We start from the raw sequence: 461,373 nt of genomic DNA, 5'->3' as shown, positions 1-461,373 counted from the left end.
ACTTGAAGAGCAATTCCTTTAAATCCCCATACTGTACCTGCAGCGATAGCAGAAGAGGAAGCTTCTCCAAGTCCAACCGCACTATGCCATTCCACCTTCTTTACTTTTATTTTTTTCAAAAAAGCAGCAAGAATTTTATAAAAGTGATGAATATGACTAAGCATTTTTTTAAAGCTTACATATTGATTTTTCAATTGGCGAAAGGACACTTTTTTCTTTTTTTCTTTTTTCTGTCCCATCGTCCCTTGTTTTTCTTCTCTAATTTTAATCGAATGGTCCTGTGCATCTATACTAATAAGAGGCACGTTCATTTTGTATTTTATAAAACGATACATTCTCAATGTAACGGTAATATCACTATTGTCATTACGGTGAACAAAATACACCGAGATATGAATGGTTGATACACATAATAAGACCAATAGAAAAACGAGAATACCGATAATAAGCAAAATCCAGTTCATACGACTCTTCCCTTCTATTCCTTCATTATGGGCAGAGGTTATTTAATCTAAACTCTGTTGATGTCTGTTACAATAGAAACAGGAATTTCAATATAAAATTCAGAACACAATAATGAAGCAGAAGGATTTAAGGAGGAATACGGTATGACTGTGCGCAATAAGATTTTCTTTTTTTACAAAAAGGAAGATTCGATTCTAGAGAAGACTGAGCTTTTAAAATCACTTGCGATATCTGAAGGATTCGAAGTTGTTGAGAATGAAAAAGAAGCGAATATTATTGCAAGCATAGGTGGCGATGGCTCTTTCTTACAAGCTGTACGCAAAACTGGTTTCAGAGATGATTGTCTATACGTAGGAGTAAGCACATTAGAATCTGAATTCTATTGCGACTTTCACATTGACGATCAAGCAGGTATGATAGAAGCGATGAAAAATGAGCAGATCGAAGTTAGGAAGTATCCCGCTTTATCGGTAAATATTGATGGACAAGGATCCTTCTATTGCTTAAATGAATGTTCTCTTCGTTCTTCTATTATTCGAACTCTTGAGATTGATGTGTTTATTGATGACTTGTATTTTGAAACGTTCCGTGGTGATGGATTGATCATTTCAACGCCAACAGGCAGTACGGCATACAATAAATCTGTAAACGGTGCGGTTGTAGACCCTATGCTCGCTTGTTATCAGATCAGTGAACTTGCTTCTTTAAATAATAATCACTACCGTACCCTCGGCTCCTCATTCTTGTTAAGTGATAACCGCAAAATGACACTTATGATTAAACATGACAATAGCCATTATCCGATTATTGGAATGGATAATGAGGCGATGAGCATTAAACACTGTGAAAAACTAAGTTTCGAACTAACAGATAAACGGATCAAGACAGTAAAATTAAAAGACAATTCGTTTTGGCATAAAGTAAGAAGAAGCTTTCTCTAATAAAATCAGTAAAAAACCAGAGTTCTTTGTTGGTTTCTGTCATTTCCTTATCAAACAAAAAAGAGCATGCGCTCCGCATACTCTTTTTCATTTTGATTAATTTCGTAATCTTTGAAGTGATTGATTGACTGAATTTACGTAGTTTTCTCGTAAACAATGTCACCGTCTACAATCGTATATACAACATTAACATCGAGAATATCGTCTATTGGCGTTTGAAATAAATCTCGATCTAAAACAGTAAAATCAGCGATATATCCTTCTTTAATCAAACCTCTATGGTGCTCTTGCATAATTGCAGCAGCACTGCCGGATGTATATATGCCAATTGCTTCGTACATCGTTAATTTTTGCAGTGGTACATATCCTTCGTGATTCTCTCCTGGCTTCCTTCGTGCTACAGCAGCAAAGATTCCAAGAAGAGGATTAACAGGTTCAATTGGAGCATCCGAGCCACCTGCACAAATTAACCCTTCATCAATTAATGTTCTAAATGGAAAAGCATACGGAATTCTGTCTGTTCCAAGCCTTTCAATCAGCCAAGGAAAATCTGAAGCAACAAAACCAGGCTGTATATCCAAAATGACTGAAAGCTGCTTCATATCTTTAATCAATTCTTCATCAACGAGTCCAACATGTATCAGACGATCTCTTCCCTTTTTGGGCGGACACTTTTTTATAACAGCAATCGTTTGCTTAAGAGCCATATCCCCAATAGTATGTACGGCAATATTCATGCTATTTTCTCGAGCAATTTGAACAAGTTGTAGTAATCCCTCATCTTCATGTATGGATACTCCCGATGTCTCAGGAGCATCATTGTATGGCTGAGACAACCAAGCTGTGCGGCCACCGAAAGCTCCATCTGCAAAAATTTTCAAAGCACCATATTCTACAAAAGGTATTTGGTAGTCTTGTTTAATTTCTTTAAAGTCGTTTAGTGCTTCGTGATGGACTAAAAGATGAGCACGAAACTTTAAACGTTCCTCTTCTATTACAGACTTATAAGCTTTTAACGGTCTTTCAACATAACCATAATAACTTAAGTCTTCCGAATGCCCTCCCGTAATACCTAGTGAATGAAGATGCTGAACAGAAGTTTTCAGAGCTCGATTTAAATACTCTTGAGATACTTCTGGAACCACTTTCTTAACAAGCTCTGCGGCAGTATCATGTAATAAACCAGTTGGTTCACCATTGCTGTCCCTTACGATAATTCCACCTGCAGGATCAGGTGTTTCTTTTGTAATCCCTGCTAAATCAAGCGCTTTAGAATTGGCTAAAAATGCATGACGGCAAACTCTTGATAGGAGAACAGGGCGACCTTCTGATATCGCATCCAGCTCATTTTTGTGAAAAATTTTACGGTCGATAAAATTATTCTCATTCCAGCCTTCACCGATCAGCCACTCATCTGAATCAAGTGTGTTTACCTTCTCTCGGAGTGCGCTTTCCATCTCTTCAGCGGACTTCATTTCAGAGAGGTCTAATCTAATTAATTTCTCACCATGACCAATCAAATGCAGATGACTATCTACAAACCCCGGGTACATGATATTTCCCTGTAAATCAATCTTCTTGATAATGCTTTCGAAATACTTGTCTGTTAATTCTTTTTCAGTCCCGGTTTCGGTGATCAAACCGTTCTCCACAAATACCGCTTCGCAAAATTCACCTTCAGTTACCATCGTGCAAATCTTCCCATTATGAAACAAAGTTCCCACGTTAAATTACCACCTTTAACTAAACACTTTTTCTAAAAATAAGTATAACTTTTATCAAAGCAAAAAAGCAGATGAATATCTGCTTTTCAAAAGAAATCATCTTGATTTAGAAGCTTCTAACTGACGAAGTTCAATACGCCGAATCTTTCCAGACGTTGTTTTTGGAAGATCGCTTACATATTCAATCGACCTTGGATATTTATATGGTGCCGTAAGCTGCTTTACGTGTTCTTGCAGTTCTTTTGTTAAGATATCCTTGTTAGCTGACTCGTCGCGAAGTACAACAAAGGCCTTAACAATATGTCCTCTTATTTCATCAGGGCTTGCAACTACAGCGCACTCTTTAACAGCTGAATGCTTTACAAGGGCATCCTCTACTTCAAATGGTCCAATCGTATATCCAGATGAAATGATGATATCATCACCTCTGCCTTCAAACCAAAAGTAGCCGTCAGCATCTTTTTTGGCTTTATCCCCTGTTACATAATAGTCTCCTCGAAAAGCCATCATTGTTCGATCCTGATCTTTGTAATACTCTTTAAAAAGAGCCGGGCAATTTTTATGAACAGCGATATCTCCAACCTCTCCTGCACCTACAGGATTTCCATTCTCATCAATAATTTCCACATCATTCCCCGGTGTTGGTCTGCCCATAGATCCAGGTTTGATTTCCATGCCTTCCATTGTTCCGACTAACAATGTATTTTCAGTTTGTCCATATCCATCACGTACGTTGACACGGAAATACTTTTCGAACGTATCGATAACTTCTCTATTTAGTGGTTCGCCTGCAGATACGGCACTTCTTAAATGCGGCAAACGATATTGATCTAAGTTATCCACTTTAGCCATCAATCGATACTCTGTAGGTGTACAGCATAAAACAGATATTTGCTGGTCTTGCAAAAGCGTTAAATATTTTTGCGGATCAAACTTTCCTTGGTATACAAATCCTGTTGATCCAGTACCTAAAGTTGATAAGAAGGGACTCCAAATCCATTTTTGCCAGCCTGGGCCTGCTGTTGCCCAAACTTTGTCATTCTCTGAAATGTTAAGCCAGCTTTTAGCAGCTGTACGTATGTGAGCATATGCCCAGCCATGTGTATGAACAACACCTTTAGGCTGTCCAGTAGTACCCGATGTGTAAGATAAGAAAGCCATGTCATCTTTAGAGGTTTCAGGTGCTTTGTAGGAAGCGCTTACATTATTCGTTATGGCTTGAAGGCTTAGCCAGTTATCCGTTTCTCCGTTAGCGCTAATTTTATATGTAAGAGTTGGCAGGTCGTCTTTGATATCATTCACTTGCTCTGTAAAACGATAATCTGCAATGATTGCCTTTGCTCCACTATGCTGCACCCGATAACTTAAATCTTTGGCTCTTAGCATTTCAGAACAAGGTATAACAGAAATGCCTGCTTTTAAGCAGCCAATATAAACGGCATACGTTTCAATTAATCGAGGCATGATGATGAGTACACGGTCACCTTTTGTGAGCCCTAACTCTTCTAATGAATTTGCAATTTGATTAGCTCTATCTAAAAGGTTTTTGTAAGTGATCTCCTCGGTTGCATTTTCTTCATCCATCCAGATTAAAGCTTTTTTATCAGGGTTTATAGCGTATTTTTCCATTTCTTCTGTTAAGTTATAAACATTCGGAGCAATTAAATTCATGTTACAGTCACCCTTTCGATATATTCGTGTTGATCAACTCCATTATAATATATTTTAGAAAATTTATAAAATTAAGTCATTATAAACCGAAATAAAAAGGAGCGGGGACAACCCGCTCCGTTAGCCATTTACTATTTATTTTGAGTATCCACCTAGAGCTTGAGCTACTAGACGCTTAGTGATTTCTCCACCTACAGATCCGTTAGCACGAGAAGTGCTGTCTGGTCCTAGGTTCACACCGAATTCAGAAGCGATTTCATACTTCATTTGGTCTACAGCTTGTTGTGCACCTGGTACTACTAATTGGTTTTGGTTTGCCATGTTGTTTCACCTCCTTTGTACTAATAATGTGTGTCTAAATGGCCGATTCAATTCTTGGAAATTGTTGTGTGTGTTGCCATTTTGGTTTGTATTAAAAAAGAAGGCATTTGAAAGCAGTTGATTTCCACTCCAGGTTGCTCGCTTTCCATGGGGCGAACGGTGAGCCTCCTGCCGCTTTGCGCCATTAGGAGTCTCCACCTGACAACTCGTCCCATAGGAGTCGGCAACCTTGCGCTCCAATCAACTTACAAAGAAGATACCATCCAATGCAAAAGCAACAGCTCTTAAATAAAAAAAAGCCCGCACAATGTGCAGACTTTTTCACCTGGTTAGTATCTTGTTGCTGAATTTTTTTCAAAGTTGAAGCGTGCCAGAATTCACGCGCTACATGTTATTAGGTGTTTATGAATTTCTTCATCAAGGTGTTTCTTTCTAATCTGTTACTTCTTCAATAACAAGTTGATTGGAGAGTAAGGTGCGAGACTCCTGCGGGTATTAGGTGTTTATGAATTTCTTCATCAAGGTGTTTCTTTCTAATCTGTTACTTCTTCAATAACAAGTTGATTGGAGAGTAAGGTGCGAGACTCCTGCGGGACAAGCGGTCAGGTGAGACCCTTAAGGCCGCAAAGCGGCAAGGGGCTCACCGCCTGCCCCGCGGAAAGCGAGCAACCTGGAACGGAGATCAACTGCTTTCAAGAACACCATTGCTAATACTAAAACAACACCAATGAAGATAATTTTCATTTTTTAAAGCAAATCATCAAACGTTTCGTCAGTTGATTTTCCTTCTTCAAGAATCAGCGTTTCAACAGTGTTAACTGCTTCCTCGATCAATTCTTCAAGGTTTTCAATATTTTTCTCGAATTGAATCGCTTTTTCTCGCTTCGGTTTTGTTTTCGGAGCTGATGGCAAGAAAATGGTACAACAATCTTCATATGGACGAATTGAGATCTCATAGGTTCCGATCTTGTGCGAGATATTCATGATCTCAAGTTTGTCCATCGTAATAACCGGGCGCAGAATAGGTAAGTTCGTTACTTCATTAATCGCATACATGCTGTGCATCGTCTGACTCGCTACTTGACCAAGGTTCTCTCCGTTCGCAATAGCCATCGCATGGTTATTTTCTGCTAATCGTTCCGTAATTCTAAGCATGACACGTCTCATGATTGTCATGCTGTAGCTGGAAGGAATCTTATCTTTTATCGTTTGCTGAATTTTAGTAAAAGGAACAACATGAAGCTTGATCTTTCCTCCGCTATAGCGAGTGAGTTCTTGCGTTAGGTCAACTACCTTTTGCTTTGCGCGCTCACTTGTAAAAGGCGGACTGTGGAAATGTACACCTTCAATACGAACACCGCGCTTCATTGTTAAATATCCAGCAACAGGGCTGTCGATACCGCCTGATAACATCAGCATCGCCTTACCTCCGACACCGATTGGCAGACCTCCAGCTCCTTCAAAAGATTTAGAGCTGATGTAAGTCCCTGTATCTTTCACTTCTACTTTTACATTGACCTCTGGATTATGAACATCAACCGTTATACCTTCTGTGTTTCTTAAAAGGTATCCTCCTACTTCTTGGTTGAGTTGCATCGAGTTAACAGGAAATGACTTTAAAGATCGTTTTCCTGTTACTTTAAACGTTTTTTTACCTTCAATTGCTTCATTAAGTGCCACTAGTGCAGCTTTCTGTATTTCTTCTAGATCGTTTTCAGCTCTTACAGCTAAACTAATCGAATGGATACCAAAAATATCCTGAAGCGATTTAACAATAGGTTCATACGCGTGCCCATTTAATTCAATAACAATCCGATCAAAAAGTTTAGCCATTTTCAAATCGCCATATGGCCGCATCTTTCTTTTAACTGTCTCAAAAAGCTGTGATTCAAAATGTCTTCTATTTTTCCCTTTTAGTGATAATTCTCCATAACGCACTACTAAATGATCATAAATCATCTTCATTACCTCATTACCTTTTTAAAATTTATTATTTCTTCTTTCAATATCTCAAGCGCACGTTTTGCCTCTGCCATTGTGTTTTCATATGAAGTGCTCATTCGGATAGCAGTGGATGCCCGTTGTTCACCTAATCCCATCTCAATGAGGATGCGGCTGGCTCCGCCTTGTTTCGATGAGCAAGCAGAACGCGTAGACACATAAACGTCCCTTTTATCAAGAGAATGAATAAGAACTTCTGGTTTAATGCCTTGAACGGAAAAATTGATAATATGAGGTGCTGAGTGATGCTCTGGTGTATTAACTTCAACACCCTCTATCTTCTTCAATTCTTCAAGCATAAATTGTTTAATTGTGAGCAAATCCTTTTTCTTATCTTGCATCTCCTGAAGGATTAGTCTTAGTGCTTTCGCCATCGCTACAATCCCAGCAACGTTTTCTGTTCCTGCTCTTTTCTTTAATTCTTGCTCTCCGCCTGTAAATAAAGAAGATAAAGACACGCCATTTTTCACGAAAAGAACACCATTCCCTTTTAGGCCGTGAATTTTATGTGCGGATATCGTGCATAAGTCTATTCCATATTCCTTTAGTGGAAGGTCGATCTTGCCAACACCCTGCACATTGTCCACATGAAAAAAGATCTTTCGGTGTTGTTTCAACATCTTGCCTATCTGCTCTAAAGGCTGTATCGTTCCTGTTTCATTATTCACATGAATAATAGATACAAGTATCGTATCAGGTCGTATCGCACGTTCAAGATCTTCTATAGAAATTAAGCCCTCATGATTGACGGGCAGGTAAGTTACTTCAAAACCCTTTGATTCTAAATATTGAAAGGACTCAAATGAAGATGCATGCTCAACAGAAGTGGTAACAAGATGTTTGCCTCGATTTTGATGCTGAAAAGCAATTCCTTTAATTGCGATATTGTTGCCTTCTGTTCCTCCAGAAGTAAAAATAACTTCTGATGGCGCAACTTCCAGTAACTGAGCAATTGACTTTCTTGCTTGTCCAAGCAATTTCTCAGCTTCTCCTCCCTTAGAATGCAGAGAAGATGGATTAGCAAAATATTTTTCAGACACCGTGACAAAAGTATCAAGAACGTCCTTATAAGGCTTTGTTGTTGCACTATTATCCAAATAAATCATTTTTGAATCCTCCAATTATCCATTCCATACCGTATCTAAACACACATTTCATTATCATACCATAATTTAGATATGGTGCGCATCTTCACATTTTATATAGTTTTTGTTAACCCTTAAAGATTCAATCTTTTTGAACAGCAAAAAAACTGCAGGAATAGTACCTGACAGTTTTTTATACGTGTGACTTTAAGTTAATTTCCATCTCTTTTAGAATTCCTGGCTGTATACTTTCTATTGCGGATGCTGCGATTTGAAGTGCATCTTCATACTGATAATTTCGAAAAGCGATTTCAGCTTCAATCAATCGAATGGATACAGATTGATAAGAGCTTCTGAATCTGTTTCCATATTGAATCAGTCTCTCCGCTAGATATGCGTTTTCAATCATCTGAGACGTTTCTTCATAGCCTTCGTTTACAGCTTCATGTGCTTTATTTAGCACATACGAAACATCAGACATTTCAAGTGGTTTTTCATCAAGTTTTTTTGAAACTTCAATGATATATTCTTCTGCTTTTCCGATCGTGATCAAATAGTGTTCCGGAAGTCCGGGCAAGTTGCTTTTTTGAACCATTCTTCTTGCTTCTAAAAGCTTTTTTCTTAATTCTTTCAAGTTTTGTTTCGTATCTAACTCATCTTTTCTAAGATTATGAAGCATCTCTTCATAGACCTTTTGAGAACGTTGAAGTTCTTCCATCTGTTTCTGCATCTCTTCCATCATCTCACGGATGACTGAAAAGGATTCTCTTCTTTCATCGATCGACTCTTCAATGATGATGAATCGGCTTTGCAGCTTATGGAAAAGTTTTTCTATTTTCTTTTGCATGTCAGCTTCATTTTGTTCAATTAGGTAGGTAGAAGAAACGATTTGAGTTTCATGCTTAAGGTTTTCAATTCGGTCATGAAGGTCTTCAATATTTGAGAAAAAGACTTCTCTTTCTTTCAGAACATATTGTTTAGAATGAACCTCATTCTCTAGCATCTCATATAATTGATCCATCTTTTGAACGGTTTCGTCCAAGTCTTTCTGAGCAGAATCTAATTCAAGCTCATACACTTTGTTTAAGGCTTGTTCGTTTAGTTCTTTTAATGAACTGATTTCTTTCTCGATTCCGATATGATGAAGAACATAGCCTTGCTGCTCCATCTCAGTAAAACCAGCGCTTAGTTCTTTAAGGGAATTGGGAATATCTGATTGAAGGATTACAAGCAGCTCTGGTACACCTTGCATCTTTGTTTTACATACAGAAATTCTGTTCAAGCTTTCTACAAGTCTTTGTCTTGCTTCAAGGTGGCTCCCCTGAACTGTCAGAGATTCAAATGTTTCAAATAAAGATTTGATTTCATCAAGTTCCTTATCAAAAATTGGTGCTGTCTGACCGAGAGCTCGGATGTGAGTTAAATAATACTTTTTCGTTTCCTGAAGCTTCTCTTTTGCTTCGACGATTTCTTCTCGATTCAGTTCTTCACTCGTCACTAACTCATTAATTTCAGAAGTTATCTCTTTGATTCTCGTATCCATTCTTTCTAAAGATTGGTTAACGCCCAATAGAATAGTACGAGCTTTTTTAAAACGGTATTTATCTGTATACTCTTCAGCATCAAATAAATTTTCTTCTAAATTCGGAAGGTGTGTTGTTACCATCTCGTCCCATTCTTGACGCCACATTTCGAATTTCTCTTCCGTTTCACCAATCATCGCCATACCCTTCACTTTTGATATCTCTTCTGTTAATGGGCGATTCATAATTTGCATTTTCCATGCTTCCAGTCGGTCAATTTCTTTATAAATTCTCCGGCGTGACATGGTACCGTAAAGGATCAATGCTAGGAATGTAACTATGGCAATGACTATGTATATCATCAGAGGCACCCTTTCTATCTGTTCAAAATTTCTCAATCAATTGTATTATGTATTAAGTATGTAATTTCTTTTTAACAATCACTTTTAAATTATACATCTGTAAAATTGCAGTTTAATGCTTTTATGATAACATGTAAACAAACATTTGACGCAAAAAAATTGCATAATCTGATATTTTTTTTCCAAATTAATGAAGAAATTGTCGAAAGGAGTAGAAAAAAGGATGTATTATGATGGTCATGTCCATACCCCCTTTTGTCCACACGGATCAAAAGACACATTAGAAATGTATATCGAAAGAGCTATTTCTCTTGGCATAAAGGGCATTACGTTCACAGAACATGCCCCATTACCTAAAACATTCACAGATCCTGCTCCAACTAAAGACAGTGCCATGCTTTACGATCAGTTAGGGAGTTACTTTGAACAAATTAAAGAATTAAAAAAATTCTATGAAAAAGAAATTGAAATATATACAGGGTTAGAAGTGGATTTTATAGATGGCTATGAAGAGGAGACCGGCCAGTTACTTAAAGAAGTTTGGGCTGAGCTTGACGATGCCATTCTTTCCGTTCATTTTTTGCAGATTCAAGAAAACTACTATTGCATGGATTATGACGAGAAAGTCTTTAAAGAAATGATCAATAAAACGGGAACCCTATCTTCTCTCTATTCTTTATATTTTGAAACAGTAAAAAAATCCATTGTACATTCATTTGGGAAGTTTCAGCCAAAAAGAATAGGTCATATAACACTTGCAAAAAAATTCCAGACACTCTTTCCAGCTGAATTCAGCATTGAAAAGGAGATAAATGATGTTTTAACCGCCGTGTCTGAACGCAGCTTGTCCCTTGATTATAACGGTGCAGGTGCGGTCAAACCGTACTGCCTAGAACCTTATCCATCTAACTGGATCGTAAAGGAAGCTCAAAAAAGAAAAATCCCTCTCGTTTACGGGTCGGATGCCCATAGCGCTAAGGGACTCGGTCAAGGATTTCATCAGCTGGTTCCATCTGCAGCATTAACTTCCCCACTTCTCCTGAATAGAGCCGAATAGGGGCTTCTGTACGGCAGATAGCAGGGGATTTTTTCTTTCAGGCTGGCAAACACACTTATCAAACCAGTTCACCATCCATTTTTTATAAGGCTGGATAAATGTTTCCGTCTCTGCAGATATCTGATACACTTCTGCCAAATATAAAGGGTGAAGAAAAGGAAGCATCATCATATCCTTAAACTGAATGGTTAAAAAGTCCACAGGCTGTCTTCTGAATTCCTTTTTCTTCATGCCTCTTTCAAACAGTGTTTGCAGAAAATATTTTTCCTTAACTAAATACGTAGACATGAGTTCTCGAACTAAAGTGGAATCAAGTGTCATTTCACGATAGACAAATCGGGCAAGAGGAAGATTTCTTTGTTGATAGATCAATAAGGCTTCAACCACTTCGATAAAACTTCCTTTAACGGTTGGTGAACTCGATGTATGATAAATGATTTCAATTCTTCTAATATATCCTTCAAAAAATGAAGTGATCAATTCTTCGAGAAGCCCTTTCTTCCCTCCAAAATGGTACGAGATCAATGCAAGGTTCACTCCTGCTTTTTTCGCTATTTGCCTGACGGTTGTTCCTTTGAACCCTTGGCTTGTAAACAGAGCAATAGCTGCTTCAGCTATTTTAAGTTTTGTTTCCATTGGATCTGCCTTCACTTTATTCCACCGTCCTTTCCTCTTTGTATAAAATTCTTGGGCGGCAGACATAAACCTTTAATAATCGCTCGACAAATAAGGGCTTTTGGGTGTATAGTTCAACATTATTTGATAGGATAGAATAAACAATTTATCAGGTTTGGAGGAATCTTGATGTTTTCCGTTCAACAATATAGTACAAACAGAAATGAAGCGTACTCTCTCTTATTTAAACAGCTATCTGCATTGTTAGAAGGAGAAACAAATGCAACCGCAAATCTTGCGAACGCTTCAGCACTATTAAACCAATTTCTAGACAGAGTAAACTGGGTAGGATTTTATACCTTTGAAGAAAGTTCTAATCAATTAGTATTAGGCCCGTTTCAAGGACTGCCTGCATGTGTCAGAATTCCTCTTGGCAGAGGTGTGTGCGGAACGTCAGCTCAAAATCAGGAAACACTGGTTGTAAAGGATGTTCACGAATTCCCTGGTCACATTGCATGTGATGCTGCTTCTCAATCCGAAATCGTCGTACCTCTTGTAAAAGACGGAAACCTTTTAGGGGTTCTAGATATTGACAGTCCTGAAAAAGCACGGTTTGATGAGGTTGATCGTGAAAACTTAGAGAAATTCTGTGAAATTTTACTTCAGTATATTTAATTTCGTAGCTAAAGTAAAAGCACTGTGCAGTCAATAGCACAGTGCTTTTTTGATTACAATTGATTCAATCCATGTTCTAAATCAGCCCAAATATCTTCCCATGCTTCAAGACCTACAGACAAGCGTAGCAGTTGATCACTGATCCCCATCTGTACTCTGTTTACCTCTGGCACAACAGCATGTGTCATCGTAGCAGGATGCTGAATAAGTGTTTCTGCGTCACCAAGGCTTACAGCAATCTTAATTAGTTTTAAGTAATTCATAAACTTCTGAGCCGTTGCCTTGTCACCTTTTACCTCAAAGCTTATTAATCCGCCTGCATTTGACATCTGTCTGTTCGCAAGCTCATATTGCGGGAAATCTGAATCACCTGGGAATAATACTTTACTTACAGAATGGTGTTCCTTTAATAAATTCGCCAGTTTTTTTGCATTATCGCAGTGACGATCCATTCGAACAGGAAGTGTTTTTATTCCACGAAGAAGCAGCCAAGCATCAAACGGTGACATGACGCCGCCAATATCTTTTTGTGTTGTCATGGCTAGATGACTCATCAGCTCTTTTTTACCTACGGCAAGACCACCTATCACATCACCATGCCCACATAGATATTTAGTAGCACTGTGTATTACCACATCGCACCCTAATTCAAGCGGACGCTGAAGATAGGGTGATGAAAATGTATTATCAACTACAACAGGTATTCCATATTCTTTAGCAATAGCAGCTACCATTTTTAAATCAACAAGCTTCATTGTTGGATTAATGGGTGATTCAATATAAATTACTGTTGTATGATCGGTAATCGCTGATCGGATGGACTCTTCATCGTTCATCGGATGAAAGTTATGTGTAATGTGATACTTTTCCTCCATAAGCTTCAGAAGTCCAAACGTACATCCATACACTCCTTCAGAACAAAGAATATGATCCCCCGTTTTGGTCAAACCAAGTAAAATGGCAGATACTGCAGCCATTCCTGATCCAAATGCAAGTCCTTTTTCTCCATTTTCCATAGCCGCAATCCGTTCTTCTAACATCGCAACTGTCGGATTGCTCAGTCTCGAATATATATAACCTTCCTGCTCTCCAGCAAACCGTGCAGCACCTGTTTCAGCACGATCAAAGACAAACGTAGATGTCTGAAAAATCGGAGGTGACAGGCTTCCGCTATGCTGATTAGCATTGTATCCCTTGTGAATCACTTCTGTTTCAAAGCGTTTTGTGTCCATTTTTACTTCTCCTTTTAGGGCGTTTTAAAATGTAAGCGCTTTCTTAATACTATCATATAGAATTTGAAGACAATTTACAATTTGTCCCGAAAAATGTTCTATGTATTTGTGATATAGTTGACATAGCTAGAGAAAAAAGTTTATACTGTTCTTTGTGTAAAATAAGCGGCACTGTGTCCATCATTTGTTTTATTTGTACCCTGATTTTTGTAATCTGGGAACATCGTGTAGCTTCATGGCTGCTGAAGTGAAGTTGTTTTTTATACAAAATAGGCTTATGAAAAGGTCATAGTCACTGTTATTGTTTTAACACAAAACAAACACGTGAAGGAGGAGTCAATTATGGCTCGATATACAGGTTCAACATGGAAAGTTTCCCGTCGTCTTGGAATTTCTCTAAGCGGAACAGGAAAAGAATTATCAAAGCGTCCTTACGCTCCAGGACAACACGGTCCTACACAACGTAAAAAAATCTCTGAATACGGTTTACAGTTACAAGAGAAGCAAAAACTTCGTTACATGTACGGTGTAAACGAGCGTCAATTCCGCCGCATTTTTGATGATGCTGGTAAAATGGCTGGTATCCACGGTGAAAACTTCATGGTTCTTTTAGAATCTCGTTTAGACAACGTAGTTTACCGTCTTGGTCTTGCTCGTACTCGTCGTGCTGCTCGTCAATTAGTAAACCACGGCCACATCACAGTAAACGGAAAGCGTGTTGACATCGCTTCTTACCGTCTATCTGCTGGCGATGTAGTTGGTGTTCGTGAAAAATCTCGCAACTCTTCAGCTATTAAAGAAGCTATCGAAGTAAACAACTTCGTACCTGATTTCTTAACGTTTGATGAAAACAAAATGGAAGGTACTTTCACTCGTTTACCAGAGCGTTCTGAACTTCCAGCTGAGATCACTGAACAGCTTATCGTTGAATTCTACTCTCGTTAATAAGAGTAAAGAAACCCCTGATACCTTTAATGGCATTAGGGGTTTTTTTTAATTATAAAAGATCCTTAAACCTGCTTGCTTGTGATTCAAGCTGTCGAGCGGCAGTCTCGATTCCCATAAACTCTTGCATTGCTTGTTCGATCAGTTGCTGGTTACTCGAAATCCCAATTTGAGAGCGATGTGTCACATCACTGATCTTTTTTATCTCTCCACTGATACCTGCGATATGCGAGTTCACCTCTAGTATAGAATCTTGAACACGGTTGGCTAATTTTCTAACTTCAACTGCTACGACGTTAAATCCTCTTCCATGGTCACCAGCACGCGCAGCTTCGATCGCAGCATTAAGAGCTAACAAGTTTGTCTGTGCCGCGATTTCCTTAATTGTTTTAACGATGTCTTCAATAGAGGAAGCTTGTTTTTTAAGAGATTCCAGAATTGATAAATTTTGTTTAGATTCCAGTACCAGATTTTTAGTTGATGAAGATATTTCATCGCTTTTCTTTAATCCTTCTTCAGCTCTATTAAGAAGCTCTGAAGACATTTGTTGTAACTGTAAAGCAACTTGTAGCGTGTTTTCTTCTCTTTCTGTTATATCCGTTGCAATTTTAACAACAGCTACTACTTGATTGTTTTCGTCACGAACAGGAGTATAAGTTGCTTCTAACCAGATCAAACGCTTTGTTTTAGTAACACGCTGAATTTTTTCCTGAAACGTCTTTCCTTCTCTAAGGCTTCTCCAAAACAGCTCATATTCTCTGCTTCTGATGAATTCATCTGTACAAAACTGCTTATGTAACATGAATGGCATTTCTTCCACGTGATATTCCATTGTCTTTGCAAAGTTTTCATTTGCCCATAGGACTTTCCCTTGTGTATTAAATTCAATCATTGCCACAGAACGATCAATGGCTGCAAGAACAGCACTTTCATTTAAGACTTGTGAGCTTTTCTCAGATCTTTTCTCAATGATTAATGACATATACATAGCCCCAATTTCTTATGTTTTTTTCTAATTTTATACTACTAAGGTACTAATTGCTAATTAAATGTTTCAGCAATTAAAAGAAATTAGATGTATTTTTTGTTTCTAAAATGGACCCACACTATACTGGCAGGGGTACACTGAGGGCTAGTTATGCTTCCTCACAAAAAGTGCAATCACAAGCTAACAATACACTCAGCACACAATGTTTATTAATTTTAGTTGCACAACAAAAAAACCTGCACTGAATACAAAAAATTCTGTGCAGGTTTTAAAAAAATTGTTGCTTTCAAATTTTGTCTTCTATGAATGTTGATTGTAGTGTAAGATGCGAGACTCGTGAGGGACAGGCGGGCAGGTGAGACACTTGAAAGTGAAACGTTCGAATGTGGCTCACCGCCTGCCCCGCGGAAAGCGAGCATCTGAAACGGAAATCAATCGCACCCAAAAGCTCCAAAGTTTGCAAGCCATAAATAAAATCAATCTACTTCTTTACCCATACTTTCTTGAAGGATGTAGAACCATTGCTCACGTGTTAAAGGAATGTTTGCTGCATTTACTGCAGATTGGATACGCTCCATTTTTCCGCTTCCAACAATCGGCATGATTTGTGCAGGGTGGTTTAACAGCCACGCATACGCTACTTCATCAATGGAAGATGCTTCTGTTTCACCTGCAACTTTTTCAAGAGCCTTTTTCACTCGCAGACCTTTTTCGTCTTCCCCTTTAAATAATCTTCCACCAGCCAGTGGAGACCAAGCCATAGGTCGAACTTTTTCTTTTTGAAGATGATTGATCGTACCGTCAAAGAAAGGATTCTCGTGAAGAACGGACAACTCAATTTGGTTCGTTACAAGCTGACCATCAAATTCACGCTGCAGCATTTCCATTTGAGCAGGAGTAAAGTTAGAAACACCAAAGTGTCTAACCTTTCCTTCTTTTCTTAGTCTGTGAAAAGCATCTGCTGTTTCAGCTGGGTCCATAAATGGATCTGGACGGTGGATCAATAGCACATCTACATAATCCGTGTTCATTTTTTGTAAAGAATTTTCTGCAGACGCGATTATATGCTCTTTGCTCGTATCGTAGGATTTAATTGTATGGTTAGGACGATTTTCAGAAATTAGTTTGATACCGCACTTTGTCACGATTTGAATGTCTTTACGTAAGGAGGGTTTAAGAGCCAATGCTTGTCCAAAAAGCTCCTCACACATATAGTTTCCATAAATATCAGCGTGGTCAAACGTTGTTATACCTGCTTCAATACATCTTTCCATTAAAGAAAGAAGCTCTTCAGGTGAGAGGTTCCATTCTGCTAATCGCCAATGCCCATGAACGATCTGTGAGAATTGAAGGTCTTCAGCTAATTGAATTTTTTTCACAACTAACACATCCTTTTATTAAAATTAGAGAGGAACCCCACTTTTGATAGGGTTCCTATCGTTTTCATTTAGTATCTGATCAGCGTGTACTTCTTCTTTCCGCGTCGTACAATAACAAATTTATTCTCAATACGGTCTTTCTCTCCAACCATATAAGCAGTATCTTGAACCTTTTCACCGTTAATAGATACAGCTCCGTTTGTTACATCTTCTCTAGCTTGGCGTTTAGAAGGAGAAATTTTCGCCTCAACAAGCAGATCTACAATGTTCAATTCTTCATTGTTTTCTACCGTGAAAGAAGGAACATCCTTAAAGCCTTGTTCAATTTCAGCAGCAGTCAGTTCAGAAAGATTCCCACTGAAAAGTGCTTCAGTAATCTTTACAGCTTGCTTGTAGGCTTCTTCACCGTGAACAAGTGTTGTTACTTCCCTTCCTAAAGCTTTTTGAGCTTCACGTTTTTCTGGTGCTTCAGCTAGGGATGCTTCAAGAACTTCAATTTCTTCTTTTGATAAGAAAGTGAAGTATTTAAGCCAATTGATTACATCCGCATCTGCAGCGTTTACCCAGAACTGGTAAAACTCATATGGAGTCGTTTTTTCTGCATCTAACCAAATCGTGCCTGAAGCTGTTTTCCCAAACTTTGTACCATCTGCTTTTGTGATTAACGGGATGGTTAAACCAAAAGCTTTTTCTTCTTCACCAGAACGTCTGATTAATTCCATACCAGCCGTTATATTACCCCACTGGTCACTTCCACCGATTTGAAGCTTAACGTTTTCTTTTTGGAAAAGGTTAAGAAAATCATATGACTGTAAAATCATATAAGAGAACTCAGTGAAAGAAATACCTGCTTCTAAACGCGAATCAACAGAGTCTTTCGCAAGCATGTAATTAATCGAAAAGTTTTTACCTACATCACGCAAAAATTCTATCATTGTAAGCTGGCTTAACCACTCATAGTTATTCACTGTTTTTGCAGGATTAGCTTCTCTTTCAAAATCAAGAAGTCTTGAAAGCTGATTTTTAATTTTTTCTGTCCATTGAACAACAATCTCAGCTTCGTTCAACGTTCTCTCTGTTTGTCTTCCGCTTGGATCTCCAATCAATCCTGTACCTCCGCCAACAAGAGCAAAAGGCTGATGGCCAGCTTCCTGAAATCTTCTTAAAGTAAGAATCGGCAATAAGTTTCCAATATGGAGACTGTCTGCTGTAGGGTCAAAGCCGCAGTATAGCTTTACGATCCCGCTTTCAAGTTCTTTTTGAAGCCCTTCTTGGTCTGTGACCTGATTTAGCAGACCTCTAAATTCTAAATCCTGTAGAATGTTCATTTGTTTTTTCCTTTCTTTTTTTAATAAGACTGTATTGCTGTACAACGTTGCTCTTGAAAGTATTGATTTCCGTTTCAGATGCTCGCTTTCCACGGGGCGAACGGTGAGCCTCCTGCCGCTTTGCGCCATTAGGAGTCTCCACCTGACCGCTCGTCCCGTAGGAGTCTCGCATCTTCCACTTCAATCAACTTTTCGTTGAAGAATAAAAAAAGTAAAAAAGCAACAATCATTTGTAAGCAACCTTTAATATCAATAAAAAAAGTCCCTTTCCAGTTGGAAAGGGACGTGATGACAATCTCGCGGTACCACCCTAATTAAAAGCTAATAATAGCTTTTCACTTCATTCCGTAACGGTTTTATCCGTTCTCTGCTACTTATGTTCACAGAGACAGCTCCAGGAGGTAATTCACAGCATGCCTTTGCACTGGTTCGCATCAACCACCAGCTTTCTGAAACAGGGAGACACCTGCTACTGATTCCTATCTTCGCTTTCGCCATATTAATCTTCATTTATTTTTACCATAGAGATGAATTTCATGTCAATCTTCTCAATTCAAAAAGTGTATTCTATCATAATTCGACCTTATGTTATAATACACAAGGGGGAGGGATTACCAAATGATGTCTCATTTTGATGGACTTAAGCAAAAATGGGAGAAATTTGTCCACTTTTTGAAAGAAAAAAGAATTATTCGAACAGCACGAATTACATATAACGTCACATGGAACATGTTTTTGATTTTCACTGTACTATTCATTCTTGGTGGTGTTTTTGCAGCAGGAGTTGGAGCAGGCTTCTTCGCTTCACTTGTAAAAGACGAACCTGTCCGCGCCTACTCTTCTATGAAAGAAGACATTTACAACTATGAAGAAACGAGCACGGTATATTTTGATAACAATCAATACATGGGCAAACTTCAATCAGATTTAGACAGACAGGAAGTAAAATTAAAAGACGTTTCTCCTTACGTCATTAAAGCTGTAATTTCTACAGAAGATCAATATTTTTATGAGCATGATGGCGTCGTGCCAAAAGCCATTTTTCGAGCTATGTATGAAGAATTTTCTGGCGCCCCAATCGTTACTGGCGGCAGTACGTTAACACAGCAGCTCATAAAGAATCAAATATTAACAAATGAAGTATCTTTTGATCGAAAGGCAAAAGAAATTCTTCTAGCGATGCGTCTTGAGAAAGTTTTGAAAAAAGATGATATTCTCGAAGCTTACTTAAACATCGTCCCTTATGGACGTAATTCATCAGGCAGAAACGTCGCTGGAATACAAGCAGCATCAGAAGGAATATTTGGAGTGCCTGCTTCAAAATTGAATCTCGCACAATCTGCATATCTTGCAGGTCTGCCAAAGAATCCTTTCGTTTACACACCGTTCAGTAAGGGCGGTGAACAGAAAGAGGACATGTCGGCTGGTATTAAACGTATGAAAACCGTACTCAGCCGTATGTTATCAGCGGGATCTATCACACAAGCTGAATATGATGAAGCAATGAACTATGATATTCAAAAGAACCTAACGAAGAAGCAGCAATCTTCTTTTGAAAAATATCCAGCTTTAACTGTTGAAGTTCAGCAGCGTACCATTGAAATATTAACAAAAATTCAAGCCGAAAAAGATGGTAAAAAATTCGAGGACTTAACACCTGAAGAACTAAAGGAATATGAGGATAATGCCCGAGTTCAAGTGAGACAAAAAGGCATTAAGATTCATACTACCATCAACCAAAAAATATATGATGAGATGCAGGCAGTTATCGCTAACGGTAATCTGTTTGGACCTGCAAATGAATATATTCGAGGAAAAAAATTAGAAAAACCTGAGCCCGAGGAAGTCGGTGCTTCCCTCATTGATAATAAAACAGGGAAAATTATTAGTTTCGTAGCCGGACGAGATTTTAATCGGGAACAAACGAACCATGCCACAGTCATGAAAAGACAGAACGGTTCTACTATGAAGCCATTACTCGCCTACTCTCTTGCACTTGAAACGGGTAAAGTTCAGCCAGGATCGATTGTACCTGATACACCTTTTCAATCTGGTTCCCATTCAATCGGCAACTGGGATGGTAAATACGATGGTCTTGTTTCGGTAAGACATTCCTTAAAATGGTCGAGAAACACACCAGCGGTTAGAAGTTATCTCCGCGTGAATACAGATGAAGCTTTAAATCGTCTAGCAAAAATGGGAGTAACCTCTTTAAGCCCAAGAGATAGAGGAGCAGCTGTACTCGCTATCGGAGGAATGACGAACGGTGTTACCGTTGAAGAAAACACGAATGCCTTTGCAACTTTTGCAAATGGAGGTAACTTCTTAGATGCGTACATGATTGAAAAGATAGAGTCCAATGATGGTGATTTAATCTATCAACATAAATCAGAGCCTGTCCAAGTTTATTCTCCGCAAACATCCTATTTACTGGTTGATATGATGCGTGATGTTGTAAACGGTGGGACAGGAAACCACATAAATCGTTATCTTGCTTTCAATTCAGATTGGGCAGGAAAATCAGGTACGACAAATGATGATTATGATTCTTGGTTCGTCGGTTCAAATCCGAACGTATCCTTAGGGGTATGGCTTGGTTATGATACACCTGACTCACTCGTTAAAGGTGATGGCGGAACAGGAAAACGAAATCAGCGTATATGGGCACTGCTCGCTAACGCAGCCTACAAACATTCACCGCAGCTAATGGATCCTGAGCAAAGATTTGCGATGCCTTCAGGAATTGTACGCCGTGAAATCTGCGGTATCTCTGGTAAACTGCCTTCTGATCTTTGCCGAAGTGCTGGTTTAGTTACGACTGATTTGTTTAATGCGAAATTCACACCAAAAGAAGTGGACGACACACTAACAAAAGGACGTTACGTTCTTGTTGGAGATGCGAAATATAAAGCACTTCCTTCTACACCACAAGAGTTCACAAAAGATGGTGTTTTGATCAAAGAAGAGTTCTTAAAAGAACTGGGCTTAGAAGCATTGAATAAATTAACAAAAACAACGAATCTTTTAGATAACATCGTTCCAGAGAAAGAATTAAAAGAGAATGGTAAAGTTCCATCTCCTGTCGCTGGAACAAAAATATCTGATGGTGTCCTATCATGGTCTCCTCATGGAGAGAGTGATGTAATTGGTTATCGAATCTATCACTCTGCTGACGGCAGTTCGTTTAAAAAGATCGGTTCTGTTACGGCTGATAAAACGTCTGCAAAAGTACCAAACGGTGTCGTTTACGTAACAGCCGTTGATATTGCTGGTAAAGAATCTCCGGCCCAAACGAAAGTTCAGGTTGGTGAAAAGAAACCAGCGGAACCAGCAACTCCTCCACCGCCAACAGGTGGAGATAAGCCGGGAGAACCACAAGATCCGCCACCGCCACCAGCAGAGCCTGGTAATGGCGATCCGCCTCCAGCAACTACACAGGATAAAAAGAAAGACAAAAAAACCTCGAATTGATTTCGAGGTTTTTTTCTTTTGTATGATTTTAGTCTTCCATCGTAGACAGATCACCTGTTGGAAGATCCAGTTCCCACGCTTTTAGAACGCGACGCATGATCTTACCGCTTCTAGTTTTTGGAAGCTTATCACGGAATTCAATTTCACGCGGAGCTGCATGTGCTGCTAGACCTGATTTTACGAAACTGCGTATTTCTTCAATTAGTTCATCACTTGCTTCATAACCAGAACGAAGCGCAATAAACGCCTTGATAATTTCGCCGCGAACAGGGTCTGGCTTACCGATAACACCAGCTTCTGCTACAGCCGGATGTTCAACTAGCTTGCTCTCCACCTCAAATGGTCCAACTCGTTCACCAGAGGTCATGATTACATCATCAATTCTTCCTTGGAACCAGAAGTAGCCATCTTCATCCATATAAGCAGAATCTCCAGAAACATACCAGCCTCCAGGAGTAAAGTAGGAATCATATTTTTCAGGATTATTCCAGATGGCACGCATCATAGATGGCCACCCTTTTTTAATGGCTAAGTTACCCATTCGATAAGGTGGTAAGATGTTGTCCTGATCATCAATGATTGCCGCTTCAACACCAGGGAACGGTTTACCCATCGATCCTGGTTTGATTTCCATCGCAGGATAGTTGCTGATCAGCTGTCCGCCTGTTTCTGTCATCCACCAGTTGTCATGGATACGGAGATTGAACACCTTCATACCCCATCTTACAACTTCAGGGTTAAGAGGCTCACCTACACTTAAAATATGACGCAGCGACGACATATTAAACTTCTTAACCACTTCATCTCCCGCACCCATAAGCATACGGAAAGCAGTTGGTGCGCTATACCAGACGGTAACACCATAATTTTCAATCGTTCCATACCAATCTTCTGGAGAAAAACGGCCGCCACGGATAACACTTGATGCTCCGTTTAACCATGGACCGAATATTCCATAAGATGTTCCTGTTACCCAGCCTGGATCTGCTGTACACCAATACACATCGTCTTCTTTTAAATCGAGTACCCACTTAGAAGTTTGATAGTGCTGAAGCATCGCGTTATGAACATGCAGCACCCCTTTTGGTTTTCCAGTGGAACCTGATGTGTAGTGAAGAATTAACCCATCTTCACGATCCACCCATTCAATATCAAGGTCCTTTGACGCTTTTTTCATACGATCATAATAATTTACATATGGTCCTTCTTCTTTTGCATCCTCATCTACCAAAATTACATTCTTCAATTTTGGCAGCTCATCAACAGGCACACGCTCTAGAAGTGAAGGGGTAGTTATAAGCACTTTAGCCTCACTGTCTTCAAGTCTATCGCGTACCGCACCTTCCATAAACGCTTCAAACAGTGGTCCTACGATTGCTCCAAGTTTGATCGCACCAAGGAAAGTAAAATATAGTTCCGGTGAACGTGGCATAAAAATGAAGACGCGGTCCCCTTTTTCAACACCAACTTGACGCAGCATATTACCCGCTTTGTTTGACATTTCTTTCATGTCTTTAAATGTATACTTTTCATCTCTTTTTTGATCGGAAAAGTAAAGAGCTACTTTGTTTTTACGATGGGATGCTGCATGACGGTCAATGGCTTCATACGCCATATTCACTCGCCCTGTTTTGTGCCAGGAGAATTCTTTCTCAATGTCCTTCCAATCAAATGCTCCGTATGCTGCCTCGTAATCTTGCAAATTAAAATCACCTTTAATTATCGGAAGCGCTTCCAGTTTCATTGCTAAATCTCCCTTCCCTATTGAATATCTATTCAAGTATATCATATTATCTAAATTTTTTAACTTATTAGAACTATCTATAAAAACCACTATGTAAACCCTTACAATCTTCTTTTATCATGTATAATAGAAGTTGGAAACAAACCTAGGTGGTGTGAAAATGAAACATATTAAAACTTATAACTGTGTAGCTCTGAAAACGAGTCACGGAACAATTACCGTTGAAGGTCCGGTTTCAGCAGAAACCTTAGAGAGTCTAACCTTTCACGAAGATTTAAAAGCATTCAGACCAGCTCATGAACAAAAAAAAGCGGTGACTGAAATAGCGGGACTTGATGAAGGAAGAATCATTATCGCAAGAAATAAAGATACCGTTATCGGTTATGTTACATACGTCTATCCTGACCCGCTTGAGCGCTGGTCAGAAGGCAACATGGAACGTTTACTAGAGTTGGGTGCTATTGAAGTAATTCCGGATTATCGCAATTTCAAGGTTGGTAAAACACTTTTAAAAGTTTCCATGATGGATGATGCGATGGAAGACTATATTATTATAACAACTGAGTATTATTGGCACTGGGATTTAAAAGGTACAAAACTATCAGTCTGGGATTACCGCAAAGTTATGGAAAAGATGATGAACGCAGGGGGTCTGGAATATATGGCTACAGATGATCCTGAGATTAGTTCACATCCGGCAAATTGCTTGATGGTTCGAATCGGAAAGAGAATTGACTTAGATACAGTCCAGCAATTTGACCGTCTGCGATTTAAGAATCGTTTTATGTATTAGAACTTTATAGAGAAAACAAAGTGGGAGTGGTACATGATGATCGTTCAAAATATGATGCAAAAAAATGTTGTAACGATTCATGAAAACGAAACGATCGGTACAGCTTTAAAACTAATGCTAGAAAAAGATGTTCGAAACCTGCCTGTTCTTGATGAGAATGGCAGTTTATTAGGACTCGTTACAGACCGAGAAGTAAAAGATGCCAGCCCTTCTATCTTTCACCAAAATGAGCATCCGGAAGATTTTGAAAAGCCTGTGTCTAGCATTATGAAACGCGCAACGTTTACAGCACATCCGTTTGATATAGCAGAAGAACTATCGACTATTTTTTATGAACATAACATCAGCTGCATTCCTGTACTTGAAGAGAAAAAGCTTGTTGGACTTGTTACAGAGCGTGAGATGCTGCATGCGTTTATACAATTGACGGGCACTCATCAGCCTGGATCCCATCTCGAGGTCGCAGTCCCGAACGAAGCAGGTCAGCTGGCAAAGGTTGCGAGTGTGTTGAAAGACTTTCACTTGAATATCAGCTCTGTTCTCGTCTATCCTTCTCATAATGAAAAGGAAAAGATCATTGTTTTTCGGGTTGGAACGATGAATCCCCTCCCTGTCATTGAACACTTGATCGATAACGGCTATGAAGTGAAATGGCCACCTGTTCCGGGTGAACACCATGAAAAATGAGTCCGTTTTTGTTTATTCACAAGATCTTTTAGGATATAAGTTTAGTGAAACTCACCCTTTTAATCAGCTCAGAGTGCAGCTCGCATATGAGTTGTTAAAAGATACAGGGTGTCTGGATGACGATCAGATCGTCACTCCGAGAAAAGCAACGGATGAGGAAATCATGCTCATTCATGATAAAGGGTATGTAGAAGCGGTTAAAAAAGCGGGAGAAGGACAGCTTAACAGGGAAATTGCTTTAAATTATGGGCTTGGTACAGAAGATACACCGATATTCCCTAACATGCATGACGCAAGCAGCTGGATTGTAGGAGCCACGTTAACTGCCGTAGATTGGGTGATGGAAGGAAAAGCGAAACATGCTTTAAGTTTAAGCGGCGGACTTCATCATGGATTCAGAGGAAAAGCATCTGGTTTTTGCATTTATAATGATAGCTCAATCGCAATTGAATACATGAAGCAAAAATACAATGCACGTGTATTGTATGTGGACACTGATGCCCATCATGGAGATGGTGTTCAATGGGCATTTTATGACGATCCTGACGTATGCACATTATCCATTCATGAAACGGGAAGGTATTTGTTTCCTGGAACAGGATCAATCCATGAAAAAGGTGCAGGAAAAGGATATGGCTTCTCATTTAATGTACCTGTGGATGCTTTTACAGAAGATGAATCGTTCTTAGAATGCTATGAAAAGAGTCTGTGGGAAGTTGCTGAATTTTTCAAGCCCGATGTTATCATTACGCAAAATGGGGTGGATGCTCATTATTATGATCCATTAACCCATCTGTCTGTTACGATGAAGACGTATACGGAAATCCCTAGAATCGCAAAAGAAGTAGCTGAAAAGTATTGCAGCGGCCGCTGGATTGCTACAGGCGGAGGCGGCTATGATATTTGGCGTGTAGTACCAAGGGCTTGGTCTTATTTATGGTGTGTGATGAATGGACAAGCTCCTTCAGGACAAATCGCTGAGAACTGGCTAGAGCGATGGACAAATGAATCGAAGCACCCGCTTCCTCGTACGTGGGAAGATGAGTCTGGGATCTATAAGCCCATACCAAGAAAAGACGAAATTACATCAAAAAACAGAGCAACATTAGAAAAGAGTCTATATTCCATTCGAAAAAGTTCATAAAAAAAGGCTGTTTTCGCAAACGTTGTTGCTTTTGTACGTGATTGATTTCCGTTCCAGGCTGCTCGCTTTCCGCGGGGCATACGGTGAGCCACATTCGTACGTTTCACTCTTAAGTGTCTCACCTGTCCGCCTGTCCCGCAGGAGTCTCACACCTTGCACTCCAATCAATAATCATAGAAGACTACATTTGAAAGCAACAATCTTTTAGAAAAGGGCTTATAAAAAAGAGGACTAATCGTTTTTAGTCCTCTTTTTTTTGTGTATAAAGCTCTAAAATTCAACTGAAATTTGGTGTTAGCTCCACAAGAACAAAAACAGGTGCACTTTGGCTCTCAAAACAGGTCTTTACTTATACTGTGTAGGGTATCAAGACCTCTATTTCAAGATATTATTGGAATAATCCTAGAAATTCTGGAATTATTCCGGCGAGTTTTGCCTATAATCCGGCGAGTTTTATTCATATATCGGCGAGATGACATAACTCGACAAACATTAACCAGCTATATACCCTCGACCCACCATAAAACAGTCCACTCATGCACGAGAAACAAAAAAACTGGCTCATCAATTATGAGCCAGCAAAACTTTTATAAAGATTCAATAATGCTCTCTACCATATCAGAAGAACGTCGTGCTGCTAGTGCTGTAAACTCAGCAAAGCTAGCCGGAGCTTCTCCATTTGCTTTATCTGAGATCGAACGGATAATGACAAACGGTACTTCGTTAAGGAACGAAGCTTGAGCAACTGCAGAACCTTCCATCTCAATACACGTACCATTAAAAAGGGCCGAATACGTTTCTACCAGCTCACGGTCAGCTATGAATTGATCACCGCTTAACACTTTTCCGACTTTAACTTTAGGACCATATAGTCGTTCAGCAGCATTCTCTGCTAATTTAACGAGTTGTGCATCTGCTTTAAATTCAGAATCAAAAGCAAACATAGGAATCGTTCCTTTTGGAAAGTCTGGACTTAGTGCGGAAGCATCAATATCGTGCTGCATCGCACTCGATGATATCACGATGTCTCCTACTTCGAGTTCAGGATCAAGTGCACCAGCTACACCAGTAAAAAGTACATGAGTAACTTGAAATCTATCGATTAAGATTTGAGTGGTTATCGCTGCATTTACTTTTCCGACACCAGACTTACACAACACGACTTCTTTGTTGTGATGTGTGCCTTCATAGAATTTATTTTGTGCAAAAACACTTTCCCCATATATATCAAGTGCTTCTTTCATATAAACGATTTCCTCGTCCATCGCACCGATGATGCCAATCTTCACTTCTCCCACCTCAACACTTCATTATTGTTTTGTAGAATCTCTGAACTGAATACGGTGAGGCAATACAACCGTATGTTCTTCTACCGTTTCCTTGTTCATTAGTTTAGTCAGCAATCGCATTGCAACTGCTCCGATATCGTACATCGGCTGAACAACCGTGGATAAAGTAGGACGAACCATAGTTGCAAGTCTTGTGTTGTCAAATCCAATTACTTCGATATCTTCAGGTACCTTAAGGCCTCTGTCTTGAGCACCATGAATAACACCTAAAGCCATTTCATCCGTACCTACAAAGACTGCTGATGGCTTATTGCCACTGTCCAAGAAGCTTTCAACAGCTTCGATACCTGAATCGTATGTGTATTCTCCAACGAAAACTTGGCTTTCATCTACTTTCTTACCGTGTTCTTCTAAAGCTTTTCGGTAGCCGTTAAACTTGTAATATCCGTTGATTGGATCTTCAAGTGGTCCCGTAACCATAGCTACAGAAGAATGCCCTTTTTCAAGTAAGTGGGATACCGCTTCATATACGGCATCTTGATAGTTAATGTTTACAGATGGAACTTCTTCGTTCATGTCTACTGTCGCTGCCATTACGATGGGAACAGCTGCACGCTTAAATTCTTCTACATGTTCTTCTGTGATCTTACCGCCCATAAATACGATTCCATCTACTTGTTTACCGAGCAAAGTATTTAATAGATGAATTTCTTTTTCCTTATTCTGATCCGAGTTACACAGAATAATGTTGTATTTATACATAGTTGCGATATCTTCTATTCCACGGGCTAATTCCGCAAAAAAGATGCTGGAGATATCAGGAATGATAACACCTACAGTTGTTGTTTTCTTACTCGCCAGTCCTCTTGCAACCGCGTTTGGACGATAGCCTAGTCTCTCGATGGCTTCTAGTACTTTCTTTCTCGTTGATGGCTTAACGTTAGGGTTTCCGTTAACTACACGTGAAACCGTTGCCATTGAGACACCTGCCTCGCGAGCCACATCATAAATTGTTGTATTCAAAAAAAATCCTCCTTATATACTGCATATCCGACAGCTTATGTAATGCTATTATCATACGATAAAGTAGTAAAGTAGGCAACGAATAGGGACATGTTTCACGATATATTCATACATTTATAAAAGAAATAAAAATGAGACTCTTGTTTTGCTTATTTTTGGCGAAAACAGGAAGAATCATACTCTTTTTAGACAGCTTCTTTACACACTAAAAAAACCGGCAGCTTTCATCTGGTGATGCTGACCGGTTAAATTATTTCATTTGGCTGTTGCTTTAAAAGCATTTTGATCTTTTCTCTTCTTTGACAAGTTGATCGGAGTGTAAGGTGCGAGACTCCTGCGGGACAGGCTGGCAGGTGAGACACTTAAGAGTGATACGTACGAATGTGGCTCACCGCCTGCCCCGCGGAAAGCGAGCATCTGGAAAGGAGATCAACCACTTTCAAGATCAACTATGTTTGCCAAAACAGCCTTTCTTTTACATCAAACCAGCTGGTTCATCTTTAGAAAACCTGATGAAACAAGCTTCTCTACAAATTGCTCGAATTCTTTTATGTTCATTTGCTGAGCTGCATCGGATAAAGCAACCGCTGGGTCTGGATGAACTTCTGCCATTACTCCATCTGCTCCAATTGCTAAAGCAGCTTTTGCTGCGGGAAGAAGCAAGTCTTTTCTGCCTGTTGAATGCGTGACATCTACAAAGACAGGAAGGTGCGTTTCTTGTTTTAAGATTGGTACTGCTGTTATATCTAACGTGTTTCGGGTTGCTCTTTCATACGTCCGAATTCCTCTTTCACAAAGAATGATTTGTCCGTTTCCTTGAGACATGATGTACTCTGCCGAGTTAATAAACTCTTCGATCGTTGCTGCTAGTCCTCTTTTTAATAGAATCGGCTTATTAAGCTTACCTGCTTCTTTTAATAGCTCATAGTTCTGCATGTTTCTAGCGCCGATCTGAATGATATCTAGATATTCACATGCCTCCTCAAGGTCTTGTGGGTGAACGATCTCACTGATCACTGCACAGTTGTATTCATCTGCAACTCGTTTTAAAATTTGAAGGCCTTCCACTCCTAAACCTTGAAAATCATATGGCGAAGTACGTGGTTTAAAGGCACCTCCACGCAAGATTTTAAGACCATTTTTCGTAATCGCCTCTGCAACTGCTGCGGTTTGTTCATAGCTTTCAACCGCACAAGGACCTGCGATTAAAATAGGGTTTCCGTTTCCGACATGCGTTCCCTTAACCGTTACAATCGTATCCTCTGGTCTTTGCTTTCTAGAAACAAGAAGTTCTTTTTTATGATCATCCTCTTGCAGTTCAAGACCTGCTTTAAAGATTTCTTTAAATAGATGCTGAAGTGTGCTCGTTTCAAATGGTCCTTCATTATCTGATGAAATAAGATTCAGCATATGTCTCTCTCTTACAGGGTCATACTTCTTCATCCCTTGTGCTGATTTAATCTTGCCGATTCTCTGAACAAGCTCACCTCGTTTATTGATTAAGGCCAATAGCTCTTTATTCACATCATCAAGTTCTGTCCGTAATGCGTTCAATTCTAGATGATTCATATATGTGCACCTCAGTATTTATATATTGTAAGAAATATGATACATTTCTAATAATTGGGACGTTTGCTATAACTCTGCATTCGACTACTACCATTACGTCTATCGTATCAAAAAGAGGTGCCTTCGTGGACAAAAATCTTTTATTTGCACTAGATATCGGCACACGTTCGGTTGTCGGTATGATTTTAAGGCAGCACACAAACGGAAAATATGAAGTTTTGCATATGAAAACAATAGAGCACGATGAAAGATCCATGCTCGATGGTCAGATTCATCATATACCTGCTGTTGCAAAAGTAATTAAAAACATAAAGAACCAGCTTGAATTCGAAGTGGGGCCACTTAATAAAGTTTGTGTGGCTGCAGCAGGAAGGGCGCTAAAAACGGTAAAAGGCCGTTCTGAAAAAGATATCTCATTAAACGCGGTTTCTTTACAACAAGAAGTTATACATATGGAGCTTGCAGCTGTTCAACAAGCGCAGTATCAGCTAGCAAGTCTATTAGATGAAAAGTCAAACCTGCTCTACGATTGCGTAGGATATTCCGTGCTGCACTATTACTTGGATGACCATGAGATCGGAAGTTTTATCGGGCAACAAGGAAATATAGCGAGTGTGGAAGTAATTGCTACTTTCTTGCCAAGAGTGGTTGTTGATTCCTTAATGAAGGCATTACAAGAAGCTGACCTTGAAATGGAAGCACTAACCTTAGAGCCGATTGCAGCGATCAATGTGCTCATTCCTTCTTCAATGAGGAAGTTGAATGTTGCACTAGTAGATATCGGGGCAGGAACATCAGATATTGCCATAACGGCACAAGGAACGGTCGTCGCCTATGGAATGGTACCGATAGCAGGTGATGAAATAACAGAAGCCGTAAGTTCTGAGTTTCTGTTGGATTTTCCGATTGCTGAACAAATGAAGCGTTCTCTTATCGAGAATGATGAATATGTCGAGTATACAGATATACTTGGTTTTCCATCTAAAAAAAGTAAAGATGAAGTAATTTCTGCGATAGAAAACGCCATAGAAAACTTGGCCGATGGTATTACACGTGAGATTATCCAGCTAAACGCAAAAGCACCCCAGGCTGTAATGCTTGTAGGAGGCGGCAGCTTAACACCAACTTTGCGTGAAAAAATAGCGAAAAAACTAAACCTGCCCATAGAACGTGTAGCCGTTCGCGGTATTAATGCTATACAGTCATTAATACCGACTCTCAAGGATGAGGGTCCTGAACTAGTGACTCCCGTAGGTATCGGAATTGCAGCTAAAGAGAATCCAGTAAAATATGTGACGGTGACGGTTAACGGAAAAATGATCCGTTTGTTTCAAGTTAAAAAGCTGACGGTTGGAGATGCACTGATTGCAGCAGGTGCCAATCTTTCTAAACTTTACGGAAAACCTGGAATGGGATTAATGGTACGTTTAAACCAAAAAATGAAGACGTTCAAAGGGGAAATAGGGTCACCTCCTGTAATCAGTATGAATGGTACAATTAGCACCATTACAGATGAAATTGTTGAAGGTGCTGTAATCACTTACGAAGAAGGAAAAAACGGGGAAGATGCTATTATCTCTGTTAAAGACGCTTTTCAAAATCATACTGTTAGAACCTTATATATTAACGGAGAACTAGAAAAAATTGAAACTAGCTATTATGTAAACCAGCAACTCGTTAGCCCAGACGCTACATTAAAAGACAGAGATGACTGTTTAAGTCTTTTTCCTTCAACGATAACCGATATTCTTGATTTAAAAGGATGGGTAATAAACTCGGGGGATTCTAGCTTTTCAATTTTGATTGATGGTAAGCCCGTAAAACTATCCCATACTTCTCAACATACACTATGTTTGAATGGTCAAGTTTTAACAGATCAAGATGTGTGGAGCGACGGAGATCACCTAACATATGAAAGCATAAGAGACCAGCAAATAACTTTAAAAAAGGCAACTGAAGTTCTAGACGTTAACTTGATTCAGTCATGTACCATTACTTTTAATGGCGAAGAAATAACGTTAATCCGGCCTCTCTACACATTCTATCGAGATGGAGAAGAATTGCATGCCGAATCCATTCTGATGCCTAATGATGAGCTAATGATGAAAAAGAAAGATCATCACCCTTTTATTTTCCAAGATGTATTTACACAGGTAGAATTAGCGATACAGCCACAACCTGGTGAAAGTCTTGTTATCTTAAAAAATAATGAAAAAGCAGGTTTCCAAACAGACATACAAACGGGTGATCACTTGATTCTTAAATTCGAAGTTCTTGTTTAATTGTTTTTGCGCTTAAAAGTTAACTCGCTTTCCCCACTTTGAGAGTTTAATCTATTCGTCGCTTTTTGCTTTTAAGTCTTTTGCTATTATCTTCTTTGACAAGTTGATTGAAGTGGAAGATGCGAGACTCCTACGGGACGAGCGGCCAGGTGGAGACTCCTAATGGCGCAAAGCGGCAGGAGGCTCACCGTTCGCCCCGTGGAAAGCGAGCATCTGAAACGGAAATCAACTACTTTCAAAAAAAGAGAAAAAGCGTAGCAGAATTCTGCTACGCTTTTGTTTTTTCATTTGCTTGAGCAAGTTTTTTATTCGTAATGTTCCAGTGAGAATCATGCCAAACCACTGTGTTACCTTCAAAGATTAATACTTGTGGTGATTCATGCTTCACACCTGTTTGTTCTGCAATCAAATTGGAAAGAGGTCTTGAATCTTGTACGTTCAAGTAATATAGCGTTTCGCTTTCATGATCAGCTGCAAACTTTTGGAATTCCTTAAACGCTTCATGACTGACAGGGCATGTCGTGCTGTTTTTCATGATAATGATACGGTTTCTTTGCTCTTTTACTAAATTCCAGTCTTGTTCGTTGTGTAATTGAATAAGTGACATATCGAATTCTACCTCCATAATAAAAAGAAAAGAAAAAGAAACAAGTTCTTTTTCTTATCTTTTCATATTTACACTTTACTTATCAATATTTTTGCTCTACTAGTTCTTGTTCATTTGCAGGATCGTAATCTAATTGTCCTTCGTCCTGGATATCGTCTGTAATCTCACCATATAATTCGGACGCGTTTTCTTCTTCTTTTAAACGCCACTTATCAATGTCTTTGCGAAGATTGGAAGTTAAATCTTTCACTTTTGTTGCAACTTGGTTTGATTGCTCAGATACTGTACGAACAATATTTGAGGATTTTTCACGAGCCAAATGAGAGAACTCGTTACTTTTATCCTTTAGATATACCGCCTGTTCGTTCAGGTCGCTGCGCAATTCCTTACCTGCTTTTGGCGCTAACAATAACGCTGTTGCAGCCCCTAACATACCACCAACAAGAGCACCGATAATAAAATCCTTGCTGTCAATGTTTTGATTGTTGTTGTTGCTCATTTACACTCCTCCTCTAGAATATTGTCTTTGTGTTGTTTCAACATTGGATTTTTTGAGTTTGTATTTCTCCCATAAATTCAATGCTGCGTTACCCCATTGAACCGCTTGCGATATTTGCTTAGACTGCCGCTCTGTTTCAACCGTTATTTGGTCAGTTACTTTGCGGACAGATTGGTTCACCTTTTGAACAGATTGACCAAAATCTTGGACTGCGGAAAAAACATGGTTAAGAGAATCTGATTTCTTTTGAACATCCTCGGCTAACTGGTTTGTTTTATGTAACAAATCGGTTGTCTCGCGCGTTACGCCATCTAATTGTTTTTCTAGACTTTCTAGCGTTACCGCGACATGATCGAGGGTGGTTTGTAAAGATTTCAAAGCCCTTGATAAAAAATAAACGAGTACGACAAATGCAACTGCAATTAGAGCTACACTGATTGAAATAATGATTTCCATTAAACGAGACACCTCCTGAAAGTATATTATTGCTTTTTCCCGAGTTTTTATCAAAGGAAACGTGTTTTATTAAGTATTCTTGCTGATTCGTCAAAATCCTTTTCTAGAACATTACAAATTGTTTAAATTGAGTTAAAATAAAGAAGATATTAAATAAATTAGGGGGCTTTATCAACAATGAGAGATCCAAGAATACAACAACTCGCGAAAAACTTAATTACATACTCAGTAAATCTGCAAAAAGGCGAAAAAGTCTTAATTGAAAACTTCGGCCTTCAAAAAGAATTAGTAAACGCACTTGTTCAAGAGGCATATGCTGCTGGAGGATATCCTTTCGTATTATTAAAAGATCACTCTGTTATGCGTGCGCAATACACACAAGCTTCTGAAGAACAAATGGAAATGATCGCTAAACATGAAGGTGACCTAATGAGCCAAATGGATGCTTACATCGGTCTTCGTTCAGGCGACAATATCAATGAAATGTCAGATGTACCATCTGAAAAGATGGCGCTTTATGAAAAGACAATTTTTGCGATGCACCGCAAGATTCGTATTAAAAAGACAAAATGGTGTGTACTTCGTTATCCGAACGCCTCTATGGCACAATCAGCAAGCATGAGTACAGAAGCTTTTGAAGACTTCTATTTTGAAGTGTGCAACTTGGATTACGGAAAAATGGACGATGCGATGACAGCTTTAAAGGATTTGATGGATAAGACAGATAAAGTCCGAATTACAGGACCAGGAACTGACCTTTCATTCTCAATCAAAGATATTCCATCCATCAAATGCTCTGGCCAAAACAACATTCCAGATGGTGAAGTATTTACCGCTCCTGTTAAAGACTCAGTCAACGGAACGATCTCTTATAACACACCATCTCCATACAACGGCTTTACTTTTGAAAATGTACAGCTAACGTTTGAAAATGGAAAAATTGTAAAAGCTACCGCAAACGATTCTGAGCGTATTAACAAGATCTTTGACACAGACGAAGGTTCTCGTTATGTTGGGGAATTTGCAATCGGGGTTAATCCATTCATCAAACATCCAATGAAGGATATTTTATTCGATGAGAAGATCGATGGAAGTTTCCACTTCACTCCTGGTCAAGCGTACGAAGAAGCGTATAATGGAAATGAATCCAACATCCACTGGGATATGGTTATGATTCAGCGTCCTGATTACGGCGGCGGAGAAATCTACTTTGACGATGTATTGATCCGTAAAGATGGCGTATTCGTTCTGCCTGAGCTAGAGCAATTAAACCCTGAGAACTTAAAGTAATCCAAGAGCTTACTTGTTGTAAAAGAATGTTACTATACACTCTTTTTGATAATTTGCTTCTTTGACAAGTTGATTGGAGTGCAAGGTGTGAGACTCCTGCGGGACAGGTGGGCAGTCCGAAAAGTGGAAGTGGCTCGTTCAGCCCCGACAAGCAAAAGGTGAATGAGCTAGGAAGGCGCAATTTGCCTTCTGGATCATTTAGCTTTTGACCTCGAGAGGCTAGCCACTGCAACTAGACAGGTGAGACACTTAAGAGTGAAACGTACAAATGTGGCTCACCGCCTGCCCCGCGGAAAGCGAGCACCTGGAACGGAAATCAACTACTTCCAAGTGAAAAAAAGACTTGCCGAAATTGGCAAGTCTTTTTTATGGAGTTGCAGTAAGCGTTTCTTCGTATGCTCTTTGGAATTTCTGGATATCTCCAGCTCCCATGAACAACAAAACTCCATCGTTATATTCTTTTAATACATCCACGTTTTCTTCAGAGATCAGTTTAGCGTTTGGAATCTTTTCTTTCAAGTTCTCAATTGAAAGATTTCCTGCATTTTCTCTAGCAGAACCAAAGATATCGCACAGATACACATGATCTGCTTCACTTAAGCTTGCTGCAAATTCATCTAAGAACGTTTTTGTTCTTGTAAAGGTATGCGGCTGGAAGATTGCGACGACTTCACGATTCTTATATTTATATTTTGTTGCTTCAATTGTTACTTTAATTTCTGTTGGATGGTGTGCATAGTCATCGATTAAGATTTGATCACCAACAGATTTTTCAGAAAAACGTCTTTTAACGCCCGTAAAGGTCTTCAGCTGCTCTTTAATAATATCCATCGGAAGTGTTTCGTAATGACAGATTGCAATTACAGCTAATGCATTCAATACGTTATGCGTTCCATACCCAGGAATCTGGAAAGTTCCGTAGAATGTGTTGCGCACAAATACATCGAAAGTAGTACCTTCATCACCACGATTAACATTTTTAGCTTGAAAATCATTGTGGTCGCCAAAGCCGTAGAACACAACTGGAACCTGCGCATGAATTTCTTGAAGATTAGCATCATCACCACATGCGATAATAGCCTTCTTCACTTGCATCGCCATCGATTGAAAAGCGCTGATAACATCTTTTAAATCAGTAAAATAATCAGGGTGATCAAAATCAATGTTTGTGATGATCGCATAATCTGGGTGATATGAAAGGAAGTGTCTGCGATATTCACATGATTCGAACACAAAATATTCGCTTCCTTTGCTTCCTTTTCCAGTTCCATCTCCTATTAAATACGATGTAGGTTTTGCAGCGCCTACAACATGAGCTAATAATCCTGTTGTAGAAGTTTTCCCGTGAGAACCTGTTACAGCGATAGAAGTGAAGTTAGATAGAAACTCACCTAGGAAATGGTGATATCTGTGAATAGGAATATTCTTTTCATTCGCAGCTTGAATCTCCTCATGCTGCTCACCGAATGCGTTACCCGCGATAATGATTTGACCTTCTTCAATGTTGTTTTTGTCAAACGGTAGAACCGGAATGTTTTTCTCTTCAAGTGCTGCCTGTGTAAAGATATATTGATCAATATCAGATCCTTGTACGTCATGACCAATGTCATGAAGGATTTGTGCCAGCGGGCTCATTCCCGTCCCTTTAATTCCAATAAAATGGTATTTTGTCATGTATAGCCCTCCACAAAAAGAACACCTTCTAAAAGGCCTATTTGTATTATTATATGCCTGATGTATGGATTGGTTATTTATGCACATTCAGGCTTGATTCCGAATACTTGAACCATTATAGCAAAGTTGTTGTCTCATCACCATGATAGACAAATGATAAAAAACTAATAGACTGTAAAACCTATACTTACCTATTTTTACCCAACTTCTCCAAAATAATGATTTCGATATCGCCTATTCTACAAGCTCAAGTCTCGGATTATGGCGATAGATTCTTCCTGCTTTTGCTTGATGCTGCTCATTCATCATTACATTGTCCCCTGTAAACCCTATGTTGATCTTTAATAGATTGCTTCCGACTCCATAAATATCTACAGGAACTTTTTGCTCTTCAAACTGTTCAATTCGTTCTTTCTTAAATCCTCCGCTTACCACTATCTTCACATGATGAAATCCTTCTTCATCCAGTGATTTGCGAAGTGCAAATATTAGTTCAGGATTAACACCTCTAGGATCAAAAGAACCTAATACGTCTGGATTTCTAAAGAAGTATTGATCAACCATAGTTCTTGAAGTATCAACCCTTACCCCTTTTAACGTTTCCCCAAACTCTCTCGCAACTTTCAGAGCGTCTGTAATCACATCGTTGTTATAATCAACGAGGGAGATAAGGTCGTCTTCTGGATATTTCGTGTGATACGCTTTTGTAGCTTCCACAATATCTCCGTTAAAAATTTGAATCAGCGCATGAGGCATAGTACCCATTCCTTTTTTGCCCCACCATTCATTCATCGCATGTGTAGCCTGTGCAGTTGATCCTCCGATGTAAGAAGCATAGCCATCTCCTGCTTGCTGTGCAAAATGATCATCTCGATCGCCCATGAAGATGACAGGCTTCTGAACGCCAGATTTACTTGCAGCTTTAACGACATTATAAACATTCGTTGCAACTGATGTTCTTCTGGCTAGAATTCCATCAATCATTCCTTCTAAGAAACCAAAATTTTGATAAGGTCCCTTAATTGTTAAAACCGTTTCGAATGGAGAAATTTTATCACCATCTTTTAGCGAGTGAATCTCTAAAGATTCAGGGTTCTTAGCAAACGTTTTGATAAGAGCAATCGCTTCGTCAGAACCGCATAAGACCGCATCGCTTTTTTGAAAAAACTGCATTGTAACGATATTATCAGGTTTAAAAGATTCTACAATCTCACATGTTTTAAGAAAATAAACGGCAGAGAACCAGCCTTCTCTGATTCGTTCATCAAATTTAAAGGTTTTATTCGTAAGCCGCTTGATTTTACCTTGCAGCTTTAATTCTATTTCTTTCATCTATTTACTCCTCATGACTTTTTACATCGTATAAAAGAAGGGAACTATTCCCCACACTATAATAGCGAACAAGGCGAAATAACTCAAGAAAATCATTTATTTAGACAAGAACTACTGATACTAGACTGCATAGTGCAGTGAAGAGTTTGGATGTAGCTGCATTCAATATGTTGAAAAAGTTGCTCCCTCAAAAATGAAAGAGCTGGTATTGGGCATCACCCCACAACCAGCTCTACATATTATTCTACTCCGCTATATAATCGACTCTCTAGTTCTTCTTGTGTTAAAAGAACATGTCTTGGTTTACTTCCCATCGCTTCAGATACTAATCCGAAGCCTTCCATCATATCTACTAATCTTGCTGCACGGTTGTAGCCGATTCTAAATCTGCGCTGCAGACTGGAAGATGATGCTGCCCCAACTTCGATTACGTAGTAACAAGCTTCCTCAAAAAGTTCATCTTCTACTTCAGTTGTCTGCTGATGCTGGATCAGCTCTTCACGAGTAAACAGATAATCTGTTTGATATTCCTCTTTAACATAACGAGTCACTTCTTCAATCTCTTCGTCTGACACGAAAGTTCCTTGAATACGGACCGCCTTATTTGATCCATTTTCCATAAATAGCATATCGCCTCGTCCTAATAATCGCTCTGCACCACTCATATCAAGTATGGTACGCGAATCAATTGCAGATGATACGGCAAATGCTGTTCGTGTCGGTACGTTTGCTTTTATAAGGCCAGTGATTACATCAACAGATGGACGCTGTGTAGCCAAAAGTAAGTGAATACCGCAGGCTCTTGCTTTTTGCGCAATTCGGCAGATCGCTTCTTCAACTTCTTGAGGCGAAACCATCATCAGATCTGCTAGCTCATCAATCACCACAACAATATAAGGCATCTTGTTTTTATAGTGCTGTTCTTCTTCCATCTTCTGATTGTAACGTTTAATTTCTCGAACACCGGTTTTTGCAAACTCCTCGTATCGGCGTTCCATTTCTTCAACCGCCCATTTTAATGCAGCAGTAGCTTCTTTTGCATCCGTTATAACAGGTGTTACGAGATGCGGGATATGATTGTAAGGAGCAAGTTCAACCATCTTAGGGTCAACAAGCAACAATCTTACATCTTCCGGTTTTGATTTATACAGCAAGCTTACTAGAATAGAATTAATACAAACACTCTTTCCTGATCCAGTAGCTCCTGCGATTAATCCATGCGGCATTTTTTGAAGATCAGTTACAACAGGTGCTCCTGAAATATCTAATCCAAGCGCAACGGTTAAGGAAGAAGCAGAATCCTTGAACACATCATGCTCTATTATCTCACGCAGAAACACGGCTCTGCTATGCTGGTTTGGCACTTCTATACCGATTGCATTCTTCCCTGGTATCGGCGCCTCAATTCGTATGTCTCGAGCAGCCAAACTAAGTTTAATATCATCTGTTAAGTTTGTGATCTTATTTACTTTAACACCAGGAGCAGGCTGAACTTCAAACCTTGTAACTGCAGGACCTTTTGTCATGTGTACTACTTTTGCGTTCACATTAAAATTATCTAGTGTGGACTGCAAGGTTTGTTTTTGGTCGTTTAGCCATAGATCATCATCTTCAAGTGACATCTTTGCTTTATTTAAGAATGAAAGTGGTACAAAAAGCTGATTTCCACTATTTACATCGCTGACTGGTACCCTTCTTTCTGTGTTTACAGTCTGTCTGTTTTGAGGCAGAGGTTGAGCTTGACCTTTGTTTGGATGAGTTTTTCGATCCTTTTTAAGCATAAGTACATTAAAAGGAACATATTGCCCGCCACTTTTTGGTGCCTCGCGTTTCGGCTGAGACTCTGCCCTTTGCTCTACTATTTCTGAAACAACTTTCTTTTCAGAAGGGATTACCTCTTCAGCGAATGTTGGTTCTTCCATAATAGAATGTTTCTCGTGATCTTGATCATTTGATACTTCAGGCTCAAACCTCTCGCTGTATTGATTTCTAAAATCAACTGATTCTGTAACACTTTCTGTTTCTGAAACACTATTATGCTCTTCTTCCATTTCATACACTGCTTCAGGCTCTGTGCGGATTTCTATTGAGTCAAAGGTGTTATGTTTATCTGCCTCAATTTGATTTATTGATAGAGAAGGCGTTTCTTTTTCAACCTGCTTGTGTTGTTCGTTTTCACCGATAACATCATTCTGCACGTTCTCATGAACTGTCTCTTGTGAAACAATCAAGTTTTCTTTTGTTGCTGCAGGAATTGTATCTTGAACTGATTTTAATAGTTCTTCAGCAACCGATTCTTTGGATGGAATGTCTCTTCCTATGAACAAAATACCTTCAGGTTTTCTCTTACCGTATCCGTAAACAGGAGAAGGAACGTCAGTAGGTGTAAACCTTGATTTCACTTCAGGTTGTGCATCCTTCGTAACAGGAGTATCTTGTGCAGCATTTTTGTTGCGTCTTTCAAAACCGTATACAGGAGAAGGAACATGAGTTGCTTTAAACGGTTGTCGTTTTGGCTCCTGACTCATTTTCCCTGAATGGGATGGGTATCTTCCCTGTTCATTTTTTTGTTGCCTCTGTTCACGAATTGGTCGTTCTTCTCGATACGATTTTTCTTCTCGAACCGTTTCCTTGTAAACATTCGGTTCTTTTGGCTGATATGTATGGCGTTGAATGGATGGTTTCACTGTTTTTTCATCAGGAATAACAGGAAAACGGAACGGTGCGTTTTCAGGATATTTATGCAGCATTTTTGCAGGATGCTGTGTATTCGATTGTGACGGTCTTCTTCCATTATTTGCGAAAGGAGCAGGCTTGTTCTTTGGAGAAACATTCACTTCCTCAGTCGCCCGCTGTTTTTTTACAGGCTGCTGCTGATCATGCTCTTTCTCATAAAAGGAGTCGTCCTCATTTTCATCATCAAAAAATGTATTCATTAATTTTTTTATCCAACTCATTTTCTCACCTATTTCTGTTGGTTGTTTCTTTATTGTAGCGAAAATAGAAGAGAAACAATAGTCTAAATATTTTCTATAGCACATGCACGTGAAAAAGATAAGAATAAAAACCACTAGAGGCTCTAGCGGCTTTTTATTGTATATCAATCAGTTGTTTCATCTTCTACTGGTTTATTCTTTGCTAGTATAAAGATCGGTTCAAGCTCTTTGTTTTCGTACAAAAAAGGTAATGCTGTAACCGGAACACGGCCATTCATAAAGAATTGCATCGCCATCTGAGCTAAAATATCATAGCCTTGTTTATTCCTAATGTCTGCAATAATCAGTACATCCTGATGCGGTACAGCCACTGCCATTTCACCATTAATCTTTTTCTTCATATCTTCTAAGAAATTTGTATTTAGAATTCTGCTCGCATCATATCCATCATTATGATTTAGAAAGTAGAACGTATTACCTGCAACCTGGTCCTCTTTAAAGTCTGTTGCCAAGCGTTTTAGATTAAATCTTGCTGCATCAAGAACTTGAGACTCATCCACTTTTAACCCCTTCATCTTATCATTCGTTAAAAGTTTATAGGTTTTGCCTAGGTCTAAAGCATAATATATTCTTGTTTCAGCTGTATGTTCTTGATAAAAAAGTATTTCTCCTTCAGGTGTTTCTAAAGGAAAAGATGCCGAGCGTATGACAGGAAAAATATTGGACAACGGGTTGTTATCTGCTTGTTTATGTGCAGCTTTCAATCCTTCTTCGACGTAATAAACGAGCTTATCAAGAAGCACGTCTTTTTCCTTTGACCAGCGTGCGCTAAGTCCTCCAAGTGAGAGAGAAACCCCTTTTCCTGTTTTCTTGTCTGTTATTCGAAGTGTATCATCTTCTCTATCGTACGCAAACTCACGATCAGTACCAGATAATCTTTCTTCTAAAGTCTTTTTAAGTTTAATTGAACTGCTCATTTTTTTCCTCCTTTCTGTATGCACACCACATCGCTATTTAACGTGAAAAACCTCCGAATGGAGGTTTTTCAATTACTTGCTGCTATCTTCTTTATATTCTACTACTACTTCTGTTCCTAGTCCGCCACGAGCGTTCCAGTTTCCAGTAACCTTTAAGTATTTTGGTTTTAAGAGTTTAGCAAGATCTTCCATAATGCGGTTCGTCGCATGCTCTTGGTAGATTCCAACGTTACGGTATGATGTTAAATAATATTTTAATGATTTCATTTCCACTAAATCTTCGTTTGGAATATAGCTGATGATAATATCAGCAAAATCCGGAAGACCTGACCAAGGACATACAGATGTGAATTCTGTTGTTGGAATAGTAACTAGCGTATCCTTTCCAACATACTCGTAAGGAATTGTTTCTAATATATCAACAAGGATTACATTCTCATCTTGAATATCAAAACGTATTCCTTCATATTTGCTGTGGTTTACTTCTACTTTAGCCATTTAAAAAAACTTCCTTTCATAATACGGCCTTTTTTCTAATTTATTGTTGCTTCTAGAATCATTTATTTTGACTTCTCTCCATTTGCAGGTTGATTGGAGTGTATGGTGCGTGCCTGCAACTTGAAAATCTTCTCGCAAGGCATGCGACGAGGAAAACACTTCTATAGCTTTACTTTTAGACGCAGGAGCAAGAAAGCTAACTTCCCTGCCCCGCGGAAAGCGAGTACCTGGAACGGAGGTCAACTACTTTCAAAAACAACAAGGATTATAAAAACAGCCAATTTAAAAAATCATTTTTTTGTTATTATAACATACTCTTTTAACCTATTTTGAAGGAATATTAAGCTCTTCTAAAAAGGCAACAATCTGCTCTTTTGTCTTTCTTTCTTTATTCACATAACGCCCAATTTCTTTGCCCTCGTTAAAAGCAACGAAACTTGGAATGCCAAAGATATCTAGCTCTTGGCAAAGCTCAATCAACTCATCTCGATCCACATAAACAAATTGGCAGCTAGAATATTCTTCCTCAATCTCAGGCAGGATAGGCTTGATCACAACACAATCCGGGCACCAGTCTGCAGAAAAGACAGCTACTGTTACACCGGTTTTAATAGTATCTTGAAATTGCTCAATTGATTTTATGTTTTCCATATTACATTACTCCCTATTGATTCAGCTTCATATCGCCAAATTTTATATAACCTTTTTTTCTTAACCACTCTGAAATCACAAGACTTATGATAATGGGTCCAGCAAAATGCAAAATAAATATAGCAAGAAACGTTTCAAAGGTAAAGCCCATTGTCCTGAGCGTCATAATTTGTCCTACAAGTCCACTTGTCCCCATTCCTGCTCCTGCTGGAATGTTTTCCATCTTAAAGTAAAGCGTTCCGATCGGTGCTAACAGGATTCCTGCAACGGTTGGAGGAATTAATATGAACGGATTTTTCACCACGTTTGGAAATTGAAGTTTTGACGTACCAATTCCTTGTGTCAACCAGCCGCCAAATCCATTTTCCCTAAAAGAACTGGTAGCAAACCCCATCATTTGCGCTGCACACCCTATTGTTGCCGCTCCTGCAGCAAGACCTTCAAGCCCCAGCATCATCGCAATTGCAGCTGAGGAAATGGGGCCTGTTAGTGCAAAGCCTAATAAAATAGCTACTAAAATACCCATGATTAAAGGTCTTTGATCAGTGGACCACATGACTAGCTGACCAAACCCCTTCATAAACGAATCAATTCCTGGTCCGATGAAAGTTGCCACCGTATACCCAGTAAGAATGGTTACAGCAGGGGTTACAAGAATATCAAATTTGGTTTCTCCAGATACAAGCTTACCAATTTCAACCGCGATAACCGCTGCTACGTAACATCCTGCAACACTGCCTAATTCAGCTCCTGCTGCGCCCGCAATACCTGCTGAGAACATAACAAGCGGAGGTGCTTTTAATCCGAATGCTATTGCGGTACCAATGACAGGACCCATAAGCGTCATCGCTAGCTGTCCCATTTCAGTAAAAAAAGGTATAGAAAGCTCTTCGCCAATTGTTTTTAAAATCAATCCTACGATAAGTGAGGCCATCAGACCAAGTGCAAAATATTGAAAACCTGTGATGAAATATATCTTAGGAGATAGACTTACTCCTTTTTTCTGCAGAAAATCCCTCATGTTTTTTACTCCTTTTACATTCTGTTCATACATGTCCCTAAAACATTATATCTTGTTTTACCCAAGTGTAAAGACACCTGTCAATACGAAGAGCGTACTTCCTCTCTCTTTTTACTTTTAAACGTAAACTTATTTGAAAAAAAGCCGATAAAATGGCAGGGAGGGATACATTTGAAGATGTCGATTCGTAAAAGAGTACAACTGATGCTTCTTATCAGTTTAGCCGGAATGATACTATTACTTGCATTTATTGGGTTATTTTTATGGCAGAACACCCAAATGGAGAAGGAAAGAGAAAATCTTCAGCTTTCATTGCTGTCTAGCAATGATGTCCGAAGTTCGTTTAATGAAGTACGCAAACACGAACAAGAATACTTAAGAAAACCTAGCCCTGAATCTAAACAACATGTATTGTCTTTACTCAGCAACTTGCAAAAGGATACAGGCAAGGTCGTTAAAGAAACAAACAATCCGTCTTTAAAAGGTATTGAGAAAGACTTATCCGCTTATCAGACATCGTTTGATTCTGCAACAGGTTTGACTACCCAGCTCAATTCTTTAAAACAGATGATGACTGATACTTCAAACGAATTTTATGAAACGGTTAAAGGCATGAATGACCAAGTTTTATTAATCAATCTTTTGCAGATGCAAACATATGAAAAAGAAATTCACATCAAATATGACGGCGCATCTGTCGAAAATTTCAAAGAAAGTGCCGTAGTCTTTGATCGGATGCTAGATGAAAAAAATCTGCCCGCGGAGCAATTATCTGCTTTTAAATCAAAATTATTAAAGTATACAACTTCTGCAGATACGATTCAAACGATTACTAAAAAGATCGATGATGATGTGAAGACTTTTGAGCAGATTGCAGGTGTTGTGGATCAGTCCACTGCAGATGCAGAAAAAAGCTTGCAAAAAGAGAACGCAGAACTAACGAATAAACAAAAATCAGTCAAGTTTTGGCTTACGATCAGCTTAATCGGTTTAAGCATCTTGATTCTATCTATTCTAAGTGTAATAGGCGTTTGGCTAATGCGTTCTATCCAATCTTCTATCTCCTCTCTAAAAGAAGGAGCAGCCATTATTGGTGAAGGTGATCTTTCGTATCGTGTGGAAACTCATTCTAAGGATGAGATGGATGAACTGGCACAAACCTTTAATAGAATGGCAGAAAAAATGCAAAAATCAATGACCGAAGTAAAATATGCTGCTGAAAAATTAACGAGTTCTTCTCAAAACTTAGCAGCAGTATCCGAGGAAACAACTGCTCAAAGTGATGAAGTAACCGAAGCAATCTCTCAAGTTGCAACAGGTGCTCAAAGTCAGGCAGATCACCTGCAAGAATGCACCCTTTTATTATCAGGAGTGACGGAATCCATAAAAGAGACGGCAAACATTAGTGACGAGATCTCAATCGATGCTCAAAAAGCGGAAAACGATGGGAAAGCTGGTTCTAACATCGTTCATCAACTAAACACACATTCTGAAAACTTTTTAGAATTAGCACAAAGCCTTATCTCAGAAATTCAAGATGCAAGCCAACAATCCAAACAGATTAATTCAATTGTCGAGACTATCCAAGAAATCGCAGGAAGCACAGACCTTCTTGCCTTAAATGCAGCGATTGAATCTGCACGAGCAGGTGAAGCTGGAAGAGGCTTCTCGGTAGTTGCAAGCGAAGTAAGAAAACTTGCTGAACGTTCTAAAAACGAAGCGCTTAGAATTCAGCAGCTCGTTAAAACGATGACGAATCAAATGGAATTGTTATCAAAAGAGACCGTGCGCTTTGAGCAATATCGAATTGACCAAGTAGAGTCCGTTCAACAGACAGAAAAAGCGTTCAGCAGCATCATTCAAAATGTATCACAGATCAACGGAAGAATCTCTCAAGTGAAGAGTGCGATCAACAGAGTTGAATCAGCTAATGAAAACTTATCTGAAAAACTATTCGAAGTTAGTGCAATTTCTGAAGAGTCCGTAGCAACAAGTGAACAGGTAAGTGCATCGAGCATTCACCAAAAAGAAGCGATTCATCAAGTGAATTTGGCAGCAACTGAATTACAAGAAATTGCCCTTTCACTTCAAGAAGAGGTGGATCAGTTCTCACTAGGTGAAGTAGCCGCTTCTGTTTCAGAAGAGAACTTAGTGTTTATCGACACTTATCAAGAAGTTGCAGCTGCAACTGATGAGAGTGAAACAGGTTCATTTATCGCTTATGATGCAGAGGATGATGAAGATCAGAAACATACTGTTGAAGAAGCTGAATCAAACGATCATGTTCAAGAAGCAGAAACTCAAGAAGATGAGAATAGCTTAATGGATAAAGAATCAAAAAGATAATAAAATACCAAAACCCGGTGTCTTTTCACCGGGTTTTAATAATTTCCACTCAATTGCGTGTACTTTCTATGTTGTTTATAAGTCTTTGAAAAGTAATGGCTCCAAGTGCCATCTTGTTTAGCTAAAAAATAATAATAATCATGTTTTTCTGGATCTGCCGCAGCTTTTAAAGAAGTGAGATCTGGGCTTGCAATAGGACTTGGTGGAAGTCCCTCATTCAAATATGTGTTGTAAGGACTTTTTATTTTCAAGTCTTTTCTTCTTAGGGCAGCTTTTGGTTTATCTAGTAAATACTGAACTGTTGAACAAGATTGAAGTTTCTTCCCATCACGTATCCTGTTTATAAAAACGCCAGCAATAGTTCGCTTCTCTTTATTCAACAAAGCTTCTTCTTCAATAATTGATGCCAGTGTGATCATTTCATAAGGTGTCTGATCCGTAGTCATTCTGATATTTGCTGTTTTTTCAATCATACGGTCAATCATCTGACGAATCACATCTCCTTCATCCATTTTCTTTTCAAAGAAATAGGTGTCAGGATAAAGCAGTCCTTCCACAGCATACTTTACTTTTTGATGTAATTCTTCATCATTGAATTTTAGTTGTTCTTGCTGTTCTTTAGTAAGCGTATTCCACGTTTTTGCTTTGTTAAGAAATGCTTCTCGATCTACAATCCCTTTTTGGCTAAGACGATCTGCCATTTCAATAACGGTCAAGCCTTCTGGAACTACAACTTCATCAGCCTCTGTTTCTTTACTTAACGTGGAGAGGTCTGCAAGAATCTCTTTATAATTAGCCCCCTGCTTTATGGTATGTTCACCAGTTGCAATTTTTTCTTTTTTTCCCGTTATTGTGCTGTAGACGTTAAACAGAAATGGGTTTTTAACAAATCCTTCATTCTTTAGCTTCCGAGATAATGAGGAAAAATCACTGCTTTCTTTCACGATAAATGGCTTTTCAGCTGAACCTTCAGCAGGCATAACCGCATAGATAATCCATCCTGCAAAAATAACAAAAATGGTAAAAAATATGATTAAGATGATCTTCACAGATGTATTCAAAAGAAAATCCGCCTTACTACCTTTTTGTTTCTAATCTTCCCAGATCAGTTCTGTTCATACAAAGAGGCTGACAGAAAAGGTTTAGTACCTTATCTGTCAGCCTGTACATTTTTTATTTGGCAGTAAAGCATTGTTGCTTTTAAATCGTTTTATTATCATCTTTGAACAATTGATTGTAGTAGAAGGTGCGAGACTCCTGCGGGACAGGCGGGCAGGTGAGACACTTAAGAGTGAAACGTTACGAATGTGGCTCACCGCTTGCCCCGCGGAAAGCGAGCACCTGGAACGAAAATCAATTACTTTCAATAACGACACTGACTACAAAATCAGCTATTTATTAAGATTATAGACATATTGCCCTAATAAAATCGTTGCTATATGCAAAAACATCTCACTTCGAGACAACATGCCACTCGTGAAAACACCAATCGCTCCATCTTTTTTTCTAATTTCAGGGTCGTTTGTTAGTTCCCCCATTAGCGTTCCAAGTTCTTTCCCTTGCTTCAAACCTTGAACAACATCATTCGGAAGCAAAATTCTCGCTCCAGCTGCTGAGAAGATATTCCCTTCAGAATCAGCAACCGCTCCCCAGTTGCATAAGTACATACCGTCTGCCATTTCCATAACACCGCCCTCAAGTCCAAGGCCGATTTCCGCTCCTTGCTTCACACAATCTTTTGCGCGGTTAATGGCACCTTCCTTTGTTTCTTCATCCGAAAAAGGTTGAGCAGAAACTAAAGAATCTGAAGAATAAGAAACAAGTTTCGCATCTTTAAAATACATTATAAAAGGCCTGACTGCTTCAATTTTCGCAGGATTTTCTGATCCGATTCCAATTCTCATATCCCGCTCTTCCTTAGCTGTTTTCTAGTATTGTTTTCAATGTGGATTCATCCGCTGTTTTCACAAGCTTTACGAGCAGTTCTTTTGCAGCAGCATAGTCATCAACATGGATCATAGAAGCATGTGTGTGAATGTAACGAGAACAGATACCGATCACAGCAGATGGTACACCATTCCCAGAGACATGAACACTGCCAGCATCCGTTCCGCCTTGAGAAATGAAGTATTGATACGGTATGTTATGTGTTTCAGCTGTATCTAGGATATACTCCCTCATCCCTCTGTGTGTAACCATTGTTCTGTCTAAAATTCGTAATAGTGCCCCTTTACCCAACTGGCCAAATTCGCTTTTATCGCCCATCATGTCGTTCGCTGGACTTGCATCAAGTGCGAAAAACAGGTCAGGCTGGATGAGGTTAGCTGCTGTTTTTGACCCGCGCAGCCCTACTTCTTCTTGAACAGTAGCTCCACTGTATAATTCATTTGGTAATGTCTCATTTTTTAATTCTTTCAGCAGTTCAATAGCTAGTCCCACACCATAACGGTTGTCCCATGCTTTAGCCATGATTTTTTTCGGATTGGCCATAGGTGTAAACGGACAGATCGGTACGATTTGCTGCCCTGGTCTTATCCCCTTGCTATAGGCATCCTGATCATCATCTGCTCCGATATCTATGTACATATTCTTAATCCCCATCGGTCTGTTGCGCTGATCTTCGGATAGCAGGTGTGGAGGTGTAGATCCAATAATTCCTGTTATCACATCTCCCTTATCTGTGTAGATATTAACACGCTGCGCTAATAATACTTGGCTCCACCAGCCGCCTAATTCTTGAAACTTCAGCATTCCATTTCTTGTAACCTTCGTTATCATGAAACCTACTTCGTCCATGTGTCCTGCCACCATGATTTTAGGGCCGCTGCCTTTTTTAACACCAAAAATACTGCCCAGTCCGTCTTGAATGACTTCATCTGATACTGGCTCTATTTCCTTACGAACAAATTTACGAATGTCCCGCTCAAAACCTGGTGCACCAGGAAGTTCTGTCAACGTCTTAAACAAATTCAGTGTTTCTTCATTCATATAAAACAACCCCTTCTAATTGGTCACGTATACATTTTCATTGTACACCTAATCAGAAGGGGTTTTCTAGGTTTATGAGTGTTCTAGACTTCGTATGGAATCGGATCAACTGAACCTGCTTCTTTAAATCCTTTTAACCGCAGAACACAGCTGTCACATTTTCCGCACGCCGTCTCTTTTCCATTATAACAAGATGTTGTTAGTTCATATGGAACATCGAGAGACAAACCTTTTTCAATCGTTTCTTTTTTAGACAAGTGAATAAGTGGTGTTTCCACTGAAATGTTCTTACCTGTTACGCCTGCTTTTGTTGCTAAGTTAATCGTTTCTTCCATGCTCTTAATGAATTCAGGCCGGCAATCCGGATAACCGCTAAAATCTACAGCAGAAACTCCTGTGTACACAGCAGTTGCTCCGATTACTTCAGCATATGCACTGGCAAGTGAAAGGAATATCATATTTCTAGCAGGAACATAGGTAACTGGAATGCCTTCTTCAGCCTCAGTTGGAACATCTACTTTCTCATCGGTAAGAGCACTTCCTCCAATGTCTTTTAAAAACGTAAGATCTACAATTCTATGATCTTCCACATTATAAAACTTACCAACTTCAATCGCTTGTTCCACTTCTCGATTATGGCGCTGTCCATAATGAAACGTTATCGGGTAGAGATCGTATCCCTCTGCTTTTGCAATTCCCATACATGTTGTGCTATCAAGGCCACCGCTTAAAACAATAACAGCTTTTTTACTCATCGCTAAACCCCTCTCTCCTCTGGATGCCAGATTACCTTATGAAGCTGAAGACTTAGCTTCGCATTAGGAAGTGGAGTTTCTAATAAAAGTTCAACAAGGCGTCTGGGTGGCATGCTTTCCCAAACAGGACTTACACAAATCTGTCCATTTCGGTAATGTTCAGAGACCACCTGCTTTGTGATTTCGAAATCTTCCTCTGACCCTACAACAAATTTTATTTCATCTTGATTTTGGAGCTCTTTAAAGTTTTCCAGGTTCATTTTATCCATCTCACCTGAAGCAGGGAGCTTATAATCCATCACAAATCTCATCTTTTTTTGCAGATCAGGATGAGAGTTACGCATATTTTCAAACGGCTGTAAATCAATAGCACCATTTGTTTCAATATGAATATCTACTATGTGGTCCAAATCTGCCATCGCCATGAGCAATGCAGCTGATTTTTCGCGGTGGATAAGAGGCTCACCACCAGTAAAACAGATACGCTGTGATCGAAACGTCTTAATTGTACTCACAATTTCTTCTATAGACGCTTCAAACTCAGGCTTGGCAGGAGCATAGCTGTAGGTAGTATCACACCAAGTGCATCGTAAGTTACAATGAAAAACGCGAACAAAAACAGTGGGATATCCTGCCTGTAGACCTTCTCCTTCAACGGTTTCAAAGATTTCAACCATTGGTACTGTCCAATGTTTCCATACATCTTTTGACGGAAGATTAAATGTTTTCATTTTCCACCATCCACTCTCTTTTCATAATGGCAAAGCTTGTAGGTGTTTCAAACAATTTTAATTCTTCCAATCTGTGTCCTTGCTTCGATAAGCCTCGTATTTGCAACTCAATATCGATTTGTTCCCATATCCAAACAACCATATTTTCTGCAGTTGTATTCATTGGAGGAAGAACCTCATTTAAATATCTGTGATCGAGCTTGCTGTCTATAGCCGTTTTGAATATTTCTTTTATCTCTCCAAAATCTACCGCTATTCCTATTTCATTTACAAAACCGCTCATTGTAATAACAAGCTTGTACGTATGTCCATGAAGGTTTTTGCATTTTCCTTCATAACAATGCAGATGATGAGCTGCATCAAACGTAAATTCTTTGCACACAGCAACACGTTTATTATGATACTTCAACTGCTCGCGTTTAATATCGCGATCCAGTACTTGAACATCTGTTGGAATTTTATATGTCATTCCTGTTCATCCTTTCGAGTGGAGCACGAAAACAAAAAAACTCTGCTAACGCAGAGAGTGTAAAAAATCATTCTTCACGCTCCCTAGTTTTGTTTTAAGAGGGGTGGGAATTTCGAACCCTCCATCATTATCATGAGTATCTTATCAAAAACAGACAAGAAAAAGAAGGCTTTTCTTTGTTATACTAAAAGTAGAAAATGAAAATGAACTTACATAAGGTGGGAAAACGCATGAATTGGAGAAACCTGATCTTAGCAGGCCTGACAGGCGCTGCAATAGGGTATGTGGTTACAAAAAAGCAAACAGAATCCATCACACCAGAGAAAGCCTTAAAGCTATTGAAAGAAAAAGCAAGTGAGCATTATAGCATTACAGGAGCTTGGATCATCGTTAAGCCCGAAGATGCAAACGTACATGGTCTTTCGTACTCTGTATATAAAGGCGGCTTTTCTCACTCCATTCCTGGAAGTGAAGCCGTACATTTTGAGTTTCTAATCGATGCTGAAACAGGAACGCTGTTACAACTTGCTCAAAAGTGATAAAAAGCCCTTAGGAGAAATCCTAAGGGCTTTTTAGATTATCGATATAATTTTGTTTGATTGTAAAGATTATTATCGATCTTGAATTTGGTAGTAAGGTATTGACGTTTTTCCCAAACTGTCAAAATGAACAATGGAATAATAATTAACATGAACAACAATGCTGTTACTACAATCCAATCCATATGTGTTCCAAGTTCTGATTCACGTGCTTTTTTATAGTCTTTAATTTTTGGGTTTGCTTTGGCAACAGCTGCTTCTGCTAAAAGTTCATTCTTGTCAGCGTCATAAAAAACAACTTCTGTGTGATCAAAATAAAAAATGTTATCTCTAACCGTATCATAATTAGCGATTGCTACTGTAACTTCAGAAGCTTCTAATTCTGAGTCTTCATTCGGATATGTCTCAATGTCAGATAAAGTTAAGGAACCTTTTTTTAGATCCTTATGTTTACTTTCAATACCTTTTTCAATCGTCTTTTTCATTTCATCTGTGGCAGTTTCAGCAGACACAAATGTCCCCATTGATAAAAACAGTGCTAGAACGGTAAAAATGGCTACTAACTGTTTTTTCATATTTTTAATCCCCTCTCATTTTACCTCTTAAGATATAAATAAAAATTGATAAATTCATGCCTCTCATATTTTAACATATCCTGTCGTTTCAAACATTCACTTGAAAATGGAAAATATGTGACGATTTTTTCACATTTTTGGAGATCGCGGAACTCTCTCTGTCAACACACCGTTTTTATCCCACTTAACGGCACGATAGATACAGTCATGATAAAAAAAATACCATGTATCAGGTTGTATCCATTTTTGTTTTTGAAAGATTGAAGTCATCGGATAATCATCATAAGCAAGTACCCAAAGCGGGTTATGATGAGCGTGTGTCGGCATAATATCACCGATGTGATATACTTTTTCACCGTCTTCTAACGTGAGTTCAATAAGTGAATGACCATCACTATGCCCACCTGTATGAACCATCCTAATCCCATTTAAAATTTCAATTTCTTCTTTGAACGTTTTTACTTGGTTTTGAATGGGCTCCCAATTTTCTTTCCAATATGTATTTTGCGACCTAATATTCGGATTTTGCAGTTCGTTCCACTCTGTTTCTGAAGTGTAAATAATAGCGTTTTCAAAAACAGGAACCAGCTTGTCATCTTTCCATCGAGAAAGTCCGCAGGCATGATCAAAATGCATATGAGTCATAAGTACGATATCAATATCAGCAGTCGTTAATCCCTCTTTTTCAAGACTTTTTTCAATTTGAGATTCCTCGGTGACTCCATAGTTCCTTCTTTGTTTTTCTGTTAATTTCCCGGCACCTATACCTGATTCAATCAAAATGTTTTTCCCTTCAAATCCTTGAACGAGAATAGGTTCCGTTCTTAACTCGATCTGATTTCTTTCGTTAACGGGGTATTTTGTTTCCCACAATGGTTTAGGAACGACTCCAAACATAGCCCCGCCATCCATATGTGTTACCCCACCATCTAACCATGTAAGCGTTTTACTTCCGACTTTCCACTGATCCATAGCTCCTTCTCCCTTCACATTTTTTATTCCCTACAAGTGTATCATAAGAAACAATGAAGAAAAGAAAAGAAAAAACTCAAGCAGAGGCTTGAGTTTTAGGAACGAAATTGTGCTTCCATTCTGTAAATACGGTCCCCTTTTTCAGAGAATTTTTCTTCATACTCTGTCATGACGTTATCTTCCATATGACTTTTATGGAGATCAAGACTTACGTCATTAAAAAACATTCCGTACGTTGACATACTGTGAAGCGAGTATTCAAATAAACCTTGGTTATCAGTCTTAAAATGAATTTCCCCTGGTTTCTTTAATACTGTTTCGTATCGTTTAAGGAAACTTTCATGAGTCAGTCTTCTTTTAGCGTGCTTTTTCTTTGGCCAAGGATCTGAGAAGTTTAAATAAACACGATCAATTTCTCCTGGCTCGAAATAATCGAGTAAATGTGTTGCATCTGCTCGAATCAGTTTAACATTCGGCTTTTTATCCTCGAGAATACGATCGAGAGCAGTAATTATAATGCTATCATAAAGCTCCATCCCTAAATAGTTAATCGAAGGATTCTGCTTCCCCATTCCGTTTATAAATTGCCCTTTACCTGTTCCGACTTCAATATGAATCGGGTTATCATTACCGAAAAAGGAATGCCATTTTCCCTTCATGGATTCAGGTTCAATGGAAACAAACTCTGGATTGTCCATCAATTTATCTTTCGCCCATGGCTTAAATCTTTGACGCATATTTTCTCCCCACTTTACTAACTAAAATAATCTTATTACGAATTAATTTTTATCCCGTAAATCATCTTGCTTTTAAGGATATTTTTTTCTGAAATCCATAAGCTATGCAATGAAAGGATGTGCAGCAAAATGCCATTAAATCATAATGATCAATTGCATATCATCAGAGATCTTCTTCAAGACCATTACACCGATTGTGCTGGTTCACCATCAGAATGTGCACAGCTAGAACGTCTTGCTGCACATTTAATGCAGAATGGTGAAGTCCATGAAGAAGTAAGGAACATTTTGACTAACATTAACGAATATAGTCATACAGGCTTTACTCATCAGCATTTGGAAGAACATATAACAAGCCATCGCCCACACTTAGAGACATGGATTAATACAATTCAGACACATCACCCATATTAAGACACTATTCCCTAGGAAATAGTGTCAGATTAACTTCTATATTGTCAGCTTTTAAATCGAACCTGCAAGTTTTTTAATATTTTCTGCAAATTGGGCAGTCTCTTTTGACTGTCCTTTTTCTTTATACCAGAAAAAAGAGCTTATCGTTTGTGCCAAAACATACCAATGCATTCTTCTCTCTAAATGATCATCTAATGTCTCGCCATATATGCCAAGCCATTCTTCCCAATTTTCATAAGGGATGTAGCTGTACAGCAGCATCCCTAAATCAAGTGCAGGATCAGCTATCATCGCGCCGTCCCAATCAATTAGGAACAGTTCGTTAGAATCACTTAGCAGCCAATTATTATGGTTTACATCACAATGACACACGACTAAATCATCAACTTCGACTTCAGATGCGGTTTCCATAAGATAGGCAAACGAATCATTGATGATTTCAAGATAGTCTTTTTCTTTGCGCATTTGTAATTGAATATCATTTAAAAGATCAACCGGTGTTAATCTCTTCTTTTCAAGTCGATTCATCATACCTAGTAGCTCCTGCGATCGATGAATTTTCGCTAAAAGTTTAGCTACATTTTCACTTTTCATATCGGCTGCTTTCAATTCCCGCCCGTTCAGCCATTGTTGAGCTGTGATTACATCCCCATTACCAAGTCTTTTCGTCCATAAAAGTTTAGGGACGATTCCCTCAGCTGAAAGAACAGCTAAAAACGGAGAGGAATTGCGCTTTAAAAACAGTTTTTGGTTCCCGTATTCAGCTATATATGCTTCTCCTGTTGCTCCACCAGCAGGGGAAACCTGCCAATCTTCTCCCAAAATCTGTTCCAAATTGTTCACCTTCTTGTCTAGTTAAAGAATCCGTTTTTATTAAATGTTCATTCAACAAAGTATTTCATTTCCGTATCTAAATAAATTACTGCGAAGTCATTATTTTAACACAAAAAAACAAGAAAAGCACTCGATTCTTCATACTTTACAAACCTATACACTATATAACATCGAAAAAGACAATGGATGTAATGTGTAGCAATTAGAGCTTAATACTCTTTCATTGTGCACTTCATCTTCAATCACTACGCTCCAGCTATCTTGATTAAGAGGGATACTTATTGGCTGTAATGTTTGATTAAAAAGCAGTACTACTTTATTCCAATGAGAATCCTTACTTATTTTATCGGTCAAAGGAAGTTGTAATTTAAATCCTATTGCGCCATCTGGAAGTTTCCATTCAATGAGTTCACTTCTGTTATCACTAAAAACAGCTTGCTCTTTTCTAATTTTAATTAGTTGTCTAAAGTAAGCAACGTCATTATGATATAACTCACATCTGTTCCAATTGATTGCATTAATCTTATCAGGAAGATTGTAGCTGTTTTCTGCTCCGTGTTTCGTTCTGAAAAACTCTTGCCCGGCATGTATAAAAGGGACACCGCGTGCAAAGATCGTGAAAGCTAACGCAAGCTGCTGACGTTTTCTTCGGATGCTCTCACTTTCGTGTGGATGCCGAATAGCCAGCAGGTCGTATAATGTATGATTATCATGACATTCTGTATAGTTAATGCTTTGTTCAGCGTTTAAAAATTTATCGTGATTTCCAGCATACCCTCTCATAACATGTGCCATTTGGTGTTTAATTCGATCCTCTTGATTTCCATTTATAAAACCTCTGTGACCTTCTACAAAGATACTTCCTTTCACATGATCACGAAATGCATCATTAAAGAAAGAGTAGTCAGGCATCTTTTTCGCTGATGAGAGGGAGGCTTTTTTCTCAGGTTCTAAATAAGTATTTAAGTCCCAGCCTTCTCCTAACAAAAATACTCCTGGATTCAACGATTTTAACTTTTTCGCAGCTATATTCATTGTTTCTACATCGTGTATTCCCATAAGATCGAAGCGAAATCCATCAACTTTATATTCGTTCATCCAGTAAGTGAGAGCATCTAGTATAAACTTTCGCATCATTTTTCTTTCTGAAGCTGTGTCATTTCCAACCCCTGTTCCGTTCACAGGCTTACCGCCATCATCATAACGAAAATAATATCCAGGAACGAGCTTTTCAAATGATGACTCTTCCAGTTTATACACATGGTTAAAAACCACATCTAGAATCACAGAAAATCCATTATTTTGAAGGCTTTGAATCAGCATCTTAAGTTCTGTAATTCTGCATACAGGGTCGTGTGGATTCGTAGAGTATGATCCTTCAGGTGCCAAAAAGTGGACAGGATCATATCCCCAGTTATACTCTTTTTCCGGATTCGTTTCATCAACACTTCCAAAGTCAGCGACAGGCATTAACTGCACATGACTAATACCTAGACTCTTAAGATAATCCAATCCCGTAGGATAGCCTTTTGATGTTGTCGTTTGCAATTCAGTTAATCCTAAATACTTGCCTTTATTTTTGATACCGCTGTCAGAATGAATCGTAAAATCCCGCACATGAACTTCATAAATAACGCTGTTTGTTTTTGAACGGAGGTTTATCTTTTTTTCAGACCGATTCCAGTCTGCAGGATCTGTTTCAGGAAGATGAACAACAACTGATTTTTCACCGTTTATTGTAACTGACCGTGAATATGGATCAGTCGTTTCCACCCATTCATGATTCACTTTTGCCAAATAAGTATACTCTGTTAAATGATGATTACCTTCTAAGGTAGTTTGCCACAATCCTTTTTCATTTCGATCCATCTTTTGCTCAAAATAAGAGTTTGAATGAGCTGGTTTGTACTTGAGTCTTATCTCATAAGCAACTGGTGACCACACCTTAAACGTAGTGAACTCAGGTGTGAAAGTCGCGCCAAGGACGCTATCATCGTAAAAAAGGGTATCAAACTTTTCTGTTCTAACGATACTTCCTACCATCAAGGGGATTCTTCTGTCGTTATAGGTAATCCAATATTCCTTAAACAAATCGAATGGTGTTGATGTTTTGCATTTATATATAATCTGTTCATGATAATGTTCTTGCTTATCAATAGTTAATGGCTGAGCGGTCCCTTTGTCATCTACCAGTGAAAGTGAAGGGATGATCGAAAAGGGCTTATTCGCTACAATTGTTATCATTGAAAAATCATCTATATAAGCCACCAACGAAATACTATCTATACTCATCAGTCACACCCCTTTAAATCGCTATTACATCATATTGAACTTAATTTGATTTTGTTATTCCTTTACATGAAAAAAAGAGAGAGGGAATCCTCCCTCTCAATCAGCGTTTAAATATTTGTTCTTTACGATTCTGCCTGTGATAACAAGGGCAGCATAAATGATCACTGGAACAATAATCCCGATCAACAGCTGGTCATTCGTAATATTTAATAGCCATTCTTTAATTCCGGATTTCTTATGAATCAATGCAACCCAGAGAACTGCAAAAAGTGCGATATTAAATAGATCTGTCCATTTCATTTTTATTCCCCACTCATATGTTTTTATATTTTGATGTTTACGCAAACTTTGTTGCTTTTGAAAGTGGTTGATTTCCGTTACAGATACTCGCTTTCCGCGGGGCGTACGGTGAGCCTCCTGCCGCTTTGCGCCATTAGGAGTCTCCACCTGACCGCTCGTCCCGCAGGAGTCTCGTACCTTTCACTCCAATCAACTTGCAATGAAGAAAAGTAAAAAATGATATTATCCTTTAGAATTGAGCCTTATATTTTCACAGAAACTGAGGCAGGTTGGATAACAATTTCAATCGGTGTTGTTCCCTTGTATTCACCATCAGCATGAATAGCCACTGGATGTTTCGTGGCAACTGCAATTTCTTTCCCTTTCAATTGAGAAACACCTTGCACTTTCACATGTCCGCCCCAAAATACCGATATAAAAAGCAGCAAAAGCTTAAGGATTGATAGATTATGTACAACACAAACATCTAAAATTCCGTCGTTGTATTTCGCTTCAGGACAAATTTTCATGCCCCCTCCATAATAGGGCATGTTTCCAACAGCTACAAGCCAGACGTTGTGAAAAACATACTCTCTTCCATCTAATTTTATTTCCATTGTACCTGGCCTATAGAACCTCAGGACTTTAAACAATGTGACTACATATGCAAGCGTTCCTAATTTTAACTTATGTAAGTACTTTTTGTATATTGCCTCATTTGTGTACTTTGCTACTTCTCCGTCTAGACCAATACCGATGGCACTAATGAATGCTTGGCGTTTCTTGCTTCTTCCTGTTAATTGCATTTCCCCTGAGTCGGTTTTAATCATCCGATTACGCTTTAGATAAGAGATTTGCCTTTTAACACCTCTTACTTCTTTAGTAAGCACACGAACGATATCGTTCCCTGAGCCACCTGAAATGAATCCTAGCGGAATACTTTCATGATCTTTAATCCCATTAAAGACTTCATGGATCGTACCATCACCGCCTACAGCTATAACGGCCTTTATTAAATCTTTGTTCATGTATGTAATCTTTTTAGCAATTTCAACGGCATGACCACTATGTTCTGTATAAAACGTTCGATAGGGAATTCCTTCCTGATCCATCGCCTTTTTTAAAGATTTAAATGTTTTTACAGCTTTTGCATTGTTTGAGTTAATAATAAAAAAGTACTTTTTCATTCAGCGAGCCCTCGATTTACGGATTTTTAAAGACTTTCGACAAAATTCTTTAAATACCTTCAAAATGAAACTCAGACTCATTGGACAATGGATCTTTTCTGAAAAGAGAGTTTGTTACACCTATCCTTAGCAAGTCAGATACAAATTTTAATTGCTGACTTTTAATAGGTGCTGGATTCTGCTGCAGCTGCGTGTGCCACTCTTGAAAGTTCCGCTTGTCTATATATGAAATCTTTCTCCAGTCATTTGAGAAGTCAATAAAAGCATGGGGAGCAACAATGCACGGTTTTATGGATAGCTGATTCTCATAAGGCTCCCAAAATTCTCTTACCATCGAATTCATTCGATCGAGACGGATGATTGGACTTAAAACCGTTTCTTTTTGATCTGAATGAACATTCTTCCAAAATCGCTTGTTATCTTGTGCTTCTTGCCATATCCCTTCACCGTTCATCCAAACGATCAGCCAGACGTCTGTCGGTCCTGCTAAAATAACATCTAATTCAACTCCAGCATTTTTCACTTGCAGCACAGGTTCATAAAACAATAAATAATTATCAGGGATTTCTTGAATCAAAAATTGCAGCGTTCTATCCTGAACAAACCGCTTGTCACAATTTGAAATTTCTTTCACCGTAGATGTAGCCCAGTTTAATTGATGAGTAAATAGTTTATTTCGGAATTCTTTATGCATTGCATTTTGATTTTGATTTACTTTGTTTTGCTTGAAAGCTTTCCAGCGATTCTCTTTAATTCTCGTAAATAACGACTGATAATGGTACAGGTTATTTTCATATCGTGAAACATAATCTTGTAATTTTACAAGCTGTGACATTCTTCTCTTCTCCTCTCCTTTTAATTTTGTAATGAAAAGGATTGTACAATTTCATATTTAGGCTGCTTTTCTGTATGCGTTTCGTAAATCACGATTTTCTCAACATTGAACGGTATTTCCTCACCATATTGTTTCCACCAATCCGCGGCGTTTATTGAACGGTCTTCAGAATCAATATGTTTCCGTGCAAGTGTAATATGAGGAGCATATGGTCTGTTCTCTAATGTAAAGCCAGCTTCCGTACATACATAAGACACTTGTTTTTGCAGACGATATAAACTGTGTTGCTCTTTTATACCTGCCCAAAAAATTCGAGGGTTTTGTTTATTTCCGAAAAATCCAAAATGGTCAACCTTTAAGGAGAACTCATCATGATTTGTTACTTCTTCTTTTAATAACGAATGAAGTGTTTCCAGCTGCCGAGTTGATGCAGATCCTAAAAAGGCTAACGTAATATGAAGATCTTCTAAATGTACCCATGTTTTAAAATGATGATCTTTTTTGATATGCTTGCAGAATTCCGCAAGTTTTGTTTTCAATTCTGCAGGAAGCTTCACAGCTATAAAATAATGCCTTTGCATAAAATCACACCACCTTGTTTTATTTTATCAAATTTATTAATGTGTCTATCTGCTTTTTTACCACAACACTTATTTGTTATACTTGTAAAAGCAACGAAAAGGAGTGCAAATGATGAGAGTCGTTTCAAACATCGCTGATTTAATTGGAGATACACCTATTGTGAAGTTAAATCGTCTTCCTCATAAAGATGGAGCCGATGTATATGTTAAATTAGAATATTACAACCCTAGCCGAAGTCTTAAAGACCGAGCTGCTTTTAACATGATTGTTGAAGCAGAAAAAAAGGGCTACCTTAAAGAAGGGTCTACGATTATCGAACCTACTTCAGGTAACACTGGAATCGGCCTAGCTATGAATGCAGCCGCTAGAGGATATAAGTCTATTATTGTTATGCCTGATACGATGACAGAAGAAAGAATTAATTTATTAAAAGCTTATGGTGCAAAAGTGGTTCTCACACCTGGTGATGAAAAGATGCCAGGTGCAATAAAAAAAGCACGGGAACTTGCTGATGAAATTCCAAACAGCTATATGCCGATGCAATTTGAGAACCCTTCAAACCCAGATGCCCACCGTGGCAGTACTGCCGTAGAAATTAAAGAAGCAATCGAAGAACTGAATCAGCACTTTACTGCTTTTATCGCACCTGCAGGAACTGGCGGTACGATTACAGGCACTGGCGAAACGCTTAAGTCATTCTTTCCCGATCTGACTGTTCATGTGGTGGAACCAAAAGGATCACCTGTTTTGTCAGGCGGAAAGCCAGGAAAGCATAAACTTGTCGGGACAAGTCCTGGATTTATACCACCGATCTTAAACCAAAAAGTCTATGACGAAATCGTACAGGTCAATGATGAAGATGCTTATACGATTACAAGACGACTAGCTTCAGAAGAAGGAATATTAGTCGGTCCATCATCAGGGGCTGCCGTTTATGCCGCTTTAAAAATTGCGGAAAAGCGAAAAAAAGGTGATGTGGTCATCTGCATCACATGTGACTCTGGAGAACGCTATTTATCAAGCGATTTATTTCAGTTTGAATAAAAACAAGGCATCCCAATCATCAACGCGGGATGCCTTTATTTTATATGGACCTGTGAAGTAGTATGCGTCCTTGCACTTCCATTCTGGAGAGAATAAAAACCATAAATAGCCCGGCAAAAGACAGTACGCCAAAGAATAAATACGTGTAGAAGATGTTGAACTTATCAAAAATAACACCGCCTACAAACGTACAAAACCAGGAACCTAATCCATTGCCGACAGCTGAGTATAACGATACTGCTGTAGCTCTCACCTCTATGGGTGTGTAGGTACGTACATATTCCATCGCGGCAGGAATAAACAAACCTACCGAAAATCCTTGTACAACAGTTGTTATCAGTACTACTGAATATGACGGTTCAAAAAAATAAAACGTCCAGCGGACAGCAGAAACGGTCGCAGCAAATATCATAATGTTCATCATGCCCCACCTTTTAATCGTCAGTCCAGCAAACTTCATAAACGGCGCTTCGCTTCCAGCTGCAACTAAGAAGGCTAATCCCACTCCTGCAAGTGTTCCGCCTGTTTCCTGAATATAAAAACCGAAATAAAAGTTGTTTGCAAAGATTGGGCCAAACACTAGAAAAGTGGCCGAAAGAAAAACGAGATAGGAAGGCATTTTAACCAGTTGATCAATTCCCTTTCTAAGGTCTGTCTTAAGCGATTGACTTTCTTTCGGCATCCTTACAACAAATAAAACACAGATGATAAGAACAGTTGTAAACATATAGAAAATAACGTGTATGCCAAAGACTTCAGCGAGCCTCCCAGCCAGATAAACAGCTATTGCAAATCCAACCGCACCGAACAGTCTATAGTTTCCATATTGTTTGTTTTCTTTTTGGACGTAATTTAAAAGGATGCTGTCTGACACAGGCACTAAGGCACTTTGCATAAAGGAAAACACGACGAGTAGAGCAATAAGCCATACATATGATTCCAAAAGAAAGATGCTATAACCTAATACAGCTGTTAACAATAGGGATAGAACCAGTACTGATCGTGGACGTCTCGTATAATCCGTTGCTATGCCCCATAAAGGCTGAGCAAAGATCATAACAACTGGACTTATAGACATTAACGTACCAATTTCAGTTCCGCTAAGTCCCACTTCTTCTTTAAAATAAACACCTAATAACGGGAATAAGCTCCCTAGACCAAAAAAACTCAGTAGATAAAAACCTTTTAGACTGATAGAGGTTTGGTCAAACGTTTTCTTCATGATGTACCCTCTCTTACAAGCTATTTTGCCAGTTCATAAATGGCTTGTGCATAAATCGCTGCAGCAAGAAGCAAATCTTCTACAAACATATGCTCATCCTTCTGATGAGCAACATCTTCCCTGCCAGGGAACAATGCTCCGAAAGCGACACCCGTTTCTAATGAACGTGCATAAGTACCTCCGCCAATTGCCATTAATTCACCCTTTTTACCTGTTTGTTCTTCATACACTTTTTGCAGTGTTTTAATTAATGGATGGTTCTCTTCCACATAGTTAGGCGGATTGTTTTCAATAATTCTCATTGACCAATCACCTGACTGTGCTCGTTCTTTTAATGAACTCTCAATAACATCACTATCGTGTGTAACAGGATAGCGAACATTCATCCCTACTTTTCCGCCTTCTGCTTCGTTAAAAGCCATGACCCCTACATTTACCGTTAATTTGCCGCTCTCTTCATCAACTGCCGAGATACCTAGTTTATTTCCTGTATGTTCACCAGTCACATCTTCCAGCAAGTTTAGAAACGTCTTAGCTTGTCCCGTAAAAGGGCTGTTCTTTAAAAATTCACCAAGTAAAAGACCCGCATTCATTCCTATTTCGGGAGTACTTCCATGCGCTGATTTACCTTTAACCTTTAGGATGAGTGCATCGTTTTCTATTAAAGCGTGACATACTATTCCCCTTGTCTTTCCGAAGCTTTCGAACGCTTGCTGCAGTTCCTCTAATCCTATACCCTGGATTTTAGCTTCTGCTTGATCTGGGACCATATTTAAACGCTCACCAGATTTGAAAGTTGTTAACTGCAATCCTACACTTCCTGCTGTGTCACTCCCTGCTATACTAAATTCCACATCGAATATTCCTTTTTCAGCGGAGATGATTGGAAAATCAGCATCAGGAGCAAATCCGATTGATGGCATTTCTTCTTTCGTAAAGTAATGTCTTACACATTGCCAGTTGCTTTCTTCATCACAGCCGATGATCATTCTGACTCTCTTCGTTAAAGGCAGTTTTAGTTCCTGAATGATCTTCATTCCATAGAAGGCTGCCATAGTCGGACCTTTATCATCGATCGCACCTCTTGCAAAGATTTTCCCATCCTTAACTTCTGCCCCAAAAGGATCTACTGACCAACCTTCACCAGCAGGCACAACATCAACATGACAAAGAACACCTACGATATCTTCTCCGCTTCCGATTTCAATGTGTCCTGCATACCCATCCACATTCTTAATGGTCATACCGCTTTCTTTACCTAGGTCTAGCAAATATGTTAATGCACGTTCAATTTCTGGTCCAAAAGGTGCACTTTCTTTAGCATTTTCCTCATCAAGAAGACTTGGAATGCGCAAAAGACCTTTTGTATCCTCCATCAATTTTTCTTTTCGAACTTCAACTTCTTCTTTCCAATTTATTTGATCCATAGTAAAGCATCCTTTCTATACGATTTATTTCAACGATTCGTAAACGTCTTTGCTGCAAATGATATATAGCCGTGCATCATCACGTATTCTATCGTCTAATTTTTTGTTTATGGCAAGGTCATTTCCGTCTGCGATTAATGTTGCTCCTTCTCTAAGTAAGCCGTCAAAAGCATCTTTATACGTTTTCCATTCTGCCTTTTTCCGTACTTCAAACAAATTCTCTCCTTCTTTATGTGAAAGAAGCTGAGTGTATATGTCTGTAATTCCTTTCGAAAATGCTGAACGCACCGCCATACGTGATACCGTTTCATGGCTCAAAACAAACTCATCTACTTTAGCATGCCTAAAGTTCTTAATATGCTCTTCTTTTTTTATCTCAACGGTGCTATGTATATGCGGAGTTAATCTTTCTACAGAAGTTACGATTAAGAGCGTTTTACCATCAGCTAATGCCGAGTCGCGAATAGAGTCATCCGAAAAGACTAGCACTGATTTTGCTTCTTTCAAATTTGCTTGGTTTAAAGTGGCTTCCATTGAAGGATCACCTTGAACATAATGAAGATTATGATGAGTCATAGGTGTTACGGTTAGTTGATCAATAAGTACGATTTCAAGTTCAGGGTGAGTTTCAATAATCTCATTTACAGCATATTTTGCTTTTTCAGACCAGCCAATAATTACGAAATGATTTTTCCCTCTAAAATTCAACCTTCCTTCCTCCTTATGTTTTCGATGAGCTCCCAGTGCTTCAACAAGTTTTCCGATCGCTAGACCTGCAATACCAATTCCAACTAAAAAAATAAATATCGCGTAGATTCTGCCTGCAACGGAAACTGGATAAAAATCTCCATATCCTACCGTGGTTACAGTTGTCATCACATACCATAGGGCGTCAAACCACCTTGGAAATGTTTTAGGTTCTAATTCATGCATTACAATTGAAGAAAAAATGACGATAAAAAAAGTAAAGGAGAAAATCCCAAGTTTGTTTAATACGATCAGGCGATTCATAACCTTTTGCAAAATGTACACCTTATCGCTCCTAACTTTTCACGAATTTTTTAACCCTTATATTGTACCTTTTTCCCTATAGAAATGGTGAGACAGTTTCAAATAGTTGGGATATATTAGGTGTTGACAAGCGTTGACTTTCGTGTATAATGGTGCGTAAATGGGAGGTGTGGTGTTGCTTAACTGACAATTTTCCTTTGTCTTGGGATCATATGTTCGTTATGAGTTTTTGCTGCATAGCCGCACAGACATCTTTTGAACGTTTTGAACATCTAATGGCTTACGCAGCGGAGGACCAATATGGCTTCTTCGCTTTTTTGTTTACAAAAAGGGTGGGTCTTATGAAATTAATTAAAAAATTATTAAAACAATATTAAAAGGATTGTAATACATCATTCATATTTCATTAACTTTAGACTGGTATCATATAGTGTGTTAACAACTATCTAAATAACAAGGAGTGGTTTTTTGAGTCCTTCAACTGACAGAATGTTGAATCGTGTGAAAGCCCTGTATTTGTTTATTCGCAAGAAAGGTACTGTAACAACACGAGAACTAGTTGAAGAATTTGGAACTACACAGCGAACCATCCAAAGAGATCTGAATGTGCTCTCTTACAACAATTTAGTAACAAGTCCTGCCCGAGGTATGTGGGAAACAACAGGAAAGAAAGTTAAAGTTTCTTAAGAAAGATATGTAAAATAATACGGATAAGCATAAATAATAACCCCGCTATAAATAGCGGGGATTTTTTTATGATCAGTATTCTTGGAAGGAGATTGTCCACTCTTTGTAATGTTAAATCTCTTCAGGACTGTTTTTTAAGAGCAAGTCCGGTGTTCTTTCGATTTTCCATTCTTGGTTTTTCCAATCTGGTTTCCCAGACACAGGCATAAATTTATCGTCGTTGCCAAATAAGTTTTTCCAGAATCCCTCTGACAGAGAGAATCCTATTACTTGCTGACGATCTGCATCAACTATAAGGTCTTTGATCTTTCCGACCTTTTCACCATCTTGATCGATGACCGACCAATCTTTTATAGCCCTATAGGAATAGCATTCTTTAGGCTCGTCTCTTTGCTGTTCGATCCCAGCAAACACTAGCTTATCTTCATTAAATTCTTTTACCTGGTGCCATGGAATAAAGAACGTATCTTTTGTGTAGCTCTCGTTGGTTTCAGGATAAGCACTCCCTGTCATTGGGGTGTTCTGTGTACCGATACCTGACGTGGCAGCAACCACTGTTTCCATATGCTTATCAGCCGGCATTTCTTCTCGTTGATTGCTGTAATGATCGACTGTATACGTGAAATAACATAGACGATGATCATACATGTTAAATAGGATATCGTTTATTTTATGTTCAGTCTGTTCATTTACATCAGCTGTATCGTTCTCAGCTTTTGCACCCATTAATTTTTCCACAGATAATTTCATTGAGCGACATCTCCTTTTTATTGGAAGATACCCCTAATAAATTATTCAAAAACATCCTCTTTTAAAGATAGTAAGTTAAGTTCCTCTTCAGACAATTCGCGATATGTTCCTAGTTCCAGTGATTCATCCAGTTTTAGTTGACCCATCTGAATTCTTTGCAGGTATACTACTTTTCTTCCGATCGCTTCAAACATTCTTTTTACTTGGTGAAACTTACCTTCTGTAATCGTAAGTTCGATCTCTGATTCATCCATGTTATTCTGAAGCACTTTCAAATAAGCTGGCTTTGTTTTATATCCATCCTCTAAAATGACACCCTCTTTAAAGATTTCTAACGTATCATCAGGAATAGAACCGTTTATTTTGGCAAAATATGTTTTGGGTACATGTTTTTTAGGAGAAAGCAAAGTATGTGCCAACTGTCCATCATTGGTCAAAATTAATAACCCTTCTGTATCTATGTCTAACCTGCCTACAGGAAATGGTTCGAAGTTTTGGTCTTCCATGTAAAGCAGGTCTATAACCGTTTCATGCCTAGAATCTTCAGTGGCAGAAATGACCCCCTGAGGCTTATTCATCATCAAGTAGATGAATTCTTTATAAACTGCCTCTTCTCCGTGAACCAATACATGGTCTTTTTCAGGATCTGCTTGTGTTTTAGGATCTTTTATTACGTCACCATTCAACTTCACTGCGCCAGACTTTAATAATTGCTTAACTTCTTTTCTGCTTCCATAGCCTGTATTCGATAACCATTTATCAATTCTCATAAATAAACAACCTCCACTAATGATCTATTTTTCCTATATTATTGTAAAAAATTGATTGATTTTTGAAAAAACGGGGTAATTTAGTACTATAGGAGGAATTGGAATGAAAAGGAAAATAGGTCTTTTAGCAACTGCACGAAAAAAAGCTTCAAACCCTTCGGCAGCAATAGATTTATACATAAGTCCTCTATTCGTTAAGTCTGTTCAATACGCACAGCAACATTATGATGATTTTTACTTCTTTAGCGCAAAAGAAGGACTTTTAACGAAAGACCAATACATTGAACCGTATAATGTTTCTATCAAAAATTTTTCTACATCTAAAAAACGGGAGTGGGCTCACAAAGTTATTCAAGATCTAGAGAAAAACAATAAGCCCTCTCAATGTAAAATCTATATTCATGGCGGATGGGTGTATCGTGAATTCTTGCAGCCAGAGTTAGAAAGAGCAGGTTTTCAATTTGAAGTTCCACTCGAAGGCTATAGCATTGGAAATCAGCTAAAATGGTATGACGAACAAAATCACGTTAAAAAATAACCCTCACCACATTAAAAAGAAGGCTTTCTATCAGCCTTCTTTTTTATTTTTCCCTATTTTCTGCGTTTCAAGAAAGGTATACGGTCTCCTAAAATAATATTTAATAACCCTGAACGGTAGCTTAGGAAACCATAGACCGCTCCTCCTGTAATAATACCAGCGGTCAGCTTAATTATAGTATCAAGTCTTGTTTCTGAATCACCTAAAAGATTAGATACAACCGTAACAGCTACGGCCATTGCTGCGCAGAATAAAGTAATCAGAACTGTTCTGCGATAGACCCATTTAAATGAAAAGCCACTGTATTTTTTTATTATATACAGGTTAAACAAGATAGAAAGAGTATAACCAATATCTGTTGCAATTACTGAACCCGTTCCGCCAAACAGCAATAACAAAGGCTTGTTAAGAAGAAGTTTTGCAAGAAAACCAACAGATAAACTTATAAATGCATACCGCTGCTGGTTTAGCCCTTGCAGGATTGCTGCTGTTACAGTAAACATCGCAAACCATAATGCAGTCGGCGCGTACCATTGAAGATAATAACCGCCTGTTTCCATGGAAGACATTCCAAAAAGTGCTCCGTATGCCGGATAAGCAAGAACCGTTAAACCGATCGCCGCAGGTGCGGTCAGAAACAACACCATTTGGAAGGTCTGTGTGATCTGTTTATGAAGTACATCATCGTTATTTTGTGTAAATGATTTTGTAATAACTGGAATCAGTGTCAGCGCTAAAGCTGTTGCTAGAGAAACAGGGATCATAACGAGTTTATGTGCAATCTGCGTAATGATCGCAAATACGGATTCAGCTTTCTCTTGAGAATAATCCATACTTTTCAGCGTTTTTACGATCGTGAACTGGTCAATCATCTGATAGAGAGGAATCGCCAGGCCGACCGCTACAAATGGGATGGCGTATTTGATTGTCTCTTTATAAATATCTGATAAAGAAATATCAGCAACTGGTTTGCTTTGGTCATACATCTTTTGCAGATGAGGTTTTCGCTTTATCCAGTACCAGATCAGAACGATCAGACCTGCAACAGCACCAAGGGTTGCAGCAAAGGTAGATAGTGCTACTGCAGTAGTTAAATCACCGTCTAATAAATTCATCACAACAAAACTAGCAACAAGGATAAACACAATTCGTACGATCTGCTCTACAACTTGTGAAACAGCTGTAGGTCCCATCGACTGAAAACCTTGAAAGTATCCGCGGATCAAACTCATCGATGGTACAATAATTAAAGCTGTACTCACCATCCGGATAACGAGCGTAATGTCATCTATGCTATTTCCTTGTCCGCCTTTTTCACTAATAATCTGTTGAGCTAGAACAGGTGCTAACATGTACAGAATAATAAAGGCCAGGGTTCCGGTTAAGGTCATGACGAGCAGTCCGGATTTTAACAGTTTTCTGCCTGTTGCATAATCTCCTAAAGCATTATATTTAGACACGAACTTAGAAACAGCAAGCGGAACTCCCATTGTGGAAATACTAAGTAATATGGTATATGGAATATAAGCATAGCCGTAAAGAGCCATGCCTTGTTCACCTACTAGATTTGTAAATGGAATAACAAAGATTAATCCGATGAATTTAGAAAAAAAGGTTGCAGCGGATAAAATCAATGTTCCACGAAGTAATCGAGACAACTATTTTCAGCTCCTACTAATCATCCTAAATAAAATTGACCTGACTCCATATGTTTCCGTCAGGCTGAAACCTAGTCTTGTAATCCTTTTTGACTTAAATCGCCAAAAACATTATTGATATTGTATCACATAAAAAGCGGATGTAACCTCATTTAACTTTTTGCAAAAAAGTAAGGATTATGAAAAGCATAGTCTTTTAAAATAAGCTATGCTATTGTAGAAAATAATTTGTAGTCATGAACGTTTAAGAAAGTTGGGATTGTATGATTTATGATTGTATTGTGATCGGAGGAGGTCCCTCAGGCCTTATGGCCAGTGTTGGTGCCGCTTCAAACGGGGCTTCTGTCCTTCTTATTGATAAGGGAGAAAAGCTGGGACGCAAGCTGGCGATTTCAGGTGGCGGACGCTGTAATGTAACGAACCGCCTGCCTGTTGAAGAAATCATTAAACACATACCGGGGAACGGCCGTTTTTTATATAGTGCATTTTCTGTTTTTAATAATGAAGATATTATCGATTTTTTTGAGGGGCTTGGCATCCAGCTGAAAGAAGAAGATCACGGCCGAATGTTCCCTGTCTCGAACAAAGCTACAGATGTAGTTGCTGCTCTTTTACAAAGGATTAAACGGCTTGGTGTTCAGATTCGGACAAACACACCTGTAAAAACAGTGCATTATGGAGATGAGCTCCACGAGATCATCCTTCAGAGCGGTGAGAAACTCCAAACAAAGTCTATCGTTATCGCGGTTGGCGGTAAATCTGTTCCGCATACAGGCTCTACTGGAGACGGGTACGCTTGGGCAAAGAAAGCAGGGCATACGATTACTGAGCTATATCCAACTGAAGTACCTATTACTTCAAATGAAACGTTCATAAAGCAGAAAACATTGCAGGGAATTTCCTTGCGAAACGTTTCCCTTTCTGTTTGGAACCCAAAAGGTAAGCTGATTAAAGCTCATCAAATGGATATGATTTTTACCCATTTTGGTGTTTCAGGACCAGCCGCTTTAAGATGCAGCCAGTACGTAGTAAAAGCGCTAAAAAAGTTTAATGTCCCATCTATTGAGATGAGAATTGATTCTTTTCCTGAAGAAAATGAAGAAGCGCTTCTATCCGTTTTACAGCAAAAGATTGATGCAGAACCGAAAAAGGCCTTTAAAAACGTCCTTAAAGGGTTACTCCCAGAAAAGTTTCTTCATTTTTTAATTGAGCGAGCTGAGATTGACGGTGACTCTACAGCCGACCAAGTTCCTAAGCAAGCACTGCGGCAGTTGGCTGCTCAAATGAAAAGTTTTTCTTTTTCTGTTAACGGAACATTATCGATCGAAAAAGCTTTCGTTACAGGCGGCGGTGTTTCTGTAAAAGAAATTGCTCCCCAGACGATGGCATCCAAGAAACAAGAAGGTCTATTCTTTTGCGGAGAAATTCTAGATCTGCATGGCTACACAGGCGGCTACAATATCACGGTTGCCTTTGTGACCGGAAACATCGCTGGAACAAATGCAGCTTATCATGCATTGAGCTAGTCTCTTGTTCAAAAAAGGGGACGTGATCCATTTTCGGTTCACGTCCTTTTTCATGAAGAGCCTTCGGTGGATTTGCAGATCCAGAATGAATGCTTGATGGTTTTATGTTTTTATGTGTTCCTCATTGCAAGTTGATTGGAGTGTAAGATGCGAGACTCCTGCGGGACAGGCGGGCAGGTGAGACACTTAAGAGTGAAACGTACGAATGTGGCTCACCGCCTGCCCCGCGGAAAGCGAGCATCTGAAACGGAAATCAACCACTTTCAAAATCACCAGAGCTCACCAAAACAGCTTTATAAAAAAACTTGCTATTTTTTATAAATAATCATCGCAGAAAACGAAAACATGGTCTCATCCTCGGAATGAACGTTATCACAAACCGCAATTTGATACTTAATATCAACTATGTTTTCAGTAGGAATCACACTCAAGAACTCGTTTACACTTTCCTCTAGATCATCCTCATGGTCTTCATCAAAAATCTTCACTTGAATCATAAAAAGCATCCCCCTTTAGCCTAGAGATTTGTTCTTTCTTTCGGCTTTGGCGGATGCTTTTCCTTTGTTGTGATTTGACTAGTTTTGTCTTACAGATTTTCGAGTGCTGTCTGAATGGGCATTTCGCCTTCAATCAATTCAAATACTTGATGGCTAACCTTTTCATTACCGAGACATGCAGCAAGAGTCCTTGCCACGTCAGCACGGGGGATGGAACCACGCTCATCTAACTTCTTCTTTGCTTGAATCAAGCCCATTCCATCTTCGTCTATTAGTGCACCTGGACGAAGGATCGTATAATTTAATGAGCTTTCCAAAAGCACGTTATCTGCTTTTCTTTTAGCTTCTAAATAATGTTGCAAGCCTTCTGGACCTTTTTCTGGAGTATCTGCACCAATTGAACTTACCATAATAAATTGGTTCACATGATGTTTTTGTGCAAGATTAATGGACTTTACAGCACCCTCATAGTCTACAGCGTCCGTTTTTTCAGGACCTGTATGACCCCCGGATCCAGCTGTGAAAATGACAGCATCAATGTCTTTAAACACATGGTCGAAGTCCTGCTCTAAGTCCCCTAAGACAGCCTCGATATTTGGATGCTTAAAATGTTCTTGCTGTTCTTCTTTTCTAACCATCGCTTTCACGGAGTGTCCTTGATCCGCAAGTATATTGCACGTTAATTTACCGATATTTCCGTTTGCTCCAATTACGAGAACATTCACGACCTATCCACTCCTTCTATTTGTCTACTTATGTAGTGTTTCACGAAACAGGAAATGTAAAACATTTTGTTGTGGATGTAAGTGTAAAATGTATGCTTACCTTTGACTCCTGAGGGTACTTTTATTCTCCGTTTAGCCTGATTTGTTTTCATCTAAATTTTTTCGTCAACAAAACCCTATTTGGCTGCAAATACAAAAAACTTAAAAAACCGCTGACATCGCGGCTTTTTAAGCCTCATCTTAATTTATTACCATATTTTTTTGTAAATGTATCTCTAAATCATTCGCATGAAGCGGCTTATACAAGTGATACCCTTGGCCGTAAAGACAACCAAGCTCTAAAAGGAACTCAATCTGCTTACAGCTCTCAATGCCTTCAGCAATGACGCAAAAATCGAGGTTATGCCCCATATCAATAATTGTTTTAACTATGGCGCCTGCCTTTAAATCTGTCAAAATATCATCAACAAACAGCTTATCTATCTTTAACGTATCAACAGGCAATTGTCTTAAGTACGTTAATGATGAATACCCTGTTCCAAAGTCATCGACTGAAATACGAATCCCTTTTGCTCTTAAACGGGTTAAAACAGGAAGAGCTTCGTTCATGTTTTGCATGGTGGTGCTTTCTGTAATCTCTAGTTCTAACGAAGATGCCGGGAAACTTGTTTCAGAAAGAATGCTCTCTACTCTTTCTATAAAAGTTTCCTCAAGCAGCTGCCTGACTGAAATATTTACAGAGATTAAGAGGTCCTGAAAACCATTCTGATGCCACTTTACGCCTTGCAGGCAAGCATTCTTTAAAACCCATTCTCCAATCGGTATGATCATTCCCGTTTCTTCAGTAATTGGGATAAATTCTGCAGGGGAAATAATGCCTTCATCTTCTTTTTTCCAGCGCAGCAATGCTTCTACTCCTACTATCTTTTTTGTATCGATCTGCACTAAAGGCTGGTACACAAGAAAGAATTCGTTATTGGTTAATGCTTTTCTTAAGCCATGCTCAAGATTTAATCTTCTTTCCATCTTCTCGTCACGCTGTTCGGTAAAGAATTGATACGTGTTACGACCGCGTTCTTTTGCTTGGTAAAGAGCCGAATCCGCTCGTTTTAAGAGTGTATCACTATCAGAACCATTGCCAGGATATGTGCTGATCCCGATACTAGGTGTTGTAAATACCTCTTGTCCACTCAACATAAAAGGTTTTGTAAAAGCTTGAATGATTTCTTCTGCTATCGTTTTAATTTCAGATTCATCATTAAATTCGATTAGAATCAGAAACTCGTCTCCGCTTCTTCTAAACACTTTCCCTTTAGAATTCACCGTAGTTTTTAGAAGCTCTGCCACTTTTTGCAGCAAAAGATCGCCAAAGCTGTGTCCGAGTGTATCATTCAAAACATTAAAACGATCAAGGTCTAAATATAAAAGAGCAAGGTTGTTTTTTTTCAAATCCGCTTCTTTCATTTGTTCTTCAATGGTTTGCATGAATCCATTGCGATTCGGAAGACCGGTTAACTCATCATAATAGGCCATATGCTGAATGGTTATCTCTGCACGTTTTCGCTCGGTTATATCAATGAGTATAGAGTTAAAGTCAATTAATTCATTTTTTTCATTTAAGAACGGTATACCTCGGTCATGAATCCAGCGTATCTCACCATTCGGCTTCATTATACGATATTCACTTGTCGCAATAATCCCACTCTGAATATCTTGAGCTCGTTTTTGAATAATCTCATCATCGTCAGGATGTATCACTTTTTTCCACAATTCTGCATCGTCATAAAAAGCTTGCATCGGATAACCATATAATTTTTCGATACCCGATGTAATAAGCAGCTTATCCGTTTCAAGATTATGTGACCAAATGGCTACATCAATGCTGTCGAATATATTTTGAAGTTTAATTCTGTTGGCTTCTAATTCTAAAAGAGTTTCTTTATGTTTTAATATTTCTTGCTCTAGATCAACCGCATAAGAGTCTTTCACTCTCAGCATTTTATAAACTAGCACTCCAAAAAGAGCAACGATGCTAAGATCAAGGCCGTACATGAGATAGTTTTGACTGTATATTAAGCCTATAGTGCTTACAACGTGCAAGGTAAACAAAACGGCAATTATGTTAATCCACTTTTTGGTTTTTGAATGTTTTAATGGCATTTGAGCCTCCACGGCTAATAAGTATACCTATTCTATCGGCTACTTCCTGAAATTTTTCACAACTACATAGAAAATTAGACAGTCAAAACGTTTTGTTCGTTCAAAAAATTACTCATTTTCATTCTGAATGTTGCTGTTTAACAATGATAAAGATTTAAACAGCCATTTGTTTCAAAATTTCAATATTTGTATAATACACCTGTTCCTTCTAACAAAGAAAAAACTCCCTGCCCATCAAACATGAGCAGAGAGTTTTACTTAGTTTTTATTATATTCCAGCATGCCGCCAGTCATATTTTTTACTTTGTAGCCTTGGTCTTGCAAGAAGTAAGCCACGTTTTCACTGCGTCGACCAGAACGGCAGATGATGATGTGTTCTTCATTTTTATCGATCTCGTTTAAACGATCAGGAATTTCACCCATTTTGATATGAGCCGCTTCTGGAATTTTACCTTCAGCCACTTCCTCATCTTCACGTACGTCAATCAGGGAAATCTTTTTTCCATCCTTCAATAATTGTTTTACTTCGGATGGTGAAACTTCTCTTAATTCATTTTCCATGAAAAAGCCTCCTTTAATTGGCAACGATATTCACAAGTTTACCTGGTACAGTAATGACTTTGCGAATCGTCTTACCTTCAATGCTTTGTTGAACAGACTCTTCTCCAAGTGCAGCTTGCTCCATATCAGAACCGCTGATGTTCGCAGCAATCGTCATCTTTGCTTTTAATTTTCCATTTACTTGAACAACGATTTCAACTTCATTTTCTACAAGTTGTGCCTCATCCCATACCGGCCAAGAAGCGTATGCAATACTGCCTTCTCCACCTAGCATTTCCCATAGCTCTTCACAAATATGCGGAGCGATCGGAGAAAGCATTTTAACGAATCCTTCTATTAAATCTTTAGGAAGCTCATCTTGCTTGTTAGCCTCATTTACGAAAACCATCAATTGCGAAATCGCTGTGTTAAAACGAAGGCCTTCATAATCCTCCGTTACTTTTTTAACCGTAAGATGATATAGACGGTTGAAGGATTCACTTGCCTTTGTATTTTTAATTGCAGGGTTTAGGTTCTGCCCATCTTCTGAAACAAGCAATCTCCAAACACGATCAAGAAAACGGCGGGAACCATCTAAGCCTGTTGTGCTCCAAGCGATTGATGCATCTAAAGGTCCCATGAACATTTCATACAAACGAAGTGTATCGGCACCATGGCTTAGAACGATTTCATCTGGGTTTACAACATTTCCTTTTGACTTACTCATTTTTTCGTTATTTTCTCCAAGAATCATTCCTTGGTTGAAAAGTTTTTGGAATGGCTCTTTTGTTGGAACGATGCCAAGATCGTACATAACCTTGTGCCAGAAACGGGCATAAAGAAGATGCAACACAGCGTGCTCCGCTCCACCAATATAGATATCAACCGGAAGCCAGTGTTTCAATTTTTCAGGTGATGCTAATTGCTCTTCGTTTTTAGGGTCGATATAACGAAGGTAATACCAGCAGCTTCCTGCCCATTGAGGCATCGTATTCGTTTCACGACGTCCTTTCTTGCCTGTTTCAGGATCAACCACGTTCACCCAGTCTTCTACGTTTGCCAATGGTGACTCTCCAGTGCCTGATGGTTTAATTTCTTTTACTACAGGAAGAAGAAGCGGCAGTTGATCCTCGGAAACCGTTGACATCGTGCCATCTTCCCAATGGATTACCGGGATCGGCTCGCCCCAATAACGCTGGCGTGAGAATAGCCAGTCACGAAGGCGATACGTAATTTTCTTTTCGCCTTTTCCGTTTTCTGAAAGCCATTCATTCATTTTTGCAATAGCATCCGTTTTTTGCATGCCATTTAAAAAGTCAGAGTTTACATGTTCTCCGTCACCTGTATACGCTTCTTCAGATACGTTTCCGCCCGCAACTACTTCAGCAATTGGAAGCTCAAATTTTACAGCGAATTCGTGGTCACGCTCATCATGCGCAGGTACTGCCATTATTGCTCCAGTACCATAGCTTGCTAGAACATAATCTGCAATCCAGATCGGAAGTTTTGCTCCAGTTACAGGATGAATGGCATAAGCTCCTGTAAAGACTCCTGATTTTTCTTTGGCAAGTTCTGTTCTTTCAAGATCGGACTTTGTTTCAACTTGTTTTTGGTAAGCCGTTACTGCCTCTAAGTGATCAGCTGTAACAATTTCATTTACTAGTTTATTTTCAGGAGCAAGCACTAAATACGTTGCACCAAAAAGTGTATCTGGACGAGTTGTAAACACTGTAATCTTAGAAGAATGACCATCCACGTCAAAGTGAACTTCTGCTCCTTCTGAACGGCCGATCCAGTTTCGCTGCATGTCTTTTAAGCTCTCAGGCCAATCTAGTTCATCTAGATCTTCTAACAGTCTGTCAGCGTATGCTGTAATCTTAAGCATCCATTGTCTCATAGGTTTACGAACGACAGGATGCCCGCCACGTTCGCTCTTTCCGTCGATTACTTCTTCATTTGCAAGAACCGTTCCTAGTGCCTCACACCAGTTCACAGGTACTTCGTCCACATAAGCAAGTCCTTTATTATAGAGCTGGATAAAAATCCATTGTGTCCACTTGTAATAAGAAGGATCTGTCGTGTTTACTTCACGGTCCCAGTCGTATGAGAAACCTAGCTCTTTAATCTGCCTGCGGAAAGTATTGATATTCTTTTCTGTAAACTCCGCTGGATCGTTACCTGTATCAAGAGCGTATTGTTCTGCAGGAAGACCAAATGCATCCCATCCCATCGGGTGAAGTACATTGTATCCTTGCATACGCTTCATTCTAGATAGGATATCAGTCGCCGTGTAACCTTCCGGATGACCTACGTGCAGGCCTGCTCCAGATGGATAGGGAAACATATCTAACGCGTAAAATTTCTTTTTGTCATATTCTTCTTTCGTTTGGAACGTTTTGTTCTCATCCCAGAACTGCTGCCACTTTTTCTCGATTGTTTTGTGGTTATAATACATAACCGATCCTCCTTAGAAAACTGTACTTTAAAAACAAAAAAACCTCCCGCCCCTAATAAAACATTAGGGACGAAAGGTTAGTTAACAAATTAATCCTGCCGCGGTACCACCCTGATTAATGCAAATATCGCATTCACTCGGAAACAGACCTTAACGCGGCGAACGGCAAGCACTACTTCATTCACACTTGCAACTAAAGGGCGAGTTCAAAAAAGTCCGGGTTGACTTGCACCAGCCGTCAACTCTCTATCATTCCATTCTTTTTTTACTACTCCCTATCATCGTTATTAAAAAATTTAGATGCTAATTTGTATTTTATGAATAACTCCCTAAATTGTCAAGGTTGTTTAGAAGTATAATAACCTATTTTTTCCACTTTTAAACGAAAAAGTTTCCATACTCATTCCACTTCTTGACAAACTTTCTGCTGCTGTTTACATTAATGTTAACTGTTATTATTTTTCCGTTTACATTTAAAAAGGGGTGCAAAATGATGCATGCAACAAATGAAAGATTGAAAATGTCACTTTATGCAGCACTTATGGCAGGAATAACAGCCATTCTTGCTCAGTTAACGATTCCTTTACCGCTGGTCCCCATTACTGGACAGACTTTAGCAATCGGATTATGCGCAACGATTTTAGGAAGAAGGTACGGTACAATGGCTGTTGCCCTTTACATTGCAATGGGCGCCGTAGGACTTCCGGTTTTCTCAGAAGCGAAAGGCGGTTTTTCTGTTCTTGTCGGTCCTACTGGCGGTTATATTATCGGATTTATTATTACGGCTTATATCACAGGTCTTATTTTAGAAAAAACGAGCTTCACCCTTACTCCTGCAGTTATTGCAAACATAATTGGAATGGTAATCACCCTTGTGTTTGGTGCTGTTCAATTGAAATTCGCAGCAGGTCTTACTTGGGATCAAGCATTATCTGGCGGTGTTTATCCATTTATTATCGTAGGAGTTATTAAGGCCGTTCTAGCATCGGTGTTAGGGATTACGATTCGAAGACGACTATTAGCCGCAAAACTGCTTCCAAAACAGGAAACAAAGGCAGCTTAAATAAACATAAAGACAGCGTGATGAATTCATCACGCTGTCTTTTTAGTTAGCTTTTCGTTCTAAGATGCTTGTCGAGGAACATCTTGTTGTTTACTTGCATAACGATTTTTGCTGTAAATAATAGTGAGTATGAATGAAAGAACCATCAATCCCATGATCGTTTGGAAGAGTACTGAAATATTGAAGATATCTGCAATCATTCCTCCAAAAAGCGGTCCAAGCATTCTGCCGCCTGTCGCTGTGGAGTTCACAATCCCTTGATAGAATCCAGCTCTGCCTTGTGGGGCAAGTTCTGATGCGATTGAAGGAACTCCCGGCCAGACAAGCATCTCTCCAACCGTAAGAACGATCATCGCAATCATGAATCCTGTAAAATCTTTTGCGTTTCCTACAATCACAAAAGATACAACAAATATGCAGTACCCTACCAAGATCTGTGTCGTCGTGGAATGCAGCCACCTTTTTAGAAAAAGGTTTACGAGCGGCTGGCCTAAAACGATGAATAATCCGTTTACCGTCCATAATAGACTGTACATTTTTAAAGTAACGCCAAGCGTTTGAGTATAAGCCGCAATGGTAGATTGCCATTGGACATACCCAATCCACGCTAACAAGTACCCTCCGCAAAGAATCAATAGTGAGAAAAACGCCTCTTTATTATGAATTCTTTTTCGCTGAGAAAAAACAGTTTGTACGGACGCATCTTCTTTTTCATCGATACCTTTAAAGCCTAGAAACACAATGAGAAGAAAGATGAAGGATAACGTCGAACAGCTGATGAACGATAGTGTAAAAGAATAAGAAGCAGCGAAACCACCAAGAGCTGCCCCAAGTGCAACCCCGACATTTTGTGCGATATAAATGCGGTTAAACGCCTTTCTTCCCCCTTCTCTCCACATGGTGCCTGCAAGTGCATACATAGAAGGAAATACAATCCCCATTCCAAATCCCATAAAGACAAGAAGAACGCTGTACGTCCAAAAGTCATGAAACCAGATTAATAAAAATGAAGTGGTAAAAGAAATGGAAACACCGAGCATGATCGTTCGATATCCGCCTAACTTGTCGAACAAAATTCCCCCAGTCAAGTTACCAATAATGCCTGCACCAGAATTCAGAAGAAGCACAATCCCTGCTACCGTTAACGATTTTCCTAAGTGTTCATGTATAAAAATGGTATTGATCGGCCACAAGAAGCTTGAGCCAGTAACATTTAGTGCCATACCAATAATGAGCAGCCATACTTTCGCTGGCATATAAATTCCCCCGCTTACTGCAATGATGTCATAAATCCCTTCTGTATTTTAGTTCTTTTCCCTTTACTTTACAATGAGTAAGAACTGATAACTCATTTTGCCGCTTGTCGCATGAACATGCTACAATGTCATATGGTGCTCATCACCGTATGAAGGAGTGAAAAGGATGACACACCTTATAGAAAAACCGCCCTATTTTGGGGATAAACGATATTACACGTGGAATCAGCATTTAAAGTCACACTTTGGTGATAAAATTATAAAAGTTCCATTAGACGGGGGATTTGACTGTCCAAATCGTGATGGAAACGCCGCATTTGGCGGCTGTACGTTCTGCTCTCAAAGCGGATCAGGAGATTTTGCAGGAAACCGCCGTGACGATATAATCACCCAGTTTCAAACTGTAAAAGATAGAATGCACAAGAAATGGAAAAAAGGAAAATACATTGGCTATTTTCAAGCTTTCACCAACACATATGCTCCTGTGGAACAGTTAAAGGAGCTTTATGAAACCGTTCTTGAACAAGAAGGCGTTGTCGGACTTTCCATTGCGACTAGGCCAGATTGTCTTCCGGATGATGTTATTGAATATCTTGCTGACTTAAATAAACGTACGTATCTTTGGGTTGAATTAGGACTGCAGACCGTACATGAAAGAACAGCAATGCTTATTAACAGGGCACATGACTATCCGACGTATGTAGAAGGCGTTGAGAAGCTTCGAAAACATAACATTAACGTTTGCTCTCATATCATTAATGGATTGCCGCTAGAGACTCCAGAAATGATGATAGAAACAGCCCGTGAAGTAGCTAAACTCGATGTTCAAGGAATTAAGATTCACCTTCTTCATCTTCTAAAGAAAACACCTATGGTAAAGCAATATGAGCAAGGAATGCTGGAATTTCTTGATTTTGAAACGTACGTGAACCTGGTCTGTGATCAGCTGGAGATTCTTCCTCCTGACATGATGATACATCGATTAACAGGTGATGGCCCCTCTGATCTTTTAGTAGGTCCAATGTGGAGTTTGAACAAATGGAAAGTATTAAACGCAATTGAAAGTGAACTAAAACAACGAAACAGCTTTCAAGGTAAATTTTATAAAACGTTTGAGGTGAACTCGTAATGAAATTAGAGGGTGTACTGCCGTTTGCAAGAACACTTCTTCGTTCGTTCAGCAAACCAGGGGACTTGGTTATAGATGCAACATGCGGAAACGGAAATGATACTTTATTTTTATCAAAACTAGTTGGTGAGAACGGCCATGTTTTTGCTTTCGATATCCAACAGCAAGCGATACAGAATTCAAAACAGCGGCTTATTGATCATAACGCAGATCAAAATGTTACCTTTTATCACGCTTCACATTCTGAGTTGATGAATCAGCTTCCTAGTGATCTTAAATCAAAAGTATCAGCTGCTATCTTTAACCTCGGCTACCTGCCTGGAAGTGACAAATCGATTACCACTACAGGATCATCTACCATCGGTGCTATTGAACAGCTTCTGCACTTATTGAAACCTGAAGGCGTAATCATACTCGTAATCTATCATGGACATGAAGAGGGCAAAAAAGAAAAAGAACTTGTCATGAATTATGTAAAACAGCTGGATCAAAAACAAACACATGTATTACAGTACGAATTTATTAATCAAAAAAACGACCCGCCATTTGTAGTCGCGATTGAAAAAAGAGGCTGAATTCAACTAACCAAAGTTGAATCAGCCTTTTTTGCTGGCTGTTACATATACCTGTTGGGGCATTTAGCTCATCCAATCCAAAAGTTTTTGCCTTTTATCCACGAGGCTACACTCCTCGACAAAATATGCACTCACTATTACCTTCAGATACCCCCGCGGAAACCACAAAGCCCCTTGACTTCAACCACTTTATAAAAGAAGTATTTTTATGAAAGGGAAGGCTTCAATTTCTGATACACTTTTCGGTTCACATAAAAGAAATAGCTTGTGGCTCCCCCCACTTTAACCAGCTTAGCGGCCATTTTTTTAATGCCGGGGCATTCTGATACTTTTTTGTCGGCAAGGTAGATCCCTAACAATCCTCTTTGAATTAATCGGTGAAATTTTGAATTTGGCAGATTTGAACAGCTGTTATCAGCCTTTTTTGCAAAATAAACCATGCGTTCTAGCATGTGCTGCTCATTTTTATAATACGTACAAAAATTCAAATCGCCCTCTAGCTTGTCCTCATTTTGGTCAATAAAGTAATCCAAAAGAATATGAAGTCCTTGAAGCCACGGGAAATATCCTTTTTTTATTTCTGCCGCAGACTCTTTTGTAAAGTTTCCTTGAAAAGCATAGCTGACCAAACAGAAAATACCTAACGTAGAACCCGCACACGCTGAAAACTCGTACCATGTAATATCAGGCAGTACAGATTGATATTCACCAAACCAACTGATCAGACGAGGCTCTCTTTCCTGTACGACTACATGTTTATGTACTTGAAGGTCACAATAAATCTGGGCAAGTCCAATCAGTTCACTCGCAATATTCGGATAAGCCTTCATGTCTGATAGTACATTTTGGCAAGTCGCTACAAGCTCATTTAAATAACCGCCATCATCTTGCTCTTCTCTGTATCGATAATAGTTTGTAGGAATGGTTCCTGGACTAAGTGCATGAAACATACTTTCATGCAGCGCTCTAAAATCTTTCTCATTGAGTGAAGTACTTCGATCACAAAGATTATCCAAATAATCACTTATTGTTTGGTAAGCCACCACAAATTCAATGGCTTTTCGGCGATGCTTTCCTGCAAGAAGCGTAAGGATCGCTCCTCCTTCACAATGAAACATTTTATCTGAGATACTGCTCACTGCTTGCTTTCTTAATTCTGGATTTGGAATGTGTTCAGCTTTTTCATGCCAATCCTTAAGCAACTGACCAACAGCCGGAAAAATGTGAGTATAAACGGAATACATCAATCCCCAAGGGTGAACCGGAATTTTGTTCATAAGATGGCTCCTTTTACTTAATCTTTCTTTACCTTTTTCCTTTATTGACCTCACTATGCAACAATAAAAATCTTTTTACATAATCGAACACTTTATCTCTCTCAGGTTCGTTCAGCACTTCATGATAAAGAGACGGAAATTCTTTATACCATTTTTCTTCTAAATGAATGCCATTAAACCACTGTCTTACCATTTCTTTGTCCACGATTAAATCATCACCAGCTTGCAATAGCAGCAATGGTACATTCGGAAAACGCTTGTGTTGATCAAAAGCATATTTTATGGAAGAGATTAATTCCCGATACCATCTGACAGAAACTTTTTTGACGATCAGTTTATCTTCTTTATCACGTATTCGAATTTCTTCGTTTCGTGTAGCACTTCCTTCCGGTAAATTGGTTGCTAGTCTAATACCTGGAGCCAATTTGTTAAGAAGTAAAGAAACGGCTTCTTTACCTCTGGAAGGGTACTGAACTAGCCCTAAACATGGAGATGATAAAATGACTGCTTCTATGTTAAGCCTTTTTTCCATCAGCGTCCGAATCACTGCTAATCCACCCATGCTGTGGCCTAAAATATAGACGGGAAGTCCCAGCTGCTCTGCTTCGATAAACCAGCTTTCTATTGTGTGGATATATTCGTTGAACGTATCGATGTGACCTCTTCTCCTAGTTGTTGTTCCTTGACCAGGAAGATCACCAGATACACAATGAAAACCGGCTTCATTCAATTGTTTAATTACCCAATCATATCTGCCATGATGTTCATTTGCTCCATGAACGACAACAATCGACCCTATTGCATCCTTATCCGTTTTCCAAGTCCACAAATTTCTCCACCCTCTTTTCTATTCATAGAACTTAATGATTTGCTAAACTGTAAGTAATAAAAAAATGTAAATAGGAGTGTATATGATGATTTATCCCTACGGTGACAAACAACCTAAGATTTCAGAAACGGCTTTCATTGCAGATTATGTGACCATAACTGGCGATGTTCAAATCGGTGAATACTCTTCCATATGGTTTAATACATCAATCCGCGGAGATGTATCCCCGACCATCATTGGAAACTATGTAAACGTTCAAGATAACTCGGTCCTTCATCAAAGTCCAAACCGGACCCTTCACTTAAAAGATGGGGTAACCGTCGGACATAGTGTCATATTGCACAGCTGTACGGTTGAAGAAAATGCACTGATTGGTATGGGTTCCCTCGTTTTAGACGGTGCTCATATAGGAAAAGGAGCCTTTATCGGTGCAGGCAGCCTTGTGCCGCCAGGAAAAAAGATCCCCCCTAACACCCTTGCTTTCGGAAGACCAGCTAAAGTCATTAGAGAATTAACGGAAGAAGATATTGCGGATATGGATCGGATCCGACGTGAATATTATGAGAAAGGTCAGTATTATAAGTCAATGCAGTCTAAACGTTAAATTCAATCAAGTTACCGTCAGGATCACTTACAAAGACTTGGTGCCAATCCGTTTTATTATTCGGCTTATTTACATAAGGAATATTATGTACATCTAAGATTTTTAACAGCTTGTCCATATCCGTAACTCTTACCGCAAAGTGACCATCTCTGCTGTCAATCTCAGTGGTACCTCTTCTAGCCTTCCCTTTAGGATGAACAATTAAGTGAAGCTGCGTGTTCCCGATATCATACCAGACGCCTGGAAAATCGAATGAAGGGCGTTTTTTGTTTTGTTTGAAACCGAGAATTCCTTCGTAAAAATAAAGAGATTCTTTTAAATTCGTAACTAACAAGGATACGTGGTGTATGCCTGAATACATGTGATTTTTCACCTCATCTACCTTCATGTTTTGTCCATAAGTTTAACACAGAATTAAACAATTTGAGATTAATTCGTACTGTCCCCTTTACCGCATGAATACCTATAATAAAAAGTTAACTTTATGAAAGGAAGGTATCACATGGACAGAAGCTCAAATCAAAAATCATATGTGCCATACCATAGCCCGTATGACCCGTGCCCTCCGATTGGGAAGAAGTATTACTCGACTCCGCCTAATTTATATATGGGGTTTCAGCCATACAACCTTCCCCAATATTCACCTAAGGAGGCTTTGCAAAAGGGTACACTTTGGCCAGCCTTTTACGATTATTACGAAAATCCATATGAAAGAAGGAGGTAGTTTCTGTGCAGCCAACTTTACCTCAAGAGTTCTATCAATGGATGGAGGAACTTCAAGCTGTTGATTTTGTTCTTGTTGAGCTTACTCTGTACCTAGATACACATCCACAAGATCAATCAGCGGTTCAGCAATTCAATCAATTTGCTAAACAGAGAAAACAAATTAAACGAGCGATCGAGTCAAAATACGGTCCGCTTCAACAATACGGAAACAGCTATTCTGGTATGCCCTGGAACTGGAGCGATGGACCATGGCCATGGCAGATATAGAAAAATAGGAGGTACGCTTGAATGTGGGTATATGAAAAGAAATTGCAATATCCTGTAAAAGTAACTTCATGTAATCCGACTCTTGCTAAATACTTAATCGAACAATATGGTGGTGCAGACGGAGAGCTCGCAGCTGCACTCCGCTATTTAAATCAGCGGTATACGATACCTGATAAAGTAATCGGGCTGCTAACAGATATCGGTACTGAAGAGTTTGCACATCTCGAGATGATTGCCACGATGATCTATAAACTGACAAAAGATGCTACTCCTGAACAATTAAAAGCTGCTGGGATTGCAGATCACTACGTTAATCACGACAGTGCACTGTTTTATCATAATGCAGCAGGTGTACCTTTTACCGCAAGCTACATAGCTGCCAAAGGGGATCCCATAGCCGATTTATATGAAGACATTGCAGCAGAAGAAAAAGCACGCGCAACCTATCAATGGATTATTAATATGTCTGATGACCCTGACCTTAATGACTCACTTCGCTTCTTGAGAGAGAGGGAGATTATTCACTCACAGCGTTTCCGTGAGGCAGTTGAAATATTAAAAGAAGAGCGTGACAGAAAAATATTTTTTTAAACCATCCTCGATGCAGGATGGTTTTTTTATAATAAATTCATACTGTCTTCATGTTCTCCTTACAATTGCCTTATATGATTAAATTAACAAACAAAACGAGAGGCAAGGGGGATATCTTTATGACAAAAGTAATTGATTGGCTTTATGAAAAAGAGTGTACATTTTTCCGGCTCATCAATGGAAGACTGCACAGGGATTCAATGGACCATTTCTTTCACTTATGGACACATCTTGGTGGTGCAACAGCTACCATATCTACAAGTATCTTGCTTCTGTTATTTCTCCCTATGCATTTAAAATCTTGGGGAATCGTTTGTATGCTTTCACTAATGATTAGCCACATTCCTGTTGCCATCTCTAAAAAAATGTATCCTCGAAAGCGGCCTTATTTAAGTCTTCCCGATACGAACATCGGCAACAACCCGCTAAAGGATCATTCATTTCCGTCTGGTCACACTACAGCTATCTTTTCAATCGTTACACCATTAATATTACTAAATCCGTTTCTGGGTATTTTCTTATTAGTCGCTGCACTTTTAGTAGCCATTTCTCGCATGTACTTAGGTCTGCACTATCCTTCTGATGTTCTTGCAGGAATGATTTTAGGAATCAGTTCCAGCTTCTTTTCTTTGTTTTTAGTAAATAGCTTTATCTTGCCTTACTTCTTATAAAAGGAGATGAGAAAATGAAGCTCGCTCTCTTTTCAGATACGTTCTACCCTCAAATTAATGGTGTTGCACGTACTTTAAAAAGACTTACTGATTACATGGAGAAGAATGATGTTGAATATAAAGTGATCATGCCCTCATTAGATGAGCTTCCTAAAATGGAATGTGATCAATATTATGCAATGAAAAGCCTGCCACTCTTTCTATACCCTGAGTGCAGGCTTGCCATTCCCCAACTGCGTGCGTTGAATAGTGAATTGAATAAATTTAATCCAGACCTCCTTCATATAGCTACTCCTTTTACTATTGGTCTATTTGGAATGCGTTACGGCAGGAAAGAGAACATTCCCATGGTCGCCTCTTATCACACCCATTTTGACCGTTACCTTGCATACTACCATCTTGAATTTCTATCACCCTTACTTTGGCGGTACCTTCAATGGTTTCATAGACACTTTGAAAAAAACTTTGTTCCAAGTCAAGAAACACGACAAATTCTGCACAGCAAAAGTTTTAAAAACGTAGAAATATGGTCAAGAGGAGTTGACTGTGCTATGTTCACACCTCATAAGCATGACACTTTCGTTCGAGAAAAATATAAGATCACAGAGAAGTATATCTTCTTGTATGTAGGAAGACTGGCTCCGGAAAAAGATTTAGAGATTCTGCATGAAATGATCAATAAACTGCCACCTGCATTAAGAGAAAATGTTCACTGGCTTATTGTTGGCGACGGTCCTAGCAGACACATTGTTGATCAATGGGAAAAAGAACACCTTAATGTAACATGTGCAGGCTATCTATCTGGTGAAGACCTTGCCGGTGTATATGCGGCAGCTGACCTTTTTGTATTTCCTTCTTCAACAGAAACATTCGGCAATGTTGTTTTAGAAGCAGCTGCATCTGGTTTGCCTGCGATTGTATCTAATCGTGGTGGTGTAAAAGAAATCGTTCAAGATGGGCTTACAGGAAGGATTTGTGAAGCTGGAAACGCAGAATCTTTCATACAGAACACAGTATCCATGTTGGATGACCCTCTGCTCTTACAATCTATGAAATTAAAAGCACGGAATTATGCGCTGACTCAATCTTGGTCAGTCATTTTTGGAAACCTGTTCATGCAATATGAAGAAGTTGCTTACAGACAAAACAAAAGCAAAACCATTATTGCTTAAAAAGAACCTATAAAACGAAGGATTACTCATTTTGAGGGAGTAAATCCTTTTTTTTGTGCTCTTCACTTGACGGTAATAGAGTCTGTTTATCGTTTATTGAGTCTAATTACAAATAATTGAGTCTAATTTTACTTTATTGAGTCTAAATACTAAATAATGAGTCTAATTTTACTTTATTGAGTCTAAATACTAAATAATGAGTCTTTCTTCAAATTTCGACACTTCTGCATGCATGAAAGCATAAAAAAACAGACTCCCTATAGAGGAAGTCTGTCTCATCATATCATTAAATATTAGCTTGTTTTTTAAGCTCTTCTGCTTTATCTGTTTTCTCCCAAGGAAGTTCAACATCTGTACGGCCAAAGTGACCATATGCAGCAGTTTGCTTGTAAATCGGACGACGAAGATCAAGCATCTTGATGATTCCAGCAGGACGTAGATCGAAGTTGTTGCGAACTAGTTCTACAAGAACTTCTTCAGATACTTTACCTGTTTCGAATGTGTTTACAGCGATTGATACCGGTTGAGCAACACCGATTGCATATGCAAGCTGAACTTCAACTTTGTCAGCAAGACCAGATGCAACGATGTTCTTCGCAACATAACGAGCAGCGTATGCAGCAGAACGGTCAACTTTTGTAGCATCCTTACCAGAGAATGCACCGCCACCGTGACGAGCATATCCACCGTAAGTATCAACAATGATCTTACGGCCAGTAAGACCAGCGTCACCTTGAGGTCCACCGATTACGAAACGGCCTGTTGGGTTGATAAAGTATTTTGTGTTTTCATCGATTAATTCAGCAGGAACAACTGGCTTGATTACTTTTTCTTTCACGTCTCTTTGAATTTCTTCAAGCGTGTTTTCCGGGTGATGCTGAGTAGAAATTACAATTGTATCAATACGAACGGGTTTATCGTTCTCATCATATTCAACTGTTACTTGAGTTTTTCCATCTGGACGCAAGTAAGGAATTTCTTCAGACTTACGAACTTCTGTAAGACGGCGAGATAATTTATGAGCTAGTGAGATTGGAAGAGGCATAAGCTCTTCTGTTTCGTTACAAGCAAATCCGAACATTAGACCTTGGTCACCTGCACCGATTGCTTCGATCTCAGCATCTGTCATTGAACCTTCTCTAGCTTCTAGAGCTTGGTCTACACCCATAGCGATATCAGCAGATTGCTCATCGATAGAAGTTAGTACTGCACACGTTTCAGAATCGAAACCATATTTCGCACGGTCATAACCGATTTCTTTAATTGTCTCACGAACTACTTTTGGGATATCTACATAAGTAGAAGTTGTGATCTCACCTGCAACAAGTACTAGACCTGTAGTTACAGATGTTTCACATGCTACACGAGCATTTGCATCATTGGCTAAAATTTCATCTAAAATCGCATCTGAGATTTGGTCACAGATCTTATCTGGATGTCCTTCTGTAACGGATTCAGATGTAAATAAACGACGACTAACTTTTTTGGACAAGTTAATATCCTCCCTTTAACTGCTTTCAGTATGATACGGTACTTTATTCTTATCTATTTTGCACAGTTTATGTTCTTTACTTGAAAAAGGCATAAAAAAAGCCCTTCCCTGTTTCACATACATTCACGAGGGAAAAGGTTTATAAATCCAAATGCCTTCAACCTCTTATTGTCCAAGGTTATTTTCACCTTGCAGGTTAGCACCTTTTCATTTCGAGTGGATCGTAATTCACCACTTTCATGTCGGTTGCTGGGTTTCATAGGGCCTGTCCCTCCACCTACTCAGAATAAGAGTAGCCGTTCTCGAAATATGATAGCGCAATGGTACACCTATGTCAATAGAAAACACTAGGAATATCAATAACTTTTGAGTGCTGAGATGTTATTGTTGAAAGCGTTTTTAATATGATGGATAATACTCGTTGAATTATGATCTTTTTTTGTGAAGTACGAACTTTTTTGATGCGCTTTCATAAAATAGTATACATTATTTAATTTAATGTGTTATACTAATTTTCGAATATATCACTCTAGGATAAAGGATGGTACTGTCTGATATGAATACTTTGGAATTTACGACAACCCTAAATGATCTTGTGACCCGTGGAACAACTCACCAGAACTTACCTGTTCCGGTTTTAGTAGAAAAATCTCTTAAGCGCAAAGAGGGCATCCTGACATCCACAGGAGCACTTCAAGCTACTACGGGGAAATACACAGGCCGTTCCCCTGAGGATAAATTTATCGTTGAAGACGCTTCTGTTAAAGATTCAATTGATTGGGGAAAAGTAAATAAGCCATTTTCACCTGAAAACTTTGATAAATTATACAAAAAAGTACTTCAATACTTAGGCAGCAAAGAGGAATTATTCGTATTCAAAGGGTTTGCTGGTGCAGACCGTGAGTATCGTCTTCCTATTCAAGTTATTAACGAGTACGCTTGGCATAACTTGTTTGCTCATCAAATGTTCGTACGCCCGAACCAAGATGAGCTGGCTGCACACGAATCACAATTCACGGTAGTTTCAGCACCTGGATTCCAAGCAAATCCAGCTGAAGATGGAACAAATTCCGAAACATTTATCATCATATCCTTCGAGAAACGCATCGTACTTATCGGTGGTACAGAATATGCCGGTGAGATTAAGAAATCCGTTTTCTCAGTTATGAATTTCATGCTTCCTGAAAAAGGGATTCTTTCTATGCATTGTTCAGCAAACGTTGGAAATGAAGGGGACGTTGCACTTTTCTTTGGTCTTTCTGGAACTGGAAAGACTACACTTTCCGCAGATCCAAACCGCCGTTTGATCGGTGATGATGAACACGGATGGGCTAACACAGGGGTCTTCAACATTGAGGGCGGATGTTACGCAAAAACAATCGATCTATCTAAAGAAAAAGAGCCGCAAATTTGGAATGCGATTCGTTTTGGAAGCGTACTAGAAAATGTCATGATCGATCCAGATTCCAGAGTAGCTGATTACAAGGACTCTACATTAACAGAAAATACACGAGCAGCTTATCCAGTAGATGCGATTCCAAATATTATTCAACCAAGTGTTGCAGGCCATCCGAACACGATCATCTTCTTAACGGCTGATGCATTCGGAGTATTGCCTCCAATCAGCAAACTAACTAAAGAACAAGCGATGTACCATTTCTTGTCTGGCTACACAAGTAAACTTGCTGGAACTGAAAGAGGTGTAACATCACCACAAGCAACGTTCTCTACTTGCTTCGGTGCACCTTTCCTTCCATTACCAGCAACAGTTTACGCTGAAATGCTTGGAAAGAAAATTGATCAGCACAATGTGCAAGTGTACCTCGTTAACACTGGCTGGTCTGGTGGAGAGTACGGTGTTGGAAGTCGTATGAACTTAGGACACACACGTGCAATGGTGCAGGCAGCATTAGAAGGTGAGCTAGCTTCTGTTGAAACCGTTGTAGATCCTATCTTCGGCCTTCATATCCCAACACATTGTCCTGGTGTACCTGATCAAGTTCTTCAACCGAAGAAAACTTGGGCAGACCAAGATCAATATGATGTGAAAGCAAAAGAACTTGCTGCTAAATTTAAAGCGAACTTCGAAAAGTTCAATTCCGTGTCATCTGAGATTTCACAAGCTGGACCATTGGTATAATAACAAAAAACAGCCTCCCTGTGTAATGAGGGGGCTGTTTTTTTGTATTTATTGGAAAGTTTTTATTGTAAAATGACATCGGTGTCGATTATAATAGTGACATGGATGTCAATTATATTTTAGGGGCTGATGAATTGGAACAATCTTCAGAAAAACTGCTTCAAAACAAACCGTATCGTTTTTTAATTTCTGCACAGTTAATTTCGAACCTTGGCGACTGGCTCTCTATCCTGGCCATTTTTACTCTTGTAGGGCTAAAATGGAATGCAACACCACTTGAAATTTCTTTGATTGTTTTGTCCCTCGCTATTCCCATGACATTATTAGGACCGATCTCTGGAGTTTTTGCTGATCGTTTAGAAAGAAAATACGTCATGATCGCATCTGATATCGCAAGAGGATTTGTCATTATGGGCTTGATTTTTGCAGATCAATTATGGCACATCTATACGTTATTATTCTTACTTGGGGTATGTTCTTCTATATTTAATCCCGCAAAAAACGGAAAACTTAAGGAAATCGTACCAAATCGGCATATGCAGCAAGCGGCATCTATAAGCTCATTGATTGAAAATGGCACAAAAATTATCGGTCCCGCATTAAGTGGTTTTCTTCTTGTGCTTTGGGATATTAAAATCATCTTTGTCATTGACTCGTTATCATTCTTTCTTTCTGCTCTTCTATTATTTAAAGTCCCAGTCAATCATTCCAAACTCCTCACTTCATCGACAGAAAATAAAGCTTCACAAAGTTTTACAAAAGAATTGAAAGATGGTTTTTTGTTTATAAGATCTGTTCCTTTCATTTTTTACGGAACAATATTAATGGCCGTGATGATGTTTGTGCTGCAGATGGCAGACTCACAGTTTGTTGTTTTATTTAGAGAACTTAAAGAAGTTTCCTCAAGCCTGATTGGAACAGTTATGGCAGCTTCAGGTGCTGGGTTTATTATTTCTGGTCTTTTACTAAGCAAGATCGAGGTAAAGAAAGCAGTGAACAGTATGATAGGCGGTTGTTTCATATTAGGAGCAGGTTTCGGAAGCATTGCTTTACTTACTTATTTCAACTTGCCGCTCCCCTTTGTATGGGCGTCTATCTTGGCCTGCATCGGCTCATTGGGAGCAGGATTCGTCTTTATTCCGTTTCAGTCAACCGTTATGAAGGAAACACCTTCTGAAATGAGCGGACGGACACTTGGCACAATCGGCAGCATCATGATGTTTTCGAGTTTGACAGGACCTCTCGCAGGTGGAATTCTAGGAAACTATTTAGGCGTCGTGCCTCTGTTTCTGGCAGCAGCTAGTGGATTATGCCTCATAAGTATGATAGCCTTTTTCTTAAGAAAACCATTCGGAAAGGAAAAAACAGAATATGTCACCGAAAGTAACAGAGAGTCACAAAGAGCAGCGGAGGCTCAGCATTCTTAATGCGGCTAAAGAGATATTTGCTAAAAAAGGATACGAAGCTTTTGTTATGCAAGATGTAATCGATGCTGTTGATTTGAGCAGAGGTGGCGTGTATTCTTATTTTTCCAATAAGGAAGATTTGTTTGAATCCGTCTTGCAGTCCATGAATGAATCGTTTAGTAATGGGGTTAAACAACTAGCTGATACCGATTCGATCTGGCAATCTCTTTTAAACGAATTTGAGAGCTATAAGGAGATTGAGGACAAACAAGATTCGATTACAGCTGTGCAAATTGAATTCTTTCTGATCAATCGAAGAGTACCAGAAAAAGCTGCTTATTTTAAAAATCGTTACAAATATGCGATTGATCAATTTGTTTGGCTGTTTCAGCAAGGGGTAGAAAAAGGAGAGTTCCAGCCAAAGTATCCTCTAGAATCAATCGCAAGATATTATATAACGTTTAACGACGGCATTCATATTTCAACCGTATTTGTTTCAAAACAAGATATTGATTACAACCAGCAAATTGACCTCTTCCTATCCCAAATCTCATACATGCTAGGCGTTAAACAAGAATAAACAGGAGCTGATTCTCATTCAGCTCCTGTTCCATGTTCCTTCATCCATTCGCATAACGCGTATGTAATTTTCCGGTTTTCTTTCGGCGGGAAGTAGTGCGTGTATTCGGGGTAGATCCAGGTTTCACATGGCTTCCCTAGCTCTTTTAACCTTTTTTCAATTTTACGTGTATGCTCCACACTTACGTTTTCATCTTTCATCCCGTGAATACAAAGCAATGGTGCCTCTAGTTCCCCTATATAATAGAGCGGTGATCTCCATTCAAATTCTTCCGGATATTTTTCTGGTGTTCCTCCAATAACCCGCTTCATCATTCTTCGTAAATCTTCTCTCTCTTCATACGTGATAGCCATATCCGTCACACCGCCCCACGTTACTACAGAGCGAATCTCAGGAAACTTTATAGCCGTAAAAAGAGCCATCGGTCCTCCCCTAGAAAAACCAAACACATGAATGTTATTTTCATCAACTTTTGGAAACTGTTTTAATACTTCAAAAGCAGCAAAAGCATCTGTTCGGTCTTCTCCAGCAAAATCCTCATTCCCCTCTCCGCCTTGGTTGCCTCGATAATAAGGTGCCATTACAATAAAACCTTGAGAAGCGAACTGAATGATTCGTGCAATTCTTACCATCCCTACCGATTTAATTCCGCCTCGAAGGTATAAAAACCCCGGGAAAGGTCCTTTCCCTTCTGGCAATGCTGCAAGTCCTTTAATTTTTAATCCATCATTTAAATAAGTGACAACATACAACCGAATTGTAGGATGTGGGGAAGGAAATCGATGCCACTCTATCATTTTTGCTTTTTTCATTCCAACACTCCTTGAAGTTTTAGTAGGCAAACACACATTTACAGCAATCACATACATTATTACATAAAAGTCATGACTTCATCCCTATTTGCAGGAGGATCAAATATGAAACTGATTAAAAGAAAATTAAGCATACTGTTCACATGTTTACTAGCCTTCTCCATGCTCTTAACAGGGTGCAACACTTCAAGCCCTAAACAAGAAAAAGTACGAATTGCAGAAGTAACCCGCTCTATCTTTTATGCCCCTCAATATGTTGCAATTGAAAAGGGATTTTTTAAAGACGAAGGTTTGGATGTAGAGCTAACAACCACTTGGGGCGGCGACAAAACGATGACTGCGTTATTGTCAGATGGTGCAGATGTTGCACTTGTTGGTTCTGAAACAACGATCTACGTACATGCTCAAGATTCTACAGATCCCGTTATTAATTTTGCACAGCTAACGCAAACAGACGGTACTTTTTTAGTGGCGCGTAAAAAACCAGAATTCTTTTCATGGGATCAGTTAAAAGGCAGTACGTTCTTAGGACAGCGTAAAGGCGGTATGCCGCAAATGGCTGGTGAATTTGGCCTTAAGAAGCATGGTATTGATCCCAAAAATGACTTAACGATGATTCAGAATATTGATTTTGCTAATATCGCTAACGCTTTTGCATCAGGCACAGGTGATTATGTTCAGCTATTCGAGCCTCAAGCAAGTCTTTTTGAACAAGAAGGAATCGGACACATCGTGGCATCGTTCGGAGCCGAATCAGGTAAGATTCCTTATACAACCTTTATGGCTAAAGAAAGCTACATGAAAGAAAACAAAGAAACTTTAGAGAAGTTTACAAAAGGTTTATATAAAGCACAACTCTGGGTCGAAAACCATTCTGCTGAAGAAATAGCTAAAGTGATCGCACCTTATTTTGAAGATACCCCTGTTGAACTAATCGAAACAGTTGTTGACCGCTATAAGAGTCAGCACAGCTTTGCGCTCAATCCTATTTTAGATGAAGAAGAATGGAATAATCTTCAGACGATTATGGATGAAGCTGGAGAGCTACCGAAAAAAGTGGATTATAAAGTTCTAGTAGACACTTCATTAGCAAAAGAAGCCATTAAATAAGTTCAGGAGGGATCGTCGTGGCTTTTTTACAACTAAAATCAGTCGGTCAAACCTACTTTTCTAAGACCTCTGCCACAACGGCCTTGGAAGATATAACGCTTTCTGTCAGTGAGGGAGAGTTCATTTCCATACTTGGACCAAGCGGGTGCGGTAAATCCACACTTCTATCCATTATTGCAGGCTTGTTGCTTCCGACCGTGGGTTCTGTCATGGTAAACAACCAGCAGATTACTCAACCACATCCAAAAATAGGCTATATGCTGCAACAAGATTACTTGTTTCCGTGGAAAACCATCGAGGATAATATTACGCTTGGTTTAAAACTGAGGAATCAATATTCTTTCGAACACATTCAAGCAGCATTCACATTATTAAAAGAAATTGGCTTAGACCATACAAGGAGCAAATATCCTTCGGAGCTTTCTGGTGGGATGAGGCAGAGGGTGGCACTTGTTCGAACATTAGCCACCCAGCCTAAGCTGCTTTTACTTGATGAACCTTTTTCTGCACTTGACTATCAAACGAAGTTAAAGCTCGAGGATCTTGTATCTTCCACTCTAAAAGAACACGGTAAAACCGCTATTCTTGTAACGCATGACATAGGCGAAGCGATTGCAATGAGCGACACAGTTATCTTGTTATCAAGCAATCCAGGACGAATCTTCCGGACATTTAAAATCCCAGATACATTAAGAACTCTCCTGCCCTTTGAAGCACGACAGCATCCAGACTTTTCTGCAACCTTTCAGCAAATATGGGAGGAGTTGGAGCACATTGAACAAAACGATAAAGAATGAAAAACACAGAGAATATCTCCAATCTTTAAAAAAAGAGAAAAGAAACATCCGATTTGTTCAGCTGCTCATGTTCATTAGCTTTTTTCTAATATGGGAAATCTTTTCATTTAAAGGATGGATTAATCCTTTATTGTTCAGTTCACCTACAAAAATATGGGCTCTATTTCTTGAAAAAGCAAGCGATGGTTCGTTATATATTCACGTTTTTTTCACCCTTGGTGAAACCGTATTAGGATTTATTCTAGGAACTTTGTTAGGCACATTGCTTGCAGCTTTACTTTGGTGGTCACCATTTTTATCAAAGGTACTGGATCCTTATCTCGTTGTGTTAAACGCTATGCCGAAAGTAGCATTAGGACCAATATTAATCGTTGCGATCGGTCCGAACTTCGGGTCAATTATCGCAATGGGAATCCTCATTTCGATTATTATCACAACACTCGTTGTATACACGGCATTTCAAAATGTTGATGCTAATTACATTAAAGTAATTCGATCTTTTGGAGGAAAAAAAAAACAGTGCTTTAAGGAGGTTATCCTTCCAGCCTGTTTTCCGAATATCATATCATCTTTAAAAGTAAATGTTGGGTTATCATGGGTAGGGGTAATTGTTGGTGAGTTTCTCGTTTCAAAACAAGGATTAGGATATATGATTATCTATGGATTCCAAGTCTTTAATTTTACCCTTGTCCTAATGAGTCTTCTCATAATTGCTGTAATGGCAACCGTTATGTATCAAGGAGTAGAATTGTTAGAACGAAGACTTATTAAGCATCGCTCATAATTAAGAAATCAGGCCAGGGAATGTTTGAGTGCATATTTCATGCTCTCACTCAAAACCTGGTCTTTCATCATAAAACTAAACGATTTATTCGTAGATACATCTTCAGGCAGCTCGCTCATTAACACAGGCCCATTCGTTTCGAAATACCGGTTTTTTAGTAGGATTTTATCTACTGTTGCAACATATATATTCTTAATAATCTTTCCGCCTTTTCCATCCACGTAATATTGACCAATATATTTTAGCTCGGAAACTCTTCCACCGGTTTCTTCAAACACTTCACGAACCGCGGCTTCATCTGCGGTCTCGCCCGGTTCTACTTTTCCACCTGGAAACTCAATACCACGCCTTGGATGCTCTGTTAACAACCATTGATCTTTAAACTTACACAAACACCAAACGTGTTTAGGTGTTTCCGAAAAGGGGTGGTCTGAAAACGACAATTGTACAGTGTTGTTATAAAAATCCTTAAACGTAATTATATCCATCACACTACTCCATCTCGACTGTTTCCTTTATTGTAAAGTTCACAACATTTAAAGTCCATTTGTTTTAATCGTGAAAAAACATGGGAAGGGAAACCCCATGTTTAATCAACAGATGCAAATGTAATAATCCAATTTCCATCCAAATATTCATAACCTAATGTTATCTCATATGTACCATAGAGATCAGAGGTATTCTTCTGATAGACCCGATAAGAAGTATCAGAAAGCTGTTTTATGTTAACAGGTTCATTTTCCTCCAGCCATGGCGGAAGCTCTGTCGGAATAATGTACAATGAACTTTCTCTCTCTTCAAATAATCCGTCTGTATAATAAGCAGCTATATCTTTTGACACAAAATTCATAAGGTATGTCATATATTCCTCTTTTGTGGAATAATTTATAACTCTATAGTTTTCATCTGTTTCTTGTTTTAGAGCATCAATAAAGAGACTTGCTCTTTTCTTCGCAAGATCCTCCGTAAAGGCTGGAATCTGTTGATCATTACTACTTTCGTTGTTTTCCTCAGCATTAACAGGTTGGTTAATTATTTCATCCGGAGCACCGGATTTCTGTTGTACGTTCTCTGAAATGTTAGGGACAATTAGGAATGATAGCAAAACAGCAAAACAAAGTGCTATAAAAGCTTTCATGATAATTCACCGCCTGACATTGTTTTCTTACTATAATCTATTCACTGTATTCTTATTTTTAAACCTTTTTTATAAAAAGCGGTTTTCGTAAGCTTTGTTGCTCTTGAAAGCGGTTGATTTCCGTTCCAATCAACTTGCAAATGAAGTGAATAAAAAAGGTTCAAAAGATACAATCCTTTAGTAAAAAGCTTTTTGAAAGCCTAAAAGCACACATGAATTTATAAATCTAACAGGTTCTTTTTGATTTTTTGCTTTTCTTGCCGATTTCATACAATCCAGTTGCTGCCAAGCCTGCTATTCCTCCAGACCACAGCCTAAGTTCTGCATTCATATTAGTAAAAGGGGAAGCTAGTAAACCGATTAATAACCCTACAAAAAAACTACAAATCGGTATATATTTTTTCTGAATCGGGAAAGTACGTTTTAAGAGCTCCATCATCGCTGTCACCAAAGGAGCTAAAAGTGACGAAAACATGAGTACTTGCTCCAACAGGACCACCCCTCCCTATGTTCTAGCACAACCTTCCTTTTATGTATCTAAAAGATTCAAGCTTCATAACTTATTTCCTGCCTGACTAAAAAATTACTTTTTGTCCTAAACAGAATGGAACAGCATGCATAAAAATAAGGTGTCATGTTTTTTTTCGATTATTTTATTGAAATGAGTCCATACTAATTGGTAACGAAAGGCAAGACAGGAGTGAGTTTTATGGTAAAAGGCGACGATCTTTTTTTAATACGCTTAGAAGCAAACGAAATCTCTTGGTGGGAGTATGCGAGGAATGTCTCACCAGTATCTAGACCTAAACAATACTTAACATACTGGTCATTTTTAAAAAACAGAGGGAAGCTTCCTAGAAGAGTCGTTAAAGAAGCGGAATGGCGCATGGAAGCCAGAAGAAAAGGATTACTAGATACTTAAATTAAAAAAGCAAAAGACCTTTTAGAGGGGCCTTTTGCTTTTTTTTATTATTTTTTAGGCGGTCTGATTGATAGAACTTTATCCGTTACCTCTGATCGTGTTTTATCGATTTAAGAGTTGTTAATTATGTAATTTTTTTAACAGACCGTTCAATTTCCGTACTTTTGTTTCGTATCCTGGCTTTAACTCATATTCCAAGTCTTTCAATTCTGAGTCTACAACCTCATAAGCATATCCCTGACTAAGCAATGTTTCCACTAATAGTTCTTTTTCCTCGTCCGTAAGGTTCATTTTTATTTTTGCATTCATTGATAAGCCCCCTCTCCTATATGCAATCATTATAACGTGAGGCTATCGTGCGTATCCTTACTAAAAATTTGGAAATTTTAATTTCACCTGGCTAACTTGTTATGACAACCCAAGCGATTGCACCTATTATGATAAGTATATTTGTAAAAATATCTAGGATTCGAGAATCTTTTTTCAGCATATTTCCAGTAAAAAATAATAATAGGCAAATACAAAAAATGATAGCTAAATAAAAACCAATGGCAGACCATGAAATGTATAGCAAGTGATTATCCATTGATATCCCCCTAATATCAGATTTCATAAACCGAAGGATAAATCTCGTAAGGTAGCTGGCTGGCATATTTCTAGAATGAAGCCCCTATAGCTTTGCGTCCTCACTTTTCAGCGAGTTTGCCTTTATCAAACGATTCATGGCAGATCATCTCGTATTTTGTCGTAAAGACAAGACATTTTTCCCACTCATAGGGATATTATACCAGAAACGCACTTTCAAAGTGTTTATTTTTTTACTATTTAAAAAAATCAGCTAATATGGTTTTCTTGATCAATAAATTGAGCATTTTTCCATTCCAACTCTAGTTCACTTAGTGTGAACTCGGTTAAGTGTCTGTGATCCTCATTTCCATACATTCCTTTATGAATCAGATGCTGAATTAATCGCTGTTTACGACCTTCAACGGCTCTGCGAAGCTGACCTTTATTATGATTCATGTAAATCTTCTCCTTTTTGTTAGCTGTTAATCATTTTAACCACTTAAAAGAAGATTCAAGCCTTATATACAAATAAAAAAGTCCCTTTAAAGAAAAGGAACTTCTAACGAGAACTGCGTTTAATGCAAGACAGATTTACTCCACTGTTCATAAACAGAATTAGGCGCATTCCAGCACAACCAGGAAACCATCGTTTTAATGCCTTGTTGACTAACTTCCCAATATTCCCAGCGTCGTTTGGAGAGATTCTCATAGATCCCTGTTTGATTTACCCAATCATCCACATTAAACGCCTCCTATTTATTTGCTTTATAAAAACTTCTTGTTACATGCCTTATTTCCTTTTTTTAACGTTTGTAAAACTTCGACAAAAGGAAACATAATACTACAATCCTATTGTTATTGTACTTACATAAAGCAAAAGTCATACATATAAGGAGATTAAAATGGACTTATTTTGTTTACCTACACTTGATCTTGCAAAAAAACTCTTAGGCATGGAGCTTATTCATGAGAGTAAAGATGGTTTGGTTTCAGGATATATTGTTGAAACTGAAGCATATTTAGGCCCAGAAGATCGGGCAGCTCACTCATATGGAAATCGAAGAACACCGAGAACAGAAGTCATGTTTCATGAGGCAGGGACGATTTATACCTATTTTATTTACGGGATGCACGTTTGCTTTAACATTGTATCAGGACCATTTAATAAGCCTGAAGCAGTATTAATAAGAGCGCTTCAGCCAGTGAAGGGGATGGAAAAAATGAGGGAAAGAAGATCAAAGATAAAGAATGATTTTCAGCTGACAAACGGACCTGGCAAGCTTTCCAAAAGTATGAATTTTACTTTATCTGATAATGGAAAGAAAATTAATGAAAGCAATATAAGAATTGAAGAAGGATTTAATGTAGAAGAACGACAAATCGCAGCAGGTCCACGAATTGGTATTCAATATGCAGAAGAAGCGGTCCATTATCCTTATCGATTTTGGATAAAAAACAACCCTTACGTATCACGTTAATACGCAGGGTTGTTTTCTTTTTCTATCGACAATTGAGCACCTTCATCCTGTATGTAATCCTCGTTTACTGCTCTGTTCGTTTCTTGCATCCAAGCTAGGTGATAGTATGTCTGTTTCTTAACTGATACATATTTAGTTTGCATAATGAACAGCCAAACAAGTACAAACAAAGTTGTTTTTAACACATTTTCAGCAGTTAACGCTACAGCCTCAATGGGCAGTACGTTAACAGCAATACTTGAGATTAAACCAATAAATACGGCCGCCAATATAAACAAAGGCTGGTTTATACGTAAAAATTTCAAACGCTGCTGCAGATAGGTTTGAACAAAAAGACGTTCCTGTGTATTGAATTGAAGGTATCGGCTTTTGGCTGACTTTGCGTTAGCTAACAAACCTTTAGATCGGCTACTCTGCCAAAGCGTTTTTAAGAATAAAGTAAATTCAATATCTTGAGATGATTCAATAACCATTTTTCGATGGATAAAATTATGAGCCTGATAAAAGGTGATTCCATTAATAATAAGGCTTAAAAGCGCAGCTCCTGCGACGATAGTGAACGCAAATACAAACCAAAAGTTATTCGTCCCACTTTCAATTAATTCGATAAGAGGATTGATAACAGTCTGAATCTGTACCCATATGATCTTACCAGTAAGCATTAATATCTCGACCCATTTTTCCAAGAAAATCACTCCGAAATTTCATTATGTATCTATCCATTTTAACATGTTTTTTTATCCTTGCTTACATTTATTTACTCATAATTACTAAACTAGGGAAATCGGCATATAAAAAAGCTGCAGAGAAAAATCTCTGCAGCTTAATTAATCCATTATGATGCGCTAACTTCTTGATCACGAGCACCAAGATGTTTGTCTTCACCCTTGTCGACGATAACTGCACAAGCAGCATCTCCCGTGATGTTAACAGCCGTTCTTAACATATCAAGAAGTCGGTCAACACCAAGGATCAGAGCGATACCTTCAACTGGTAATCCAACTGAGTTTAGTACCATCGCTAGCATGATGAGTCCTACTCCAGGTACCCCTGCTGTACCAATACTAGCAAGAACAGCTGTAAGGATAACAGTAAGCATCGCACCAATACTTAAGTTTACATCATATACTTGTGCGATAAAGATCGTCGCTACCCCTTGCATAATCGCTGTTCCATCCATGTTAATCGTAGCGCCTAACGGCTGTACAAATCCACTTACAGATTTGCGGACACCAAGGTTTTCTTGGGCTGTTTTCATGGAGATCGGAAGTGTAGCATTTGAACTTGATGTACTGAATGCTACTGACATTGCAGGCGCAAAGCCTTTAAAGAACGTAACAGGGTTCATTTTACCTAACAATGCAACAGAGCCACCGTATGTGACGATTGAATGTATTGCTAATGCGGCAATTACGATTGTCATATAGAGTCCCATCGCTTTAATTGCATCCATACCTTGGCTTCCGATTGCCGAAGCGATTAGAGCAAAAGCCCCGTATGGAGCAAACTTCATTACTACATTTACAAGGTACATCATGATATCGTTACCTTGTTCAATTAAATCCATAATTCCTTTTGTTTTGCTTCCAAGCATCGTTAACGCGAAACCAACAAATACTGAGAAAGCGATGATTTGAAGCATGTTTCCGTCAGCCATAGCCTGAACAGGATTGGTAGGAATAATTCCTAATAACGTATCTGTAACAGCTGGAGCTTCTTGTGCTTCAAATTTAGCTCCTTCAGTTTTAAAGTCACCTACGCCTGGTTTAAAAATAAGTGCTAAACTCATAGCAATAATGATGGCGATTGTTGTAGTAGCTAAGAAGAAACCAATTGTTTTTGCACCGATACGTCCTAGTTTTTTTGGATCACCCAATCCTGCAGTTCCTAAAACGATTGAAAAGAAAACAATCGGTACAACAAGCATTTTAATAAGGTTTAAGAACAATGTTCCCACTGGCTTTAATACGTATTTATCCAGTGTTGCGAACGCATCTGGCAAGGTTAAATTAAGAATAAGGCCTGCTACAACCCCTAATGCCAGCGCGATCAAAATTTTCGTTGACAATTTCATAAACGCATCCCCCTTTTGTTTGAAAATTCTTACTATTGTTACTATAGTATGAGGAGTGTGTCCTAATACATGCCTAAATTTTTGTTTGCTGCATATAAAAACCCACGAAAATAGAGAGGATTTTCCGTGGGATACACCGCAACACATAGACTTAGCCCATGTATTAAAGCTCTCTCTCCAAAAACGCTTACGAGGTTAGCTGTCGGATTAGGGAATTGAGAGTTATCCCTTTCGTATTTAAACAAATTCATCCCGAGGCATATTGCCAATTTTGTGGTTCCCCCGCTTCTTCTCTTCAGTTCTTAGAATAGAAGTGAAGAATTCAGCGAATCATATGAATATGCTCTAATTTTATCAACATACATAAAAACTTGTCAAGAAAACACGATATACTTATTTATTCCAATTAATAGTTTCATCATGAATGTTTTTCCATATTCTCACTGCTACCCCATAAGTATGAGGATAACAGCGAAATATGTAGAAGGTTTTATTTTTCAGGGAGGTATTGTAAATGAAAATTGTATTTTATGAAAAAGGTGACTTAAGCATTATCGTTGGTGCTTCAAAATTAAAAGGCGAGCTAACGATTGAACAGATAAAGAACGAGAGTGAAAAGAAAGCAAAAGAACTTGGAGAACTATTAGGCCGAGAAATCGGATTCTTAATCGACATGAACGGGAAATTGGACGCTCAATTTAAAAAATAGGCTCCTTTTGTAAGCTTTGTTGTCTTGGAAGTAGTTGTTTTCCGTTTAAACAATCTTGTAGAAGTAGCAAAAAACCGGGATAGCCCCGGTTTTTTTATTTATACATAAGCTAACGAAAGCTTTTCTCTATTCTGTTTAAATACTGCCTCTGGTCTACCTGCTTCCTGGATCTTACCGTCCTGCATAAGTACAATCCTGTCCCCAATCGCACGCGCATCTTCTTCGTCATGTGTAACAAAAATAGAAGTAATCCCAGTACGTTTTAAGATTTCTTTCAAATCATCACGAATCTGTTCTTGAAGTTTAGTATCTAAGTTACTAAAAGGTTCATCAAACATAATTAACGATGGATTTGGTGCCAATGCTCTCGCTAAAGCTACTCGCTGCTGCTGACCCCCACTTAATTCGTAAGGATAACGAGAAGCATACTCTTCCATTCCTACCATAGTCAGAAGCTCCTCCATGCGGTATTGCTTCTGTTTACGACTCATTTTATGAAGGCCAAACTTAATGTTCTTCTCAACCGTCATATGCGGAAAAAGGGCATAATCTTGAAAAACAAGTCCTACCCCGCGCTTTTCAGGCTGTACAAATCGAAATGAATCGTTCATAACGGCACGATCAATTAAAATCGATCCCTTTGTAGGCATTTCTAAGCCTGCAATTAAACGAAGCAATGTGCTTTTCCCGCTACCGCTCTGGCCTAATATTACAGTAACTTCACCTTGTTTAAACCCTAAAGAAAGGTTTTCAAATAGAGGCTTACGGGAATTTTTATAATTGAACGCTAAATCTTTGATTTGAACAAACATTATTTTGGCTCCTTTTCTAAAACTTTGTGTAAAAAGAATATCGACAGTGCACTTATACAAATAATCACCATAGACGAAACAGAGGCTTCATGAATTCGTTCATCACTCGCATATTGGAAAGTTTTCGTAGCTAGCGTGTAGAAGTTAAATGGCTGCAGTATGAGCGTTAAGGGCAATTCTTTCAAAATATCAACGAAAACTAGAATAAAACCGCCAGCAATCGCACCTTTTATCATTTTTATATCCACTTTAAAAAAGGTCCTAGTAACAGACATTCCTAATGTCCTGGAGGCATCTGTGAAAACTGTCCCCACTTTTTCAAAGCCAGATTCAATAGAGTTATACCCTACGGCCAAAAAGCGGACAACATAGGCAAAGATCAGCATACTGATGCTTAAGCTTAATACAAGCGTAGGCTCCAGCCCCATCCATTCATATAAGACAATAACCTTTTGATCCAGTGCAAGAAATAACGTGAGTACACCTATCGCAATAACAGCACCAGGTATCGAATATCCCAAAACCGTTATCTTTGAAAAAAACTTGCTGACCCATCCTTTTGAAAGACGACTAAAATTAGCGATTATGAGAGCGGTAATAATGATTAGCCCTGAACCTATGGAAGCCACAAACACCGAATTCCAAATTAAATCCAGAAAAACCTCACTTAAGATTACATCATATGTCATGTACACCCACTGTAAAAGCTGGATGAAAGGAATAAGAAAGGCTATTGCAAACAATGCAAGGAATAAGGTAAGAACAGAGTACTTTTTCCAACCTTTTAATTCCTTCGGCTGCAATGGGCGTACTTTTGACGTTGAATAGCTGAACTGTTTCCGCCCCCGTATCAACTTTTCTGCGATTAGGATAAAGACAACGATTACCATCAATGTACCCGCTAATTTAATGGCAGATTGAATATCTCCCATTCCAAACCAAGCTTGAAAAATAGCTGTGCTAAACGTTTGAATTCCAAAGTATTTAACAACACCATAATCGTTAAATACCTCTAAGATAACTAAAGAGACACCGCCTACTATTGCTGTTCGAGATATTGGAAGTACCACTTGTATAAACGTTTGGAATGAACCTTTACCTAAAACACGTGCATTTTCTATTAGAGAAGAAGACTGGTTTTCCAAGAAACTTCTTGTGATGATATAAACATATGGATAGAGGAACAAAGTAAAGATAAAAATTGCTCCTGGTATGTTCATAATGTCAAAGAACTTTTGATCAACCTTTATACTAAAGTGATTTCTAAGATTTGTTTGGATAACACCCGTGTAATTCAGAATGCCATGGTACGTATACGCTCCGATATAGGGAGGAATCGCAAGAGGAAGAATTAATCCCCATTTAAAGAAACGCTGCATCGGAAACGTATAGGCAGTCACGAGCCACGCTGCACTTACACCAATGATTACAGTAAATATTCCTGTAAAAATAACTAGTGTTACCGAATTTATAATATAGTTCTTTAGCAAAAATTCTTTAATATGTTCCCAATTCTCATTACTCTCCGCGAATAACTGAACCATAATGAGCAAAGCCGGTAAAATGATTAAAATTGAAAAAATAAAGCTAAGCAGAGCCCAACTATTAAATTGCGATCTCATTTTTCGAATCAAATACAACATTTTCACCTTCTTCTTTACTCATCTGGTTAGGTCTAGCTGTTCGTTTCTACATACGATTAGCCGTATCACAAAATGCGATACGGCAATTTTTTACATTTTATTTCCAGCTTACTTCATTTAAGATTTTAACAGCATCTGCATTGTTTTCCCCAAGCTCAGAAAGATTAAGGTCTTGTTCCTTAAACTCACCCCAAGATTTTAACAGCTCAGAAGGTTCAACTTCTTTATTAACAGGGTACTCATAGTTCGCTTCAGCAAATACTTTTTGTACATCTGGACTTGATAAGTATTCCATTAATTTGATTGCATTTTCTTTGTTCTTAGCATGTTTCGTTACACCGATCCCGCTAATATTGATATGTGTTCCAGTAGTCTCTTGGTTAGGGAAGAACACTTTTAGCTGTTCAGCAACTTTCACTTCTTCAGGATCTTCAGAGTTTAGCATCTGTCCAAAATAGTAAGAGTTCATGATTGCAACATCACCTTCACCAGCAACGATACCTTTTGCTTGATCGCGGTCACCGCCTTGAGGGTCACGAGCCATGTTATTCACGATACCTTCTGCCCATTTCTTAGCTTCTTCTTTACCGTTTAGTGATATAAAAGAAGACACTAATGATTGGTTGTAAATATTTTCAGAAGAACGGATAAGCACTTTCCCTTTCCATTTGTCTTCTGTTAGAGCTTCATAAGTAGATAGCTCAGAAGGGTCAACTTTATCCTTAGAATAAACAATTACACGTGCACGTTTCGTTAAACCATACCATTGGTTATCTTTATCTTTTAAATTCTCAGGAATGTTCTTGCTTAACGTATCACTTTCAACGCTTTGGAGCAGATCTTTATCTTTTGCCCAATGTAAACGGCCTGCATCAGATGTGAAGAATAGATCTCCTTTAGTAGCCTTTCCTTCTCTAGAAAGACGCTCAATCAATTCATCTTCTTTCCCTTTAATAACGTTTACCTTAATTCCAGTCTCTTTTGTAAAATCAGCAAATATTTTATCATCAACGTCATAATGACGGCTTGTGTATAGATTAACTTCCCCGCTATTTTTTTCTTCTTTATTAGATGCTTTGTCATTACCTGAACTTGCACCATCATTTGACTTCCCACAGCCGGCCATAATAACAGCTGCTAGTAGAACAATAATAAATGTTGTGAATAAATTCTTCTTCTGCATTTTCTTCTTGCTCCCTCTATGTATAAATTAATTGAAAACGATTATCAACTTCAATTCTAATTATAATGATAATCATTCTCAAGTCAATGGTCTTTTTAAAAAAAATGGTTCTTCTTTAAAAAATAGTGGTGATAAGAGGGTGTTTCTACTTTCTTCTTTGACAGTTGATTGGAGTGCAAGGTGCGAGACTCCTGCCCCGCGGAAAGCGAGCACCTGGAATGGAAATCAACCACTTTCAAGGGCAACAAAGTTTATGAAAACAACCAAATTAAAAAACCTCCAAGAAGTCAAACACTTCTTTGGAGGCTATTCTTGATTTAAAGGTTTCCACTGGCTGTAAACCCAATTCCCCAGCTTATTATATCCCCTGCGGTTAGGATGCAATGAATCAGAAAAATACATGTCTTTTTCAACGTTTTCGTAGAGTTCATAAGTTGAGATGTACTTAGTAAGCGTGCTCTCATTACTTACTTCAATGATCGCTTCATTCCAAGACTGAATGCTATCAGAAGCAGTTGGGTCATAGGCTTTACCAAAGTAAGGATTATATAGTCCTAGCACATAGACGGGGGCAAACGAGTTATTTTCTCTCACAACAGTCAAGGTTTTGCTCAAATTGTTTCTTAATTTTTCTTTCCCGAGCAGAAGCGGCTGTTGTGGAAGCTGACGAAAGTTCCAGCCTGCAGCATGTCTAAAGTCATTGGTTCCTATGAATACAAACACATGATCAGCTTGCTTTAACGCTTTTAGCACAACACCATTTTCAAGTTGTTTTAACAATTGATCCGAACGCTGTCCGCTAATTCCGAAATTATTAACGATAACATTTCGGCCTGTTTGCTTTTGAATATTTCTTTTAACGATGCCTATATAACCTGTTTTAGACGGATCTCCAACACCGTAAGTTAACGAGTCTCCAAGAGCAACAATCTTAATTGTTTTTGTCTCACTCGCAACTTCTGTTTTACCGAAGTTCTGAAAGATGATAAATAGAAGTATAGCAAGAGCTGCTCCGCCAATTAGCCATTTCTTTGATACTTTCCGCACAACATATCCTCGATTCTAGTTATTGTTATCTTACTTTTTACCATAACGAGGGAAAATATCAAGTAATGAATGTGCTATTTGATCCGATAATCTTCTGAAGTAAGAGATGAGTCTTCCCAAAGGTTTTCTTGGTCATACTGGTACGAGTCTTTTTTAACAAAAGAATGAATGAGTAGTGCTACACCTCCGCACAATAGGCTTGCTGGTATTAAAGTAATAAGGAAACCAGTCATCTTCATCCCCTCCTGTACAAAACTATATGAGGAGGAGAGCACGTTTATGAAACAGAGAAATATTTAATAATTTATCTATTACTTATAGAAATTAAGGGTATAAAGGTAAAAGAAGAATTTAAACGGAGGTGCCTTTGTGGGATTTATATTCACGCTACTATATTTTGCAATTATCGCTATTGTAATTGAAATTAATGTACTGCTCTTTACCCTTACCGGTTTAAAAAAAGAAATTGCCCGCTTTCAGGTAATCTCAATGTTTACTGCTACTGGATTCACAACAGGTGAATCGGAGTTAATCTTAGAACATCCTATCCGAAGACGATTAAGCACTTTTCTTATCTTATTCGGTGTTTTTTCACTTGCCGTTATTATTTCTTCGATCAGCAATATCCTATCCGATGAGTTTAGATCCATAGAGCTTGGAATCATTATTTTAGTCCTGATCGGGGTTCACCTTATTTTAAGCATGCCTAAACTTAAGAACTTTATGAAGAAATCGTTTGATAAACATATGCAAAAGAATTACAACTTATCTGATCTGCCACTGCGTGACGTGATGTATTTTGAAGAAGATGATGTAGTAATAGAGCTGCCCATACATAAAGGGTCTTCTATTATTGGAAAGATGTTGAAGGATGTTATTGAAAAGGACAAAGACTTACTCGTGTTATTTATTAAACGTGGTGATGTAACACTTAGAAAGGATAGCTACACGACAGAGATCCAAGAAGGAGATATGATTTTTCTTTACGGCCACCAGCATTCCCTTCAAGAACAATTTAAAGATGAAATGGAGGAAATGAAAAAGAGTAAAGAAAAAAAACAATCAAACAGTAGCCATTTTTAGCTACTGTTTTTTTTGCACTACCCCCTAATAAAGAATTGAGGGTTCGAAAATAACTTTTGGATATAAAAAAAAAGAACCTCTTCTATAGAGATTCTGCATTAACCCACTTCTCTAACTTTTTCAGGGACAAAGGACAGTAACAAAGAAATGATATTGTTAATTTGTTCAGGAGTAATATGTATACCATCGTTTGCTAATAGTTCTTCTTTAAGTTTGATAATTGAATCCACTTCTTCAAGTGTTGCATCTGCCAAGCGATAATCTATCGTATTCAATAATTCCAATAATTGATTGTTTTTATTAGTTATGTAGTATGTAGTATCCACTAATAAACACCCCCCACTACCATTATTATCGAAACTAAGGTCATTTTCCTACAAAAACAATTCGTCAAATGACGACATATCTTACTTTTTATGGATTATACCCTATAATGCCTACCTGTTTTTGTCGAAGAATATCGAAATAACAGGAACAAAGTCCTATTTTAGTTATTTGTGTTATCTTCTATTCCTGAAAGGTTTACATATAAAAGTAAAAATACTTTAGTTAAATAACTTTGATAAGGAAGCAAATGGCGATACGCTTTCTTCTGCTTTTGTTTTGTACACCAGTTTTTCTGGTTCGAAAAGCTTAGACTCTAAGTATGAGGTAGGATTTTTTACAATCTCAATCTGTTTATGAATCCTCTTAAGAATCCTGCCTGTGTTAATAGCATCATCTAAAGCTCTGTGCTTCGAACCTTCATATGAGAGCTCCATTGTAAGAAGTGCACGGGACAAGCCATATCGAAACCCTTTTTCACTATCGTGAAGCAAACTAAAATGAAATTGCAGATCATTATGGTTTATGATCCAATCGGTTTCTGTTTGGTGAAATGTTGAATCCGTAATAAGTGCCCATTTATCTTCTGGTCCCCAAGAACATAGATAATACTCCTCAAGCCCAATCCACGATTTGAAATTTTCTATTGCTTCTGTATAAACGGGGGCAGAAATTAAATCTTTTTTTGTTATTCCCGTTAAATTCGTAATTCTTGAATTCAGCTTATCCATTTTTGGCTGGACAAACGATTGAAAAGTATCAAGGATTGTCAGCTCTCCATTAATTTCTGTCATTCGTACAGCACCGATCTCAATGATCTCAGATAATCGGTTAGTCATTTCTAGATCATAAACAATATATTGCATCCCTTTCACACCTGCCCTTCATCATTGACGTCTTCATTTGGGTGTCTACCATATATTGTAGATGATTTATTAACAAAATGAAATATTACAAAAGGTCTTACTTAATATGTCATTTTAACAGGGTGTTACAATTATAAGAATTAGGTTTTTCTTTGGGCTACTCTAATCTCCCGTGGAAAAGAGCAGCCTGGAAAGGAAAACAGTTTACTCAAACTACCTTACTTTATTTTATGAAACGAATCAGCATAGATGTCAGTCTATTCGTAAAGAGCTATAAGTTTCTTAATCTGCCATACTTTTCATTTTCAATTTCTGCATTCTTTTGTTAACATTGTTAGTGTCTATTTAACTATATGAATTACATAATGAGGGATTATCAATGAAAAAAGTATTACTATTCATTCTTATAATTGGTTTGTTTGCTATTACTGCTTGTTCAAAAGATACTAAACAAAATGAACAAGGTGCTTCAGAAACCCAAACTGAAAATAATAACGAAAAAGCCACCGATTCATCAACAACTGGTCAAGACGAAGAAGATACAAAAGCGACAGAAACAGCAGCAACAGAAGATGAGAGCACTGAAGTTGCTGATGAAGAAAATGCAGATACAAATGAAAAAGATTATTTAACTGACAATTACGAATTTGTAGCAAGTGAACTCACGAACCTTTCTGAACAGCAAATAAGCGATAAATGGGGAGAACCCTCTCGATCAGAAGAAATTCAGTATCGTTATTCTGGCACTACTCAATTCGTACCTGCAGTTGTACGGTATTATCAAAACGAGAAATACGCGGTTACATTTGTTGAAGGAAAAGCTGCCCGTTTAGTCTATTCCGTAATCGATGAGGAAATTCTGTTTACGGATGATGAAAAATTAAGAGCTCTAGAACTTGCCGGACTTCCAACAGATGTAGAAGAAACAACAGACACTGATACGGCATTTGTTTACAACGATCTTGGAAATGTATATGAAGTAACCATGTTTTCAAAAGGGGAATTTGTAGATTACTTATATATCATTTTAGATGAAGCTTACAAATAAAACCTTAGATGACAACTCCTCGAAATGAGGCGTTTATCACCGTTTCTATGCTTATCCATTTTGCATAAAATGGAGTGAGGAGAGAAATCGGCTTCTCATAGTGCAAGAAGAGGAGTGAAACCATGTCATCGAGAAAGTACTGTTCTGATAGCTTTACGCTTTATGTGGTACTATTCGTGCTGCTCATTATTGTCGGAGCCGTTTCGTTTAGCGGAGACTGCTGTGTTTATTCTTATCCGTGTTCATACGGATTCTCAGCAAACGCACCCATAAATGGTTATTGGAACGCGTAAAAATAAGAACCCCATTTCCTGCAAAGAAAATGGGGTTCTCTTTTTTTATAGCTTCTCTCTCATGCTGTCTGCAATCGGTTCAACCTCAGAGCCTACTACTACCTGTATATTTTGGTTATTAAGCTTAATAAGACCTTTGGATCCAGCTTTTCTAAGAGCATCTTCATCTACTCTCGAAAGATCTTTAATCTGGACTCTCAGTCTAGTAATACAGTTTTCAAGCAGGACTATATTTTCTTTGCCACCGAGTGCATTTAAATAGGCTGCAGCCGCTGCTTCGTACTTTTCATTACTTGTAGAGGTTGCAGCTGCCTCAGATACGATTGTTTCCTCATCTTCTCTACCTGGTGTTTTCAAATCTAGTTTTACGATCAAGTAACGGAATACTCCGTAGTACAGTGCAAAATACACCGCACCTATCGGCAGGAGAAGCCACCCATTTTGAGCAATACCAATATTTAAGAAATAATCAATCGCTCCAGCTGAAAACGTAAATCCATGATGAATATCAAACAATACCGCCACAGACATTGAGGCTGCAGTCAATACCGCATGGATAACATAAAGCAGCGGTGACAAAAACATAAATGCAAATTCGATTGGTTCTGTAATTCCCGTTACAAAAGATGTGAGTGCCATACTTCCTAGCATCCCCGCAACTGCCTTCTTACGATGTTTTTTTGCTGTATGAATCATCGCTAAACAAGCAGCCGGCAACCCGAACATCATTACTGGGAAGAATCCAGCCATATAGAAGCCTGCTTTAGGATCTTCAGCAAAGAATCTCCATAAATCTCCCGTTACAACCTTTCCATTTTCACCTGTAAACTCACCAAATACAAACCATAAGAAGCTGTTAAGTACATGATGCAAACCAAGTGGGATTAATAAACGGTTAAAGAAGCCGAATATACCAGCACCAATAGCACCTGCACTCGTAATCCAGGTACCCACGTTCTCTAAGCCCATTTGAATGTAAGGCCAGATGAATCCAAAAACTAAGGCTAACAATACCATCGTACCTGCAGTCACGATTGGTACAAATCGTTTACCGCCAAAAAAGGATAACCATTCTGGAAGTTTCGTATTATAAAATCTATTGTATAAGAGTCCTGCTACCACCCCTGCCAGAATCCCTCCAAGTACGGACATGTCAAAGTTACCTTCAAACGCTAAATTCTCTACTGCAAATGCTTTTGCACCTTCTGTTAATACAAAATAACCGATAGCACCTGCAAGACCCGCTGCTCCACTACCATCTCTTGCTAGACCAACGGCTACCCCAATGGCAAAAATCAATGCTAAGTGACCAAAAATAGCGTTACCTGCTGCAGCCAAAAACGGAATACCAAGTAAATCATCTTGACCGAAACGCAGAATGAGTCCCGCTGCTGGAAGTACAGCAATCGGAAGCATAAGCGCACGGCCGATGCGCTGCAAGAATCCTAACATAATAATCTACCCCTCTCACTTTTTAGTGAACATGCGTATTGCTTCTTTTAATTTGCCATCATGTTGATCTAGATGCTGTTTTGCGTCATTTGGAGCGACTCCTGTTATTAACTGATAAATCGCAGCCTTGGTGTTGCCTCCCTGATTGCGCAATGCTTCTTCTGCTTCTTTTTCTGACGCACCCGTAGCTTCCACGATTATATTTTTTGCGCGCTGTCTCAATTTTTCATTTGTAGGCTGAACGTCCACCATCAAATTGCTGTAAACTTTTCCCCACCTAATCATACTAGCTGTACTAATCATATTTAGAACAAGCTTTTGAGCCGTTCCAGCCTTCATACGTGTAGATCCTGTAACGACTTCTGGCCCTGTTATAATCGGGATGCTAATATCAGCGAGCTTCTGCATAGGTGAATTTGCAGCACAAACAAGAGCAGCCGTGAATGCACCTTGTGATTTTGAATAATCCATCGCACCCAAGCAATAAGGCGTTCGGCCAGATGCAGCAATCGCTACAACAACATCTTTATTCGTAAGTCTCAATTTTTGAAGGTCGGATTTACCCAGTTCTGGATCATCTTCTGCTCCTTCAATAGCATGCTGAAGTGCGTAATCACCACCTGCAATCACACCGACTACTAAGTTGGGGTCGGTTCCATAGGTTGGCGGGCACTCTGAAGCATCTAACACACCTAATCTCCCGCTCGTTCCTGCCCCGATATAGATAAGCCGCCCTCCATTTTCGAAAGCTTTAACTACTTTTTCTGCTACCTTACTAATTTCAGTTAAGACAGGAGTAATACAACTGACGACTCCAAGATCGGCTTCGTGTATTTTTCGGATCACTTCTAGTGTTGAAAGTTCATCAATGTTTACTGTGTCTGGATTCCTTTTCTCTGTAGCCAATTTGGTTAAGTCCATCATGATCTCCTTTAGTATTGTTGATTTAAAAGAACAAACTTCTGCCCGCTTCCCACGTACTTTAATAATGGCATGCTCTCTTTCCGTACCATTCCAACTACATTCATCTTTGGATTGGCGGGGAAATTCTCCAAACATATTTGCAGTTCACCGGCATACCTGCCATATAATTTGTTATCTATCGTGATTGTGCCCTTTGAGAAAGAGGTTAAATGATGAATCTCTTGAATCAGTTGAGAAGGCTCAGTTCTAGATTCAACGGAACGGATCACGTATTGTGCGGCATCCATTCGATTTGTATGAACCGTGTTATAGAGGTGCTCGTATCCATTGTTAAAATCTACATAGAGCGGAACTGCACCATCCATTAAGTATTTGAAATCCCCCAAAGTCTGGTCAGTAAGATTTAAATCTCCCACACAAATTTTGTCTGTACTCAGTTCGCCAAGTTCAAGTGCTCCATGTACAGGTGTTGAAAATCTATGATTCTCAATTGTAGGAAGGCCTTCATGCAACGGTCCGCGTAATGAATCATCCCCTTTAATAAAACCCATTGTTTTTATTCCGTAACGGTGGAACAATTCATTGCGTGTTTTTACTGAGTGACTTGAAATACCTGTGTATGGTTTTGGATAAAAGTTATGCCAAGCTTCTGTTTGATTCACTTGAAGTCCCGCGTCTACTAATTCCTTAAGCTGTTCTTCATCAATGGTACTCGCGTTCAATCCAATTTTAAGAGAATGGGACAGCCAAGCAATCTGCTTGGCTGTAAATCCATAATCCATCCTGATTCCTGTGATGCCCCAGTCTTTTAAAGAAGGCAGTTCAGCAAACGCTAATCCCAACCGTTCAAGAGAAGCTGGAGAAACATCTGCCATCACGTCCATATGAAAACTTTGCGCTATATTGCCTAACCATTTTACTTGTTTAATAAAATCTACATCACTTTCTTCTGGAATATGAAGAGAAGTAAAGATGTACTGAAAACCGTTTTTAGCGGCCTTTTCGATCCATTGTTTATTGAATGTATCTGATTCGCTTAGATAAATTGAAATGCCATAACACAAAGAGCGTTCACTCCTGTTTAAATGTCTTTTGCCATGCTCTCTTTAAATCCAAATGTCCATGTGAACAAGAAACCAAAGATATAAGCGATGACTAAACCTACTAAATATAGAACCATTTCATTCGGATTAACTAAGAATACGAGTGGGATACCAGAAACACCAATTGCAATTGTCGCAACTTCATAGAATGCCTGGAATGCCCCACCTACTGCAGCTCCTAGACACGCCGTTAAGAACGGACGACCGAGCGGCAATGTAACCCCAAAGATTAGCGGCTCACCAATTCCGAGCATACCTACAGGAAGTCCGCCTTTAATAACTTTGCGAAGTCTTTGATTTTTTGTTTTGAAATAGATGGCAAATGCAGCACCAACTTGACCTGCTCCACCCATTGCTAAAATTGGCAACAGTGGATCGTCACCGATTGTATTGATTAGTTCCATGTGTACTGGTGTAAGGCCTTGATGAAGTCCTGTTACAACTAGTGGTAAGAATGTACCTGCTAAAATAAGTCCAGAGAAAATACCGCCAATATCAATTAAGTTTAATAATCCTTTTGTGATGAGGTCAGATAAGAAACCACCAACCGGCTGAAGAACGAATAACGTTGCAAAACCTGTGATCAGTAGTGCAAGTGTAGGTGTTACGATAATATCAATAGAAGGATGAACAAATTTTCGAATTCTTTTTTCCAGGAATGCAATTAGAACAGCAGCAAGCATGACCCCAATTAAACCGCCACGTCCTACAACGAGTGGATCACCAAAAAGTGTAATGTTTGCTAGTCCTGGGTTAATGATTAAAATACCGGCTGCACCACCTAGAGCAGGGGTTCCACCAAACTCTTTGGCTGTATTAATACCTACAAAGACTGCAAGATAACTAAAGACACCCCAGCCGATTAACCCTAGCATTTTAATAATTGCAGACTCTGGGTCCGCTTCCATTCTAATCGCAACGTTTGTGATTCCAGCAATCAAACCTGAAGCAACAATCGCAGGAATTAACGGAATGAAGATACTGGCAATCTTACGTAAAAATTGTTTAAAAGGAGTTGCGTTCTTCTTGTTAATGGCATCTTTATTCATGCGTGCCATCTGCTCAAGATCCATCGGGTTTGTTTCATCAACAGATTCGATGTTCATACCGGTTTCTTCGCTCATCGCTAGTGTCACACGGTTTACAATTCCAGGTCCGACAATAATCTGTAAGGTATCATCTTCTACAACACCTAAGACACCATCCACATCTTTTAACCCTTTTAAATCTGCTTTTGACGGGTCATGTAAATTCACACGTATTCTCGTCATACAATGCATCAATGACTGGATGTTTGATGAACCTCCAAGTTTTTCAATGATGCTATGAGCCATTTGCTGCTCTTTCCCCATTATCCTTCCCCCTCTTAGTAAACGCTTTCATTTTTATATAAAACGCTTCATTAGCGTTTCATATCGATCATAAATTTGTATCTGTCACCTCTATAAACTGAATGTACTAACTCCAAAGGCATTCCATTTGTTAAAAAGGTTTGTCTTTCGATGAGAAGTACAGGTGCACCTTTCGTTATCTCAAGTATTTCACTTTCAGCATCACGTGCAATCGATGCTTCTAAGCTTTGTGTCGCATAATCAATCTCGAAGCCAGCACTTTCTACCTGTGAATACAGTGAGCCTTCTTTTATATGATTTTCTTGCAGATATAGAAGATGAACAGGAACAAATGTGGTTTCGAACGCCATTGGAATATCATTTGCAAGGCGAACCCGTTTGATCTCATAAACTTCTTGGTGTTCCGAAATTTCTAAAGCCATTGCAAGTCTTTGATTGGCCTTAATGGTGTGAAAGGATACAAGTTTTGATGCTGGCCGATATCCCCGCGACCTCATATCTTCTGTAAAACTAGTAAGTCCTAGGAGCTTCTGCTCGATTTTTTTAGCAGATACAAATGTCCCTTTACCTTTACGGCGTGTTAAGTATCCATCATTCACAAGATTGTTTATCGCTTGACGGACAGTCATTCGGCTAACTTCATAGTTTTCAGCAAACTCTCGTTCGGAAGAAATCATCGTTCCAGTTATCCATTCTCCCTTATCAATCTTTTGTTTAATAGCTTCTTCAATCTGAAAATAAAGAGGCATTGGTGATTTTTTATCAATCATAAAAATGGTTCAACTCTCCTTACCTAAAAAGATTCCATGCACCTTCCACTGTTTAAACAAACATCTTCCATCCTGTCAGGAATCCTGAAGTGCTTTTAATCTTTGCAGTTGCATCCTAATGTAATGACGTGTTTCATGTCCACTCTCCCTTATTACTTTATGCCAAGCGTATCATTGTTATAACTAGTTGTCTATACCAGTCAGAAAATTCAAATAAAATAAGCTAAGGCTAAAGAATACAGCCTTAGCTCTCTAAGATTAGTACAATAAATATTGTGCTCTTAATTCCTTAAATTCCTCAAGTTCATCATTGTAACGGGAGACGATCTCATCAACACTGCGCCCTGATTCAATATAGTCTCTTACCCATCCATTTCCAACTAAAAGGTCAAAGAAAGAAATTCCTTTGCTGTCTTCTGCGCGGAATTGAAAATCATTCGGGTATAGATCATGAATCGCTTTAACTAAAGTGATTCCAGTTAGGACCGGTTGGAATAACTGACCATCCGTTACATGAATTTCTACACCATGAGATAGCTTCCCAGCGTGTTTTGAAGATGCAGGTATAAAGGATGCTGAACGGAACTTCACTCCGGGTAATGCCTCATCGTTCAGTTTCTTCGCTAATTCATCACCATTAATAAATGGAGCGCCAATTAACTCAAACGGTTTCGTCGTTCCTCTTCCCTCTGAAACATTCGTTCCTTCAATAAGCGCACTTCCTGGATAAACAAGTGCTGTATCTTTTGTCGGCATGTTTGGAGAAGGGAGTACCCATTCTAGTCCGCTATCTTCATATGCCCAAGATCGTTTCCAGCCTTTCATTTCTACTACCTTTAAATCAGCTCCAATGCCAAATTCTTCGTTAAACAAGTTGGCCAATTCTCCTACAGTCATACCGTGTCTTAGTGGAATCGGATATAATCCTACAAACGAGGAATAAGCCGGATCTAACACAGGACCTTCCACTTGTTCACCGCCAAGAGGATTCGGACGGTCTAAGACAACAAAAGGAATGTTGTTCTCTTTCGCTGCTTCCATTGCATAAGCCATTGTGTAAATGTATGTGTAGAAGCGAGTTCCGACATCTTGAATATCAAACACGAGAACATCAATTCCTTCAAGCATCTCAGGAGTAGGTTTCTTTGTCGCTCCGTATAAGCTATATACAGGAAGACCCGTTTTGGGATCTGTATAAAACTCAACATATTGACCAGCTTGCGCACTCCCTCTCACTCCATGTTCAGGGCCATACAATGCTTTCAACTCAATGTCAGGATGGTTGTATAGAACATCAACTATACTGTTTAAGCTGCGGTCAATTCCTGTAGGATTCGTTATCAAACCTACATTTTTACCTTCTAAAACACTCATCTCCTGATCTAACAGTCTCTCTAAACCCGTTTTAAAGTTCTGTCTATGCTCGAATCTGTTATTATTATTCGTAGCTTGAGCACCCGGAAGTACGAAAGAAAACATCAGCAACAACGTTAAAAAGATTCCCCATTTTTTCATCTTCTTCTCCCCTTTTTAGTAGCTTAATCCATGACCAAATGGATAGAGAACACTGTTTGCATCTTTAAAAATGGTAATCGGCAATTTTCCTGACGGGTTGTTCATGCCGAAGATTGTTTCTGCTGCAGCTCTAAAGCTAGCATCTCTAAAGCTGTATTGAGTGATATAAGCTGATATTTCAGGAAATGCCATAATATCGTAAGGATTTCGAATACCTACTGCGATTGTTTTTTCTGGAACTGCACCGATCACTTGATTGACCATCTGCATTTGAGGAGAAGATGGCAAGCGTCCAGAAACGTTAAACGTATATGTTCCAAGCACAACTAAATCGGCATTCTGTACTTTTTGCAATTGTTCCTGAGTTAAAGGCTGACCCGTTTTAATCAATTCAACCGAGGAATGATGGGTTGACAAAGCTTGTTGAAGATTTTCGCTGTATGAGTTCCCCACTACTACAATGGATTTCTTTTCAGCTTTGTTAACCGGCAGTACACCATCGTTTTTAACTAGCGTAATTGATTTTTTAGCCACTTCATTCTCTAAATCTTTATGAGCTTTATTTCCTACTACTTCTTCAGCATGTGTGATTTTCTCATCTATTGGTGTTTCACTGACTTGTTTATAAATACCGCGTTTTGCTTTTAGCGTTAACAAGCGTTCAACAGATTCATTAATTCTTTCTTCTGTAATCTCACCTTTTTCAACTGCTTTGTATAAACCGTTAGCTACTTCTTCTAATCCAACAGGCATTAAGATGATGTCTGTACCCGCATTAACAGCACGAATTACCGCATCAACTGCGCCGAAATGGTCAGCGATTGCTTTCATATTTAATGCATCAGTAGAAATTACACCTTCAAATCCCATTTCTTTTCTCATTAAATTTGTTAATACCTCATGTGACAAAGTGGCAGGAAGAGCGATTTCAGTACCATCCTTTTTAGAGATAACAGTGGTTGGGTCAATTTTCGGGAAAGTAACATGCGCCGTCATGATAGCATCAATCCCTTGATCCATTGCCTGCTGAAAAGGATAGAGTTCTACTTCCAACAGCCTTTCTTTATCATGAGGAACAGAAGGTAGTCCTAAATGTGAATCTACCGCTGTATCACCATGCCCTGGAAAATGTTTAGCAGTCGCAGCCATTCCTGCACTTTGCAATCCCTTAGTATAAGAAGTTCCCAATTCAGCAACAAGCTGAGGATCTCCACCAAATGATCGAACGCCGATAACCGGATTGTCAGGATTATTGTTCACATCTAATACAGGGGCTAGATTCATGTTTATTCCAAGTGAGTGAAGTTCAGAGCCAATAGCATGTCCGACAGATTCCGCCAGTTCTGTTGATCTTGTAGCACCAAGCGCCATATTTCCTGGGAAATCGGTACCACTCTGCAAACGTGTCACAATTCCGCCTTCTTGGTCGATTGATATCAATAATCCGTAGTCTTCGTTCGCCTTTTTATACTCATCAACGAGTCTAGTTGTTTGCTCTGTTGTTACAACATTCTCACGAAAGAGAATCACACCACCAAGATGATATTTTTTCACAAGTTCTTTTATTTCATCATTCATTTCTGTTACATTTTTTCCGTTCCAAGTACGAAAATCTGGCATTAACATTTGTCCGATCTTTTCCTTCACAGTCATAGATGTAATGGCTTTCGCAATAAGGTCGTATTTTGTACCTTCTTGTTTTAATAACTTTGCCTCTCCATCTTTCACATGAATTCCAATTCTGTCGAAAGATTTGCCATCTGTTACGACAATAAATGTTCTGCCGTTCTTTCCAGTAAGACTTACAACACCTTCATTATTAACGGAAGCTACCGTCTTGTTTAATGAACTCCATTTCAGGTTTTTTGTTACTTCAACATAAGTTCCATCTTCCTTTGCCCATAATGAGGTTAAATCGATGGAATCTTCCGAGATCACTTCATTAAGCTGCGGCATGTTTTGAGCAATGATTATTTCTGTTTCACCGTTCTGTTTGGCTAATACAGAATCAGCTTTACCCAATCCTGCAAACATTGGGATGATTAACAAAGCAACTAATAAAAGATGACGAAACTTTATAATCTTCAATATTCATACCTCCTTTTATTTTTGGTAGCGCTTTCTTTCTTTGTCACTTTTCGGTAGAAAAAGTGCGGTTCCTGTCGTAAGGGGACAAAACAGAACTTAAGTCCTTCAGCCTTCTAGGACTAGTTGTCTATACCAGTTTTAAAGTGTATGTTTTCAGGTATAAAAGACTTATATAAAAAAGCTTCATCCCCTCTTGGACAAAGCTTACACACATTTATTTATATATGAAGAAAACAATCTTATTTCATTGTGTGAGTAAAAGAAGTTTATTATGCAGATTTATCCATAAAAAGCTTGCTCACTCTTTAGATAAACTATATAATTTTCTATGTCAGTAACAAATGGGGGCTTAGCTCAGCTGGGAGAGCGTTTGGCTGGCAGCCAAAAGGTCAGCGGTTCGATCCCGCTAGTCTCCACCATACATAACAGTCGAAAACCCTTGAGGAATCAAGGGTTTTATTTTTTGTTCTTATCTGCTTTTAGCAATATTTCCTTCTTTTTACCTCTAAATAATCACTAAACCTCATTTGTGCGTAAGTGATATTGCTGAAGTGATTTCAAAGGCTTCATAGAAAAAATCCGTTGCTATTAAGGTTTCATAAAACTTTCAATCTCTTCGACTGTTTTTATTAAGTCTTTGGACAAAATTTCGTTCCCGCCCTCTGTTATTAAAAGATTGTCTTCAATCCTTACACCTAATTGTTCATTTATAAGATAGATTCCAGGTTCAATACTGATCACATTCCCTGGCTGAAGAGGCAATTCAAAGTCAGTAACATCATGGACATCAAGACCTATATGATGAGAAACCATATGTGGATAATAGTCACGCAACTGGGATTCCTCCGATATAATGTTTGCTTGTATTAAGCCTTCTGTAAGGGCAGATTTTGCTGTTTTTTCTAGGTCCATAAGAGTTATTCCAGGTCTCACAGCTTTAATGGTTTCTTCTTGAGCTTTTAAAACGATCTCATAAATTTGTCTCTGACGGTCTGTAAAAGTTCCATCAGAGGGGAAGGTCCGTGTAATATCCGCTGCGTAGTAATCATATTCTGCACCAACATCCGTAACGACTATGTCATCAGGCTTTATGGGTTGATCATTATGTAGGTAGTGAATATCAGTAGAGTTTTTCCCTCCGCCAATGATTGGATCAAAACTCATCCTCTTTATATTTCTTTCTTTTAGTTCTTTCCTGAACACTTGCTCGAGATCTTTTTCATCTTTATTAGTAATAGAAGCTTTCATCATAGCTTTGATACCTGCATTTGTAACAGAGATAGCATCCCTAATCATGTTAATCTCATCTACAGTTTTTACCATCCTGAAGGTGGTTAGCACGGGGTAGATATTTTGGATGGCGATTCCTTTTTTATTCGCTTCATTTTGTAACTCACTTATAATTTGTATTTCAGTTCTCTCAAGAGGTCCTAAATCAACATATAATACATTCGACTCGGTTAATAGGTTACCTTGGTCTTTCTTAAAGGTTTGTATTTCTTTGATGGTTTGAATCTTTGAAATTTCTTTAGATTGCTTCAAATCTTTAGAAGTATACAAGGTTTCTTTTATTTCATCTTCCTCTTTCCGAATAACTACAATCCCTTCCGGATCCTTTATTCCTGTCAGGTAATAAAAATTGCGGTCTGCACCTAGTTTGGTTTGATCATCCGGATTTTTAACAACCGTCATTTCTGCATTCCTTTTTCCATAAAGAATTAGAACTGAGCCATTCCCTATTTTTTCTGCCAGTTTCATTCGATTATCTAGGAAAAAATTATCAGGTAACGCTGCCTTCTGTTCTGCTACAGTCACACTCTCTTCTTTTTTCTCGATTTGTTCTTGCTCTATTGGCTTTTCCTTGGTTGTCTTATCACTGCATGCAGTAAAAAGTAAGAGTTGAGAAACACAAAATCCTATTAGAACCTTTCTATAAATCACTTCACTTTACACCTCCGTTTTGGTAATAAAACCCCAAATAAATTCTAACATTATTTTCCAATTAAAACTACTAAGAAGACTCATTCTTTCGTCTAGATTGGCAGCGTTGGGTGGTGTAGACCTTAAAAAAGTCTCCTCCGGAAAAACTCAATATCCAAAACCCTAGAAGCTTACCTGGATAAACAGTCCCTCTTGATTAGTTAATCTGTTTCAGAAATAAGGGCACTCTACAACATTATATTATGGAGTACAATTGCCTGATGAAATGATTACAGAAACGAAACCAATTATGAGTTGCTGGAGATGGTAAAAGAACATATTTATGATGATATCGACGAATATGACAAAGCATTTAATTCTGATGCACGTGATTTTTATTATGAATATACACGTAGTTCTCGTTCCCCGTAGAGAGGTTAGGAGTTTGCATTAAAATGATTAGGATAACTGGATTAATTCCTATATATCATTATTATTTTTTGAGCTTAAATAAAAAAAAGAGTGGGATTCCCACTCAAACAACAAATATTGGCATAGTGTCACATCTTTAGAAATGGTATTTCAATCTGGTCACATTCTGGTCACACACTATAGAAATTATAAGGAAACAGGGGTTCATTTTACTTCGATAGATGTTCTTTAAATACTGATTACATGGATTTTTAGGAAATACTAATCGACTACAGGAAACTGTCCTCTACACGCTGGCAGCCAAAAGGTCAGCGGCTCAATCCCGCTAGTCTCCACCATACATAAACGTTTAAAAGCAATGAAAGATTCAGGGTTCAAACTACAGTCCAAAACACTCAATCCGAGTGTTTTTTATTTCTTCTATTTCCTACTTGTTCCTTATTATGGTATTGGAAATCTATTTCTTAATAAAAGGTGTTAAATAAGTTATGGTGAATATAAAGCATAATAAATAAATAACTTGGAGGAATGAATATGGGAATTTTAAGTGGATTATTAGGGAATGCTTCAGAAGTAGATCTTCATGAAGTTGAGAAAGAACTAGAATTAATTGTTGCTGAGAATGAAAGAATTGAAAAAGGTTATAAAATTATCCGTGACTATTTAGTGTTTACCAATACACGATTGATCTTAATTGATAAGCAAGGAATCACAGGAAAGAAAACAGAATTTCATTCAATACCATATAAGAGTATTACGCATTTCAGCGTTGAGACAGCCGGAACATTTGATTTAGATTCAGAATTAAAAATTTGGATTTCTAGCACTGCACTTCCTATTTCCAAACAATTTAAAAAAGATAAAAGTATTTTTGATGTTCAAAAAGCATTAGCTACATATATTGCAAAATAATAAAAGAAAGAGGTTGACTCAGAGTGTAGAAACTTCTGAGTCAACCTCTTTTTTATTCATCTTTATTCTTTTTCCCTCTTGGATCTTGTTCTTCTGCAAATTCCGTTGCATATCGGAAGCCTGGTCTGAATCTTCTATGCTGTCTTTGATTTTTCTCCGTTCCCTTTATATGTTTAAGTAAGTATTGATGAACAAATACTTCTGTAGCCGTGATGATACCGGCTGATATCACACTTCCCCATGCTATTTGCAAATATCCATCTAATAAAATCGATCCAAAGATCCAAACCACAAGGTATGCTAATATAAACTCAGCCATTAGTGTGTTTGTTTTTCCGATACGCGGCAGAAGAATACGGTCTGCAATGATATAAGTAATAACGGTTGTTGTTACAGCGAATGAAACGATGTCACTTATAGTTGCATCAAAAAACAAATCTAATCCTATCCAAAAGGCGATTAGGCACACGATAAATTTCATGATAATGACTTTTGCTTGTTCCATAAAAAAACCTCCTTCTTCTGTTCTTAGTTTGCGACAAAAAAAGAAGGTTCATACTTCACCTGTAAGAAGATCCCTTACTATTAGCAAGGGACCTTTTAAATTACTCGGAAACAGCTGGCACTATTGTTCCTTTTTCTGTTTGTTTTTTTACATTTGTACTTTTATCGAGCAAGCTGACAACGACAAAGACAGCAGCGGATAAAGGAAGGGCGTAGAACAAAGGATCGATGTGGGTCCAAGGAAAAGGAAGTACAGTTGCCTTACCGAACAAAGCTTGAGATAAGCCAATCGCTGCAGCTTCTTTTAGATGTAAGAACAAGAATCCGATGATACTCACTGTAAAACCTGTAATCATGCTAGCAGTTGCAGCTGCTTTCGTTGCTCTTTTCCAATATAGTGCTCCAATAAGTGCTGGCAAGAATCCTGCAGCACAAATACCAAACCAAAAAGCAGTCGCTTGAGCAATAATTCCTGCCGGGAGTAAATAGGCTAAGATAACAGCCGCGATCACACCAACAACTACTCCGATTCTTGAAGGGTTAAGCTTAGATCCGAAAAGAGATTGAACACCAAGAGTCTTTAATATATCTTGGCCGAAAGCTGTTGCTTGAACGTGAATTAATGAACTGATTGTTGATATAGTGGCTGATAATAACGTTAGAGTAAAAAGATAAATAAACCAGTCAGGCATGAGCTGATTAATGAAAATTGGTATGATCAGATCAACATTTCCTTTAGCCGCAGTTAAGGCAATTCCACCTGTATTCTCATAAAAATAAAGGTTGCTTAGTGGTCCGATTACAAAAGCAGCACCTGTCATAAAGAAGATAAAGATTCCACCGACTAAAACCGAGCGATACAAAGCTCTGTCATCTTTTACGGCCATACATCTCATGGCAAGCTGAGGCTGCGCAAGAACACCTACGCCTACTCCCATAATGATCGTACTAACAATCGTCCACCAAAGCGGAGAACCTAATTCAGGCATGCTTGTCCAGCCTTGATGTCCTTGGTCAACAAGAGCTTGCGGCACGAGGTCCTTCATTGCACTTAATCCGCTGTGGCCTTCAATAATTCCGCCAACGGCTTGGTACGTTACAAATAAGAAGATAGCCATTCCGATCAACATGACAACTGCCCCGAAAGCATCTGTATACATGACGGCCTTGATGCCTCCAGTAACTACATAAATCGCAATAATAGCAGCTAGAAGAATTAGCGCCAGATTGAAATTCATAGACATTGATTCTTGGAGAAAGCGCCCGCCTCCGATCAAAACAATGCTTGTATATGCCGGCATTAAAATAAAAATCATGCTTCCAGAAAAAACGGTTATAAATTTAGAATCATAACGTTTTCCTAAAAGAGTAGGAAACGTGGTAGCATTTAATTCTAATGAAAGCTTCCGAATTTTCGTTCCAAAAATCGCAAAAGCTACAAAGATCCCAAGGACAATATTAAGAAATGCAAGCCATAGCAAACTAAATCCATGAGCTGCTGAAACTCCTCCAAATCCAACGATGGCAGAAGTACTAATAAAGGTAGCTCCATAAGAAAGCGCCATAACTGCTGGATGAATGTTTCGTCCACCAACCAAATAGTCTGATTCTGTTACGGTCTTTTTGTATCCATAATATGCGAGCCATGACATGATCCCCATATATACGATAAGAATCGGTATTAAGACTGCAAAATTCATTATGAATCATTGCCTCCTTTATTCCACATGATTCCACCGAAAACAACACAGCCAATTGCAGAGATTACAGTAGCGATCCATACGAACGTTATTACACCGTCTTCCATTCCAAGCAATACAATCTCCTCCTTAAGTAATATGGAAAGCATTATGTGGTTATTCAAGATGCGTTTTGTCAGCGCTTACATTTTTATGTAGTTATCCTGCCCTTTCTTCCTCCCTTCACAGATATTAGCTTATTAATAGGATTTCTTTTCATAAAACAAATCCCCTTCATTATTTTGAATTTTCTATATTTTTAATCTGAAACATTCCCGAAATGTTTTTGTAACAATTATGAAACCCTTTTGATCATTACCTCGTCTAATAAGTAACAAGATGTACTTGAGGGGGAAATAAGATTGAATAAAAAGAATCGTATGGTAATCTTTGCAACAGCTGCCCTATTGACCGTTGGGGTTTTGAATTATGGCGATTTTGAAAGTAAGGCTAAAGCAACTGAGCAAAAGGCTTCCCTAAAAATAGAAGATGAATTTGTTCCTGCAAAACATACTGAAGAAAATAAAGTTAAGGAAACTCAAACACCTGCTTCTCAAAATTCTTCAATCCAGCGTCAATCAGAAGGTGAAAAACAGAAAGTAGACACAGAAAATAGTATTGAAAAAGATCAGTCATCCGTAAATTTACAGCCCAAAAAATCTGAAACGAAACTTGTTCCCATTCAACCTGTTGAAAATAAAAGTGTAACTCAACATAAAAAAGCTCAAGCACAAACAAGTATGCCAGATACAAAAGTAATTGATGGATACACGTATGTGAACTTAATGAATCGAGCAGATGAGAATTTAAAGCATTTAGTGAATATTGCTAAAAAACACCATGCTACTTTATATGCTATTGAATTTAGCGATTGTTTTGCGATGTTTGACAATAGCAGCAATCAGGCAATTATGATGTTTAGCACGGGTTCTCGTTCAGTATCTATTGAAAAGGCAGAAATTCTATGTGATATGCATCCTTCTATCAAGAATCAGATTCAGGGTGTAATAGAAACGGGAGAAGAAACTGTAGTGGAAATTGGAGAACACGAAAGCTATCACATTTCAAAAGACGGCGGGAACATTACAATCTCATTTTAGCGTATACAAAAAAGCCCAATTACGGGCTTTTTTTGTTGGTGTTTTTTTTCTTAACCTCATTTAGAGCTACTACTTTCAATGCCATCAGCTCTTCATCAGTAACTTTTTCTAACAGTTTTTCATACACAGCAATCTTTTCTTTTTCGTTCAAACCTTTGCTTACTTTTTCTCTAATACTAGCTAGTTCTTGAATGGAATATCGATCAGAGATAAACGATACTGCTTCATTCTTTGTTTTAAAAGGAAGTTTCTTTTTAGGAACCTCACCTGTTTCAATATACTTCCGTATTTCAGGATCCTCCAAAAGTTTGTTGATTTCTCCTTCATTTGAGGTTAATTCCTTCGATATTTCAATCATTGCTTTTTCAGATGCGTAATCCATAGTGTACAAATATGCCGTAACTCCTGTAAAAATAAAAATCATCAAAACGACGCCTAACCACCATTTAAACACTCAATCACCCGCTCATAATGAGATACTACATTCATAACACAACTTACAAACTTTGGAAAGGACAAGCTTACATTTTATGTTTAAATAAACACTTTACACTCGTTTAATTTCTGTATGCTATGATTTACCATAGAGGGATAATCTTAGAATTTATGGAGGAATGTTATGTCTCGTCTCACCGATTATTTAGTCGTAATTTCTTTTGATTGTCTATCTTCTCTTGATTTACCTATGTTGGAGCAGCTTCCACATTTTAAAGATTTCCTGCAGCGGGGTTCGCACTGTAAACATGTCGAGACGATCTACCCTTCTGTGACGTACCCTTGTCATACAACGATTGTGACCGGTAATTACCCGAAGAACCATGGGGTCGTTAATAATACGTTTCTTCAACCAGGAAGAGTCTCTCCAGATTGGTATTGGCACCGTAAACATGTGCGAGGGACAACTTTATATGATGAAGCTAAAAATGCAGGCATGAAAACGGCCGCTTTATTATGGCCGGTTACCGCTAGAGCAAATATTGACTATAATATGCCTGAGATTTTTGCGAACCGAAAATATCATCATCAAATTCCGGTTTCGCTTATAAACGGCAGCAAACGATATCAACTAGATATGAACCGGCGATTTGGCCATTTGCGAAACGGATTGCATCAGCCAGAACTCGATGATTTTGTGTTAGCGTCCACTGTACATACCATTAAAAATAAAAAACCACAGCTTTTACTTGTGCATTTCGTTGATCTGGATTCACAGAGACATTATCATGGCTTTTCTTCAAAGGAAGCAATGGATGCTCTAAAACGACATGACAATCGGCTTGGAAAAATCGTTCAAGCCTTAAAGGATGCTGATATTTACGATGACACAACAATCGCTGTCTTGGGTGACCACAGCGCTTTAGATGAATACAAAGCGATTAAACTCAACGTTCTGTTCAGAGAGCATCACTTACTTGATGTCGATACAAAGGGCCGGTTGAAAAATTGGAAAGCCTATTGCAAAAGTTGCGATGGTTCAGCATATATTTACGTAAAGAATTCTTCAGACACTCATACAAAGGAGGTAGTAAGGAGACTGCTAGAGAATTTAATAAGCAATGAAACAAACGGAATTGAAAAGATTTACAGTCAGAAAGAAGCAGAAGCAATGGGTGCCGATGAGAATTGTTCCTTTATGGTAGAAGCAAAACGAGGTTTTTATTTTAACGAAGAATATGAAGGGACCTTATTCCATGAAATAACAGATCGGGATGTAAGGGCAAAACGTTATACACATGCCTGTCATGGCTATTCTCCTGAAAAGGAAAACTATACGACTATTCTTATGCTAGCAGGTAAAGGTGTACAGCAGGATGCAGTTATTCGTTCTATGCATCTAGTTGATGAAGGACCTACATTCGCAAGATTATTAGGTCTTAACCTAGGACAAACAGATGGACAGGTTATTGAGAATTTCTTAACGCTTTGATCTTGTGAAATTTGCAATAGAAAGGACAAAAAACCTATGAAACGGTTTACGAAAGAAGAAAACAGCTGGATGTATTATGATTGGGCAAATTCCGCTTACTCTATTATTATCTCGACTGCTGTATTTCCTTTATTCTTTAAAGCGGCTGCTACGAAAGCTGGAGTAAGTCCATCTGATTCAACGGCATATCTAGGTTATACGATTGCCATCGCAACTTTTATTTTAGCGATGCTCAGTCCAGTACTCGGAACAATTGCTGATTATAGAGGACTTAAGAAAAAGTTCTTTACCTTCTTTTTTGTACTCGGTCTTATATCTACTGCTTCCTTGGCCTTTGTTCCAAGTGATCAATGGCTGCTTTTACTAGTCTGTTATACCTTAACTGCAATAGGTTCTAGCGGATCAAACGTCTTTTATGATGCCTTTATTACGGATGTAACCACTGAGGAAAGAATGAACAGAGTTTCGTCAAGAGGGTTCGGTTTAGGATATATCGGAAGTACAATTCCTTTTTTAATCAGCATCGCTATTATTGTATTATCTCAAAATGAAGTGCTTCCGATCTCAACAACATTTGCTAGTAAAATTGCATTTTTGATCACCGCAGTATGGTGGGGGATTTTTACGATTCCTATGCTGAAAAACGTCTACCAAAAATACGGTATTGAACGTGAACCAAAACCCGTTCTTAATAGCTTTAAACGATTAGGGAAAACGATAAAAGAAATTCAAAAATACCGTGCTTTGTTTTTATTTTTACTTGCTTATTTCTTTTATATCGATGGAGTGGGAACGATTATTACGATGTCCACAGCATATGGCTCAGATTTAGGGATCAGTTCTACCAACTTATTAATAATCCTTTTTGTCACCCAAGTGGTTGCAGCCCCTTTTGCCATTTTATACGGAAGATTAGCAGAAAAGTTTACGGGTAAGAAAATGCTTTACGTAGGAATCGCGGTTTACATTATAGTTTGTATTTATGCGTATTTCCTTGAAACGACGTTAGATTTTTGGATATTAGCTATGCTCGTTGCTACCTCACAAGGTGGTATTCAGGCATTGAGCCGTGCTTATTTTGCAAAACTAGTACCAAAAGAAAATTCGAATGAATTCTTTGGTTTTTATAACATTTTCGGTAAGTTTGCTTCCATAATGGGGCCATTGTTAATTGCCGTTACAGCGCAGGTTACTGGAAACTCATCAAGTGCGGTGTTCAGCCTGGTTATTCTATTCATCATCGGCATGACGATCCTTATGTTTGTACCAGAACCGAAAGTCGATTCTTCACATACAATCAGCGCATAGAAAAAACTGCTCTAAAAGGTTATCTTTTTAGAGCAGTTTTCTTTTTTCTTTAATCTTTATGCAGTCACTTCCCTGTTAGAATCTTTTACTCTATCCTTTTTAAAGTTAAATACAACAAAAGCTAATCCTGTAAAAGTAGTAAAGAACGTCAGTACTATCGTTATATTGTACACGGCAGCATCAAAATCATTTAACGTAATAACTGACTTAAACCCTGCGATTGAATAAGTAAAAGGCAAGTATTCGCTTATATTTCTTAAGTTTTCAGGCAGCATTTCAACAGGCAGGTTAGCACCTGTTATAGAGAGCTGCATGATGACCAAACCTAATGCGATAAATCGACCGGCATTTCCACCGAGTGCAGCTAAAAATAATACAATTGAAGAAAAAGTAATGCTGACAATCAGTGAAAATAAAATTAAGCCGCCGGGATTACTCACGTTCACTTTTAAAACAAATAACACTAAGATCAGCAATAGTATCGTTTGAACAATAGCCAATGATACTAAATGAATAAACTTGACTAGAAACCAGCTGAAACTTGAAATGGCGTGTGGTCTTTTAAAGTTAATGAACAGTGACATGATTAAAATCCCAACAAATAATCCAAGTGTAATGACGTATGGAGCCGTTGAATCTCGATAGTGTTCGTATTCATTCACTTTTTTACTTTTTAGCTTCACTGGTGATGAAAACATATTAATATTATCGTTCTCTGTGTTCAAATTTCCCGTTTTCTTAGCACCTGACTTCAGACCAGAAGTAAGTTTTTTACTTCCTTCATTCAATTTACCTGCACCGTCATTTAACTTAGCTGCCCCTTGTGATAGTTTTCGCCACCCTTCATCCACTTTGCTGTTTCCATCTGAGATCTTTGCTGCTCCAGAATCTAATCTTGTAACACCTGATATTAGTTCATTCCAACCTTTATCAACCGCAGCGTTGCCATCTGAAATCTGTTTGGCGCCTGCCTCAAGCTTCCCCGCTCCTTGATGGAGTTTGGTTTGTCCTGCTACCAGCTGGTTCAGTCCATCATTTAAAGCCACTGTACCAGGCGCTACTTTGTAAGCGATACCATCCGCGACCGACACCGCTCCTTCATTTAAAGCTACTGATTTGGTTGATAAATTATTTAATCCACTTGAAATTTCATTCGCTCCATCTAGGATTTGTTGATAATAAGGTCCAATATTAACGGTTGGATTAGCTTTTTTATATTCTTCTAACCCTGCAACTAACCGTTCTGCACCAGCTGCCAGTTTTGCAGATCCATCTTTAAGGCGGCCTGTACCATCTGCGACTTTTCTGCTTCCTGGTACCAATTTCTCGACAACACCCGTCTTCAGTTCCTCACTTCCTGCTTCAGCTTTTTCTAAACCATCTAAAAGTTGGGAAGAACCATTTGATAAGGTAACTAATCCTCCATGAAGCTGCTCTGAGCCTTGAGCTAATTTATGAATATCACCTGATTTTCCATTCAAACTCTGAAGTAAGAGTCCTGTCCCGCTTTTAAGCTCTTTTGTTCCATTCGCAAGCTTTGTAATATCAGATTGTTTAGAAGTTACAGATGCTGCTAACTCGTTTGTGCCCTTATGCAACTGGTTTGTTCCATCCGAAAGCTGTGAAGATCCGTCCGCCGCTTTCCCAAAACCTTCTGAGACTTCTCCTAAACTGGCAAACATGTTTGTTACGTATTTTTGAGTAATCGTATCAGCTAATTTTTCACGCATTCTTTGGGTAGCTGTTTCTGTCACTTTTGAAGCTAAAAAGTTCAGCCCTTCATTTTGAATATACTCTAACTCGAGCTTTTTAGGATTAGGATCTAATACTGTTGTTACCCTTTCAGAAAAATCTTCTGGGATAATAATGGCCATATAATAGTCATTTTTCTGAAGTCCTTTCATAGCTTCGGTTGAATCTACAAATTTCCAACCTAAATCTTTCCCTTTTTTCATATTGGCAACTAGATCCTCGCCCACATGAATGGCTTGATCGCCTGCTATGGCACCTTTGTCATTATTAACAACGGCAACGGGCAAGTTAGAGAGATGATCATAAGGTCCCCAAGTTGCAGATAAAAGAATGCCGCCATAAACGACCGGAACGAGCAATGCTGCAATAATAGAAAATAATATAGCTTTATTAGCAGCTAGTTTTGCAAATTCAACAGAAAGCAACTTTCCTATATTCATTCAGATTCCCTCCAAATGTATGTATGACTTTAAAATGAATGAGCAGCCATTCATTTAATTATCATAATATTCAAATAATAAATAGAAAGCTAGTCATTCCTGAAAAACACATATTCTTTACTATGAACCCCTACACAGAAAGTAGTATTTTAAAAGATTTTTTAATAGGTACTAATGTACATAAGAAAAAAGATGACCTATAAGATCATCTTTTAAAGTCTTCAATTAAGTTATTCAATATTTTTTTCACTTCGGCTATTACATAGTCCCATTCGTAAATCATTCGTTCGCTAAGTCCGATATGAAATTTCACTTCAAAAGGTTCAATTCCTATTAAGTACCCTCTTAACCTATTTCTTTGTTGATATAAGACTTGAAATAAATGAATATTATGCGGTGAAATATCCAAAGATTGCTGTTGATGCAAATCAGCTATTGGGTATGTTGATACTTGTCCAGGATTGGTTCCTGATACTGCTGCATCAATAATAATGACATTTGTTGCATCTTCAATTTGCCCGATGCAAAAATCAATGTCTGATTCACCAGAAACGTATGTCACACCTTGTAACGCAAAGGTTTTTTGAAGCTCTTCAACGATATAAATACCTAAGCCATCATCCATCATTAGTTGATTGCCTATGCCCAAAATAAGTATCTTTTCCATTAAAACACCTTAATTGTTTTCATTTGTTTTCCTGGTGTGTAAACATGTGTAGCACATGACATACATGGATCGAATGATCTGAGAATTCTTCCTATCTCAGCCGGTTGTTCAGGGTTCTGAATCGGGGTTCCAATCAATGCTTCTTCAGCTACTCCCCTGTTTCCTTGATCATCACGGGTTGAAAAATCCCAAGTAGAAGGGGTAATAATCTGATAGAATGAAAGTTTTTTGTTTTGTATTTTAAGCCAATGCCCTAATGCACCTCTAGTTGTATCAACTAAACCTCTGCCCTCTGCATTTTCAGGCAGCTCATATTTTTGCTGTGTATCAATATTTGGAACGATTTCTGTTAATAATCTTTTCATAATTTCGGCAATCTTTTTTGTTTCAAGTGCTCTTGCAATTGTCCGGTCCATCGCGGATATTCCCATCTCATACTCTCCACTTAATATTAAACGAGCTAACGGACCGACTTCATAAGGCAAACCATCATATCTAGGTGCTTTAACCCAGGAATATCCCTTCTTCTTATTCATATCAGGATCAGGCATAACCTGGTCTGGTTTATAGGTGGTTTTTGAAGATTCATACCATGAATAGTCTATTTTTTCCTGAATTTTTCTCTCATCAAAAACTTGCACTTTAGCCGTAGACGAAACAAGTGGGTCTACATATAAAGTTCCTAAATCTTTGTAATCATAAAATGCTCCATACGTTAGCAGATTTCCATACCCACCGCCTAAACGGTAATAATCTGAATAATAGTGAGCAATATCATAAACATCAGGTAACATTTTTTCTTCTATAAAAATCATGATCTGCTGCAATATCGAATCAATATGCACTACTTTTTCAGCAGTAGCCTGAGTTGTAATTCCTCCAATAAATACACCATGATTATGAGGTGCTTTCCCGCCTAGTACAGCAAGCATCTGGTGAGCTGACCTGCTTATCGCGAGCGAATCAAAATAATGCTTAGATATTCTGTCATTAATTTTCCGTGGCAATCTATAATCTGTATGATCTGACTGAAAAAGTGTATTCTGATCTATCTTCACGTAATCTGGGACTGTGTATTGATAAAAATGACGTATATGATTTTGAAGGAATTCGCAGCAATGAATAATATCACGAAGATACCTTCCTTGCTCACTAGGTTCGATCTTTAATGCATCTTCCAACGCAGCAGAAGATGCTATTGAATGAGCAGCTGAGCAAATTCCACAAATACGCTGTGTAAAATATACGGCGTCAAAAGGACTTCTGCCTACTAGCATTTGTTCAAAACCTCTAAATAGATTCCCTTTTGTTTTCGCATCAACAACTCTGCCTTGATCAATAATGACATCGATCTCCATAAAACCGCTTATTCGTGTTAAAGGGTTGATTACCACTCTTTTACTCATTCTTCACCACCCTTGTCGTATCGTAACTTATGAAAGGAGCCATGGCATCAGGAAAACCGAACTGTGCACATCCGATACACGGTGTGTTAGCTCCTATCGGCCAGTTCACATGACCATTCCACTGTCTGGTCGGACAATCAATCCTAGTTACGGGTCCTCTGCAGCCAAGTTTAAACAAACAAGTTTTGTCTCCTAACTTTTCAGCGAAAATTCCTCTATCAAAGAATGGCCTTCTCGGACAGCGGTCGTGTATGAGCGTACTGTAAAACATCAATGGCCGCCCAAGGTTATCCGTCTCTGGTTCTCCGTACAATAAAAGGTGAGCCAATGTACCTAAAAACCAGTCTGGCTGTACAGGACAGCCGGGCAGCTTAATCATTTTCTTTTCAGGCAAGATTGTTTGCAAGCCCACTGATTCAGATAAATTCGGTTTGGCCGCAGATACACCGCCATGTGTTGCACAAGCTCCGACTGCTAAAATTTGTGAAGCTTTTTCTCCGAGCATTTTAGCCGCCTTAAGCCCTGTTAACGGTTCCCCTTTCCAGCTCCCAATAATGTTGTACAATCCGTTGTTTTTTAAGGCAACTGCTCCTTCAACTGCAAGAATATAGTCTTCATCCAGTGCATTCATCAATCTTTGAATAGCCTGTTCACCTTCAGATGCCATTAAACTATTACTGTAGAGGATATTCACCATAGAATTCATTGTGTACTCAAAGTCTGGATTTTGTCCGTTCAATAAAGAGATAATGTTCCCTGAACAGCCATTCAGTTCTAAATAAACAAGATTCTTTTTTTTGATTAGACCATCTCTGATCTTTTTCTTAGCTAAGTTTGTTAATCTTGAAGCTATCGCTTCATTCGTCATAGGCTCTGGTGGTAATACGTGCTGACTCATTGTCTTAGCCTCCCTACGACTGGCAGTGTTGCTAAAATAGATTGCTGTCCGGCATGACAGGAGCTGAATTCTTTAGTAAGATCTTTTCCTGCAAGCAGCCCAAAGTGAGTTGCCGCCGCCCATGCTTTATTATTTGTCACATCGTAAACAATTCCATTTACAGCTACATAAGCAGGCATTCCGTTTTTACCATCATATTTAGATAATTCCTCAAGAGTAAACATACGGGAAGTGGATTGGGGATTCATTGGATTGGATGAAGCAGAACCTGAAGATATCTGCTGGTGGTTCGTATAAGGCTGGAGTGTTTGTTGAGTACAGTTCATAGCTTGATTGGCCAATAATTCACTTAGAAAATGAATACTTGATATGGAATCCCATAACCGTTGTAATATTTGATTTTGCATAGATAAATCGTTTGTCGAAGAAAGAGTATATATATCGTAACGAGCTTGTGTGACAAGGTTGTTCAGTTGCAGTCTTAGCATTTCAATATTTTGCATCTTCATCCTCTCCTCAGAGCATATTCACACTATACTATGCATATGCTCCGAGTTAATCAACAAATCCTCGGCAAAAGCATTCCTGACAGCCGATGAAGACGCCTTGTAGTTCCTAGAGGTGTTTTTAATAATACTTTCCCTTTAGAATCATTGCACTCAACTATCCTACCGATCACACAAGCATCTCTTCCAGCCTCATATTCTTTTAACCGATTCAGGATTTCGATTTCCTTCGATGGATCAACTATCATGACTATCTTTCCTTCATTTGCAAGATAAAGAGGATCGAACCCTAAAATATCACATGCACCATGTACATCATCTCGAATAGGAATCGTACTATCATCAATCTCTGCAGTAAAGCCAAAATCCTCACTTAATTCAACTAGAGAAGTAGCTAGACCCCCACGTGTTGGATCACGCATAATTCGTATCCCTTCTGAATAGTCCATTAAGTTTCGAATCATATGCGTTAACACAGCACAGTCACTTTTAACATCCGTCAGTAGACCAAGCTCTTGACGAGCACTTAGTATCGCAATCCCATGATCTCCTATCGTACCGCTTATGATTATTGAATCCCCTGTCTTTATGGTTTCTGGTTTAAGCTGATCTTTTCTATGCATGATTCCAATCCCTGTTGTATTTATAAATACCCCGTCAGCTGATCCCTTTTCTACAACCTTCGTATCACCTGCAACAATCTTTACACCTGACTTTTCAGCTTCAATCGCCATGCTTTGAACAATTTTTCTTAAATCGGAAATTAAAAATCCTTCTTCTATAATAAAACCTGCAGTGATTCCTAATGGAATAGCGCCACTAACTGCTAAGTCATTTATAGTACCGGTAACTGCCAGTTTTCCTATGTCCCCTCCAGGAAAAAAGAGTGGATTAACCACATAGCTATCTGTGGTAACAGCCATTCTTTCAGAAGTGATATTTATAAATGCAGAATCGAATTTTGTTTGTTCTTTGTGGTTAAAGGCTTTTATAAAAACATCATTAATCAATTGATGCGTTAATTCTCCGCCTTCTCCGTGAGCCAAACTAACCCGCTTAGCCATCTTTATTCCTCCCTCATGTACTGATAATGGGCAGCACATGTGCCTTCTGCAGAGACCATACATGGTCCTATTGGATTAATTGGAGAACATCCTTTGTTAAATAAACTGCAATCTTCTGGAGAGATTAGGCCTCGAATAATTTCACCGCAACGGCATTTTGTCATTTTAGGCTTTTGAATGGTTATATTAAATTTCTTCTTTGCATCAAACCTGGCATATTGTTCTTTTAAATCTAATCCGCTTTCTGGAATGATTCCTATCCCTCGCCAGCCTTCATCGTTAGGCATTAAATAATCATTGATTAAATTTTGGGCGATCTGATTTCCTTCATCCTTAACAGCATACGTATAATCATTTATGATCTCTGCTTTTTCATCTATTAAAAGATTTAACAATCTGTAGATTCCTCTCAGCAGCTGAACAGGTTCAAATCCTGATATTACACCAGGAATTTTGTAGTCCTTTGCTAAGTATAGAAATCTGTTTTTACCTAATACAACCGATACCTGTCCAGGTAAAATAAAACCATCTACTTTTACTTGTCCAGATTCAAGAAGATTTCTTAAAACGGGCTCTACTAATTTAGTGGTCATCCAAATCGAGAAATTTTTTATTCTTTTCGTCATTGCCTCTTGTATGGTTAGTGCTAAAATAGGAATCGTAGTTTCAAAGCCAATCCCTAGAAAGATAACTTCTTTATCAGGATTTTGTTCCGCTATTTTCAAAGTGTCTAACGGAGAGTAAACTACCCGGATATCCTTTCCTTCTGTCTTTGCTTGCATTAATGAAAATTTAGATCCAGGCACACGCATCATATCTCCGAAAGTACAAAGTATTCTGTTTGATTCTTGTGATAATTGAATCATAGAGTCAATGGATTCTTGATCAGTTACACACACAGGACAGCCCGGTCCAGCAATTAGCTGTACATCATCTTTCAATCTTGTTTTTATTCCTGATTTTGCAATGGCCATCGTATGTGATCCGCATACTTCCATTAAAACGGCCTTTCTTCCATACTTCTCTTTAAACCTGTTTGCAGCGTGAATGACCGCATCAACAGAATCTTTAGCATATACTGGGTCAGATAGTAGATTTAAAGTTTCCATCTAACACTCGCCTCCATTCCTCGATACTTTCTTTAGCGTACACTTCATCAATGATCGTCATTGCTTGTCCTGCATGAAGAAGAACAAAATCGTTTATTTCCACCTCAGGAACAAAGACAATGCCAACATACATTCTTGAACCCATTACATCCACTAAAGCTTTCTCCGCTTCAATTCGTATTACTTTTGCAGGAACGCCTAAACACATTTCAACTCACGCCTCTCTTAAGTAGACTTTTGGTTTATTTTTGCGGCTGCAATTACGAGCTGACCGAAGGATATGCCTCCGTCATGACACGGTACATTTTTATGTGTATATACATTGAACCCGTTCTCCATCAACAGTCTTTTCATTTCTCTTAATAAATAGTTGTTCTGAAATGAACCTCCCGATAGTACAACTGATTTGTTTAATTCAGGTCTATCATTCACTGACCTTTGAACCATCTCAACGCAGCATCGTATAATCGTGTTATGGAACTTCGTAATTATTTTTTCATTAGGCTCGTTCTGCAATTTTTCTTGGATAATCTGATATAGCGCCATGGTAAAATCGATTTCAACAAGGCTTTCTTCTTTTTTAAGATTATACGGATAAGTGCCACTATTAATCCCATCATCAATATCCTCCATATAGTCCGATAGTTTAATAGCCGCTTCACCTTCATATGTTGAATGCAAACATATTCCCAAAATAGCACTTACCGCATCATATAAACGGCCGCAAGTACCGGCTAATGGGACGTTTAATCCGTTTTTTATCATACTTTCAATGATGTTTATTTCTTTTGTTTTATCTGGAAACAACTGATTGGCTAGATACTTCCCTTCATGCGGCCAATGGTATAAAATCATTCCGACCGCATTTCTCCACGGTTCCTTTATAGCCTTTTCTCCTCCCGGAAGAGGTGTATAACTTAAATGTCCTAACCGTTCCACAACATAGGCATTTCCATATAAACATTCAAATCCCCATATATGACTGTCATCTCCAAATCCAGTTCCATCTAAAATAATTCCTATACAAGGTTGATCAATGTGGTTTTCTTCCATACAAGAAACATGGTGAGCGTGGTGGTGCTGAACCCGAATGATCTCTTTATTCAAACGGCTGGCAACAGCTGCAGTCGCAAATGCAGGGTGCTTATCTATTGCTATATATTTTTCTTCAATTTGAAACCAATCTTTAAAATGTGTAAGCTTTTCTTCATAAAAATTGTTCATTTCTTCGTTGTCTAGTTCGCCAATATGCGGACTCATTATTACGGTTTTGTTTGTTCCAATCGCGAATGTATTTTTCTGATTTGCTCCTAATGCAATGATTCCTTCAACATTTCTACTCGTCGGAAACAATTCAGGAGTATATCCTCTCGCTCTCCTTAAGAATTGAAAGTGTTGACCGTCTAAGCGTACGACGGAATCATCTATAGGAAGATAAATTTTTCTATTATGCGATAATATGAAATCGCACATCCCTTGTATTTGGTGTAAATTGTCATCTTTATAGAGAATAGGCATGCCTGAGAGATTAGCACTTGTCATTACTAAACAATCTAATCCAGATTCTTTAAATAAAAGATGATGCAGAGGAGAATAAGGAAGCATAATACCGAGAGTAGATAAACCCGGTGAAATATTTGCTGGCATTCGTGTATCTTTTATTCTCTTAAGTACAACAATTGGCATTTCAGCGCTCGTAAGAACCTGTTCCTCTTCTGTGGAAACATAACAGAACCTCTTTACCGTTTCGATCGATTTAGCCATTACAGCTAATGGACGCTCTGGCCTGTTCTTTGTTTGTCGAATTTGAGAAACAGCTCTTTCCTGAAAAGCATCACATGCGAGGTGATACCCACCTATTCCTTTTACAGCAACGATTTTCCCTTGTTTCAGTTTTTCTGCTGCAATTTCTAAAGCCTTTTTGTTCCTCTCTAATAATTCTCCGGTATGGCTAAGTAAATAAAGGTCAGGTCCACATTCAGGACAGCAAATAGGTTGAGCATGGTGCCTGCGATTAGAAGGATCTTCATATTCTTTCTGACAGTCTGAACACATAATAAAATTCTTCATTGTTGTATTCGGTCGGTCATAAGGCTGATTTGTAATGATTGAGTAGCGAGGACCACACTGTGTACAATTAATAAAAGGATGTTGGTAACGGCGATTTAGAGGATCAAACATCTCTTCTAAACACTGTGTGCAAATCGCTGCATCGGATGATACTAAAGGAACAGCATGACCATCTTGTTGACTTGGCTCGATATAAAATTCTTTATACCCTTTTGAAGCAGTCTGCTCAATTTGCATCTCTATGATTTTGGATAGCCGAGGAGGACTTAGTCTTAAATCTTTTACCATCTTTGAGATGTTTTTGCTATGACCCTCTACATGTATAATTACACTACTTTTATTATTTTTTACGGTTCCTTTTAGTTCATATTTTTTTGCTAACGAATACACAAAGGGACGAAAACCAACTCCTTGAATCCTTCCGCTGATCTTAATGCTCAGGGCTTTGAGCATCTGTTGCAGCCTTCCCTTATCCAGTTAAGCCATTGGTCAAATCCTTCATTAGTCTTTGCAGAAAGCGCTAGAAACACAGACTGAGGATTGATAGCTGCCAGATCCTGCTTTGCTTCTTCTAAGTCAAAGGACACAAAAGGAAGAAGATCTATTTTATTGATGATCGTCATGTCTGTTCTTCGAAACATAACAGGGTATTTAGGAATCTTGTCATTTCCTTCTGGAACACTTAAGATCACAACCTTATTGTCTTGTCCCAAATCATATCCGGAAGGACATACTAAGTTTCCGATGTTCTCAATAAAAAGGATGTCTATTTGATTTAGGTCGAATTCAGGCAGTACTTTAGCAATCATTCTTGCATCCAGATGACACCCGCCAACTGTATTGATTTGTACGGTTTGAATTCCAAGTGCACGCATTCTTTCTGCATCACGGTCTGTTGCCAGATCACCTTCGATTACACCAATTCTATATTCATGAGTTAAAGCTTTTACCGTATTTTCCAATAAAGTCGTTTTACCTGCTCCAGGAGAGCTCATAAGGTTAATAACAAAAGTTTTGTGTTGCTGAAATATTACTCTATTAAATTTAGCAGCCTTATTCTGATCAGTAAGCACATCTTTCATAATCTCAATTTTCATCCATTTCACATCCCTCATAAGATTCCACCCTAAATGTTTCCCCTGAAATCAAATCGCAATTTTCAGCACCACATGATGGACAAATGGCAATCCGATAGTCAGGAGTAAACTCACGCATACACTTATTGCAGCGCGATCTAGCTTTTTCACGTATAATATTTAAATTCGTTTGTTCATTGATTAAAGGTGAACTTTGTGTTCTTAAATAAAAAAAAGCTAGTTCCAATGCATCAGCTAACACATTTGATAAATCACCTATTATTACATCAATTCTGCTTATATAATTAATCTTTCTCATACGTGCATCTTCAGTTATTGCAGTAATGATATCCATAGCTAGTGACATTTCATGCATTTAAAACACCTCTAGTATTTTGATACATGTTATGCATGCATTATAGTAAAAATGCCCTTTTTAATGACTAAAAAAAGCTTTGACGTCTTACTCGTCAAAGCTTTTCTAGTAGGATTATTGTGTTGGCCCTTGATGTGGAAACTGATTCATATAGTTTGAAAATTGCTGATAAGTTTGCTGCATCTTTTGAGCATCAGCTGCTTCAAGTGCATACCAGCCCTTTTTAAACATCATGTTATAAAGCTCTCTTTGCATATTTTGCGTTTCATTAAAGACAGCAAGAAGGTCCTGATAAAGTGCGTTATGACTTGCTTCATTTAAAGCGGTTGAATAAGAATCAGTCATATATTTTTCGTAGGATAAAACATCATTGATATAGTCTCTGTCGTTCATCTGAGGAGTTTTAGGCACAGCAGATTCTGGGTTTTGAATTTTGTTTGATTGATTCATAAATCTAACTCCCTTCTAATTTTGCAAACCAGCTTGTGACTGGTTCATCATTGCTTGTTGTCCTGAAATATGGTTAATGATGCGTTTATAATGACTTTCATGCATTTGGCATGCTTTTTCGAGTACTGCTTTTATTTCTGGATCTTGACATTGATTTGCCATAAAGTGTGCTTTTTTCATTCCTAGTAAGTTCCATGAAAGCATGTCCTTCACATAATTTAAATCTTTACCTGTGATCACTTGTGGCGGTGTTTGAAATACGGACTGATTTTGAGTTTGATTTTGATTCTGTTGTTGCATTTAAGAAGCCTCCTTCATATATTTACCACTTTATCTTTCCTTCCTCATCGGTGTTTATTCGTAAAAATGTGAAAAAAGTGGTCAGCTCGCCTAATCCAAAAGTTTTGGCACGCAATCCAGAAATTCTGGCTGTTTATCCACGAGTTTTCCCTCTCAATCCAAAAGTTTTGACCATTTAACCACGAGTCTGCAATTCTCGACATATTCCGCGTTCTTTATTCCCTTCACATCCCTTTGTGAGATGAGTGGTCAGATGAGACCCTTAAAAGGGGAAAGCGGAAATGGGCTCACCACCTGCTCCACGGAAAGTGAGTAACCTGGAGAGGTAATCAACCACATACACAAAAAAACAAGCAGCCATTACACCGCTTGTTTTTACGTTTACTTATTTTACTATCCACTTTGGTCCAAGGATCGTTTGGATACGATAGAAATTTCCATACGCTGCATTCATTTTATATGTTCCCGGATAAAGACTCGCTGCTGCCATCTTATGATTGACATTCGGTCTGTCATGCAATGGTACCTTTTGTGTGAGCGTTATGGTTTTAGTTATAGGTGTTATACGCTTTTCCCAGCGCTTGTCTCCTTCTATTGCCATATAAAGGCCTGCTTTTTTATTCCTTGTCCATTCTTCAGAAAAGATGGTGATCGGAGGATTGGTTTCACCTGCATAAGGAGCAAGTTCAAATGTAAATCCTGGCCGCTTGAATGTTTGAATGAACCAATCTTTATATCCGCCGCCGCTTGATAAATTTGTATCAGGTGGAATAAGTCTATAACCTGTCATATTGCTAAGCGTAGTCCCGAGTGTCTTGTCTCCTTCAAATGTATTTGTTCCATAATTAAAGTGGTAGTACAGAATCCTACCTGCTGTATGATAAGAATTTGTTATTTCAGGGTCAACCAAATAAGTAAGAGCAGATACCGCTTTTGCTTCAGCCGTTACTAGAGGTGCTGTTCCTTTGTAATCTTTGTAGGAAGGTGCTTTCGCATTATTATTGATTTGTTCCCAGCGCGCTGGATATTGTCTATTAAGATCGATGCCTTGTGCATTAGACTTCCATCTTTTAAAATCCTTACTTCCGCCATTCATCTTAATGAGGTTAGCATGTGCGGTAGATGGAAATGCAGATAATCCTTTTTGCTGAAGCGTTACTCCATCTGGATTAGTCATTGGAACGAACCAGATTGACGTATTGTTTAGTACATTTGCCACATTATAGCCATCCATCGTGCCATTCAACACGTATTTTTCACTATATTGGTCAATCATTTCCATTACGATATTCGTCGTAATCCATTCTCTGGCGTGATGAGATGCGTTGTACATAACAGTCGCATCTCCTCTGCCAAGCTTAATTGCCCATATATCTCTTCCATATGGAGTTTTCCCTAGTGAACGGTATTGGACTAGTCCCGGGTATTTTTGTGCGAGCGTTTTGATATTGCTTGTCATTGTTTCATATGTATACGTTTGATTCGGATTAACGTAGCTTGCTGCTTCTCCTTTACTACTCCAGCATGTTAAGCCTAGCAGCATCCCCATAAACAACACAAATCCCTTTTTCAAAGAATTCTCTCCTTCCAAATTCTATTATTATTTGAATATATTAATAGTATAAATAAGAGAAGATATTGCTTCGCATGAGGATAGTAGCTTTTACTATTTCAATTTGTTTACTAGAAATAAGTCTAATCTCATAGATATTTGGTATTTAAAAACAAAAGATTATGCTTTCCCTGAATTTTAGTGGAAATTGGTTTTGATTGGTTCAAATTATGGGAAGAGTAGTAGGGCGGAGATGACAGAATACGAGGGATGCAGATGAAAAAAAATAATGGTTCTAGTAGTAATAAAAAAGCGGATATACCTGATCGGCAGTACTTTTTCCCAGCACAGATTATTGAATACTTTATCGAAGAAGGCAAAGCCTCGTTACAGATTACAAACTTGGCTCAATTTATATTGTCTTTCATGGCAGGAGCATTTATTGCGTTTGGAGCATTAGGTTCCGTGCTCTTATCGATGAATGTAGATACACCTGGACCATATAACCTTCTAGCAGGTGTTGGATTTGCTATAGGCTATGCCATGATCTTTTTGTCAGGTTCCATTCTTTTTACAGAGATTAATATCCTATTGCCAAGTTATATTTTACAAAGCAAGTTTTGGATCAGCATAAAGGTTCTTCGATTTTGGGGAATTTGTTACATTGGAAACTTTCTCGGAGCCTTATTTGTTGGATTTCTCTTAAATCTTTCTGGATCGTTGGACAAAGAATTTTACGATGGACTTTTAAAATTCATGGAAAAAAAGATGCAGTTTACAGATCGAGGGACTTGGGGATGGTTTCAGGTTCTGTTCTCTGGAATACTTGCAAACTGGCTTATCGGTATCGCAGCTGTTCTTGCTACTGCAGCCCGTGATGTAATGGGGAAAATATTCGGAATCCTATTGCCTGTCATTATTTTCGAAGCCGGAAATTTTCAGCACGCAGTAGCAAACATGGGGTATTTTAGCATAACGGTTCTTGAAGGCTTCGAATATAGCTGGTACGAATTTATTTTTCTAAATTTAATTCCTGCCTCGATCGGAAATCTTATTGGAGGCGGTATTTTAGTATCTCTCTTACTTTCATTTGCTTTTAAAGAAGATATTGATGATGACATCATAAAAGAGGAAGAAGAGGAAGTGGACAAGATCACTGATAAAATGAATAAATAGTTAAGCCTAAACACTTTTATTGTCATGTACAGTAAAGGTGTTTTTTGTTAGAGTTCAAATAGAAGAAGCTTCTTTAAATGCTATTTTCTAAAGGATTGTAGTTGCTATTCAATCATTTTTTCTTCTAAGAACGGTTGATTGTAGTGGAGGGTGTGAGACTCCTGCGGGACAGGCTGGCAGGTGAGACACTTAAGAGTGAAACGTACGAATGTGGCTCACCGCCTGCCCCGCGGAAAGCGAACAACCTGTAACGGAAATCTACTACTTTTAAAAGCGACAAAGTGAAAGCAACATAAACATATTTATTAGAAAAGGATGAACTGGTTTGCCTAACTATACAAGAATTGCTTTTTTATATGTAGCCCTAGGTGCTTCTCTATGGGGAATCATAGGTTTTTTCGTAAAAGAATTAGCAGAATACGGTTACACGCCTTTACAGATCGTTTATTTGAGAGCGGCAAGTGCGCTTCTACTGTTTCTTTTTTGGATTTTGATTCAGCATCCTGCTCTTTTGAAAATCAAGCTGACTGATACTTGGTATTTCTTAGGCACAGGAGTATTGAGTGTTTCCTTTTTTAATTGGTGCTATTTCACCACTATTCAAACCTCTTCACTCGCCATTGCTGCTATTTTGTTATATACAGCTCCAGCTTTTGTTCTTTTAATTTCTGTTTTTGTTTTTAAGGAACGGTTAACACGCCAAAAAGTATTTGCTCTTTCTGTAACATTTCTCGGATGTATTTTAGTATCTGGATTATTTTCATCGCAACTTGGACTTTCTATGAAAAGCTTATGGATTGGATTAGGAGCGGGGTTTGGTTATTCGCTTTATAGCATTTTCGGCAAGCTCGCCGGTAAGAAATATGAAACATTGACCATCAGTTTTTATACTTTTTTATTTGCAGTGATTGCTCTTTTTCCGATTAGTGATATTTCTTCTGCTGAAGTGAACATGTTCGATACATCTGTCATGCTAAACATTATTGGACTAGGACTGTTTCCTACCGTACTCGCTTATTGGTTTTATACACAAGGATTAAAACAGCTCGAAGCTAGTAAGGCAGCCATTGTATCTACGGTTGAACCTGTAGTAGCAACCATAATGGGATTAGTGTTATATAATGAATCTATTTCTTTCATTCAGACGGTTGGTATTTTACTCGTACTTGGTGCAGTTCTTTTCATTCAAGAACGAAAACCTAAAACAGTAGAGACTATTACTAGTACACATTAAAAAGGTGCAGCCTGAGAGCTGCACCTTCTGTCTTCTTACAGAATCGAACTTAAAAAATCTTTCGTTCGCTGTTCTTTTGGATCATTAAACAGTTCATCTGGTTTTCCTCTTTCCCAGATTTGGCCGTCATGCATGTAAACAACTTCGTCTGCCACTTCTTTGGCAAACCCCATCTCATGTGTAACTACAACCATCGTCATGCCTTCTTGCGCCAATTCTTTCATGGTCGCTAATACTTCTCCAACTAGCTCAGGATCTAGGGCTGAAGTAGGCTCATCAAACAGCATGATATCTGGTTTCATGGCAAGTGCTCTAGCAATTGCTACACGTTGTTTTTGTCCCCCTGATAGTTTCGCAGGATACACATCAGCTTTATCTGACAATCCAACTTTACCAAGTAAGGAAATTGCCTCTTTTTTCGCTTCAGCTTTATTCTTATTTTTCACCATAACCGGAGCTTCCATAACATTTTCTAATACTGTTTTATGCGGAAACAAATTAAAGTGCTGAAAAACCATCCCAACTCGTTGTCGAACTTCATTTAGGTTATGTGATTTAGGATCTATTTCTTCCCCTTCAATAACAATCTTTCCGCCGTTTTTAATCTCTAGGAAATTGATACACCGAAGCAATGTACTCTTTCCTGACCCACTAGCTCCGATTAATACAACAACTTCACTTTCATGAACTTCTAAGTTTACTTCTTTTAATACTTCTAGGTCACCAAAACTTTTCTTCAGATTTTCAATGCGTATCATTTCTTTTTTCATAGAATGCGCCTCCTATTCCCCAGCTGAGAGTTTCTTTTCCAACAGATTAACCAATAGTGTGAAAAGAAGGACGAGTATTAGATAATATAGGCCAACAATAATTAAGTACGTCATTTCGTCAAACGTTCTGGATCCTTGGGTTGTCGCTATGCTAAACAATTCGTTTAGTGCGATAAAAGACGCCAAAGAAGAATCCTTTAATCCAATAATGAATTGGTTCCCCAGTGGAGGAAGTGCTCTTTTAAATGCTTGCGGCAAAATGATTCTTCTCATCGTTAAACCATATGGCATACCAAGAGAGCGTCCAGCTTCCATTTGGCCTTTATCAACAGACTGGATGGATCCTCTAAAAATCTCTGCAATATATGCACCATTATGCATGGCAAGTCCAAAAGCAGCAGACCAGAACGCTGAAATTCCAAGTTCAGCAAGTCCAAAATAGAAGATGAAAATCTGGACGATTAAGGGTGTTCCGCGAATAAGTGCAATATAAATATTTGCAATCCAATTTAGTATCTTAATTCCCGAAATTTTAAAAAGGGCAAAAACTAGCCCGATACCAGTACCAATCAGAATGGAAACAAAGGTAAGTTTTAACGTTATCCAAAGCCCCTTTATGAAGAGCGGATAACTTTCTATCAATACATCTAAAATGTGTGCGAGATCAAACATGCCTTAGTCCTCCCCTTTTATTCTCTGTTTAAAGGTTGTTACAGTGTGATATAAAGAAAGCCGCCCTGCAATTCAGCACATGCGGACGGCTCACACCATTATTCAGGCTTTTTCGTGATATCAGCACCGATGTATTCTTTACTAAGTTTTTCTAGTTCACCATTATCTTTCATTTTCTTCAAAGCTTTGTTAATCGCTTTTAGCAATTCTTTATCCTCTTTTTTAACAGCGATCGCCTGTTCACTCGTACCAAGCTGCTCTTGTTCAACAATCTTAAAACCTTTTTCAATCGCTTGTTTTCCTGTGATTGCATCAGTAATAACTGCGTCATGCTTTCCTTCACTTAACGCGCGCAGGGCTGTAGCATCACTGTCATAATTTTTAATTTGGTCTGTAAAATCTTGTGCAGATTTTTCATAGGTAGAGCCTTTTGAAACAGCAACTTCTTTCCCTTTTAGATCTTCTTTCGTTTTAATATCACTATCTGGTCTTGTAAAAATAACTGGACCTGAATAATAATATGGCTCGCTAAAATTCACTGCTTGCTTTCGGTCTTCAGTGATTGTATGGCTTGCCACTGCTGCGTCAAAACGATCTGCCTTTATTGCCGAAACAGCGCCATGAAATTTAAATTTCTCTGGAACGGCTTTTAAACCAAGTTCATCTGCTATGGCTTTTCCTACGGCTACATCAAAGCCTGTTAAATCCCCATTGCTATCAACTGAACTAAACGGAGGGAATTCTCCGGAGACAATAAAATTAAATTCTCCATCCTTTTTTAACTCAATACCTCCATCACTTGACTCACTGCTGCCACATGCAGCTAGTACAAACATAGAAAACACAACTGCTAAAATACTAATTCTCTTCTTGAAATCTTTCATTCTTATCCTCCTTGAATATCCCTTTTTGTAAGAACCCCTACTAAACAAGGGTAGCACGAATTTCTAACATTCTCAATTTTATGTAGATTCTAACCAGTCTTAAAGCTCAGACTTTTCATGCTTCTCTCTACATTTACCCTTATTAAAAAAATCATAAACACTTATTTAGCAAGCAAAAAAACGCCCTTCAGTCAGACTGAAGAGCGTTTAACCACTTAGGGTAAAAGTTTAGTAGGCAGCAGAATCGTAACGGTCGTTCCAATATCTAATATACTTTCAAAGGTAATGTTGCCATGGTGATTTTCAATGATCTTCAACGAGACCATTAATCCCAAACCTATACCTTTTTCTTTGTTTGAATAAAATGGTTCTCCAAGTCTTGCAAGCCTCTCCTCGCTAATACCCACACCTTGGTCTGTAACTTTTATAAAGACATATCCTTCATCATATGAACCTGTTTCTACAAAGATCGTCCCGCCGCTATGCATGGATTCAATCGCATTTTTGATGACATTAATAATGACTTGTTTGATCTGGTTTCCTTCACAAAGTATTTGTGGGACATTCATGAAGTGTGTTTCAAATTGAACATTGTTGAGGTTTGCTTCTGAATCAAGCAGCGTAATACTTTGTTTTATAAATTCATTAACGTTTCTTTGCTGAAAGAACGTTTCTTGGTGTGGTTTAGCCAAGACTAAAAATTCAGTGATGATCGATTCAATTCTATCCATCTCTGATAAAATAATTTCACTATGCAAATCGTCCATATCAGGTTTCATCAATTGGACAAATCCCTTAATACTCGTAAGCGGATTGCGGATCTCATGCGCGATTCCTGCAGCAAGTTCACCCACTACCGTTAATTTATCCGACTTTCTGAGGAGTTCTTCCTTTTCCTTGAGTTCTGTAATATCCTCGGAGATTCCTGCTATTCGATAAACCTCATTTTGATCATTGGTTATCGGAAACGCTCTCGTTCTAATCCAGCGGACTTTTTTATTCTTGCTTTGTATACGATATTCAATCTGAGATTCACTTTGAGCAATGATATGAATAAAGCCCTCAACTGCCTCTTTATCTTCAGGATGAACATCTGTAAATACAGATTCAAACGTTGCAGATTCTGTATCCCATATTTGTTCATACGCTTTAGAGATGTATAGAAGCTCTCGTGTTCCGTAATCTTGCATCCAGAACACGTCTTTCGCATTTTCTGCAAACTGACGAAATCTTTCTTCACTCTCACGAAGTCCGAGTTCCATTCTCTTGCTTTCTGTTATATCTCTTGAAACACCTACAATTCCCTCAACTTGACCTAGATCATTTTTAATCGGAGAGAGAATCGCTTGGTAATAGAGGCGTTCACCATCTCGTACATTGCTCCATTCATAAATCTGGGATTTTCCTTGTAAAACAAGATGACAGGCTTGTTCTTGACCTTCTGCAATAGCATCTCCAAATACTTCTCTAATCGTCTTGCCTAAAAAATAGGACGGTTTTACGCCATGTTTCTTCATCCATCTTCCATAAATTCCTGTATGTACAAAGTTATGATCCAATGTAAAAACTGTGTCTTCCAAAGAATCCACTAGTGAGTAAAACCGTTCCTGGCTGCGGTTTAATTCTTTTTCTGTTACCTTTAACTTATGATTGTCAATTATGGTGAGGACAAGGTTTTCGAGTCTATTGTAAGCATCCAAAATAGGGGCTATCGTTACCGATAACCACTTAACCTTACCCGAATTTTGGCATACTATCTTGAGATCCATCTGATGATTTTTTTTCTTTTGCCTTGCAAATTTTAAATAGATTTCTTTAAATAATGATTCTTTACATATATGTTGATCCATAACATCAAATGGAAGATTATTAAGAAACATACCCTCTACTTCCTCTGCGGACAGCTCTAACATACTGTACGCCTTTGTATTGGCGTAAAGAATTTTGCTGGATTGTTCTAGTACGATAATTCCGCTATCCACGGCTTCATAAAAGGTATGCATCAGTTGTTTTTTATTCTGTAATTCAAACGAAGTTTCTCGCATAGGCTACATCCTTGTGGATTATTTTTAATATATTTTTACAAGAATTGTCTTTTCTCTATTTTTCTATTAAATACAATAAATTACAAGAGTTAATTTTATAATAGGTTTATAAAGGAGAGTCAGCAGCACTGTTGCTTGAAAATTTTCAATGGCATGTTCCCCTATAAATCACACAGATTTTTATGCTGTGTACTTTTATACTTCAATTCATAATGCGTGCTATGTAAACAAGAGGATTAATTTTATATTTTTTGAGGTAAAAAGATTTATAATCCATCTAGAACCATTTTTTGTTCCATGTTCCAGGGAAATATCCCTGCTGCCTCATGATGGTATATTTATTCCAAATGAATAAATGCACAATTTAAATCTCATAAAATATGAAATTATAGAATAGGGTAAAAAATAACGATTTGGAGGTCTGAATATGATACTTTTTTCTATCGTTTGCTTAATTGCTTTCTATCTTTTAACGGTACATGATACAAAGAAAGTGAAACAAGTGATCTGGCCAGTCTATGGAATCATAGCATTGGTGTGTATAATCAGTTTATTTACTTTAAATCCTGATACTGCCACTTATATCTTTTGGGTAAGAATATTCTTCATGCTGTTAGTGGTGCCAGTATTAATTCTTGTCATCCGCAAAATCTGGCAGATCAGTTCAGAAACTTCAAATTGGGTTCAATACACAGTAGCCATTCCAGTATCATTACTTTTTGTCTTAACGCTCTGGTTGTGCTGGAACATTTTCCCCATCGTGTTGTATATCTTTTAAAGAATAAATTCGTATACAAGAAAAGCGTCTTAGGATTATCCCTAAGGCGCTTTTCTTGTTCAATACGTCGAGAGTCCTCTCCCAGTGGACATAAAAGAACTATTTGTCTTTTTGTGGGGTCTGTCCCCCCTGCATGAGCGAGAGCACTTCTTTTACAATGGTGTTGATCTTTTGGTTAATAAATTCATCTCCAAAGCTTTCTTTTGCTTGTCTGATCGCCGAAATTACATCTTCGTCATATTGAATTAACTCTTCATCGTCTTCTGCTTCATTATACAAGTCGATCATGCTGTCTAATCCTTCTTGCATTCGATCTATAGCTTCGCTGTATTTTTCCCGATCCTCTTTATTGTATTTCACCTTTATCACCCATTCACAGCTTTTCCATCTATTTGAACTATCAAACTTCGTAAACATTTACACACGTGACTTTTTTCTCTATTTTTTCAAGTAAAAGTATACTATAATAATTTGGTTATTATTATCTTGAAATATATTATTTTACATATGTAATGGAAGGAGGGGGAACAATTGATTCGCCGGTGGTTTAGTAGAAAGAATAAACCCTTGCAGCCTGCTTTAGAATCGCGGTCTTCAAGTTCATCTGTAAGTCTATGTACAAACAACGTAAGAGAACCAGATCCTGTTAAGGAAATCTCACATTTTAAAATGCGGTTAAAGGAATTTGGAATTGATTTTAGCCACTTGGTCTCCAGCACTCCTAAAGAGCTTGTAAATAGACAGCAAGCCATTGAAGTTGCTGAGGAGATTGCGGCAGATCCTGAAATGCGCAACTACTTTTTAACATGGAAACGATTGCCCCTTCTTCACAGCGAGAGTACTCAGCACCAGAAACTCACCATGAAGAGGCAGCGAGAATACATAACCGCACTTACACTCATCTTTATTGAAAATTATCATGTGTTATTGCAATATGTGCCGGGCACAGGAGGAAAACACTAATGAACAAAGCGATTATTGTAGAAGTGAGCAAGCGTCACCTCATCGTTCTGGCTGAAGGCGGCGAATTTAAGAAAGTTAGAAATACAGGTGCATCCTATTCAGTAGGTCAGGAAGTCATGCTGCCTGTTACAGAAGAGAAAAGTCGTTCGATTTTTTCTGGTTTGATTAACTGGAAAACAGGTACTGCGGCTGCCTTAGCCATTTTTCTGCTGTTCTTCCAAATTCTTTCTCCAGTCTCAGGACCGGGAGTTTATGCATATGTTGGAATGGATATGGATCCTAGTTTGGAATTGAAAATTGACGAGGACATGAAAGTACTTGATATCTTTGCCTATAATCAACAAGGTAAAATGGTGCTCGAACGAATGAATGATTGGAAGAATAGAGATATCGAATATGTAACAGACCTCATATTTGATACGTGCAAAGAACTTGGTTATTTACAAACAAAAGAAGAAGTTTTGATTACCACAACTCTGTCTGAAGAGATTCCTGCTGATAAGGAAATAGAAATGAAGCAGCGAGTAAACGAAGTCATAACAAAGACTGCTAAAAAGAAGTCTGTTGAAATGACAACCATTGTTATGAGTTCCAAAGAACGTGAAGAATCCAAAAAGATGAAAATGTCACCTGGGCATTATGCGATCTATACCGCTGCTAAGAAATCAGGCATTAAGATAACAAAAAGTGAAATTTCGGGTCAAACGATTGAAAAGATTTCTGAAAAAGTCGGTCCAATTAAAGAGCTTTTAAAAGAGGAGATTCAGCCTGTAGCTGACTCAGCTAAAAAACAAGAAGACCTTGTATATGAGCCGCCTCTTCCAATTCTAGATCAAAAAGAAAAAGAGCAAAAAGTAAAAAAAGAAAAGCCTGCTTTACCCATTCAAGAAAAGATAGAAGAAAGTCATAAAAAGAAAACTATTGAATCACCAACGACTCACATTGTCATTCCTGCTGCTCCACAAAGGGAAGAAAAAAAGGCAGCTGAACCTGTTAAAAGAGAACAAGGGCACGAAAAGCCTAGTCATCCTCCTACAGCAGCTGTAAGTGGTCATGAAAAAGATGTACCAAAGCCACCTGTAAAAGATATTCCTGCGGCTATTGCACCGCCTAAAGATGAAAAATTGAAGGAAGAGAAACCAAAGCAGGAAAAACCGAAAGAAGAAAAACCTAAGGAAGAAAAATCGAAAGAGGATAAGCCAAAAGAAGATAAGCCTAAAGGAGAAAAACCAAAAGTAGATCTGCCGAAAGAAGAAAAAATAATAGTAGATCCACCGAAAGAAAACGAAACTCCTCCTAATCCTGTATCTGAACCTGTTCAAACCAATCCAGAACCAATAGAACAGTGGATATATATTGAGATTGTTGTTAATGGGAACGTCATAACCGTAAGAATTAAGACAGATTCAAACGTATTAACGGAAGAGTTAAGAAAACAAGCTTTAGCCCTTATAAATCATAATTCTTTATTACAGCAACAATGTTCCAAAACTGCTTCATCTTTACAGCAAGAAGTTGAAAAAGAAGAAATTGCAAGTGTAACAGAACAGCTAGACGCTGCAGATTCGGAAGACCCAGCCCCAACAAATCTACATACTCTGCAAGCTTCATGATAGAAAAACCTCTGGTAAATTGTAAAATGAACCAGAGGTTTTGTTTTTTCCACATTCGTATAAATCCGTATCCTCTTTGGCAATAGTGTTAATAGGAGGAGAGTGTGTTTATATGCGTGCCATGTATTATGCATATTTGAGATTGCCCATGTTGGTTAGGCTTGGTATCATTCTGTTTATAATTTTATTCTCTAGCGCTGTTTTAGCTCACCTCTTTGAAAAAGACACGTTTCCAACCATTTTTGAAGGTTTTTACTGGGCTGTTATTACAGCTGGAACAGTAGGTTATGGTGATTACGCACCACATACAAATGAGATAAGGCTGCTTGCTATATTTCTTGTCTTTTTAGGAGGATCATTTTTAGCCTTTTTAACTGTACACTTTGCCAGCGCTGTTGTTAAAAACGAAAATCGATTTCTTGAGGGGAAAAATATGTATAAAAACAAAGACCATTTTATAATCGTTGGGTGGAATGAACGTTCAAGACATACGATTCAAGCGATCAAAGACAAAGTAAAAACCAATCATATCGTTTTAATTGATGAGTCTCTAGAAGCAAACCCTTTATATTTGGAAGGCATTCATTTTATTCATGGAAAATCAAGTGAAGATTTCACGTGGATCAAAGCTCATATACAAAAGGCACATACGGTTCTCATTACAGCAGATGCCAACTTAAAGGAAGTTGAAGCGGATCGAAACACGATTCTTTCTGTTCTGACAGCTCGCGGATTAAGTACAACAGTAGCTATTCATGCAGAAATACTAACAACTGAGCAAGCAACAAATGCGAAACGTGCGGGTGCCAATCATATTATTCAAACATCAAATCTTGCTTCACATGAGATGGTGTTAAGTCTTGAAAGAGAGCTCATATAAAAACAGATAGGACAAGGCCCCTATCTGTTTTATTAATTCAATAGAGCTGTTTCTATTTTTTGCACCAAGTCTTTACCAATACCAATCCATTTTTTATCGATGGTCGCATCTGGATCTTGCGGCTCTGAAAACTGATTAAAACTACCCGATATGTTTCCAGTTTCAGCGTTATCATCTAATCCTACCTGGTATTTATGAGCCAATAGAAAAGGTTCCCCTAATTGAATCACTGTATCTTTTTTGTCCAATTCCCCATCTACCGCTTTAAAAGGAATTCTTAAAAACGTGTATCCAACTTCATCATCTAGTTTATAATCAAAATATCCATGATCATAATCCCAGTTTCCGCCGTATGAAAAGCCCATTCCTTTCATTACTTCCTCTGCTTCGTTTAAAGCACATAATTCATTCTCAAGTCTGCTTTTTATAGGTTTCATTATGGTCCCTCCTACATATTCTATTGTTTAGCGTATCCAAATCTTGTATAGATTATTTGAGCGTTTCTTTATGGAAGGGGTTGATTTCCGTTCCAGGTGCTCGCTTTCCGCGGGGCAGGCGGTGAGCCACGTTCGTACTATAAACTCTTAAGTGTCTCACCTGTTTAGTTGCAGTGGCTAGCCCCTCGAGGTCAAAAGTTAAATGGCCCAGAAGGCAAAGTGCGCCTTCCTTGTCCATTTACCTCTTGCTTGTCGGGGCTGAACGAGCCACTTCCACTTTTCGGACTGTCCGCCTATCCCGCAGGACAAGGAAGGCTACGGCAGCGACACATCGCACGAAGAAAATTTGAAGTTTAATTTTCGAGGAGTCTCCCACCTTACACTCCACTCAACTGTCACAGAAGTAAATTAAAAATGAGGTTTGAAAGCAAAAATCTTATAAAAAAGAACTTTCAAAAAATGAAAAAAACGGCATAGAAAAAACCTGACTCTAAGGAATAAAGAGTCAGGTTTTTAAACTTATAGGCGTTTTTCTAATTCTTCTTTTTCTTTTTCAAACCCAGGCTTACCAAGAAGAGCAAACATGTTTTTCTTGTATGCTTCTACACCTGGCTGATCGAATGGGTTAACTCCTAACAAGTATCCACTCACCGCACATGCTTTTTCAAAGAAATAAACCATATACCCGAAGTGATACGGCGTCATCTCAGGGAGACTTACGATTAAGTTTGGCACTCCGCCATCAGTGTGTGCAAGCAATGTTCCTTGGAACGCTTTTTTGTTTACAAAGTCCATCGTTTGCCCAGCAAGGAAATTAAGCTTATCTAGGTTTTGATCATCTTCTTCGATCTTGATTTCCTCACGTGCTTGATCTACATATAGAACCGTTTCAAAAAGATCACGGCGTCCCTCTTGTACATATTGCCCCATTGAATGAAGATCGGTAGTGAAGTCTACAGACGCAGGATAAATTCCCTTGTAGTCTTTCCCTTCGCTCTCACCGTATAGCTGTTTCCACCATTCAGACACATAGTGCAGTCCTGGCTCGTAGTTAACCATTAGTTCGATCGTCTTCCCTTTGTTATAAAGCGCATTTCGAACAGCAGCATACTGATATGCTTGGTTTTCTGCAAGCTTAGGGTTATTGAAGTCTGCTGCAGCTTCTTTAGCCCCATTCATCATCTCTTCAATATTAACTCCGCTTACTGCAATCGGCAGAAGGCCTACAGCCGTAAGAACGGAGTACCGTCCACCCACATCATCAGGAATAATGAATGACTCATAGCCTTCTTCGTTCGCTAATGTTTTAAGTGCTCCTTGAGCTTTGTCTGTAGTCGCATAGATGCGCTTACGAGCTTCTTCTTTTCCATACTTTTCTTCTAGGAACTTTCTAAAGATACGGAACGCAATAGCAGGTTCAGTTGTTGTACCTGACTTAGAGATCACATTAACGGATACATCTTTGTCTTTTAGTACATCAAAAAGCTCTTTAACATAAGTGGATGAGATGTTTTGGCCCGCAAAGAACACTTGTGGCGTCTTGCGGTCTTCTTTTGATAAAAGGTTATAAAAAGAATGGTTTAGCATTTCAATAGCTGCGCGTGCTCCTAAATAGGAGCCACCAATTCCGACAACGATCAAAACATCAGAGTCATTTTTAATCTTTTCAGCACTTTTTACAATGCGGCTAAACTCTTCACGGTCGTAATTCTCAGGAAGGTCAACCCATCCTAAAAAGTCATTACCTGCACCTGTTTTTTCATGGATAGCGTTATGAGCAGCTTCTACAGCACCTGTAAGGTAATCTACTTCATGCTGACCAATAAAAGAAAGTGCCTTGCTATAATCAAAACTTAGCTTTTTTGTCATATGTAAGCCTCCTAAAACAATCATTATTCTTTCACTTTATACAAGTACAACATTCAAATCAAGAAACCATGTAAATGTAATCGGTTTCTTGACAAAAGACGAAATATTCAAAAAGCAGCATGAAAAAGAAGGGGTTGACCCCCTCCTTTTATAATGACATTCTTAAGATGTTTAATACATCTTCTTTATTCTGGCTGTTGAAATTACCGAACTCTCCTCTAGCCATTGCTTTATCTGCAATGAGGTCAAGCTTGGAGTCATCTATATCATAATCTTTCAATGCATTTGGTGCCCCTAATGAAGTCCAGAAAGCCGATAAGCGGTCAATTCCTTCAAGAGCAACTTCTTTATCCGATTTGCCCTCAGGATCAACATCAAAAACGCGGACAGCAAGCTGTTTGAATCGTGATACATCAGTATCCACGTTGTGTCTCATCCAATTCGGGAAAAGAATTGCTAATCCGCCTGCATGCGGTATATCGTAAACAGCTGAAACAGCATGTTCAATATTATGACTGCCCCAATCACCGCGCAGACCCATTTGAAGTGTACCATTTAACGCCATAGTTCCACTGTATAAAATGGTCTCACGCAACTCATAGTTTTCAAGATCTTCCAAAAGCTTAGGTGCAGCTTCCATCACGGTTAAAAGAATCGATTCAGCAAAACGATCTTGCAATGGTGTATTTTTAGCGTTATGGAAGTATTGTTCAAAAACGTGAGACATCATGTCTACAATTCCATAAATCGTTTGATCTTTCGGTACTGAGAATGTGTTCTTCGGATCTAATATTGAGAACTTAGGAAATACGAGAGGGCTGCCCCATCCATACTTTTCCTGGGTCTCCCAATTTGTAATAACCGATCCTGAGTTCATTTCAGATCCTGTTGCAGCTAAAGTTAGAACAGTTCCAAATGGAAGAGCTTCCTGAGGTTGAGCTTTTAGCGTAATAAGATCCCAAACATCGCCATCGTATTTCGCTCCTGCTGCAATTGCTTTTGTACAGTCGATAACACTGCCTCCACCAACGGCTAACAATACGTCAATTCCTTTTTCTTTACAGATTTCTACACCTTTACGGACTGTAGAAACTCTAGGATTCGGTTCAACTCCTGAGAGCTCACTTACATCTGCATCCATTTTTTCTAATTCATTCATCACTTCATCGTACAAACCATTAAGCTTGATGCTACCTCCACCATAAACAACAAGTACTTTCTTGCCATACTTCCCTAATTCATCTTGTAAAGTTTGAATTTGATTTTTTCCAAATACCAATCGAGTTGGATTGTAATATATATATTCGTTCATCATAATCTCTCCTTCTTGCATGGTTTAACACGTATTATGTGGGACAGGAAAGGCAATGTAAAGCAATAAGCTTACCGAATACTAGGATGTGTTTTTCAGCTTTGTTTCATGCCATGAATTTAGGGAATGTATAAATAAAGTAAAATATTGACACCCTAAAAGTGCGTTCTATTCATATTATTGATTGGAGGATGTAACATGAGTGGATTACAACGCTTTGCCTTAGCATTAGTGATTATCGGAGCGATTAACTGGGGTCTTATCGGATTTTTTCAGTTTGATTTAGTTGCTGCTATTTTTGGCGGCCAAGACGCAGCTCTTGCCCGTATCGTTTATGGTCTTGTAGGGCTTTCCGGTTTGTATTGTTTAACATTGTTATTTAAACCTTCTGAAGAACTTAGCCGTGAAGGTCATACCGAACATAACCGCGTTTAATAATGGATACAAAAAAAAACCTCTCAAATGAGAGGTTTTTTTACATTATTTTTTAAGGCGCTTGTTAAGTTGAGCCTGACGGTCTGTAGACTCTTTCAACCAATCTTTAAGTTTCGCTTCAAGAGTGTTGAAACCTTTGTTAGCGTCTTGATTGTTTGTGCTGCTCTTTTTGTTGTTGTTATTAAATCCACCTGGGCGGCGTTCTTTTTTAGGTGCAGGAGCTGGAGCTTCCTGTGTTTGTCGGATGGACAGTGAAATCTTCTTGCTGTCTTCGTCAACAGAAAGAATTTTTACTGACACAACGTCCCCAACACTTAGTGCATCGTTAATGTCTTTAACGAAACCATGAGAAACTTCAGAAATGTGTACAAGACCTTGTACATTATCATTTAATGCAACGAACGCACCAAAAGGCTTAATGCCTGTAACTTTACCTTCAACAATGCTACCTACTTCAAAATTCATGAAAACACTCCTAACTATTTTTTAACCTGTTAAGTATAACATAAGTAAATCGTACAAGCAAAACTAATAAAAGGAGGGTTTTATTGGTTAGTAACCGTCATTTCATGAGCTTGATTAGGTTTGATTAAAAGGTCATCGCCAAAACTATACGTTTTCTCAATATTAATCTGATGCCATAACATGAACATAAGCACAGTCCAGATCTTTCTGCTGTAATCTCCTCGGCCAGAACGGTGTCCTTCTAAAAGATCTAAAACAATACCCTTATTTAGATATTGGTCTGTAGCGCTTGTATGAATCAACTGCTTAGCCCAATCATACATCTCGTTTTTAAGCCAATGACGGATGGGTACAGGGAATCCTAATTTCCGGCGATGCAGTACAGTATCAGGTACAATACCTTTCATCGATTCTCTCAATGCATATTTGGTAGTGCCGTTTGTAACGGTAAGATTTGGATGCAATTGTGAAGCCACAGAGAACACTTCTTTATCAAGAAATGGTACACGAAGTTCTAATGAATGTGCCATCGTCATCTTATCTGCTTTCACAAGGATATCGCCTCTCATCCATGTATGCAGGTCGATATATTGCATTTTGTGGACATCATGAAATTGCCTTGCTTGCTCGTATAGTGGTTTTGTGACATTTTTATAGTTATAAGCAGAACGATACTGCTTTAATAGCCTGCTCTTCTCTGTTTCTGAAAACATTTTAGCATTTCCGATATAACGTTCTTCAATGGTCATGCTTCCACGTTCCATAAAGCTCTTCCCTTTAACTCCTTCAGGAAGCATACCAGCAATCGCAGCCAATCCTTTTGAAATCCCTTTTGGCAACGAAGAAAGATGTCTTAATGAATGGGGCTCATGGTATATATTGTAGCCTCCAAAAAGCTCATCTGCTCCTTCACCAGATAGAACGACAGTAACATGTTTTGCGGCTTCTCGCGCAACAAAATATAGCGGTACAGCAGCAGGATCTGCTACAGGGTCATCCATATGCCAGATGATTTTTGGGAGTTCTCTCATAAATTCTTCTGGCTTAACAAGATAATGGATATTCTCAACGTTCAATGCAGCAGCAGTCTGAACTGCGACATCGATTTCACTAAAACCTTCTCTTTCAAATCCTACTGTAAACGTTTTTAAAGAAGGATGAAGTTCACTGGCTAGTGCTACGATCGTGCTTGAATCAATACCACCAGAAAGAAAAGCACCTACAGGTACGTCAGAACGCATATGAACTCTTACAGAATCACGCATTACTGAGCGTATCATATCTTTTGCTTCTTCAAGCGGCATGTTTCTTGGTGTGAAATTGGGTCTCCAAAAAGGTTTGATCGCTAATGGTCTTCCCGCTTTTTTCACAAAATAATGTCCTGGCTCTAGCTTTTTAATGTTCTTTGTTATCGTCATCGGCTCAGGTACAAACTGATAGGTTAAATAATGGTGAAGTGCTTCTGCATCAACTTCTTGTTTTTCTTTTACTAGGGTAATACTCTTCTTTTCAGATGCACAGAATAAACCATCTTCATCTTCTAGGTAGAAGAAAGGTTTGATACCGAATGGATCTCTAGCTCCAAAGAGTTCTTTTGTTTCTTTGTCCCAAATCAAAAATCCAAACATACCTCGGAGTTCAGTGAAAGCATTTTCTCTTCTTTCGCTGAAAAGTGCCAAAATAACCTCAGTATCTGAATGGGTTTTGAATTCGAATCCTTTTTCCTCAAGTTCTTTTCTTATTTCAACATAATTATATATTTCACCGTTAAAAATAATCCAATAACGATCATCCTCATAGGATAATGGCTGTTTGCCGCTTTCTATATCTATGATGCTGAGTCGGCGAAAACCAAAGCGAACATACTGATCAACAAAATGACCACTGTCATCAGGACCACGATGAGTAATGATATTCGTCATATTTATTAATTGTTCTGTTTCTTTCTGTTCTACCGTCTCAGGTGTATTTAGCATATACCCAATAAAACCGCACATTTTCAAGTTCCTCCCCAAAACAGTTCAAATGTCCACTTTTCATTTATTAAACCAAGTTATTTAATTGGTTTTCCAGAATATTAATTAAATCCCTTTATATGTGAATGAACTTCTTTATTATACATCCGTAATCCCCAATCTTCACTACATTTTTGTTAATAAAATGAAAAACAAGAAATCTGTACTATATTTGTCGAGAAAAGCAAAATAAAAGTTACACTCCTTGACTCTAAATCATGGAATTCGGATCTAAAATACGTTCTGCTTCTTCGATTGTAAAAATCTTTTTCTCGGTTACTATTTCTTTTAATGTTTTGCCGGTTTCAAAGCTTTCTTTTGCTAAAGCTGCCGCTTTTTCATATCCGATATGAGGATTGAGGGCTGTCACAAGAGATAGGCTTTGATCAAGCCAATTTTTTATATTTTCTTGATTGGCTGTAATGTCTTTTAGGCATCTTTCTGTGAAAATGGTTATTCCATTACTTAAAATCGTAATGGATTGAAGTACATTTAAGCCGATAACTGGCATCATAGGATTTATTTCAAGCTGGCTGCCGATTGCAGCTGTAGTTACACAACTATCGTTACCGACTACTTGCGAACAGATCATGTACAAATTTTCTAAGATAACAGGATTGATCTTACCAGGCATAATCGACGAACCTGGCTGGACAGCAGGCAATGTGATTTCAGCGAGACCTGTACGTGGCCCACTGCTTAAGAGTCTGAGATCACTGGAAATTTTTATTAAATGGATTGCCAATTCTTTTAAATGTCCGCTTACAGAAATAGCTGCATTCGTATTCTGCATAAAGGCGTATGTGTTTTCGCTCTTCGAAAACGGCAGACCCGTACGTTTAGCAATCTCTTGAATAGCAAGCGCTGCATAATCGGGGTGTGCGTTGATGCCTGTCCCTACAGCGTTTCCTCCAAGACCTAACAAGTACAAAGATTTCTCCGTATGTTCCATTGAACGTTTTACTGATTCGAGCGTGCCTCTATAGCCTTTAAACTCACTGCCTAACCGAATAGGAACAGCATCCTGCAAATGCGTTCTTCCTGCCTTAATGATGTTGTGAAATTCTTGTTCTTTTTCTTCTAAAACATGGAGCAACCGGTTTAGTGCGGGATATAGAGTTTCTTGAAGTTCAGCTGCAACAGATAGTTGGATGGCAGTCGGAATCGTATCGTTGGTAGATTGGGACATGTTCACATCATCATTGGGGTGAATAAGCGAATAGTCTCCTTTTACCCCTCCGAGTATTTCTGCAGCTCGCGATGCTAATACTTCATTCATGTTCATATTTTGAGATGTTCCTGCTCCTGCTTGATAAGCGTCTACAACAAAGTGCTCATTCCATTTTCCATTTACGACTTCTTCAGCTGCTGAAATAATGGCCTCTGCTTTTTTATGATCCAATCCGTTGCACTCTTTATTGGCATGTGCTGCACTTGCTTTAATAATTGCCTGTGCTTTTATAAAAGAAAAAGGCAATTGAATTCCGCTGATCGGAAAATTTTCAACCGCTCTTTGTGTTTGAGCTCCATAATAAGCTTCTTCTGGTACACGAACTTCGCCTAGAGTGTCTTTTGCAATTCGAAATTTTCCCACTTAAGTTCCCTCCTTTAAAATCCCTATAAACTTTGTATCCCCTTCTCAAAATAGATGTAATCCTTTTCCAATAAAAACCGTTTATTTTATGTAAAATTATACTGCTTACTGAAATAGAATTGAGTTAATCCCCTTTTTAGACAGGTCATTGATAATCTGTCTTTTTTCCCCCAAAAAAACCGCCTATTGAATTAGACGGTTTTTGTTCTGTGCAATGAAACGACCACAGCAGGCTCTTTTTTTATAAACTTATGTTCTGTTTTGTACCCTGCTTTCTTCTGTTTCAGAAAGGTCTTTTCAGATATTGGACGGGGCCTTGACCAGGAAAGGGAGTCAAGATTTTTCCAATTATCGTGTGTAATGATTTCACTTTTGTAATAATAACAGTTGCCGCTGACGTATTCTTCGCAAATATAGCGGACTGTTTGCCGACTATGCATAACATCTCTCCATTTTTTTCTTTCATTATCCCCGCATAACAATTCATTCATACTCAAGCAAAAAAAGGCCTGAAGACCCTACCTCCAAGCCCCTTTTTTTTAGTCTCTAGTGTTCCACCACCACCAGCCACCGAAAATTAATATGAGAATAAACAAGATTATTATTACAGCCCAGATCCAACCGTAACCATAGCCGCCATAGCCGCCATATGCACCATATGCATATGGATAATAGTAAGGATAATATGGAAATGCCATCCTGCTACCTCCTTCATCTTTATGCGTTCTTACTCCTTATTAAAATATGTACGAAGTGGGTAAAGAGGAATAGAGACAAACGCACAAATTTTGAATAGATAAGAGCAGACAAGCGTTTAGAAACAATTTCGAAAACATTATTTGATTAATTCGAAAAATAATATTGTACTTTTTGCCCAGGTTGCACATCACTTAACGCCTATAATGATGAATGACGTTTCGGTAACATAAATCGAAGACGCAGGAACAAGTACTTGAATGTCTATCTTTACGAATTCAAGAAGGCTCAACGCACACATCGCGGAAAGAGTGAACCATAGAGCTGAAATCAATCACTTTAAAAGCAACAAAGCAGCATACTAAAACATTGTCGCTTAAGAGGCATTTTGTTTGGTACCTCTTAGATAAGTTGATTGGAGCGGAAGGATGCGAGACTCCTGCGGGACTGGCGGTCAGGTGAGACACTTAAGAGTGAAACGTACGAATGTGGCTCACCGCCTGCCCCGCGGAAAGCGAGCATCCTGGAGCGGAAATCAACCACGTTCAAGAACAACAAAGACTGCAAAGACAAGATTTTTTAATGAGATTTCGTTAGAATTCGTTAGACGTTTTTCAAGAGGAAATTATTGCACCTTGTAACTTTCATCCACTTTGGTGAAACTATCCATAGAATTCTGTGTACGGAGGTAGGACAATCATGGCCGTTAATGAAGAGCATATTTATTCTCCAGGATATCGTTTAACTGTTAACAACGTTCAAATTTATTATGAATATTATGATCACGAAGATCCGGATGCAAAAGTAGTTGTTCTAGTTCACGGATTTTTATCCTCCACGGTCAGCTTTAGACAGTTGCTTCCTTACTTAACAAAAAAGTACAAAGTGATTGCTCTAGACCTTCCTGGGTTTGGGCAAAGTGAAAAGTCCACTAGTTTTATCTATAAACTGACGAACTATGGACAGTTAATTCTTGATTTCTTGGATCAGCTTCATATTCAAGATGTGATATTGATTGGTCATTCGATGGGTGGACAAATTTGTATGCATGCTGCCAAAAATTCTCCTAAACGGATTGAAAAGCTGATATTGCTTGGTTGCTGTTCATACGTTAAGCGAGCAAGCCGGTCATTGATTGCATGTTCCTACTTACCGCTGTTTACGTGGGGAATGAGAAGCTGGATACAAAGTAAAGATGTGAAGCAAAATTTATTATCTGTTTTACATGACACTAAGCTGGTAACAGAAGAGATGATCGAAAGTTATAAAAAGCCGATCAGTGAGGCTGCTTTTATCAATTCCTTGATTCGGCTTTTAAGACATCGTGAGGGCGATATGTGTTCACAAGAACTGAAAGACATTCAACAGCCTGTTCTCATGATTTGGGGAAAAGAAGATCAAGTTATGCCTGTAAAAACGGGATACCGCTTAAAGCATGATCTTCCTAATGCTGAACTAATTGTCTATGAAAAATGCGGCCATTTATTAATGGAGGAAAAGCCTCAAGAAATTTGCCATGAGATAACGCGTTTTATTGAACAAAATGAGCATGCATCTTTGAACATACAACATGATACAAAATAAGACCCGCTAAAACATTTCAGCGGGTCTTTTATCTTTTACTTTTCACGGCTTTTCGTCATCTGCTGCCATACGGTACCGGCTGCTTCTTCTCCGCTTTGAATACGTTCAATTGCAATTTTAACTTGAAGAGCCACTTCAAATTCTGGATCTTCCTGAGCGGATTTTAATGCTGGAAGTGCAGTCTCGTCACCCACTTCAAATAGAAAACGAGCTGCCCGCCACCTTACCAGTTTGTTTTTATCAGATAAGGCATCACACATAACAGGGATTGCTTTTGGATTACCTAAGTCTGACAATGCGTCTCCAGCCGTTCGTCTAACGGAAACATTTTTATCCTGAAGCGCTAGGTATAAAAGAGGAAGGACCGCTTCGTCTTCAATCATTCCCAAGTAGACAACAGCCAAACGACGAATAGAAGGCTTTTCATCTTTTAGTGCTTGTTTAAGAACCATCACGTCTTCTATCGATGGGTTCATTCGCTCTAATGCCGCATAACGCGTCTGCCAGTCCGTGTCGCGAAGCTTTTCTGCCACTTCTGAAGTAGAAACGGATGCTGTCTCCTCCTCTGGAATTCCATTAGAGATGTAAGCTTGTTTAACTAACTGCTCCAAACGTTCTTGAGGATAGACGGCTGACAGCTCTTCAGCTACCTCATTTCCTACTTGTTCGAAAGTTCCATAGCGAACTCCTTGTTCTTCCCATTGACGTTCCATTACAAGATTGTCTGAAGAATCTTGGGCCTCAAGGGCTACTTTTGCAAAACGTTCAGGTAATCCAACACGTCTTTCCTCTTGCTCCGTTCTAAGTTTGATCTGCATCGGAAGACCTCTGAACATTTGAACGAGGACTGTAATTTCAGTAATTTCATCTTCTTTTTGAGTTTCTTGATCTAATGTGTCTGAATCTTCTTCCTGACCAAACACTTTTCTAACTCCCGAAAGAACATCTTCCCACTTAGCGCGCGGGTTCCGTTCGAGCGCGATAAAATCTGCAACATGATAGATGCTTTTAACTCCATCCACCTTTAGAATTTCTTGAATAAACTCAGGAGCTTTTTGTGCATCATTTTTTGTATAATTGTAACGCTCTGTTCCAGGTAATGTTTCCGTCAGATTAATCTTCATTGAATTAGGGCTTGGAGTTGGTTCAATGCCTGTAATTTTCATTCTTCCAATCACTCCTTTTCGATTCCGTGTTTCAGATCAACTTCTAACAAATAGTTTGTTATCTGTTCTTTTTCTTTATCCGTGAACTTATATTCACAATCAACGCCTTCATCGTGGGCAATAATCTCTTGTAGTTCACCCTCTTCGTTGTAAACAGCTAACGCACTTGGTTCACTTAGTCCTTCAGGAAAAATTTCAACATTGTTTATCTCAAACGATATATATACATTTGTCCACGGCCCAACCTGCACCACATCATAACCCGTAAATTGTAAGTTTCCTTTAAAATAATTCGTAAATCCATACTTGTACATGGCTTGCCTCCAATAAATCTCTCTTACCTATTATAAGGAACAATAGATAAAATCTCAAAAAAGCTGGCCATCATTTTAGGAAAGGCTTTTTAAAGGAATGTGGCTAGCATTTAATACCAACTCTCCCTTTGCTAAGTTGATTGGAGTGCAAGGTGGGAGACTTCTGCGGGACAGGCGGGCAGTCCGAAAAGTGGAAGTGGCTCGTTCAGCCCCGACAAGCAAAAGATGATTGTGCTAGGAAGGCGTATTTTGCTTCTGGGACAATTAGCTTTTAACCTCGAGGGGCTAGCCACTGCTCCTAATGGCACATTGTTGCTTTCTAATCTTTTGGTTCATTCGCTTCTTTGACAAGTTGATTGTAGTGTAAGGTGCAAGACTCCTGCGGGACAGGCGGGCAGGCGAGACACTTAAGAGTGAAACGTCCGAATGTGGCTCACCGCCTGCCCCGCGGAAAGCGAAGCACCTGAAACGGAGATCAACCACAGTTAAAAGCATCTATGAATACAAGGAACAGTCATTTATAAACAGCCTTTAAATAAGAGGCAAAAGAAGAAACAAACACAGCTTATGGTGTTTGTTTCTTACAATGTTTGTTTATTTATTTGGACAATTCTTTAAGTACGGCTCGAACTGGGCTTCCGTCAGCATCCTGAAGAGGCAGCGGCAGAGCGATTAACTCGTACTCCCCCTGAGGTACCTGATCAAGCACTAATCCTTCTAAAATATGAATGTTATGTTCATAAAGAGCGTGATGTGCGCTCAACTCTTTACTGTCCAATGGATCAACCGAAGGCATATCAACACCGAGGAGCCCAACACCGATATTCTTTAAATAGGGTACAGCTTCAGATGAAACGGGAACGATTTGTTCCGGAAACACCGTTCGATCTTGCCAGCAATTTGTTTTGAAAAGAACTCGTTTCGTGCCGTTTGGCAATTTGTCTTTTATAAGTTCTAGTGTAATTTCCTTAACATTGGTAACATCCATGACAAATGTTCGTCCAATATATAATTCCAGGGGCAATCCAATCACTTTTTCCCCGTCATTATCAAAATGAAAGGGAGCATCAACATGTGTACCTGTATGTGTACTCATTTCCACTTTCCCGACATTCACAGACCCAGATTGTTCTTTTGTCCAAGCAAGATCAAATGAATACGGAGTGTCACCTGGCCACCCTGGAACTCCGTTATAAAGGGGCATCGAAATATCGAATAGCTTCACTTGTATCTCTCCTTAAGCAATAACTTCCCTCTTGTTTTCATACTTTTCATATTCGCGATTTTTCATAATCTTGCTCAAAATTTCTACAGCTTTAAATACATCTTCAAAAGAATTGTAAAGTGCTACAGGTGCTAAACGAATAATGTTAGGAGCTCTAAAGTCTGGAACAATGCCATTATCTTTTAACGCCTTGCAGATTCGAGCTGCGTCACTGTGCATGAGGGCTACATGCCCCCCGCGTCTCTTATCGTCAAGCGGGTTAACGATTTTAAACTCATTTTCAAGTTCTTGATTTAATAAATCCATCAAAAGGGTAGTCAACTTTAAAGATTTGCTGCGGATTCTTTCGATTTTCGCTTCTTCAAAGATAGACAATGAGCCGATTAGCGGTGCGGTGCTTAGCATATGAGGCGTACCGATTTGGTAGCCTCCTGCAGAATTTTCCGCATCAAAATGGTGGTCCATATCGAATTGGGTTTCTTTCTTGCTGCCGAACCAGCCGGACAGACCAGGAGTTTTTGAAAAATGCTTTTTGTTCACATATAGTCCGCCAACTCCACCTGGACCAGCATTTACGTATTTATAGTTGCACCAAAACGCAAAATCAACATTCCATTTACTTAATTCATGCGGAAGAGCTCCGATTGAGTGACATAGATCAAATCCAATCGGTATGTTCCGTTTGTGCGCTTCTTTCGTTAATCGCTCAATATCGAGCAGCTGACCGCTTCTATAAAGAACAGATGGTAAAAGAATGAGCGCGATATCATCTGTCATCATTTCTATAATGTCTTCTTCATCAAGTATTAAACCGTTCTTGCTTTTAACCTGAATCAATTCAGTATCAGGATTTAAGCCTTTTAATTTTAACTGACTTTGCAAGCCATAGATATCTGAAGGGAATGTCAGTTCGTCTGCGAGTATTTTCGTTTTCCCTTCTTGCGGTTCAAAAAAGGTAGCTACCAACTGATGAAGGTTCACTGTCGTTGATCCTGTAACAATTACTTCTTGAGCTTCTGCTCCTACAAGTACAGAGAGTTTTTCAGCTAACTGCTCGCTCAATGTGAACCAAGGATATTTTCCACCCATCCATCCATCGATTCCATGCTCTTTCCAATCATTTAAAACATCAAATAATGATTGTTCTGCACGCTTAGAAAGAAGCCCTAAAGAGTTGCCATCTAGATAAATAGAATCATTTTTTACGTAAAACTCATTTTTAAAGGAAGCCAGTTCGTCATTGCGGTCTAAAAGTTCTACTGTTTCTGCTGTAATTTGTCTCATTTTGTACTTTCCTCCTGAATGTCATGATTGGAACCGTTTTCAATACTGAGTAATTCGACATATACATATGCCCTCTTTTTCCATTATGATAGAGAAGAAGGGGGAATCGTATTGAAACGACTATGGTGGTTTGCAGGAATTGTAATCGTTTTCTTTTCGACAATTGTACTTATATATATGTATCATAACGCAGATTTAAAGACTGTTGAAGAAAAAAAGGAGCTCAAACAAGAAAATGCTGAGTTACCAAAAGAGATAAAGACGGAACCAATCGTGCAAGAGCCTGTAGAAAAAACGACAAGTTTGACTCTTGGAGCAGTAGGCGACATTTTAATTCATGATACGGTTTATAATAGCGCCAAAACAGCTTCTGGATATGATTTCAATCGTAACTTTCTCCCCGTTAAGCCCTATTTATCACAGCCTGATATTACAATGGCTAATCAAGAAACAATGATAGGCGGAACACAGCTTGGTCTTTCTTCCTATCCATCATTTAATTCTCCTCATGAAGTTGGAGACGCGTTAAAAGCGAATGGGGTGGATCTTGTTACGCTAGCCAATAATCATACGCTTGATCGCGGGGAGAAAGTAATCGTGAGTGCACTGAACTATTGGAACCAAATAGATGTGGAGTACACCGGGGCTTATCTAAATGATCAGGACAGGCAGAATATTCGACTGATAAAAAAGAATGACATTACGGTTTCTTTTTTAAGCTATACATATGGAACGAACGGAATACCCGTACCTACAGGGAAAGATCACCTTGTTAACTTGATTGAAGTTGAGCGCATCAAACGTGATATTGCTGAGGCTAAAAAACTGTCCGACGTCAATGTTGTATCTTTACATTTTGGAAATGAGTATGAAAGATTGCCAAATGATTTTCAAAAGGAAATCGTAAAAGTGGTAACTGAAGCAGGTGGTGACATTATCATCGGACACCATCCTCATGTACTTCAACCCGTAAAATGGGAGACAGCAAGCGACGGCAGCAAAACGTTTGTCGCCTATTCTTTAGGGAACTTCTTATCTGGTCAACGACGTGATTATAAAGACATTGGCGGGATTGTTCAGCTTACTGTTACGAAGCATCAAAAGGGGGTTGAAACGAGCATTAATTTAACAGATCCAAAATTTCTGCCGACATATGTAGATCGTCCTTTTGTAATTCATCCGATGAAGAATCTTCCTGCTATGAAAAAATCGTATGAAGAGATCAAAGCACACATGAAACAGTGGATGCCGGAATTAACCTTTTTTGAATAAAAACACAAAAGCTGACTCCTCTTCTTTTTGAGGAGCCAGCTTCTTTTATTTTCCTTTTGATTTTGGGCTTTGAGTATCTCTTTTCGGAATTTCGTCTGAGAATTTTTCATCAGAAAACTCAACGTTTGTCATACTTTCTGTCGGTGTTGAATTGTTCTTTGCAGCCGCGTTCCAAGAATGTTTGCGTTTTGTCATCGATATTCCCTCCTTACAGATAGGATGTGTATTTTTGCAGAAAAAATTGATGACAACAAATAAAGTTAAATTGGTCCTAACGTGGATATTTTTAAAATAACGTGGAATTATTCAAATTAATGTGGTTATATTTGATTTATTGTGGAATTATTCAATTTAACGTGGATTTATTAATTTGTGTTCTTTCCATGCGGACGCTATCTTTCATTTGTTTTTTCCCCAAACACACACATCGAATTAGCATTATCTCCCTCCTAATTCATCCAACAAATAGAAAGAGGCCCGACTCAAAAGCTGTATCTTTTGAATCAAACCTCAAGTTTTCAAGCTATAATACCATCGCGGCAATAAATCCGAACGCGATTAATGGCAAGTTGTAGTGCAAGAACGTCGGAACACATGTGTCCCAGATGTGATTATGCTGATTGTCTACGTTCAGACCAGAAGTTGGTCCGAGTGTACTGTCTGAAGCAGGAGAACCCGCATCCCCTAATGCAGCTGCTGTACCGATCAGCGCAATAGTTGCCATAACACTTAATCCTAATTCTCCAGCTAACGGAACGAAAATTGTTGTTATAATCGGAATGGTCGAGAACGATGAACCAATTCCCATCGTTACGAGCAAGCCAATCACTAACATAAGCAGAACACCTAGTGCTGTAGAGTTTCCGATTAATGCAGCACTGTCTTTTACTAAGGTTTCGACTTCACCTGTCTCACGCATTACCGCTGCAAAACCAGCTGCTGAAATCATAACAAAACCGATGTAAGACATCATTTTCATACCTTCAGTTAAAATGGTATCTGAAGCATTTAATTTTAGCTGACCGCTGAAATACAGAACGATTATTCCTGATAGTGCACCAAAGATCATAGAGTCTGTTTGAAGCTGCACAACCAATGTTGCAGCAATGGATAAAACAGCTACAATGATTGAGCGAGTCGTGTACTTCACTTCATTATCACTTGAAACACCGATCGTTTTATTTTCATATTTGCGCGGTTTACGATACGTAATAAATACGGCGATCAATAAACCCACGATCATTCCTAAAGAAGGAATCGTCATCGCTGTCGGGATTTGATCCATTTTTACGGTTAATCCGCTGTCTTTCATATTTGTTTGAAGAATCTCATGGAAGATTCCACCGAATCCTACTGGGAACCACATGTAAGGCGTAATTAGGCCAAAAGTTATGACCGTCGCTACTAGTCTGCGGTCGAGCTGCAGTTCATTTAATACATGTAAAAGTGGCGGTATAAAGATTGGGATGATTGCAATATGAACGGGAATCAAATTTTGTGAAAAAGAAGAAATCATTAAAATAACAAATAATATAATAACTTTAGACAATGATTTCTTTCTTGTTTCTCCTTCTTTTCCAACAAGAGCGATGGCTTTGTTCACCATCAATTTAGGAAGTCCTGTTCGAGATAATGCAACTGCAAAACTTCCTAATAACGCATAGCTTAATGCAATCACTGCATTCGATCCTAGCCCTTCAGTAAATACCGTAATTGTTTCTGTTAAGCCCATCCCTGCTAAAACTCCGCCTGTTAAGGCACCTACAAGCAAGGCTACTACAACATGTATACGCAAAAGGCTAAGTACTAGCATTACTGCTACGGCTAATACTACAGCATTCATTTTGTTTCCTCCTTAAACAAAAGCTTTAAAAGCTTTATTGCTTTATTTCGCTAAATCGCTAATTTGTTAAACCTTTAACAAATTAACATGTATATACGAATGTGTCAAATACAAAAAAAAAAAACCTGAACCTCAGTTGAGGTTCAGGTTTTTATTATGCTTTAAAGTTCCGTACTAAGTTAGTCAGAGTGCGCACCATTACGCCTGTTGCGCCTTTAGGGCCTAACTCTGTTGATTTTCCAGAATAAGCTGTACCCGCGATATCCAAGTGAACCCACGGCGTGTTTTCAGCAAACTCCCCAACGAACAAGCCGCCAGTAATCGCGTGGCCAAGTCTTCCTGTTGAATTGTTAAGATCAGCAACATCACTCGTCTTCAGCATATCTTTAAATGGCTGGAAACTTGGAAGAAGCCATAATAATTCCGATTCATCTGCCGCAGATTGCTTGATATGCTCATAAAAGTCTTCATCGTTTGTTAGTGCACCCGTTGTGCAGTCACCGAGTGCTACTAACACGCCTCCTGTCAGCGTTGCTACATCCACAATGTATTTAGCTCCTTGTTCTTTTGCGTACGTAATTGCATCGGCTAGAATGAGACGTCCCTCTGCATCCGTATTCCGTACTTCAATAGTTTTCCCGCTCAATGAAGTGATTACATCGCCTGGCTTCATAGCCGTTCCATTGATCAAATTCTCAGAAGAAGGAATAACAAACATCACATTAATCTCTGGCTTTAATCGTCCAATCGCTTCCATAGCTCCTAATACGGCTGCACTTCCACCCATATCACTCTTCATTTCATGCATGTTAGCTGCTGGTTTGATTGAGTAACCGCCTGCATCAAAAGTTAAGCCTTTACCCACTAATGCCACATAAGAATCTTCTTTTTTTCCACCTTGATACTTTACTGTTATTAATTTTGGCGGCTGATCAGAGCCTTTACTTACTGCAAGTATTGCTCCCATACCGAGGTTTTCCATGTCTTCTTTTTCAAGAATTTCGTATTCCATGCCATATTCAAGCGCCACATCAATTGCTTCTGCTGCTAAATCAGTTGGCGTAAGAAGATTGCCTGGTGTATTCACAAGGTCACGAGCAAGATTAATTCCTTTTGCATAAGCATACCCACTTGTTAGTCCTGCTTCAGCTTCACTATTTTCTGTGTACACTGTAACCGATTCTAAACGTTTTTGAGGTTCATTCGTTTTCTTTTTATAATCTTCAAAGCGATAAACAGACGTGCCTGCCGCTTCACTAAATGCATGTGCAAGTTTTTCCATTGAAACATTTTCTGTATGAAAGGTATCGAGAAGAATGGAAAAATGAGTTCTTTTTTCTTTCGTAATTTCTTGTACAGCTCTTCCAAACGTACTTCTCGCTTTTTCATAAGTAAAATCTTCACGCTTACCTAATCCAGCAAAATAGATACGCTTTGCTCCAAGCTGACCTAATGTGTTTAATTTTTTTATACTTTTTAAACGATTTGAAAGGTCTCCATCTTTAATAAGTTCAGTAATATTTCCTTTTAATTCTTCATCCATATCAGCCATTACACCAGTAAGTTTCGGTTCTTGAAATAAACCGACCAGTAGGACTTCTTCTTGTTCTTGTGTACTCCAAAGCTGTTTAATCGTAAACACGTTAAAGTTCCCCCTTATTCTTTTTAACACTCTACAATTTATTATACTCTTTCTTTTAGAATATTTCGAATTCATAATACTTTATTACTCTAAATTTAAATAGAGTTTTGGAAGAACAGGTAATAGATGAACCTGCTCAAAATCCAGCTTATCGATATTTTTCGGAATGCTATTCAGGCACAGATTAATATACGCTAACACTTCTTCCACGTTTAATTGCCAATACATAGGCTTATAAGGAGTTAGATAGTGGTCCGCGACTCTTAACATTTCCCGAGCCCCTTTTACGTTCCCGTATTCATAGTGATAAAGAGCAACTGTCATCTGCAGAAGCCCCTTTATAAATAGATTGCTCCGATCTGTTAACCAGATCGCCTCTAATAGATCATGACCTGTATAATAATCACCATCGTTGAAGACAACAAAAAACTCGTAATATTCTTGAGGAAAAAAGTCCACCTTTTCAAACCTCCCTCTTTCTTCATGTTAACAGAGATTGAACTGTGTCGAAATCGGGTAACAACTATCTAAAACAGCCATACTATAAAACACCATATTGAAAGGAAGCTCCTAATGCCTGATATACTTTTTAACTTTCCATTAATCGCAGCACTACTAGGTGTATTTTCTGCACAATTCTTAAAAATTCCTATTCATTTTTATCATACTAAAAAAATAAGATGGGATTTATTTATTAGTACAGGTGGAATGCCAAGCTCACATTCTGCTTCTGTTACTTCATTAGCAACTGCAGTTGGAGCTCTCCATGGATTAGGTTCAACCCTTTTTGCCATCGCTGCCATGTTTGCCATTATTGTGATGTATGATGCAAAAGGAATCCGCTGGCATGCAGGAGAACAAGCTGCCGTATTGAATGACTTAGTAGAAGAGTTCAGAAATCACGTTAGAGAATCAGAATCATTTCAGCAAAAGAAAGTGGAAGAACAAAGAAAAGAATTAAAAGAACTTCTCGGCCATCGTCCAAGTGAAGTATTCTTTGGTGGACTTCTTGGTATTCTACAGACCCTGCTGCTATCGTGGTTGTTTATATCATAGGAGGTTATTCTCTTTGAGATTAATTTCAATTTGTCCAAGCAATACAGAACTGGTGCACTTTTTAGGAATAACATCTCAGCTAGTCGGGGTCGATGATTTTTCTGATTGGCCGGCAGAAATAGAAAAGCTTACACGTTTAGGTCCTGATTTATCCATCGATATGGATAAGCTTCAATCATTAGAACCTGATCTCGTATTAGCTAGCTTAAGCGTACCTGGTATGGAAAAGAATGTTGAAGAACTAAAGAGGCGGAACATCCCGCATGTTGTATATAATCCTCAAAGTCTTACAGATATTCAAAACGATCTGCTTGATCTGGGTCAACGAACAAACAAAATGTTACCAGCCCGTCACATGGTGGATTGGATGATAAAAGAAATAAGATCATATGAAAAGATTAGCAGATCGATAAAAAACAGAAGAAAAGTTTATTTCGAATGGTGGCCAAAGCCTGTTTTCACACCAGGAAAGGTGAATTGGCTCACAGAAATCGCCTATCTTGCCGGAGGACAGAACCTCTTTGAAGACGTGGAACTGGCTAGTGTACAGACAACGTGGGACGATGTTGTAAACCGAAAACCCGATATGATCGGAATGGTTTGGGTAGGTGTTAAAACAGATAAGATGCAGCCTTCCCACATCAAAAAAAGAGATGGATGGGAAGTTTTAGAATCCTATCAGACAGAGATTGTAAAACTGGAGGAAAATCTTTTTTGCCGGCCTTCTCCCAGGTTGATTTTTGGGCTAAAACGACTTGCCGCACTTATACATCCAAATGATTTTCCCCCTTTTTTACCGAAAGAAGAAGAAACCTACATAAAGAAGCTTCAGGCTATTCGCTAACCTGAAGCTTTTTTTTATTAATATAAATATTGCTGCCTAAATACTTGCATCGATTTATCTTCGTTTAAGGTATTCAATTCTGTTTCCGTAATCTTTCCGTCACCGCGCTCTACAACATACACACCAATCTTCTTTTTGCCCCATTTTTCATACACTTCTTCGACTGTATTGTAATATAGATCGATTTTATGTCCTTTGATGGCAGAACCCGTATCTGCTACAACTCCATAACCGTAACCTGGAATCCATAAAACGGTTCCAATCGGAAAGATTGAAGTATCCGCTGCGATTGTGGAATAAAGATCACGCTTTACCTTTAATCCTGACTTTGTAATTCCATAAGCAGGGTGACTTTTTGTTTTGCCGGTACTCTCTTGTCCTGCGGTGTATCCTGTAGCCGTTACATGTACGACTGGATACTGTGTAAAATCAATCGCATCTTCAATGGTTCTAGTCTGTTTCACCTCTGCAGAAGAAAGCATCATGTTTGGTCTATAAATTGCGGGCAATGTCTTTAAAGAATAGGTTATTACGCTCAAAGCAGTGTCAACTATTACGTTATCAGACTGTTGTTGATCGAGCCAAGTTACTAGATCATCGGCCTGTACACCAGAAATTGATCGAAATGTTGTAAAAATCGCGAAAACAAATAGAATCGTAATGGTGGTTCTCTTTACAATTTTTCTTAACATCAGCAAAAATTGTCCACTCCTCTCTTATCTATTCCTTCCCAGGGTTAAGTAGATGTATACTCGTCTTTGGAAGAAGGAGAAAAGTGGAAATAAAAAAAGCCCCTTATGAAAGGGACTTTTTTAAAACATCTGATATCCGCGAACTCGCAGCATCTTAATGGCTAAACCGGCTAGTATTGCTCCGATCAACCCGCATGTTAGTATAGTAATGTCTGATGCCGATAAATTGAGGAGATGACTCCAGAGCAATTGAAAACTTGCACTTGGCTTCGTAAAATACTCAAAGAATCGAACGTCATCAACAATCATAATGACAACTATAGGATATAAAATAACCATAAACCATGTAGCACGCAGAAGCATGTTGAACAAGAAACCGATTCCAAAGAACAGGACCATGAACAATAGCATTGAAATAATGACTTGTGGCAAAAGCAAATCCATGATGTAGACACCCCCATATATCTGAGGTTAGTTTACTAAACGGGGGCATATACGTCAATCGTGTTTGAGAGCGTTACGTGTTTAAGCTCGTTTCTTACCGCTTCCGCAGCATTCTACACACGTTTCAGAACCTCCAAGCAAAAGCTGGAAATAACCCTTCCCTTCACAATATGGACACTGATCATGTTTTTTCTGAATCGCATGTTTTCTCATGTTGTAACACTCCCTCTTTTTTGTTTAAATTTTCAGATAATAATAACAAGGATTTGAGGGATTGAAAAACCGATTTTAACGTGAAATAAGCCAATGTAAGCGTAATCATCTTTTACTTTCTTTAATTATCAGAATATTTCGTACATTTTTATCTACAATCAATAATTTTATAAGTGGTATAGCCAAAAACATCGCCAGGATTTATTTTATCCTCCATAAAGCTTTGTTTTTTGTTCATAAAGTAATGAATCATTAATGATGTGGCAGGATCAGCTCTTAGTTCTTCAGGTGTCATAAATGCAGCAAGTTCAATCTCACTTGAATGTTGCGAAAGGTTCCCACTCGTTTTTCTCAATAAAAAAACGATCATATTATCACTTATTGTTCCTTTTATAACACCCGAGCGGATTCCAAGAATAGTGCATACTTCCCCTTTAATTCCTGTTTCTTCAAAGACTTCTCTCACTGCTGCTTCATCAACCGTTTCTCCTGGATCTACAAAACCGGCTGGAATGGACCATTTACCTTTTAATCCACCATAACTCTTCTTAACAACGAGCCATCTGCCGTCATCATCTATTAATAAGCCAGCTGCAGCCAGCCATACATTTCCTCTGTCTTTTTTCGTCATCAGCATGCCCGCCTTTTAACAATTTATTAATAAAAAAGCTCTATTCTAAGGTTTTGAAACTTTTTTATTTACTTCATTAGCAAGTTAATTGGAGCGCAAGGTGCGAGACTCCTACGGGACGAGCGGTTAGGTGGAGACTCCTAATGGCGCAAAAAGGCTCACCGCACGCCCCGTGGAAAGCGAGCAGCCTGGAGCGAAATTAACTACTTTCAAAAGCATCAATGTATCCGAAAACAGCCATAAAAAAAGAACAGAAGCATTTGCTCCTGTTCTTAGTTTACACTATTCGATTTAGAAAAGTTTTAATTTACCTTTTTTAATAACCATCGGCACTCCGCCAAGTAAGAATAAGTAACGGTTGTCGATTACTTTTTTCATTGCAGATGCTGTAGCACCAAACAACTTCTTGTTTCCTACTTTACCGATAGCTTCACCTTTACCTAGTGATGCAACAGTACCTTTAATGTCTGGCTTAAATTCTTCTAGCTTACCGCCATTCATTAATGCTTTGATGTTACGGCCGATCGTGTAAGCTTGTTGAATTGCGATTTGAGCTGTTGGAGGATAAGGACGGTTTGCTTCCTCATCAATGATAAGTGCACAGTCTCCAGCAACGAAAATATAGTCAAACCCTGGCATACGAAGATCTTTGTCAACTTTAACACGTCCGCGCATTGTTTCGAATCCAGCTTCCTCCACTAAGTGGTTTCCGCGAACTCCACCTGTCCAAACAATTGTAGAAGCCTTAATCTCTTCACCATTCGCAAGGACTACTCCATCCGTATTACATTCTTTAATTGGTGTGTTAACAAGGAACTCAATTCCGCGACGTTCTAAGTTATTGATCGCATACTCAACTAGTTCTTCATCGAATCCAGGAAGTACTGTCGGTGCAGCTTCAATATTTACGATACGAACTTTTTCACGAGGAATATCGTATTCACGGCATAACTCTGGAACACGGTCAGCAAGTTCACCAACGAACTCAATTCCAGTAAATCCAGCACCACCAACTACGATTGTGATTAGTTCATCTGGCTGTCCTTCGTTGTTGTAACGAGCAAATGAATAATCAATGTGCTCACGGATTTTACGAACAGAGTTAATGCTGCGGATGCTGAATGCATTCTCTTTAAGTCCTTGGATACCGAACGTTTCAGGGTCAGATCCAAGTGCAATAATTAAGTAGTCATATGTTAGTTCTTGATTTTCTAAAAGAACACGTTTTTCGTCTTTTTTAATTTCTTTTACTGTATCTTGTACAAAGTTCACTTTGTTCATATCGATAATGTTATCAATCATGATACGTGTTTTATCGTGATGTAATGTACCTGCTGCATTTTCATGAAGCCATGTAGTTTGGTAATGGTAGTTGTGCTTATTTACCAATGTGATTTCAGCTTCGTCAGATCCTAGTTCCTTTTGTAAACGTACAGCTGACATAATCCCGCCGTAGCCGCCGCCTAATATTAGAATTTTTGGCTTACTCATTTCATTCACTTCCAGTTCTCATTTTTTTTAGTTTGACCTTTTCACTCATTAAATATGATGGAAAGGAATAGATTGTGATATATTTCACGTAATAAGACATGAATAAGTGCAAAAAATGTTCGAAATATCTACATTTTTTAATCATACATACACATCTTATTCCTTTTTTCTTGTTTTTTCAACCTTTTTTTCGTTATGATAATGTTTCAAATTCATGCTTCCTTTTTTAGGCATGCTTTCGGTTTAATGGCAATTTATACAAATCAAAAAGAGGACTTTTGGCTTCTCTCAAGAATCTAAATGGGAGATAGCAAGTTCTGGTCAGAACATATTTCATGTTCGTCAGTCATAAATACAGAAGAGGTGAAAGTGAATGGCAAAAGAAATTTACGATATTACGATTATTGGTGGCGGTCCTTCAGGCTTATTTGCGGCGTTCTATGGCGGCATGCGCCAGATGAAAGTGAAGATTATTGAAAGTATGCCTCAGCTTGGGGGTCAATTATCTGCACTGTATCCTGAAAAATACATATATGATGTTGCTGGATTTCCAAAGGTTCTTGCACAAGACCTTGTGAATAACTTAAAAGAGCAAGCGATGCAGTTCAATCCGACAGTTGTTTTGGAAGAATCCGTTCAAAACGTGGAGAAGAATGAAGACGTCTTTGAATTAACAACAGATAAAGCTGTGCATTACAGCAAAGCGGTGCTGATTACAGCAGGTGTTGGTGCATTTCAGCCTCGCAGGTTAGAGCTAGCTGCAGCGCAACAATATGAAGGTAAGAATCTTCATTATTTTGTAAACGATCTTAATACATTCGCAGGGAAGCGTGTTTTAGTATGTGGTGGAGGGGATTCTGCTCTTGACTGGTCATTGATGCTAGAGCCGATCTCACCACAGGTAACGTTAACCCATCGCCGTGACAAGTTCCGTGCTCACGAACATAGTGTGGAACAGCTAATGAATTCAAAAGTAGCTGTTAAAACACCTTACCAAATTACTGAGTTGATTGGTGATGGAGAGAACATTTCTGCTGTTGTACTCGAGAACGGAGATATTAAGGAAACGGTTGAAGTGGATGCCGTTATCGTAAACTATGGCTTTATATCCTCTTTAGGTCCTATTAAAACTTGGGGATTAGACATTCAAAAAAATTCAATCGTTGTTAACTCTAGAATGGAAACGAATATTAAAGGCATTTATGCTGCAGGTGATGTGTGTACGTATGATGGCAAAGTAAAATTGATCGCATCTGGTTTCGGTGAAGCACCAACCGCGATTAACAATGCAAAATCCTACATCGATCCAAACGCGAAAACACAGCCTTTGCACAGCACGAGCTTGTTCTAAAGTTTCTGTGGCGCCAGATGTTATCTTCTGGCGTCTTTTTATTTTAGGCTGTTTTCGTTTATATTGTTGCTTTTTAATCTTTTTGTTCATTTGCTTCATTGAAAAGTTGATTGGAGTGGAAGATGCGAGACTCCTCGAAAATTTAAACTTCAAATTTTCTTCGTGCGATGTGTCGCTGCCGTAGCCTTCCTTGTCCTGCGGGACAGGCGGGCAGGTGAGACACTTAAGAGTGAAACGTACGAATGTGGCTCACCGCCTGCCCCGCGGAAAGCGAAGCATCTGGAACGGAGATCAACCTCTTTCAAAATCAACAGTTAATACGAAAACAGCCTTATTATTTTTAAAAAGGAGCAAATATATATGAACCGACAATTTTCCGAAGAAGAAATGCATGCTGCTGACTGCCTGCAAGAAATTCAAAGAGTTATCAATCAGCTTCATATCACTGATGAATCCTTTTTAGAGGATACTAAAAAAGAAATTCCGCGCTTAAAAGAACTATTAAACGAACTGGAAAAATACGCCGTGGAATAAATTGCTTGTGGAAAGTGCGCACTGTCTTTGTTATTATTATTTGTGAGGCGGACAAGTGCCGCTGACTTAATAGCAATCTTACCCGGTGTTGGCGCGCCGGGTTTTCTTTTACCCTTTTTTAAATAAGGAGATTGAACAAAAATGGAGTTCAACTTGATTTTGGGCATTATTTTCTTCATACTTGGCACTTTTTTAATGCCGCTTGGTATAAAAGTGCAAAACAAGCAAAAGAAATTCATACTTATCGGTGCTTCTATTTTGTCAGATATCATCGGAGTACTTTTCATCTTTAATAAATTTTAAACACATAAAAAGCTCTTGCCTCCAAAAATGGGGCAAGAGCTTTTAACATATTCTGCTATTAGCATTCTTCAGGTGTTCCAGCATTTGTTGCTGTTTTAAATGAAGATCCACAGCCGCACGATGCGATGGCATTCGGATTTGTAATCGTAAATCCTCCGCCCATCATGTTTTGCTTAAAGTCTATAACCGTTCCTTTTAAAACTTTAGCACTTTCTTCATCTACAACGACTTGTATTCCTTCAATATTCTCTTCGTGATCGGAGTCACTCTTATCACTATCAAAGCCCATTCCATAAGATAGACCTGTACATCCTCCGCCTTTTACAGCTACCCGCAGAAATTGATTTTTGTCCTCTTCGTCAGCTAGCATTTCTTTAATTCTGCTTGCCGCACTCTCTGTTATCTCAACGATCATTATTTTTCACTCCTTTAATAAGGATCTATAGGTATAGTATAACGGCTGCGAAAGCCTCTCTCAAGAAATCGGCTTTCGGTCAATTGCCTTTTTGCTGCATCTCCATAATTTTATTATGTGTCTCGTCAATTTTTCTACTATAATTTAAAACCATTGGATGATGTATTCCTAATGCATTTGCGGTCTGTATCATTTTATTTCGCAGAGTTTCTAATTGTTCAATTTTTTCTAATCTAGCGGTTGCTGATGTGGCTTTCATTTTCGTCACTCCACTCTTCGTTTTAAACATACGCCTTCCTTTTATTTTACATTTTCTTCAATTATTAGACAATCATCACTTTAATAAAAAAAACTATATTTTTCAAATTTCAAAGAATTTACCAAAAGCGGCTTCCCTTGTCGGAATGTTTGATTAGGATTATAATGATAATGCACTTAAAGCACATGTATTTAATTCTGATAATACATAGGTATTCGTATAAAATTGGTAAAGAGAGAGTGTCGATTTATACTCTTTTCTTTAAAAAATGTTTACATCATCCGAACATTTCATTAGAAAATTTAGGGGGATAAAAAATGGCAAATATATTGACTCTTGATACACGCATGGCTGCAATTGCTGAAAAAGTAACTCATGGCGAGCGTCTGTCAATTGAAGACGGTTTATACTTATATGAAACGAATGATCTTTTGAGCGTTGCATCGTTAGCGAATGAAGTGAATACCCGCAAGAATGGGGACCACGTTTATTTCATTGAAAATCTGTATATCAATCCGACAAACGTATGTGAAGCGACATGCAGCTTCTGTGGTTTTAAGCGCAAGCCTGGTGAAGAAGGCGCATATACCATGAACGATGAGCAGCTTTTAGATTATGTACAAAAACGCTGGAACGATAACATTCGTGAGTTTCATATTGTAGGCGGCCACAATCATGAAGTACCGTTTGATTATTATTTAGATACGATCCGTACGTTGAAAAAGCACTATCCACAAGTTACGATTAAAGCTTATACAGGGGCTGAGATCGAGTTCTTCTCCAGAATTTCTGGACTTTCGATGAAAGAAGTTTTAGAAGAGTTGATTAAAGCAGGCTTGGATACGATGCCAGGCGGCGGTGCCGAAATTCTTACAGAACGCTATCGCTTGAAGATGAGTCCTGATAAAGCTTCAACCGATCAGTGGTTAGAGGCACACGAAATTGCCCACGGATTAGGATTAAAAACTCATGCAACGATGTTATATGGATCGATTGAAACGAAAGAAGAACGTTTGATTCATATGGATCGCCTCCGTCAGCTGCAGGATGCTACGAATGGCTTCATGGTATTCATTCCACTTGCTATGCAGCCGCGTACCCAATCAATGGGGCTGATGAGAAGAACTTCTGCATTTGACGATATGAGAACAATCGCGATCAGCCGTTTGATGCTTGATAACTTTGATCACGTGAAAGCCTACTGGATTAACATAGGTGTTCAGCTTACTCAGATGGCATTAACATTTGGATCTAGTGATATTCACGGAACATTAATTGAAGAGCGCATCTCACACGCAGTTGGTGCACTAACATCATCAGGTATCACTCGAAAGGAACTTGTCCACTTAATCAAAACGGCAAACAAAGTTCCCGTTGAACGCGATACGTTTTATAACATTATTCAAAAATACTAAAAGTAAAGTGCAGGCATCGAAGCCTGCACTTTTGTTTATTTTATATGATATTCACCTGTACAGATTACTTCTGCTGGACCACTCATAAGCACATCACCGTTATCTTGCCAATTTATTATAAGATCTCCACCTGCTAAATGAACGGTAATATCCGTATTTCTTTCTGCTTTTTCATTTAGGACTGCTGCAACAGCTGCTGCACATGCCCCAGTACCACAAGCTTGAGTAATACCCGAACCTCTTTCCCAAACTCTAAAGTGCATTTCACTTTTTGATACCACCTCAACAAACTCTGCGTTCACCCAATCCGGAAACATTGGGTCTTTTTCAATTATTGGTCCAAGTGAATGCAATGGTGCTTTCTGAATGTTGTCCACAAAGAACACAGCATGCGGATTTCCCATTGATACTGCAGTCATATTTAAAGAGGTTCCATTAAAAGATACAGCCTCATTTATTACTTGATCAAGATTGTTAAAGCCATTCAATGGAATTTGTCGGGGTTGTAGGATCGGCTTCCCCATATTAACGGTAACGAACGATACTTTATTGTTGTGATCTGGTGTTACTTTTGCAGTTACTAATCCGCCAAGAGTTTCAATCTGAAATTCTGTTTCTTTCACTAGTGCGTGTTCGTACGCATATTTAGCTACGCAGCGAAGTCCATTGCCACAGTTCTTAGCTTCCGATCCATCGTTGTTAAAAATCCGCATCTTAACGGGTGCCAAATCACTTGGACAGATTAAGATCATACCGTCTGACCCAATTCCAGTGTAGGGATTTGAAACAGCTACTGCTAGTTGAGGCATGTCAGCTTCAGCGATTGTTTCTTCAAACATATTGACGTAAATATAATTATTGCCTAGTCCATGCATCTTCGTGAATTTCAAAGTATCCATAATCTATAACCCTGCTCCTTAAGATTGCCCTCTTAATTTTTCATCTGTATAAAAATAATCGTCATCCGCATTTAGAATAGTTATCTTGCCATGACAGCACGGCATGATTAAAATCTGTTTAATCGCTTCTTTTGCAAGATTCATCTGATCCTCTTTAAAAGAAGTTAACACATTATCTTGTTTACAGAACGGACACTCCGAAATATAGATATCATTCATCATTCTTTCATACGGCCATGTATATTCAAAGGTTAATTTCATGTGAGTTCATCCTCTATTTGGAAGGTATGGTTGTAGCATATTCGTTCACAACTTACATTTTTTAAAGTATAATAGGTGATGTAACAAAATACAATAGCGATCCATCTTCGGGGCAGGGTGAAATTCCCGACCGGCGGTAATTGAAGATTCCCTCTTCATCAGCCCGTGAGCGATTTGGAAATGCCGAAACAACTGTTTTGGCTAAAGACTTCGATGTCACCATTTTGCTGATCTGGTGTAACTCCAGAGCCGACAGTATAGTCTGGATGGGAGAAGATGTTGGTACAGCGGTTCATTTAAATGAGCCTTTGTTTAAGTGCGCATTTTACCATTTATGTAAATGCTTCTTCTACATGCTGTTTATCAGACAACCTCCCTTAGTCCGTTCTTTTTGACTAAGGTTTTTTTGTATGAAACAGGCTGTGCTGCATTCGAAATCATGAGATGGCGCAACACAAAAGAGGAGAGATTTCAATGCAAAAGGGAAAAATCAAACAAATGGTAGCGGTATCGATGCTCAGTACGATTGCATATGTACTGATGATGCTCGACTTTCCGTTTCCAGGGCTGCCTCCATTTCTAAAAATTGATTTTAGTGAGGTGCCTGCACTGCTAGCTGCCATCATATTCGGACCAGCAGCAGGAATAATGGTTGAAGCAATTAAAAATGTACTTCATTACGGAATTGTTGGAAGTTTTACAGGTGTACCCGTTGGTCAATTAGCAAACTTTGTCGCCGGGATCCTTTTCATTCTTCCAGTATCCTACCTATTCCGCAAAAAGCATACGGTTAAACGTCTTTCAACTGGCTTAATTCTAGGAACAGTTTTGATGACTTTTATGATGGGATTACTGAACTATCTGATCATCTTGCCAGCATATACATGGTTCCTAGGTGCTGACCCTATGTCTAGCCAAATGATGATGGATCTTATTCTAAAAGGGATTACACCATTTAACTTAATAAAAGGAACGATTATTACTTTGCTGTTCTTAGCACTATATAATCGAATGCAGCCATGGGTAATGAAACAGATTGCTCAGCAGGCTTAAATAGATGAAATAAACCGCAGCGGGAGATTCCCGTTGCGGTTTTTTTAGTGTTCGTTCGAGCTTCAGAAATACGAAATTGAGTCGATTCGCGGAAATATCATGAAATCTCGCGGGATTATGGGTTAAACTCGCGGGATAACTTTTAATTCTCGCGGGATTATTTCTGATTCTCGCGGGATTATCACTACACGACTAATTCGATTGCTCTAATCACCAGACAAAAAGGCAATACAGTCTCACTTTTGCGCATTTTTTAGTAAACACGCAACAAAAAGATGCCCAAGCCTGCGCTTGAGCATCTTATCAAAACCATTATTAAAGAATAAACATACCTGCGATCGCACCGCTTAGTAAGTTAGCAATTGTAGCTGCGATAACAGCACGCATTCCAAGTCTTGCGATGTCTGGACGACGGCTTGGCGCCATAGCTCCAAGACCACCTAAAAGGATTGCGATCGAAGAAAGGTTCGCGAAACCACAAAGTGCGAAACTTACAACCGCTACCGTTTTTGGCATTAAGTCAGGAATTTGAGGTGCAAATGAAGAATAAGCAACAAACTCATTCAATACAATTTTTTGACCGATAAAAGTACCGGCTTTAACTGCTTCTTCCCAAGGTACACCAATTACGAATGCAATTGGAGCAAATAGATAGCCCAAGATTTGCTGAAGTGTGATCTCATAGCCAAACCAGCCACCGATACCGCCAAGGATACCGTTAACTAGTGCGATAAGTGCGATGAAAGCAAGTAGCATTGCCCCTACGTTTAGTGCAATTTGAAGTCCATCTCCAGCACCTTTTGCTGCAGCGTCGATTACGTTTACTGTATCTTTGTCACGCTCTAATTTGATCTCACCCATTGTTTCAGGCTCTTCTGTTTCAGGAACAATGATTTTCGCAATCGCAAGTCCTGCAGGAGCACACATAAAGCTAGCTGCGATCAAGTACTCTAAAGGTACACCTAATAGGTAGTAACCAATTAGTACAGAACCTGCTACCGATGCAAGTCCACCGACCATTACTGCGAAAAGCTCTGATTGTGTTAAACGATTCATATATGGACGAATTACAAGAGGTGCTTCAGTTTGACCTAAGAAAATGTTTGCTGTAGCACTCATAGATTCAGCTTTACTTGTTTTTAATAGCTTGGATAGAGCTCCACCCAAAATTCTTACAACCCATTGCATGATACCTAGATAGTAAAGAACTGAGATTAAAGAAGAAAAGAAAATGATTACTGTTAAAACTTGAAATGCAAAAATAAATCCTTTTCCTTCTGCTGGAATCATACTTCCAAACAAGAAAGTAATTCCTTCGTTCGCATAAGCAACAACGTTAGAAACTTTTTCAGAAACACCTTGCAAAGCTTTCTTACCTGCATCCCATTTTAATACGATTAATGCGAAGGCAACTTGAATCGCAAGAGCGCCTAGTACTGTTCGCCAGTTAATCGCTTTCTTATTTTGAGAAAGCAAGAATGCGATTACAAGAAGAACCAGCATACCGCCTAATCCCCATAAAATTTGCATAATTACACCCCTTTTGTAATTTAGAAGAAAACGCTTTCTTTTTTTACACGTTAGTTGTCAGACATCAAATGACTGACCCTTTTCTAATGTAACAAATTTCGACAAAAATGCAATCGTTTTTTAATAAATTTCATGCTAGATATTTTTCCCAATGAAACGTTCCTTATCCAAATAAAAAGACAGCTATCTCTTTTTTAGGAGAAGCTGCCTTTTAGAACATTTCATTTTCTTCTATATGATTGTAGATGTTTTTAACAAGTTCATCTGATGTTTCTCCGTGCACGATATCTCCGTTCACGAGAGCAAAAAGCGATTTGGCACAGTGTCCGCAGTAGCCTAGACATCCATACTCAATTACATCAAGATCATAGTCTTTCTCGAGTTCTTCGAGCGCTTTTTGTGCACCGCTTGCTAAATTACTTACACAAAACTCTATAATCGGTCTCATTTATTCTTTCACCTCTTGATGAATTCATCCTAACTCTTTCTTGTGAGCTAGTCAATGTAAACACTCATTCTTCCTGTGTTTTTTCCATAAAAGAGTTGTGAATTTGTTGCAAAGTGCTATACTTAAACATGTCAAAAACGTGAAATCGTTTACTTATTTCAAGTTACGGATATTTACTTATATAAAGCAATACAAAAACAGATACGAATTGTCTTGATAGAAAAGGGGAAATGACAAATGAAACACCTCGTTTTACTTGGCGGAGGATATGGAAATATGCGTGTTTTGAAGAGACTTCTTAATTCCTCAGACCTCCCTGAAGATATTCAGCTTACGCTTATTGACCGTGTACCTTATCATTGTTTGAAAACCGAATATTATGCGCTGGCTGCAGGAACCATTTCAGATCATCATGTTCGCGTAACGTTCCCTGATCACCCACGCTTAAACATTAAATACGGTGAAGTTACAGAAATTGATGTTAAAGAAAAGAAAGTACTGTTAAAAGATCAAGATGCGGTTTCGTATGATGATTTAGTAATTGGCCTTGGCTGTGAGGACAAGTATCATAATGTTCCAGGTGCAGACCAATATACACTAAGCATTCAGACAATCGATAAATCGCGTCATACTTATCAAGTACTGAACAACTTGCATGCAAACGCGGTTGTTGCCGTTGTTGGTGCAGGCCTTTCAGGTGTTGAACTTGCATCCGAGCTTCGTGAAAGCCGCCCGGATCTGACGATTAAGCTTTTCGATCGTGGTGACATGATACTATCTGCGTATAAGAAGAGATTAAGCAATTATGTACAAAATTGGTTCGTTGAACATGGGGTTGAAGTCATTAACAACTCTAATGTTACAAAAGTAGAACAAGGCGCATTGTATAATCACGATGAGAAAGTTGAATGCGATGCTATCGTTTGGACTGCGGGTATTCAGCCTAGCCGGATCGTACGTGATTTGGATGTTGAAAAAGATAGTCAAGGACGAGTGGTTCTAAGTGAGCATCATCACCTTCCTTCTGACGAACATGTCTATGTAGTAGGAGATTGCGCAAGTCTTCCTTACGCACCTAGCGCACAGCTCGCAGAGGAACAAGCTGAGCAAATCTCACAAGTTCTATTAGCCCGTTGGAACGAACAGCCACTGCCAGAGATGAACGAGATTAAATTAAAAGGTGTTATGGGATCACTTGGTAAGAAGAGTGGTTTCGGTACGATGGGAAGCACAGCTCTTATCGGACGAGTACCTCGTTTATTAAAATCAGGAATCCTCTGGTTGTATAAATATCAAGTATAAGAAAAGGCCCATGCAAACAGCATGGGCCCTTTCTTGTTTTTACCACCAATATGGGCGGAATCGACGAATTCGGTAGAAAGGAAAACCGAAAACTCCGAAACCAGGAAAAAACGGCCCAACAAAAATAATACGGCTATTTCGCTCTGCCGTCTCACCTGGCATAACCATATACATGTTATCCTGATCGAAGCTGTGCAGCTGACCATGATATACATTTCCATCATTCATTTCGATCGTGACGTTCTGACCCATATACTTGAGACAAAGATCATGATAATGATGGTGATGGTGACCTGCAAATGTGGATGACTCATCTTTATGACTTTTACCTTTTAAAGGGTTTAACAATACGATTTGCCTCCTTTTTTTCCATACATCATATTCTCTTAAGGAAGGCAAAGCATGTGTACAAACCCAATATAGAAAAAATAGGCGCTTAACTTACAGCGCCGTAACCGTTTTGTTCAATTATGCTATAGATCGTCTTTAGATTGGGATTTCCTTCAGCAACCACTTCTCCGTCAATCACAACAACAGGATAAAACAGGTCTTCTTCATATATTCTTTCTGAAAATGCCTGATCGATCTCGTTTTCAGGCTTCTCCATATCAATATAAAGAACCGTAAACAGTAAGTTCTGAAACTTTCTTGAGATTGCCGCTTCTAGCCATTCAGCCGTTTCTTTAGCTGATGGAAGATGAACACAGCTGGCACATTTCTGTTCTGCGCCATATACTTTAATTATAAGTGAGTTACTCATGAAGAATCACCTCAATGTATGCGCTTATTTGCTTTCATCATACCTTATTTTGTATAAAAGAAAAAGGCACAAATATCATGATGCTTGCTCATGGATTTTTTATTCCATATCCCGTATACTAAGAGTAAGTTCTTTTTAAGAAAGGAGCCTTGATAGTTATGGCTGAAACTCAAAACTTAGAAATGCGTGAACAAGTTGAAGAAGTTCTTGATAAATTACGCCCGTTCCTTCTTCGTGACGGAGGAGACGTGGAATTAGTGGATATTGAAGAAGGTGTAGTAAAAGTACGCCTTATGGGTGCTTGCGGAAGCTGCCCAAGTTCTACAATTACACTAAAAGCTGGTATCGAACGTGCACTTCTTGAAGAAGTACCTGGTGTTGTTGAATTAGAACAAGTATTTTAATAAAGAAGCCGCTCTGGTAAAGAGCGGCTTTTTTTGTGAGATGTTTTTGGGGGATGTTTTTGCATAGCTATGATGCTATTGAAAGTAGTTGATTTCCGTTTCAGGTGCTCGCTTTCCGCGGGGCAGGCGGTGAGCCACATTCGGACGTTTCACTTTTAAGTGTCTCACCTGTCTAGTTGCAGTGGCTAGCCCCTCGAGGTCAAAAGGTGAACGGTCAAGAAGGCAAAATGCGCCTTCCTAGCCCATTCATCTTTTGCTTGTCGGGGCTGAACGAGCCACTTCCACTTTTCGAACTGCCCGCCTGTCCCGCAGGAGTCTCGCACCCTCCACTCCAATCAACTTTACAATGAAGTCTAAAAAATTCTTGAAAGCAAGACCACTGTCAAAGGGGAACTTTCTAGGTACGTTATTAAATAAAAACAAAGGGCTTTCCGTGCATTTTCATTTGAAGCCCTTGGTGGTTTCCTTGTCTTGCTTTACGAATTCCATACGAAAAAGTACTAAAAGAGATCAAACCACCTCGCCAATGCCTAGTGATTTGACCTTTTTTTGTTGTTTATTAAGCAAACATGTAGGGATTGGAGCGGAAGGGTGCTGACTCCTGCGGGACAAATAAGGACATTAAATATTGAAGTGACGTCACGACAAGCATGGGGGTGATCTGAACCCCATGAACCACCATTTGAAAGCTCTTTTCTACAGAGCGTTGCTTTTGTTTTTCTATTCTCATCATTTGCAAGTTGATTGTAGTGCAAAGTTGCGAGACTCCTACGGGACGAGCGGTCAGGTGGAGACTCCTAATGGCGCAAAGCGGCAGGAGGCTCACCGTACGCCCCGTGGAAAGCGAGCAACCTGGAGCGAAAAACAACTACTTTCAAGAGCAGCAATGAATACAATAACTTTTGAATTATGACATCAAATGAACTAGCAATGCTTTTTGTGCATGAAGTCGGTTCTCAGCTTCTGGGAAGACGACCGAATGATGACCATCAATAATTTCTGCTGTCACCTCTTCTTCACGATGTGCAGGCAAGCAATGCATGAAAATATAATCTTTTTTTGCATATGAAACAAGCTCAGCATTCACTTGATACTCTTTAAAATGATTCATACGTTCTTCTGCTTCAGCTTCCTGCCCCATACTCGCCCATACGTCTGTATAAACCACGTCACTGTCTTTGATACCCGTAACAGGATCATTTGTTATCTCTACGGTTGAACCGTTTTGTTTTGCGATCTCTTTAGCATAAGAGATGATGCTTTCCTTTGGTTCATAGTTTTTCGGTGCAATAATCGTACAATCCATCCCAACTTTGGCAGCACCGATCATCAACGAGTGCGCCATGTTATTGCCATCTCCAATATAGGCGAGCTTCTTCCCTTTAAAAGAACCTTTGTATTCAAGAATTGTTAACAAATCGGCAAGCACTTGGCATGGATGAAAATCGTCTGTAAGTCCGTTAATTACAGGGATTGAACCGTTATAAGCAAGCTCTTCAACGGTAGATTGATGAAATGTACGAATCATCAGTGCATCTAGATATCCTGACAATACTTTAGCTGTATCTGAAATCGATTCTCCTCTTCCCATCTGAATGTCACGAGTGGAAAGATGGATCGCATGACCGCCGAGCTGCAGCATGGCAGCTTCAAATGAAACACGGGTACGAGTGGATGACTTTTCAAAGATCATCCCTAAAATTTTACCTTTTAATAGTGGTGGTGCCGATGAACCTTGCTTCTTCAATTCTCGGGCCAGATTCAACAGATCGATAATTTCAGATGTAGAATAATCCATTAGCGTAAGAAAATCTTTTTTTGTTCGTGTTGTGCGAAGGGGGTGTACAATTGACATCAGATCAGCACTTCCTTTCTCGAATCGTTTACTGCATGCAGCGCACTATAATAAGCGTTTGATGTTTCTTTTCTAGTCAGAACGTGTAATCTTTCTAATACCGCACGTTTGGCATCCTGGCATTGACTATCATTTGAAAAGTTCATATAGACTGCTTTGTCCTCTGTTTTTAGCCACTCATCAAAAGATATTTCTTTTTGGTTTTTTATGTTATAGCCGAATTTTGACCATTTTTCAGCTTCCTCTTCCGCTAACTCTCCTTCTGCAAAAATGCTGCCCTTTGTATTCCAAAGATCGGCAAGCTGCAGGCTAGAACCTTTTAAGGCCTTAACTAAAGCTGAATCATACTCTGTATCTGTACCGATCACTTCTCCTGTTGAAAGCATCATCGGGCTTAAAACAGGTGAAACACCTGGGAGTTTAATCGTTGAAAAAACAGGTGCTTTCACTGTGATAAAAGGCTGCCCGTTATGCTCCGCTTCAAGGTTTAAAGAGCTTATAGATGCTCCAAGCAGTAATTGTGTTGCCTTTTGAAGCAGATTTACACCTGTAATCTTACTAATGATCGGTGCTGTTCGAGATGCTCTAGGATTAACCTCAATCACATATACCATTTCATCTTTAATTGCAAATTGAATATTGAATAGACCTTTGTAGTTCATATTCGCTGCTATTTTTTTTGACTGTGCTAAAATTTGCTTCGTAACACGCTCTGAAAGATTCTGTGGAGGGGTAACCGTTAAGCTGTCTCCTGAATGAACGCCAGTCCCTTCAATATGTTCAAAGATTCCTGGTACAAAGATGTCTGTACCATCAGTCAACACATCTACTTCTGCTTCTGTTCCTTCTAAAAAAGTATCAATTAGGACAGGAAAGCTTACGGGTTCACTTTCCAAAAAGCTTATCAACTCACTTTTAGAATAAAGAACTTTCATGCCACTTCCCCCGATTACATAGGATGGGCGAAGCAGTACTGGAAACCCTAACTTCTCAGCATAACTCTTTATTTCTGCTTCATTTTGAGCCGTGTATCCAGCCACTTTAGGGATGTGTATAGAGTCTAGGAATTCATAAAAACGGTCTCTATCCTCCATTTGATCAACCGTGTCTGCCGGACTTCCCAGTACCGAAAAGCCTGCATCTTCTAATTCCTTTGCCAAATTAATGGACGTTTGGCCGCCAAACTGCAGAATCACGTCAGAAATACCCTCAAACTGCAAAACATGATAAATGTCTTCAAAGGTTAATGGCTCAAAATATAGAGAGTCGGATACTTCGTAATCAGTACTGACCGTCTCAGGATTGTTGTTGATCAGAATAGCTTCATATCCATTAGCTTTTAGAGCAATCGCACTATGCACACAGCAATAGTCGAACTCAACACCTTGCCCGATGCGAATTGGACCTGATCCAATAATGGCCACTTTTTTCTTTTGTTCAGGAACCTTATCACTTTTTCCGCTCCAACTCGAATAAAAATAAGTCGTTTTTGCCTCGAATTCCGCTGCACACGTATCCACCATTTTGTACGTTGGAATGATGTCCCACTTCTCCCTCTTTTCACGTACTTCTGATTCTGTTACGGACCATATATCAGACAAATAGTGATCGGAAAAACCAAACTTTTTAGCTTGATGCAGCTGATTTTTATCCACGGTTTGCAAGTTCGTTTGTTGCAGGGCGTGGTCCATGGAAACCAACTCGTTAAAGATGGTTAAAAAATATGGTGTGATCTGTGTTAATTCATGAATTTTGTCTGTTGAAATTCCTCTTCGCAAAAGTTCCATTACAACAAAAAAGCGGCGGTCATCTGCAGCAACAACCAAATCAAGTAACGTCTCTTCATTCATAGCAGATAGTTCTTTTAAGTACATGCCGTTCGTTTTAAGCTCCAGAGACCTGATTGCTTTTTGAAACGCTGAAGCCATATTTCTCTCTAATGCCATTACTTCTCCCGTTGCTTTCATCTGTGTTCCAAGATTTCGGTCAGCATGATAAAACTTATCGAACGGCCATCTTGGCATCTTTACAGCAACATAATCCAATGCAGGTTCAAAACTCGCAAAAGTCGTTCCTGTTACAGGATTTTTTAGTTCATGAAGGTTATATCCAAGTGCTAGTTTTGCTGCTATTTTGGCGATCGGGTATCCTGTTGCTTTTGATGCAAGAGCGGAAGACCTGCTCACACGCGGGTTTACTTCAATCAAGTAATATTCAGATGTATGTGGATGAAGAGCAAACTGAATGTTGCATCCTCCCACTATTTCTAGCGCATTAATAATCGTTAAAGACGCTTTTCTTAAAGACTGATACTCATCATCTGTTAACGTTTGGCTTGGAGCAACAACAACCGAATCGCCTGTATGTACACCAACAGGATCAACGTTCTCCATATTGCAAACGGTAATACACGTTCCATTTTTATCGCGCATCACTTCATATTCGATCTCTTTGTAGCCGGCAATGCTTTTTTCAATTAAGCACTGGTTGATCGGACTGGCTGATAGACCTTGTTTAACAAGTGAGGTGAGCTTCTCTTTCGATGGTGCAATCCCTCCGCCAAATCCTCCAAGTGTATAAGCTGGCCGTACAATAACGGGATAGCCAGTGACTTCGGCAAATTCAATGGCTTCATGGGGAGATGTAACGATTTCACTTTCGGGCACAGGTTCTCCAAGCCTCTTCATCAATGAACGAAACTCATCTCGATCTTCTGCTTTTCGAATGGAGTGAATGTCTGTGCCTAAAAGTTTAACCCCATGTTTTTTTAGAATTCCTTTATCATGAAGCTCCATCGCTAAGTTAAGCCCTGTCTGACCGCCAACGGTTGCTAACAGTCCGTCAGGCTTCTCTTTTTGAATGATCTGTTCTGCGTATTCTGCCGTTAACGGCTCAAAGTAAATAACGTCTGCAAACGTGTTGTCTGTCATGATTGTTGCAGGATTATTGTTGATCAGAACAACCTCTATCCCTTCTTCTTTTAGCGCTTTGCACGCCTGGGTGCCGGAATAATCAAATTCAGCTGCCTGCCCGATTACGATTGGGCCAGATCCGATAACGAGTACTTTCTGAATGTCTTGATGTTTAGGCATAACTTCTCACCTTCTCTTTATGTTGTACTGTTTGAATGAAGTTTTGAAAGATTTCTTTATGTTCATTCGGACCAGGTGCTGCTTCTGGGTGGAATTGGACACTGGCAATGTTATATGTGCTATGCCACAACCCCTCAACACTCTGATCGTTCACATTTTCAAACCAAATAGTAAACCCTGTAGCTGCTAAACTCTCTTTTTTCACAACATAACTATGATTTTGAGAACTCATCGACACTTTTCCAGTCTTCAGGTTCATAACAGGATGATTCGCTCCGCGATGACCGAACTTCAGCTTTCGAGTTTCACCGCCAAATGCTAGCGCTAATATTTGATGTCCAAGACAGATGCCGAGCACGGGATAGCGTACGGCAATATTTTTATAACGATGAAAATAGTTTGAAAACTTCATAGGGTCACCTGAACCGTTTGAAAAAACGAAACCATCTGGTTTGAGTTTCTCAATGTCAGCTAAGCCTTGATCAAAAGGAACAACAGTAACGGTGCATCCCTCGTTTACGAGAGCGTCAACGATAGACTTTTTGAATCCAAAATCTATTAAAACGATATGCGTGTTTCCTGATCCTGCTTTTGTTATGGATGTTGCTGGCCAATATTCTCCTAGAGAAAAAGATTCTGGCTGTGTATTTGGCAGATGCATAACAGCAGGTAAAGACCCTTTATTTCTGATCTCTTGAATAAGAGACCTTGTATCCACATTTGTTAGGGCAGGAATATTGTGATTGTTGAGTAGGTCAATTATTGATTGGCGGCTGCCTTTTACATCGAATGAGAAACACTCTGCCATTACAACACCGGCTACTTGAATTTTTGAAGATTCCATACTTGCAGAATCAAAGCCATAGTTCCCAATAAAGGGATACGAAAAAACAACAATCTGCCCTTGGTAAGAAGGGTCTGTCAACACTTGTTCATACCCTGTCATTCCTGTATAAAATACAACTTCTCCTGAACCATAATGATGATTCCCAACCCAGTCACCTTCAAAAGAAATATCATTTGATAAAGTAATACAGCCTTTCATGATGAGTTCCACTCCTTGTATAAAACATATATTACATTGTATTTTTATTCATATTTACGTATAAAAAATAAGGATTATTCGTCCTTAAATGGCTTTTGTATAAATATTGTTAAACGCTTCGTTGATGATTCGCAATGCCGTTTCTAATTCTTCATCTGTTACGGTCAAAGGCGGCAATAAACGGATTACCTTCTCACCTGCCGGAACCGTCAATAAACCGTTCTCTTCAAGAGCTTTTATTAATTCAGCAGCCTGATCACACTCAATACCTATTAATAATCCTTCTCCTCGAATTTCATTTACGAATGGCAGTTTCATCAAATTATCTTCTAATCTGTTTATAAAATATATACCTTTTCTTTTTACCTCGCTTAAGAAGTTGTCGCTAAAAATAATATTTAAAACCGTTTGGCTTACTGCACAAGCTAACGGATTTCCTCCAAACGTCGTTCCATGACTGCCTGGCCCAAATGCTTCTTTCAACTTGCTTTTACCAAGCATTGCCCCTATTGGAAAGCCGTTCCCTAACCCTTTTGCGAGAGTCACGATGTCAGGATCCAAATCAAAATGTTCATAAGCATATCTTTTTCCAGTTCGGCCGATACCTGTCTGAACTTCATCTATGATTAGGAGAATATCGTGTTGCTTACACATTTCTTGGACTTCTTTATAAAATGACTGATCAGCAACCGTTATGCCGCCTTCACCTTGAATCACTTCCATCATGATTGCAGCTGTGTCAGAATCAGCCGTATTTTTGAGCTGCTGGCTATCGTTCCAAGGAAGATGGATAAATTCTGACAGAAGCGGTCCGTAGCCTTCTTTTATTTTCTGCTGACCAGTTGCCGACATGGAACCGAATGTACGGCCATGAAATGAATTCTTAAACGTAATGATCTTGTTTCGTTTTGTAAATTTCTTCGCAAGCTTAATCGCTGCTTCATTAGCTTCAGCGCCACTATTGCAGAAGAAGGCAGCATCTAAATTGGTTTGATTCACTAGGGTTTCAGCGAGAAGCTCTTGTTGCTGTATTTCAAAGAGATTAGAAGTATGCCAGATACGCTCACTTTGTTCCTTTAATGCTTTAACCACTTCAGGATGGCAATGCCCTAGACTTGTTACTGCAATTCCACTTGTGAAATCTAAGTAGCGCTTGTTGTTTTGATCAAATACAATCGTTCCGCTTCCTTTTTGAAGCTCTATATGTTTTCTTTTGTACGTAGGAAAAAGTGAACTCATTAAACCATGACCTCCTTAGAAGCAATTACAGTACCTGAGAGCGTTTGATCCGTAATTAACACTTCATGAATATTGAAATCCAGACATTTAATAGCTGCCTCGACTTTCGGCACCATTCCGCCATGTATATGACCTTGAATCATATTTTTTTGTATTTCAGAAACAGTTAGTGAGTCAGCCCATTTTCCGTTAAGCTGAATACCAGGAGTATCAGTCACAAAGCAGATTGAATGAGCTGCTAAGGCTGCCGCCGTTTCTCCTGCAGCTGTATCTGCATTGATATTCACCGTTTCGCCTTCGTCTGTTATACCGAGGGATGCAATGACAGGTACCTTACCTGAGTTCAGCACGTTTTCAATGATTTCTGTTTTTACTTTCTTAACACGTCCCACCCATCCATATTGCTTCTTATCTAAAAAATCACATTGTATGAGGGATTGCTCTGAACCACACAAACCCCGTGCCGAGATCCCTTTATTATTTAGCACATGTACAAGATTTTTGTTGGTGATGTCTTTTAAGGCAGCCTTAACGCAAGAAAGCGTCTTTTCGGTCGTTATCCTTATCCCGTTCTTCATTTCTAAAGGAAGTCCTGATTCTTTAAGTTTTTTGTTGATCTCAGGCCCGCCTCCGTGAACGATAACGATTTTTTCACCTTGCTGAACTCTTTCTTTTAGAGCAGCAAAAAATGCAGGCTGTAGATCAGCTAGTGTACTTCCTCCAATTTTGATAACATGAAACACAACGCTCACATCCTTTTACGTTCGATAACTTGCATTGATTTGAACATAGTCGTACGTTAAATCGCATCCCCATGCTCGGCCGCTTCCGTTTCCTTCAGATAAAATAACCGTTATATGAATCTCATGGCTCTTTAAGTAGTTTCGAATTTTCTCTTCTGAAAAGTGAACAGGCTCTCCGCCTACAACGACTTCATTTTCACCGATTAAGATCTTTACGGCATCTGGATTAAATTTCACTCCGCTATATCCCGCTGCGGCGATGATTCTGCCCCAGTTCGCATCACATCCAAAAACAGCTGTTTTAACAAGCGGTGAACCTACTACGGTTTTGGCTATGATTCTAGCTTCTTTCTCTGTATTCGCACCTAACACGTTAACTTCAATGAGCTTGCTGGCACCTTCTCCATCTTTCGCAATAAGTTTGCCCAAATCTTCACAAACGAGGACGAGCGCTTCTAAGAACAGTTCCCATTCAGGATGGTTCTTGTTTAACTCTTCATTCTCACCCATTCCGTTTGCCAGCATGAGGACCATGTCATTTGTTGAGGTGTCACCATCAACCGTAATGCAGTTAAACGTTCGTTCCACCGCATAACTGAGTGCTGCGTGAAGGTCACTTTGATTGATCGCTGCGTCTGTTGTAATAAAGCCAAGCATTGTAGCCATGTTCGGATGAATCATACCCGATCCTTTTGCTGTTCCTGCAATCGTGATGGTTTTGTCATTGATTTTCAGAGTGTAGGCTGTATTTTTTGAAACCGTGTCTGTTGTTAAAATGGCTTGAGCGAAATCTATTGAACCTTTCAACTCTGAATCTAGGACTAGTTTTTCAATTCCTGCTGAAATTTTATCCATTGGCAGATGTTCACCGATTACACCCGTAGAAGCTACTCCAACGTAATGGGAAGGTATATCAAGCTTCTCTGCGGTTTGAAGCTGCATGCTCTGTGCGTCTATTAAGCCTTTTTTCCCTGTACACGCATTCGCGTTACCTGAATTCACGATAACCGCCTGAAGCTTCCCTTCTTGCGAAATGCTGTTCTGTGTAACTTTTAATGGAGCTGCCTGTACTTGATTTGTTGTATAAACACCTGCTGCGTTTGCTGGAGTGACGCTGTATAACAATCCTAAGTCGAGCTTTTTATGTTTTACACCGCAATGAAGACCGCTCGCATGAAAGCCTTTTGGAGTTGCGATATTAATTCCTGTTATCTTTTGAATAGCCGCCTTTGTCGCCTGCATGTATCCTGCCTCCTTTTTTTAAGGGAACATCGGTGAATGCTTTAGTCCCTCTGTTTCATCGAGATCAAACATAACGTTCATATTTTGAACGGCCTGACCTGCTGCGCCTTTTAACAAATTGTCAATGACAGAAACAACTGTAATTCGATTCGTACGATCATCTACACCAAAAGTGAGATCACAATAATTGGATCCGTAAACTTGCTTTGTAAACAAGTTTGTTCTCTCATCATAAACACGCACAAAGTGTTTTTTGCTGTAGTATTCCTCATAGATTTCTTTTACCGATTGAGAGTTAGCATCCTCTTCTAATTCTGCGTACATGGTAGCCATGATTCCTCTTGTCATTGGGACGAGGTGTGTGTTGAACGTGATTTTTGTATCGATGCCCGTGATTGTTTGGATGGTCTGTTCAATCTCAGGTATATGCTGATGCTGATGCATCTTGTAAATACTTAAGCTATCGTTATTTTGAGAAAAATGCGTTCCTTTGTTAGGTGAAACACCTGCTCCTGATATTCCGCTCTTAGCATCGATCACTAGAGTTGAGGGCTTAATCATGCCTGTTTTTAATAGTGGCAATAGCCCAAGCAATGCTGCGGTAGGGTAACAGCCTGGGTTTGCGATCAAGTCACCCTTTTTTACATCTTCACTGTTCCATTCCGTTAATCCGTAAACCGCTTGATTTACAAGTGATATTGGTGGGGGCTCTTTACGATACCACTGTCGATAGGTGTCGTTGTTCTTGATTCGAAAATCCCCTGCTAAATCAATGATCTTCAAATTGTTTTTGACTAAAGGTGGAAGTAGCTCTGACGAAACACCGCTTGGAGCTGAGCAAAATAAAATGTCTAGCTCATCTATATGAAGCTGTTCTAATGAACGAAGCGGATGATTAACGATCTGGTATACATGCTGAACTTCATCTGAAAGCTGTTGACCTGCTTTGGAGGATGAATAGAGAAATACTTCCGTAATCTCCGGATGTGCAGATAATAGCCGGAATAACTCCATACCACCGTATCCGGTTACGCCAATAATTCCTGCTCTCAAATCACATCACTCCTTAAATAAGTTATGGTTCATTATAGGACTGTATAAAAATTAATTCAATAGTATATTTATAAATTTTTTATTTTCTTTGATTCTTTAGGTAAATATCGGTGTTTTTGGATGTAGTTGATCTCCGTTTCAGATGCTCGCTTTCCGGGGGGCGTGCAGTGAGCCACCCCGGCGCTATGCGCCCATAGGTGTCTCACCTGTCCCGCTGACCCCCCAGGAGTCTCGCATCTTACACTCCAATCAACTTTGCACAGAAGAAATGAAACAAATAAATAAATAAATAAATAAATAAACCCGAATGAAATACTCTTAAGAAAAGGACCATTGTAAGAAAATGTATAAATATGGAGATTTAAATGCTTTTCGAGGATGGAACTCAGGAGTTTTGCTAGTGGGATAAGCCTTTGAAATAGACACATTCAAAGATGCATGTTGGTCCTTCGTCTACAAGGAAATGCTGCCTAAGTGAGCTCTTCTCGTCTCAAGCTTTTCGAGAAGCTTCTAAAATTGCAAGCACGGGTCGCACTATCAACTTGCCACGAAAGATGAATGCAATAATTCAATCTTTTAGAGAGATGCCTAATAATAAACGCTCTATTCTAAAAAGATTGTTGCTTTCAAATTATTTATTTGCTTCTATGACAGTTGATTGGAGTGCAAGGTGGGTGCCTACCACCTGAGAAACGTCTCGCAAGGCATGCGACGAGGAAGCTTACTACGGTAGCATGAACATGTAGACGCAGGAGCAAGATTACTTCCTTGAGGCGGGCAGTCCGAAAAGTGGTAGTGGCTCGTTCAGCCACTGCAACTAGACAGGTGAGACACTTAAAAGTGAAACGTTGCGAATGTGGCTCACCGCCTGCCCCGCGGAAAGCGAGCACCTGGAACGGAAATCAACCACTTCCAAAAGCAACAAAGTTTGCGAAAACACCCTAAAGCAAAAACTGACTTTATGGTCAGATAATCAAACCACAAAAGCCAGTCACAAATGTTATTTATTATTGTCTTAAAAAACCGCCTTCTGAATGGATGATTTGCCCTGTTATCCACTCTGCTTCGGGCGATGCTAAAAACGCGATCAATCTTGCCGCATCTTCTGGTTTTCCGATTCTTCCTAACGGAAACTTAGGCAGGAGAACGTTTTGCACATCGTCAGTCATCCATCCCGTATCTGTTGGACCTGGATTAACCGCATTAACCGTAATACCTTTATGTCCGATTTCAGCTGCCAGCGTAACAGTGAGCGCATCGATCGCTCCTTTTGTTGCAGCATAGGCAAGCTCACCTGTCATCGGGCCTTTTGACTGACCTGAAGTTAGATGAATAATGCTGCCTCTTTCCCCTGTAAAACGCTTTGCGAATTCTACGCTTAAAAGGGTCGTAGCCCGAATGTTGATCTCATAATGAGAATCAAGAATTTCACTCGTTGTATCTTCCCACTTATGATTTTTTGAAAAACAAGCGTTGTTTACAAGAATACTTGATGGTCCTAATTTTTGCTCTAGTTTTTCAAAAAGAAGTGAAATATGATTAGAAACGCTCAAGTCAACTTCTTCATAAACAGCCTTCACGCCATAACTCTGAATTTTTTCAACAAGGCGATCTGGGTCACTTTGATGATCGCCTGCATGCATATCCTTGTCATATGTACCCCATGTCGTAAAGAAGATGTCTGCTCCTCTTTTTGCGAGCTGTAAACAAACCTCTGCTCCGATTCCATTTATTCGGCTAGCCCCTGTGACAATGGCTGTTTTTCCTTCTAAAGAACGAATCAATACAGTTCCTCCTTATTTGACAGGTGTTTCAGGCTCTTTTCCGTTCAATATATTTGCTATGTTTCTGCAGGCAAGTGCAGCCATTTTCATTCTTGTTTCTACACTGGCACTGCCGATATGCGGGAGTGTTACAACTTGCTTCATCGACAATAATGGGTGTTTTGGATCAATTGGTTCTTTTTCAAAAACATCCAGTCCCGCACCAGCGATTCTTTTGTTTTCCAGTGCTTCTACAAGGGCATCCTCATCAACCGATGCTCCTCTGCCGGCATTGATAAAGATTGCACTATCCTTCATACTTTGAAACGCTTCTCTGTTGAACATTCCTTTTGTTTCCGCGGTTAATGGAGCTAGTGAGACAACAAAATCTGATTGCTTTAAGAGCTCATGAAAATCTTTGTATTCGGCATCTAGTGAGAGCTCAGCTTCTGGCTTGCGATTTCGATTATGATACAAAATTTTCATATCAAATCCTTTTGCTCGTCTTGCTACTGCTTCACCGATTCTCCCCATACCAACGATACCAATTGTCTTGTGATGAACATCGGCTCCTGCGAGCAATAAAGGTCCCCAGCTGTTCCATTTTCCTTCTTTTACATAATTGGCCGATTCGACAATTCTGCGAGCTGTTGCGAGAATTAAAGAAAACGCCAAATCTGCCGTAGAATCGGTTAAAACATCTGGTGTGTTGCAAACCGTAATGCCTAGATTGCTGGCTAATTTTATATCAATGTTGTCATATCCAACAGCCAGATTTCCTACTACTTTAAGTGATGAAGCCTGCTGCAGCAATTCAGCATCGATGTTGTCAGAAAGCATAGTGAGCAGCCCATCTGCTTTTGAAGCCTCAGCTAAAAGTACATCTCGAGGAACCGCTTCTTCTTCATATGGCCACATATTGACCTCTGCTATTTGATTCAATTCAACTAGTGTTTCATCAGGTAATTTTCGTGTAATAAAAACATATGGTCTTTGCATCCGCTTTCACTCCTTGTTGTTATTTTCTCATGTGGTGGTAAGAAAATAAAGAAATGGGGCTGCGTACACAATATTTTTGAAGCCTGTTAGAAAGGCTTTGTCGAAAATCGGATAAATAATTTTATACGCGGAATTATTCTGTCTATACTCGGAATTATGAAGCTTATCCGCGGATATAAAAGTGGTTACCTTGGATATCATTTAGGCTGTTCACATCAGACGAACACTCTCTTATTTTGTCCGAGCTGCAGAAACGACTGAGCACTTTTTAGATTAAAAAGAACAAAAAAAGGAGGTGGACCTCAAAAGTACATTTTTGAGTCACCTCTTCTTTTTAAATCATCGGAACGAGCCAGTCGACTACTGGAATATTTAAATCACGAACTGGCAGACCGATGGATCTAAAGAAACTTTTCAGGAAGTATTCATTTTGTTTTTCATACGAGATTAAGTCAGTAAAGCGGCGTACATATAACTCTTTTCCAATATCTCTTTCGTTAGCATAATGATCTTCAACCGTATCAAAGTATTGTGAAGGGAAAAGCAGTCTTCCATATAGAAGCCGCCAAGCCCCTTTTGATAATGGCTTCACTTTTTCGTATTCATCGATAAATTGTAAAACTTCGTGACTTCTGAACTCTGGCTGATAAATTTTTTCACGGATGCATTCTGCTACATCTCTCATTGGACTGTCAATCACCCAGCCAACTGGCAGTTTAACAAAGCTGTTCGAAGTTCTGATCCAAGAACGTTCAGTGAATCTGTCATAACAGATGGCAGCTGAGCCAATTCCCTTTGGTCCTCTTTCTAACTGATAATCTGTAATATATTGAATAGCGTTCTCTGCCATTCCCTCATAATACGGAAAGGTAGTTAGAAATAGTTCGTCGAAATCATTCCTTTGTTTTCTTGCTGATACTTCTGCATACCTGTTATGCATCTCATCCACTCGATTGATCCACAACATTGGCCACTGGCTGTATGCAATTTGCTGAACAGGATAATATTGCTCAAGCCCTTTACCACGCTTATGGAATTCTGCGAGTTCAGAACCTAGTTCAATATTACGCTGTTCTCCTTTTTTGTGCTCTACTTTAAAAATGATTACGGACTCGCCGTCAACATAAGCGCTAGGCATGTTCGTAATGGTCGGCTGCAGCACGGGCAGAGAATTTTCTCCACGATGCTGTAGATAGTCACTGATATATGACATTTCTTGCAGCTTTTCATAGGACATTTGCTGCTGCGGAATCACGATATATTGATTTCCTTTGCAATAGAATGTTCGATAACCAGATTCAGATCTTCTGTCTTCACAAACCAATTGATAGTGATGAAATATATCTCTTTCAAACAAAGGCGATCCCCCCACCCCTTCAGCTTTCCAGCGGCTAATTGCTTAAGTGATCATGAGCGTAACACCGCATTTATGGATACAACATTGTATGCCCATATAGGCGAAGTGGTTAGCACTTTTTATAAATTCATAACTTTATCATGAAAACATATACTATACAAAGCTAAGGAGACTTATCGAGAAAAGGAGTACAGGGATGCCAAACAAAAAAGTGGAAAAAGTCGAAGAAACAGCACGTAAACAGCTGAACGAACGGGGCGTTACGGTAAACGATATAGCTGAACTCGTTTATTTTCTCCAAGTCCCCTATCATCCTGACCTAAAAATGGATGTTTGCAGAGAAAATGTTGAAAGAGTCATTGCTAAACGTGAAGTACAAAATGCAATCCTTACTGGCATTGCACTTGATGTGTTAGCGGAAGAAAAAAAACTTGAACAGCCGCTTCAAGAAATTTTGGCTCGAGATGAAAGTTTGTATGGGATTGATGAAGTGATTGCACTTTCTATCGTAAATATATATGGTTCAATTGGTTTTACAAATTACGGATTTATTGATAAACAAAAGCCTGGCATTTTAGAAAAGTTAAATGATAAATCTACAGGCAAGGTTCATACGTTTTTGGATGATATCGTGGGAGCTATTGCAGCCGCTGCGTCCAGCCGATTGGCACATCGCGCAGCAAATGAAGAATAAAAATAAGGCTTAAGAACAAGAGGAATTCTCTTTTGACTTAAGCCTTTTTATTTTGGCTGGTTTTTAACCATTGCTGCTCTCTGAAAGTAGTTGATTTGCGTTCCAGATGCTCGCTTTCCGCGGGGCGTGCGGTGAGCCTTCTCTGCGCTTTGCGCACTTAGAAGTCTCACCTGTCACACTCGTCCCGCAGGAGTCTCGCATCTTGCACTCCAATCAACTGTCAATGAAGAGATTTAGCAAAGCAACAATTACCTGTGGTAGCGGATTATTTAATATCCCACTCATCCAATCCGTTTACAGTATAAGTTGGATGCACCTCAATTTCCTCTAGATGTTTTTTCGTTGTCACTCCTGTGTGAACAAGCAGCGTATCCATTCCCGCACGAATACCGGCCATAATATCCGTTTGATAGTTGTCACCGATCATGAGTGTTTCTTCCTTTTTTGTTCCGAGCGTTTCCAATGCCATTTCCATAATAATGGACTCGGGTTTGCCAATAAACGTGGGTTCTATTTGTGTAGAGACCGTAATAACAGACGTTAAAGATCCGTTTCCTGGCAGAAGCCCTCTTTCTGTTGGAAGAGCGATATCACCGTTCGTAGAAATAAAAGTTGCTCCGTTTCGAACTGCTAGGCAAGCTTTAGCTAACTTTTCATACGTAATGGAACGGTCGATACCAATAACCACAAAGTCTGGATTCTCTTCAACGAGCTGAAGCCCCTTTTCCTGCAGCGCTTCTCTAATGCCATCTTCCCCGATACAATAAACTGTCGCATTTTCTTTTATTTCTGCAATATAGTTAGCCGTTGCCATGCTTGTTGTGTAAACATGCTCAGCAGATGCTGGTATATCAAATCCTTGAAGAACATCTGCCACTTGTTTCTTCGTCTTAGAAGAGTTATTCGTTACAAATAGATAGGGCAAATTTTGTTCGTTTAGTTTTTTTACAAAGTCAACTGCTTCCATAATTCTTTCGGTGCCCCGATACATCGTTCCGTCTAGATCAATCAAGAATCCCTTATATGCTTTCATCACATTCTCTCCTTTTATGTACCTTTATCATTTTGCCCACTGCTAAAGAAAACTTGTCTGACGCCAAATCTTTTTCGTCAGACTTAGTTGCGCTTATACTATCGACCTAAACTTGTTACGCATGCTAACAAGTTATAGTTTCTGGATAGTGAAAAAAAAAAAAAAACACACCTGAAGCGGTCTACACTTCAGATGTTTGCTTTTCTTCTTTTATAATATAGCAACAATAATCTCCGCCTTTAGCCATGCACGTCTTACGCTCTACATCGTCTGTTTGAAGCATGCGCTTAAACAGTGAGAGTTCACATGAACAGGCTTGCTGATACTCATTTGCCACCATAGCGATCGGGCAATTGTATTCTGTTAATACATACGTACCAGGGACTTCTCCCGACTTCCAATCGACCATGTATCCTGCTTCATTCTGGATGTTGGCAAGTTCGTTTACCTTTTGTTCAAAATCAGAAAGGATATTCATTCGATCTTTGTATTTATCCTGCAGACGGTTTTCACGTCTTTTAAATAATAGATCTACGGCTTCTGTTCCATTCACTTCTTCAATATCATTTAAGAATTCTACTGTAAGTCCTGAATAGTTTCGTGGAAATTGTTCGTCCCCGCTCGCTGTCAAATGATAAAAATGGATTGGTCTTCCCATGGCTTGCCGCACTAGAGTCGTTTCAATGACATGGTCACGCTCTAATGTGTTAAGATGGCGCCGAACGGCCATTTCTGTTATACCTAGGGATTTTGCCATTTCCGTAACGGTCATCCGTTTATTTCTCTTTAAAAGATAGATGATTTCATCACGGGTTGAGGTGTGATTCTTCATGGTCATCACCATCCTTTGTTACCATTTTACCGTAAATACAAGAAAACGTACATTTTTATATAAAAAAGTATAAAAACTATTTTTTACTTTATTTTATTCAGGCAGAAATGCTGAAACAGGACCGAGTTCCTCTTCTAAATAGCGTTTAATGTGAAGTGGAAATGCCTCAAGTTCTTGTATATGTTTATTAAGCGTACTGTATATTTCTTTTACATCTGCTAAAGTATATTCCTGAACAAGTGACTTGCGGAGATTTACGACTTGCTTCAAAGAAAGAGCTTCTTTATTCGGAATAACTTTTTCATCGATTAGGATATCAAGAATGTCTTCAAAGCTTCCAGGGTCGCGCATAATAAATCCGTCGATAATCATGTTTCCAACATCCATCATCGACTCGATCAATAAGTGTCCGATTCTTTCTAATGCCAGTACTTCCAATTGCTTTTTTGGTAAGGACATTTCTTTAAATGTCTTTAACAATTCATCCATATACACTAAATGTTCATTGATTTTCTTTCGATCAACAAAATACATAGTCATCACCTTTTGTAAGTTTCTCAAGTAAAGTGTAACATAAAGTAGGAGCCATCATGATTGCCTCAAATGAAAATTTGGTGATGTATTTATTGGAGGAGGAACAAAGAATGAGTGAAGAAACCTTTTTCTTATACGATGATAAGGAAACGACTGAAACACGTTTTGTGAGTTTTATGGGAAGAAATACACGTTTTGATCTAGCGATTGTAAAAACAACACGTCATTACGGGAAGTCCCTTGTTTTAAACATGCTTGGAAGTCATTATGCCATTATCGGCCAGGACGATTTAGAAGAAGAGGGCTATTTAGAACATGCGTTTAATCTAACAGAAGAAGACGCGATGGAACTTCGTGACTTTTTATCTGATGTTGTTTAAGCAGTAATCAAAATGTACCAAGAAAGAATCATGCTCTATGGGACACACTTTAGATAAGGATACGTTCTTATCCTAAACTGGCCTATGAGAGGATGGTTTTTTTGTTCGAAAAAGAAAAAAGGCAATACACCGATTTTTCGAATGTGGAGACCGGTCGTAACTATGTACTTCCCGAGGATTTACCTGAAGGACCATATGGATCGCCCATTAAGAGGGCTTTAGGAAAATCCACTCCTTGGAGAGAAGAACAGCGATATTATAGTGCCTTTAACTATGAAAACAAAAGCCTTCATGCTGGACTGGAAAGACAAGATCCTGGTGCGCATCCGACACATGATGACCCAGAATATCATACAGAACAGCCATATGACGATTCTCGAGGCTCATAAAGCTTGGCTGTCTTAAGTAAACCATTTACTGTCATCGCTTAGACAAAGAAAAACCCCTGAATTCAACTCAGGGGTTTACTTTTTTTACTACAAAATACGGACAACCGAAATTGCAATATTCATAAATGTATTCCGGCAGTGTGCTGATTTTCGTATCGAACGTAGCCTTTTCGTGGTTATCTTCAAAAAAGCCGCGGAGTCGAAGCTGTTCGTATCCGAGATCACCAACAATATAATCGTATTTATGTAAAATCTCACTGTAGCGCGCTTTAAATTGTTCCTCATTAAAGGCTTCACGTACATCTTCAATCACTTCATAGGAATAATTACCAACTGTAATCAAAAATGCTTCACCTCATTTCCTGATACTTATTTTACCATGTTTGTGCCTTTTACAGCCAACAATTTCTTTGTAAAGTAATTGCGTTTAAGGTCATTCTAATGATAAGGAGGTGAACATTTATGAAAAAATTAGGAATGCTTTTATTAATCAGCATCGTGCTCTCTGGATGCGGAGGTGCTGACCAAAAGAAAATGGGTCAAGAATATAAATTTTCAAAAACGAATGTAAAAGATGAGAATCGGATTGGCAACAACATGAATTATGGGGATTTTGGATATATGCGCCATATGTCCGGGGATAAAGTAAAATCAGGAAACGGCGTTCCATACTTAAATCGTCAAAAGCTTGCAGATATGATTTCAGATATGGTTCTTCAATTGCCTGATGTTAAAGATGTCGGCACATTAGTTACAGATGAAGAGGTTCTAATCGGTTACAAAACAACGAACAAGGACCGAAACGCTGCTGCAGACCAAGTGAAGATGACTGCCTTCTCGGTTGTACCACGGTACTTCCATGTATACGTGTCTGATGAAAAAGGCATGATTGATAAGATCGAGCAGTACCAATCATTAAATAATGATACGGAACAAATAGAAGGTATTATGGACCGATTGATTCAACAAATGAAAAAAGCCCCTCAAGGCAAGAAATGGAACTATGGGGAAAATGAGAATGGTGAAATGAACGGGGAAACCAATAATATGCGCAGTGAGATGGAAGGAAAATAAAAACCAGAAGCAGTTCGTTTGCTTCTGGTTTCTTTTTTATTTAGCTGTTTTGTGCAGCAGCATTAACTTGCTCATCTGCATGGTAAGAAGATCGTACAAGCGGTCCTGACTCACAGTGCTTGAATCCTTTAGAGAAAGCGATATCACGCAGTTCTTTAAATTCATCAGGTGTATAGTACTTTTGTACTTTTAGATGTTTTTTCGTCGGCTGCAAATATTGTCCGATGGTCATGATATCTACGTTGTTTGCGCGAAGATCATCCATCGTTTCAATGATCTCTTCCCATGTTTCTCCAAGTCCAATCATAAGACTGGATTTTGTTGGAATATTTGCATTCATTTCTTTTGCACGTCTTAAGAACTCCATCGTTCTGTCGTACGTAGCACGTGCACGAACTCTTGGAGAAAGTCGTCTCACTGTTTCGATGTTGTGGTTCATAATATCCGGTTTTGCATCCATTAGCGTTTTGAGTGCATCAAAGTCACCTAACATGTCAGAAGGAAGAACTTCAATCGAACAGAATGGGTTTCGGGCACGAACCGCACGAACCGTCTCAGCGAATACATGAGCTCCCCCATCTTTAAGGTCATCACGTGCTACAGCTGTAATAACTACGTGTTTTAGTCCCATTTGTTCAACAGATTCAGCAACACGTTCTGGTTCTTGCAGATCCAGTTCTGTTGGCAATCCTGTTTTTACTGCACAAAAACGACATGCGCGTGTACAGATGTCGCCTAATATCATGAATGTAGCGGTCTTACGAACAGCCCAGCATTCGTGAATGTTCGGGCATTTCGCTTCTTCACAAACGGTATGTAGCTTTTTTTCACGCATCATTTTCTTAAGTTCTTTATAATTTTCATTCGTGTTTAGCTTTATTTTTAACCACTCGGGTTTACGTACATATTCTTCTTTCTTTGCCATCATCATCACCCCAAATTTTCTTGGTCTTCACTATAATGAACGTTTGTTATTTAGTTTCTAATTAAACATTATTGTCCCATCAATACTCTACCATACGACAGGCCAAAACTCCAAACATGAGTTTTTTCCAACATTTTTCCTTCATGTTTTTTCCTAACTTCAACAAACTATAGGTAAATGAAAGAAAGGAGTGGATTGGGACGTATGAGGAAAACAGTCCTGTTCCTCACTCTGGCAGCCCTTCTAATAACCTTTCTTCCGGAAAGCAGGAGTGCGGCCGCAGAGCGATATTCAAAAGAAGATGTAGATAGACTCAGCCTCTACAAAAAAATGGAGTCCGTTACACTTATTCCATGGCACTATTTTGCCGGGGTTGACCAATATGAACGAAGTGTAAGAAAAGCAAGAAGAGACCTGCCTGCTAGAAAAGGTCTTGTGGGCATTTACTTTTCTCCCATACAATGGTCTGGGCCAATCAACCCAACAATGGATGATACGAACCCTGAGCGGATTTCAATGTTTGGCGGTATTGGAAAAGATGGAAATAATGATGGTATAGCTGACCGAAACAACGATGAAGATATTTTATTTACTTTTGCTGATATCATTCAAAAACACGGTCATGATACGGAGAATTTCAGAATTGGATTATGGAGCTATTATCAACGAGATAAAGCCGTTGATATTATTATGGAAAACGCAAAGATCTATGAGACATACGGTACAGTTTCCTTAGATAAACACAGCTTTATCGTGCCTTTACGATCGAACTACAGCTATCGAAGTACATGGGGTGACCGCCGCGGCTTTGGCGGATTGCGTATTCATGAAGGAACAGATATTTTTGCAGATTACGGCGTGCCAGTTAAAGCCGTTTCTTACGGAATCGTAGAAGTAAAAGGCTGGAACCGTTTTGGCGGCTGGAGAATTGGGGTCCGAGATATCAACAATGTGTATCACTATTACGCCCATTTAGGCAGCTTCAACAAGAGCATTGAAAAAGGAACAATCGTTGAACCTGGCATGGTGCTCGGATATGTAGGAAGTACTGGGTATGGGCCTCCTGGAACGTCAGGTAAATTCCCGCCTCATCTGCATTTTGGGATGTACCGCGATAACGGATATACCGAGTGGGCATTCGATCCGTATCCTTATTTAAAAGCTTGGGAACGTCAGGAACGAATCAGCAGCAGAAGAAGATAAATATAGTGATGATGAAAAAAGAAGCTTTAGGGCTTCTTTTTTCGTTTGGATGAAACGCGGAGGATAGTTGTTGAGCTTAATCTTTGGGAGCGAGCATAAACCTCCGTGAACGAGCGTAAATCTTCGGAATCGCTCGTAAATCTTTGGAATCGCTCGTAAATCTTTGGAATCGCTCGTAAATCTTTGGAATCGCTCGTAAATCTTTGGAATCGCTCGTAAATCTTTGGAATCGCTCGTAAATCTTTGGAATCGCTCGTAAATCTTTGGAATCGCTCGTAAATCTTTGGAATCGCTCGTAAATCTTTGGAATCGCTCGTAAATCTTTGGAATCGCTCGTAAATCTTTGGAATCGCTCGTAAATCTTTGGAATCGCTCGTAAATCTTTGGAATCGCTCGTAAATCTCGAGCTCTGCTCTGATTTACGAGCGCCACAGCATAAAAAAAGCTGGTTCTTCAACTGAAGAACCAGCTTCCCTTATTATTTCTTTCTAGAAACACGAACTACGTTTGCAATACTTGCTAAGAGTCCGCCCCACAGGATGACCATGCCGATTACCATCATTGCAATTGCACTACTAGTCATATCAGCTGACCTCCTTTTTCTCTTCAACTACATCAGATTTCCATTTAACAAGACCTAATGCAATACCGAGTACGATGACGCCTACTGCAACGACAACCCCATAAGTGACAACAAGTTCTGTAGGGTATCCACCGTAATTCTCTGCAATATTTTGCTTAATGTTATCAAACATCATGTAGCCAAGAAGGATTGGAGTGATGACGCCAAGACAAACTTTCCACCATAATCCTGTTCTTAAGTCGGAGATCGCATTTGCGTGATTTTGAAGTCCGCCTAATTGCTTAACGAACCAAGCAATTAGAACTACCTCTGCAAGACCAGCTAATGTGATACCGAAGTTGTTGATGAAGTAATCCACGATATCGAGCATGTACAGTCCGCCTTTTGTAGCGAAAAGCAATGAGATAACTGAAGCTACTCCTCCACCCATTAATACTGCTTTTGTTCTAGAGATTCCAAACTTGTCTTGTAATGCTGCCACATACGTTTCTACGATTGAGATCAACGACGTCATACCAGCAAAAACAAGTGTTAAGAAGAACATTGTTCCGAAAAATGCATTCCCACCAGGGAACTCATTAATGATAGCCGGGAATACTTCGAATGCTAGTCCGATTCCGCCTTTTACAACTTCCTGTACGGGCAGACCTTGTTGCATAGCCATGAACCCTAGTGCAGCAAAAACTCCGATTCCAGCAAGAAGTTCAAAACCTGAGTTTGCAAAACCTGTAATAAAAGCATTGTTGTTGATATCTGATTTCTTTGGCAGATAACTTGAGTACGTTACCATGATCGCAAACGCAATAGATAACGAGAAGAAAATTTGACCATAAGCCGCTACCCATACCTTACCGTTGTTTATAGCACTCCAATCAGGTGTAAAGAATGTATTCAAACCTTGAGCAGCACCATCAAGCGTAATTGCACGAATAACAATTAATAAAAACATAATAACTAAAGCTGGGATAAAAATTTTATTAAAGCGTTCGATTCCTTTAGATACACCTTTATAAAGAACTAGTAACGTTACAACCCATACGAGTAAAAGTGCAATTAAAATGCCGGGTACGATACCACCGATGTCACCAGGCGTTTTGCTTAATTGAAGTACCTCTCCATAAAAGAAATCGGAAGGCTTATCTCCCCAAGTAAGGTTTAGCGAGTAAATTGAGTACTTTACCGCCCATGCGATGATTACAGCATAGTAAGTGGAAATAACAAACGCTACAAAAACTTGCCACCATCCTAGCCATTCTGCATTCTTGTGAAGACGGAAGTAAGAAAGTGGAGCTGAACCCCGGTACTTATGTCCTAATGTGAATTCTAGGATGAGTAAGGGAATCCCTGCCGTTAAGAGTGCTACAAGATACGGGATAAAAAATGCTCCTCCACCGTTTTCATAAGCAACTGCCGGAAATCTCCAGATATTGCCGAGACCGATAGCGGAACCAACCGCTGCTAAAATAAATCCATAGCGGCTTCCCCATTGTTGCCTGTTTTCCATTGTTGTGTCCCCCTTTTTACAAAATCTAAAAGTTTAAAATTATTACTTTTTTCTGATTATTCTGCGTTCAGTATATTACATAACGTTGAAATCTGTCAAAACGTTTTTAGTTATTTTGTCGGAATTAGGGGAAAGAAGTCGTATAAATATAAGAAAAAGTGCCTGGTTTACTACCAGACACTTTCAAAATTATGCTTTTATAGAATTGTCAGCAATGCTATTTTTACTAGAGAATTTTTTTATAAATAACAAAGCGATAGCAAATACTCCCGTTGACACCAATAGTCCTATCCAAACACTTTCAGTTAATCCGAGTGCAAGATAACCCACTGCAGATACTCCAGCAGCGATTAAACTGTAAGGTAGCTGTGTCATGACATGATCAATATGATGACTTCCCGCTCCTGTTGATGAAAGGATCGTTGTATCTGATATTGGTGAACAATGGTCTCCAAAAACAGATCCAGCAAGCACAGCGGCAAGTACTGGCAGCATCAGTTCAATGTTAGTTGATGCTGAAATTTCTGCTGCGATCGGAAGCATCACACCGAACGTTCCCCAAGAAGTACCTGTCGCAAAAGCCATTAGACCTGACAGGACAAAAAGAACGAATGGAAGATAAGCTAAGTTCATATGCTGATCAACCAGTCCAGCGAGGTACTTACCTGTTCCTAAGCTATCTATAATGGAGATAATCGTCCAAGCAAAAAGTAAGATCGTTACAGCACCAATCATGGATTGAACACCGCGTCCAAGTCCTTTTCCTAGTGAAGCAGCTCCCATTTTTTTAGGCAGAAAGAACAGAATCGCTGCCGCCAATCCAATTAAACCACCATATAATAATGATTTAGGTACATCTGTATTTTCAAAGATAGATAAAAGAGTGACAGCCGTTGGTTCTTCAAGGCCTTTAACATTTTGAATACCCGTGTAGATCATAAATCCAACTGTTGAAACAATTAAAAGAACGATCGGCCAAACAAGATCTCCAACTTTTCCTTTATCGCTTTCTTCAAGTTTGATTCCTTCACCAATAGCTGCTTTTTTCTCAGGATCAATAACTTCACCTGTTGCAAAAGCATGTTCTTCATGTTTTCTCATCGGTCCAAAATCAAGTTGAAAATAAGCAACCGCAAACACAAGAATAAGTGCAAAAACTGCATAAAAATTCATAGGGATCATTTGTATAAAAGCACTGAACGCAGACATGTTTGTGATCTCATGTGTAGCAAAAATCGTACCGATAATCCCGATAATGTAAGCTCCCCAACTAGACACTGGCGAGATTACACATACAGGAGCAGCAGTAGAATCTAAATAATAAGCGAGTTTCGCCCTTGAAATACGGTGGCGATCTGTAATCGGTCTGCTTACATTTCCTACAGCAAGTGAATTAAAGTAATCATCAATAAAAATAACTAGTCCAAAAACAACCGTTAAAAGCTGTGCACCTCTTCTTGTTTTCACTCTGGAAATTGCCCATTCACCAAAAGCTCGGCTTCCCCCAGCTAAAGAGATAATGCTCGTCATCATTCCTAAGATCAATAGAAACAGCAGGATATATACATTCCATTCATTTAATGCTCCGTCAGACACGAAATGCCCTTTTACAATCGTTCCAATTTCCTTTAATGTAGCACCAATATTAAAATCGTGAAGCAATAGTGCTCCCGCTACAATTCCAGCCCCTAAAGAGATCAATACTCTTCGTGTTAAAACAACCATTAAAATGGCCAAAACGGGCGGTATTAATGAATAAATCGAATTCTCAAATTCCATGATGTTCCTCCTTCTTTTCATTAGCCATCGATTTTTGAGGAGTGTTTACAGGACGTTGAGGAAAAAAAGACAAAATAAAAAGCGATTAATAGACAAGGAAATAACCCGCTATCAATCACTTAAGTAATTTATGGTTTTCCTCATCGATCAGTAGTCCTCCACTGCTTTTAATTCCCAAGCAGTGACAGTTTTACACTTTTTCAGTGTAAACCCAGCAAAAGTGAACAGACGGTTTACATTTTGCTTCGGCGGAAGTTCCTTTTCTTTTTCTTCACAGACGTCACTCTCTGAAAAAGTACTTATAAAATCCGCTCCTCTACCCCATCGGTGATAGGCTTAAAGACATATAAAATTTTAAATTCAATTCTCATTATAACAAAGTTGTATAAATGGTCAACCCAAATGAATACTGTTAAATTCAGGAATATCCTACTCTGCCGCTTCCTCATCACCCGATTCTTCTGACGAGCTCTCCTCCGGGATATCCAGCTCATTATCGTCTTTAGGCTTTTCCTTTAAATCAGGAGTGATCGGAACAGTAGGCTGAATCGGATCTCCGGACTGGTTGTAGTAAACAGGTACCTCTCCTTTTATGAATTGAGCCGTAATCTTAATCGGTCTTTTTACTACCGTTGTTTCCGTTGCAAAAGGAATAACAATCCTCGTTTTGACAGTTACCACAATATCAATATTAATCCATGTATTATTGATACCGGAATTCTCGATTTTTTCTTCAATATCCGTGTTTGCTTCACCAATGAGCATGAATTTTATTGGAATTTTAGGACCTAAGTTTGCAAGTAAGGAGTTTCTCGTTGCTTGCCCTAGCGGAATTTCCATAATGACACCTGGTTCATTTTTATATGCTGTTATCCCTAATTCTTCGTTGCTTATTACTTCATGTGCTTTACCTTCTTCAATTTCCTTGAGGTATTTTTGAACCACTTTCTGTGATTGATTGGCAACCCTGTTAACTACGCTCTGATTAATGCCTGCAAACACGACATTTCCTTCCGTATCGGTCTTATATTCAATAATATCATCCATCTCTGAAGGACCTAATATTTCATTATCAATTGCTTCACTTATCGCTAGTGCTGCTATTTCTTCCGTCTTCTTTTGAGCGATGAGCATAAGCGTAGGTTCAATGCCTCTGTTCACAAGCCAAAGTCCTTGTATGGTTATAAAAGTAAAAAGAATAAATGAGATCAGCAGTACAAACCGGAATGGAAGCGGCCCTTTTCGGAGTTTCATTTTTCGACGTTTAAGCAAAAGGTAACCCCCCTTTATCTACATATACATATGTATGCAGACAAGAGGGGGGCTCATTCAAACTTTATGGTTTAATTTTTTTCGAACACAACGAAGTCATGTGCATATTTGTTTTTTTCATCAAGAATTCCTGGCTTACGTGAGACTTCACGCCACTCATCTCGATTGATTTCTGGAAAGTAAGTATCCGCATCAAAGGTATGGTGAATTTCAGTCACATATAGGCGATCAGCTACAGGCATAAACAATTTAAAAATCTCCGTTCCACCGATTACACACAATTCTTCGGCATCTTTCTTCAATACATCGTCTACAGAATGTACAATCGTTGTTCCTTCAGCTTGATAATTGTCATCTCTCGTTACCACTATATTTTCGCGGCCAGGTAAAGGCTTGCCGATGGATTCGTACGTTTTACGACCCATGACGATTGGTTTCCCCATCGTTACATTTTTAAAATGCTTAAGGTCGTTCGGCAGATACCACGGAAGATCATTGTCTTTCCCAATGGCCCGATTCTCATCCATTGCAACGACAAAAGAAATCATACGCTCACCACGCCTTTGATATGAGGATGTGCTTCATAGTCAACCAGTTCAAAGTCATCGTAAGTAAAATCAAAAATGTTCGTCACATTGGGGTTCAACTTCATTTTAGGAAGCGGCTTCGGCTCACGAGTCAACTGCAGTTCTACTTGTTCGAGATGGTTGGAGTAAATATGTGCATCACCAACCGTATGAACGAACTCGCCTGGCTTAAGACCCGTTACTTGGGCTACCATCATTGTAAGTAGTGCATAAGACGCGATATTAAACGGCACACCTAGGAAGCTGTCAGCTGAGCGCTGATAGAGCTGACAAGATAGCTTGCCATCAGCTACATAAAACTGAAATAGCAAGTGACAAGGCGGGAGCGCCATATTCGGTACATCAGAAGGATTCCATGCAGACACAATCAAGCGTCTTGAATCAGGATTCTTCTTAATGTCTTCAATAACGTTTGAGATTTGGTCGATGGTCTCACCGTTTGGAGCAGCCCATGAACGCCACTGGTGACCGTAAACTGGACCAAGATTTCCGTCCTCATCTGCCCACTCATCCCAAATCCGAACACCGTTTTCTTTTAAATAAGCGATATTTGTATCACCTTTTAAGAACCAAAGCAATTCATGAATGATGGATTTCAAATGAAGTTTCTTTGTTGTAACAAGCGGAAAACCTTCCTCTAAATCAAATCTCATCTGACGGCCAAATACAGATACCGTGCCAGTGGCTGTCCGATCTTCTTTTTTCGTACCGTTATGTAAGATATCTTGAAGAAAATCCAAGTATTGTTTCATCCCTCATCGCCTCCTCGATTTCTTTGACTCTTTTATATAAGATTGTTGCTTTCAAACCTCATTTTTATCTTCTATGACCGTTGATTGGAGAGCAAGGTGGGAGACTCCTGCGGGACAAGCGGTCAGGTGAGACACTTAAAAGTGAAACGTACGAATGTGGCTCACCGCCTGCCCCGCGGAAAGCGAGCACCTGGAACGGAAATCAACCACTACCAAAAAAGGAACAAAGGTTTACGAAAAGAGTCTTTTTCTTTTAATCGTATCATATCCGACTCCCTTTTTGTTCATGAAAAATCCATAAAAATAGCGTCAACACCTAACACTTTTTCCCTGATCTATACATAAAAATAATAATGAAGAAAGGAGTGGAAGCATGTTAGAGATGAACCCGATCTTAATAGAAGGACATCCATTTACCGCTGTCACCCTTCGTTTGCCAAAAACAAATTTTATGGCTGTGTTTAACGATAATGGATATATCATGTGTGGAGCACTAGATGTAGCTTTGTTAAATGAAAAATTAGCGGACCGTAAAATTATTGCAGGGCGCGCTGTAGGCGTTAGAACGATCGAACAGCTGCTGGATGCACCTTTAGAATCAATTACACTTGAAGCAAGGGAAAAAGGTATTGAAGTTGGTATGCAAGGGCGAAAAGCACTTTTAAAGATGCTTTAATGATAAAAAACTGCGCTATAAGACGCGCAGTTTTCTTTATATCTTAAAACGATCTCTTGTGATCTTTAATGATATTAGATTAATACATAACACGAGGGTAAGAAACTGGATACGTTTCGAATTGTTCGTAAATATGTAAACGAAAAGCAAGTAAACGCCACTGACGACAAAGGCAACCTGTAAGCAGTACATCATCTGAATCAATTTTTTATAATCCAAAGTGATCCCCACTTTCTTTATCCAGCTTAACTGATTTAATTCACCCTATTAGTATATCAGTCCATTTAAAAAATTGAATCGTTTACCATCTTTTGAAAACAATTTGTAATATTAGGAAAAGGTTAAAACAAGTCCAATTGTCTTGGCGCTAGAAAATCATAATGAATATCCAATAAATCGATCATCTGTTTTGCATTGTCAGCAGCATCTCCACCTGAGTTATTGTTAAATAGGATGGTAAGATTCTTTGTCTCTGATGCAAGCTTCTGAATCCGTTCTTTCCATTCATTTAGTTCGGCATCATTATATCGATAAAGATATCGGACTTCTCTCCAATTCGGCTGACCTTGATTGTTCCATCCATATACGTTTCTGCCGTGCATACGTACGAGTGTTTTTTCTTGTGTTGCATGCAAAACAATAGGTATAGAGCCTGTCCCGGCTTGGGGTTCGTCGCAAACCGTATGAATCCATCCTTCTTCTTTTATAAAACTCACCGTTTTCTCTGTCATTTCCTCGCTAAACCATGTTTGATTCCGAAACTCTAAAGCGACGGGGATGTTTCCCATCATTTCTTTCGCATACCGAAGCATCTGAACATTTTCCTTCTTACAATCAAACCATGGGGGATATTGAAAAAGCACCATCTCAAGCTTCCCTGACGAGATGACAGGCTGAATGGACAAGACGAAAGCTTCAAACATTTCTTTAACTGATTCAAAAGGTAATTTGCCTCTCGAATGACCTGTCATGCCTTGATAGGCTTTAACAACGAAGGAAAAGTCCTTCGGAGTGGCTGTAACCCACTTTTCATAGTTCTTTACAGGCTGAACCGCATAAAAGGAAGAATCGACCTCAACAACAGGAAAATGGCCGCTGTAGACAGCAAGCTTATCTCTTGCAGGGGTACCATCTGGATATAGAGAATCGTGATCTCCCCAACCTGTAACACCGATCTTAATCATTTCTTGAAGTCACCTGCCTATACGTGATTACAATCTATTTAATCCTTTTGATTGGACAAAGTCATTCATGTACGTTCGCTTTGGAGTCGCCATAGAAGCGGTGATTTGAGTAACCCACCCTTCTGTACGTTTTCCGTCCGTTCGCTCCGTATAGTACTCTGATGTTTCCTTTTCATATTTTGTTAACAAGTTTTTCGTCTCTTCTTTACTTTGATAGCTGTCTTTATGAAAAACAGCTGGAAGTGGCAACCGAGGCTTTTTCCCAGGCTCTGCGTCTGGATAACCGACTGCTACTCCAAAGAGCGGAAGAACGTGCTCAGGACATCCTAGCAAATCTGAAACTTCCTTCAGAGAATTACGGATGCCTCCAATATAAACGATACCGAGTCCAAGTGATTCAGCAGCTACCGATAGATTTTGAGCAGCGAGTGCAGCATCTACGCTTCCTACAATAAAAGCTTCTGTCGATTCAATGGTTTCTTTAATCTCTGTTTCTTTCATTTCAGCCGCAATCTTATGACGATTGTAATCTATGCAAAAGACGAAGAAATAACCATTATCGGCTACATAAGACTGATTGCCAGCAAGCTCAGCCAGTTTTTCTTTCTTTTCCCTGTCCTCTATACCAATAATCGTACAAACTTGCTGATAGCTCGATGTAGAAGCAGATTGGGCGCATTTTACGAGTGTTGTGACTATATCTTCACTTAATGGTTTGTCTTTGAATTTGCGAATGGATCTGTGTGATAGTATCGTTTCAATGACTTGGTTCATCGTGTATGCTCCTTTTAAAATTAAGTTAATCTTACATTATAAGCACTGTTACTCTTGAAAGTAGTTGATTTCCGCTCCAGGTTGCTCGCTTTCCGCGGGGCGTGCGGTGAGCCCCTTGCCGCTTTGCGCCTTAAAGGGTCTCACCTGACCGCTCGTCCCGCAGGAGTCTCGCACCTTGCGCTCCAATCAACATGTCAAAGTAGAGAACGATTTGAAAGAATCTTCTTTTAGAAAGGCTGCTTACTCCCTTTTAATGCTCTTGAAAGTGTTTATTTCAGATTCTGCGTATACAACCAAAACAACAGCGAACCTTACTCGTCGCATTCCATGTTAAAGGCAATCAACTTATGGATGAAAAATGACCTAATAGCAACAATCTATTAGAGAATCAAAACATATTAGTTGATTGCATTATATCTTTTTCGGATACAAAAAAGCGAACCATTTGAGTCCTAGAATAAACACTTCTCTTTCAAGCGAAGAGGTGGTATACTGTTCTAGCGATGAGCTAATTGCATAAGACGAGATTGACGCGCCTGTTAGGCAAAGCACTATGTGGAGTGCTGTCTCTCGCCGCAATATACGCAAAAAAGACGTCCTTTTGGGCGTCTTTTTTCTATTTTAAAGGTAGTTTTCGCATACATTGTCGCTTTCGAAAGTGGTTGATTTCCGCTTCAGGTTGCTCGCTTTCCACGGGGCGTGCGGTGAGCCTCCTGCCGCTTTGCGCCATTAGGAGTCTCCACCTGACCGCTCGTCCCGTAGGAGTCTCGCATCCTGCACTCCAATCAACTTGCAAATGGTGAAATAGAAAAGCAACAAGCAACAATCCTTTAGATTTTTCCTTCTGTGACAATTACTAGCCTTTTCATCAAAACAGCTCCATCCTAATCAATCCCAGTATTAAATCTTTCTTGTCTATCAACATTTTATTAGCTATTCACTCTTTTCCATAACAGCAAAATAATTTTCTTCATGATCTGCAAAGTTAAATACTCTGCCAGAAGGCATATTTACAATCTCGCCGACTGTGATATTTTTGCTCGATAATTCGTTATGTAACTGATCTAGATTTTCCGTAAAGAACATTAGTGAAGGTGTGCCGAGATTTAAACCAGGTGACATTTTTGCAACGAACTCCTTATTATGCAGAATGATGCTTGTTTCTGCATCCTTTGAAGGAGCCACTTCAATCCATCTCATTTGATCGTTATTTTCTTCAGAAATGACACTGAACCCTAGTTCTTTCGTCCAAAAATCTACTGACTCGTCTTGATTATTAACATACAACATAATTTGACCGACTTTGTTAATCATAAATAACACCCCTGAATGTTTTTAGTATTCTTATTAAATTATACAATCGCTGCAAATATCCTCTTGAATCGTTTAATAAATACCAAGGTGTATAAAACAGATAGAGAAAAAAATAAAAAAAACCTCGGTATAATTTTAAATGCACCAAGGAGTTGAGACGATTATCCAATTGATAGGTCTATCATGAAACTTGATTAATGATGGCTTCAGAATGTTTTGTGCCTATCGCCATCCAATACAAACAATCTTCATTTTAACTAATTTCTAAAAAGGTTTATTGCTTTCCCTTTCCAAATAGTACTCTAAATCATATTTGATTTCGCCGCTGCATGTACCTGACAATGGATTTTCGGACTCATTCTTAAAACATTTAATATCAAGGGAAATCAAAGAATCTGTAAATATTGGGACAGATGCTCCTGGATTAATGACCGCAACGGTAGACGTACCGGCACTATCAGTCACTTGTACTTCCATAGAGCAGCCATTGGTAATATTACCTGAGTTCACAACTACAATCAGACCGCTGAAATCTAAATCCGCTCTGCTAGTGAATTGATTATAAAAAATTCCATCGCAAGGTTGTGAGATGGGGCTGCAATGCTTAAAGCATTTTAGTTCTTTTTTCTTCTTACATAAATCAAAGCCTTTGATTTTGTCTGGACAATGCTTATGGCCCTTATTTTTCTTTTCTTTACATTTACAAATAATTTCCATGCAAACGTGACATTGATTCTTCCGTTCATGATTTTTACATTTGCACTTACACTTTTCATGCTTGCATTTGCACTCATAACTCTCATATTTGCACTCGCACTTCTCATGCTTGCATTTGCACTCATAACTTTCATATTTGCAATCGCACTTCTCATGCTTGCATTTGCACTCATAACTTTCATATTTGCACTCGCACTTCTCATGCTTGCATTTGCACTCATAACTTTCATATTTGCACTCGCACTTCTCATGCTTGCATTTGCACTCATAACTCTCATATTTGCACTCGCACGTATTACGCCCACAGGAATCTATATCTTTTTTATTACATGTGAACAGGCTTTTAGGTTTTTCAAACTCCGTACATGTTTTACAGTGATATCTTTTTTTGATTTTTTTACACTGATATGTCTTATTCTTTGAATTCATACTTCAGTTTCCTCCCCCATACGCCATTCAAAGATATACTCACTATATGTCTATTCCATCTCTTTGTTTAGGCAAGTGGTCCTTCAACATTTTTTTGCCCAATTAACACGAAATGGGCTGTTTTGTTAAATATGGAGAATCGAAGTAATGAAAAAATTCAAGTTGCTATGAAATTGCATCCTAAATTTTAGAATATAAAAAAGCCTTGGTATATCACTTATATACCAAGGCTTTTCACATATTATCCGATTGAACCTTCCATTTCGAACTTGATCAGACGGTTCATTTCTACTGCATATTCCATTGGAAGTTCTTTCGTAAATGGCTCGATGAAGCCCATTACGATCATTTCCGTTGCTTCTTGTTCAGAAACACCACGGCTCATGAGATAGAACAACTGATCTTCAGAAACCTTTGATACAGTCGCTTCGTGCTCTAATGTGATGTTGTTGTTAAGGATCTCATTGTACGGAATCGTATCTGAAGTGGACTGGTTATCCATGATCAGTGTATCACACTTGATGTTGGATTTAGATCCATCAGATTTGCGTCCGAAGTGAGCAATACCACGGTATGTTACTTTACCGCCGTGCTTAGAGATCGACTTCGAAACGATTGTAGAAGAACAATCTGGTGCAAGGTGCAATACTTTTGCTCCTGCATCCTGATGCTGCCCTTTACCAGCGATCGCGATAGAAAGGATAGTACCTTTCGCTCCGCGGCCTTTCATGATAACAGCCGGATATTTCATCGTTAGACGAGATCCGATGTTTCCATCTACCCATTCCATTGTTGCGTTCTCTTCAGCAACTGCACGCTTTGTAACTAGGTTGTAAATGTTGTTTGCCCAGTTTTGAATCGTTGTATAACGGCAATAAGCGTTCTTCTTAACGATGATCTCTACAACCGCACTATGAAGTGAGTTTGTAGAATAAACTGGTGCTGTACATCCTTCTACGTAGTGTACAGAGCTATCTTCGTCTGCAATGATCAGCGTACGTTCGAACTGACCCATGTTTTCAGAGTTAATTCGGAAATAAGCTTGAAGTGGAGTATCACATTTAACGCCTTTTGGTACGTAAATGAAAGATCCACCAGACCATACTGCAGAGTTTAGTGCTGAGAACTTATTATCAGATGGAGGGATGATCGTTCCAAAGTGCTCACGGAAGATCTCCTCATGCTCTTTTAAAGCCGTATCCGTATCTGTGAAAAGAATACCTAAGTCTGAAAGGTCTTCTTTCATGTTGTGGTAAACAACTTCTGATTCGTACTGTGCAGATACACCTGCAAGGTATTTTTGCTCAGCTTCTGGAATTCCAAGCTTGTCAAAAGTCGCTTTGATTTCAGCAGGCACTTCATCCCAAGACTTTTCAGATTTCTCAGATGGCTTAACATAGTACGTAATATCATCAAAGTTTAAGTCCTTCATGTCTCCGCCCCATTGTGGCATAGGCATTTTGTAGAACTGCTCTAATGACTTCAAACGGAATTCAAGCATCCATTCAGGCTCGTTCTTCATGCGTGAGATCTCTTCAACGATCTCTTTTGTTAACCCACGCTTCGATCTGAAAATGGAAACGTCTTTATCTCTAAAACCATATTTATATTCGCCGATATCCGGCATTTTCTTAGCCATTACAGAATCCCTCCTTACTGGATTGGCACTCTATTACTTATTATCAAAAGGAACTTATTCTTCCTCTTCCTCAGGCTTTCCTACTCCTTGCTCCATCGCCTTCCACGCAAGTGTGGCACATTTGATGCGAGCCGGGAATTTAGAAACGCCAGAAAGAGCTTCGATGTCACCTAGGTCATAGGATTCAGCATCGTAGTCGTTCCCTAACATCATATCATAAAAAATCTTTGCAAGTTTTACAGCATCTTCAACGGCAAGACCTTTTACAGCTTGTGTCATCATGGATGCTGATGCAAGACTAATCGAACACCCTTCACCATCAAACTTAGCAGACTCAATCTTTCCATCTTCTACTTTTAATGTGAGCTGTATGCGATCGCCGCATGTTGGGTTGTTCATATTAATTGTTAATGCACCATCTTCAATAACCCCTTTGTTGCGCGGGTTTTTATAATGGTCCATGATGACTTGCCGATATAGCTGATCTAAATTAGAAGACATGACCGAAATACTCCTTTGCTGTTGTTAAGCCTTTCATAAAAGAATCGACGTCGTCTTCAGTGTTGTACATATAGAAACTTGCACGAGCTGTAGCCGTTACATCTAGCCATTTCATGAGCGGCTGTGCACAGTGATGGCCTGCACGAACGGCAATCCCCTCAGAATCTAGAACAGTTGCCACATCGTGTGGATGAACGTCATCTAAGTTGAAGGTAACAAGTCCAGCTCGTTTTTTCGGTCCGAAGATCGTAACACCTTCAAGTTCTGAAAGACGTTCCATCGCATATTCCGCCAGATCATGTTCATGTTTCAAAACGTTATCTAAACCAATGTCCTCTAGGAAATCAATCGCTGCACCTAAACCGATCGCACCAGCGATGATCGGTGTACCGCCTTCAAACTTCCAAGGCAGCTCTTTCCAAGTGGATTCCTGCAGTCCGACAAAATCAATCATCTCGCCGCCGAACTCAACAGGTTCCATTTTATTAAGAAGCGCTTTCTTCCCATAAAGGACACCAATGCCTGTAGGACCACACATTTTGTGTGCAGAAAAGGCAAAGAAGTCACAATCAAGATCTTGAACATCGACTTTCATGTGCGGCGCACTTTGGGCACCATCCACGACCATAACCGCTCCGTTTTTATGAGCGATTGCGGCAATCTCTTTGATTGGGTTAATGGTTCCTAGTACGTTCGATACCTGCATAACTGAGACGATCTTAGTATGCTCTGTTACCGCTTTTTCAACATCCCCTAGATCAATCGTGCCATCAGGCTGCAAAGGAATGTATTTAAGGGTTGCACCGGTTTTTTTCGCCACCTGCTGCCAAGGAATGATATTGCTGTGATGCTCCATAGGAGTGATCACAATCTCATCGCCTTCTGAAAGGTTAGCCATACCATAGCTGCTTGCTACCGTATTGATTGCCGTTGTCGTACCGCGTGTAAAGATAATCTCCTGAGTGGATTTTGCGCCGATAAAACGGCGAACCTTTTCACGCGCTCCCTCATAGCCATCAGTAGCACGAGTTCCAAGTGTATGAACACCACGGTGAACATTTGAATTGTACTCTTTGTAATACTTTTCTAATGCTTCAATAACTTGTATTGGTTTCTGTGAAGTGGCTGCACTATCAAGGTAAACGAGAGGTTTGCCGTTAACTTCCTGATCCAGGATAGGAAACAGCTTTCTCCATTCGTTTGCACTCATTAGCGCACTTTCCTTTCAATAACCTCAACTAAACGGTTTTTAACAGATTCTAAAGGCATTTGGCTAACTACTGGTGCCAAGAATCCATGAATGATCAAACGTTCAGCTTCAGCTTTAGAAATACCGCGGCTCATCAGATAGAACATTTGAAGCGGATCGATTCTTCCGACTGACGCAGCATGCCCTGCTGTAACATCATCTTCGTCGATTAAAAGAATCGGGTTAGCATCTCCACGCGCCTTTTCACTCAACATTAGAACACGTTCTGTTTGCTCACCGTGGGACTTTGTAGCACCGTGCTCAATTTTTGTAATACCGTTAAAAATAGAGCTAGCACTATCTTTCATTACCCCATGAGTGAGGATATAACCTTCAGAATGTTTTCCGTGGTTAAAGATCTGTGCAACGAAGTTTTGCTTTTGATCACCGCGTCCGATTGTTACAGTCTTTGTATCTGTAAATGATCCATCACCGATCAAGTGTGTAGTATTATCTGAAACCGTATTACCATCATTAAACTGACCAAGCGCCCACTCGATACGAGCATCTTTTTCAGCACGGCCTCTGCGGTTCACGTATGTTGTCATACCTTTTGCAAGGTTATCTACAGCACCGTAAACAACTTTAGCACCGCTGCCTGCATAAACTTCAGACACGATGTTTGCTACAGAATCTGTAGAATCGTTCGTTGATAAGTAGTTTTCTACATAAGTTACTGAGCTGTTATCTTCAGCAGCAACGATAACATGGTTAAAGATCGCTGCTTCATCGTCTTGATAATAAACCGCTTGAATTGGAGCAGAAAGTTCAACGTTTTTTGGAACATATAAAAATGCTCCATTAACGAATAGTGCTGCATGAAGTGCTGGTAAACGGTTCTCATCAACCGCAACAGCTTTCATAAAGTACTTTTTCACTAAATCTTCGTGCTCTTTTGCAGCTGTTAAAAGGTCTGTGTAAATAACGCCTTGACCCTTTACGGACTCTTCAAGTGCAAAATAAACAGGTGTTCCATTATGGATAACAAGAACATTTTTCGCTTCTTCTTCAGAACCGATCAATGCCTTAACATCTTCAGGAAGTTCATTGAATGCAACAGGAGTGCCAGTTGCTTCATGTTTGAATTCTGTAAAGTTCCATTTATCGATCTTAGTTTTGTCCGGTTTAGGCATCGGAAGCTCTTGAGCCAATTCCAATGCTTGCAAACGAAGTTCCTGCAGCCAAGCGGGTTCCTGTCTGCTGCTTGAAAAACCGGTTACGTAGTCCTTATCAAATCTTAGGCTCGTATCAACTGACATGTATAGTCCCCCTTAATGCTTACGCTTCTTGACCAACAGTTTCGTCTTTAATTCCTAACTCTTCTTTAATCCAGTCGTACCCTTCAGCTTCAAGACGTTGAGCTAGTTCAGGTCCACCAGATTTCACAATACGTCCTTGCATCATTACGTGTACTTTATCAGGAGTGATGTAGTTCAATAGACGCTGGTAGTGAGTGATGATCAAGCAACCGAAATCAGGGTTGCGCATTTCGTTAACACCTTTTGCTACTACTTTAAGAGCATCGATATCAAGTCCTGAATCAATCTCGTCTAGGATTGCTAATTTTGGCTCAAGCATCATCATTTGAAGAATTTCGTTACGCTTCTTTTCTCCGCCAGAGAAACCTTCGTTTAAGTAACGGTGAGCGAACGCGTTGTCCATCTCAAGATGATCCATCTTCTTGTCTAGTTCACGGATAAATTTCATTAGTGAAATTTCGTCGCCTTCTTCACGTTTTGCATTGATTGCAGAACGAAGGAAATCAGCGTTCGTAATACCGCTTACTTCAGAAGGGTATTGCATAGCTAAGAAAAGACCAGCTTGTGCACGCTCATCTACTTCCATCTCTAGAAGGTCTTCACCGTTGAACGTAACTTTACCTGAAGTTACTTCATACTTAGGATGTCCCATTAACGCTGCAGAAAGAGTAGACTTTCCTGTTCCGTTCGGTCCCATGATTGCATGGATTTCTCCACCATTTATTTCGAGATCTAAACCTTTAATAATCTCTTTATCTTCAATCGATACACGAAGATCTTCAATCTTTAAATTTGGTGCTGACATAATACAACCTCCAATATGAAATCATTCTCAAGATATTTTTTGATAAAAGGCACTAAATAGCCATTCTCAATTTATTCTCATTCTAATCTTATAACAAATGAAATGTATGTTCAAGGGAACGACGCCGAAACCTCATTTATCTCTTACATTGTTAACAGATGTTTCGTTATTTAACACGATGAATCCGAAAAAAGGCTAACTCATTAGGCAATAGAACACCATTTGAGTCAGCCTTTTACAATTTTAATATTAAAGTTTTACGGCGTATGGTTCTTAGTTGCATCTGCCGCTACTTCTAATCCTTTTTTATACTCTTTATCACGATTTTTTTCAACGTCTAACCTTTTATCTAAATCCCTCTCATACTCTGCAAAGCCACAGCCATGCGACTGGTGCATTGCTTTTTCCATCTCGGACGTATGTTTTACTTTAATGGGGTGGATAATGAATCAATCCTTTCAAAGTTAGTAGTTATAGCGTATCAGCATAAATCGTTATACTCAATCTGCTCTCGTACTGAAATTAAGGTGTTTGCTGGAGCATAATGTTCTTTTGAAGAGACACGAAATATTCTCTGCGATATCCTGCTAAAAACGCTATATTTCTTCAATAACCTCTTTGGCTGATTCTAAAACATGAAAAGTATGGAAGTTAAAACTTTTCTCTAATGACGCGGCTTATTTAATTCTTGAATACACTCTTGAACGAGTGTCACACCTTGGCTCATAGCGGCACCACCGCCAAATGCAGCAGAAACACCAACGGCCTCTAAGATCTCATTCTCAGAACACCCTTGATCTAAACAGCCTTTTGTATGATAGATAATGCAATATTCATCTTGAGAATAGATACTGATTCCTAAAGCGATCAGCTGCTTATACTTCTCAGAGATCTCACCCTCTTTAAAGCAGTGGCGGGTAAATTCATTAAAAGCATGAGTTAATTCAGGCATATTTTCGTTGTATTTTCCTAAACCTTCTTTATAACGAATCAAGTGGTATTGAGTCGAGTTAGCGCCTGGCAGCGGCTGTTCTTCTTGTTTCATCTCATTCACTCCTGTCACAAAATAGTAAACAGGATTAGTATGAGTTATTCGCAAGCCGGTTATGTAATAAACATCGTAAGTTTTGTCCTTTTGTCGAAAAGCCTATAAATGATTTTGAAGGACTATAAAAAAATTTGAAGGACCATAAATTAATTTTAAGGGCCTATAAAAAAAATTGTAGGCCTATAAAGTTTGTTGAAGGACTATAAAAGTGCTGTAAAACCATTTTCAATCAAAAAAAGAACTGACTTTAAAAGTTCAAGTCAGTTCTCCCTCAATTATTTCGTTACCGGTACTACTGCGCCTTCATATTTCTTTTCAATGAAAGCTTGAATTTCTTTTGAACGTAATACTTCTACTAATGCTTTTACTGATTTCTTATCTTTGTCACCTTCACGCACTGTGATGATGTTTACGAATGGTGAATCAGTTCCTTCAAGTGCAATAGCATCTTTTTGTGGATTGAGGCCAGCATCAATCGCATAGTTTGTGTTGATGAGTACAGCATCACCTTCACCGTTTTTATATGCTTTTGGCAGCATTCCTGCATCAACGTCAGCTTTAAATTTAAGTTTCTTTGGATTTTCAGCAATATCTTTTACTTGTGCTTCGTATCCAGCACCCTCTTTAACTTTGATCAAACCTTCTTTTTCAAGCAATGCAAGCATACGGCCGTGATCAGCTACAGAGTTAGACATGATGATTGTTGCGCCTTCTGGCAATTCATCTAATGATTTGTATTTTTTCGAGTAAACACCGATCGGCTCGATGTGGATTCCGCCAGCGTTTTCAAACTTATAGCCATGATCTTTCATTTGTGATTCTAAATAAGGAACGTGCTGAAAATAGTTTGCACCAATTTCTTTTTCATCTAATGACTTATTCGGCAACACGTAATCTTGGAATGTTTTAATTTCAAGTTCAACGCCCTTTTCTTTTAAAAGAGGTTTTGCTTCTTCAAGGATTTCAGCGTGTGGAACGTTAGATGCGCCAACAACGATTTTCTCGTCGCTAATTCCACCTTCTGTTTTATTCCCGCAAGCAGCAAGCGCTACTGTAAGGACAGCTAATAAAAGGACTGATAATACTTTTTTCATGTGAAATTCCTCCTTGTTGTCTAAACGTTATCTCTTGTCTAATGCAGTTGTAACACGGTCTCCAATCCATTGGATTACAAATACGATAACCAGGATAAGGACTGTGGAAATCAATGTTACATCCGCGTTATCTCGTTGATAACCTTCCATGTAAGCCAAGTTACCTAAGCCTCCCGCACCAACAACTCCGGCCATTGCCGTGTAACTTACTAGTGCGATCGCTGTAACTGTAATTCCTGACACAAGAGCTGGTGTACTTTCAGGAATTAAAACCTTGAAAATAATCTGAGTGTTTGTAGCACCCATGGACTTCGCAGCTTCAATGACCCCTTTATTAATCTCTCTCAAAGCGATCTCAACCATACGAGCGTAAAATGGTGCTGCTCCAACAATTAAGGCTGGAAGTGCTGCTTCTGCACCAAGCATCGTACCAACGATAAAGCGTGTAAATGGAATCAATAAAATAATTAAGATAATGAACGGAATCGAACGAAATACATTAACGATTATCGCTATTACACTGTTTAAAAATTTATTTCCCCATAAGTTTCCAGGAGATGTTAAAAATAAGGCCAGTCCGAGTGCTAAGCCTAGGATGAATGTAATCACGACTGAAATAGCAGACATATATAATGTTTCTTTCGTCGCTTCTAAAAGAACGTCCCATTGTACGTTTGGGAACCATTTACTAAGCATTATGAATCACCTCTACTTCAACCTGCACACTATTTAAGAACTCCATTGCGCGAGATAGTGCAGATTCTGAACCCTTAATCTGGATAAACAACGTGCCATAAGGTCCATTTTGAGTTTGTGTTATTTTACCTTGCAGAATATTTACATCCACTTCGTAATTTCGAATTAATTCTGTAATTAATGGCTGCCCTGCTCGGCCACCTATAAATGTAAGCTGAACGATTCGCCCTTCTGGGAACTCTTCAATAAATTGTTTGATCGTATCAACAGTTTCTTCAGGCTCTGTTACTTGTTTCACAAAATCCTTCGTGATGGGTTCTTTCGGATTTTTAAAGACATTCAGTACATCGCCTTCTTCAACGACCTTTCCTTTTTCCATTACAGCTACACGATGACAGATCTTTCTGATTACGTGCATCTCATGTGTGATAAGAACGATCGTTAAATCGAGCTTCTGGTTGATTTCAACGAGCAGATCCAGAATGCTGTCTGTCGTTTTAGGATCAAGTGCTGAAGTGGCTTCATCACATAAAAGAACTTTTGGTTCATTCGCAAGTGCACGAGCAATACCAACACGCTGCTTCTGACCGCCACTTAGCTGTGATGGATATGATCCACCGCGTCCTTCCAATCCAACTAGGTCGATCAGTTCATCAACTCGCTGTTTGATTTTTTCTTTCGGATAGCCAGCAATTTCAAGTGGAAAAGCAATGTTTTCTCTCACCGTTCTAGACCATAGCAGGTTGAAATGCTGAAAGATCATCGAGATTTCTTGTCTTGCTTCTCTTAACTTTTTTGAAGAAAGCTCCGACATGTTTTTACCACCGATTGTAACGGTGCCGCTAGTCGGACGTTCTAACATGTTCAGAATACGAATAAGGGTACTCTTTCCTGCACCACTGTAACCGATAATTCCGTATATTTCTCCTTGTTTTATGTTTAAATCCACCGTATCAACAGCCTTCACTTCACCATCTTTGGTTTGAAAGACTTTACGGACTGATTGTAGATTAATCAAGATTCTTACCTCATTTCTTATAAAAAATAAAGCTGTTTATTGAATTCTCACAGCTGATTTTGAAGGTAGTTGATTTCCTTTTCAGGTGCTCGCTTTCCGCGGGGCAGGCGGTGAGCCACATTCGTAACGTTTCACTCTTAAGTGTCTCACCTGACCGCTTGTCCCGCAGGAGTCTCGCACCTTGCACTCCAATCAACTTGGCAATGATGTCTTTTTAAGAATTTACTAAAACAAATATTCTTTAATCATAGCCAAACAAAAAATGCCTCTCTGCTTCAATATGAGCAGAAAGGCATATAATATTCTATGCACGTTCTCCTCATCTCCCAAGACCTTAATAAAAGTCTTGCAGGAATTGGCACCTTTCTAGATCAAATGCAATGCATAAGTTCTAGCGGTTGCCGGGTTTCATAGGGCCAGTCCCTCCACCTCTCGTGATAAGTAAAAAAGTGTTACTTTATTAAGTTAAAGCGTTACATGTTTTGAATCACTGTGAAGAATATTATCATCCTTGTCGATTTGTGTCAAATATTTTTTGCAGTTCTAACTAAAACACCTGCGGAGATTTGTTCCCAATGCGAACTTAAGTAAAAGATGGCTTCCCATTTTAATCGTTGCCTTAGTGTTCCATGGAACTCTATCATCTCTTGCCTCAGCAGCGTACTTAGCTTCATCTTCCCTTCTAACATTAAGGAAAGATATTTCGGATTCCCTGTAAATGTTACAGTCCGATTCCTTACTCCCTCTCTGTATTCTATTTTGAGAGTCGTTTCATCCTTGAATTTGAAGCTGGGTTTCACAGGAATATTATAAAGTGAAAGATATGGGCTTTTGGCAATCTGGCTTTCAAAGTAGTAAATATCTAACATAAAAATCCCCCCCGAATTGGTTGTTACTTCACCGATTCGAGAGGAATATTCACATACCTTTATAAACTCTTCGACAGTCGCAAGAAATCGTAATTGGTATTACGACAGGTTTACTCAAAATTAGTGCTTATGTTCATTTTTTTGCTGTTTTTGTTGCTGTTTGTGTTGCTGTTTGTTATCACTTTTGTGATTTTGCTTTTGTGGCTTACCAGCATTTCTCGATTCATATCCGTTTTTAGGTACAGCATTTTTTGTTTCAGGTCTTTTTTCATTTTGCTTTTTATTAATGCTTATATGGTTGTGCTTACTTTTTTTAACTTGTTTTTCGTCTGCCTTTATTTTGATCGGCTTTTGAGCTTTCACAAGATCTTTTTGTGCTTTCTTGTTATGGTGGCTATGATCATGCTCTCGTTTCTTTTGATCCAAGACAGGCTTATCAGATTTTTGCTTAATTTCATGCTGTGATGACTTAATCTTACGAGGATGCGGAACTACTTTAATATCTTTTGAAGAAGCTGTATTAACCTTCAGTTCTTGAAACTTAACTTCTTTGATCTTTTCTTCTTTATATGTTCTTCCATTTTCATTTGCTTTTTGGAATGCAGTATATTTACCCGATGATACTCCAAGCTGCTTTGCTTTTTTGCGAGTATCTTCGTTCGATTCTGTAACAGTGATTGCCACAGGATATTGAACAACAGCTTTTTTTACAATAGTATTCAATGCTTTATCCAGCTCTTTTTTAGTCTTTTTATCGCTTGAGCTGTCTGAGACTGAAGTGATCAGCATGGATTGATTATCGTCCATATAACCTTCTGATTCATATGCTTTTATCAGTTGATCTGCGAATTGTTCAAGCGGTATGGACTTATCCTTAGAAAATTCATATTTCTTTATGATATGTTCTGCTTCGTTATTAAAAGCATCAATTTCCACGACACGCATATCCTCATCCACGCCAACTTCCAGGCTTGGATTAATATCAAAACTGACATAGGCTGCAGCTGCTTGCTTACTGGTATAAGGGATAAAGCCTGAGAAAAAAAGAAAGGCAACTAGTGCTGCTATAGATAAAGAAATGGATGGCAACACAAAAAGACTCCTTTTTCTTTGCGAAAAATAAGAAGCCTGATACTCTTTGCCTATAAGAGGCCTTTTTCCTGCTGGGACTCTTACCGAAACAAATGTTCCATCCTTCATGAGAAGTGTTGCTTTTTTATTCTGAACTTCAATGACAATGCCGCTGCCGTTTTTCAATGATATCCCTCCCGCATGTAGCAGGATCAGTATAAATTACAGGTAAGAGAAGCTGAAATTCTCTTACCATGTAATCATCTTTACCTCACCTTATGGCTGAATGTAAGATTTCAGCGCTTGAAAATCGCCTAAATATATAAGTGATACTGCTATTATATACTTTCGATTTCTCTCTATGGTTTTACGACTACAGGATACCATATTTAATAAATCTTTTATTGGCAATTGCTTTTTTTCCTTTAAAAATGCGGCAAGTTCTTCGTTTTCAGCTAATAAACGTGCAATTTCTTTAGCATTTTCACGTGCATCTACGTGCTTTGGACAATGTTTGCTTAATACTTTAAAGTTTAATCCAAATGTTTTTAGTAACTTTTGGTACTCTTCAATCTCATATACACGATTTTCAACTTGAATCTGGCCTTCAAAATGATCCATCGCAGCTTTTTGCTCTGCATAACTTTCTTCTAAACGTCCTTCTTCATCTTCCTCGTCTGGCTGTAAGAAGATCAGTCTGTTCTGGCGTACTTCTTTTCGAATATAATCAATCACTCTGCGTCTAATAACCATATCAGCAAATGATAAGAAACGGCTTCCTTGGCCTTCTTGATATTGGTCGATTGCTTCATTGAAGGCAAAAAGACCTACACTAAACTCGTCCATTGTACGATCTATATATTGAGAACAAACTTTAGAAGTTACTTTCTTAATAAATGGTTGGTAATCACCTATAAGTTCATTCCTAAGTTTCTCATCGTTTCTTTCTTGGATCGTTAAAACCTTATCTTCTATGCTAGTTAGTTTATTTTTTGCAATCGGAAATACTGCATTTAAGTTTAAAGATGCCATGATTATCAATCACCTCTGTTAGAAAAATTGCTTTCTGTTTTGTTCGGTTTATTTAAAATTCGTTTGTTTTTGTTTTAAAAATAAAATCATTCTTATTTACCACAATTAAGACGGGAGCAAACATGCTAACAAGCTCTCCTATTCATTTATACCATGACTTTTGACATTTGTAGGATACAGTTCTATAACAATATTACAACGCTCGTAACATTTGTGACGTTATCGTTAAAATACTGAATAAACAAAACAAACTGATAATTTTCATGAAAACTCATTAAACCCTTTTGCATAGTGCTTAACGCTATTTTTATAAAAGAAAAAACACACTCCTTTTTGTTACAAAGAAGTGTGACAGCGACATTAAATTACCATTTTTTTCTTGGGTTTTAACCCCCGAAAAAGTGATTTTTTTATAGAATTAGGACGAAATAAAAAAATTGTGGGGTGTTTCACACATTTTTTTCAACCTATTTATTCCTTTTCAACAATTTTCAACATTGATTGATAAATATTTCCTGCTGATTGGAGCGCATAAATTCGATTAATGACGATTCCCCTCGAAAGTATTAGTAAACACGGCACGCTAGTTACGCCATATTTTGAAGCTAGCTCGGGCATTTCATTAATATTACTTATTCCTACTGCAACATTTTCGCCTTTTTGAACGCGAATGGTTTCTACCGCAACTTCAAACATCTTCTTTCCCATTTTACATGTTCCGCAAAGCGGCGTTTCTAAATATAGAAAGTAAGGTTTGCTTAGCGATTGCTCGATAACGGCATCCCAGTTATTTCGTGTGATTTCATTCATAAATTACTCCATTATTTTTCTAATGGAACTTTTAGCAACCGATCGTCATCTTTAGATGGCTGCCCTCTTCCATCTGTATTGTTCGTTACAATGTACATTTCATTTCCATCAACTAGAATATCACGAATACGTCCTTCATTGGTAACAATTAAGGTTCGCTTTTTGGAAGATGTCTTAACTTTCATTACACTTTCTCCTCGTAATGATGCTATATAAATGAATCCTTTTTTGTAATGTATCCCAGAAGGCGCCCACGTTTCTTTGCCAGAGTGGATCCATGGAATTTCCATACCTTCTCTTCTTTCATTTCCACGTATAACAGGCCAGCCATAGTTCTTACCAGGACTAATTTTATTTATTTCGTCATAGTTCGATGATCCATGTTCAGCGGCATACATGGTGCCTTCTTCATCCCAAGTCATTCCTTGAGGATTTCGATGGCCATATGTATAAACAGGGGATGGATAGAAAGGGTTATCTTTAGGAATCGTCCCGTCGCTGTTTATTCTTAAAATCTTACCTGCAAGGCTGTCCAAATTCTGTGAAAGGTTCTCATCACCGCTATCCCCTGTTGTGATATACAGCTTTTTATCTGGTCCCCATTCAAGCCTGCCACCATTGTGTGTAAAACCACCTGGAATGTCATCAAGAAGAATTTGATTTTCAATCCATTTTCCTGTCTCAAAGTTCATTTTAACGATTCGGTTTAACAATCTTCCCTTTTTCTCATATGTGTAATAAGCATAGGCTATTTTGTTTGTTTTGAAATTCGGATCCAACACAAAACCAAGAAAACCTCCTTCCCCATCATCAGATAAAGCTGACGAAAACTCAGGGGTGTATGAGGTTTTTTTATGCTTTGGCCCTATTGAAACAAGCCCCCCTGATCTTTCGCTAATCCACATTTCGTTTTGGGTGCCGTTAATCTGCCACGGAATATTTAATTTTTTCACAATCGTTTCATGTGAATCTGGTTTTACTTCGCCTTTATTTAAAGAACTGCATCCACTGAATATCGAGAAAGCCGTTAATATGGTCAAAGATATTATTTTCATAATTATCCTAAACAATTCTTATGAATATTAAAGTGTGCACCTACCAATACTTTTGCAAGATACATCAGCGGTGTTTTTGCAACTTCTCTGTACATTTTATTAATATATAAGTGCTCTGCATTCGGCAGTTCACGCTGCAGCTGTTTTCTTAATTTGTGGCCTGCATCATCAGCGTCGACTAAGATATAAACATCTCGATCTTCTATTGCTAATGCAAGCTCTTCTAATTTATCCAAACCTAATGTTCCGTTCGTACAAATGATTTCAACCGGTTCATCTAAGATGGCCGCTAGTTTATCTTTGTCTGACTTTCCTTCAACAATGATCACTTTGTTTTTGCTTTCATTCATTACTCATCTCTCCTATACATTGAAGAACTATAAAATGAATGCATCGCTTAGTTATATATTTGCTTTATTTTATTAAAATCCTGCAAGAGATGTTCTTTATTACTATACCCCTTTTTCCTATTTTCCTACCAATAGGCCTCCGTTATATGCGTTTTGTACTAATTCCTTGTTAACGTGTTTGATGCACTTCAATTTAAGGGAAATAGGAGGCATAAAACCAATTATGGAGGAGTCACTCATGGCAAAAACAGAGCAGAAAATGAGCCGAGCTGATGCAGGTCGTTTAGGGGGAGAAAAAACGTCCAAATCCCGGGGAAAAGAATTTTATCAAGAGATTGGGAAAAAGGGCGGTACTTCAACCGCTAAAAAGCACAGCAGTGATTTTTATCAAGAAATCGGAAGAAAAGGCGGAAGCTCCACATCCAATACACATAGCAAAACATTTTATCAAGAGATCGGAAAAAAAGGTGGAGCCGCCACATCTAAGAATCAAGATAAAGGTTTTTATCAAAAAATCGGTGCAAAAGGCGGAAGTGCTGAACGTCAAAAGAATGGTTGATACTTAAAAAATAATTTGAAAAAGAGGATGATGTCAAACTACTCATTTGACATTATCCTCTCGTTCTGGGGACCGAACTAGCACCAGCCCTTATCACACTCATCTACATATTTTGATGGATTAGGAAGCTCCACTGGCTTTTCACGTTTGTAAATTTTATCTGCATCAAATTCAAAACCCTCAGACATCTCATACATGTTTCCCTGATTGGTAAAACGAATCTGACCAATTTCATCTTTATCCAAGTAAAGGGACATGGAGCCGCCTTTCATTTTTCCAAATACTCTCGATGTTACATCGCGTCTGTCTTCGTTCATAAAAAAATCCCTCCAAAAAAGAATAGCAGTAAGCCTATTCTTTCCTGAAGAGAATGTTTTCATTAATCTTCTTTAATTAATTCTTCGTATTGTTCAGCTGTCATTAACTTTTCAAGCTCAGAGGAATCTGAAAGTTCTACAACAACCATCCATGCTTTCTCGTATGGAGATTCGTTTACAAGTTCTGGGCTGTCATCTAGATCAGCATTAACTTCAACAACTTTTCCAGATACAGGAGCATAAAGTTCAGAAACTGTTTTAACAGATTCTACACTACCGAATGGCTCGTCTGCAGTAAGTTCATCTCCAACTTCAGGAAGTTCAACGAACACGATATCTCCGAGTTCGTCTTGTGCAAATGCTGTAATACCGATACGAACTTTATTGCCTTCTTCTGTTTTTGTCCACTCGTGCTCTTCTGAATAGCGTAATTCTTTTGGAAATTCCATGAGTAATCCCTCCAGCTTTTCTTTGTTTTTATAGTAACTACAATAAAGGGTTTATTTCATTGCTGCTTTTGAAAGTAGTTGATTTCCGCTACAGGTAGCTCGCTTTCCACGGGGCGCACGGTGAGCCTTCTGCCGCTTTGCGCCATTAGAAGTCTCCACCTGACCGCTCGTCCCGTAGGAGTCTCGCCACCTTGCACTCCAATCAACTTGCAGATGAAGCAAGAAAAAAGAGCCTCTATTATAGTCAGCAACATTTTTTATTTTTTCCAGACGTTTTCGTACTGTTCTTCTTTAAAGCCTACTGTTACTTGTTTGCCATCTGTTGCGATCGGCCGTTTGATGAGCATGCCATCACTTGCCAAAAGTTCAAGAAGCTCTTCGTCTGTAGCCGTTTTCATTTTCTCTTTCATACCCAACTCGCGGTATTTCATTCCGCTCGTATTAAAGAACTTTTTGATCTCCAAATCGCTTAATTGGATCAAATTCTTAAGCTCTTCTTTTGAAGGCGGATTGTCCACAATATGTACAGGCTCAAAGGCTACTTCGTTTTCTTTCAGCCACTTTTTGGCTTTTTGACAAGTTGAGCATTTTGGATATTCATACACTTTCAGTAGCATTATATCACCCCTTTTCATAGTACCACAAACTAGTGTCACCAATAAAACAAGAAATTCTTCACGTTGCGAAATTTGTTTTATTCAGGATGCATCACTTTTTTTTATGACGCCCGCTTTTAGTTGGCGTGTGCTGGATTTCTGCCGTAAAATGCTCACATTATAATATCGGAGAGCTTTTGGGTGGAAGAAGGTGAGGGTATAGGCAGGAGCGGAAATTGTCGATGATTGTAGACTCGTGGATAAACAGCTGAAATTTCTGGATTGAGAGCTAAAACTCGTGGATAAACTGACCGAACTTCTGGATTGATGGTGCTTTTTTCGAACTTTTTATTAGAACTTGCAAAGTTTTTATTGTTAGCCTCTTTTTTCTTAAGAATTGCTGCTTTCAAAACTCATTTTCTTCTGTGACAGTTGATTGGAGTGCAAGGCGGGAGACTCCTGCGGGACAAGCGGGCAGGTGAGACACTTAAAAGTGAAACGTACAAATGTGGCTCACCGCTTGCCCCGCGGAAAGCGAGCGCCTGGAACGGAAATCAACTCGCTTTCATAAGCAACATTGATCTGCATTAACAAAAAAAGCCCTCCTACATAAGTAAGAGGGAAAGATTTAGATATTTTGAAGGTTAGCGTAAATCAGATCAATTAAACGATATAACGTTCTTCCTCAAGAAGCTGAACAGCCAGTTCGCGCTTCTTCTTAATAACATTAATAGGTGTATGACGCGTAAGCTTCTTCAAAGCAGACAGCATCATGCGCAGCATGTCGCCTTCTTCTACAGCAATGATGGATTCTTTTGCGTGAGCTTCAATGCGGTTGAATGCTTCTTGGCAATAAACTTCCGTATATAGAAGCTTTTGTTTTGCCTTTTCAGCGCCAGATCTTCCGATTGCTTTTTCAGTACGCAATAGAACAGATTCCATGCTGTAAACTTCACTGATAATATCAGCTAAGTTTGAAAGCACTTCTTGCTCTTGCTCTAACTTAGGTCCGAATTTTTGAACAGCTAAACCAGCTGTCATCAAGAAAATTTTCTTCGCCATAGATACCAAGTACTTTTCTTGATCCAAACTTTCCGTACCTACTTCTACAGGCATCAACATCATCAATTCCTGCTGAAGCTGTGTTGCTTTTTGAATCAGCGGCAATTCATTTTTCATCGCCTTCTTCACTAGCGTTCCAGGAACGAGTAAACGGTTAATCTCATTCGTGCCTTCAAAGATACGGTTAATACGAGAATCGCGGTAAGCACCCTCGATTTCATACTCTGACATAAATCCGTATCCACCGTGAATTTGAACGCCTTCATCTACTACATAATCGAGAACTTCTGAAGCTGATACTTTGTTTAGTGAACATTCAATTGCATACTCTGCGATCGCCTTTGCTAGTTCACGGCCATCTTTTTGCTTTTCTTCAGACAATGCCCCAAGGCGATTTTCAAACAAACCAACTGTTCTGTAAACAGAGCTCTCAGCAGCGTATGTTTGAACAGCCATGTTAGCAAGCTTTTCTTGAATCAAGCTGAATGAGCTGATTTTGCGTTTGAATTGCTGACGCTCGTTCGCGTATTTTACGGAAACTTCGAATGCACGCTTTGCAGCTCCCACACATCCTAAAGCAAGTTTGTAACGGCCGATATTTAGGATATTGAAGGCAATAAGGTGGCCTTTTCCAGCTTCCCATAACAGGTTTTCTTTTGGTACAGCTACATCTTCTAAAATCAGTGTGCGTGTCGAAGAGCTTTTGATCCCCATCTTCTTTTCTTCAGGCCCTGTAGAAACGCCTTGGAAGTCTCTTTCAACGATGAAAGCAGAGAATTGCTCGCCATCAATTTTTGCATAAACGACGAACACGTCAGCAAAAGCAGAGTTTGTGATCCATTGTTTTTCTCCGTTTAGCACATAATGAGTACCTTCAGCGTTTAATTTCGCTGTTGTTCTTGCACCAAGCGCATCTGAACCTGATCCTGGCTCAGTCAATGCATAAGCTGCGATCTTTTCACCTGTCGCAAGCTCAGGCAAATATTTTTTCTTTTGCTCTTCATTTCCAAAAAGAACGATTGGAAGTGATCCGATTCCTACGTGAGCTCCATAGCTGATGGAGAACCCGCGACCGCGTGCAAATTTTTCAGTAATTAAGGAAGACGAAATCTTATCTAGACCAAGTCCGCCATATTCTTCTGGTACATCTGCACCTAAAAGGCCTAGCTCTCCTGCTTTTGTTAAGAGCTTGCGAGATACTTCAAAATCGTGGTCTTCCATCTTTTCAAGCTGAGGTACAACTTCTTTTACTACAAAGTCTTCCGTCGTTTTTGCAATCATAAGGTGTTCTTCAGAGAAATCCTCCGGTGTGTAAATATCTGCTGCTGTAATGTCTTCTATTAAAAAGCTTCCACCAATGATTTGTTTTTCCGCTGTGTTTGACATGCTTTCTCCTCCTTATTATCCTACTAGTTCAAATACGCCAGCTGCACCCATACCGCCACCGATGCACATCGTAACAATTCCAAACTGTTCGTTGCGGCGCTTCATCTCGTGTAACAAAGTAAGTGTTAGTTTCGTTCCTGAGCACCCAAGCGGATGTCCAAGTGCGATTGCCCCGCCATTCACATTTACTTTGTCTTCTGGAAGGTTAAGTTCACGGATTACTTGAACGCTCTGTGAAGCAAAAGCTTCATTTAACTCAAATAAACCAATGTCCGAAAGCTCTAATCCAGCCATTTTTAATGCTTTCGGAATAGCAGCTACAGGACCGACTCCCATAATGTCAGGAGCTACTCCTGCCACAGCAAAAGAACGGAACTTCAATAGTGGAGTTAATCCTTCTGCTTCTGCTTTTTCTCTGTTCATCACAAGAACTGTTGCTGCTCCGTCACTTGTTTGCGATGAATTACCTGCTGTTACAGAACCAGTCGGCGTGAATGCAGGACGCAGTTTGCCAAGTACATCGACTGTTGTTCCTGCTCGAACACCTTCATCAACTGAGACAGCAATCTCTTTTTCAACTAGCTTTGATTGTTCATCGAGCCAGCGTTTCATCACATGTACAGGAACGATCTCATCGTTAAATTTGCCATCTTTAATCGCAGCTGCAGCTTTTTGGTGACTGCGTACCGCAAATTCATCCTGATCTTGTCTTGAGATGCCAAAACGTCTCGCCACTTCTTCAGCCGTATGTCCCATGCCCATATAGTATTGAGGAACCGTTTCTACTAAGTACGGGTTCGGCTTTACAACGTGCCCGACTACAGGAACGAGACTCATGGATTCAGCGCCTCCAGCGAGGATGGCTTCTGCTGCACCTAACATGATTTTTTCAGCACCATATGCAATACTTTGCAGACCTGATGAACAAAAACGGTTGATTGTAATAGCCGGTACCGTATCTGGCAATCCTGCTCTAGCACCGATCAGACGAGCCATGTTCATGCCTTGTTCCGCCTCAGGGACAGCACATCCAATGATCAAGTCATCGATCTCACCGTTATAATCACCTGCACGCTTCAATGTTTCTTTAATCGTTACCGCAGCCAGTTCGTCTGGTCTCATATGTGCAAAAGAACCTTTTTTTGCTTTACCAACCGCTGTTCTAGCACCTGCTACTATTACTGCCTCTTTTAACATTGAATTCTTCCCCCCTTAGTTTCTTAGCGGCTTGCCTTTTACAAGCATGTGCTGCATTCTTGCCTGGCTCTTCGGTTCTCCAGCTAGACTTAGGAACGCTTCTCTTTCAAGGTCAAGCAAATATTGCTCATCTACCAATGTTCCTTCTGGCACTCTTCCTCCAGCAAGAACAAAGGCTAATTTTTTAGCGATTTTCAGATCATGCTCTGAAATATATTGACTGAAATGCATCGTTTGAGCACCTAGTGCAAGCGTTGCGTAGCCCGCTTCACCTACAACTGGGATTTTCTTTTTAACAGGTGGTGTATACCCAAGCTCAGCTAGAGCGAGTACTTGTGTTTTTGCATCATGTAAAAGATGATCGCCGTTTACAGAGATGCTGTCTTCTTTACGTAAAAAGCCTAACTTTCTAGCTTCTTGAGCTGAAGTTGATACTTTAGCCATAGCAATCGTTTCGAACGCTTGATTTGCTACTTTTTGCAGATCACCTTTCGAACCTTCTGGCAGCTGCTCTAAAAGACGAAGATACAATTCCTTGTTTCCGCCTCCGCCTGGAATCAAGCCAACTCCTGTTTCAACGAGACCCATGTATGTTTCAGATGACATCTGCAATCTTGCCGCAGGAAGTGATACCTCAACACCGCCTCCGAGTGTCATTCCGAAGTTCGCTGCAACAACAGGTCTTGCACTATAGCGAACTCTTGCCATCGCTTGCTGGAATTGACGGACCATCATATCCAGTTCAAAGAAGTTGTCATCTTGTGCTTCCATTAAAATAAGCATTAAGTTAGCACCAACACAGAAGTTCTTGCCTTGGTTCCCGATTACTAGACCCTTGTAGTTCTTTTCAACCTCATCAATCGCCTGATGAAGCATCATAATGATTTCAGGTCCGATCGCGTTGTTTGGAGAAGTGAACTCCAAACCTGCAACATCATCGCCAAGATCGATTAAAGTAGCTCCGCCGTTCTTCGTAATCACGTTTCCTTTTTCTTTTAAGCGGCTTAAGTGAACTACTTTTTTGTTTTCTTCAACAGGGAGATATCTTCCGTGATGGTAATAGGATTTATCGCCTTCTGTCTTTGTGTAAAATGAAGTCTTCTCTGATTGAAGAAGTTCCTCAACCCACACCGGGATTGTTTCCCCTTCTGCTTTCATTCGTTCTACTGATTCTGGAAGTCCGATTGCATCCCAGATCTCAAATGGACCGTGCTCCCAGCCAAATCCCCATTTCATCGCCTGGTCAATCGCAACAAGATCATCTGCAATTTCATAACATTTTTCAGCAGAGTACAGAAGAACCGGTTTAATGATGTCCCAAAGCAATTTCCCTGCTCGATCGTCACTATATAAAAGCGCTTTCACTTTTTGGTTCGTTGTTTTCATTTGTTTCGCAGCTTCGAGTGTTGCTGTTTTCATTTTTGAGCGGGGCTTGTATTCCAATGTTGCAGGATCCAGCTCTAGAATCTCACTGCCTGCTTTACTTCTTTGTTTTAGATAAAACCCTTGCCCTGTCTTACTTCCTGTCCACCCTTTATCAACCATTTCATTTAGGAAATCAGGAATTTCAAATACTTCTTTTTCCTTGCCGTCTACTTGTTCGTAAACATTGCGTGCTACGTGAAGGAACGTATCAAGACCAACAACATCAAGCGTTCTGAACGTAGCTGATTTTGGACGCCCGATCAGTGGACCTGTCACCGAATCAACTTCACCGACGCTGTATCCTTGTTTCAGCATTTCTTGCATCGTCACCATCAGTCCGTATGTTCCGATGCGGTTCGCGATAAAGTTTGGTGTGTCTTTCGCTTCAACAACACCTTTTCCAAGTACGTTTTCACCGAAGTTACGCATAAATTGAACGACTTCTGGTTTCGTATCTTCTGTAGGAATGATCTCAAGAAGCTTGAGGTATCTTGGCGGATTGAAGAAATGCGTGCCTAAGAAATTCGCTTTAAAATCTTCTGATCGTCCTTCAGCCATGGCACGAATGGAGATTCCTGATGTATTTGAAGTGATGATGCTTCCAGGCTTGCGGTATTGATCAACTTTTTCAAATAACTTCTGCTTTACATCTAAACGTTCCACAACAACTTCGATAATCCAGTCAACATCTTTCAGTTTTTCAAGATCATCAGTTAAGTTTCCAATGGAGATCAATTCTAGGTTTTCTTTTACTGCCAGCGGAGCCGGCTTTTGTTTTAACAATTTTTGTGTAGCAGATAGCGTAAATTTGTTTCTGAAAGCCGGATGATCTTCAGTGATCCCATTTGCTTTTTCCTCTTCACTTAAAGAAGGCGGTACAATATCCAATAGTAATGTTGGTATTCCGACGTTTGCTAGGTGAGCGGCTATGCCTGATCCCATTACACCAGAACCCAGAACGGCAGCTTTTCGGATTTCACGAGACAAAATAGTCTTCCTCCTTTATTGAATGAATACTCATTCATTTTTTATCCATAAAAAAATTAATCAGCCTATACTCAATATAAAATATATTCAGAATTTTAGCAATAGTTGAGAACTATTTCTTTTAATTTCGTAAAATTTTTAGCTAGGGGTCTGTCCCGGGGACAGACCCCTAGCCTTCTTTTTGACTTCACCAATCAAAAAAAATCAAAAAAAATCAAAAAAAAAGAACCCATCAAGGTTCTTTTTTGGCTGAATCTTTTATTTACCGAACACACCTTTAAGTACGAACACTACGTTCGCTGGGCGTTCTGCTAAACGTCTCATGAAATAACCGTACCAGTCGTTTCCGTATGGCACATAAATACGCATTTTGTAGCCTTCTTGCATCAATTGATCTTGTCGCTCTACACGGATTCCATATAACATTTGGAATTCAAATTGATCGTACGGAATGTTGTGCTTTTCAACTAAATCTTTTGTATATTGGATGATCTCGTCATCATGAGTTGCGATTGCTGTATAGTTACCATTTAAAAGGTGTGTTTCAATCAACTTTTTAAAGTTATTATCCACATCGCTTTTCTCTGGGTAAGCGACAGTCTGAGGTTCCTTGTAAGCACCTTTAACTAGACGCAGATTCGGATGGTACTCATCCAAGATTTGTACATCTTCTAACGAACGGTACAAATAAGCTTGGATAACGGTTGAAATATTATCATATTCACTCTTTAGTAGTTTAAAGATTTCTAATGTCTTCTCACAACGAGAATAGTCTTCCATATCAATCGTAATGAAAACATTATGTTTTTGTGCCGCATCCATTATTTTTCTCATGTTGCTTAGCACTAGTTCATCACTAATATCTAATCCCATGGAAGTCATTTTTAGAGAAAGCTGTGAATCAAGTTTTTCTTTGCTGATTGCCTTGATTGCTTGAATACAATGCTCAGTCATTTCTGCAGCTTCTCGTTCGTTGTCAACAAATTCACCAAGATGGTCAATCGTTACTGGCATTCCTTTATCATTCAATCGCTTAATAGCAGAAATAGAGCTTTCAAGTGTTGCTCCTGCTACGAAACGACCTGCACCGAAACGAAGACCGTATCTTTTTGCAAGGTTTGTTAACGATTTATTTTTAGCAAGAAATAAGAAAAAATTGCGCATAAGTTGTTCCAACCCAATTACCCCCTAATACCCTTAAAAATTAAAAAGATTGGTTAAATTCTTTGTATGATGTAACCGCTTTAAATATATCATTCTTTTTGCGAATATTGTCGATTTTGAAAAATTAAAAATATTTGTATGCTGAAAAAAGACAGCCTTGACGACTGCCCTCGTTTCATTGTATTTATTTTTGTGCTTTGTGGTGCTCATCATTTGGGGTGTTTTAGTAGTATTTTTTTGATTTTGGAAGTGGTTGATTTCCGTTCCAGTTACTCGCTTTCCGCGGGGCAGGCGGTGAGCCACATTCGTACGTTTCACGTATAAGTGTCTCACCTGCCCGCCTGTCCCGCAGGAGTCTCGCACCTTACTCTACAACCAACTATTCAAAGAAGAAAATAAAAAAAATTAAACAAGTAACAATCCTTTAGAAAACAGCTTTTTTATAAAGATAAAGACGACATAACAGCTAAATAAATCGCACTCGCGGCTAGAATTGAAGCTGTAACAACTAGCGCAATGCTTCTGTTTCTTTTAATGCTGATAAAAATAGCCGAAATAAGCAAAGCGGCAAATGCCAGCCAAACGATGCTTATCATAGAGAAATCGAATGTGAGTGCTGGGTTCTCACCAGGATTTAATCCTGTGATAAAAGTAAATAACTTAGACGGTGCCTGCATTTGCAGCGTTTCTGCTACATCATGAGGAGGTGTCTGCTGACTCATAACAGCAGTAGTCACAAACGCCAAAAACAATACAATACCTTCAGCTTTTATCCACTTTAATAATGAAGCAGCACTTGTACCTGTTTTTATTTTTTTCTTTAACCAGACACCATTGATCAAGCTATAAAGCACGATAATAAACAAGAGAATATGCTTGATCAATAACGCTTGACCATAGTCCAGCAAATATCCGTTCACATATTCAGGCACGATATAAGACATTAACCAAAGTCCTGCACCAATAACTGTGAACAAACAGAAAAGTGCCATTGGTGTAAACCATTTGTAAAATGACAAACCAGGACCTTCGCCTCTACTGAAGAAACCGGTCACCAGCAATACACCAGTCCATGTAATCACAGCCAGAAAATGAAGTGTATGGGCTAAAAATCCTAAAGACTCTAAGCTTGCAGCATGACTCGAATAACCCACTGAAATACCCATTCCTGCTAGTAAAAACAAAGCAAGTCCTGAAAAGAACCTGTCTTCTTGTATATCATTAAATGAAACCATAAAAAATAATAACACCGATATTCCCGTTAAAAACAGCCATCCCTTTCCTACTTCAAAACTAAAAACAATGTTTTGGAAAGTAACCCAATACCCTAAATCTTCTCCTAAATACATAGTGAGCCTTACAAGTTCACCCATTCCGAAGAGTGGTATTAAAGCGATCAGAAATATAATCACCTTTTTTGAAAGGTGAATCTCTGGACGCTTTGTATGTGGAACAGCATATAAAATGAATGCTCCCATTAGAATAGCAAAACATAAATATAGCATCGCCTTAGCAACAATAAACATGTAACAAACTCCTTCACAACAATCTATGTCTATTGTAGCAGGGAAAAGCGAATGTCGTAAAAATTAAGATTGACAATATGAAGAATTCCCCTCAAAAAAAGAAAAAGCTAAATCCTGTGACGTTCTTTGTAACGACACGGAATTAGCTTATAAACATCTTTTAAAAAGTTTTTACCAATAGATTGTTGCTTTTGGATCGGTTTGTTATAAAACTTCAATGCCTAGTTGATTGAAGTGGAAGATGCGAGACTCCTGCGGGACAGGTAGGCAGGTGAGACACTTAAAAGTGAAACGTACGAATGTGGCTCACCGCCTGCCCCGCGGAAAGCGAGCATCTGTAACGGAAATCAACTACTTCCAAAGCAGCGTTGTTAAACTATCGATTTCCTCTTTGAACAACTTTGGATAAGAATTTTACTCCGTCACCGTAGCTGAATTTTCTTGCTGCACGTCTAAATTCCTTTAATCCTTTACGCGTAACGTTAAAATAAGGGTCAATAAGTCCCTCTTCTTTTAGTTGATTTGCTGTTTCAATCGTGATCGAATGTTGAATTTCTCTCATTTTATGATTGAATTGCTCCAGGCTGGCATTTAAGACAAACTCTTTTCCTAATAGTTGTACGATGTCTTTTGCATTTGACGTGTGAGCAGTGTCTTCTTCTATGTATTCATCTGTTATGCTTTCTTGCTCGAACTCTCCTTCATCTTCCTGATCTGCTTCAGGTTCTAATAATGAAGTGATGCGTACAATTTCTTGCTTAGCTAACATGATTTCTTTTTCTTTTTGTAGTAGATAGTCGATGTAATCTTTTTTGTCCTCTTCATGTAGATCTTCTGTTACTAAGCGATTGGTGATTTCTTTTTGTACTTGTTTCATTCTTTTTACTTGATCTTCATGTGAAAGTAATAGGCGTTCAAGCTCTTCTGCTTCTTTATCTGTTATTGGAGCTTCTTCTTGAACTGCAGCTTCAAACTCTTCTTGTTCTGCAGTAACTTGCTTATTTTCATTGTGTAGCGGCAGTACAGATTTCCCTGCTGCTCCGAATGCTTGCAGCGCCTCATTTACTTTTACATAAAACAAGCTGCAAATACCGATTGCAAAAATGGCTAAGAAGAATGCCAGCATATCGGAAAAATCAAACGTAAATTTGGTTACAACAATTTTAAACATGAATACTAGTGAAAATAGACTGATTAAAATGATTTTGAACCAATGATTGCGTAGTTTAATTTTCTCATCTGTTGTTCTCAAATCAATTGCCCCCTTTAAACTCGCTATCCAATAAAGGAATAACCATATATCTATTCGCTAAAAATTTGTTTTTTTGACCGCGTAATACCAACAAAAAATAAACAGCTTTCCTTTACAAGGACAGCTGTTCATCAACGTTATTCTATGACACCCGATTCGACAACCTCAACTTCTGTTGTGACATTAATCTTTATATCAGGATATTGTTTTTGGAATTCTTTATAATCCCATCCTTTTTCACGTCTTCTTACTTGATCTCCAAACCCAAGAGGATCGACTTTTAAGCGTTGGAACTTTTTAATGATCGTCTTTGCTTCACCTTGTAATTGTTTTTTTAATGTTTTCTCGATTAAAGCTATATTAGAGGCTTCCTCTAGATTCAACCAGTGTGGGTACTCATGTAATTCTCCAAGAATCTTCATCTTAACGTCAAATTGAGGCACACCATTTATTTTTTTTACTTTGTAGGTTGTTGTTCCTTTAATGTTGCGAACAACGGCATGGCCTTTTCTTTTCCCCTGTTTGACCTCCACCTCATAGTGTCCCGTTTTGGACCCCTCTAAAAGTACTTTAAACGCAAATGACTCCCTATGATCTAGTTTTCCTACATAATTATCTCCTCTAAAGAGAGCTACGCCTTCTAATTCAATCGCTTTATTTCGTGATTTGATGATGGGCAAAAAAGGGTCAATTCCTTCACCATAATAGCTATAGAGGAACACATGCAGGTTAGTTCTTGGTAAATTCTCAGTACTAATATTTTGTTCAAGCATATCTGTAATGTACATGGACGGCAAAGGTGCTGCCGTGTAGTTTGAGGTCAACAGTTTGTGCGTACTTCCATTTACAACTGCTAGGTATAATCGGTTTCCTACGTTCGGATCTCGATAAAGAGAATTAACAATTTCCAAGACGCCATTCTCTGCAAATCTGTCATTAAAAAGTACGACACGCAGCTGGCCAGTAGTTAGTGTCTTAGGTGATTGAGTATTCAGTTTTGAACGAATAAACCGGCTTGTATGAGAAACGGCAGTTAGAGTTTCAACGCGGACATTGCCATCTGGATTAAAGATTGGATACGTTATGGTTCCTTTAATATTTTCATCCGGCAGCTCATCAAAGCCGATCGAATGTATCAGCTGCACCTCGTCAATGATCTGTTTAGGTACGCAGCCAGCCAATAGCAGCAATAGTGAGAGTAAAAAAAGAATTCTGCCACTTTTGATCATTCGTCTATGTCCTTCTTCTTTCTCATTTCTTTTACTTTATCTTTCGATGGAAGCTGCGTTCCTAATGAGATAGGGCGTTTTAATAATCGATTGTAAGGAAGCCTGAAAACAGTATCCGTCATATCAAGCAGCCTCGGTGGATAGATTGGCTGCATATAAGGTCTTCCAAATGACTCTAAACGTAATAGATGGACTAAGATAAAAGACATAGCCAGTACGATACCCACCCCGCCCCATAATGCAGCAAAAAAGATGAAAGGGAAACGCAGAATCCGGATTGTATTAGCCATTTTATATATAGGTGTCGTAAACGAAGCAAGGGCTGATAACGAAACGATGATTAACAAAATGTTACTTGTTAATCCTGCTTCAACAGATGCCTGTCCAATAACAATTCCGCCTACAATTCCAAGTGTTTGACCAACTTTTGTCGGAAGCCTTGCGCCAGCTTCTCGCAGAAGTTCTATCGTTAATTCTAAAAATAAAACTTCTAATATGGGAGGAAACGGAATATTTACACGGGATGAAATTAGTGGAGCCAGCAAATCTTTTGGAATCATCTGATAGTGAAACGTTAGAACAGCTACATAAAGAGGCGTAGCAAACGTTGAGAAAATTACAGATATAAAGCGAATGAATCTGAAGAGTGAGCCTAGTATCCAAGATAAATAATAGTCTTCTGGTGAAGCAAAATATTCAGAAATACCTGTTGGTCCTAAAAGAGCTTGTGGAGAACCTTCAGAAAGAATAGCGATCTGTCCATAGTTCAACATGGCTACCACCCGGTCTGGCCGTTCTGTTGTGATCAACTGGGGAAATACAGACTTGGTGTTATCAGATATGATCTGTTCCAAATAGGAACTGTCTGGAATGATCTCTAGTTCAATATCTTTAATCCTCTGCATGACCGTGTTGAGATTCTCTTGTTCTGCTACACCTTCTAGGTAAGCGATAATAACACGCGTTTTTGAAAATTTCCCGATCACGATCTCTTTAAAACGCAGCTCTGGAACGGGCAGTCTTCTTCTGATTAAATACAAGTTGCTGTCCAAGTTCTCGATAAATGCTTCTTTCGGTCCGATAACGGAGAACTCAATTTCGGAAACAGATACAGGACGGTTTGTTGAAAAGTTCTCAGCACGAATAACCGCACATTCTTCGTCATATTCACCTAATTGAACCACAATAAAACCGCGCAGCAGTTTGTTTTGAATCTCTTTAATATCATTTGTGATCGTAACACTTTCAATCGGCAAAATATCTTTTAAGTCTTTTATCGATTTAAAATCCTTATTGTGAATCAAGTAAGGCAATACATCACGATGAAGAAGTTCTCCATCGATCATCGCTTTGTAATAAGAGATGAAAATATTGTGATGGACAGTCTTTTGGGGATAATGGATAAAGTCAGCCGATTCCATAGAGTTATCAATTAATTCTCTAATATTACCGTATGTATTGTTGGATAAATCTATAGTATGTGATTGTTCTTTTGGTTTCTTTTTTAACCATTTCATCATGATGTCCATCACCTCTTTTCACCTCTTAATATGAGAAAAGAATCCATGAAATATACAAAAAAGCATTCCGTTTGTAAGCAGGAATGCTTTAATATACAAGTCTGTTAAGCACCGAGGGAGCCATTTTTAAACAAGGGCAGTTTCAATATTATGACTGATAAATGTACCAACATCCTCACCTGTACAAATCTTGAGGAAAGAGCCTTCTTGGTTAAAATCAAAAAGGTGAATCGGCAATCCATGATCACGTGCCAAAATGAGAGCAGATTGATCCATCACTTTTAAGTTATTGCGAATGGCTTCGTCATAATGTAATGTTGCGTACTTCCTCGCCTGCTTGAATCGATTAGGATCACTGTCATACACCCCATCAACTCCTTGCTTAGCACAAAGGATTGCATCACAATTCATTTCAAGTGCTCGTTGGACCGCAGGATAGTCGGTCGTTACGTAAGGCTGGCCATTACCGCCAGCGAAAATGACCACATACCCTTTGTTTAAATGGTGAACTGCTCTTAATCGAATATACGGCTCTGCTACTGCACTGATCGGAACTGAACTCAAAACTCTCACTTCTTGATTCATTTTACTTTTTAAGACGCCTCTAAGCATTAAGCTGTTGATTATGGTTCCTAACGTTCCAATCTGGTCAGCTTCTACCCTTTCAATTCCCCAATACTCTGCTAGATTGCCTCTGAAAATATTACCTCCGCCCACCACGATAGCCACTTCAATACCTTTTTCAATTACGGACAAAACTTCTTTTGCGATGTGATTTAGAGAAAGATGATCAAACCCTGTTCCTTGCTGACCCGCCAGAGCTCCGCCACTTAGTTTAATAAGTACTCGTTTATAACGCATCTGCTTTCCCTCCATTTCTTCATGCACAAAAAAAGAACAAATGACAATCAATACGTCATCTGTTCTTATATTTAAACGGCGGATATGTGAAATTAAGTGTGTATTTCTTTTTTTGTAAGAATCCCATCACAATCCGCCTCCTTTTTCTTCCAACATTATATACACACCAGCTTGGGTAAGTGAAGCAAAAGATATTTTGTTTAAGAAAAATGAGTCAGGACCAATGATGATAACAGACCTAGCGATGTAATAAATCCAACAGCTACACCAGCATCCTCATGTGCTTCCGGAAGCATCGTAGAAGATACCATTGCCATTATGGCTCCACCCGCAAAGGCACCGATCAATGATAATGTAGCAACAGATGCCTGTTCTAAAAAAACAAAGCCCAAAAAAGCAGCGAAGGATGATATTAAAAAAACAGAAATCCACATACCGATAATTTTGCGTTTCGAAAAACCTTCTTTTAATAATCCGATTGAGCTGGATAACCCTTCAGGAAAGTTGCTTAAGAAGATGGCAACAACAAGCAGCCAGCTTACTTTACTATGATCGATCAAGCTTGCTCCTATCAGAACGGATTCAGGAATGGCATCAAGCAGTGTACCAAAAAAGATGGTCATGCCTACACCTTTTGTTTTCTTATCTCCTGATTTTTTCCTTTCGTGTCCACCTTTTTTTGCAAGAATACTATTAATCACTGTAAAGATGGTTGAACCTAGAATAAACCCAATAGCTGCAACCATTAAATTGCTTTGTTCAACTGCTTCTATTAACAGTTCGAAGGAAACAGCTCCTATTAAAATGCCTGTACCAAAAGCCATGACCCATGCTGTCCATTTTTTTGGAATATGAAAAGCGAGTGCTGCAAAACATCCTAAAAGGACAGCAGAACCTGCTATTCCTCCCCAAAAAGCGGCCTGTAGCATTCTTTTCAGACTCCTCTCGTTTTTTATCAACTTGTCCGTAATCTTATTCATCTATTCACTTCAAACGTCCCAAAAATGAATACACCCGGCACTAAATACCAGGTTGAACGATAATTATATGGCTGGATTAGACAGTTGTGAAACAATGTTCTTTCAATAAAACAAACGAAATTATTTTTACGTTAATTGACACTCACGGTTGATGCAGTGTATGAAACGATGAAAAATGACTCACAAAGGTTAAGGTTCACCTTTATGAGTCATTTCCATTCTCCTATTTATTATGGATTAAAAATCATTTCTTTTTGGATCATTCTTGTTTATGCCAAATTCATCGCTTGGTGTGTTCAAGTGATTAAATTGTCTGTCTTTTGCGATAGTATGAGGCTTATCAAGGTTTGTAGTTGTTGTTGACACATCTTGTTGTTTTGAAGAATCTGTACGGAAATCTTTTAAAGATGTCTTATCTTTCCACTCTGCAGGGTCAGGACTTCCGATCGTTGTATGTTCCATTCGTCTTCCCCATTTATTAAGCGTACGACCAGCTGCATCTCGTCCACCTAGTCCAAAAGCAAGACCAAAAGCAAGTGTGAATCCACCTAGGATTAAAATGAACGCAGCATTTACGATTGTTTTTGCTACTCCAAGCTGATCCAGAGCCATGAAGAACGCAAGCGTAATAATCGTATACTTTGCAATATTGCCAAGCAGCTTGCCTTCCGCCTGTTGTTTTACCATGCTTTGAACGACACGTTTTACAAGGTCTCCTGCATAGAATCCGATTCCTAGTACCAACACTGCCGTTAACACCATCGGGATATAGGCTAGTACAACCGATAGAATACTAACTAAACTTTCAAGATTAACCAGTTGAAGTGCTTCAATTGTAAAGAGCAATACGACAACAACCTGAGCGGCATACCCAATGATTTGTGAGATGGTAAATGTACGATCTGTCTTATGAAGAGATCCTAGACCCATCTTGTGAAAAATACCATTGAATCCAACTCGTTCTAATAATGAAGTAACTGCTTTTTTCACCCATTTGCCTAGCCATAAACCTACAGCTACTAGGATGATGGCTACGATAATATTCGGAATCATGTCCATGATTTGACCTAACATTCCGATTGCAGGTCCAGAAATTCCGTTGATGTCCAATGTTTCGAGTGCAGAAATAACAACAGGAATTAAGATAAATACGTATACGATTGTTCCAATTAGCTGAGAAAGAGATGTTTTCTCTAAAGCGCGCTCAGCACCCATTTTGTCTGCTAAACGGTCTGTACCGATGCTTTGAAGGAAGTTTACCAAAATCTCCTTAACGATCTTAGCTACTAGCCATCCAACAAAAAGAATGATGGCTGCTCCAAGAAGTTTTGGCAAGAAAGCGAAGAATCCTGTCAGCATGCCTTCTAATGGCTCAGAAATTGCATCAATTCCTAAAGCGGATAATACAGCAGGCAGGAATAATAGTAAGGTAAGGTAAAATACTGCTTTTGAAGCTGAGATAACAGCTTTGTCAGATTGACTTGGATCTCGAGTAAGCTTCCAGCGGTGCAATAATCTTTCAAAACCAGTGTTTTGCCCTAATTTTTTCACGAGTATGGATAAACCTGATGCGATCAGCCAAGCAACAGCTGCGATTAGTGCTGCTTTTAATAGGTTAGGAATCGCTGCTGCAATCACACCTAAAGCGTTTGAGATCGGCTGAGCTACATACGGAAGGCTAAGCATGTTTAAGAACATAACAATCGCCACAGCCATAAGAATCCAAAATACAACTTTACTTATAACTTCTTCAGAAGAATACTTACTGGATCTCGTTTGTTCAACGTGTTCCCCATCTGAATCAGGTCTCATCCACCTTGCGACTTTATTGTCAAAGTCAGTTTTGTGAAGAGCTTTTTTGACTGCTTTGGCTACTAAAGAAGCGATAAGCCAGCCAATTAATAAAACTAAAATAGCTAGAAGCAAATCTGGCAATCTTCCTAAGTAAGCCATCCACGAATCCGTTACTCCATTGTAATCGTACATATTCTTCCTCCTTTTTTTAGGTACATTTATTGACCTCTACATAAGCTCTACTTTCCCAAACACTTAATCAACTAAACTATTCCTTTTAAATTAAAAACAAGGATATATTTTACAAATCGAAAAACTTTAGATATAATGCGTGTACTGCATACATTTGCAAACGTTTTCAAAAGGAGAGGGATAACATGTGGATTTTTATCATACAATCAAACTAATTTCATATCCCTTTAAAACCTGACGCGTCAGATCGTGAGCTAAAAAATTTATATATGCACACATACCCGCAGGAGCTTGTCTGTGGTTTTTTTGTGTTCATTTTTAAGGAGATTTCACATGATCGTTGTAAAAAAACTCGAAAAGCATTATAAAATAGCAAAACGGGATCCTGGTTTAAGAGGAGCCGTAAAATCATTGTTTCATAGAAAATATGAAACGAAAAAAGCGGTTAAAGGAATCAGCATGAACATTGAATCAGGCGAAATGGTTGGATACATCGGAGCGAATGGTGCAGGCAAGTCCACAACGATAAAGATGCTAACCGGAATTTTAACGCCTACCTCCGGCGAAGTGAAAGTGAACGGAATCATTCCCTATGAAAATAGGAAACAAAACGCCAGCCATATTGGTGCCGTTTTCGGTCAGCGGACACAATTATTCTGGGATATCCCTGTTCGAGAAAGCTACGAACTGCTTAAACACATCTATGAGATTCCTCAAAAGCAATATGAAGAAACGTTAGCGGAATTCGTTGATGTCCTTCATTTAGAGCCATTGTTAGGCATCCCAGTAAGGCAGCTATCGTTAGGACAGAAAATGCGCTGTGAACTCGCCGCTGCTTTTTTACATCGTCCAAAAGTCGTGTACTTGGATGAACCTACAATCGGATTAGACGTTGCGGTTAAGGTTCGAATCCGCAACTTCATCAAACAGATGAACACTAGGTACGGCACAACCGTGCTATTAACCACACATGATATGCAAGACATCGAGGAGATCTGTCAGCGCATTATCATTATTGACGATGGCAGTGTAATATACGATGGATCCATTCAGGACATTAAATCACAATTTGGTGATAAGCGTGTAATTCAGTTTGAGTTAGAGCATTCAATCGATGATTTTGTGCTGCCTGAAGAAATCAATTCTGTGACTGAGATCATTCCAAGAACAGATGAAGATCACCATCTTGTATCCATCTCGTTCAGCAACAAAGATATTTCAGGAGCGGAAGTCATCAGCTGTATGATGAAGCATTATCCCGTCGCAGACTTAACGATTACCGACGCAAAGATCGAAACAATCGTAGAAGAGATTTACGGAAAAGGGATGAAAGGTAAGGTGCAGCATGAGGAAATACATTGAGTTTGCCCGTGTTCAGATGCAAGTTCATGCTGCATATTCAGCATGGTTTTGGGCAAATACCTTCTCCGTTCTTTTAAGAATGCTTGTAATCTATTTCTTTTGGAAAGCCGTTTATAGCAGCCGAACGGAAATAGAAGGTATGCCATTTGATAGCATGATTACGTATATCATTATCGCTATGTTTTTACAGATGTTCGTTTCAGGTGTGGGCCAAGAACTCGCCCATACTATAAAAGACGGTAATGTAGCAATCGAACTCATGCGTCCTTATCACCTTATCACTCGGTTGATCGCGATGGATATGGGGGATAAAATTATCCACTTTATACGCGGAGCACTGCCTCTTGGCATACTTGCGTTTGTTTTTATGGATATAGCACTCCCGACTACGTGGCAAGGCGGCTTATTATTTTTGCTTAGCGCACTAATGGGAATCTGGATCGGAACATTTTTTGACCTGCTGATCGCAATTCTTGCATTTTGGACGATTAACCTTTGGGGGCTTGAAGTGATGAAAGAAGCGGTAATCTCGTTTTTTTCCGGGGCACTCGTTCCGCTTATTTTATTTCCTGAATGGTTTCAAACGGTAAGTCTATTCCTTCCGTTCCAAGCAATGGTCTATGTTCCGGTAGCGATTTATACTGGCATCTTAACAGGAACTGAAGCATGGCTTGCGCTAGGATCACAAATCTTTTGGGCTGTCTTACTCTTTGTTTTGTTAAGGATTCTATGGTCGATTGCGATTAAAAAGGTAACGATTTTTGGAGGATAGGAGGTGACGTGCATGTTGACACGGTACATGAAATTATATTATTTGTTCTGCAAACAAAATTTAAAAGTAATGATGGAATATAGGATGGATTTTCTGCTTGGTGTCTTGTCAGTTATGCTTCAGCAGTTTGCAGGAATCTTCTTTGTTAAAATTGTGTTCGATCATATTCATCAGTTGAACGGCTGGACGTTTTACGAGATTCTATTCATATACGGAATTGCCGCTACTGGCAGGTCCATCCACCATATATTCTTTGATAATTTGTGGACGCTTGGCTGGCAGTACATAAGACCGGGAAAGTTTGATCGTCTCCTCATCCGTCCGATCAATCCGTTGTTCCACTTTATTGCAGATCGGCTTCAGCAGGACGGATTTGGACAGCTGTTTATCGGCATCATCGTAATCAGTACGGCCATGCCGCATCTAGATGTTTCGTGGGGAGTATTGGAGTTCTTTATTCTTGTTATCATGATTATTGCATCTGGTTTTATTTTTGTAGCGATTAATCTATTCTTTGCAACATTATCCTTTTGGATGGTTGATAGCCTGCCGATCGTGTGGACGATCTTTAACTTGAGTGATTTTGCCCGCTATCCTTTAACGATCTACCATAAAGGCATTCGACACTTACTTACATGGATCATTCCATACGGCTTTACCGCATTTTATCCTGCAGCTTATTTTATTGAAGGCTCAGGATTCGAAAAGCTTGCATTGTTAACGCCTATTGTTGCGATTGTCACATGCGTGGTCGCCTACTGGTTTTGGAATAGAGGGTTAAGGGCCTTTACGAGTACGGGGAGTTAAAATTATGCCATTAGCAGGCGTGCACCCCAGTTGGCTGCAAAATCCTTTTGAAAAAAACAGAGGAATTCAGATCATATAAAAAAAGGATATTATCACATAAAAAACTTGGCACATCACATAAAAAATACAGGTCATCACATAAAAAAAGCCCATCATCATATAAAAATGATCAAATCAGCAAGAACCTGTCTTCCTAGAAAGAATGAAAAAGCTGGAAATTCCCGTCGATAGTTCAACGGTTTTCCAGCTTTTTCTTTATTTCTTAATTACGCCGCACAGAACTCGGTCTCCTGAATTTCCGGCAGGATCTGTCTTATAATCATCTGGCTTATCATGTATAACAAGCGAGGTGCCGCCGTTTGCAAATAGTGAGTTACTCTTGCCTTCTAAAAGAGTCACAAGATTAGATAGAACTTCGTCTTGAACAACACCGCTTTTGTTTGCCTTCACATTTTGGATATCACCTACATGAGGGCCTTTCGGATTAAGAAACCCATGCTTTTTTTCTGTTGGATTAAAGTGTGGTCCGGCTGATTTGAAATCTGGCGGTGCACATATTGCTTCTTGATGAAAGTGAATGCCATGTTCGCCTGGTTTTAATCCTGTTGCGTTCACCTCAACTTTAACTCCATCCGCTGTTTGTGTTAAAGTTGCTTCTCCCGCTTTATCACCTTTTGAATTAATAAGATTCACAATGTAAGATCCGCCCTTTACCTTGCTGGATGCCGCTTGAGATGCGGCTTTGGATTCTTCCATATCATGATTTTTATGTTCATCGTCTTTATTCTTGTTTCCACACGATGCTAAAACAATAACCAGCATCATGAATAACAGAATGCTTGCAAATTTTTTCAACACTCTTACCTCCTGATGATTAGCGAATAATACATTTTCCGCCCAATCATCAGAACTTTAAACCTTTATTTTAAAAAAAGTGTTTCGAGCTCCCTTTCAGCCACTTCCTCGCCCTGTTTCTCTACATAGTAAGCTTTTGCGTTCTCTCTTGAACTAACCACTTTGTGCAGTTTTCCATCAATAAAGTGAAGTGCTGCTCCATCATCTGCTGCAAATCCTGGCTTTAATCCATTCTCAATAAGTCCATGATAAGCGGGTCTTCGTTCTGCCTCACCATCATAATGGGGGCAATGACTTCCAGACAGAAAGCCTAGACATTCCAGCTTAGTAAGTGGGCCAAATGAATCGGTCACACCTTCTTCAAACCAGCAAAGAGAACCTGCACTAAGGCCGGCTAATAGTTTCCCATCTTCATATGCCGTATTTAAAAGAACATCTAATCCCCATTCTTTCCACAGAGCGAGGAGGTTTTTTGTATTGCCTCCGCCGACATAAAAAATATCCTGCTGATTTACGAAATCCTTCAGATCTATAGGAGGAGAAAAGAGCGACAAATGTGATGGCACGCAGTTTTCAGCTTCAAAAGCTTTGTAAAAGCGTTCAATATATCCATCTGCATCTCCGCTCGCTGTTGGTACAAAGCAAATACGCGGTTTATCATCTTTACATTGCTGAAGAATATAATGATCCAGCCGCTTGTTTTCAGGTTCCATGGAAAAACCGCCGCCGCCCATGGCAATAATTTGTTTCATGGTGTTATTCACTCCTTTTATCTACGTTTTCGGGGAATACCACCCTTTCTCCTGTTTTTAAAACGGTGTACACTTCAGAAAAGGCACCACAGAAAAAACACCAGCAGACTAAAATATCCACTAGTGCTCACCTTTACACATCTCTTCTTAACGCTTTTAATACATCAACCGTGGTAGCTTTTGCCGCAGGTCTCCAACCCGATAACAGCGTTACGCCCATACAAATCGTTACGGCAATCACTGTCAGACTCCATGGGATATAAGATAGAATGAAATCTTCAGGTGGCTTTTCGTTTAAGAACTGCTCAATGATAATTGGAAGAGCAAAATTGACTCCATAGCTAATCAAATATGCCAGCAATGTACCTAATCCCACTCCCCATAGACCGATATACCCGCTTTCTAACAGGAAAATGCGTTTAATGGTTTTAGGAGTTGCACCGATGGCTTTCATGATACCGATATCCTGTGAGCGTTCCGTAACAGCCATCGTCATCGTATTAAAAATACCGATGGAGGCAATTAGAACAGCAATTCCACCGATAAAAATTAGACCCGCCTTAAACAAAGTAAAATAAAGGTTAAGCTCCTTTAATTCGCTGGCAACAGAATAAGTTAATAAATTCATCTTCTCAATTTCTTCAGAAACTGCTTTTACCTTTTCCGCTGACGACGTATACACTTTTACATCGTCATATCCTTCCTCCACTGTACCTTCATTGTCATCTCTCTCGTTTTTTCCAAATAGGGTATGAACTACCTCATTTCGAAGATCCTCCGTAATATAAGCATCTGTAGCAATAGCCCACTTCTTTGTCGGTTTTTTTCCAATCCCAACTACTTTAACTTCTACCGAAAGATTTTTTGCATTTTGATCCTTATTTTCAGAAGGGGTCAAATGGTAAGTGAGGGTCTTTCCTATTAAGTCCTCTTTGTATATTAATTCTTTATGTTTTTCCTGTGATTCTTCATCGCTCAACCCTTCAAAATAACCTTCAGGCGCTTTTTTTGTTAATTGTTCCGCAAAATGATAGCCGACTACGATTTCATTCTTATTTTCAGGTAAACGACCACGGTCTAGTTCAAAGCCAGCTTTGATCTCAGACGGCATATGTGCACTGAAAACAGTAGTATTAATCATGTAATCACCGAGCATAAACTCGTTTGCGGGTGTATGCTTTTTGCGTGTGACCACCTTTACATCTTTCATCTTCTCTAATTTCTTCACTTCTTTATCAGTTATCATACCGTTTTCTTTTTGGATTTGGATTTCGTTCATCAACCGGTAACTCATCACATCATCTACAGCTGTCTTATGGATGGCAAAGCCTACTGAGGCGAGCATAATTAAAAAGGCACAGCCGATCGTTGAAGCAAGAATTGTCATCCAGACACGTGTTCTGTTTCTTTTCATATTACTTCTGACAAAACGGTGCTTATCTTTGAACTTCACGAAGCATTCTCCCTTCTCTTAAGTACCCGTCTACAATCTCCACTTTACGGTGGGCAATGGAAGCTACTTCATGATCATGTGTAATCATTAGAAACGTAATTCCATAGTTTTCATTTAATTCTTTTATAAAAGTTAAAAGTTCTCTCTCGTTTTCAGAATCCAAACTTCCTGTTGGTTCATCAGCCAATATAAGTGGAGGGTTTAAGATTAATGCTCTTGCTATACTAACACGCTGCTGCTGCCCCCCTGAGAGTTCTCCTGGATAATGACTCTGATACTGTTCCAACCCGACCCTTTTCAACATTTCGGTCGTCCGTTCTTTCCTATCTTTCTCGTTACACCCTTTTAAAACCAACGGGAGTTCTACGTTTTCATAAGCTGTCATGCTAGGGATCAGCTGAAAACTTTGAAAAATAAATCCAAGGTGATTTAAGCGAAATTCTGCCCACTTTGATTCTGACAAACCACTAACTTGTGTCCCGTTAATAGAAATCGCACCAGTTTCAGCTTGAATGAATCCTGATATTAAGTTTAATAATGTTGACTTCCCAGAACCACTCCTTCCAACAATCGCCACGATTTCTCCCTCTCCCACATGCAGATTCACATCATGCAGAACAGGAATCACATTCTCCTTTTCTTTCTTTCCAATTTTAAAAGCATACGATAGATTCGTTACTTGAATCATGACCCCACCTCTTTTGTATTAAGTGTACTATTATTTATAATACACATATACCACGTTATGTAATTATCTGTCAATATGTCCCAATAAAGATTTTCAAATGATTATTTCTTCATCAGCATTTTTTAAACTTATCACCTTTAGCTTGTTGATCGGCGTGGAATCCTAGAGCGATAATGGTCTCAAAGCGCTCTTTTCTAAAAGACTGTTGCTTTCAAATATTGACTTCTCTGATTGATGATTGGAGTGCAAGGTGCGAGACTCCTCGAAAATTAAACTTCAAATTTTCTTCGTGCGATGTGTCGCTGCCGTAGACTTCCTTGTCCTGCGGGACAGGCGGGCAGGTGAGACACTTAAGAGTGAAACGTCCAAATGTGGCTTACCGCCTGCCCCGCGGAAAGCGAGCAGCCTGGAACGGAAATCATTCACTTCCAAAAGCAACTAGTTTACGAAAACATTCTTTAAAAAAGGATTTAAAGGGAAAGAGTAGTATAGGTAACAAAGACATACATCTAGGAGGTACACATATGTTAAAGTGGCAATCAAAAGAAGGATATACGAAACTGCTAAAAGATCTCGTTTCGATTCCAAGCATCACCCATCATGATGGAGAATTGTTTATGGCAGAGCACCTTCACCATACACTTTCTTCACTTGAATATTTCACAACACACCCGGATCACGTTCGCCATCATCCCCTTCCAGATGGCCGCAAACTGATAACGGCATTTGTACAGAATGATCCTAGTGTAAAAGAAACCATTATTCTATTAAGTCACTTTGATGTAGTCTCTGTTGAGGATTTTGGAGAATGGAAACACCTCGCTTTTCGGCCAGATGAACTTACCGAAAAGATTATTGAAAATAAAGAGCTTCTTCATCCTTTTGTTCAGGAAGATTTAAAGAATGGTGATTGGCTGTTCGGTCGAGGAACGATGGATATGAAAGCTGGTGTCGCGCTTCATATGTCTATGATTGAAAAAGCGGCAACCGGTCATTTTAATGGAAATGTTCTTATGATTTCCGTTCCCGATGAAGAAGTTCACTCTGAGGGAATGCTGGCAGGTGTCAGCGTTTTACGCCAGTTAAAGGAAGAGTATGATATTAAATACATCACTTGTTTAAACGGAGAACCTAGTTTCACAAAATTTCCGGGTGATACAGCGCCTTATATGTATACCGGATCAACGGGAAAGATTCTTCCTGGCTTTCTTTGTTACGGCAAAGAGACGCACGTTGGTGAACCGCTAGCAGGTATGAATGGCAATGCGATGGCAGCCGAGATTACAAGAGAACTAGAATGGAATGTTGATTATGTTGAGACGTTCCGCACTGAAGCTACACCTGTACCCACAAACTTGATTCAAAAAGATTTAAAAGATCATTATTCCGTGCAGATTCCACATGCTGCGGTTACTCTTTTTAACCTTATGCTGTTTAATCGCCCGCTATCAGATATTACATCCATGCTGATGAATAGTGCTCAAATCGCAGCTAGAAAATTAGAAAACCGTTTTTACGAAAGAAGTAAAGCTGTTTCTAAAATTGTTCCTTTCACCCCTGAAAAAGAAAACATAAAAGTACTCACCTTTAACGAGCTCTATGAGCATGCGGTGACAAAATATGGACAAGAAGAACTAGACCGCAGAGAAAACATGCTGCAAACCAATAATCCGAACGCTGATGAAAGAGAGCTCACCATTCAATATGTATTTGAACTGGCGAGTCTGTGCAGAGACATCTCACCAATGATCGTCCTTTTCTACACACCGCCATTTTATCCCGCTGTCTGTTCAAGCGATCATCCATTGATTAAAGCGACATCAGAAGAAGTAGTGAAACATGCAAAAAGTGAGTTCAACAGTGACCTTGTTAATGTTCATTACTTTAGCGGATTATCTGACTTAAGTTATATTGGTTTCAACGGTGATGCTCGTGATCTTGCCGCGTTCACTAGTAATTTCCCTTTACTGGGATCAAGATATAACATTCCCTTTGATGATATGAGAGAGATCAACATTCCTGTCATTAACATCGGCCCGCTAGGCAAAGATGCTCATCAATGGACCGAACGGCTGGAAATCAACAAAGTGATGGATGAAACCCATCCGCTCATCGTGTTTGCGATGGAAACACTGTTTGAGAAAGCAAAAAACCAGATCTGAGTGAGATCTGGTTTTTTCTTTATGCAGTAAAATAAATGTCTTTTATTTTTTGTGCAATACCTTCAATATTGTTCGCCACTTGCTGTACACCGTACCCCATAAAAAGAGGTGATGTTATAAAGCGCGGCATAATCTTGCAGTACGAAGTCTCGTTATTCTTATAAAAGAAAAGATTGTAACTCGTACAGTTTCGGTGAAAATGATTAAGCAGAAAATGAGCTCCTGTCTGTATGCAATCTGCCAATAAAGTTAGATCAGCGTCTTTTTCCCAAATCACATTCAGCTCATAAAATCCTACTCGCGGTTCATTTGATACAGTGAACCTTACCCCATCTTTCTCTAAAATAGAGAGCCCCTCAAACTGATTAACAGAAAAATCATGCATACAATCCACTTCGTTTAAACCGATAATCTGCATATGAGGATGCCGTATCGTCCCGCCTGATAAAGGCCCATGGTTTTTGAAAAACATGACCGAACGATATTCTCCGCTATTTAACATGCGCTCCCAATGGTCCAGACCGAAACGCAGGACATCATAAAGGTGTTCTTTACTGTATTCAGATAGTTCTCCTTCACATTCGTCTGTTTCGATAAGGACGGTCTGATAGGCTCCATCAAGTACAGTATATTTATTTTTCACTAATATAATTGAACCTCTCGTATCCAGTACTTCTTCCAGTTCATCAATGCGACAAAATGGACATGGAGTTTCTTTGTTTTTGATGCTGTTCGGCTTTTGTGCGCCTACTTCTGTAAAAAATTTTATGTGTGTTTTTTTCATGCTATTCACCGCTTTTGCTCGTTTCCTGTCTAATTTCTAGCTGCACATACATATATCCTGTTTGGCTACGGTTATTTATTCGTGAGTCGCTCCCACTTTAATATGCCTTCATTTTTCTTGATTGAACCGAGCCATACAAAGTCTTTATCCACTTCAAGAAGATCGGCTTTCATATCGTCGTCCGTAGAACCTGCTGTATAGACTTTTAGATTAACATAATTCCATAGTTCACCCAAATTTTCCTGCGCTTCATACGGTTCGTTTAACGTGAGATGTGATACTTCCTTCAAATAAGACTCAGTAAGAAAAAACTGTTCTTCTTGTGAAAGATTTTCAGGAAACCTGATATATACAGTTAATGTATCACCTTTTTGGTACGCGTCAATTCCTGTAACATTATGATGATGCCTCATATCATGTCGTGCTTTTGTTAAAATTGCCTGATTGGCATAAGGGGTTTCCACAAAGAAATCGGCATCTTTATTCGTATCTTTTGTAAGCGGCATGCTTTCTGCAAACTGGATAAAAATAAAGATAAAGGCTACACCGAGCGCCAGACTTAAACTTTGATGAAACCAATGATACCACATGCTTTTAGGCGCAGGAGGTTTATTCAGATCACGTGTTTTCTGAAGAACGCTTTGCCTATGTTCCTCTTTAAACGTAATGGTTTTCATACGGCCGTTGTTCAATATTTCAGGCAGCTGCTTTAACGGATCTTCCATGACTTCACCCTCCCTTTTCCAGTTTACGGCGCAGCATTTCTCTGCCTCGCTGAAGAATTGTTCTGACTGTCGCTTCTTTTTTATTTAAAATCTGGCTGATCTCATTAACCGTCAACTCTTTATAATAGTAGAGAAGGATGACCTCTCGATATTTAAGTGGAAGTTTCAAGACTTCATCTGCCAATGCTTCATGTTCACTTTTTTGCACGATAGAGAGTTCGGGTGTTAGAGCAGAGGTTGGTTTGGTCTTGCTAAAACGATCAATAACATGAATGTACTTCTTCCATCCGCTTCTTAAATAGTCCTTACACAAATTAATGGTGATTGAATATACCCACGTTTTTACCGATGATTCATTTCGAAAGTTGTCCTTATGGATAAAACATTTCACAAATACTTCTTGTGCCAGATCCTCAGCTAATTTTCTATCTTTTACATATGTATAAGCGAGCCTTATCACCTTATCTTGGTACATGTCCATGATTTGTATAAGCCACTCTTCCTGACTCAAGTTGTGTAGATTAATCTCTGGTGACACAACATTTGTTTTCGTTTTCAAGTCCATCCCCCCCTTAAACTCCATCTAACCTTTAGACGATTGTGAATTTATTTATTATTCATTTTTTAAAAGCTGTTTTTTCAATATTTGTTGCTCTAGAAAAAAAATAAGACTGTGATGAAACTTTAATCTTAGTTGTGGACACATCTATTCTTGTTAAATAGTAAAATGAAGAGATTTTATATGAATTTTCTTTAGTACCTGTCTTTTTTGTAATAATACTTTGATATTATCAACCACTTATTTGTCATTTACTATTCTATATCTCCTATTCTATTTCCTTTAACAGACAATTTGTTACAGAGATAAGTCGAATCGTGTTTCATTGTGTAATATTTTGAAATATAAATGTAATATTATTTCGCGATAACTGACTAGTAATCAATGGTATAATCACATGAGTAAAGAAATTGGCAACATTTGCACTTACAAGGAGGAGTACCCATTTTGAAACGCAAGCTAGTAATGGCAACACTGTCTCTGAGTCTAGTATTCAGTACATATACCGTATCGGCAGAAACTCTGTCTTCTATAAAAAATAAAAAAGAACATAATCGCTCTGAACAGGATAAAAAGCAGGGTGAACTAAAAGAGAATCAAAATAAGCAAGATCACACAGTAGATCAAATCGAACAATTACAGAGTTCTATAGATAAGACAGTTAAACAAATTGAAAACAAAAAAGCATCCATCCAATCTACAAAAGCTTCTATTGAAAAACTGAAAAAAGAGATTGATGTGCTCGAGAAAAGAATCAAGGAACGTGACGCTCTTTTAAAAGAACGTGTAAGTTCCATGTATGAAAGCGGCGGGGCTGTTAACTACCTGGACGTTTTATTAGGCGCTAAAGATTTTGGCGATTTTCTTGATCGCGTATTTGCTTTAAACGTAATTGCTGAGCAAGACAAAGCAATTTTAGAAGAACACAGACAAGATAAAGCTTCTGTTGAAAAGAAAAAAGAAGAAGTTGAAACTCAACTAACATCTCTTAATAAAGACTTAGCAGAGCTTGAGGGATTAAACCAAAAGCTAACTGATCAGAAAAAACAAAAAGCTGCTCTTCTGGCACACTTGCAAACAGAAGAAGGAGAAATCCATAGTCATATTATGCAATTAGAAGAGAAAAACGAACTGCTTTCAGCACAAGAAGCTGCAATTAAAGCAGAAATAGCTCGTGCGAAACGTGAAGAAGAAGAACGTAAAAAGAGAGAAGCGGCAGCTAAAGCAGCGGCTGAAGCAGCAGCTGCAAAAGCAAAAGCTGATGCAGCAGCAGCGGCAGCTAGAGCGAAAAGCAGCTCGTCAAACTCAAGTTCTTCAGCAGCACCAGCACCTTCATCACCACCGCCTGCACCAGCACCAGCTCCTGTGCCTGTCAGCCGTGATTTTATCATGCCTTCTCAAGGAATGATTACCTCAGGCTTCGGTCACAGAAGTGCGGGAATGCACTATGGGATGGACATTGCAAAAGGCGGAAGCGCGGTACCAATCGTTGCAGCAGCATCTGGAACAGTAGCAAGAGCTTATTATTCAAGCAGTTACGGAAACGTTGTCTATATTACGCACTATATTAATGGGCAACTTTATACAACGCTCTATGCACACATGAGAACAACACCAGCTGTTCGTCAAGGTCAATCTGTTTCTCAAGGTACGTTCCTAGGCTACCAAGGAAACACTGGTGAATCGAGAGGTCAGCATTTACACTTCGAATTGCACAAAGGACCATGGAACGGATCCAAGTCAAATGCAGTTGATCCAAGACCATATCTTCAATAAAAAAGTAAAAGACGCAGAGAACATAATTCTTCTCTGCGTCTTTTTTATATGACTCCAGCAAGCAGTCTTCGAATTGGATGACGAGTGTATTCGGACATTAAACGATAGTTTGGTCTGATAATTTCTGGTGTTAAAAAAGCTGAGACTGTAGCACCAGGCATTCTCTTTTTATTAAGCACTTCAATAACCTCTCTAATCGTACCCGTACCAATTCCGTGGCCGAAGAATTGCCCGTTTCCAAGATCAATCAAATTTTCACCTTGCCATTGAGGCGTGTTTGGGTGATGTTCTGGGTTTTTAACATATCTCACATCTCCAGGCAAGGAATCTCCAGACGGTACCTGAATAATTTGAAGGTCCTCATCATGTTCTGTACTGTAGAGAAGCAATCCGTTAAACAATTGATCAAACATACTCGTTCCAATTGTTTCAAGAACTGCTTTATAAAACATGATCATAATGGCGGTTGTACATTCGAATCCGTATTTTTTCCCGTTAATAAAAATGTCTGAAATGGCATCAGAAGGACGGACTCCCGATCGAAGTAAAAAACCGCCATAAGCTGTTCTTCTCCAATATTGGGGATTACAGCGAGAATTAACAAACGTAGCAAATCCCGCTCCACTATCACGCATAGCGTTTGCAGCTGCAACGATATTTGCACGCATAACAACTTCAAATAAAAATTGGTGAGGACTTCTGTAATAGAACGATTCTCTAGAATTTTCAAGCTTTTCACCTATTTGTTTCTGAGTTGATGTAAGCCCATTAAAACCAGAGATTTGAGCTGTATTTACTGGATACCCATTAACAAAAATCATTTCTCTCCCCCCTGTCTGCACAGGATATGATATTGTATGGCAGGATGAGAAAAGTGGTGTTTTTTATGCTCCTCTGTTTTGTAAAAATGCAAAAGGTGTTTTAAGAGCTAAAGGTTTGCTTTCTTCTAGCGTCAAAATTTCTTTTTTATCCTTTTTTACATGTCTCATTTCAAGGTGTTGCTGAAATCCTTCTCCCATAAGCTGAAACGCATAGATGGCGATGGCGAACATGATGATGGGTCCTAACGCAATATATGGATTCGATTGGATCATGAAATAATAATCCCCTATTAATCCAGACCACTCATTTGATACCGATTTTGGAGGATCATTAACTAAAGGCGTGAAATCAACATCTGTTCCTCCAAAAAAGAGCTTAAAATACCCAAGGTGTGTAAAGATAATTAATACTTGAACACATTGCTGACACCACACAATAATGAGTTTGGGAAGTAAATGAGGCAATACATGTTTAGTGAAGATTCTCCATCGGCTGGCTCCTAAAACCTTCGCACCCTCAATAAAATCTTCTTTTAAAGTTGAAGCCATCAAGTTACTGATCATAGAACCAAGCAGCGGAACCACAAGTACAGTTAAGATGATGATTTCAAGTCCGATTCGCTCAACAAATGAATAAATAAAATATCCTTCCATTTCAGGGATTTTCAATTGTTCTCTTAGAATGGGTGTGAGGACAAATACAGCTATGATTGTAAGCGGGATAAAATAAAAAGAACTGAGCAATTGATCTAGACTTTTTCTGATTTTTTCAGGCATGTAAAAGGTTAAAGGTATTGCAGCCAGGAGACTGATAAGAACCCGTAAAAACCCAATTGCGATGACGCTCAATAATGTAAATTTCGCACCTTGCAAAACTTTTAATGCGATATCATAACCGAGGGGATCGGTACCCATCGGAAACCTAAAGGATGGTTCGAATGGAGCTGCCTTAATCGGACTCATATTTTCATCATATAGCACTTGGACTTGACGGATTTGGCTATCAAAAAACACAGAAAAGATAAGGCTCGAAACAATCAATCCCGAAATAATACTAAAACCGATCCAAAATTTGTAGCTTCTTATCATACCAACTCACCTCTATTCGTAAAACGCCTAATGAACCATTCGAATACGGCAAAGATAAGAAAAAACGGAATCACAAGTAAAATGAGACAAGCCGCAAGCATTTCAGGTCTGAAATCATGGTACATATAATGTGTGATTCCATGGATATTGAAAATGATCTCGACTAACAATAAGTTGGAGATCATGAACCAAAGAACAGATTTCGAAAAATGAAAAATGCCTTCACTTGTGTTTCTAGTTACATGGACGATCAAAACATAAATCCTACGCATCCCCTTCGCCAAACTCGTTTCTACGTATGGTTTCCCCATCTCTTCTTCTGTCATAAGAATCATCATTTTGTAAAAATAAACGAAAGGTAAAATCATGAGACACGCAATTGGCACCATGTAGATTCTGCTATCTGCTCCTAATGCGGCAACATTTGAAACAAGGATTCCTGTTTTTTTATAGATTAGCACGATTCCCATCTGTACAAGTGCGAACACAAGAAGATCCGGTAAAGATTCTAAAAAGGTGAGAACATTTTTAATAATTTTTCTCAAAAACATAGGAAGCATAAGTGTCCCCCATGTCAATAGCTGCGCAGCGCAAAAAGCGATGAACAGTGCACCAAAAAGAATCGTCAATGAGTAAAAGTAAGGACTCCATATGTCATCCAAAAATAAGCGCTCTTTTCCTTGATTGAAATAGATCATCTCGTTCATTTTAAGTACTTCATTAAATACAACTGCAATCTTATCTGCATAAGCAGAAACATCTTTATTTATGATCAGTTCCGGTAGCCCGCTTATAAGAATAATGGAAATAATCGTTAATAATAACTGCAGCAATAGTTTTTTTATGATTTCCATCTAGCTCCCCCTTCTCTTACTTACATAGACGTTTAGAATGGAACAAATCATTCAACTCTTTTTATTTTTCTTAAAGAATATAGGTACAAAGCGACAGGGGGCTCACCGGACGTCACGCGTAAAGCGAGCATCTGGAACGGAAATCAACGACTTTAAAGAGCACCAAAGTGTACGAAAACAGCTTTTCTTATTTAAGGATAAAAAGGAAAAAACAATCCATATTAAGGAAGAGAAAACATGGAATCGAGGATTTAATATGTGGAATAAGATCATGATCGGAGTTCTGCTTGCTGCTAGTATCAGCTTTTTATCTCCCTCCACTTCTGAAGCAAAAGAACCCCTTACTTATTTCCCCATCGTTAAAAAGGGGGAGGTCTTGGAGTGGAATCAAGTTAACAAACTCATCCCTAAAGGTGCTACGTTTAAAGTCATTGATTTGGAGACCGGTTTTTATTTTCAAGTTCAAAGAAGGGCTGGCAACAAACACGCAGATGTACAGCCGCTGACTCATGATGATACTGCTGTTTTAAAGCATCTGTATAACGGTAAATGGAGCTGGAACCGGCGGGCCATACTGATTCCTATTAAAGGCAGAATGTTAGCTGGGAGCATGCACGGAATGCCGCACGGAGCAGGAGCCTTAGAAAACGGGTTCCCAGGTCACTTTTGTATTCATTTTTTGGGAAGTTCTACACATCGTTCACGTAATATTGACCCCTCCCACCAATACATGATTTTGAAAGCTGGAGGACAATTAGCAAAATTCGCTTCTGGTGCAAGTGCAAAGCAAGCGGTATCCATGTTTTTAGTCGGTATGAAACAGCAGGATATCAAAATTGCTAAACCTGTACTTTCATCCATATTACTTCAGGACCGAAGCATCACTTCACTATTCAAAGGCATTACAAGCATGCAATATGAAATCAGGACGCCAAGCAGCAGGTACCCTCCTATCGTAAGAACTGAAATAAGGGCGAAAATCAAAAAATACGATGATGACGGCTTGCATTCTGATACCTACACGTTTTTATTAGAAAGAAAATCAATGACAGACGGTTGGAAAATCATAAAAATCAGATTTTAATAACCTTAAGATGTGTGAAGTCATGTCTTAAGTTTTTTGTTTTTGGCTGATTATTGGAAGTGGTTGATTTCCGTTCCAGGTGCTCGCTTTCCACGGGGACAAAATTTAAAAGCAACAAACTTTTAGAAAAGACATTCATTTTCAGTTAAAACCGAATGAAAATAAAATATTTTTATTAATCGTTCGTATTTTACTTGAAATACCTTTGGATAATTGTTATATTTACCAAGGGAAAAACAGTTCAAGAAAAACTACCAAGAATTTCAAGGGGGATATTATGAATACCCATTATGATGTAATTGTTGTTGGCGCAGGTCCTGCAGGTATTTTTACGAGCTATGAATTAACAAGACAGCTTCCTGAAGCGAAAATTTTATTAATAGATAAAGGGCACGATATCTATGCCCGATCATGTCCAATTTTAGAGAAGAAAATACAAAAATGTCCCCCTGCAGCAGGCAGAAAAGATTTTGCCGGCTGCTTACCTGCTTGCTCCATTACGAATGGTTTTGGGGGAGCTGGTGCCTATTCCGATGGAAAATTCAATATTACAAGTGAATTCGGCGGATGGATGACCGATTATCTTTCTGAAGAAAAAGTGGTTGAACTTATTAAATATGTTGACGAAATTAATTTAGAGCACGGGGCAACGGATTCGATTACTGACCCGCTTACACCTGAAGTAAAAGATATCGAAAAACGTGGATATGCTGCAGGCTTAAAGCTATTGCGCGCTCAAGTTCGTCACCTTGGTACTGAACAAAACCTTGAAATTCTTAAAAGCATTTATGAATATTTAAAAACACGCATTGAGATGAAATATAAAGCCGAAGTTGAAGATCTTATGACAGAACGGGCTGCTGAAGGACATGTTGCAAAAGGAATTCTCTTAAAAGACGGAACTTCCCTTTCTGCTGAAAAAGTTGTAATCGTTCCCGGTCGTGATGGTTCTTCTTGGCTGACAAAGATTCTAAAAAAACGCCGCATTAAAATGACAGCAAACCAAGTCGATATTGGTGTTCGTGTAGAGACATCTAATCTCGTAATGGAAGAAATCAATAAGCATCTTTACGAAGGCAAATTTGTATTCAATACTTCTGTAGGCACAAAAGTGAGAACGTTCTGCTCAAACCCTTCTGGTCACGTTGTTGTAGAGAATCATTCCGGAATCATGCTTGCTAACGGTCATGCTTATAAAGATCCTAAGCTTGGCAGCGAGAATACAAACTTTGCACTTCTTGTTTCTCACCAATTCGCTGAACCGTTCGATCAGCCTACTGAATACGCTCATGAAGTATCTCGATTAGCAAATCAGCTTTCAATGGGCGGACTAGTTGTTCAAAAGTACGGAGATATCTTGAAAGGGCGTCGCTCTACTGATAAACGCATAAAAGAAGGTTTTCTGCGCCCTACATTAAAAGAAGCTGTTCCTGGTGATTTAGGGTTAGTGCTTCCGTATAACACGATGAAAAGCTTAATTGAAATGACAGAAGCGTTAGATAAAGTTACGCCTGGTATCGCGTCAGAACATACATTGTTTTACGGCGTAGAAGCAAAATTCTATTCTGCACGTCCGAAGCTTGATGACAAGTTTGAATCTGAAATCAGCGGATTATATGTAGGCGGAGATGGAGCTGGAATAACAAGGGGTCTTGCACAAGCGAGTGCTTGCGGTGTTTGGATTGCTCAGAATGTAGCGGCCAAGATTAAAGAAAACGAAAAAATGCCAGCGATGGTTTAAATCGAAGTATGACTCGGCGTATGCTGAGTCTTTTTTTGTGGGCAAAGAGAAAATAAAATTTCTTTATAAAAACAGGCTCTTTTCTAAAAGATTGTTGCTTTTTAATTTTTTATTATCTTCTTTGAACAGTTGGTTGTAGTGGAAGATGCGAGACTCCTGCAGGACAGGCGGGCAGGTGAGACACTTAAGAGTGAAACGTACAAATGTGGCTCACCGCCTGCCCCGCGGAAAGCGAGCAGCCTGAAACGGAAATCAACTACTCTCAAAAGCAACAATGAATACGAAAACAGCCTAAAAACATAATGTTTTGCAGTTAATAGCTGCAAGCTTTTCTTCATTTACATATTTTAAGTCAGGACTATGAAATAGACTTTTGCATCATCCAGAGCCTCTTGAAGATAGACGAAAGCAATAAAACATTTATATGAAGCATACATTGCGAATAAAACAAGTATGGTGAACATGGTTTGCCTATTGTCTTTAACTTTTTTATATACGATCAACGCTACGATTCCAATAATCAATAAGTAAACAGCATATAGAAAAAATGAAAAGGTTTGTAGATCACTTTCATTAACCGCACTTCTAAAACGTTCTAGTTCATTTCGGTTTTCCTCATTCTCTTCAATAACAGACTCCTTCTTACCGTCCCCAATCTTCCAGGTGAACACTTTGTTCTCTGCAGTTATTCTGTAGTGAAACCCCCATGCTTTTCCCTCACTGATTACTTTTGATGATGCATGTACCGAAGTGTCAAACATCATCATTATAACAATAATCGCAAACCATGCTCTCAAGAACCTCCTCAAGTTTATTCCCCCTATTATTCCGAGACTTTTATTACGGTACAAGAAGCTATTCAAATGACTTTGATATTAACTTTACCATGTATAGAAAGGGGATAGTTAAAATTTAACATTTTTCTAACTGTAAAATTAATGCAAAAAAGATGCCTTAGAATTTTAATAAATCCTAAGGCATCTATAATTCTTATGTGGAGAAAATTACGATTCTTCCTCTGATCAGTGCAATAATGAATCCTACAACAGCTCCGATTAGAGCTGGTAAAAGCCAGCCGATTCCGTCTGCATATAAAGGGATATGAGAGTAGATCTGTTCGATCGAACCTAGATTAAAGCCAAATGCTTTTAATCCATCAGCAATAGAAATTAATGCTGTCGCAATAATTCCACCAAGGTATACTTCTTGTCTTCCTGAAAATGCTTCATGAAAATAAGACAAAATGATGAGCACGATTGCCACTGGATAAATAGCTGTTAATACAGGCACAGAAACTTTAATCAACTGACTTAAACCAAGATTCGCTACACCTGCACTAAAAATGCTTAATACAAGAATAACGGTTTTATAAGGTAGCTTCGGAAACATCTTGTTTGCAAACTCACCACAAGCAGTTACAAGTCCAACAGAGGTTGTTAAACAAGCGAGTGCTACAGCAAGACCTAGAAGTAAGTTTCCGGGCTGGCCAAACAGTTGTGAAACTACATTTGTTAAGATTTGTCCGCCATTATCTGATTTCCCAAGCGCTTGACTTGTTGCGCCAAGGTAAGCAAGGATTCCGTACACTGCTGCTAAACATAAAGCGGCAATAACACCTGCTTTGATAACCATTTTAGTCACTTGTTCTTTCTTCATACCAGGTTGCTTTACAGCTGTAATCACAACGATTCCAAACGCAAGTGCACCAAGTGTATCCATCGTTAGATAGCCGTCCATGAACCCTTTGATTAACGGACTGCTCGCATATTCTGGAGTTGCCTGTCCTAATTTCCCAACTGGTGTAATAATCGCTTTTACAAGTACAGTACCGATAATAATCAGCAATAAAGGCGTTAAGATATTACCGATACGATCCACGAGCTTGGATGGATTTAATGCTAGCCAGTAAGTTAGAGCAAAAAATACGACTGTGAATAAGAATAATGGCAGTCCGCCATTCATACTTTCAGGCAAGAAAGGCATAGCCGCCATCTCGTATGCAACTGTACCTGTTCTTGGAATTCCAAAGAAAGGACCGATTGCTAAATAAAGAATGATAGCAAATCCTGCACCAAATAGAGGATTTACGCGTTCAGTCAGCGTCTGCAGTCCTCCACCTGATCGAGCTAAAGCGATAACACCTAATAAAGGTAAACCTACTCCTGTTATAAAAAAGCCAATCATGGACTGCCAGACCATATCTCCTGCTGACTGACCCAAAGCTGGCGGAAAGATTAAATTTCCAGCTCCAAAAAACAAAGCAAATAACATTAAGCCCACCGAGAGCGTTCGTTTTTCCATGTTATATGTCCTCCTCCGTGGTCATTTATTTAAAGATAGTATTTATCGAAATTTGTCGAAATATTTTAATCCATATGTATTTGTAACATGATATTTGATTGGAGTCAATATTCAGATATAATGAATTTTCTAATAAATTGTGACATAAGAAAAGGACTGAGATTTTCTCAGCCCTTTTTTAGGTAATTAACGGTTCGTTGGGAACACACGTTGAATCGTATCATTAAACTCTTTGATGAAACCTGAAACTGGATTTCCTTTGTTGATCTCATCTGCATAGCCTCTCATACGGTCCATAAAATCAGGGTTTGTGGATACAAACACATCATTGATGTCTTGATCTGTACTTCTTACAGCGTCCCCGATCTTTTTCTCTGTTTCCTTCGTAAGCTTCATGCTTTCTCCACCTTCAAGCATAGCAGCAACATAAGCATTATTATCTGTAACGATAACTGTAGCGTTCTGGACTTCTTTTAAGTCTGTAACTTTGTTAGCAGCCTCATCAGCAACATCCATTCGCGCATTTTCATCATAACGGTAGTTGTCTGTCCCCATATTCATGTTGTTGTTCATATCGTTCATGTTACGGTCAGCACGATTATCATAATTTACTTCTGTCATGTTATTACGCGCTTCTCTTCCCATGTCTTTATCGTTATTGTTCATACCACAAGCACCTAAAAAGGAAGCAAGCATTACGGCCATTGAAGTAACGAGAATAGTCTTTTTCATTAAATGACACTCCTTATAAAAATTTTTGACTGTCATCTAATAAAATTTGTAGGTACAAGAGAAAATATACATGAGGGTTTATTGTTGTTAGGAAATGGTTATAAAAAAATACGCCTCCCAAAAAGGAAGACGATTTCTATTTAAAACCTTCGTTTGAATATGAACTTTTGTTTTTCGGTTTAAAGATTATCCATGCAACAACACTTAAAATAACAATTGTGAATGCATACAACCCGATCTTATGGATCACATCCATCACAAGTGCCCAGCGTCCTGCAAGCTGATAGCCAATTAGTATGAAAAAGGAACACCAGAAAATAGCTCCACTGTATGCGAAAAGTGCAAATTGCCTCAAGCTCAATGAATACATTCCTGCAAAATAAGCAGTCAGATGTCTAACACCTGGCATGAAGTATCCAAAAAACAAAGCAGCCTTTCCATATTTCAAGAAGAAATTTTGTGTTTTATTTATTTTATCTTCGGAAATTCCAATCTTCGGACCAAGTTTTTTTAACAAAGGCTTACCGCAGCTTGTTCCGATGTAATAACTCCCCGTAATACCTGTAATCGCACCGAAAAAAGCACTTAATATAGCAGGCACTGCTGCAAGATCTCCTGCAAAAATAAAATAGCCTACTGTGGCCAAAAGGATTTCATCAGGAATCGGCAGCCCAATAATACCTAATGCCAATAATAAAAAAATGCCAAAATAGCTATATTGATGAATGATATTTATTAAGTCAAATTCCATGACGTCACCAACTTCTTTTTTTACACCTTCTACCATTGTAACGATAAATTGGGTAACTTGGGAAGGGGAAAATACATTTTAGTAAAAAGAACTCTATTTAATATAGCATATGCTTGTGGGACGAGATGGACACTATGTGCATATCGTCGCTAAATCATCCCATCCAAAGCATTCTTCTATCAGCTCTTGGTTACCAATCATAATTTTTTCTTCATCTATTTTTATCCCGCCTAATGAAAGATATGCTTGTTTTGACGGATTATCTTTCAAAACCCAAACAATCATACTGTTCTTTTCATTTGCTGCAAGTTCAGCCGCAAAAGTTCGTAGCATTTTTGTTCCATATCCCTTTTGCTGGACTTGTTTTAATAAGTAAAAGGCATATACTTCTCCCGCGTATGGATGATGAGATCGAATAGCGCCCCCAGAAATAAAACCGCAAAGATTTCTTTCTTCATCTTCTAAAACGAAAACAATGTGTGAATCTCCTTGCCTCAGCCATTGTTCCCATTTTGCTGTTCGTTCTTCAACCGACATTTGTGCCAAGTAGTCTGAATCAACTAATCCTTGATAAGATTGCTGCCAGCTTTTTACGTGAACATGCGCAATGTTCGCTGCGTCTGTTAAAAGAGCCCGACGTATGTTCAAGTTGTACACCTCTTGTTAGAAATTTTTTATATGCTAAATCCACCATTTGCTCTGTGGCAACAGCGTTACAGGCAATTGAAATTGCTCTTCAAACCATGGTTTCATGTGCGTTACATGCACTAAATATTCTGAAGCTGCATGGGATACACCTATTAAACTCATAGAAGTCGTACTGATGAATTCTTTCATCTGATTATATTTCTTTTTTCCATACTCATTATCGATATGACAATGCACTTCTCCCGTCAAATAAGCTTGTGCTCCCATCTTTTCAGCTTCTTTCATCGCATCAACTTTATCTCCACATCCTGCTGTGATTGCTATTTTTGTAATATGAGAGATTGATGTTCCTTGTACATCCGCATAAGGAATAGAAAAAATTTCTTTTGATACAGCAATCAGACTTTCTGTAGATATGGGTTCAATCTCACAAATGACACCACATGCTCCTTTTTCTTCGTAAAAAAACTCACCAATTACTTTCGCATTGAGCGCTTCAGCAATCGCATCACTCGTACTGATCACTCTGGAGTAATCCAATGGAACATGAAGAGTAAAGACGGATAAACGCTTATCCTTCATTTGTTGAATATAACGCGGCGGAATAGGAATAAACCCGCTTCCCCACTTCCCGCGTGGATCTCCACACTCCATGACGAGAGGGTGATGCATAAATAAGAGATCGCCAGGGCTGCTTTCTGTAATGAATCTAGTTAAAACTTCGTCTGATGGAAACACAGCCAGGAAAACACGGTTAACCTCTTCTTTTCCTCTTAACATGAGTCCGTTAAAAAGTTGTTTGAATTCTGTTTGAAATTCTTTTCTCCAATCAAACGCTATTGGGTCATAAACCATTGGGATAAAACGGCTGAACGCTGGGTCTTTGCCGATCTCCCTATAATGGAAAAGCTCATCAATTGCGTTATCTATTTCTTTCAATTGAACCATGTTGTTCGGCACCTTTCCTATTAATAAAATAAATAATTTCAGGATCTCCCTCATCTAAGTTGTCAACCTTACCACTTTTACTAAACCCACTTTTCGTGAAGACCCTTTTCATAGACTCGTTTGATTCATTGGTTGAAGAAAACAGTTTTTCTGTTGGTGAAATCTGTGTCATGCGGCTCAGCAAGGAACTAGCCAGACCTTTTCTTTGATGTGCGGGATCAATCATAATGAGAGATATAAAGCAGCACTCAAAGAATTGAAGATGATAGATAAGAAACCCACATATTTCATTTCCAGAAGATATAATCAAACACCTTTCCTCTTTTATCGCTTGATCTATTTCTTCTTTTCTTCGGTCACTTCCGATCATTTTTTGATCTATATCTACGATTTCGTTAAGATCATGTTCATTTGCTTGCAAAATTTCCATATGTATCATCCTTTTATTTGTGATTATGTATGGGTTTGCTACAATAAAGAAAAAAGTAGAGGTGTTATTCTTATGGCTATTGCAGACATTACAATTATTCCAATTGGTACTGAAACGCCAAGTGTCAGTGCTTATGTAGCAGAGATTCAAAAAGTTCTTCAACAAAACGAAGATAAAGTAATCTATCAGCTTACCCCAATGAGCACATTGATCGAAGGAGAACTTTCGGATCTTTTTGATGTCATCCAACAGCTGCATGAAGTACCGTTCTCTAACGGCATTCAGCGAGTAGCGACAAACATCCGAATAGATGACCGCCGCGATAAGAAGTCCACGATGGCTGGAAAACTCCAAGCTGTTGAGGCACAGATGAATAAGAAGTAGTCTTGAGTTCGAGAGGTGCCGAGTGCTAATTTTATGATTAGCGCTCGTAAATCTCAAGAATCGCTCGTAAACTTCTTTGAATCGCTCGTAAATCTCTAGAATCGCTCATAAACCTCTTGAATCGCTCGTAAATCTCTAGAATCGCTCATAAACCTCTTGAATCGCTCGTAAATCTCTAGAATCGCTCATAAACCTCTTGAATCGCTCGTAAATCTCTTGAATCGCTCATAAACTTCTTGAATCGCTCGTAAATCTCTTGAATCGCTCATAAACTTCTTGAATCGCTCGTAAATCTCTAGAATCGCTCATAAACTTAGAAAAAAGCTTACTCCCCAGGGGTGTTTCATCCCGTTCGGAGTAAGCTTTACTCTATTTATTCTCCCTTTGAAGCTTTCACTTCAGCCTTTTCCTTCGTTGCTACCGCATTTGGCTGCTTTTTTGCAAAATCAATGCGAAGATCGTCTATGCTTTGGCGTACGTTGCCTTTGCCAGAGAAATTCTCCAATAATTCCTTCACATCAATGCCAGATGAAGCTTTTAATGATTCTTGCAGAGAGGACATCAAGTTTGTCGCATAGCCTGTAATACGGTTCGCCCCGCCGTTCTCACTGCCGCCTGTATCCACAACTGTGATTTTATCAATGTTAGAAAGTGGTGCTGCCACTTGCTTCGCGTATTCCGGAAGCATCTTAATCATCATATCCATCATCGCAGCTTGGCCGTACAACTCGAACGCTTCGGCAATCTTCTGCTTTGCTTCGGCTTCAGCAAGACCTTTCAGACGGATAACGTCTGCTTCAGATTCCCCTTTTGCACGTTCTGCTTCTGCTCTTGAAAGACCGTCTAAACGTACTTTTTCAGCCTCGGCTTTTGCCATCGCTTCAACGCGATACTTATGAGCATCTGCCTCCGCAACTTGTTTGCGTTTGTCGGCTTCCGCGGACTGTTCAACAGCATAGCGGTCTGCATCTGCTTTCTTCTTCACTTCGGAGTCATACTGCTTTTCACGGCGTAGAATCTCTTTTTCTTCAAGTTCAATCTGTTTTTGACGCTCGATGATTTTGATCTGCATCTGCTGTTCCGTAACTTGCTGTTTTGCGATTGCTTCTTCTAGATGGTAAGCCTGGTCAGCACGTGCTTTTGCAACATCTTGCTCACGGCGGAACTCAGCTACTTTTAACTGATTCATCTTTTCAGCTTCAGCTACTTCCGTTGCACGGCCTAGCTCTGACTGCTTCGCTTCTTTATCTGCTTCAGCACGCTTGATGCGCGTTTCTTTTTCAGCTTCCGCCATTGCCATATCAGCATCACGTTTAATTTGTGCGATACGCGGTTTACCTAGTGCGTCTAAATATCCATTCTTATCACGCAGATCTTTAATCGTAAAGGACACGATAATCAATCCCATTTTTGCAAGGTCTTGAGAAGCAACACGCTGAACTTCTTGCGAGAATTTTTCACGATTTTTATAAATTTCTTCAACGGTCATAGAACCTAGAATGGAACGCAAATGACCTTCAAGTACTTCACGAGCTTCATTTTCGCGATCTTCTTTCAACTTTCCTAAAAACTGTTCAGCTGCAGTCGCGATTTCGCCGATAGAGCTTCCGACCTTTATGATTGCTGTTCCATCAGCCATAACCGGAACCCCTTGCTCTGTATATACCTCAGGTGTTTGAACATCCAGTTTACTCGTTAATAAGCTAAGTGGCTTTGCTTGTTGAAATACCGGCAGAACGAACGTACCGCCACCGCGTACAATTTTAATTCGGTTTCCAGATTCGTCGATATTGACGTTTTTACTTCCTAAGAAACTTCCTGTTACGATTAATGCTTCATCAGGACTCGCTGTACGATATTTCGTAATAAAAACACTAATAAGAGCAACGATTAAAAATACAACAATCCCAATTACAATAAATAACGGTGAAAAACTCATAACAACCCCTCCAATTAATGAATATATGTTTGTTCCACTTGCTCATAGCGCATGACGGATACAACACCTTTTTGGATATCGATGATCAGCACTTTTTCCCCTTGTGAAATCGGCTTGTTATCCATGCTTATAGCAGATTTAGAGATTCTTCCGCTAATGCCTTCAATTAATATTTCGCCAAACCCATCTGGAGGAACAGAAGTTAGTACTGTGCCGACTCTTCCCTTTAAATCTTCATCACGATATGCCAGTGATTCTTCGGAAGATCGAATCGGCATGAGGACGAAAACATTTAGAAGAGTAACGAGTAACAACGCCAGCAGCGCACTAAACACCATAATGAACCAGCTGTTAATATTGGTCATAATCTCTAATAAATATCCTGAAGCAGATCCAATCGTTAAAAAGGATAAGATGAGCGATGGATGTAAAAAATCCAATGCCGCTTCAACCATGTCACCAAAAAGAATATACACAAAAGTAATGCATCCAAAAATGATAAAACTGCCCAAATAGATCGTAGACAACGGATATCCAAACAGCTCCATGGTCATCTCTCCTGTCTTAATAAACTTTTAAAATCAAAGATATTTGGAAACCACACCCCTCTTGTCAAACTTCTTCAACCTTAACAAAATGAACCTAAATATATTGTAATATTTTGTCGACTTATGAATTTTTCCCAATATTGGATGTATATAGTTTATTACGTGAACACATCAAAAAAGTTTCAGTTTGTTAACAAAATTTTGTATAATTTTGTTAAGAAGGGATGGGATCCTATGTATGCAGATAAATTATGGTTGCATTTAAACACGCAGGCGAACGCTGAAGATGCTGAGCCGATGAAAAAGTATATGCGTGACCAGTTTGAATTCTTCGGTATTCGTTCTCCAATTTTGAAACAAAACTTGAAGGTGTTTTTAAAAGAAAATGGATTGCCTGCAAAAGAAGACCTACATTCATTTATTAAAGAAGCTTGGTCAAAGCCTGAACGTGAAATGCAGTATGCTTCTTTAACGGTTGCAGACAAGTTAAAAAAACAGATGACAATAGAAGATATCGAGTGGATTGAATATATCATTGTAAATAAAAGCTGGTGGGACACCGTTGATCATATTGCAAAACACATTGCCGGGTATTACTTTTTAAAATTTCCTGAAGAAATTACACACGTAACTGAACGTTGGATTGACTCTAAAAACATTTGGCTTATGCGCTCTGCGATTCTGTTTCAACTTGGGTATAAAGATAAAACGGATAAAGAGCTCTTGGCACACATCATCAAACAAACGAAATACGAGCAGGATTTCTTTATACGTAAAGGGATTGGATGGGCACTTAGAGAGTACGCATATACGAACGGAGATTGGGTGTGGGAGTTCGTACATAAAGAAGAATTAAGTCCACTTTCATATAAAGAAGCCATCAAAAATATTAAGAAAACAAAGCAGCCGAGTTAATACGGCTGCTTCATTATTTTTCAAACCGGTAGCCCAACTCAGCTACAACATACCGAATCGCATTGCGAAATGATACAAATGTTGGCTGATTCGTATGAACACCTAGTGAGACCATATTTTTGACCATGTCTTTAGGGAAGCCGCAGTACAATACCTTTGCCCCCATTAACTCGATAGAATCTGTCAGCTTCTGAATTTCCTGTCCTAGTTCAGCATCCTTAAGCGTCGTTACGCCAGAAAAATCTAATATGACATATTCAGCTTGATTGTTTAAACACTCGTTTAATAGTTTCGTTGTTAATGTTTCAAGCCGTTCCAATGTTAGTTCTCCGATTAATGGAACAAGAAGTGTATGTTCTGCGATTGTTTGCAGAATAGGCGTAGACAATTCATCGAACATTGCTTTGGTTCTTTCCTTTTCTTGTTCACGCTCCGTTACATCTTTCCACGTTAAAAGGTAGCCAAGTTTCTGTCTCTTCACAATTAGTTCTTTAAGAATTAATCGCGTTACATATGTACGGAAGAGAACTAGCTGCACATCAATTGGAAACTCACCTTTTAAAAACATATCTTTTTGATAAGAGGCCTTATAAAAGGTTGAGATAGGAGTGCCAATGATCCCTTCTGCAGAATGGAGTCTAAAATGTCCCTTTAACGATTCTATTAATCTCTTGCCACTATTATTAACCCATGCTATTCGTAAATCTAAATCTATGAAAAAGATATTTTCTTCTAAACAATTCAGTGTATCTTTAACACTCTCATCTAACTGATCAGTCATTGTATGGTCCCCTTTAATATCGTCCTCTCTCTATCATATCTAAGTTTTTGAAAATACTCTATCAATTCCCCTCTCACTATGTAAGCGCTATCTAAATCTTTACAAAAATCCCTGTTGTACGATTGATAATCTCCATGTAAAATGTCCATATCAAACAAACAAGTGTATTTTCCATAAAAACAAAGGGGCGGATAAAATGGTAACTCATGTTTCAGTAGGACTTCTAGGATTAGGAACAGTCGGCAGCGGTGTCGTTAGAATGATTGAAGGAAACCGTGAAGAATTACAGCATCGCGTTGGATGCCCTGTTTTTATTGAAAAGATATTAGTTCAAAACGTTGAGAAAGAACGGCTTGTCTCGATCAATAACGAATGGCTGACTCAACATCCGGAAGACGTACTTCAAAATCCAAACATACATGTAGTGATTGAAGTAATGGGGGGTATCGAGTTAGCAAGAGAATACATCTCACTAGCACTGCAAAATAAAAAGCATGTGATTACAGCAAACAAAGATTTGATGGCACTTCATGGTGCAGAACTTTTACAGCTTGCTCATGAAAATGAGTGTGACCTTTTCTATGAAGCAAGTGTCGCAGGTGGAATACCGATCATTCGCTCACTTGTTGATGGGCTAGCGTCTGACAGGATCACAAAAATGATGGGAATTGTAAATGGCACAACAAACTACATCCTGACAAAAATGGATAAACAGCAGCGCAACTATGAGGAAGTATTAAAAGAAGCACAAGATTTGGGATATGCAGAAGCTGACCCCACTTCTGATGTAGAAGGAATTGATGCGGCGAGAAAAATGGCAATCCTGTCAACACTCGGGTTCTCCATGCACATTCATCTAGACGACGTAAAGGTTTCTGGTATCTCTAAAGTGACGCAAGAGGACCTAGAATATGCTCGTCAGTTCGGCTATACGCTCAAGTTAATCGGAAACGCTAAAAAGGACAACGGAAAAGTGGAGATCAGTGTTGAACCGACATTGCTTCCAGACTCCCACCCGCTTGCGAGCGTTCATAACGAATACAACGCCGTGTATGTGTATGGTGAATCTGTTGGAGAGACGATGTTCTTCGGTCCAGGTGCAGGGCAGCTCCCGACTGCTACATCAGTTGTTTCCGATTTAGTTGCTGTTGTGAAGAACATGCGGTTAGGGGTTAACGGAAAGAGCGTGATTGCTCCTCAATTCGATAAACAATTAAAGGAGCCTAATGAGATCGACGGGAAATTCTTTTACCGATTGTACATTAAAGATGAGGCAGGTGCTTTCTCAGCAATCACTTCCCTATTCGCTCTGCATGACATCTCACTTGAAAAATTGATTCAAAGTCCTGTCGATCATAAAGGGGTCGCAGAAGTTGTCATCGTGACACATGGCACAAACAAACATCAAGACAATCAAGTATATAGCCTGCTTCGCGACTCAGAAGTTGTTCAAGAAATCAAAAGTCATTATCGTGTGGAGGGTGCTTAACATGCCATATAACGGTCTCTTACATCAATACAAAGAATACTTGCCAGTCAGTGAATCTACTCCCCTTCTATCCTTGAATGAAGGGCACACTCCACTCATTCCGTTAGAACATCTGTCAAAGGAATGGGGCATCAAGCTATACGCCAAATACGAAGGAGCGAATCCTACAGGTTCTTTTAAGGACAGAGGCATGGTGATGGCTGTTGCAAAAGCAAAAGAAGAGGGCAGCAAAGCAATCATTTGTGCATCTACAGGAAATACATCAGCCGCTGCCGCTGCCTATGGAGCGAGAGCTGGCCTCAGATGTATCGTTGTGATTCCGGACGGAAAGATCGCCCAAGGGAAACTCGCTCAAGCGAAAATGTATGGCGCTGAAATCTTTGCGATTGAAGGAAATTTTGATGAAGCTCTAAAGATGGTGCAGCAAATGAGCATCGAGGAAGAATTCACACTCGTTAACTCTGTAAATCCATACCGGTTGGAAGGCCAAAAAACAGCTGCGTTCGAACTGGTTGATGCACTAGATCAAGCACCTGATATTTTAGCCATTCCAGTTGGGAATGCAGGCAACATTAGTGCTTATTGGAAAGGCTTCAAAGAGTATGATGCGGTAAAATCTTCTGGCCTCCCCCGCATTCATGGCTTCCAGGCATCAGGTGCTGCACCAATCGTGAACGGATCTGTAGTAAATAATCCAGAAACGATCGCGACAGCTATTCGAATCGGAAACCCTGCAAGCTGGAAACTAGCATCAGCTGCATTAGAAGAGTCAGGCGGTGTGATCGATTCTGTAACGGACGAAGAAATTTTAGAAGCGTATCAGATGCTTGCATCAAAGGAAGGTGTTTTTGCTGAACCGGCTTCCTGCAGTACGATTGCCGGTTTGTATAAGCAATACAAACAAGGTGTTCTTCCGAAAGGAGCATCCGTTGTAGCTGTTCTTACAGGCAACGGTCTTAAAGATCCAGATATCGCCTTAAAAACAGTCGCACAAGAACCTGTCGTCATACCGAACGAGCTTGAATTATTACGTCAGCAGCTAAAAGGATGTGTTGTATAAATGAAAGCAGAGCCATTTTCCATACATGTTCCAGCAAGTACAGCAAACTTAGGCCCAGGCTTCGATTCCGTAGGGCTTGCCATGAACCGATACTTAACCGTACACGTTCAGCCATTCGCACCAAGAAAAACGACTTTTCATGGTGAAGAACTGCAGGCGTTAAACAAAGACGAAAATAATCTTATCGTTCATGCTGCGCATTTTACAGCGGATGCTTACGGCCAGAAACTACCTCCTTGCCAGCTAGATGTTGTAAGCACATTTCCGACTTCAAAAGGAATGGGAAGTTCTGCGTCTGCGATCGTTGCAGGGATTGAGCTGGCAAACATCCTTTTAGATCTAGATCTTTCAAAGCAGGCAAAAGCGCTTCTGGCTAGCTCCTTGGAAGAACATCCTGATAATGTGATTCCTGCTATTTTCGGAGGACTCACGATTAGTTTTTTCAACGGACAAGAACTGGAGACGGTGCATGTACCTGATGTCGCTGTTGAAATGATTGTTGCGATTCCTGATGGTGTTCTACATACCAAACACTCTAGGGGTTCACTGCCCAATCTTCTCCCCTTCAATAAAGCCGTTGAAGGCAGTGCGATCAGCAACGTGCTTGTTGCGGCTCTAATGAAAAACGATTGGAAAAAAGCTGCTGATATGATGAATCGGGATTTATTTCATGAGCCGTTTCGTTCAAAATGGGTACCTATGTATGCGGAGCTTAAGCAAAAAGCTGTAGAACTCGGGGCATATGGTGCGGCCATTAGTGGATCAGGACCTTCTATCGTCTGCTTTACACCTCATCAGAAGGCAGCTGGGATTACAGAACAACTGTCGCTGTTGTTTCCTCAATACCACTTTGAAACCGTTTTTCCTGACCGAAGAGGTGTTGTGGTGGAGAAATGTTTGTCAGCTGCTTTATAAAACGCTGTTATCGAAAGCTCGGTTGCCATTGAAAGTAGTTGATTTCCGGTCCAGATGCTCGCTTTCCGCGGGGCAGACGGTGAGCCACATTCGTACGTTTCACTTTTAAGTGTCTCACCTGCCCGCCTGTCCCGCAGGACAAGGAAGGCTTCGGCAGCGTCGCATCGCACGAAGAAAATTTGAAGTTCAATTTTCGAGGATCTCGCATCTTACACTCCAATCAACAATCATAGAAGACAAAATTTGAAAGCAACAATCATTTAGATAAGAGCAAATAAGAGCTTTCTTAAATGAACGAAAAACTTACTGAACTCCTTCAGATTTAGATGCTTTGAACGCACATAATTAAAACACATCTATATTAAAGAAAGGATTAAGCTGATTCAGCTTAATCCTTCATTTTTATTTATGTGCAATTTTAAATTCATCTCTTAACAGCGTCCAGTTCTCTGGGAATGGTTCACCTAGAACCCAATACGCAAGACCTCTTAGCTTGTATTTCTTTACAAGTTTATTTTTCGCTTCTGCACTTTGCTCATTTTCAAACCATACAACGTGTTCTTTTCCAGCATCATCTTTGTAATTAAAGAACGGAGCTTGAGCATCGTTGTCATACTTTACAGTCGCTCCTTCTTTTAACGCCAAATCATGTGCTTCTGCTGGTGCCACGCGTTTAGCAAATTTATTCCCTTTTTTATAAGGAAGTGTCCAATCATAACCGTATAGTGGAGCTCCCATTATAATCTTTTCCGGTGGAATGACAGATGTTGCGTATTTAACCACTTTTTCTACTTGTGGTACAGGTGCTACAGCCATCGGCGGTCCACCAGACCAGCCCCACTCATATGTCATTAATACAACGAAATCTGCAAGTTCTCCATGACGTTTATAGTCATGAGCTCCATGCCAAGGACCTTTTTGCTCATCACTTGTTTTAGGAGCTAATGCTGTTGAAACCTTAAAGCCTTCTTTTTGTACGAGTGGAATAATTGTTTCTAAAAATCCATTGTATAGCTCACGATCTTTTTCTTTAATATGCTCAAAATCAATATTCAGTGCCTTATATCCTTTTTGCTTCATCGTGCTGATCACACTGCCAATGAGTGTTTTGGATGCCGTTTTATCCGTAAAAACGGTGTGCGCTATCTCAGGAGAGAAGTTTCCATCTATAAAGTTTGTTAACACCATCATCGGCATAGCTTTTGAATTCTTTACCTCTTGTAAAGCAGCATAATCCTTGATTGGCTTAAGAGAACCATCTTTGTTAACTTGATAGCTAAAAAAAGCTACGTACGTTAAATCATTTACAGCTTCTTTTACATCTTTCACGGATTGTTTCGCTTCTAGTGGTTCTAAAAACCCGAGCGTTTCAATCTTCTTTTTGCCATGAGCAGTTTCTGCTTTAGAAATGTCCTGTTGTTTTTTCTGTGGCGAACTGATCTGTTCCAATCTTGGACTATTTCGTGTTTCGTTACTCATATTCTTTGGTGCTGCTTCGCTCTCTTTCATATTGTTTGAGCCACCGCCGCAACCGCCTAACACAATGGTGAATGCCGCTAATAGCGCGACTGCTTTTTTCATATACAAACCTCCTCAGTTTTCGTTATTTTTCCAAAAAGAGGTTTGTACTATTCTTATTTTTTTCACGACTGTTTTCACATACTTTATCAATCTTTACATTGGCTGACTTTCAAGATGCTCTCTTTCCACAGGGCGTGTGGTGAACGACTCACATCCGGCGGCAGAGACTTAAAGCAAATGAATTGATTCTTAGATAGAATGGGAACGGTAGAACTCTTGTTATATTGCATACAAAAGTGTACATCTTCTTCAAAACCTCGTTCGATTAGCTCTTTTCCGCTTCCGCAGTTTTTAATGAGTGATGGCAGGTTGTGTTTCGATGCCTCGAAAGCTTGTTTGCAAACAAAAGCTTCAGGGGATAAAGATCCTTTTAGAAAAGAAATGATGGCTCCTGCACCTAAATAATCCTCTATTCCAGGTCGAAGCTCATTTTCATCATGAGCTGCATTTCCCCATCTTTCCCCACATGCGATCACTGAAATTGGTGCATTTAATTTATTCTTCATGAACATCGCAGCTTCTGCAACAGCCTTTGCATTTAAAAGAGATCCTGCAAAAAGAGATGGTACTTTTTTAGAAACATCCACATACGCAGCTCCATTAAGTGAGCAAAGAACAAATGATTCCCCTTTGTTATTTGCTGTAAAAGATATAGGGGAAAGTGATGGTTTTCCTGTTTTTATAGCTTCAGCCCTCCCCACCACTAATTCAGCTCCAAGTTCAGTAGCGTATTTTTTTGCTTTTTCATGTTGATTAGGTGGAAAAGGATAAATGACAGCACCATTCTCAACAGCAGTAGTTACAGTTGATGAAAAGCTTAAAACATCGACGATAATGATGATTTCATTTCTTTTTGCAGCTTCTCTCGCCCCTTTGATTCCCCACTCCATTTTAATGTCGTATGGTGATTGATCATACACGTTCATTCCGTTTCCTCCTCGCTATTTATACAAAAATCTTAACGAGAATATTTTTAAAAATATAGACTACTTTTCTAAAATTTGGTAGAATTTAGATTGAAGTCTGAGCATTAATTATTTAGTTGTGTTTGAATATAAAAAAAGACTCCAGCCAAGTGGAGTCTTTTCGTCTTTATATCGCCCAGTTACCATTTTTAAATAACGGAATGCGTTTTCCATCTGCATACTCAGCCTCAATATCAAGATCTGCTGAGCCAATCATAAAGTCAGTATGCCCTCGGCTGAAGTTAATTTCCTTCTCTTCCATCTGTTCAGGCGTTAAGCTGCCAGCATCTTTAACAGACATCGTAATAGAAGTTCCGATCGCTAAATGACACGAAGCATTTTCATCATATAATGTGTTGTTAAAAATGATGCCTGAGTTCGAAATTGGTGAATCGTGAGGAACTAATGCAACCTCTCCTAAATATCCCATTCCATCGTCAATGCTTAACAATTGCTTAAGCGTGTCGTACCCTTCCTCAGCAGTGAAATCTATCACTTTTCCGTCTTTAAACGTCAAACTAAAATTATTAATCAAATTCCCCATCGCTGAAAGTGGTTTAGAACTTGTGACCTTACCGTTTACACCATATTTTCTTGGAGTCGTGAAAACTTCCTCAGTAGGAAGGTTCGGAATATAGTACGTACCGAACGTAGAATGATGCCCTCCACCGATCCAAGTATGGTCAGGGTGTAAGTCGATGCTTAAATCTGTCCCAGTTGACTTATAATGAAGCGTCTTAAATTGCTGTTCGTTTAAGTAGTTTACTTTATCGCTTAATGTTTTTACGTGCTCATCCCATGCAGCAACAGGATCTGCCTGATCCACTCGAACTGTTTTAAAGACCGCTTGCCATAATGCTTCTACTGCTTCTTCATCTTTCATTTCTGGGAATACACTTTTCGCCCAGCCAACTGTAGGTACACCAGCAATAGCCCAATGCATATCTCCTCTTAATTGACCTGCAGAAAAGGATTGTAGTTTTTCACCTCGGTTCTTTTGTACAAACATCATTCGCTCAGAAGGAACACCTTTGTAAGCATTAGGATCGTTCCCTGTGATCATTAAAAAGCAATCATGATTTTCAACAAGGCTGTTATACTTGTCAATCTCCCATGAAGGAAGATCGTCTTTCAGGATTTCTTCATCTGCATGAGTAAGGTGGATGCGGTTTGTTTGCGTATCATTCCAATCCACCATCACTCGCTTACATCCATTTTCATATGCATGCTTCGTTACCTTACGTGTAAACTCTACAGCTTCTATAGGAGAACTAATTAATAACCTTTGTCCTTCTGATAGACCTAATCCTACTTTAACAACCAACTCAGCATATTGATCTAACTTTTCTTCAAACGACTTCATACATTTCCCCTCCGATTGGTTAAACATAAAAACGACTGATAAGTTTATATTATTACTATTATATAAAAAAAAGAAAATTTAGACTACTGTTTTTCTTCAAAATAAAAGATCACACGACAGGCTGTGATCTTAAATGTTTGTTCTCCGTTTTATTGAGGATAAACCCAATTTCAAAAAGTGCACTTTCTAAGTTATTCGTAATCATAATACCGTTAAAATCCACATCGATCTCGAGTGTTTTCATCGCTAAATCAGGCCTAAATCCTGTAAGAATCGGAGTTACACCGATTAATTTTAACAGCTTAACGATGTTTAAGAGATATTCACTAACCTTGTTATTGATTCTGCTCACTCCAGAAAGATCAATAATCATATACTCAAGTTCTAAGTTTGTACTGCTCTCCAAAGTGCTTTGAATAATGATATCAGCTCTATATTCATTGATATGTCCAATGATTGGGAGGATTGCAACGCCTTTCGTTAGTGGAACAATCGGTACTGATAAATCTTTAATCTCTTTGTTTGCCTTATCCAACTCTAGTACATACGTTAAGAGTGATGACATCGTCTGAAAAAGTTCGATATGCTGCTCCGTAAATTCAAATGACTCGGTATCTAAACCACAGATAGTTCCGTAGTTTTCACCATCTTCATAATAAATCGGAATAGCGATAAAACTTCCTCCACCTAAGTCCGCTGTAACATTCAAGTGCTTCGTTTGTTCATTCTCCATAATATCTTCAATGAGCAGAATTTCATTGCCTTTATCAACACTAACCTTGCAGAATGTTTCATGAAAAGGCAGAGTTGAGCCCGCTTCGAGCAAAACAGCATTTTTGTTTACCGCTTTTTTTATTTCATTGATTTGCTTGTCGTTTTTTGCAACAAATAATGTATTGATGTTGATAAGCTTACTCATAAAATGAAGAATGTTTTCTGTTGCTTCTTCAAAGTTTCTGACTGATTTATTTTTAAGAACAGAAGTTAGATGAATAGACAAAATATATTTCCAACCTTTCATAATTCGTAGCATCTTTTGATGGTCCACCCATTTATTTACCCTAAAATTTATAAACTAAAACTACTTCAGATAAATTTTCCGTCTCTTCAAACAGTATTCAAGTCTCCTAAAAAACTATTTGTATTTGCTTCTTCTTAATACAACTCTAACTCCAGAGTTATTTTTTGTGTCTAAAGAACTATTAGAAAACTCGCAAAATAGAACACTTTTCTTCATTTTTTTCATATAATCCATAATTGAAAATAGTTCTTTAAATAGTAATAAATCCCTATTTTAAAATAAAAACAGGGGAGAAATCACCTATTCTAGTATTCGACATTACGTGGTAAGATTTTGAATACGCGGAATTATCCGACAATTTTTGTCGGATAACGGTAATTCCAATACTTCTAGGGGGGATTTTGATGAAAAAAGGAAAATGGGTTTCTGCTGCCCTCGCAGCAATGTTGAGCTGCAGCGTTTTTTCCAGTGTAAGTGCAGCACCAGTTAATGTGCTGTCAGATGTGAAAGGATCTGCAGTAGAAGAAAAAGGCCACAAACACGTTGGTGGTCCTTTCGATTTAGCCATTGCAAACGATGAAAGATTGATAGAAATGCTTAAAAAGAACGGACAAATTAGTAAGAATGCAAGTGAAGCAGATGCACAAAAACAGCTGCAGAAGTTTTTGCAGAATAAGCAAGAGCATGCTGAGTCACTTCCTAAAGGCGAGTTAGAAGACGAGCAGGGTAAGAAGGACAAAAAGGGAAAAGATAATCACAATAAAGATGGTCTAAAGCACGGCAAGAAAGGTAAAAACAAAGACGTTAAACCTGTCGTAGAAGAAAAGTGGACAGGCGGCGAACGTCTTGATAACGTACTTGTACTTCTTGTAGAGTACCCTGACGCTAAGGCAGAAGATATTGCTCCTGAAGAAACGGACATGCATTATGATGAATACTTAAAGCAACATTATGAAGATATGATCTTTGGTGAGAACGGATACGAAGGTCCTAATGGAGAAAACTTAGTATCTGTAAAACAATACTATGAGCAGCAATCTGGAGGAAGCTACTCGATCAAGGGGAAAGTTGGCGGCTGGTATGAAGCTAAACATCCTGCAGCTTACTATGGCGGAAACGTCCCTGATCCTGATGGCAGCGATGCTAAACCGCGTGACCTTGTGAAAGAAGCATTAGAAGCAGCGGCACTGGATCCTGAGATTGATTTAAGTGAGTTTGACCAAGAAGACCGTTATGACTTAGACGGTGACGGCAATCTTCGTGAACCGGATGGGTTAGTTGACCACTTGATGGTTGTTCACTCTAGTGTCGGTGAAGAAGCTGGCGGCGGTTCATTGGGTGGAGACGCTATCTGGAGCCATCGCTGGAATCTTGGGGGCATCTTCCCTATCACAGGATCACCAGAACCAGAAGTAGATTATTGGGGAGAAGGCACAATGTATGCCTACGACTATACGATCGAACCTGCTGATGGAGCAGCTGGCGTATTTGCACATGAATATGGTCATGATTTAGGTCTTCCTGATGAATATGACACACAGTACACCGGTGCAGGTGAGGCTGTAGCTTACTGGTCAATCATGTCTAGCGGAAGCTGGGCTGGAGATGTTCCAGGAACGGAGCCAACAGGTTTTAGTGCTTGGTCAAAAGAATTCTTGCAATCTAGCATGGAAGGCTCCAACTGGTTGTCTGGAGAGACACTAAATCTTGATAAGATCGATAAAAAAGGTATTGAAGTGCTGCTAGATCAAGCGAACACAAAAGGCACAAATAATGATGCAGTTCGTGTAGATCTTCCTGAAAAAGAGACTGTCGTAAATACTCCTTTCAGCGGTGAGTACCAGTATCACAGCGGCAGCGGAAACGACCTCGATAACTCATTGGTTACTTCACTTGATTTAACTCAAGCTAATTCTGCAGAACTCTCTTTCAAAACTTGGTATGACATTGAAACAGATTGGGATTATGCTTCCGTACAAGTGAAAGAAAAAGGTTCTGATGAATGGACTACAGTTCCAGGTAACATAACAACACAAGAAGACCCACATGAGCAAAACCCTGGTGATGGGATCACTGGTAAATCTGACGGATGGGTTGATGGAGTATTTGATCTTTCGGCTTACAAAGGAAAAGAGATCGAACTGAAGTTAAACTATTGGACAGACGTCGCAGCTATAAACCCTGGATTTTTTGTAGATGATGTCACTGTAACAGTAGATGGTACTCAAACCGTATTTGATGACGCAGAAGGTGATTCTTCGTTTACACTGGACGGCTTTACGAAAAATCAAGGTAAATTCTATTCTAATCACTACTATCTATTAGAATGGCGTAATCATGCAGGCGTAGATACAGGTTTAGCTCACATTCGCCGTGGCGACAGTCTTATGAAATATGATGGCGGACTTCTTGTATGGTATGTAGATGACAGCTATTCAGATAACTGGACAGGCGTTCACCCTGGAGATGGTTTCTTAGGTGTTGTGGATGCTAATCAAGAAACATTAAGATGGAGCGATGCCTCCGTAGCTTCTACTCGCTACCAAATCCATGATGCTGCTTTCTCAAAGCAAAAAAGCGAGAAGATGTTCCTAGATTATCGTGAATTGCTTGGTCTTACATTAAAAGATTACAATACTAGTGCAACTCCTAAATTTTATGACAAAAAAGATTACAGCAATCCTGGACTTCCAGACGCTGGACGCAATGTACCACATTACGGACTTCAATTTGAAGTGTTGAATTCCAGCAAAGATAATTCTGTAGGTAAGATTAAAATTTCACGTAAGTAATTCATATTTGTTAAGCCCAACTGTACATCTGCAGTTGGGTTTTCTTTTAAAAGGGTAAACTGTATCTGTAAGGAGGGTGAATGATGAAAACGTTCATGCGGGTTTTTCTATTAATAAGCTCATTGTTAATTTTGGTAAGCTGCAGCTCTCAAACAGAACAAAAGAATCCTATTCAACAAAAAGATAAAGAAGGAGCCTCTTCGTCGGATTCAGAAGTTAATAATGAGGTGAGGACGATGATTGCAAACGATGAAAAAATTATTGAAATGCTAAAGAAAAAAGGCGAGATTCCTGAGGATGCTACATCTGAGGAGATCAATAATGCCCTGCAAAAATATCTACAGGACAAGAATCCTGGAAATTTACAGGATGAGAAGGAAAAGAAGAAATATATTAATGACTTAAAAGAAAAAATCCAAAAAGGACAGAACTAGAAAAGGACATTCATCCGAACGTCCTTTCTTTTTGTGTTAAAGTCTAATTCTGATGCTGCAATGAATAGAGATAAAAAATATAATCTGTGGAAGCTCCTTTATGCCCCAGTTGATTTAAAATAGCAGAAATATGGCCGCGGTGATATGTGCCATGATTTACGATATGCTGAATTAGATCGTTATAGCTTGAGTGAAGTGTACCAAAGTGAGGGTGATGAACAGTTGTCTCTTGAGATAAATCTACTTTTTGAAGCATGAATGTCTCGTAGTCTGATCCCATCTTCTCAAATTTATTCTGCAAATCATTTAAGTCGGCTTCCTTTAATTCCTGGTATATAGGTTTGACAGAAGCAAGAATATCTTCAAACTTCTCCCCTTTCAATGCCTTAAGCCACACATAATCCACTTGATACATGTGAATGAGAACGTCTGCCACAGAAGGAAAGACGCTATCTACTTCTTTTCGATACATTTCTGTCGGAAGACTATTTAACTGCTCAAAAACTTTACTATTCGCCCATAGATTAAATTGATATAGCTGTAGAGATTTATTCATTTCTACCTCCAAAAGATTTAGGTTGTACACACCTACTTACACTTCTAGCTCTATAAATTAAATCCTTTTAATATTTCTAATTAAACGAACAAATGTTTCATCATTAAAAAGAACACCCCGTCATTTTACGGAGTGCGCTAACGTATTACTTCTCTTTTACGATCTCAGCCAATAGCTCAAATGAACGCAATCTTGCTTTGTGATCATAGATTTGGCCATTGACAATAATCTCATCAGCCTGAGTTTCATCTAAGAATGCTTGCAGTTTTTGTTTAACTGTATCTGGACTTCCTACAAATGTAGTACGTAATTGCTGATCAAGCGCAGCTTTTTCATATGGACTCCAGATGCCATCCATACTTTCAACTGGCGGCTTAAGTTTTGATGGTTTTCCTCGAACTAAGTTTACGAATTGCTGCTGCAATGACGTAGCGATTTTAGCTGCTTCTTCATCTGTTTCTGCAACGACAACATTAGCACCTACCATTGCGTACGGCTCATCAAGAACTTCCGATGGCGTAAATGTATTTCGATACAACTCTAGAGCAGGAAGCGTATTATCAGGTGAAAAATGACTGGCAAAGGCAAATGGAAGACCTTCACGTCCTGCTAAACGTGCACTAAATCCGCTTGAACCTAGAAGCCAGATCGGTATATCTTGCCCTTCCCCTGGAACCGCTCTTATTTTCATAGGAGTTTCAGAGCGTTCAGGATCCAAATATGTGCGTAATTCCTCTAATTGATAAGGAAAATCATCCCCCATGCTGCCTAGATCACGGCGTAGTGCTTGCGCCGTAATTTGATCAGTTCCAGGTGCACGCCCTAATCCTAAATCTATTCTTCCTGGGTATAGAGCATCCAATGTACCGAATTGTTCAGCAATCACGAGTGGGGCATGGTTAGGAAGCATGATCCCACCAGAACCTACACGAATTTTTGAAGTACCTCCAGCCACATGACCGATAACAACCGAAGTCGCTGAACTCGCGATTCCAGGCATATTGTGATGTTCTGCAAGCCAGTAACGGTTGTAACCCCATTTTTCAGCATGCTGTGCAAGGTCTAGTGTATTATTGAATGAATCGGATACCGTTCCGCCTTCTATAACTGGTGCCAGGTCAAGAACAGACCACTTTATATCACGTAATCGTTTTGTATTGGACATCATAACGTCCTCCTTATATAAAGCAACAAAAAAATTAGCTACTATATTTTAATAATCGGTAATAGTATAACAATCTTGCCTGATGAAATAAAAAATTCTGCTTACTTTCTTATTTCATTTGCAAGTAGCTCATAGGATCTTGTTCGGTCTTCATAACGATGTGTGATGGTAACGATTATCATTTCATCTGCTTCATAAATTTTTTGAAGCTTGTTTAATTCTTCTATTACCTCAGTTGGGCTCCCAATAACCATTTTTCTTTTCGCCTCATGTAAAAGTTGAGTTTGTTGGTCTTTTGAAAAATGATTCTGTGCTTCTTCTATGGAAGGAATACCTCTATCCCCTTTACCCTCTGCACTTTGTTTTTTCCAAAGTATCCCCGGCAAAGCTAACTGTTCCGCCTTTTCAGTTGATTCTGCACAGATGGCAGAAACGGCAATAATGGTTTCTGGCATCTCTTGGGTTTTACTGTAATTAAATTGTTTTTTATATGATGCTACAATATCCGGACCTGGCTTATCACTCATAAAATGACCAAACGCATAAGCAGTCCCGTACTCTGCAGCCAAATCAGCGCTTTTTTGACTCGTCCCTAGAATCCATGGAACAGGTGCAATTTTAGGAACTGGAGAGGCTTGTATCTTTGAAAATAGATCATCCGGCGGAAAGTCATGATGTAAAAACTGGAGCAATTGTTTAATCGATTTCGGCATTTGGCGGACATTCTCCAAAAAGTTCTCAGATAGAGCCATCGTCGCTTCTGCAGAACCACCAGGAGCGCGGCCGATTCCAAGGTCAATTCGATCTGGGAAAAGTGTGGCAATCATGTTGTACGTTTCTGCAACACGGTATGGTTTATAATGCGGCAGCAATACAGCACCAGCACCCAATCGTATCTTTTCTGTATGCGCACCAATATACCCTAGCATCACTTCAGGAGCAGAACAGGATAAGCCTGAAAAGTCGTGATGTTCAGCAATCCAATATCGCTTATACCCAAGCAGTTCTCCTGTTTTCGCAAGTTTCATTGAAGCTTGTAGAGCTTCACGCGCATTTTTTCCGAAAGAGATCGGTGATTGATCTAAAATGCTTAATTTCATAAGTCTTCTCCTCGTTTTTTACTAAGTCATATTTTACTCCAAAACTGCTGATTTTACTTTGAACAAAACTTCTCTTAAAAACACCAAAGGACCTCTACTGAATTAGAGGTCCTTATAACTTATATGGATTCTATAATATTTTTCTCAGGTTCAACTTGTAAAAATTGATTTGAAGCTACGATACTTGCTTGATATTGAGTTAATAGTTCATCTTCTTTCATACTTAGTGTACCGCATAAAGATTGAATTTCAATCCAAGCGCCACGTTCCAAATGCTGTACGATTGTTAAAGCAAGATTGTACTTATCATTATTTCCAATGAGGGCCTCAGCAAGCTCATTTGTAATAGGGAGATCATCGATAATATCTTTCATTTCCTTGCTAAGAAGTGTATCTATGAAAGAAAACATGCCAAACATATAGAGATGATTTTTTGAGACACCTACAATGTGTGCAATCCGTTCAAAAAAGACAGCTCTCGTTAAGCTAAGTTTAACGATTTCCAGTTGGTTATCCGCCTTGTTCAAGCTGGACATCATGAGAATCATAATCAATTTCTTAATCTCGTATAGTCCTACCAATACTACCGCTTGTTTAATCGACGTTATCTTGCTCTTAAAAAAATAGGTTCCGGAATTCATAACTTTTAACAACTTGTACGAAAGAGATAGATCGCGCTGAATGAGACTGCTGATTTCATTAATATCAGGCTCAGAGCTGCTCAGCTTTTCTAAAAGCAAAATATAGTTTGTAGGAATAGGTGCTATGTCTTTTCCTTGTAAGATGATAGGCTTGCTAAAAAAGTATCCTTGAAAATATTCGAAACCTAATCCTCGCGCCTCTTCAAACTGCTCTCGTGTTTCAATCTTCTCTGCTAAAAATGTTATTTGGTCTTTATAAGTTTCTATCATACTCTTCATTTCTTTGTAGTCCATCACTAAATAATCAACCTTAATAATATCTATGAACGGCAGCAGAGAATCCAGATTTTTGTTTACCGAAACATCATCAAGTGCAATGATATATCCTTTATTCTTTAACTCTTTACAGACTGTTAGTATCTCTTCACTTAAACGGACATCCTCTAAAATCTCAACCACAATATATTCCGGTGATATGTAAGTCGGAATTCGGTTTAGCAAGAGGTTTTCCGTAAAGTTGATAAAACACTTTTTCCGTTCCCCTACCTCTTTTATCCCAATCCCTGTAAAACTGTTCACCATAACATCAATCGTAGCACTGTCATGATCTAATCCTTCGTACCTATTTGTTGCACTATTTCTATATAAAAGTTCATATGCGACAACATTCTCTTCTTTATCTAAGATAGGTTGCCTGCCAATAAATATATCCATTTCAATCACCATTTCACTATCTATTCTTTTTTTCCTATATATAGACATCAAACCATAAATTGTAAACATGTACAATATGTGTTTTGTTGTTAAAATGTTCCAAATATTTTTAAAGTAGTACATATGCCATATTTTTTTCTCAAACTGCATGGTTATGTTTCGATTTCTAACACTGTGGGAACACAATCAAAGTAACAATCTTCTACAAAAGGAGGCAGTCCATGGATACACATAGTAAGGTGGTAGGCGTTTTCCGTACAGAAGATGATGCAATTGATGCAATCAAAGAGTTGAGACATCAAGGCTATGACGAAAATGATATCTCAGTGATTGCAAAAGACAGAAAAGAAATGAAACATATTCATGAAGAAACAGGTTCCAAAGCCCCTCAAGGTGCTGCGACTGGTATGGCTACAGGTGGTATTCTTGGTGGCATTGGCGGTTTACTGCTAGGTGCAGGAGCACTCGCCATCCCTGGGATCGGCCCGATCGTAGCAGCAGGACCAATAGCAGCCGCACTTGGCGGAGCAGCAGTTGGCGCTGGCGCTGGTGGTATTGTTGGAGCTCTAGTAGGACTAGGAATTCCTGAAAATGAAGCAAAAGAATATGAACAATCTGTTGAAGCTGGGGACATTCTAGTTCTGGTTGATACAAATGAAGTAAGCAGACATAGGCAAGTAAACGATACATTCCGTAACTACCGTTCAACAAATGCACATCGTTATGAAGATTCATATTCCAACAAATATTAAAAGGAGGATGATTCAACATGAAAAACGATACAATGGAAGGTAAATGGAAACAATTCAAAGGTGAAGCAAAAAAACAATGGGGCAACCTAACGGATGATGATTACGATCAAGCACAAGGTGACCGTGAAAAAATGATCGGCAAGATTCAGGAGCGGCACGGCAGATCTAGAGAAGATGCTGAACGTGAATATGACGACTGGTACAGCCGAGTTGGACAATATTAAAAAAGGACCCGCTAAGGATAATACTTAGCGGGTTTTACTATGTTTATAATTCTTAGTTAAACAAATCTGATTGCAAGTTCAACTTACTTACATTTTGATCAGCTTTTTTCTGCAGGACTTTTAACCCTTGGCCCATATCAGAAGCTAATATATAGTTTCGATCCACGAAAACTCCCCATACGTTTGCTTTGTCTGATACATATGAACCTACTTCTACCGGATTTGATGGATTTGTAAGATCAACCATACGTATGCCATCTGAATAATGAGATAAGTAAAGCGTGTTCCCCCTTACTTTCGGATCATGAACGGTATATGTTCCAGGTTTGCGCTCACCTGCTTTAATCTGCACCATTGAGTTTAACGTTCTAAAGGTACTTAGCAAGACAGGGTTGCTCTTATCCTTAATGTCATATACACGAACATATCCCCAACCTCTTTCAAATCCTGGATCATGAGGATCTGGATTAAACACTTCTCGTGTTTCAATCAAGATGTTTCCACCGTGTGCTAAAGCTGCCGAATGTGCTGCTCCTTGAACATCACGTTCGAATTTTGTTCTTCCTACAAACTTTGGATTTGCAGGGTCTTCAATATTTAAAATGATTGTACCTAAATCCCAATAAGAGAGATATGCATATTTACCCGTTTCATCTGTAATGACACTATGTAAAAATGCAGTTCGCTGTGCCCCTGTTTGGTCTTCATATTGATAATCACCATTAAAGTCATCGCCTACTTCTGTTGGATCCCAGTTTGAGAGTTCCTTCGGTTTACTAGGGTCTGTTACATCCACGATTGAAAAATCATGAACATCGACCCCTTTGTCCTTATAGCGGTGAGCTTGATAATTAGTAGCTAATAATAAGACTTTGTTATTTTGTTCTGTCAGCCAATGTTCATGCGTCCCAGTAGGCAAATTAGATGGCGTTTTCCAAAAACCAAGCTTCTTCGGCTCTTTAGGATTCGTAACATCGTATAACACCACTCCACCATTTTCAGAGGTTTCCCCCTCATAGCCATATCGTTCTTTATCTACTCGCTGAACACTCACAGCAGCTAAGTCTCCTTTAAATGACGGAGTACTTACAGATTGAACAATAACTTTTTCCTGCCATGTTCCAGGAATATCATTCGCAAGAACGGCAACTTCTTTAGGATTAGCAGGATCCTTCATATCAAAAATTCGAACGCCTTCATTTGTCATCTGACCACGGTGTGTACCCAGATAAGCATACCCCTTGTATGCATATACATCTGCCGTAGTAGCAGGTTTTCCTTTAATGTCTTTTAGGGGAACAGCAGCCACTTCTTTTAAATGCTCAAAGTTTTTGGATCCTTCCACTTTTGGAATACCGCCAAAAGTAGATTCTCCCGCTTCAATATAACTTTTTTGCCCGTTTTCACAAGCAAGAGCAATTCCGCCTCCTGCCAAAGAAAGCGCAAGTGTACTTGATAAAATTTTTGATGTGAATTTGTTCATATCCCTATATCCACCTCCATAGTATTAGTTACTAGAATATAGGAGTTGACTTTTTAATAGAAGTGGGAAATTGACTAAATATTACAATATTTTCTTGTGTACATTTACGTATTTTTATCAATATACATAAGGACTATCTACCTTGAAAAAGTAAATCATCCTAAATAAAAAACCTGAACCTAGGGACTATTCTTAGCCCATGGTTCAGGTTTAACATTTTTACATAATAACAAAAAGGATAACAGCCACTAGTACCAAACGATAAATCGCAAATGGTGTTAATTTAACTCTTTCAATGACTTTCAAGAAGAAACGGATCGAAAGCATCGCAAAAATAAACGCACTGATGAATCCAACAACAAAGAACGGCATAGCGTCCATCTTAAAGTATTCTAAGTTCTTTAGAAGCGAAATGCCACTTGCTCCAGCCATGATGGGAACAGCCATAATAAATGTAAAATCCGCTGCTGCACGGTGGCTAAGACCTAGTAGAACACCACCAGATATTGTAGCACCCGAACGCGAAAATCCTGGCCAAAGTGACAAACATTGGATAAGGCCGATTGAAAAAGCTTGTTTATAAGTGATTTGATCAACACTATCAATAACAGGGTTTTGATTTTTAGCAGCAAATTTATCTGCAAAAATCATTAGGACAGCACCAATTGCTAATCCGATAAGCACAGTATTCGTATTGAAAAGGTGCTCATCAATATAGTCTTCGAAAAGTACGCCTAAAATACCAGCAGGCAGTAAACCTACGATGACTTGAGTTAACTTTAAGCGGCCACCAGTAACTTCATTCGTCGCTTTATTTCTTCTTAAACCGAGCATGTCGATAAACCGCTGTCTGAAGAAGACGACGACTGCTAAGATTGAGCCAAGCTGAATTACAACTTTAAATGTATTAGCAGGGTATTTTCCTAAAAAGTCCTGTGATTTTAGCCACATGTCATCGACAAGAATCATATGTCCCGTTGATGATACAGGAGCGAACTCCGTCAAACCTTCAACCATCCCTAAAATAAGGGCTTTTAACAACAATAGGATGTCCATAAAAATTACTGATCTCCTTTTACTACTTTTAATCTCATCTCTCTATAATAGACTTTTTTACCTCATTAGCAAAGAATGATGTGATTATTTTATAACACTTTAACATATTGCGTAAAAGTGAGAAACCCCGTTGGAAGCAAAAATCCAACGGGGTTTCTTTTAAAAATCAATAATCAAGCAGCGATTGAAGCTTTCCTTTGTTGAGTACCTTAACGAGCTCTACAAGTAGTTTCGCGCTGTTTTCGAGGTCGCTCTTGCTGATCATAGATGTGTGGCTATGGATATAACGTGCCGCTACACCGACAACAATACTCGGTATTCCTTTTTTATGAAGGTGGAATTTCCCTGCATCCGTTCCTCCTCCAAGCATTACATCCACTTGGTAAGGGATATTATTTTTTTCAGCAACCTCAATGATCATGTCGCGGAAACCAGTGTGCGGAATCATAGACGAATCAAGGAACGTTAAAAGAGGTCCTTCTCCTAGCTTTGCTTTGTTCTGGTTTCCACCAGGTCCATCTTCTGCAACTCCTACATCTAGTGCAATCGCCACGTCAGGTTCCATGATAGCAGGTGCTGTTATTGCACCTCGAAGCCCCACTTCTTCTTGAACCGTTGCACCGCAATAAACGGTGTTTGGGTGGTCTACGTTTTGAAGCTGCTGCAGAACTTGTAATGCCGTATAACATCCTGCTCTGTTATCGAGGGCTTTAGCAAGAATCGTATCGCCATTTGGCATTATCTCAAAAGGACATATCGGAAGAATGGGATCGCCTACTTTAATTCCCCATTCTTTTACTTGACCCTTATCGTTTGCACCTATATCAATAAACATTTCTTTCATCGGATACACTCTGTTTCGTTCATCCGCTGTTAAAATGTGAGGAGCTTTTGAACCTACAACACCTGTAAATGTCTTATTCTTCGTTTGCACATGTACGCGCTGTGCAAGGAGAACTTGTGACCACCAGCCTCCAAGGGGAACAAAGCGAAGATAGCCATCCTTAGTTATTTCGCTCACCATAAATCCAACCTCGTCCATGTGACCTGCGAGAAGAATTTTTGGGCCATCATTGACTGAACCTTTTTTCTCACCAAATACACTGCCTAAGTTGTCTGTAACTAGACTTGCTCCTGTCTGCTCTATTTCACGTTTCATGATGTCCCGGATTGCTCTTTCAAACCCAGGTGCACCGTTTGTTTCCGTTAATTCTTTTAACAAATCCACCTACATCACCGTCCTATACGTATAGGATGGGAATATTCCTATGAATTATTACAGCAATGATGAGAATTTCTTTACTAAAACGTGCAAAAAAATGCCCTGTTTTAAAAACAGGGCATTAATCTATTACAGTTTAAACCAGCCTCTTGATTCTAAATCTTCACAACATCTTTCCTTGTGCTTTTTCTTCTTTTTCTTTTTCTTCCAATAATAATCGCTTGAAGAAGATGAAGATGATGAGGATGAAGATGATGACTCTTTTTTACACCAAAGAGCCATTGAGCTAGAAGAGGATTCTTTCTTACAGCAGCTAGAAGATGACTCTTTTTTACAGCAGCTAGAAGAAGATTCTTTCTTACATTCTTCTTTCTTTTTTCCGCAAGGATTTTCTTTCTTACAGCATAAAATTCTGCAGTTGCTGCTCTCGTCGTCACCAAGTTCGCCAGCTTGCTTAATAAAGTTAATGGAACCAATCGGTACTAATGCAATATTTCCATCATCGATCTCAACGATTTGAATTGATTGTCTGTTAACAGATGTAAGGACGCCTTCAATTTCTTCATCGCCACCATCGTTAACGGCTACCCTGCAATTAACCAATTTATTTAAAATTCTTCGGAAAGTATCATTACATACTTTCTTACGGTCTTTATTGCAGCAGCTTCTGTCAGATACGACTGTAATGTTCCTGACATTGTTTAGCGGTAAGTAGAACACCTCTTTATCATCTGTTTTGATTGCGATAAAATCTCTTCCAACACAGACTAGCTTACCCTCTATTTCAATGTCGCTAAATCCTTCATTGGCTATTACATGCTTACACAATAAATTGGCAACCTCTCGTGCTGAGAGCTTGTTGTTTTTACAGCTCAAAAAATTTCCTCCTGAAAATTAAATATTGACTATTCTTGTCCATGCATTATATGTAAGAACACGTTAAAAAGGCATAGGTAACTCGTCTATATTTTGATTTTTTCAGTAATAGGGTTTGTTTTTTAAGGAATACGGCAGTTTTTCGCATACTAAGTTGCTCTTGTAAGGAGTTGATTTCCGTTCCAGGTGCTCGCTTTCCGCGGGGCAGGTGGTGAGCCACATTCGGACGTTTCACTCTTAAGTGTCTCACCTGCCTAGTTGCAGTGGCTAGCCCCTCGAGGTCAAAAGCTGAATGGTTAAGAAGGCAAAGTGCGCCTTCAAATCCATTCACCTTTTGCTTGTCGGGGCTGAACGAGCCACTTCCACTTTTCGTGCTGCCCGCCTGTCCCGCAGGACAAGGAAGGCTACAGCAGCGACACATCGCACTAAGAAAATTTGAAGTTAAATTTTCGAGGAGTCTCCCACCTTCCACTCCATTCAACTCGTCAAAGAGGCGAAAGAGCAAAAAGATTTAAAAGCGACAACACTTTTAGAAAAATAGCCTTATTTTAAAATTGGACATATAAAAAAGACCAACAAAAAAGAATGTTGGTCTGTTATCCACCTATGTATTGGTGGAGACGGTGGGACATGTTGTTCCATGCTTTCGTCATGGCACTGACTATATCTTGAACCTGAATGATGTCAGGTCCTTCGGCGTATTATACGAAACATACATTTGCTTGTATTAAGCAGGAATTTCGTATCCTAGTACTACCAAAAAGTTTTGGCAGCCTATAAGTCGATACACGGCTGTTGGATTGCTCCACATACCGCTCGGCATTGCCTTGCAACGAAGAAACAACTCAACGTTGGTTAGGTTTCACCGATAAAGCCGAATTATCACTTATGTGTTACCACACAAGGCGACTAATTACTAATCGAACCCACGTCCAAAGATATTGGCACTTAAGCTTCTACGAGTGTAGTCGGTTTATTCGTATTTCGCGGATCCATCTGCCAGCCGACAGGCGTCCAGATCGCTAGCCTGATTATTCTCTTCCTTCGTCCTCAGGCGGAGGACAACCGGCGTAGCCCACTAAGAGTGAGTCCCTTACCCTACCACATGGGCGATGGAGGGAGGAACAGCTAAAGTGCTATTACGCAGCTAAAGCTAAGTTGTTGTTTTGTTTGCCAGTTATTGGCTGTGGCGTTTTAACGAGGCCGACCCCCTCGACTCGCAACTTAAGCTCAAACTACCCCTGTCGAATCCGTAACGTCCCCATTTATAAAATGGTATGCAAAAAATTAATTTTGCCGCTACCGGAGAGATAAAAGCTTATTTGCTCTTATTCACTTGTAAACTCAGTATAACATTTTTGAAGTTTCGTCTCAATTGTAAGTTCCTGTAAGAAGAACCAATTATGCTTTTTGACGATCTCGGAATGCACGCTCAATTTCGCGCTTCGCATCCTTCTTTTTTAAATCGTCACGCTTATCGTAATGCTTTTTACCTTTTGCCAAACCAATCAAAAGTTTAGCAAAACCATTCTTCAGATACATTTTCAAAGGAACAATCGAGTACCCTTGTTCTTTTGTAGCACCTAACAGCTTGTTGATCTCTTTGCGATGCAAAAGCAGCTTACGTGTTCGCAGCGGATCATGATTGTAACGGTTACCTTGTTCGTAGGTGCTAATGTGCATGTTGTGTAAAAACAACTCGCCATTTTGCACACGTGCAAAGGAATCTTTTAAATTTGCCCTGCCTGCGCGAATGGATTTAATCTCCGTGCCCTGAAGGACAATTCCAGCTTCAAATGTTTCTTCAACGTGGTAATCGTGCCGCGCTTTCTTATTCTGTGCGACTACTTTCCCTTCTCCTTTTGGCATGTAAAACTCAATCCTCCCCACAGCAAGTGAACTTTAATTATAGCAATATGGTCAAATAACGTCAAGGTTCACCACTTGAGATGAACCTTGACAAGTCAACCTGCTTATTTCTTCTTTTTCTTGCCTTTCTTTTTAGCAACAGGCTTATAGAAAGGTTTTTTCTTGCCCTTCTTTGAATCTTGTGGACCGCTGGAACGATCGGACTCATTTTTGCGATTCTTGCTGCGTCTGCCCCTGCCTCGTTTTGGAGTATCACCAATGTCGATTACCTGCTGACGATCTTTATGGCGCTTGCGAGGCGTGCCTTTCATACCCACAATTTCAAAATCAATCGAGCGCTCATCAACGTTTACGTTTACAACACGAATGGAGATCTCATCACCGATACGGAATACGTTACCTGTTCGTTCACCGATCATCGCCATAAACTTTTCGTCAAAGCGATAATAGTCGTCCGTTAAGTAGCTAACGTGAACAAGTCCTTCAATCGTGTTCGGCAGTTCCACAAACAATCCGAAGTTTGTAACTGAACTGATTACACCGTCAAACTCTTCTCCAACTTTATCGAGCATGAACTGTGCTTTTTTGAGTTCATCTGTTTCACGCTCCGCATCAACTGCACGGCGTTCCATCGCTGAAGAGTGCTTCGCGATCCCTGGCAGTTCTGCTTTCCAATGACTGACCGTTTTTGGGCCAGTATCTTTTTTGAACAGATACGTGCGGATCAATCGGTGTACGATTAAGTCCGGATAACGTCTGATTGGTGATGTGAAATGCGTATAGAACTCAGTCGCCAAACCATAGTGGCCAAGTGACATATGATCATACTTAGCTTGCTTCATGGAACGAAGCATGATTTTTGAGATTACCATTTCTTCAGGCTCGCCTTTTACGGTCTCGAGAAGCTGTTGAAGACTGCGAGGGTGAATATCGCTCGCGGTTCCTTTTAAAGCATAGCCGAACATGCTGATAAACTCTAAGAAACGCTCTAGCTTGCCTTCATCTGGGTCTTCATGAATTCGGTACATGAACGGAAGCTCAAGTTCATGAAAATGCTGAGCAACGGTTTCGTTCGCACAAAGCATGAATTCTTCAATCAGCTTTTCAGCAACTGAACGTTCACGTAGAACAACGTCTTGCGGATCGCTGTTCTCATCAACAAGCACTTTAGCTTCTGAAAAATCAAAATCAATTGCACCGCGGGCAAAACGTTTTTTACGGAGAACTTCTGCTAGTTCTCCCATCAGTTTGAAAAACGGAATCAATGGTTCATAACGTTTTGAAACTTCCTCATCTTCATCCTGCAAAATCTTACGGACATCTGTATACGTCATTCGTTCTGTTGTTTTAATCACACTTGGGAAGATTTCGTGTTTGATCACTTCACCGTCATGATTGATCTCCATTTCACACGAAATCGTTAAGCGGTCCACTTTCGGATTCAATGAACAAATCCCGTTTGACAGGCGATGTGGAATCATCGGAATTACTCGATCGACTAAGTACACACTCGTACCGCGTTCTTGTGCCTCTTTATCAATGGGAGAATCCTCTGTTACGTAATGGGTAACATCTGCGATATGTACACCAAGCTTGTAATGGCCGTTTGGCAGCTTGATTACATGAACCGCGTCATCGAGGTCTTTTGCGTCCGCTCCATCTATCGTTACAATCGTTTCGCTGCGAAGATCGCGGCGTCCTTCAATATCGTTCGGATCAATGACATCCGGTGTATTATGCGCCTGCTCCAATGCTTCTTCTGGAAACTCCCTTGGCAGACCGTGCTTAAAAATAACGGAGATGATGTCTACACCAGGGTCGTTTTTATGACCGATGATATGGATGATCTCTCCTTCAGCACTGTTTCTGCCTTCTGGGTATTTCGTAATCTTCACTAAAACTTTATGACCTTCTACAGCACCATTAACCCCATCTGCTGGGATAAAGATATCATTTGGGATACGTTTATCATCAGCGACAACAAAACCGAATTTACGGCTTTCTTGGAACGTACCAACAACTTCTGTTACGCCGCGTTCTAAAATACGGATAATGGTCCCCTCTGGACGAGAACCGGAAGATGTTTGATTTAATCGTACTAAAACCGTATCACCGCTCATCGCACCGTTCATATCAGATTGTGAGATGTATACGTCTTTTTGCTCGCTCTCTTCAGGAATCAAAAAAGCAAAGCCTTTCGCGTGGCCTTGAACGCGTCCTTTGATGAGACTCATTTTTTCAGGCAGTCCATAGCGGTTCGTGCGTGTTCGGACAACAGATCCTTCATCTTCTAGTTCGTTAAGTGTTAAAACCAGTTTCTTGAAAGCTTCAGCATCAGGAAGTTGAAGAGCTTCTTCAATCTCTGTCACTGTCATCGGTTTTTCCGATTCTTTCATGAGCTGGAGTATTTGCAGTTTATCCAAAAACTGACCTCCTTTTAAAGGGAAAAAGATCTATTCTGACCAGTCGAGGTCTTCTAAGAAAGCATAAACATCTTCATGCAGCTGTTCTTTTTCCTTATCTAATGTAATCACATGTGTTGAATTTTCATACCATTTTAGATCTTTCTTTTCACTTTCTACTTCTTCATAAATAATATTTGCAGAATCTGTGTTAATCATCTCATCATGTCTAGCCTGCACAACAAACGTGGGTGCGTATACGAGATCAACAGAATTTCTTACGCTTTGAATGAGATCTTGAAGTGCTTTTAATGTATTCATCGGTGTTTTCTTGAATTCTTCCATTTCCTGCTCTATCTGTTCAGGCGCTTTCTGTTCACGCTTTTTATATTCTTCAGCGTACTCGCAAACCCCTTTATACATCACTTCTTCACTTTTGATCGACATCGGTGCACACATTGGGATCACGGCTTTTACAGGCTGTTCCGTTGCCAGCTTAAGTGAGAATACTCCACCTAAAGAAAGCCCGCATACTGCAATTTCATCAAATCCTTTTTCTTTTAGGTGATTGTAGCCGCCAATCACATCTTCCCACCAGTCTTCAGGGCCAGTGTGTACTAATTCCTCAGGGGGAACGGCATGACCTTTATACTGAGGGGCATGACACGTATACCCCTTCTTCTGCAGAAATCTCCCCATCATTCGTACATCTGCTGAACTGCCGGTAAACCCGTGCAGCATTAAGACTGCCCGCTTTCCTCCTTCAAAGAAAAACGGTTTTGGTGCTGTGATTTTCATGAAACTTCTCTCCTATTCATTCATTAAAAATTGATATACTTCATCGATTAATTGTTCTTTTTCTACGTCATGACAAATCATGTGCTTTGATTCTTTAAAGTAGCAGATCCGCTTATTGGAAGCTGCTATAGTTCCGTATAAAAACTCAGCACTTTTTCTTGGAACAAGGCCATCGCATTCTCCTTGAACAATCAATGTAGGTGCTGAAACTTGTGAAAATTCCGGTTTGATCAGCTTTACAAGTTTTCGAAACTCTCTTGTTGCACTAAAAGGTGTATCAAGAAATTTCTTTCTGTACCTTTTGTAAAGTTCATGATCCTTTAGCTGACCGTTAAAGCCAGAGATCATCATATTGGCAAGATCTTTAATCATCTGTGCAGGATTTAAGTAATACGCACTTGCATTCAATAAGATTAATTTGTCGCAGCCATATTTAGACGCTAAGTAGCCCGCGATCATACCGCCCATCGAAAAACCGACGATATAGATGGTTTCCACTTTTTCACGGAGTTCTAAATAAGCCTTTTCAGCTTCATCAAGCCATTCAGTATGGGTTCTTCCTTTTAAAGAAAGCTCTGTTCCGTGTCCAGGATATGTAGGAACAGATAACAGCCAATCCGTATGTTTCTGTAAATACTCTGTGATTGGCTCGATTTCATAAGGCCCGCCTGTAAAGCCATGCAAACATAGACAACCGATCATGCTACCACCTTTTTGACTTTAGGTTACCCTTTTATGTACGTATCAAATCATATCACATCCACTCTGGGAAAGGGTGAGCGGCGTTTTTAGGGAATAAAAAAACAACAAGCGGATTGTCCACCTGTTGTTTTTAGCTGTTCATTAGTTCATCGGAATGAAGTATGCTACTGAAATCGTTAAAATGAAGAACAACACTGCAAGAATGATCGTTAACTTACTTAGCAATGCGTCGATACCACGCGCTTTTTGTTTACCAAAAAGCTGCTCAGCTCCACCTGTAATCGCGCCTGATAATCCAGCCGAACGACCTGATTGAAGAACAACGACTACGATTAAAGCTAATGATACTAAAATAAGAAGGATTTTTGCTGCTGTTAGCATGTATGTTACACCTCCACCGTTCCTCGTTACATTACTATAAATGTATCATAACTAGAAGGGACGAGGCAAAGCTTTTTTCAGAACCTTCGTTAATTTGTTCCTAAGTAATTAATATCAAATTCCTTATGAAAAATATAAAGACGCAGAGCTTTTATTACATTTAGTCTTTTGTTTAACAGACCTACTACTTGAACGGTAGCACCTGGCTGTACTGCTTCATCTGGTGCAATATCGAGTGTTTTGTCCCCATCCAGGAGCTCTGTTTTGGAGTCCAGTTTTACGTTCATCACTGTTTTTTTATGATAGATGGTAAATACATGGCCATTGGATTCTTTCACTTTTCCTATAAAGCTGATCGGGTTCAATTTTTCTTGTTTTTTTTCTGCACCATCCGAAGATTCTTGTTTAAGTGGCTGCATCATAAACATCCCCTCTTCGCATTTATGGGGACATCCCCCATATTCATTTTACTGTCACTTGTTTAAATTTATGTCTGTTTCTAGTGGTGTGTCTTCTTTAGAAGAGTAATAGTGGTCATTGAATATGGATTTCTTTATGACAACATCTTCATACGTTTCTGATTTCAAACGTGCTTTTTCACCATTTGTAATCTGCAGGTCATAGGTTCTAATCAATAAAATAGTAAATAAGAGAATGATAAATCCGCGATATAGTTTAAACCGATATACTCTGCCTCTGCGATGCTGTCTATTTTCCTCTACCCTCATATAACTTTCACCACACCTATTTAGAAGAAACATCATTTTTAAAGGAGTTTTTTCCTTTTACTTAATTTACTCTCTTTTAGCTTCGTCTAAAATGGATTTATCATGATTTCTTTCTCATACGAACATGATAAGTTTCAGATAATTAATTTAACGTTTCATGAGTTGAGAGCGAAAAGAAAAAACCTGCTGAACGTGATGTTCTAGCAGGTTTTTGATTCGTTGATTTAATTGATTTGAAGCATATAACCATAACGCGGGACTGTAACGATTGAATCTCCATAAGGACCCAGCTTTTTCCGCAGACGGTAAACAAGAGCATTGATCTCGTCGTTCCCAACGTCAGGTATTTCGTTTGATCCAGGAACCATTCTTTCCGGCCAGATGTGAATCTTAATTTCATCACTGCTTACGGCCTGGTTCTTTTTCCGATAAAGAAACACAAGAAGATCTGTGTGTTTACCTGATAAAAAGAGTTGTTCACCGTCAATTGAGATTTGGCGGCGTTCAGGAATAATGTGAAGTCCGTTCGTAATTTGTGTTTCTGCAGGCTGGATGGGCGATGTGAATTCCATGGTGAGATCTGTTTCATCGGTTTGTGTATTCAAGTAGGTTAACAGGATAACACCTTTCGCTAGACTGATTACATCTCCAGATTGAAGCTGTTTTGGCATATTTGGTTCTAAAAGATTATTATTTAGCGCTGTCCCGTGTTTCGAGTCTAAATCTTTTATAAAAGGTACCCCATCTTGCAGATAGATTTCGGCGTGCAGGCGAGACACGTATGGACTGATAAACGAAACATCCGTGTCGTTCGTTTGTGATGATCGCCCAAAGGTTAACGTTTCACCATCGGGCTTAAGCGGCATGAGGCTCCCCGTGTCATATGGATCTCCTGCTTCGATTCTTATGTATAAACTATCTTTCATATATAATTCCCCCGTACATCAGACAAGAACTTGTTATAAGCATTTTAAATGATTTTCCGTAAAAATAGAAGGATTATGAGATTGCCAACTGTTCTTTTGTATCTAAAGATTCATATTAATGCTCCCCTTGATGTCGAGAGGGGATCAAAATTCGTAAAAAGCAAGTGAATTTGATTGCGGTGCTAGTTATGAGAATTGGCATGAAATATAGGAATCGCTCGTAAAACTTGAGAATCGCTCGTAAAACTTGAGAATCGCTCATAAAAACTGAGAATCGCTCATAAAGTTTGAGAATCGCTCATAAATCTTTGGAATCGCTCGTAAATCTTTGGAATCGCTCATTAATCTTTAGAATCGCTCGTATATCTTTGGAATCGCTCATAAACTCAAGTTATGCCCTTAACTTGATTGCTAAGTCGCCCATTTTTTAGTATTAGTTTTTAATGATATAAAACAAGCCTTTTTACCCATATTTTTCAATTTTTGAATAGGACAACCCTGCTTTTACGCACCTTAATGGTAACAAGATTGGAGGGATCAAGATGACTGTTTTTGAAACGATGTCGCTCATGATCAGTTTCTCAATGCTCATTGTTACTATCCTTCATTCTAACAATCGCTCTCGATAATCAGCAGGGAAATCCTTTACCAGCCTGAAATGAAGACAGCCCCCAGATCGGCGCTTAATGCGCCTGATCCGGGGGCTGTCTTTTTCAGAAAGACAAAATGGCGAGTTTGTCTTTGTTTGGGGTCAGACCCCAATTATTTTTTTAGGTTGTAGAATGCGTTCATTCCTGGGTATACAGCTAGGTTGCCTAGCTCGTCTTCGATGCGAAGAAGCTGGTTGTACTTCGCAACACGGTCAGTACGTGAAGGAGCACCTGTTTTGATTTGTCCAGCGTTTGTCGCAACAGCGATGTCAGCGATTGTGCTGTCTTCTGATTCACCAGAACGGTGAGAGATAACTGCTGTGTAACCAGCACGTTTAGCCATTTCGATCGCGTCGAATGTTTCAGTCAACGTACCGATTTGGTTAACTTTGATAAGGATCGAGTTACCGATTCCTTTTTCGATACCTTCAGAAAGCTTTGTTGTGTTTGTTACGAACAAGTCGTCACCAACAAGCTGTACGCGGTCACCGATACGCTCTGTTAATAGCTTGAAGCCATCCCAGTCGTTTTCGTCAAGACCGTCTTCGATTGAAACGATCGGATATTTGCTAACAAGATCTTCGTAGAAAGCAACCATTTCTTCAGATGATTTAACAACACCTTCACCTGAAAGGTGGTATTTACCGTCTTCTTTGTTGAACAATTCAGAAGCTGCAACGTCCATTGCAAGGCGAACTTCTTCACCTGGCTTGTAACCCGCTTTTTCGATCGCTTCCATGATTGTTTGAAGAGCTTCTTCGTTTGAACCAAGGTTAGGAGCGAATCCACCTTCGTCACCTACAGCTGTGTTTAAGCCTTTTTCTTTAAGAACTGCTTTTAAGCTGTGGAAAATTTCAGTACCCATGCGAAGTGCTTCAGGGAAGCTTTCAGCACCAACAGGCATAACCATGAATTCTTGAATGTCTACGTTGTTATCAGCGTGCTCTCCACCGTTCAAGATGTTCATCATAGGAACTGGAAGAGTTTTAGAGTTGAATCCTCCAAGGTACATATAAAGAGGTACGTTTAGGAAGTCAGCAGCAGCGTGAGCAACAGCCATGGAAACTCCAAGGATTGCGTTAGCGCCTAACTTGCCCTTGTTTTCAGTACCATCAAGCTCGATCAACGTTTGGTCGATTCCTACTTGGTCTAGTACGTCAAAACCGATAAGTTCTGGAGCGATGTTTTCGTTTACGTTGTTTACTGCGTTAAGTACACCTTTTCCAAGGTAGCGTTCTTTGTCGCCATCACGAAGCTCAACTGCTTCGTATTCACCTGTAGAAGCACCAGATGGAACGATCGCGCGTCCGAAAGCACCTGATTCTGTGTAAACTTCTACTTCAACTGTTGGGTTACCGCGAGAGTCTAGAACTTCGCGAGCATAAATTTCAATAATTGCTGACATAATTGTCTCTCCTTTTTATAAGAAAATGTAATTTGAGAATAAAGCATTTCCGGCAATACGCACAAGGGCCCTTTGTACATATTCCATTAAAGTACCCTATTTAATTAACGTTTTACCCGTCATTTCTTTTGGCTGATCGCCGCCTAAAAGGTTTAAAACTGTTGGTGCAAGGTCGGCCAAGATTCCGTCTTGACGCAGTTCTAATCCTTCTTGCGTAACAATTACAGGTACAGGGTTTGTCGTATGAGCTGTCATCGGATTGCCTTCCATCGTAATCACTTCATCAGCATTACCATGGTCAGCTGTAATAATCGCTGCGCCGCCTTTTGCCAGGATTGCATCGACTACTTTTCCTAAGCACTCATCCACTGTTTCAACCGCTTTGATCGTAGGCTCAAGCATGCCTGAGTGACCTACCATGTCAGGGTTGGCAAAGTTTAAGATGATCGCATCGTGCTTATCTGCTTCAATCTCTCCAACAAGCGCATCCGTTACTTCATAAGCACTCATCTCTGGCTTTAAGTCGTACGTTGCCACTTTTGGCGAATCGATTAGAATACGCGTTTCACCAGGAAACTCTGCTTCACGCCCTCCGCTGAAGAAGAACGTTACGTGCGGATACTTTTCTGTTTCAGCAATACGAAGCTGTTTGAAGTTTTGCTGTGATAAAACTTCGCCCAGTGTATTGTCTAGGTTCGTAGGTTTGAATGCTACGTCACCATCTACTGTTTCACTAAAGTGTGTTAAACATACGAAGTGAAGGTTTTTCGGGAAAGCTTCTCCGCGGTCGAATCCACGGAAATCTTCGTTCGTAAACACTTGTGAAATTTGGATGGCACGGTCAGGACGGAAGTTACAGAAGATGACTGCATCTCCATCTTGAACCGTCGCAACAGGTTCTCCGTTTTCTTTTTTCAAAACAGACGGAAGAACGAATTCATCATGAACGCCGTTGCTGTACGAGTCTTCAACCACTTCAAACGGATCTTTGTAATCTGGTCCCTCACCATAAACCATAGCGCGGTATGATTTTTCAACTCGGTCCCAACGCTTATCACGGTCCATTGAATAGTAGCGGCCAGAAAGTGTTGCGATCTCACCAACACCAAGCTCATTCATCTTATCCACTGTTCTTTGAATGTAGCCTTTAGCAGATTGCGGCGGTACATCACGCCCGTCCAAGAATCCGTGCAGATATACTTTTTCCACGTTCTGCTTTTTAGCTAGTTCTAATAGTGAAAGAATGTGTTCGATGTGGCTGTGAATTCCTCCATCAGAAAGCAACCCAAAGATATGAAGTGCTTTACCGGTCTTTTTCACATGGTCCATCGCATCAATAAACGTTTGATTTTCGTAAAAATCTCCTTCTTTGATCGATAGATTCACGCGAGTTAAACTTTGGTAGACAATACGTCCTGCACCAATGTTTAAGTGACCCACTTCTGAATTACCCATCTGACCTTCAGGAAGTCCAACGGCTTCCCCACTAGCTGTTAGTTGAGCGTGCGGATACGTTTCCCAGTAGCGGTCAAAGTTGGGCTTTTTCGCTTGTGCAACAGCATTACCTTTGTCTTCATTACGGCAAGCAAAACCGTCTAAGATGATTAAAGCTACTGGTTTTTTACTCATCGGCTAACGCCCTCCAGAAGCTGAAGGTAAGATTTCGGCTCAAGGCTAGCTCCGCCAACCAAAGCGCCATCAATATCAGACATACCCATTAATTCTTTAATGTTGTCAGGCTTCACGCTGCCTCCGTATTGAATACGAACAGCATCTGCAACATCTTGAGAGAATTGGTCTGCTACAACACTGCGGATGTAAGCACATACTTCGTTTGCATCTTCAGAAGATGCTGTTTTGCCTGTTCCGATTGCCCAAACCGGCTCGTATGCGATTACCGTTTGTTTCATCTGCTCGTCTGTCAAACCAGATAAACTTTTTTCAGTCTGTTCTTTTACAACGTTCTTCGTCTTGTCCGCTTCACGCTGTTCGAGCGTTTCACCGACACAAACGATTGGAGTCAGACCATGCTTAAATGCAGCATGTGTTTTTTGGTTAACCAGCTCATCTGTTTCTCCAAAAAGTTCACGACGCTCAGAATGCCCAAGAATAACATATTGAACGTTTAGGTCTTTTAACATAACAGGGCTGATCTCACCAGTGAAAGCACCGCTCTCTTCGAAGTGCATGTTTTGTGCACCAATCGCAAGTGGTGTGCCTTCCGCTTCGTCTGCTAAGCAGTCAAGGAAAAGAGCAGGTGCACAGATTACAGAGTCAACAGCTTCAGCTGAAGGAACAAGACCTTTCACTTCTTCTACAAAACTGCGTGCTTCTGACAATGTTTTATTCATTTTCCAGTTACCTGCAATAATAGGTTTACGCATTCTTTTCACCTCTTAAAAGTGTTTCTTTTAGAGTAGTACTAAAAGTCATTCTCAAACTTCATTGAAAAGTTGATTGGAGTGCAAGGTGCGAGACTCCTGCGGGACAAGCGGTCAGCCCGAAAAGTGGAAGTGGCTCGTTCAGCACCGACAAGCAAAAGGTGAATGGGCTAGAAGGCGCACTTTGCCTTATGGTCCATTTAACTTTTGACCTCGAGGGGCTAGCCACTGCAACTAGACAGGTGAGACCCTTAAAGGCGCAAAGCGTCAAGGGGCTCACCGTCTGCCCCGCGGAAAGCGAAGCACCTGGAGCGGAAATCAACCGCCCACGAAAGCTTACTTGTCATTTAAAGCTACAACGCCTGGAAGCTCTTTACCTTCCATGAACTCAAGGGAAGCACCGCCGCCTGTTGAGATGTGGCTCATCTTGTCAGCAAGACCGAACTTCTCAACTGCTGCCGCTGAGTCTCCGCCGCCGATAACGCTGTACGTGTCTGTTGCTTCTGCTAGTGCGTTTGCAACTGAACGAGTACCGTTTGCGAATGCGTCGATCTCAAACACACCCATTGGCCCGTTCCATATTACAAGCTTCGATTCTTTAATAACCTTTACGTACTTTTCAATTGTTTTCGTTCCGATATCAAGACCTTCCCAGTCTGATGGGATTGAATCGATGTCGACTACTTTTGTGTTAGCCTCATTTGAAAAGTCGTCAGCTACTAGTACATCTTCTGCAATAAGGAAGTTTACGCCTTTTTCTTTCGCTTTTTCCATGAAACCACGAGCTGTTTCAATCTTATCTTCCTCTAAAAGAGACTTCCCTACATCATGGCCAAGCGCCTTAATGAATGTATACCCTAAACCACCACCGATGATCAGGTTGTCAACTTTATCTAAAAGATTGTCAATTACGTCAATCTTGTCCTTTACTTTTGCACCGCCAATGATCGCAGTGAAAGGACGGTCAGGATTTGATAGAGCTTTGCCAAGCACTTCAAGTTCTTTTTCCATCAACAAGCCTGAAACGGCCGGAAGATGTTTTGCAATTCCTTCTGTTGAAGCATGCGCACGGTGTGCTGCTCCGAAAGCATCGTTTACGTACACATCAGCGAGTGCAGCAAACTTTTGTGCTAACTCAGGATCGTTCTTCTCTTCACCAGGGTAGAAACGAACATTCTCAAGAAGGATAACGCCGCCTTCTGGAAGGTTAGAAACTGCTTTTTCAACTTCTTCTCCGTATGCTTCATCCGTTTTAACAACTTCTTTTCCAAGAAGATCGCTTAAACGCTGAGCTACAGGATCTAAACGAAGCTCTTCAACAACCTGTCCTTTTGGACGGCCCAAGTGGCTTGCTAAAAGAACTTTTGCGCCTTGCTCTGTTAAGTATTTGATGGTTGGAAGAGCAGCGTTGATACGCGTTTCATCCGTAATGCTTCCATCTTTCATCGGTACGTTAAAATCAACTCGGCAAAATACCACTTTGCCTTTTAGATCGATGTCACGAACACTTTTTTTGTTCATAAGTATGCAGCCTCCTGACTAGTCAAAAAGATTAAAAGAATGACAATCCCAGATTTTACATGGGAAAGAGGAGTAGAAGCCTGCTTGAAAAGACTTCTCCCCCTCCTTATTGTTCTTCTCTATCTATTAAAGTCCTTTTTTAGCGATATAGTCAATTAAATCTACAACGCGGTTTGAGTATCCAGTTTCGTTGTCATACCAAGATACTACTTTAACCATGTTTCCTTCCATAACCATAGTGGAAAGAGCATCGATTGTAGAAGAGTGAGTGTCGCCATTGTAGTCAGTAGATACAAGCGGCTCTTCAGAATATCCAAGGATTCCTTTAAGGTTGCCTTCAGCTTCTGCTTTAAGTGCAGCATTTACTTCGTCAACTGTAACTTCTTTGTCTAATTCAACAACTAAGTCAACTAGAGATACGTTTGGAGTTGGAACACGCATTGCCATACCGTTAAGCTTTCCTTTTAGTTCAGGAAGTACTAGAGATACCGCTTTTGCAGCACCAGTTGAAGTAGGAATGATGTTCTCAGCTGCCGCACGAGCACGACGAAGATCTTTATGTGGAAGATCTAGAATTTGCTGATCGTTTGTATATGAGTGAACAGTTGTCATCATACCGCGCTTCACGCCGAATTTTTCGTGAAGAACTTTTGCGAATGGTGCAAGACAGTTAGTAGTACAAGATGCGTTAGAAATTACATCGTGGCTAGCTGCATCGTACTTGTCTTCGTTAACACCAAGAACTACAGTGATATCCTCATCTGAAGCAGGAGCAGAAATGATTACTTTTTTAGCGCCAGCTTCTAAGTGTTTAGCAGCGTCAGCACGCTTTGTGAAGCGTCCAGTTGATTCAACAACTACTTCTACACCAAGATCTCCCCAGCCAAGTTGTGCTGGATCGCGTTCAGCTAGAACTTTAATTTCTTTGCCATCTACAATAAGTGCATTTTCCTTAACTTCTACAGAACCAGCGAACTTGCCATGAACAGTGTCATGCTTTAAAAGGAAAGCAAGTGTGTCTGCATCTGTTAAGTCGTTTACAGCTACAACTTCTACCTCTGGGTTGTTGAATGCTGCGCGGAATACATTACGGCCAATACGACCGAAACCATTAATACCAATCTTTGTTGCCATGTAAAATGACCTCCTTGATTTAAGAGAGAATTTATTTTTTATATAAAGGGAAAACCCCTTAATAACAAAATGAAAATGAACTTACGGGCGACCCAATAATTGCCGGGCAGCTCCTTCGTCCGTGATTAAAACCTTTTTCGGACCGTGTTTCATGAATGCTGCAATCGCATCGGATTTAGAAGACCCGCCTGCTACCGCCATGATGAAATCACTGTTCTGCAGCTCATCCAGCTGCAAGCCAATCGTACGAACGCGGTGAACCACTTCACCCTGCTGGTTAAAATAATAGCCAAACGCTTCTGCTGCGGCTTTTTCTTCATCCAGCTTTTGAAGCAGTGAAGAACTAGAGTTCCTGCGTACCGCCATTGTTTTAGCATCGCCAATCCCGTGAAGCACTATACCAGCGGAATGTATGAGCTCCATGACTTCTTTGACACCTGGTTCAGCCATCAGAGAAAGATAAGTTTCTTTGCTCAACTGATCAGGCAAATGAAGAAGCCGGTATTCTCCATTGGCTTTCTGAGCCATCGTGGAACAAATGGTGTTCGCTTGGTTTTCCACTTTTTCACCAAGTCCGCCGCGGGCAGGTACAAACAACAATTGCTGACCTTTTTGAATAGGTGACATCATTTCAGCTACTGAAGCGAGCGTTGTTCCGCCCGTTACTGCGATGATGTTACTTGCTGACAGCTGACGCTTCAACCGGTCCACCGCCGCCTTACCCATATCATTTTTCACCCAAGCATCTTGATCACTGTCACCTGGTACAACGATAACTTCTGACAGATTTAACATTTCCTTAAGATCTGATTCTAAAACATGCAAACCTGACAATTCTTTCATCATTTCAGAAAGTTCTACTAAAATATCATGCCCTTCTGAAGTTAATGACATGCCTGCGGTTTGAATGGTTAAAAGTCCTTGATCTTTTAGAAAGGAAACTTCTGAGCGCAGTACTCGTTCTGTCAGATTCAGGGTCGACGCTAAACTTCTTCTTCCAATAGGTTCATGGATTCTTACCACATTTAAAACGTTGTATCGTTTTCGCATCGTTTCCAAAAGATCTGGCAGCAATTTCTTTTGAACCTCTATAAGATTTTTCATTGCACATTCTCCTGATTTAATGGAATAACGATAGAGCTTATCGGGATCTGACTAGATGCGTTGGACAGTTTTTGTCCCAGTTAGTCATTTTTTGTCCCATTAACTCGTAAAAATAACTTGGTTTAAACCCAAGTTCCATTATTACCTATTGTAGATTACCCTGAAAGTCTTTTTTTAAAACGTGCCAGCTTTCACTTTTTGTCATAAAAGTGTCAGATTTCTTTCTGGCAAGTTTATATTATCAAATACTTTCACTACATTTCAACAACTTTTACTTATTAAAAATTAGTAAGCGCTTTCTTTATTTTATCTTTAGAGATGATACCATAGTCAATTTCCTTACCGTCTACTTCAATTACAGGTATCATAAGCCCGTATTTTTCAAGAAGGACATCATCTTGATAAATGTCGATTACTTCAATGGAAAAAGGAGATTCCTGCTGCAGCTCCTGTAATAGTTTATGTGCCTGATCACAAAGTGGACAATGTACTTTCGTATAAAAAAGGACTTCTTTTTCACCCATTTTTGAGGTCTCCTTCTGATTGGATTTCTTTTGTTATTTTATCATGTTTGAGTTGTTACTGTTTATTAGTGTGGTGTTTTTATAACATGGACAGTTTTTTCCTTGATGGACAACCATTTTCCCGTGATTATGGTCCGGTTTTCCGTGATAAGAACGGATGAGACTAAGCCGTGTGCATCCCCACTGGATTTAACCTCTATTTCCCTTGAAAAAGCAAAAGATTTTCTCCTAGTGGAAAAAATCTTTTTAAGAGGTATACCGTTTGCGTTTGGATGAGGAAGGAATATTAAGCTCTTCCCTATATTTCGCAACCGTTCTTCTGGATATCGATAGTCCGTTGTTTTTTTCAAGGAGTGCAGCCAGCATTTGATCAGATAAAGGTTTTTGTTTATCTTCGTTATCTACTAGTTTTTTAATCTCGGTTTTAGCAGAGGTTGCCGACGCACTGCCACCGTCTTGCGTAAAGATTTTTGCTGTGAAAAAGCTTTTAAGTTCCACAGCTCCTTTAGTGGTTTGCAGTACTTTGTTCTTCACGGCACGGCTCACTGTCGATTCGTGGACACCGATTTCATCTGCTACTTCTTTTAAAGTCAGTGGTATGAGATCTGATTTTTCAAAGCTTAAAAAATACGTTTCCTGTACCCGGACGATCTCTTTCGTAATGTTAAGCAATGTTTCTCTTCTTTGTTCCAGCGCTTTTTTCAGCCAATTGAATTTTTGAAAAGAATCATCTAGAAATTTTGATGTAGCATTTTTTCCGTTTAAAAGCGATCCATAACTGTCGTTCAGTTTTAAGATTGGTGAGTATTGCTCGTTTACCGAGATGTGAAACTTACCATTTTCTTCGGTGACAGAGACGTCAGGATATAAATACGCCTGATCATTTACTGGCGAAAACGCCGCCCCCGGACGTGGTTCAAGCGTTTGCAGAAAATCTGCTGCCTTTTCCACTTCTTGCGGGGTTACATTCAGAATTGACGCTAGCGTTTTCATTTTTCTTTCAGCTAATTGATCCAAATGCTGATCGACAATTATGTAGCTTAACGTATGTTCAAGGTGTTGTTCACGCAGCTGTAGTAAGAGGCACTCTCTTAGATCTCTCGCTCCGATCCCAACAGGTTCAAGTGTTTGCAGCAGACTAATAAGCTCTTCACATTTTTCTACTGTTGTATTAAATCTAGCTGCCGTTTCTAGAGCGGATACAGTTAGATAACCGCTTTCATCTATGCTTAAAAGTAAATATTGAAAAAGTTTGCGATCCTTTTCTTCAATTGGAAGAAGAATGGACTGCTTATATAGATAGTCATAAAGGGTTTCTTTTTCGATGATTAAATGTTCGAGATGCTGATTTTCATCTGTACGGCTGTTCATGCCGTTTTTGCGCACACTTTTTTTCAAAGTTGTAAACATGCCTTTAGGCTCTGCGATTTCAATAAGCGGATTTTCTAATGCCTGCTCTTGAAGGTATGATGTCAGTTCAAAACTGGGAACTTGTAAAATGGCGATGGCCTGGCGCAATTCCGTTGTCATGACAAGATTCATGCTCTGTTGTTGAAACAAACCCATTTCCATCTTAAATCCCTCCCCTATTCTTTCATCATACTACAGATGAAAGCGCTGTACATCCTACAAAATTTGGGGTCTGACCCCAAACAAATACAAATTCATAAAATTTGTATTTGTCAGAAATACACAACGTTCCTTCAAGCTTAAGTATAATTAGAATCTTGATTAAGCACGTATGTTAAATTGTAAGGGGTCTGTCCCCGGGACAGACCCCTTACAATTTAACATACAATTCACCCGCAATTTCATACCCTCTTAGATACAAAAAAATGCCAGCACCGCCCGAAGGTAGTGTGGCATTCTAAACTTTACTATTAAAGTTTTGTTACGTTAGCAGCTTGTGGTCCGCGCTCGCCATCAACGATTTCGAAAGATACTTCTTGTCCTTCTTCAAGAGACTTGAAGCCTTCTGATTGAATTGCAGAAAAGTGTACGAATACATCGTTTCCACCTTCAACTTCGATGAAGCCGAAACCTTTTTCAGCGTTGAACCATTTTACTTTACCATTTTGCATGGGTGTTTCCTCCTTACAAACGCTTTTTGTAAGCGTTTTAACTCTTTTAACCGTCTTACTATGTAAATAAAAAGGCATAAAAAAATGCGCACTCATCTGAATAATTCAGAAGCGGATTCAAGTGTTCCACTTCTTATTCAAAAAGTACGACCGCTTTAAATCCAAAACATATTCACAACGTAAAAGGTTGAATTAACTATAACATGCCCAACCTCAATTGTCAAAACAAGGGATGAAATTTTCGATATCCTTTTGCTCGGCCACTTAAATAGGCTATGATAGATAAAGACCTGTAGCATCTTTAGAAACTGGTTTATTGAGTGAAGGAGGATGAACTGTGAGCGAAGCGTTTTCAGTACCTTATTTTAAAGAAAATTTTCAGCAATATATTGAAAGAAACAAAGATGTTTTTACAAAGACACATGCGATGAATGCTTATTATCGTTCAATTGTCGGGACACTTATCAATGATAATCTCAATAAAAACAGTGAGATCGTGCGCCGTATTCGTAATTTAGAAACCGCTTATATTGAAATTAAAAACGAAAACTAAAGCTTAATTATACCGTTTTAAGGGTAATGTTTTCTAATGTAGAGGTTTAAAATCCTGCTTCTAGCGGGCATTATGATGATAGCCCATACATAAGGTGTAAGAAGGAGATTTAGCAATGCTGGCGAAATGAGTTACATACAGCATATTGTTTGACCTTGTTTGACCTTTTTTGTATGATGACAGTACAGTTTAGTTGAAAAAGGAGAAGGAGGATTTCCATGAACTTAATTCCAACAGTTATTGAACAAACGAACCGTGGGGAGCGCGCTTACGATATTTACTCCCGTCTGTTAAAAGACCGTATTATTATGCTTGGCAGTGCAATCGATGATAACGTTTCTAACTCAATCGTAGCACAGCTTCTATTCCTGGCTGCTGAAGATCCTGATAAAGACATCTCGTTATACATAAACAGCCCGGGTGGATCTATCACAGCTGGTATGGCGATTTATGACACAATGAATTTCATCAAGCCGCACGTATCCACAATCTGTATCGGTATGGCAGCATCTATGGGTGCTTTCTTATTAGCAGCAGGTGAAAAAGGTAAGCGTTATGTGCTTCCGAATTCAGAAGTTATGATTCACCAGCCACTTGGCGGAACACGCGGCCAAGCGAGTGATATCGAAATTCACGCACGCCGCATTATTCAAATGCGTGAACAGCTTAACAAAATCTTGTCTGAAAAAACAGGTCAACCGCTTGAAGTGATTGAGCGCGACACGGATCGTGATAATTTCCTACTTGCAGAAGATGCTGTTAAATATGGATTGGTTGATAAACTAATCACGTCTGTAGACAGCACAGACATTAAAAAATAATATCATCACAAAAACAGGACTGCTTCATTATTGAGCAGCCCTGTTTTTTTTATGTTCTTTTAAAGTACAGCAACAATTTTTCCTTTAACGTGCCTTTCAGCAAGCTTAGCAAGTGCAGCTGGTACTTCTTCTAATGTAATTGTTTCAGAAATCATAGCTGATAGTTTGCCCTCGACCACAAGCTTAGCCAATTCTTCGTTCATCAGAGCAAGATCTTTTTGTGCTTTTACTGAATTAGAAAAATGAACAGCACCTAGTGCAATCTCGTGAAAAGAGAGCGCTTGGCTGAAGGGTTTTACAGCAGAATAATCCGGATTTCCAGCAATGAACGCGATCCGTCCATTAAACGCGATGCTTTTTAGCGATTCAGTAGCATTCACTCGGCTAACCGTGTCAAGAACGGCATCTACACCCACATCGTTTGTCAGTTCCATAATGCGCGTGTGAACGTCTTCTGTCTTATAAAAAATGACGTGATCTGCTCCTAAGCTTTTAACGTATTCTTCATTCTCAGGCGAGCATGTTGTGATGATTGTTGCTCCGACCTGTTTAGCAAGCTGTATCGCAAAACCGCCAACGCCTCCTGCACCACCATGGATCAGGATCGTTTCACCTTCTTGCAGGTTCATCTTACGGAATAGTGCTTGATAAGCCGTCATTCCAGCACACGGAAGAGCGGCTGCTTCCTCAAATGACAATCCATCTGGAATTCTAGCTATCGTATGAGCGGTAGTTAGCGCATATTCAGCGAATCCGCCTTTTTTCGCGAGGTTGCCATGATAGAATACACGGTCTCCTTGTTTGAATTCCGTAACTCCTTCACCTGTTCCTTCAATAACAACCGCTGCATCTAGTCCTAAAATATGAGGATAGCTCCAGTTCGGATTTCCGTTAGTAGCCGTTTTATAATCCACTGGATTAAGTCCCGCTGCCTTCACTTTCACAAGAACTTCACCTGGTCCTGGAACAGGTTTTTCTGTTTCGCTGACTTTCATTTCACGCCACATGTTTTTGTCTTGTAACAATAAAGCTTTCATCTATTAAGTCCCCTTTACGAGTATTAAGATTGGTAAAAATGATACAAGGGACAGTATATCCATTTTGGTGCTGTGATAATAGAAAAATGCTCATAGCGGCTGGCTTTAAGCTACGAATGTGTTTGGTTGTTTGATGCGTTGGGTGTCCTCACTGAATGGACAAAACAGGGATTTGTATTTGTCTGGGGTCTGTCCCCCCCTCGATTGCTTTCAGCATGGCTTTGGCTTTGTTGACCGTTTCTTCGTATTCACGTTCAGGTACAGAATCCGCAACAACACCTGCACCTGCTTGTACATACGCTTTTCCGTCTTGAAACACGATTGTTCGAATCGCGATGCACGAGTCCATCTGCCCGTTGAATCCTAAATAGCCGATAGCGCCTCCATATACACCTCGAGATTGCTTTTCCAGTTCAGAGATGATCTGCATCGCTCTTACCTTCGGGGCACCTGAAACCGTACCAGCAGGCATGCACGAGCGCAAAGCATCAAAGAAATCTTTATCTTTTTGCATTCTGCCTTTCACGTGTGAAACCATGTGCATTACGTGTGAATACCGCTCGATTTCCATATAAGAATCTAGCTCAACAGACCCAAATTCACTGACTCGGCCAACATCGTTTCTGCCTAGATCCACTAGCATGACATGTTCTGCACGCTCTTTTTCATCTGCGAGCAGGTCTTGTTCATACGCAAGGTCTTCTTCACGAGTCTTGCCTCTTGGACGAGTTCCCGCAATCGGCCTGTTTTCCACACATCCGTTATCTACTTTTACAAGAAGCTCGGGCGAGGCACCTACGATATACGTGTCGTTAGATTTGTAATAATACATATATGGTGATGGGTTCATGGAACGCAGAAGCCGGTACACATCAAACGGATCCGCTTCTGTTTCCTGCTCAAAACGCTGTGACAATACGACTTGAAAAACATCACCAGATTGAATGTATTCTTTCGCCTGCTTCACCATGGAACAGAATTCTTCTTTTGTATGAGAAGAGCGAACTCCGCTGCTTGTTTTCACGGCAATCGGCTGTTCTGCGTTTACTGCCTTACTTTTCGGGTGTTGCTGCAGCTCTTGATACGTTTCGCGAATTCTCTTGCAAACGTCGTTAAACTTTTTTTGAATGTTTTTTTCATTGTCATCAGGTGAAACGTGCAGATTGCACAGGATTGTGGTTTTTTGTTTTAGATGATCAAATACAATGATTTCGTCTGTGAACAAAAATTCCATTTCATTTTCTTGGTTGGATGATGATTTTGGTTTCGGCACATTTTCAAACGTATGAATCAAGTCATAGCCGAAAAAGCCAACAGCACCTCCAGTGAACGGAGGCAGAGAAGAGTGTTTAGGAGATTTGTATCGCGACATATACTCTTTCACGATATCTAAAGGAGAACCTTGTTTCTGTATGTGTTCATCTTCTTTTATAAAATTAAGATCGACTTCGTTCCCTTTGGAGGAAACCACCAAAAAGGGTTTTCTACCGATATACGAGTATCTAGCCCACCGTTCTCCGCCTTCTACACTTTCAAGGAGAAACGCATGCTGCTCGTATCGCACTCTCTCAAACTGAGAGATGCACGTTTCATGATCGGATAGATATGTAAAACCGATCGGAATCACATTATAGTTTTCTTTCGATAGAGATACAACTTCCTCTAACGTTGGTACAAACATGTATACCTCACCTCTTTCAAAAATATAAAAACCTCTCGCTTGTAACAGCGGAGGCTGATTAAATGCATCATTAATAAACTAAGAAAGAGGTTTAATCCAGGATTAACTACTCTCAACTCAGCTCAAGCTATGCTCTCTTCTCTCCACTCATCTCAACTCTTACTATTCTCCTGATTAGTGATAAATATATAGGGTTACCCCTTATCTGTCAACCGTTGTTTAGGCTTCAATCTCTTACCGATAAAAGGAGTGCCGAATCACCCAAACCCAGCAAACACTAAAAAATAATATAAGGCTGAAAATAATCGTAATCATGAAGGCCAAGCCTAAGAACAAGCCTGAACTGTGTGGATACTGCAGCGTGTAACCTGCTAATGCCAAGGGATAAAGAAGAATAAAAATTAGCATTGAAACCCAGAAGATGAGCCTTATTGTACTTTTTCGGGGTCTGATCAAATATAGGGTTAAAAGCATGTTCAAGAGTGTTAAACCAGCGGCAAACGACCAGTCATGCATAAAGCTTGTATGATGCAAAATAATCGCCTCCCTTTTCCTCTACTATCAGTATATAAGGAGATGTTTGTAGGCCAACCCTATGAAATAGAAAAAAACCGCTGTTTGTCCATTCGAGATGGACAAAACGGCGGTTTGTATTTGTCTGGGGTCAGACCCCAATTATTCTGCTTTTGAAACAAAAGCCGATAATGCTTCGATCGCTTCATTCTCATCAGGGCCATCAACAGCTAATACAAGTTCAGCACCAGATCCTACGGCTAAACTCATAATCCCCATGATGCTCTTTGCGTTGACTTTCTTGCCTTCCTTCTCAACAAACACATCAGACGTGTAACGGTTTGCTTCTTGAACAAATAATGCAGCTGGGCGTGCTTGTAGTCCGCTTTTCAACTGTACGGTTACTATCTTCTCAACCATTCTACCTTACCTCCTCTAACCTTATCTCTCTATTTAAAACATCAATTGATGGGTTGACCGCTTCTAATTTTCGTTGCTATTTCATCAATCTTGCGTAATCGGTGATTTACACCTGATTTACTTACAGTGCCGGATGACACCATTTCGCCCAGTTCTTTAAGGGTAATTTCTTGGTGAGTCACTCTAAGCTGCGCAATCTCGCGCAATTTATCCGGAAGTGTTTCAAGTCCTACTTGTTCATCGATGAATTTGATATTCTCGACCTGTCTCATGGCAGCACCTACCGTTTTATTGAGGTTTGCCGTCTCACAGTTCACCAGACGGTTCACCGAGTTCCGCATATCCTTTAGAATTCGAATATCCTCAAAGAACAAAACAGCATGATGGGCGCCGATCAGGGTTAGAAACTCTGAAATCTTTTCTCCGTCTTTTAAATAGATAATATAGCCCTTTTTACGTTCCAGAACCTTAGCTTTAAGCTTAAACTTGTTCATCAGTTCTGCCAATGCAACCGTATGCTCTTCATACATTGAAAAAATCTCAAGATGATAGCTTGTCTCTGGATGATTCACCGAACCACCTGCTAAGAAAGCTCCTCTCATGTATGCACGGCGGCAGCAGCTTTTTTTATTAAATTCCTCTGCAATGTTGCGGGTAAACGTAAACGCCCCGTCAATAATCTTCAAATCTTCCAACAATGCTCTTGATTCTTCTGAAACACGTACAATGTAGACGTTATTCTTTTTCAAGCGCATCTTTTTTCGTACTAAAAGCTCTACGTGATAAGGATAGACACGCTTGATCAGCGTATAAATTCTTCTTGCGATAGCAGCATTTTCAGTCGGAATATCCAGAATCAATTTTCTGTTGCTGAAAGAGATGGAACCATTCATTCGAATTAAAGCAGCCAGCTCAGCTTTTTTACAGCAATCTTTCAGTTCGAGCTGCGTTAATTCTTTTTTTGTATCTGCAGCAAAAGACATCTGCATCACCACCCCTCTTCCATCCATTACAAACCATTTACTATTTTTCTAAAAGTCCTAACAGCAAGTCAGAGACCCTTTGAGCATCATGCCTTACAAGCGTACCGTATTGAATAATGTTGTCGCAGACCAGTCCGATTCCGAATGACTTTAACCGTTCCTCATCAAACTGAACCTGTGATGCGCCTTCTTCCAAATAAAGGTCCAAAAATTCAGAAGGAATCGTTTCATTGTTCACGATCACAACATCGATAAAATTGTGGCCCACATGGTCAATCAATGCCTGAATGTGATCACCTGCCGTATAGTCCGTTGTCTCACCAGGCTGCGTCATCACATTACAAACATACACTCTAGGTGCCGTTGCCTCGCGGATGGCTTTAGAGATTCCGTTAACTAGAAGGTTCGGCAAGATGCTCGTATACAGACTTCCTGGTCCGATGACGATTAAGTCTGCTTCTTGTATCGCTTTTACACTCTCACGAAGAGGCTCGATCTTCTCATCTGATAAGAAAACACGTTTGATTTTCTTATTCGACAGCGGGATCTTAGATTCCCCCTGTACAATCGTCCCATCTTCCAACTCCGCGCATAAAATAATGCTGTTTTTCGCAGCAGGGAGTACTTGACCTCTTACGTTTAAAACGCGGCTAAGTTCCCGAATTCCGGTTAAAAAATCACCCGTAATATCATGCATGGCAGCAAGAAGCAGGTTTCCTAGTGAATGACCGGTAATCCCATCGCCCACTTTAAACCTGTGCTGAAACATTTTTTCTACAAGCGGCTCAACCTCAGAAAGAGCGGCGATCACGTTTCTTACATCACCAGGAGGAGGCATGTCATAATCCCTCCTCAGCCTTCCTGAGCTGCCGCCATCATCTGCAACCGTTACGATAGCAGTGATATCAACTGGATAGCGCTTCAGTCCGCGGAGAAGAACAGAAAGCCCTGTTCCTCCGCCAAGCACTACCACTTTCGGCTGCTTTTTCATCTATACTTTATCCTTTCCCATATCTCTGTGAGAGCTGAATGTTACATATTCTTTGGAAAGTGCATTTCCGATATATTCAGCTAGAGCTACAGAACGATGCTTCCCGCCTGTACATCCGATCCCGATTATCAACTGGCTCTTTCCTTCTCTTTTATATTGAGGAACCATAAAATGCAGGAGATCCAGCAGTTTTTCTAAGAACATGTTTGTTTCTGGCCATTTTAATACGTACTCAGAAATATCTGCTTCAAGTCCTGTTCTTGGTCTCATGTGCTCAATATAGTGAGGGTTCGGTAAGAAGCGAACGTCAAATACTAAGTCAGCATCAATCGGCATACCGTACTTAAATCCGAAAGACATCACATTAATTGTAAAAGGGTGAGCCGCATTCGCTGAAAAACGCTGAATGATTCGCTCACGCAACTGAAGCGGTTTTAAGTCGGACGTGTCCAACACTTGCTGAGCTCTTCCCTTTAGTTCTTCAAGCATCTCGCGCTCTTGCGTGATGCCTTGAAGAGGGTTTCCGCTTTTCGCTAGCGGATGTGAGCGGCGCGTTTCTTTATATCGCCGTACAAGCGTTGCATCCTTACAATCTAAATATAAAATCTGCGGCTGAACATCGGATGAGACCGCTAATTGATCGAGCGTTGAGAACAGCTGATCAAAAAATTCACGGCCGCGAAGATCCATTACAAGGGCCACTTTGTTCAGCTTCCCAGCAGATTCTTGCATTAATTCTACAAATTTAGGGAGTAGTGCAGGTGGCAGATTATCAACACAGAAAAAGCCTAAATCTTCAAAGCTCTGCATGGCTACCGTCTTCCCGGCCCCTGACATTCCTGTAATAATCACCATTTGTACATCATGTCTTTCCATGCCATTTCCCCCCAGTTAGCTATGTTCAATTCATATGCGGCTAGCCCAGAGTTATGCTGGGTCTAAGCGATATGCAAGCAATTCAAAATCAGGTGTATACGTAAACGTTCCAAAAATCATGTTGCTTCCATTTGTCATATAGTCAAGTATGTGATGATCTCCAGGTGCCATCGGAAGTTCACGAACCTCTTCAACAGATTTCCATGAAAGAATTCCTTCTTCACATTCTTCTAAAGCAACACCTTCTGAATCTGTTGCAAAAAAAGTAAACATCATCCACTCAGAGACGATTTTGTCGCCTTCTTTAATAATAAAATTAAAGACTCCTTTTAGTTGAGGATTCTTCAAGTAAATACCAGTTTCTTCGCGGTACTCCCGAATAACAGAATCCCGAATAGACTCGGTAGACTCCATTTTCCCACCGGGTGCTACCCACCAGCCCCGTCTAGGCTTTTGAAGCAAAAGCACTTGATTATCTCTAATTAACACACAGTTTGTTACTCTTTGCACTTGTTTCACCTCAGGGCTATGTCCTACTTGTTAGTATACTAAATTATGTAACCCCTCACAATACAGAGGCCTCAAGGGATTGACGTATTTCAGCATTCTAATTTATGGTATTGGTCTTTTTTTATTATGTGAAAAAATTACCTATTAATTAAGCTCTGAAATTTCAACGATGTTTTTGAAAGTTGTTGATTTCCGTTTCAGGTGCTCGCTTTCCGCGGGGCAGGTGGTGGGCCACATTTGGACGCTTCACTCTTAAGTGTCTCACCTGCCCGCCTGTCCCGCAGGAGTCTCGCACCTTGCACTCCAATCAACTTGTCAATGAAGTGAAAACCAATAAACCAAGTGAGAAAAGATTCTTTCATAAGTGCTCTTTTCGCAAAAAAAGAGTTGAAAAGCTTTTCATGTACCAAAACTCACAAAAAAAAGGACACGAAGCACAGCTCCGTGTCAAAGTCTTGCCTTTATAAAAAGGGGGTCAATTTCTTATTTTTATATTACCCCACAATTATTTCACCACTGTTACAATCACATTAATTGGAAGTTACGTTTTTTAGCTTTTCTGCTAAGCTCTCTACATAGTGCTGAGCCGCTTGTGCTGCAATACTTCCATCACCTGTTGCTGTAACGATCTGGCGAAGTGTTTTTTCACGAATATCTCCAGCTGCAAAGATGCCTGGGATTCGAGTTTCCATCTGCTCGTTTGTTTCAACATAGCCGTTTTCGTTCGTGATGCCAAGATCCTTAAAAGCAGCGTTAAGAGGCAGCATTCCGATGTAGATGAAAACACCATCCGCTGAGAAATCTTGCTCTTCACCTGTTTCAGAATGAACAAGCGTTACTTTATTCACTTTGTTGTTTTCGCCGTGAATTTCTTTTACGGAATGATTCCAGATAAAGTCGATCTTATCGTTGTCAAACGCGCGCTGCTGAAGGATCTTTTGCGCACGAAGCTTATCACGTCTATGAACGATTGTTACCTTTGATGCGAAGCGAGTTAAGTACACTCCTTCTTCAACCGCAGAGTCACCGCCGCCGACAACAACGAGCTCACGGTTTTTAAAGAAAGCTCCGTCACACACGGCACAATACGAAACACCGCGGCCAGAAAATTCTTTTTCACCCGGTACGCCAAGCTTCTTATATTCAGCACCTGTTGAGATGATGATCGAACGCGCTTTATATGTTTTGCTTCCAGCTTTAATCGTTTTGTACTCTTCGCCGTCGATGATCTCTTTCACATCGCCATATGCGTATTCAGCACCGAATTTTTTTGCGTGTTCGAACATTTTGTTAGATAGTTCCGGTCCTAAAATGTGATCAAAACCAGGATAGTTTTCAACGTCTTCTGTATTTGCCATCTGTCCGCCAGGAATACCTCGTTCAATCATAATCGTATCCAGATTAGCTCGGGAAGTATAAACCGCTGCAGTCATACCAGCTGGTCCTGCACCAAGAATGGCAACATCATAAATTTTTTCTTCAGTCATTAAAGCCCACTCCTTATATAAGGAAATTCTTATTTATTATATCTTTATCCTATCGGCTCATAGGAGTAAAGTCCATCATTCTGCTCAGACGTCCCGATTTACCCAGCCGATCAGTTTTTTTATCCGTAATGACAGCATAGAAACCGAAATTTCATAATGTTCAGCCACGGCTTTTTGAGTAGATCGTCCCTTTTGTTTGCGAGCTAAGTGATCGATTGCTGCAGCGATCGCTTTTTGATTATCAAAGATTCGTTCTCCAGACAGTTCAGCAAATTTAATCGCTTCTGACCAATAAAAGAGAACGTGTTCATCAAGTGCTGAACCTTTTTCTTTTATGAAAAGAAGAACATCTAGTGCCTCGCTAATGATTTCAGAGGGGCGTCCTACTTCTACAAGTTCTCCATCATGAGCTAGTTTGACTGAAAGTTCGGGTTGATGTTCGAGCATTATGTTTGCCGCAATCTCTTTAGCGAGAAGAGATTCTTCTTCACGCAGGCAAAAATCACTTAGGGTTGCATAAGCCTCTTCATTTTTATTCCCTCGCAAAAGAAATAAATGCGTAATTTTATTTTTTTCCAGTCCTTTACGTACCTGCTGAATATGTTCCATCGCTTTCATTTGACGATCTTTTTTCGGTTTGTTCTGATTGCTTGAAGGCACACGATATTGATAGTCTCCACCTGAAACAGTCAGCTCATCCTTCATCGCTTTTTCCATATAAAACGGCGCAACATGTCCTTCTGGATCAAGCTCTATCACTTTTTTCCACGTCTTTAAAGAGAGTTCTTTTTGTCCAAGCGCATAATACGAGACCGCAAGCATATGTGTTGTGACAGGATCGTAAACAAATGACGATTTTTTTAATGTTTGAAGCCATTTGTTAGCATAAATATGTTCTTCTAATAGCCCGAACGTATTACCAAGCTTGTAACGGTGCTCAGGGTGCATCGGGTGAACTGTCTTTAAGCGATCAACTAGCTTTCCTCCAGGCTCATCCATTCCTAAATGGAACAAAAAGATTGCTAAATTACAAAGAGCATTTAGGTTTCCTGGATTTTTTTCCAGTACATCCTGAAGAACATCCATCGCTTCATCAAATTCGCTCTTATAAAAATGAGTAAGTGCTAAGTTGTTATAAGCCGCCCAAAATTTTGGGTGATCGGCGATGATTGACCGAAGCTGCTGCTGTGCAAGCGGCAGGTCTCCCCGTTCGATCGACTGCCTAGCTTCATCATGCAGTTTGATCAACTCCTCTTCTGTAGAAAGAGGCAGATTGGCAGACTTGTTTCCTGTTTCAAGTGAAATCAGGTCTAAGAGTTCTTGCGTATCTTCAACAAACTCGCCGTCCGGATCGTATTCGATATATAAAGAAGCGTGTTTCTCCGCATCCGAATACAACCCTAAGTGCGCAAAGTTATTCGCGAGGAAAAAGTGACATTCCGAGAGTTCAGACCCTGCTTGCTCTAATGCGCTTAACAAATGTTTATTGGATTCTTCATATTCACCGATCTCAGCGAGCGTTGATGCAAGCTGACATAAAAAAGAGGGCTCTTCCGGCTGGAAGGTAACGGCCCGCTCAAACATTTTTTTTGCTGTATATAGATCACGCCTGTTATAGGCTTTTATTCCTTTTTCAAAAAAGTAATCCCCATCCTGGATAAAGGGAAGAACACGGCCGCTGACTGCACTGGCACTTTTTTGTTTATGCATAATTTAGTTCCTCCATCTACTATGTAAACTCACTTTTCTTCATCGCACAGTTTACAAAGTTTTCAACCCAAAAATTATAACATAGGCTAATTCGAGTAACACCCCTTAAACTGTAAATAATGGGCAGGAAAGTTTCGACAAAAAATGATGGAGGGCGGTGTAGGAGGAAAAGTCGAGTGAGAGCATAGCTTTGGGAGCGATAAAAAATTCAAGTTCAAGTTTTAAAGAAAGGTTCTGATTAATAAAGATGATTGCTTTTGATTCTTTTCTTCATTGTCAAGTTGATTGGAGTGCAAGGTGCGTGCCTACCACTTGAGAAGCTTCTCGAAAGGCATGCGACGAGGAAGCACGCTTCGTTAGTCTTTACTTGTAGACGCAGGAGCAAGGATACTCCATTGAGGCGGGCAGGTGAGACACTTATACGTAAAACGTACAAATGTGGCTCACCGCCCTGCCCCGCGGAAAGCGAGCACCTGGAACGGAAATCAACCACTTTCATGAACAAAGTGTTATCCGAACTACCAAAGAAATATTGTTCCACACAAAAGACAACCGAGAGCCCTCAGTTGTCTTTTTTCGTATGTCTTTCTTTTAATGTAGTTAAAATCTCATCCAATGGTACCTTTTGCTCCTGTAAAAGGACCAATACATGATAAAGAAGGTCTGAAACTTCCCACTTCAGCTCTTCAGGATCACGATTTTTCGCCGCGATGATGACTTCTCCGGCTTCTTCTCCTACCTTTTTCAAAATCTTATCGACTCCGTGTTCAAAAAGGTAAGTTGTGTACGCTCCTTCAGGCATCTCATGCTCTCGTTTTGCAATGACTTCTTGCAGCTCTGTCAAAATCGCATATCGATCAGCGTTTGGTGCATCCGCTTTATCATCAGCACTGTAAAGCGTTTCTGAAAAACAGCTGTATGATCCTGTATGGCAAGCCGGTCCTTGAGGCTCGACTAGAACGACTACTGCGTCTTGATCGCAATCGTAGCGGATGCTTTTTACTTTTTGAGTGTTTCCTGATGTTTCGCCTTTGTGCCATAATTCCTGTCGTGATCTTGAAAAGAATACCGTTTCACCAATTTCGATTGTTTTTTCAAGCGATTCTCTGTTCATATAGGCGACTGTCAGTACCTCTTTTGATTGATAATCCTGGACTATAGCAGGAATCAGTCCTTTTTCGTCAAAGTTCAGCTTTTCCAAATTCATCGTACAGACACCCCCAACTTTCGCAATTCTGTCTTTACCTCTGCAATCGATGTTTCTTTATAATGAAAAATACTAGCAGCAAGCCCAGCATCTGCTTTGCCATCTCTAAAAGCATCATAAAAATGCTTTGAAGATCCGGCACCGCCTGATGCAATGACAGGAACCGTTACGGCTTCACTCACGGCTTTAGTCAATTCCAAGTTAAATCCAGACTTTTCTCCATCTTGATCCATGCTGGTTAACAGAATCTCTCCAGCACCTCGGTTGACAGCCTCTTTCGCCCATTCAGTGACTTCCCACTGAGTGGGTTTACGCCCTCCATGGGTATATACGCGCCATGAGCCGAGTTCTTCATCATACTTTGCGTCAATGGCAACAACGATACATTGTGCACCAAAATAATCCGATCCTTCTGTGATCAATTCCGGCCGCAAAACGGCTGCAGTATTCACTGAAACCTTGTCTGCGCCTGCTCGTAAAACTCGCTTCATGTCTTCGAGTTTATTAATGCCGCCCCCTACTGTAAAAGGGATCGCTAGTTCTGCCGCAACTCGTTCAACTACTTCAACCATCGTTTCCCGTCCCTCGTGACTTGCAGAAATGTCTAAAAACACGAGCTCATCTGCTCCTTCTGAGTCATAAAAGCGCGCCAGTTCAACAGGATCTCCAGCGTCAACAAGATTGAGAAACTGAATGCCTTTTACAACACGGCCTTCTTTTACGTCCAAACAAGGAATAATTCGTTTAGTCAGCATTACTTCACACTTCCTAACGCATCTGACAATGTGAAACGATCTGTGTACAAGGCTTTTCCGATTATAGCACCTGCAATTTTACGATCATCATTTTTTAAGTTCACGAGGTCCTCGATAGAGCTTACACCGCCTGATGCAATGACTTCTTTTCCTGTGATACCGGCTAATTCGCCGATTGCTTCCACGTTCGGCCCTTGCAACATACCGTCCTTCGAAATATCGGTAAAAATAAAGGTTTCCGCACCTTCTTCCACAAGCCGTTTCGCTAAGTCGATTGCTCTAATATGCGAAGTTTCTAGCCATCCTTCTGTTGCTACAAAACCATCACGTGCATCGAGTCCAATTGCCACTCTAGATCCACCATACTGAGCTAATGCTTCTCTAACGAAATCCGGGTCAGAAACAGCGGCACTGCCTAAGATCACACGGTCAACTCCAGCATCCAAATAATAAGAGACATCTTCCATCGAACGAATGCCTCCACCGATCTGGACTTTCGCGGTAAGTTCTTTTGCAACACGCAGCACATGCTCGTGATTGATTTTTCGGCCGTCCTTTGCACCATCGAGGTCAACCATATGAATCCACTCTGCCCCTTGATCCGCAAACTGTTTGGCCATATCAAACGGAGAATCTCCGTAGATCGTTTCTTGATTATAGTCTCCTTGCATCAGCCTTACACATTTTCCGTTACGCATATCAATGGCTGGATACAGTATAAATGAACTCATCTTTGTTTTCCCTCCTCAACAAAACGGCAAAAATTTTGCAGCATTCCCATGCCCGTTTCAGAGCTTTTTTCAGGGTGAAACTGCGTACCCATAATTCTTCCGCTTCCTACAACAGCCGGAACTTCAACGTCTTCATAGTTAGCAACCGCTGCTAGAACTTCTCGATTTTCAGTTTGCACGACAAAGGAATGTACGAAATAAACATATCCTTCATCTAAGCCTCTCAATAACGGCTGATCATTTTGTAAAAAGTTAAGATTGTTCCACCCCATATGTGGCACTTTATACGAACTGCCCTCACTCGTTGTTCCTGAAAAACGCTCTACTTTTCCCGGAAGAAGTCCAAGGCCTTTAGTTAAGCCGTTCTCAGTACTTTCATCAAACAGCAGCTGCATGCCAAGGCAGATGCCCATGAGAGGCTTCCCGCCAGCTGCTTCTTTTTTTATAAAATCAGCGAGTCCCGTTTTCTCCAATTCAGTCATCGCGTCTTTAAAGGAACCTACTCCAGGAAGCAGCAACCCATCGACTTCATGAAGTTCCTCTGGATTGCCAGAAAGGATGTAAGGTTGGTTGATTCTTTTTAAAGCGGAACAGACAGAGTGAAGATTGCCCATTCCATAGTCAATAATTCCGATCATTTATAACATTCCTTTCGTAGAAGGCACTCCTTTTACACGTGGATCGATCTGTGTTGCTTCATCTAATGCTTTTGTAAAAGCTTTAAAAATCGCTTCAATGATATGGTGCGTGTTTGAGCCATAGTGAACGATCACATGAAGGTTCATTCTTGCTTCGAGTGCGAGCTTCCAGAAAAATTCATGCACGAGTTCTGTATCGAATGTCCCTACTTTTTGACTCGGAAACTCTGCCCGAAACTCTAGATGAGGACGGTTTGATAGATCAATCACGACTTGAGCCAGCGTTTCGTCCATCGGCACAAACGCATTTCCATAACGTTTAATCCCGCGCTTATCACCTAGTGCTCCTTGAATGGCTTGTCCAAGGCAGATCCCTACATCTTCTGTTGTATGATGGTCATCGATCTCAACGTCTCCTGCTGCATTTACCGTCAGATCAAAATGTCCGTGGCGCGCAATCGCATCTAACATATGGTTTAGGAATGGGACGGGTGTTTGAATATCCGCTTGTCCTTCTCCGTCGATGTCTAAAGACAAACTGATTTGTGTTTCTTTTGTATTCCGTTCAATCGTATGTTGTCGCAGCTGCTTTTCCATTTACTTGTCCTCCAGTCGAAAATCGATCGCTCTCGCATGCGCTTCTAATCCCTCTAAGCGGGCAAATGCTGAAATTTTACGGCCATTTTCGTTGATTGCTTGTTCACTATATCTGATAACGCTTGATTTTTTCGTAAAATCATCCACGTTTAGCGGACTTGAAAATCGTGCTGTCCCACTCGTAGGGAGAACGTGGTTGCTGCCTGCAAAGTAATCTCCAACAGGCTCTGAGCTATATTCTCCAAGAAAAATAGCTCCGGCGTGTTTAATTTTTCCGAGAAGACTCATTGGATCTTTCGTCATGATCTCTAAGTGTTCAGGTGCTAGCTGGTTGATTACATCTGCGCCTTCTTGAAGTGAATTGACAATATAGATGGCTCCATAGTCCTGAATTGCCTGCATGGCGATATCTTGTCTTGGAAGATCAGCAAGCTGTTCCTCCACCTCAGTTGAAACTTTTTCAGCAAGCTCTTTTGAAGTTGTTACGAGTACAGCTGCAGAACGCGGATCGTGCTCTGCTTGTGACAATAGATCTGCTGCAATATATCGCGCATTTGCGGTTTCATCAGCTAATACTGCAATTTCGCTCGGTCCTGCAATCATATCGATGTCACAGACGCCAAATACTTCTCTTTTCGCCAGTGCTACGAAAATATTACCTGGCCCAACAATCTTATCTGTCTTTGGAACCGATTCTGTTCCGTATGCGAGTGCTCCAATCGCTTGAGCGCCACCAATTTTAAACATTTGTTTAACACCAGCTATAGAAGCCGCTGCTAATACGGCAGCTGGAAGTTTTCCATCTTTTCCAGGCGGTGACACGAGGACGATTTCCTCCACACCTGCAACGCTCGCGGGAATCACACCCATTAATACCGACGACGGATAAGCCGCTGTTCCACCTGGAACGTAAACACCTACAGAATCAAGAGGTGTAACTTTTTGACCTAATAATGTTCCGTCTTCACGCGTGAAAAACCACGATTGCCTTCTTTGTTTTTCATGATACTCGCGAATGTTTGCGGCAGCTTCTTTAATGATTTCAATCATTTCTGAATCAAGTGAGGAAATAGCCTCGTCAATTTCAGCTTTCGTCACTTGGAGTGATTGCAGAGAAACGCCATCAAATTTTTCCGTATATTGATAAAGGGCTTTGTCCCCTTCAGTTTTTACGTTTTGAAGAATTTCAAGAACGGCTTTTCTTTGCGCTTCTGTATTTTGTTCTACGCTTCTTTCAAGGTTTTTCAATTCCGATACAGCTTGTATTTTCATTGAATACCCTCCTTGCTTTCAACGAGTGTGCGCATCCGTTCCACGAGATCGTTGATTTTTGCTGCATGAAGTCTGTAGCTTGCAGGATTTACAATTAAACGTGAAGTGATGTCTGCAATTTTTTCAAGTTCAACGAGTCCATTTTCTTTTAGCGTCCTGCCTGTTGAAACAATATCAACAATACGATCTGCCAGTCCGATTAACGGTGCAAGCTCGATCGATCCGTTCAATTTGATCACTTCGACCTGCTGTCCTTGTTCTCTAAAATAATGAGAAGCAACATTCGGATACTTAGAAGCAATTTTTGGTGCTACTCGCTGATCATTCCCGCCTGGCAGTCCTGCGACAGCCAAATAGCATTCAGAAATTTTAAGGTCCAGTACTTCATACACGTCACGCTCTTCTTCAAGCATAACGTCCTTGCCAGCGATCCCGATATCCGCTACCCCATGTTCCACATAGGTAGGGACGTCCATCGGTTTTGCTAAAATAAATCGAAGTCCTGCTTCAGGTGCATCAATGATCAATTTTCTGGATTCATCAAATTCAGGAGGCAGCGGATAACCAGCTTGTCTTAGAAGTTCCACAGCTTCCTCAAAAATTCTTCCTTTAGGCATTGCCATCGTTAAAACCGTACTCATGAAAAGTCCTCTCCTTGCTGACTTCCGATTAGATAATGAACGTCATCGAAACGCTTGCTGAATTCATCCACGTTTTTTACCCCAGCCAGATCTTGCATCACAACAAGTGCTCCTTCTGCTCGTTTGGATTTTGCCATTTGCAGCGCTTCTTCTCTACGCTTCCCTGTATATAAAATACACTGTCGGCTTTTATTGTCACCTTTAGTTCCTAACGCTTCTACAAAATAGTCCATGCGGATCGCAAAACCAATCGCTGGTGCTTTGCGATCAAAGCGGCTGAGCAGATCATCATAACGGCCTCCGCTGGCAATTGGCGCACCGATGCCTGCTGCGTATCCTTCAAACACAATTCCTGTGTAATAGCTCATGTGACTGAACAACGTAAAATCAAAAACAATATGCTGTGCCGCATCATACTCTTCAAGTAGGCTGTACAACGTCTTTAACTCTTGGAGTGTTTGCTGTCCTTTCGAGTTCGGATTTAGAACCAACGCTTCATCCAGAACTTCAACACCGCCTCTTAAGTCCAAGAGTTTTAACAAACGCTGTGTGTCTATAGATGAAAGTGGCAGCTGCTTCACATGTGACGTGTAACCTACATAATTTTTTTCGTTCAGATAACGAAGCAGTTCACCTGCTCGGCTGTCATTTCCTAAAATATCGGCGAGGAGCTCTTGAACGAAGCCAATATGACCAACAGCTACAGTGAATGATGAGATGCCGCTCTTTCGGATTACCTCTGTCATCAGGGCGAGCGTTTCTGCTTCCGCACTTGCGGTTCCTTCACCGATCAATTCAATCCCTACTTGTTCGAACTCAGCTGGCCTTCCGCCTTCACGTTGCTGAGCACGGAAAACAGGAGAACTATAAGCTAGACGAAGCGGGTATGCAACATGTTTCATGCTCGATGATACGACCCTCGCAATCGGAGCGGTCATGTCTGGGCGGAGTACTAACGTTTTTCCTTCCATATCGAGCAGTTTAAAAAGCTGCTGATCTAAAATAGCAGAAGCCTCACCAACGGTATCGTGATATTCAAGTGTAGGAGTCTGAATGAACTGATAGCCCCATGACTCCATCTCAGTTTTTATTGTATTTTTAATGTCTTCATTTTTTTGATAAAACGCAGGCAGCGTATCGCGCATTCCTGCCGGCTTTTCAAATACAAACGGTTTTGACATGTTCCTTCATCCTTTATATGTGAAGTGAATAATAAGCTACAAATACTTTAGTCTGCTAATGTACTACCATGATAAAGATTTAGTTGTAAGTCTACACTTCCTATTGAAAACTGTCAACCAATTCACACGAATTTTCTGTTTCTTTTCAGGAGTTAAGAAAATGGATTTCAGGGAATAGTATGTAAAATAAATTCCTACATACGAAAGGACGGAATGCGTCTTGTTTAATCGCATCTTTTTTATTGCCATTATTATTGGTGTACCGCTTTCTGTTATCGGAAGTATGCTGCATTGGCCAGCTGTCATACTTTTTGTTATCTATTGTGCGACGATCGTTGCCCTTGCTGGTTACATGGGCCGTGCCACTGAAAGTTTGGCCATTGTTGCAGGGCCTCGAATCGGAGGACTGCTGAATGCCACTTTCGGAAATGCTGTCGAACTTATCATTTCTATTTTTGCCTTAAAAGCTGGTCTCATAAGTGTAGTATTAGCGTCATTGACGGGTTCTGTACTCGGTAATCTTTTACTAGTCGGCGGATTGTCCTTTTTTATAGGAGGATTAAAGTTCAAGCAGCAAAAGTTCAACGTCTATGATGCCCGCCATAACGCTGGATTGCTCATTTTCGCTGTTGTAGTCGCTTTTGTTTTCCCTGAGGTCTTTTCTTATAAACTGAACGATGCCGATTCACTTACATTAAGTGTTTGGGTCGCTGTAATCATGATTATTCTTTATATCGCAGCTCTGTTGTTTAAGCTCGTTACCCACCGCGGTGTGTACCAGTCAGAGCATGACGATGCACATTCAGGTGAAACGGCCGAATGGAGCAAATGGAAGGCTTTGATTATCCTTGCTCTTTCTACTGTTGCGGTTGCTTATGTTTCTGAAAAGCTCGTTCATACATTTGAAGAGGTTGGTGAAACATTAGGTTGGAGTGAAGTGTTTATTGGGGTAATCATTGTTGCGATCGTCGGAAATGCCGCAGAGCACGCTTCAGCGATCATCATGGCTTACAAGAATAAGATGAATGTTGCGGTAGAGATCGCAATCGGTTCAACGCTCCAAATCGCGATGTTTGTCGCACCACTTCTTGTACTGATTTCTCTGTTTTTCGAAAAATCAATGGCACTCGTATTTACATTGCCTGAACTTGTTGCGATGGTGTTAGCCGTTTTCCTTACGATCTCCTTAACTAGCGACGGGGACACAAACTGGTTTGAAGGACTTACATTGCTAGCCGCCTATCTGATCATGGGTGTTGGGTTTTATCTTCTATAGGAGTTATGGAGGTATGCGGTGAAGGATGATTCGTCCTTCACTGTTTTTTTTGTCGAAAATTTAAAAAGTTCGCTAACGTGGAATTATTGGAATTATCGTGGATATATGATTACTTAACGTGGAATTAATTTTTACTAATCTAAAGTTGTACATTTCACTCATACATCGGGATTAGCTGTACGCCTTGAACTGACACCTCAATCCGATTTTTCCATATGGATACTATTAAATCCCATTGTTTAATTCAAGCAAAAATAGGCATAAAAAGCATAAAAATTTGATACAGTTTAGAGTAAAGGACAAGTTTAGGGCGGGTGTGATGATGGAAAATTACTTATCAATCGGATCTTTTCCGGTAAAAATGGTGTGGCTTGCGATTTTAGGCTCAGCTTTAATCGCTTACGGAATTATTAGTCTGAAACTTAGAAAAGAAACGGATAAAAAACAGCTTTTGGACGTGTTAAGCAACGCTGTCGTCCTGTACTGGTTGGTATGGAAGATCAGCTATGCGGTGCTCCATCCCCTTCTCATTGTTAAACAACCGCTTAATATTTTGTATTTTAACGGAGGAGAAACGGGGCTTGTTCTCGGTATTATTGTTGCTGTTGTCTATCTATTATGGACATCTGGAAAACAAGAGCTCGATAGAAGCCGAGTATTTTACACGGGAATATTGGCCCTCACACTCTTCTTTTCGTTTTATTACGGAGCGCATTTTGCATCTTCAAAACTTTTAGCAGATGGATTAATCTCACTGTTTTTCGCAATCCTCTCCATCTACTTATATACAGCAGGTTCTTTTGAGTTAAGAAAAACCGTGCTATCCATGCTTGTTACCGCACTCTTTTTTTCTGTCCTTACCAATACCCCGCTTGGAGGTAAGAAAGAGGAAGCTATTTCAACGGCTGCGTCTGGCATTAAAAATGGAAACTCTGCCCCTGATTTCGAATTAACAACAATCGAAGGAGATAAGGTGAAGCTTTCTGACTTAAAGGGAAAAGTCGTGTTTGTTAACCTCTGGGCAACATGGTGTCCGCCGTGCCGTGCAGAAATGCCAGAAATGGTTCGATTTTATAAAGATCATTCATCGAAAAACGTTGAAGTACTAGCGGTAAACTTAACAGACAGCGATTCTGAAAAAGAAGTGAAAAAATTTGCAGAAGAGTATAAGCTGAACTTTCCTGTTTTATTAGATCCAGATGGGAAAGTAGGAAATACGTACAAAACGGTCACCATTCCGACGACTTTTATTATCGATAAAAATGGAATCATCAAACAAAAGCATATCGGACCTATGAGTTACGAGATGATGAAAGATTTTTATCAAACCGCTCAATAAAACAGCAATTAAAATGGAATTTTTGCTGAACATTTATTAAAGAAGTACAAAATGCTGGCTCCTCACCTGTTTGATAGGTGAATGAGCCAGCTTTCCGTTTGTGTTTGCAAGTGAAATTTAAGAATTTCACGGTAATCGATTTTTTTATTCACGGTAATTCCAAATATATTCACGGATAAAATGGTTAAACGATTTTCGACACACCTTGACAGGGCTGCGCTAAATCTTCTCAAACAAATATAGCTTCGCATTCTCCGGCCGACCTAACTTCGGTCCTTTGAATCCTCTTCGGATCAGTTCTTTTCTCATAAACATCATAAGTCCACCATGACTGACCACCAACGCATTTTCATCGCTTTCCTCTAATATGCGGTCAACTATATTGGCAATTCGTTTCTCCACATCTGTTCTGCGCTCGAGCTGTGATTTGTGGTTAAAAAACCAAGCTGTTCGAATACATAGTGGATAAAGAATCATTGGAATCTTAATATCTCGTTTAAAAAATGGATACACTGGAATTTCACGAAGCTCATCTGTTTTGATTAACTCGCCACCATATATTTTTTCTGCAGTAAATTCTGCTCGCCTTACAGTGCTAGAATAGCATTTTTGCCAAGTGATTCCGCCGAGATCCACATCCGTTTCTTCCACATCTGACGCTTCATATTCTTTCATCCATTGATCAAATTCAGACGGGGTGATCCATTTTTCAGTCGGGTAGCCTCGAGTTACCTTAAAATGACGTACCAGTCCAATCTTCATCGTTTATCACTTCTTCCTCACGTTATGTATTTATCCTCGTTTTCTGCTATCTCTTTTAATACTTTAGCTCGTCTCACTAAAAATTTCGTCATGTATTTTTCTAAAAAGTGCCTATCTGCTAATCTGCCAATCACTCCAAACGGTGACGTGTAGTGGAAATGGTCCACCATCACCGTTCCGTCCTCTTTCTGTTCAAAGGTGTGCGTATGAACGAATGAGTGAAAAGCGCCTTTTACCATCACGTCTACGAACATATGTGGACGATCCATCTCGATGATCTTTGCTGTAAGTCTTTGTTTCACACCAAGATGCACAGCCTCCCATGTAACAGAATCTCCTTTTTCCATTAGACCTGTCGTTACACCGCCCACCGCTCTTTCTTTCGTATGTGAAGTCGTCTGTGTATGTACATCAACGTTTCGAGCGAGGTCGAAACACAGTTCTGGTGAAGCTTTTATGAATTCATGATGTTCGATAATGGGCATAAAAAGCTCTCTTTCATAAAATTTTATTTGATAACCTTATAAAGCGTTAATTGAGAAGTTTCTTTTTCTATGAGTTGCTGATCAAAAGTAAAACTAAAACCAATAAAGTATGGCTTAAAAAAAAGTGATTTTTTGCTAGAAAACTCTATCTTTATTCCAGCCGTATATGTATGCTCCTCAAGGTTTAATTTTAAAGCACGTTGATATAAGGAAACACTCTCAACCTTCTCCCAGACCAAGACATGTGAAATGGGTTCCTGAAACATGCCTGAATTAAAAGCCGTTTTGTCATATGGGAGCTGGCCTGGTGATATAGATTCCTCAATTGATACTTGGTAATATTCATCATGGTTGATTTCACATTCCTGGCTTTTTAATAAAATAAATCCCTTTTCCATACTCAAAACCACTGTTTCAAAGATCTCATACGTGTTTTCCTTAAGATTGTAATTAAGTGTATGACTATAAATGGCATGAAGCTCTGTTTTTATGATTTTTCTTAGTACATCCAGTTCTTCCATTGTGAGAGAATAATCCATAAACATACACCACTTCCACATGTGAAAATAAAAAACACCCATTAAAAATGGATGCCTTTCTTATTCTAATCTAACTATTCCACGCATAAAAAGAAATTCCTTCACCCACATGATCCTTAAAAAAAGAGATCAAGTCTGGCATTGTAAAATACCTTCTATAATCTTCGTTCATCCCGAAGACGTCTTTTACATAAACAATTCCGAGCTGCTCTTTTTTATCAAAAAGAATTAAACCGTAGCCGTCCCTCATCGTAAAGATGACCGGACACCCTACCTGTTTTTAACAGGTATTAATGACTCCTGTGTATAAAGCGGCCCTAAAAACCACTGCTTCACTTTGTCTTTTATACCCATATCATTCACCCCGCTTATACAATCATATGCGGGCGCTGCAGAAAGTTACTGATCTTAAACAATTGTTTAATTTCACAGTCTTTTTTGCAAAATTATTTTATGCAAACCTTCTTTATTCGTATACGTTTCAATCACATCAAAACCATTTTTAATATTTAAAAGTAACATGCCACGCCACTTGTTCATCGTTTTTGTTTGCACAGCAGAATAACCCTTTTCCTTTAGATACATATGCTGCAGATCCATTAACTTTGATGCGACTCCATATCCTCTATAATTAGAATCCACTCCTCCTAACCAGCTGTAATAGTTGTTTTGATTTAGCTCATATCCAATTTTATAACCGATTACAAGATCATCATGCTGTGCAACTACAATGGTTAACTGAGGTTTAGACTTCATTTTGGAAAGAAAATCGCTTGAATTCCCAAATAATTTATAATGCAGATCAAATATTCCTTTTAAGATATCATCTTGAGGCAATGACTCATGAAGTGAGTATCCAATCTTCAAGTTGATTCCTCCTCTATTTAGGCATTATAAAAAAACAGGGTGCTATCTCTGATAACCCCTACTCTAACAAAAAACTGACCAATATGAGCATATATTGGCCAGTCCCCTTACTCTATTAACTTACTAAACGCTTCGTTTCTTCAAACTCTTCTTGAATGACAGCGCTTGGTGCTTTCGTCATAAGGCTAACCACTACAATGGTTAGTGTACATGCGATGAAACCTGGGATGATTTCATATACATCTGCAAATCTCGGGATCAGCTCCCAAACGATAACTGTTACAGCTCCCACTACGATACCAGCGAACGCTGCCCACTTTGTCATGCGTTTCCAATACAGACTCAGCAATACGACCGGTCCGAACGCTGCACCAAATCCAGCCCATGCATAGCCTACTAGATTCAAAATCGTTTCACTCGGGTTAAGTGCCATCACAAAAGCGATCACGGCAACCGCCAAAACAGCTAGACGCCCTACTAACACGAGTTCCTTATCAGAAGCGGAGCGTTTTACGAATGCTTTATAAAAGTCTTCTGTCAGCGCACTTGATGTTACAAGCAACTGAGAAGAAATCGTACTCATAACAGCCGCTAATATAGCAGCTAACAAGAAGCCGGTAATGATCGGGTGGAACAATACTTCAGATAACAAGATAAAAACCGTTTCAGCTTTTGCTTCCCCTAGAGGAGCACCCGCTTGGTTGAAATAAGCAATCCCCACAAGTCCTGTAAACATCGCTCCAACGATAGAGAAAATCATCCAACCCATTCCGATTCGTCTTGCGCTCTTCATTTCTTTTACAGACGTGATCGCCATAAAACGAACAATGATATGGGGTTGGCCGAAGTAACCCAATCCCCATGCCAGCAAGGAGATGATGCCGATTAAGCTTGTCCCTGTGAATGCATCAAGCAGAGTCGGGCTGATGCTTTCAATCTCGTTAAAAGATGCATCCCAGCCTCCAACTTTTAGAATCGCTACGAGTGGTACAAGGATCAACGCTACAAACATGATCGCACCTTGTACGAAATCCGTGTAGCTTACCGCTAAGAAACCGCCGAATAATGTATAAATAATAACTACTCCAGCTGTAAGCAGAATTCCCCACATGTAGTTAAGACCAAATGCAGTTTCAAAAAGCTGTCCGCCAGCTACCATACCTGACGACGAATAAAAGGTAAAAAAGATTACGATTACTAACGCAGATGTAATTCGCAATATGCGAGATGTGTCCTTAAAACGATTTTCGAAATAATCGGGGATCGTTATGGAATTGTTCGACACTTCTGTATACGTTCTGAGTCGAGGTGCGACGAATAGCCAGTTTAAATAAGCACCTGCACACAAGCCAATTACAATCCATCCTGCACTCAAACCTGACACGTACATCGCACCAGGTAGACCCATCAACAGCCATCCACTCATATCTGATGCACCTGCACTAAGTGCGGTAACGGCCGGACCAAGATTTCTTCCGCCAAGCATATAATCAGTGAGGTTGTCGGTCTTGCGATACGCATAAAGTCCGATCAGCACCATGCCAATCATATAAAGACTAATTGAAAAAATTACTCCATAATCCATATTTAATTTTCCTCCTGTCTCATCATGTTGTAAAACGCTTTCAATTTTTAAAAAAATTAAAAAAAGGAACATTTTTATTATAAATACATTTTTCGACAAAAGGAATAGAATTTTTTTGAAAGTGGTCTATATTGGGGCTTTTTAAGCGGTTTAATCGACGCCAGATTACGAATCAGCGTTTTTGAGGGTAATTAAAGAATCCGGTGGATACCTCATTGATTGAATTTCACCATATGCTGCAATAATTTCACCTTTATTGCACTTATTTTGAAAAATAAGCGCAATATATTCACCAATTCTGGTGTGAAAATGACAAGTCTACAATTCTCGACAAATCTCACTGTCTGCCCGCCAGCTCTTCCAGCGATACTGCCCTCCTTCACACAACAAAAAAACTGGTACCCATTCTTAAGACGTTTGGGCGCCAGTTTTACTTATGTTATAGTTTTTTGCGTCTTAAACGCTTGACCTTAACAAATTGATTTGTAAACTGATCCAGTTCTTCGTCCCGGTAGATGTAGAAGAATCGATGGTGATGGCCATCTTTCATTTCGGTCAGATCACACTTCATGTAGTCATCCAGTTCTTGACGCGTCAGTTCGACCGTATACATTTTGCCGTGACTTGGAATATCCAATTGGATCTCGTTTAAAAAATGGAGTTCTTTAAATAAATAAATAGAAGTATCAAGGAGAAATTCACAGATTAAGTCTTCTGTTCCAAAGTAGTGTTGAAAATGTTCGCGTGTAAACGCAATATGAGGTACGTTACGTTTGTAGGTAGAATAATCGCCGTAAAAAACCAGCTTTGCCCGTTGGCTTTGAAGTTCATAATGCTTAACAAGACCGTGGCCTTTCATTTTTGACACAGCTGTCCGGAAACGATAAGTATCGCGGGCAGCCAGCTGTTCGGCCTTATTTTGTGGATGTGATGCTTTCGGTGCATGCTGAGTCTGACAGCTGTCTTCTACTAGGTGTCCAATTTTAAAAGTATTCTTCAGAAAAACGATCGAGAATGATTTCCTTCTCATAGTATGCGCCTCCAGCTTTCGCTTTTTTGCCTGTTTTTAGTATACGACTAAATACAAGAAAACCCAAGAGGGGAACTTCCGACAAATTTCTATCTGTTTTCCATTTCCCTCTTTGAACGCTCTTCTTTTGTATAAATAACCTGCATCGGATTGCCGCCAACGAAAGAACCTTCTGGGACATTTTTGTGTACGAGAGTTCCGGCCGATACGATCGCACCATCACCGATTGTGACTCCTGGGAGAATCGTTGAATTCGCACCGATCATCACTTCATCACCCACAATCACATCACCAAGACGGTATTCTTTTATTAAATATTCGTGAGCTAAAATGGTTGTGTTGTAGCCGATTACACAGTTCTTCCCTACCCTAATTCGTTCAGGGAACATGATATCCGGCATGACCATGAGTGCAAATGCCGTTCCTTCACCGACTTTCATCTTTAAAAAAGTACGGTACAGCCAATTTTTAACTGGCAAAAATGGCGTATAACGAGCGACTTGAATAGCAATGAAATTTTTCACAACTTTCCAGAAAGGAACCGTATCATACACTTGGTACAGCGAGTTCCTTCCTTTAACCGGATAACGCTCTGTATTACGCAATTATCTCTCTCCTAAAACATCCAGCAAATCCGTCATCTCATTTAGCATAAAATCAGGATTAAACTGCTGCAAATAATCATTTCCGCGAATGGTCCAAGCCACACCAGCTGTTTGTGTTCCTGCATTCTGCCCAGCTAAGATGTCATACTTGCTGTCACCGACCATGATGGCACGTTCTGGAGTCGACTGGAGCAACGCAAGTGCTTTTTGAATCGGCTCTGGATCTGGCTTCGCTTTTTCAACATCATCAAGCGTAACAACCGTTTGAAAAAATTTATCAAGTCCAACGAGTCTCAAGCCCATCTCGACGGTATTTCTCATTTTAGTCGTTACAATGCCCAGTTTATAGCCCTTCTTATACAATTCTTCTACCGTTTCAAAAACTCCTTTAAACTCTGTTACAAGTTCATCATGATGAGAGATATTATGTTCACGGTATGTTTGGACTAAATCTTGAACTTTTTCCTTATCAAACTGCTCCATCGTTTCAACAAGCGGCATCCCCATTAACGGAAGGATATGCTCACGGTTGTATTGCTCTGGAAAATGTTTATCTAGTGTAAATAGAAAAGAAGCGATGATCAGTTCATTCGTGTTGATCAATGTTCCGTCTAAATCAAATAGTATGGTGTCGCGTTTCATGTTGTAATTCCTCTCTAGTTAAACTATTTTTCCGCTCCATCCTGTTCCAGAAATAAGCGACGACAACCGTAAGTACGATTGCGGTTACGACTCTAATGATCAAGAGCGGAAGCACCGGAATGCCGAGCGGAACAAAAACAAGCGTATCTTCTACAACAGCATGACAGCTTACTAGAAAAATAAAAGCAAGATACAGATCTTTCTTCGATACGCCGTCTTCCTTCGCTGCCTGCATCATAACACCTGCTCCATAAGCAAGACCGATCGTAAGTCCAGCAGCCATCGTCATGGACGTGTTTTCTTTCATTCCTAAAAGTTTCATAGCGGGAGCCATCCAGTTTGAAAACTTGTTAAGCCAGCCTTTGTCCTTCATATATTGCATGATAATCATGAGCGGTATCACGATAAGTGCCAGCTGCAAAATGCCAAGAGATGCTTTTTCGAGTGCGGTGAGCGTAATTTCTCCCCATCCGTTTGGTGCAGCTTCAGGCTTAGAAATAAAACCGTATTGTGCTTTTTCCGTTCCGCCATCCCATAATAGGTTGATCATAAAAGCTGAGAAGAGCGCTAATCCAATACGCACAAGTAAAATCACCCATAGCTTGATCCCAACGCTTGCCGCAACACCTGACTCTATAAACAGATTATGAGAAAACGAAAGCATAACAGCGAGAATAAATACATCCTGAACCGTTAACGAATCTAGTGTTAAAATACCGCCTATTCCGGCATAAAGGTTAAGGAAGTTACCAAGTACAAGCGGAATCGCCGCTTCACCCGGTAAACCGATCCATTTCATTGCTGGTGAAAGAACGGAAATCAGCCAATCCAATACAGGCGTATGGCTGAGCAGCGTGATGATTAAAGTTACAGGAAAGATGATCTTTCCTAGCGTCCAAGTGGTTTTCAAGCCTGCAAGTGTGCCTTTTTTTAACGTTTCCACTTTTCATACGCCTCCTTAACTTTCTAAATAGCGTTTTTTAGCTAAGCCTGCTTTTCTTCTATAGATCCAAATGATGACTGCCGCAGCAATCCACACTAAACTTACAACTTGAGCAATGCGAAGTGAAGTTCCCCATACGATCAAACTGTCCGTTCGGAGTCCTTCTACAAAGAAACGGCCGATCGAATACCAGATGATGTACGTTAAGAATAGCTCTCCTCGATGAAGATTTACTCTTCGCAAATAAAGAAGAACAATGACTCCGAGGAAACTCCAAAGTGATTCATAAAGAAACGTTGGATGATAATACGTACCATCAATGTACATTTGATTGATGATAAAGTCCGGGAGCATGAGCGACTCAAGAAAACTTCTCGTAACCTCACCGCCATGAGCTTCTTGATTCATAAAGTTGCCCCAGCGCCCGATTGCCTGACCGAGCAAGATGCTAGGTGCCGCAATATCAACAAGTTTCCAAAAAGAAATGCCTCTTTTTTTAGAGAAGATAAGCCCCGTTAAAAATGATCCGATGAGCGCACCGTGGATCGCGATTCCGCCTTCCCAAACAGCCAGAATCTTACTAGGATTATCTTTATAAAAGTACCATTCGAACGCCACATAATAAAGTCTCGCACATAAAATTGCAACAGGTACGGCAATCATAACAACATCAACAAAAGTATCTTTCGCAAGCCCGCGTCGTTCTGATTCTCTTACAGCGAGCCATAGACCAAGCATAGCTCCAAAACCAATAATAAGTCCGTACCAATAAATCGTGATCGGCCCTAGCTCGAGCGCAACACGATTTAAAGGCTGAATCGTTTCTTCCACATTCTCCACTTCCTTCTAGTTTCTATAGATCGTCGTCATCTCCAGCTTCAATTACATCCGTCAAACGATCTGAAAATTGCTGTGCAGCGTTCATTCCCATTCTTTTTAAACGGAAATTCATCGCAGCTACTTCAATAATGACCGCTAAGTTTCGTCCAGGACGAACAGGGATCGTCAAAATCGGAATCTCTGTGTCAATGATCTTTGTTGTCTCTTCTTCCAATCCTAGTCGGTCATACACTTTTTTAGAATCCCAAGCTTCAAGATTCATAACGATTGCGATCTTTTTGTAATTGCGGATCGCTCCTGCCCCAAAAAGTGTCATCACGTTGATGATGCCAAGACCACGGATCTCGAGTAGATGCTGAATGAGTTCAGGCGCGCTTCCGATCAGCGTATCTTCATCTTCTTGTCTGATTTCGACAGAATCATCTGCAACGAGTCTGTGGCCGCGCTTTACAAGTTCAAGCGCAGTTTCACTCTTACCAACTCCTGAGTTTCCTGTAATCAAAACACCGATACCGTAAATATCTACGAGTACGCCATGCTTGGCAGTCGTAGGGGCTAAACGGCTCTCCAAATAATTCGTGATACGGCTAGAAAGACGTGTCGTCGTTACTGGTGAACGCATGATCGGCACACCGCTTTTGTGAGAGGCTTTTAGCAGCTCTTTAGGAACTTCAATATCGCGTGAAACGATAATTCCGGGTGTCTCATCCGTACAAAGCGCCGTTAACCGCTCCATACGCGTTTGAGGATCAAGCTCCGAAATAAACGACAATTCTGTTTTACCTAGTAATTGAAGACGCTCTCCCGGATAAAAAGTAAAATACCCAGCCATCTCAAGACCTGGCCGTGAGATATCGCTCGTTCGAATCGTGCGGTGAATGCCTTCTTCACCACTAACAAGCTCCAATTGAAATTTTTTAATTAATTCATGAATATGTACCTTCGCCATAGGGTCCTCCTCGACATTTTCCAATGACTCTATTGTATCACTTCACCCATAGATTAACCAAAGAGTACATGTTGTCATTTCTTACTTTTCGTCCACGCGTATACATCTACTGGTATCGTATTGAACGTTGTTTCTTTATGAAGGGCCATACCTAGTTTGGAAGCGACTGAGATTGATTTTTTGTTGTTTCGCTGAATCAGGCAAATGAGTCGTGTGATTCCAAGTTCGTTAATTGCGTAATTTTTGAAAAATGCTCCAGCTTCTGATGCGTAGCCGTGTCCCCAATATTTCGTAGCGAGCCAATAGCCGATTTCGTATTCTTTTTTGCCATCAACCGTTTGTTGAACCACTCCTGCATGACCGATCGGAATGTTGGATTCCTTATGCAGGATCAGATATAAGCCTCTGCCCTCCCGATAACCTGGTAGCAGCCATTCTTGGAAACTTTTTTGTGCTTCTTCTTGCGACCGGGTTACGCCTTTGCCGATAAATTGGACGACGTGAGGATCAGCCCATAACGAGGCGAAAAACGGAAAATCATCATTTGTGTATCGCCTAAAAGTAAGACGTTCTGTTTGCATTTTAGTTGGCCCCCTTTACATAACAAGGACCGTTTGAAGAGTACAAACGGCCTTGGTTTTGTTGTTTATTTTTTTAACGTTATTGAAATTTTATCATGAACAGCTAGCTTTCGACTCGGTTTCGTTAAACAATTGTTTAAAAGAATAGTGCCGCTTTTAATTCTTTGAGCTATTTCTGTGCGGCTCCACCCTTCAATATGGTCGGCAAGCGTACGGTCTAATCGGAAGCTTCCATCAGCTCCTGTAATGTTAATTTCATATGATGCATGATCTGAAAGAGAAAGAGATATCTTTTCACCTTCCGCTATCGGTTTAAACTCAGAAGGAATAAGTGTTGCTGGATCCACATGATTGGTAAACGATTTATAAATATCGAGCTTTTTGTTCCACGAATGATTCTTCGGACACTTATAAATTGCAAACTGATAAATGTTTTTACCGTTTGCATTATGTCTTCGAATCGTCGTATCTGTAAAAACAGTCACCTTTCCGCACATTTTGCATTGCTTTTTTACCGTATCGGCTTCTTGTATTTTAAGAAGGAATAAAGAGTATTGTTTAGTTTGCATCATTAATTCACCTCGTAATAGTAGCGAGGGAATACAACTTCTATTTGAAAGTCTTGCAGAACGCAAAAAAGCCCCCCTATAACAAGGAGGACTTAGAACGCATCGTTAAAAAAACGCAACGGACTGCAGTTCGCTGTATTTCCTCTGTAATGGGATGTAGACAGACTTCTCCCGTGGTCAAAAACAACACGTTGTTTTTTAACGGCTGAGAAGCGATCCAGTTGTTTTCCATTACAGATTAAAAGTTGGCATACAGGTCACTGAAGTTCCTTTCTTTCAAACAGATTAGATACATTTTACCACATATTAACTAATATGGATATAAAAATACCTCCCGCTTTTTGGCGAGAGGTATTAGAAATTATTTGTAGATTACTACAGATCCAACGGATTTGTCTTTCGCTTGTCCGTTAACGCGGATTTTCAGACCATAGTTTTCAATTTTGCGTCCAGCGTGAGGCATATATTTGTTCATATATGATTTGCTGTCGTCAAATAGTGATACGCCAGGTTGACTTGGTAAAGTTAAAGTTTGTACTCCTGGATAATTAATATTTAACCCAGAAGTTTTATCTAATCCAAATGCTGCATCGGCCACATGGAAACGAGTACTTGCTTGTACACCAGTGCTCCAAGTTAGATCTGTATTAACGTGCGCATCTACAACACCTACAAAACCTTCACCTGGGTGCTCGCCTGTCCAGTTGTCCGTGTAAGATGGATCAACATACCATACGACTAAGCCTCCATCGTAACTCATAAGCGTCTGTCCACGTTTAATATTTTTAAGACCAAGGTCTACACCTTTATGGTTTCTCCACTCTAATAGGTAGTAATGGTCTCCATACTTGTAACCGTCTGACTTAGTAAATCCTCCTTTTAGGTCGAATTTACTTGTTGTTGCTTCTGCATTATCTTCAAAAAGAGTTGTTCCATCCGCTACAACTTTTATGTTGTCAGCGTAGAATCCAATGTTTGAAGTTCCCCAGTCAGTAGCATAGCGTAAACGCAGCTTGATCTTTTGTCCTTTATACTCAGAAAGATCAAATGATTGTGGTTGCCATCCATTTGAGTTACCTGTGAATCCAGGCATAGAGTTTAGGATTGTTGGATATCCTTCAGCTACAACATCTGAACGAGTATTACCGTTTCCAAGCGACTTCCAAGTAGAACCGTTATCGGTAGAAACTTGAACAAATGCAAAATCCCATTGTTCTTCAATGTCATACCATGCATCAAATGTTAGAGTAGCAGAGTTTTTCCCTGTTAAGTCAACATCAGCCACCATATTTGTATCGATTTCGTCTGCTTGTCCACCCCAATATTCATAAGATCCTGAAGCAGGAGCGTTTACAAATGTTTTCTTTTGTGGAAGATTTACTTTTATTGCTTGCTCATTCTTTCCATTCGGTGAGTTAGCTTGATCAAGTAAAAACTGTGTTCCTTTTGAAGACACATCTTCCCAATTAACTGCTGTTGGCGTTGTCCAGTTACCACCTAATGTAGATTGCAAGAAAGATTTAGCTAGTGGAGAGAACCCAGTCGGTTCTGTACCTGGAATCTTTCCAGCCCAAGAACCACTCGCCATGATAGACCAATAAGCAACCGCTTCACCTGTACCGGAGTACTTCGTGTCATACTCATCAGGATAACCTAGGTCATGTCCGTATTCGTGAGCGAAAACGCCTGTAGCTCCATCTTCTGGCATCATCGTATAGTCATAGAAACCAGGAAGGCCTTTACCAAGACCGTCAGGGTCAAAAAACTTTGCCGAACGATGTGACCAAATAGCGTTATCTCCTAAAGAACCGCCACCTGCTTCTTGTCCCATACCAGCGTGGATGATCATCAAGTGATCTACTAAGCCATCTGGCTCACGAACATTTCCATTTCCATTCAAATCATGCGGATCTTCTAAATCATAGTCTTCTAGCGGTACTCCAGCTGCTTTAGCTGCTGCATACGTATCCACAACTAACTGTTTAGACCCTCCAGGTGTTACGTTATCATGACCTCCCGTTGCGCGATCAGCACCATAATAAGCTGCCGTACCAGGAACCTTTAACCAACCAAACGCTTCACCTTGAACAGAGTAAGTACCGCCTGATTGCTGTTCATAAAATTGTTTCATGGAAACTAGCGTTTCACCGTTTGGCCCTTTAACACCATTGTCGCCGAAAATCATATCTTCATAATGTGATAGAGGATAATCTGGATAATAGTTGTCTGTTTCACCAGGCTTGATGTTGTTATGTGCAAAATTAGAATACTCTACAGCAAGTACGAGAACCTTATCTTTTCGTACATCACCAGTGTGAGCTGTCTCCTCAACCGGCGCTGGATTTCCTTTAAGGTGACCGTATTTATTTCCATCGCCCTTTAATAGACCGTTATTAAATTCCTTGAATCTCTGCTCTTTTTCAGCTGCAGAAGCTTTTGCCTTAGCAGCTAGCGGATCATGGCCTTTAGCTTCTTCACTCTTGCCCTTTACTTCTAAATAATTGTGAAGTGCTGCTTCTTTTTGTTTCGCAGAAGCATCCTTTGAAATCACCCCGCGCTTAATGAGTGATTCTAGTAATTTATCTTCATTCACAATTGCTAAATCCAAACTAGAATGCGAATGACTGTGTTTCCCCTTCACCACTTCATCCAAAGCGGTTTGTACTTTCGCATCAACTGAACCAGCGAATAAAGAAGATGAAGCTAGTCCAAGTGATAGACTTGTAGCAAGTACCGCTTTACCCCAAACTTTTTTCCCTTTCCCCATTACGTCCCCTCCTGATTGACTAATATGAATATTCAGATATTTAACGCTACTAAAATGTACCATATCCCCTAATATTTGAAATTGGACCATATCCCTACAAAAGCCGACATAATGATGGGTATTTCTTCTTATTTTTAAGTTAAAAGCAATCCTTTTTGCTCCAAACGTTTGTTCAACGGCTGTTCATACATGCATCTTTTGTGACATCATTTAAGCTTTTTTACATTTAGACGGTATTCCTGTTTTACTACCCTGCCTTAAAATTACCCACAAAAAAACACCTCTGTTTCCAGAGATGCTTCTTACTCTTTATTTTCTTTTTCGTTTTTTCTTCAAAGGCTCTAACACGAAATTGGTCAGAAACATGTTAAGCAGAGATATGATGACGGCAGCGATTAAGGCCATACCGAAGCCATCAATATTGAAGGAGTCACCCATTAATTCTGCTGTTAAGGATAACAATGCCGCATTGATAACGATTAGAAATAAGCCAAGTGAAAAGATAGTTACAGGCAAAGTTAAAAGAACTAAGATCGGTTTTAGAAAAACGTTGAACAGTGATAATAAAACGCTTGCCAATAAGGCGGCACTAATATTTTCAATGTGAAAGCCTTCAAAATAACCGGCTACCACCATTAACGCAATCGTATTAATAATTAGGGATGCCAGCCAGCTCTTCATTTACACGTGATCCTCAGGCATGACGGCCATTGCGATAAAATACGCTAAGCCAACTGGTATAACAGCTGTAAATAAAGCAAGTGCAACTGTTCCAAGCCGGACTACTGTCGGATCCAGCTCCATATATTCCGCGATACCGCCGCATACTCCTGAGATTTTAGCGTCGTTCGAACGTTTAAGTTTTTTCATGATGTACGTCACCTCTATTTCGCTTTTAACACTACGACAGAGCCTGTTTTTGCTTCTGCTTCCAACTTAAATGGAGGCCAGCTTGTGCCTTTATTCGCAATAAAAGAAAGAAACTTACGTGTTACTTCTTTCTTCTCTTCTCGCACTTCTACTGAGTCAAAGTCACAGACAAATCCACCTACAATGGTCTTTAACACGGCATCAAGCTCTACGGTTTCTGGGAATTCAGTTTCTATTTTTCCCGTCACCGTCTTAAAAGATGCATACCCCTCTACAGCAGAGGCAAACCTGCAATAAATCGAACCATTGATTGTTTCCGAGCGAACTTGTGACGCATCAACAGTGAGTCGGACTGGACCATTCATTGTTTCTGCTTCAACATCTCTAAACTGACAATCGTTTAAAGTCAGCGAACCGTTAGCTGCAGTCGCCTTTACGTTCTCACCCGTACAATGGTTAATCGCAATGGCTCCTACAGTCGTTTTAATGGTTAGCGTTTTAGCATGAGAATCACTTATTTTAACTGGTCCATTAAATGTTGTTACTTTAATGTCATCATATGATTCTCTCGGGATCGAGATGACTGCGTTTACCTTTTGATGTTTGTTTCTTGAATAAAAACGCATCTTGGTCGCGTCACAATCATAGAAGGTTTCATTTCTGAATTTTGTTTTAGCAGAAGACCCTTCTGGCACTTTGTATACATGTGCATCGCATTCTACTTGCACATCTTTTCGATCCCAAGGCACAATCGTGACTGAGCCATTGTATACTTCGATGTCCATCGATTGAAACATTACGTGACTGTCTTGAAACACGTAGTGAACAGGTTCGGATGGTCCGAAGTTCAAATCAAAGTCCACCGTCTTAATACGTTTTACAACTCTGTCAAAAAACTTTGCTACTTTATAGCCGGATGTCGGCATTTTTACAGCAGTAGCTCCGTTGACGGCCTTCTTTTTGAGATTGAGAGAACCGATCGAACTCAGCTGCATCTTTTTCTTATCATTAAGGGCATACAAAAGTTTCTCGGCTTCTTCAGCAGAGATTTTTCCTTCGTTCAGCATGTTTAAAATCATTTTTCGTTCTTCCATACTTTGACGCCTCCTTTTGGATTCCGTCACCGGCGTCGGCTGATTCTAAGATGACTGAGACTTTCCGGTATTACTTGTACTAAAGTTTGTTAGGATAGGATTACCTTTATTCCTTTAACAATATTCCAGATCATCACAATTAATGTCAGGGTACCGAAAATGAGTGCACTAATAATAATTGCGATAAGATGATATTGTGTTTCAAAAATAATAATAATGCCGAGTGGAACTGCAATGATTGGCAGCAGATGGGATAGAAATGATTTCTTAGCATGCTCCATTACTTCAGAGTCATCTGCTATAAAATAAACAGCAATCGGAAATAGAAAAGGAGCAAAAAATAAACTGAAATAACAAAGTGCTGAAATTGCTTTTTTCGAGCCTTCCTTCATGAAACAAGACCTCCTGCTTTGATAAAAACGATGTACTGAACGGTATGCAAGCAAAAGGCATGTGCCTTTTTTACTTCGACCTCATAAAACAAACTTCCTTTATCTCTATAGCCATTCGACATAACTTCTAAAATTCCGTATCATAATGACATAAACAAACACCCAAAGGGAGCATAACATTGAAACAGATCAAAACGCTAAGAATCCTCTTTATAGTATTGTCCACTCTCATGGTCTCTAGCATTATATTCGGTGTGATAACAGAAGATGCTATGGAACTAAAAACATCAGATCGAGTGCTTGCAGGCCTATTCGGCTCGTTAATTGTTATTGGAATCAATTATGTAATCTATAAACTTCTTTCTAAGATATGGAAATAAAGACACCCATTTATTTTAAACGAAAAATGTCGTTTTGAGGAGAATTTGTTTAAAGTTCCATGTAAAAAGGAATGGATAAACAAATACGAACAGGAGTGATGTCTAATGGCTGAGACAAAAAAGAAGCAAGAAAAAAAGATGGACAATCCTGAACAATACAAAACAGATAAAGAAAGTTTATTTGATAAATTTGAAAGTGAACAAAATGTCGATCCTATTCCGATGGAAGACTTAAAACAAGAAAAACGTGAAGAAAAGGATAAGAAGTCCACGAAGAATTCATCTTCCTCAGAGGAAAAATATAAATAAAAATGTTGAGTGCTTCCCGCTAGAGGGAAGTGCTTTTTTTTATAAAAAAAGAGAACAAACCACATGGAATTTTGGGTCTGATCTCTTTTCATTCGTTATTTTACTGCTTCTTTTTCTTTTACCTTTTTAGTCATACGCTTCTTATCACGTTTTAAAATAGGCGCTAGATAACGGCCTGTGTGAGAAGCTTCGACTTCTGCAAGTTCTTCTGGCGTTCCTGCTCCAACGATTGTACCTCCCTTGTCCCCGCCTTCAGGTCCAAGGTCGACCAAATAATCGCACTGCTTGATTACGTCAAGGTTATGCTCAATAACAAGAACGGAATCACCGTTATCAACAAGTCGCTGCAGAACAACGAGTAAACGAGAGATATCATCGACGTGAAGCCCTGTTGTAGGTTCGTCTAGAATGTAAATCGTTTTACCCGTAGAGCGCTTATGAAGCTGTGAAGCAAGTTTCACACGCTGCGCTTCCCCGCCTGAAAGGGTTGTAGCGGATTGTCCAAGTTTAATATATCCAAGACCTACGTCCAAAATCGTCTGAAGCTTTCGCTTAATCTTAGGAATGTTTGCGAAGAACTCTACTGAATCCTCTACCGTCATATCTAAAATGTCTGCAATGTTTTTTCCTTTATATTTCACTTCTAATGTTTCACGGTTATAACGTTTTCCGTGGCACACTTCACATGGAACATACACATCAGGTAAGAAGTGCATCTCGATCTTGATAATTCCATCACCACGGCACGCTTCACAACGTCCTCCTTTCACGTTGAAAGAGAAACGCCCTTTTTTATAACCGCGCACTTTTGCTTCGTTCGTTGATGCAAATACATCACGAATGTCATCGAATACCCCCGTGTAAGTTGCAGGGTTTGATCGTGGTGTACGCCCGATTGGGGACTGATCGATATCGATGACTTTGTCGATATGCTCAAGACCTTTAATCGATTTGTGCGCGCCTGGTTTATCTTTTGCTCGGTGAAGCTTTTGCGCAAGAGCTTTATGAAGGATCTCATTTACGAGCGTACTTTTTCCTGACCCAGACACACCGGTAACACCAGTAAATAATCCTAAAGGAATCTTGGCTGAGACATTTTTCAAATTGTTTTCTGTTGCGCCTTTTACCTCGATATATCTGCCATCGGGTTTACGTCGCTTTTTCGGAAGCGGAATAAACTTCTTCCCGGACAAATATTGTCCAGTTAATGATGCTGGGTCTTCCATAATCTCTTGTGGTGTACCTTGGGATGTAATCACACCACCATGTGCGCCTGCCCCAGGACCAATATCAATAACATAGTCAGCCGCAAGCATTGTATCTTCATCGTGTTCAACGACAATTAGCGTATTACCGAGCGACCGCATTTCTTCAAGCGTTCGAATAAGTCGATCATTATCACGCTGGTGAAGACCGATTGAAGGCTCATCCAGAATATAAAGAACCCCCATTAAACGAGATCCAACTTGTGTAGCTAAGCGGATACGCTGCGCTTCACCGCCTGATAAAGTCCCAGCTGCACGGCTCAGCGTGAGATAGTCTAATCCCACATTGATCAGGAATCCAGAACGATCCACGATTTCACGCAGAATCAGTTTTGCAATCGCACGTTCCTTATTTGTAAGTTCAAGGTTATCAAAGAACTCTTTTGCTTCTGTAATGGAAAGCGCCGTTGTTTCTCCGATATGTCTGCCATTGATTAATACAGACAGTGCTTCTTTTTTGAGACGATGCCCCTTACAAGTTGGACAAGGCTTTTGTGCCATATACCCTTCCATCTGTTCACGGATATAATCAGAGCTTGTCTCACGATAACGGCGCTGAATATTACCTAGCACACCTTCAAATTGAATTTCGTTCTTCCTTACTTGACCAAAGTCGTTTTTATAGCGAAACGTCAGATACTCTTTACTGCCGTTCAAAATTTTATCCATCTGATCTTTTGGAAGATCTTGAACAGGAACATCCATATCAATACCAAAGTGGTTACAGATGCTTTCTAAAAGCTGAGGGTAATATTGAGAACTGATCGGTTCCCATGGTGCAATCGCGTTATCACGTAAAGAACGGCTCCAATCAGGAACAACAAGCTCCGGGTCCACCTCAAGCTTAACGCCTAATCCATCGCATGATGAACAAGCCCCAAACGGACTGTTGAATGAAAACAATCGGGGTTCAAGTTCGCCAATTGAAAATCCGCAATGCGGACAAGCGTGATTTTGAGAGAATAAAAGTTCTTCTTCACCCATGACATCGACTACAACACTGCCGCCGCCTAGATTAAGAGCAGCTTCTAAAGAGTCGGCTAAACGAGTAGCGATTCCCTCTTTAACAACAATACGGTCAATCACGATTTCAATAGAATGCTTTTTATTTTTTTCGAGCTTAATTTCTTCTGATATCTCACGCATTTCCCCATCAATGCGAACACGAACATAGCCTTGTTTCTTGATATCTTCTAACGCCTTAACATGCTCACCTTTTCGCCCCGATACAACCGGTGCCAAGATTTGAAGCTTCGTACGCTCAGGGTATTCTAAGATTCGGTCTACCATCTGTTCAATTGTTTGAGAGGTAATCTCTACGTTATGAACAGGACATACCGGCCGGCCGATACGAGCGAACAGAAGACGAAGATAGTCATAAATTTCAGTAACCGTACCAACTGTTGAACGAGGGTTACGGCTTGTTGTTTTCTGGTCGATCGAAATTGCAGGTGAAAGACCTTCGATGGAATCAACATCCGGCTTATCCATCTGTCCAAGGAACTGACGGGCATAAGCAGATAGAGACTCAACATAACGGCGCTGTCCTTCTGCATAGATCGTATCGAAAGCAAGTGAAGACTTACCCGAACCAGATAAGCCAGTTAGAACAACCAGCTTATCACGCGGGATCGTAATATCTATATTTTTTAAATTATGGGCTCTTGCACCCTTAACTATGATGTTTTGATTGGTTGCCAACTGCAATCATCCTTCCGCTTTTAACTCAAGTATGAGGTCACGAAGCTCTGCTGCACGTTCGAACTGCAAGTTCTTTGCAGCATCTTTCATTTCTTTTTCCATACGCTCGATAAAGGCTTCGCGATCTTTTTTGCTCATTTTTTGCTTAGGAGCTTTTGATCCTGTATACGTTTCTGTTTCTTCAGCAGCTTGTGTTGCACGAATAACATCACGCACTTCTTTTTTAATGGTTGTAGGCGTAATACCGTGCTTTTCATTATGCTCCATCTGCTTCTGACGTCTGCGCTGCGTTTCATCGATTGCAATCTGCATGGATTTTGTAATTTTATCACCATACATAATAACGTGACCGTTCGAGTTACGCGCCGCACGTCCGATCGTCTGAATGAGTGAACGTTCTGAACGTAGAAATCCTTCTTTATCTGCGTCTAAAATAGCGACGAGTGATACTTCTGGGATATCAAGTCCTTCTCGAAGCAAGTTGATCCCAACGAGAACATCAAACACACCGAGACGGAGGTCACGGATGATCTGAATCCGTTCGAGCGTCTTGATTTCAGAATGAAGATAACGAACCTTAATACCTAGTTCAACAAAGTAATCGGTAAGATCTTCAGACATTTTCTTCGTTAACGTTGTAACAAGAACTCTTTCGTTTTGCTCGATTCTCTCATTGATCTCGCCAAGCAAGTCATCGATCTGTCCTTTAATCGGACGGACTTCTAGTGTAGGATCTAATAACCCAGTAGGACGAATAATCTGCTCAACAGGCTCTGGAGCGTGTTCGAGTTCATACGGACCTGGTGTTGCAGATACATAAATATGCTGAAACTTTGTGTAGCGCTCGAATTCTTCAAACGTTAATGGCCGGTTGTCTTTTGCTGAAGGGAGACGGAATCCGTGATCCACAAGCACCCCTTTTCTCGCTTGGTCTCCATTAAACATTCCACGAATTTGTGGAAGTGTAACATGCGATTCATCAATCACGATTAGTGAATCGTCCGGAAAGTAGTCAAGCAATGTATAAGGTGTGGATCCTAATGGTCTCAGCGTCAGGTGAACAGAGTAGTTCTCAATTCCTGAACAAAAGCCCATTTCAGCCATCATCTCAAGATCGTACCTTGTTCTTTGTTCGAGTCGCTGCGCTTCTAATAGTTTGCCAGCCTCGTTCAGTTCTTTCAGGCGATCTTCCAGTTCCGCTTCAATGCGTTTGATCGCTACTTTCATTTTCTCTTCACGAGTAACGAAGTGGGATGCCGGGAAAATGGCAACGTGATTGCGTTCGCCTAAAATTTCACCAGTTAGTGCGTCCACTTCTGTTATACGGTCGATCTCATCACCAAAAAACTCCACACGCAAGCAATGTTCATCACGTGAGGCTGGGAAGATTTCAACCACATCACCTCTGACACGGAACGTACCACGCGTAAAGTTAATGTCGTTACGGTTGTATTGAACATCGACAAGGTCTCGAAGAAGCTGATCGCGGTCTTTCTCCATTCCTTCTCTTAAAGAGATCACCATGTCTTTATATTCTTCAGGTGAACCTAGACCATAAATACAGGACACACTTGCCACAATAATAACGTCTTTTCTTTCGAATAACGATGAAGTGGCAGAGTGACGAAGTTTATCTATTTCGTCGTTGATGCTTGCATCTTTTTCGATGTACGTATCGGAATGAGCAATATATGCTTCTGGCTGATAATAGTCGTAATACGATACAAAATATTCAACTGCGTTGTTTGGGAAAAATTCTTTTAACTCACTATAAAGCTGTCCGGCTAGAGTTTTGTTATGAGCAATAACAAGAGTCGGTTTGTTTACTTCCTGAATAACGTTAGAAACCGTAAACGTCTTCCCTGTTCCGGTCGCACCAAGCAGGGTCATACTCTTTTTCCCTGCATTAATATTTTCCACAAGATGCTTGATCGCTGCGGGCTGATCCCCTTGTGGCTGATAGTTAGATTTGATTTCGAACATCTGACTTTGACTCACAAAACCGAACCTCCGTTCCTAAAATCTGGTTACTCAAATTATAGCATAGCACCTAGCTAAAAACCTAATAATTACGAACAAATATTCGCAGAAGTTTCTGGAAAGAAATCAAAGTGTTATACTTAAAGATAGGCGCTTGTGGGAAATAAATTGTGTGGGGTCTGACCCCATTTCCCGCAAGCAGTACCAAGGGTTGCGGGGAAATTGTAGCAGGTGTGTCCCCAAAAGGAGTTTAAAAATGGAATTTTTCTATATACTGCTAGGTTTGTGCATCGGAATCTTTTCTGGCATTTTCGGTATTGGGGGAGGCTTTATTCTGACCCCCGTTTTAATTTTGTTCGGCATTCCGCCTCTTTCAGCAATTGGTACCAGTCTCATGTATTCAATCGGGACGAGTGTTTCTGGGGTTGCGGCGCATCTAAAATACAAGAATATTATATGGAAAACGGCCGCTGTTTTGGGATCAGTTGGAATTATCGCTACTCAAATTGCTCATCCGCTTGTGGTATGGCTTGAGAAGATGGGGTATGACGATACAGTAATCCCTGTGTTTTATATTGTGCTTCTTGCCTACTTTGCCCTTTCCCTGCTTTATAAGCAGTCAAAACGCAAGAATACAGCGAATGCATCCACTGAAATTCATTTTTCTTGGATCAAAGCAATCTTTATTGGATTTACAGGAGGGTTCATTTCTACAACATTGGGTGTTGGCGGAGGATTTGTAATGGTACCGATGCTCATCTCTTTAATGAAATTCCCTTCTAGAAAAGCTGTAGGCACGAGTTTAGTCAGTGTATTCTTGATTGTTACTGCTGGATTCTTGACGTATGCCTCATCCGTTCAACTAGATTATAAGCTCGGGATTTTACTCATTCTTGGCGCTTTAGTCGGTACTCAGCTTGGTGCAAAGCTTACGACTATCTATACAAGCGAACAGATACAAAAGTATTTAGGTGCACTGTACATCACAATATTAATTTCAGTTATCCTTAAACTTGTACACTTTGATAAAGCTGGACTTGGTGTAATTACACTTTATGTGTTAACGATGCTCGTTCTTTTCTTTAAAAAAACGATCTCGCATACAAAAAGAAAGACGTCTACCTCGTGAAGGTGACGTCTTTTTTCTATCTTACTTTTCTTTTTTGTTTATTATAAATTTTGAGACCCAGGAAAAACCCTATGATCGTGAAAATGACAGCAACGATTTGGAGAGGTAAAGGCTGATTCAAGCCATCAAAACCAAAAATTAAAATAATAATCGTTATTCCTAACGGCAAGTATTTTGTAAACAGCACTCTATTAAATAGCAGCTGCAAAAATACAGGCAACAAAGCTGCAAAAACATACTCCAACATGAAACGAAAAACCCCTCTCCTTGAACAATCCAAAAAACATAGCTTTTTGTAAACGTTCATATATACCTCTCTAAATTTAACAAAACTCTCTAGACAAAAACAAGGAAATTATTGAGGGAAATAAATTGTTTGGGGTCAGACCCCATTTCCCAAGATGAAACTTTCTGTTTAAAAGTACGTACAGTAGGATATTGCTTAAAAGGCACGAATATCCTAAACAAGAAAGTTCAAAGGAGATGGTTTAATCATGTTAATGAAGCTACTAAAATCGTTATTAGGACATAAAAGCTACAAAAAATACAGCAGTTCTGGTTACAAATACAAAAAGAAATATAAGAAATACAGCAGCAGTGACTTCGGAAAGAAACATTATGGCGGATACGGACACAAGCATTATAAGAAGAAAAAGAGAAGCAGCTTTTTTAGCAGCTGACCCTCTTCTCTCATAAACAACCTACTATGATTACTGAATGGTGGAAAGGTGTTCAACGCTTGGTCTACGACAGGCCACTTAAGGCAGAGCTCCTGATACATGGCCGGTACAAAATTAAAGAAGTGCTTGGGATGGGTAGTTACGGGATAACTTATTTAGCAGTTGATATTCAAACAAAGGAAGCAATCGTATTAAAGCAGCTCAGGACGACTAAAGCGAAAACAGATAGCGGTCTTCATTCTTTTCAAAGAGAGTCGCAAATGCTAAAAGCATTGCTGCACCAACAAGTTCCAAAGCTTCTAGACGAATTTCAGAATGAACATGGGTTCTTTATCGCTATGGAATGGATCAATGGTGACACGTTTGAGGACTTGATTTTCCGAGATCAGAAAACCTATAGTGAAAAGGAAACGATTCACATACTGGTGGAGCTATTAAATATTGTAGAAAACTTCCACCAAAAAGGAATAATTCACCGCGATCTGCGAATCCCAAACATCATACTGCGAGATGGAAAGCTTCATATCATTGATTTTGGGCTAGCATGTTATGTAACTGACAAAGAAATTCAAGACCCAGATGATCATCCAGAGAAACTAAGAATGCGTGAAATATCCGTTATTAGTGATTTATTTGCACTCGGTCATTTTGCACTGTTTCTTCTTTACTCTTCCTATGAACCTCAATCTAGGAAGGAAAGAAGCTGGGAAGAGGAATTAGATATCTCACAGTCATTGAAAACCATTCTTCGTAAAATGCTGCAGCTGGATGAGCCTTTCCACTCCGTTGCTAGCGTCAGAACCGCCATAACAAGTATTTAAAACCAAAAGCCCCCGAGCCGTTTCGGGGGCTTTTTCGTGTGGACTAAGCTCTATTCTGTTTTTCTTTTTCCATGAACGCTTCAAACTCTTTTTCATGTTTTGTCGTTATCGCAAGATTATGCAGCGCACGGTGAAATTGCTGCTCATCTAGTGTAAATAAGAAAAGATTTTCAAATCCGCTGGCTGTAAACACGCCAAATTCCCAAACGGCATTGTAATCACGCTTATTAAGAGATTTCGCCATCAAATCCAATACTTTAAGGATTTCCGTGCAAACAATAACATTATCTTTTGCATAGTGTCTTATGTAACCAAAGGCATTATATAAATAATGATTAAAATCTCTTTCTTCTAAAACCACGCGAAGATTGTTGTTTTTATCCACTAAATACGTAGAGAATATGGACCCGCGTGAAATCGATGCAAGAACTTCTCCAAGCTGATAGATAGCGTTTGTTGCGGTTTTTGGATCAAAATTCCCTAGAGACCTTATAGCGACTTCTACCAGCTTGTTAATACTAAATTCTATATCTTGAACTTCTGTCTGCCTTCTTCCAATGCTGATAAATGACAGATATTTACGTTCATCTACTTCATTTTCACCATTTTTCCAATACGTAATGAATGGTGTTGTAGCATACACATAACTTCCAATCGTATACTCCAGTTGGATGACAATATCATCTTTTTCTGCCTCTTTCATAATAGAAACAAAATCCACAAGTTGAATGAAGCCTGACTTTCCAGCCGTTATCGTATTGCCCTTTGTCTCACAAATTTCACTGTTAACCGTGCTTAGATCGTTTACTTTATAAGGATCCACTTCATCCTCTAACGTATTTTTCACAATGGATAGCGCTTCTTTTTTCATATCGTATGTCATCTGGTTTACTTGCAGCCAGGCAACTGCGTGATTAATAAAAAAGATAAACGTCCCCATTGATACGGCAGCTATTAAACCCGCGAGCACTGGAACAGCAAAATAATATTCTGCCATTCTTTTATTCAGAAATATAAAACTTAATAGCATATAAACAAAACTAGATGTAAATATCCCTAAAACTCTTTGTGTAGATTTACTAGCAATAAAATTCTTTAGCATCCTCGGTGAAAACTGCATCGAAAATGTCGTAAAAACCACCAAGATCAAGTTAAACGTAAAAGTGGTTAACGTTAAGATAGCAGCGGTAAGTGTACCTACAAGTGCGAGAGTTAAATCATAATCGACCGCAAAAAACGGTCTCATCTGATTGCCTAAATCATACTTAAGATCAGAAGTTAAAGTAGCCGTTACTAATAAAGAAGAAAAAAGAACGTAAAGTACAGGAGTAAACCACATGTTCGATTGAACCGTATGAGATAATTCCCTCTCTGACATCCTCGTATATTTTTTTAAATAATTATCAAGCAGATTCATTCTCATATGTCCCACCTCATTAATAACAACTGTTAGTTAGAAACCATGAACAAATCAATAAAAGCTCCTAACCTATTGTGCCCTAATTATATAAAGTAAAACTTCCACAAAAGTTTTATCACAAAAAGAAAGAGCGATTCCCTTAAGACATCGCTCCAAAATGTTTTACTTTTGTTATTATATTGAACCTGGTTTATCTACACCGTCCATTCATCAACCGGTTGATATCTATACTTTTCCATAACAACTTTATTTTCCCCTTTAAACACAATGCCTTCTTGTTCTAACAATGTCTTTTGCGTCATAAAAAATTCTTCGTCCTCCATTGAAATCTCACCTTTTACGTTAACTACACGATGCCACGGAAGATTGTATTTTTTGCTCATCGAATGAAGAATGCGAACGACTTGTCTGGCACTGCGGGGATTTCCAGCCACACGTGCAATCTGGCCATAGGACATCACTTTACCACGCGGTATGCTTTTTATAATCGTAATCACATTTTCCGTAAAACGCTCCACACCTTTCTCCTCCTCTAAAAAAAAGGAGTGCTAAATCTACGAACAGATTTAACACTCCTTACATTTTTATTGATACATAAGCTGACGCTGTTTTTTAAGATCTTCGTTAGCCAAGTACTCATCATAAGACATTTGCTTATCAATGATTCCTTTAGGTGTGATCTCGATGATACGGTTTGCGATCGTTTCAACGAACTGATGGTCATGTGATGTGAACATCAATGAACCTTTGTAGCTGATTAAACCGTTGTTTAAAGCTGTGATCGACTCTAGATCCAAGTGGTTCGTAGGATCGTCCATGATCAACACGTTCGATCCGCTAAGCATCATCTTAGAAAGCATACAGCGTACTTTCTCTCCTCCAGATAATACGGACGGCTTCTTCATAACTTCTTCACCTGAGAAGAGCATACGGCCAAGGAATCCACGAAGGAAGCTTTCCGTTTGGTCTTCAGGAGAGTATTGACGCAGCCAATCTACAAGAGTCTGCTCGCTGCCTTCGAAGTACTTAGAGTTGTCACGCGGGAAGAATGCTTGAGATGTTGTTACACCCCATTTGTAAGTTCCGCTGTCCGCTTCCATCTCACCCATTAGAATTTTAAATAAAGTAGAGATTGCGATCTCTTCTTTACCAACGAAAGCGATCTTGTCGTCCTTGTTCATGATAAAGCTTACGTTATCAAGTACTTTCACGCCATCAATCGTTTTTGTTAAACCATCAACACGAAGAAGGTCGTTACCAATCTCACGGTTGATGCCAAAGTTCACGTATGGATATTTACGAGAAGACGGTCGGATATCATCTAAAGAGATTTTATCTAATAGCTTCTTACGTGAAGTGGCTTGCTTAGATTTTGATGCATTCGCACTAAAACGTGCAACGAACGCTTGTAACTCTTTAATCTTCTCTTCTTTTTTCTTGTTTTGATCTTGTGCCATACGAAGTGCTAATTGAGAAGACTCGTACCAGAAATCGTAGTTCCCAACATAGATTTGGATTTTACCAAAATCAAGGTCAGCCATGTGCGTACACACCTTGTTTAAGAAGTGACGGTCATGGGATACGACGATTACTGTATTCTCAAAGTTAATTAAGAAATCTTCCAGCCATTGAATCGCTTGAAGGTCCAAGTGGTTCGTAGGCTCATCCAGCAATAGAACATCAGGTTTGCCGAAAAGAGCTTGAGCAAGTAATACTTTTACTTTTTCAGATCCCGTAATGTCCGCAAGTTTCTTCGTGTGAAGATCTTCCTTGATACCCAATCCTTTTAAAAGGATTGCTGCTTCAGACTCTGCTTCCCAACCGTTAAGCTCAGCAAACTCGCCTTCAAGTTCAGCCGCGCGCATGCCATCTGCATCAGAAAAGTCAGCTTTCATATAAATCGCATTCTTTTCTTGCATCACTTCATATAGACGAGCGTGACCCATGATAACCGTTTGAAGCACTTCTTGATCTTCGTATTCAAAGTGGTTCTGTTTCAAAACAGCTAGACGTTCGCCTGGCGTCATGTGCACGTCACCCGTTTGCGCCTCGATCTCACCAGATAGAATTTTTAAAAATGTAGATTTACCCGCACCGTTCGCACCGATTAAACCATAGCAGTTTCCTGGTGTGAACTTTATATTAACGTCTTCAAACAGCTTGCGGTCGCCGTAGCGAAGACCAACGTTAGTTACCGTAATCATATGGAAATCTCTCCTTTTATATAAAGCTGGCTGACGAAATCATTCAGCTTTCATAGAAATAATCAATCCGTAACATACAAAAATGCATACTTACTGATTGTATCATAAATCCGCCATGTTTAACCTTACAATCTTATACACTCTGTAAATAATTCATACTTAAATGCAAAAAATAAGGCTGGTACAGCTTTTAAGCAATACATTTGAAGTTATTCTTTGTTGTATGATATCTTTTACAAAATAAAAATTATTTACTTACTTTTAGGAGGTTTTAAAATTCAATGGCTAAACACGTATTAACACCTTTTTTACTCGGATCATTAGAGTTAAAAAACAGATATGTCGTGGCTCCTATGACACGAGTCAGTGCAGATGAAGATGGCAAAGCAAATGAAAAGATGGCTCACTATTATAAAAGATTCGCTAACGGCGGATTCGCTATGGTGATTTCTGAAGGAATCTACACAGACACATTGCATAGTCAGGGTTATTTTAATCAGCCTGGCTTGGCTACAGAAGAGCATGTTGAGGCTTGGAAACCCGTTGTTCGTGCTGTAAAAGAAAATGGTGCGAGAATGATTGCACAATTGATGCATGCTGGAGGGCAAAACCAAGGAAACGCTTATACGGAAACCTCTATCGCACCATCAGCCATCGCTCCAAAAGGAGAACAATTAGGCTTTTATCATGGCTCAGGGCCTTTTAAAACACCAAAAGCCATGGACGAGAAGGATGTACAGAATGTTATACAATCTTTTGCATCAGCCGCTCTAAACGCAAAGCGTGCGGGATTTGATGGAGTCGAAATTCACGGAGCAAACGGTTATTTATTGGATGAATTTTTAACGGATTATTTAAACAAGCGAACAGATGAATATGGTCCAACTTTAGAAAAAGCTCTCACGCTCTTTATAAAGATCATAGAAGCTGTGAGAGAGGCAACCGGTCCTGATTTTCTTGTAGGCATCCGAATTTCACAAGGGAAAGTATCAGATCAATTGTACAAATGGCCAAATAGAGAAAACGATGCTGAACTCATTTTCTCTACTTTAGGTAATACGCAGCTTGATTACATTCACGTAACTGATAAAGACGGTACTGCTCCATCTTTTGGTGAAGGAACTAAGTCGTTAGCTGAAGCTGCAAAAATGTATTCAAATGATAAACCTGTTATCGCAAACGGCTACCTTCATGAATTTGAAAAAGCTGAAAAACTCGTAAATGATCAACATGCTAACTTGATAAGCATCGGTACAGGTGCACTTGCGAATCCAGACCTTCCTCTATTGATTGAAAAAGACGAAGCATTAAGACCATTTCAACCACAAGAAATTCTAATGCCGATCGCTGATATAAAAGAAGCTGAACTTCATCAAGAAATCTTATCAAAAAAATAACCACTAGCCCTGAAAACATCAACACTGTTTCAGGGCTGATTCTCATTATTAAATAACCCTTACCAATGAATGTTCACAAAAAAAGAGCGACCGAAGTCACCCTTTAACTGTTTTAGCTTACGAATGCACGAAGCATCCAGTTTTGTTTTGCAAGACTTTCACGAACAGATAGAAGCATATCATGTGTCACTTCATCGCCTTCACGCTCGGTTACGTCCATTCCTTCTTTAATTTCCTCAATTAATAGTTCGAAATCGTTAATAACGCTCTGCACCATTTCTTCAGCCGTTTCGCTGCCCTTCGCTTCTTGTACCGTAGCCAGATCCAAATGTTCTTTCATTGTTGCTACAGGTGTTCCTTTTAGAACGAGCAGTCGCTCAGCCAGTTCATCAATGTTTGTTGCAGCTTCATTGTACAGCTCTTCAAACTTTTCATGCAATGTGAAGAAATGTGGCCCTTTTACATACCAATGATAGTTGTGCAATTTTACGAACAGTACATTCCAGTTTGCCACTTGGCGATTTAGTACATCTTGGATCGTATTCATCGTATCATCTCCTTATTTTGCTTCTTCATTTAATACACGGTTCAATCGTTTACGAAGCATGTCCATTCCGCTTCCGCCAGCTTGGAAGTGACGAAGTTTTCCTTCTTTATCAAAAACATAGTAAGCAGGGACATATTTGTTTTCAAAAGCATCCGTCAATTTGTGCTCGCTATCCACATAGATCGGCTGCGTGATGTCATGTCCGATCGCCATTTGTTCGATGACACTCATGTCCAAATCGTTTTCAGATCGCGGCATGTGCACAGCCACTACGTTCAGATCATCTTCATATTCGTCACGAAGTTCATTCACATCAGGCATCGCTTCTTTACAAAGACCGCAGCTCACGGACCAGAAATGAATCAATGTAGCTTTTTCTCCAACTAATTCTTCTTTTGTTACTTCATCATTCAACCAAGTTGTAGCACCATCTAGTTCAGGCAATTGTTCACGTAATTTCATCTTCTATTCCCTCCAAAAGTTAAACGTTTGTTTAAATATTTTATTAAGTAATTGCAAGAAGTGGTTGATTTGCGTTTCAGGGTGCTCGCTTTCCGGGGGAGTCTCGCACCTTCCACTTCAATCAACTTGCCAATGGGGTCTTTGCAACCCGCAACCCTAAAAGCTGCAAGTTTTAAACAACCATTCTTAAAGTGTTTTCTGCCCTGGCTTCCAGTTTGCTGGGCAAAGTCCGCCTGTTTGTAAGGCTTGAAGAACACGCAGCGTTTCGTCAGCATCTCGGCCAATGTTGTTATGGAAGACGACTTGATACATCATTTCACCTTCCGGATTGATGATGAACAGTCCTCTTAGAGCAACGCCTTCTTCTTCAATCAAAACGCCATAATCGCGAGAAACACGGTGATTCGTGTCTGCAGCGAGTGGGTAATTTAATTCACCAAGTCCATTTTCTTCTCGGCTTGTATTAATCCAAGCCAAATGCGTGTGTACTGTATCTGTAGAAACGCCGATTACCTCAGCATCCAGATCTTCAAATTCACCATAACGGTCAGACAATGCTGTAATTTCTGTCGGACACACAAAGGTAAAGTCCATCGGATAAAAGAAAAGAACCGTCCATTTCCCATTTTTCATGTTCTCTTCTAAGCTTACTTTTTTCGTTTCATTATTCGGCATGATCGCTTCCATCTCAAAGCGAGGTGCCTGTTTACCTACCATACGTTCTGCCATTGAAAAGTTCACTCCTTATATCTTTAAATGATAATGAAAATCATTATCATGTTTTCTCCACAATTTTTATTATACTTACTTCTTTTTTGAAGTCAATACTAATTTATAATAATTATTAATTAGGAACAAGTATTGTGCTCGCATTTCACAAAAAAAATCGTGGCTTATTAGTAATTTGTTCTTTCTCTTCTTTGATAAGTTGATTGGAGAGTAAGGTGCGAGACTCCTACGGGACGAGCGGTCAGGTGGAGACTCCTAAAGGCAAAAACGGCAGGAGGCTCACCGTACGCCCCGTGGAAAGCGAGCAACCTGGAGCGGAAACCAACTACTTTCAAGAGCAACAAAGTTCGCTTTAATGGCCTAATAAATAAACAAACAAAAAAACCTTGCTCAGTGTTTAAGCAAGGTTTTACACATTATCTTCTTTATGGTGCTGCATTTGATTTGTAAGAAGTTCTTTGTTTTTTAAAAGAATCGGAATGCAAGCTACGAGAAGAACGATCCCTATAGCTACAGTAATCACAGCTCCATTTCCTTTAATGAAGCTATCCCCTAGTAAATTGTATGCAAGGGTCCCTGGCAGAACACCTAATATCGTGGCAAAAATATAAGAACGAAGCTTTAGCCTTGAAATACCTGCTACATAGCTTACAAGGTCAAAGTTTAGAACTGGAATAATCCGCAGCAGCAAGATATATACAAAACCTTTTTCTTTCAATTTGCTTTGCCATTTCTCAACACTTGTAGGTACATCCGATTTCTTTTTTAACCACCTGTCCCCTAGATGTTTCGCAATGTAAAACGTTAGTATAGCTCCTATAGTAGCGGAGAAAACAGTGTAGACTGTACCCCATATAACGCCAAAAGCCAAACCGCCAGCAAGGGATAGAACGGATATCGGAAACAATGTAAAAGGCCGAATTACATTCAATATGACATATATGATTGGTGCAACCATCCCGAAGGATAGCACCCAATCACGCAAAGACATTGGGGTTATTTCAAAAACAAAATGGTTCAGTGCTAACAAGGTTACAACTATTAGGAAAATCGCTGTTAACTTCACCAATGTTTTTTTCCTCATAATGACCCCTCTTTGTAGACTTTTTTATGAATCGTTTGTATTACAAACATTCCCTAAAAGTTGTCAATCGTAAACTTAAAGAGGCTTAATAACCACTCCATTGCCTGCTGGATCTTTTAATGTTACGCGATCCCCTTCTACTATATATGGAATTTCATCTGTTTCTAGAGCACTTATCAATTTCTGAAGCTCTTCTTTTCCAGGAACGATAATTTCATATTGCAATAGACCAGTAGCGTCATCTGGAGCTGGCACTGCGTTCGGGCCGTTCCAAATATTCAAAGCAATATGATGATGATATCCCCCTGCTGAGATGAATAGAGCATGATGCGCCATTCGTGTTTGTTCTTCAAAACCTAGCACATTCACATAAAAATGTTCTGCTTCCTGAATATTTACCACGTTCAAATGAACATGCCCCATTACTGTGTTTTTGGGAAGGCCATTCCATGCATTTGTTTCTCTTTCTTTTAATAAATCCTGTACGTCTAATGGTTCGCTGACAGCTGGCAATTTTCCTCTTTCATCACGAACCCATTCTGTTCGATCCACATCTCGATACACTTCAATTCCGTTATTTTCAGGGTCTTGAATATAGATTGCTTCACTAAATTTATGGTTGGAAGCACCTGCAAGCTGGGTATTTGTCTCAATAAAATGATAAAGAATATTTGCAAGGTCTTTTCTTGATGGTACGAGCAAAGCCAAGTGATACAATCCTGCACTTTTAACTGGTCGCTGTTGTAGTTTTGAATTGCCTTCTAATATTACGAGAGGTGTTTTGCCATCTGCTGTTAACTCAGCAACAGACTGAGTTTTAGTCAATATTTTCAAACCGATTGTTTCTGTATAAAAACGAACTGAATTTTCGAAGTTTCTTACCTTTAAAGTTACACATCCAATATGTGTATCCTTATGAATAGGCCTCATTTGTTCATCCTTCTTTCATATCTAGTTATTTAATTACTTTATGTAAGTAATTATAAAATAGTTATTAACAAACTTCAACCTCTAATTACTCTAAACTGTTATTCGAGACTCTGCTGAACGAGTAGGAAATTGCTCTAATTATGTTAAGGTGAAATTTTTTCTTAGGTCGAAATCTGAGGGTGTTTTTTCGTGATGAAAGGCTATTTTCTTCTTGAGAATCGGGAAGTTTTCAACCTTGTACAAAACAAAAAGAGACTGATAACTCAGCCTCCTATATAAGACATCTCTATTTTGTTTTTTTCACTAGCACCTTGTTCTCTTCTTTCATCAGAATAACGATCAGCACGGTTGCCCCAAGTTTCAACAATCCGGTTAAAAAGATCCTCATCAGATGCTCCAGCACGAAGGAAATGTTTAAAATCTGTTCCTTTTCCCGCAAAAAGACACGTATACACTTTTCCGTCTGCCGATAACCTTGCTCTCGTACAAGTAGAACAAAAGGTATCACTAATAGAAGAAATGATTCCGATATCACCTTGCCCGTCCCGATAACGATAGCGTTTTGCGACTTCACCATAATAGTTTTGGTCTACCGGCTCTAGCGGCAACTCATCCCCGATTATAGATAGAATCTCACTCTTGGATACAACATCATCCCAATTCCAGCCGTTTGAAGTGCCGACATCCATATATTCAATAAATCGTAATACGTAAGGTGTATTTTTAAAATACCGCGCCATAGGGAGAATCTCTCCATCATTGATTCCCTTTTTGACCATCATATTTACTTTGACTGAAAGGCCAGCTTGATGAGCAGCCTCGATTCCCTTTAAGACAGGCTTAACACCTACTCCTCTTCCATTGATACTCCCAAAATGCCGATCATCGAGCGTATCCAGGCTAACCGTAACTCGATCCATACCAGCCTCTTTTAGCTGACCCGCTAGTCTTGGCAGAAGTACGCCGTTCGTCGTTAATGCGATATCACGGATACCATCTATTGATCGCAAACGTTTTAAAAGTGCTGGAAGTCCTTTTCTGAGTAAAGGTTCGCCACCGGTGATACGAATCTTCTCCACGCCTGCGCGTGCAAACTGTGAAGCGATTTGCTCGATCTCATAGAACGAAAGCAGCTCCGATTGTGATAAGAATGGATAGTCCGAACCAAATATTTCTTTGGGCATACAATACGTGCAGCGAAAATTGCATTGATCGGTTACAGAGATCCGCAAATCTTGAAGCGGCCGATGCAAACGATCAGTGATTACATTACTCTTCTTCATATCATCACGCCATTTGTTTTAGTATTTTTACCAATGTACCACGAATAAAAGGAAGTTAAAACCAGAACCGCTTATAACTAGAGCGTGTGCCACTCAGATTCATTAGTTCTTAATCACTATCTCATTGTTTTACATAGACCATTTCTACCAAATTTTCATACAATTTTTTGCGTGTTTCCCTATTCCAGTGGCTTTTACCAATGTCCGCCATTAATTAATAATTCCCTTTTTTCATCAGCACTTGTTTATTGGTTAGTAAAGTGTTACGATAAATAGGAATTATTTTTGTTCGATTGTACAGGTAAACCTATTATCTTGATATTTTTGAGCAGAGATAGTATTATTGTGCGGTTTGGCACGACAGGAGGCAACAAAAATGGAACAAGGTAAAGTTAAATGGTTTAACGCAGAAAAAGGTTTCGGATTCATCGAGCGCGAAGGTGGAGACGATGTATTCGTACACTTCTCAGCTATCCAAGCTGACGGTTTCAAATCTTTAGACGAAGGTCAAGATGTAACGTTCGAAGTTGAACAAGGACAACGCGGACCTCAAGCTACTAACGTACGTAAAGCATAATAACCCTATAGATAAACAGGACTCTTTTATGAGAGGCCTGTTTTTTTTATGCCCTCAACTACCGCCAATTTCTTTATTTCACACTTTTAAAAATTTTTCAACAAATTCAAACACTTGTCTATTATTTTTGTTAAAATAAGTTTAACGTCTTAAATTATTAGGAGTTCAAAATGGATCTTCAATTGAAGCAGAAACAAGATCAAATCGAAATCGGCACTCGAATTTCTGAAAACGCAGTACAACTCGCAGAGAAAATCATTTTCAACATGCAGAATAGCAACGCATATGTTTCACTTCAGCAAAGCTCTCAAATGAGTGAATACGAAGGACTCCAACAATCCATTTCCTTTATCCGATTAATTGGCGATGCCGTCTCAGGAAAAATTACTGATACGAAAAGCACGATCTTCGAATGGGGCGAAAATATCGGCATGCTTGCTGTTCACTCAGGACAGCCGCTCGATGTCTCACTTGAAAGCACCTCTTATTATCGGGAAGTAATATGGGACTTTATAAAAGAACAAGGGTCACTGCAATCCATGTCATTGGATTCGGTTTTGCATATATCAACAACCATCAATCCGATGATTGATCATGCTGTGCAAGCATTCAGCAAGTCTTACGTAAATAATTACAAAGAGATCACTCAAAAATTCCATTTATCTCTTCAAGAACTATCCGTTCCAGTAGTTCCTCTCTTCCCAGGTGTAGCCGTGCTTCCAGTAGTCGGTGATATTGATACGAATCGGGCAAAACTCTTGCTTGAATCTACTTTAGAGCAATGTCTAGAGAATGAGATTACATCCCTCGTTATCGATTTATCAGGTGTAAGTTATATTGACACGATGGTTGCTCATCGCCTCTTTCAACTCGTTTCCACTCTAAAGCTACTAGGAGTAAAAACAACATTAACAGGATTAAGCCCTGAAATTGCACAAACTTCTGTTAGTCTGAATTTGAATTTTGATGAGATCACACTAAAAGGAAACTTGCTTCAGGCACTGGCCGATTTTGGATACGGCAAGCTGGAAGCATCTAATAAAAAGAACAGACTCTAACATAGGGTCTGTTCGTACCATTTTAGGATTTTCCGCGTTTTAACTCTTCTAGTTCCTGAAGTAAGGATACTACCATATCGTCGCTTCTTTTTAATTCGTTATTAAGCATACTAATGGTTTCTTCCTCCCAAGCGAAAGGATCTCCGTTTTCAGGGGTTATTGGAACGTTTTGATAAATATCGCCTGTTTCTCGGTCATCCGGTTGAAAGTAAACCGCAATTTCACAGATCGGATGTCCTAAGGCAATTCGTTGACGCAATGTAACTTTTCCATAACCAAATTTCCGTGCTGCAATTCCTCCAAAAACACTAGATGTCATTTTGCATAAGTGCGGTGCATCCTTAACAAATTCCCCGAAAGGACACTCTTTTGCACGAACTATTACATGGTCAGGATTCACACTGACAATCTCAAAATGCCCACCGATTGAATTTTTGATATCCACAATAACATGAACGTATTCATCAACTGTCCAGTTTAGCGGATCTTCATAGAAACTCTCAATCCATTCACCTGTACGAAGACCTAGCTGCTCAATGTACCTTTCAGCAGCGGGACCAATTGCTTTTCTATGGATATAGGCATATTGAGTAATGAGTTTTGCTAAAAAAGTGTGTCCATTCAATTCACCTTTTGAAAGGTTCATACTGCATCTACCCTTTCTCTATTGTTACATGCTGTTTAGCTGATTTTGGCAAGATATGGACAACACTCTTTGAATACCCTTTAAAACCGCTTTGAAACCTTATTTCGCTTATCCAAGTAAATAATTTTTAAATCTTTTCCCAATAAAGCATTTCTTTATTTTCATTTATAACTTTGAATCCTGATTTTTCTAAGACTTTTGTAGAGGGAACATTGGTGACCAGACATTCTGCTGTAACTCTTTTTACTTTGGGATGTGCAGCAAGCCAGTCCGTTAAACCGATGACCATCTCTGTAGCAAACCCTTTATTACGCGCTTCACTTACCATTCCATAACCAATCTCAACAGTTCCCTGTTCATTCGGACCACCTTTACATCCAATTTCACCGATCAATGTGCGAGATTCCTTATGAATAGCTATACGGCTCCATATACTCTGTTCCGGTGTTTGATGAAGTTTGTCTTTTTTCATCTTAATCAATTTCAAATATTGAGGACTCGGCCATTCATTAGAAACCTTATAGCCCAGCACGTTTTCAAAATCTCGTTTCCCTTTAAGTGTAGCTTCAACTAATTCATACGTGTATGGCAATAAAAGAAGACGGCTTGTTTCAATCATTTTCCACATTCCCCCTAAATAATTGCTATTGATAGTTTAACTTATTTTCCCAACAAAAAAGAGGCTTTATTTTCAGCCTCTTTTATTTCTTTATTTATTTAAGTGAGAGTGATTTTTTGAGTATATAAAATAAACAGCAGCTCCAATGCCTAGCCATATAATGAATCGAATCCATGTGTCTCCATCTAGCTGCAGCATGAGAAAACCACAAAACAGAATAGCTAAAATCGGAATATAAGGTACACCTGGACAACGAAAAGCTCGTGGAAGATCCGGCTGTGTTCTACGCAGTACGAGTACAGCTACAGACACTAAAATGAATGCCGATAACGTTCCTATATTTACGAGCTTTGCCAGCTCATCTAAAGGGATTAAGGCCCCCATAAGACCGGCAACAATTCCAAAGAACCAAGTGGAGCCGTATGGTGTTCTATACTTTTTGTGAACCGTTCTAAAAAACTTCGGCAGCAGCCCATCGCGCGACATCGCATAAGATACTCGAGTCTGGCCATACAGCATAACGAGCATAACTGTTGTCATACCTAAGATCGCTCCGACATCAACAATACCTGCCACCCAATTTTGTCCTGCAACTTGTAGTACAAGGGAAATAGGGTGATCTTCGTTTCCTTTAAAGTCAGGATACGGAACAACCCCCGTCATAATCCCAGTTACAATGACATACAAAAACGTACAAATTAACAGAGAATAAATAATTCCCTTTGGAAGATCACGATTCGGATTTCTTGTTTCTTCCGCAGCAGATGCAATCGCATCGAATCCGATGAATGCAAAGAAAACCAGTGCGGCAGCAGCAAAAATCCCTTCAAAACCAAACGGTGTAAAAGGAGTCCAGTTGTCTGGTTTTACATAGCCGACTGCTACAACAATAAATAGGACAACAACAGCTATTTTTATAACAACCATGATGTTGTTTACACGTTTAGACTGCTTTACCCCGACTGACAGCAAAAATGTAATAAGCATAACAATTAAAAAGGCCGGCAGATTAAAGTAAGTAGTTATACCTTCTACCGCTCCAGGTGCTGCGGTAAAAGCTGTTGGTATATTTATGCCAAAACCTTTTAAAAGAGATTGAAAGTACCCTGACCAACCGACTGAAACAGCACTAACGGCTAAAAGATATTCTAAGATTAAATCCCAACCAATAATCCATGCGAGAAATTCTCCCATAGTGGCATACGTATATGTGTAGACTGACCCAGATACAGGTACAGTTGAAGCAAACTCAGCGTAAGATAGTGCCGCGAACAAGCAAGCGAGTCCCGCTATGACAAATGAAATAATGAGTGCCGGTCCTGCTGTCAGTGCACCTGCTCCAGTTAAAACAAAAATCCCAGTACCGATGATGGCACCAATACCGAGCATGGTTAGATCCAATGTTCCTAATTCTTTATTTAATGTTGTACCTGTTTTTGAAGCTGCTACTAGATCCGGAATGCTTTTTTTCCTAAAGATACTCATATTCATCCTCCAAAAATGTCAGTATGTATGGCTATTTTATAATTCGTAATTTTTAGATATTTTATAGGGTGTATAGTATTTACGAACTTTATCATTAGTTATGCCCCAAATAAAAAATCACAAAAAAAGAATGACATCTTTTTGAAGTCATTCTTTTTTATTTTTTTCTATATTGCACAAACTTCATGTCATTTAAGATAAAATGAATGTAATTATCATTTTGTTAACCATTGCTTAATTAAAGGAGATTCCTATGAACTTAGAACAAATGAAATACCTTGTGGAAGTTGCAAAAGAAAGCTCCATCACGAAGGCCGCTGACAAACTACATCTATCACCATCAGCTATTTCTCAGTCTATTTCACAGCTGGAAAAAGAGTTTGGTGTAACAATCTTCAGTCGATCTAGACATGGTACGATCCCTACGCCTGATGGAAAGTTTATTGTTTCAAAAGCTTATGAAATTCTTAAAAAGATGCAGGAACTGCACGAAGAACTCGCTTCTAAACAACAAGCCAAAAAGCATGTTTTAAATGTAGGGTGTGCTCCGGCTCTCATGTACATCGTTTATGATGCCTTCCTATTGTTTCATGAGGAATTTCCAGAAACGAATGTCATGATTAGGGAAATAGATCAAGATCATATTTTAGAGGAACTGAAGAACGGCCATATCGATGTGGGCTTAAGTCCGTTTACCGAGTATGAGTTATCTAACCTTCAACACGAAAAAGGAATAGGATATGACCTATTATACACAGGGTATGTTTGTGTTTGTGCTGGCAAAAAATCTTCTTTGTACTATAAAGAATTCATTACACCTGATGAGTTAACAAACGAAAAAATAGTAATCTATAATTCCAAAGGCGGCAGAATGTTTAAAGACAAATACGCCAAAAATGGGCAAATACTTTTTTCATCCAACAACATAGAAGTATTGCGTTCAGCTATTTTGGATGGCCACGCCTTTTCTTTTGTATTTAATTTTACGTTCAAACATAATGCTGATGTGAAAAACGGCAATTTGGCTATTATCCCTTTTAAGAACCCAGAACTTATTTATCAAGACTTCTGGACACTATATCCTTTAACAAAAGGTCTATCACCAGAAGCAAAAGAATTTAAAGAGAAAGTGAAGTTTTTGCTAGATCAGTAATCATTCTTTTTCAGATTGAATGTGCTGCATGATTTGTTTTTGGTAGAGGTAAATCAACTTGTCTAACTTTTGACTCTTACTTACAAGATCTGCATTTGAAAAGTCATTGGAGCTTGGTTTGAGATCATACATCTCCTGACGGCAAATTTTAATTTCATGCAATAATTTACTCAAATCTTCATCCATCGTGATTTCCTTTCTAAACACAAGGCACTTCCAATTAAATGGGTATGCATTCATAATAGATGCTCCCCGTTTTTATGTAAATTAAGAAATATTTAATTAAGAATAAATATTTCTTAAAGCACCTTGTTTTGTGCATTTTCCTCGATGTCGGTAAAAAGATGCTAACATGCATATATTTTTGCGCTTTTTCTCACACAGACAATTTACCATTAATGTCATTATTAGAAATACATTGCATCAAAAAAAGTAAATAACGCACGCAAAATAAGAACAGTTCTGCACCAAAACTGCTCGTTATACTTCTTTATATGCAAAAAAAGAACTCCAAAGCCTTTTGAAGTTCTTTATTTTATTACAATAAAACCGCGAGCAAAAGTGGTAGCGTGATCAGTGAAAACAAAGTACTCACTAGCGTTGCGCTCGAAACAAAATCCGGCTCTGTACCAAACTGCAGAGCGTACATCGTTGTGTTTGCGGCTGAAGGCATCGCGGCCATCAAAATCATAATAGCTGCCAGCATATCATCAACCGGTAAAAACAGCGTGATACCAAACGCGATGACAGGTGAAATCGCCAGTTTTAATATCAATGAATACGTCAACTTCTCCACCTGAACATTGCGCAATGAAATCTTAGCAAGCTGCATACCCAGGATAATCATTATGGTCGGAATCGCAGCGTTTGCCACTAAATCCAATGCTTCTGAAACTGAACCTTCAATAGGGATGTTCAACTGCTGAAACACAACACCAGCAATCGCGCCGTAAACGATCGGCATTCGTCGTACCGCTCTTAAGGCTGATGAGATGCCATCGTTTTCAGGGCTCCCTTTTGCTGCATAATAAACACCAACTGTACACATCACAAGCTGCTGAATAACCATCAAGACAACCGCATAGTCCAGTCCCGCCGCACCGAACGCAAAAAGTGCAACAGGTGTACCGTAATTTCCATTGTTCATAAAGGCAGAAGCTAAAATCAATCCGCACGTTTCACGCATGCTGTATTTTTTAAAATAACTAATCACATACACAAAGCCGATCAGCGTAAAACAAAGGATAAGCGTATAGATGAGCATATATCCATATGTTGTCGTAAACGTCGTATCATAAAACGTACGGAAAACAAGGAATGGTGACATGAGATAAAGCGCCATTTTTGAAAGAGTTTGCGTTTCAAATCCCATACTTTTTTGTCCTATAAATCCGATGGCAAAGATCGCAAATACCGGAAGAATGATGCTCAGCAGCTCTATCATGTCTTACCCCTTCTTTCTTTTGGTTGCAACGAAAAAAGGCTGACCACGGTGATCAGCTCATTTTTAATAATCATAGCACAAGGGCCAAGACTTCTTCATGTTTTCAGTTTTAAAGATTAAAACGTATGCGCCTGATCCTTTGCACGAGCAATGGCATTTTCTTTGATTTCATTCGCTTTATCAGGCATTGCTGCATGTCCTTCTACAAACAGACCTTCAAACGACGGCACTCCAAAAAACTGCATGATTATACTTAAGTAGCGGTGCCCCATCTCCATAGCTGCTGCTGGTCCTTCTGAATAAATCCCGCCACGGGCCTGAATATGTATTGCTTTTTTATCCGTTAAAAGTCCGACTGGCCCTTGCTCTGTATATTTGAACGTCTTTCCTGCCACAGCGATTGAGTCAATATACGCTTTCATCACGGGCGGAAAAGAGAAGTTCCAGAGTGGTGTTACAAATACGTATTTATCAGCAGAAACAAACTGATCGCAGAGTTCTGAAAGCCTGCCCACTTTTGTTTTCTCTTCTGGCGATAGCTCTTCAAATCCGCTACCCGACTGAAGTTTTCCCCATCCACTAAATACATCTACATCAATATGAGGAATATTCTCTTTGTACAAATCCACGTGCACCACTTCATGAGACGGATTTACTTGTTTATATTGTTCAATAAAAGCTTTTCCAACAGCCATGCTGTATGAGACTTGATCATCATGTGGATGTGCTGTAATATATAAAACTTTTGTCATATATCTAAACCCTGCCTTTCAATTTTCATTGCCTTTTCCTATTATTCACTTTGGTTCATATAAGGGTTTCCGCTTATGTTCGCTCTCATCTCATCTGTTAAAACAATAGGTTCGTTCAACGAATCTTTTTCCAATTTATCGAGGTTTAAAAGACTTCCATCAAAGTGAAGCGGTTTATCTTCGTTCATTTCAACATTCACCTCCAGACAGTGATAGTTTAAACGGTTGTTTAAAAAACGATTCATAACTAAAGGATCGTTAATAAAAATATGCCGCTTGAGACTTTATTTAGTTAGGGAGTCAACACCAGAATTAAGAGTGCAAAATAAAAAGACTATCTGTACGCAACAGATAGCCGTAGCCAAGATATTTTATTAGTAGCGTTGTCCACCTAAAGCTTGTGCTACAAGACGCTTCGTGATTTCTCCACCTACTGATCCGTTAGCACGAGATGTTGTGTCTGGTCCAAGATTCACACCAAACTCAGAAGCGATTTCATACTTCATTTGGTCAAGAGCACCTTGAGCTCCAGGTACTGATAATTGATTGCTGTTTCTAGCCATTCTATTCACCTCCCTGTCATTTCTATTTTTAGAATCCCACTAACCTATATTTCTATACATCACATTTTCATATTTTTTTAAAAAGTTGGTTTCGTAACCTTGGTTGTATATGAACAAGAAGTTTAGAAGCATTTTTAAGGGGCAGGTAGTGAGCCACAATTGCAATTCATGCTTATGTCGGGGGTATTTCAAGATATTAAGAACGCCAAATTTGTCGAGGATTGTAGACTCGTGGATATATGTCAAAAATTTTTGGATTGAGAGCTGAATCTCGTGGATAAACAGCTAATATTTGTGGATTACTGACCAAAACTTTTGGATTACATGAAATAAATGCCCCACAAGGTATATAAAATAATCAGTTTCTGTACCCGAAATTGCACCTTCTAGAACTTAAACATCCCAGTAGCCAGCTAGATTTTAGATAATTACTTGTAATAGCTTACTGGGTCAATAAAAATAAAGAAAAAAGAGCCAGCACAATGCCAGCTCTTTTGCTTATTTTGTGAAACTCAATCTAGTGTTTTTGAAAAATATTTAAACCTTTTCAGGTAATGCCTCTGTTTCGCCATTTGAAAAATCGGCTAATGACGGCTCTTTTTTGCTTAGTGCGAGCGTCTCTGCTGTTGAACGATGAATTTCCTGCAGAAGCTCTGGGTTATCCATTAGTGCTGCGCCATAAGAAGGCACCATCTCTTTGATTTTCGGCTCCCACTCTTTCATGCGATCCGGGAAGCATTTATCGAGAATTTCAAGCATAACCGTTACAGCAGTGGAAGCCCCTGGAGAAGCGCCCAGCAATGCTGCGATCGAACCATCAGCGGCTGTAATCACTTCTGTACCAAATTGCAGCGTTCCTTTTCCTCCTGATTCGGTATCCTTAATAACCTGCACACGCTGGCCAGCGACTACTAAATCCCAATCTTCAGCTTTCGCATTCGGGATAAACTCTCGCAACTCTTCCATGCGCTGTTCTTTCGATAAAAGGACCTGTTGAATTAAATATTTTGTCAGTGACATCTCTTTTGCCCCTGCAGCTAGCATCGTTAAGACATTATTCGGCTTAACAGAAGTGACTAAATCAAACATTGAACCCGCTTTCAAAAATTTCGGCGAAAAGCCGGCAAACGGTCCAAACAGCAATGATTTTTTATTGTCAATGTATCTCGTATCAAGGTGAGGCACAGACATTGGCGGTGCACCAACTTTGGCTTTTCCATAGACTTTGGCATGCTGCTGCTCGATAACATCCGGTTTTTTACACACCATAAAGATTCCGCTTACAGGGAATCCTCCAATATGCTTGCCTTCAGGAATACCTGATTTTTGTAGTAAATGCAGACTTCCGCCACCGCCTCCAATAAAGACGAATTTAGCTATCTTACGCTCGACGATCCCGGTATCTACATTCTTCACTTTCAGTTCCCACGAACCATCGCTCGTACGTTTTAAATTTTCAACACTATGTTTATATTGAATATCTAAGTTTTTCGTTTTTAAGTGGTCGAACAAGATTCGTGTTAAAGCACCAAAGTTTACATCCGTTCCAGAGTCAATTTTGGTAGCTGCAATTGCATCATCAGCAGGACGTCCTTGCATAATAAGCGGAATCCATTCCATAAGTTTCTTAGGATCATCTGAAAACTCCATACCATTGAACAGAGGATTGTTGGACATCGCTTCAAAACGTTTCTTTAAGAACGATATATTTTCTTCACCCTGTACCATACTCATGTGAGGTAATGGCATGATAAAGTCTTTTGGATTTTGGATCATCTGACTTTTTACAAGATAAGACCAAAATTGCATGGAAACCTGAAACTGTTCGTTAATCGTAATAGCCTTACTGATATCTACAGATCCATCTGGTTTTTCGACTGTATAGTTAAGTTCACAGAGTGCCGCATGTCCCGTTCCAGCGTTATTCCACTCATTAGAACTTTCCTCTCCTGCACTAGCGAGCTTTTCATAAACCGTAATTTCCCATTCAGGTACAAGTTCCTTCAAAAGAGTACCTAAAGTCGCACTCATGATTCCGGCACCAATTAAAATGACGTCTGTTTTAGTTTCTTTGTTGCTCATTTTTATCAACCTTTTCTTTTAAAATTTGCATAAAAATGTAGGCATCACCAAGCTAAGGCGCGACCTAGTCACACACTTGTTTTGTATCCATTAAAACAATATCATAATATATTACATTTATTTACAGAATAAATATTTACGCTTATATGATAATTATAAATTATTTGAAAGCTGATATAAAGTGACAATTCTGTACAGACAGTTTTGGAGCACATTTAAACGGTTATTACTTTTAAAGCGGAGTGTGTGGTGATCTCCTTGTCATTGCCTCTCATATAAAAATTTAAGCACTTGACTTCTTTTCAATCCAATAAAAAAAGCACACTTCTTCATAAAGAAATGCACTCGGTAATAATTTGTTAAATTAGCTGTATCTATAAAATATTATACCCGTAATGAGCCGCGAAATCCTCTGGCACCATAGTAAGAATCTGCACCGTTATGGTACAAAAATACGTGCCCATAACGCCAATCGCAAAATAGGGCACCACCGCGTTCTCTAATATCAGAAGGAGTTTGAACCCAACTCGATGTTTTCTTATCGAAATTTTCAAGCTTCTGCAGCGTTCGATATTGTTTTTCTGTTAAAAGTTCAATGCCCATAGCAGCTGCCATATCAATAACGTTATTTTCCGGTTTATGTTTTTTTCTTGCCTCTAGCGCTTCACGGTCGTAACAAGCGCTTCTGCGACCTTTAGGACTTTCCGCTGAACAATCATAAAAAATGTATTCGTCCATGTCTTTATCGTATTCAACAACATCCGGTTCACCGCCCGTTATTTCCATTTCATTGAGAGACCAAAGTTTTTCAGGATTAGCTTCCAGCCTTGCTTGAACTTTAGCCCATTCAACATCTTCATGGCGGTGCATGTTCTTCTCAAAACGTTCTTTTAATACTTTAAATATTTCTTCACGTTGTTCTAGTGACAACTCCTTATTGCTGATTTCATTTGTCTTGGTCATATTCGTTTCCTCCTTATTGTTTACACACTATAGTTTAAGATTAGTTATGTAATAAATCGATTAAATAGCCGTGTGAATCCACTAACTTTCTATTGTATTTGTATATTAACTATTTACCAGGATGTTAGCTTGAAACCAAGCCCTGAGTTTTTCGGCAAAAACTAAACGCTCAGAGGGATCACTTAAACTCCCATGGGTCAGATAAAGATCATCATTGAAATATCTAGGGTATACATGCAGGTGGTAATGCCAAACATCCTGACTTCCCCCTGGCTCATTATGTTGTCTTGTTGAGATCCCATCACATTCATAACACTCTTTGAGCGCGAAAGATACCTGCTGAGATAACTTATGTATCCGAGTGGCTATTTCTATCGGTAAATCAAATATATTTTCATAGTGATGATTCGGAATGATGATCACATGACCTTTATTATTCGGCCACCATAATGTTGCGATCAAAGCCGTTACGTATTCGTCTTTATAGATAATATCTTTCTGCTTAGTCTGAACTAACCTATTTTCTTCGTCCTCTTTCCCATTAACAGCCAAACAAAAAGGACATGTGTAAGTAGAAGGCATATGTTTATACACTAATTTTTCTCTCCTAAAAGTAAGTTGCTAAAATATGTTTTCGACACAATATCTCAACCTCCTACTATCTATATAAAAAAGAGCACTTCTCCTTCTTGAAGAAAAAGCACCCGATCGCCGAATATATTCAGGGTTGATCTACCACATTATTGCTATATGTAATAAATGTTTGAATAGGGCCATCCCAGTCATCTCTTTGGATTTCAGTATAGTTTCTATTTGTATAATCAGAAATAACCTTTACCCAAAATTTCCGAGCGGGAATATTCTCTTTTATTTGCGCAACCTCCCATTTTCCAGGGAACCTATCAAACAGATAGGTGGCTGCATGCTTACCAACACCATTTTTTCGGTATTTTTTCATAATAAAAAATTCTGCCATTGAAAAACAAAATTCAATGGTCATATGATCCTGAGTCTTTTTTCGAACTAACGCAAAACCAGCATACTTGTCATCCACCGTAATTAAAAATGGAAAGCGTTCTGGTTCAGTCCAATAATGATCAAAATACTTATAACCATATTCACCATGTTCATTAACATCTTCAGGATCATATTCACTAAAATCGTATTTGTACAGTTCTAATAAATTTCGCAATACTACTTTTTGCTCAACTGATGCTTTCTCAATTTTTATGTTCATCATTTATACCTACCTTTGAGTATCCATAATGCCAACTTTAATCTTAAAGCAATCCGTCTGTTTTACACTTCATATCCAATCAACCATTCTAAACGCTTCATTTGAAGTGAGCTAGGCATTGTACGCAGCAATAGGTTCCTAAGTTTGATGGATACAGGATTCTCAAGTTGCATAAATCTACCCATAGCTCTAGACCCCCTAACAACTTGTGTAGTTCGTGGAATTCTTATTTTTTCATACATCCTAAGTGCTTGCTGAATGTCTTCCGGGTGATTCACAAGGCAACGCGATAGTACTAAAGCATCCTCCACAGCCTGTGCACCTCCTTGTCCCAGATTTGGCAGCATTGGGTGCGCCGCATCTCCAAGTAAGGTAGCCCTGCCCTGACTCCATGATTTAATGGGTTTCCTATCAAAAATTTCATGAGTGAGAATATTTGTTTCCTCAGTTGACTCAATGACCGCTTCTATAGGTCCCCACCATCCCTTAAAATGCTCCAAAGCAGTTGTTTTTTTGTTCTCTGTTGCCTTCAGTGTTCCAAGTGGGGTATTAATAGCTGCAAACCAAAAAATTCTCCCTTTACCTAAATGAGAGTATCCGAACCTTTTGCCGGGTCCCCAAGCCTCAAAACCTCCTCCCGTTTCAATCGGAAAGCGTTCATCTTCAAAATGGGATATGCCGCGAAAAGCAGTAAACCCAGAATAACGAAGTGGTGTTGAGCCAATTAAGGATTTCCTCAATTGAGAGTGAACTCCGTCGGCACCTATTAAAAAATCACCTTCAACTACCTCCTTGTTCTCGAATATCGCCCTAATTTTCGAATTATCCTGTTCATTATGTACAAGCTTTCTTCCTAAAAAAACAGTATCTGGTTTTAAATTTTGATATAAAATGCTCTGTAAATCTGCTCGATGAATCAAATAACTGTAAGTCCCATATCGCTTTGCCTGTATATGAACTGGTAAATCAACCAGAAGCTTTCCATCCCAAGTTCGTATTTCTGCTTTTTTAACGGATGATCCAATTCTACGAACCTGTTCGCCGATACCCAACTTGTCCAATGCTTTCATAGCATTTGCAGCCAAAACAATGCCTGCACCCATTTCCTTAAGTTCCGCAGCCCTCTCGTATACAGAAACGTCCATACCTACTTGCTGCAAGGTATTTGCTACTGAAAGTCCGCCTAACCCACCACCACTAACGATTACTTTTGAGGGAGTGCTTGATATCCCCATATTGATCACCCTTCCCTGCAATACTTTGATGTTTATTAATTATACCAATTTGGGATAGCGTAAGAAAAATATACAAAAGTAGGAATTTTAATATAAAAAAACCAACTACTCAGAATTTAAAAATGAGAAATTGGTTTTTTTACTCTGTAGCAGCACTGGATTGCAGAAGATATTGAAAAACTTCGAATAAGAAAAACATAGGGAGAATTTAATCTTCCTATGTTTTCATTCATATTATTTATCTGTTTGCTTTTGCTTCTTTTTCAAATACTCCGCACGAATTTTTTCAAGATGCTTCTTTTTATCAAATTTGGCAGGCGCTTGCTTTTCATGAAACTTTGTCACAGCTACCTTACTTTTGGAATCCAATTGATATTTACCCACTTTGTTCACCTACTTTTCTTATCTTAAAAGAGAATCTATTCTACAAATATAATATACCTTATCTTACGAAAAAACCGTCTTTTTCTATTATTAACTTTCCTGAGAATTGCCCCCGCTAGTATAAGTACATTTTTTTTACAATCTTCCTATAGAATGTAGAACAAGGGAAACTCCATCAAAAGAAAAGTTTCATCATCAATCACAATCTTTCAATTAACCTAAAATTTATTTGTATGAAGCTCCTTAAATATTCGCCAAGTATTTAGTTTTCTAAACAAATATGAATTTGTTCAATGTTTCAATTCGAATTAATCAGAGTTACTTCTCTTTAATCTAAATTCATCAGTACTCCTTTTAAACAAACACCTAAAAATAATAGATGACAATAATAGTTGGATAAAATAGAAAATTCAAAACAGTATTGAAAGCGAATACAATTCAATATATACTAGTTTCGAAACGTTTCGATAATAGTATATGATAACGAAAGGAGATTAAAGATTATGAGAATGTTAATTTTAGATTTAGATTCCTTACGTGCAGACAACCTAGGTTGTTATGGGTATCACCGAAATACATCCCCAAATATTGATAAAGTGGCTGAGGAAGGAGTTCGATTTACTAATTATTATACTTCAGATGCACCTTGTCTTCCTTCTCGTACAAGCCTTATGACAGGACAATTCGGCATACATCACGGAGCAGTTGGTCATGGCGGTACAGCTGCGGATCTACGTCACGAGGGAACAAAACGTGATTTTCAGGATCGCTTAGTACAAGAAAGTCTAGCTGGTTTTTTACGTAGTGAGGGATTGAAAACCACACTAATCAGTCCTTTCCCTGAAAGGCATTCCGCTTGGCATTTTAATGCAGGATTTAATGAGATTTATAATACAGGTAATTGTGGCATGGAATCTGCTGAAGAAGTTACGCCTACTGTTTTAGATTGGTTGGACCGCAATGCAACACAAGATGATTGGTGCTTATATGTAAACTATTGGGATCCCCATACCCCGTATCGTGTTCCGGAGAGTTTTGGAAATCCGTTTGAAAAAGATGATCTTCCAACATGGCTAAATGAAGACGTATTAGAGAAACACAGAGAATGTGTTGGTCCACATAGTGTCCACGAGATCGATATGTTTTGGAGTAATCCATTGCCACAATTTCCAAGATATCCTGTTGAAATACAAGATATGGATGACATGAAAAAAATGATAGATGGATACGATTGTGGCGTTCGCTATATGGATGAACATATTGGGAAAATCATCTCAAACCTTGAAAAACAAGGAGTATTGGATGAAACCATTATTGTGATTACTGCTGACCATGGAGAAAATTTAGGAGAATTAGGAATTTATGGTGAACATGGAACAGCAGATCACGCAACGTGTAGAATACCGATGATTATTCGGTGGCCAGGAATGCTAAAACAGCACGTAGATCATGGATTGCATTACAATATAGATTTAATCCCTACATTGGCAGAACTTTTTAACAAACCTGCCAAAAAAAGTTGGGATGGTGTGAGCTATGCTTCCGTTCTTCAAAATGGAAAAGAGAGTGATCGAGAGTTTCTAGTCATTTCTCAATGTGCTCACGTATGTCAACGTGGTGTTCGTTTTGGAGATTGGCTTTATGTTCGAACCTATCATGACGGTTATCACCTTTTTGACAAAGAAATGTTATTTAATCTAAAAGAAGACCCTTATGAGCAACATAATCTTGCGAACGATCGGAAAGACATTTGTAAAGAAGCGGTATACTATTTAAACGAATGGCACGATGAAATGATGAAGACCATGGATAACGATGTAGATCCATTATGGACAGTCATGAAAGAAGGCGGCCCTTATCATGCTAATGGACATCTTAAAATGTATACTGAACGATTAAAAGAAACTGGACGGGAAGCACATATAGCAGAACTTCAAAAACGTCATCCTAGAGAATTCGAATAAGCCCTCTAATCAAGTTGTAACAGTCAAACCTTTTCGGATAGAAACAAACATTCTATTTCTTAAAGGAGGTATATAGAATGGTGAAGAAAGCTTGCTGCGAAGTAAACAGAACGAATGAAAACATCAAACTCGCAACCATTAAAAAAGCTGCAGAAATAAATCTAAATAAAGAAGACATGATCTATTTAGAAGGTGGAAGTTTTTTAATGGGAACAGATGATCAGGAAGGTTTTCCTGAAGATGGTGAAGGACCGATACGAGAAGTACATGTCGATCCTTTTTATATAGATGCGTATGCGGTCACCAATAAAGAGTTTTCTCAATTTGTTGAAAGTACCGGATATGTGACAGAGGCAGAAAAATTTGGTTGGTCCTTTGTTTTTCACCTTCTAGTGTCTGAAAAAGTGAAACGTCAAATCACTCAGGTGCCACAACAAACACCTTGGTGGCTTGTTGTAAATCAAGCTTCTTGGAAGCAGCCAGAGGGCCCAAACTCAACGATTATAAACCGCATGAACCATCCAGTCGTACACATTTCTTGGAATGATGCCGTTCATTATAGTAATTGGAAAAAGAAGCGTCTACCTACTGAAGCTGAATGGGAATATGCTGCACGCGGTGGGTATAAACAAAAGAAATATCCATGGGGCAATCAATTAAAGCAAGACGGAAAACATCAATGTAATATTTGGCAAGGGCATTTCCCTTATGAAAACAAGGCTGAAGACGGATATATAGGAACAGCACCTGTAGACGCTTATTCGCCAAACGGTTATGGGTTGTACAATGTGGTCGGGAACGTATGGGAATGGTGCTCTGATTGGTTTAGCCCTACCCATGAAACAAATAGCATTAAAAATCCCACTGGACCAATCAAGGGACATTCCAAAGTGACAAAAGGTGGATCCTATCTTTGTCATCAATCTTATTGCAATCGATACCGAGTAGCCGGTAGAAGTGCAAATACGCCTGATAGCTCAACAGGTAATTTGGGCTTTCGTTGTGCAGCAAATGCGAAGTAATATTTTTAAAAAAGAGGATGGTCCAAAAGTAGAACTTTTGAAGTCATGCCTCTTTTTTTAGGTTCTGCGGATTGTATCAAATTATTTACTAAATAATAAATTCGATTCGCACTACACAAATATCTGGCCCGATTGTTGATTATCTAAATTAAAAAAGGACTCACCTTAAATGAGCCCTTCTTATAACAATTATTTGATTCCAATAAATTGTAAAAATTTTGGATTCCGGTTAAATGAAATGAAAAACTAGATTAGTCCCCTACCGCTGCATTCCGGTCCACAACATCATGAACAAGAAGCACACCGAGCTGATGGTGCTCGTTCTGGTAAAGCGATCCTTGAACGAAACGAATTTCGCCGTTCAGATCCAATACTTCAAGCTTACAATACGCAGCATTAATTTGAAGTGCTCTATATAGACTTGAATCGTGCGAAAGCGTTACACCGTTTACTTTCACGATCACTTCGCCAACTTTCAACCCCATTTTTGCGGCAGGTGTTCCTGGTACAACAGAAAGAATCATTACCCCTCTGTCACGCGGTACAAAAAATGAAGGTCTCGTGTCATCACGCTGACTGGTTACAAGAGTAATAAGCTCACGGCCCGCAAGACCCGCAGCAATCGCAATTGCAACAAGAAGCGGCAATTCATAAAAATGCCCAACAGCCGCAATCCCCGTTACGATGACACCTAAAAGCAAGACTTGCTTACCAAGGTGTTTGATCGCTTCAGCCGGAAGTGTATGCGTTACAAGCTGACGGTATCCAATCGCAAACGGAACGAGAAAGAACGAAAAACCGACCGCTCCCATCGGAAACAATGGCCACCAGTCCAATACAGGAATCGAACCGACAGGCAGAACGAGAAACTGAGGAACAATCCAAAATCTTGTTGCCTCATGAGCTCCGATATAATGCCCTCTTTTCCCTTTAAACAGACGAGGTGATGTACGATCTGCACCTTTCCACATAACCAATATACCTTCTTGAACCAAAAGCACACCGATAATGACGGCTAATGAATCAAGTGGTGTTTCTTGAATATCCAAGATCCATTTGTCTAAAAATGAAATACCAGATTCAAATGGCGGTAGAACAAGACCAACGACTGCCGCTAAACTTAAGGCATACGCAGGGTTTAAAAATCGCGTTTTAAATGTTAAGCCTAGAACAATATACATAAGACCGATTAAAGCCATCATGCCAAGTGGCAATGTTACACCTGCAGCTACAAAGATCACTGAGCCGATGAGTCCGATCAGTATTCCTGGCAAAAGAGAAAAGATAAGATTATCAATTACAGGGTGCACCCTGACTTTAAATTCTTTTCGCTCCCTTTTTACACGTTTTAAACCGATTAAAAAAGCCACTAGTATAAAACCATAAAAAAGCGGGTGTAAAAAAAGCAACCCCATGCCCTGAAGTAATTCTTTCACAAAGGTGTCTGTCATGGGCGTTCTCTCCTTTTCTCGTCATTTATTTCATCCACTTTTTCTTCAATTCTTTTCAGCCTTCGATCCGTAGCAACAGCTCGTTTCACCAACAAACCAACTCCGGTAATAATCGCAATAAGTACTAAAAAAGACATCAGCTGAAAAACAAGATCCCCAACATTCAATGATTGCATTTGTTTTACCCCTTTAACGATTTCAAAGGATTTTCTTTAATTAATTACTTGTTCATTATTTATTCGATAAGAGCTAATGGTGAAAGCTAACAAGGAAAACTATCTCAAGATTGCTTTCTAAAGATTGCAATTTAGTTTCTGTAGAGGCTCCATTGAAAAGTTGATTGGAGCGGAAGATGCGAGACTCCTGCGGGACAGGCGGGCAGGTGAGACACTTAAGAGTAAAACGTGCGAATGTGGCTCACCGCCTGCCCCGCGGAAAGCGAGCATCTGGAACGGAAATCAACGTCTTCCAAAAGGTTTTTAAACTCATTTCAACCTCTTCCAAAAACAACAACGCTTCACCCAAAAAAAAATCCGCAGAGAATAATTTCCTCTACGGATAGTATTCGTGTTTCAGTTGTTTTTTCCTGCCATTATCCCTTATTTTGCAAGCAATTCGATAGCAGTTTTGCGCTGAACATCATTCTTATCATCACGTATCGAATCAATGACCTTAGACTCCATCTTGCCAGCTGTCTTCGCATCTACTTTCCCTGTCGCCGGCAAATTGTTGGCACGCTGGAATGCAGTTACAGCAGACTGTGTCTTTTCATCAAAATAGCCATCTTCTCTTCCAGTTTGGAAGCCTAGCCCGTTCAACATGATTTGAGCGTTCTTCACTTGTTCGTTGTTCATATCGAACTCTAATGATTTTTTCTCAATGGCAATCGGGTTCGTGTAGAAGTATTCTGGCTGCTTCACTTCATAAGTAGGTTTTACACCTTTTTTGTGTATCCAGTTGCCATCAGGCGTTAACCATTTAAACAGCGTCAGCTTGATGTTCGACCCATCTCCAAGATCGATCGATTGTTGAACGGTACCTTTACCGAATGATTTCTCACCAACAAGTTCGTAACTTCCGCCTTCTTGTAAGGCAGCTGCAAGGATTTCAGAAGCGGATGCACTTCCTTTGTCAATCAGACCAACGATTGGATAGTCTTTCTTTTCTTTTAACGTGGAAACATAGCGCTCTTTGTTTCCTTTTCGGTCTTCAATCTGAACAAAAGGTTTGTTCTCAGGAATGATCTGGCGAAGGATGCTGTCAACCGCTTCTAAGTAGCCGCCAGGATTTCCACGCACGTCGATCACAAGTCCGTCAATCTTTTGTTTTTCAAGGTCTGTTAGGTGCTTTTTAAAATCAGATCCTGTTTTTTCAGAGAACGACGTAATTTCAAGAACACCAATCTTTTTGCCTTTTACTTCTTCAATATCAGAATAAACGGTTTCGATCGGAATCTCGTCACGTGTAACTTTAATCGGCATCACATCACTAACACCGCTGCGCTTTACGCCAAGTGTAACGACAGATCCTTTTTCACCGCGAATTTTTAATACGGCTTTATAAAGATCAAGGCCTTCCACACTTTTCCCGTCTATCGTGATAATTTGGTCGTTCGGCTTAAGACCTGCTTTTTCTGCAGGAGAGTCTTTGAAAGGCGCAACGATCGTTACTTTGCCGTCAACCATGCTCACTTCTGCACCGATTCCTTCAAAAGAAGAATCCAGCGATTGTGAAAACTGACTAGCTGTTTCTTCATCCATATAAACGGAGTATGGATCTTTTAATGTTTTGACCATTCCTTGAATGGCACCTTCTAGCAGCTTGTCACGATCAACGTCTTCCACATATCGAGAAGAGATGATTTCATACGTCTTTTGGAGCTTGGCGAACTCTTCGTCACTGTTAAGCTTCGTTTTCGCTTTTGGCAGATCGTTTACTTCACCATTCTGAACATACTTTGAATCGTTACCAAACAGTGCCATCGAACCATACATTCCACCAGCACCAACAAGCAAGGAAAGAACAATCAGCAGGGCCAACATTTTTTTATTTACGTTCATTCTGCTCACCTCGTTTTTGCAGGAAAAGGCATCACACCCTGCAAAGTGCGATGCCTTCCATTGTAAGAGTCTTTAGGCAACAGCCTGTCTCCTACTTCACTATATGAATAGCTTGTTTACTTTATGTGTTTATTTTACCAGTATGCCGCAGGATTTACAGCATTTGTTTTTCCTGCATTCCAAGGTCCTTTATGAAGCTCAAAGTGTAAGTGCTGACCAAATGAATGTCCCGTGTTCCCCATGTTTCCAAGGAACTGGCCTTTTGAAACAGATCCACCCTGTACAGCACGGCTGCTCATATGAGCGTATACCGTCGTCCATTGCTGCCCGCCAATCGAGTGAGAAATATAAACAACGTTTCCATAAGATGATGAGTATTCTGATTTAATAACTGTTCCATCAGCTGCTGCATAGATTGGAACCGTTCCAGCTTGCGCGATATCAATACCTTCATGCATACCGCTGCTTCTGTTACCAAAGCCAGAAGTCACACGTCCAGCTGCTGGTTTGATGATCATGCCGTTACCTGAAACAGGTCCCGTAGATGGAGCTGAACCACTAGATGAAGATTCACGAGCCGCTTTTTCCCTTGCCGCTGCACGTGCCTGCTCAGCACGGAATGCGTCTTCCTGTGCTTTTAGAAGGGCACCTTCATTTTCAATCTTGTGTGCTTCTGCATGAAGTTGGTCTTCTTCTTTTTCAAGAGAAGCCATCAAACGCGCTTTTTCCGCCATTTGAGCTTTTAACTGCTGCTGAAGTTTTTGCAATTCTTGCATCGCTTGTTGAAGATTGTTTAGTTTCTTCTCAACAGATGCCATCTTTACTTCAAGAAGTTCTTTATCTTTCTTCTGTTCTTCTAAAAGCTGGCGGTCTTGTTCTGCAATCATGTTCAATGCTAGAACACGATCTAAAAAATCACCAAAGTCTTTCGAACCTAGAACAACTTCTAAGTAAGAAACAGCTCCGCCTGATTCATACATCGAATTAACACGTTCTTTTAAAAGTTTGTCACGCTCGTCGATTCGCTTTTGAACGACTGCGATTTCACCTTTTAATACTGAAATCTCTGTTTTTGTTTTCGTTATCTCAGTTTGCTTTGTCTGAATTTTTAAATCTGTGTCAGTAGAAACCTGATCGATTCGTGCGATTTCTTGTTCTACAGCAGCTTGACTGCTTTTGTTAGCATCCAGCTTAGCTTGTGAGTCCTTAGCTTTCTTTGCATTTTCTTGTTGTTTTTTCTTGATGCTTGATAAAGATTCCGCGTGAACGACGGATTCAGAGTGATACACGGTAAAAGCGCCCAGTGCCAAACTTAACGATAGCACTGTTCCAACCACTTTCCTTTTCATTCGTTTTCCTCCCCTAACCCCTATTGAGTTGTTTCGTTTTTCTTGGATTTCTTTATTTCTGCGATCTTTACTTAAATCTTCAAGAATTTACGGACAGACGTTAAGCTTCCCCATACGCCGATAACTCCACCGATTAACAGCATCAATAGTGATAGCTGAGGGATAAGCGGTGTTACTGGCAATAGCTCAATAAATACTGTCCCTAATTTTTGATTCACGATATCGAAAATGGCTTGATATCCAACCGCGATCACGATTATTGGAAGGAAAGCACCGGCTACACCTAGAGCAAATCCTTCAATGAAGAACGGCCAGCGGATAAATCCATTTGTCGCACCAACGAGTTTCATAATTTCAATCTCGCGGCGTCGTGTAACAATCGTTAATTTTATCGTATTTGAGATAAGGAACATCGCTGTGAATACTAGTCCTAACACGAGTACAATCCCAACGTTGCGGGCAACATCCGTAACTTTAAATAGTTTTTCGACTGTCCCTTTTCCATACTCAACTTTGTTTACAAATTTTAGCTTATCAACTTCTTTTGCAACTGCAGCCGTATCTTGCGGCTTTTCGGTATAAATGATAAACGCATCTCGCAATGGGTTCTCATTTTTTAGTGATGAAAAGGCTTCCCCTTCATCTCCAAGACTTTCAATCAATTCATCAAGACCTTCTTCTTTTGATTGGTACTCTACCGTTTTCACTTTATCAAGTTTCTCGAGGTCTTTTTGGTAAGCCGCATAGTTCTCAGGCTTTTCAGTTCTTTCGATATACGCTCTAATCTGAACATCGTCTTCTATCTGACTTGCAATAAAGTTAATGTTCAAAAGAATGGCCAAGAATACACTAACTAAAAGCAATGTTACCGTTACTGCAGAGATGGAAGCAAAGGACATCCAGCCGTTTCTTCCCATGCTCTTGAATGCTTCAACAAAATGTCGTTTTAATGTTCTAATCTTCATAGCCGTAATCCCCCTTCGCCTCATCACGTACAATTCGGCCGCCTTCAATGGCAATTACGCGCTTTGTGATTGTATTTACGATTTCTTTATTGTGAGTTGCCATAACAACTGTCGTTCCACGGGCATTGATCTCTTTAAAGATGTCCATGATCTCCCAAGCTGTTTCAGGATCAAGGTTACCTGTCGGCTCATCCGCTATAACAACTGGCGGGTGATTCACAATAGAACGTGCGATGGATACACGCTGCTGCTCTCCACCAGATAGTTCGTCCGGGAACATGCGCGCTTTGTTTTTCAGTTTTACGAGATCAAGAACTTCCATAACACGTTCTCTGATCACTTTTGGCGATTCTTCGATAACTTCAAGTGCAAATGCTACGTTTTCATATACCGTTAAACGCGGTAATAGTTTAAAGTCCTGGAAGATTACGCCCATCTTTCTGCGTACTTTAGGAATTTGTCTTTCTTTTACTTTAGCAAGGTTCGTGCCGTTAATAATAATAGAACCCTGTGTTGGCTTTTCTTCTCGATACATACATTTTATAAATGTAGATTTACCAGCACCACTTGGTCCGACTACATATACAAATTCACCTTTATCTATGTAGACGTCAATTCCGTTGAGTGCCATAACACCGTTCGGATATGTTTTCCATACATCAATCATTTCTATCAATCTAAATCACTTCCTTACTACCCCAAAAAAATATTTCCCTATTCATCAACTATATATAGAAGTCTTTCGACAATAGCGCGATAAATGTCAGTTTTTTTCCGCAATAACTATTATAACATCTGTAACTGACAATTTTATTACAGTTGTGTTTCATCTTCCCTCATTCAAGGGACAATGGTCATGATTTCTAGATTCTGTAGTATCAAAAATACGACACGATTCGCTTTAATCCTTCATAATCACAAAAAACCTGCAGATAAACTTTTCGACACTCAGGTCCTAAAGTCGACCATTGAAATAAGATTTAGTCCTAATTTAACGTGTTATACGCTGTCTTTTATCGGTTAAGACGGGGTTATTTGTAGTAAGAAGGGCACATTCGTGACAAAAGTCCCAGTAAAATAGAAAAACCAGCCGAGTTGCGTTTCGGCTGGAATTTAACCACGTTTGAATCCTTCTCCTAGCACCTCGTTCGCGTTAACAACGATAACGAAGGCGGATGGATCCACGCTTTTTACATATTGTTTTAATTTCGTAACTTCATATTGTGCCACAACCACCATCAGCATCGGACGTTCATCTTGCGTATAACCGCCAAAAGCATTAATCTTCGTAACGCCGCGATAGATGTGTGTAAGAATCCCTTGACGCAGCTCATCTTCTTGATCAGAAATGATAAGCGCCATTTTCGTCGTACCGAGTCCGATCTGCACCACATCTATTGTTTTCGCCGTAATGAACATCGCGATCAGTGCATACAGTGCTTGCTCGATTCCGAAGAAAAGTGCTGATGCTGTAACAATCGTACCGTCAATAAGGAGAATGATCGATCCGAGTGATGCTCCAGTGTATTTGTGGACGATCTGAGCAAGCAGGTCAACACCACCAGTGGAAGCTTTTCCTCGGAATACGATTCCAAGTCCCGCTCCAATCCCAAGTCCGCCGAAAATCGCTCCAAGCAACGGATCTTCCGTCGCCGCCCCCCACTCTTCAAAAATAAAGACGAAGAACGGAAGCACAATCGTTCCAACAAGCGTTTTCGCACCGAATCGTCTGCCTAGGAAAAAGAGACCCGCAAAGAAAAGCGGAATGTTTAAACTCCACTGCACAATAGAAGGTTTCCATTGAAAGAGTCCGTATAGAATCGTCGATATTCCGCTCACGCCGCCAGAGGCAATCTGGTTTGGCAGCAAGAACACCGAGAAAGCCAGTGCCACGAGCCCTGATCCAATCACTACATATACATATTCTAAAATAAGTTCAACCGTTGGGTGTAAAATCCCGCGTCGTTTTCGCATTGCCATCATCATCGCTGTCTGTTAACCCTCAAACTTTCATAAGGAATTTCTTTTCAATTTCATTTTAGCCGAAAAAAGTATACCAATCACAGTATACCCTTGTAAATGCGACCTTAGTGCCGCGGTGATGAGGTGAAGTGGGTTTGAAGTGATGTTCTGTTAGGGGTGCTGGCGAACTCGGTGGCGCTAGTGTGATTTGTTCTGGTGTCGCAACTTGTTGAGGTATGTCGAAAAATCGACTAACGTGAAATTAATTCAATTAACGTGAATATAATTAGATTAACGTGAAATTATTGAAATTAACGTGAATATATTTTAATTATCGTGAATATAATGCAGGTCACCATAAAATCCATGATCTCAACCTGCTGTAAATGGCTATTTTAACGTTTGTTCGCCTTCCGAAGAACCTTCAAAATAGAAAAAAAGTGTATCAGGAGGCTCATTTTGATAATAAAACACCGTTCTCAGCCCATTATTATTAATAAGTTGGAGTCACTTTTAAAGCGATCACCTCTTTTGGATGAAAAAAGAGAAGAAATTCGCGATGCACTCAGAAAATTTGTTTCTGGCTATCGCGGTGAACAGTCTATGGATTATTTTTATCGTTACTTGCCACCAAACAACCTCAGTATTCTTCATGGATTAAGGATTTTGCATCAAGATTACTTTTTTCAAATGGACACACTTATTATTACACCGAACTTTCTTCTTATTATTGAATGTAAGAATATCGCCGGACACTTATATTTTGAGAGCTCCTATGATCCTATGATTCGAACGTATAATGCTCAACGAGAAGGGTTTGATAACCCGGTTGAGCAAGTGAAACGACAGTCTTATCACTTGATGTCTATTTTAAAAAATCTCAAATCTCTGACTATACCTATCGAATCCCTCGTGGTAATTACGAATCCAACTACGATAACAGAATTCTCTCCTGCCTATAAAGAAGCTCGCTCGAAAATAATAAAAAGCTCAGGGATAGTTTCTAAATTTGATGAGGTAAGCAACAAACACCAAAAAGAAATACTCCAAGCAAAAGAAATAAAAAGAATAATTAAGCATCTTTTAAAACATCACACACCTGAAAACCCCGATGTGTGCCAAAAGTTTCAAATCAATCCTGACTCTCTATTAAAAGGTGTGTTTTGTCCGAAATGTGATATGGCATTTTTAAAACGTCTCCAAAGAAGTTGGTATTGTTCAAAGTGCAGAAAAGTATATAAAAATGCTCACGAATCGGCATTACTAGATTATGCGCTTCTCGTTTCCATGACGATAACCAACAAGAAATGTAAAGAATTCCTCAACTTGCCTTCAACCAGTCAAGGTTATCACATTCTAAAATCTCTCAACCTCCCGTTCACCGGCAACCGAAAATCTCGCATCTATCATCTAGACGACCTGGTCAAAAATATAACCACTAAAGAAGACCTGCTTCCTTAGTGGCTATTGAACAAACAATTATCTTGGCTGAGGTGCATCATCTATACGATATTGAAAACCCAATATCATTTTAAACGATACGCCTTAAGGATTTCCTGCTCAATCTTATTTTCTGCATCATCCCACGCACTTGCACGGAGGGATACTGAACCACCAGGATTAAACGGATGTTTAATCGAAGCGATCCACTTGCTGCCTTCTTGCTGAACCTCTACTTTTTCCCATGACTTTCCTTCGTCAAACGAAACATCAAGAGCTGCACCTTTGATATTTCCTGCCCCTTTAGCATCTGGCATATGTGATGGTGTTAAAGTAAGCTTTGAAGTACTTGCAGCTGCCACTTCACCTGCTAGGTTTGTTTTGATATCATAGTCGATCTCTATTAAAGGAACGATCGTACGATAACCATATGAAGTTGACCAGTCTGACCAGAACGTCCATTCCGTATGCGTTTTATTAGATGTATTCCATCGTTCCTCAGATCGGTGCGAATCTGCTACTAAGCGATATTGCGTTCGATCAAAGGTATAATTTTTATTCGTGTTAAATCCTTGGCCCTTTTTCTGATCCATCAGGGTTGATCCTTGATAGAGTTTCATTATTGTATTATCCAATACGGCAGGGTCGTGGAAACCCGTATGCGTGTCTTCAGAATCAGCCCAAGCTGGAACGTTAAAATAAAATTTACTATTTTCTCGGTATGGATAGAAGTGGCTCTTACCAAACCCAGGACGTACAACTGGTCCGTAATAGCTATGCTCAAGACGGTCTCCAGCCTTGTATTGCGTTGGTTCGCCTCTCATCTCCCAGAATTCATCGGTTATCCCTACTTTTTGATACCATGTGCTGTCTTCCGGTGTTACCCATTCTTCGCGCTCAATCGGGAATGCCATCGGGTCCCAGCGAAGTTTGCGATCCACACCATTTTGAAGTTCAAAACGCCATTCATCAGCAGGTGTGTTTCGATCAGAGTGGAATTTAGTATCAATTTTAGCCAGCTCACTTGTTGTAGGAGCATATACCAATTCCTTATCAGGTATTTCGTTATCGTAAACTTTGTTTAGATCGTACAAATAAGGAGCATATCCTGAACCTTGAACAGGAAGCGTCAGGTTGCTTGTTTTTACTGCTTCAATCAGCTCATCTCCCTCTGTACTGCTGAGTGATGTTATCGTTAAAGGAATCGCATCATAGCTGATATTAACGTTTTGATAAGCCTCCATTAATTCTTCTTCCTTATCATTCACGACGATGAGAAGCTTTGCTCCTGCCGCAATTGCAGCTTGACCTCTATCATATGCTGTCACTTCATCGCTGCGTTTGATGATAACCGCTTTTCCTTTGGCATCGATGTTCTCATAATCAGCTGCAGAGCCTTTGCCTGCATAAACGGTTTTTAAGCTAAAGTTTCCCTTAAATGGTGTAGCATGTAGTTGAACAAGATCATCAAGTACTTTCCCTTTAAAATTTATTTCGATACGAGGAGTAATTAAACGTTTGCGCGCTGTAAATTTAAACGTTCCATTCTTCACCTTTTCAAATGGCTGAACGTACATATGATCAGCTGTTATAGGAAGCATCCACTGATCGCCAAACGGAATATCCCCTATCGTACGCATGTATTTCATCGTTCGATAGACAGTTTCTGTTTTCTTCGGTGCTTCAAATTTTACTTCATTTGCTTTTCTGCCATCTAACTCGAGAGTTTTATCTTCGTACAGTTCTAGTTCAGGATCTCCAACCAATGCGACTCCCATATGATCGGTATCCTCATCTACAAACATCGCTGAAGTAACCGAATAGGTGCCTGGCGGTAATCTTAGTTCTGTAGCTCCTCTTACCATCACATAACGGTAACCCCATTCAGGGCTGTAAATGAGAGACTGAGTTGAAATTTCAGAACCATCACGATCGATTGCTTTTAACGTTAAGTTATACCGCTCTTCTTCTTTAATCATACTTAAAGTCGTATGAGCTATTTTTTTGCCCGCTGTACTTGCTGTTACATATCCGTTGTACTGCGCTCCAGCAAGTCCGAGTTTAATATCCGCAGAAACCGTGACAGATGCTTCCCCTTTAGCTGGAACCGTAACCTTATTAGTTGATAGCGTTAACATTCCAGCAGGAGCAGGATTGCCGCTTGCATCTTTAAAGTTTGTTGCCAGGTCTAACGTCACCGCTTCATCACGATCATTGTGATAGGTTACGGTTTTCTTTACTGCTTCTGTTTCATCATGTGGCCAGTCAAAGAAACCAAAATGTACGGATCCCGTAGCATATACTCCATTAAGGGAAGCTGGTACATCTAAACGGCCTGCACCTACTTCAGATGGCTTATAAGCTGAAAGTTCTTTTGTTGTGCTTATCAGTGCATCTTTAATCTGCTTGCCTGTCCATGCTGGGTATTTTTGTTTTAAAATAGCTGCTGCGCCAGCAACGTGCGGAGTAGCCATGGATGTTCCATTTTTTGATGTATATAAACCGCTTCCGCTAGCATATTGAGAGCGTGCTGCGACAATACCAACCCCAGGTGCTGCTAAATCAGGTTTAATCGCTTTGTCTCCTAAACGCGGCCCTCTTGAAGAGAAGCTTGCTAGCTGATCCGTTTTTGAAACGGCACCAACCGTCAGTGCTTTATCTGCCGCACCTGGGTATCCAATCGTGCTTTGGCCGCCGCGGTTACCTGCAGCTACGACAAAGAGTGTTCCGGTTTCTTCACTGATTTCATTCAGAGCTTGTGAAACCGGGTCTTTTCCGTCACTTGCGTCTTGCGAGCCCAAGCTCATTGTTACAACGTCGGCATGCTGTGCAGCCCATTCCATTCCGTCAATGATCCAAGAATTTTGTCCATTTCCGTTATTGCCCAAAACTTTACCAACGACTAGGTGTGCTCCTGGAGCAACACCTTTCATCTTACCCGTTGAAGCTTCGCCTGTTCCCAGGACGGTTGAAGCGACATGCGTCCCATGTGAATTGTAGTCATTAATATCTTCGCCAGGCACAAAATTCTTTGTATATTTGATCTTGCCAGCAACATCAGGATGATTGGTATCGATTCCGGTATCAAGTACGGCAACCGTTGTACCTGTACCGTCATAGCCAGCTTCCCATGCAATCGGAGCACCGACTTGCGGAACACTTTGATCAAGGGCTGCTTCTACTTTTCCATCTAGCCAAATCTTTTCAATCCCTTGCTGAAGCTGAGGCAAGGCTGCCTTTTCTTTAAGGTCCTCTGCTCCTAGATCAGCCGAAATTGCATGCCAAAACTGCTTCACTTTTCCTTTTTCAGCAGATACAGCTGCCCCGTCAATACTTTCTAACGTTCGAGTACGTTTGGATCCTGCGATTTCTTTAGGCTGAAGAGCTAGCGTTCGGGCTGTTTTTTCAGATTTATACTCAACGATCAAAGGAAGACTAGACACCTCCGAATCGGTATAGCCATTTTCAATCAATTTTGTAATATTGAACAGATCATCATCTATCTGACCTTCTGCGATATACGTCATAGCAGTCTCAGGAATGACAAACGTCTCTTTACCCACGGTAAGAATACGTGTCCGATCTTCTACTCCATCTGCCGGTGTTACTTCAATCGTGCTTTTTCCATCTCCAAGATCAGTTACTTTAACAACATCACCTGTAATCAGTGTAATCGTATGTTCACCGTTTGCAGCAGGTTCATGTTTCACAGTAGGTATTGTAGTTTGTTCCGCTTCTGCTTCTATGTAACTACCTGAAGCTTGTTTGATGAAGGTCTCCGCTTTCGTTCCTAACGTAGGGGAAACTAACAATGATGTTGAAAGTGCAATTGCAGCCAAACGTGGAATCCTTGGTTTTCTTTCCATCTTTCTCCTCCTCTTTTTGACCAGCTATCTATTAAGGCATTTCTTAGCGTAGATCAGGGAAATTATCCAGAACGTCCACCTCCCGATTAAAATAAAAGGTTACTAGAATTATCACATCCCTCAGCTCACCACTCAATTGGGATAATTACGCTTCGTTATCCGTTTAAATCTAGTAAAAAAGTTCTAATAAAAGACCCAGTCCCCGCATCAATCCTTTTAAAAATTAACCCAAATTTTTTAGCACAAAAGAACCCCTGGCTAATTGCACAGGGGTTCTAAGAATCATTCTCTTTTATGAAGGACGTCGCATCCGTACGACTTTATTTTCCTCATCATTAGCAAATTGTTCTTTTGCTAGCTTCTTTTTGTATACGACTCTCGATAGCATGATACTGATCTCATAAAGTACGAGAAGTGGAATGACGACAAGGAAATCCGAAACCAGGTCCGGCGGTGTGATCAAGACGGCAATCACCACAAGACCAAAATACGAGACTTTTCTCGCCTTTGTGAGCACGTGAGGATTTAAGATGCCGAGCGATGTCAGGAACATCACCACAAGTGGAATCTCAAAGAGAAATCCGAACGGCAGTGTGAGATTCATCATGAACTTGAAGTATTTTTCCGATGTAAAAAAGGTTTGAAAATGACCTTCTGACAAACCTAGCAAAAAGTTTAATACCATCGGATACACGATAAAATACCCGAACGATAATCCTAACAAAAACAAGAAAAAAAGTGCGGGAATATACGATAGTGTTACCTTTTGCTCTCTTTTACTCAGTGCCGGTTTAATAAACATCCACGTTTGATGCGCGGCAACAGGAATGGTAAACGCGATGGCGATCACACCCGAGATCATAAAATATACCCAGAGAATTTCGCTTGGTCCAAGAACGGCCAGCTGTTGATCGAGATCACGGATCAGCCAGTCATAGATGGGCTGTACGTAAAAAAAGGATACGGAAAGTACGGTTATGAAAACGGCGAGCGTGATGATGATACGTTTTCTGAGCTCCCCTAGGTGTTCTACAAAATACATCTCTTCTGCTTTCACCCAAATGGCCTCCTTTCTATTAATTACGGTACTGAATTCGGTTGTTTCTGCTCCCAATCCAGAAGTTTTGGCTTCCAATCCACGAGTTCTGGCTTTCAATCCACGAGTTTAGGCTCGCAATCCACGAGTTTCGGCTTCAATCCAAAAGTTTCGGCTCGCAACCCTCATGGGTGATAAGAAAAGATGCGGACTTGTAACCGTGCCCGCATCTTCACTCAATACTACTCTTTATTTAGACTGCGGCTTTTCTTCTTTTTCATCAGAAGACATAAGATCTTTTGCGGAATGCTTGAACTCGCGAAGCGTGCTTCCGAATGCTCGTCCGATCTCCGGCAGCTTAGATGGCCCAAAGATAATAAGGGCAATGATTAAAATCAGAATCAATCCTGGTACTCCGATGTTAGTGAAACCCATATAGATCGCCTCCTTAAAATGTGTTAACCATTAAAACTTAAATCCAGTGATCGCAACAACAGATGGTCTTGGCATATTGCCTCCGCGTACTTGCGGCCATGTGCTTGTAGGATTTGCCTTATCTTCTGTTTCTTCTCCTGGATGCTGGATGCTCAAGAACAATGATCTTTCGTTTGGTGTGAAAGATGGTCCAGTTAGTTCCGCTTCTTTTGGTGCAGATGCGAATTGGAACGCTACGCCTTGGTCTCGCCCAACCGTTGGAATCATAAACATTCCGTTGTTCCCAAAGCTTGTCCAAGCGTCAGAATTCAACTTGCTTGAAGAAATATCTGTTACCGTCCAAAGGTTTGCGTTTGAATCAAACGTTAAGTTGTCAGGCGCACTAAATCCGCTTTGACGTCCACCGGCTGCGAAGATTTCAAATTCAAAGTTCTCTGCCCCATGATCTCCGTCTTTTTCAAAAAATCGAGTGATGTGACCGTGAATATTTCCGTGCTTGTCGTTGTTCGTGTGTGCGATAAACACCGTTCCGTCAAGAGGTGAGATCTCAACGTCTTCAGGACGGTCAGTTGGTGTTGCACCTAGAAGAATAGCAGCGTCGTGTGCGTTGACGACGACATCGCCTTGAGTTTTAAACTTTTCTAAAAGTGCTGTGTTCCCCGCTGCTTTTTCACGAACCGCTTCAATCGTTAACGCTACCCACTTGCCTTTTGCAAGGTCAGCTGCGTAAAGCGTTCCTTCTTCTAAAAGCTTGCTGTTGTCTTTTCCTTTTGCTTCAATATATTTTCCTTTACTTATAAACTTGTACACGCAAGCATCCTTTTTGTCGTCCCCCATATAGACAACAACACGTCCGTCTTTGGAGATTCCAACGCTCGCATTTTCGTGGTTGAATCGGCCAAGAGCTGTATGCTTTCTTACTTTAAAGTTCGGATCAAACGGATCGACCTCAACTACCCAGCCATAATGAGTTTGATCTAAACCAGCAGCTTTGGAAGTATCCTCAAAGTTCTCTTCACAAGATAAAACGGTGTTCCATGGCGTGCGTCCCCCAGAACAGTTCGCAAAAGTTCCTTGTGCAGTTGTTGCACCAGATACCGCTGGCGTTCCTTTTGCTGGACCTGTAAGCGCGAAAGGAGTTAAACCTGTTACGCGTCGAGCGTACTCCGAATTCGTCTCCATCATCCACTTACCGTTCTTCACTTTCACTTCAATAATGGAACCCCCTTGGTTGTAAAGCATCTTTTCAATTTGTGCTGGAGTATATTTGCCGTTTACTTTTTCTCCTTCAACATATAAAGGGTTCGTGTACTCGTGGTTTACCCATAGCAGGCCATGTTCACTAGATTCTTCAATTGGAAAGTACATCGTAAAGTCATTATTAAATCCAAATGTATCGCCTTTTTTGTTAATTACATCACCATATGACGCAATAACTTCATATTTATAACCTTTTGGTAAAACAAGATCGTCTTTGTCAGTTGGTGCGATCGGGTGAAACTTAAATCCTTTTTTTCGAGGTTTCATGCGCATTAAGCTATCAGATTGTGCGTTAGCCGTTTCCGTTAAAGCACCTAATCCCGTTGTAGCTGCAGCTAGTGCTGTAGCGCCTGTTCCTAAATATGTTAAAAAGGTTCTTCTATCCAATGGTTTCTTTTCCACTCCGTTTTCCCCCTAGACACGATAATATTGTGTTGCATCTATAAGAATACTGTCGAACTATTAAGCCACTATGTAGGTTGTTTAAACAAACGTTTAAGAGTTTTTGGTTTTTTTATAAAATCCAACCTAAGGCGGACGTAAAAAGGAAATACTTGGCGATGTCATTCAAGAGAATTTTCTACTTGAAAAATTCCTTCATCAAACCTTTTAACACATGAAGATTTCCTCTATCAAAAATATAAGTTGGGAAAATAGGGTAATTTACTTTATACTAAAGGTTAGAAGTTTCCTTTGTTTTTCCCAATATACATTCCATTTTTAATAGGTATAATTATCTAGAGAGCTTTATTAGAGGTGAAGTGATGCAGATAGAAGTGGGGAGTTTCGTCGTTTATAACGGTGAAGAGTATCAAGTGGTTTGGATTTATGGAAATGGCAATGTGGAGATCGTAAAAGACGGACAACATAGAAAGATCGAGCTCGTACAAAAGGGAGATCTTACACACATACGATAAAAAAACTTCCGGAAGCAGATGCCCCGGAAGTTTTGTTTTTTATTTATTTGATTTCATCTTACATAACTTGCTTGTGACTAAAAATGTTTTTTGTTTTTAACACCTTCAACAAGTTGATTGGAGCGGAAGGTGCGAGACTCCTGCGGGACGAGTGGGCAGGTGGAGACCCTTAATGGCGCAAAGCGGCAAGGGGCTCACCGGTCGCCCCGCGGAAAGCGAAGCACCTGGAGCGCAGATCAACCACTTTCAAAAAACCCCGAAGCATTACAAAACAAAAAGGTTTTTTTACAGCTTAGATCTCAAATAAGCATCAATAAACGGCGTGATCTCGCCATCCATCACAGACTGCACATTCCCTACCTCGGTATTCGTTCTGTGATCTTTTACAAGACTATAAGGATGGAAAACGTAAGAACGAATCTGGCTCCCCCATCCGATCTCCTTCTGCTCTCCACGGATTTCCGCAAGCTGTGCCTGCTGTTCTTCCAAACGACGCTGAACAAGTTTCGCCATCATCATCTTCATCGCGCGTTCACGGTTCTTAATTTGCGAACGCTCCGTTTGACAAGAAACTACCGTGTTCGTCGGGATATGTGTCATACGAACAGCCGAGTCAGTCGTGTTAACGTGCTGTCCGCCTGCTCCAGACGCACGATACGTATCAATCTTAAGATCCTCTGTACGGATTTCGATCTCAGTATCGTCTGTAATTTCAGGCATCACTTCACACGAAACAAATGACGTGTGACGGCGGCCTGACGAATCAAAAGGAGAAATACGGACCAGACGGTGAACCCCTTTTTCCGCTTTCAAATAACCATATGCGTTGTGCCCTTTAATGCTAAGTGTAACGGATTTAACTCCAGCTTCGTCACCTGGCAAGTAATCCAATGTTTCAACTTTGTAGCCTTGGCGCTCTGCATAACGCGTATACATACGAAGAAGCATGGACGCCCAGTCTTGAGACTCCGTACCACCAGCACCTGGGTGAAGTTCCAGAATCGCGTTGTTTTTATCATAAGGCTCGTTTAATAAAAGCTGAAGTTCGAATTCGTTTAATTTTACGATCAGATCTTTCAAATCTTTCACAAGCTCTTTTTGCATGTCAGCATCCGCTTCTTCTTTCACGAGCTCATGCGCAACCTCTAAGTCTTCATACGATGAAGATAATGCTTCAAACTCGTTCACTTGTTCTTTTAATCCGTTTGCTTCGTTGATAACCACCTGTGCAGCGTTTTGGTCATCCCAAAACGTTGGTGCACTCATCTGCTCATCAAGTTCAGCGATACGCTCTTTCTTTGAATCGAGGTCAAAGAGACCCCCTAAAGTCGTTGATACGTTTTTCAATCACGTTGAGTTCTTGTTTTACTTCTACTAAATCCATATTCTCTGCACCTCATTTTATAATTCTTCCACTTTTTAAAATATGCGGTTTCCTTGCAAATTAAACCCTGATTCATCTGATTACAAGCGTAAAGAGAGCTCCATTAAAGAACTCTCTTTTAGACACGCAACCCTACATTATTCCTGATCTGCTCCGTGACATTGCTTGTATTTCTTTCCGCTTCCGCATGGACAAGGATCATTGCGTTTAATGTCCTGTGTTTTGCGAACCGGTTTCTTTTTAGATGATTCCTGTTTATCGCTCGGAACAACAGCTTTACCTTCAGCCACTTGTTCACGCTGCATGTTTTGCTCGATCTGTGATTTTAAAATGTAAGTCGTAACTTCCTCTTCGATCGCAGCAACCATCGCTTCGAACATCTCGAAACCTTCAAACTGATATTCACGCAACGGATCGTTTTGGCCGTACGCACGAAGGTGAATTCCTTGGCGAAGCTGTTCCATCTGGTCGATATGATCCATCCACTTGCTGTCAACCGAACGAAGGATAACGGCTTTTTCGAATTCAGCGATCTGTTCTGCAGGAAGCTGTGTTTCTTTCTCAGCAAACGCTGCATGCACTTTCGCTTGAATCTTCTCGATAATCTCTTCACGATCTAGACCGTAAAAGTCTTTTTCCGTGAACACAGGCTCAGTGAACATAACGGCGTTCACATAGTCTGCGATCTCTTTCGTGTTCCACTCTTCTTGCACTTCCGCTTCCGGTGTGTGAACCGTAACGATACGGTCAATCGTGGAATCGATCATGCGCAGAATGATATCACTTAAGTTCTCAGCATCCAGTACATCTTGACGCTGCGCGTAAATGATCTCACGCTGCTGACGCATAACATCGTCATATTGTAAAAGCTGTTTACGTGCATCAAAGTTTGATCCCTCAACACGTTTTTGTGCAGATTCAACGGCTTTTGTAACCATTTTAGACTCGATCGGCGTATCTTCATCCATGCCAAGACGCTCCATCATCGTCATCAAGTTATCTGAACCGAATCGACGCATCAATTCGTCTTCCATTGAAATATAAAAACGAGATGAACCCGGATCTCCTTGACGTCCAGCACGACCACGCAGCTGGTTATCGATACGGCGTGATTCGTGACGCTCCGTCCCTAGAATATGAAGGCCGCCAACTTCAAGAACACCTTCCCCAAGCTTGATGTCCGTACCACGCCCCGCCATGTTTGTCGCGATCGTAACCATGCCAAGCTGACCTGCGTTTTCAATAATCTCTGCTTCACGCTCATGGTTTTTCGCGTTCAACACGTTATGTTTAATTTTACGCTTCGTTAAAAGCTGTGAAAGAAGTTCAGACGTTTCAACGGCAACCGTACCAACAAGGATCGGCTGACCTGTCTTATGGCGCTCTTCGATTTCAGCAGCAATCGCCTTGAACTTGCCTTGCATAGTTTTATAAATAAGATCCGATCTGTCATCACGCGCGATCGGACGGTTCGTTGGAATACAGATAACATCCATGTTGTAGATGTTGCGGAACTCCTCTTCTTCCGTTTTCGCTGTACCAGTCATACCAGCAAGCTTGTTGTACATACGGAAGTAGTTCTGGAACGTAATCGTCGCGAGCGTCATGCTCTCACGCTGAATCTCTAGACCTTCCTTCGCTTCGATCGCCTGGTGAAGACCATCGCTGTAACGGCGGCCAGCCATCAAACGTCCAGTAAACGGGTCAACGATTACGATCTCACCATCTTGAACAACGTAATCCACGTCACGATGCATGATGAGGTTCGCTTTTAATGCCTGATTGATATGGTGGTTTAGCGTTACATGCTGATAATCATAAAGGTTGTCGATCGAGAACATCTGCTCAGCTCGGTTGATCCCATCTTCCGTCAACTGAACGTTCTTCGTCTTTTCATCAACCGTATAATCCGTGTCTTTTTTCAGCTGGCGCACAAACATGTTTGCCATTTGATAAAGCTGGGTAGATTTCTGTGCAGAGCCAGAAATAATCAACGGTGTACGCGCTTCGTCAATTAAGATGGAGTCAACTTCATCGACGATCGCATAGTTAAGGCGCTGAACCATTTGTTCTTTATAAACCACCATGTTGTCACGCAGGTAGTCGAAGCCGAACTCGTTGTTCGTACCATATGTGATATCTGCAGCATACGCCTCACGCTTTTCTTCTTTTGAAAGGTCGGATACGTTAAGACCGACCGTCATCCCAAGAAAGTTAAATAACGGGCTATTCAGCTCAGCATCACGACGAGCCAAATATTCATTGACCGTTACAACGTGCACACCTTTTCCGTCAAGTGCATTGAGGTAAACAGGCAATGTCGCAACAAGTGTTTTACCTTCACCCGTTTTCATCTCAGAAATGTTACCTTCATGAAGCGCAACCGCACCCATGATCTGTACAGGGTAATGGCGCTTTTCTAAAACACGAGCTGATGCTTCACGCACAGTCGCAAATGCTTCAGGGAGAAGGTCATCCAGAGATTCTCCTTTTTCAATACGGCTCTTGAACTCAGCTGTTTTATTCGCTAAAGCTTCATCATTTAAAGCCTTAAACTCTTCAGCTAAAGCCTCTACTTTTTCCGCAATTCTCTCATATCTATTTAACGTCCGGTCATTGGAACTTGGAAAAATCTTTTTCAAAATGCTAATCATCCGAATAAACGCTCCCTGTTTTCGAAAATTATATACCACTTCTATTCTACCAGTTTGTGAATCGAGCCACAAGAAATCCCAAATCTTTTCAAGATGAATTGTATCATTATTCATGCTGGGAACGATTATTTATGTGAAAAATTCAATAATTTAGAGCAGACAACAACCCTAAATTTTGGTAAAATAATAAAAAGATGGATTGGGGAGGTTCTGAATGGTAAACGGAGAATTAGACAGGACAGGCAACACGAGACAAGGACAGGACCTGGAGCTGCAAAAACAGCAGCGCAGTGATAAAAGCAAAACCATCATTCTTACACTCGTTTTAAGTTTCTTTATTATAGGAGGCTTTGGAACGTGGGGATATTATTACCTGTTCGGGGCTAAATCGGCATCTGATGTGAATCTTCCTACAAATGAAGAAGTGGAAGAAGCTGAGAAGTCAAGCGGCGTTGAAATTTTCAAGCCGACCATCGAGGTTCCTAAGACCGAAATACAACGACGATTAAATGTTATGCATGAGTATTGGAATAGCAGGCTCGGGTACGACCAATGGAACAACTATAAAGTCGACACCCATACTTCCGAATTAAAAAAAGTAGAGAACGATATACGAGAAAAAATCTTGCCGTATGTAGGCGGTCCACTAAAGACAGATATTGAGGTTGCCATTGGGAAGATTGAGAGAAGCATAGAAACGAAGAGTGTGGAACCGCTAAAAGGTGTGCACCGAATCTTTCATGATCTCGATATTACGCTTAATGATTATCAAGATGCCTCCGATTTTTGGGAAGTAACGGAAACGTTCGATTGGTATCAAAAGAATGCTGTGCAATGATGAAAGGGCACTGTTCTCGAATGACGAGGATGGTGTTTTTTTGTGGGGACAGCGTCGTGAGCGGTCGCCAGGTGGCTGCAGAAATGCCGGAATTTGTCGAAAATCGGATAAATAATTTTATACGCGGAATTATTGGTCTTATACGCGGATATATTTTAACGTGTACTTAACATGCACACAATTTAGGACTTTGTGCACGCTAAACATACACTCGAAGCGTTCCATCCGACTTTAAAATACAGTTGTAGCTTAAAAACCCAAAAAAAGAGACCTGCTCATCAAATTTGAGCAGGTCTCTCACCTAATTTTACGATTTCGCCGTCGTCATATAGTGATCCTTCAGCTGATCGCGCAGCGTTCGCTTCAGAAACTTCCCTACCGACGTTTTTGGAATTTCATCCATGAACACGATATCGTCTGGAATCCACCATTTTGCGAACTGCGGTTTCAAATACTCTAAAATATCCTCTTTCTGCACTTTCCCCTTCATATCAGGCTTCAGCACCACACATGCGAGCGGTCGTTCCTGCCACTCTGGATGCGGAACCGCAATAACCGATGCCTCAAAAACCTCCGGATACGCCATGATTGCATTCTCTAAATCTACAGATGATATCCACTCACCGCCGCTCTTGATAAGATCCTTCGTCCGGTCGACGATCTTCACGAACCCTTCTTCATCAACCGTCACAACATCCCCGGTATGAAGCCAGCCGTCAATAAACGTCTCATCCGATCGATCGTCTTTATAATATTCATTTGCAATCCAGTTCGAACGGAGCAGCAGCTCGCCCATCTCGTTTCCGTCCCACTTCACTTCCCCGTTCGCGCCGATTACTTTCATTTCAACACCCTGCACCACATAGCCCTGCTTTGCTTTGTAATCTAGTTTCGTTTCTTCGTCCATGTCCATTTGATAGGTTTTTAGACGAGTTGCTATAACGAGCGGACTCGTTTCCGTCATACCATAAGCATGCATGAACGGGATGTTATGATTTTCCTGGAACGTTTTAATCATTCCTTTAGGTGCTGCTGACCCTCCGCAAATAACTGCTCGAAGACTAGAAGTATCATAGCTGTTCTGTTCAAGTTCTTGAAGAAGACCCATCCAGATCGTTGGTACACCTGCAGCAAAGGTTACTTTTTCCATCTCAATCAGTTCCGCTAAAAGCTGTGGTGTGAATCGCGGTCCAGGCATCACTTGCTTCGAACCGAACCAGGTTGCCGCATACGGAAGTCCCCAAGCATTTACGTGGAACATCGGCACAACCGGCATAAGAATATCACTTTCCGAAACAGAACCGCCATCAGCAAGTCCGAGCGACATGGAATGAAGCACCGTCGATCGATGCGTGTACGTGACTCCTTTTGGATTTCCAGTTGTAGCAGACGTGTAGCACATCCCAACTGGGTCATTTTCATCTACATGTTGCGGAAACTCATAAGCCGGGTCACCTGTTTCTAGAAGTTTTTCATAATGATAGAGAGGCTGAAGAGGTGACTGAGGCAGCTCGTCCTCATCCGTCATCAAAATATACGCTTTCACATTTGGAATATGGTCTTTTATGGCTTCAACTAGAGGAAGAATGTCCTGATCTACTAATAAAACCTGGTCATCCGCGTGATTGATAATGTATGCGATATGCTGAGGAGAAAGTCTGATATTAATCGTGTGAAGGACAGCTTCAACACCCGGGATAGCAAAATACGCTTCCAAATGGCGATGGTGGTTCCATGCAAGTGTTCCAACCCGCTCACCTTTTTTAACACCAAGACGTTTTAGCGCGCTCGAAAGCCTGCGTGTTCGTTCACCAATCTCCCGGTAACTGAACTTTCTGATTCCCGACATCGTGCGGCTCGTTACCTCTTTTTTTGCAAAATAACGCTCCGTATGCTCCAGCATACTTGTCACTCGAAATGGCACATTCATCATCATAACTACTTCTCCTCCTTAAATAGTAAACATAGTCATTAGTGTAAGCGTTTTCGTGTTATTGATTAGTTCCCTAAAGCTTAATGAAATCCTGCTCATAAAACAGATTCTGGTGGAAGAAAACAAATATTAAGATCTATGCCGAAAAAATTTGAATTTCAACCCAGTTTTTACGTTACACTTATAAAAAAAGGCATAAAAAGGAGTGTCACTTATGCCAGATTGGTCTTATCATACATTTTTCAAACCGCTGCTGTTTCGGATGAAACCTGAAACAAGCCGCGACCTTACGCTGCATACGATGAACACGCTCGCTAAGCTGCCGTTTGGTGAAAAAATCATTCAGTTTTTTGGTCACATGAAGCCGAGTGAAAAGTTAGCGCAAAACGCGGCCGGCATCAAATTTCCATCGCCCGTTGGAATTAGCGGTGCGCTAGATCCAAGGCTAAACGGAACGTCTGCTTATGCTAACCTTGGTTTTGGTTTTATCGAGATTGGTCCTGTATCGGTTGAACCTCAGTCTTTGGAGAAACCGATCTTAAGACGAGTAGATGAAGAAACGTTGTGGTACCAGCATTTGAATAGCAATTTGGGTCTTGATGCTGCTCTCGAAAAACTGAAGACAATTAAGAGAAGCATACCAATCGGAATCGTAATACATGGGGAAACGGAAGCGGAGTTCGTCGAGCTAGTTCAGAAGCTCGATGATTATGCTGATTTCTTTATCCTTAAAGAAACTGCAACCCTTTATTTAGAGCGAATTCGCCACGTCTCCTCCAAACCTCTTTTTGTGGAGTTCACTCATGAAACATTGAAATCGGCAGACAAGGATATAGAAGCAGATGGTTTCTTAATCCGTGAAGGCATTAAAAAAGACGGCGGTGGCCTCACTCTCGGTAAATCCGAATTGCCATTATTAAAAGAAAGCATTCAACAGCTATTACCCTACAACAAGCCGATCATAGCATCAGGCGGCGTTCATGATCCAAATGACGCGATGGAACTTTTCAATTGCGGTGCCTCCCTCATACAGCTTCATAGCGGGTTTGTTTTTTCAGGCCCAGGTCTGCCGAAAAGAATTAACGAGCGTTACCTATATGAAAAAGATGATGAGGTCGCAGGGGAACAGGCAACTGGATGGATATCCTTTTTCCTGATGGGACTTGGCGTTTTTATCGCGGGCATCATCGCATTGATCATCGGTCTGACAGAAGTTCTTTTACCGTATGATGAGCATTACTTAGGCATACAAAAAGAAGAAATCATGGCATTTAACCATCACCTGTTTCACTTCATGTCTCATGACCGGATCTGTCTGGCCGGAGTTATGATCTCAGCGGGTTTTATGTTCATGCAGCTTTCCTATCATGGCATTCGAAAAGGAGAGCATTGGGCGAAAAAAGCATACGTGATTGCCGCATTCCTTGGCTTTTTAAACATTTTTTACTTTATGGGCTTCGGATATTTCGACAAGCTGCATTTTATTTATTATTTAATCATTCTTCCGTTTTTTCTTTACGGACTTTATCGATCTAGAAATCTTCCCATTGGAAGTAAAGCCGTGAACCTTCACAATTCGGCAGCGTGGAAAAGAAGTCAGCTTGGACAAAGTCTTTTTGTGATTTCAGGCATCTGTTTGCTCTCTGCTGGCATTGTGATTTCAATCATCGGAATGAACGGCGTTTTTGTAAACGAGGATTTAATGTTCTTTTCGCTAACACCTGATCAAATTTCGTCGTTCAATGATAAGCTCATACCACTGATCGCGCACGACCGCGCTGGATTTGGAGGGGCTCTGATTTCGGAAGGCTTTCTTTTGCTGACGATTGCTTTATGGGGATATCGTGAAGGTGCTAAATGGATTTGGTGGACACTTGCGCTTGGTGGTTTACCAGGTTTCCTGACTGGAGTGGGAACGCACTTTATGATCGGCTACGACAACCACTTCCACCTCTCACCTGCTTATCTGTTGTTTGTCTTTTACTTGGTAGGTTTGGTGTACTCCTATTCTTATTTGAATATGAGAGGTGAGCGGCGAACGCAAAATATTTCTAAGTTGGAAGCAGTAAAAAAAGTGTAGACATAGCGTCTGCACTTTTTTATTCGTTATTTCAGCTGTGCTGTTTTTGAAGGGAGATCGCTTTACGAATTGCAAGGATTGTCCCCATGTGAAGACCTTCATGATAAAACGTGCGAGGCAGCACTTCTGCAAATGTGCTCATGCCAAGTTCAGTCGGTTCGTCTAGTTCTTGATCAAGACGGTGACCAAATTGCTGCTGAATCACTTGAACTTGCTCCATCAACCGGTGGCGCAGTTCCTGAAGCGTCGGAGGAGTCTGCTGCCAATTCTCAGGCTTCGTGCCATAACCGAAAAGCTCGCGATAATGTTTAGGAGCCGGATTGTCTTCTCGCGTCTTGTGGTACAGCCAATCATATTGATCAAGAAAAATATGCCCCAAGTTCCAGCGGATGTTGTTATTGAATCCTTCTGGTACAAAATCAGCTTCCTCTTCCGTCAAGCCTTCCACCGCGCTCAACGTATTATGGCGGAATGCAGCTAGTTGTTTTAAAAGGATCTCGTTTTTCATTTGGAATGCCTCCTAAACGGTGATTTACTTTACAGTTTCGCTTGGTTTATGGTGGAATCCTTTTTTCTTTTATTCAGGCTCTTTTCTAAAAGGTGCTTTTTTAATTTTCTTATTTGTAGTGCAAGGTGTGTACCTACCACATGAGAAGCTTAGGCATGCGACGAGGAAGCTTACTACGATAGCTTAACTTATAGACGCAGAAGCAAGTAAACTTCCTTGAAGCGTGTAGGTGTGACACTTAAAAGTAAAACTTACGAATGTGGCTCACCCCCTGCCCCGCAGAAAGCGAGCACCTGGAACGGAATCCAACCACTTTCAAGTGCAACATAGTTAAAAGGCACAGCCAATTTAGCTGTGCCTCAAAATAAAAAAACTTTGATTTCCGTTTAAGCTGCATCATTTACTTTTACTCTTTTAGTTCTCGGTAATTTCCGATTTACATTCCCTACTATATAAGAACCAAACGGAAGTTTAGAAATAATAAATATTATGGACATACTTATGATTAAGGAAATAATGAATACGCCCAATACACGAGTAAACGTACCATTAAATAATTCAGCAATACTAGCTCCCCAATAGCGTTGAACTTGCCAGTGAATCAAGTAAATACCAAAAGAATAATTGCTAATTATATTTACAAATTTGAAGTTTGGAATCAATTGTCCCCAAGCAAACACAGCAACACTTAACATGATTGTAAGGGGCAGCATATCGATTCGTCGAGATCCTACACTTGTATAACCTGCTTTAAATAACACAAACACGATTACAATTGATAAAAGTACACCTAAAAGCGTAAACCATTTATATCTCAAAAAAGTCTCAGATAACCGTTTATAATTCTTCCCTATTACATAAGCAAGAGTAAAATATGCAAACCAGGCTGTAAAAGGAATCTTAAAGAACGCTATATGTTCTCTTACGAAAGCAATATTTCCTTCAAGTATTTTAAAATGAAAGATCATAGCAAGAATACTAACTGGAATCAGTAAGTTCATAGAAATTTTGTACTTAGTAACAAAATAATGCAAGATGTAAAACTGAAAAATAATTAGAACAAAATATCCTTCAAACTCTCCTAAGAAAATATTTTTTAGAATCTTTTCTCCCAAATCAAAATTAGGGTTCATCTTATAACTTACAAGCGCATCTATAACTGAAAAAGAAAGATAGGGAGCAAAAATCCATTTTAAACGTTTCGTCCAAAACTTTTCAGGAAGTTTATCTGGATAACGGTTAGCCAGAATCACTTCGGATAAAACTACAAATGTTGGAGTAGCATAACAAAGTATTGTTCTTAATAACTGATAATACTCAGTTTTAGGAAAGCCCATCGCTAAGCCAACCTGCGATGTACTATGCAAAAAGACAATACTCAAACAAGCAATTGCACGTAATAAGTTCCATTCTTTTATCAAATTAATCCCTCATTTTAGTAGGTATTTATTTTCCCACAGAAATAAATTCAACAGTTAACTTAACAGATAAAAGAATTGGTTAAAACAGTAAATGAATGAATGTAACCTGATTGTTATCGAATATAAAAGCTACCGTAACAGACAATCCCACATATGGATTAAACGGTAATATTTTCACATAAAAAGAAAAACCCTGCAGACATTTATCCACAAGGTTTTCAATACTTTATTTTATTGGATACATGTAAAGGTTCGATAGATGTCTATAATAGATATTACCTATTGCATCTTGAGCGATTTCCTTAGCTCCACTTTCAAGTATAAAGGCATAATTCATCGTTTTAGGATCCATCTTAAAGAATCTGCCTTCTAATGTACCATAAATATAGCCATCTTTCCCAACTAACAGGTTTGCATTACCGTACCTTCCTGAAATGGCAGGCAACATCTTAATCGTTTTAAATTTATTTGTAGAAGGGTTATAAGAAAAAATTGTCCCATCCGCTGCTCCCCAGATATTTTTATCTGGTCCAGTTATTAATGACATTACTAATGACGCCCTTATAGGCAACGAAATAATTTGCTTTTGTCCTGGGTTGGCCGGATTAAATTTAAAGAACTTTGCCCCGTCTTTATCTTTTTGATAGTTAGCGTGGACAGATGTTCCTCCATAAATAAAACCTCCATGAGGATGCAGAGTGATGATACTTTGGTTATTTACATAATTCTCATACACTTTATACGTCTTTGTGTTTAGATCATAATCTAACAACAAGCCACCACTTGTTGTAAATTGAGGATACGTTCCAGCAAAGAGATGATTGTTTAAAGAGATCAATGCCGGTATTCTTTCTTGACCATAATCTTTTAAACGAACCAATACACTAGTACTACGCTGTTCCCAAGGTAATTCAGGATTATTAATCTCAGTCAGCCTTGCATTCGGATAAGCACTGACATATAATTTCCCGTTAACAAATTCTGCGCTTTCTAACTGACTGATTCCGTTTAACTGTATACCCTTTTTCTCTGCTGTATCGAATTGTGTAAGTCCTCCAGACATGTAGCCGTTAATATACAGGTGCTTTTTGTCAGGACTTTCAAACATTAAGTGAAGATTAACTGGTTGCGGCGGTGCCTCAAACTTTTTCAGAACAAGCTCATTGGTCTTTGGATTAAAAAGAAAATATGTTCCTTTATTATCTACTAGACCTACTAAGAATTTGGTACCATCTTTTAAACGGACGAAATCTAATGACAGAGCCTCAGTATTTTCAGGTAAAGATGCATTTGTTTCTCTTATCCCTGTTCCTAATTGATATGCATACAACTTACCTTCATAACTATAATAAAATTCGTTTAACTCATCATTTTTGTCTGAAAACCCTCTTGAAGCACTGTTGAACTCACTAATATATTTTTTGCCAACGATATCGTAAATCCCCGCTTTTTTGCTTGGATAAAATTTGGTTACTAAATAACGGTTGTCGATTAATTTCATTTTTTCAACATATGTTTCGTTTTTATACTTATCAGGCAGGATGGATAATTTTGAATGATTACTCAAATTCCACTGAACCATTTCCGCTTTTGAACCTGAGCTTACATATAAAAATTTATTATCTTTATCTACGACTAATGATTTTGCATATTGTTTATTTTTTTGAGTCGGCAAGAGAAAGTCTCTAGTCTTTGTTTTTTTGTTGTATTTAAAAACATTGGCTCCATAAGCAGTGACACCATATACATACTGGTCATTGACAAAAATATCTTGAATAGAAGTATCGTTCGTTCCTTTTAATACATGACCATGATTTATTAATTTTCTAAAGAGCGGGTCATAGCTGTACAATGTTCCGCTATTCGTACCTGCTACCCACAATGTACCCGTGCTATCAATATCCAGTCCCCAGGCGCTTGTTGAATCAACAAGCTTATACTCACCAATCACATCATTTGTATTTAGATCTACAACCGCAAGAGAAGTCGGTGTTCCATGCAGGATAACGTATAAATAAGCATTTCCCATCTTATCCATCCCTGATTTAGCTGCGATCGTACTTTGATTAAATACTTGTGGTCCTAAATTTACAGGTTTTTTATTGTGCAGAGGAATCTTTGGCTGTTCAGAAGGTGATTTCCGGCTAGCACATGCAAGGTCTTGCAGTTTCTTCTTTGATGGCGTCTTATATGTGATGCGATCATCACGTTTTACATAATAACCACCACCAACTCCTAACAAGCCGGTTTTAAAGTTATATATGCGATAAGAACTCCCTTTTTTTAACGTCTTTTCTTGTTTGAGTCCACTTGTTGTTAACTTATAGAGTGGGGTATCTTTTAGGACAAATACCCTTCCGATCTGTCCTGGTACTAAATAAGTATCATCCCATTTAATCTTTTGTCCTGGTGCTATACCTGTACATGATTGGTCAACCACTACAGGAGGTTGGACTGGCTTTACTGGTTTGCTTGTTGAAGGTTTCTGTGATGCACAAACACTAGCCTGAAGCTTTTGTTTACTCGGAGTTTTGTAAGTAATTTTATTATCTCTATTGATATAATAACCACCACCAACTCCTAGTAAATTAGTTTTGAAGTTGTATATTCTATAACCAGTACCAGCTTTTAGAAGTTTGTTTTTCACAAGTGTATTACCTGATAGCTTATACAAATATGTGTCCTTAACAATCGAAACTCTACCTATTTGCCCTGGCTTTAACTCAACACCATCCCAATAGATTTTTTGTCCATATGTAATTCCTTTACAAACATCATCGGCATATGAAGTATTGGCAGTAAAAAGTGAAGAAATAACTAAAAGAAAACAAATAATACTACTTATTTTTTTATTCAACGTTGCACCTTCTTTACTTATTTTGGAACAAAATTATTTTACCAGAATATCACATAAATTCATATATTAGTTTTTTCATAGTTTCATAAATGAATACAAAGTACTGTAGAATTTAAAACAAAAACACACCCCTCACATTTAGTGTAAGGGGTGTGCCATAACATTTTATTAATTTAGTTAGTTCCCGCAATCAGTCCATATTTGCCGTCTTTACGTCTGTACACGACGTTCATCTCACCAGTTTCGGCATTGTTATAGACGAAAAAGTTGTGGCCGAGTAAGCCCATTTGTAGAATCGCTTCCTCTGTGTCCATCGGTTTCAGATCGAATCGCTTTTCACGAACAATCTCGAAATCGTCCTCTTCCTCTAACAAAGCCGTTGATACGCCTTCTGTACCGTTAGCAAACATGTGCTTTGTGCCTTCAGCATTTCTAAATTTACGGTTCACTTTTGTTTTGTGTTTTCGAATTTGACGCTCTAATTTTTCTACCACCAGATCAATCGCAGCGTATAAATCCAAATGACGTTCCTCCGCACGAAGCAGTAGGCCCTTCATCGGTATTGTTACCTCAATGGATTGTTCATTGTTGTACACTTTTAGATTGACGTGTACTTCAGAATTCGGAGTTTCGTTAAAGTACTTTGTGAGTTTAGTCACCTTTTTTTCAACGTAAGCCCTAATGGCTTCTGTCACCTCGATGTTTTCTCCACGAATGTTAAAATGCATAACTTAACTCCTCCTTTCGGTGATGTATATATATTTCGATATACCCCAAAAGAATTCCTCCGTAACATTTAAAATATTTTGACAATTTTTTAACACTGTCGACAAAATCTTTACAAATCAAAATGACATGTGATAAATCATGGTAACATGCCGATAATCACAATTTGTATGTTATACTAGTAATTAACCTTTGAAGCTTTAAAACATTTACATTACCTGTACCATCTCCCTGCTCGAAATTTGAGCGGGGATTTTTTATTGTTTTTTTTACATGCAAAAAAAAAAACAGGCTCTAAAGAGAACCTGTTTTCATTACAAATGAAGCTTATGCTTTTTGAACGTTAGCAGCTTGAGCGCCACGAGCACCTTGCTCAACTTCAAAAGTTACTTTTTGACCTTCGTCTAAAGACTTGAAGCCTTCAGATTGGATTGCTGAGAAATGTACGAATACATCGTCTCCGTTTTCGCGCTCGATGAAGCCGAAACCTTTTTCTGCGTTAAACCATTTTACTGTACCTTGTTCCATTTTTGTTGCCTCCTAGTGCGTTACCACACAAATGTATTACTACTCTTGCCCATAGTATTTTTAAAGAAGAAAAGTCGAAACTCATACAATCTTTTACGCCGAACAAAAATAATTGTAAGTTCATCATAACAGGGTTTAGCGTATGTTGCAAATCACCTATTGTTTTTTAGCTAAAATCAGCAAATAAAAACCCGCCAGAACGATATGGCGGGATCACAATTATGGTCATGTTGCCTATGATTTATAGTTTAGTTACGTTAGCCGCTTGAGGCCCACGTGCTCCATCTACAATATCAAACTCGACTTGCTGACCTTCGTCAAGGCTTTTGAATCCGTCAGTGTTGATTGCAGAGAAGTGTACGAACACATCGTCTCCGTCTTCGCGCTCGATAAATCCAAAACCTTTTTCTGCGTTAAACCATTTTACTTTTCCTAACATGCCTTTCACAATCCCTTCATCATGCGAATCTTTGTATAGTTTTTCTATACACTTTATAGTATGACATATACCCAAAAAAGTTGTCAAAGGCTTAAGATTAGCGAAAATTAAGAAGTTTTGTCGAATTTTCTTTAACGATTTATATGTATAATTATGCGATACAAGTCTGTTTTATACACACAAAAAACGGCCGCACAAACGACCGTATTTTTTATACTACATCTGTGAAACCATTTGAGCGAGCTTTGCACAAAGAATCGCTCCATACGTTCCTACGATGTTGCCTAATAAGCCCATCAATAGACCAACTGGTGCGAGTGCCGGCTGGAAGACAGACGCAACAACTGGTGCTGAGCTTGTTCCGCCAATGTTTCCTTGTGAACCAACGGCCACGAAGAACATCGGAGAGCGCAGCAATTTTGCAGCGGCAAACAAGAAGAGAACGTGTATGGAAAGCCACACGATTCCCATCAGGATGTATTGCGGGGCTTCAACCACATATACTAAGTTTGCCTTTGCTCCTATTGTCGCGAGCAGCAAGTAAATACCTGCGTAACCGACTTTACTTGCCCCATAGTTTTCAAGTTCACGAACTTTTGTAAAAGAAAGTACGATCCCGATCGCAGAGATAATCATGATCGTCCACGTTGCCGCATTCAAAATATCCCCTTGTGGCAGCTTCTGAGAGAACTTCCCTACTACAAACGCTAGACCAAAACCAAGACCTAGAATAGCCAGCAATTGAGGAACCGCAATCGGGCGAGCATTCTTTTTTTCCAGCTCTCCAACTTGCTTATTCACTTCCCCAATAATGCGGTTATCCGCTTTGTTCCATTTATCAAAGCGAGCTTGATATCCAGCAAGAGCAATCATGATCCCCATCCAGCTGTATCCGACAACCGTATCTACAACAATGATCGGTGAAAGAATGTGTTCAGGTGTGTCCACCGCTTCAACGAGTGCCGCCATATTTGCTGAGCCGCCAATCCAGCTGCCCGCAAGCGCTGCAACCCCTGTCCAAGCGTCTTCTGGCAAGTACGGCTGGAAGATCGCGAGCGCTATTGGTCCACCTACAATAACCCCAAGCGTTCCAGCTAGGAACATTAGAATCGCTTTTGGCCCAAGCTTCAAAGTTGCTTTTACATTAATCGATAATAGCAATAACAACAGTCCGACCGGCAGTATGTAAGCGGAAACAAAACTGTATAAATCAGAACTGGAAGGTATAATACCAAGCGTCGTTGAGATCATCGGTAAAAAGTAAGTCCAGATCAATGGCGGCGCATAATGGAAAAACTTTTGTAAAATACGGTTTTTGGATTCGCCCACAATGAATACAAAACCAACAAGCGCTGCTAAGTAAGCAAAGATCGCCATTGGTTCTTGAATGAGCGGTCCATTTGTTGTTGCAAACATATCCCTATTCCCCCTTATGATGAATGAGAGACAAGTATACACCAAAAAATCAGCATCCCCTGTATAGTCCTTCTATTTTGAAGAGTAGGAATAGTACCAACTTTTTTACACTTCTAATCCATGCTTGGCCACATATAATCCAATATACAGCGCAGAAAAATTAAACAGTTGTTTAAAAAGGAGGCAATGGACGTTGCTGCATATGATTGAAAAAGTCGTCCTAGCTATGGCCGCAATTCGTATTCTATCTGGTACGCTCGAAATTACAGCAGCACTCTTCATGCTGCATTACAATACCGTTGAACGCGCACTCGTCATCAATTCCATGCTTTCAATCGTTGGTCCTATCATCTTTTTCTCTACCATGACACTCGGAATCTACGGATTATCTACTAAATTGTCATTCGGAAGTTTGATTTGGATCATGTTAGGAGTTGTTTGTATTGTTTATGGGATAAAAAGATAGCTAATTTCTTAGTGCTGCGCGAGAATGACCCTGACTCGCGTGTAATTTTATGAAATCTGCGCGTAAAAAGGGAGAACGCGCGCGCAAACCGCCATCTTCTGAGCGCAAAGTCTCACTGCCTGCGTGAATGTGTAAGCGACAAAAAACACGTACCGTAAAAAGCTTCTCACACGAAAAATCAAAACCGATATCCAGACAAATACGCTAAAAACTCTCTCTGTTTCTCATGACTGTACTTTGTTAATGCAAAGGTATTGGCATCAGGTAAGTCAAGCGAAAAGCAATCCACTTCAAGCAGCCTGCCTTCTAACAGTTCTCTTCTAACCGTTGATAATGGTAAAAAGGAAACCCCAAGTCCTTCAGTAATAAATCTTTTCGTGATGTGAATCTGCGAAACTTTCATCATCCGCACCCCAGGATAACGCAATTTTATACCTCTTGAAAGATCCTCCCAATATCCTGGATGGTTATGCGTCAACAAATAGTTAGAGAGCAGAACCTCTTTTTCATCCAGTGGCGGTGCAGTCTCAAAGTCCAAACCGTCATGAGGCGCTACCAACACGACTTTGTCTTTATATAGCAGCTGACTCGTAATTTCAGAATGTGAACTTCCCAAGCACGACAGCCCTAGATCTACGTCTTCGTTTAAAACCGCAGACTCAACATCTTCTGACTCTATAATTTTGATAGAGATCTCGACTTCCGAATGCACTTTTACATACCGTTTTAAAACCGATGGCAAAATCGTATCCGCTATAAGCGGTGAGATGCCTATGCAAAGTTTAGAGTGATACCCTTGTTGAAAAGCATTGAGATCCTCTAACCCGCTCTCATACACTTCCATCAATTTCTTCGCGTTCTGCAGATACCGCCTGCCTTCTATGGTCAACTTCACTCGTCTTCCTTCGCGTAGAAACAGAGACATGCCCAATTCTTCTTCAAGCAATTTGATATGAACCGTTACAGAAGGCTGTGAAACATGGAGTATCTCTGCCGTTCTTCTAAAATTTTCACATTCCGCTGCGGTAATAAACGTTTTTAACCAAGTAAATTCCATTACCCTGAATCTCCCCACTGATTAGTTTTTATTATTAAATTAATTAAAAACAATCAATATCATAAATTAATTATATCTTATACAATGGTACTAAATAATGGAAGGAGTGAGAAATCATATGCAAAAAGGACTTAAAGGAATCGTTGCAGCGGAGACAGGGATCAGCCACATAGATGGGACAGAAGGAAAGTTAATCTACAGAGGGTTTGAGATCGGTGACCTTACTTCTCGTTTTTCGTTTGAAGAAGTTGCGTATTTGCTATGGTACGGCAAACTTCCCAATCAAGAACAGTTGCGTACATTGAGGAATGAGCTTATCAAGAATCGCGTACTCCCACTCCATATGAAAAACATTTTAGATCATCTTCCAAAAGACATGGATTTGATGAGCGTAATCCGAACAGCGGTTTCGTCTGAAGGTTTAATGAGCTATGCATGGAAGCCAAGTATAGAACAGGCGATCAGATTAACAAGCTTAGTGCCTACGATTATTAGTTATTGGAAATGTCGGATAGAAGGCAAATCATTTGTTGCACCATCTGAAGAATTAGCTCACGTTGAAAATTACTTATATATGTTAAATGGCGAAATACCAAGTAAAGCACATACGCTTGCTCTCGAAACCTACATGATTCTAACATTAGAACACGGCATGAACGCCTCCACTTTTTCGGCACGTGTGACAGCATCTACCGAATCCGATATGGTGTCTGCCGCAACATCGGCGATTGGAACGATGAAAGGTCCCCTTCACGGAGGTGCACCTTCTGGAGTCATTGACTTGTTGGACGAGGTACGAAGTGTTGGCAGTGCTGAACTTGTGATTCGCCGCAAGTTGGAGAATGGAGAAAAACTCATGGGATTCGGGCATCGAGTCTATAAAACACATGACCCTCGAGCCGTAGCGTTAAAAGCTAAACTGTTAGAGCTAGTCGGTGAAGATGAGTGGTTAGATCTCGCGTTAGAGGTAGAGAAAACAGCTGTGGCTTTATTAGAGGAATACAAGCCAGGCAGATCGTTGTACACGAATGTTGAATTTTACGCTGCGGCTATTATGAAGGCAATTCAGCTGGACCCAGCTCTTTTTACACCAACATTTACGGCAAGCCGAATGGTCGGATGGACCGCTCATATTTTAGAGCAAGCCGAAGACAACACGATTTATCGGCCGCAGTCAATTTATACGGGCCAATTTCATGATACAACTTCATTAAACATGTAAACCGGACAATAACGTTCGGTTTTTCGTTTTTATTTGAATACAGTTCGTCCGTTTTTGTTCTACAGTCAGCGGTTTAAGTTTTTACGGTACGTGTTCTTTTATTGGTTACACGTTTCGCTCAAACAAGGCTGAGTTTCGCTCCAATTGCCTTCCGCTTATAAAAGGAAACAAAGGATTATCTAATTCTCTACCTTCAAGAATTGCGTTTGCTCGTTCTTTTGTCTTATCCAGAAATTCATCTCTCACAAACCCGTAAGTCCCAATAAAGAATTCACGAGGATTAGGTACTTTACCTAGACCAAAAGAGATTACATTTACCGTATCAAAAGTTGCATAGGTGTGGATCTCATCGTAAATTACATACCCATCTCTTAGGCGGTCCTTGGTGCTTGCATTAGAAGTATGGAACTGAATGATGCTCTTTGTGTCATAACTCATGATCTCCACTTTAGTTCGATAGAACATACCTTCAAGAACTTCCTTAGAACCGATAGCATCATAGACCTCTTTGAATGAATCCCAATAAAAAAGCACCCTTTATTGGGCGCTGATTAAACTATATTCTTTTTAACCTCTTACTATATTTCTCTAAGCCTATAATAAAACTGACCATCTTCTACACTAACCTCTCTTACAAGGAATCCTTGCATTACAAGAACGCCCAAAGCTAGTTGTAATCCTATTGGTGAGGTAAACTCGCCAATACTTATAAGATAATTGTTAATGTCCTTAAGGGAAAGGTCTTTATCTTTGTTATGATGGAAGTATTGAAGTATAAATTTATTAAAGTTTTCCCCTTCATTTGTAGATGCTTGATTCTCCGTTTTGGGATTCGAATTATGATATACTGCACTTGATTCATTTTTGCCTACAGTATAAAGTTGATTCTTTATGACTTCTAATTCTTCGCTGATTCGATTAAGATCATTTATTTTCATTTGTATTTCGCTTAATGAACTTCTTATGTTTTCAGAATCACTAGCTGAAGCTCTAGATTCAATAAAAGAATAAAAAATTGCAATGACTGCTAAGACTATTGACGATAATCCACTTGCTAAAGATATTTGATTCACTATAATAGAAGAATCGCCAGCCCTCCAAGTAATTATTGTTATAATTATTCCAATCAAAATCAAAACAATAAATCCAAATATTATATCCTTTTTTGTTACATTTTTAAAACTCACCTTAAATATACTCCCTCTTTTTTTCGTTCCTAATATTGTAACATATCACAAATTATATATTGTTGAGTTGTTTGCTAAGGTACAACTCCTAAACCCCCAAGATCCATTCCTTACTTGTTGTGGTCACAAGAATAGGAATTGCAACAGCGACGTGGAAATGTTGCATGAACGGGAATGGATCACAAATGGAAAAAGCACCCGATTATGGATGCTTAATGACCAATTATCTAACTGGTCCTATTACTTCAATGTGTGTAACCTTTTCCATGGAGATTCTTACTAATCTTCTTCTAACGTCCTCAAATTCAATGTACCCCGTATCTGGGATATTGTTTAAGGCTTGCTCACGAGTTTCAGCTGTCACTATTTGTGTAACCCGATTTTCAGCGTCAAAGTTAAAATAAATTTTAAATTCATTCATATACATATCGCCTCCTTCCACCAAACACAATTCGGTAAAAGGAAACAATTCCCTGCAATAAAACATGCTAATTAGTCAATTTGAGATAAAGTTTCTTTTCTCATTAACTCATTTGGAAAATAAACAATTCTTCCAGTAGGTAATTTTAGAAAATTGTCATGGCCAATTATGTCATCTTTTATCCTCTAAATCTTCATCATCTTCATCAATAAATTGAATTGACTCCCAGTCTTCAAAGTCTAAGCTTAATGTGAAATGATCATAAATGGAGTCAATCTCAACTTCAGTGAATCCTAATTCTTCTTTTATAATTACCTCGAGCATATTAATACCCCCTTTTTGTCGTTCATAACTTTCGACAAAAGAAAACATTTTCCTTCAAGAAAAAAACGACAACCTTTGGGCTGCCATTTCATTTTATAGACTGGGTATGCTTTGAATGTTCTTAATTAAGTGAAGGCCCTTTTACGCTCACACAGAACCTCTTCTCGCTCCAATACTCAAAAATACAATATTCGCGCCTCTATCAGAGTCATTGAAGAGATTAATATTCATCCTCTCCTCTCCCTTTTTCTCATGATAAAATAAAAATAGATACACTAGTGACCAGGAAGAGGTGTTTAAAGTGATTTTAAAATCGATTTCATATAGGAACGATAAGAAAAAACAAGGATATCCTTTCCAATTACCACTGTTTCAATCCTTAGAGACTCTTCACTTTCGAAAGCCCATTACTATCTTAGTAGGAGAAAACGGCACGGGAAAATCAACACTGCTCAAGGCCATTGCAGATCAAGCAGGTTCTGTTCGAATCAATCGATCAGAAGAGGAGGATTCAGACCTACCCTCATTATCAAAGCAGCTCAAATTGACTTGGAGTGTGAAGACAAAGAAAGGTTTTTTCCTAACCGCAGAAGACTTTGCAAACTTTGTGAGACGTGCAGCGGAAATGAAAGAAACCGCGCGTAAAGAATTAGAAAACATTGAAGTTGAGTACAAGAACAAGTCTGCTTATGCTAAAAGTTTAGCTTCCCTCCCACATAACCGCACATTGCATGAACTACAAGAACTTTATAACGACGGTCTTGAGTTTCGATCACACGGCGAACGGTTTCTGGACTTTTTTCAGTCGCGTTTTCGACCTAACGGACTGTATATCCTCGATGAGCCAGAAGTGCCGCTTTCACCTATGAAACAGTTGAGTTTTATCTCACTATTAAAAGAGATGGAGCAGCAGAATGCGCAATTCATTATCGCAACTCATTCTCCTATCCTGATGGCATATCCAGGTGCAGAAATCATCAATCTTGATTCGCTGCCACCAGCTCCAACATCATACGAAGACCTAGAGCATGTTCAAATCACGAAAACATTCTTGGATAATCCTGAACGGTACTTGAGGCATCTATAGAGCAAAAAAGGCACTCAGCTCATACACAGCTGGTGCCTTTTCGTCACTTCTTCTTATCAAAATACATCCCATCGCCCGATAAAGTTTGGTAAGGGTTTGCATACTGAACGTTCTTCTCTTTCTTTTTCTTCATCATTGAAAGATTGTGTTTAATCTCTTCAAACTGGCGTGCTAAAAGTGGATCAATCGTCTCGTTCATCTTCAGAATCAACCGGCCCATACGCTGCTCGTCTTCTGAATACGTGAGCGGTAAATTTTGAATCGCCACCTGACGCTGGTCGAGCAGTTCGTTCAACCGCTTGATATACGGCTCACGATCCTCTTTCGGCAATCCTGCACTTACATGATCATAAAGATTTTTTGTGATCTCCAGCAAAATTTTAACCGCAGGCATTAAACGCGTCCCGTTTCACCGTGCTGTAAACGACGATTAATCTGAATCACTTCTTTCCACGTATTGCGGAAATCGATCACATAGTCTTCCACTTCATCCAAAATCGCAGCATCACTATGAATGTTTGCTTCAATCAGACGGCGGTTGATGTAATCATACATCTGCATAAGGGACTTAGACACTTCAAGGTCCATGTTTAGCGTGACCATTAATTCCTGGATGATCTTTTGCGCTTTTAAAAGATTCGTATTCTTCTGTTCTGTATTCTTGAGCTCGATCGCCGTGCGAGCGAGACCGATAAACTTTAAACATCCGTTGTATAGCATGAGCGTCAACTCGCCGGGAGACGCTGTTTGGACTGAGTTGTTTTGATACGCTTTGTTCGCGTTAAGTATGGACATGTAAAGGTAACACTCCTTTTTGGTTTAGAAATTACTGTCCGCCGCCAAACTGTTGCATTAAGTACATGGATTGCTGGTTGGAACGCTGGATCGCTGATTCCATCGCCGAAAACTGGCGCCAATAGCGGTCCTCCACCTGTTTTAAACGACCTTCGAAAGCCGAGATGCGCTTGTCTACGTCCGTTAGTTCACGACCGAGTGTGAACTGAGCGTTCGTACGAAGGGCGTTTCCTGCTTTAAGTTCGATTTTATCGACTGTTTGGTCAATCGATTTTCGTAAACTCTTAGCAATACCGTCAATATTATTGGTACTATCTCCAGTAAACATTTTCATCACGGCATCTGGATTTGTGGCTAACGCATCACGAAGTTTCTTTTCATCGATTTCAAGCTTACCTTTGTCTAGGTAGTTACGTGAAGTCGTAATTCCAATCTCAGAAAGCTGATCAAATTTCGAATCGCCCGTATTAACATTGGCATATAAAATGGAACGCATCGCATTTAGTCCACTTGAAAGAATAGAGTCACCGCGCAGCATCCCACTCTTCGCCTTCTCATCCCAAAGCTCTGCTTCTTTTTCAGATAAATCCTTACGCTGCGCATCTGTTAACGGAGGAAAATCACGATATTTCGTTTCAGCCGTTTTCTTATTGATTGCTTCAATGGTTTCGTTGTATTTTTTTACAAAATCTTTTATGGAAGTAACTACACCATCTGTATCTGTGGTTGAGCTGATTGTTGATGGCCCTTGGCCTTTCAACGTATATGTAACACCACTGATCGTAAAAGTGTTGGAAGTTCGCTGCAAACCTGTGAGTCCATTCAAGTCAAACTCTGCATTGCCTCCATTGTCTGTATTCGCTGCACCAAGTTCTGTTCCATCTGCTGTAGTGTTCGTTGTAAAACCGATGTTCCCAAAAAAAGAAATGGTATCTGGAGTTCCAAGTGTAATCTTAGAACCCTCTCCAGTTAAATTGTTCGAAATAACAAATTTTCCAGTAAAGTCATCATAAAACGCTGATATCTCTAATCCAGCTTCTGAAAACTTTTTAGCAGTCGTTTCCAATGTATCTTTTGTTGGATCAATTTTTATGGTCTTAGTTACTTCAGTTCCATCTGTTTTTGTTACCTTGATTTCAAGAGGAATTTCAGCAGTGCCGAAAGCTGAATTCATGGTCCCTAAAGCCGTTTTCCCGCTCGGTTTGTTTCCACCTTGATCTACAACTTGTTCTGAAACCCAGCTTCTCGCAGTTGCCAGCTTAGTAACGTTAATGTTAGATGTAATATTTGATGCACTTCCTGCAACAGTTGCAGTTACTGCATTTGGGTTCGTACTTGTTACCGTCTTCTTATTAAACGTCCCTTGAAGTGCGACTCCATCTAAAATAAATCGATCGAGCTCGTCCAACAGCTTATTCATCGAGCGATAATCGTCACGCTGCCACTCTAGCGTCGTCTTTTTCTGCGCTAACTTATCTAATGGAATACGCTCTGCTTTCATCAGATCGCCTACAAGTGTATCGATATCCATCCCACTGGCTAATCCGCCAATTCTCATGACCACGGTTCATCACCGTCCCTAAATTTTTTTATCTACGAATATGCCCATAAAGTCGATCATATCAGCATACATATCAAGAAACTTTTTGTTTGGAATTTCTTTTAGCACTTCTTGCGTCACTTCGTCTACGACTTGAACGTAATAATCATTCAACTTCTCGTGAAGAACAAACTTAGATGAAGTATGCGCAGGCTTCAACATATCGTTCATCGCATGTATCACATTTTCCAGTGATTCTTTTGTTGGTTTTGCTTGTACTGGAGCTTCGGCTTGAGTAGTTTGTTCTTGTTGGTTTTGGCTTTTAAGCACAGGCTCAGATTTTTGAAAAACAGGAGAACTAATTGATTGCAGTTCCACCTTCATCGCCCCTTTTAATTTCTCTAAAATTTATATCGGATTGTACAAATAATTGTTGAGGAAGAAGAGAAAAAGAAAAAAAGCAAAAAAAAATTATTACAATTCTATGAAACTACTCAAACGGTTTAATTTTTATTGTAAAATAGTTGATTATAAAGAAGAAAATTGTAGAAAAATGACCACTAATTGTCGTGGCATATTTATATAATAATACATACAGAAATCATGGGAAAATTGAAAACGAGAGGATAATGGCAGTAATGAAAGACCAACGCACAAAGCAACGAAAGAAACTCAGCCGACAGCCGAAATCCGGTGTAACGCAAAGTAAAGCCATTGAACAACCTCTAGAAAAAGGCAGGTACATAACTGGACTTGATGGACTGAGGGCCATAGCCGTACTAGCCGTTATCGCTTATCATTTGAACTTTGAATGGGCAGCAGGCGGATTGCTCGGAGTTACCGTCTTTTTTGTTTTATCAGGATACTTAATTACAGACCTTTTAGCAGCAGAATTTGTGACAACCAACACGATTAATTTTAAAAACTTCTGGATTCGCCGGGCAAGAAGACTTCTTCCCGCTATGTTCACCATGCTGCTCGTCGTCGTCACGTATGTCACACTTTTTGAACCGACTATGCTTCAAAAGCTTGAAAAAGATACTGTTGCAGCCATTTTGTACGTAAGCAACTGGTGGTACATATTTCAAGATCTATCTTATTTCGAAAGCTTTGGACCTCCTTCCCTTCTAACGCACTTTTGGTCGTTAGCCGTGGAAGAACAATTTTATATCCTTTGGCCGCTCATCATCATTGTGATGTTAAAGCTGAAAGTTCGTGAAGGCTCTCTATTTTCTCTTATTCTAGTAGGAGCACTTGTATCGGCAGCAGCTATGACATTGTTGTACGAACCAGGAGCAGACCCAAGCCGCGTTTATTACGGAACCGATACTCGCGTCTTCTCCTTATTACTTGGAGCAAGCCTAGCCGTCATCTGGCCGAGCCGAAAACTGTCTAGCAATCTTCCTCCAGAGATTCGTTGGAAACTAGATTTCGTCGGATTATCCGCACTTACTTTCGTGTTTTACATGTTCTGGAGCACAAGTCAGTATGAAGACTTCCTCTATCAAGGAGGAATGGTGGCGATATCTGTTGCGTCACTGCTCGTAGTGGCCGTCATGGTTCACCCATCCAGCCGATTGAACACGTGGTTGAGTTTTAAACCGCTGCGCTGGATTGGTGTCCGCTCATACGGCATCTATTTGTGGCATTTTCCAGTGATCGTGCTCACTTCCCCGCAATGGGGAGCAGATGCGCCGAGCTTTGTAAGAACATCATTGCAAATCGTTTTAATTTTAGTGCTTGCCAGTCTCTCATGGACGTTTATTGAAAACCCGATACGAAAAGGTGCGTTAACGAGATTTTGCCGGGTGGTCAAGCGCGGTGAATGGAGACGTGAACGATCGTTTATCGGAAGGTTTGTAACGATTGCCAGTATTCTAGCTATGTTCATGTGCGTATCCGCAATTGGCTTCACGACAACTTCAGTAGCGTTAAGTAAAGATAAAGTGATTACGGCCATTCAAGATAAAGTAGGAAAAGAAGAACCACCTGTAGAAAACACAGTGAGACCAGAGCCAAAACCTGAAACTCCTGAAACAGAAGAGAAGCCTGAAGAAGATCCGACAGACAAACCTGCGGAAGAGACACCTTCAGACGATGCGCCACCTAAAGAAGAAAAGTCGCATATTCAGGATTCGCGCTCACTATCTGTTATTGGGGACTCTGTCATGATTGATGTGACGCCACATTTGGAAGATGCTTTTAAAGAGGTAGATGTGGATGCAAAGATCGGTCGTCAATTTAGAGAAGCAGAAGATATCGTTCAGCAAAAGAAAAGCTCAGGTAGCCTAGGTGAGATTGTCGTCATCGAGCTTGGGGCAAACGGACCGCTTGCTGAGAAAAAAATGCATGCTTTAATTGAAGAAATCGGTAATCGAGATATTTACATGATTACGACACGTGTTCCAAAACCGTGGCAAAAAGAAGTCAACGACACGATTAAGAGTGTTGCTGGCCAACACGAGAATGTTAAAGTGGTCGATTGGTTCACGAAGAGTGAATCTCATCCTGAGTTCATTGGGAATGATGGGGTTCACTTAACAATAACAGGTGCTAAAGCATATGCAGACTATTTAATAAAACACATTGATTAAAAAAAGCCAGTCATCCTAATACGGGTGATTGGCTTTTCTGCATCAATTTTCTTGAATAAGTGGGTTTTCTTTTCCGTTTGGAGCAGGAAATTCTCCTCGAGGAAGGTCTTTTAGATAGTCAGTGAGCTCGGGTAAGTAATACGCTGAAATGGTGATCTCGTATTTGAGTTGATTGGTAACTGCGTCTGCTGCTGCCATCTCCAGTTCGTCCATTCCTGAAAACGTAATGGCTTCCACGACAATTACACGTTTCAACTCTTCAACCGTCTTAATGAACTTTAGAATGCCTTCATAGTTTTTGGATACAACAGACATTTCAGCTGTGATCTTTTTCACGCCTTGAGGTAACACTTCTGGTGCAGGCGGTGTGGTTGTTTCACTTGTATCTATATCGTCATCTGCATTTGAAACGTTTTCTTCCGCAGCTGGGGCATCTGTTTCCGCTTCTGCATTTACTTCAGGTGCTGTTTCCTCAGTATTTTCTTCTTCTGCCACTTCTTCATCTTCTGATGCTTCTCCGTCACTAAAGTCCATCGTTAAAATTAAACTGTCTGATAAAACTTCCGCTTTTTCAAACTGCAGCATAAGTTGATCGACGAGTGGTTTAACAGGGACTTCTTCTTGAAGGGCGAATGTGTTCTCACTATTTTGTGTTGTAACAGCTGCCGGTGCTGTCGCATTATCTAAGAATGTCTTTTGCTGCTTCATCTCCGCATCAACAGATTCAATTTGTTGGTGAAGTGGAGATAACAAGCCAAAATAACCATAAATCCCACACATTAAAAATAGAAGGATGACTCCAATTGCTGCATAGGATAGAAGTTTTTTATTCTGTGTCATTCTCTTCACCTTTTAACTCTAGAATTTTCTCTTTGTCAAATTCAATTTTATAAAGACTTCGGTAACGAGGCAGGATGTTTTGCATCGCCGTCATATCCTCGCCTTCATTGATTTCTTCAAAGTTCGTCGTTTCCATTTTTTCAATAGTCGCTGCAGCTAAATATGGAGAATTTGTTAGTTCATATAAATAGTGCGAGGTTTCCGCCAATGTATCAAACTGTGCTTCAACGAGTATCGTTTTCTTATCTTTATATTCGTATTTCATAAAAAAACCGCGTTCAGGCAGAAGTGCGACAAGGTGCTGAAGGAGATCGGTAGCCGCAATTTTTTTACCGCGTATGTACTCGATTTTCTCTGAGAGCGGTGCAGACTTAACAACTGGTCCTAATTGCTGCTGGTTTTTCAACTGTGTTTGTACCAACAGCTTCTCTTGCTCTAACAATCGTTCTTTTTCTTGTAATTCACCTGTACTCACATAATAGTCAAGACCAAGCCACGTACCCGATCCTAAGAGCATGGCAACAGCGACAATTAATAGAATGGTAGTCTTAAACGATTTCTGTTCCTTGACGGGTAACAGATTAATGTCGACTAACATAGCTGCACCTCTTTTAAACCAAGTCCTAAAACAACATCAAACTGAGACGGCAGCTGCTGATCCGACTGATCGATTGTGAGTACAGGCACGTCCAGCTTGGATGCAAGCCTCTCTTGTATGTACGCTAACTCTGGGAGTTCACCTGATAAAATCACTTTTGTCACACCCTGTTCACCGTGATTAATCGTGAACTTGTAATAGTTAACGATACGTTCAATCTCAACAAGTTTATCTTCAATCAATCCGTGCACGTAACCCGAATCACCTTGCCAAATAATCTTCTGAACGCCCGTGGAATGCTGCTTGAAATTCCAGCTTTTATAGTCTGTTTCCATCTTCAAATGATTAAAGAAATAAGGCTTATGTTGATGAAAAATACTTAATTGCACAGCAGGTATATCAAACTGCAAACAGAGCGTATGATCTTGTTCTGACACGAGATTTTTCATGAAAATAAGACGGTAAAGGGAAACGCAAGAAGCATCAGCAACAACAGGTTTTAATTTAGCATCTGTGAGCAAAGATGAATAATCATGTACCATCTTTTCAGAAGCTGCAAAAAGAAGAATCTCTCTCTTTTCTACATCGGTTTCAAGTAATACATAATCAAAGACAGGATCCTCGAATGGAAGATGGATGGTATTCCCTAGCTCCATGTAAAGATAGCCTTTGATTTCTTCATCTTTATGATTAGTGGGAATTTGGTGTTTACGAATGACAAGTTTGCTGTCAGGTATTAGAAACTGAACTTCACGGCCTTTAATACTCCACTCCTCTACACACTCTTCTAATATATTGAGAAGGGTGTCTCGGTCGGTGATGATGCCATCTTGAATGAGACCTACTGGAAGGTAGCGCTCGCCGGAGCTTTTAACGTCTAGGTCTTCCGGGGTGCGATAGTCCAAATAACGGATGACGTGGTCTTGGAGTATAAGGTTGATTCTTTTTTTGTTGAAGAGACCTAGATTGAATCTCATATGTACCACCTCTATATTAGATGTGTAACAATTAACACTTCCTTTAACAATTTCACATAATTAATGAAATTGTGAAAAGAAGTGTTAATGAATATCCTCCCTAAAGGGAGGATATTCATTATAACTTTATTGATTAAGAAAGCTAGTCAATTGTTCTTCCGTGACAGTTGCTTCTGCATCTGGAGTTTTTGCTGCTACTTTTCCACCTTCATGGTTGGCAATTTTATATTCTTTCCCACTTAAGGTAACTGTCCATGTAGTATCTTTTAGATTACTAACGTAAGATTCTAGTTCAGTCGGAGTCCAACTTACCTTTTTACTATCTTCAGATTGTGCCAACTTTGCAGCATTAATAATTTGAACTGCTTCTGTAACTGCAGCTTTATCTTTTGTTTTTCCAACAATACCACCAATACTCACAACTGCTATCGCCGCAATAATCCCTAAAATAACAATTACTACCAGCAATTCAATCAACGTCAAACCTTTTTCATTCTTCGCATACTTTTTTAATAGCTTGTTTAACATGGTTTCTTAACTCCCCTTTATTTTTAGTGTGTTTTAATTTTTAGTGTGTTTTAACCAATTGTTTTATAGATTTCAAACATCGGTACCATAACAGAAGCAACAATTGTCCCTACAACCGAAGCCAAGAAAACAATCATCAACGGCTCAATCATTGCCTTCAAACGATCAGTCCCGGTTTCTACTTCTTTTTCATAAAAGTCAGCCACTTTTGAAAGCATTTCATCAAGAGATCCTGTTTCTTCTCCAATGGAGATCATCTGGGTCACAAGCGGTGGGAAAATCCAATGTTTTTTCATTGGTTCTGTTAACCGCTGTCCGGTTTCCAAAGAACTTCTGGACTCGCGAATCACTTTCGCTACCACCTCGTTCTCTACTACTTTCTCCACAATCGAAAGAGACTGCAGAATTGGAACGGAGCTAGAGAACAATGAACTTAATGTACGCGTCATACGTGCCAATGCTGACTTTTGAAGCAACTTGCCGAATACGGGTACTTTTAAAATCACATAATCAAAGTAATACCGGCTGGATTTATTTTTGCGAATAATCAAGAGTGCTAGATAAAGCAGTACAAAAAGTGTGATCAAAAGCCACCAAAACTCTTGTACAAATTGACTTGCTGCTAGGACAAACAGTGTGATTGCAGGCAATTCTCCTCCTGCATCTTGCAGCATGGCCGCAAACGTTGGCACAACCTTTGCAAGCAGGAAGATGACAACAAACACCGCCACCACTCCGACAATCATCGGATACATCATAGCTGAAATGATTTTTTGCTTCGTATAATGCTGTTTTTCAAAATAAGTGGCGAGCTGGTCGAGCGTGTCGTCCAAACTACCACCTGCTTCCCCGGCAGACACCATGTTGATGACCATCGGCGGGAAAACATTTCGGTGCCGGCTCATAGCACTAGATAAAGGATTTCCTTGACGAAGCTCCTCCTCCACATCCGCTAACACCTTCTGCAGCGCTTTACTTTCTGTTTGAGCCGCCAAAATGCTTGTGGAATCAACGACAGATACACCTGCTCTCAGCAATGTCGCAAACTGCCTTAAGAAGATGACGAACTGCTGCGATTTTACAGGACTGCCTAACGAGATTTCTTTGTTAAACAGCGTTTGTTTCATTTCTTGCACTTCTGTAACAGCAATTCCTTTTTCTTTCAACTTTAGAACCGCTTCACGTTTTGAAAGTCCAAGTACAGAACCTGATCGTTTCTTCCCGCTTTTGTCACGACCCACATAACTAAACTGCGCCATCTTAGCCTCCCTTCTCTAGGAGATATGGCTCCACGAACTCTCTTGAAACTTCATTGCGTTCAAGAGCTTCCTTGGCCGACATTTCGAACGTATGCATCCCAGCGTTCTTGCTCGTCTGCATTACACTATGAATCTGGTGAATTTTCTCATTGCGGATCAGGTTCGCTACTGCAGGCGTATTCACTAATACTTCAGTTATTGCCTTGCGTCCTTTTCCATCAATGGTCGGAAGCAGCCTTTGCGACATCACACCGACTAACACAGATGCTAATTGAATACGAATCTGACCTTGTTGTTCTGGCGGAAACACATCAACAATCCGATCAATCGTTGAGGATGCATTTGTCGTATGTAGTGTACCTAAAACAAGGTGACCCGTTTCCGCAGCTGTAATGGCGGTCGCAATGGTTTCCAGATCTCGCATTTCCCCGAGTAAAATCACATCAGGATCCTGGCGGAGTGCTGCGCGAAGACCATTTGCGAAGTTATTGGTGTCAAAACCAATTTCGCGCTGGTCGATCACGCACGTTCGATGGCGATGCAAGTACTCGATTGGGTCCTCTAACGTAATTATGTGCCGGCTCATACTCCGGTTCATAAAATCGATCATCGAGGCAAGAGTCGTCGACTTCCCGCTGCCAGTAGGTCCTGTAACTAACACGAGGCCTTGGTGTTTCCCTGCCATCTTTCTCACACTTTCAGGCAACGCTAAATCTTCCATACTAGGAATGGACGTCGGAATGATCCGAAAAGCAAGACTTACACACGAACGCTGACGATAAGCGTTCACCCGGAATCGAGACAACCCTTGAATGCCGTAAGAGATATCAATTTCTCCTACTTCTTCAAACTCTGGATAATACTTTTCATCAATCACAATTTGCGCCACTTGGAGCGTGTCTTCTGGCTTTAGAGACTCACTTCCGTAACGTTTCAGTCCCCCATTGATACGAAAAACAGGAGGCATGCCAACGGACAGGTGAACATCTGACGCTTTTAATTGAAAAGCCGCTCGAAGCCATTGTTCCAATTTCTCTTTCATGTTTGCACCTACTCGTTGATTGCTACACGCAAGACTTCTTCAGTCGTCGTTAAGCCCTGTTTTACTTTTAAGAAACCGTCATCAATCAAGAAAATGGTTCCATTTTTCATCGCATAATCACGCAACTCGATAATAGGACGGTTGTTCATGATCAGCTGGCGGATATGTTCATCAATCACTAAAACTTCATGAAGTGCAATGCGCCCTTTATAGCCTGTACTGTTGCACATACCGCAGCCTTTTCCGCGCGAAACGGCTTCAATCTTTATGCCTCGTTTTGCAAAGATCTCTTTTTCCCGTTCCGTCGCTTTAAACGTTTGTTTACAATCACGGCAAATCCTTCGTACCAAACGCTGAGCAACAACGCCTGATAAGGAGGCTGCTACTAAAAAAGGTTCTACTCCCATATCCGTCAAACGGGCAATTGTACCGATGGAGTCGTTCGTGTGGAGCGTACTTAGAACCAAGTGGCCGGTTAAAGAAGCACGAACCGCAATTTCAGCCGTTTCTGTATCACGAATTTCCCCAATCATGACGATGTCTGGATCTTGACGAAGTATCGATCGCAGCCCGCTTGCAAACGTTAGTCCAACGTTTGCATTCACTTGAATCTGGTTGATCCCGCCCAATTGATACTCAACTGGATCTTCAATCGTAACCAGGTTCACTTCTTCCGTGTTCAACTTGTTTAGAGCGGCGTACAGCGTTGACGATTTTCCTGATCCAGTAGGTCCAGTGATTAAAATAATGCCGTTAGGTTGTTTAATCAGATTCGAAAACCGCTGCATGTTCAGTTTGTTAAATCCTAGATTCTCTAAGTGGTTCAATGAACTTCCTAGGTCAAGGATACGCAGAACGATTTTCTCCCCATATATAGCTGGCAACGTCGAAACACGCAAATCCACCGGATGCATATCAAGTGTCATCTTTATACGGCCATCCTGAGGCAAACGGCTTTCTGTAATGTTTAAATTCGCCATGATTTTAATACGCGCGGTCAGCATGTTTTGCATATGCTTTGGCAGACTTCGCTCGGTCTTCAGCATCCCGTCGATTCGGTACCGTACAACAAGTTTTGTTTCGTGCGGATCAAAATGAATATCACTTGCTTTTTGCTGAACACCTTGCTGAATAATCTGGTTTACGAGTTTTACAATCGGCGAGTCCTCTTCTGTCATTCGGCTGTCATCTGACGCCCCTTGCGGAATTAGATTCAGAAACTCTTCCATTGAGTCATCGATATCGTAATACTTGTTGTGCGCACGAATGATATCGTCTTTTGCAGAGATGGCTCGTTCAATCTGAAAACCGGTAGTAAGCCGCAGGTCATCAATAACGGTAAAATCCATCGGATCTGCCATGGCGACGAAAAGCTTGTCCCCTTCTTTTTTTACCGGCATCAGAAAATGTCTGCGAGCAAACTCTCTAGGAACGATGGCTACCGCTTGTTCGTCAATCGGATAACGGTACAGACTGATATGCGGAATCCCCAGCTGAAACTCCAATACCTCAATCAGCTGCTGTTCCGTCAACAATCCTTTTTCGATTAGCGCATCCCCGAGCTTTTGGTTGCTGCGCTTTTCTTTTAAAGTTTGCTGAAGAACCTCATCAGAGATCAAACCAGACTCTACTAACAAATCCCCAAGACGTTTTTTAGGAACGATCATTGCACATCACCATCGCTCTCTTTTTCAGGATTACTCGTTGTCGTTTCTTTCCCTTTTTCAGGAACAGGCATCTGCGGTATAGGTTTATCACTCGGATCCGTTCCAGGTATACCAGGTAAAACAGGAAGAGTAGGCAATGGATTAGCAGGATCCGGATTGTACGGGTATGGGTATGGATAAGGATACGGATATGGGTACGGATACGGCGTAACAGGGGTACCTTCTTCTGGTGCCGTTTCAGTCGACTCTTCTTCCTCTACTGGATAACCTCTTTCTTCAATGCGATGTTTCGGCGGATAAAAGTCTTCTGCTAACTTCTCAGATGCGACTTCTTCCCCACCTGAACCAAACGATTTTCGGGTAACTGTTACCAAATAACCTTCACTGCCTCCGTTTACTGTAACGGCACTAAAAATAGACGCGAGCTGATCATTAAAATGGATAATGGTTTTCGGCTTAAAAACTTCTTTGTCCACTTTCACGGTATATGTATAAGGCAATGGCACCCCAACGATGGAAACCGTTAAGTTACTATCCGTCACGACAAAGTTCAATTTATAAGAAGAAGCGTTCGGATTTTTAAAAGCAAAATCCATATCAGCTGGTTTAACGAAAGCTTCAAATCCAAGTGACGCGTAATCTGGCAACTCTCTTGATGTATGGCGTTCAATGATTGTAAAGTTTGTTTTTTGAACGGCTGAATAAATCCCGCTCGCCAGCACATTTAGATCAATGGAGTCTTGTGCTGTCAAACCCACATCCTCAATCGCTCCTATAAGAGAAAACACTTCTCCAGGTTGGATCTCATAGTTTTCTAGCCCTTTTACCCACTCTACTAACAGCACGTTTTCACCCGGAAGTTTAACCGTGTTTTCACTCACAATTTCTTCCGCTTGACCAAATGTCGTCAGAAACTCATTGATCGGAACTTCAGTATCTGTAGTTTGTAGGCTTGAGCCTATTTTCTTCAAATGCGCATATAGCATATCTTCATCCAGTAATTCTTGAAGTCCCGAAACTTGGAGCTGCTGTAGTGACTGTTGAACAGCCTCTTTGTTCACGCTAACTATCATTGACGAAGATTCATCTGAAATGTTTTTGAGACTTTCTTCATTCTGAAACTGCCACACATCAGCCGATAGTTTCACTTTTTTATCGTTATAAACAAGATACACAGGATGTTCATTCTGCCACTTAGAGACCTTATCATTTACTAACGTGATAGCCTCTGATTTCACAACACCTTCTAATGGTATGGAGGCTAAAACGACCCCCTCACCATACATATCTGCTTCGAAAAAATTAGAGTATACCTTTGTCCCTAAGTGACTGAGAAAGAAAAGAAAAAGAGCTGCAAGGCTAAGGGATGCAAAGATCGCAAGAAAATTTTTGTGGTTGAATTCTCTTTTAGCCATCGCTTTTTCTTTAGCCTACAACGTTCATGGAAAGTTCAGCTAATACAGCTGGTCCTTTTTCTTGAGCTTTCCTAACATCCTCTTTCTTTAAAGTTGTTCCGTTTGGAAATAACAGCTCACCGTTTCTTTCAAAAATATCTTTCGTTGTCGTTCTTCCCGTCAGAAGTGTTAACTGTTTTTCCTGAAACTCGGACAGTTCTTGAGTTTCTTCTGATGGTTCCACAGTTGCTGCGACTTCATTTAAGTTACAAACTTCATTAAAATCACCAAACAGCATTTCCGCTTTATCTAAAAAGTTTAATTGTGCTTCTTCTTTAATAACGATCAGGTCACGGCCATATGTAATGAGCTGTTCTGAAGAAAGAATCACTTTTTTAGAACGCAGAGATAGCTCAATCCCTAAAATTGCCCCTGTGTCTTCGTTAATGAAAAACTCAGTCGTTTCACCAATCAGCTGTCCTTTACGGTCAATCAGCTTAGCACCCACTACGTTGATTTTCTTTTGTACTAGTTCGTTCGCAATCGGAATCTCCGTAAGATCAAAAATAGAAGTACTGTCTTCGATCATGACAGCAAACTCACCAACACCAACAATCTTTTTAAAAGGAACAGCACGTACGCTGATCTGCCAATCCGCATGTTCAACCGTTAGAAAATCAACCATTCCTTCTTTCGGATTTACAACTAACGATTTTACGTGCCCGACTTCTGCTCCATCTGCAATACTGATAATAGGTAGCCCAACAAATTGATTACTCTTTTTCATAACACTCACCCAGTCCTTTTATGTTTAAATAATATGTTGTAATAAAGTTATTGTTTTACAAGAAAAATATCTTTGTACCGTTCTAGCTCTTCTGCAATTACGGGGTATGACTGTAACCTTGCTTCCATAACTTCTAACAAGTCACGAACTCTAGTAAATTCATTTGACTCTGCATATGAATCTAGTAAAAGCTTTCCAAACAGATAATAATCTTTGTCTGATAATGGTTGATTCAAAATCGTTTCTGCCATCACTTGATAAGACGCGTAATCACCTTGGTTCTGATAAGAAAATAAGGTGTTAAGCAGCATATCCTGCACTTCAGCATTCATATCAGGTATTGCAGGTTCAAACTTTGTTTCTTCTACTACTTGATTATCAGTTTCTGTTTCAAACGTATCAGCACCCTGCTCTTCAACTGTTGCTTCTGAAAATTCAGCTGCGTCTATTTCTTCTACTTCTTCTATAACATTTGCTATAACTATTTCTTCAACGATGGCTTCAATTTGATCTGGAGTTGTATTAACGTGTTCTGGATCTTTCATGAGGATTTCTTCTAAGTTGATTGGTTCTTCTATGAAGTGGATTTCTTCTGTGACAGGTATTTCTTCTGTTTCAGTTACAATTTCCTCCGCCGTTATAACTTCTTCAGCATAGGCAGGAGTACTTAACGCTGGAATATAAACTTCCTCTTCTTCGTCGGTGTGAGGAACTTCATCTACCATCTCAACGACTTCTTCTAGTAAAACGATTTTTTCCTCTTGAGATAATTCTTCATGCGTTTCTTCCTCATCTAGTTCTTCCAATAGAGCAGAACGTTGCAAGAAAATGTCCACATCTTCTATATCGGTGGCAACAGGCAAATCCGTAACCTCTTCTTCAGAAATTTCTCTTGTTTCGGTAAGGAAGGCAAACTCATCATCCGTAAGCTCGGCAAGTTGATTTTTCAGCTCTAATTCCTGGGCAGGTTCTGCTACTTCAATTTCAGCGATTTCAGTTTCCTCAATTATGAACTCTTCTAACTCCATATCAAGAAGTTCAATGACGTCTATCGGTTCAGTCGAGTTAAGCTCTGGAATCACTTCTACATTTAAATTTTCAGACGTCACTTCTTGCTTCATTTCAATTTCTTCTGAAACGGGTACTTCATCAATAGTCACAGCAATTTCTGAACCCAAAGCTCCTACGTTCACTTTAGAATCATCTAGTTTCACCTCTGATTTACTAGACACTAATTCTTCTGTAATTTTTCCACCTGCAGCAACTGTGACAAGATTCATTCTTTTTTCAGTAACATAAGAAATAACGAAAGCAATCCCCAAGATAGCAGCAAGTGCTAACCCATACGATAAGTGATCTAATATAAACAAACCTCCTAAAGCCAGCAAAAACGCCAGCCCTAACAGCGTCATCTTAAACTTCAATGGAATGTTTGGCGGATAAAAATACAGCACCGTACCTGCAATCAATGTAAAAGTGAATAAAACAATAAATGGTATGATTGACCTCTCCCCCATTCCAATATTCGCTAATTAAACCTATAATACTACAAATTTACTAAAAAACATCCAATAATATCAATTTTTTCTAATAATATTGTATAATCAAGTAGAACACAAGAGATTAATAGTACTTTTATACTGATTAAAAGGTAGGAGGTTGTGTGCAATGCTTTCAGAAAAAGGATTTTCACTAATAGAAGTGCTCATTTCACTAACCATCCTTTCTGTTTCGGTGATCGGTATTTCTCAATTTTTTAATCAGGCCAACCAAATATCTGCTGGAAACAACAACAAACTAGTCGCAACTAATCTAGCACGAATGACATTAGAACGGTTACAGAACGATTATGCTTCATACGAGATTAAAGCTTCTCCTAATACATACGATAAGAACCAATGTACAAAATCAAGTTGCAGAGATTTATATGAAACGATGATCAACAACAACAAATACGAAACAAAAATCACAGTAACATCACAACAAGGTGAAGAAACCTCTATCAATCTCTTCCCTGTTAAAGTAACCATCTACTATAAAAGCAACCAAAAAGATCAAGTCACATCTGTAGAGGGATATGTGAAAAATGTTAAATAACTTACGAAATCAAAAAGGTCTCACCTTAATTGAATCACTCCTCTCCCTCGTTCTTTTTTCTATTATCGGTACAGTCGTTTATTTTGTTTTGCTCAGTGGATTAAATACAGAAAAAAAGATTTACAATGAAACGCTCATTCGAGATGAAGCAGATCTTGTTATGTCACAAATTATTGATGCTCTATATACGGCACCTGTATCCAAAGTAAAAAATGCTTCAACCGGCAGCCAGAATGTGCTTGTATACGAGATTAATCAGAACTCTTCAAAAACAGTTGGTTTTCTCGATCACGTACCCGTCATAGATGGTCAGCCCATTAGTTCTGGAGATTATGATTTTAAGGATTCATCTATCATAAAAACAGGGAAAAGCGTAAAAGTCATCTTGAACGTTAAAAGCAAAAAAAATGAACAAGCTAAGCCGCTAACACTACAAAGTCAGTTCGGACTATTGGAGGAGTAGAAATGAAGAATCTTTTATCTGAAAGAGGAAATACACTCATCATTGTTCTCTTAATGATTGTCATTTTTTCCGTAGCTGGCCTCTCTTTAGTAACGACTACGTTTAACGGCGCCAAGAAAACAGATGCGCGTGAAACACAAATTCAATCCGTCGAGCTCGCTGAAAAAGGCATTGATTATCTTTCCACTTTGTTAGAAACGAAAACACAGCCACTCGCTGGTCTCCCTGCAAGAGATTTTACTGACTCACTAAATAAAATAATAAAAAACTACAAAGTCACGAATGCGAATGATCAGTTTTTGCCAACTGCGAACCTCCCTGCAGAGAACGGTACGCTTAAAGTTAAGATCTATAATCTAAAAAAACTAAATAATGACCCAGAAGATTTGACCCAAACGATGACATTACATAGTCAAGCAACCGTAAACGGAAAAACGAAAACCTTGATATCAACCATTAAACTTGGAGCAAAACAAGTACCCGAAGCGTTAAACTATGCACTCGGCGCCTATAATCCGTGTAAAGGAAGAAACGGATGTACCGAAAGAGACGATGACGGCAACATGTTTCTGCATGGAGGCGTAGCTATTAAGGGTGACCTTTATGTAGAACGAAACCTGATTACGAAGAATAAAGGAATTGTTGGGACAGACAACGACTGGATTTCGTCTGATCTGCCAAGTGTTGAAGGGGAAAACGGAAGAAAAGCGCACTTAATCCTTCCAGGAAGCCTCTATAAAATGACGTCGGATGTAAAATATAGCGATCACATTAAAGAAAAGGACTTTAACAACAAAACACCTTACCAAAAAGTGAACAAGGAGAATGTTCGTGAAGCCTTTACCTCTTTTACAGAGGTAAACAAAGAATACGTACCGATTGTCGATACTCGCACTCCAAGTTTTGCGCCGATTGATATAGAAGGTCAGCGGGGTCAATATTACTTTCCTGAGTTCGGCAATTCATTTCCTGTCACTGCAGTTAACGACGCAAATTTTAACAACAATCCACACAAAGACCACATTAGAGACCAATATGCCTCTTCTAACGTTTTCGTGGACTCAAAGAATGATATCAAGTTTAGAGGAAGTTTTGTTTTTAATCGTTTCAGCTCCAGAACATACGCTGAAAATAGAGACATTACCATCAGTAACGGAAAAGACGGATGGAGTAAGCTATCGTTTAAACAAGGGGCGTACTTCGGCGGAAACGTTGTAATTGGGGATAAAAGTACAAATCATTATACCTACAACAACTATGAACAGTTTGAAATCGACGGTCCAATCTTTGTGGATGGTGACCTAACCATTTGGGGCTCTCATATCAAGTTCAATTCAACCGTTTATGTAACTGGAAAAACGGCCATCCGCTATTCTCGATTGCAAGGTATTAATCAGAATAACATCGAAAAGTCACTCGTTCTTTTTGGTAAAGACTCTATTTTAATTGCGAATAACAACGTATACGGTGATACTGCCAACATCATTCGAGGGTTCTTTTATTCAGAAGACTTAATGGAGATTTACGGTGTTGGATCTAACGTAGAAATTCAAGGCGGTGTTTTTGGACGGAAGGTCGTATTAAATGCGACACGTGGGAAAGTGAATATGAATAACGGCAAACTTGGTACATATGTATTCGAAACAGGACAAGCTCAGATGTCGCCAACCAAGTCTCGTTTAAAAATCATATATAACCCAGAATTAATAAAAAATCCACCAGAAGGATTACCGACCGTTAGAGATTTATCCGTTTCACAACTGGATCGACAACTGCAATAATAAAGCCTCCCCAATCGGGAGGTTTTTATTTATTTCACAAGCCACACATTAATAATTACATGCCATGTGATTACAACCATATAAACAAGCAAAGCGATGTTCAGCAGAACCTGTACTCTTCTCTTCAAAGGAATAAACCCTATCGCAATAATTAAGTAAGTAAAAAAGAATTTAACGAGGAGAAAGATGACGGGATCATATTCATACAAACTGCGCATTAAGGGATTGAGTTCTGTCCCGCCTTTTTGGAGCAGCTGATGAGTGAACAAAGCATCTGCCGCATTTAAAATACCTAAACACAAACAGACCCATAGATGCTTCTGTATCCGAAATACTCGATCCATCTCAGTTCACTCCTCTCTCTAAATGAAGTATACCCATAAGTAGAGAGAAAGTTTACTAGAAATGTGTTGCAAAAAACGACAAATAAAAAAGACCTCATGAAAGGAGATCTTCTTATAATTTCATATCAATTTTGCTGCCTAAGTGTGGTTGAACAGATTGTTCTAACATCTTGGTAAAATTTACACTGTTTTGTTCAGCTGTGTTCATCGCCATTTTCATGATGGAAAGGTTTGCCTGCTGCTGGACTTGTGATTGGTTCAACATGACGGAAAGAGAGGCAATGTCCATGATTTCACCTGCTTCCTTTTTTACGACATTATGCGTATACGTTTACAAGTAATCCTTTTATTTCTCCAACCAAATCAAGAATTTCTAAACTGCTTTTTTGTTGGACTAAAACAGCATCTGTAAGTTCAATTATCTTTTTATCAACCTGTTCTACAATTTTATAGATTTTAGATTTCCCCCGTCTCGTAAAACCGCGACGATCTTCTAACTGAAGTCCAGACTTAATCGCATCGTCCATAAAGTCTTTAACGAGCTGCTTGTACTTTCGTAAATCTTCAACCGTACGGGATTCTGCTAAAATCGACCCTTGATCTTCAATCTTAGACACTAACTCGCGCAAGCGGTCAATGGTTTTCTCTTCTCGACCTTTTGCCATCACTTCTGAAAATGACACTTTTTCAAGAGTTGTTTCTTTTTTAGAACCTAATCGAAGTAAACTTAACGGATTTACTTTTTCAATATTCACACCGGTCTTCCTCTCAATCGTGATTTCTGTAAAATAGTGTATCACAGAAAATAAATGGAAGATAAGTTCATATAGAACTATCTTCCATTCAAATCAAAATTATTGTAAAAGCTGTAGAATTCCTTGAGGCAATTGGTTTGCTTGAGCTAACATCGCTTGAGCTGATTGATTTAAGATGTTGTTCTTCGTAAAGTTAGTCATTTCCATCGCCATATCTACATCACGAATACGAGATTCAGATGAAGTCAAGTTTTCGTTTGTAGCTTTCAAGTTATTGATGGTATGTTCTAAACGATTCTGAAATGCTCCGAGCTTAGAACGCTGAGCGGAAACCATTGTAATTGCGTTATCGATTGCTGAAATTGCAACTTGAGCTGCAGCAGATGATGAAACATCAATTCCTTTTACTGCATCCACTCCTGGTGTTTTAATTGGAGTACCATCTGCATTAAAAGCAAGGCCTAGTGCAGCTGTATCCATAACACCAATCGTGATATCCAATCTTTCACTAGCATTTGGTCCGATTTGCATTCCTAGAGTAAGATCTTTTCCAGCAGTAGCTTCAAAGTCATTGTCGATGATTTGAATTTCTAAGCCCTCACTGTTTACATTGTTTGTAAACGATGAACCGTTCTTCGTGTCCATAGTAGTTAGCTGTAGACTGTTTCCAATGATTGAGTATGCAGAAACATCGCGAATTGGTTTGTTTATATTTGCTTCAGCAGTTTTCATTACAGATTCGATATCAGTTAGAATATCGTATACAGATTTCCCTGTAATATCAATGCGCGCTGTACCTTTAGGTGGGCTCCACACAAAACCTGTAGCCGCTCCAGAGGTTCCGTCCGTAAATGTTATTTCAAGATTATCAATTCTCAGTTTGTCTCCATCTTTTGGAGTTTGACCAAACGTAACATAACTAGTTTTTCCTAAATCAGCTGATTGTTCAGCGTATAATTTTGTCGTAGGAGTACTAGTACCTGGTTGATAAACATTAAGTCCAGTAACATTCGAAGATACAGATATTTTACTAGCTTCTTCAGCAGACATATTGCTGTTTGTAATTAAAGTAAGCTTTCCATTATTAATACTGTTGTTATCTGATCCATCAGTATTTGTTGCATTTACAATCGTACTTGCCGTGCTAAATGTATTGTCATTTGTTGTAATAGCATTTTTAAGTGAAGTTAGAACAGCATTGATGTTAGCTATTCCGTCAGCATCTGCACCAGTTTCTTTCCAGCCAGATACATTAACTGCTATATTACTGTTTGTATTTAATCCCGATAAAGCAGCATCATCCTTAATATCAATTTCATACACTTTACCGTTAATTGTAAAAGTCTTTCCATTAATATTAGCTTTAGTTAAATCACCAACCTGATAACCAAAATTCAATTCTACACTTGCTTTATCTGTAGGATCTGCAGTAACAATTCCTTCCCAAGTGTTTGTAGTGGCACCTTTATAGTTTACATCTGTAGAGGAAACACTCGCAAAAGCTCTTCCACCCTCTGCCCCACGAAGTAATTCCTTTTTGTTAAATTGTGTTGTACCCGCAATGCGATCTAATTCTTTTGTTAACTGATCAACTTCAGCTTGAATAGCATCACGATCTTGAGACTCCAACGTGTCATTTCCAGCTTGAACGGAAAGTTCACGCATTCTTTGTAGAATTGAATGTGTTTCGTTAAGAGCTCCCTCAGCCGTTTGGATTAAAGAGATTGCATCTAAGGCATTTCTTTCTGACATCTCTAATCCACGAATTTGCGAGCGCATTTTTTCTGAGATTGCTAGTCCAGCTGCATCATCAGCAGCACGGTTAATGCGTAGTCCTGATGATAGTTTTTCTAAGCTTTTAGATGTATTGAATTGATTCTGTGAAAGGTTACGGTAAGCATTTAAGGCTTGAATGTTATGATTAATTCTCATTTGTAAGAGCTCCTCTTATTCGTAAATTGCAAACTGTTCGTATGCTTTATTCTTTTGTTTAGTTGTATGTGACAGGCTATCTGTTTTCTTTTCCATTGCCTCATTCCAAGCATCTGATATTGCCGTTACAAGCTTAATAGCTTCTTCTATCGGTTCAACTTCTTTTGTAAGATTAGCTTGAATAAGACTTTCTGCGAGATAGTTGTATACTTCGTCCAATTGATCTGCAATAATGCCTGCTTCATAATTTAAACCTGCGCCCAATCGATATAAGATATCGCTAGCTTTTTGGAGCTTCGTATTTGCTTCAGTAAATTCTTTTTTTGCAATAGCTTCTTTAGCTTCTTCCAAGTTACTAAGAAAAGCTTCATACAATAATGCTGTCAGCTCTTCAGGTGATTTTTTGTGCAAGGCTTCTTCCGTGAACATTCAACTACCTCCAGTATTATCATTCAAATGTTATATCGGAATTAAGCTCTTAAATTTAATACTTTTTTTCCAATTCTTCTACTAATAATAAAATTTCTGCCATAACCGCATAAAGTTGGGGAGGAATGCTTTCACCTAAGTCCATGTCTAACAGCTCACCAATTAAACGGTGATCTTCTTGCAGCGGTATATCATGTTGCTGGGCTAGACTTATAATTTGCTTTGCCACATCCCCTTTTCCTTGCGCAACAACAGAAGGAGCTTGTCCTGTATCCTCGTTATAACGAATAACAGCAGCTGCTTGTCCGTTTACATGTTTCCGTTTTATTTGATTAGAGAATTGATAGTTCATATCGTGAAATTCATCCCTCTTTCTGAAGTGTAATCTACAAAATGAGCTTGTGAGGTTACTTCTATACTATTATCTTGATGAACAGGTTCTTTTCTCAAATCAGTAAACTTCATTCCGTTTACTTGATAGCCAATCTCTTCTATTCTTTGTATTGCTTTTTGCCCAATAGGCTTAGCTACTTGTTCAAAGTCGTAACTGTTGTTTTTTAATGTTAAAGATAGTTTTCGATCTGATGCAGAAACAAGAATTCCTACTTCACCTAATTTTGGTGTTTCAATTAAGAAATACAAACTGCAATTCTCCCAGTCCACCTTTTGTCCATCTTTCTTAGAATTCACAAAGACTTTAATGTTTTTCATTTGCTGCTCTAATTGAACAGGTAAAGAAAACATCATATTTTGCTGGCTGCCTTGATGATCTGATTTGCTTAACAGCTGCTGACCCGTAATATTTGAAAGAGTTTGTTCAATCTGCTGAGTAAACTTTCCTGATCCATCTTCACTTGATATTTTCTGGAGAAGATACTTTAAGTTATTCGTTTCTATCTCTTTTAATTGATGTTCCGGTTTGTTTGAAGCAAAATAATTTCCAATATCCCGCTCATAGTTCAATCCCAGTGAGCGCAGTTTCTCATACATTTCTCTCGGTGATCCGTACTCCATATCCGAATAGTTAGCTATGGTAGAGATAGTTTTAGTAAATTGTTTTTCATAATGATGAGGTTGCTCATCAGATAATACATTTGTGTAGTGCATAACTTTTACTTCAGATGGTTTCCAATTTATGATTTCAAGTAATTTTGAGACGTTCTGCACAATTTTTTGTGCTTCATGTGGATTCCCGCTTGAAAGTAATTTTTTTGCTTCTGCCAACTGACTGCTAGCCTGCAGAAGCTTTTTTTCTGTCCCCATATCAGATAAAATCATCATCTCGCTCTTTAGAATCGAGTTGTCTAGTTTAGCAATAGTAGATTCTATGAGTTGCCTTGCTTGAGGTTGTGTATGTTGAGTACGCAACATGTTATCAACATTATTTAAATTTCTAACAAGTTCTCTTTGTACTTCTTTAAAATCAATAGTTGCCTTTGCCAGCTTTTCTGTAACTTTAGTAACTACAATATTTTTTGAGGCAGAATCAAGCAGAGGTAAATTCTCAATAAATGATTTTACTTCCTTGTTTATTGATTGCACCTCTTGATTTTCTGTTGATTCACTTGGTAAAGTTGGTTTTATTATTTGAAGCGTTTCATGAATTTCTTTTCTTGCAGCAAGTTCCTTTTTTGCTTCAACATGCTGAGCAGCTCTTTCCATTGACTCCATTACTTTCTTAACGGAAGCACTTTCTGGATACTTACTTAATTCAGTTTGTAATAAGTCTAAAGCTTGCCCTATCTTACTTTGTTTTTGAATCATATTGATCCACTGATCTACTGCTTGTTTCGTAATCTCTGTTTTGTTTTCGAAAGATTTTACTTTCCCATGTTCAGTTTCTGTTGTATTTATTTTTAAGTTAGATTGCTGTG

The 461,373-nt window shown here is 39.5% G+C and carries 482 protein-coding genes, 1 tRNA gene, 1 other RNA gene, 1 pseudogene, 6 riboswitches and 2 other annotated features (2 of these 493 running past the window's edge); of the genes and pseudogenes, 125 read left to right on the top strand and 360 right to left on the bottom strand.

Annotated features, from left to right (window positions below; genetic code table 11):
• Positions 1-464, bottom strand: partial view of a DUF2953 domain-containing protein gene (locus QUF49_RS06105; protein WP_289494838.1) — the 5' portion only. Its footprint begins 208 nt before the window's first position; 464 of the gene's 672 nt are visible here — the first part of the coding sequence; it begins with the start codon at positions 462-464; the stop codon falls past the left edge of the window.
• Positions 465-608: 144 nt separating this feature from the next.
• Here QUF49_RS06105 and QUF49_RS06100 point away from each other — a divergent pair, with 144 nt between their 5' ends.
• Positions 609-1,406, top strand: coding sequence for an NAD kinase (locus QUF49_RS06100; protein WP_289494837.1), 798 nt, complete (start codon positions 609-611; stop codon positions 1,404-1,406).
• A gap of 134 nt (positions 1,407-1,540) precedes the next feature.
• Here the strand turns inward: QUF49_RS06100 and QUF49_RS06095 are convergent, their stop codons facing one another.
• The 8 genes from QUF49_RS06095 to ezrA all read right to left on the bottom strand — a co-directional run bounded on the left by QUF49_RS06095 (position 1,541) and on the right by ezrA (position 10,093).
• Entirely contained in the window at positions 1,541-3,130 is a 1,590-nt protein-coding gene (locus tag QUF49_RS06095; RefSeq protein ID WP_289494836.1) for an amidohydrolase, read from the bottom strand.
• 96 nt (positions 3,131-3,226) lie between these two features.
• Entirely contained in the window at positions 3,227-4,801 is a 1,575-nt protein-coding gene (gene mbcS / locus QUF49_RS06090; RefSeq protein ID WP_289494835.1) for an acyl-CoA synthetase MbcS, read from the bottom strand.
• A 135-nt stretch (positions 4,802-4,936) separates the two neighbouring features.
• Positions 4,937-5,122: an alpha/beta-type small acid-soluble spore protein gene (locus QUF49_RS06085; RefSeq protein ID WP_066243771.1), complete on the bottom strand. Its 186-nt coding sequence runs from the start codon at positions 5,120-5,122 to the stop codon at positions 4,937-4,939.
• 6 nt (positions 5,123-5,128) lie between these two features.
• Positions 5,129-5,362: a hypothetical protein gene (locus tag QUF49_RS06080; protein ID WP_289494834.1), complete on the bottom strand. Its 234-nt coding sequence runs from the start codon at positions 5,360-5,362 to the stop codon at positions 5,129-5,131.
• Positions 5,363-5,737: 375 nt separating this feature from the next.
• Complete coding sequence (locus QUF49_RS06075; RefSeq protein WP_289494833.1) at positions 5,738-5,866, bottom strand: hypothetical protein; 129 nt, start codon at positions 5,864-5,866, stop codon at positions 5,738-5,740.
• A gap of 3 nt (positions 5,867-5,869) precedes the next feature.
• Positions 5,870-7,081 (bottom strand): tRNA uracil 4-sulfurtransferase ThiI, encoded by a 1,212-nt coding sequence (gene thiI / locus QUF49_RS06070; protein ID WP_289494832.1) that lies wholly within the window; start codon positions 7,079-7,081, stop codon positions 5,870-5,872.
• Positions 7,082-7,086: 5 nt separating this feature from the next.
• Positions 7,087-8,229: a cysteine desulfurase family protein gene (locus QUF49_RS06065; protein ID WP_289494831.1), complete on the bottom strand. Its 1,143-nt coding sequence runs from the start codon at positions 8,227-8,229 to the stop codon at positions 7,087-7,089.
• Positions 8,230-8,401: 172 nt separating this feature from the next.
• Positions 8,402-10,093: a septation ring formation regulator EzrA gene (gene ezrA, locus QUF49_RS06060; protein ID WP_289494830.1), complete on the bottom strand. Its 1,692-nt coding sequence runs from the start codon at positions 10,091-10,093 to the stop codon at positions 8,402-8,404.
• Between the two features lie 190 nt (positions 10,094-10,283).
• On the opposite strand from ezrA, the gene hisJ reads away from it, so the two are divergent.
• Positions 10,284-11,150 carry a histidinol-phosphatase HisJ gene (hisJ, locus tag QUF49_RS06055; RefSeq protein ID WP_289494829.1) on the top strand — a complete coding sequence of 289 codons (867 nt, stop codon included), beginning with the start codon at positions 10,284-10,286 and terminating at the stop codon, positions 11,148-11,150.
• On the opposite strand, the gene refZ is transcribed toward hisJ, so the two are convergent.
• Complete coding sequence (gene refZ, locus QUF49_RS06050) at positions 11,115-11,786, bottom strand: forespore capture DNA-binding protein RefZ (RefSeq protein WP_289494828.1); 672 nt, start codon at positions 11,784-11,786, stop codon at positions 11,115-11,117. The genes hisJ and refZ overlap by 36 nt on opposite strands.
• Positions 11,787-11,954: 168 nt before the next feature.
• Between refZ and QUF49_RS06045 the strand changes: the two genes are divergently transcribed.
• Complete coding sequence (locus tag QUF49_RS06045; RefSeq protein WP_289494827.1) at positions 11,955-12,440, top strand: GAF domain-containing protein; 486 nt, start codon at positions 11,955-11,957, stop codon at positions 12,438-12,440.
• 53 nt (positions 12,441-12,493) lie between these two features.
• Here the strand turns inward: QUF49_RS06045 and megL are convergent, their stop codons facing one another.
• On the bottom strand, positions 12,494-13,672 hold the full coding sequence (gene megL, locus QUF49_RS06040; protein WP_289494826.1) for a methionine gamma-lyase: 1,179 nt from the start codon (positions 13,670-13,672) through the stop codon (positions 12,494-12,496).
• 342 nt (positions 13,673-14,014) lie between these two features.
• On the opposite strand from megL, the gene rpsD reads away from it, so the two are divergent.
• Entirely contained in the window at positions 14,015-14,617 is a 603-nt protein-coding gene (gene rpsD / locus QUF49_RS06035) for a 30S ribosomal protein S4 (RefSeq protein WP_289494825.1), read from the top strand.
• 52 nt (positions 14,618-14,669) lie between these two features.
• Here the strand turns inward: rpsD and QUF49_RS06030 are convergent, their stop codons facing one another.
• The 4 genes from QUF49_RS06030 to QUF49_RS06015 form a co-directional block, all read right to left on the bottom strand.
• Complete coding sequence (locus QUF49_RS06030) at positions 14,670-15,599, bottom strand: methyl-accepting chemotaxis protein (RefSeq protein ID WP_289494824.1); 930 nt, start codon at positions 15,597-15,599, stop codon at positions 14,670-14,672.
• A 482-nt stretch (positions 15,600-16,081) separates the two neighbouring features.
• A complete protein-coding gene (locus QUF49_RS06025; RefSeq protein ID WP_289494823.1) occupies positions 16,082-16,984 on the bottom strand; it encodes an aldo/keto reductase in 903 nt (300 codons plus the stop codon).
• A 68-nt stretch (positions 16,985-17,052) separates the two neighbouring features.
• On the bottom strand, positions 17,053-18,312 hold the full coding sequence (gene tyrS / locus QUF49_RS06020) for a tyrosine--tRNA ligase (RefSeq protein WP_289494822.1): 1,260 nt from the start codon (positions 18,310-18,312) through the stop codon (positions 17,053-17,055).
• A complete protein-coding gene (locus QUF49_RS06015) occupies positions 18,284-18,484 on the bottom strand; it encodes a hypothetical protein (protein WP_289494821.1) in 201 nt (66 codons plus the stop codon). Before QUF49_RS06015 ends, tyrS begins: the two co-directional genes overlap by 29 nt.
• 104 nt (positions 18,485-18,588) lie before the next feature.
• Positions 18,589-18,807, bottom strand: a binding site (T-box leader).
• A gap of 126 nt (positions 18,808-18,933) precedes the next feature.
• Between QUF49_RS06015 and QUF49_RS06010 the strand changes: the two genes are divergently transcribed.
• Positions 18,934-21,783 carry a transglycosylase domain-containing protein gene (locus QUF49_RS06010; RefSeq protein ID WP_425590489.1) on the top strand — a complete coding sequence of 950 codons (2,850 nt, stop codon included), beginning with the start codon at positions 18,934-18,936 and terminating at the stop codon, positions 21,781-21,783.
• A 28-nt stretch (positions 21,784-21,811) separates the two neighbouring features.
• Here the strand turns inward: QUF49_RS06010 and acsA are convergent, their stop codons facing one another.
• Complete coding sequence (acsA, locus tag QUF49_RS06005; protein WP_289494819.1) at positions 21,812-23,527, bottom strand: acetate--CoA ligase; 1,716 nt, start codon at positions 23,525-23,527, stop codon at positions 21,812-21,814.
• A 160-nt stretch (positions 23,528-23,687) separates the two neighbouring features.
• Between acsA and QUF49_RS06000 the strand changes: the two genes are divergently transcribed.
• From QUF49_RS06000 to QUF49_RS05990, 3 genes are read left to right on the top strand one after another with little or no spacing between them, the layout of a single operon-like run.
• Complete coding sequence (locus QUF49_RS06000) at positions 23,688-24,320, top strand: GNAT family N-acetyltransferase (protein ID WP_289494818.1); 633 nt, start codon at positions 23,688-23,690, stop codon at positions 24,318-24,320.
• Positions 24,321-24,353: 33 nt separating this feature from the next.
• Positions 24,354-25,007 (top strand): acetoin utilization AcuB family protein, encoded by a 654-nt coding sequence (locus QUF49_RS05995; RefSeq protein ID WP_289494817.1) that lies wholly within the window; start codon positions 24,354-24,356, stop codon positions 25,005-25,007.
• A complete protein-coding gene (locus QUF49_RS05990; protein ID WP_289494816.1) occupies positions 24,997-26,151 on the top strand; it encodes an acetoin utilization protein AcuC in 1,155 nt (384 codons plus the stop codon). The genes QUF49_RS05995 and QUF49_RS05990 overlap by 11 nt, the downstream gene beginning before the upstream one ends.
• Here QUF49_RS05990 and QUF49_RS05985 read toward each other — a convergent pair.
• From QUF49_RS05985 to QUF49_RS05970, 4 genes are all read right to left on the bottom strand, one after another.
• Positions 26,146-26,319, bottom strand: a complete 174-nt coding sequence (locus QUF49_RS05985) for a hypothetical protein (RefSeq protein ID WP_289494815.1) — start codon at positions 26,317-26,319, stop codon at positions 26,146-26,148. The genes QUF49_RS05990 and QUF49_RS05985 overlap by 6 nt on opposite strands.
• A gap of 419 nt (positions 26,320-26,738) precedes the next feature.
• Positions 26,739-27,440 (bottom strand): 5'-methylthioadenosine/adenosylhomocysteine nucleosidase, encoded by a 702-nt coding sequence (locus QUF49_RS05980; RefSeq protein ID WP_289494814.1) that lies wholly within the window; start codon positions 27,438-27,440, stop codon positions 26,739-26,741.
• Positions 27,441-27,461: 21 nt separating this feature from the next.
• Positions 27,462-28,463 (bottom strand): catabolite control protein A, encoded by a 1,002-nt coding sequence (gene ccpA / locus QUF49_RS05975; protein WP_289494813.1) that lies wholly within the window; start codon positions 28,461-28,463, stop codon positions 27,462-27,464.
• 480 nt (positions 28,464-28,943) lie between these two features.
• Positions 28,944-30,032 carry a bifunctional 3-deoxy-7-phosphoheptulonate synthase/chorismate mutase gene (locus QUF49_RS05970; protein ID WP_289494812.1) on the bottom strand — a complete coding sequence of 363 codons (1,089 nt, stop codon included), beginning with the start codon at positions 30,030-30,032 and terminating at the stop codon, positions 28,944-28,946.
• Positions 30,033-30,157: 125 nt separating this feature from the next.
• Between QUF49_RS05970 and QUF49_RS05965 the strand changes: the two genes are divergently transcribed.
• Together QUF49_RS05965 and QUF49_RS05960 are read left to right on the top strand one after the other, a co-directional pair.
• Positions 30,158-32,314, top strand: coding sequence for a cell division protein FtsA (locus tag QUF49_RS05965; protein WP_289494811.1), 2,157 nt, complete (start codon positions 30,158-30,160; stop codon positions 32,312-32,314).
• Positions 32,315-32,433: 119 nt separating this feature from the next.
• Positions 32,434-32,610 (top strand): hypothetical protein, encoded by a 177-nt coding sequence (locus QUF49_RS05960; protein WP_289494810.1) that lies wholly within the window; start codon positions 32,434-32,436, stop codon positions 32,608-32,610.
• On the opposite strand, the gene ytxJ is transcribed toward QUF49_RS05960, so the two are convergent.
• The 3 genes from ytxJ to QUF49_RS05945 all read right to left on the bottom strand — a co-directional run bounded on the left by ytxJ (position 32,583) and on the right by QUF49_RS05945 (position 33,876).
• A complete protein-coding gene (gene ytxJ / locus QUF49_RS05955) occupies positions 32,583-32,921 on the bottom strand; it encodes a bacillithiol system redox-active protein YtxJ (RefSeq protein WP_289494809.1) in 339 nt (112 codons plus the stop codon). The genes QUF49_RS05960 and ytxJ overlap by 28 nt on opposite strands.
• An 82-nt stretch (positions 32,922-33,003) precedes the next feature.
• Positions 33,004-33,420 carry a YtxH domain-containing protein gene (locus QUF49_RS05950; protein ID WP_289494808.1) on the bottom strand — a complete coding sequence of 139 codons (417 nt, stop codon included), beginning with the start codon at positions 33,418-33,420 and terminating at the stop codon, positions 33,004-33,006.
• On the bottom strand, positions 33,421-33,876 hold the full coding sequence (locus QUF49_RS05945) for a DUF948 domain-containing protein (RefSeq protein WP_066243823.1): 456 nt from the start codon (positions 33,874-33,876) through the stop codon (positions 33,421-33,423).
• Positions 33,877-34,053: 177 nt separating this feature from the next.
• Here QUF49_RS05945 and QUF49_RS05940 point away from each other — a divergent pair, with 177 nt between their 5' ends.
• The gene (locus tag QUF49_RS05940; RefSeq protein WP_289494807.1) at positions 34,054-35,166 is read left to right on the top strand and encodes an aminopeptidase; all 1,113 of its coding nucleotides are present in this window, start codon (positions 34,054-34,056) and stop codon (positions 35,164-35,166) included.
• A 366-nt stretch (positions 35,167-35,532) separates the two neighbouring features.
• Here the strand turns inward: QUF49_RS05940 and murC are convergent, their stop codons facing one another.
• The 7 genes from murC to QUF49_RS05905 form a co-directional block, all read right to left on the bottom strand.
• Entirely contained in the window at positions 35,533-36,840 is a 1,308-nt protein-coding gene (gene murC, locus QUF49_RS05935) for a UDP-N-acetylmuramate--L-alanine ligase (RefSeq protein ID WP_289494806.1), read from the bottom strand.
• 234 nt (positions 36,841-37,074) lie between these two features.
• Positions 37,075-38,172 (bottom strand): nicotinate phosphoribosyltransferase, encoded by a 1,098-nt coding sequence (locus tag QUF49_RS05930; protein ID WP_289494805.1) that lies wholly within the window; start codon positions 38,170-38,172, stop codon positions 37,075-37,077.
• 239 nt (positions 38,173-38,411) lie between these two features.
• Positions 38,412-41,129: a DNA translocase FtsK gene (locus tag QUF49_RS05925; RefSeq protein ID WP_289494803.1), complete on the bottom strand. Its 2,718-nt coding sequence runs from the start codon at positions 41,127-41,129 to the stop codon at positions 38,412-38,414.
• Between the two features lie 143 nt (positions 41,130-41,272).
• Positions 41,273-42,085 carry a DUF1444 family protein gene (locus QUF49_RS05920; protein WP_289494802.1) on the bottom strand — a complete coding sequence of 271 codons (813 nt, stop codon included), beginning with the start codon at positions 42,083-42,085 and terminating at the stop codon, positions 41,273-41,275.
• Between the two features lie 72 nt (positions 42,086-42,157).
• Positions 42,158-42,583 carry a preQ(1) synthase gene (queF, locus tag QUF49_RS05915; protein WP_066243842.1) on the bottom strand — a complete coding sequence of 142 codons (426 nt, stop codon included), beginning with the start codon at positions 42,581-42,583 and terminating at the stop codon, positions 42,158-42,160.
• A 324-nt stretch (positions 42,584-42,907) separates the two neighbouring features.
• Positions 42,908-43,234, bottom strand: coding sequence for a thioredoxin family protein (locus QUF49_RS05910; RefSeq protein WP_289494801.1), 327 nt, complete (start codon positions 43,232-43,234; stop codon positions 42,908-42,910).
• Between the two features lie 13 nt (positions 43,235-43,247).
• The gene (locus QUF49_RS05905; RefSeq protein ID WP_289494800.1) at positions 43,248-44,255 is read right to left on the bottom strand and encodes a PTS transporter subunit IIC; all 1,008 of its coding nucleotides are present in this window, start codon (positions 44,253-44,255) and stop codon (positions 43,248-43,250) included.
• A 177-nt stretch (positions 44,256-44,432) separates the two neighbouring features.
• Here QUF49_RS05905 and QUF49_RS05900 point away from each other — a divergent pair, with 177 nt between their 5' ends.
• The gene (locus QUF49_RS05900; protein ID WP_289497587.1) at positions 44,433-46,601 is read left to right on the top strand and encodes a methyl-accepting chemotaxis protein; all 2,169 of its coding nucleotides are present in this window, start codon (positions 44,433-44,435) and stop codon (positions 46,599-46,601) included.
• A gap of 35 nt (positions 46,602-46,636) precedes the next feature.
• Here the strand turns inward: QUF49_RS05900 and mltG are convergent, their stop codons facing one another.
• Positions 46,637-47,662 (bottom strand): endolytic transglycosylase MltG, encoded by a 1,026-nt coding sequence (gene mltG, locus QUF49_RS05895; protein ID WP_289494799.1) that lies wholly within the window; start codon positions 47,660-47,662, stop codon positions 46,637-46,639.
• A 185-nt stretch (positions 47,663-47,847) separates the two neighbouring features.
• On the opposite strand from mltG, the gene QUF49_RS05890 reads away from it, so the two are divergent.
• Positions 47,848-48,003: a hypothetical protein gene (locus QUF49_RS05890; protein WP_289494798.1), complete on the top strand. Its 156-nt coding sequence runs from the start codon at positions 47,848-47,850 to the stop codon at positions 48,001-48,003.
• Here the strand turns inward: QUF49_RS05890 and QUF49_RS05885 are convergent.
• The 5 genes from QUF49_RS05885 to queD form a co-directional block, all read right to left on the bottom strand.
• A complete protein-coding gene (locus tag QUF49_RS05885) occupies positions 47,993-48,505 on the bottom strand; it encodes a DUF84 family protein (RefSeq protein WP_289494797.1) in 513 nt (170 codons plus the stop codon). The two genes, QUF49_RS05890 and QUF49_RS05885, sit on opposite strands and share 11 nt — an antisense overlap.
• Before the next feature lie 13 nt (positions 48,506-48,518).
• Positions 48,519-49,589, bottom strand: a complete 1,071-nt coding sequence (locus QUF49_RS05880; protein WP_289494796.1) for a M42 family metallopeptidase — start codon at positions 49,587-49,589, stop codon at positions 48,519-48,521.
• Positions 49,590-49,672: 83 nt separating this feature from the next.
• On the bottom strand, positions 49,673-50,344 hold the full coding sequence (gene queC / locus QUF49_RS05875) for a 7-cyano-7-deazaguanine synthase QueC (protein WP_289494795.1): 672 nt from the start codon (positions 50,342-50,344) through the stop codon (positions 49,673-49,675).
• Between the two features lie 2 nt (positions 50,345-50,346).
• A complete protein-coding gene (locus tag QUF49_RS05870) occupies positions 50,347-51,075 on the bottom strand; it encodes a 7-carboxy-7-deazaguanine synthase QueE (RefSeq protein ID WP_289494794.1) in 729 nt (242 codons plus the stop codon).
• The gene (gene queD / locus QUF49_RS05865; protein WP_289494793.1) at positions 51,062-51,544 is read right to left on the bottom strand and encodes a 6-carboxytetrahydropterin synthase QueD; all 483 of its coding nucleotides are present in this window, start codon (positions 51,542-51,544) and stop codon (positions 51,062-51,064) included. The genes QUF49_RS05870 and queD overlap by 14 nt, the downstream gene beginning before the upstream one ends.
• 230 nt (positions 51,545-51,774) lie before the next feature.
• On the opposite strand from queD, the gene QUF49_RS05860 reads away from it, so the two are divergent.
• Positions 51,775-52,083: a PepSY domain-containing protein gene (locus QUF49_RS05860; RefSeq protein ID WP_289494792.1), complete on the top strand. Its 309-nt coding sequence runs from the start codon at positions 51,775-51,777 to the stop codon at positions 52,081-52,083.
• Between the two features lie 38 nt (positions 52,084-52,121).
• Here the strand turns inward: QUF49_RS05860 and QUF49_RS05855 are convergent, their stop codons facing one another.
• The 3 genes from QUF49_RS05855 to trmB all read right to left on the bottom strand — a co-directional run bounded on the left by QUF49_RS05855 (position 52,122) and on the right by trmB (position 54,367).
• Positions 52,122-52,658, bottom strand: coding sequence for a hypothetical protein (locus QUF49_RS05855; protein ID WP_289494791.1), 537 nt, complete (start codon positions 52,656-52,658; stop codon positions 52,122-52,124).
• A gap of 129 nt (positions 52,659-52,787) precedes the next feature.
• Entirely contained in the window at positions 52,788-53,630 is an 843-nt protein-coding gene (locus QUF49_RS05850; RefSeq protein ID WP_289494790.1) for a YtnP family quorum-quenching lactonase, read from the bottom strand.
• Positions 53,631-53,725: 95 nt separating this feature from the next.
• Entirely contained in the window at positions 53,726-54,367 is a 642-nt protein-coding gene (gene trmB, locus QUF49_RS05845; protein ID WP_289494789.1) for a tRNA (guanosine(46)-N7)-methyltransferase TrmB, read from the bottom strand.
• 117 nt (positions 54,368-54,484) lie between these two features.
• Between trmB and QUF49_RS05840 the strand changes: the two genes are divergently transcribed.
• Positions 54,485-54,781, top strand: a complete 297-nt coding sequence (locus QUF49_RS05840) for a YtzH-like family protein (protein WP_289494788.1) — start codon at positions 54,485-54,487, stop codon at positions 54,779-54,781.
• A 51-nt stretch (positions 54,782-54,832) separates the two neighbouring features.
• On the opposite strand, the gene QUF49_RS05835 is transcribed toward QUF49_RS05840, so the two are convergent.
• From QUF49_RS05835 to thpR, 6 genes are all read right to left on the bottom strand, one after another.
• Positions 54,833-55,615, bottom strand: a complete 783-nt coding sequence (locus QUF49_RS05835) for a phosphotransferase (protein WP_425590455.1) — start codon at positions 55,613-55,615, stop codon at positions 54,833-54,835.
• Positions 55,616-55,768: 153 nt separating this feature from the next.
• Positions 55,769-57,907, bottom strand: coding sequence for a type I pullulanase (pulA, locus tag QUF49_RS05830; RefSeq protein WP_289494786.1), 2,139 nt, complete (start codon positions 57,905-57,907; stop codon positions 55,769-55,771).
• Positions 57,908-58,003: 96 nt separating this feature from the next.
• Positions 58,004-58,354, bottom strand: coding sequence for a hypothetical protein (locus tag QUF49_RS05825; protein ID WP_289494785.1), 351 nt, complete (start codon positions 58,352-58,354; stop codon positions 58,004-58,006).
• Between the two features lie 95 nt (positions 58,355-58,449).
• Complete coding sequence (locus tag QUF49_RS05820) at positions 58,450-59,373, bottom strand: diacylglycerol/lipid kinase family protein (protein ID WP_289494784.1); 924 nt, start codon at positions 59,371-59,373, stop codon at positions 58,450-58,452.
• Positions 59,374-59,422: 49 nt separating this feature from the next.
• Positions 59,423-60,208, bottom strand: a complete 786-nt coding sequence (locus QUF49_RS05815; RefSeq protein WP_289494783.1) for a hypothetical protein — start codon at positions 60,206-60,208, stop codon at positions 59,423-59,425.
• Positions 60,209-60,228: 20 nt separating this feature from the next.
• Positions 60,229-60,789, bottom strand: a complete 561-nt coding sequence (gene thpR / locus QUF49_RS05810) for an RNA 2',3'-cyclic phosphodiesterase (RefSeq protein ID WP_289494782.1) — start codon at positions 60,787-60,789, stop codon at positions 60,229-60,231.
• A 112-nt stretch (positions 60,790-60,901) separates the two neighbouring features.
• On the opposite strand from thpR, the gene cysK reads away from it, so the two are divergent.
• Positions 60,902-61,834, top strand: coding sequence for a cysteine synthase A (cysK, locus tag QUF49_RS05805; protein WP_289494781.1), 933 nt, complete (start codon positions 60,902-60,904; stop codon positions 61,832-61,834).
• Between the two features lie 40 nt (positions 61,835-61,874).
• Here the strand turns inward: cysK and QUF49_RS05800 are convergent, their stop codons facing one another.
• From QUF49_RS05800 to QUF49_RS05790, 3 genes are read right to left on the bottom strand one after another with little or no spacing between them, the layout of a single operon-like run.
• Positions 61,875-63,056: an MFS transporter gene (locus tag QUF49_RS05800; protein ID WP_289494780.1), complete on the bottom strand. Its 1,182-nt coding sequence runs from the start codon at positions 63,054-63,056 to the stop codon at positions 61,875-61,877.
• Positions 63,057-63,076: 20 nt separating this feature from the next.
• The gene (gene pepV, locus QUF49_RS05795; protein WP_289494779.1) at positions 63,077-64,483 is read right to left on the bottom strand and encodes a dipeptidase PepV; all 1,407 of its coding nucleotides are present in this window, start codon (positions 64,481-64,483) and stop codon (positions 63,077-63,079) included.
• A gap of 24 nt (positions 64,484-64,507) precedes the next feature.
• Positions 64,508-65,515 (bottom strand): potassium channel family protein, encoded by a 1,008-nt coding sequence (locus QUF49_RS05790; protein WP_289494777.1) that lies wholly within the window; start codon positions 65,513-65,515, stop codon positions 64,508-64,510.
• Between the two features lie 447 nt (positions 65,516-65,962).
• On the opposite strand from QUF49_RS05790, the gene QUF49_RS05785 reads away from it, so the two are divergent.
• Positions 65,963-66,181, top strand: coding sequence for a DeoR family transcriptional regulator (locus tag QUF49_RS05785; RefSeq protein ID WP_066243921.1), 219 nt, complete (start codon positions 65,963-65,965; stop codon positions 66,179-66,181).
• 111 nt (positions 66,182-66,292) lie between these two features.
• Here QUF49_RS05785 and QUF49_RS05780 read toward each other — a convergent pair whose 3' ends face one another.
• Together QUF49_RS05780 and QUF49_RS05775 are read right to left on the bottom strand one after the other, a co-directional pair.
• Positions 66,293-66,931, bottom strand: a complete 639-nt coding sequence (locus QUF49_RS05780; RefSeq protein ID WP_289494776.1) for a PRC-barrel domain-containing protein — start codon at positions 66,929-66,931, stop codon at positions 66,293-66,295.
• 41 nt (positions 66,932-66,972) lie between these two features.
• Positions 66,973-67,701: a pseudouridine synthase gene (locus QUF49_RS05775; RefSeq protein ID WP_289494775.1), complete on the bottom strand. Its 729-nt coding sequence runs from the start codon at positions 67,699-67,701 to the stop codon at positions 66,973-66,975.
• Between the two features lie 103 nt (positions 67,702-67,804).
• Here QUF49_RS05775 and QUF49_RS05770 point away from each other — a divergent pair, with 103 nt between their 5' ends.
• Entirely contained in the window at positions 67,805-68,239 is a 435-nt protein-coding gene (locus QUF49_RS05770; RefSeq protein ID WP_289494774.1) for a DUF6884 domain-containing protein, read from the top strand.
• 53 nt (positions 68,240-68,292) lie between these two features.
• On the opposite strand, the gene QUF49_RS05765 is transcribed toward QUF49_RS05770, so the two are convergent.
• On the bottom strand, positions 68,293-69,897 hold the full coding sequence (locus QUF49_RS05765) for a putative polysaccharide biosynthesis protein (protein ID WP_289494773.1): 1,605 nt from the start codon (positions 69,895-69,897) through the stop codon (positions 68,293-68,295).
• 263 nt (positions 69,898-70,160) lie between these two features.
• Between QUF49_RS05765 and QUF49_RS05760 the strand changes: the two genes are divergently transcribed.
• Together QUF49_RS05760 and QUF49_RS05755 are read left to right on the top strand one after the other, a co-directional pair.
• Positions 70,161-71,423, top strand: a complete 1,263-nt coding sequence (locus QUF49_RS05760) for an NAD(P)/FAD-dependent oxidoreductase (RefSeq protein WP_289494772.1) — start codon at positions 70,161-70,163, stop codon at positions 71,421-71,423.
• A gap of 147 nt (positions 71,424-71,570) precedes the next feature.
• The gene (locus QUF49_RS05755) at positions 71,571-71,744 is read left to right on the top strand and encodes a hypothetical protein (RefSeq protein WP_289494771.1); all 174 of its coding nucleotides are present in this window, start codon (positions 71,571-71,573) and stop codon (positions 71,742-71,744) included.
• Here the strand turns inward: QUF49_RS05755 and QUF49_RS05750 are convergent.
• The 5 genes from QUF49_RS05750 to leuS form a co-directional block, all read right to left on the bottom strand.
• Entirely contained in the window at positions 71,732-71,920 is a 189-nt protein-coding gene (locus QUF49_RS05750; protein WP_289494770.1) for a sporulation protein Cse60, read from the bottom strand. The genes QUF49_RS05755 and QUF49_RS05750 overlap by 13 nt on opposite strands.
• 89 nt (positions 71,921-72,009) lie before the next feature.
• A complete protein-coding gene (locus QUF49_RS05745; RefSeq protein ID WP_289494769.1) occupies positions 72,010-72,645 on the bottom strand; it encodes an SDR family oxidoreductase in 636 nt (211 codons plus the stop codon).
• A 240-nt stretch (positions 72,646-72,885) separates the two neighbouring features.
• Positions 72,886-74,805: a putative bifunctional diguanylate cyclase/phosphodiesterase gene (locus QUF49_RS05740; protein ID WP_289494768.1), complete on the bottom strand. Its 1,920-nt coding sequence runs from the start codon at positions 74,803-74,805 to the stop codon at positions 72,886-72,888.
• A gap of 258 nt (positions 74,806-75,063) precedes the next feature.
• Complete coding sequence (locus tag QUF49_RS05735; RefSeq protein WP_289494767.1) at positions 75,064-75,366, bottom strand: rhodanese-like domain-containing protein; 303 nt, start codon at positions 75,364-75,366, stop codon at positions 75,064-75,066.
• A gap of 13 nt (positions 75,367-75,379) precedes the next feature.
• A complete protein-coding gene (gene leuS / locus QUF49_RS05730; protein ID WP_289494766.1) occupies positions 75,380-77,800 on the bottom strand; it encodes a leucine--tRNA ligase in 2,421 nt (806 codons plus the stop codon).
• Between the two features lie 62 nt (positions 77,801-77,862).
• Positions 77,863-78,091 (bottom strand) — a binding site (T-box leader).
• A 202-nt stretch (positions 78,092-78,293) separates the two neighbouring features.
• On the opposite strand from leuS, the gene QUF49_RS05725 reads away from it, so the two are divergent.
• A complete protein-coding gene (locus QUF49_RS05725) occupies positions 78,294-78,863 on the top strand; it encodes a biotin transporter BioY (RefSeq protein WP_289497586.1) in 570 nt (189 codons plus the stop codon).
• Positions 78,864-78,922: 59 nt separating this feature from the next.
• On the opposite strand, the gene QUF49_RS05720 is transcribed toward QUF49_RS05725, so the two are convergent.
• Entirely contained in the window at positions 78,923-80,119 is a 1,197-nt protein-coding gene (locus QUF49_RS05720; protein WP_289494765.1) for an MDR family MFS transporter, read from the bottom strand.
• A 166-nt stretch (positions 80,120-80,285) separates the two neighbouring features.
• Between QUF49_RS05720 and QUF49_RS05715 the strand changes: the two genes are divergently transcribed.
• Entirely contained in the window at positions 80,286-81,248 is a 963-nt protein-coding gene (locus tag QUF49_RS05715; RefSeq protein WP_289494764.1) for a TIGR01212 family radical SAM protein, read from the top strand.
• Positions 81,248-81,823 (top strand): class I SAM-dependent methyltransferase, encoded by a 576-nt coding sequence (locus QUF49_RS05710; protein ID WP_289494763.1) that lies wholly within the window; start codon positions 81,248-81,250, stop codon positions 81,821-81,823. The genes QUF49_RS05715 and QUF49_RS05710 overlap by 1 nt, the downstream gene beginning before the upstream one ends.
• 206 nt (positions 81,824-82,029) lie before the next feature.
• On the opposite strand, the gene QUF49_RS05705 is transcribed toward QUF49_RS05710, so the two are convergent.
• Together QUF49_RS05705 and QUF49_RS05700 are read right to left on the bottom strand one after the other, a co-directional pair.
• On the bottom strand, positions 82,030-83,100 hold the full coding sequence (locus QUF49_RS05705) for a tetraprenyl-beta-curcumene synthase family protein (protein ID WP_289494762.1): 1,071 nt from the start codon (positions 83,098-83,100) through the stop codon (positions 82,030-82,032).
• Positions 83,101-83,128: 28 nt separating this feature from the next.
• On the bottom strand, positions 83,129-83,929 hold the full coding sequence (locus QUF49_RS05700) for an alpha/beta hydrolase (RefSeq protein WP_289494761.1): 801 nt from the start codon (positions 83,927-83,929) through the stop codon (positions 83,129-83,131).
• A gap of 85 nt (positions 83,930-84,014) precedes the next feature.
• Between QUF49_RS05700 and QUF49_RS05695 the strand changes: the two genes are divergently transcribed.
• On the top strand, positions 84,015-84,533 hold the full coding sequence (locus QUF49_RS05695; protein ID WP_289494760.1) for a gamma carbonic anhydrase family protein: 519 nt from the start codon (positions 84,015-84,017) through the stop codon (positions 84,531-84,533).
• Here QUF49_RS05695 and QUF49_RS05690 read toward each other — a convergent pair.
• Complete coding sequence (locus QUF49_RS05690) at positions 84,523-84,906, bottom strand: VOC family protein (RefSeq protein WP_289494759.1); 384 nt, start codon at positions 84,904-84,906, stop codon at positions 84,523-84,525. The two genes, QUF49_RS05695 and QUF49_RS05690, sit on opposite strands and share 11 nt — an antisense overlap.
• Before the next feature lie 129 nt (positions 84,907-85,035).
• On the opposite strand from QUF49_RS05690, the gene QUF49_RS05685 reads away from it, so the two are divergent.
• From QUF49_RS05685 to QUF49_RS05665, 5 genes are all read left to right on the top strand, one after another.
• The gene (locus QUF49_RS05685; protein ID WP_289494758.1) at positions 85,036-85,257 is read left to right on the top strand and encodes a spore coat associated protein CotJA; all 222 of its coding nucleotides are present in this window, start codon (positions 85,036-85,038) and stop codon (positions 85,255-85,257) included.
• Positions 85,258-85,298: 41 nt separating this feature from the next.
• Positions 85,299-85,526 carry a spore coat protein CotJB gene (locus QUF49_RS05680; RefSeq protein WP_289497585.1) on the top strand — a complete coding sequence of 76 codons (228 nt, stop codon included), beginning with the start codon at positions 85,299-85,301 and terminating at the stop codon, positions 85,524-85,526.
• 21 nt (positions 85,527-85,547) lie between these two features.
• A complete protein-coding gene (gene cotJC / locus QUF49_RS05675; RefSeq protein WP_066243979.1) occupies positions 85,548-86,117 on the top strand; it encodes a spore coat protein CotJC in 570 nt (189 codons plus the stop codon).
• Between the two features lie 119 nt (positions 86,118-86,236).
• Positions 86,237-86,788, top strand: a complete 552-nt coding sequence (locus tag QUF49_RS05670) for a phosphatase PAP2 family protein (RefSeq protein ID WP_289494757.1) — start codon at positions 86,237-86,239, stop codon at positions 86,786-86,788.
• Between the two features lie 14 nt (positions 86,789-86,802).
• Positions 86,803-87,960: a glycosyltransferase family 4 protein gene (locus QUF49_RS05665; RefSeq protein ID WP_289494756.1), complete on the top strand. Its 1,158-nt coding sequence runs from the start codon at positions 86,803-86,805 to the stop codon at positions 87,958-87,960.
• 286 nt (positions 87,961-88,246) lie between these two features.
• On the opposite strand, the gene metK is transcribed toward QUF49_RS05665, so the two are convergent.
• A complete protein-coding gene (gene metK / locus QUF49_RS05660) occupies positions 88,247-89,452 on the bottom strand; it encodes a methionine adenosyltransferase (RefSeq protein ID WP_289494755.1) in 1,206 nt (401 codons plus the stop codon).
• A gap of 162 nt (positions 89,453-89,614) precedes the next feature.
• Positions 89,615-89,745, bottom strand: a riboswitch (SAM riboswitch).
• A gap of 263 nt (positions 89,746-90,008) precedes the next feature.
• Here metK and pckA point away from each other — a divergent pair.
• The 3 genes from pckA to QUF49_RS05645 all read left to right on the top strand — a co-directional run bounded on the left by pckA (position 90,009) and on the right by QUF49_RS05645 (position 93,578).
• Positions 90,009-91,592, top strand: a complete 1,584-nt coding sequence (gene pckA, locus QUF49_RS05655) for a phosphoenolpyruvate carboxykinase (ATP) (protein ID WP_289494754.1) — start codon at positions 90,009-90,011, stop codon at positions 91,590-91,592.
• A 134-nt stretch (positions 91,593-91,726) separates the two neighbouring features.
• Positions 91,727-93,019, top strand: coding sequence for an MFS transporter (locus QUF49_RS05650; RefSeq protein WP_289494753.1), 1,293 nt, complete (start codon positions 91,727-91,729; stop codon positions 93,017-93,019).
• Positions 92,964-93,578 (top strand): TetR family transcriptional regulator, encoded by a 615-nt coding sequence (locus QUF49_RS05645; RefSeq protein ID WP_289494752.1) that lies wholly within the window; start codon positions 92,964-92,966, stop codon positions 93,576-93,578. The genes QUF49_RS05650 and QUF49_RS05645 overlap by 56 nt, the downstream gene beginning before the upstream one ends.
• 14 nt (positions 93,579-93,592) lie before the next feature.
• On the opposite strand, the gene QUF49_RS05640 is transcribed toward QUF49_RS05645, so the two are convergent.
• Entirely contained in the window at positions 93,593-94,390 is a 798-nt protein-coding gene (locus QUF49_RS05640; RefSeq protein WP_289494751.1) for an alpha/beta hydrolase family protein, read from the bottom strand.
• Between the two features lie 162 nt (positions 94,391-94,552).
• Between QUF49_RS05640 and QUF49_RS05635 the strand changes: the two genes are divergently transcribed.
• Genes QUF49_RS05635 through QUF49_RS05625 form a run of 3 tightly spaced genes read left to right on the top strand, consistent with a single transcriptional unit; the run spans position 94,553 to position 97,081 of the window.
• On the top strand, positions 94,553-95,500 hold the full coding sequence (locus QUF49_RS05635; protein WP_289497584.1) for an ABC transporter substrate-binding protein: 948 nt from the start codon (positions 94,553-94,555) through the stop codon (positions 95,498-95,500).
• 17 nt (positions 95,501-95,517) lie between these two features.
• The gene (locus QUF49_RS05630; RefSeq protein WP_289494750.1) at positions 95,518-96,297 is read left to right on the top strand and encodes an ABC transporter ATP-binding protein; all 780 of its coding nucleotides are present in this window, start codon (positions 95,518-95,520) and stop codon (positions 96,295-96,297) included.
• Entirely contained in the window at positions 96,275-97,081 is an 807-nt protein-coding gene (locus tag QUF49_RS05625; protein WP_289494749.1) for an ABC transporter permease, read from the top strand. Before QUF49_RS05630 ends, QUF49_RS05625 begins: the two co-directional genes overlap by 23 nt.
• An 8-nt stretch (positions 97,082-97,089) precedes the next feature.
• Here QUF49_RS05625 and ytkD read toward each other — a convergent pair whose 3' ends face one another.
• The 3 genes from ytkD to QUF49_RS05610 form a co-directional block, all read right to left on the bottom strand.
• Positions 97,090-97,569 carry an RNA deprotection pyrophosphohydrolase gene (gene ytkD, locus QUF49_RS05620; protein ID WP_289494748.1) on the bottom strand — a complete coding sequence of 160 codons (480 nt, stop codon included), beginning with the start codon at positions 97,567-97,569 and terminating at the stop codon, positions 97,090-97,092.
• A 101-nt stretch (positions 97,570-97,670) separates the two neighbouring features.
• Positions 97,671-98,219: a hypothetical protein gene (locus tag QUF49_RS05615; RefSeq protein WP_289494747.1), complete on the bottom strand. Its 549-nt coding sequence runs from the start codon at positions 98,217-98,219 to the stop codon at positions 97,671-97,673.
• Between the two features lie 226 nt (positions 98,220-98,445).
• Complete coding sequence (locus QUF49_RS05610; RefSeq protein ID WP_289494746.1) at positions 98,446-98,709, bottom strand: holin; 264 nt, start codon at positions 98,707-98,709, stop codon at positions 98,446-98,448.
• A gap of 219 nt (positions 98,710-98,928) precedes the next feature.
• On the opposite strand from QUF49_RS05610, the gene QUF49_RS05605 reads away from it, so the two are divergent.
• Positions 98,929-99,141 carry a hypothetical protein gene (locus QUF49_RS05605; RefSeq protein WP_289494745.1) on the top strand — a complete coding sequence of 71 codons (213 nt, stop codon included), beginning with the start codon at positions 98,929-98,931 and terminating at the stop codon, positions 99,139-99,141.
• Between the two features lie 120 nt (positions 99,142-99,261).
• Here QUF49_RS05605 and abbA read toward each other — a convergent pair whose 3' ends face one another.
• From abbA to QUF49_RS05590, 3 genes are all read right to left on the bottom strand, one after another.
• On the bottom strand, positions 99,262-99,450 hold the full coding sequence (gene abbA, locus QUF49_RS05600) for an antirepressor AbbA (RefSeq protein ID WP_289494744.1): 189 nt from the start codon (positions 99,448-99,450) through the stop codon (positions 99,262-99,264).
• Positions 99,451-99,774: 324 nt separating this feature from the next.
• A riboswitch (cyclic di-GMP riboswitch) is annotated at positions 99,775-99,858 on the bottom strand.
• 117 nt (positions 99,859-99,975) lie between these two features.
• Positions 99,976-100,164 carry a Fur-regulated basic protein FbpA gene (locus QUF49_RS05595; protein ID WP_289494743.1) on the bottom strand — a complete coding sequence of 63 codons (189 nt, stop codon included), beginning with the start codon at positions 100,162-100,164 and terminating at the stop codon, positions 99,976-99,978.
• A gap of 119 nt (positions 100,165-100,283) precedes the next feature.
• Entirely contained in the window at positions 100,284-100,448 is a 165-nt protein-coding gene (locus QUF49_RS05590) for a hypothetical protein (RefSeq protein WP_156488434.1), read from the bottom strand.
• 162 nt (positions 100,449-100,610) lie between these two features.
• Between QUF49_RS05590 and QUF49_RS05585 the strand changes: the two genes are divergently transcribed.
• Complete coding sequence (locus QUF49_RS05585) at positions 100,611-101,186, top strand: DNA-3-methyladenine glycosylase (protein ID WP_289494742.1); 576 nt, start codon at positions 100,611-100,613, stop codon at positions 101,184-101,186.
• On the opposite strand, the gene QUF49_RS05580 is transcribed toward QUF49_RS05585, so the two are convergent.
• On the bottom strand, positions 101,183-101,872 hold the full coding sequence (locus QUF49_RS05580; RefSeq protein ID WP_289494741.1) for a hypothetical protein: 690 nt from the start codon (positions 101,870-101,872) through the stop codon (positions 101,183-101,185). The genes QUF49_RS05585 and QUF49_RS05580 overlap by 4 nt on opposite strands.
• Before the next feature lie 149 nt (positions 101,873-102,021).
• Complete coding sequence (locus tag QUF49_RS05575) at positions 102,022-103,260, bottom strand: dicarboxylate/amino acid:cation symporter (RefSeq protein ID WP_289494740.1); 1,239 nt, start codon at positions 103,258-103,260, stop codon at positions 102,022-102,024.
• Positions 103,261-103,429: 169 nt separating this feature from the next.
• Positions 103,430-103,598, bottom strand: a riboswitch (cyclic di-AMP (ydaO/yuaA leader).
• 176 nt (positions 103,599-103,774) lie between these two features.
• On the opposite strand from QUF49_RS05575, the gene QUF49_RS05570 reads away from it, so the two are divergent.
• Positions 103,775-103,969: a hypothetical protein gene (locus QUF49_RS05570; protein WP_077359415.1), complete on the top strand. Its 195-nt coding sequence runs from the start codon at positions 103,775-103,777 to the stop codon at positions 103,967-103,969.
• Between the two features lie 98 nt (positions 103,970-104,067).
• On the opposite strand, the gene QUF49_RS05565 is transcribed toward QUF49_RS05570, so the two are convergent.
• The 5 genes from QUF49_RS05565 to QUF49_RS05545 form a co-directional block, all read right to left on the bottom strand.
• Entirely contained in the window at positions 104,068-104,781 is a 714-nt protein-coding gene (locus QUF49_RS05565; RefSeq protein ID WP_289494739.1) for an ABC transporter ATP-binding protein, read from the bottom strand.
• Positions 104,781-106,424 carry an ABC transporter permease gene (locus QUF49_RS05560; RefSeq protein WP_425590454.1) on the bottom strand — a complete coding sequence of 548 codons (1,644 nt, stop codon included), beginning with the start codon at positions 106,422-106,424 and terminating at the stop codon, positions 104,781-104,783. The genes QUF49_RS05565 and QUF49_RS05560 overlap by 1 nt, the downstream gene beginning before the upstream one ends.
• A gap of 97 nt (positions 106,425-106,521) precedes the next feature.
• Positions 106,522-107,607, bottom strand: coding sequence for a Fe(3+) ABC transporter substrate-binding protein (locus tag QUF49_RS05555; RefSeq protein ID WP_289494737.1), 1,086 nt, complete (start codon positions 107,605-107,607; stop codon positions 106,522-106,524).
• A gap of 306 nt (positions 107,608-107,913) precedes the next feature.
• On the bottom strand, positions 107,914-108,654 hold the full coding sequence (locus QUF49_RS05550) for a GDSL-type esterase/lipase family protein (RefSeq protein ID WP_289494736.1): 741 nt from the start codon (positions 108,652-108,654) through the stop codon (positions 107,914-107,916).
• A gap of 74 nt (positions 108,655-108,728) precedes the next feature.
• Positions 108,729-108,887 (bottom strand): hypothetical protein, encoded by a 159-nt coding sequence (locus QUF49_RS05545; protein ID WP_289494735.1) that lies wholly within the window; start codon positions 108,885-108,887, stop codon positions 108,729-108,731.
• 136 nt (positions 108,888-109,023) lie between these two features.
• Between QUF49_RS05545 and QUF49_RS05540 the strand changes: the two genes are divergently transcribed.
• The gene (locus QUF49_RS05540) at positions 109,024-109,737 is read left to right on the top strand and encodes a TrkA C-terminal domain-containing protein (RefSeq protein WP_289494734.1); all 714 of its coding nucleotides are present in this window, start codon (positions 109,024-109,026) and stop codon (positions 109,735-109,737) included.
• Positions 109,738-109,835: 98 nt separating this feature from the next.
• Here QUF49_RS05540 and QUF49_RS05535 read toward each other — a convergent pair whose 3' ends face one another.
• Together QUF49_RS05535 and QUF49_RS05530 are read right to left on the bottom strand one after the other, a co-directional pair.
• On the bottom strand, positions 109,836-110,063 hold the full coding sequence (locus QUF49_RS05535) for a hypothetical protein (RefSeq protein ID WP_289494733.1): 228 nt from the start codon (positions 110,061-110,063) through the stop codon (positions 109,836-109,838).
• 219 nt (positions 110,064-110,282) lie between these two features.
• On the bottom strand, positions 110,283-110,927 hold the full coding sequence (locus QUF49_RS05530; RefSeq protein ID WP_289494732.1) for a 3'-5' exonuclease: 645 nt from the start codon (positions 110,925-110,927) through the stop codon (positions 110,283-110,285).
• Between the two features lie 379 nt (positions 110,928-111,306).
• On the opposite strand from QUF49_RS05530, the gene QUF49_RS05525 reads away from it, so the two are divergent.
• Together QUF49_RS05525 and QUF49_RS05520 are read left to right on the top strand one after the other, a co-directional pair.
• Positions 111,307-111,975, top strand: a complete 669-nt coding sequence (locus QUF49_RS05525; protein WP_289494731.1) for a hypothetical protein — start codon at positions 111,307-111,309, stop codon at positions 111,973-111,975.
• A gap of 122 nt (positions 111,976-112,097) precedes the next feature.
• Positions 112,098-112,268 carry a YjcZ family sporulation protein gene (locus QUF49_RS05520; protein WP_289494730.1) on the top strand — a complete coding sequence of 57 codons (171 nt, stop codon included), beginning with the start codon at positions 112,098-112,100 and terminating at the stop codon, positions 112,266-112,268.
• 45 nt (positions 112,269-112,313) lie between these two features.
• Here QUF49_RS05520 and nagE read toward each other — a convergent pair whose 3' ends face one another.
• The 7 genes from nagE to nagZ all read right to left on the bottom strand — a co-directional run bounded on the left by nagE (position 112,314) and on the right by nagZ (position 121,418).
• Complete coding sequence (gene nagE, locus QUF49_RS05515; protein ID WP_289494729.1) at positions 112,314-113,720, bottom strand: N-acetylglucosamine-specific PTS transporter subunit IIBC; 1,407 nt, start codon at positions 113,718-113,720, stop codon at positions 112,314-112,316.
• 15 nt (positions 113,721-113,735) lie between these two features.
• Positions 113,736-114,641: an N-acetylmuramic acid 6-phosphate etherase gene (gene murQ / locus QUF49_RS05510; RefSeq protein WP_289497583.1), complete on the bottom strand. Its 906-nt coding sequence runs from the start codon at positions 114,639-114,641 to the stop codon at positions 113,736-113,738.
• A gap of 11 nt (positions 114,642-114,652) precedes the next feature.
• Complete coding sequence (locus QUF49_RS05505) at positions 114,653-115,708, bottom strand: DUF871 domain-containing protein (protein ID WP_289494728.1); 1,056 nt, start codon at positions 115,706-115,708, stop codon at positions 114,653-114,655.
• A gap of 17 nt (positions 115,709-115,725) precedes the next feature.
• Positions 115,726-117,099, bottom strand: coding sequence for a PTS transporter subunit EIIC (locus QUF49_RS05500; RefSeq protein ID WP_289494727.1), 1,374 nt, complete (start codon positions 117,097-117,099; stop codon positions 115,726-115,728).
• A 50-nt stretch (positions 117,100-117,149) separates the two neighbouring features.
• Positions 117,150-117,869 (bottom strand): GntR family transcriptional regulator, encoded by a 720-nt coding sequence (locus QUF49_RS05495; RefSeq protein WP_289494726.1) that lies wholly within the window; start codon positions 117,867-117,869, stop codon positions 117,150-117,152.
• A 258-nt stretch (positions 117,870-118,127) separates the two neighbouring features.
• Complete coding sequence (locus tag QUF49_RS05490; RefSeq protein WP_289494725.1) at positions 118,128-119,384, bottom strand: exo-beta-N-acetylmuramidase NamZ family protein; 1,257 nt, start codon at positions 119,382-119,384, stop codon at positions 118,128-118,130.
• A 15-nt stretch (positions 119,385-119,399) separates the two neighbouring features.
• Entirely contained in the window at positions 119,400-121,418 is a 2,019-nt protein-coding gene (nagZ, locus tag QUF49_RS05485) for a beta-N-acetylhexosaminidase (protein WP_289497582.1), read from the bottom strand.
• A 397-nt stretch (positions 121,419-121,815) separates the two neighbouring features.
• On the opposite strand from nagZ, the gene QUF49_RS05480 reads away from it, so the two are divergent.
• Positions 121,816-121,891, top strand: a tRNA-Ala gene (locus QUF49_RS05480).
• 169 nt (positions 121,892-122,060) lie between these two features.
• Here QUF49_RS05480 and QUF49_RS05475 read toward each other — a convergent pair.
• Positions 122,061-123,413 carry an aminopeptidase P N-terminal domain-containing protein gene (locus tag QUF49_RS05475; protein WP_289494724.1) on the bottom strand — a complete coding sequence of 451 codons (1,353 nt, stop codon included), beginning with the start codon at positions 123,411-123,413 and terminating at the stop codon, positions 122,061-122,063.
• A gap of 945 nt (positions 123,414-124,358) precedes the next feature.
• On the opposite strand from QUF49_RS05475, the gene QUF49_RS05470 reads away from it, so the two are divergent.
• Entirely contained in the window at positions 124,359-124,736 is a 378-nt protein-coding gene (locus tag QUF49_RS05470) for a PH domain-containing protein (protein ID WP_289494723.1), read from the top strand.
• Positions 124,737-124,788: 52 nt separating this feature from the next.
• Here the strand turns inward: QUF49_RS05470 and QUF49_RS05465 are convergent, their stop codons facing one another.
• Together QUF49_RS05465 and QUF49_RS05460 are read right to left on the bottom strand one after the other, a co-directional pair.
• Positions 124,789-125,241 (bottom strand): YndM family protein, encoded by a 453-nt coding sequence (locus tag QUF49_RS05465; protein WP_289494722.1) that lies wholly within the window; start codon positions 125,239-125,241, stop codon positions 124,789-124,791.
• Between the two features lie 100 nt (positions 125,242-125,341).
• Entirely contained in the window at positions 125,342-126,940 is a 1,599-nt protein-coding gene (locus QUF49_RS05460) for a sodium:solute symporter family protein (protein ID WP_289494721.1), read from the bottom strand.
• 401 nt (positions 126,941-127,341) lie between these two features.
• Here QUF49_RS05460 and QUF49_RS05455 point away from each other — a divergent pair, with 401 nt between their 5' ends.
• The gene (locus tag QUF49_RS05455) at positions 127,342-128,079 is read left to right on the top strand and encodes a hypothetical protein (RefSeq protein ID WP_289494720.1); all 738 of its coding nucleotides are present in this window, start codon (positions 127,342-127,344) and stop codon (positions 128,077-128,079) included.
• Positions 128,080-128,098: 19 nt separating this feature from the next.
• Here QUF49_RS05455 and QUF49_RS05450 read toward each other — a convergent pair whose 3' ends face one another.
• Complete coding sequence (locus QUF49_RS05450; RefSeq protein ID WP_289494719.1) at positions 128,099-128,533, bottom strand: hypothetical protein; 435 nt, start codon at positions 128,531-128,533, stop codon at positions 128,099-128,101.
• A gap of 165 nt (positions 128,534-128,698) precedes the next feature.
• Here QUF49_RS05450 and QUF49_RS05445 point away from each other — a divergent pair, with 165 nt between their 5' ends.
• The gene (locus tag QUF49_RS05445) at positions 128,699-130,006 is read left to right on the top strand and encodes an alkaline phosphatase family protein (RefSeq protein WP_289494718.1); all 1,308 of its coding nucleotides are present in this window, start codon (positions 128,699-128,701) and stop codon (positions 130,004-130,006) included.
• A gap of 36 nt (positions 130,007-130,042) precedes the next feature.
• Positions 130,043-131,314 (top strand): MFS transporter, encoded by a 1,272-nt coding sequence (locus QUF49_RS05440; protein WP_289494717.1) that lies wholly within the window; start codon positions 130,043-130,045, stop codon positions 131,312-131,314.
• A gap of 56 nt (positions 131,315-131,370) precedes the next feature.
• Here QUF49_RS05440 and QUF49_RS05435 read toward each other — a convergent pair whose 3' ends face one another.
• From QUF49_RS05435 to QUF49_RS05370, 14 genes are all read right to left on the bottom strand, one after another.
• The gene (locus tag QUF49_RS05435; RefSeq protein WP_289494715.1) at positions 131,371-133,506 is read right to left on the bottom strand and encodes a YhgE/Pip domain-containing protein; all 2,136 of its coding nucleotides are present in this window, start codon (positions 133,504-133,506) and stop codon (positions 131,371-131,373) included.
• Positions 133,507-133,711: 205 nt separating this feature from the next.
• The gene (locus QUF49_RS05430; protein ID WP_289494714.1) at positions 133,712-134,173 is read right to left on the bottom strand and encodes a hydrogenase maturation protease; all 462 of its coding nucleotides are present in this window, start codon (positions 134,171-134,173) and stop codon (positions 133,712-133,714) included.
• Entirely contained in the window at positions 134,173-135,579 is a 1,407-nt protein-coding gene (locus tag QUF49_RS05425; RefSeq protein ID WP_289494713.1) for a nickel-dependent hydrogenase large subunit, read from the bottom strand. Before QUF49_RS05425 ends, QUF49_RS05430 begins: the two co-directional genes overlap by 1 nt.
• The gene (locus tag QUF49_RS05420; protein WP_289494712.1) at positions 135,572-136,477 is read right to left on the bottom strand and encodes a hydrogenase small subunit; all 906 of its coding nucleotides are present in this window, start codon (positions 136,475-136,477) and stop codon (positions 135,572-135,574) included. Before QUF49_RS05420 ends, QUF49_RS05425 begins: the two co-directional genes overlap by 8 nt.
• Positions 136,474-136,986, bottom strand: a complete 513-nt coding sequence (locus tag QUF49_RS05415) for a cytochrome b5 domain-containing protein (RefSeq protein ID WP_289494711.1) — start codon at positions 136,984-136,986, stop codon at positions 136,474-136,476. Before QUF49_RS05415 ends, QUF49_RS05420 begins: the two co-directional genes overlap by 4 nt.
• 50 nt (positions 136,987-137,036) lie before the next feature.
• On the bottom strand, positions 137,037-138,047 hold the full coding sequence (gene hypE, locus QUF49_RS05410; protein WP_289494710.1) for a hydrogenase expression/formation protein HypE: 1,011 nt from the start codon (positions 138,045-138,047) through the stop codon (positions 137,037-137,039).
• A 2-nt stretch (positions 138,048-138,049) separates the two neighbouring features.
• Positions 138,050-139,156, bottom strand: a complete 1,107-nt coding sequence (gene hypD / locus QUF49_RS05405) for a hydrogenase formation protein HypD (RefSeq protein ID WP_289494709.1) — start codon at positions 139,154-139,156, stop codon at positions 138,050-138,052.
• Positions 139,131-139,364 (bottom strand): HypC/HybG/HupF family hydrogenase formation chaperone, encoded by a 234-nt coding sequence (locus QUF49_RS05400; RefSeq protein ID WP_289494708.1) that lies wholly within the window; start codon positions 139,362-139,364, stop codon positions 139,131-139,133. Before QUF49_RS05400 ends, hypD begins: the two co-directional genes overlap by 26 nt.
• Before the next feature lie 17 nt (positions 139,365-139,381).
• Positions 139,382-141,679, bottom strand: coding sequence for a carbamoyltransferase HypF (hypF, locus tag QUF49_RS05395; RefSeq protein WP_289494707.1), 2,298 nt, complete (start codon positions 141,677-141,679; stop codon positions 139,382-139,384).
• Positions 141,664-142,323 carry a hydrogenase nickel incorporation protein HypB gene (hypB, locus tag QUF49_RS05390; RefSeq protein ID WP_289494706.1) on the bottom strand — a complete coding sequence of 220 codons (660 nt, stop codon included), beginning with the start codon at positions 142,321-142,323 and terminating at the stop codon, positions 141,664-141,666. The genes hypF and hypB overlap by 16 nt, the downstream gene beginning before the upstream one ends.
• The gene (locus QUF49_RS05385) at positions 142,313-142,678 is read right to left on the bottom strand and encodes a hydrogenase maturation nickel metallochaperone HypA (RefSeq protein ID WP_289494705.1); all 366 of its coding nucleotides are present in this window, start codon (positions 142,676-142,678) and stop codon (positions 142,313-142,315) included. Before QUF49_RS05385 ends, hypB begins: the two co-directional genes overlap by 11 nt.
• Positions 142,679-142,792: 114 nt before the next feature.
• Complete coding sequence (locus QUF49_RS05380; RefSeq protein WP_289494704.1) at positions 142,793-143,128, bottom strand: spore coat protein; 336 nt, start codon at positions 143,126-143,128, stop codon at positions 142,793-142,795.
• 15 nt (positions 143,129-143,143) lie between these two features.
• A complete protein-coding gene (locus tag QUF49_RS05375) occupies positions 143,144-143,428 on the bottom strand; it encodes a hypothetical protein (RefSeq protein WP_289494703.1) in 285 nt (94 codons plus the stop codon).
• A 385-nt stretch (positions 143,429-143,813) separates the two neighbouring features.
• Positions 143,814-145,001, bottom strand: a complete 1,188-nt coding sequence (locus QUF49_RS05370) for a M14 family zinc carboxypeptidase (RefSeq protein WP_289494702.1) — start codon at positions 144,999-145,001, stop codon at positions 143,814-143,816.
• Between the two features lie 255 nt (positions 145,002-145,256).
• Here QUF49_RS05370 and QUF49_RS05365 point away from each other — a divergent pair, with 255 nt between their 5' ends.
• Both QUF49_RS05365 and QUF49_RS05360 read left to right on the top strand, forming a co-directional pair.
• Positions 145,257-146,156: a formate/nitrite transporter family protein gene (locus QUF49_RS05365; protein ID WP_289494701.1), complete on the top strand. Its 900-nt coding sequence runs from the start codon at positions 145,257-145,259 to the stop codon at positions 146,154-146,156.
• Between the two features lie 325 nt (positions 146,157-146,481).
• Positions 146,482-147,390 carry a DMT family transporter gene (locus QUF49_RS05360; RefSeq protein ID WP_289494700.1) on the top strand — a complete coding sequence of 303 codons (909 nt, stop codon included), beginning with the start codon at positions 146,482-146,484 and terminating at the stop codon, positions 147,388-147,390.
• 35 nt (positions 147,391-147,425) lie between these two features.
• On the opposite strand, the gene QUF49_RS05355 is transcribed toward QUF49_RS05360, so the two are convergent.
• From QUF49_RS05355 to QUF49_RS05340, 4 genes are all read right to left on the bottom strand, one after another.
• Complete coding sequence (locus QUF49_RS05355) at positions 147,426-148,160, bottom strand: amino acid ABC transporter ATP-binding protein (RefSeq protein ID WP_289494699.1); 735 nt, start codon at positions 148,158-148,160, stop codon at positions 147,426-147,428.
• 12 nt (positions 148,161-148,172) lie between these two features.
• On the bottom strand, positions 148,173-148,832 hold the full coding sequence (locus QUF49_RS05350) for an amino acid ABC transporter permease (protein WP_289494698.1): 660 nt from the start codon (positions 148,830-148,832) through the stop codon (positions 148,173-148,175).
• Between the two features lie 98 nt (positions 148,833-148,930).
• Positions 148,931-149,716 carry a transporter substrate-binding domain-containing protein gene (locus tag QUF49_RS05345; protein WP_289494697.1) on the bottom strand — a complete coding sequence of 262 codons (786 nt, stop codon included), beginning with the start codon at positions 149,714-149,716 and terminating at the stop codon, positions 148,931-148,933.
• A gap of 215 nt (positions 149,717-149,931) precedes the next feature.
• On the bottom strand, positions 149,932-151,761 hold the full coding sequence (locus QUF49_RS05340) for a PAS domain S-box protein (RefSeq protein WP_289494696.1): 1,830 nt from the start codon (positions 151,759-151,761) through the stop codon (positions 149,932-149,934).
• 427 nt (positions 151,762-152,188) lie between these two features.
• On the opposite strand from QUF49_RS05340, the gene QUF49_RS05335 reads away from it, so the two are divergent.
• Positions 152,189-152,539: a hypothetical protein gene (locus tag QUF49_RS05335; RefSeq protein ID WP_289494695.1), complete on the top strand. Its 351-nt coding sequence runs from the start codon at positions 152,189-152,191 to the stop codon at positions 152,537-152,539.
• Between the two features lie 99 nt (positions 152,540-152,638).
• Here the strand turns inward: QUF49_RS05335 and QUF49_RS05330 are convergent, their stop codons facing one another.
• Positions 152,639-152,899, bottom strand: a complete 261-nt coding sequence (locus QUF49_RS05330) for a protein mistic (protein WP_289494694.1) — start codon at positions 152,897-152,899, stop codon at positions 152,639-152,641.
• A 171-nt stretch (positions 152,900-153,070) separates the two neighbouring features.
• Here QUF49_RS05330 and QUF49_RS05325 point away from each other — a divergent pair, with 171 nt between their 5' ends.
• The 3 genes from QUF49_RS05325 (at position 153,071) to QUF49_RS05315 (ending at position 155,995) form a co-directional block, all read left to right on the top strand.
• Positions 153,071-153,502, top strand: coding sequence for a hypothetical protein (locus QUF49_RS05325; RefSeq protein WP_289494693.1), 432 nt, complete (start codon positions 153,071-153,073; stop codon positions 153,500-153,502).
• Positions 153,502-155,115 (top strand): anti-sigma factor domain-containing protein, encoded by a 1,614-nt coding sequence (locus QUF49_RS05320; RefSeq protein ID WP_289494692.1) that lies wholly within the window; start codon positions 153,502-153,504, stop codon positions 155,113-155,115. Before QUF49_RS05325 ends, QUF49_RS05320 begins: the two co-directional genes overlap by 1 nt.
• Positions 155,116-155,200: 85 nt before the next feature.
• Positions 155,201-155,995: an ion channel gene (locus tag QUF49_RS05315; RefSeq protein ID WP_289494691.1), complete on the top strand. Its 795-nt coding sequence runs from the start codon at positions 155,201-155,203 to the stop codon at positions 155,993-155,995.
• Between the two features lie 32 nt (positions 155,996-156,027).
• Here the strand turns inward: QUF49_RS05315 and QUF49_RS05310 are convergent, their stop codons facing one another.
• The 4 genes from QUF49_RS05310 to QUF49_RS05295 all read right to left on the bottom strand — a co-directional run bounded on the left by QUF49_RS05310 (position 156,028) and on the right by QUF49_RS05295 (position 159,613).
• Entirely contained in the window at positions 156,028-156,432 is a 405-nt protein-coding gene (locus QUF49_RS05310) for a YugN-like family protein (RefSeq protein ID WP_289494690.1), read from the bottom strand.
• A 238-nt stretch (positions 156,433-156,670) separates the two neighbouring features.
• A complete protein-coding gene (locus QUF49_RS05305) occupies positions 156,671-156,808 on the bottom strand; it encodes a hypothetical protein (RefSeq protein WP_289494689.1) in 138 nt (45 codons plus the stop codon).
• A 143-nt stretch (positions 156,809-156,951) separates the two neighbouring features.
• Positions 156,952-158,301, bottom strand: a complete 1,350-nt coding sequence (locus tag QUF49_RS05300; protein ID WP_066238775.1) for a glucose-6-phosphate isomerase — start codon at positions 158,299-158,301, stop codon at positions 156,952-156,954.
• 148 nt (positions 158,302-158,449) lie between these two features.
• Positions 158,450-159,613 carry an iron-containing alcohol dehydrogenase gene (locus QUF49_RS05295; RefSeq protein WP_289494688.1) on the bottom strand — a complete coding sequence of 388 codons (1,164 nt, stop codon included), beginning with the start codon at positions 159,611-159,613 and terminating at the stop codon, positions 158,450-158,452.
• Positions 159,614-159,811: 198 nt separating this feature from the next.
• Here QUF49_RS05295 and QUF49_RS05290 point away from each other — a divergent pair, with 198 nt between their 5' ends.
• Entirely contained in the window at positions 159,812-160,048 is a 237-nt protein-coding gene (locus QUF49_RS05290) for a DUF378 domain-containing protein (protein WP_289494687.1), read from the top strand.
• Between the two features lie 45 nt (positions 160,049-160,093).
• Here QUF49_RS05290 and yugI read toward each other — a convergent pair whose 3' ends face one another.
• The 4 genes from yugI to QUF49_RS05270 form a co-directional block, all read right to left on the bottom strand.
• Positions 160,094-160,513 carry a S1 domain-containing post-transcriptional regulator GSP13 gene (yugI, locus tag QUF49_RS05285; protein ID WP_289494686.1) on the bottom strand — a complete coding sequence of 140 codons (420 nt, stop codon included), beginning with the start codon at positions 160,511-160,513 and terminating at the stop codon, positions 160,094-160,096.
• Between the two features lie 80 nt (positions 160,514-160,593).
• A complete protein-coding gene (gene asnB / locus QUF49_RS05280; protein ID WP_289494685.1) occupies positions 160,594-162,510 on the bottom strand; it encodes an asparagine synthase (glutamine-hydrolyzing) in 1,917 nt (638 codons plus the stop codon).
• 229 nt (positions 162,511-162,739) lie between these two features.
• Complete coding sequence (locus QUF49_RS05275; RefSeq protein WP_289494684.1) at positions 162,740-164,122, bottom strand: class II fumarate hydratase; 1,383 nt, start codon at positions 164,120-164,122, stop codon at positions 162,740-162,742.
• A 539-nt stretch (positions 164,123-164,661) separates the two neighbouring features.
• Positions 164,662-164,820, bottom strand: coding sequence for a sporulation protein YjcZ (locus QUF49_RS05270; protein WP_289494683.1), 159 nt, complete (start codon positions 164,818-164,820; stop codon positions 164,662-164,664).
• A gap of 426 nt (positions 164,821-165,246) precedes the next feature.
• Here QUF49_RS05270 and QUF49_RS05265 point away from each other — a divergent pair, with 426 nt between their 5' ends.
• Both QUF49_RS05265 and QUF49_RS05260 read left to right on the top strand, forming a co-directional pair.
• Positions 165,247-165,459, top strand: coding sequence for a hypothetical protein (locus tag QUF49_RS05265; RefSeq protein WP_289494682.1), 213 nt, complete (start codon positions 165,247-165,249; stop codon positions 165,457-165,459).
• Between the two features lie 58 nt (positions 165,460-165,517).
• The gene (locus QUF49_RS05260; RefSeq protein WP_289494681.1) at positions 165,518-166,402 is read left to right on the top strand and encodes an alpha/beta fold hydrolase; all 885 of its coding nucleotides are present in this window, start codon (positions 165,518-165,520) and stop codon (positions 166,400-166,402) included.
• 35 nt (positions 166,403-166,437) lie between these two features.
• On the opposite strand, the gene QUF49_RS05255 is transcribed toward QUF49_RS05260, so the two are convergent.
• Both QUF49_RS05255 and QUF49_RS05250 read right to left on the bottom strand, forming a co-directional pair.
• Positions 166,438-167,568, bottom strand: a complete 1,131-nt coding sequence (locus QUF49_RS05255; protein WP_289494680.1) for a conserved virulence factor C family protein — start codon at positions 167,566-167,568, stop codon at positions 166,438-166,440.
• A gap of 8 nt (positions 167,569-167,576) precedes the next feature.
• On the bottom strand, positions 167,577-167,882 hold the full coding sequence (locus tag QUF49_RS05250) for a hypothetical protein (RefSeq protein WP_289494679.1): 306 nt from the start codon (positions 167,880-167,882) through the stop codon (positions 167,577-167,579).
• 152 nt (positions 167,883-168,034) lie between these two features.
• Between QUF49_RS05250 and QUF49_RS05245 the strand changes: the two genes are divergently transcribed.
• Positions 168,035-168,157, top strand: coding sequence for a hypothetical protein (locus QUF49_RS05245; protein WP_289494678.1), 123 nt, complete (start codon positions 168,035-168,037; stop codon positions 168,155-168,157).
• Positions 168,158-168,480: 323 nt separating this feature from the next.
• On the opposite strand, the gene kynB is transcribed toward QUF49_RS05245, so the two are convergent.
• Together kynB and kynU are read right to left on the bottom strand one after the other, a co-directional pair.
• A complete protein-coding gene (kynB, locus tag QUF49_RS05240; RefSeq protein ID WP_289494677.1) occupies positions 168,481-169,107 on the bottom strand; it encodes an arylformamidase in 627 nt (208 codons plus the stop codon).
• A 12-nt stretch (positions 169,108-169,119) separates the two neighbouring features.
• On the bottom strand, positions 169,120-170,391 hold the full coding sequence (gene kynU / locus QUF49_RS05235; RefSeq protein WP_289494676.1) for a kynureninase: 1,272 nt from the start codon (positions 170,389-170,391) through the stop codon (positions 169,120-169,122).
• A gap of 177 nt (positions 170,392-170,568) precedes the next feature.
• Between kynU and QUF49_RS05230 the strand changes: the two genes are divergently transcribed.
• Complete coding sequence (locus QUF49_RS05230; protein WP_425590488.1) at positions 170,569-171,663, top strand: CapA family protein; 1,095 nt, start codon at positions 170,569-170,571, stop codon at positions 171,661-171,663.
• 45 nt (positions 171,664-171,708) lie between these two features.
• Here QUF49_RS05230 and QUF49_RS05225 read toward each other — a convergent pair whose 3' ends face one another.
• From QUF49_RS05225 to QUF49_RS05210, 4 genes are all read right to left on the bottom strand, one after another.
• A complete protein-coding gene (locus QUF49_RS05225; RefSeq protein WP_289494674.1) occupies positions 171,709-171,858 on the bottom strand; it encodes a hypothetical protein in 150 nt (49 codons plus the stop codon).
• A 328-nt stretch (positions 171,859-172,186) separates the two neighbouring features.
• Complete coding sequence (locus QUF49_RS05220) at positions 172,187-173,506, bottom strand: Na+/H+ antiporter family protein (protein WP_289494673.1); 1,320 nt, start codon at positions 173,504-173,506, stop codon at positions 172,187-172,189.
• Positions 173,507-173,660: 154 nt separating this feature from the next.
• Positions 173,661-175,148 carry a leucyl aminopeptidase gene (locus tag QUF49_RS05215; protein WP_289494672.1) on the bottom strand — a complete coding sequence of 496 codons (1,488 nt, stop codon included), beginning with the start codon at positions 175,146-175,148 and terminating at the stop codon, positions 173,661-173,663.
• Between the two features lie 84 nt (positions 175,149-175,232).
• Entirely contained in the window at positions 175,233-175,607 is a 375-nt protein-coding gene (locus QUF49_RS05210) for a DUF309 domain-containing protein (RefSeq protein WP_289494671.1), read from the bottom strand.
• Between the two features lie 114 nt (positions 175,608-175,721).
• Between QUF49_RS05210 and QUF49_RS05205 the strand changes: the two genes are divergently transcribed.
• On the top strand, positions 175,722-176,204 hold the full coding sequence (locus QUF49_RS05205) for a divergent PAP2 family protein (protein ID WP_289494670.1): 483 nt from the start codon (positions 175,722-175,724) through the stop codon (positions 176,202-176,204).
• 13 nt (positions 176,205-176,217) lie between these two features.
• The gene (locus QUF49_RS05200; protein ID WP_289494669.1) at positions 176,218-177,048 is read left to right on the top strand and encodes a cobalamin-binding protein; all 831 of its coding nucleotides are present in this window, start codon (positions 176,218-176,220) and stop codon (positions 177,046-177,048) included.
• Between the two features lie 17 nt (positions 177,049-177,065).
• Here QUF49_RS05200 and QUF49_RS05195 read toward each other — a convergent pair whose 3' ends face one another.
• From QUF49_RS05195 to QUF49_RS05175, 5 genes are all read right to left on the bottom strand, one after another.
• On the bottom strand, positions 177,066-177,740 hold the full coding sequence (locus QUF49_RS05195; protein WP_289497581.1) for a 3D domain-containing protein: 675 nt from the start codon (positions 177,738-177,740) through the stop codon (positions 177,066-177,068).
• 120 nt (positions 177,741-177,860) lie between these two features.
• Positions 177,861-178,184, bottom strand: a complete 324-nt coding sequence (locus tag QUF49_RS05190; RefSeq protein WP_289494668.1) for a YuiB family protein — start codon at positions 178,182-178,184, stop codon at positions 177,861-177,863.
• A gap of 81 nt (positions 178,185-178,265) precedes the next feature.
• Positions 178,266-178,397 (bottom strand): YuiA family protein, encoded by a 132-nt coding sequence (locus tag QUF49_RS05185; RefSeq protein ID WP_171005383.1) that lies wholly within the window; start codon positions 178,395-178,397, stop codon positions 178,266-178,268.
• Positions 178,398-178,545: 148 nt separating this feature from the next.
• Entirely contained in the window at positions 178,546-179,028 is a 483-nt protein-coding gene (locus QUF49_RS05180; RefSeq protein ID WP_289494667.1) for an NUDIX hydrolase, read from the bottom strand.
• A gap of 291 nt (positions 179,029-179,319) precedes the next feature.
• On the bottom strand, positions 179,320-180,519 hold the full coding sequence (locus QUF49_RS05175) for an NAD(P)/FAD-dependent oxidoreductase (RefSeq protein ID WP_066238843.1): 1,200 nt from the start codon (positions 180,517-180,519) through the stop codon (positions 179,320-179,322).
• Positions 180,520-180,892: 373 nt separating this feature from the next.
• Between QUF49_RS05175 and QUF49_RS05170 the strand changes: the two genes are divergently transcribed.
• The 4 genes from QUF49_RS05170 (at position 180,893) to QUF49_RS05155 (ending at position 182,707) form a co-directional block, all read left to right on the top strand.
• Positions 180,893-181,870, top strand: a complete 978-nt coding sequence (locus QUF49_RS05170) for an NAD(P)/FAD-dependent oxidoreductase (RefSeq protein WP_289494666.1) — start codon at positions 180,893-180,895, stop codon at positions 181,868-181,870.
• A gap of 214 nt (positions 181,871-182,084) precedes the next feature.
• A complete protein-coding gene (locus QUF49_RS05165) occupies positions 182,085-182,234 on the top strand; it encodes a hypothetical protein (protein ID WP_289494665.1) in 150 nt (49 codons plus the stop codon).
• Complete coding sequence (locus QUF49_RS05160; protein WP_289494664.1) at positions 182,231-182,404, top strand: hypothetical protein; 174 nt, start codon at positions 182,231-182,233, stop codon at positions 182,402-182,404. Before QUF49_RS05165 ends, QUF49_RS05160 begins: the two co-directional genes overlap by 4 nt.
• Positions 182,405-182,557: 153 nt before the next feature.
• Positions 182,558-182,707: a hypothetical protein gene (locus tag QUF49_RS05155; protein ID WP_289494663.1), complete on the top strand. Its 150-nt coding sequence runs from the start codon at positions 182,558-182,560 to the stop codon at positions 182,705-182,707.
• 58 nt (positions 182,708-182,765) lie between these two features.
• On the opposite strand, the gene QUF49_RS05150 is transcribed toward QUF49_RS05155, so the two are convergent.
• Entirely contained in the window at positions 182,766-183,122 is a 357-nt protein-coding gene (locus QUF49_RS05150; protein WP_289494662.1) for a HesB/IscA family protein, read from the bottom strand.
• Positions 183,123-183,201: 79 nt separating this feature from the next.
• A complete protein-coding gene (locus tag QUF49_RS05145) occupies positions 183,202-183,381 on the bottom strand; it encodes an aspartyl-phosphate phosphatase Spo0E family protein (protein ID WP_289494661.1) in 180 nt (59 codons plus the stop codon).
• 317 nt (positions 183,382-183,698) lie between these two features.
• On the opposite strand from QUF49_RS05145, the gene mqnE reads away from it, so the two are divergent.
• Positions 183,699-184,796, top strand: a complete 1,098-nt coding sequence (gene mqnE, locus QUF49_RS05140; protein WP_289494660.1) for an aminofutalosine synthase MqnE — start codon at positions 183,699-183,701, stop codon at positions 184,794-184,796.
• Between the two features lie 35 nt (positions 184,797-184,831).
• Here mqnE and dapF read toward each other — a convergent pair whose 3' ends face one another.
• Positions 184,832-185,695 carry a diaminopimelate epimerase gene (dapF, locus tag QUF49_RS05135; RefSeq protein ID WP_289494659.1) on the bottom strand — a complete coding sequence of 288 codons (864 nt, stop codon included), beginning with the start codon at positions 185,693-185,695 and terminating at the stop codon, positions 184,832-184,834.
• A gap of 18 nt (positions 185,696-185,713) precedes the next feature.
• On the bottom strand, positions 185,714-185,956 hold the full coding sequence (locus tag QUF49_RS05130; RefSeq protein WP_289494658.1) for a hypothetical protein: 243 nt from the start codon (positions 185,954-185,956) through the stop codon (positions 185,714-185,716).
• A gap of 99 nt (positions 185,957-186,055) precedes the next feature.
• Positions 186,056-186,238, top strand: a riboswitch (FMN riboswitch).
• A gap of 192 nt (positions 186,239-186,430) precedes the next feature.
• Here QUF49_RS05130 and QUF49_RS05125 point away from each other — a divergent pair.
• The gene (locus QUF49_RS05125) at positions 186,431-187,009 is read left to right on the top strand and encodes an ECF transporter S component (protein WP_289494657.1); all 579 of its coding nucleotides are present in this window, start codon (positions 186,431-186,433) and stop codon (positions 187,007-187,009) included.
• A gap of 315 nt (positions 187,010-187,324) precedes the next feature.
• Here the strand turns inward: QUF49_RS05125 and QUF49_RS05120 are convergent, their stop codons facing one another.
• Positions 187,325-188,539, bottom strand: a complete 1,215-nt coding sequence (locus QUF49_RS05120; protein WP_289494656.1) for a NupC/NupG family nucleoside CNT transporter — start codon at positions 188,537-188,539, stop codon at positions 187,325-187,327.
• A gap of 211 nt (positions 188,540-188,750) precedes the next feature.
• Positions 188,751-188,987, bottom strand: coding sequence for a YuzB family protein (locus QUF49_RS05115; protein WP_066238864.1), 237 nt, complete (start codon positions 188,985-188,987; stop codon positions 188,751-188,753).
• A gap of 237 nt (positions 188,988-189,224) precedes the next feature.
• Here QUF49_RS05115 and QUF49_RS05110 point away from each other — a divergent pair, with 237 nt between their 5' ends.
• On the top strand, positions 189,225-190,289 hold the full coding sequence (locus QUF49_RS05110) for an NAD(P)/FAD-dependent oxidoreductase (RefSeq protein WP_289494655.1): 1,065 nt from the start codon (positions 189,225-189,227) through the stop codon (positions 190,287-190,289).
• A gap of 39 nt (positions 190,290-190,328) precedes the next feature.
• On the opposite strand, the gene QUF49_RS05105 is transcribed toward QUF49_RS05110, so the two are convergent.
• Both QUF49_RS05105 and QUF49_RS05100 read right to left on the bottom strand, forming a co-directional pair.
• Positions 190,329-190,637 (bottom strand): LSM domain-containing protein, encoded by a 309-nt coding sequence (locus QUF49_RS05105; protein ID WP_289494654.1) that lies wholly within the window; start codon positions 190,635-190,637, stop codon positions 190,329-190,331.
• Between the two features lie 88 nt (positions 190,638-190,725).
• Positions 190,726-191,049 (bottom strand): YuzD family protein, encoded by a 324-nt coding sequence (locus QUF49_RS05100; protein WP_289494653.1) that lies wholly within the window; start codon positions 191,047-191,049, stop codon positions 190,726-190,728.
• A gap of 158 nt (positions 191,050-191,207) precedes the next feature.
• On the opposite strand from QUF49_RS05100, the gene QUF49_RS05095 reads away from it, so the two are divergent.
• Positions 191,208-191,453 carry a NifU family protein gene (locus QUF49_RS05095; protein WP_066238880.1) on the top strand — a complete coding sequence of 82 codons (246 nt, stop codon included), beginning with the start codon at positions 191,208-191,210 and terminating at the stop codon, positions 191,451-191,453.
• Between the two features lie 185 nt (positions 191,454-191,638).
• Here the strand turns inward: QUF49_RS05095 and QUF49_RS05090 are convergent, their stop codons facing one another.
• The gene (locus QUF49_RS05090) at positions 191,639-191,776 is read right to left on the bottom strand and encodes a hypothetical protein (RefSeq protein WP_289494652.1); all 138 of its coding nucleotides are present in this window, start codon (positions 191,774-191,776) and stop codon (positions 191,639-191,641) included.
• Positions 191,777-192,210: 434 nt separating this feature from the next.
• Between QUF49_RS05090 and QUF49_RS05085 the strand changes: the two genes are divergently transcribed.
• The gene (locus QUF49_RS05085; protein ID WP_289494651.1) at positions 192,211-192,366 is read left to right on the top strand and encodes a hypothetical protein; all 156 of its coding nucleotides are present in this window, start codon (positions 192,211-192,213) and stop codon (positions 192,364-192,366) included.
• Here QUF49_RS05085 and argF read toward each other — a convergent pair.
• The 7 genes from argF to argC all read right to left on the bottom strand — a co-directional run bounded on the left by argF (position 192,361) and on the right by argC (position 201,722).
• Positions 192,361-193,308 (bottom strand): ornithine carbamoyltransferase, encoded by a 948-nt coding sequence (gene argF / locus QUF49_RS05080; protein ID WP_289494650.1) that lies wholly within the window; start codon positions 193,306-193,308, stop codon positions 192,361-192,363. The two genes, QUF49_RS05085 and argF, sit on opposite strands and share 6 nt — an antisense overlap.
• On the bottom strand, positions 193,308-196,400 hold the full coding sequence (locus QUF49_RS05075) for a carbamoyl phosphate synthase large subunit (RefSeq protein WP_289494649.1): 3,093 nt from the start codon (positions 196,398-196,400) through the stop codon (positions 193,308-193,310). The genes argF and QUF49_RS05075 overlap by 1 nt, the downstream gene beginning before the upstream one ends.
• Positions 196,393-197,445 (bottom strand): carbamoyl phosphate synthase small subunit, encoded by a 1,053-nt coding sequence (locus QUF49_RS05070; protein WP_289494648.1) that lies wholly within the window; start codon positions 197,443-197,445, stop codon positions 196,393-196,395. The genes QUF49_RS05075 and QUF49_RS05070 overlap by 8 nt, the downstream gene beginning before the upstream one ends.
• Before the next feature lie 84 nt (positions 197,446-197,529).
• Positions 197,530-198,684: an acetylornithine transaminase gene (locus QUF49_RS05065; RefSeq protein ID WP_289494647.1), complete on the bottom strand. Its 1,155-nt coding sequence runs from the start codon at positions 198,682-198,684 to the stop codon at positions 197,530-197,532.
• Positions 198,684-199,427, bottom strand: coding sequence for an acetylglutamate kinase (argB, locus tag QUF49_RS05060; RefSeq protein WP_289494646.1), 744 nt, complete (start codon positions 199,425-199,427; stop codon positions 198,684-198,686). The genes QUF49_RS05065 and argB overlap by 1 nt, the downstream gene beginning before the upstream one ends.
• 15 nt (positions 199,428-199,442) lie before the next feature.
• The gene (gene argJ / locus QUF49_RS05055) at positions 199,443-200,669 is read right to left on the bottom strand and encodes a bifunctional ornithine acetyltransferase/N-acetylglutamate synthase (protein ID WP_289494645.1); all 1,227 of its coding nucleotides are present in this window, start codon (positions 200,667-200,669) and stop codon (positions 199,443-199,445) included.
• Positions 200,670-200,687: 18 nt separating this feature from the next.
• Entirely contained in the window at positions 200,688-201,722 is a 1,035-nt protein-coding gene (gene argC / locus QUF49_RS05050) for an N-acetyl-gamma-glutamyl-phosphate reductase (protein ID WP_289494644.1), read from the bottom strand.
• A gap of 795 nt (positions 201,723-202,517) precedes the next feature.
• Between argC and QUF49_RS05045 the strand changes: the two genes are divergently transcribed.
• Positions 202,518-202,667 carry a hypothetical protein gene (locus QUF49_RS05045; protein ID WP_289494643.1) on the top strand — a complete coding sequence of 50 codons (150 nt, stop codon included), beginning with the start codon at positions 202,518-202,520 and terminating at the stop codon, positions 202,665-202,667.
• Between the two features lie 62 nt (positions 202,668-202,729).
• Here QUF49_RS05045 and QUF49_RS05040 read toward each other — a convergent pair whose 3' ends face one another.
• From QUF49_RS05040 to yutH, 3 genes are all read right to left on the bottom strand, one after another.
• Positions 202,730-203,506, bottom strand: coding sequence for an SDR family oxidoreductase (locus QUF49_RS05040; protein WP_289494642.1), 777 nt, complete (start codon positions 203,504-203,506; stop codon positions 202,730-202,732).
• A 12-nt stretch (positions 203,507-203,518) separates the two neighbouring features.
• Positions 203,519-204,484 (bottom strand): 2-hydroxyacid dehydrogenase, encoded by a 966-nt coding sequence (locus tag QUF49_RS05035; protein WP_289494641.1) that lies wholly within the window; start codon positions 204,482-204,484, stop codon positions 203,519-203,521.
• Positions 204,485-204,818: 334 nt separating this feature from the next.
• Complete coding sequence (gene yutH, locus QUF49_RS05030) at positions 204,819-205,841, bottom strand: spore coat putative kinase YutH (RefSeq protein WP_289494640.1); 1,023 nt, start codon at positions 205,839-205,841, stop codon at positions 204,819-204,821.
• 196 nt (positions 205,842-206,037) lie between these two features.
• Between yutH and QUF49_RS05025 the strand changes: the two genes are divergently transcribed.
• Positions 206,038-206,535 carry a phosphatidylglycerophosphatase A family protein gene (locus tag QUF49_RS05025; RefSeq protein WP_289494639.1) on the top strand — a complete coding sequence of 166 codons (498 nt, stop codon included), beginning with the start codon at positions 206,038-206,040 and terminating at the stop codon, positions 206,533-206,535.
• Positions 206,536-206,598: 63 nt separating this feature from the next.
• Here the strand turns inward: QUF49_RS05025 and QUF49_RS05020 are convergent, their stop codons facing one another.
• The 4 genes from QUF49_RS05020 to QUF49_RS05005 form a co-directional block, all read right to left on the bottom strand.
• The gene (locus QUF49_RS05020; RefSeq protein ID WP_289494638.1) at positions 206,599-206,736 is read right to left on the bottom strand and encodes a hypothetical protein; all 138 of its coding nucleotides are present in this window, start codon (positions 206,734-206,736) and stop codon (positions 206,599-206,601) included.
• A 64-nt stretch (positions 206,737-206,800) separates the two neighbouring features.
• Positions 206,801-207,568, bottom strand: a complete 768-nt coding sequence (locus tag QUF49_RS05015; protein ID WP_289494637.1) for a TIGR01457 family HAD-type hydrolase — start codon at positions 207,566-207,568, stop codon at positions 206,801-206,803.
• 181 nt (positions 207,569-207,749) lie between these two features.
• Positions 207,750-208,400, bottom strand: coding sequence for a helix-turn-helix transcriptional regulator (locus tag QUF49_RS05010; RefSeq protein WP_425590453.1), 651 nt, complete (start codon positions 208,398-208,400; stop codon positions 207,750-207,752).
• A gap of 93 nt (positions 208,401-208,493) precedes the next feature.
• Positions 208,494-208,934, bottom strand: coding sequence for a DUF86 domain-containing protein (locus tag QUF49_RS05005; RefSeq protein ID WP_289497580.1), 441 nt, complete (start codon positions 208,932-208,934; stop codon positions 208,494-208,496).
• Between the two features lie 110 nt (positions 208,935-209,044).
• Here QUF49_RS05005 and QUF49_RS05000 point away from each other — a divergent pair, with 110 nt between their 5' ends.
• Positions 209,045-209,314 carry a DUF3055 domain-containing protein gene (locus QUF49_RS05000; protein ID WP_289494635.1) on the top strand — a complete coding sequence of 90 codons (270 nt, stop codon included), beginning with the start codon at positions 209,045-209,047 and terminating at the stop codon, positions 209,312-209,314.
• A gap of 92 nt (positions 209,315-209,406) precedes the next feature.
• Positions 209,407-209,703, top strand: a complete 297-nt coding sequence (locus QUF49_RS04995) for a hypothetical protein (RefSeq protein WP_289494634.1) — start codon at positions 209,407-209,409, stop codon at positions 209,701-209,703.
• A 67-nt stretch (positions 209,704-209,770) separates the two neighbouring features.
• Here QUF49_RS04995 and QUF49_RS04990 read toward each other — a convergent pair whose 3' ends face one another.
• Positions 209,771-210,046, bottom strand: coding sequence for a YutD family protein (locus QUF49_RS04990; protein ID WP_066238928.1), 276 nt, complete (start codon positions 210,044-210,046; stop codon positions 209,771-209,773).
• 119 nt (positions 210,047-210,165) lie between these two features.
• On the opposite strand from QUF49_RS04990, the gene QUF49_RS04985 reads away from it, so the two are divergent.
• The gene (locus QUF49_RS04985; RefSeq protein ID WP_289494633.1) at positions 210,166-210,777 is read left to right on the top strand and encodes a YhcN/YlaJ family sporulation lipoprotein; all 612 of its coding nucleotides are present in this window, start codon (positions 210,166-210,168) and stop codon (positions 210,775-210,777) included.
• A gap of 40 nt (positions 210,778-210,817) precedes the next feature.
• Here the strand turns inward: QUF49_RS04985 and lipA are convergent, their stop codons facing one another.
• Positions 210,818-211,702, bottom strand: coding sequence for a lipoyl synthase (gene lipA / locus QUF49_RS04980; RefSeq protein ID WP_289494632.1), 885 nt, complete (start codon positions 211,700-211,702; stop codon positions 210,818-210,820).
• A 204-nt stretch (positions 211,703-211,906) separates the two neighbouring features.
• Between lipA and QUF49_RS04975 the strand changes: the two genes are divergently transcribed.
• Entirely contained in the window at positions 211,907-212,905 is a 999-nt protein-coding gene (locus QUF49_RS04975) for a M23 family metallopeptidase (protein ID WP_289494631.1), read from the top strand.
• On the opposite strand, the gene QUF49_RS04970 is transcribed toward QUF49_RS04975, so the two are convergent.
• The 7 genes from QUF49_RS04970 to QUF49_RS04940 all read right to left on the bottom strand — a co-directional run bounded on the left by QUF49_RS04970 (position 212,858) and on the right by QUF49_RS04940 (position 219,382).
• On the bottom strand, positions 212,858-213,337 hold the full coding sequence (locus tag QUF49_RS04970; protein ID WP_289494630.1) for a hypothetical protein: 480 nt from the start codon (positions 213,335-213,337) through the stop codon (positions 212,858-212,860). The two genes, QUF49_RS04975 and QUF49_RS04970, sit on opposite strands and share 48 nt — an antisense overlap.
• Before the next feature lie 46 nt (positions 213,338-213,383).
• Positions 213,384-213,488 (bottom strand): methionine/alanine import family NSS transporter small subunit, encoded by a 105-nt coding sequence (locus QUF49_RS04965; protein ID WP_156488327.1) that lies wholly within the window; start codon positions 213,486-213,488, stop codon positions 213,384-213,386.
• A 1-nt stretch (position 213,489) separates the two neighbouring features.
• On the bottom strand, positions 213,490-214,992 hold the full coding sequence (locus QUF49_RS04960) for a sodium-dependent transporter (protein WP_289494629.1): 1,503 nt from the start codon (positions 214,990-214,992) through the stop codon (positions 213,490-213,492).
• Positions 214,993-215,181: 189 nt separating this feature from the next.
• Complete coding sequence (locus tag QUF49_RS04955; RefSeq protein ID WP_289494628.1) at positions 215,182-216,771, bottom strand: Na+/H+ antiporter NhaC family protein; 1,590 nt, start codon at positions 216,769-216,771, stop codon at positions 215,182-215,184.
• 143 nt (positions 216,772-216,914) lie between these two features.
• Positions 216,915-217,098: riboswitch (Lysine riboswitch) on the bottom strand.
• A gap of 102 nt (positions 217,099-217,200) precedes the next feature.
• The gene (gene yunB, locus QUF49_RS04950) at positions 217,201-218,043 is read right to left on the bottom strand and encodes a sporulation protein YunB (protein ID WP_289494627.1); all 843 of its coding nucleotides are present in this window, start codon (positions 218,041-218,043) and stop codon (positions 217,201-217,203) included.
• 71 nt (positions 218,044-218,114) lie between these two features.
• Positions 218,115-218,591, bottom strand: coding sequence for a dihydrofolate reductase (locus tag QUF49_RS04945; protein ID WP_289494626.1), 477 nt, complete (start codon positions 218,589-218,591; stop codon positions 218,115-218,117).
• A complete protein-coding gene (locus QUF49_RS04940; protein ID WP_289494625.1) occupies positions 218,588-219,382 on the bottom strand; it encodes a thymidylate synthase in 795 nt (264 codons plus the stop codon). The genes QUF49_RS04945 and QUF49_RS04940 overlap by 4 nt, the downstream gene beginning before the upstream one ends.
• A gap of 96 nt (positions 219,383-219,478) precedes the next feature.
• On the opposite strand from QUF49_RS04940, the gene QUF49_RS04935 reads away from it, so the two are divergent.
• A complete protein-coding gene (locus tag QUF49_RS04935; RefSeq protein WP_289494624.1) occupies positions 219,479-219,727 on the top strand; it encodes a hypothetical protein in 249 nt (82 codons plus the stop codon).
• A gap of 28 nt (positions 219,728-219,755) precedes the next feature.
• Positions 219,756-220,058 (top strand): YunC family protein, encoded by a 303-nt coding sequence (locus QUF49_RS04930; RefSeq protein WP_289494623.1) that lies wholly within the window; start codon positions 219,756-219,758, stop codon positions 220,056-220,058.
• A gap of 341 nt (positions 220,059-220,399) precedes the next feature.
• Here QUF49_RS04930 and QUF49_RS04925 read toward each other — a convergent pair whose 3' ends face one another.
• From QUF49_RS04925 to QUF49_RS04825, 21 genes are all read right to left on the bottom strand, one after another.
• On the bottom strand, positions 220,400-221,242 hold the full coding sequence (locus tag QUF49_RS04925; RefSeq protein WP_289494622.1) for a DUF72 domain-containing protein: 843 nt from the start codon (positions 221,240-221,242) through the stop codon (positions 220,400-220,402).
• A 27-nt stretch (positions 221,243-221,269) separates the two neighbouring features.
• Positions 221,270-222,016 carry an oxygen-insensitive NADPH nitroreductase gene (gene nfsA / locus QUF49_RS04920; RefSeq protein WP_289494621.1) on the bottom strand — a complete coding sequence of 249 codons (747 nt, stop codon included), beginning with the start codon at positions 222,014-222,016 and terminating at the stop codon, positions 221,270-221,272.
• A gap of 48 nt (positions 222,017-222,064) precedes the next feature.
• Positions 222,065-222,190, bottom strand: a complete 126-nt coding sequence (locus tag QUF49_RS04915) for a hypothetical protein (protein ID WP_289494620.1) — start codon at positions 222,188-222,190, stop codon at positions 222,065-222,067.
• A gap of 759 nt (positions 222,191-222,949) precedes the next feature.
• Positions 222,950-223,330, bottom strand: a complete 381-nt coding sequence (locus QUF49_RS04910) for a VOC family protein (protein ID WP_289494619.1) — start codon at positions 223,328-223,330, stop codon at positions 222,950-222,952.
• Between the two features lie 614 nt (positions 223,331-223,944).
• Positions 223,945-224,316 carry a hypothetical protein gene (locus QUF49_RS04905; RefSeq protein WP_289494618.1) on the bottom strand — a complete coding sequence of 124 codons (372 nt, stop codon included), beginning with the start codon at positions 224,314-224,316 and terminating at the stop codon, positions 223,945-223,947.
• Between the two features lie 401 nt (positions 224,317-224,717).
• A complete protein-coding gene (sufB, locus tag QUF49_RS04900) occupies positions 224,718-226,115 on the bottom strand; it encodes a Fe-S cluster assembly protein SufB (protein WP_066397332.1) in 1,398 nt (465 codons plus the stop codon).
• Positions 226,116-226,169: 54 nt separating this feature from the next.
• Positions 226,170-226,616 (bottom strand): Fe-S cluster assembly sulfur transfer protein SufU, encoded by a 447-nt coding sequence (sufU, locus tag QUF49_RS04895; protein ID WP_289494617.1) that lies wholly within the window; start codon positions 226,614-226,616, stop codon positions 226,170-226,172.
• Positions 226,606-227,826, bottom strand: a complete 1,221-nt coding sequence (locus QUF49_RS04890; RefSeq protein ID WP_289494616.1) for a cysteine desulfurase — start codon at positions 227,824-227,826, stop codon at positions 226,606-226,608. Before QUF49_RS04890 ends, sufU begins: the two co-directional genes overlap by 11 nt.
• The gene (gene sufD / locus QUF49_RS04885; protein ID WP_289494615.1) at positions 227,826-229,124 is read right to left on the bottom strand and encodes a Fe-S cluster assembly protein SufD; all 1,299 of its coding nucleotides are present in this window, start codon (positions 229,122-229,124) and stop codon (positions 227,826-227,828) included. The genes QUF49_RS04890 and sufD overlap by 1 nt, the downstream gene beginning before the upstream one ends.
• 19 nt (positions 229,125-229,143) lie before the next feature.
• Entirely contained in the window at positions 229,144-229,929 is a 786-nt protein-coding gene (gene sufC, locus QUF49_RS04880) for a Fe-S cluster assembly ATPase SufC (protein ID WP_197129591.1), read from the bottom strand.
• 257 nt (positions 229,930-230,186) lie between these two features.
• Complete coding sequence (locus QUF49_RS04875) at positions 230,187-230,339, bottom strand: hypothetical protein (RefSeq protein ID WP_289494614.1); 153 nt, start codon at positions 230,337-230,339, stop codon at positions 230,187-230,189.
• Positions 230,340-230,593: 254 nt separating this feature from the next.
• Positions 230,594-230,974, bottom strand: a complete 381-nt coding sequence (locus QUF49_RS04870; protein WP_289494613.1) for a carboxymuconolactone decarboxylase family protein — start codon at positions 230,972-230,974, stop codon at positions 230,594-230,596.
• 278 nt (positions 230,975-231,252) lie between these two features.
• Positions 231,253-232,071 (bottom strand): MetQ/NlpA family ABC transporter substrate-binding protein, encoded by an 819-nt coding sequence (locus QUF49_RS04865; RefSeq protein WP_289494612.1) that lies wholly within the window; start codon positions 232,069-232,071, stop codon positions 231,253-231,255.
• A gap of 27 nt (positions 232,072-232,098) precedes the next feature.
• Positions 232,099-232,767, bottom strand: a complete 669-nt coding sequence (locus tag QUF49_RS04860) for a methionine ABC transporter permease (RefSeq protein WP_289494611.1) — start codon at positions 232,765-232,767, stop codon at positions 232,099-232,101.
• Positions 232,760-233,785, bottom strand: a complete 1,026-nt coding sequence (locus QUF49_RS04855; protein ID WP_289494610.1) for a methionine ABC transporter ATP-binding protein — start codon at positions 233,783-233,785, stop codon at positions 232,760-232,762. Before QUF49_RS04855 ends, QUF49_RS04860 begins: the two co-directional genes overlap by 8 nt.
• A 316-nt stretch (positions 233,786-234,101) precedes the next feature.
• Positions 234,102-234,229, bottom strand: a riboswitch (SAM riboswitch).
• Between the two features lie 80 nt (positions 234,230-234,309).
• The gene (locus tag QUF49_RS04850) at positions 234,310-234,654 is read right to left on the bottom strand and encodes a hypothetical protein (RefSeq protein WP_289494609.1); all 345 of its coding nucleotides are present in this window, start codon (positions 234,652-234,654) and stop codon (positions 234,310-234,312) included.
• Between the two features lie 120 nt (positions 234,655-234,774).
• Positions 234,775-235,911 (bottom strand): anti-sigma-I factor RsgI family protein, encoded by a 1,137-nt coding sequence (locus tag QUF49_RS04845; RefSeq protein WP_289494608.1) that lies wholly within the window; start codon positions 235,909-235,911, stop codon positions 234,775-234,777.
• Positions 235,912-236,001: 90 nt separating this feature from the next.
• Positions 236,002-236,757, bottom strand: coding sequence for an RNA polymerase sigma-I factor (gene sigI / locus QUF49_RS04840; RefSeq protein WP_289494607.1), 756 nt, complete (start codon positions 236,755-236,757; stop codon positions 236,002-236,004).
• A 471-nt stretch (positions 236,758-237,228) separates the two neighbouring features.
• Positions 237,229-237,567 (bottom strand): thioredoxin family protein, encoded by a 339-nt coding sequence (locus tag QUF49_RS04835; protein ID WP_289494606.1) that lies wholly within the window; start codon positions 237,565-237,567, stop codon positions 237,229-237,231.
• An 11-nt stretch (positions 237,568-237,578) separates the two neighbouring features.
• Complete coding sequence (locus QUF49_RS04830) at positions 237,579-238,622, bottom strand: PQQ-dependent sugar dehydrogenase (protein ID WP_289494605.1); 1,044 nt, start codon at positions 238,620-238,622, stop codon at positions 237,579-237,581.
• Between the two features lie 2 nt (positions 238,623-238,624).
• Positions 238,625-238,972: a toprim domain-containing protein gene (locus tag QUF49_RS04825; RefSeq protein WP_289494604.1), complete on the bottom strand. Its 348-nt coding sequence runs from the start codon at positions 238,970-238,972 to the stop codon at positions 238,625-238,627.
• 238 nt (positions 238,973-239,210) lie between these two features.
• Here QUF49_RS04825 and QUF49_RS04820 point away from each other — a divergent pair, with 238 nt between their 5' ends.
• On the top strand, positions 239,211-239,531 hold the full coding sequence (locus QUF49_RS04820) for a KGG domain-containing protein (RefSeq protein ID WP_289494603.1): 321 nt from the start codon (positions 239,211-239,213) through the stop codon (positions 239,529-239,531).
• A 77-nt stretch (positions 239,532-239,608) separates the two neighbouring features.
• Here QUF49_RS04820 and QUF49_RS04815 read toward each other — a convergent pair whose 3' ends face one another.
• From QUF49_RS04815 to QUF49_RS04795, 5 genes are all read right to left on the bottom strand, one after another.
• A complete protein-coding gene (locus tag QUF49_RS04815; RefSeq protein WP_289494602.1) occupies positions 239,609-239,848 on the bottom strand; it encodes a YusG family protein in 240 nt (79 codons plus the stop codon).
• Positions 239,849-239,910: 62 nt separating this feature from the next.
• The gene (gene gcvH / locus QUF49_RS04810) at positions 239,911-240,297 is read right to left on the bottom strand and encodes a glycine cleavage system protein GcvH (RefSeq protein ID WP_066239057.1); all 387 of its coding nucleotides are present in this window, start codon (positions 240,295-240,297) and stop codon (positions 239,911-239,913) included.
• 56 nt (positions 240,298-240,353) lie between these two features.
• Positions 240,354-240,503: a multidrug transporter gene (locus tag QUF49_RS04805; protein WP_289497720.1), complete on the bottom strand. Its 150-nt coding sequence runs from the start codon at positions 240,501-240,503 to the stop codon at positions 240,354-240,356.
• A gap of 51 nt (positions 240,504-240,554) precedes the next feature.
• A complete protein-coding gene (locus QUF49_RS04800) occupies positions 240,555-240,914 on the bottom strand; it encodes an arsenate reductase family protein (protein WP_289494601.1) in 360 nt (119 codons plus the stop codon).
• 152 nt (positions 240,915-241,066) lie between these two features.
• Positions 241,067-241,303, bottom strand: coding sequence for a hypothetical protein (locus tag QUF49_RS04795; protein WP_289494600.1), 237 nt, complete (start codon positions 241,301-241,303; stop codon positions 241,067-241,069).
• Between the two features lie 26 nt (positions 241,304-241,329).
• Between QUF49_RS04795 and QUF49_RS04790 the strand changes: the two genes are divergently transcribed.
• On the top strand, positions 241,330-241,464 hold the full coding sequence (locus QUF49_RS04790) for a hypothetical protein (protein ID WP_289494599.1): 135 nt from the start codon (positions 241,330-241,332) through the stop codon (positions 241,462-241,464).
• 92 nt (positions 241,465-241,556) lie between these two features.
• Here the strand turns inward: QUF49_RS04790 and QUF49_RS04785 are convergent, their stop codons facing one another.
• From QUF49_RS04785 to QUF49_RS04760, 6 genes are all read right to left on the bottom strand, one after another.
• Positions 241,557-243,341, bottom strand: a complete 1,785-nt coding sequence (locus QUF49_RS04785; RefSeq protein ID WP_289494598.1) for an acyl-CoA dehydrogenase family protein — start codon at positions 243,339-243,341, stop codon at positions 241,557-241,559.
• Between the two features lie 15 nt (positions 243,342-243,356).
• Positions 243,357-244,538 carry an acetyl-CoA C-acetyltransferase gene (locus QUF49_RS04780; RefSeq protein ID WP_289494597.1) on the bottom strand — a complete coding sequence of 394 codons (1,182 nt, stop codon included), beginning with the start codon at positions 244,536-244,538 and terminating at the stop codon, positions 243,357-243,359.
• A gap of 15 nt (positions 244,539-244,553) precedes the next feature.
• On the bottom strand, positions 244,554-246,950 hold the full coding sequence (locus tag QUF49_RS04775) for a 3-hydroxyacyl-CoA dehydrogenase/enoyl-CoA hydratase family protein (RefSeq protein ID WP_289494596.1): 2,397 nt from the start codon (positions 246,948-246,950) through the stop codon (positions 244,554-244,556).
• Between the two features lie 258 nt (positions 246,951-247,208).
• Positions 247,209-248,126: a proline dehydrogenase gene (locus QUF49_RS04770; protein ID WP_289494595.1), complete on the bottom strand. Its 918-nt coding sequence runs from the start codon at positions 248,124-248,126 to the stop codon at positions 247,209-247,211.
• A gap of 21 nt (positions 248,127-248,147) precedes the next feature.
• Entirely contained in the window at positions 248,148-248,477 is a 330-nt protein-coding gene (locus QUF49_RS04765; RefSeq protein WP_289494594.1) for a hypothetical protein, read from the bottom strand.
• A gap of 77 nt (positions 248,478-248,554) precedes the next feature.
• The gene (locus QUF49_RS04760) at positions 248,555-249,640 is read right to left on the bottom strand and encodes a copper resistance D family protein (RefSeq protein ID WP_289494593.1); all 1,086 of its coding nucleotides are present in this window, start codon (positions 249,638-249,640) and stop codon (positions 248,555-248,557) included.
• A gap of 241 nt (positions 249,641-249,881) precedes the next feature.
• Between QUF49_RS04760 and QUF49_RS04755 the strand changes: the two genes are divergently transcribed.
• The gene (locus QUF49_RS04755) at positions 249,882-250,049 is read left to right on the top strand and encodes a hypothetical protein (protein ID WP_289494592.1); all 168 of its coding nucleotides are present in this window, start codon (positions 249,882-249,884) and stop codon (positions 250,047-250,049) included.
• Here QUF49_RS04755 and QUF49_RS04750 read toward each other — a convergent pair.
• The 6 genes from QUF49_RS04750 to QUF49_RS04725 all read right to left on the bottom strand — a co-directional run bounded on the left by QUF49_RS04750 (position 250,017) and on the right by QUF49_RS04725 (position 257,468).
• Positions 250,017-250,892 carry a hypothetical protein gene (locus QUF49_RS04750; RefSeq protein WP_289494591.1) on the bottom strand — a complete coding sequence of 292 codons (876 nt, stop codon included), beginning with the start codon at positions 250,890-250,892 and terminating at the stop codon, positions 250,017-250,019. The two genes, QUF49_RS04755 and QUF49_RS04750, sit on opposite strands and share 33 nt — an antisense overlap.
• 137 nt (positions 250,893-251,029) lie before the next feature.
• The gene (locus QUF49_RS04745; RefSeq protein ID WP_289494590.1) at positions 251,030-252,121 is read right to left on the bottom strand and encodes a Ger(x)C family spore germination protein; all 1,092 of its coding nucleotides are present in this window, start codon (positions 252,119-252,121) and stop codon (positions 251,030-251,032) included.
• Positions 252,118-253,641 carry a spore germination protein gene (locus QUF49_RS04740; RefSeq protein WP_289494589.1) on the bottom strand — a complete coding sequence of 508 codons (1,524 nt, stop codon included), beginning with the start codon at positions 253,639-253,641 and terminating at the stop codon, positions 252,118-252,120. Before QUF49_RS04740 ends, QUF49_RS04745 begins: the two co-directional genes overlap by 4 nt.
• A 126-nt stretch (positions 253,642-253,767) precedes the next feature.
• Positions 253,768-254,502, bottom strand: coding sequence for a UMP kinase (gene pyrH / locus QUF49_RS04735; RefSeq protein ID WP_289494588.1), 735 nt, complete (start codon positions 254,500-254,502; stop codon positions 253,768-253,770).
• A gap of 200 nt (positions 254,503-254,702) precedes the next feature.
• A complete protein-coding gene (locus tag QUF49_RS04730) occupies positions 254,703-255,431 on the bottom strand; it encodes a ZIP family metal transporter (protein WP_289494587.1) in 729 nt (242 codons plus the stop codon).
• 288 nt (positions 255,432-255,719) lie between these two features.
• Positions 255,720-257,468: a mechanosensitive ion channel gene (locus tag QUF49_RS04725; protein ID WP_289494586.1), complete on the bottom strand. Its 1,749-nt coding sequence runs from the start codon at positions 257,466-257,468 to the stop codon at positions 255,720-255,722.
• Between the two features lie 333 nt (positions 257,469-257,801).
• Between QUF49_RS04725 and QUF49_RS04720 the strand changes: the two genes are divergently transcribed.
• From QUF49_RS04720 to QUF49_RS04710, 3 genes are read left to right on the top strand one after another with little or no spacing between them, the layout of a single operon-like run.
• Positions 257,802-258,830: an ABC transporter ATP-binding protein gene (locus QUF49_RS04720; RefSeq protein WP_289494585.1), complete on the top strand. Its 1,029-nt coding sequence runs from the start codon at positions 257,802-257,804 to the stop codon at positions 258,828-258,830.
• Positions 258,814-259,602, top strand: a complete 789-nt coding sequence (locus tag QUF49_RS04715; RefSeq protein ID WP_289494584.1) for an ABC transporter permease — start codon at positions 258,814-258,816, stop codon at positions 259,600-259,602. The genes QUF49_RS04720 and QUF49_RS04715 overlap by 17 nt, the downstream gene beginning before the upstream one ends.
• Before the next feature lie 12 nt (positions 259,603-259,614).
• A complete protein-coding gene (locus QUF49_RS04710) occupies positions 259,615-260,409 on the top strand; it encodes an ABC transporter permease (RefSeq protein WP_289494583.1) in 795 nt (264 codons plus the stop codon).
• Between the two features lie 255 nt (positions 260,410-260,664).
• Here QUF49_RS04710 and QUF49_RS04705 read toward each other — a convergent pair whose 3' ends face one another.
• The 4 genes from QUF49_RS04705 to QUF49_RS04690 form a co-directional block, all read right to left on the bottom strand.
• Complete coding sequence (locus tag QUF49_RS04705) at positions 260,665-261,264, bottom strand: superoxide dismutase family protein (protein WP_289494582.1); 600 nt, start codon at positions 261,262-261,264, stop codon at positions 260,665-260,667.
• Between the two features lie 65 nt (positions 261,265-261,329).
• Positions 261,330-262,016 (bottom strand): peptidase E, encoded by a 687-nt coding sequence (locus QUF49_RS04700; protein WP_289494581.1) that lies wholly within the window; start codon positions 262,014-262,016, stop codon positions 261,330-261,332.
• Positions 262,017-262,149: 133 nt separating this feature from the next.
• Positions 262,150-263,469: an ABC transporter permease gene (locus QUF49_RS04695; RefSeq protein ID WP_289494580.1), complete on the bottom strand. Its 1,320-nt coding sequence runs from the start codon at positions 263,467-263,469 to the stop codon at positions 262,150-262,152.
• Positions 263,453-264,157, bottom strand: coding sequence for an ABC transporter ATP-binding protein (locus tag QUF49_RS04690; protein ID WP_289494579.1), 705 nt, complete (start codon positions 264,155-264,157; stop codon positions 263,453-263,455). The genes QUF49_RS04695 and QUF49_RS04690 overlap by 17 nt, the downstream gene beginning before the upstream one ends.
• A 341-nt stretch (positions 264,158-264,498) precedes the next feature.
• Between QUF49_RS04690 and QUF49_RS04685 the strand changes: the two genes are divergently transcribed.
• Entirely contained in the window at positions 264,499-266,319 is a 1,821-nt protein-coding gene (locus QUF49_RS04685; RefSeq protein ID WP_289494578.1) for a M20/M25/M40 family metallo-hydrolase, read from the top strand.
• 19 nt (positions 266,320-266,338) lie between these two features.
• Here the strand turns inward: QUF49_RS04685 and QUF49_RS04680 are convergent, their stop codons facing one another.
• The 3 genes from QUF49_RS04680 to QUF49_RS04670 form a co-directional block, all read right to left on the bottom strand.
• Positions 266,339-267,103, bottom strand: coding sequence for a DUF4931 domain-containing protein (locus QUF49_RS04680; protein WP_289494577.1), 765 nt, complete (start codon positions 267,101-267,103; stop codon positions 266,339-266,341).
• A 71-nt stretch (positions 267,104-267,174) separates the two neighbouring features.
• Complete coding sequence (locus tag QUF49_RS04675; RefSeq protein WP_289494576.1) at positions 267,175-267,828, bottom strand: hypothetical protein; 654 nt, start codon at positions 267,826-267,828, stop codon at positions 267,175-267,177.
• 4 nt (positions 267,829-267,832) lie between these two features.
• A complete protein-coding gene (locus tag QUF49_RS04670; RefSeq protein ID WP_289494575.1) occupies positions 267,833-268,387 on the bottom strand; it encodes a sigma-70 family RNA polymerase sigma factor in 555 nt (184 codons plus the stop codon).
• Between the two features lie 447 nt (positions 268,388-268,834).
• Between QUF49_RS04670 and QUF49_RS04665 the strand changes: the two genes are divergently transcribed.
• Positions 268,835-270,163 (top strand): murein hydrolase activator EnvC family protein, encoded by a 1,329-nt coding sequence (locus tag QUF49_RS04665; RefSeq protein WP_289494574.1) that lies wholly within the window; start codon positions 268,835-268,837, stop codon positions 270,161-270,163.
• A 44-nt stretch (positions 270,164-270,207) separates the two neighbouring features.
• Here QUF49_RS04665 and QUF49_RS04660 read toward each other — a convergent pair whose 3' ends face one another.
• The 3 genes from QUF49_RS04660 to QUF49_RS04650 form a co-directional block, all read right to left on the bottom strand.
• Positions 270,208-270,984, bottom strand: coding sequence for a protein-glutamine gamma-glutamyltransferase (locus QUF49_RS04660; protein WP_289494573.1), 777 nt, complete (start codon positions 270,982-270,984; stop codon positions 270,208-270,210).
• A 63-nt stretch (positions 270,985-271,047) separates the two neighbouring features.
• Positions 271,048-272,073, bottom strand: a complete 1,026-nt coding sequence (locus QUF49_RS04655) for an ABC transporter permease (protein WP_289494572.1) — start codon at positions 272,071-272,073, stop codon at positions 271,048-271,050.
• Positions 272,070-272,927, bottom strand: a complete 858-nt coding sequence (locus QUF49_RS04650) for an ABC transporter permease subunit (protein WP_289494571.1) — start codon at positions 272,925-272,927, stop codon at positions 272,070-272,072. Before QUF49_RS04650 ends, QUF49_RS04655 begins: the two co-directional genes overlap by 4 nt.
• A gap of 37 nt (positions 272,928-272,964) precedes the next feature.
• Between QUF49_RS04650 and QUF49_RS04645 the strand changes: the two genes are divergently transcribed.
• Together QUF49_RS04645 and QUF49_RS04640 are read left to right on the top strand one after the other, a co-directional pair.
• Complete coding sequence (locus QUF49_RS04645; RefSeq protein WP_289494570.1) at positions 272,965-274,011, top strand: hypothetical protein; 1,047 nt, start codon at positions 272,965-272,967, stop codon at positions 274,009-274,011.
• Positions 274,012-274,288: 277 nt separating this feature from the next.
• Positions 274,289-275,752 carry an NAD(P)/FAD-dependent oxidoreductase gene (locus tag QUF49_RS04640; protein WP_289494569.1) on the top strand — a complete coding sequence of 488 codons (1,464 nt, stop codon included), beginning with the start codon at positions 274,289-274,291 and terminating at the stop codon, positions 275,750-275,752.
• A 347-nt stretch (positions 275,753-276,099) separates the two neighbouring features.
• On the opposite strand, the gene QUF49_RS04635 is transcribed toward QUF49_RS04640, so the two are convergent.
• The 7 genes from QUF49_RS04635 to QUF49_RS04605 form a co-directional block, all read right to left on the bottom strand.
• Positions 276,100-276,549, bottom strand: a complete 450-nt coding sequence (locus tag QUF49_RS04635) for a hypothetical protein (protein WP_289494568.1) — start codon at positions 276,547-276,549, stop codon at positions 276,100-276,102.
• Between the two features lie 193 nt (positions 276,550-276,742).
• Positions 276,743-278,053 (bottom strand): branched-chain amino acid transport system II carrier protein, encoded by a 1,311-nt coding sequence (gene brnQ, locus QUF49_RS04630; protein ID WP_289494567.1) that lies wholly within the window; start codon positions 278,051-278,053, stop codon positions 276,743-276,745.
• A gap of 186 nt (positions 278,054-278,239) precedes the next feature.
• Positions 278,240-278,785, bottom strand: coding sequence for a YhcN/YlaJ family sporulation lipoprotein (locus QUF49_RS04625; RefSeq protein WP_289494566.1), 546 nt, complete (start codon positions 278,783-278,785; stop codon positions 278,240-278,242).
• 136 nt (positions 278,786-278,921) lie between these two features.
• Positions 278,922-279,572: a DedA family protein gene (locus QUF49_RS04620; RefSeq protein WP_289494565.1), complete on the bottom strand. Its 651-nt coding sequence runs from the start codon at positions 279,570-279,572 to the stop codon at positions 278,922-278,924.
• A 96-nt stretch (positions 279,573-279,668) separates the two neighbouring features.
• Positions 279,669-280,184, bottom strand: coding sequence for a GNAT family N-acetyltransferase (locus tag QUF49_RS04615; RefSeq protein ID WP_289494564.1), 516 nt, complete (start codon positions 280,182-280,184; stop codon positions 279,669-279,671).
• Between the two features lie 33 nt (positions 280,185-280,217).
• Entirely contained in the window at positions 280,218-281,132 is a 915-nt protein-coding gene (locus QUF49_RS04610) for a Nif3-like dinuclear metal center hexameric protein (RefSeq protein ID WP_289494563.1), read from the bottom strand.
• Complete coding sequence (locus QUF49_RS04605) at positions 281,107-281,562, bottom strand: GNAT family N-acetyltransferase (protein WP_289494562.1); 456 nt, start codon at positions 281,560-281,562, stop codon at positions 281,107-281,109. Before QUF49_RS04605 ends, QUF49_RS04610 begins: the two co-directional genes overlap by 26 nt.
• A gap of 72 nt (positions 281,563-281,634) precedes the next feature.
• On the opposite strand from QUF49_RS04605, the gene QUF49_RS04600 reads away from it, so the two are divergent.
• A complete protein-coding gene (locus QUF49_RS04600) occupies positions 281,635-281,946 on the top strand; it encodes an MTH1187 family thiamine-binding protein (protein ID WP_289494561.1) in 312 nt (103 codons plus the stop codon).
• 373 nt (positions 281,947-282,319) lie between these two features.
• Here the strand turns inward: QUF49_RS04600 and QUF49_RS04595 are convergent, their stop codons facing one another.
• Together QUF49_RS04595 and QUF49_RS04590 are read right to left on the bottom strand one after the other, a co-directional pair.
• Positions 282,320-283,885, bottom strand: coding sequence for a flotillin family protein (locus QUF49_RS04595; protein ID WP_289494560.1), 1,566 nt, complete (start codon positions 283,883-283,885; stop codon positions 282,320-282,322).
• A gap of 14 nt (positions 283,886-283,899) precedes the next feature.
• Positions 283,900-284,433, bottom strand: a complete 534-nt coding sequence (locus QUF49_RS04590) for an NfeD family protein (RefSeq protein WP_289494559.1) — start codon at positions 284,431-284,433, stop codon at positions 283,900-283,902.
• A gap of 234 nt (positions 284,434-284,667) precedes the next feature.
• Here QUF49_RS04590 and QUF49_RS04585 point away from each other — a divergent pair, with 234 nt between their 5' ends.
• Complete coding sequence (locus tag QUF49_RS04585; protein ID WP_289494558.1) at positions 284,668-285,348, top strand: DNA alkylation repair protein; 681 nt, start codon at positions 284,668-284,670, stop codon at positions 285,346-285,348.
• Between the two features lie 13 nt (positions 285,349-285,361).
• On the opposite strand, the gene QUF49_RS04580 is transcribed toward QUF49_RS04585, so the two are convergent.
• Positions 285,362-286,129, bottom strand: a complete 768-nt coding sequence (locus tag QUF49_RS04580) for an STAS domain-containing protein (protein ID WP_289494557.1) — start codon at positions 286,127-286,129, stop codon at positions 285,362-285,364.
• A gap of 196 nt (positions 286,130-286,325) precedes the next feature.
• On the opposite strand from QUF49_RS04580, the gene QUF49_RS04575 reads away from it, so the two are divergent.
• From QUF49_RS04575 to thrB, 3 genes are read left to right on the top strand one after another with little or no spacing between them, the layout of a single operon-like run.
• Entirely contained in the window at positions 286,326-287,618 is a 1,293-nt protein-coding gene (locus QUF49_RS04575; protein ID WP_289494556.1) for a homoserine dehydrogenase, read from the top strand.
• 1 nt (position 287,619) lies between these two features.
• Complete coding sequence (gene thrC / locus QUF49_RS04570) at positions 287,620-288,678, top strand: threonine synthase (protein ID WP_289494555.1); 1,059 nt, start codon at positions 287,620-287,622, stop codon at positions 288,676-288,678.
• Positions 288,679-289,593 carry a homoserine kinase gene (gene thrB, locus QUF49_RS04565; RefSeq protein ID WP_289494554.1) on the top strand — a complete coding sequence of 305 codons (915 nt, stop codon included), beginning with the start codon at positions 288,679-288,681 and terminating at the stop codon, positions 289,591-289,593. It abuts the gene before it with no gap.
• A 7-nt stretch (positions 289,594-289,600) separates the two neighbouring features.
• Here the strand turns inward: thrB and QUF49_RS04560 are convergent, their stop codons facing one another.
• The 5 genes from QUF49_RS04560 to QUF49_RS04540 form a co-directional block, all read right to left on the bottom strand.
• Positions 289,601-289,801: a hypothetical protein gene (locus tag QUF49_RS04560; RefSeq protein WP_289494553.1), complete on the bottom strand. Its 201-nt coding sequence runs from the start codon at positions 289,799-289,801 to the stop codon at positions 289,601-289,603.
• Positions 289,802-289,995: 194 nt separating this feature from the next.
• Positions 289,996-291,174, bottom strand: a complete 1,179-nt coding sequence (locus tag QUF49_RS04555; RefSeq protein ID WP_289494552.1) for a glycosyl hydrolase family 18 protein — start codon at positions 291,172-291,174, stop codon at positions 289,996-289,998.
• A gap of 86 nt (positions 291,175-291,260) precedes the next feature.
• Positions 291,261-292,100: a 2-phosphosulfolactate phosphatase gene (locus QUF49_RS04550; RefSeq protein WP_289494551.1), complete on the bottom strand. Its 840-nt coding sequence runs from the start codon at positions 292,098-292,100 to the stop codon at positions 291,261-291,263.
• 166 nt (positions 292,101-292,266) lie between these two features.
• On the bottom strand, positions 292,267-293,502 hold the full coding sequence (locus QUF49_RS04545) for an aminopeptidase (RefSeq protein WP_289494550.1): 1,236 nt from the start codon (positions 293,500-293,502) through the stop codon (positions 292,267-292,269).
• Positions 293,503-293,611: 109 nt separating this feature from the next.
• Positions 293,612-294,535, bottom strand: a complete 924-nt coding sequence (locus QUF49_RS04540; RefSeq protein WP_289494549.1) for a GAF domain-containing protein — start codon at positions 294,533-294,535, stop codon at positions 293,612-293,614.
• 392 nt (positions 294,536-294,927) lie between these two features.
• Between QUF49_RS04540 and QUF49_RS04535 the strand changes: the two genes are divergently transcribed.
• Together QUF49_RS04535 and QUF49_RS04530 are read left to right on the top strand one after the other, a co-directional pair.
• Positions 294,928-297,315 (top strand): immune inhibitor A domain-containing protein, encoded by a 2,388-nt coding sequence (locus QUF49_RS04535; RefSeq protein ID WP_289494548.1) that lies wholly within the window; start codon positions 294,928-294,930, stop codon positions 297,313-297,315.
• A gap of 80 nt (positions 297,316-297,395) precedes the next feature.
• A complete protein-coding gene (locus QUF49_RS04530) occupies positions 297,396-297,749 on the top strand; it encodes a hypothetical protein (protein ID WP_289494547.1) in 354 nt (117 codons plus the stop codon).
• 43 nt (positions 297,750-297,792) lie between these two features.
• Here QUF49_RS04530 and QUF49_RS04525 read toward each other — a convergent pair whose 3' ends face one another.
• The 4 genes from QUF49_RS04525 to QUF49_RS04510 all read right to left on the bottom strand — a co-directional run bounded on the left by QUF49_RS04525 (position 297,793) and on the right by QUF49_RS04510 (position 301,925).
• Entirely contained in the window at positions 297,793-298,305 is a 513-nt protein-coding gene (locus tag QUF49_RS04525) for a DinB family protein (RefSeq protein WP_289494546.1), read from the bottom strand.
• Between the two features lie 145 nt (positions 298,306-298,450).
• Positions 298,451-299,470 (bottom strand): LLM class flavin-dependent oxidoreductase, encoded by a 1,020-nt coding sequence (locus QUF49_RS04520; RefSeq protein ID WP_289494545.1) that lies wholly within the window; start codon positions 299,468-299,470, stop codon positions 298,451-298,453.
• A gap of 101 nt (positions 299,471-299,571) precedes the next feature.
• Positions 299,572-300,570 (bottom strand): LLM class flavin-dependent oxidoreductase, encoded by a 999-nt coding sequence (locus tag QUF49_RS04515; protein ID WP_289494544.1) that lies wholly within the window; start codon positions 300,568-300,570, stop codon positions 299,572-299,574.
• A 119-nt stretch (positions 300,571-300,689) separates the two neighbouring features.
• Complete coding sequence (locus QUF49_RS04510) at positions 300,690-301,925, bottom strand: EAL and HDOD domain-containing protein (protein ID WP_289494543.1); 1,236 nt, start codon at positions 301,923-301,925, stop codon at positions 300,690-300,692.
• Between the two features lie 221 nt (positions 301,926-302,146).
• Here QUF49_RS04510 and QUF49_RS04505 point away from each other — a divergent pair, with 221 nt between their 5' ends.
• Both QUF49_RS04505 and QUF49_RS04500 read left to right on the top strand, forming a co-directional pair.
• Positions 302,147-302,677 carry a general stress protein gene (locus tag QUF49_RS04505; protein WP_289494542.1) on the top strand — a complete coding sequence of 177 codons (531 nt, stop codon included), beginning with the start codon at positions 302,147-302,149 and terminating at the stop codon, positions 302,675-302,677.
• Between the two features lie 17 nt (positions 302,678-302,694).
• Positions 302,695-302,901: a CsbD family protein gene (locus tag QUF49_RS04500; protein ID WP_289494541.1), complete on the top strand. Its 207-nt coding sequence runs from the start codon at positions 302,695-302,697 to the stop codon at positions 302,899-302,901.
• A 52-nt stretch (positions 302,902-302,953) separates the two neighbouring features.
• On the opposite strand, the gene QUF49_RS04495 is transcribed toward QUF49_RS04500, so the two are convergent.
• The 14 genes from QUF49_RS04495 to QUF49_RS04430 form a co-directional block, all read right to left on the bottom strand.
• The gene (locus QUF49_RS04495; RefSeq protein ID WP_289494540.1) at positions 302,954-304,384 is read right to left on the bottom strand and encodes an LVIVD repeat-containing protein; all 1,431 of its coding nucleotides are present in this window, start codon (positions 304,382-304,384) and stop codon (positions 302,954-302,956) included.
• A gap of 219 nt (positions 304,385-304,603) precedes the next feature.
• A complete protein-coding gene (locus QUF49_RS04490) occupies positions 304,604-305,440 on the bottom strand; it encodes an undecaprenyl-diphosphate phosphatase (protein ID WP_289494539.1) in 837 nt (278 codons plus the stop codon).
• Positions 305,441-305,606: 166 nt separating this feature from the next.
• The gene (locus tag QUF49_RS04485) at positions 305,607-306,668 is read right to left on the bottom strand and encodes a M42 family metallopeptidase (RefSeq protein WP_289494538.1); all 1,062 of its coding nucleotides are present in this window, start codon (positions 306,666-306,668) and stop codon (positions 305,607-305,609) included.
• A gap of 123 nt (positions 306,669-306,791) precedes the next feature.
• Entirely contained in the window at positions 306,792-307,538 is a 747-nt protein-coding gene (locus QUF49_RS04480) for a hypothetical protein (protein ID WP_289494537.1), read from the bottom strand.
• A 46-nt stretch (positions 307,539-307,584) separates the two neighbouring features.
• A complete protein-coding gene (locus QUF49_RS04475) occupies positions 307,585-308,019 on the bottom strand; it encodes a hypothetical protein (protein ID WP_289494536.1) in 435 nt (144 codons plus the stop codon).
• 436 nt (positions 308,020-308,455) lie between these two features.
• Positions 308,456-308,793, bottom strand: a transfer-messenger RNA (tmRNA) gene (ssrA, locus tag QUF49_RS04470).
• A gap of 146 nt (positions 308,794-308,939) precedes the next feature.
• Positions 308,940-309,407 carry an SsrA-binding protein SmpB gene (gene smpB / locus QUF49_RS04465; protein ID WP_066239234.1) on the bottom strand — a complete coding sequence of 156 codons (468 nt, stop codon included), beginning with the start codon at positions 309,405-309,407 and terminating at the stop codon, positions 308,940-308,942.
• A gap of 104 nt (positions 309,408-309,511) precedes the next feature.
• A complete protein-coding gene (rnr, locus tag QUF49_RS04460) occupies positions 309,512-311,803 on the bottom strand; it encodes a ribonuclease R (RefSeq protein WP_394604238.1) in 2,292 nt (763 codons plus the stop codon).
• A gap of 57 nt (positions 311,804-311,860) precedes the next feature.
• On the bottom strand, positions 311,861-312,607 hold the full coding sequence (locus tag QUF49_RS04455; protein ID WP_289494534.1) for an alpha/beta hydrolase: 747 nt from the start codon (positions 312,605-312,607) through the stop codon (positions 311,861-311,863).
• A gap of 12 nt (positions 312,608-312,619) precedes the next feature.
• On the bottom strand, positions 312,620-313,309 hold the full coding sequence (locus QUF49_RS04450; protein WP_289494533.1) for an alpha/beta hydrolase: 690 nt from the start codon (positions 313,307-313,309) through the stop codon (positions 312,620-312,622).
• Between the two features lie 141 nt (positions 313,310-313,450).
• Positions 313,451-313,690 carry a preprotein translocase subunit SecG gene (gene secG, locus QUF49_RS04445; RefSeq protein ID WP_066239244.1) on the bottom strand — a complete coding sequence of 80 codons (240 nt, stop codon included), beginning with the start codon at positions 313,688-313,690 and terminating at the stop codon, positions 313,451-313,453.
• A gap of 89 nt (positions 313,691-313,779) precedes the next feature.
• On the bottom strand, positions 313,780-314,112 hold the full coding sequence (locus tag QUF49_RS04440) for a hypothetical protein (protein WP_289494532.1): 333 nt from the start codon (positions 314,110-314,112) through the stop codon (positions 313,780-313,782).
• A 51-nt stretch (positions 314,113-314,163) separates the two neighbouring features.
• Positions 314,164-314,418, bottom strand: a complete 255-nt coding sequence (locus QUF49_RS04435) for a hypothetical protein (RefSeq protein WP_289494531.1) — start codon at positions 314,416-314,418, stop codon at positions 314,164-314,166.
• 224 nt (positions 314,419-314,642) lie between these two features.
• The gene (locus QUF49_RS04430; RefSeq protein WP_289494530.1) at positions 314,643-315,344 is read right to left on the bottom strand and encodes an FHA domain-containing protein; all 702 of its coding nucleotides are present in this window, start codon (positions 315,342-315,344) and stop codon (positions 314,643-314,645) included.
• Positions 315,345-315,886: 542 nt separating this feature from the next.
• Here QUF49_RS04430 and QUF49_RS20790 point away from each other — a divergent pair.
• Entirely contained in the window at positions 315,887-315,973 is an 87-nt protein-coding gene (locus QUF49_RS20790; protein ID WP_225218726.1) for a putative holin-like toxin, read from the top strand.
• A 133-nt stretch (positions 315,974-316,106) separates the two neighbouring features.
• Here the strand turns inward: QUF49_RS20790 and eno are convergent, their stop codons facing one another.
• The 3 genes from eno to tpiA form a co-directional block, all read right to left on the bottom strand.
• Positions 316,107-317,399 (bottom strand): phosphopyruvate hydratase, encoded by a 1,293-nt coding sequence (gene eno, locus QUF49_RS04425; protein ID WP_289494529.1) that lies wholly within the window; start codon positions 317,397-317,399, stop codon positions 316,107-316,109.
• A 96-nt stretch (positions 317,400-317,495) separates the two neighbouring features.
• Complete coding sequence (gene gpmI, locus QUF49_RS04420; protein WP_289494528.1) at positions 317,496-319,028, bottom strand: 2,3-bisphosphoglycerate-independent phosphoglycerate mutase; 1,533 nt, start codon at positions 319,026-319,028, stop codon at positions 317,496-317,498.
• Positions 319,025-319,783, bottom strand: a complete 759-nt coding sequence (tpiA, locus tag QUF49_RS04415; protein WP_289494527.1) for a triose-phosphate isomerase — start codon at positions 319,781-319,783, stop codon at positions 319,025-319,027. Before tpiA ends, gpmI begins: the two co-directional genes overlap by 4 nt.
• Before the next feature lie 85 nt (positions 319,784-319,868).
• Here tpiA and QUF49_RS04410 point away from each other — a divergent pair, with 85 nt between their 5' ends.
• The gene (locus QUF49_RS04410; protein ID WP_289494526.1) at positions 319,869-319,991 is read left to right on the top strand and encodes a hypothetical protein; all 123 of its coding nucleotides are present in this window, start codon (positions 319,869-319,871) and stop codon (positions 319,989-319,991) included.
• 125 nt (positions 319,992-320,116) lie between these two features.
• Here QUF49_RS04410 and QUF49_RS04405 read toward each other — a convergent pair whose 3' ends face one another.
• The 6 genes from QUF49_RS04405 to cspD all read right to left on the bottom strand — a co-directional run bounded on the left by QUF49_RS04405 (position 320,117) and on the right by cspD (position 326,144).
• Positions 320,117-321,301 carry a phosphoglycerate kinase gene (locus tag QUF49_RS04405; protein ID WP_289494525.1) on the bottom strand — a complete coding sequence of 395 codons (1,185 nt, stop codon included), beginning with the start codon at positions 321,299-321,301 and terminating at the stop codon, positions 320,117-320,119.
• Positions 321,302-321,427: 126 nt separating this feature from the next.
• The gene (gene gap / locus QUF49_RS04400; RefSeq protein ID WP_066292564.1) at positions 321,428-322,435 is read right to left on the bottom strand and encodes a type I glyceraldehyde-3-phosphate dehydrogenase; all 1,008 of its coding nucleotides are present in this window, start codon (positions 322,433-322,435) and stop codon (positions 321,428-321,430) included.
• Between the two features lie 81 nt (positions 322,436-322,516).
• Complete coding sequence (locus QUF49_RS04395) at positions 322,517-323,539, bottom strand: sugar-binding transcriptional regulator (RefSeq protein WP_289494524.1); 1,023 nt, start codon at positions 323,537-323,539, stop codon at positions 322,517-322,519.
• Between the two features lie 278 nt (positions 323,540-323,817).
• Positions 323,818-324,063 (bottom strand): glutaredoxin family protein, encoded by a 246-nt coding sequence (locus tag QUF49_RS04390; protein WP_289494523.1) that lies wholly within the window; start codon positions 324,061-324,063, stop codon positions 323,818-323,820.
• A 246-nt stretch (positions 324,064-324,309) separates the two neighbouring features.
• Positions 324,310-325,635 carry an RNA polymerase factor sigma-54 gene (gene rpoN, locus QUF49_RS04385; protein ID WP_289494522.1) on the bottom strand — a complete coding sequence of 442 codons (1,326 nt, stop codon included), beginning with the start codon at positions 325,633-325,635 and terminating at the stop codon, positions 324,310-324,312.
• A gap of 308 nt (positions 325,636-325,943) precedes the next feature.
• Positions 325,944-326,144, bottom strand: a complete 201-nt coding sequence (gene cspD, locus QUF49_RS04380) for a cold-shock protein CspD (protein ID WP_066245685.1) — start codon at positions 326,142-326,144, stop codon at positions 325,944-325,946.
• Between the two features lie 337 nt (positions 326,145-326,481).
• Here cspD and yvfG point away from each other — a divergent pair, with 337 nt between their 5' ends.
• Both yvfG and clpP read left to right on the top strand, forming a co-directional pair.
• Positions 326,482-326,697, top strand: a complete 216-nt coding sequence (gene yvfG, locus QUF49_RS04375) for a protein YvfG (RefSeq protein WP_066245683.1) — start codon at positions 326,482-326,484, stop codon at positions 326,695-326,697.
• Between the two features lie 218 nt (positions 326,698-326,915).
• Positions 326,916-327,518 (top strand): ATP-dependent Clp endopeptidase proteolytic subunit ClpP, encoded by a 603-nt coding sequence (gene clpP / locus QUF49_RS04370; protein WP_137791692.1) that lies wholly within the window; start codon positions 326,916-326,918, stop codon positions 327,516-327,518.
• 59 nt (positions 327,519-327,577) lie between these two features.
• Here the strand turns inward: clpP and QUF49_RS04365 are convergent, their stop codons facing one another.
• The 18 genes from QUF49_RS04365 to QUF49_RS04280 form a co-directional block, all read right to left on the bottom strand.
• Complete coding sequence (locus QUF49_RS04365) at positions 327,578-328,555, bottom strand: zinc-binding dehydrogenase (RefSeq protein WP_289494521.1); 978 nt, start codon at positions 328,553-328,555, stop codon at positions 327,578-327,580.
• 148 nt (positions 328,556-328,703) lie between these two features.
• Complete coding sequence (trpE, locus tag QUF49_RS04360; RefSeq protein ID WP_289494520.1) at positions 328,704-330,236, bottom strand: anthranilate synthase component I; 1,533 nt, start codon at positions 330,234-330,236, stop codon at positions 328,704-328,706.
• Positions 330,237-330,911: 675 nt separating this feature from the next.
• Positions 330,912-331,169, bottom strand: coding sequence for an HPr family phosphocarrier protein (locus tag QUF49_RS04355; protein WP_289494519.1), 258 nt, complete (start codon positions 331,167-331,169; stop codon positions 330,912-330,914).
• A gap of 41 nt (positions 331,170-331,210) precedes the next feature.
• A complete protein-coding gene (gene whiA / locus QUF49_RS04350; RefSeq protein ID WP_289494518.1) occupies positions 331,211-332,152 on the bottom strand; it encodes a DNA-binding protein WhiA in 942 nt (313 codons plus the stop codon).
• A 40-nt stretch (positions 332,153-332,192) separates the two neighbouring features.
• Positions 332,193-333,143 (bottom strand): gluconeogenesis factor YvcK family protein, encoded by a 951-nt coding sequence (locus tag QUF49_RS04345; RefSeq protein WP_289494517.1) that lies wholly within the window; start codon positions 333,141-333,143, stop codon positions 332,193-332,195.
• Entirely contained in the window at positions 333,144-334,019 is an 876-nt protein-coding gene (rapZ, locus tag QUF49_RS04340; protein WP_289494516.1) for an RNase adapter RapZ, read from the bottom strand. It abuts the gene before it with no gap.
• A 51-nt stretch (positions 334,020-334,070) separates the two neighbouring features.
• Positions 334,071-334,529 carry an NUDIX hydrolase gene (locus tag QUF49_RS04335; protein WP_289494515.1) on the bottom strand — a complete coding sequence of 153 codons (459 nt, stop codon included), beginning with the start codon at positions 334,527-334,529 and terminating at the stop codon, positions 334,071-334,073.
• 163 nt (positions 334,530-334,692) lie between these two features.
• The gene (locus tag QUF49_RS04330) at positions 334,693-334,824 is read right to left on the bottom strand and encodes a hypothetical protein (protein ID WP_289494514.1); all 132 of its coding nucleotides are present in this window, start codon (positions 334,822-334,824) and stop codon (positions 334,693-334,695) included.
• Between the two features lie 235 nt (positions 334,825-335,059).
• Entirely contained in the window at positions 335,060-336,016 is a 957-nt protein-coding gene (gene trxB, locus QUF49_RS04325) for a thioredoxin-disulfide reductase (protein WP_289494513.1), read from the bottom strand.
• A gap of 84 nt (positions 336,017-336,100) precedes the next feature.
• Entirely contained in the window at positions 336,101-337,726 is a 1,626-nt protein-coding gene (locus QUF49_RS04320) for a tetratricopeptide repeat protein (protein WP_289494512.1), read from the bottom strand.
• A 562-nt stretch (positions 337,727-338,288) separates the two neighbouring features.
• Complete coding sequence (gene hisIE / locus QUF49_RS04315) at positions 338,289-338,933, bottom strand: bifunctional phosphoribosyl-AMP cyclohydrolase/phosphoribosyl-ATP diphosphatase HisIE (RefSeq protein WP_289494511.1); 645 nt, start codon at positions 338,931-338,933, stop codon at positions 338,289-338,291.
• Positions 338,930-339,688 (bottom strand): imidazole glycerol phosphate synthase subunit HisF, encoded by a 759-nt coding sequence (gene hisF, locus QUF49_RS04310; RefSeq protein ID WP_289494510.1) that lies wholly within the window; start codon positions 339,686-339,688, stop codon positions 338,930-338,932. Before hisF ends, hisIE begins: the two co-directional genes overlap by 4 nt.
• Positions 339,688-340,419 (bottom strand): 1-(5-phosphoribosyl)-5-[(5-phosphoribosylamino)methylideneamino]imidazole-4-carboxamide isomerase, encoded by a 732-nt coding sequence (gene hisA, locus QUF49_RS04305; RefSeq protein ID WP_289494509.1) that lies wholly within the window; start codon positions 340,417-340,419, stop codon positions 339,688-339,690. The genes hisF and hisA overlap by 1 nt, the downstream gene beginning before the upstream one ends.
• A complete protein-coding gene (gene hisH / locus QUF49_RS04300) occupies positions 340,416-341,057 on the bottom strand; it encodes an imidazole glycerol phosphate synthase subunit HisH (RefSeq protein ID WP_289494508.1) in 642 nt (213 codons plus the stop codon). The genes hisA and hisH overlap by 4 nt, the downstream gene beginning before the upstream one ends.
• A complete protein-coding gene (gene hisB, locus QUF49_RS04295) occupies positions 341,058-341,654 on the bottom strand; it encodes an imidazoleglycerol-phosphate dehydratase HisB (protein ID WP_289494507.1) in 597 nt (198 codons plus the stop codon). It abuts the gene before it with no gap.
• Complete coding sequence (gene hisD / locus QUF49_RS04290; RefSeq protein ID WP_289494506.1) at positions 341,655-342,926, bottom strand: histidinol dehydrogenase; 1,272 nt, start codon at positions 342,924-342,926, stop codon at positions 341,655-341,657.
• On the bottom strand, positions 342,923-343,567 hold the full coding sequence (gene hisG / locus QUF49_RS04285; RefSeq protein ID WP_289494505.1) for an ATP phosphoribosyltransferase: 645 nt from the start codon (positions 343,565-343,567) through the stop codon (positions 342,923-342,925). The genes hisD and hisG overlap by 4 nt, the downstream gene beginning before the upstream one ends.
• Positions 343,564-344,748 (bottom strand): ATP phosphoribosyltransferase regulatory subunit, encoded by a 1,185-nt coding sequence (locus tag QUF49_RS04280; RefSeq protein ID WP_289494504.1) that lies wholly within the window; start codon positions 344,746-344,748, stop codon positions 343,564-343,566. The genes hisG and QUF49_RS04280 overlap by 4 nt, the downstream gene beginning before the upstream one ends.
• Before the next feature lie 190 nt (positions 344,749-344,938).
• Between QUF49_RS04280 and cax the strand changes: the two genes are divergently transcribed.
• Together cax and QUF49_RS04270 are read left to right on the top strand one after the other, a co-directional pair.
• A complete protein-coding gene (cax, locus tag QUF49_RS04275; RefSeq protein WP_289497579.1) occupies positions 344,939-346,024 on the top strand; it encodes a calcium/proton exchanger in 1,086 nt (361 codons plus the stop codon).
• A 322-nt stretch (positions 346,025-346,346) separates the two neighbouring features.
• The gene (locus tag QUF49_RS04270; protein WP_289494503.1) at positions 346,347-347,363 is read left to right on the top strand and encodes a peroxiredoxin family protein; all 1,017 of its coding nucleotides are present in this window, start codon (positions 346,347-346,349) and stop codon (positions 347,361-347,363) included.
• Between the two features lie 219 nt (positions 347,364-347,582).
• Here the strand turns inward: QUF49_RS04270 and QUF49_RS04265 are convergent, their stop codons facing one another.
• From QUF49_RS04265 to QUF49_RS04175, 19 genes are all read right to left on the bottom strand, one after another.
• The gene (locus QUF49_RS04265; RefSeq protein ID WP_289494502.1) at positions 347,583-348,125 is read right to left on the bottom strand and encodes a histidine phosphatase family protein; all 543 of its coding nucleotides are present in this window, start codon (positions 348,123-348,125) and stop codon (positions 347,583-347,585) included.
• A gap of 17 nt (positions 348,126-348,142) precedes the next feature.
• Positions 348,143-348,610 carry an SRPBCC family protein gene (locus tag QUF49_RS04260; RefSeq protein ID WP_289494501.1) on the bottom strand — a complete coding sequence of 156 codons (468 nt, stop codon included), beginning with the start codon at positions 348,608-348,610 and terminating at the stop codon, positions 348,143-348,145.
• A gap of 23 nt (positions 348,611-348,633) precedes the next feature.
• On the bottom strand, positions 348,634-349,149 hold the full coding sequence (locus QUF49_RS04255) for a hypothetical protein (protein ID WP_289494500.1): 516 nt from the start codon (positions 349,147-349,149) through the stop codon (positions 348,634-348,636).
• 70 nt (positions 349,150-349,219) lie between these two features.
• The gene (locus QUF49_RS04250) at positions 349,220-349,399 is read right to left on the bottom strand and encodes a hypothetical protein (protein ID WP_289494499.1); all 180 of its coding nucleotides are present in this window, start codon (positions 349,397-349,399) and stop codon (positions 349,220-349,222) included.
• A gap of 176 nt (positions 349,400-349,575) precedes the next feature.
• Positions 349,576-350,016: a GNAT family N-acetyltransferase gene (locus QUF49_RS04245; RefSeq protein WP_289494498.1), complete on the bottom strand. Its 441-nt coding sequence runs from the start codon at positions 350,014-350,016 to the stop codon at positions 349,576-349,578.
• A 115-nt stretch (positions 350,017-350,131) separates the two neighbouring features.
• Positions 350,132-351,601 carry a sodium/proline symporter PutP gene (putP, locus tag QUF49_RS04240; protein ID WP_289494497.1) on the bottom strand — a complete coding sequence of 490 codons (1,470 nt, stop codon included), beginning with the start codon at positions 351,599-351,601 and terminating at the stop codon, positions 350,132-350,134.
• A gap of 439 nt (positions 351,602-352,040) precedes the next feature.
• The gene (locus QUF49_RS04235) at positions 352,041-352,631 is read right to left on the bottom strand and encodes a hypothetical protein (RefSeq protein WP_289494496.1); all 591 of its coding nucleotides are present in this window, start codon (positions 352,629-352,631) and stop codon (positions 352,041-352,043) included.
• Positions 352,632-352,720: 89 nt separating this feature from the next.
• Entirely contained in the window at positions 352,721-353,236 is a 516-nt protein-coding gene (locus QUF49_RS04230) for an acyltransferase (protein ID WP_289494495.1), read from the bottom strand.
• Complete coding sequence (gene ppaX, locus QUF49_RS04225; RefSeq protein ID WP_289494494.1) at positions 353,237-353,878, bottom strand: pyrophosphatase PpaX; 642 nt, start codon at positions 353,876-353,878, stop codon at positions 353,237-353,239.
• Positions 353,853-354,821 (bottom strand): nucleoside recognition domain-containing protein, encoded by a 969-nt coding sequence (locus QUF49_RS04220; protein WP_289494493.1) that lies wholly within the window; start codon positions 354,819-354,821, stop codon positions 353,853-353,855. The genes ppaX and QUF49_RS04220 overlap by 26 nt, the downstream gene beginning before the upstream one ends.
• Positions 354,822-354,836: 15 nt before the next feature.
• The gene (lgt, locus tag QUF49_RS04215; RefSeq protein WP_289494492.1) at positions 354,837-355,652 is read right to left on the bottom strand and encodes a prolipoprotein diacylglyceryl transferase; all 816 of its coding nucleotides are present in this window, start codon (positions 355,650-355,652) and stop codon (positions 354,837-354,839) included.
• A 22-nt stretch (positions 355,653-355,674) separates the two neighbouring features.
• The gene (gene hprK, locus QUF49_RS04210; protein ID WP_289494491.1) at positions 355,675-356,610 is read right to left on the bottom strand and encodes an HPr(Ser) kinase/phosphatase; all 936 of its coding nucleotides are present in this window, start codon (positions 356,608-356,610) and stop codon (positions 355,675-355,677) included.
• 74 nt (positions 356,611-356,684) lie between these two features.
• On the bottom strand, positions 356,685-357,191 hold the full coding sequence (locus QUF49_RS04205; protein WP_289494490.1) for a GNAT family N-acetyltransferase: 507 nt from the start codon (positions 357,189-357,191) through the stop codon (positions 356,685-356,687).
• Positions 357,192-357,256: 65 nt separating this feature from the next.
• Positions 357,257-357,763: a cytoplasmic protein gene (locus tag QUF49_RS04200; RefSeq protein WP_289494489.1), complete on the bottom strand. Its 507-nt coding sequence runs from the start codon at positions 357,761-357,763 to the stop codon at positions 357,257-357,259.
• 358 nt (positions 357,764-358,121) lie between these two features.
• A complete protein-coding gene (locus QUF49_RS04195) occupies positions 358,122-360,527 on the bottom strand; it encodes an immune inhibitor A domain-containing protein (protein WP_289494488.1) in 2,406 nt (801 codons plus the stop codon).
• 309 nt (positions 360,528-360,836) lie between these two features.
• Complete coding sequence (locus QUF49_RS04190; RefSeq protein WP_289494487.1) at positions 360,837-361,208, bottom strand: phage holin family protein; 372 nt, start codon at positions 361,206-361,208, stop codon at positions 360,837-360,839.
• Positions 361,209-361,397, bottom strand: a complete 189-nt coding sequence (locus tag QUF49_RS04185; RefSeq protein ID WP_289494486.1) for a PspC domain-containing protein — start codon at positions 361,395-361,397, stop codon at positions 361,209-361,211. It abuts the gene before it with no gap.
• A gap of 14 nt (positions 361,398-361,411) precedes the next feature.
• Positions 361,412-362,491 (bottom strand): DUF4097 family beta strand repeat-containing protein, encoded by a 1,080-nt coding sequence (locus QUF49_RS04180; protein WP_289494485.1) that lies wholly within the window; start codon positions 362,489-362,491, stop codon positions 361,412-361,414.
• An 89-nt stretch (positions 362,492-362,580) separates the two neighbouring features.
• The gene (locus tag QUF49_RS04175; protein ID WP_289494484.1) at positions 362,581-362,883 is read right to left on the bottom strand and encodes a hypothetical protein; all 303 of its coding nucleotides are present in this window, start codon (positions 362,881-362,883) and stop codon (positions 362,581-362,583) included.
• Between the two features lie 179 nt (positions 362,884-363,062).
• On the opposite strand from QUF49_RS04175, the gene QUF49_RS04170 reads away from it, so the two are divergent.
• Together QUF49_RS04170 and QUF49_RS04165 are read left to right on the top strand one after the other, a co-directional pair.
• Positions 363,063-363,263, top strand: a complete 201-nt coding sequence (locus tag QUF49_RS04170; RefSeq protein ID WP_289494483.1) for a hypothetical protein — start codon at positions 363,063-363,065, stop codon at positions 363,261-363,263.
• Between the two features lie 105 nt (positions 363,264-363,368).
• Positions 363,369-363,572, top strand: coding sequence for a hypothetical protein (locus tag QUF49_RS04165; protein WP_289494482.1), 204 nt, complete (start codon positions 363,369-363,371; stop codon positions 363,570-363,572).
• A gap of 95 nt (positions 363,573-363,667) precedes the next feature.
• Here the strand turns inward: QUF49_RS04165 and uvrA are convergent, their stop codons facing one another.
• Complete coding sequence (uvrA, locus tag QUF49_RS04160) at positions 363,668-366,538, bottom strand: excinuclease ABC subunit UvrA (RefSeq protein ID WP_289494481.1); 2,871 nt, start codon at positions 366,536-366,538, stop codon at positions 363,668-363,670.
• 6 nt (positions 366,539-366,544) lie between these two features.
• The gene (gene uvrB / locus QUF49_RS04155) at positions 366,545-368,521 is read right to left on the bottom strand and encodes an excinuclease ABC subunit UvrB (protein WP_289497578.1); all 1,977 of its coding nucleotides are present in this window, start codon (positions 368,519-368,521) and stop codon (positions 366,545-366,547) included.
• A 253-nt stretch (positions 368,522-368,774) separates the two neighbouring features.
• Here uvrB and QUF49_RS04150 point away from each other — a divergent pair, with 253 nt between their 5' ends.
• On the top strand, positions 368,775-369,647 hold the full coding sequence (locus tag QUF49_RS04150) for a sulfite exporter TauE/SafE family protein (protein ID WP_289494480.1): 873 nt from the start codon (positions 368,775-368,777) through the stop codon (positions 369,645-369,647).
• A 16-nt stretch (positions 369,648-369,663) separates the two neighbouring features.
• Here the strand turns inward: QUF49_RS04150 and QUF49_RS04145 are convergent, their stop codons facing one another.
• Positions 369,664-369,894 (bottom strand): DUF2198 family protein, encoded by a 231-nt coding sequence (locus tag QUF49_RS04145; protein ID WP_289494479.1) that lies wholly within the window; start codon positions 369,892-369,894, stop codon positions 369,664-369,666.
• A gap of 247 nt (positions 369,895-370,141) precedes the next feature.
• Between QUF49_RS04145 and QUF49_RS04140 the strand changes: the two genes are divergently transcribed.
• Together QUF49_RS04140 and QUF49_RS04135 are read left to right on the top strand one after the other, a co-directional pair.
• A complete protein-coding gene (locus tag QUF49_RS04140) occupies positions 370,142-370,327 on the top strand; it encodes a hypothetical protein (protein ID WP_066245589.1) in 186 nt (61 codons plus the stop codon).
• 26 nt (positions 370,328-370,353) lie between these two features.
• On the top strand, positions 370,354-371,148 hold the full coding sequence (locus QUF49_RS04135) for a serine/threonine protein kinase (protein WP_289494478.1): 795 nt from the start codon (positions 370,354-370,356) through the stop codon (positions 371,146-371,148).
• A gap of 43 nt (positions 371,149-371,191) precedes the next feature.
• On the opposite strand, the gene QUF49_RS04130 is transcribed toward QUF49_RS04135, so the two are convergent.
• From QUF49_RS04130 to QUF49_RS04120, 3 genes are all read right to left on the bottom strand, one after another.
• The gene (locus tag QUF49_RS04130; protein WP_289494477.1) at positions 371,192-372,571 is read right to left on the bottom strand and encodes a DUF2254 domain-containing protein; all 1,380 of its coding nucleotides are present in this window, start codon (positions 372,569-372,571) and stop codon (positions 371,192-371,194) included.
• A gap of 191 nt (positions 372,572-372,762) precedes the next feature.
• Positions 372,763-373,086 (bottom strand): MGMT family protein, encoded by a 324-nt coding sequence (locus QUF49_RS04125; protein WP_289494476.1) that lies wholly within the window; start codon positions 373,084-373,086, stop codon positions 372,763-372,765.
• A 66-nt stretch (positions 373,087-373,152) separates the two neighbouring features.
• A complete protein-coding gene (locus QUF49_RS04120; protein WP_289494475.1) occupies positions 373,153-374,772 on the bottom strand; it encodes an ABC-F family ATP-binding cassette domain-containing protein in 1,620 nt (539 codons plus the stop codon).
• A gap of 281 nt (positions 374,773-375,053) precedes the next feature.
• Between QUF49_RS04120 and QUF49_RS04115 the strand changes: the two genes are divergently transcribed.
• On the top strand, positions 375,054-376,169 hold the full coding sequence (locus tag QUF49_RS04115) for an NADH:flavin oxidoreductase (protein WP_289494474.1): 1,116 nt from the start codon (positions 375,054-375,056) through the stop codon (positions 376,167-376,169).
• A 112-nt stretch (positions 376,170-376,281) separates the two neighbouring features.
• On the opposite strand, the gene QUF49_RS04110 is transcribed toward QUF49_RS04115, so the two are convergent.
• From QUF49_RS04110 to QUF49_RS04100, 3 genes are all read right to left on the bottom strand, one after another.
• Positions 376,282-376,716, bottom strand: coding sequence for a Dps family protein (locus QUF49_RS04110; RefSeq protein WP_289494473.1), 435 nt, complete (start codon positions 376,714-376,716; stop codon positions 376,282-376,284).
• Positions 376,717-376,728: 12 nt separating this feature from the next.
• On the bottom strand, positions 376,729-377,178 hold the full coding sequence (locus QUF49_RS04105; RefSeq protein ID WP_289494472.1) for a TlpA family protein disulfide reductase: 450 nt from the start codon (positions 377,176-377,178) through the stop codon (positions 376,729-376,731).
• A 186-nt stretch (positions 377,179-377,364) separates the two neighbouring features.
• A complete protein-coding gene (locus QUF49_RS04100) occupies positions 377,365-377,907 on the bottom strand; it encodes a peroxiredoxin (RefSeq protein WP_289494471.1) in 543 nt (180 codons plus the stop codon).
• A 215-nt stretch (positions 377,908-378,122) separates the two neighbouring features.
• On the opposite strand from QUF49_RS04100, the gene QUF49_RS04095 reads away from it, so the two are divergent.
• Positions 378,123-378,263, top strand: coding sequence for a multidrug transporter (locus QUF49_RS04095; protein ID WP_289494470.1), 141 nt, complete (start codon positions 378,123-378,125; stop codon positions 378,261-378,263).
• Between the two features lie 53 nt (positions 378,264-378,316).
• On the opposite strand, the gene QUF49_RS04090 is transcribed toward QUF49_RS04095, so the two are convergent.
• The 3 genes from QUF49_RS04090 to moaA form a co-directional block, all read right to left on the bottom strand.
• Entirely contained in the window at positions 378,317-378,991 is a 675-nt protein-coding gene (locus QUF49_RS04090) for a TVP38/TMEM64 family protein (RefSeq protein ID WP_289494469.1), read from the bottom strand.
• Between the two features lie 75 nt (positions 378,992-379,066).
• The gene (locus QUF49_RS04085; RefSeq protein WP_289494468.1) at positions 379,067-379,921 is read right to left on the bottom strand and encodes a VOC family protein; all 855 of its coding nucleotides are present in this window, start codon (positions 379,919-379,921) and stop codon (positions 379,067-379,069) included.
• Positions 379,922-380,184: 263 nt separating this feature from the next.
• Positions 380,185-381,204, bottom strand: coding sequence for a GTP 3',8-cyclase MoaA (gene moaA / locus QUF49_RS04080; RefSeq protein WP_289494467.1), 1,020 nt, complete (start codon positions 381,202-381,204; stop codon positions 380,185-380,187).
• A 376-nt stretch (positions 381,205-381,580) separates the two neighbouring features.
• On the opposite strand from moaA, the gene QUF49_RS04075 reads away from it, so the two are divergent.
• On the top strand, positions 381,581-381,781 hold the full coding sequence (locus tag QUF49_RS04075) for a cold-shock protein (protein ID WP_066397748.1): 201 nt from the start codon (positions 381,581-381,583) through the stop codon (positions 381,779-381,781).
• A gap of 170 nt (positions 381,782-381,951) precedes the next feature.
• Entirely contained in the window at positions 381,952-382,839 is an 888-nt protein-coding gene (locus QUF49_RS04070; RefSeq protein WP_289494466.1) for an STAS domain-containing protein, read from the top strand.
• Positions 382,840-382,861: 22 nt separating this feature from the next.
• Here QUF49_RS04070 and QUF49_RS04065 read toward each other — a convergent pair whose 3' ends face one another.
• From QUF49_RS04065 to QUF49_RS04055, 3 genes are all read right to left on the bottom strand, one after another.
• Entirely contained in the window at positions 382,862-383,485 is a 624-nt protein-coding gene (locus tag QUF49_RS04065) for a methanogen output domain 1-containing protein (protein ID WP_289494465.1), read from the bottom strand.
• Between the two features lie 127 nt (positions 383,486-383,612).
• Positions 383,613-384,104, bottom strand: coding sequence for a GNAT family N-acetyltransferase (locus QUF49_RS04060; protein WP_289494464.1), 492 nt, complete (start codon positions 384,102-384,104; stop codon positions 383,613-383,615).
• A 90-nt stretch (positions 384,105-384,194) separates the two neighbouring features.
• Positions 384,195-385,595 (bottom strand): amino acid transporter, encoded by a 1,401-nt coding sequence (locus tag QUF49_RS04055; RefSeq protein ID WP_289494463.1) that lies wholly within the window; start codon positions 385,593-385,595, stop codon positions 384,195-384,197.
• Between the two features lie 247 nt (positions 385,596-385,842).
• Between QUF49_RS04055 and QUF49_RS04050 the strand changes: the two genes are divergently transcribed.
• Entirely contained in the window at positions 385,843-386,742 is a 900-nt protein-coding gene (locus QUF49_RS04050) for a LysR family transcriptional regulator (RefSeq protein WP_289494462.1), read from the top strand.
• Here the strand turns inward: QUF49_RS04050 and QUF49_RS04045 are convergent, their stop codons facing one another.
• The 11 genes from QUF49_RS04045 to QUF49_RS03995 all read right to left on the bottom strand — a co-directional run bounded on the left by QUF49_RS04045 (position 386,743) and on the right by QUF49_RS03995 (position 395,402).
• A complete protein-coding gene (locus QUF49_RS04045) occupies positions 386,743-386,982 on the bottom strand; it encodes an aspartyl-phosphate phosphatase Spo0E family protein (protein WP_289494461.1) in 240 nt (79 codons plus the stop codon).
• A gap of 298 nt (positions 386,983-387,280) precedes the next feature.
• Positions 387,281-388,183 carry an AEC family transporter gene (locus QUF49_RS04040; RefSeq protein ID WP_289497577.1) on the bottom strand — a complete coding sequence of 301 codons (903 nt, stop codon included), beginning with the start codon at positions 388,181-388,183 and terminating at the stop codon, positions 387,281-387,283.
• Between the two features lie 119 nt (positions 388,184-388,302).
• Entirely contained in the window at positions 388,303-388,938 is a 636-nt protein-coding gene (locus tag QUF49_RS04035; RefSeq protein ID WP_289494460.1) for an FMN-dependent NADH-azoreductase, read from the bottom strand.
• Between the two features lie 41 nt (positions 388,939-388,979).
• On the bottom strand, positions 388,980-389,126 hold the full coding sequence (locus QUF49_RS04030; protein WP_289494459.1) for a hypothetical protein: 147 nt from the start codon (positions 389,124-389,126) through the stop codon (positions 388,980-388,982).
• 186 nt (positions 389,127-389,312) lie between these two features.
• Positions 389,313-389,501 carry an alpha/beta-type small acid-soluble spore protein gene (locus QUF49_RS04025; protein ID WP_289494458.1) on the bottom strand — a complete coding sequence of 63 codons (189 nt, stop codon included), beginning with the start codon at positions 389,499-389,501 and terminating at the stop codon, positions 389,313-389,315.
• 537 nt (positions 389,502-390,038) lie between these two features.
• The gene (locus tag QUF49_RS04020; protein ID WP_289494457.1) at positions 390,039-391,583 is read right to left on the bottom strand and encodes a malate:quinone oxidoreductase; all 1,545 of its coding nucleotides are present in this window, start codon (positions 391,581-391,583) and stop codon (positions 390,039-390,041) included.
• A gap of 384 nt (positions 391,584-391,967) precedes the next feature.
• Positions 391,968-392,546, bottom strand: a complete 579-nt coding sequence (locus QUF49_RS04015; protein ID WP_289494456.1) for a DUF4256 domain-containing protein — start codon at positions 392,544-392,546, stop codon at positions 391,968-391,970.
• A 105-nt stretch (positions 392,547-392,651) separates the two neighbouring features.
• On the bottom strand, positions 392,652-393,140 hold the full coding sequence (locus QUF49_RS04010; protein ID WP_289494455.1) for an HIT family protein: 489 nt from the start codon (positions 393,138-393,140) through the stop codon (positions 392,652-392,654).
• A 127-nt stretch (positions 393,141-393,267) separates the two neighbouring features.
• The gene (locus tag QUF49_RS04005) at positions 393,268-393,786 is read right to left on the bottom strand and encodes a GNAT family N-acetyltransferase (protein WP_289494454.1); all 519 of its coding nucleotides are present in this window, start codon (positions 393,784-393,786) and stop codon (positions 393,268-393,270) included.
• Positions 393,787-393,845: 59 nt separating this feature from the next.
• Positions 393,846-395,018 (bottom strand): FAD-dependent monooxygenase, encoded by a 1,173-nt coding sequence (locus QUF49_RS04000; RefSeq protein WP_289494453.1) that lies wholly within the window; start codon positions 395,016-395,018, stop codon positions 393,846-393,848.
• Positions 395,019-395,252: 234 nt separating this feature from the next.
• Positions 395,253-395,402: a hypothetical protein gene (locus QUF49_RS03995; RefSeq protein WP_289494452.1), complete on the bottom strand. Its 150-nt coding sequence runs from the start codon at positions 395,400-395,402 to the stop codon at positions 395,253-395,255.
• Positions 395,403-395,905: 503 nt separating this feature from the next.
• On the opposite strand from QUF49_RS03995, the gene QUF49_RS03990 reads away from it, so the two are divergent.
• A complete protein-coding gene (locus QUF49_RS03990) occupies positions 395,906-397,366 on the top strand; it encodes a sulfatase family protein (RefSeq protein WP_289494451.1) in 1,461 nt (486 codons plus the stop codon).
• Positions 397,367-397,443: 77 nt separating this feature from the next.
• A complete protein-coding gene (locus tag QUF49_RS03985; RefSeq protein ID WP_289494450.1) occupies positions 397,444-398,388 on the top strand; it encodes a formylglycine-generating enzyme family protein in 945 nt (314 codons plus the stop codon).
• Positions 398,389-398,639: 251 nt separating this feature from the next.
• On the opposite strand, the gene QUF49_RS03980 is transcribed toward QUF49_RS03985, so the two are convergent.
• Together QUF49_RS03980 and QUF49_RS03975 are read right to left on the bottom strand one after the other, a co-directional pair.
• Positions 398,640-399,839: a PDZ domain-containing protein gene (locus QUF49_RS03980; RefSeq protein WP_289494449.1), complete on the bottom strand. Its 1,200-nt coding sequence runs from the start codon at positions 399,837-399,839 to the stop codon at positions 398,640-398,642.
• Entirely contained in the window at positions 399,836-400,015 is a 180-nt protein-coding gene (locus QUF49_RS03975) for a hypothetical protein (RefSeq protein WP_289494448.1), read from the bottom strand. Before QUF49_RS03975 ends, QUF49_RS03980 begins: the two co-directional genes overlap by 4 nt.
• Positions 400,016-400,191: 176 nt before the next feature.
• Between QUF49_RS03975 and QUF49_RS03970 the strand changes: the two genes are divergently transcribed.
• A complete protein-coding gene (locus QUF49_RS03970) occupies positions 400,192-400,401 on the top strand; it encodes a hypothetical protein (protein WP_289494447.1) in 210 nt (69 codons plus the stop codon).
• Positions 400,402-400,438: 37 nt separating this feature from the next.
• On the opposite strand, the gene QUF49_RS03965 is transcribed toward QUF49_RS03970, so the two are convergent.
• From QUF49_RS03965 to QUF49_RS03945, 5 genes are all read right to left on the bottom strand, one after another.
• Positions 400,439-401,899, bottom strand: a complete 1,461-nt coding sequence (locus tag QUF49_RS03965) for a S41 family peptidase (protein ID WP_289494446.1) — start codon at positions 401,897-401,899, stop codon at positions 400,439-400,441.
• A 134-nt stretch (positions 401,900-402,033) separates the two neighbouring features.
• Complete coding sequence (locus tag QUF49_RS03960) at positions 402,034-403,248, bottom strand: murein hydrolase activator EnvC family protein (RefSeq protein ID WP_289494445.1); 1,215 nt, start codon at positions 403,246-403,248, stop codon at positions 402,034-402,036.
• A 71-nt stretch (positions 403,249-403,319) separates the two neighbouring features.
• Complete coding sequence (gene ftsX, locus QUF49_RS03955; RefSeq protein WP_289494444.1) at positions 403,320-404,213, bottom strand: permease-like cell division protein FtsX; 894 nt, start codon at positions 404,211-404,213, stop codon at positions 403,320-403,322.
• A complete protein-coding gene (gene ftsE, locus QUF49_RS03950) occupies positions 404,203-404,889 on the bottom strand; it encodes a cell division ATP-binding protein FtsE (protein WP_289494443.1) in 687 nt (228 codons plus the stop codon). The genes ftsX and ftsE overlap by 11 nt, the downstream gene beginning before the upstream one ends.
• Before the next feature lie 437 nt (positions 404,890-405,326).
• Complete coding sequence (locus tag QUF49_RS03945; protein ID WP_289497576.1) at positions 405,327-406,187, bottom strand: YitT family protein; 861 nt, start codon at positions 406,185-406,187, stop codon at positions 405,327-405,329.
• A gap of 447 nt (positions 406,188-406,634) precedes the next feature.
• Between QUF49_RS03945 and QUF49_RS03940 the strand changes: the two genes are divergently transcribed.
• Complete coding sequence (locus tag QUF49_RS03940) at positions 406,635-407,636, top strand: nuclease-related domain-containing protein (protein WP_289494442.1); 1,002 nt, start codon at positions 406,635-406,637, stop codon at positions 407,634-407,636.
• A gap of 65 nt (positions 407,637-407,701) precedes the next feature.
• Here QUF49_RS03940 and QUF49_RS03935 read toward each other — a convergent pair whose 3' ends face one another.
• From QUF49_RS03935 to QUF49_RS03920, 4 genes are all read right to left on the bottom strand, one after another.
• Entirely contained in the window at positions 407,702-411,481 is a 3,780-nt protein-coding gene (locus QUF49_RS03935) for a S8 family peptidase (protein WP_289494441.1), read from the bottom strand.
• Positions 411,482-411,773: 292 nt separating this feature from the next.
• Complete coding sequence (tatC, locus tag QUF49_RS03930) at positions 411,774-412,523, bottom strand: twin-arginine translocase subunit TatC (RefSeq protein WP_425590487.1); 750 nt, start codon at positions 412,521-412,523, stop codon at positions 411,774-411,776.
• A 243-nt stretch (positions 412,524-412,766) separates the two neighbouring features.
• Positions 412,767-412,952, bottom strand: coding sequence for a twin-arginine translocase TatA/TatE family subunit (gene tatA / locus QUF49_RS03925; protein ID WP_197129014.1), 186 nt, complete (start codon positions 412,950-412,952; stop codon positions 412,767-412,769).
• 30 nt (positions 412,953-412,982) lie between these two features.
• On the bottom strand, positions 412,983-414,614 hold the full coding sequence (locus QUF49_RS03920; protein ID WP_289494439.1) for a PhoX family protein: 1,632 nt from the start codon (positions 414,612-414,614) through the stop codon (positions 412,983-412,985).
• 362 nt (positions 414,615-414,976) lie between these two features.
• Here QUF49_RS03920 and QUF49_RS03915 point away from each other — a divergent pair, with 362 nt between their 5' ends.
• Positions 414,977-415,129, top strand: a complete 153-nt coding sequence (locus tag QUF49_RS03915; RefSeq protein WP_289494438.1) for a hypothetical protein — start codon at positions 414,977-414,979, stop codon at positions 415,127-415,129.
• A gap of 285 nt (positions 415,130-415,414) precedes the next feature.
• Here QUF49_RS03915 and prfB read toward each other — a convergent pair.
• Together prfB and secA are read right to left on the bottom strand one after the other, a co-directional pair.
• Positions 415,415-416,513, bottom strand: a protein-coding gene (gene prfB / locus QUF49_RS03910) for a peptide chain release factor 2 (RefSeq protein WP_289494437.1) whose coding sequence is annotated in 2 segments (ribosomal slippage) — positions 415,415-416,449 and positions 416,451-416,513 — 1,098 coding nt in all. Because the reading frame shifts where the segments join, the coding sequence is not laid out codon by codon here.
• A gap of 137 nt (positions 416,514-416,650) precedes the next feature.
• Positions 416,651-419,167 (bottom strand): preprotein translocase subunit SecA, encoded by a 2,517-nt coding sequence (secA, locus tag QUF49_RS03905; RefSeq protein ID WP_289494436.1) that lies wholly within the window; start codon positions 419,165-419,167, stop codon positions 416,651-416,653.
• A gap of 214 nt (positions 419,168-419,381) precedes the next feature.
• On the opposite strand from secA, the gene QUF49_RS03900 reads away from it, so the two are divergent.
• Positions 419,382-420,005 (top strand): hypothetical protein, encoded by a 624-nt coding sequence (locus QUF49_RS03900; RefSeq protein WP_289494435.1) that lies wholly within the window; start codon positions 419,382-419,384, stop codon positions 420,003-420,005.
• A gap of 307 nt (positions 420,006-420,312) precedes the next feature.
• Here QUF49_RS03900 and QUF49_RS03895 read toward each other — a convergent pair whose 3' ends face one another.
• A complete protein-coding gene (locus tag QUF49_RS03895; protein ID WP_289494434.1) occupies positions 420,313-421,941 on the bottom strand; it encodes a long-chain fatty acid--CoA ligase in 1,629 nt (542 codons plus the stop codon).
• A 211-nt stretch (positions 421,942-422,152) separates the two neighbouring features.
• Between QUF49_RS03895 and QUF49_RS03890 the strand changes: the two genes are divergently transcribed.
• Positions 422,153-424,018, top strand: coding sequence for a dihydroorotate dehydrogenase (locus tag QUF49_RS03890; protein ID WP_289494433.1), 1,866 nt, complete (start codon positions 422,153-422,155; stop codon positions 424,016-424,018).
• 31 nt (positions 424,019-424,049) lie between these two features.
• Here the strand turns inward: QUF49_RS03890 and QUF49_RS03885 are convergent, their stop codons facing one another.
• The 7 genes from QUF49_RS03885 to QUF49_RS03855 form a co-directional block, all read right to left on the bottom strand.
• Positions 424,050-424,526, bottom strand: coding sequence for a DinB family protein (locus QUF49_RS03885; RefSeq protein WP_289494432.1), 477 nt, complete (start codon positions 424,524-424,526; stop codon positions 424,050-424,052).
• Positions 424,527-424,912: 386 nt separating this feature from the next.
• Positions 424,913-425,947, bottom strand: a complete 1,035-nt coding sequence (locus QUF49_RS03880; protein ID WP_289494431.1) for an acyltransferase family protein — start codon at positions 425,945-425,947, stop codon at positions 424,913-424,915.
• Between the two features lie 226 nt (positions 425,948-426,173).
• On the bottom strand, positions 426,174-428,804 hold the full coding sequence (locus QUF49_RS03875) for a YncE family protein (protein WP_289494430.1): 2,631 nt from the start codon (positions 428,802-428,804) through the stop codon (positions 426,174-426,176).
• A gap of 173 nt (positions 428,805-428,977) precedes the next feature.
• Complete coding sequence (hpf, locus tag QUF49_RS03870) at positions 428,978-429,532, bottom strand: ribosome hibernation-promoting factor, HPF/YfiA family (RefSeq protein ID WP_066245427.1); 555 nt, start codon at positions 429,530-429,532, stop codon at positions 428,978-428,980.
• Positions 429,533-429,857: 325 nt separating this feature from the next.
• A complete protein-coding gene (cspC, locus tag QUF49_RS03865) occupies positions 429,858-430,058 on the bottom strand; it encodes a cold shock protein CspC (RefSeq protein ID WP_034314312.1) in 201 nt (66 codons plus the stop codon).
• Between the two features lie 241 nt (positions 430,059-430,299).
• Complete coding sequence (locus QUF49_RS03860; RefSeq protein ID WP_066245425.1) at positions 430,300-430,497, bottom strand: cold shock domain-containing protein; 198 nt, start codon at positions 430,495-430,497, stop codon at positions 430,300-430,302.
• A 216-nt stretch (positions 430,498-430,713) separates the two neighbouring features.
• Positions 430,714-431,913: a DUF819 domain-containing protein gene (locus tag QUF49_RS03855; protein ID WP_289494429.1), complete on the bottom strand. Its 1,200-nt coding sequence runs from the start codon at positions 431,911-431,913 to the stop codon at positions 430,714-430,716.
• Between the two features lie 202 nt (positions 431,914-432,115).
• Here QUF49_RS03855 and QUF49_RS03850 point away from each other — a divergent pair, with 202 nt between their 5' ends.
• Positions 432,116-432,379, top strand: coding sequence for a YqhV family protein (locus tag QUF49_RS03850; protein WP_289497575.1), 264 nt, complete (start codon positions 432,116-432,118; stop codon positions 432,377-432,379).
• Between the two features lie 178 nt (positions 432,380-432,557).
• Here the strand turns inward: QUF49_RS03850 and QUF49_RS03845 are convergent, their stop codons facing one another.
• Positions 432,558-433,436, bottom strand: coding sequence for a LysR family transcriptional regulator (locus QUF49_RS03845; protein ID WP_289494428.1), 879 nt, complete (start codon positions 433,434-433,436; stop codon positions 432,558-432,560).
• Positions 433,437-433,554: 118 nt separating this feature from the next.
• Here QUF49_RS03845 and QUF49_RS03840 point away from each other — a divergent pair, with 118 nt between their 5' ends.
• Positions 433,555-434,658, top strand: coding sequence for a citrate synthase/methylcitrate synthase (locus QUF49_RS03840; RefSeq protein ID WP_289494427.1), 1,104 nt, complete (start codon positions 433,555-433,557; stop codon positions 434,656-434,658).
• Positions 434,659-434,814: 156 nt separating this feature from the next.
• Here QUF49_RS03840 and QUF49_RS03835 read toward each other — a convergent pair.
• The 4 genes and pseudogenes from QUF49_RS03835 to QUF49_RS03820 form a co-directional block, all read right to left on the bottom strand.
• Positions 434,815-435,174, bottom strand: a pseudogene (locus tag QUF49_RS03835) (terminase large subunit); the annotation flags it as partial.
• A 62-nt stretch (positions 435,175-435,236) separates the two neighbouring features.
• A complete protein-coding gene (locus tag QUF49_RS03830; protein WP_289494426.1) occupies positions 435,237-435,845 on the bottom strand; it encodes a hypothetical protein in 609 nt (202 codons plus the stop codon).
• 223 nt (positions 435,846-436,068) lie between these two features.
• The gene (locus QUF49_RS03825) at positions 436,069-436,266 is read right to left on the bottom strand and encodes a hypothetical protein (RefSeq protein ID WP_289494425.1); all 198 of its coding nucleotides are present in this window, start codon (positions 436,264-436,266) and stop codon (positions 436,069-436,071) included.
• Between the two features lie 171 nt (positions 436,267-436,437).
• A complete protein-coding gene (locus tag QUF49_RS03820) occupies positions 436,438-436,590 on the bottom strand; it encodes a hypothetical protein (protein ID WP_289494424.1) in 153 nt (50 codons plus the stop codon).
• A gap of 301 nt (positions 436,591-436,891) precedes the next feature.
• Here QUF49_RS03820 and QUF49_RS03815 point away from each other — a divergent pair, with 301 nt between their 5' ends.
• Positions 436,892-437,677 (top strand): AAA family ATPase, encoded by a 786-nt coding sequence (locus tag QUF49_RS03815; protein ID WP_289494423.1) that lies wholly within the window; start codon positions 436,892-436,894, stop codon positions 437,675-437,677.
• A 43-nt stretch (positions 437,678-437,720) separates the two neighbouring features.
• On the opposite strand, the gene QUF49_RS03810 is transcribed toward QUF49_RS03815, so the two are convergent.
• The 4 genes from QUF49_RS03810 to flaG are packed head-to-tail and all read right to left on the bottom strand — an operon-like array spanning position 437,721 to position 440,396.
• Positions 437,721-438,071, bottom strand: coding sequence for a hypothetical protein (locus tag QUF49_RS03810; RefSeq protein WP_289494422.1), 351 nt, complete (start codon positions 438,069-438,071; stop codon positions 437,721-437,723).
• Positions 438,071-438,472, bottom strand: a complete 402-nt coding sequence (gene fliS, locus QUF49_RS03805) for a flagellar export chaperone FliS (protein WP_289494421.1) — start codon at positions 438,470-438,472, stop codon at positions 438,071-438,073. Before fliS (QUF49_RS03805) ends, QUF49_RS03810 begins: the two co-directional genes overlap by 1 nt.
• Before the next feature lie 31 nt (positions 438,473-438,503).
• Positions 438,504-440,030: a flagellar hook-associated protein 2 gene (locus tag QUF49_RS03800; RefSeq protein ID WP_289497574.1), complete on the bottom strand. Its 1,527-nt coding sequence runs from the start codon at positions 440,028-440,030 to the stop codon at positions 438,504-438,506.
• Between the two features lie 21 nt (positions 440,031-440,051).
• Positions 440,052-440,396 (bottom strand): flagellar protein FlaG, encoded by a 345-nt coding sequence (gene flaG / locus QUF49_RS03795; RefSeq protein WP_425590452.1) that lies wholly within the window; start codon positions 440,394-440,396, stop codon positions 440,052-440,054.
• Positions 440,397-440,650: 254 nt separating this feature from the next.
• On the opposite strand from flaG, the gene QUF49_RS03790 reads away from it, so the two are divergent.
• The gene (locus tag QUF49_RS03790) at positions 440,651-442,606 is read left to right on the top strand and encodes an acyltransferase family protein (RefSeq protein ID WP_289494419.1); all 1,956 of its coding nucleotides are present in this window, start codon (positions 440,651-440,653) and stop codon (positions 442,604-442,606) included.
• 42 nt (positions 442,607-442,648) lie between these two features.
• Here the strand turns inward: QUF49_RS03790 and QUF49_RS03785 are convergent, their stop codons facing one another.
• The 10 genes from QUF49_RS03785 to QUF49_RS03740 all read right to left on the bottom strand — a co-directional run bounded on the left by QUF49_RS03785 (position 442,649) and on the right by QUF49_RS03740 (position 453,167).
• Entirely contained in the window at positions 442,649-443,446 is a 798-nt protein-coding gene (locus QUF49_RS03785) for a hypothetical protein (protein WP_289494418.1), read from the bottom strand.
• Entirely contained in the window at positions 443,433-444,044 is a 612-nt protein-coding gene (locus tag QUF49_RS03780; protein ID WP_289494417.1) for a PilN domain-containing protein, read from the bottom strand. Before QUF49_RS03780 ends, QUF49_RS03785 begins: the two co-directional genes overlap by 14 nt.
• Positions 444,038-445,021: a type IV pilus biogenesis protein PilM gene (gene pilM / locus QUF49_RS03775; RefSeq protein ID WP_289494416.1), complete on the bottom strand. Its 984-nt coding sequence runs from the start codon at positions 445,019-445,021 to the stop codon at positions 444,038-444,040. The genes QUF49_RS03780 and pilM overlap by 7 nt, the downstream gene beginning before the upstream one ends.
• A 126-nt stretch (positions 445,022-445,147) precedes the next feature.
• Positions 445,148-445,549: a type II secretion system protein gene (locus QUF49_RS03770; RefSeq protein ID WP_289494415.1), complete on the bottom strand. Its 402-nt coding sequence runs from the start codon at positions 445,547-445,549 to the stop codon at positions 445,148-445,150.
• 50 nt (positions 445,550-445,599) lie between these two features.
• On the bottom strand, positions 445,600-446,808 hold the full coding sequence (locus tag QUF49_RS03765) for a type II secretion system F family protein (protein ID WP_289494414.1): 1,209 nt from the start codon (positions 446,806-446,808) through the stop codon (positions 445,600-445,602).
• Between the two features lies 1 nt (position 446,809).
• Positions 446,810-447,850, bottom strand: a complete 1,041-nt coding sequence (locus QUF49_RS03760) for a type IV pilus twitching motility protein PilT (protein ID WP_289494413.1) — start codon at positions 447,848-447,850, stop codon at positions 446,810-446,812.
• A gap of 8 nt (positions 447,851-447,858) precedes the next feature.
• On the bottom strand, positions 447,859-449,517 hold the full coding sequence (locus tag QUF49_RS03755; protein ID WP_289494412.1) for a GspE/PulE family protein: 1,659 nt from the start codon (positions 449,515-449,517) through the stop codon (positions 447,859-447,861).
• The gene (locus QUF49_RS03750; RefSeq protein WP_289494411.1) at positions 449,514-450,932 is read right to left on the bottom strand and encodes a VanW family protein; all 1,419 of its coding nucleotides are present in this window, start codon (positions 450,930-450,932) and stop codon (positions 449,514-449,516) included. Before QUF49_RS03750 ends, QUF49_RS03755 begins: the two co-directional genes overlap by 4 nt.
• 10 nt (positions 450,933-450,942) lie before the next feature.
• A complete protein-coding gene (locus QUF49_RS03745; protein WP_289494410.1) occupies positions 450,943-451,698 on the bottom strand; it encodes a PRC-barrel domain-containing protein in 756 nt (251 codons plus the stop codon).
• Positions 451,699-451,745: 47 nt separating this feature from the next.
• A complete protein-coding gene (locus tag QUF49_RS03740) occupies positions 451,746-453,167 on the bottom strand; it encodes a hypothetical protein (RefSeq protein WP_289494409.1) in 1,422 nt (473 codons plus the stop codon).
• Between the two features lie 199 nt (positions 453,168-453,366).
• Here QUF49_RS03740 and QUF49_RS03735 point away from each other — a divergent pair, with 199 nt between their 5' ends.
• From QUF49_RS03735 to QUF49_RS03725, 3 genes are read left to right on the top strand one after another with little or no spacing between them, the layout of a single operon-like run.
• Positions 453,367-453,795 (top strand): prepilin-type N-terminal cleavage/methylation domain-containing protein, encoded by a 429-nt coding sequence (locus tag QUF49_RS03735; RefSeq protein WP_289494408.1) that lies wholly within the window; start codon positions 453,367-453,369, stop codon positions 453,793-453,795.
• The gene (locus QUF49_RS03730; protein WP_289494407.1) at positions 453,785-454,258 is read left to right on the top strand and encodes a PulJ/GspJ family protein; all 474 of its coding nucleotides are present in this window, start codon (positions 453,785-453,787) and stop codon (positions 454,256-454,258) included. Before QUF49_RS03735 ends, QUF49_RS03730 begins: the two co-directional genes overlap by 11 nt.
• Positions 454,259-454,260: 2 nt before the next feature.
• A complete protein-coding gene (locus QUF49_RS03725) occupies positions 454,261-456,039 on the top strand; it encodes a hypothetical protein (RefSeq protein WP_289494406.1) in 1,779 nt (592 codons plus the stop codon).
• 29 nt (positions 456,040-456,068) lie between these two features.
• Here the strand turns inward: QUF49_RS03725 and QUF49_RS03720 are convergent, their stop codons facing one another.
• From QUF49_RS03720 to QUF49_RS03690, 7 genes are all read right to left on the bottom strand, one after another.
• Positions 456,069-456,383, bottom strand: coding sequence for a DUF5658 family protein (locus QUF49_RS03720; protein WP_289494405.1), 315 nt, complete (start codon positions 456,381-456,383; stop codon positions 456,069-456,071).
• A 112-nt stretch (positions 456,384-456,495) separates the two neighbouring features.
• Positions 456,496-456,672 carry a YjfB family protein gene (locus QUF49_RS03715; protein WP_289494404.1) on the bottom strand — a complete coding sequence of 59 codons (177 nt, stop codon included), beginning with the start codon at positions 456,670-456,672 and terminating at the stop codon, positions 456,496-456,498.
• Positions 456,673-456,700: 28 nt separating this feature from the next.
• A complete protein-coding gene (locus QUF49_RS03710) occupies positions 456,701-457,138 on the bottom strand; it encodes a YaaR family protein (RefSeq protein WP_289494403.1) in 438 nt (145 codons plus the stop codon).
• Between the two features lie 99 nt (positions 457,139-457,237).
• On the bottom strand, positions 457,238-459,070 hold the full coding sequence (locus QUF49_RS03705; RefSeq protein ID WP_289494402.1) for a flagellin: 1,833 nt from the start codon (positions 459,068-459,070) through the stop codon (positions 457,238-457,240).
• Between the two features lie 15 nt (positions 459,071-459,085).
• The gene (fliS, locus tag QUF49_RS03700) at positions 459,086-459,499 is read right to left on the bottom strand and encodes a flagellar export chaperone FliS (protein ID WP_289494401.1); all 414 of its coding nucleotides are present in this window, start codon (positions 459,497-459,499) and stop codon (positions 459,086-459,088) included.
• 55 nt (positions 459,500-459,554) lie between these two features.
• Entirely contained in the window at positions 459,555-459,851 is a 297-nt protein-coding gene (locus QUF49_RS03695) for an EscU/YscU/HrcU family type III secretion system export apparatus switch protein (protein ID WP_289494400.1), read from the bottom strand.
• On the bottom strand, positions 459,848-461,373 hold the 3' portion of the coding sequence (locus tag QUF49_RS03690; protein WP_289494399.1) for a hypothetical protein. It continues 1,318 nt past the right edge of the window; the window shows 1,526 of its 2,844 coding nt (coding positions 1,319-2,844); its start codon lies off the right edge, out of view; the stop codon is at positions 459,848-459,850. Before QUF49_RS03690 ends, QUF49_RS03695 begins: the two co-directional genes overlap by 4 nt.

This window comes from Fictibacillus sp. b24 (genome assembly GCF_030348825.1).
In the GTDB taxonomy this organism is placed as follows: Bacteria; Bacillota; Bacilli; order Bacillales; family Fictibacillaceae; genus Fictibacillus.
This window is presented reverse-complemented; position numbering and strand designations above follow the sequence as displayed.

Bases quoted from the DNA above. Each gene is read 5' to 3' on its own strand.
- QUF49_RS04265 (WP_289494502.1), bottom strand. From the start codon at position 348,125: ATGAAGATTGGACTGGTACGTCATTTTAAGGTAACTCGAGGCTACCCG.
- QUF49_RS05780 (WP_289494776.1), bottom strand. From the start codon at position 66,931: ATGAAATTATCTGTGGAAAAATTAATGGGTGCAAAAGCTGAGAACGAT.
- QUF49_RS05150 (WP_289494662.1), bottom strand. From the start codon at position 183,122: ATGATCGTTGAGATAACAGAGAGTGCGGCAAGCAGAATTAAAGAAATG.
- QUF49_RS05355 (WP_289494699.1), bottom strand. From the start codon at position 148,160: ATGAAAAAAGAAATGATACGCATTGAAAATCTGAAGAAAAGTTTTGGT.
- QUF49_RS05990 (WP_289494816.1), top strand. From the start codon at position 24,997: ATGAAAAATGAGTCCGTTTTTGTTTATTCACAAGATCTTTTAGGATAT.
- QUF49_RS04090 (WP_289494469.1), bottom strand. From the start codon at position 378,991: ATGAGGAAAAAAACATTGGTGAAGTTAACAGCGATTTTCCTAATAGTT.
- QUF49_RS05710 (WP_289494763.1), top strand. From the start codon at position 81,248: ATGAAATTAGAGGGTGTACTGCCGTTTGCAAGAACACTTCTTCGTTCG.
- QUF49_RS04070 (WP_289494466.1), top strand. From the start codon at position 381,952: ATGGATCTTCAATTGAAGCAGAAACAAGATCAAATCGAAATCGGCACT.
- QUF49_RS05260 (WP_289494681.1), top strand. From the start codon at position 165,518: ATGGCCGTTAATGAAGAGCATATTTATTCTCCAGGATATCGTTTAACT.
- pepV (WP_289494779.1), bottom strand. From the start codon at position 64,483: ATGGATCAAATAAATTGGAAAGAAGAAGTTGAAGTTCGAAAAGAAAAA.
- hypE (WP_289494710.1), bottom strand. From the start codon at position 138,047: ATGGCTAAGCGGGTTAGTTTGGCTCACGGAGAAGGCGGAGAATTAACG.
- QUF49_RS05555 (WP_289494737.1), bottom strand. From the start codon at position 107,607: ATGCAGAAGAAGAATTTATTCACAACATTTATTATTGTTCTACTAGCA.
- QUF49_RS05820 (WP_289494784.1), bottom strand. From the start codon at position 59,373: ATGAAAAAGTACTTTTTTATTATTAACTCAAACAATGCAAAAGCTGTA.
- QUF49_RS04925 (WP_289494622.1), bottom strand. From the start codon at position 221,242: ATGATTAAGATCGGTGTTACAGGTTGGGGAGATCACGATTCTCTATAT.
- QUF49_RS04345 (WP_289494517.1), bottom strand. From the start codon at position 333,143: ATGAAAAAGCAGCCGAAAGTGGTAGTGCTTGGCGGAGGAACAGGGCTT.
- hisA (WP_289494509.1), bottom strand. From the start codon at position 340,419: ATGAGTTCATTTATACTGTATCCAGCCATTGATATGCGTAACGGAAAA.
- QUF49_RS04520 (WP_289494545.1), bottom strand. From the start codon at position 299,470: ATGTCCAATACAAAACGATTACGTGATATAAAGTGGTCTGTTCTTGAC.
- QUF49_RS03750 (WP_289494411.1), bottom strand. From the start codon at position 450,932: ATGGCTAAAAGAGAATTCAACCACAAAAATTTTCTTGCGATCTTTGCA.
- QUF49_RS05180 (WP_289494667.1), bottom strand. From the start codon at position 179,028: ATGACGAAAAAAGACAGAGGAAATGTATGGCTGGCTGCAGCTGGCTTA.
- QUF49_RS05940 (WP_289494807.1), top strand. From the start codon at position 34,054: ATGAGAGATCCAAGAATACAACAACTCGCGAAAAACTTAATTACATAC.
- flaG (WP_425590452.1), bottom strand. From the start codon at position 440,396: ATGAAGGTGGAACTGCAATCAATTAGTTCTCCTGTTTTTCAAAAATCT.
- QUF49_RS05320 (WP_289494692.1), top strand. From the start codon at position 153,502: ATGAACAAAGCGATTATTGTAGAAGTGAGCAAGCGTCACCTCATCGTT.
- QUF49_RS04960 (WP_289494629.1), bottom strand. From the start codon at position 214,992: ATGGAAAACAGGCAACAATGGGGAAGCCGCTATGGATTTATTTTAGCA.
- fliS (WP_289494401.1), bottom strand. From the start codon at position 459,499: ATGTTCACGGAAGAAGCCTTGCACAAAAAATCACCTGAAGAGCTGACA.
- nagE (WP_289494729.1), bottom strand. From the start codon at position 113,720: ATGTTAGGATTCTTGCAGCGCATCGGCCGTGCGCTTATGCTTCCGATT.
- secA (WP_289494436.1), bottom strand. From the start codon at position 419,167: ATGATTAGCATTTTGAAAAAGATTTTTCCAAGTTCCAATGACCGGACG.
- QUF49_RS05995 (WP_289494817.1), top strand. From the start codon at position 24,354: ATGATGATCGTTCAAAATATGATGCAAAAAAATGTTGTAACGATTCAT.
- QUF49_RS05225 (WP_289494674.1), bottom strand. From the start codon at position 171,858: ATGACAAAACGCAAACATTCTTGGAACGCGGCTGCAAAGAACAATTCA.
- rapZ (WP_289494516.1), bottom strand. From the start codon at position 334,019: ATGGAAAGACATGATGTACAAATGGTGATTATTACAGGAATGTCAGGG.
- QUF49_RS03810 (WP_289494422.1), bottom strand. From the start codon at position 438,071: ATGCCTGCGGTTAAAATTTTGCTGGAGATCACAAAAAATCTTTATGAT.
- kynU (WP_289494676.1), bottom strand. From the start codon at position 170,391: ATGAGACAAATTACAGCAGAAACAGTAGAACTTTTAGACCGCAATGAC.
- QUF49_RS04395 (WP_289494524.1), bottom strand. From the start codon at position 323,539: ATGAAAAATCTTATAGAGGTTCAAAAGAAATTGCTGCCAGATCTTTTG.
- yugI (WP_289494686.1), bottom strand. From the start codon at position 160,513: ATGAATTTTGAAGTAGGTAGCATTGTTGAAGGTAAAGTTACAGGCATT.
- rpsD (WP_289494825.1), top strand. From the start codon at position 14,015: ATGGCTCGATATACAGGTTCAACATGGAAAGTTTCCCGTCGTCTTGGA.
- hisF (WP_289494510.1), bottom strand. From the start codon at position 339,688: ATGCTGACTAAACGAATTATTCCTTGTTTGGACGTAAAAGAAGGCCGT.
- QUF49_RS04005 (WP_289494454.1), bottom strand. From the start codon at position 393,786: ATGATGAACATAAAAATTGAGAAAGCATCAGTTGAGCAAAAAGTAGTA.
- ytxJ (WP_289494809.1), bottom strand. From the start codon at position 32,921: ATGTCACTTATTCAATTACACAACGAACAAGACTGGAATTTAGTAAAA.
- QUF49_RS04700 (WP_289494581.1), bottom strand. From the start codon at position 262,016: ATGAAACAAATTATTGCCATGGGCGGCGGCGGTTTTTCCATGGAACCT.
- QUF49_RS03970 (WP_289494447.1), top strand. From the start codon at position 400,192: ATGCGAGACTCCTGCGGGACAGGCGGGCAGGTGAGACACTTAAGAGTA.
- QUF49_RS05435 (WP_289494715.1), bottom strand. From the start codon at position 133,506: ATGAATATAGGAAAGTTGCTTTCTGTTGAATTTGCAAAACTAGCTGCT.
- QUF49_RS03720 (WP_289494405.1), bottom strand. From the start codon at position 456,383: ATGGATCGAGTATTTCGGATACAGAAGCATCTATGGGTCTGTTTGTGT.
- murC (WP_289494806.1), bottom strand. From the start codon at position 36,840: ATGACAAAATACCATTTTATTGGAATTAAAGGGACGGGAATGAGCCCG.
- QUF49_RS05170 (WP_289494666.1), top strand. From the start codon at position 180,893: ATGGCAAAAGAAATTTACGATATTACGATTATTGGTGGCGGTCCTTCA.
- QUF49_RS04755 (WP_289494592.1), top strand. From the start codon at position 249,882: ATGCGAGACTCCTGCGGGACAGGTAGGCAGGTGAGACACTTAAAAGTG.
- QUF49_RS04870 (WP_289494613.1), bottom strand. From the start codon at position 230,974: ATGAAACAAGAAGAACAGCCGCTGCCAGGCGCTAACTCGACTCAATAC.
- QUF49_RS05270 (WP_289494683.1), bottom strand. From the start codon at position 164,820: ATGGCATTTCCATATTATCCTTACTATTATCCATATGCATATGGTGCA.
- QUF49_RS05855 (WP_289494791.1), bottom strand. From the start codon at position 52,658: ATGAAAAAACAGTTAGTAGCCATTTTTACCGTTCTAGCACTGTTTTTA.
- QUF49_RS05605 (WP_289494745.1), top strand. From the start codon at position 98,929: ATGGTAAAAGGCGACGATCTTTTTTTAATACGCTTAGAAGCAAACGAA.
- QUF49_RS05465 (WP_289494722.1), bottom strand. From the start codon at position 125,241: ATGGAACAAGCAAAAGTCATTATCATGAAATTTATCGTGTGCCTAATC.
- QUF49_RS04075 (WP_066397748.1), top strand. From the start codon at position 381,581: ATGGAACAAGGTAAAGTTAAATGGTTTAACGCAGAAAAAGGTTTCGGA.
- QUF49_RS05075 (WP_289494649.1), bottom strand. From the start codon at position 196,400: ATGCCTAAACATCAAGACATTCAGAAAGTACTCGTTATCGGATCTGGC.
- QUF49_RS05495 (WP_289494726.1), bottom strand. From the start codon at position 117,869: ATGATTGATAAAAAATCACCAATGCCTCTTTATTTTCAGATTGAAGAA.
- megL (WP_289494826.1), bottom strand. From the start codon at position 13,672: ATGGACACAAAACGCTTTGAAACAGAAGTGATTCACAAGGGATACAAT.
- QUF49_RS05970 (WP_289494812.1), bottom strand. From the start codon at position 30,032: ATGAATCATCTAGAATTGAACGCATTACGGACAGAACTTGATGATGTG.
- hisB (WP_289494507.1), bottom strand. From the start codon at position 341,654: ATGGAAAAGCAGCTGCGACAACATACGATTGAACGGAATACAAAAGAA.
- smpB (WP_066239234.1), bottom strand. From the start codon at position 309,407: ATGCCAAAAGGAGAAGGGAAAGTAGTCGCACAGAATAAGAAAGCGCGG.
- argJ (WP_289494645.1), bottom strand. From the start codon at position 200,669: ATGCAGGCGACAAAGGCGGCTATTCAAAAGATAACAGGAATTAATATC.
- dapF (WP_289494659.1), bottom strand. From the start codon at position 185,695: ATGGATACTTTGAAATTCACGAAGATGCATGGACTAGGCAATAATTAT.
- hypF (WP_289494707.1), bottom strand. From the start codon at position 141,679: ATGCTCAAAGCCCTGAGCATTAAGATCAGCGGAAGGATTCAAGGAGTT.
- QUF49_RS04595 (WP_289494560.1), bottom strand. From the start codon at position 283,885: ATGAGTTTTTCACCGTTATTTATTGTAATTGGGATTGTTGTATTTTTA.
- QUF49_RS04545 (WP_289494550.1), bottom strand. From the start codon at position 293,502: ATGAAGTCGTTTGAAGAAAAGTTAGATCAATATGCTGAGTTGGTTGTT.
- QUF49_RS05930 (WP_289494805.1), bottom strand. From the start codon at position 38,172: ATGAAAGAAATAGAATTAAAGCTGCAAGGTAAAATCAAGCGGCTTACG.
- gap (WP_066292564.1), bottom strand. From the start codon at position 322,435: ATGGCAACAAAGATTGGTATTAATGGTTTCGGTCGTATTGGCCGTAAT.
- QUF49_RS05300 (WP_066238775.1), bottom strand. From the start codon at position 158,301: ATGACAAAAAAGCTAAGTTTTGATTATAGCAAGGCACTTTCTTTTATT.
- QUF49_RS05570 (WP_077359415.1), top strand. From the start codon at position 103,775: ATGAAAATTGTATTTTATGAAAAAGGTGACTTAAGCATTATCGTTGGT.
- QUF49_RS05525 (WP_289494731.1), top strand. From the start codon at position 111,307: ATGAAAAAAGTATTACTATTCATTCTTATAATTGGTTTGTTTGCTATT.
- QUF49_RS05265 (WP_289494682.1), top strand. From the start codon at position 165,247: ATGCGAGACTCCTGCGGGACTGGCGGTCAGGTGAGACACTTAAGAGTG.
- QUF49_RS04745 (WP_289494590.1), bottom strand. From the start codon at position 252,121: ATGATCAAAAGTGGCAGAATTCTTTTTTTACTCTCACTATTGCTGCTA.
- QUF49_RS04205 (WP_289494490.1), bottom strand. From the start codon at position 357,191: ATGCAAACAGAACGTCTTACTTTTAGGCGATACACAAATGATGATTTT.
- QUF49_RS03840 (WP_289494427.1), top strand. From the start codon at position 433,555: ATGCAAAAAGGACTTAAAGGAATCGTTGCAGCGGAGACAGGGATCAGC.
- QUF49_RS05375 (WP_289494703.1), bottom strand. From the start codon at position 143,428: ATGCAACAACAGAATCAAAATCAAACTCAAAATCAGTCCGTATTTCAA.
- QUF49_RS05035 (WP_289494641.1), bottom strand. From the start codon at position 204,484: ATGCAAAGACCATATGTTTTTATTACACGAAAATTACCTGATGAAACA.
- QUF49_RS05190 (WP_289494668.1), bottom strand. From the start codon at position 178,184: ATGGATTTGCTTTTGCCACAAGTCATTATTTCAATGCTATTGTTCATG.
- QUF49_RS04060 (WP_289494464.1), bottom strand. From the start codon at position 384,104: ATGATTGAAACAAGCCGTCTTCTTTTATTGCCATACACGTATGAATTA.
- QUF49_RS05005 (WP_289497580.1), bottom strand. From the start codon at position 208,934: ATGTATTTTGTTGATCGAAAGAAAATCAATGAACATTTAGTGTATATG.
- QUF49_RS03705 (WP_289494402.1), bottom strand. From the start codon at position 459,070: ATGAGAATTAATCATAACATTCAAGCCTTAAATGCTTACCGTAACCTT.
- QUF49_RS05230 (WP_425590488.1), top strand. From the start codon at position 170,569: ATGTATCATAACGCAGATTTAAAGACTGTTGAAGAAAAAAAGGAGCTC.
- whiA (WP_289494518.1), bottom strand. From the start codon at position 332,152: ATGTCTTTTGCTGCAGATACAAAAAAAGAATTAACGCAGCTCGAACTG.
- QUF49_RS03945 (WP_289497576.1), bottom strand. From the start codon at position 406,187: ATGCGAAAACGACGCGGGATTTTACACCCAACGGTTGAACTTATTTTA.
- QUF49_RS03980 (WP_289494449.1), bottom strand. From the start codon at position 399,839: ATGACAGACACCTTTGTGAAAGAATTACTTCAGGGCATGGGGTTGCTT.
- QUF49_RS05205 (WP_289494670.1), top strand. From the start codon at position 175,722: ATGCCTGATATACTTTTTAACTTTCCATTAATCGCAGCACTACTAGGT.
- QUF49_RS05900 (WP_289497587.1), top strand. From the start codon at position 44,433: ATGTCGATTCGTAAAAGAGTACAACTGATGCTTCTTATCAGTTTAGCC.
- queD (WP_289494793.1), bottom strand. From the start codon at position 51,544: ATGACATATAAAATTCCAACAGATGTTCAAGTACTGGATCGCGATATT.
- trxB (WP_289494513.1), bottom strand. From the start codon at position 336,016: ATGACTGAAGAAAAAATTTATGATGTTGCCATTCTTGGTGCAGGACCA.
- QUF49_RS04110 (WP_289494473.1), bottom strand. From the start codon at position 376,716: ATGAATACGATCCAAGATGTACTAAATCGCCAAGTGGCAAACTGGAAT.
- QUF49_RS05735 (WP_289494767.1), bottom strand. From the start codon at position 75,366: ATGGAAAATGAATTAAGAGAAGTTTCACCATCCGAAGTAAAACAATTA.
- sufU (WP_289494617.1), bottom strand. From the start codon at position 226,616: ATGTCTTCTAATTTAGATCAGCTATATCGGCAAGTCATCATGGACCAT.
- QUF49_RS03960 (WP_289494445.1), bottom strand. From the start codon at position 403,248: ATGAAAAGGAAAGTGGTTGGAACAGTGCTATCGTTAAGTTTGGCACTG.
- QUF49_RS04055 (WP_289494463.1), bottom strand. From the start codon at position 385,595: ATGAATATGAGTATCTTTAGGAAAAAAAGCATTCCGGATCTAGTAGCA.
- QUF49_RS05430 (WP_289494714.1), bottom strand. From the start codon at position 134,173: ATGGAAAAGATACTTATTTTGGGCATAGGCAATCAACTAATGATGGAT.
- QUF49_RS04355 (WP_289494519.1), bottom strand. From the start codon at position 331,169: ATGGTTGAGAAGATAGTAACCGTACAGTTGAAAAGCGGACTACAAGCA.
- QUF49_RS04650 (WP_289494571.1), bottom strand. From the start codon at position 272,927: ATGGAAATCATAAAAAAACTATTGCTGCAGTTATTATTAACGATTATT.
- mbcS (WP_289494835.1), bottom strand. From the start codon at position 4,801: ATGAATTTAATTGCTCCGAATGTTTATAACTTAACAGAAGAAATGGAA.
- QUF49_RS04490 (WP_289494539.1), bottom strand. From the start codon at position 305,440: ATGGACATCCTATTGTTGTTAAAAGCCCTTATTTTAGGGATGGTTGAA.
- QUF49_RS03825 (WP_289494425.1), bottom strand. From the start codon at position 436,266: ATGAATGAATTTAAAATTTATTTTAACTTTGACGCTGAAAATCGGGTT.
- asnB (WP_289494685.1), bottom strand. From the start codon at position 162,510: ATGTGCGGTTTTATTGGGTATATGCTAAATACACCTGAGACGGTAGAA.
- QUF49_RS05925 (WP_289494803.1), bottom strand. From the start codon at position 41,129: ATGAGTTGGATAAAAAAATTAATGAATACATTTTTTGATGATGAAAAT.
- QUF49_RS03765 (WP_289494414.1), bottom strand. From the start codon at position 446,808: ATGGCGCAGTTTAGTTATGTGGGTCGTGACAAAAGCGGGAAGAAACGA.
- QUF49_RS05380 (WP_289494704.1), bottom strand. From the start codon at position 143,128: ATGAATCAATCAAACAAAATTCAAAACCCAGAATCTGCTGTGCCTAAA.
- QUF49_RS04800 (WP_289494601.1), bottom strand. From the start codon at position 240,914: ATGCTACTGAAAGTGTATGAATATCCAAAATGCTCAACTTGTCAAAAA.
- refZ (WP_289494828.1), bottom strand. From the start codon at position 11,786: ATGGAAACAAAACTTAAAATAGCTGAAGCAGCTATTGCTCTGTTTACA.
- QUF49_RS04105 (WP_289494472.1), bottom strand. From the start codon at position 377,178: ATGAAATTACGTGAACAATTGCCTGAACTAGATGGTGCTACAACTTGG.
- QUF49_RS03845 (WP_289494428.1), bottom strand. From the start codon at position 433,436: ATGGAATTTACTTGGTTAAAAACGTTTATTACCGCAGCGGAATGTGAA.
- secG (WP_066239244.1), bottom strand. From the start codon at position 313,690: ATGCTAACAGCAGCAAAAATCCTTCTTATTTTAGTATCATTAGCTTTA.
- QUF49_RS05560 (WP_425590454.1), bottom strand. From the start codon at position 106,424: ATGTTGTATTTGATTCGAAAAATGAGATCGCAATTTAATAGTTGGGCT.
- QUF49_RS04830 (WP_289494605.1), bottom strand. From the start codon at position 238,622: ATGAAAATAATATCTTTGACCATATTAACGGCTTTCTCGATATTCAGT.
- QUF49_RS04000 (WP_289494453.1), bottom strand. From the start codon at position 395,018: ATGGGGATATCAAGCACTCCCTCAAAAGTAATCGTTAGTGGTGGTGGG.
- hisJ (WP_289494829.1), top strand. From the start codon at position 10,284: ATGAAGAAATTGTCGAAAGGAGTAGAAAAAAGGATGTATTATGATGGT.
- QUF49_RS05295 (WP_289494688.1), bottom strand. From the start codon at position 159,613: ATGAACGAATATATATATTACAATCCAACTCGATTGGTATTTGGAAAA.
- QUF49_RS03895 (WP_289494434.1), bottom strand. From the start codon at position 421,941: ATGATGATGAATGTGCCATTTCGAGTGACAAGTATGCTGGAGCATACG.
- QUF49_RS05115 (WP_066238864.1), bottom strand. From the start codon at position 188,987: ATGAGACCGATTATAGAGTTTTGTGTAAGTAATTTAGCAAGCGGTGCA.
- QUF49_RS04605 (WP_289494562.1), bottom strand. From the start codon at position 281,562: ATGGAAATTTTGCAAGCAAATGAACATGATCTTAACGAAATCGTAGAT.
- QUF49_RS05585 (WP_289494742.1), top strand. From the start codon at position 100,611: ATGGACTTATTTTGTTTACCTACACTTGATCTTGCAAAAAAACTCTTA.
- QUF49_RS04965 (WP_156488327.1), bottom strand. From the start codon at position 213,488: ATGACTAGTAGTGCAATTGCAATGATGGTAATCGGCATGGTCATCCTG.
- QUF49_RS05350 (WP_289494698.1), bottom strand. From the start codon at position 148,832: ATGTTTGATCTCGCACACATTTTAGATGTATTGATAGAAAGTTATCCG.
- QUF49_RS04115 (WP_289494474.1), top strand. From the start codon at position 375,054: ATGGCTAAACACGTATTAACACCTTTTTTACTCGGATCATTAGAGTTA.
- trpE (WP_289494520.1), bottom strand. From the start codon at position 330,236: ATGTTTGTACCAACGTTAGAGGAAGTTGTATCTCTATCGAAAGAAAAC.
- QUF49_RS05470 (WP_289494723.1), top strand. From the start codon at position 124,359: ATGGGAATTTTAAGTGGATTATTAGGGAATGCTTCAGAAGTAGATCTT.
- QUF49_RS04910 (WP_289494619.1), bottom strand. From the start codon at position 223,330: ATGATTAACAAAGTCGGTCAAATTATGTTGTATGTTAATAATCAAGAC.
- QUF49_RS04555 (WP_289494552.1), bottom strand. From the start codon at position 291,174: ATGAAAAAAGCAGTCGCGCTATTAGCGGCATTCACCATTGTGTTAGGC.
- QUF49_RS04255 (WP_289494500.1), bottom strand. From the start codon at position 349,149: ATGGATTATTCTCTCACAATGGAAGAACTGGATGTACTAAGAAAAATC.
- QUF49_RS04940 (WP_289494625.1), bottom strand. From the start codon at position 219,382: ATGAAACAATACTTGGATTTTCTTCAAGATATCTTACATAACGGTACG.
- QUF49_RS06075 (WP_289494833.1), bottom strand. From the start codon at position 5,866: ATGAAAATTATCTTCATTGGTGTTGTTTTAGTATTAGCAATGGTGTTC.
- acsA (WP_289494819.1), bottom strand. From the start codon at position 23,527: ATGAAACTGGAAGCGCTTCCGATAATTAAAGGTGATTTTAATTTGCAA.
- QUF49_RS04825 (WP_289494604.1), bottom strand. From the start codon at position 238,972: ATGAATGAAAGCAAAAACAAAGTGATCATTGTTGAAGGAAAGTCAGAC.
- QUF49_RS04530 (WP_289494547.1), top strand. From the start codon at position 297,396: ATGATGAAAACGTTCATGCGGGTTTTTCTATTAATAAGCTCATTGTTA.
- ytkD (WP_289494748.1), bottom strand. From the start codon at position 97,569: ATGGATATAATTACGTTTAAGGATTTTTATAACAACACTGTACAATTG.
- eno (WP_289494529.1), bottom strand. From the start codon at position 317,399: ATGTCAGCAATTATTGAAATTTATGCTCGCGAAGTTCTAGACTCTCGC.
- tyrS (WP_289494822.1), bottom strand. From the start codon at position 18,312: ATGAACATTCTACAGGATTTAGAATTTAGAGGTCTGCTAAATCAGGTC.
- QUF49_RS04850 (WP_289494609.1), bottom strand. From the start codon at position 234,654: ATGTTAGATATTTACTACTTTGAAAGCCAGATTGCCAAAAGCCCATAT.
- QUF49_RS05460 (WP_289494721.1), bottom strand. From the start codon at position 126,940: ATGAATTTTGCAGTCTTAATACCGATTCTTATCGTATATATGGGGATC.
- hprK (WP_289494491.1), bottom strand. From the start codon at position 356,610: ATGGCGAAGGTACATATTCATGAATTAATTAAAAAATTTCAATTGGAG.
- QUF49_RS04985 (WP_289494633.1), top strand. From the start codon at position 210,166: ATGAAAAAATTAGGAATGCTTTTATTAATCAGCATCGTGCTCTCTGGA.
- QUF49_RS04645 (WP_289494570.1), top strand. From the start codon at position 272,965: ATGGAACAAATCATTCAACTCTTTTTATTTTTCTTAAAGAATATAGGT.
- QUF49_RS04320 (WP_289494512.1), bottom strand. From the start codon at position 337,726: ATGCATAAACAAAAAAGTGCCAGTGCAGTCAGCGGCCGTGTTCTTCCC.
- QUF49_RS05415 (WP_289494711.1), bottom strand. From the start codon at position 136,986: ATGAAGATGCAAAATATTGAAATGCTAAGACTGCAACTGAACAACCTT.
- QUF49_RS04945 (WP_289494626.1), bottom strand. From the start codon at position 218,591: ATGATTTCTTTTGTCGTTGCAATGGATGAGAATCGGGCCATTGGGAAA.
- tatC (WP_425590487.1), bottom strand. From the start codon at position 412,523: ATGTATTTTGTAGAACACCTAGGGGAGCTCAGAAAACGTATCATCATC.
- QUF49_RS04440 (WP_289494532.1), bottom strand. From the start codon at position 314,112: ATGATGCAGCCACTTAAACAAGAATCTTCGGATGGTGCAGAAAAAAAA.
- QUF49_RS03975 (WP_289494448.1), bottom strand. From the start codon at position 400,015: ATGCAATCATTGAATGTTGGGGATCTTGTTTTTCAGCTGATGTCTTTT.
- QUF49_RS06065 (WP_289494831.1), bottom strand. From the start codon at position 8,229: ATGATTTATTTGGATAATAGTGCAACAACAAAGCCTTATAAGGACGTT.
- QUF49_RS04510 (WP_289494543.1), bottom strand. From the start codon at position 301,925: ATGGATATATTTATTGGCAGGCAACCTATCTTAGATAAAGAAGAGAAT.
- QUF49_RS04535 (WP_289494548.1), top strand. From the start codon at position 294,928: ATGAAAAAAGGAAAATGGGTTTCTGCTGCCCTCGCAGCAATGTTGAGC.
- QUF49_RS04050 (WP_289494462.1), top strand. From the start codon at position 385,843: ATGAACTTAGAACAAATGAAATACCTTGTGGAAGTTGCAAAAGAAAGC.
- queF (WP_066243842.1), bottom strand. From the start codon at position 42,583: ATGGCTAAAGTAGAAGTAAACCACAGCAAATATGAAGGAATACGTTTT.
- QUF49_RS05775 (WP_289494775.1), bottom strand. From the start codon at position 67,701: ATGAGAATTGATAAATGGTTATCGAATACAGGCTATGGAAGCAGAAAA.
- QUF49_RS05880 (WP_289494796.1), bottom strand. From the start codon at position 49,589: ATGAATGAAGAAACACTGAATTTGTTTAAGACGTTGACAGAACTTCCT.
- QUF49_RS04035 (WP_289494460.1), bottom strand. From the start codon at position 388,938: ATGACAAAAGTTTTATATATTACAGCACATCCACATGATGATCAAGTC.
- QUF49_RS04620 (WP_289494565.1), bottom strand. From the start codon at position 279,572: ATGGTAGAAGGTGTAAAAAAAGAAGTTGGTGACGTCATGGAATTTGAC.
- QUF49_RS05185 (WP_171005383.1), bottom strand. From the start codon at position 178,397: ATGAGAAAACATGCGATTCAGAAAAAACATGATCAGTGTCCATATTGT.
- QUF49_RS03985 (WP_289494450.1), top strand. From the start codon at position 397,444: ATGGTGAAGAAAGCTTGCTGCGAAGTAAACAGAACGAATGAAAACATC.
- QUF49_RS05255 (WP_289494680.1), bottom strand. From the start codon at position 167,568: ATGAAAATTACAGGCATTGAACCAACTCCAAGCCCTAATTCAATGAAG.
- QUF49_RS05195 (WP_289497581.1), bottom strand. From the start codon at position 177,740: ATGTTAAGAAAAATTGTAAAGAGAACCACCATTACGATTCTATTTGTT.
- pilM (WP_289494416.1), bottom strand. From the start codon at position 445,021: ATGAGATTCAATCTAGGTCTCTTCAACAAAAAAAGAATCAACCTTATA.
- QUF49_RS05665 (WP_289494756.1), top strand. From the start codon at position 86,803: ATGAAGCTCGCTCTCTTTTCAGATACGTTCTACCCTCAAATTAATGGT.
- QUF49_RS03900 (WP_289494435.1), top strand. From the start codon at position 419,382: ATGGTAAACGGAGAATTAGACAGGACAGGCAACACGAGACAAGGACAG.
- nagZ (WP_289497582.1), bottom strand. From the start codon at position 121,418: ATGTTTGCAGGATTGGGTAAAGCTGATTCTGTATTAGCCAAACAGAAC.
- QUF49_RS03770 (WP_289494415.1), bottom strand. From the start codon at position 445,549: ATGTTAAACAAGCTATTAAAAAAGTATGCGAAGAATGAAAAAGGTTTG.
- QUF49_RS04130 (WP_289494477.1), bottom strand. From the start codon at position 372,571: ATGAGAATGAATCTGCTTGATAATTATTTAAAAAAATATACGAGGATG.
- QUF49_RS04575 (WP_289494556.1), top strand. From the start codon at position 286,326: ATGGTAACTCATGTTTCAGTAGGACTTCTAGGATTAGGAACAGTCGGC.
- thrB (WP_289494554.1), top strand. From the start codon at position 288,679: ATGAAAGCAGAGCCATTTTCCATACATGTTCCAGCAAGTACAGCAAAC.
- QUF49_RS04785 (WP_289494598.1), bottom strand. From the start codon at position 243,341: ATGTCAAACACAGCGGAAAAACAAATCATTGGTGGAAGCTTTTTAATA.
- QUF49_RS04405 (WP_289494525.1), bottom strand. From the start codon at position 321,301: ATGAACAAAAAAAGTGTTCGTGACATCGATCTAAAAGGCAAAGTGGTA.
- QUF49_RS03855 (WP_289494429.1), bottom strand. From the start codon at position 431,913: ATGTTTGCAACAACAAATGGACCGCTCATTCAAGAACCAATGGCGATC.
- QUF49_RS05800 (WP_289494780.1), bottom strand. From the start codon at position 63,056: ATGAAGAAAACGTTTGACCAAACCTCTATCAGTCTAAAAGGTTTTTAT.
- QUF49_RS04025 (WP_289494458.1), bottom strand. From the start codon at position 389,501: ATGGCTAGAAACAGCAATCAATTATCAGTACCTGGAGCTCAAGGTGCT.
- QUF49_RS05425 (WP_289494713.1), bottom strand. From the start codon at position 135,579: ATGAGTAAAAGAGTGGTAATCAACCCTTTAACACGAATAAGCGGTTTT.
- QUF49_RS05695 (WP_289494760.1), top strand. From the start codon at position 84,015: ATGATTTATCCCTACGGTGACAAACAACCTAAGATTTCAGAAACGGCT.
- QUF49_RS04690 (WP_289494579.1), bottom strand. From the start codon at position 264,157: ATGATTCAAGTAACGAATCTATCGTATGCTTTTAAAATTGGAAAGAAA.
- QUF49_RS04430 (WP_289494530.1), bottom strand. From the start codon at position 315,344: ATGAAAGATAGTTTATACATAAGAATCGAAGCAGGAGATCCATATGAC.
- sufB (WP_066397332.1), bottom strand. From the start codon at position 226,115: ATGGCTAAGAAAATGCCGGATATCGGCGAATATAAATATGGTTTTAGA.
- QUF49_RS04450 (WP_289494533.1), bottom strand. From the start codon at position 313,309: ATGATCGGTTGTCTATGTTTGCATGGCTTTACAGGCGGGCCTTATGAA.
- QUF49_RS05715 (WP_289494764.1), top strand. From the start codon at position 80,286: ATGACACACCTTATAGAAAAACCGCCCTATTTTGGGGATAAACGATAT.
- QUF49_RS05070 (WP_289494648.1), bottom strand. From the start codon at position 197,445: ATGAAAGGCTGTATTACTTTATCAAATGATATTTCTTTTGAAGGTGAC.
- QUF49_RS05025 (WP_289494639.1), top strand. From the start codon at position 206,038: ATGCCAAACAAAAAAGTGGAAAAAGTCGAAGAAACAGCACGTAAACAG.
- rpoN (WP_289494522.1), bottom strand. From the start codon at position 325,635: ATGGAAATGGGTTTGTTTCAACAACAGAGCATGAATCTTGTCATGACA.
- QUF49_RS04720 (WP_289494585.1), top strand. From the start codon at position 257,802: ATGATCGTTGTAAAAAAACTCGAAAAGCATTATAAAATAGCAAAACGG.
- ezrA (WP_289494830.1), bottom strand. From the start codon at position 10,093: ATGATATACATAGTCATTGCCATAGTTACATTCCTAGCATTGATCCTT.
- QUF49_RS03820 (WP_289494424.1), bottom strand. From the start codon at position 436,590: ATGCTCGAGGTAATTATAAAAGAAGAATTAGGATTCACTGAAGTTGAG.
- QUF49_RS03935 (WP_289494441.1), bottom strand. From the start codon at position 411,481: ATGGAAAGAAAACCAAGGATTCCACGTTTGGCTGCAATTGCACTTTCA.
- QUF49_RS05545 (WP_289494735.1), bottom strand. From the start codon at position 108,887: ATGACTGGTTTCCTTATTACTTTAATACCAGCAAGCCTATTGTGCGGA.
- tpiA (WP_289494527.1), bottom strand. From the start codon at position 319,783: ATGCGTAAACCTATTATTGCAGGTAACTGGAAAATGAATAAAACATTG.
- QUF49_RS05100 (WP_289494653.1), bottom strand. From the start codon at position 191,049: ATGAGTAACTCACTTATAATTAAAGTATATGGCGCAGAACAGAAATGT.
- nfsA (WP_289494621.1), bottom strand. From the start codon at position 222,016: ATGAACCAAGTCATTGAAACGATACTATCACACAGATCCATTCGCAAA.
- QUF49_RS05365 (WP_289494701.1), top strand. From the start codon at position 145,257: ATGAAAAAAAATAATGGTTCTAGTAGTAATAAAAAAGCGGATATACCT.
- QUF49_RS04740 (WP_289494589.1), bottom strand. From the start codon at position 253,641: ATGATGAAATGGTTAAAAAAGAAACCAAAAGAACAATCACATACTATA.
- hpf (WP_066245427.1), bottom strand. From the start codon at position 429,532: ATGCATTTTAACATTCGTGGAGAAAACATCGAGGTGACAGAAGCCATT.
- tatA (WP_197129014.1), bottom strand. From the start codon at position 412,952: ATGGGTTTCACTAACATCGGAGTACCAGGATTGATTCTGATTTTAATC.
- QUF49_RS05615 (WP_289494747.1), bottom strand. From the start codon at position 98,219: ATGAAAGCTTTTATAGCACTTTGTTTTGCTGTTTTGCTATCATTCCTA.
- QUF49_RS05920 (WP_289494802.1), bottom strand. From the start codon at position 42,085: ATGAGCAGTTCAATTAAACTTAAAAAGACTTTAGAAGAAAGATTATCT.
- QUF49_RS04655 (WP_289494572.1), bottom strand. From the start codon at position 272,073: ATGATAAGAAGCTACAAATTTTGGATCGGTTTTAGTATTATTTCGGGA.
- QUF49_RS04135 (WP_289494478.1), top strand. From the start codon at position 370,354: ATGATTACTGAATGGTGGAAAGGTGTTCAACGCTTGGTCTACGACAGG.
- QUF49_RS03760 (WP_289494413.1), bottom strand. From the start codon at position 447,850: ATGAAAGAGAAATTGGAACAATGGCTTCGAGCGGCTTTTCAATTAAAA.
- QUF49_RS20790 (WP_225218726.1), top strand. From the start codon at position 315,887: ATGACTGTTTTTGAAACGATGTCGCTCATGATCAGTTTCTCAATGCTC.
- QUF49_RS03755 (WP_289494412.1), bottom strand. From the start codon at position 449,517: ATGATCGTTCCTAAAAAACGTCTTGGGGATTTGTTAGTAGAGTCTGGT.
- QUF49_RS04580 (WP_289494557.1), bottom strand. From the start codon at position 286,129: ATGACTGATCAGTTAGATGAGAGTGTTAAAGATACACTGAATTGTTTA.
- QUF49_RS06010 (WP_425590489.1), top strand. From the start codon at position 18,934: ATGTCTCATTTTGATGGACTTAAGCAAAAATGGGAGAAATTTGTCCAC.
- QUF49_RS04045 (WP_289494461.1), bottom strand. From the start codon at position 386,982: ATGAATGCATACCCATTTAATTGGAAGTGCCTTGTGTTTAGAAAGGAA.
- QUF49_RS05725 (WP_289497586.1), top strand. From the start codon at position 78,294: ATGCATGCAACAAATGAAAGATTGAAAATGTCACTTTATGCAGCACTT.
- QUF49_RS05065 (WP_289494647.1), bottom strand. From the start codon at position 198,684: ATGAGTTCACTTTTTCCTACGTACAAAAGAAAACATATAGAGCTTCAA.
- argF (WP_289494650.1), bottom strand. From the start codon at position 193,308: ATGTCAATTGTACACCCCCTTCGCACAACACGAACAAAAAAAGATTTT.
- murQ (WP_289497583.1), bottom strand. From the start codon at position 114,641: ATGGACTTAACCAAATTGGCTACAGAGAAAAGGAATCCAGACACAGTA.
- QUF49_RS05705 (WP_289494762.1), bottom strand. From the start codon at position 83,100: ATGAACAAAATTCCGGTTCACCCTTGGGGATTGATGTATTCCGTTTAT.
- QUF49_RS04100 (WP_289494471.1), bottom strand. From the start codon at position 377,907: ATGGCAGAACGTATGGTAGGTAAACAGGCACCTCGCTTTGAGATGGAA.
- QUF49_RS05740 (WP_289494768.1), bottom strand. From the start codon at position 74,805: ATGCCATTAAAACATTCAAAAACCAAAAAGTGGATTAACATAATTGCC.
- QUF49_RS05635 (WP_289497584.1), top strand. From the start codon at position 94,553: ATGCTCTTAACAGGGTGCAACACTTCAAGCCCTAAACAAGAAAAAGTA.
- QUF49_RS03850 (WP_289497575.1), top strand. From the start codon at position 432,116: ATGATTGAAAAAGTCGTCCTAGCTATGGCCGCAATTCGTATTCTATCT.
- gcvH (WP_066239057.1), bottom strand. From the start codon at position 240,297: ATGGAATTTCCAAAAGAATTACGCTATTCAGAAGAGCACGAGTGGACA.
- hisD (WP_289494506.1), bottom strand. From the start codon at position 342,926: ATGAAAATACAAGCTGTATCGGAATTGAAAAACCTTGAAAGAAGCGTA.
- QUF49_RS05520 (WP_289494730.1), top strand. From the start codon at position 112,098: ATGTCATCGAGAAAGTACTGTTCTGATAGCTTTACGCTTTATGTGGTA.
- QUF49_RS06030 (WP_289494824.1), bottom strand. From the start codon at position 15,599: ATGTCATTAATCATTGAGAAAAGATCTGAGAAAAGCTCACAAGTCTTA.
- QUF49_RS05120 (WP_289494656.1), bottom strand. From the start codon at position 188,539: ATGCAAATTTTATGGGGATTAGGCGGTATGCTGGTTCTTCTTGTAATC.
- QUF49_RS03800 (WP_289497574.1), bottom strand. From the start codon at position 440,030: ATGAGAATTGGCGGATTAGCCAGTGGGATGGATATCGATACACTTGTA.
- QUF49_RS04610 (WP_289494563.1), bottom strand. From the start codon at position 281,132: ATGGTTCAATTGAAAGAAATAGATAACGCAATTGATGAGCTTTTCCAT.
- lipA (WP_289494632.1), bottom strand. From the start codon at position 211,702: ATGGCAAAGAAAGAAGAATATGTACGTAAACCCGAGTGGTTAAAAATA.
- QUF49_RS05860 (WP_289494792.1), top strand. From the start codon at position 51,775: ATGAATTGGAGAAACCTGATCTTAGCAGGCCTGACAGGCGCTGCAATA.
- QUF49_RS04865 (WP_289494612.1), bottom strand. From the start codon at position 232,071: ATGAAAAAAGTATTATCAGTCCTTTTATTAGCTGTCCTTACAGTAGCG.
- QUF49_RS04015 (WP_289494456.1), bottom strand. From the start codon at position 392,546: ATGACCAAGACAAATGAAATCAGCAATAAGGAGTTGTCACTAGAACAA.
- QUF49_RS04165 (WP_289494482.1), top strand. From the start codon at position 363,369: ATGGCTGAGACAAAAAAGAAGCAAGAAAAAAAGATGGACAATCCTGAA.
- QUF49_RS03695 (WP_289494400.1), bottom strand. From the start codon at position 459,851: ATGAACTATCAATTCTCTAATCAAATAAAACGGAAACATGTAAACGGA.
- QUF49_RS04195 (WP_289494488.1), bottom strand. From the start codon at position 360,527: ATGGGGAAAGGGAAAAAAGTTTGGGGTAAAGCGGTACTTGCTACAAGT.
- QUF49_RS04180 (WP_289494485.1), bottom strand. From the start codon at position 362,491: ATGGAAGAACGAAAAATGATTTTAAACATGCTGAACGAAGGAAAAATC.
- QUF49_RS05175 (WP_066238843.1), bottom strand. From the start codon at position 180,519: ATGAGTAAGCCAAAAATTCTAATATTAGGCGGCGGCTACGGCGGGATT.
- QUF49_RS05905 (WP_289494800.1), bottom strand. From the start codon at position 44,255: ATGAGGGATTTTCTGCAGAAAAAAGGAGTAAGTCTATCTCCTAAGATA.
- QUF49_RS04835 (WP_289494606.1), bottom strand. From the start codon at position 237,567: ATGAATGAAATCACACGAAATAACTGGGATGCCGTTATCGAGCAATCG.
- fliS (WP_289494421.1), bottom strand. From the start codon at position 438,472: ATGTCCATACTTAACGCGAACAAAGCGTATCAAAACAACTCAGTCCAA.
- QUF49_RS05885 (WP_289494797.1), bottom strand. From the start codon at position 48,505: ATGAGAATTGGAATCGGATCAGAAAATCCTGCGAAAATTGAAGCAGTC.
- QUF49_RS03730 (WP_289494407.1), top strand. From the start codon at position 453,785: ATGTTAAATAACTTACGAAATCAAAAAGGTCTCACCTTAATTGAATCA.
- QUF49_RS04500 (WP_289494541.1), top strand. From the start codon at position 302,695: ATGAAAAACGATACAATGGAAGGTAAATGGAAACAATTCAAAGGTGAA.
- abbA (WP_289494744.1), bottom strand. From the start codon at position 99,450: ATGAATGCAAAAATAAAAATGAACCTTACGGACGAGGAAAAAGAACTA.
- QUF49_RS05400 (WP_289494708.1), bottom strand. From the start codon at position 139,364: ATGTGTTTAGGCGTTCCTGCAAAAGTAATACGAATTGAAGCGGAGAAA.
- QUF49_RS04085 (WP_289494468.1), bottom strand. From the start codon at position 379,921: ATGAGGCCTATTCATAAGGATACACATATTGGATGTGTAACTTTAAAG.
- QUF49_RS04600 (WP_289494561.1), top strand. From the start codon at position 281,635: ATGGCTATTGCAGACATTACAATTATTCCAATTGGTACTGAAACGCCA.
- QUF49_RS05910 (WP_289494801.1), bottom strand. From the start codon at position 43,234: ATGGAAAACATAAAATCAATTGAGCAATTTCAAGATACTATTAAAACC.
- trmB (WP_289494789.1), bottom strand. From the start codon at position 54,367: ATGCGTCAAAGATTTAAGCCATGGGCGAAAGATAAATTGATGGACAAT.
- QUF49_RS04020 (WP_289494457.1), bottom strand. From the start codon at position 391,583: ATGAGCAACAAAGAAACTAAAACAGACGTCATTTTAATTGGTGCCGGA.
- QUF49_RS04495 (WP_289494540.1), bottom strand. From the start codon at position 304,384: ATGAACAAATTCACATCAAAAATTTTATCAAGTACACTTGCGCTTTCT.
- QUF49_RS05640 (WP_289494751.1), bottom strand. From the start codon at position 94,390: ATGAAAAAAGCAAAAATGATAGAGTGGCATCGATTTCCTTCCCCACAT.
- QUF49_RS05335 (WP_289494695.1), top strand. From the start codon at position 152,189: ATGATACTTTTTTCTATCGTTTGCTTAATTGCTTTCTATCTTTTAACG.
- QUF49_RS04120 (WP_289494475.1), bottom strand. From the start codon at position 374,772: ATGATTACGGTAACTAACGTTGGTCTTCGCTACGGCGACCGCAAGCTG.
- QUF49_RS05440 (WP_289494717.1), top strand. From the start codon at position 130,043: ATGAAACGGTTTACGAAAGAAGAAAACAGCTGGATGTATTATGATTGG.
- QUF49_RS04890 (WP_289494616.1), bottom strand. From the start codon at position 227,826: ATGAGTGCAAACGAATGGAGAAAGCTGTTTCCTATCCTGGATCAGGAA.
- uvrB (WP_289497578.1), bottom strand. From the start codon at position 368,521: ATGTTCGAAATCAAATCTAACTATCAGCCACAAGGGGATCAGCCCGCA.
- QUF49_RS05760 (WP_289494772.1), top strand. From the start codon at position 70,161: ATGATTTATGATTGTATTGTGATCGGAGGAGGTCCCTCAGGCCTTATG.
- QUF49_RS04625 (WP_289494566.1), bottom strand. From the start codon at position 278,785: ATGAAAAAGACTATTCTCGTTACTTCAATGGCCGTAATGCTTGCTTCC.
- QUF49_RS05960 (WP_289494810.1), top strand. From the start codon at position 32,434: ATGCGAGACTCCTACGGGACGAGCGGCCAGGTGGAGACTCCTAATGGC.
- hisG (WP_289494505.1), bottom strand. From the start codon at position 343,567: ATGAGTACGGTTTTAACGATGGCAATGCCTAAAGGAAGAATTTTTGAG.
- QUF49_RS05840 (WP_289494788.1), top strand. From the start codon at position 54,485: ATGTGCAGCAAAATGCCATTAAATCATAATGATCAATTGCATATCATC.
- QUF49_RS04585 (WP_289494558.1), top strand. From the start codon at position 284,668: ATGTATGCAGATAAATTATGGTTGCATTTAAACACGCAGGCGAACGCT.
- QUF49_RS04525 (WP_289494546.1), bottom strand. From the start codon at position 298,305: ATGAATAAATCTCTACAGCTATATCAATTTAATCTATGGGCGAATAGT.
- QUF49_RS05015 (WP_289494637.1), bottom strand. From the start codon at position 207,568: ATGAAAGCATATAAGGGATTCTTGATTGATCTAGACGGAACGATGTAT.
- QUF49_RS04260 (WP_289494501.1), bottom strand. From the start codon at position 348,610: ATGCCCATTATCGAACATCATGAATTCATAAAAGCTTCACCAGAACTG.
- QUF49_RS05950 (WP_289494808.1), bottom strand. From the start codon at position 33,420: ATGAGCAACAACAACAATCAAAACATTGACAGCAAGGATTTTATTATC.
- QUF49_RS05445 (WP_289494718.1), top strand. From the start codon at position 128,699: ATGTCTCGTCTCACCGATTATTTAGTCGTAATTTCTTTTGATTGTCTA.
- cysK (WP_289494781.1), top strand. From the start codon at position 60,902: ATGAGAGTCGTTTCAAACATCGCTGATTTAATTGGAGATACACCTATT.
- QUF49_RS05420 (WP_289494712.1), bottom strand. From the start codon at position 136,477: ATGAGTCAGCACGTATTACCACCAGAGCCTATGACGAATGAAGCGATA.
- ppaX (WP_289494494.1), bottom strand. From the start codon at position 353,878: ATGAAACGCGACACCATACTATTTGATTTAGACGGAACATTGATCAAC.
- QUF49_RS04780 (WP_289494597.1), bottom strand. From the start codon at position 244,538: ATGTTAAAAGAGGCAGTAATAGTAGCAGGTGCTAGAACAGCGGTTGGT.
- QUF49_RS05720 (WP_289494765.1), bottom strand. From the start codon at position 80,119: ATGCCAGCGAAAGTATGGCTGCTCATTATTGGTATGGCACTAAATGTT.
- QUF49_RS04715 (WP_289494584.1), top strand. From the start codon at position 258,814: ATGAGGAAATACATTGAGTTTGCCCGTGTTCAGATGCAAGTTCATGCT.
- QUF49_RS05000 (WP_289494635.1), top strand. From the start codon at position 209,045: ATGAGTGAAGAAACCTTTTTCTTATACGATGATAAGGAAACGACTGAA.
- mqnE (WP_289494660.1), top strand. From the start codon at position 183,699: ATGGCAAATATATTGACTCTTGATACACGCATGGCTGCAATTGCTGAA.
- QUF49_RS05290 (WP_289494687.1), top strand. From the start codon at position 159,812: ATGAGTGGATTACAACGCTTTGCCTTAGCATTAGTGATTATCGGAGCG.
- QUF49_RS05850 (WP_289494790.1), bottom strand. From the start codon at position 53,630: ATGGATCAGTGGAAAGTCGGAAGTAAAACGCTTACATGGTTAGATGGT.
- QUF49_RS03860 (WP_066245425.1), bottom strand. From the start codon at position 430,497: ATGTTAGGAAAAGTAAAATGGTTTAACGCAGAAAAAGGTTTTGGATTT.
- QUF49_RS03715 (WP_289494404.1), bottom strand. From the start codon at position 456,672: ATGGACATTGCCTCTCTTTCCGTCATGTTGAACCAATCACAAGTCCAG.
- QUF49_RS04280 (WP_289494504.1), bottom strand. From the start codon at position 344,748: ATGTCAAAACCGTTTGTATTTGAAAAGCCGGCAGGAATGCGCGATACG.
- QUF49_RS05565 (WP_289494739.1), bottom strand. From the start codon at position 104,781: ATGTTTGTTCAAATCAAAGATTTAGCGTTCAATTATAAAAATTCCCGT.
- QUF49_RS04550 (WP_289494551.1), bottom strand. From the start codon at position 292,100: ATGAACGTGTATGATCAATCACCATACGACATTAAAATGGAGTGGGGA.
- hypD (WP_289494709.1), bottom strand. From the start codon at position 139,156: ATGGAAACTTTAAATCTACTATCTGACCCAGTATATGCTAAAGATTCT.
- QUF49_RS04860 (WP_289494611.1), bottom strand. From the start codon at position 232,767: ATGCTTAGTAAATGGTTCCCAAACGTACAATGGGACGTTCTTTTAGAA.
- QUF49_RS03785 (WP_289494418.1), bottom strand. From the start codon at position 443,446: ATGACACAGAATAAAAAACTTCTATCCTATGCAGCAATTGGAGTCATC.
- QUF49_RS05145 (WP_289494661.1), bottom strand. From the start codon at position 183,381: ATGAAAGCCACATCAGCAACCGCTAGATTAGAAAAAATTGAACAATTA.
- QUF49_RS04515 (WP_289494544.1), bottom strand. From the start codon at position 300,570: ATGAAATTAAGCATTTTAGATCAATCACCGATCTCTTTCGGAAAAAAT.
- QUF49_RS04455 (WP_289494534.1), bottom strand. From the start codon at position 312,607: ATGAAAATCACAGCACCAAAACCGTTTTTCTTTGAAGGAGGAAAGCGG.
- QUF49_RS03780 (WP_289494417.1), bottom strand. From the start codon at position 444,044: ATGTTAGTCGACATTAATCTGTTACCCGTCAAGGAACAGAAATCGTTT.
- QUF49_RS05095 (WP_066238880.1), top strand. From the start codon at position 191,208: ATGGCTGAAACTCAAAACTTAGAAATGCGTGAACAAGTTGAAGAAGTT.
- QUF49_RS04185 (WP_289494486.1), bottom strand. From the start codon at position 361,397: ATGAAAAAACTTAAACGTTCGAACGACGCTAAAATCTCAGGAGTATGC.
- sufD (WP_289494615.1), bottom strand. From the start codon at position 229,124: ATGTCAGTTGATACGAGCCTAAGATTTGATAAGGACTACGTAACCGGT.
- QUF49_RS04065 (WP_289494465.1), bottom strand. From the start codon at position 383,485: ATGAACCTTTCAAAAGGTGAATTGAATGGACACACTTTTTTAGCAAAA.
- QUF49_RS05125 (WP_289494657.1), top strand. From the start codon at position 186,431: ATGCAAAAGGGAAAAATCAAACAAATGGTAGCGGTATCGATGCTCAGT.
- QUF49_RS04190 (WP_289494487.1), bottom strand. From the start codon at position 361,208: ATGAAGAGCTGGCTGGCATCCCTAATTATTAATACGATTGCGTTAATG.
- QUF49_RS05250 (WP_289494679.1), bottom strand. From the start codon at position 167,882: ATGTACAAGTATGGATTTACGAATTATTTTAAAGGAAACTTACAATTT.
- QUF49_RS04250 (WP_289494499.1), bottom strand. From the start codon at position 349,399: ATGAGGGACGGCTACGGTTTAATTCTTTTTGATAAAAAAGAGCAGCTC.
- QUF49_RS03915 (WP_289494438.1), top strand. From the start codon at position 414,977: ATGCAGATAGAAGTGGGGAGTTTCGTCGTTTATAACGGTGAAGAGTAT.
- cspD (WP_066245685.1), bottom strand. From the start codon at position 326,144: ATGCAAAATGGTAAAGTAAAATGGTTCAACGCTGAAAAAGGTTTCGGC.
- QUF49_RS04540 (WP_289494549.1), bottom strand. From the start codon at position 294,535: ATGCTACGAATTATGAAAGGTTGGAAATATATTTTGTCTATTCATCTA.
- QUF49_RS04390 (WP_289494523.1), bottom strand. From the start codon at position 324,063: ATGGGTGAAAAAGAAGTCCTTTTTTATACGAAAGTACATTGTCCACTT.
- QUF49_RS05490 (WP_289494725.1), bottom strand. From the start codon at position 119,384: ATGAAAAAATGGGGAATCTTTTTAACGTTGTTGCTGATGTTTTCTTTC.
- QUF49_RS03725 (WP_289494406.1), top strand. From the start codon at position 454,261: ATGAAGAATCTTTTATCTGAAAGAGGAAATACACTCATCATTGTTCTC.
- QUF49_RS05020 (WP_289494638.1), bottom strand. From the start codon at position 206,736: ATGCGAGACTCCTGCGGGACGAGTGTGACAGGTGAGACTTCTAAGTGC.
- QUF49_RS04725 (WP_289494586.1), bottom strand. From the start codon at position 257,468: ATGTACGATTACAATGGAGTAACGGATTCGTGGATGGCTTACTTAGGA.
- QUF49_RS04680 (WP_289494577.1), bottom strand. From the start codon at position 267,103: ATGAAAAAAACACACATAAAATTTTTTACAGAAGTAGGCGCACAAAAG.
- QUF49_RS04760 (WP_289494593.1), bottom strand. From the start codon at position 249,640: ATGTTTATTGTTGCTAAGGCGATGCTATATTTATGTTTTGCTATTCTA.
- QUF49_RS04560 (WP_289494553.1), bottom strand. From the start codon at position 289,801: ATGCGAGATCCTCGAAAATTGAACTTCAAATTTTCTTCGTGCGATGCG.
- QUF49_RS05670 (WP_289494757.1), top strand. From the start codon at position 86,237: ATGACAAAAGTAATTGATTGGCTTTATGAAAAAGAGTGTACATTTTTC.
- sigI (WP_289494607.1), bottom strand. From the start codon at position 236,757: ATGGCATCTTTAAACTTAAATGCAGTATTTCCGATTGCAAAAAATAAA.
- QUF49_RS04660 (WP_289494573.1), bottom strand. From the start codon at position 270,984: ATGATTTTTGTTAATGGGTATCCAGTAAATACAGCTCAAATCTCTGGT.
- sufC (WP_197129591.1), bottom strand. From the start codon at position 229,929: ATGTCAGCACCAAATTTAAAGATTGAAGATCTTCGTGTATCGATTGAA.
- cotJC (WP_066243979.1), top strand. From the start codon at position 85,548: ATGTGGGTATATGAAAAGAAATTGCAATATCCTGTAAAAGTAACTTCA.
- QUF49_RS04235 (WP_289494496.1), bottom strand. From the start codon at position 352,631: ATGAGAAGGAAATCATTCTCGATCGTTTTTCTGAAGAATACTTTTAAA.
- QUF49_RS05595 (WP_289494743.1), bottom strand. From the start codon at position 100,164: ATGAATCATAATAAAGGTCAGCTTCGCAGAGCCGTTGAAGGTCGTAAA.
- QUF49_RS05385 (WP_289494705.1), bottom strand. From the start codon at position 142,678: ATGCATGAAATGTCACTAGCTATGGATATCATTACTGCAATAACTGAA.
- brnQ (WP_289494567.1), bottom strand. From the start codon at position 278,053: ATGGAAAAACGAACGCTCTCGGTGGGCTTAATGTTATTTGCTTTGTTT.
- QUF49_RS06015 (WP_289494821.1), bottom strand. From the start codon at position 18,484: ATGCGAGACTCCTACGGGACGAGCGGTCAGGTGGAGACTCCTAATGGC.
- QUF49_RS06045 (WP_289494827.1), top strand. From the start codon at position 11,955: ATGTTTTCCGTTCAACAATATAGTACAAACAGAAATGAAGCGTACTCT.
- QUF49_RS04955 (WP_289494628.1), bottom strand. From the start codon at position 216,771: ATGGAATTTGAGAATTCGATTTATTCATTAATACCGCCCGTTTTGGCC.
- QUF49_RS04270 (WP_289494503.1), top strand. From the start codon at position 346,347: ATGGAAAATTACTTATCAATCGGATCTTTTCCGGTAAAAATGGTGTGG.
- QUF49_RS03735 (WP_289494408.1), top strand. From the start codon at position 453,367: ATGCTTTCAGAAAAAGGATTTTCACTAATAGAAGTGCTCATTTCACTA.
- QUF49_RS04505 (WP_289494542.1), top strand. From the start codon at position 302,147: ATGGATACACATAGTAAGGTGGTAGGCGTTTTCCGTACAGAAGATGAT.
- QUF49_RS05500 (WP_289494727.1), bottom strand. From the start codon at position 117,099: ATGGGGAAAGAGCAGCAAATGGCTCATAGCATCATTGAAAAACTTGGA.
- QUF49_RS04200 (WP_289494489.1), bottom strand. From the start codon at position 357,763: ATGATGCAAACTAAACAATACTCTTTATTCCTTCTTAAAATACAAGAA.
- QUF49_RS05575 (WP_289494740.1), bottom strand. From the start codon at position 103,260: ATGAAATTGTCAACGAAAATTTTGATCGCGCTGGCATTAGGGGTTGTA.
- QUF49_RS03885 (WP_289494432.1), bottom strand. From the start codon at position 424,526: ATGAAAAACGAGATCCTTTTAAAACAACTAGCTGCATTCCGCCATAAT.
- QUF49_RS04875 (WP_289494614.1), bottom strand. From the start codon at position 230,339: ATGGAAAAAGCAATGCACCAGTCGCATGGCTGTGGCTTTGCAGAGTAT.
- QUF49_RS03965 (WP_289494446.1), bottom strand. From the start codon at position 401,899: ATGAACGTAAATAAAAAAATGTTGGCCCTGCTGATTGTTCTTTCCTTG.
- QUF49_RS04030 (WP_289494459.1), bottom strand. From the start codon at position 389,126: ATGAACGAAGATAAACCGCTTCACTTTGATGGAAGTCTTTTAAACCTC.
- gpmI (WP_289494528.1), bottom strand. From the start codon at position 319,028: ATGAGTAAAAAACCAGTAGCTTTAATCATCTTAGACGGTTTTGCTTGC.
- hisH (WP_289494508.1), bottom strand. From the start codon at position 341,057: ATGATCGGAATTATTGACTATGGAATGGGCAATCTTCACTCTGTCTGT.
- rnr (WP_394604238.1), bottom strand. From the start codon at position 311,803: ATGAAAGAATCGGAAAAACCGATGACAGTGACAGAGATTGAAGAAGCT.
- QUF49_RS04175 (WP_289494484.1), bottom strand. From the start codon at position 362,883: ATGAAGGAAGGCTCGAAAAAAGCAATTTCAGCACTTTGTTATTTCAGT.
- pulA (WP_289494786.1), bottom strand. From the start codon at position 57,907: ATGAGTATAGATAGTATTTCGTTGGTGGCTTATATAGATGATTTTTCA.
- ftsX (WP_289494444.1), bottom strand. From the start codon at position 404,213: ATGAAGATTAGAACATTAAAACGACATTTTGTTGAAGCATTCAAGAGC.
- QUF49_RS04730 (WP_289494587.1), bottom strand. From the start codon at position 255,431: ATGCTACAGGCCGCTTTTTGGGGAGGAATAGCAGGTTCTGCTGTCCTT.
- QUF49_RS04675 (WP_289494576.1), bottom strand. From the start codon at position 267,828: ATGGAAGATCCGTTAAAGCAGCTGCCTGAAATATTGAACAACGGCCGT.
- pyrH (WP_289494588.1), bottom strand. From the start codon at position 254,502: ATGCGTTATAAACGAGTACTTATTAAACTAAGTGGCGGAGCTCTGGCG.
- QUF49_RS05755 (WP_289494771.1), top strand. From the start codon at position 71,571: ATGCGAGACTCCTGCGGGACAGGCGGGCAGGTGAGACACTTAAGAGTG.
- QUF49_RS05680 (WP_289497585.1), top strand. From the start codon at position 85,299: ATGGAGGAACTTCAAGCTGTTGATTTTGTTCTTGTTGAGCTTACTCTG.
- thrC (WP_289494555.1), top strand. From the start codon at position 287,620: ATGCCATATAACGGTCTCTTACATCAATACAAAGAATACTTGCCAGTC.
- moaA (WP_289494467.1), bottom strand. From the start codon at position 381,204: ATGAAGAAGAGTAATGTAATCACTGATCGTTTGCATCGGCCGCTTCAA.
- QUF49_RS05645 (WP_289494752.1), top strand. From the start codon at position 92,964: ATGTCACCGAAAGTAACAGAGAGTCACAAAGAGCAGCGGAGGCTCAGC.
- QUF49_RS05530 (WP_289494732.1), bottom strand. From the start codon at position 110,927: ATGCAATATATTGTTTATGATCTAGAAATGACTAACCGATTATCTGAG.
- QUF49_RS05945 (WP_066243823.1), bottom strand. From the start codon at position 33,876: ATGGAAATCATTATTTCAATCAGTGTAGCTCTAATTGCAGTTGCATTT.
- QUF49_RS05220 (WP_289494673.1), bottom strand. From the start codon at position 173,506: ATGAATGCTGTAGTATTAGCCGTAGCAGTAATGCTAGTACTTAGCCTT.
- QUF49_RS04590 (WP_289494559.1), bottom strand. From the start codon at position 284,433: ATGGAGCTGTTTGGATATCCGTTGTCTACGATCTATTTGGGCAGTTTT.
- QUF49_RS05770 (WP_289494774.1), top strand. From the start codon at position 67,805: ATGAAAAGGAAAATAGGTCTTTTAGCAACTGCACGAAAAAAAGCTTCA.
- QUF49_RS06085 (WP_066243771.1), bottom strand. From the start codon at position 5,122: ATGGCAAACCAAAACCAATTAGTAGTACCAGGTGCACAACAAGCTGTA.
- QUF49_RS04820 (WP_289494603.1), top strand. From the start codon at position 239,211: ATGGCAAAAACAGAGCAGAAAATGAGCCGAGCTGATGCAGGTCGTTTA.
- QUF49_RS05010 (WP_425590453.1), bottom strand. From the start codon at position 208,400: ATGAAGAATCACACCTCAACCCGTGATGAAATCATCTATCTTTTAAAG.
- QUF49_RS04365 (WP_289494521.1), bottom strand. From the start codon at position 328,555: ATGAAAGCTTTATTGTTACAAGACAAAAACATGTGGCGTGAAATGAAA.
- QUF49_RS05340 (WP_289494696.1), bottom strand. From the start codon at position 151,761: ATGCGAGAAACTTCGTTTGAATTACAGAATAAAAAACAACTGATGCAT.
- QUF49_RS04145 (WP_289494479.1), bottom strand. From the start codon at position 369,894: ATGTTGGAGTATGTTTTTGCAGCTTTGTTGCCTGTATTTTTGCAGCTG.
- QUF49_RS05160 (WP_289494664.1), top strand. From the start codon at position 182,231: ATGAACCGACAATTTTCCGAAGAAGAAATGCATGCTGCTGACTGCCTG.
- QUF49_RS05130 (WP_289494658.1), bottom strand. From the start codon at position 185,956: ATGAAATTAACCTTTGAATATACATGGCCGTATGAAAGAATGATGAAT.
- pckA (WP_289494754.1), top strand. From the start codon at position 90,009: ATGAATACTTTGGAATTTACGACAACCCTAAATGATCTTGTGACCCGT.
- QUF49_RS04815 (WP_289494602.1), bottom strand. From the start codon at position 239,848: ATGAACGAAGACAGACGCGATGTAACATCGAGAGTATTTGGAAAAATG.
- QUF49_RS05345 (WP_289494697.1), bottom strand. From the start codon at position 149,716: ATGAAAGATTTCAAGAAGAGAATTAGTATTTTAGCAGTTGTGTTTTCT.
- hisIE (WP_289494511.1), bottom strand. From the start codon at position 338,933: ATGAATTTGGAAAAGCTGAACTTTGACGAAAAAGGACTGATTCCTGCT.
- thiI (WP_289494832.1), bottom strand. From the start codon at position 7,081: ATGATTTATGATCATTTAGTAGTGCGTTATGGAGAATTATCACTAAAA.
- QUF49_RS03990 (WP_289494451.1), top strand. From the start codon at position 395,906: ATGAGAATGTTAATTTTAGATTTAGATTCCTTACGTGCAGACAACCTA.
- QUF49_RS05310 (WP_289494690.1), bottom strand. From the start codon at position 156,432: ATGAAACCTATAAAAAGCAGACTTGAGAATGAATTATGTGCTTTAAAC.
- QUF49_RS05870 (WP_289494794.1), bottom strand. From the start codon at position 51,075: ATGAAAACATTTAATCTTCCGTCAAAAGATGTATGGAAACATTGGACA.
- QUF49_RS04710 (WP_289494583.1), top strand. From the start codon at position 259,615: ATGTTGACACGGTACATGAAATTATATTATTTGTTCTGCAAACAAAAT.
- QUF49_RS04995 (WP_289494634.1), top strand. From the start codon at position 209,407: ATGGTTTTTTTGTTCGAAAAAGAAAAAAGGCAATACACCGATTTTTCG.
- QUF49_RS03790 (WP_289494419.1), top strand. From the start codon at position 440,651: ATGAAAGACCAACGCACAAAGCAACGAAAGAAACTCAGCCGACAGCCG.
- QUF49_RS04975 (WP_289494631.1), top strand. From the start codon at position 211,907: ATGAGGAAAACAGTCCTGTTCCTCACTCTGGCAGCCCTTCTAATAACC.
- QUF49_RS04640 (WP_289494569.1), top strand. From the start codon at position 274,289: ATGAATACCCATTATGATGTAATTGTTGTTGGCGCAGGTCCTGCAGGT.
- QUF49_RS05685 (WP_289494758.1), top strand. From the start codon at position 85,036: ATGGACAGAAGCTCAAATCAAAAATCATATGTGCCATACCATAGCCCG.
- QUF49_RS04150 (WP_289494480.1), top strand. From the start codon at position 368,775: ATGGAATTTTTCTATATACTGCTAGGTTTGTGCATCGGAATCTTTTCT.
- hypB (WP_289494706.1), bottom strand. From the start codon at position 142,323: ATGAAAATTGAGATTATGAAAGATGTGCTTACTGATCAGAATAAGGCT.
- cspC (WP_034314312.1), bottom strand. From the start codon at position 430,058: ATGGAACAAGGTACAGTAAAATGGTTTAACGCAGAAAAAGGTTTCGGC.
- QUF49_RS05815 (WP_289494783.1), bottom strand. From the start codon at position 60,208: ATGTCACAGCTTGTAAAATTACAAGATTATGTTTCACGATATGAAAAT.
- putP (WP_289494497.1), bottom strand. From the start codon at position 351,601: ATGGATTATGGAGTAATTTTTTCAATTAGTCTTTATATGATTGGCATG.
- leuS (WP_289494766.1), bottom strand. From the start codon at position 77,800: ATGTATTATAACCACAAAACAATCGAGAAAAAGTGGCAGCAGTTCTGG.
- QUF49_RS06100 (WP_289494837.1), top strand. From the start codon at position 609: ATGACTGTGCGCAATAAGATTTTCTTTTTTTACAAAAAGGAAGATTCG.
- thpR (WP_289494782.1), bottom strand. From the start codon at position 60,789: ATGCAAAGGCATTATTTTATAGCTGTGAAGCTTCCTGCAGAATTGAAA.
- QUF49_RS05110 (WP_289494655.1), top strand. From the start codon at position 189,225: ATGAAACACCTCGTTTTACTTGGCGGAGGATATGGAAATATGCGTGTT.
- queC (WP_289494795.1), bottom strand. From the start codon at position 50,344: ATGAGTAAAAAAGCTGTTATTGTTTTAAGCGGTGGCCTTGATAGCACA.
- clpP (WP_137791692.1), top strand. From the start codon at position 326,916: ATGAACTTAATTCCAACAGTTATTGAACAAACGAACCGTGGGGAGCGC.
- QUF49_RS03745 (WP_289494410.1), bottom strand. From the start codon at position 451,698: ATGAAAAAGAGTAATCAATTTGTTGGGCTACCTATTATCAGTATTGCA.
- QUF49_RS05750 (WP_289494770.1), bottom strand. From the start codon at position 71,920: ATGATTCAAGTGAAGATTTTTGATGAAGACCATGAGGATGATCTAGAG.
- QUF49_RS03890 (WP_289494433.1), top strand. From the start codon at position 422,153: ATGCCAGATTGGTCTTATCATACATTTTTCAAACCGCTGCTGTTTCGG.
- QUF49_RS04140 (WP_066245589.1), top strand. From the start codon at position 370,142: ATGTTAATGAAGCTACTAAAATCGTTATTAGGACATAAAAGCTACAAA.
- QUF49_RS04905 (WP_289494618.1), bottom strand. From the start codon at position 224,316: ATGAGTGCAAATGCAAGCATGAGAAGTGCGAGTGCAAATATGAAAGTT.
- QUF49_RS04435 (WP_289494531.1), bottom strand. From the start codon at position 314,418: ATGAGGGTAGAGGAAAATAGACAGCATCGCAGAGGCAGAGTATATCGG.
- QUF49_RS04930 (WP_289494623.1), top strand. From the start codon at position 219,756: ATGTTAGAGATGAACCCGATCTTAATAGAAGGACATCCATTTACCGCT.
- QUF49_RS06000 (WP_289494818.1), top strand. From the start codon at position 23,688: ATGAAACATATTAAAACTTATAACTGTGTAGCTCTGAAAACGAGTCAC.